Genomic DNA, 453,687 nt, shown 5'->3' on the forward strand with positions numbered 1-453,687 from the left:
CCCGAAATGCCACGGCTAGACTCTGGTCGGACTGATTCGAAAAGCGGCGGCCCACGCTGGCCCGCGCATACAATTCCAATCACTGGAGACGACATGAGACGTATCACGCTGGCAGGCGTGCGTATTGCCGCCGCCCTCGCGCTGACCTGCGCGGCCACGAGCAGCTTTGCAGCCCCCGGCTGGTGCCAGGCGGGCAAAACCGTGAAGCTCGCGCAAATCACCTGGGAAAGCGGCGCGCTGATGACCGAAATGGTGCGCACGGTGCTGGAGAAGGGTTACGGCTGCAAGACCGAAGTCGTGCCCGGCGCCACGGCCGCCACCGAAACGGCGCTCACGAAGAACGACCTGCAGGTGTGGGCCGAGCACTGGACGGGCCGCAGCCCCATCGTCGCGCGCGGCTTGAAGGACGGCAGCGTGAAGCTCGTGGGCGAACTGATTCCCGGCGGCGACAAGGAAGGCTGGTACGTCCCCGACTATGTGATCAACGGCGACGCCAGGCGCGGCATCAAGCCCATGGCGCCGCAACTGCGCTCCGTCGCGCAACTGCCGCAGTACAAATCCCTCTTCACGGACGACGAAGAACCCGGCAAGGGCCGCTTCTACAACTGCCCCGCGGGCTGGGATTGCGAGCGCTTCAACAACCGCCTGCTCACCGCCTACAAGCTCGGCGACGACTACACGAACTTCCGCCCCGGCACCGGCGGCGCGCTCGACGCGGCGATCGCGTCGGCCTACGAGCGCGGCAAACCCATTCTGTTCTACTACTGGCAGCCCGCCGGCCTGATGGCGAAGTACCACTTCGTGCAACTCGAGGGCGCGCCGTACTCCGACGCCTGCTGGGACACCATCGCCGATCCGAAGGGCGCGCCGTGCGCCTCCGCGTTCAAGGTCTCGCATCTGAAGGTCGCGGTCTCCACGCCGTTCTACGACGCCGAGCCGGACGCCGTCGCGTTCTTCGGCAAGGTGAGCCTGCCGCTCGCGCTCGACGAACAACTGGTCCAGCAGATGCACGACAAGAAGCTCGACGCCTCCACGGTCGCGCGCACGTTCTTCGAGCAGCATCCGGAAATCTGGAAGCAATGGGTCACGCCGGAAGTCGCGGCGCGCGTACAGGCCGGCCTGCGCACGTAAGCAACGACACTGGCCGCACGACGGCACGCATCACATGACACACGCAGAATGAGGCTCACCATGGGATCTCCCTTTCTTCACCTCTCGATCGCCGACTGGGTCAACGATCAGGTCGCCGCGTTCGTGCAGCGCTACGGCGACGCGTTCCACAACTTCAGCGTGCTCATGCTGCGCGACCTGCTCGTGCCGCTCGAAAGCCTGCTGCGCGCCACGCCTCCCGTCGTCGTGCTCGCCGCCGTGGGCCTGCTCGGCTGGCATGCCTCGCGGCGCGTCGGCGTGGCGCTGCTGTTCGTCGTGCTGCTCTGGCTGATCGGCTGCTTCGGGCTGTGGGACAAGCTCATGCAGACCTTCGCGCTGATGGTCGTCGCCACGCTCATTTCGGTCGTGCTCGGCGTACCGCTCGGCATCCTCGCGGCTTCGAGCAGCGGGCTGCGCCGCGTGCTGCTGCCGGTGCTCGACGTCATGCAGACGCTGCCGAGCTTCGTGTACCTGATTCCGGTGCTCATGCTGTTCGGCCTCGGCAAGGTGCCCGCGATTCTCGCCACGGTCGTCTATGCGCTGCCGCCGCTCATCCGTCTGACCGATCTCGGCATCCGCCACGTGGATGCGGAAATCGTCGAAGCCGCGCGCGCGTTCGGCACCACGCGCATGCAACTGCTGTTTGGCGTGCAGTTGCCGCTCGCGCGGCCGAGCATCATGGCCGGTATCAACCAGACCACGATGATGGCGCTTTCGATGGTCGTGATCGCCTCGATGATCGGCTCGCGCGGTCTTGGCGAAGACGTGCTCGCGGGCATCCAGACGCTCGACGTGGGCAAGGGCACGCAAGCGGGCGTCGCCATCGTGATTCTCGCGATCGTGATCGACCGCATCAGCCAGGGCTACGGCCAGGGCCGGCGCACACGCGGTCTCGCGCGCAAATCGAAGCAGCCCTCGCGCATTCCGTTTCGCCGCGTTCGCGAACAGGAAAGCACAAGCGCCGACGCGGCCAACGGCAGCGACCTGACGAGCCAGCCGGCCAAGTAACGAACGCGAAGGCAAAAGCGCCGGCACAATGGCGGAGACCCGGCCGGCGCATCCAGCATACGCAATGAGCATGCAATGAGGTAACGATCATGAGCGGCATCGAAGTCAAGAACGTCTACAAGATCTTCGGCACGCGCGAAAGCAGCCAGCGCGCGCTCGAACTGCTGCGTGGCGGCGCCGGCAAGGCCGAGGTCCTCGAGAAGACCCGCTGCAACGTAGGCCTGAACGACGTGAGCCTGTCGATCGGCTCGGGCCAGATCTTCGTGATCATGGGTCTGTCGGGCTCGGGCAAATCCACGCTGGTACGCCACTTCAACCGGCTCATCGAGCCGACCGTGGGCGAGATCCTCATCGACGGCAAGGACGTGCTCAAGCTCTCCGACAACGGGCTGCGCGATCTGCGCCGCTACGGCGTGAGCATGGTGTTCCAGAGCTTCGGACTCCTGCCTCACCAGACGGTACTCAACAATGCCGCCTATGCGCTGGCCACGCGCGGCGAAAAGAAAGCGGCGGCGCACGCGAGTGCGCGCGAATGGCTCGGCAAGGTGGGCCTCGCGGGTTATGCGGACCACTATCCCGACGAGCTTTCGGGCGGCATGCGCCAGCGCGTGGGCCTCGCTCGCGCGCTGGCCGCGAACACCGACGTGCTGCTGATGGACGAAGCGTTCTCCGCGCTCGATCCGCTCATCCGCACCGAAATGCAGGACCAGCTGCTCGAACTCCAGGCCACGCTCAAGAAGACCATCGTGTTCATCACGCACGACCTCGACGAGGCGCTGCGCATCGGCAACCAGATCGCGATTCTGCGCGACGGCCGGCTCATCCAGTGCGGCACGCCCGACGACATCCTGCACCGCCCCGCCGACGACTACGTGCGGCGCTTCGTCGAGCGCCGCGCCGGGACGACGCACTAAGCCGCCGTACATGCGGGCGCTCATCGGCCTGCTGGGCGGCTATACGATCCTCGTTTGCGGGAACAGCCTCCTCACGACGCTGATCTCGCTGCGCATGCTGCAAGGTGAGCGCACCGCACTCGACGTCGGCCTCGTGCAATCGTGCTATTACGTCGGCTTTATCGTCGGCGCGCTGGGGCTCGGCCCGATCGTCGGGCGCATCGGGCCACAGCGCGCCTTCATCGGCTTTGGCGCGCTCGCCGCGCTCGCGGCGCTCGGCTATCTCTCGTTCGATTCCCCTGACATCTGGGCCGTGCTGCGGCTCATCACCGGCTTCAGCATGGTCGGCGTGTTCACCTCGATCGAAAGCGGCGTGAACGGCGCGGTGCCGAACGAGCGGCGCGGGCGTGCGTTCGCGTTTTATCTCGTGCTCACCTATCTCGGCGTCAGCGCCGGGCAGTTCCTGCTGGGCGTGGGCGCGCCCGGCGGCATCTTCGAGCATGCGCTCGTGAACGGCTTGTTCGTGACCGCGCTCATCCCGGTGGCGTTGATCGGCGAGTGGCAATCGGCGGGAGCCGGACCGCCCGCGCCTGCGGCCACGGCGCCGCCTTCCGCGCTCGCCACGCCGAAGCGCCCCACGCTGCTGCTCGACGGCCTGCGCGAACTGCACCGCGTCGCGCCGCGTAGCGTGCCGGCCTGCATCGGCGCGGGGCTGCTTTCCAGCGCGTTCTATGCGCTCACGCCGGTGTATCTCGCGCGCATCGGTTATCCGGCCAGCGGGATTTCGCGCGCCATGGGTGTCGTGCTGATCGGCGCACTGCTTTCGCAATGGCCCGTGGGGAGGCTCTCGGACCGCCTCGGGCGGAGCGCCACGCTCGGCCTGATCTCGCTCGTCTCCGCGTGCGCGGCCGCGGCGCTCGCCATCCTGCGCGCACCGGTTCTCGTCGATACGATCCTCTTTCTCTATGTCGCGCTTACCTTCACGCTCTACGGCGTGATCGTCTCCGACGTGAACGACCGTGTCGATCAGGCGCGACGCGTGCAGACGAGCGCGACGCTGCTGCTCGTGTTCTCGCTCGGCGGCGCGGCCGGTCCCACCGTCGCTTCGCTGTTCATGCGTCTGTTGGGGGCGGGCGGGCTCTATGTGTTCGCGCTCGTCGTCACGCTCTCGCTCGCTGCGCTCTCACGTGCGCGGGGCGTCTGAATGGCGGCGCGGGCCGGTATACTGCGTCGTTTGCAGGAGGCGTCGTTTCGACATGGCGCCCGGAGCGAGGAGACGACCTTGAAGCGAAAGATGCCGGCGCTGAACGCCCTGAAGGCGTTCGAGGCGGCAGGCACGAGCGGCAGCTTCACCCGCGCCGCCGAGCAGCTGAACGTGACGCAGAGCGCGGTGAGCCGCCAGGTGCGCCAGCTCGAAGAGCAGCTTGGCGAGGCGCTGCTCGAGCGCCATCATCACCGGCTCGAACTGACCGAAGCCGGGCGTGCGCTGCTGCGCACGCTCCAGCAGTCGTTCGACCGCATCGAACTGACGGTGCGCACGATCCAGCAGAAGAGCGACCTCAACCGCCTGCGCGTGAACGCGCCGCCCACCTTCGCGAGCCGCTGGCTCGTGCCGCGCCTTACGCGTCTGCAGGCGCGCCATCCCGAACTCGAACTGAGCCTCACCACGCATCTGCAGGACAGTCTCGCCGATTCGACGGCGCTGGACTGCGCGATCCGCTTTGGCGATGGCGAATGGGAAGGCCTCGACAGCTCGCTGCTGATGCACGAATCGCACATCGCGGTGTGCGCGCCCGCGCTGCTCGCGCAAGGGCCCATCGATCTCACGCGGCACACTTTGCTGCACGTGCTCGCGGGCGACAACCAGCGCTATCTCACCTGGCGGCACTGGCTCGACGCGGCGCGCATCGAGGACGTTGACACCTCGGGCGGCTACGAATTCGACCTGCTCGACCATGCTATCCGTGCGGCCATCGAAGGGCTCGGCGTGACGATGGCCGACCGCCACATGATCGAGCACGAGCTGGCCCAGGGTCTGCTCGCGCCCGTGCGCGACATCCACGTGGACGGCCGCCAGTCATACTGGTTCGTGGTGCGGCCCGAACAGAAGGCTTCGAAGCCGCTCCGGCTTTTCCGGCAATGGCTTCAGGACGAAGTTGCGGCCATGCGCTGACGGCCCTGCTCGATGGCCTTTGCGGCGATGGCCTGATCGGCGTCTTCCAGAATCAGGTCTGCGCCCTTTTCCGCGACCATCATCGTCGGCGCGTTGGTGTTGCCCGAAGTGATATTGGGGAAGATCGACGCATCCACCACGCGCAGGCCCTCGATGCCATGCACGCGCAGGCGCGCGTCCACCACCGCCGTGCGCGGGTCCGGCCCCATCGCGCAGGTGCCGCACAGGTGATAGATCGAGCCGCTTTGCTCGCGGAAGAACTGGAGCATGCTCGCGTCGTCGGTCACTTCGCCGGCGGGCGTCACCTCGGCTTCGGTGATGCCCTGCAGTGCGCGCGCTGTCATCAGCTTGCGCACGAGGCGGCTGCCGGCAATCGCTTCGTCGCGATCCTTCTGCGTCGAGAGGTAGTTGCCGCGAATTTTCGGCGCGTCTTCCACGTTCGCCGAAGCGATCTCCACCGAGCCGCGGCTCGTGGGCCGGCAAGGATTGAAGCAGACGAGAAAGCCCGAGTACGGCTCCGGCGTGAGCTGCGCCCGATTGGATTTGGGAATCCGGTACGAAAGCGGATTGAAGTACACCTGCATGTTCGGGTGCGCCTCGTCCTGGCTCGTGCGGAAGAAGCCGCCCGACTGGTTTACGCTCATCGAGAACGGGCCCTTGCGCTGAAGCACGTATTGCAGTCCGAACTTCAGCTTGCCCACCCAGCTGCTGAATGAATCGTTGAGCGTCTTCACGCGCGAGCGATAGTAAAAGCTCACGCACAGATGGTCCTGCAGGTTCTGGCCCACCGCAGGCAGTTCATGCACCACGTCGATGCCGTGCTTCGCGAGCAATTCGCGCGGGCCCACGCCCGATAGCTGCAACAGCTTGGGCGAATCGACCGCGCCGGCCGCGACGATGACCTCGCGATTTGCACGAAACGTGCGCTTCACGCCCTGCTGCACGATCTCCACGCCGATGGCGCGTTTTTGCGCCTCGTCGAACAGCACACGCGTGGCGCGCGCATGATGCTCGATCTTCAGGTTCGAGCGCTGCCCCGCGCGATGCAGGTAGGCCACGCTGCTCGAATCACGTTTGCCGTCGCGCGTGTTCACATCGTAGATGCCCACGCCTTCGAGCCGCGCGCCGTTGAAGTCCTCGTTGCGCTCGTAGCCGAGCTGCGTGCAGCCTTCGACAAAGGTGCGGCAAACCGGATGCGCGCCCTCCTTCATCGGCGTGATGCGCACGGGGCCGTTCGCGCCGTGCCACGGCGTGTCGCCGAGCGGATGCGATTCGAGCTTGCGGAAGTACGGCAGCACTTCCTGGTACGACCAGCCCGCATTGCCCGCCGCGGCCCAGTCGTCGTAGTCGCGCGCGGCGCCGCGCACGTAGATCATGGCGTTGATCGCGCCCGAGCCGCCCTGCACCTTGCCGCGCGGCGCGTAGATCTGCCGGCCGGCAAGCTCCGGCTCCGGCTCGCTGTAATACATCCAGTTGTACTGCTTGTTGTAGTACAGCTTGGCGAACCCGATCGGGATCTTGAACCAGAACGAATCGTCGGGTCCGCCCGCTTCGAGCAGCAGCACCGAATGACGCCCGGAAGCGGAGAGCCGTTCCGCGAGAATGCAGCCCGCCGAACCGGCGCCGGCGATGATGTAGTCGTAGTTCATCTGAGTGCTCCGGCAGGTCAGCCGCGTGCGGGCGAGGTATCGCGCACGTCGGCGGGCTGGCTCGCCATCTGCAGATGCAGACGCTTGCCCGTATAAGGCGAGTGCTCGCGCACGACGTCCATGTCGAGTTCGACGCCAAGGCCCGGTGCCTTCGACGGGATGATGTAGCCGTCTTCCCACTGAATCGGCTGCTTGAGCACTCGTGCGTGGAAACCGTCCCACGTGCCGATGCTTTCCTGAATCAGGAAGTTCGGCGTGCAGGCCGCGAGCTGAATGCTTGCCGCCGCGCCAATGGGCCCGTTGTAGAGATGCGGCGCGATCTGCGCGTAGTGCACTTCGGCGAGCGTCGCGATTTTCTTTGCTTCGAGCAGGCCGCCCACGCGCGCGACGTTCAGTTGCAGGATCGACGCACCGCCCGCCTGCAGCAGCTTATGGAATTCGTATTTGGTGGTGAGGCGCTCGCCCGTGGCAATGGGAATCGACGTGTGCTTCGCGACATTGGCGATGGCCTCCTCCTGGCCCGGCGGCACCGGCTCTTCGAACCACAGCGGGTCGTATTTCTCGAGCCGCTTCGCCAGCCGGATCGCCGAGGAAGGCACCATCTGTCCATGCGTGCCGAACAGCAGATCGGCCCTGCTTCCCACCGCTTCTCGCACCTTGCGGCAGAACGATTCGCATCGGTCGAGCACGTCGAGCGAAAGCTGATGCCCCGAGTAAGCCGTGTACGGACCGGCCGGATCGAACTTCACCGCGGTGAAGCCACGCTTCACGTTCTCGGCCGCGCATTCGGCGGCGAGATCGGGATCGTCGTAGTCGTATTCGCCCTGCGCGTTCTTCGGGTACAGGTAGGTGTACGAACGAAGGCGCTCGTTCACCATGCCTCCGAGCAGTTCATACACGGGCTTGTCCGCCGCCTTCCCGATGATGTCCCAGCATGCCATTTCGAGGCCGCTCACGATGCCCATCATCGTGAGGTCCGCGCGCTGCGTGAAGCCGCTCGAATAGGTCTCGCGGAACAGGCGCTCGACGCGGTGCGGATCGTGGTCCAGCAGATAGCGTGTGAAGACGTCTTCGATCGCGCTCACCATCACGTCGGGATGGAACGTGGCCGCGTAGATTTCGCCCACGCCTTCGATGCCGCAATCGGTTTTCAGCGTAACGAAGATCCAGTACATGCCGCCGAGGTGCGGAGGAGGCACCGCGACGACGTTCGTTTCAATTGCAACGACTTTCATGGTTCAGGCTGTTTCAGGCAGGTTTGGAGTGGGTCATGCGCTTGAGCACGAGCGCGGCGATACCGCCGAGCGTGCCAATCGCGGCGACATAGGCGAAATAGATCTGGTAGCCGAGCATGCCCGCGTAGTGCTCGGTGATATAGCCGTTCACGAGCGGCAGGAAGATGTCCGACGAATAGCCGACCAGCGAAACGAGGCCGATGGCGAGGCCGGTAATGCGCATGGGGATCGCGCAGTAGTCGAGCAGCGTCCAGTAGAGGCCGCGAATCGCGTACGTCATGAGGCCGATGAACAGCACCACCGCGCCGAGCAGCGCCATGTTGCGCAGCGCGGGCAGCAGGATCAGACCGATCAGGCCCGCGACGGCCAGGAACAGCGCCCAGATCAGCACGCGCAGGTTCGAAAGACGGTCGCCGAGAAAACCGCCGCCAATGCCGCCGATGGGGCGCATCCAGAGCTTCGCGGTGGTGACCATGCCGGCCGCCACGACGGTCATATGCATCTCGCCCTGTTGGAGATACGCGGAGAAGCTGTACGTCGCCCAGAAGATCTGATAACCGCAGAACACCACAGCGGCCATGAGCCAGAGCTGCGGAATCGCGGCGAGCGTCGCGAGATCGCGCCACAGCGAGCCGTTTGCATTCACTTCGACCGACTTGGTCTCTGCCTGCGCGGGCGCGGGATCCTTGAAGAAGCTCATCAACGCGCCGAGTGCGATACACGTGAAGGAATACATATAGATCACGTGGCGCAGGCCCGCCGCTTCACCGCGTCCCGATCCGGTTGCGGCGGCGAAGAGCGCGAGCGCGGCGGTGGCGAGCAGCGCTTCGACGAGCCCGCGTCCGCCGTCGAGCAGCCCGAAGAAGCGGCCTTGTTCGTTCGCCCCCGCGATCATGCGCACGCGTTTGAGCACGGACGCCCAGAACGTGAGGCCGGTCGTGACGCCCCAAAGGCAGAAGATCACGAGCAGCGCATGGAACGAGGGTGCTGTGGAGTACCAGAGGCCCAGCGCCCCGGTGCCGATAAGCGAAAAGCAGATCAACAGGCGCGGTGCGACGCGGTCGGCGAGCCAGCCGCTCGGCAGATAAGACACGAAGAACACGATGCCGAGCACCGAGTAGAGATAGCCGAGTTGGGCGTTGTCGATATGCAGGACATCGAGCATCGTGGTCTGGTAGACCTGACGCAGATACAGCAGTGGATAGATACCGCCCGCGGCGAGCACGAGCAGCAGCAACTGCACGTAGCGCTGCATGGAGCCCGCAGCGGCGGGCGTGAGCGATGGGGTTTCGGCGCGCGGCATCGCCGGCGCATTGGGCTTTCCGATGGACTTCTGCAAGTTTGTCTCCTGTCGACCAGAGTTGGCGCTTTAGCTGTCGACCGGAGTTCGGGCTTTAGCCCTTACTCCGGTCCCATGCAAAGCACTTACTCTGGTCCCATGCAAAGCTGTCGACCAGAGTTGGTGCAAAGCACTTACTCTGGTCCCATGCAAGGCTGTCGACCGGCACGCGGGCGGTTGCCCGCGCGAGGCGTCTTTTCTTTATCTGCGACGCCCAGTTCAAGGGCGCCGTTGCTGCGATTAATCAGTATCTCGAACGGTCAGAACGGCATCACGACAAGGCGTGTCTGCGTGAATTCGAGCATGCCGTGCTTGCCGTCGTCGCCGCCGAGGCCCGAGCGCTTCCAGCCGGCGTGATAGCCCTGATACGGGTCCGCGGGCGAGCGGTTCACGTACAGCTCGCCGGCTTCGATCTCGTTCGCGACGCGCAGGGTCGAGCGGTAGCGCTCCGTAAAGAGCACCGACGAAAGGCCGAACTGGTGATCGTTGGCCATGCGCAGCGCGTCGTCGAGCGTCTCGTATGAAAGCACCGGCAGCACCGGGCCGAAGATCTCCTCCTGCACGATCTCCATGTCCTGGCGGCAATGCATGAGCAAGGTAGGCGGATAGAAGTGGCCCTTGCCTTCGGGCACGTAGCCGCCCGTTTCGAGCTTCGCGCCTGCGGCCACCGCACGTTCCACCATCGCGTGGATCGCCGTGCGTGCGCTCGCGCTCACTAGCGGACCCATGCGAGCGGCGTCTTCGGCGCGGTCGCCGAAGCGCACGGCGCCCATCTTCTCGCGCAGCAGCGCGACGAAGCGGTCATGCACCGAAGCGTGCACGTACACACGTTCGATCGCCGTGCAAAGCTGGCCGCAATGCGTGGTTTTCGAGCGCACGATGGCCGTTGCGGCCGCTTCGAGATCGGCGTCGTCTTCGATGATCGCGGGCGTCTTGCCGCCCAGTTCCAGTGACGGCTTCGCGATATTTTCCTTGCAGTAGTCGAGCACCTTGCGGCCCGCGCTCACGCTGCCCGTGAGCGTGATCATGCCGACGTCCGCATGTGTGCAGAGCACAGCGGCGGTGTCGTGGTCCATGGCCAGCACGTTGAAAATGCCCGCCGGAAGTTCGGCTTCCTGCGCGGCGCGCGCCACTTCGAACGCCGAGCACGGCGTGTTGTTGCTCGGGCGCACGACCACCGCGTTACCGGTGATGAGCGCCGGCGCGACCTTGCGCAGCAGCGTGTACACGGGGAAGTTGAACGGAATCAGGCATGCGGCCACGCCGATCGGCTCGCGCATGAGAATGAGGTTTTCGTTCGCGCTGTCGCTCGGAATCACCTCGCCTTCGATGCGGCGCGCCCACTGCGCGTGGTAGCGCAGGATTTCGGCGGCGTACTGTGCTTCGGCGGTTGCGTCCGCGACGCTCTTGCCCGACTCGGCGGCAAGCGCCGCGCCGATCTTCGGCGCGCGCGCCACGATCGCTTCTGCAAACCGGTTCAGGCTCGCGCCGCGTTCGGCGGCGGGCAACTTGCGCCAGGCGCGCTGCGCGGCCCTGGCGGCCACGACCGCGCGAACCGCGTCCGCGGCGCTCGCAGCGCTCACGTGGCCGATCGCGTCGCCGGTTGCGGGATTATGGACAGCGATCTGCGGCCCTTCGGCGCCGACGAACTGCCCATTGATGAAATTGAGGTCTGATCGCATGGATTGCTGCCGGTTTGGCGTTGCCGCCGCTTCACGAGAAAGGGCAGTATCCGTGCGGCATCGGGACGCCACAAACGATTAATTGTCGAGTGGAGCATGCGAAAAACGCATGCTCGCCGAAGCCGGCGCCGGGGCGGCAGGAGCTAAAGCGCGTGGCTATCGCACGCCTTGCTTGTTATAATTCGCTCAAGCATACGAAACAAATCTAACGTTCGCCGGAACGCAGCACAGTCCGGCGCAGCACCCACTCCATGGCCAAAACCGACCGGCTGCGCGCCCTTGCCGACGCGCTCGCAAAACACAACGTCATGCACCTGCGCGATGCAGCCAGCGTGCTTGGTGTCTCCGAGATGACCGTGCGGCGCGACATCGCCGCGAATCCCGAGCGTTTCACGTATCTGGGCGGCTATATCGTGAGCGCGCAGGACGTGCCCAATACCGCCGGCTACTCGCTCGAACACGAAAAGGACCACTTCGCGCAGGCCAAGGCGCAAGCGTCCGCGCACGCGGCACGGCTCATCGCGCAGAACGACACCGTCTTCATCGACTGCGGCACGACGCTTGCCGCACTCGCGCGCCTCATTCCTTCCCAGTTGCAGATCACGGCGGTGTGCTATTCGCTCAACGTGGCCGAGATTCTGCGGCGCATGCCCAATGTGCGCATGATCCTGCTGGGAGGCGTGTATGTGCCGTCGTCGGATTCGTTTTCCGGCGAGGAGAGCCTGGAAACGCTGCGCCGCATGGGCATCAACAAGGCGTTTATTTCAGCGGGCGGCGTGGACGCCGCGCGCGGCGTGACGTGCTGGAACTTTCACGAAGTGGCGCTCAAGCAAGCCGCCATGGCCAGCGCCGTAGAAAGCCATCTCGTTGTGGATGCCAGCAAGTATGGCATCGTGAAGGCGTGGCGCTTTTCGCAGCTGGACGACTTCAATTCCGTCATCACCGAGAAAGGCCAGACGCTGCGCGAGCACAGCGCATAAGCGCCGACCGGCCGTGCGGCGCCGGTCTCGCGCCAATAGTCTGCCGACTCAGCCGCGCCGGCGCAGCGCGAACAGCGTGCCGGCCACCAGAATGAACGCGCCGACAATCACCTTCTGCCACGTGCTCGGCACGCCCACGAGAATCAGCACGTTGTTGATGAGCGTGACGAGCGCCACACCGAGCAGCGTGCCCACGACCGTGCCACTGCCGCCGGTAATGCGCGCGCCGCCCAGAATCACGGCCGCGATCACGTCGAGTTCCGAGCCCACCAGGTCAAACGGATTGGCAAGCCGGTTGTTCGCCACGTGCAAAATGCCCGCCACGCCGGCGAGAAACCCCGTATAGCCGAACACGAACAGCCGGATCGCGCGCAGGTTGAAGCCCAGCCGCTCCGCAATCGCCGTGCTGCCGCCCATGGCGTAGACGCCGCGCCCCATCATCGTACGGTTGAGCAGCCACCACGTGAGGAGCGCGCCTGCCACGAGTGCGATCGCGGAAACCGGCAGCACCGCGTTGAGCCCATCGGCGGTCTTGTAGGCGATGAGCGGAATGCGGCCGAAGTGATCCATGCTGTGCGGGATGTTCATGAAGAACGTCGTGCCCACGAAGGTAAGCAGCAGCCCGCGATAGAGGTATTGCGTGCCGATCGTCACGATCAGCGAGGGCGCCTGCAGCCGGTGCACGAGCATGCCGTTGATGACGCCGAGCACGATACCGCCCACGGCGCCCGTGAGCAGAATGAGCGCGAACGGCGCATCGGGCCACCACGCGAATACGGCCTTCGTGATCGAGTACATCGTGAGCGCGCCGATCGCCGTGAACGAGACGTCGATGCCGCCCGACGCCAGCACGACGAGCGTGCCCAGCGCGAACAGCGACGTGATCGTCGCCGAGTGCAGCAGGTCGAACAGCGTGGCCCACTGGAAAAAGCGCGGGTTGATGGAAGCGACGATCACGCAGGTAATGACGATCAGCGTGGCCGTGAACCATTCGGGGTTGCGGGCGAGCTTCGCGCGCCAGTTGAGCGGTACGCTCTGGCGCGCGACTTCGACGGTGTTGGACGACGTGCTCATTGTCTGATTCATGCTCATGCGGTGTCCGGCAAAACGTTACGCGGAATTCAGGCTGCCTCTGCAAGCAGCGCACGGTACAGCTCGGCTTCGGTCAGACGATCGGCGTGGTGCTCTTCAGCGAGGCGGCCCTTACGCATCATCAGTACGCGGTCGCAGTTCTGCAGCAGCTCGGGCAGGTCGTCGCTCACGAGCAGAATGCCGATGCCGCGCTGCGAGAGCCGCTGCATGATGCGATAGATGATGTCCTTCGAGCCGACGTCCACGCCCACGGTCGGTCCGTGGAGAATCAGCACGTGCGGGTCGATGGCGAGCCAGCGGCCAATCAGCACGCGCTGCTGGTTGCCGCCCGAGAGAGACTGCACGGCCTTGTCCACATCGGGCGTGGCGATCTGCAGTTCCTTCACGGTGCTTTCGGCCAGCGCGCGTGCGCGCGTGCGATCGATCTGGCCGAAGCGGTCGCGCAGGCTCGCGATCATCGCCGTGATCACGTTGTCGCGAATCGGCTTGTCGAGGAAAAGGCCTTCGTTCAGACGGTCTTCCGGCACATAGCCAATGCGCGCACGCCTCGCGTCGCCGGGCGTCGAAAGCTTGATCGCGCGGCCTTCGAGCACGATCTCGCCCGCATCGGCGGGCGCGACGCCCGCAAGCGCGCGCGCGAGTTCGTTGCGGCCCGAATCGAGCAGACCCGTCACGCCGAGAATCTCGCCGCGATGCAGCGTGAACGACACGTCGCTGAAGAGGCCCGTGCGACCCAGACCGCGAACGTCGAGCAGCACGTCGGCTTCGGCCGCGACGTTGCGGTAGCGTTCGGTGGAAAGCTCGCGCCCCGTCATCAGTTCGCTCAACTGCGCCTTGGTGTAGTTCGTGATCGGGCCTTGCGTCACTTTCTGGCCATCGCGCAGCACGATCACTTCGCCCCCGATCGCATAGCACTCGTCGAGCTTGTGGCTCACGAACAGCACGGTCACGCCCTGCGCGCGCAACTGGCCGAGCACGGCAATGAGGTTGGTCACTTCCTTTTGCGTGAGCGAGGTCGTGGGCTCGTCCATGATGACGAACTTCGCCTCGCTCGCAATGGCGCGCGCAATCGCCACGAGCTGGCGCGTGGCGAGCGGCAGTTGTTCGATGAGCGTCGCCTGGAAGTCGGCGTCGCCCGGCAGGCCCACGGCCTTCAAGGCGCGCTCGGCCGTGCGCGCGAGTTCGCGGCGGTCGAACGTGCGCGCGAGGCGCCCCGCGTGCTCAGCGAGTTCGGTCGTGAGCCCGATGTTTTCCGCCACGTTCATGTTGGGCAGCAGCGAAAGATCCTGATACACAGTCTCGATGCCCGCCGCGAGCGATTCGAGCGGCGTGAGCCGCGCGTGGCGCGCGCCGTCGATCACCAGCTCGCCTTCGTCCGGCGGCTGCGCGCCGGAGATGATCTTGATGAGCGTGCTCTTGCCGCACCCGTTCTCGCCGAGCAGGTGATAGATCTGCCCGCGCTCGAACGCGAGCGTCACGCCGCGCAAGGCGTGCACGCCCGTGAAGCGCTTGTGCACGCCGAGCACCTGCAATAACGGTTCTGAAGCCATGTCGTCTCTTCGTGACGTTGCGACGAAGCGCGCGCCGGGCTGCGAGCCCGCTGCGCGCGCCACCTTCTACCGATCAGAAGTTGTATTGCTTGTAGTTCGACTTGTCGACGCTCACCCAGCCCTGGCCGCGCACGATGATGCCCTTGCCCGGACCCTTCGACACCGTGACCTTCTCGTAACCGGGCAGACCGAGGTTCGCGCCGTTCTCCACGGTCTTGCCGTCGATCAGCATCATCGCGATCTTGTTCATGGCGATGCCCGCCAGCTTCGGATCCCAGAACGCAATGCCGTTGATCGCGCCGCTTTCGAGGTACTTGCCGGCCTCGGTCGGCAAGCCGGTGCCGTATACGCAGATCTTGCCCTGCAGGCCCGCTTCCTCGACGGCGCGGCCAATGCCGATCACGTCGAGCGACGACGAGCCCTGGAAGCCCTTGATGTCCGGATGCTTGCGCAGCACTTCCTTGGCCACTTCATACGCGTGCTCGCCGTCGTTGTTGGTTTCGAGGTTGGTCTCGACGAGCTGCATCTTCGGGAACTTCTTCTTCGCGTTGTCGATGCCGCCATTGGCCCACTGCACCTGCGAGCGGCTGCCGAGCGAGCCGACCATCGTCGCCCACTTGCCATCGTCGTGCATGCACGAGGCGAGGCGGTCGTTGAGCGCGGCACCATAGGCGGAGTTGTCGAACGCCTCGACGTCGACCATCGTGTTCTTTTCGTTGTCGGCTTCGTGCGTGACGACCTTGATGCCGCGGTCCATCGCCTTCTTGAGCGCCGGTTCGAGCGTGGGCGGGTCATACGGCACGACCGCGATCGCGCTCACTTTCTTCGCGATCAGGTCGTCGATGATCTTCAGTTGCTGCGCGGCGTCCGCGCGGCCGGGCCCGGTCTGGTAGACCGAAACTTTCGGGTTGTCCTTGCCGAATTCCTTGACGCCGTCGTCCATCCGATTGAACCAGCTGATGCCGGTCACCTTCACCACCGTGACGATGGTCGGGTTCTCCGCCGCATACGCCACGGCCGCCATGCCAGCGGCAAGTGCACACGCCGTGATCGCCACACTGAGTCGCTTGATCTTCATGTTCGATGTCTCCGTTTTTTATTAGCCGATTAACCGTCGCCCCGAAAGAGATGGCGGCGGACCTCCGAGGCACGAGGCCCGCCTGCTACACAGTTCGGCTGGTCAGCCCGAAGTCCGCCCTTTACCAGCAGACGGGGAGCCGCCGAAACCGAAAATCGCGCGCACCCGCTCGCCGCCCGCGAACGCGAGCGAGAGCAACAGCAGGAAGCCCCAGGCGCAATCGCCAAAAAACTGCGAAACGCCCATCAGATTGAAGAGGCTCGAAAGGAATTGCAGCACTGTGGCGGCGAAGAACACGCAGATGATGCGTCCGTAGCCGCCCGCCGGATTCACGCCGCCCATCACCGCAATGAGAATGGCGATCAGCAGATAGGAATTGCCGTAGTCCCATTTCGCACTGAGCGTGTGCGAAACGCTCACGAGCCCGGCGAGCGAGGCGAGCACGCCGCACATCGCGTAGGTCATGATCAGCATGCGCGCGCGCGGAATGCCCGCATAGAACGCCGCGCGCTGGTTCGTGCCCATGAGGTAAAGGCGCAGCCCGAACGGCGTGCGCCTGAGCAGCCAGCCCAGCAGCACGACCACGGCCACGAATAGCAGGAACGAAATCGGTATCTGAAAGAACGTGCCGTTGCTGATATCGGCGAGCGGTTCGACATAATCCACGTGCACGGAGGCGCCGTTGCTCAGCGCCACCGCGAAGCCCGTGAAAAGCAGTTGCGTGCCGAGCGTGCAGAGAATGGGCGTGAGCCCGAGGCGCGCAATCACCACGCCGTTGAGCAGACCGCCAAGGAGCCCCATCCCAAGCACGATCACGATGAAGAGCGCCGTATAGAGCGCGGGCGAATCGTCGCCGCTCACGAAACGCGGCACCACCAGCGCGGCGATCATGCCCGAAAGATTCGCGAGCCCCACGCCGGACAGGTCGATGCCGCCGTTGCCTGACAGCATGGAGAGCATGATGCCGAGCGCGAGCAGCGCGACTTCGGGCAGTTGCGCGCCCATCGACTGCAGGTTGTCGATGCCGACGAACTGCCCGCGCGACACCCAGACCGCGACCAGCACGACCAGCAGGTTCACGGCCAGCAGGAAGTTCAACTGCCGGTCGCCGAACCATTTGGCAAAGAGTGCAGACTTCATGGACCTCATCCTTTGCGGTGTGTTTTCACCTGGCAACGTTCAATGCGCGCTGGCGCTCGCCGTGCGCGCGAGCATGGCGTCGACTTCTTCCTTGCGCGGCATGGAGGGCGCGGTGCCGGGGCGCGTAACGGAAATGCCTGCCAGCGCGCAGCCAAAGCGTGTGGCCGTGAGCGCGTCGTCGCCGCGCGCGAGCGCCGCCGCGAAGCCGCCCGTGAAGCCGTCGCCCGCACCCGCCGTTTCCACCACCGGGCCGCAGTTGAAGGCGGGAAGCAGGACCGAAGCATCGCGCGTATGGAGCAACGCGCCGGCTTCGCCCAGCGTCACGATGACCGCGCCCGCGCCCTTGGCGAGCAGCACGTCGGCGGCGCGGCGCGCGTCGTCGGCGTTGCGGATCTCGATGCCCGTGAGCGCCTGCGCCTCGGTCTCGTTGGGCGTGATGTAGTCGCACAGCGGGAAGATGTCGTCGGGCAGCGCCATGGCGGGGGCCGGATTGAACACCGTCTTCACGCCATGCCGGCGCGCGAGTTCGAGGCCGCGCCGCGCTGCCGCGAGCGGCTGTTCCAGCTGCGTGACGAATACCTGCGAGGCCGCAATATCGGCTTCGATCGCTTCGGCGTCGCCGGGCTCCATCGTGGCCGCTGCGCCCGCCGCGACGATGATCGCGTTCATGCCGGTCGTGTCGTCCACGAAGATGTGCGCCGCGCCCGTGGCCAGTCCGTCTACGGCCTGGGTGCGCGCCGTGATGCCTTCGGCGGCCCACGTCGCCCGCGCGATGTCGCCGAACGCGTCGTTGCCCACACGCGTGCAGAACACCACCTGCGCGCCCGCGCGCGCGGCGGCCACGGCCTGATTCGAGCCCTTGCCGCCCGGTCCCATCGCGAATGCCGATCCGGCGAGCGTCTCGCCGATCATCGGCATGCGGCTCGCGCGAAATGCGAGATCGGTCACATAGATGCCGAGGATGACGACGCGTCCGCTCATTGGCCCTGCTCCCTGCCGCGCGGCGCGTCGGGCGCGAGCAGCACGCCTTTGGTGAACACGAAGCAGCCGTAGCCGCGCGTTTCGCCCGTGGCGATCACGCAGTAGGCCTTGCGGGCGCGCGCATAGAACGCATGGCGCTCGATAGGCGCGAACGGCACGGCGCGGCCTTCCGCGGCGTCGACCTCGGCCTGCGCTTCGTGCTGCACGGCGGGAATCGTGTTGGGTTCGCCGACCACTTCCATGCGCATGGCCGGGGCTTCGACGAAGGTGTCGAGCGGCAGCACGGAGAGGATCGCGCGCACGGCGCGGGGCGCATCCGCGCCGTCGATGCGCAGGAGCTTCCCGAGCACCGTGGCGCGCGCAACGGAGTCGGCGGGAAAGTTGGCGTCGCAAACGACGAGTTCGTCGCCGTGACCCATCGCGCGCAGCGCTTGCAGGACATCGGCGTTCAGAAGCGGGTCGAGATTCTTCAGCATGCTTTTGTCTCCATTGATCTGGCGTTTTCTTGTTCGAAGCGCTCAGTCGCCGTACGGTATCCAGATGTTCTTCACCTGCACGGCATGGCGCAGGAACGGCAATCCTGCGCTCGTCCGGTCAAACCAGTCAACCTCGCGGCCATGATCGACGAAGGTCCGCTTCAGGTTGCCCACCGACTCGCGCTCCACGAGGGACGAATCGGCCGCCGTGCCGAAGCACCAGAGCGCGTCCACGTCGTCGTGCTTCGCGAGCGCCGGCAGCAGCGCGGCGCGCTCGCCGGTCAGGATGTTGAGCGCGCCCGCAGGCACATCCGAGGTTTCCACGACCTGATAGAAGTCCGTCGCAGCCAGCGGGCACGCCTCGCTCGCCAGCGCCACGACGCGATTGCCCATCGCGAGCGCCGGTGCGATCAGCGAAACGAAGCCGAGCAGCGGCGCTTCGTCGGGGCAGGCGATGCCGACCACGCCCAGCGCCTCGTGCATGGCGAGCGCGACACCGCGCAACGGCGGGGTATGCACCGCGCCATCGAACTTGTCGGCCCACGCTGCGTAGCTGAAGAGCCGGTCGATCGCCATCTCCACTTCACGCCCGGCCGCGCGCGCGTCGTGCCCGGCGCGGCGCGTGAGTTGCCGTGCGAATTCTTCGGCGCGCGCGCTCAGGTTTTCCGCGAGGTAGTACAGCACCTGGGCGCGAGCGTGCGTGCTCATCTGCGTCCACTTGCCCGCGCCGCGCGCGGCGGCAACGGCGTCGCGCACGTCCTTGCGGCTGCCCGCACCGACTTCGCCCACCCATTCGCCGTTTGGTGTGTAGATGGCGTGTGAATAGCCGCTATCGGGCCGTACCTGTTTGCCGCCGATAAAAAGCTTCGCAGTGCGATCGAGACCGCCGCCCGCGTGCGCAAAGTCTGGCGCCGGCGGGCGCACCTCACGTTGCGCGCGCATCGGCAGCTTGCTCCACGCGGCCGGCTTCAGATATTCGAACACGCCTTCGCGGCCGCCCTCGCGCCCGAAGCCCGATTCGCGATAGCCGCCGAAGCCCACGCTCGCGTCGAACAGGTTCGTCGCGTTGATCCACACCACACCGCACTGCAGACGCGGCGCGATGTCGAGCGCGCGCCCGATGGTCTCGCTCCACACGCTCGCGGCGAGGCCGTAGCGCGAATTGTTGGCGAGCGCCACGGCCTCTTCCGGCGTGCGAAAGCTCATGGCCGCGAGCACCGGCCCGAAGATTTCCTCCTGCGCGAGCGTCGAGGCAGGCCCGATGCCCGTCACGAGCGTCGGCGGATAGAAGCAGCCGCCCGATGGCAACTCGACTTCGCGCGGCTGCCACACGTTGCAGCCTTCGCGCCGCCCGGCTTCCACGAGCGACTCGATGCGTTCGAGCTGTACCGGATCGACGATCGCGCCAATGTCGATGCCCTTGTCGAGCGAGGGCCCGACGCGCAGCGTCGCCATACGGCGCTTGAGCTTCTCGATAAAGCGCGCCTCGACGCCCTCCTGCACCAGCAGCCGGGAACCCGCGCAGCATACCTGGCCCTGGTTGAACCAGATCGCGTCCACCACGCCTTCCACGGCGCCGTCGAGGTCGGCGTCGTCGAACACGATGAACGGCGACTTGCCGCCCAGTTCGAGCGTGAGCGACTTGCCCGTGCCGGCCGTGGCCGTGCGGATGAGGCGACCTACTTCGGTCGAGCCCGTGAACGCGATCTTGTCGACGCTGGGATGCTCGACGAGCGCCGCGCCCGTGCTGCCGTCGCCCGTCACCACGTTGAGCACGCCCTTGGGCAGGCCGGCGCGATGCGCCAGTTCGGCGAACAGCAGCGCGGTGAGCGGCGTGTATTCGGCGGGCTTGAGCACAACGCAGTTGCCGAGTGCGATGGCGGGCGCCACTTTCCACGCGAGCATCAGCAGCGGGAAATTCCACGGCACGATCTGGCCGATCACGCCGAGCGGCGACCAGCCTTCCAGCTCGCTCTCCTGAAGCTGCGCCCAACCCGCGTGATGGAGGAAATGGCGCGCCACGAGCGGCACGTCGATGTCGCGCGCCTCGCGAATCGGCTTGCCGTTGTCGAGCGCCTCGAGCACGGCGAAGAGGCGGCTGTGGCGCTGCACCATGCGCGAGAGCGCGTAGAGATGCCGCGCGCGCGCCGCGCCGCCCATGGCGTACCACTCGGGCTGTGCCGCGCGTGCTGCCGCAACGGCCGCCGCTACGTCCGCCGCACCGCCTTGCGCCACGGCGGCGAGCGCCTCGCCCGTGGCGGGCGCGCGTACTTCGAAGCGCGCGCCATCGGCACTTTCGCGCCACGCGCCGTCAATGAAATGCCCAAACGCGGCCTCGTGCTGCGCGAGCCACGCGCGCACGGGCTGATCGTCCTCGGGGGCGGGACCGTAATCCATCGTTCGGAAATACTCGGCTACGCTCATCGGTATGGTCTGCTCAGGCTACGGGGTGGCGGTGGAAGGCGGAATAGCGGCCGCTCACATGGTGTTCGAGTTGGCGCTCGATGTCGGCGAGCAGACTCGACGCGCCGAAGCGGAACAGCTCGGGCTCGAGCCAGGGCCGCCCCAGCTCTTCCTTCATGAGGATCTGGTACGCGAGCGCGGTTTTGGCATTCGAGACGCCGCCCGCAGGCTTGAAGCCCACCAGCGCGCCGGTGCGCTCGCGGTATTCCCGGATCATGCGCACCATCACGAGCGAAACGTCGAGCGTGGCGTTGACCCCTTCCTTGCCCGTGGACGTCTTGATGAAGTCCGCGCCCGCCATCATGCAGACCATCGACGCGCGGGCGATGTTCGACAGCACGCGAATGTCGCCCGTGGCGAGAATCGCCTTCAGATGCGCGTCGCCGCAGGCCGCGCGAAACTCGCGCACTTCGTCGTAGAGCGCGCGCCAGTTGCCGGTGAGCACGTGCTCGCGCGTGACGACGATGTCGATTTCCTCGGCGCCGTCCTTAACGGAGGCCTCGATTTCCTTGAGCTTGAGCGCGTGCGGGTTCAAGCCCGCCGGAAAACCGGTGGAAACTGCCGCGACGGGAATACCACTGCCCGCCAGCGCATCCACGGCTGCCGCAACGAAGCGGTGGTACACGCACACCGCGCCTGTCGTGATGGCATCGGGCGCGAAGCCGAGCGCCGCGAGCAGGTCGGCGCGCACGGGGTGGCGCGCCTTCGTGCACAGGCGTCGCACGCGGCCTTCGGTGTCGTCGCCGTTGAGCGTGGTGAGATCGATGCAGGTGATGGCCTTCAGGAGCCACGCGGCCTGCGCGTCCTTCTTGACCGCGCGGCGCGTGCCGAGCGTGGCCGTGCGCCGCTCGACGGCGGACTGGTTGACGCGCAAGGCGTCGAGCCACGCCGCGTCGAACGCCACGCCGGCGTTGCGCGCTAAATGCGCAGCATGCTGGGCGGGCGCGCCGCGCAGCACGACGAGCGAGTTCGTTGAGGCTTCTGACATAGGCTGGGTGGCGAATTTGTGCGATGCACATCAAACCGTGGTGGTTTATTCGCACCCATCCTATACCGATGAAACGATCGTGACAATACTCGTTACAATCCTATCTATCGGGCTCGGGACGTGGGAACGCTGACCCAGAGAGCGGTTTAGAACTGCAACCGATACCGTACGAAATCGTCGGCTTGCGCGAATTCGTCGTAGAGCTTGCGCGCGGGGTTGTCCTCGCGCGTATGCCAGTAAAGACGCGACCATGCGCGCGAACGCGCCAGTGCGATGAGGTCTTCGATGAGCCGCCTGCCGATGCCCTGGCCGCGGCAAGCGGGATCGACGAACAGGTCTTCGAGGTAGCAAATGGGCGCTTCGACCCACGTGCCTTCATGCAGCACACACATTCAGGAGGTTGCCGCTTCTCTCAAGCTCGCAAGCGACGCGCGCTGCTGGCCTTGCGCGTCGAAGTTCTCTTTCGAGAGCCACTTCTCGAATGCGGCTTTCGCGAGCGGCCAGTCCTGGTCGATGATCGCGAACCACGCCGTGTCGCGGTTGCGGCCCTTGTACACGATCGCCTGGCGGAAAATGCCCTCGAACTGGAAGCCCAGACGCAACGCCGTCTTGCGCGAAGGCGCGTTGAGGCTGTCGCATTTCCATTCGTAGCGCCGGTAGCCGAGATCGTCGAACACGTAGCGCATCAGCAGGTACTGCGCCTCGGTGGAAAGCGGCGTTTGCTTCAGGCGCGGCGAAAACGTCACGCTGCCCACTTCGATTACACCATGCACCGGCTCGATGCGCATGAGCGCGAACGTGCCCACGGCCTTTCCGCTCGCGCGGTCGATCACGGCGTAATGGAACGGGTCGCTCGATGCAGCCGCTTTCGCGAGATATTCGCGAAACGCGGCGAAGTCGGTGAAGGGCTCGGAGAACAGGTAGGTCCAGTCGCGCCCGTCGGCCGCCGTGCCGTAGGCTTCGAAGAGATCGGCGGCGTGGCGGTCGAGGTCGATCGGCTCGATGCGGCAGAACCGGCCCTCGATCGTCACACGCGCCGGCCGTTCGCGCGGCTGCCAGCCGCTGACAGGGTCCCCGATGGGCTGCTGGAATTCGTTCAGTCTTGCGGACATGCGTGACAAGCTCCTCTTGCGCGGGACGTAGCCAATATTCGCGTTAAGGTACCGCATGTCGTGGTTCTGTGGAAAGGTCCACGAACGGCAGGGTGCGTGGAACCACGCAGCGCACACCAATTGTTCAGTTTTCCTCTGCTTTTCGATTCCCGCCTGCGTGCGCCATTGCGGATCACCGACGCCCACCCGCAAGCCGCACCGCATCCGGATGCCGCCGCAGCCGCAGCATCGCCACACAGCCGAGCGCCGGTCCCACAGCCAGCATGCCGAAGCCGCCCCGCCATCCCAGCCACGCCACCGCGTACGGCACGAGATGAATGCTCACGAGCGTGAGTAGAAAACCCGCGCAAGTCTGCGCGGTCAGCAGCGTACCGACCGAGTCCGGGTCGGCCAGCTCGGCCACGCTCGCCGAAAACTGCGCGGAATCGGCGATCACCGAGACGCCCCACACGAGCGCGACCGCGCCCATCACGATGAGCGGCGCGTGCGCCAGCCAGCCCATCAGCGCGGCACACGCTGCGCTCGTCGCCATCGCGCCGACCGTGACGGCCGTGCGCCCCACGCGGTCCGCCAGCACGCCGCCGAGCCACGCACCCGCCGCGCCGATCGCGATCACGCTGAAGGTCATCCACTCCGCGCGCGTGCGGGCATTGGCCATGCCGCGCGCGACGAACGTCTGCTGCAGGAACAGCGCGAGCCACGCCCACATCGCGTAAAGCTCCCACATGTGGCCGAGGTAACCGAGATTGGCGAGCCGCAAGGCGGGCCGCCGCCACGCCTGCGCGACCTTCGCAACGTCGATGCGCGTGGCGCGCCGGATATTCGGCCCGATGCCCGCAAAGCCGATCAGCGCCGCGGCGCACGCCGCGCACGCCGCGGCGACGCCATAGATCGTGCGCCAGCCGAGCCCGCCCGTGGCCGCCAGCAGATGCGGGCTTGCCGAGCCGAGCGTGAGCGCGCCCACGAGCAGGCCGACGAGCAGACCGAGATCGCCTTGCGCCCAGGTGGCCGCGAGCCGCATGCCGACGGGATACACGCCCGCCATGCACATGCCCGTGATGAACCGCAGCGCAACGACCGCACCGCCGACCGGCGGCAGGAACGCGAGCGACGCCGTGGCCACGGCCGCCACGACCGCGGAACCCGCGAGCAGCCGGCGCAGATCGTAGCGGTCGGGCAGCGAAAGCAATGCGGACGTGATGGTGCCGGCCACGAATCCGCACTGCACGGCGCTCGTGAGCAAGGCTTCGTCGAAGGCGGCAATGGCGTGCGCCTGCTTGATGAGGACCACCACGGTGCTCGACGAAAACCATACGCCCATCGCCGCCACTTGCGCGAGGAGCAGCAATGCGAGCGAGGCGGCCTTGCCGCGTTGCGCCGCGCCAAGCCCCGGCGGCTCCGTTTCGTCCGACGAACGGGAACCGGCAGCGCCTTGGGAAGGCGTGCGCGTCACGCTCAGGCCGACGCCGCTGCCGCTTGCGCCTGTGCGAGCACGCGATGAAACGCGCGGCCGAACCAGATCAGCCCGTCGCGCCCGCCCACCATGCGCGCCGCCTTGATCTCACAGAAGAACACCGTGTGCGTGCCGACTTCGGTCGTGCGCGCGATGTGGCAATCGAACGAACTCACCGCGCCGCGCAGCGCGGGCGCGCCCGTTTCGAGCCGATACCACTCGGCGAGCGCGAAACGTTCGTCCATGTCGATGTCTTTCGTGGCGAAGCGCGTGGCCACCTCGCGCTGATCGGCCGCCAGCACGTTCACGCAGAGCCGCCCGTTCTCGCGCAGGATCGCGTTGTTGCGGCTCGTGCGATTGATGCAGACGAGCAGCGTGGGAGGCTCGTCCGTCACGCCACACGCAGCGGACGCCGTACAGCCCGCGCGCCCGGCGTCGCCATCGGTGGTGACGATGTTCACGGCGGCGCCAAGACCGGACATGGCGTCGCGAAAGAGGGATTTGTCTACCATATTCTCGCCCGCTTGCCGCGGTCTCCTCGTAGCGGGAATTCAGTGCCCGATTTTCATGCGTGGCTCATGCCTCGCTCATGCCTCGTTCACGCGCGCGCCGCGATACTGCGCTGCCGCGTGAGAGGCCGGCAAGCGCGCGCGGCCGGAGAGCTTTTCGCGCAGGGTGCCCTCACGATACGCGCTTTTATATACGCCACGTGCTTGCAGTTCGGGCACCAGCAGTTCGACCACGTCGTCGAAGCATTCCGGCACCACCGTGCGCGAGAGATTGAAGCCATCCACGCCGGCCGTTTCGCTCCACTCGATCAGCGTTTGCGCGATGCTCTGCGCAGAGCCGACCCACGGCGCCTGACGGCTGCCAAGCACCATCTGCTCGAGCAGCGTGCGGCGCGTCCATTGCGGCCCGGCGCTGCGCGTCATGGCCTCGACGTTCGACACGATCGCCTGGCTCTTGCCCGTCTCGATGGGCTCGTCGAGGTCGTAACGCGCGAAGTCGATGCCAAGCGACGCCGCCGCGTGCGCGAGCGCCGCTTCCGAACTCACGTAGCGCCGGTACTCGTCGAACTTCTCGCGCGCTTCGCTATCCGTGCGTCCGACGATCAGCGTCGCGCCCAGAAAGACCTTCACGTCATCGGCCGCGCGCCCGAGTTGCACCGCTTGCGCCCGAATGTCTCCGACGATCTCCTTTACGCCTTCCCTCTTCTGACCGTTGATGAACACGCATTCGGCGTGCGTCGCGGCGAAACGCCTGCCGCGCGTGGACGACCCCGCCTGGTACAGCACCGGCGTGCGCTGTGGCGACGGCGCGCACAGATGCATCGCATCCACCTTGTATTGCGGCCCGCGATGATGAATCATCCGCACGCGCGCGGGATCGGCGTAGATGCCGCCGGCGCGATCGTTGACGACAGCGTCGTCGTCCCAGCTGCCTTCCCAGAGCTTGTAGACGAGCGCCATGTATTCGTCGGCCAGATCGTAGCGGTCGTCGTGAGCGTTCTGGCCGTCCATGCCGATGGCGCGGGCCGCGCTGTCGAGGTAGCCCGTCACGATGTTCCAGCCGATGCGCCCGCCCGTGAGATGGTCGAGCGTGGACATGCGCCGCGCGAACAGAAACGGCTGTTCGTACGTGAGATTGGCCGTCACGCCAAAGCCCAGATCCTGCGTCACCGCGGCCATGGCGGGAATGACGAGCGTGGGGTCGTTCACGGGCACCTGCACCGCGCCGCGCAGCGCGGCGTCGGCATTGCCGCCGTAGACGTCGTACACGCCGACGACATCGGCGAAGAAGATGCCGTCGAAGAGGCCCCGTTCGAGCTTCTTCGCGTAGTCGGTCCAGTACTGGAGTTCCGTATAGCGGCTCGACTGGTCGCGCGGATGTGTCCACAAGCCTTGCTGAATGTGGCCCACGCAGTTCATGTCGAAAGCGTTCAGACGGATTTCACGTGGCATGCCGGCTCCTTTTGGGCGCGCTCGATGCCATCTACTATAGTAGACGAACGGATACTCGTGAAACCTGGGATTGATCCGGTGTTGGCGCAAAGTACTCGGGTGAACTTCGCCTGCCGGCTTCACTAAATGTGATGCCACCCATCACGGATTGTCATTTGTCCCGCTCGACCGGGTGGCGTATGTTTGCCGGGACGCAGCGCTGCAGTTGGCGCGTGCCGGGCTCCGATCAGCGCGGCGCGGGCAGCGTGGTCCCGTTATTTCCTGGCGATGCGATATTGGCAGATGAGCCGGCCTTCGCGTAAGCAGTGCTCGCTGACCGGGCGGCCAGTCGCCTCGGAAAAATACGCTGCGAGCGCGCGACATACGCATGGCGTTTCACGCACAGCACCCGCAACCGGGCAGCTGTAATTGCGGACCATGATTGCGTCACCATCGGGGACGGCTTCCGTGTGCGCGCCGAGCGCGTCGACGATTGCCATGGCGTCGGCGAGATTCGTCTTGAAGTCGCGTGATGCGGGCAGGCCGTTCTCGCGCGCAAGGCGGCGGCCCGTTTCCGTGAGGATTTCCTCGAGCTCACGGTCGTCGAACCGATGCTTGAGTGTGGCGAGAAGGCCGAGCAGGAACCCGGGGTACGCGCTCGACGATGCATCTTCACTGCCCGGCGCGGCCTCATAGAGGACTGCCGGTTTTCCCGGAGTCCCGGTTTGCAGCAATTTCCGCCGTTGAACGAGCCCCTCCGCTTCCAGTTGCTTCAACTGCATGTTGATCGCCGTGCGCGTCACGGCAAGCCGCTCGCAGAGTTGGACGACAGTCAACGGTTCTCGTTGCAGCGCGCGCAAGACGTCGTTCTTGGTAGTCACGGGAAAGAGGTATGGATCAGCAGGCGTAGCGGGCGATTATAGCCCCGCCCTGGACGGGACCATATTAACCATAATGACATATATAATTGTCATTATTGTCGATATCGACTAGACTTGCGCTGTCTCGTCCAGCCCTCATCCAACCGAAGAGTCCCCAAGCATGAACCGATCCGTGCCCCGTTTTTCGTTAGCGATCCTGTTAGCCCTGTCGACGGGGCAAGCCGCGACTGCCCAGACAACGGCATCCCCGCCCGCTCAAAAGTCGACCCCGGTACAACTCGTGGACGCCCTGAATGGGGTATTCGGCAAGCATCCGGACGCGCGGGCGGTGCATGCCAAAGGCATCGTGCTCGAGGGCACTTTCACGCCCAGCGCGAGCGCGCCGGCCGTGAGCAAGGCGCCGCATTTCCAGACCACTGTCCCCGTCGTCGTGCGGTTTTCGAACTTCGCCGGCATTCCCGATATTTCCGACGACCATCCCCTTGCGTCCCCTCGCGGCATGGCCATCAAGTTCAAGCTGCCGGACGGCAGCGACACCGATATCGTCGCGCACTCGTTCAACGGGTTTCCTTCCGCGACAGCCGACGATTTCCGCGATCTGCTGATTGCCCTCGGAACGAGTGGCCCGAACACACCGAAGCCGACTCCGCTGGACGTTTATCTGGGCAGCCATCCGGTGGCAAAGGCATTCCTCACCGCCCACAAGCCATACCCGCGCAGCTATGCGTCACTGCCCTACTTCGGGGTCAACACGTTCAGGTTTATTGATTCAAAGGGCATCGTGACGTACGGGCGCTATCAAATCCTGCCGGTTGGCGGCGCGCACTACCTGGCGGATGCCGACGCAGCAAAGAAGGCGCCAGACTACCTGCAGTCGGAAATCCGCCAGCGCGTATCGCATGCGCCCGTGCGGTTCCGTCTCGTTCTGCAGATCGCTCAAGCGGGCGACAAGCTCGACGATCCGTCCGTAGCGTGGTCGAGCGCGCATCGCACCGTGGAACTGGGCACGATCTCGATCACGAAAGCCGTGGCGGACAATCAGGTGGCCCAACGTAGTCTGCTGTTCCTTCCCAACGCCTTGCCGGCCGGCATTGAAGTCGAAGACCCGATGATCAATGCGCGTTCCGCTGCCTACCCGGTCTCGTTCGCACGCCGCCAGCAATAATCGCCAAACTCAAATCGTGAATCCCGGCACTCAGGTCTGACGGGCTATCGGAGTGCCACCCTCACGCTGTCCCACTCAAGGAGAAGTTCACATGCCAATGCTCAAATTCGACATCATCGAGGGCCGCACCGACGAACAGGTGCGGGCGCTTCTCGACGCCGCCCATGAGGCCATGGTTCAGGCCTTCGATGTACCCGTTACCGATCGCTACCAGAGCGTCAACCAGCATCGTCCCGGCGAACTGGTGGTGGAAGACACCGGACTCGGGTACACACGATCGAGAGACGTCATCTTGCTCACGGCGGTGAGCCGCAAGCGCACCGAGCCGCAAAAGGTCGAGTTCTATCGCCTGCTCGTCGAAAAGCTGCAAACCCAATGCGGCATTTCGCCGGACGACGTCATCGTGTCGATCGTCGAGAACGACGATGCGGACTGGTCCTTCGGCCGCGGGCGCGCGCAGTTCATCACCCGGGAACTGACATAGCGTCGCGAGGTGGGGGGCCACGGTAAAACTGCAGCAACAGTCGCGCACCGGCGAGGAGCCATTCAAAATCTCTGCGCCTGAGCGATACGCCACAAGCCGGCCCGTATAATCGACTCATGGACCGACCGCTCACCGACCCCACCTCCGCCATTTCCACGCGCGTGCGCATCGAGCGCGAATCGCGCGGCTGGTCGCTCGCGGACATGGCCGAGCGCTCGGGCGTTTCCAAGGCGATGATCAGCAAGATCGAGCGCGGCGAAGCGAGTCCTACCGCTACCGTGCTCGGCCGGCTTTCGGGTGCCTTTGGCCTGCAGCTGTCCATGCTGCTCGCGCTCGCGGAGCAAACCGGCGAGCGTTTGAGCCGCGCCGCCGACCAGCAAATCTGGCAAGACCCCGAAACCGGCTACACACGCCGGGCCGTCTCGCCGCGCAACGGCGGCATGCTCGACCTCGTGGAGATCGCGTTGCCGGGCGGGGTTCGCGTTGCGTATCCGGCGTCGGCGTTCACGTTCCAGCATCAGCAGATCTGGGTGCGCAGCGGCACGCTGGTATTCGAGGAAGGCGAGCAGGTTCACACGCTCGAAGCCGGCGACTGCCTGCAACTCGGGCCGCCTGCCGACTGCGCGTTCTTCAATCCGGGCAAGGGCCCGTGCGTGTACGTTGTTGCGCTCGTGCGTCGCTGACTGCGAGCATTTGGACAACTAACCGAGGGTGGGCGCTCATCCCTCCATCCGCGCCTTCACGATCTTCCCTCGCTGCGGCACATATTCAATCCGCTCGCCCTCACCGGCCACCATGCCGATGTCGGCGAGCGGATTACCATCGAGCACGACCATATCGGCAATCGCACCCGCCACGATCACGCCCAGTTCGCCCTTCAGTTCACTGCGTATTGTTGATGGGATCCGTCGGCGAAGCCACACCGCCCGCCCCCTTGGCGGCCGATCGCGCTTTGCGTGAGGTGCAGTTCGGCAGCCGCACGCGTGAAGCTGGCGTGACGCACGGCGGCTTCGAACGCGACGAGACAGGGCAGCGGAGGCAGTGGCGTGATGCGCATGGAATGACTCGGGCGGGTGGCAGGGAGATGTTGCCATACATCCCACGGCCGCAGCCTCGAACCAAAACTGCACGCGCACCAGGTTGCGCGTGCCTGTTGCGAAAAAAACTTACTATTGCGTTGAATCTCTGCGCAACCAAGGGGGCGAAGATGAGTTCTGCCGAGAATGCGGCAACAGGTGCGGGCGCAGTACAGTGGCACGCCATGCCCGCTGCCGAGATCGAGCGCCAGCTCAGCGTGAATCCGTCGCAAGGGCTCGATGTGGCGGACGCCGCGCAGCGCCTGGGCACCTATGGGCCAAACGTCCTGCCCCAGGGCAAGAAGAGTGGCCCCCTCGTGCGTCTGCTTGCCCAGTTCAACAACGTGCTCATCTACGTGCTGCTCGCGGCGGGCTTCATCAAGCTGATGCTGAGCCTGTGGCTCGACGCCTCGATCATCTTCGCAGTGGTCATCCTCAATTCGCTGCTGGGCTTCCTGCAGGAAGGGCGCGCCGAGAAAGCGCTCGACTCGATTCGCAACATGCTCTCCGCGGAGGCGCGCGTGCTGCGCGCCGGCGAGGTGCGCCTCGTCCCCGCCGAAGAGGTCGTGCCCGGCGACATCGTGCTGCTGGAATCGGGCGACAAGATCCCCGCGGACATCCGCCTCGTCGAGGCGCGCAACCTGCGCACGGAAGAGGCGGCGCTCACGGGCGAATCCGTGCCTGCGGAGAAGAACACCGGCGCGGTGCCGGCGCACGCCACCGTGGGCGATCGCGAGAATATGGCCTTTTCCGGCACGATGGTCCTCTCGGGCCGCGCAACCGGCATCGTCGTGGCGACGGGCAGCCAGACGGAGCTTGGCCGCATCAACGAGATGCTGGCCGAGGTCAGCGCGCTGGAAACGCCGCTGCTACGCCAGATCAAGAAGTTTGGATACGTCATTACGATCGCCATCGGCATCATCAGCGTGCTGCTCTTCGCATGGGGCCATTGGCTCGGCCACATGACCTTCATCCAGTTGTTCCAGGCGGTGGTGGGCATCGCGGTCTCGGTGATCCCGGAAGGCCTGCCGGCGCTCATCACCATCACGCTCGCCATCGGCGTGCAGCGCATGGCGAAGCGCAACGCCATCATCCGCCGCCTGCCCGCCGTCGAAACGCTGGGGTCCGTCTCGCGCATCTGCTCGGACAAGACCGGCACGCTCACCCTCATGGAGATGATGGTGACCTCGGTCGTGACGGCCGACGCGCCCTATGAAGTGACCGGCGACGGCTACGCACCCGAAGGCGAAGTCCGCGCGGGCGGGAAGGCGCTCGGCGCCGAACGGCCCGAGGTGCTCACGCTCATGGGCCGCGTATCCATGCTGTGCAACGACGCAGGACTCTTCGAAGAAGACGGCAAATGGAAAGTGGAAGGCGACCCGACCGAGGGCGCGCTCTACCCGTTCGCCGGCAAGCTCGGCATGGACCGCGGTGCCGAAGCCGCCGCCGCGCCACGCATCGACGGCATTCCGTTCGAGTCCGAACACAAGTTCATGGCCACGCTGAACCGCTCGGCGCAAGGCGAGATGCTGCTCGTGAAAGGCGCGCCGGAAGTGATCATCGAAAATTGCGACCGCCAGCAAACCGCAAGCGGCCCCGCGCCGCTCGACCGCGAGCGCTTTGCGCGCGAAGGGGAGCGGCTCGCCTCGCAGGGCGAACGCGTGCTGGCGCTCGCCTGGCTGCCCGATCCCGGCCTCGAAGTGGGCAACCTCGGCCCGCAGGATCTACCGAAGACGCTCGTGCTGCTCGGTCTCGTGGGCCTCATGGACCCGCCTCGCAAGGAGGCGATCGATGCGGTGCGCGAATGCCACGGCGGCGGCATCCGCGTGACGATGATCACGGGCGACCACAAGGTCACGGCCGCTGCGATCGCGGGCATGCTCGGCATCGGCGACGGCAAGACGGCCGTGGCGGGCACCGAGATCGAGGCGATGAACGACGCCGCGCTGCAGGAATGTGTGCGCGACGTGGATGTGTTCGCGCGCGCGAGCCCCGAGCACAAGCTGCGGCTCGTGAAGGCGATCCAGGCCAACCGGCAGGTGGTCGCCATGACGGGCGACGGCGTGAACGATGCGCCCGCGCTCAAGAAGGCCGACATCGGCGTGGCGATGGGCATCAAGGGCACGGAAGTCACGAAGGAAGCCGCGGGCATGATCCTCGCCGACGACAATTTCGCCTCGATCTCGGCGGCGGTCAAGGAGGGGCGCACGGTCTACAACAACATCGAAAAGGCCATGCTCTTCATGCTGCCCACCAATATCGCCCAGGGCGCCGTGATTGCCATCGCGATTCTGTTCGGCTTCGTGCTGCCGATCACCGCGCCGCAGGTGCTGTGGGTGAACATGGTCACGTCCGTCGCGCTTGGCCTCGTCATTTCCTTCGAGCCTCACGAGAACGACGTGATGCAGCGCCCGCCGCGCTCGATCGACCGTCCTATCGTCACACCATTCGGCGTGTGGCGCATTCTCTTTGTCGGCGCCACGCTCGTGCTCTATACGCTCGCGGCATTCTTCTGGATGAAGTCGCAGGGCGTGCCGGATTCGATGGCGCGCACGGCCGCCGTCAACGCCATTACGCTGGGACAAGTCTTCTATCTGCTCAATAGCCGCTCGCTGCTCAATTCAGCGCTGTCGGTGCGGGCGCACATGGGCAATCCGTATCTCTGGTACGGCATCGGTGCTGTCGTCGTGCTGCAGATTCTTTTCACCTATACGCTGCCCTTTCACGCGGTGTTCAATACCGAGTCCCTGCCGCTCTCGACCTGGCTCTGGCTCGTGGCGGGTGCGATCCTGTTCTTCCTCGTGGTGGAGCTGGAGAAGCTCGTCATTCGTTCGATACCGGCGCTGAAGAAGTCCGTGAGCCCGCAACCGCGCGGCGCGCCAACAAGGCAGTACCATGACGCGTAGAATCGTTTCGTCCCGTCTCGAGAGCGAGGGCCCAATGCCATGCTGCCTGGTGCGAACCTGAACCTGGTCGAGGTGACCGGACTGCTGGTGGGCGGGCTCGCCCTGTTCCTGTTCGGGCTGGATCTGATGACGGGCGCGCTCAAAACGATCGCCGGCGCGCGCCTGCAATCGCTGCTGGGTTCGCTCACCGCCAACCGCTTTCGCGGCGTGCTTGCGGGCGCCGGCATCACGGCGCTGCTGAATTCGTCGACTATCACCACGGTACTGCTGGTGGGCTTCGTTTCCGCGCGGCTCATGACGCTGATGCAGTCCATCCCGATGATCATGGGCGCCAATATCGGCTCGACGCTCACCGCGCAGATCATCGCGTTCAATATCTCCGCGCTCACGCCGTTCATGCTCGGCGGCGGCTTCCTGCTCTATGGCTTCGCGAAGCGCGAAACGCTGCGCGAACTGGGCGGCGCGCTGCTCGGCCTCGGTCTGCTGTTTCTCGGCATCGAAATGATGGGCAACGCGACCCGGCCCCTGCGCGATTACCAGCCGTTCATCGACGCGATGCAGAACATGCGCAATCCGCTCATCGGCATCGTGATCGGCGCGGTGTTCACGGCCATCGTGCAAAGCTCGGCGGCCACGCTCGCGATCGTGATCGCGCTAGGCAGCCAGGGGCTCATTCCGCTCGAATCGGGCATTGCGCTGATACTCGGCGCCAATGTGGGCACCTGTGGCACGGCGCTGCTCGCTTCAATCGGCAAGTCGGCGGAGGCGGCGCAAGTCGGTATCGTCCACCTGATCTTCAACGTGCTTGGCGTGCTGTTCTTCGCCTTCGTCATTCCGCAGTTCGCCGATTTCGTGCGCATGATCTCGCCTTCCGCGCCCGAGCTGACCGGCGCTGCGCGCCTCGCGGCGGAAACGCCGCGGCAGGCCGCCAATGCACACACGGTGTTCAGCGTGTTCAGCACCCTCGTGCTGATCTGGTTCACGGGGCCCATTGCGAAACTCGCCGAACGCCTGGCCCCGGCGCGCCGCGAAGGGTGGCAGGACCCCGGCGTGCCGCGTTACCTCGATGAAACGCTGGTCGAAATGCCGGCGCTCGCCATTGCCCGCGTGCAACTCGAACTGGCTTCGCTCGGCAAGCTCGTGCAGATTCTCGTCGAGCATAGCGCCACGCTGCTGGTCGAAAGCTCCACACAGGCGCTTTCCACGGTGTCGAACGAAGACAAGGCGGCGGACTCGCTCAGCACTGCCATACTCACCTATATCGGCAAGCTCTCGGATGCCGTGCAAAGCGACGACGAAGGCCGGCAACTAGTGGATCTCGCGCGAATTGCCACCTGCCTCGACGCCATCCGGGAAGTGGCCACCACGAGCATGCTCGCGCTGAGTCAGAGGCGCGCCGCGCAAAGCGCGGACGTGACCGTGTTGGCGAACAACCCTGAGCTGGTGCAATTCGCCCGGTCCGTCATCGAGCGTTTCACGCTTGCCGTGCAGATGATCGCGCACCCGGAGGCCGACGTCGTGACGGGCATCGTCAACGCCAAGCCGGAAATCGAAGCGCAGTCCGACTCGGCGCGCCAGCGCATCATGTCCGCACTGCAGTTGCGCAACGAGGGCGCGGCGTTCCTTTTCCGCTTCGCCAACGACGTGATCGAGCAATTGAACGAGGTGGCGCGGCTTTCCCGGGCCATCGCCAAGGCCACGCGGTGGCTGCACGACGTGAAAGTGCTGGAGCCTGAAAGCGCAGAGGCCGTGGCCGAGACCGAGGCAGAAGCTCAGGCGTGAAGACGCGGCGCGCGCATGCCGCGCGTGGCCTTCAACGCGGCGCGCCCGAGGTCAGTGCATGAGGAACGGTCGTGGGCACCGCTTCGAGAAAGCCGCGCCCCATCTCCGTCTCGAAGCGCGAAGCGCTCCCCTCCCAGACGATGCGCGCATGTTCCAGCACATAAACGCGGTCCGCGTGCGGCAGGGCGAAGCGAACGTTCTGCTCGCCCAGCAGCACCGTAATGGGCGTGGACTGCTGCAGCGCGTCCAGCGCCTTCGAAAGCTGTTCGAGGATCACGGGTGCGAGCCCGAGCGTCGGCTCGTCGAGTATCAGCAGCCTGGGCTGAGGCATGAGCGCACGCGCAATGGCCAGCATTTGCTGCTCGCCGCCCGAAAGCGTGCGCGCGGTTTGGCTCTGGCGCGACTTGAGGATCGGAAAGAGGTCGTAGAGCCAGGTGAGCTGCTTCTTGCGCACGTCGTCGGAGAGATGATAGCCGCCGAGTTCGAGATTCTCGCGCACCGTCATGTCGCCGAACAGCTCGCGCGTTTCCGGGCATTGCACGAGGCCCGCGCGCGAGACCGCCGCCCCGCTCATGCCCTTCAGATCGCGCCCGTCGAAGCGGATCGTCCCCTGGTACGGCAGCAGGCCCGAGAGCGCGTTGAAGAGCGTGGTCTTGCCCGCGCCGTTGAGGCCGACCACCGAAACGAACTCGCCCTCGCGCACGTGGAGGCTCACGCCGTCGAGCGCGCATGCCTTGCCGTACAGCACGCGCAAGTCCGAAACCTCGAGGATGGCGCGCTTCGCCTCGCCCGCGACGCTCGAGCGCTGACGCAGCTCCAGCTTGCTGCCCAGATACACGCGGCGCACCGTTTCGTTTTGCATCACCTCTTCCGCCGTGCCTTCGGCAACGTGCTCGCCGAGGTACATCGCGAGCACGCGGTCGGCGAGCGCTGAAAGGCTTTTGACGTTGTGATCGACCAGCAGCACCGCGCACCCCTCCGCGCGAAAACCGCGAATCAGCTCGGAGAATGCCTCGGATTCCGCAACCGTGAGTCCTGCGAAGGGCTCGTCGACGAGCACGACCTGCGGGTCGCGTGCAATCGCCTTCGCCATCTCCATGCGGCGCAGGTCCGCGAACGGCAGCGTGGCAGGGTGCCGGTACATGACGGCGGCCAGACCCACGCGCGCGGCGATTTCCTGCGCGCGCTGATGCACATGCGGCTCTGCCGCGAGCTTGACGAGCGAGTCGGGCAGCAGTGCGAGCTTGATGTGCTCCAGCACCGTTTGCCGATGCAGCGGGCGCGAATGCTGAAACACGATGCCAACACCGGCGCGCGCAATGCGGTGCGGCGCCCAGCCGGCCATCTCTACGCCGTTCACCTTGACCGAGCCCGCGTTGGGGCGCTCGATGCCCATGATGAGCTTCATCACCGTCGACTTACCGGACCCGTTGGGGCCGATCAGGCCCAGGATCTCGCCGGGCCGGATGTCGAAGCCGATGTCCTTCACCGCGACGAGACCGCCAAAGCGCTTGGTCAGCCCGCGTACTGAGAGCAGCGGCGTGTCGTTCATTGGCGGGCCCTCGTACGCAGCAAGTTGCCGAGCAGGCCGTCCGGAAAGAACAGCAGCGCCGCGAGCGCGACGGCCGCGACGACGAACGTGTTGAGTTGGCCAAGTGGGCGCAGGAATTCGCCGGCCACGATCAGGAAGATCGATCCGAGCACGGCGCCGAGTATCGTGCGGCGCCCGCCGAGCACCGCCGCGATGATGATCTGCACGCCGACGCTCAGGTCCACCACCGTGCTCACCGAAGCCGTGCCTTGATAGAACACGAGCATCGCGCCGGCCACGCCCGAAAACACGGCGCTGATGCAAAAGGCCACGAGCTTGTGCCGCGTGACGTTGAAGCCCAGCGCCTGCGCACCGGTCGCGTCCTGGCCGCTCGCCTGCAAGATGAGGCCGATTGCCGAGCGGGAGAGACCGAACAGCAGGATCGCGCAGACGACCAGAAACGCCAGCGCGATCCAGTAGTTGTGGTTGGCGTCGACGGACATCACGTCGGGCACCATCATGCCGATCTCGCCGCCCGTCACGCCCGCGAAAATCACGATGGCGTTCTGCAGCAGCAGCACGGCCACGAGCGTGACGAGGCCGAAGTACGGGCCGCGCAGCCGCAGCGCGGGCACCGCGAGCAGCAGGCCGCCGACCAGCGCGAAGAGGCCGCCCGCGATCACGCAAACAGGAATCGGCAGCCCCCAATGGGCGTCGATGATCGCCGCCGAATAGGCGCCGAGACCAATCAGGAACGTCGGGCCGAAATTCACCTCGCCGGCAAAACCGAACAGCAGGTCCCACGACATCGCGAACACGCCGAAGTAATACGCGACCGTGAGCACGCCGAGGATATACCCCGACATCCACCACGGCAGCGTGGCCGCCGCAACGGCGAGCAACACGGCCACCCACACCCCACGCGAACGAAGAAGACCGGACATGTCGATGTGCTCCCTTCGCTCCGTTAGCGACGACCCAGGAAGCCCTGGGGCCGCACATAGACGACGAGCACCAGCAGCAGCAGCGCAGGCAGCGGCCGCAGCGTCGGCGCAACGAGATACGCGGTGACGGTCTCCAGATAGCCGACCACATACGCGGCCATCAACGATCCGGAAACGCTGCCAAGTCCGCCCAGCACGACAATGGAGAACGCGCTCGCCGTGAGTTGCCCGGCGTTGTTCGTACTCACGCCGAGGAACGACGCCAGCAGCACGCCCGCAATGCCCGCCAGCACGCCGTAAATGGTCCACGCAAGCAGATAGATGCGCGAGAGTTCGAAACCGAGCAGCGTGAGGCCGCGCGGATTCATCGAGGCGGCGAGCAGCGCCTTGCCCGCGCGCGTACGATTCACGAAGAGCCACAGGAGGCCGATCACGGCCCAGCAGACCACGGCGATCATGATCTCGTTGAACGGCACGCGCACGCTGCCGATCATCGCCACGCCGCCGATGAGCGGGCGCATCGTCACCGGGTTGTCGGTGAAGAGCCAGGCCATGCCCTGCTGGATCATGATGCCCCACAGCAAGGTGCCGGTGAGCACGAAGATTTCCTTCTCTTCGGCCGGAATCGCAGCGGAACGCTGGATAGGCCGAACCACCATCAGGTAGGTAACATAGGCCGCGATGAGACCGGCGACCACGCCAAGCAGCGTGCCGAGATAGGTGCCGAGCCCTGCCTCCCCCGCGAGCATCCAGCCCATCAGCGCGGCGACGAGCATCACACCGCCATGCGCGAGATTCAATATGCCGGAGACGCCGAAAATCAGCGTGAAGCCGATGGCGCCCAGCGCGTAGAGCGAACTGATGGCAAAGCCGTCGATGAGGATCTGCAAGAGCAGCATGCCCGGCCTTTCAGGTGGATTGGCGTGTCGCAACATGCGCCATGCGGCCCATCGTCAGACGAAGGGCCGCACCGCGCGACGCACTACGCGAAGCTAGTTTGCGCTAGCCTGCTGGAGCTTGATGAAGGTCGGGAACTTGACCTTGCCGTTTGCAACGGACTTGGGCCAGATCGCGATCTGCTTGCCGTCCTGCCACTGCAGGTTGATGCCGGTGATGTAGCCCGGGCCGTACTTGAGCGCGTGCGTGAACGTGTCGTTCTTGCCGTAGAATTCCCAGCGCCCGATCGTGCCGACGTAATCCGTCTTCTCGAGCGCGGCGACCATCTGGTCCGGATCGGTCGAGCCCTTGTTGCGCTTGATCGCATCCGCGAGGATGTATACGAGGTCATAGGTCGAGAAGCCGCAATACGCTGGCGATACGCCGAACTTCTTCTGGTACGCATCCGCGAAGGGCACCGTCTTCGGCGTGATCGCCACACCCGGCGCCGCGGCGGAAGCCGTGATCACGCCCTCCGTCGCGCCGTTCGTGTCCTTCCAGAAGCTCGTGGTCGTGGCCTGCGAGCTCTGGCCCGACATCGGGATCGGCACCTGCTGATCGTGCCATTGCACCGTTGGCTGCACGCCCACGTGGCTGATGCCCGTGGTGATCGTATCGGGGTGTTTGGCCTCGATCTGGTTGAAAATTGGTGTGAAGTCCGAAGTATCCGGATTGAAGCGGATATGATCCAGCACCTGAAGACCGGCCTTGGGCAGGCATTCCATGAAGCGCTCGTCGAGCGGCTTGGTCCATGCCGCGTCCTCGCTCATCACGACCGTCGACTTCATCTTGAACTGGCCGACGAGAATATCGTGCGAAAAATCGCAGATCGACTGCGCGATGAATGCCGACGTCATCCAGCCGTGGAACGTGTATTTGTAGTGGTCGTAGTCGTCGTGAACGTGCTTCGAAATATCGTTGCTCGCGGCGCCCGGCGTAATAAAGGGCATTTTCAGCCGCGCCGACCAGGGTTCCATGGCGAGCGCCACTTCGCTGATATAGCTGCCGATCACGGCGACGACCTTGTCCTGGGTCGCGGCGCGCTGGAACGCGCGCACGCCGTCCGAGGCCGACGAGTGGTCGTCGTAGGCGATGATCTGGATGGGCCGGCCATCTACGCCGCCGCTCGCGTTGATCTCGTCCGCGGCGAGCTGCGCCGCCTTGCTGATCGAGGCGCCCGCCACCGCGGACTCCTCGCTGATCACGCCGATCTTGATCGGGTCGCCCGCGGCATGCGCGCCGGCCGCGAGGCCCAGCCCTGCCGCCACCATACCCGTCGCCGCTACGCGATGAAGGTTTCGCCACACGCCGTTACAGGACATCATGCATCTCCGATTCGCCTGGATCGTTGAAGAACATCTGCCCGCTTCAAAGCTGCTTTGAAGAATGTGCCCCCAACAGTAACACCCGCCTTTACACGCTCAATCGGGAAAAACGATGACAGGTAACATACGGATAACGTGCTGATTTCATGGTGCAAGGCGGCAAGAAAACGCGCTTGCCCGCGCGGCTACGAACGATGCGCGCAGCACCTCGCGCACGTTCGCGCTCGCTGAACGCATCAGGGGACGAGACGCTCACTCGCGGTCCTTGCCCCAGCGCCAGCGAGGCGGCTCACCCTTGAGCCAGCAGACCGCCGAAAGCGCGAGCGTGGCGAGTATCACGAATGCCGCGAATGCGTACGGCTGCCCGTGCGGTTCAAAAAGTACCGCGCTCAAGGCAATCGACAAGACATACGCCACGAGCACCACCCACCCCTGCCAGGTGAGCGGAAGTCCCCACCCCCAGCCATAGCGTTTGGCTCGAAACCAGTATTTGCCAGTGCCCGGCATGTCCCCATCTCCCGCGCCTCGCGTGAGGCGCAACTTCAGGCCGATGCAGTATGGCACACGGCCTCGACCCGGTTTCCGGCAGGATCGATGAGAAAGGCGGCGTAATAGTCGGCGTGATAATGCGGCCGCAAGCCTGGATCGCCATCCGAGCGGCCGCCCGCAGCGAGACCGGCTGCATGGAACGCATCGACCTGCGAGCGTGTAGCGGCCTTGAAGCACCAGTGCCGCTTGTTCGGCTCGATGGCGCTGGCGTCCAGGTAGATGGAAAGATACGACGACTGCGTTTCGGCGGCGTCGCAACGCTCGCCGTAGCCGAGCGCGTTGGGGCGGTCGTAGACCTTGAGCGCACCCAACGCATTCATGATCGCATCGTAGAAGGGACGCGCAGCGTCGAGATCGGGCACGCCGATCGAAACGTGATCGAGAAGCTGCATGGTGCTGGCACTCCGCAGTCGTGAATACACGACTATAACCGGCGGATCACACCCTGCAGCGTTTGCGTTACCCGGTGCGGCCGACGCGGAACACCGAAACCGCGGCGTTCAGCCGGTGCGCTTCGTTTTCGAGCGACGACGCGGCAGCCGTTGCCTGCTCAACGAGTGCCGCATTCTGCTGGGTCACGAGGTCCATCTGTCCCACGGCGACGTTGACCTGATCGATGCCCGTGCTCTGCTCCGCCGCCGCCGATGCGATCTCGTTCATGATCGCACTCACGCGCGCGATCGCTTCGACGATTTCGCTCATGGTCGAGCCCGAGCGCTCGACGAGGCCCGCGCCCGTTTCCACGCGCGAGGTCGACGACTCGATCAGTTCCTTGATCTCCTTGGCCGCCGCGGCGCTGCGCTGCGCGAGCGAGCGCACTTCGCTCGCCACCACCGCGAAGCCGCGCCCTTCCTCGCCCGCGCGCGCCGCTTCCACCGCCGCGTTGAGCGCGAGGATGTTGGTCTGGAACGCAATGCCCTCGATCACGCCGACGATCTCGCCCACGCGCCGCGAGTCGCCCACGATGTCCTGCATCGTGCCGACCACTTCGCGCGAGAGCGCGCCGCCTTGCGCGGCAAGACCGGAAGCGCCCTCGGCCAGCGTGCTGGCCTGGCGTGCGTTTTCGGCGGTCTGCTTGACGGTGGAGGTCAGCTCTTCGATGCTCGCCGCCGTTTCCTCGAGCGAGGCAGCCTGCTCCTCGGTGCGCTGCGAAAGGTCCGTATTGCCCGCCGCGATCTCGCTCACGCCCTTGTCGATCGACAGCGCGCCTTCACGCACGCTGCTGACCGTCTTGATGAGTGCATCCTGCATCTGCCGCAGCGCGGCCTGCAGGCGGCCCATTTCGTTGTTGCTCGTCGTCTGCACCGTGCCGCTCAGGTCGCCCGCGGCGATACGCTGGAACTGGGCGATGGCCGCGTCCACGGGATGCACGATCGCGCGCATGAGCGCGGCGCGGCCAATCCACGCGAACAGCAGCGAGAGCACCATGCCCACGCCCACCGCGACGCTCACTGCGTTGAAGCGGTCCTGCGCTTCCTGGTAGCGCTGCGCACCGAGGTCGATCTGGCGCTTCTCGAGTACGAGCATCGCCTTTTCGTAGTTGCTGTAGAGCGACGGCAGCTTGTGGCCCTGCAGTTCCTGGAATGCGGTTTTGTCCCCGGCCTTGAGCGCCGCCAGTGCCGGCTCGAGGCCATCGTGCAGGAAGCTGTTGCGCCTGGCCTGCATGTCGGCGATCAGATCCTGCGCCTCGCCTTCTCCGCTCGCAATCGACAGATAGTGGTCCAGACGCTCGTTCGAGTTCTTCAGGTACTGGTCGTAGCGCTTGAGCACCGCGTCCGCGGCATCGTGGTCGCCGAGATCGGAGAGCGATGCGTTGGTGGCGAGCGCGAGGCGCAGACGCAGCAGCTGGCCGGCGCTGCCCTCGAGGTCGGCGACGGCCGGCGTATTGACGGTGTACATGGTGCGCAGCGACTCGTTGCCCGCTCGCATCGACAGGAGTCCTGTGGCGGCGCCGACGATCAGGACGACGCCGAAGAAGGCGATCATCAGGGTCAGGCTCGCGCGTATCGACAGCTTGTGAAGCATTCCTGGTCTCTCTTCCGTGGGGCGCGCGGCTCTGGAGGCCGCGCGTGGCCCAGTCGTTTTTCATTGATTGTTCCGGTGCGCTTGTCCAGTGCAGCCCGGGCGTTCAGGCTGATTAAGCGCCCAGTACATAACAACGGCAGGAGAGCTTGCGAACTTTATGGTTTGCTGCAAAGAAGTACGACCGTTAGCAACGCTTCGCAATACAGACCAATATATGGGACGCGTACGAATCAATCCGCATCACGCGCTGGCTGGCTCCGCACCCGCCTCGCCCTCGTCCATCGGCACGAGATAGCGCAGCACGTCGCGCCAGCTCACGATGCCAACGGGACGGAATTCGGCATCCACAATGGGAATGCACGAAATCTTGTTGGACAGAAAGAGGGCCACGGCGTCGGAGAGGCTCGACTCGGGCCGCAGCGTGAGCGGCTTGCGGCTCATGATCTGGTGCACGCGCTTGTTGAGCGTGCCGAGATCGCGCGCGGATTCGACCACGCTGTCGATGAACGGGCTGATCGCGCGCAACAGGTCGCGATCGGAGACGACGCCTTGCAGCTTGCCGTCTTCGACCACGAGCAGATGATGAAAGCTCGCTTCGGCGAAAATCTCGCGCACGGTCGCGAGCGTGTCATCGAAGCCAATGGTGACGACACGGCTCGTCATGAATTTCCCTACTTGCATACCTTCCAGACCTGAATGGGTTCGACGTCCCGAGCCGGACGATGCGCGGCCGATTCCGGCTGCAGCTCGGGGCTTCAGCCCGTTATATCGACCGCAGACGCGTCAATCTTCAGTCTGGAAAGCGGCGTGAGGCGCGCGCGAACGGCACGCCCCACACGTTTCATGCCTTCGTCATGCTTCGAGCGCGAGCGTCGCGAAGGTGGCGAGCCAGTGCTCGCCCATGTAGTCCCCAGCCACGTGGTCGAGCGCGCTGGCTAGATGCAATTGCGCGGCATCGTTGAGGACGGCCACGCGTGCGTCGCCGGCCGGCAGTGCGCGTGCAAGTGAGCGCTGACACCACGCGCGGCTCAGGTTGAGGCCGTCGAGGTGGGCGATCTTGCCGTCACTGCGGTCGGTCACGGTGGCCGGCGTGAAGAGCGTGACCGGCTCTTGCACCGCGAGGCTGGGCAAGAAGCGCGTGAACCACGGCTCGAAATCCTGTGCGCGCAACACTCGGCTCATCAGCAGGGCCACGCTCAGCGCGGGCGAGAGGAATTCGTCGCCGCCCGGCTCCCATGCCTGGCAGCCCGCGTCGTTCGCGTGCCAGCGCGTGGCGGTGTCTTCGATCAGCGTCGCCAGCGCCGGACGCGCTGTGGCTTTTGCGAAGTCGTACGCGAGCGTGAGCGCGAACGCCGTATTGAAGTGAGTGCCCACTCGCAGCGGATAGGTCGCCTTCGGCAGGAATTCCTCGAAACGCTCGACGAACCAGTCGGTGAGCGGCGCGAGCGCCGCCTTCCAGCGCGCGGCCTGCGGCAGCTTCATCGATTCGACCAGCGCGTCGACTTGCGCCGCGAGCGCGAGCAGCCATGCCCAGCCATAAGGGCGCTCGAAACCGCGATTGTGCGCGAGCGTGAGGTAGGCCATCTCGCCGGCCATCTTCTCCGGCGTGAAGTGTTCGTCGACCACGGCGACGATCTGCGGCCCCTCGGGCAAGTCGGGAAAGCGCTCGAGCAGATGCAGCACGAGCCAGTAGCCGTGCACGCACGAATGCCAGTCGTAGCTGCCGTAAAAGGCCGGGTGTAGCGCGCGCGGGCTCTGCACGTCCTGTGGGCCATCGAGCGAGTGGGTCAGCTTGTTCGGGTACTCGCGCGTGAGGTGGGCAAGCGCGAGCGAGGCGAACTTCGAGGCATGGGCGGCGGTGAGGTGTGTGGTCATCGTGAGCTCATCAGAACCGGAAAACGAAGGCGTACATCCAGCGTGTTGAGAAATCTATCACGGCAATTTATCGATAAATAGTCGATAAAGTCTTTGTAAGGGAAGTCCCTGGGCGATGGGCATCGCATGAAGGCGAATCAATGCCGCCGCGCTGGGGCGCGGCGTATGGCTGGGGTTGGCGGGCTTGGCAGTTAGTTGCAATCGCCGCGACGGACTGGAATCTCTGTTCAGCAGGATTCAGAGATCGAATGCGTGTTGATCGTTCGCCGCCTTCGGCGCGTCGTGGAACGACAACTCGGCGCCAATGCGCTCGCCGCTGCGCACGCGGCTGATGGCATGCCGGAGGTTCACGCGGTAGTAAGCGCTGCTGCCTTTGAATGGCCGCTGGGCCGTGGCGATGATCGCCGCGTCGCCCAAGCCGAGCGGAACGACCGTCGGGCGCGACTGCATGCGCGGACGCTGCTCGGTCAGCACGAGTTCGCCGCCCGTGAAGTCTTTCCCCGGCGCCGAGAGCAAGGCGACCATTTGCAGCGGAAATACATGCTCCCCTTCACTGCGTTGATGCAGCGCCAGATAGTCGTCGGTGCGGAGCTGGTTCAGATGCGACTGCGCCTGCGTTTGCCCCGCTCGACGGTTGCGCTCCAGAAATGCATCCAGCGCTGCAGGGTATCGATAAGGCATGCCAAGCATCTCGTTCCATCGATTGGCGATGGGCGCCAACTGGCGATAGAGGTCCGCACGCCATTGCGCCCACGGATGCGGCAGCGCGGCGCCGAAGTACAGTAGATCGCCACGACCGAGATCGAGCGAGTCGAGCGGAACGCGGCGCAACGCGGTCAATCTGCCGGCCTCGCGCGCGAGCATGCGGGCCTCGGCCGCGCCAGCTAGCCGAGGCAGTACCGCATACCCTTCGCTGTCCAGTTGCGCGGCGATTGCGCTCCAATCGAGCTTATCGAATGTGTTGGCGGCTGAACTCATAGACAAGGACATATTCGTTTCAAAATCCCGGGAGCGTTGCCGTCTGCGGAACCTCGCGCGCGGCCGCAATCGCCTTCTCGTGTTCGAGGAGCCAGCGCTTGCGATGCAAGCCCCACGCGTAGCCCTTCAACTCGCCGTTGCTGGCAATCACGCGATGGCACGGCACGACGATAGCGATGGGATTCGCGCCGTTGGCCGCGCCGATGTCGATCGCCGCGCGCGGGTCTTCGAATCCCAGCGCTTTTGCGAGCTTGCCGTAGCTGGTGGTGGTGCCGGCCGGAATGTGACGCAACGCCGCCCAGACCTTTTCTTCCAGGTCCGAGCCCGCCATGACGACCGGGAGAGCATCGAGCGCGTTCAATTCGCCCGAGAAATAGCGCGTCATGGCGTCGGCAATCGACGCCGGCGCGGCGGCGTCGATCAATTCGGCACCCCCGTAACGATCGCGCAGACCGCGATGCAGACGAGAGCGGTGATCGGCGAATTCGAGCGCATACAGCCGATGCTGCGCGTCGCTCACCAGCATGAGATCGCCAGGCGGCGACTCGATATGGCTGAGAAACAGTTGCATGATGCGGTCCTTCGCGTTTGGCGCGCTAACGTGAATCGTGAAAAATCAGGCCGACGGTATGACGCTTGCCGCTGCGCACGACGCTCACGCCGTGCCGCATCGCGACCCTGCGCGTGCCGCCACGCCGGTTCGCAGCCGGCCGCTGGTTGACGGTGAACAGCACCGCGTCGCCCTGGTCCAGCGGAATCACTTCGGCGCATTGACCGTTCGACGCGCTCTGCGTCATCACGAATTCGCCGCCCTCGAAATCGACGCCGGGGCGTGAGAGCAGCATCGCCACCTGCAGCGGAAACACATGCTCGCCGTACAAGTCCTGGTGCAGGCAGTTATAGTCGCCCGGGCCGTATTCGAGGATGAGCGGTGTCGGGCGCGTTTGCCCCGCGCGGTGGCATTGATCGAGAAACGCGTCGAGATCGGCCGGGTACTGCGTGTCGATCCCCAGTTGCTCGTTCCAGCGGTTCGCGATCGGCGCGAGGGACGGATAGAGCGCATGCCGCAAGCGCTGAAGCAGCGACGGCAGCGGATACGCGAAGTACTTGTACTCCCCGCGCCCGAAATTGTGGCGCGCCATGACGATGCGCGAGCGAAAGCCATCGTCCCTCGCGTAGAGGGCGGCGAGCTGTGCGCATTGTTCGGGCCTGAGCACGCGGGGCAGCACTGCGTAGCCGCGCATGTCGAGCGATCGCTCGATCTCGACCCAGTCATATGTTCCGGATTCCGGCTTCCCTGCCCGCATGGCCCCGGTACTCATCGCGTGTATCCCTCCTTTCGCAAGCGGCATTTTCGCCGATCTCCCATACAGACCAACGATACACCTACGCTCCGCGCGTTCCGATCCGAATGTTGCGCTCTAATTCGGCGCGCGCCACGGCGTGAATGCCACGCGAATGTCACGGCAAGAAACGGGTATTGACGAGGTTTGCCTGTCGATATCGTTCATTTCAGGCGCAGCAATCCTGCTTCGCCATGAATCGAGATCAACAAGGAGTCGAACATGTCGATGGAAGAGGACAACAAGGCGATCGTTGGCCGCTGGTTCACGCGCTTCTGGGGCGAAACCTGCGACCTCGGCGTCGTCGACGAGCTGGCCGCGCCGGACATGCTGCTCAAGTATTCGCTGCACGAGCCGCGCCGCGGACGCGAAGACATCAAGGCGTTCATGACCGGCTTTCGCGCCGCGTTCCCCAATCTGAACTTCTGGGGCGCGGCCGACTTGATCGCCGAAGGCGAGTACGTGGTGGGCCAGTGGGAAGGCGGCGGCACGCATTCGGGCCCGGCGTTCGGGGACTTTCTCGCGGGATCGTTGCCGGCGGCGAGCGGCCGCAAGATGCATTTCACCGGCACGACGGTGTTGCGCCTGAAAGACGGCAAGATCGTCGAGGAGATCGGACTCGACGACGGCGTAACGGCGCTCACGCAGCTCGGGCTCATCAAGCGCGTCTGATAGCGCGGCGAATGGAAGGTCTCACATAGGGAGTCGAATCATGTCACAGCTTGCTCCGCTCCTCGCCCTTCACGCGCTCGCGGCTCAACGCGGCGACGGGCTGCGGCCTGAACTGCTCGCACTGTTCCTGCGCCATGCGCATTCGCATGCCGGACTCAGCGCGGGCATCGATGCCCCGAGCGTGGAAGACGGTCAGGCGCCGCCGCAATGCGCCACGACGTTGGACTGCGCATCGAGCCAGACGGGAATGGCATCGAGCTTCGCTCCCGCGCACGGGCCTTCGACGCACTGCCCGTCTTCGAAGCGAAACAATGCGCTGTGATGCGCGCACATGATCACCTGGGCGCGATACGTTGGCACATGGCCGGGCTCGTAGTCGAGCGGCACCGAGAAGTGCGGGCAGCGGTTCGCGTACGCCCATACTTCGCCGGCACGCCGCACGACGACGACCGGCCGCCCCGCGAGCGCGGCGTCGATCACGCGCGCGCCCCCGTCGGGCACCTCGTCAAGGCAACACAGGCACACGGTCTGCATGGTTCACACTCTTTGCTCAGGATTGCCAAGATTCCAGTCCCACGGACGAATCTCTACGTGCTCGAACAACCCCGCCAACGTATAGGGATCGTCGCGCACGAAGCGCATCACGTCGTCGTATCCTTCCGCCTCGATCACGAGGAGCGTGCCGTTGAGCGCGTCGCAATGCGGCGCGAGCGTCGAGCCGCCCAACCGCACGAACACCCCACGCTGCGCGGCCGAGCGCAGATAGGTGCGATGCACCGCGCGCACGCGCTCGCGGACGTCGCGCATGCCGGGCTTGTCGGTGGCGAATACGGCGTAGTAGCGCGTGTGCGGTCTCATGCGCGCTCCAGCACGAAGTCGTAGCGCGCCTCGCGAAAGCCGCCCTCGAAGCCGAACTGCTGCGCGGCCGCCTCGCCCGCCGTGTGCTCGCGATAGTCGACGAGCAGCGAGGGCTTTACGCCGAACACAGCATCCGAATCCAGATACGGGTCGTTCTGGTTGAACAGGTGCGTCACGAGCGTGCTGTGGCTCGGCGCCGTGATCATGAAGTGCAGATGGGCGGGCCGCCACGGATGCCGCCCCGTGGCGTCGAGCATGCGGCCCACCGGGCCGTCGGTCGGAATGGGATAGCACACGGGCACGATGGTGCGGATCGCATAGCGGCCTTCGGCGTCGGTGCGATAACGGCCGCGCAGGTTGCCGTGCGGTTGCTCGGTGTCCTGCCCCGAGTACATGCCGTTGTCCGCCGTCTGCCACACGTCGAGCAAGGCGTTCGCGATTGGCTTGCCGTCGGTCGTCAGCACGCGGCCATGCACGAGGGCCGGCGTACCCGGCGTGAACGCCATGTTCTCGCCATAGGCGCGTTCCGGCATGCCTTCGATATAGAACGGGCCGAACACGGTCGTATCGGTCGCGCCGGAAGCGTAGCGGTGGTTGATCGCGTCGACGAGCATCGACACGCCCAGCGTGTCGGAAAGCAGGATGAATTCCTGGCGCACGACGTCGTCGCACATCTGGCCCGTCTCAGTCAAGAAGCGGATCGCGGCGAACCACTCCGCCTCTGTCGGCTCGACTTCGCGCACGTAGGCGTGCAGGTGCCGCACGAGGCTTTGCATCAGCGTGCGCAGGCGCGCGTCGGGTGTGTTCGCGAAGCGGCCCACGACCTGTTCCGTCAAGGCGCGTTCGGCCTCGGTGTCATGCATCGACATGGTTGTCTCCTTTCCTTCGTTTTGCGCGCCACGCTCGCGGCGTGGCACGGCCCGGCTAGCGCGGCGCCAAGCCTTCCCACGCGCGTTGCAGCAATGCGCGGATCGCCGCGCGCTCCAACGGTCGCGGATTGGGATAGGCATTCGTACACGCGAGATCGGCCGCTTCGTCGAGGCCCGCTTCGGGCATACCGATCTCCGCGAGCGAAAGCGCAATGCCAAGCGACTCGTTCAACGCGTAGAGCCGTGGCCCGGCTTCGTCCGCCTGCGCGCCGCCGAGCGCACGCGCCACGCGCTCGAGCGCGTGTGGCGCGGCCGCGTGGTTGTAGTGCGCCGTATGCGGCAGCATGACCGCATGCGTTTGCGCGTGCGGCAGGTTGAACGTGCCGCCGAGCGTGTGGCAGAGCTTGTGATGCAGCGCCATGCTCACCGCGCCAAGGGAAGTGCCCGCGAGCCATGCGCCATACAGCGCGCGACTGCGCATCGCCGCGTCGTCGGGGCGACGCACGACACCGGGCAGCGCCTCGCCCAACGCGCGAATCGATTCTTCGGCCATCAGGCTGATCACCGGGTTCGCGTCCTCTGCGTAGAGCGCCTCGACCGCGTGCGCGATGGCGTTCACTCCCGACGCCGCCGAAATGCCGGCCGGCAGCGAGACCGTGAGCGACGGGTCGTAGATCACGGTACGCGGCAGCACACGCAGGTCGCGCCCGGTCTTTTTCAGACGCCCTTCGGTGAGACCGTAGATGGGCGTCATCTCCGAGCCCGCATAGGTCGTGGGCACGGCGACGATCGGCAGCGCCGATTCGAGCGCGATGGCCTTGCCAAGGCCGATGGTCGAGCCGCCGCCCACGGCCACGCAGCACTGCGCGTCCAGCGCCGCCGCTTTCTCGCGTGCTGCCCGCGCGACCTCCACGGGCACGTGCATGACCGCTTCGGCATGGATGCCCGCGGCGCGCTCGCCGAGCAGGCGCGCGACTTCTTCAGCGAGCGGCCGCTGCTCGGGCGTCGAGAGGATCAACGCGCGGCGCGCGCCCAGCCGGTCCACTTCTTCAGGCAACCGCGCGAGGTTGCCCCAGCCGAACACCACGCGCGACGGCAAGCCCTGATAAACGAAGCGATCCATACGTGCCTCAACGCTTGAAGTGGGGCGGCACCTGGGCGTCCACGTTGACCCACACCGAGCGGGCCTCCGTGTAGTCGTGCATCGCCTCGAAGCCCATTTCGCTACCGTAGCCCGATTGACCGACGCCGCCGAACGGGCTGCCCGGATTCACGCGCTTGTAGCAGTTCACCCAGCACATGCCCGCGTGAATCTTGCCCGCGATGCTGTGCGCGCGAGAGAGGTCGCGCGTCCACAGGCCGCTGCCGAGACCGTAGTCGGTGCCGTTGGCAATCGCGAGCGCTTCTTCGTCGGAATTGAAGCGCAGCACGGTCACGAACGGGCCGAACACCTCTTCCTGCGCGATACGATCGTCCGGCGTCTTCGCCTCGATCACCGTGGGGCGCACGTAGTAGCCGTTGGCGAGCGCGGGGTCCTGCGGCGCCGTGCCGCCCGTGAGGACGCGCCCGCCCTGCTCGCGCGCCACGTCCACGAAGGCCTTCACGCGCTCCAGATGCTGCAGCGAAGTGAGCGGCCCCATTTCTGTTTCGGGGTCCAAAGGATTACCGATACGAATCGAAGCGGCGAGCGCCGCAAAGCGTTCGAGAAATTCGTCGGCGATACGCTCGTGCAGCACCAGACGGGAACCCGCAATGCACGCCTGCCCCTGGTTGTGGAAGATCGCCCAGGCCGCGCCGTTGATAGCGGCGTCGAGATTGGCGTCGTCGAACACGATATTGGCGCCCTTGCCGCCCAGTTCGAGCTGCACGCGCTTCAGGTTGCCCTTCGAGGCCTCCACGATGCGCCGCCCCGTCGCCGTCGAGCCAGTGAAGGCGATCTTGCCCACGCCCTCGTGTTCCGCAAGCCGCTGGCCGGCCGTATGTCCGTAGCCCGGCACGATGTTGACGACACCCGCGGGAAAGCCCACTTCCGCCATCAGCTCGACGATGCGCAGCGTGGAAAGCGGCGTGATTTCCGAGGGCTTCAGCACCACCGTGTTGCCGGCCGCGAGCGCTGGGCCCATCTTCCAGCTCGTGAACATGAGCGGGAAATTCCACGGCACGATCTGGCCCACCACGCCAATGGGCGCGCGCTGCACGTAGTTGAGAAAGCCCGTTTCGACCGGAATGACCGAGCCTTGCAGCTTGTCGGCCATGCCGCCGAAGTAGCGGAAGCACGCCGCCGTGCGCGGCACGTCCAGCGCGCGCGAATCGCGGATCGGGTGCCCCGTGTCGAGCGATTCCAGTTGCGCGAGTTCTTCGCCGTTCGCTTCGATGGCGTCGGCCAGACGCAGCAACAGGCGGCCGCGTTCGGCGGCCGGCATCGCCGCCCACTGCGGGAAGGCGCGCGTAGCGGCGGCCACGGCCAGATCGATGTCGGCGGCGGTGGCGGCGGCGATCTTCGTGATCAGCGAGCCGTCGTGCGGATTGAGCACGTCGATGGTGCCGCCCTCGACGGCGTCGACGAAGCGGCCGGCGATGAACAATTGCGTTTGCATGAGTAAATCCTCGGTTGATGCTTAAGGCTTGCTGTGTAGCTGCGAAGCTCGTTCAAAACTCGACCGGATACGGCTTGAGTTCGCCGCTCTCGTAGCGCTTGGGCAAACCCGCGGTCGCGTTCTCCCACACGAGCAGCATCGAGCGCTTGGTCGAATAGCCCTGGTGGCGGATATCGGCGGGCATGGCGCAAATGTCGCCCGCGCGCATGGTGATGCGTGCGCGCGGCGCGCCGGTGTTCTTGTCGCCGATGTCCCAGACGATCTCGTCGGAGAGCTGCAGGAACCACTCCACGCGGTCGTTGCCGTGGAAAACCGGCAGGATGTATTCCTCCGTGGTCGGGCAGAACAGGCTCTGGCCGCACACCGAAGTGACCGAGGGGTTCCATGTCACGTCCGAGCGCGAGAGGTACTTGAAGAGGTTGAACGCGTGCAGCTCGCCTTCGAAGCCGGGCTCGGCGTGCACTTCGGGGTTGTCCTGAGGCACGTCGGCGAAGGCGCGGTTCACCGGGAGGTCGTCGCGCAGCGGCGAGTCGCCTTCGAGGCCCGGCATGCGGCGCGTGGCGATGCGCGTACGCTCGATCGCGGCGTCGTTCTCGCCATGCTTGCGGCCGAATGCGGTGCCGGTTTCCTCGGGCGCGGCGAACGGGTCGAAGCCTTCGTTGGTCCAGTCGTGCAGGATCGCCTTGAAGGTCGCCATGATGGTGGGCGTTTCGAATGTCTCGATATAGTCCACGCCGGCGTCCTTCATGATGCCGTTGAACGAGCCCGCATATACGTCCACCTTGCCGTAGTGGTTGCGCGTGCCGAACACGTGGTCGAAGTTCACCCAGCCGTAGAAGAAGCCCCAGGCCACGTCGCGCATCATGGCGCGCAGGAAGGCGTCGGCGGGGATGGCGTGCGTGCGCGTCTGCCCTTTCGCGGGCCACAGCACTTTCACGAAGTACTCGTCGCGCGTGAATTCGAACGCGCCGAGCGTGTAGCGGCGATAGCCGGTCACGGCGTCGGGCTCGCTCGCGCGCACGGTGTCGGCGGCGAAGCCTGCGGAATGGTCGAGGGTATCGAGGGTGGCCATGTCGTGTCTCCAGTAGTCGAGTGTTCGGATAGCGCGTGTTGTCAGTGCAGGCAGATATCCGCCCACTTCTGCACGGACAGTTCACCGGCCATGGTCTGCACGAGCGCCACGCCAGCCCTCTGCGCGCTGAAGCGATACGCGCAGCCGGCCGGCAGCAGCGCTTGATGGCCGCGGCGCAACACCACGTGGCCCATCTTGCGGCCCGCGGGCTGCTCGCCCGCGTCGACCGTGCCCGTTCCGCCCGTGGGCGGCGTATCGAGCTTGATGAAGTCGATGCGCACTTCGCCATCCATCAGGATCGTGAACTCATCGTGTGCGCAGGCGAACCAGCGCGATTGCCCTTCCGTGCGCAGCACCTCGATCACGTAGTCGAGGTTCTTGCCGACCACGACTTTCTCGTAGGGCGCAGAGCTTGCGGCGACTTCGAAGACATTGGAGAAAACATAGTGGCGGGCGTCGCCGTTCGTGATTTCGATCTCGCCCTTGCGATACTGCTCGAGCGAGCCGAAGGCGGTGTGGAATGACGAATCGGTCATGGCTGTCTCCTGTTTTGGAAGGTTCGTTGGAATCCACTTTAGGAGCGCTGCGCGGCGGCAACAACCGGTGGCCAGGCAACTACGGCATTCGCGTTTCGCAAATAATCGCGGCAGGCGATCATTGCAGGCGCTAGCGCACCCAGCCGCGCTCGATCAGCGGCACGTCCCAGGCGGGCTCGGGGCCCAGATACTCGGCCAGAAACTCCACCAGCGCCTTCACTTTCAGGGCCTGGCGCTGTGTGGAAGGATATACGGCGGCAAAACTCAATGCCGATAAGTGGTAGTCGGTGAGGATCGGCACGAGCGAACCGTTTAGGAGCGCCTCGCTCGCCACGAGCGTAGGCAGGCACACCACGCCGCCGCCCGTGAGCGCGTAATCGCGCAGCAAGTGCACCGAGTTCGAGCGGATCATGCCGGGCAACTCCATCTCCACGACTTCGTCGCCGCGAGTCATCGTCCAGCGGTTGCGCGAGGGATAGCCCGAATAGAGCGCCGTGGTGTGCTGCAGCAATTCGCGCGGATGCTGCGGCGCACCATGCTCCTCCAGATAAGCGGGCGTGGCGCAAAAGAGCCGCCGCACCGAAAAGAGCCGCCGCTCGATCAGCGAATCGGAAATCGGCGGGAAGATCTGGAAAGCGACGTCGAAGCCTTCTTCGATCGGATCGACCACGCGGTCGTTGACGATCACGTCGAGCTGGATGCCGGGATAGCGGCGGTTGAACTCGGCAAGCGGCGCGCCGAAATGGCCCAGCGCGAAGCCCGGCAACATCTGGATGCGCAGCCTGCCAGTGGGCGTGGCGCGCAGCTCGCGCATCTGGTCGGTCAGCTCGTTCACACGCCCCACCACCTCCGCGCACTCACGATAAAACGCCTCGCCGACTTCGGAGAGGCGCACGTGCCGCGTGCTGCGATGAAAGAGCGGGGCGTTGACGAACTTCTCCAGTTGCTGGATACGATTCGTCACGACCGAACTGGTCACGCCGAGTTGCCGGGCCGCCTCCGCGAAACTGCTCGTTTCCGCCACGCGCACAAACGCTTCGATGCTCAGGAATCGGTCCATGCTCCTCTCTTCTTCTCGGGTTCGGGCCCTTCAAGTATAGGGCCCGCCTCCGGGCGCTCGCGCCGCTCTGCACGGGCGGCGCGCACGCTACTCGGCCTGCCCCGCTGCAGGCAAGGGCGCGCCGGGGGCAACGGGGGCGGCGGCCTCGCTGCGCCGCAGCTTGGCGGGCGCGGTTTCCTTGAGGAAGAGGCTCACGAGCACCCCGAGGAAGACCGCGCCGATCGGCAGCCACAAAATGTTCTGGATACCGAAATGCGCTGCCACGAATCCGGCGAGCGCGGGCGCCACGCCGCCGCCAAAGATTTCGCCCGCGCCCACCACGAGTCCGATCGAAGTCGAGACCATGCCGGCCGGCGCGGCTTCGGTGGCAACCGGTCCCGAGAGCAGCGAAACAAGGCCGAGCGTGAAGAACGACGCCGCGAACAGCACCGCGAAGAGCGCGAACGGCTGCGCACCGAGACCGCGAAACACGATCAGCATGACAGCAGTGCCCACGAAGCCGACGACGCTCGCGAGGCGCCGGCCCAACAGATCCGAAAGCCCCGGCAAGCCGAACTGTCCGACGAAACCGCCAAAGCCAATTGCCGAGGCCACCACGCCCATGCGCTGGGTGTCGAGCGAAAGGTACTGCGTGAGATAGAGCGGCAGCATGGCGCCGAGCACGAACACGCCCGTCATGGCGCAGAAGAGCGCGACCATCGCCACGGGAATGTTGCGGCTGCGAATCACGTCACGCCAGTGGCCGCGTTCGGCCTTCGCCACGGATGCGCCCGAATCAGGCGCAGGCGCGCCTTGCGGCTCACGGATCACGCGGTACATCAGCAAGCCGAGAATGAGGCCCGGCACCGAGACGAGTGCGAACACCCAGCGCCAGCTCATCACGCCCAGCAACTGCGTCGCGATGATCGGCGAAAGCGCGAGCCCGAACAGCGCGAAGCCGCTTTGCTGGAGTCCGAGATTGAAGCCGCGGCGCTTCGGATGCGAGGCATCGGCGGTGGCGGCGAAGCTGGTCGGGCAGAAAGAACCCTCCGCCACGCCCATCAGCGCGCGCACGGCCAGCAGGCTCGCGAAGCCGCCTGCGAGGCCCGAGAAGCCCGAGAGCAGCGAGAACGCGATGATCGCCGGGATCAGCACCTTGCGCCGCCCCACCTTGTCGGACATGCCGCCCATGACCGCCGCGAACACGCCCCACGAAAGGCCCAGGATACCGATGCAATTGCCGACATCCTGCGCATTGAGGTTGAGGTCTTTCATGATGGACGGGAACAGCGGCGCGATCAGCCAGCGGTCGAGGCCCACCAGGCCGAAGCCCAGTGCCAGCAGCGTCACGGCTTTCCATTCGTAGGCCGTGTCCCATGTGTTCGGTTTCATCTCTGTCTCCTTGGGCCGGCCGGATGCCGCGCCACTCGTTCATGGTCGAAAACGGGTGTGCGACGCGACGTGCGCCACTGCGCGGGACGCTATCGACATCGACGACGCAAAGATAGTCGCAAGCGCAGCGTGATCAGTACCGGATAACGCCCGAATACGTCATTCGCGGATCGCGAACAATCGGGCGCGCAAGGCCGCCGGGCACGGCAGACGGGACGCTGCGAGCAGGGCGCGCCACGCGCTGCATCGCGGCGCGCCCACCCCAGGACAATTACGGGTAGACGCTCGCTGGCGCGCCGGGCGGTAGGCTTTCAGCGCATGAGTTGACCGGGCCCGAGCGATCTGCAGGCCGCCGCCGCGCGGATCGCGGGGAAGATCCGCGAGGAATGAGTGCGGCGCTCACGCTTTGCGCAAGTGCTCGGTATGCATGTCGCTCAGACGGCTCAGCAGGATGCCGTAGCCGGTCAAATGCCCGAGATAGACGCTCGTGAACACGCCCGTTGCGGGCAGCGCTTCGACAAGCGCATGCAGTTCACCGCGAGTCAGCGGCTCCACGAGTAGACCTGGGCGCTCCACCCGAAGGTCGGCCTGCGAAGCTAGTTGCCGGTGCACGTCCACGAGGCGCGCGAGGCCGAGCCGGTATGCCTCTTTCCATTGCGTATCGAGCGCCTCGTATTGCGCGTTGAACGTATCGAGCGTTTCAAGAAAGCCGACGATCGAATCGAACAGCTCGTGGTAGCACGCGAACAGCGGCAGGCGATCCCGATTGCGCTTCAAATGCGCCGACACCCACGACTGCTCGAGATCGGACTTGAGGAGATCGTGCGCCTGCTTCAGATTGCTGCTCGACACGCGCAGCGCAGCCGTCGCCGATTTCAGTTTCGTGCGGTCCAGCGTTTTCGTTGCAACCTCGGTGAGCAAGGCTTCGGCCTGTGCGTTGCCGTCGTTCACGAGCGTATTCGCCCAGAAGCCGTGATCGGGCGGAAAGGCAACCTGCTGGATGATGAAACCGAGCAGCATGCCGAGCACCACGCCGATCAGGCGCTGCTCCAGCAGCGGTATGTGCTCGCCCGTGTAGAGCACGAGCGTCATCGGCACGGTGATGCTCGTCATCTGGAACACCGAAGGCCGCATGCGCACGATCGTGAAGATCACGAGCGGCAGCAGGATCACGCCCAGCCACAAATGCGGCGCGGTCAGCCAGATCAGCAGCGTGCCGATCGGCATCGCGACTAGATTCGACATCACGCGCTTGTGGAAGTATCCGCGCGCCGCCGAGATGGAACTGCCGAGCGCGAGTGTGAGCATCGCCGAGCCGGAAAGCGCGACCGCCGCCTCGGGATACCCGCACGCGTACGGCACGCCGAATCCGATCCACATGCCGAGCGTGAGTTTCGTGTATTTCGCGAGTTCGGAGAGGGAAAAGCGTGCGAGCGCACGGCGAAACGGCGTGAGCGGTTTGTGGGCGTAGGAGATGGTGGCCATGGATGCCGTCGGTCGTTTCAGGCGGAGCGCCAATGTTAACGCGATTGACGCGACTGTTCCGGCACTCAGTCCACCTCAGACGATTCCGGAGCATTTTTCCACCCCGGATTTTTTTCCGATTTGTAAGACCAAACGTCGGCACTTTGTGCGGATGCCGGCCAGTGTTGGCTTTGCGGGCCGCGCTGCGCAAGGCGCATTCCTTGCGAATTATTTTCAATTTCTTTCGCGTTTTGTTCCTTTACCGTCACGTGCAACGGATGAAGTTCGCATTACGAACCCACTTTTGCGAACGTCTCCGCATCCCTCAAGCACTGGGGTCTGCCCATGACGACAACAACGAAGGTCTCCATTTGCCTGCCGACGTACAACCGGCCTGAACTGCTGGTTCGCTGCATCGAATCGTGCCTCATGCAAACGCATGCGAACATCGAGATCGTGATCGGCGACGACTCGAGCGACGATCGCACGCAGCAGCTGATCGCCTCGCGTTACGGAGACGACCCGCGCATCGCCTACCGGCGCAACGTGCCGGCGCTCGGCCAGGCGCCCAACGTGGCCAGCCTTTTCGAGCGGGCGAGCGGAGACAAGATCCTCCTGATCCACGACGACGACTATCTGCTCGTGCACTGCATCGAGAAGCTGCTTGCGCAGTGGGAGCGTTATCCGGATCTGGAAGTCGCGTTCGGCGATCAATACGAAACCGATCACGACGGGCGCATCATGCACGCGGCCAGCGAACGCATGAACATCGCGTATCACCGTACGGCCAGCGCCGCGGGACTGCAACACCCGCCGGGCCGCGTGGGCATCGTGCAGATGTTCCCCAACAACGGCTGGCTTGCCAATGCGGCGCTCGTCAAGCGCATCGGCTACGACGACCGCTACGGCACCTGCTGCGATTACGTGTTCGGCACGCGCCTGTGCCTCGCGGCAAAACGGGTGTGCTACGTGAACGAATACGTTTCGTGCTATCGCATCACAGACGTTTCGGTGTCCCAGGCGACGCGCACGAGCATCAATGCCTCGTCGATCTCGGCGTGGCGTTTTCTCAACAGCCTCACGTTGCCGCCCGAACTCGAACCGGCGCGCAAGCTCGCCATGCGCCGGCTCGTGCCGATCGTGGTCTCGCTGCTCGCGCGCAATCGCGAGGCGCGCGCCGGGTTGCAGCTCGCACTCTGCAATCTCTACGCGTACCGCTTCGGCTTCAGCCCGCGACTCTACTACCACCTGCTGATGATCTGGAAAGCCACGCGGCGGCCCGGCGCGGAGCCCGTCGCCCTGTTAGGCATGAAGGACGAGCAGGTCGTGGATACGTCCCGAACGCGCATGCCGTAGCAGACACATCACGCCGTGAACGGGGCTGCAGGTCTTGGGTGCACCTTTCGTGACGGGCTCGCAGTCGTCCGTCTCGTTGGAATACGCGCACATGGCGTTGGCGAGCGCACCTGTACATGGCGTCTCCTTGCCGGACCGGTAGTCGATTGGAATGCCTTTTAGTGTCGACAGTTGGATTCAGCATATGGCGAATTCCCGCCTTTCTCCGAGACCTTCTCGCGACCGTGTTGACATCTCCGTAACCGCCCTGCGATTTCGAGAGCGAAGCGGGCGGCGGATTTGTTACACTCCGCGGCGCTGCGCCCGGTCGCGGCGCCCCGGTGGAAAGAAAGCGCATGGATGAAGACGTCGGCGTACTGGCCGCCCTGGAAACGGGCGAGCAGTCGAGCGTCGCCGAGATCGTCTACCGAGTGGCGCGCGGCATCATCGAAGGCCGGCTCGTCCCGGCGACGACCCGAATTCGGTCGATCTCGCCAAACGCTTCGGTGTGAGCCCTACGCCCGTGTGTGAGGCGCTTTTCGCGCTCACGCGCGAAGGCCTCGTCGACCGGTCGCCGCGCCGCCGCCCGCCGCCTGCGCTGAGCAAGCGCCCTCGCTGCGCCCCTTTTTTATTAACGCGGACACCGCGGCGAACGGGGCCTGCCGCCCTCCCCGCCAGGCTTGCCGAAAGGCCGGGGATACAACATACTTGACGATTCGACCGAATTCCTTCCGTATTCTCGTTCTACCGGGTTCTTTCTCATCATGAGCACAATTCTTGAAAGCCTTCCGACCGGCCAAAAGGTCGGTATCGCCTTCTCCGGCGGCCTCGACACCAGCGCCGCGCTGCATTGGATGAAGCTCAAGGGCGCCGTGCCTTACGCCTATACGGCGAACCTGGGCCAGCCCGACGAAGACGACTACGATTCGATCCCGCGCCGCGCGACCGAATACGGCGCCGCCGGTGCACGCCTGATCGACTGCCGCGCGCAACTCGTGGCGGAAGGCATCGCCGCCCTGCAATGCGGCGCGTTCCACATCTCGACGGCCGGCGTCACGTACTTCAATACGACCCCGATCGGCCGCGCTGTGACGGGCACGATGCTCGTGGCGGCGATGAAGGAAGACGGCGTCAACATCTGGGGCGACGGTTCGACCTACAAGGGCAACGACATCGAGCGCTTCTACCGCTATGGCCTGCTCGTCAATCCGGACCTGAAGATCTACAAGCCGTGGCTCGACCAGCAGTTCATCGACGAACTGGGCGGCCGCTCCGAAATGTCGGAGTTCATGCGCCAGTCGGGCTTCGAATACAAGATGTCGGCCGAGAAGGCCTATTCGACGGACTCGAATCTGCTCGGCGCAACGCACGAAGCGAAGGACCTCGAAAGCCTGGAAAGCGGCATCAAGATCGTGAACCCGATCATGGGCGTGGCGTTCTGGCGCGACGACGTCAAGATCGACCGCGAAGAAGTGACGATCCGCTTCGAGGAAGGCCAGCCGGTCGCGCTGAACGGCCAGACTTTCCCGAACGCCGTGGAACTGCTGCTCGAGGCGAACCGCATCGGCGGCCGTCACGGTCTGGGCATGAGCGACCAGATCGAAAACCGCATCATCGAGGCGAAGAGCCGCGGCATCTACGAAGCCCCGGGTCTGGCGCTGCTTCACATCGCGTATGAGCGCCTCGTGACGGGCATCCACAACGAAGACACCATCGAGCAGTACCGCGAAAACGGCCGCCGCCTGGGCCGCCTGCTGTACCAGGGCCGCTGGTTCGACCCGCAGGCCATCATGCTGCGTGAGACGGCCCAGCACTGGGTGGCGCGCGCCATCACCGGCGAAGTGAAGATCGAACTGCGCCGCGGCAACGACTACTCGATCCTCAGCACGAAGTCGGACAACCTCACGTATCAGCCGGAGCGTCTGTCGATGGAGAAGGTCGCCTCGACGTTCTCGCCGCGCGACCGTATCGGCCAGCTGACGATGCGCAACCTCGACATCACCGACACGCGCGAGAAGCTGCGTGTGTACTCGAAGGTCGGTCTGCTCGCACCGGGTGCGGCTTATACGCTGCCGCAGCTGAACGACGAGAAGAAGTAAGGCGTCGTCGCTCAAGGAAGAAAGGGAAGGCACTGGGCCTTCCCTTTTTTTATGTCTGCGCGGATTTGCGACTGGCGTTCGAGTTACCCACAGATTTTGTTGGCAAGCTTGTGGAGAACACCTGGGACGAGTGCCCTAACTCGTTGATCGACTGGATGTTTTCCGCCACGTGAGCGCGGAAGGCAGTGACGGACTGCGAGGCCAGGCTGAAATACGCCCACCGACATATCAGCCGTCAAGCGTATTGCAGACACTCACTGCGCGGCAAGTTGCTTCATCTTCCCGTAGACGAATTGCCCGAAATACCACGACAGATCGGAATGGTTGAGGATGTTCCCGTCGGAGAGCGCCCCCGCCTCGAGCTTCAGGCGGCGCAGCATGAGCTTGCCGGCCTGCGAGGCGATGTAGAGCCGCACCAGCTCCTTGCGGGTCTTCTCGTCGGCCGATTCGAAGTGCTCGCGGCCTCGCTTGACCTCCTCGTTGCGCTGCGAGCGCGCCTCTTCGTCGCGCGCCGCGATGCTCTGCTTCACCGCCGTGGTCGCGACCGTCCTGGCGGTCTCCTGAGCCGTCGCAGCCACGGCCAGCTCGCCCTGGATCGCCACCATCTTGCGCTCGGCCTCCGAGACCTGCCAGTTGTGGCTCAACGCCTTCATCAGATAGCCCGCAGGGCTCTTGGTCACCTTGCCCTGGTTGAGCCGGAAACGCGTGTATTCGATGGCCTGCTGGATGCGCTCGTCGGTCCAGCTCATGCGATGCTCCGCGATCACGTCGAACTGCTTGTTGGAGAGGCCGAACTCCTCCTTGAGCGTGAGCAGCAGGTCGTGCGCGTCGGGCTGCCGCGAAAGCAGCGCGGCGACCGTGTCCTTGCGCTTCATCCGGAAGCGGATCTTGTTGATTTTGCGCGAGGTTTCCGAGTCGGCCCGGGTTTCGTAGCTGAGGTCGATGTCGGATAGCTCGTTGATCTGGCGCACCGCCGGATCGAGATACTTGGGCCGGAAATGCTTGAACTCCGACGCGCTCGTACCGAGTTTGCCGGGCCAGCGCCGCATGACGTCGAGCTCGATCCAGTCGGTCAAGCCGGCCGCCACGAAGGGCAACACATAGTCGTAGATCGCGCGCGCGTAGGTCTGCGAGAACGACGCCGTGATGCACAGGTTCAGCCAGTGATGCTTGTCGGGCCCGGTGATGTGGCGCAGCATGAGCGGCGGAATGCGGAACTGGATGCGCCCCTTGCCGATCTTGACGCTGCCCATCAGTTGCTCGGAAATCCACTGGTCGTCTTCGCTGGGCGCGCGGTCGGGCGGCGTGTCGGTCACCTCGATCAGCACGCGCTGCGCTTCCTTGATGACGCTCTGCAAATGGCGCACGTTGCGGCTCTCATAACGCATGAGCCACTTGAAGTAATTCAGGTCGACGTCGTAGATATCGCGCGGCGCGGGTTCCTGGGCGGCAATGAAATAGGCGGCGTCGATGAAACGGCGCGAAGAAAGCCCAAGCCCATTGATGGCGACGAACACGTTGTTGCGCTGAAAACCGATCTCCCGCGTGCTCTCATTGATCGGCTGGCCGGACATCTCCTCAAAGAGACCCAGCGACATCTGCAGTGTTGTAGTCCTTCGCCCGCTCTCCTCCGACATACGCACGCTCTCCCCGTCGACATTGGCGGGCACTCTATCACTACGCAAACACAAGTCAACACAATAAACGTTACCTCAAACAGGCACCGGATTCGGCTCGCGCACAAAAAACGTACCTGATCGCACAAATATCTCTACAGCGGCGGCACATAAAACGGCACCCGGCCGCACATAAAACGGTGCAGCGAGCACATAGAACGGTGCTTTTGAAAGGCAAGTCCTTGAAAAGCAAGAAAATGGGTGCGTACGTTAGTTGGTTGGTGGGTTTTTATCTTTAAGTAAACAAACAAACCGCTCACAAAAAAAGATGCTCAGTGCGAACTTTTTCGTGTTGTGTCTCGCGATGCAGTGAGGGAATTCAAGAGGAATAACCCTTCAAAGCCCCGCACGTAAAGGCTCTCGGTGGCGGTGCATCGGGACTGGATTTGCTTTTCGCCCGCCGAAACCCATGGAAAGGTAACGATTTCTGTGCAGTTACAGTGATCTATGGAAGTGGTTTATGTGCAGAACGTCTTTACGCGAGCCGACATCAAGTTGGATGCGGCAAAGGTGGTCGATGGGACGTTATTCAGAAGTGACTTTTCGGTGGGAGGAAGGAAGGCAACGGAATTTGTGCATGGCCGAGCGACGCCGTGATAGCAACGTTTTTTGTGCACATCCTGGAAGGCGGGCGGAAGGTAACGGTTATTGTGCGGTCGCCGTGTGATGATTCCGTCGTTTGCCGCCTGCGCGAGGTAACGAAATTTGTGCAGCGTTGGCGGTGAGATTCGTCCTGGTGGAACTGGGCTGCCTCGGGATAGCGAAATGGCAGCGGCATTGGGCGCGCAGGGGAAATCGGGTAACGGTTTTTGTGCCTTTACGGTGGTCGGCGCGCGCGCGGCAAGGCTTTCCCTGCGCGTACGGTAACGGTTTTTGTGCAATCGCGGCCGGCCAGGGTGGCTCGCAGAAATCTGGAAGCACAAAAATCGTTACCCGCCCGCCAGGTCAGGGGGCTAAGCGGATCAGCCGGTGAAACTGCACAAAAACCGTGACTGTGCGGGGCGCATGGGAGCGATGAAGCCTGCGGGGAATGATCTGAAGCTGGATTTGCACAAAAACCTCGACCGACATCGTCAACAACGAGGTGCTCTGGCCCCGGCGATTTGCACAAAAAATAGGCAGACGGCAGCGAAAGGGCCTACAACGGCCTGGGCGACGTTGCCGGTTTTGCTGCTACTTTGCCCTTGGGAATGTCCCACGAGGGCAATACGGGCCGTTTTGAAGGGTCATTTTTTTTCATATCGCCCTCAATTAGTGTGTTTTCATACGCTTTTGCTGTATTCTACGCTTTATCCAAATTCTGATAAAAAGCGTATTAATGGCGAAAACTATCGAATTGCCGTCGATCGATCGACGTGTGGATCTTTCCGCGATCACTGAATTTGCCGAAGAGGCCGGTCGTCTATCTGAAGAGCTTCGGGAGATGATGCTGGCGCCGCGGCCGCGAAAGATGGCGCCCACATTTACGTCCGCTCAGGTCGCAGAGATGTGCGGCATTGATCGCATCAAACTGAACAACCTGCTCGCCACCCGCGAGGGTCTTCCGCAAGGTGTGGCGCAAGGTTCCGGGCGCAGCCGGGTCTTCACGCTGCCGGAAGCGAGAACCTGGGTCCAGCAGGTCTCCGATATTTATCAGACACCGCTCCATACCGGGGTGCGCGACGCCGACGGCAAGGTGATTCTCGTTGCCAACTTCAAGGGCGGCTCGACGAAAACGACCACCACCATGTGTCTCGCCCAAGGCCTGACCTTGCGTGGTCGCAAGGTTCTGCTGATCGACCTGGATCCGCAGGCGTCGCTCACGGAGCTTTGCGGTCTGTATGCCGAAAAGGAAGTGACTGAGGATAGCACGGTCCTGCCGTTCATCTACGACCCGCATATGGAAGGCGGTCTGCTGAATTTTGTGCAGGAAACCTATTGGGACGGACTTGACGTCATTCCCGCGCACCCCACGCTGTTTTCCGCGGAGTTCCATATTCCCGGAACCGTGATCAAGAACCCGGGGTTCAAGTTCTGGGATCTGCTGCGTCAGGGGGTGGAGGTGCTGCGCAAGCAATACGACTACATCATTCTGGATACGGCGCCGTCGCTGTCTTATCTCACGATCAATGCGCTCATGGCCGCCGACGCGATGGTCATGCCGCTCGTGCCCGAAAGCCTGGACTTCATCAGCTCGGTCTCGTTCTGGAGCCTGTTTTCTGACCTCGCGCACACGATCATGGAACGCGGTGACGAGAAGACATACGACTTCGTTTCCGTCCTGCTTTCGAAGGTCGACTACGGCAAGACATCGTCTGCACCGGTTGTGCGCTCGTGGGTGCAGCGGACTTACAAGGACTGGGTGAACGCGCTCGAGGTGCCGGCCAGTTCCGCGATGAGTAACGGCGCACTCGCCATGGCGACTGTGTTCGACATCAGCAAGGGAGACCTCGCTGACAAGACGGTCGCGCGCGTGCGTCAGCCGCTGACTGATTACGTACAGTGGATCGACGATCTTTACGTCGAACAATGGAGGGCCGGCAAGTGAGTTCATTCCGCGACAAGATGGCGGCGAAGACCCGTGAACTCGGTTCGACGTCGGAGCGGCCAGCCGCCGAACGGCCGGCAGCCGTCGCTCCGGCCGAGCCGCCGCGCCGCAGCAGCGCGTTCAAGACCGGGCCCGGCATGCTCGGCGCGTTGGCGGTGGCGCAGCAGCGCATCCAGGAACTGGAGAACACGAGCGACAAGCTCATGCTTCCGGTGAACGCGATTCAGCCGAACCCGTGGCAGCCGCGCAAGATTTTCAGCGACGAGGGCCTTGCCTCGCTGGCCGAATCGATCCGCGAAGTCGGGCTCGTCGAGCCGATCGTCGTTCGTCGGGCGGAGAACGGCTATCAGCTGATCGCCGGTGAACGACGTCTGCGCGCGCACGCCCTGATTCAGGCACAGGATATTCGCGCCTCCGTGATCGAGTGCTCCGATCAGGACATGGCGGTGCTCGCGCTGGTGGAAAACGTCGGTCGCGAAGATCTCACTGATTATGAAATTGGACAATCGCTGCGCCGCGCCGAACGGGAGTTTCCGACGCGCAAGCGCATGGCGGAGGCGTTGGGAATGTCGCGCAAAGGCCTGTACCGGTTTTTGGCCTTTGAAAATCTGCCGGACTTCATCCGGCGCGATCTTGATTTGAATCCACGACTGCTCGGCGGCTCGGCTGCTGACGAGGTTGTTTCGGCAATCAAGAAGTACGGCTCGGCGGGTCTTTCGGCTGCGCGCGACTTGTGGCCGGCCGTGGTCGGCCGGACGCTGGACCAAGGCAAGCTGGCCGCGGCGATCGGAGCGCAAGCGAGTCGGGGGGAATCGACCGAAAGCGTATCCGAACGCAGCATCGAGAAGATCTTCTCGGGCAAGAGCCACGCCGGCAGCATTACCAAAGACACCAACAGCTTTACGGTGAAGCTCAAGACGGGTGTGCTGTCGGATGCCCAGGAAACGCAAATTCGGGAGCTGATCAGTCAGCTGTTCAATGTGAAGCCCGGCTGATTGGGCCTCGAGGCTGTTGATGTGGATGGAAGCCCGCCTCGGCGGGCTTTTTCTTTTTGCGGGTTAAGTTGTGTGTCGAGTTGACACACAGTTGTCCGGCGGGGCGAGCGTGTGTCGACTCGACACACGGGAAGGTGCGTCGTGGCCGGGACGTGTGCGGGCTGTGACGATGCCCTGTGCACGGTGCCTGGATTTCGGTTGCCGACAGCTCGTCGCGGGTTGGTTGTTGGGGGTGAGCGTTTCCAGACGTTGGGTCCATCGACTTGCTCCGTGTGTCGAGTCGACACATTGCGGGGAGAAGGTGTTCGGCTTGGCTTGCGTCGTGTCGAGCCGAGCGGGCGTCGATAATGCCTGCGTTCCCCCGGCGATCGGTCGTGTGTCGACTCGACACACGACCGATGATCGTGCCGGCCGAAAGACGCAACATATAGCCGGCTTGAGTGCGCCGCCGGCGACGCCCGCGGACTGCTGTCGGCGTGGGGCGCGCTCGAAAACTGTGAGCAGCGGTCCACGATTTTGTCCGCGAGGGATTGGACGCTGTGTCGAGTCGACACACGCGGAGCGTCGCTGCAAACCGGAGAGTCATCAGACCGCGCGACGACGGGCACGGGGATGAGATCATCTCTCAAGCACTCTCATCGTGTCGCGTCCGCGAGGACGATGCATTGCCTGTTCGCTTGCAAGCCGACTTGCTACCCAGAACGGTGTGTCGAGTCGACACACTGCCTCGACTTCCTCTCGGTCCCTGTCTGAGAGGATTGCGATCCAGGACACGCCCCATCGGTGCGAAGCGAGAACAAGGCATGAGGTCATCTCCTCGGCTGCACACATCCTGTGTAGCACGGGACCATGGTCCATCGCTCAAGTCCTGATCTGGCGGCCGAGGCTGTGTGTCGAGTCGACACCCGCGGACCGTGGCGGCAAATCGGGAGGGCCATGGAGCGCGCGACAACAAGCATGAGGATGTGACATCTCCAGCCGCCTCCATCATGTTGTGTCCGCGAAGACGATCCGTCGTCTGTTCGCTTGCTTGCTGAATTCCCACCCAGAACGGTGTGTCGAGTCGACACACGGTCGTTGCCTTCCCGCGGTAGCGGTCTCTGGCGAACGTGATCTGGGAGATGCCTCGTCGGGGGGGGGGCGCGGCTCGTGAGGAAGCGAATACCTCCAAAGTGCCTGGCGCCCGCCACGTGTGAAACCCGCAGATGCCACTGTCCCGGGCGCCGGCCGCCACAGTTGCGATTAGCGTAGCCAGCGCGTGCGTAGTATCGGGCGTGCCGGTGTGTCGACTCGACACACGGTGGACGCACTCAACGCCCTGCGGCTTCAAATGGGTCAGGCTGCTCGCCAGTGGAAAACGAGCGGCTTCAACAGTACCGGACGAGATCACGCCGCTTCGAAGATCCGCAGACGTGCCATGTCTCTCATTAACTCCTTGAGAACGACATCGCCCACATTGATTTTCCCTGACACCTTCTCGGCGACGTGCGCCCCGTACGCGTCACATTCAATTTCACGCCTTGCGTTCATGCTCAAGCAGTGTGCACGCGCTGTTCGCTCGTTTAGCCGAAGCTTTGCGCCGAGACTCCCAGCCGGTTGCCCTCGGGACCGGAGTAGCCCCGCTTAACGGTGCCCGCGTGACGCGTCTTTTCGTACGGGTAGCCTGCAGGCAAGAGGCGAACCTGTCGCGCGGTACAGCAGCGGGGTAGTACCACTCCTCAGGTTGACGTGGCACGGCGCCCGGTCTCCGCGCTCCCGCATCGAACTCGTCTGTTATTCGTTGCTCAGCCGGCCAGCGACTGTGGAGCATGACATCTCGTCACTGAATAAGCAGCGTCCCGCAGCAAGTTTAAAAATGCAACTAACTGACAAATCCGCTCCCCAAAGATGAAGCAAGCAACACAAGGCACACGCGTCCAATGCTCCCCATAACGAGAAGGCAAACTAGCGACCAGCACGCCACCCATCAAGGAAATCGAACAGAGGCGCAGAGCAGCTATGGGAAGCCAGTGGGAAATCAGCCAACCGCCCAGCGACCTAAACGACGACAACAACAGACACAGACACATCGCAGAAAGTTAAACGACGCCCGCGCCTCAGAAAACCAGCGTGAAACAATTCACTCAAAACTGAGAAATCGGCAAAACGCCCATCCCACGGGCGCTCCACGCCTGAAACCATCCAAATTCTAGTACTTGTTTCACGGCGATAACGGACGTCCGACCCCGAAACACAGTGAGAATAGCCGCGAAGTCGCTAAATCCCCGCGCGTCGGCATCAATCGTATATTTCAATACGTATTTTGTAGTTTTCGAAAATTCGAGCCGACGTGACGCGCGAGCAGCGCTTCACCCACGCCCCACCACGTTACCTGAAGCCGCCCCCATCCGCGTCGATTAAAATTGGGCCCCATTGCCGAAGGCTCAGTCAGGGTTTCGATCCGGGACCACAGCCATGTTCAAATCGCCAGCGCGCATCACGCGCCGCTCGCGCGATAAAACAGCAATCGCCCTTTCTCCATTCAGCGCTCGCAAACACCAAAGAGGACACGTCGTGAAGTTCATCCACGCGGCAGACCTACACCTCGACAGCCCGCTACATGGCCTGAGCGCCTATCCCGATGCGCCGGCCGCCCAATTGCGCAACGCCACGCGCGAAGCCTTGCGCCTGCTCGTCGATCGGGCCATCGAAGAAGAGGTCGCGTTCGTCGTCATTGCCGGCGATCTCTACGACGGCGACTGGAAGGACCACAACACCGGCATCTTCTTCGGCCAGCAGATGGGACGTCTGCGCAAGGCCGGCATTCGCGTCTTCGCGTTGTGGGGCAATCACGACGCGGAAAGCGAAATGACCAGGAAGCTCACGTTGCCGGACAACGTGGTGGTGTTCAGTCATCGCAAGTCTGAAACCCACGCGCTGCACGACATCAAGGTTGCACTGCACGGACAGAGCTTCAAGGACAAGGCCGTGATCGAAAATCTGGCGGTGGGCTACCCGTCGCCGGTTCCCGGCTACTACAACATCGGTGTGCTCCACACCGCGCTCGAAGGCTATGCCGCGCATGCGACCTACGCGCCATGCACGCGTGCCGAATTGCACGCAAAGGGTTACGACTACTGGGCGCTTGGTCACGTCCACGAATTTCAGCAGTGGGCGGAAGAGTCGACCATCGTCTTCCCCGGCAATCTGCAGGGCCGGCACATCCGCGAAACGGGGCGCCGGGGCGCCGTGCTCGTGAGCGTCGAAGACGGTCGCACGGAGGTCGAGCGTCTCTACCTCGACGTGCTGCGCTGGGAGTCGGTGCGCGTCGACGCGAGCGACTGCGAAAGCGTCGCGGATCTGGCGCGCAAGATCGGCGCTGCGCTCGAAGCGCTCCTCTCCTTCGACGCGCATGTGACCCGCGCAGTCCGCGTGACGGTGACGGGCAAGTCGCCGGCACATGGACTCTTTTTCGGGCGCGCGACGCAATTGCGCGCCGAAGTGCTCAATCAGATCGGCATCATCGGCAATGACAAGTTGTGGCTCGAAAAGGTCAAGCTCGAAACGAGCGCGGCCGATACGGCTGCCGCACAGAACGAGCAGATCGAAGCGCTCGCCGACCTCAAACTGCTACTCGAAGCCGCCACGCAAGACGCCGAATTTCTCGCGCTGCTCGAACGTGATTTACGCGCCTTTATCGGCAAGGTGCGCAGCGAAGTGAAAGAAGACGCGCCGCTGCTCGAACTCGCCCGCGACGGCAAACTCGCGTCGCTGGTGGAGCAGGTCGGCCCCGCGCTGCTTGCGCGACTTTCCACGGGAGAATGACCAGTGCGTCTCAAGCAACTCGATTTGATCAAATACGGCAAGTTCACCGACACGACCCTGCCGTTTCCGCACGCGGCGCACGATTTTCACGTCATCGTCGGGCCGAACGAAGCGGGCAAGTCCACAGTGCGGACCGCCGTGTCGGAGTTGTTGTTCGGCATGCGCCTGCAAACGCCGCTCGATTTTCTCCACAACACACCGGAATTGCGCATTGGCGGCGTGCTGGAAAACGGCGCGGTCGAGCAACGATTTCATCGCGCGCGCGGCCGCAATTCGCTGCGCACTCCGCAGGACGACAAGCTACCCGACGATTTTCTCGCGGCATTTCTCGACGGCACGAGCAAGGAGTTCTTCGAGCAGATGTTCGGCCTCGATCATGTGCGGCTCGTTGAAGGCGGGCGCAGCATTCTCGACGCATCGGACAAGCTCGGCCAGGTGTTGTTCGAATCGGCGGCGGGTGTGGGCAGCCTCGGGCCCGTGCGCGAAGAGCTCGAGAATCGCGCGGCCGAACTTTGGGCTCCGCGACGCAGCGGCAGTGCGTATGCACAGGCGGAAACGTCGTTCGCCGAGGCAACGAGCGAACTGAAGGCCGCGCAGGTGCGTACGCGCGATTGGGTCGAGAAGAAAGACGCGCTCGAAGCGGTCGAACAGGCTATCGAGCGGTTGCGCGCCGAGCAGCGCGGTCTCGAATCGCAGCGCTCGAAGCTCGAACGCGTGCGCCGCCTCGCTCCCTATATAGAAGAGCTTTCGCTCAAGCAGCGCGAGTTGGCCGCATTGGGCGAGGTCGTCGATTTACCGCCCACTGCGCATGCCGATCTGCTGAAGGCGCAAGCCGACATTGCCGCCGAGCGCAAAGTGCAGGAAGCGCGCCAGGCCGATCTCGCAGGCAAAGAAGCCTCACGCGATGCGATCGAGCCCGATCGTGCGGCACTTGCACTCGCCGCCGAAATCGATGCGCTCGATACGCTGCGCGGCGAATGTGTCAATCATCCGCGTGAATTGCTGGTGCGTGAAACCGAGATCCGCAACCATCTCGACGCCGCATTCGCCGCTGCGGCTCAGCTAGGCTGGCCGGGTGACGAAGCCGCATTGCGCGCGGCGCTGCCCGGCGCGCTCGCGTTGAAGACGGTGACGAACCTGCTGCGCGATCACGGTCTTCGCGAGCAGGCGCTCACGACCGCGCGCGAGGGACACGATGAACAAGCGCGTAAGCTCGCACAATTGCGGGAGCAGCTTGTGCGCCTGCCGGGCATCGAAGTGCCGCACGCGTTGCGCGCCGCGCTCGACGATGCACGTGAATTGCGCAACAGTGTGACGAAGGAAAGCGCGCTCGAGCGCGAACTCGCAGATGCTCAGCGCACGGTCCGAGAGAAGCGCCAGCCGCTGGGCCAATGGAACAAGCCGGTGCCAGCGCTGCGCGCGCTCGACCTGCCATCGGCTACGCGCCTGGCCGCACTGCAAAAGGAAGAAAGCGATCGCCTGAGCGCAGTGGCCGCAGCGCGAGAAGCAGTCGCAGCCGCGCAAGAAGAGATCGAGCGTTTCGAATTGCAGGAGACGCATTTCACGCAGGGCAACAAGGTTGTCACGACTGCGCAAGTGCAGGCGGCGCGCACGCGCCGCGATAGCGCGTGGAACGAAGTCAGGCAGGCGCGCGTCAGCCTCGCGGATGGCGCACCCGTCGTGGACGACGCGATGCGCCTCGCCGACGAACTCGTCGACGCGCAACTCGGCACCTCGCAGGCGGCGGCCACATTGCAGAACTTGCGTCAGCAAGTCGAAACAGCGCGCGCGAATGCGCAGCGCAAGCTTGCGGCATTGAGCGAACGCGAGCGCGAGCTCGAAGCCTTTCGCAATACCTGGACGCAAATTGCCATTGATGCGCAACTGGCTGGCATGCCGATTGCGGACATGGGCGCTTGGCTCGCGAATCGCGAAGCGGCGCTCAATGCACAGAGCGAATGCGATCGCCGCGCGAGTGAGCTTGAAGCGCGTCGAGCGGCGCGCATCGCCGCGCATGCCGAGCTTCTCGAAACGTTGCGCCCGGTGGCGCAGGCAAACGAGGGCGACGCACTGACTACGTTGATCGGCATCGCGGAAACCGTCGTGCAATCGGCTCAGAAGAGCGCCGTGCAGCGCGAAGGTCTTGAAACGCAGATTCGCGACGCCGAACGCGCGAGTGAATCCGCGCAATCCCGTTTGACCATTGAACAGGAAGCCTACGCAAAGTGGCAGACGCAATGGCGAGAGGCACTCGCGCAAGCGAATCTCGGCGCTCGTGCGGCGACGCTCGCAGCAGCGGAAGGCGCTGTCGAACTCGCCAATATCATTGCGGCCGCTTTTTCGGACGCCGAAGCACCCCGTAACCGCATTCGCGCGATCCGCACGCAACTGGCGATGCTGGAAACCGACGCGCGACGCCTCGCCGAGGCGCTCGCGCCCGAATGGCCCGCGTCGAGTGACGGCATCGACGTGGCGCGTCAGCTCGCGGCGCGGCTGGCAGCCGCGCGCGAAACGGCAAAATGCCTCGCCCAGGCCGATGCAGAAGTGCAGCTTGCCCGCACGCGCGTGGCCGATGCCGCCGCGGCGGTGGCGGGGGCACAGGCGCGCATCGAGCCCATTCTGCAGCTCGCGGGCGTGAACGGAATCGATGCGGCATTGCCGCTCGCCGAGCGTTCCGACGCGCGCCGTGCGCTGTCGAAAGCGATCTCGGCGGCGCGGGACACGCTCGTGCGCGAAGGCGATGGACTTGCGCAGGAGGCCATCGCGGCAGAGATTGCGGAGCAGCCCATTACCGAGCTGCCTGCGCTGCTGGCAACGGTGAACCAGAAACGCGAAGCCGGCGACCGTGCGTTGAGCGAGTGCCTGCAGCAGCAGGTCAGCGCGAGGCAGGCGTTCGAAGCCATCAACGGCCAGGCCAATGCCGCGCTGGCCGAAGCAAAACGCCAGGAAGCCCTGAGCGCCATGGGCGAAGCCGCCGAGCAATATCTCGAAGCCGCGACCGCGAGCCGCTTGCTCAAATGGGCAACGGATCGTTATCGCGACCAGAAGCAGGGGCCGATGCTGCGTCGCGCAGGTGAAATATTCAGCGGACTCACGCTCGGTGATTTCGCGAGGCTCGTGGTGGATAACGAACGCAATCCGCCCGCATTGCATGCACGGCGCAGTAACGGCAAAACCGTGGAAGTGAGTGGAATGAGTGAAGGCACGCGCGACCAGCTTTTTCTCGCGCTGCGTATCGCGGCTCTCGAATTGCAGCTGGTGAGCAAGGCGGCGCTGCCTTTCGTTGCCGACGATCTCTTCATCAATTTCGACGACGAGCGCGCAAAGGCCGGTTTCGCGGCATTACGGAATCTCTCCGCGAAAACCCAGGTGTTGTTTCTCACGCACCACGATCACCTTTTGCCCATGATTCGCGAGATATTCGGCGTGCAGGTCAATGTCGTCGAATTGCAGCGCGCGCCTCTCGTCGCCTAGCGGTGCGAATGTTTCTCAATGGAAATTCATGGAGACATTGTTTGCGGAACGATCAATAGTCTGATCAGGAAACATGTTTTTCACTACAAAACATTCGTTTAAATTGCCAGCATGCGTGATTTGACTTCATAATCACCTTGTCTTTCGCGACGCCCATGCCGACAAGATCGCAATTCGATCGGCCAGTGATGGTTGAAGGGTGTCCGTAAAAACCGTGAATAAGGAGGTGTGAATGGTCACCCTGGATGCAATTCAATCGAAGATCGCAAAGCTGCAAAAGCAGGCCGAATCGATCGTGGAAAAACAAACGTCGGTCGGTCTCACGAAAATTCGCGATCTGATGGCCAAACATGGCCTGAGCGTGGCCGACATCGAACGCTTCGTCGGCAAGAAGCGTGGCCGCAAACCTGGCAAAGGCGTCAAAGCCGCAGGCCCAAAGCGCACCGTTGCGGCCAAATATGCCGATCCGAAAACGGGCGCCACGTGGACCGGCCGCGGCCGTGCGCCGGCGTGGATTCGCGACGCGAAAGACCGTTCGAAATTCCAGATCGACGGCAGCGCGGCAAAGGCCGCCACCAAAGTCGCACGCAAACCGCGCGCCAGTGCGGCGGCGGTGAAAAAGACCGCGGCGAAGCGCGCCAAGGCCGCGCCCGCAAGGAAAGCCGCACCCGCAAAACGGGCGGCGCGTAAAAGCGCAGGCCGTAGAGCCGCCGCAAAGCCGGCACAAGCCGCAGCGGCTGCTTAATAAAGTCGCTGAGAAAAGCGCATAAGCGAAATTCGCTTGCGAACCGGTGGCCGCGCCGGCGTTTCGACGCCCGCGGCCACTTTCACATGAGCGGCGCGAAACGACGCGCGCCTACTGCCCTGATCGTCATCGATGTCCGGTCTTTCGTTTTCCTCGGGGCTTCTCGCGCCCCATCTGCAGTCGCTCGACGGACTTCAATTGCTCGGCATTGCGGTTGCGCTCGTGCTGGGCGGCATGGTGAAGGGCGTGACGGGCATAGGCGTGCCGCTCGTGGCCATGCCCATCGTCACGCATTTTTTGCCGGTCAAGGAAGCGGTGCTGCTGCTGTCCATGCCGATCATTCTCGGCAATATTCCGCAGGCGCTGGAGGGGGGCGAAATGCTGCCTACCGTGCGCACTATCGCGGCGCCGCTAATTGGTACCGTGATCGGCAATGTGATTGGGGTGTCGGTACTGATCGCACTTGAGCCGCATCACGCCCAGGCGGCCTCGGGCGTGGCATTGATCGTGGCGGCGTTGCTTTTGCTCGTCTCGCCGCGTTTCAAGCTCGCGCCTGCACTCGCGCGGCCGGTGGGATTCGCGCTCGGTTTCGGGGCGGCGCTCATGGAGAGCATTGCCGCCGTGCCGGGGCCGTTGCTCGCCATGTATCTGATCGCGTCGGGCGCCACGGGCCGCGCCTTCACGAAGCAGATTGCGATCATTCTCGTCGTTTCGGTCATCACGCTCATCACGACGTTCAGCCACGGCGCGCATGCCAATCTCGTCGATCTCGCGATTTCGGCGGCGGCCAGCGTGCCCGCCATCGCGGGCATGCTGCTCATCAGACCGTTGCGCGACAGAATGCATCCGCTCGCGTTTCGCGTGGTCGTGCTCGTGTGCGTGCTGGCCGCGGCCGTACAGATGATCGTCAAATCGGACGTGCTGTTTTGACGATCGCCTGATTCAATGGCTGATCGCTTCGAGCGAGAGCCCGCGCGTCACCGGCCCTAGCAGAATCATCACGATGCCCACGAGCATCGAAGCGCCGATGAACACCGCGACGCCAGGCACACCGTAATGATGGAGCAGGATGCCGATGGCGAGCCCCGCGAATGCGGCGGCGATGCGGCTCCACGAGTACACGAAGCCGACGGCGCGAGCGCGGATACGCGTGGGGTAAAGCTCGGCCTGGTAACCGTGATAGGCGTAGGACATCACGTTCGAAGCGAGCGTGAAGAGCACGCCCAGCACGATCAGGACCCACGGCTGCGTGGCTTGCGCGAATAGCGTAATCACCACCGCCATCATCAGGAGGCCGCCGACGATCTGCGTCTTGCGCTCCAGCTTGTCGGCGAACCACACGCCAATCAGCGGCCCGAACGGATTGGCGATGGCAATCACGAAGGCGTACGCAAGACTCTGCGTGATGTGGACGCCACGCGCGATGAGCAGCGTCGGCACCCATGCCGCGAAGCCGTAAAAGCCGATCACCTGCGCCATGTTGAAAATCGACAGAATCACCGTGCGCCGCAAATACGGCGCGCGCAACACTTCTCCAAGCGAGCCGCGCCCGGCCTTTTCAAGCGAGATCGCCCCGAGCGGCGGCAACGCCGTGCCCGTTTCTGCCGTGACGCGCCGCTCGATGCCGGCAACGATGCGTTCCGCTTCGTCCTCACGGCCATTGCGCGCGAGCCAGCGCGGACTTTCGGGAATACTCCGGCGCAGGAACCACACCACCACCGCGCCCACCGAACCGATCAGGATCACCACGCGCCAGTAGTCGAGGCCGATAGGATGCGTGTCCTTGAGGATATAGGCGAGAAACGCGACGACGGGCACCACGCTGAAGGTGATGAACTGGTTGACCGCATAGGCGCGGCCGCGCTCGCCGCTCGGGATCAGTTCGGAAATGTACGTGTCGATGGTCACGAGCTCGATGCCAATGCCGATGCCGGCAATGAAGCGCCAGATATTGAGCGCCTGGCCGCTCGTCTGAAACGCCATGATCGCCGTGCAGGCGATGTACCAGATCAGCGACCACGTGAAGATCATGCGCCGCCCGAACCGGTCGGCGACCTGGCCGAACGCGAGCGCGCCGACCCACAGCCCGGCGAAGGTCGAGAACACGAAGGTGCCGAAGCCGGCCACCTTGAGCGGCCCGAGCGCGGAAAAGAAGCCGAGCGATTCCGGCGTGAAAAGACCCGAATGCACCATGCCGGGCGCGACATAGCCCGTGAAGAAGAGGTCGTAAAACTCGAATACGCCGCCGAGCGACAGCAGAATCACCATCGACCAGACTGTGCGCGACGGCGGCAGCCGGTCGAAGCGGGCGGCAATTTCCGCCGATTTTTCAATGGACATCCCGATTCCTCATTACATTTTGAAAGCGTGTGGGGAACAACATGCGCCTGCATCGATGTGTCTGCATGGCTTGCGCGCGACGTATGCAAATGCTGAAACAGGCCATAGCACGCACTTTATGGGTGCCGCGACGTGGAAGCACCTGGTTGAAACCCAAATGCGTTGCGCTTATGACAATGCCGCTTATGCCAACGAGGGAGGCAATGAGTCGGCCGCGCTTTACGCGATGCTCGCGCCTGTGTGGCTCACGCGGTTGCGGCCGGCGTGTTTGGCCGCATACAAGGCGGCGTCGGCGGCTTCGATCAGCGCATTAGGGGACGACGCAACGATCGCGTCGCGCGTGGCGCAGCCCGCGCTCACCGTGACGAGGCCGCCTGCGGAGGGGGAGGGAATGCCGAGTTGCTCGACGGCGGCACGTGCGCGTTCGGCGAGCGCCGCGGCTTCATTTGCGCCGGTATCGGGCAGGACGAGCGCGAATTCTTCGCCGCCATAGCGCGCGACAAAGCCGCCGGGCGCGTGCCGCGTGCTCGCAAGCGTGGCGGCGAGCGCGCTCGCTACGGCGCCGAGACAGGCGTCGCCGTGCAGATGGCCGAAGGCGTCGTTGTAGTGCTTGAAGTGATCGACATCGAGCATCACGAGCGACAGCGGCTGGCCGCTGCGCGCGGCGCGCTCGAAGGCCTCGCGGAACTGCTCGTCGAAATAGCTGCGGTTGTAGACGCGCGTGAGCGCATCGCGTGCCGAGGCGCGGATCAGCGTGGCGTGTTCTTCGGCGAGCTGACGATAGAGCGCCGTCACTTCCCACACCAGCACGCACACGAGCACGCCTGGCGCGAACATGCTGAACACGCGCGCGACATACCAGCCCACCGTGAAGCGCTCGATGCTGAGCGTATTGAGCGCGGCGTCGACGAGCGAGGCGAGCAGCGCCACCACGATCCACAAATCGAGCACGAGGCGCAGCCGTCCCTTGAGCAGCACGAGCGCGATGGCGATCAGGTTGAGCGCGCAGATCACGAGACCCGCGAGATTGTTCGCGATGGCCGACACCGGCGAGGGAGCAGGCGCAGCGTTCGCAACGTCGTGAAACGGCGATGCGAGATCGACGTGCGTGACGAGCACGCCGAGCAGGGCGGCGAGCGCCGCCGGGCCCGCGATCAGCAGCCAGCCGCGTGCGTCGAGACGTTCGCGGGCGAACGGCGGGGCGGGCAGGCGCTTTCTCACCAGTTCGGCGACGATGACGAGCGCGGGAAAGCCTGCGTGCCAGAACACCCACATCCATGCGGCGCTATTCGGGAGCGCGCCGAGCAGCCCCGTGCGCGCGAACACGCCAGGAAACATCAACAGCTGCAGCGCAACGGCAATGGCCGTGAACGCGTAGGCGCCGCCCAGCGCCGCGAGCATGGCCACGCGCGTAGCCGCGAAACGCGCGCCCAGCAGGAACGCCGCGATGCTCGACGTGGTGAACACGGCGAGCGCGCACATCGGCATGAACGGGGCGATGCCGGGCAACGCGTCGCGTGCACGCGGCGCCGCGAGCGCGAGCGTGAGGAGGATCGCAAACGCGCATATGCTGGCGAAGAGCGCCTGCCTGCGTGTTGCCGGACCGATCAGCAAGCCGTCCATATGATGACTTTTGGGTTGATGCGCAGCTCGAGCATGTGATCGTGGCGTGACAGCGTGAGGGCCGCTCGCGTCCGGAAAGCAGACTAAATTGACTGAAGGTATTGTGCTCCGAATCGGCTAAATAGTGGGGCACGGATGCGCGAGCCCAGTTATATTGAGTTTCGGTTATGAGCGCGCTACATTGGGCGCGCGAATTTCAGCATCGCGCGATCGGTGGTCGTCACGCGCGGGCGTGGCTAATGTAATTTGCATGTAAGGATTGCTGATGATGCATCGCGTATCGCGCGACCACCGCGAAGGCTATGGTTGGCTCGGCGGTCGTGCGGGCCAGACGAGGCTTGGCTGGTCCGCGTTGGGGTTGGCTTGCGTGTTCGGCGCGCTGGCTTTCGTTTTCGCTGTGCCGTTCGATGCACGCCTATGTGCCGTGATGTCGAGCGCGTGCCTCAATCTCTTCATCGTCGCCTTCGGCACACGGCTCTCGGCGGCGCGCGCGCCAGCCGGCGAACCGGTCTCGAAGACTTCGCTGCGCCTCTTGCGCCTCGCGTTCCAGCGCAATTCGGAGGCCGCCGACATGCGCGGCCTGCTGCGGTCGCTGCCGTGGCAAGGGTGGATCGCGCCGCTCGGCGCGCTCGTTTCGCTTGCGTTCGCCATCTCTGCGTGGACGTTCCCCGCCCATGCGCCAACGGTTTCGCAACGTGAATCCGCGCCTTTTCTCGTAGCGGGAGCCGCTGCGCTCGTCATCGCTTTTGCTGCGCTCGTGGCCGAGCGTTTTCATGCGCAGCGCGCCGCGCAGTCACGCGAATCCGCCGCGCTCGCGGGGCCGTTGCGTCTGGTGCTCGTCGCTGCGTTGAGTATGGCGGCTTCAGTTGCGGCGCTGGCTTATGCGGGCGAGGCGCTTACATGGCTAGTGCGTATCGTCGCCCTGCTTTCCGGTGTGATTGCCGTCGAACTCGGCCTGCGTGCGCTGCTCGCTGCGCTGGCAAAGCCCGGCGATGACCGCTTCCTGCATAGCACTATCGCGGGCGTGCTGAGCGTGCAGGCACGTCCGGTCGCCGCACTGAATGCCCAGTTGCGTATGCGTTATGGCATCGATCTGCGGCAGAACTGGGCGCTCCAGAGTTTCGTTCGCCTCCTGCCAGGCGCGCTCGCGGCCATGGTGGTGGCGGGCTGGCTACTCGGCGGCGTGACGATCCTCGGCCCCGATCAGCGCGCTGTGTACGAGCGCTTCGGCGCACCTGTCGCCGTGTGGCAGCCGGGCCTGCATGTGGGCCTGCCCTGGCCCTTCGGCCGCGCGCGCGTGATCGACAACGGCGCGGTCCATCAACTGATCGTCTCGGGCAGCGCGAACGACAGCAGCCGCGCCGCGCCTGCCGTTTCCGCCGATGGCGACACACCCGCGCAATTGAATCGCCTGTGGGATGTGACGCATCCCTGGGAGACGACTCAGGTGATCGCGGGGACGAGCGGCGCCCAGCAGGCGTTCCAGATCGTGAGCGCGGACGTGCGGCTCGATTATCGCGTCGGGCTTACGGACGCGGCGGCGCGCGCCTCGCTGTATCGCGCTGTCGCTATGGACGACACGGTGCGCTCGATCGCGAACCGCGAGGTCGTGCGTTACCTCGCGTCGCGCACGCTGCCGTCGCTGCTCGACACGCCGCAAACGGCCATGGCCGGCGCGCTGCGCGGCGCCGTGCAGCGCGAATTGGACCGGCTCGCGAGCGGCATCGAGGTCGTGGCCGTGGTGATCGAGAGCGTGCATCCGCCTGCGGGCGCGGCCGCCGCGTATCACGGCGTGCAGGCCGCGCAAATTCGCGCGCAGGCCAGTGTGGTGCAGGCGCACGGCTTTGCGGCGACGGCACTCGGACAAGCGCAGCAGCAGGCGATCGAGACCGTCGCGCTGGGTAGCGCGAACGCCGCTGACACGCTTGCCGCCGCGCGCGCCCAGCAGATCGCCTTCGACGCCGATGTGATCGCGCAGCAGCTCGGCGGGCCGGCATTCGGCTTCGAGTATTACCTGCACAGCCTGCAAAAAGGGCTGAAAAACGCGAGCGTGACCGTGATCGACGACCGGCTCGCGAGCGGCAGCCGCGCGACGATCGATCTGCGCACGTTGAGCCCGGCCACGGCGGCTGGCATGAAGAAGGCGTGGTGACCCGTTACCCCATGGACAGAGTAAGGTGATTCGACAGTGAGCCTTTTGCATACGCACGGCGATGCGCATTCTCATCATCATCATGACCACGGCGCAGGCAGCTCGGGTGGCGCAGGCGGCCTCGCGCCCGTGAATCCCCGGCGTTTTGCGTTGCGCGTGGCGTTCGCACTGTTCTGCGTGATCGTCGCGCTCATCGTGGCGAGCGTCGTGCAGGTGCGCGAGGGCGAGGCCACCGTGGTCACGCGCTTTGGCGACCCCGTGCGCGTGCTGCTGCGGCCCGGTCTCGCGTGGCGCCTGCCTGCGCCCATCGAGGCCGCGGTGCCGGTGGACCTGCGGCTGCACACGACGTCGAGCGGTTTGCAGGACGTCGGCACGCGCGATGGCTTGCGCATCATCGTGCAGGCCTATGTGGCCTGGCGCGTGCCCGCCAATGCGAACGACATTGGCCGCTTCGTGCGTGCCGTGCGCAACGAACCCGACGAAGCCGCGCGCCAGATTCGCTCGCTCGTCGGGTCGGCCTTGCAGACGACGTCTGCCGGCTTCGATCTTGCCTCGCTCGTGAACACCGATCCGTCGCAGGTCCGCATCGGCGCATTCGAAGAGGCGCTGCGCCGCCAGGTCGATGCGCAGGTGTACGCGGCCTATGGCGTGCACGTCGTGCAGGTGGGGCTCGAGCGTCTCACGCTGCCCGCCGTGACGCTGGCGGCAACGGTCGATCGCATGCGCGCCGAACGCGAGACCGTGGCCGCGCAGCGCACCGCCGAAGGCCTGCGCGAAGCGGCGCAGATCCGCTCGGACGCCGATCGCGACGCACGCGTGCTGATCGCCGACGCCAACGTGAAAGCCGCCGATATCGAGGCGCAATCGCGCAAGGATGCGGCGGCGATCTACGGCAAGAGCTACGCCGCCGATCCGCAGCTCTATACGATGCTGCGCTCGCTCGACACGCTCGGCACGGTCGTCAACAGCAACACGAACCTGATCCTGCGCACCGATGCCGCGCCGTTCCGCGCACTAGTGCAGGGGCCGCCCGGGCTCGGAGCGGCCACGGCGCCGTCTGGGCAGGTCGTTGCGCCCGCAACCACTTCGCGCGCGCGCGGGCACACGCCATGAGCACGAGCGACAACTTCCCGGCGCTCGGGCCCGGCGCACAGGCGGTGCGTCTGTCGTTCTGGTTCGTGGCGGCGCTGGCCGTGCTGGCCGCGCTCGCGTGGGCCACGTCGAACGTGCGCCGCATTCCCGCCGACAGCAGCGCCGTCGTGATGCGCTTTGGCGCCTACGTGCGCAGCCAGGGCGCGGGACTGCTCGTCGCGTTACCGCGGCCGTTCGAAACGGTGCTGCTCGTGCCGGGCAGCGAGCGCGTGCTCGAGAAGCGCATCGTCTCGCTTACACGCGATCCGGGTGCGCCCGCGCAACTGAGCGATGCAAGCGACGCGCTCGCGGGGTCCGGCTACGTGCTCACGGGCGACAACGGCGTCGTGCAGGTGAGCGCGACGCTGTTCTACCGCGTGAGCGACCCTTACGCGTATGCGTTGCAGCTCGAGCATCTCGACGCCGCGCTCGAGCGCATCGTCTCGGCCGCGCTCGCGCAAACCGCCGCGCAACGCGACCTCGATTCGATCCTCGTCGCGCGCCCGGAGATGGTGGCCGCCGATCAGCAGATGGCCGCGCGCCGCGAGCAATTGCGCGGCGATCTCGCACGCGCGGTCCAGCGCCAGCTCGACGCGCTGACTGCCGCGCGTGCGGGGCTCGGCATCGAGGTCTCGCGCATGGATCTGCAAGCGTCGTTTCCAGCCTCGGCGGTCGATGCGTTCAATGCCGTGCTGACTTCGCTGCAAAACGCCGAGCGCGATGTCGCGCAGGCGCGCACGCTCGCGGAAAAAACGCGGCAGCACGCGCAGCAGAGCGCCGACCGCATCGTGCAAGACGCGCAAGCGAGCGCCGCGGAGCGCGTGGCGACGGCGCAGTCGGAAACCTCGACGATCGCGCAACTCGAAGCGGCGCTCGGCGCGAACCATGACCCGGGGCTGCTTGCGCGTGCGTATCGCGACCGCGTGCAGGCGGTGCTCGCGCATGCCGCGCGCGTGACGACGCTCGACCCCAACGACGCATCGAGCCTCGTGCTGCCGGGGCGCGCGCCATGACCACGCCATACGACACGCCGACGAGTCAGCGCGCACCCGGCGCCGCACAGGAAACCGGATCCGCGCACGCCCACGGCCACGCACGCGAGGGTCACGAAGCTCCCGCAGGTCCATCCGTCGCCACGCTCGTCATGTCGGACGCCGAGCGCCGCGCCATCACTCGCCACACGTCGCTCGCGCTGTTCGCGGGTGCATTGCTGCTGCTCTCGCTCGCGTGGCCGCATCTGGCGCCCGGCAGCGCCACGCTCGCGCAAGTGCTGGCGGCGGTCGCCTCGCTCGTGGTCGCGCCGCCCGTGTTCGCGGGCGCGTGGCGCAGCCTCAGGACGCCGAGTCTGCACGGCGTGACCGACCGCCTCATCGCGCTCGCCATGCTCGGCGCGTGGGCCGTGGGCGACATGACGACGGCCGCGCTTCTGCCGATCGTGATGACCTTCGGCCACGCGCTCGAAGAGCGCAGCGTGCTCGGCTCGCAGGAAGCGATCCGCGCGCTGGGCCGCCTTACTGCCGGCGACGTCCGGCGTGTGAGCGCCGCGGGCGCGATCGAGACTGTGCCCTATGACGCGCTTCGTCCCGGCGACGTCGTCGACGTGCTGCCCGGCTCGCGCGTGCCCGCGGACGGCATCGTGCGGCACGGCCGCTCGGCCATCGACAACGGGCCGATCACGGGCGAATCGTTGCCGCAGGACGCGGGCGAGGGCGCGCGCGTCTTCGGCGGCGCGATGAATCTGGACGGCCCGCTGCGCGTGGAGATCACGCACGTCGGCAAGGCCTCGACGCTGGGCAAGGTCGTCGAGTTGATGCAGCGTGCCGAAGCCGCGAAGCCGCCTATCACGCAGGCGCTCGAACGCTACATGGACGCCTACCTCGCGCTCGTGCTGCTGATCGCGGCGATAGTGTGGTTCGTGAGCGCGAATGCCTCGTCCATGCTGGCGGTGATCGTCGCCGCGTGCCCATGCGCGCTCGTGCTGGCAGCGCCTTCCACCGCGATCGCCGGCATCGCGGCGGGTGCGCGGCGCGGCATCTTGTTCAGGAATGCGGCCTTTATCGACGCGCTGGCCGAAATCGATACGCTCGTGATCGACAAGACGGGCACGCTCACGCACGGCGAATTGCGCGTGACGACGGTGATGTTGCAGCCGGGTGCGGACGAAGCCACCACACTGGCGCTGGCCGCCCAGCTCGCTCAGGTCAGCGCGCATCCGGTGTGTCGCGCGCTGTTGCGCTACGGCGCGCCGGGAACGCCGCCAACCGAGCCGCCCCCGCACGCGCGCGAGATGCGCGGACTCGGCGTGCTCGCGACGATGCCGGAAGGTGACGCGGTGCTGGGCCGCCATGATCTGCTCGAACAATACGTGAGCGCGCTGCCGCCCGCGCCCGCGCAGCTGGACGGCCCGTGCGCAGGCCTCGCGCTGAACGGCCGCCTGCTCGCATGGTTCGGTTTCGCCGACACGGTGCGCCGGGAAGCGCGCGAAGCGTTGGACGGAATGCGTGCGCTCGGCATCGAGCGTGCGACGTTGCTCACGGGCGACCGCGAGCGCGTGGCGCGCCGCGTGGCCGCCGAAGTGGGCATCGACACCGTGGTGGCGCATGCGCTGCCGCACGACAAGCTCGACTATGTGCTGGGCGAGATCGGCGCGGGGCGCCGCCCGATGGTGGTCGGCGACGGCCTGAACGACGTGCTCGCGATCAAGGCCGGCGCGACCAGCGTGGCGATGGGAGAGCGCGGCATCGATATCGCCGTGGCCGCCGCCGATATCGTGCTGCTCGCCGACGACCTGCGCCGCGTGCCGGACAGCGTGCGCCTCGGGCGGCGTTGCCGGCGCATCGCGACGGCGAATGCGGCGATCGGGCTGGCGTGGACGGTGGCCGTCATCACGCTCGCGGCGCTAGGCGTGTTGAGCGCCGTGGCGAGCGCGGTGCTGCACAACGTGGGCACGTTCGTCGTGATCGCGAACGCGGGGCGCCTCCTGCGCGACGAATGACGAACGCCGTTAGTGCGGCACCGCCGTCAACGTGCGCAACTGCTCCAGCAGCTTCACCGCCGGGCTCGGCAGAATGCCGTGGCGCCGGCGAAACGCGGTGAGCGTGCGCCGGCCCTCGACTCCCGGCATGTCGAGCGTATCGAACACACCCGCCTTGCTTTCCGTGAGGTACATCGTCGATGCCATCCAGCTCAGGAACCCCGAGCGGGCCACGAGGCTCTTGAGCGCCGTGATCGAGCGCGTCTGCACGACCACGTTCGGCAGGCCCAGCCCGTGCGCCGCGAAGACCTGCTCCATGTGCTCGAACGGCGCCGTGCCGCGCGGCGGAATCGCCCATTGCTCGTTCAGGGTGTCCGCGAGCGCGACGTCGGGTTTCGCGCGCAACGGATGATCGTGCGCCGCCACCACATAGCTGGAATCCTCCCAGCGGCAATCGCCGATCGCTGCGATTTCGTCGGTATCGGGCACGGCCATGCTGAGCGCGAGATCGATCTCGCGTTTGACGAGCGCATCGGCGAGCCGGTCCCACACGCCTTCGAGAATCTCGACGCGCAGCCCGGGCCAGCGCCGCAGCACGCCGCTCACGGCGAGCGGCAGCACGAGGCTCGCAATGCTGCCCACCGCCCCCACGCGGATCGTGCCGCGCGCGAGGCCGCGCATGGCGTCGATTTCCTCGCGCGCCTGCTCCGCTTCGCGGTGAGGTGCATGCCGCGCGAATGCCGCTCGAACAGCGGCGCGCCCACTTGCTCTTCGAGGCGGCGGATCGCGCGCGAGAGCGCGGGCTGGGTCACGTGCAGCGTTTCCGCCGCGCGCCCGAGACTGCCCGCCGAGACGATGGTCGCGAACGCCTGGAGTTGCTGGAGGTTGTAAGTCATGCCTAAAGGTAATGGCTTTTGGCGAAATCCGCAATTTCCGGTTACCCGTAGCGTCGCGATAATGATCCTCCATTGAACGACGCGCTTTTTTCGACAGGAGGCCTTGGATGACTGGCAGCGCGCCTCAGCAGAACCAGCAGAAGCGGGACACCACGGCACCCGGCGGCCCCGGCCGTGCCTATACCGTGCGCGACGCGGTCATCGACTTCGCCCGCCGCGTGGGCATGACCTCGGTCTTCGCCAACCCCGGCTCGACCGAGCTGCCCATGTTCCGCGACTTCCCCGCCGACTTCCGCTACGTGCTCGGCCTCCAGGAAGCGGTCGTGGTCGGCATGGCCGACGGCTATGCGCAGGCCACCGGCAATGCGGCGCTCGTGAACCTGCACTCGGCGGCGGGCGTGGGCAACGCCATGGGCAACCTTTTCACGGCGTTTCGCAACCGCACGCCGCTCGTCGTCACGGCGGGCCAGCAGGCGCGTTCGATCCTGCCGTTCGATCCGTTTCTCGCGGCCACCCAGGCCACCGAGCTGCCCAAGCCCTATGTGAAGTGGAGCATCGAGCCGGCGCGCGCGCAGGACGTGCCGCTCGCCATTGCACGCGCTTATGCGATCGCCATGCAGGAGCCGCGCGGCCCGGTGTTCGTGTCGATTCCCGTGGACGACTGGGACCAGCCGGCCGAACGCGTGCCCGAGCGCGCGCTCGCGCACACCACGCGCCCCGAGCCCGCGATGCTGGCGAACATCGGCGTGGCGCTAGACGCGTGTGCGCGCCCCGTCTTCGTGGTGGGCGGCGCGGTGGATCGCGCGGGCGCGGCCGACGACGTGGTCCGGCTCGCGGAGCGCCATCGTGCGCGCGTGTTCGTCGCCCCCATGACGGGCCGTTGCAGCTTTCCGGAAAAGCATCCGCTGTTCGCGGGCTTTCTGCCGGCCATGCGCGAGCGCATCGTCGAGTTGCTCGGCGGGCACGATCTCGTGTTCGCGATCGGCGCGCCGGCTTTCACCTATCACGTGGAGGGCCACGGGCCGCACGTGCCGCCGGGCGCCGCGCTGTACCAGTTGATCGACGATCCGAACACCGCCGCGTGGACGCCCGAGGGCATGGCCGCCGTGGGCAATGTGAGGCTGGGCGTGCTGGATCTGCTGGAGCGGCCCGCGCCGGCCGTCGAGCGTGCGATGCCCGCGCGGCGCGCCGTGCCGCCGCGCGCCATGCCGCCGGCTGTGCCGGGCGAGCGCATGTCGGTCGCCTACGCGCTGCAAACGCTCGCCGAAGTGCGCGACGCGGGCACGACCGTCGTCGAGGAAGCGCCCAGCTCGCGCCCGGTGATGCAGGCGTATCTGCCCTACGAGCGCCCCGGCACCTTCCTCACGATGGACAGCGGCGGCCTGGGCTACGGCATGCCCGCCGCCGTGGGCGTGGCGCTCGCGAAGCCGGGCGAACGCGTGATCGCGCTGATTGGCGACGGCTCCAGCATGTACTCGATCCAGGCGATCTGGAGCGCGGTGCAGCTCGAGCTGCCAATTACCTTCGTCATCCTGAACAACACGCGCTACGCAGCGCTACAGGACTTCGCGCCGGTGTTCGGCTTCGCGCCGACCGACCCGGTGCAGGGCACCGACCTGCCGGGGCTCGATTTCGTCACGCTGGCCGCGGGCATGGGCTGCCCCGGCGTGCGTGTGAGCGAGGCGGGGCCGTTGCGCGATACGCTTGGCCGCGCGCTGGCCGGGCAGGGCCCGAAGCTGGTCGAGCTGCTCGTCGCCTGAACGGTGCGTGCGCAACCTGTCGAATTCACGTAAAGCGAGGAAAAAGGACATGCAAACCGTAACGATGCTGATCGACGGCGAAGCGGTGCAGGCACGCAACGGGGCGACGTTCGAGCGCCGCAATCCGCTCGACGGCACGGTGGCGAGCCGCGCGCCCGCGGGCACGGTGGAAGACGCAGTCGCGGCGGTCGATGCGGCGGCGGCCGCCTTCCCGGTATGGTCGGCCATGGGCCCGAGCGAACGCCGCGTGCTGCTCACGAAGGCCGCGCACGCGCTCGAAGCCAAAGCCGAAGCGTTCGCCGCCGCGATGGCCGCGGAAACCGGTGCATCGGGTATCTGGGCGGGCTTCAATGTGCATCTCGCGGCAGCCGGCCTGATCGAGGCCGCCGCGCTCACCACGCAGATCGGCGGCGAGCTGATTCCCTCCGACGTGCCCGGCAGCCTCGCCATGGGCGTGCGCCAGCCGGCGGGCGTCGTGCTCGGCCTCGCGCCCTGGAATGCCCCCGTGATCCTCGCGGTGCGCGCTATCGCGTTGCCGCTCGCGTGCGGCAATACCGTCGTGCTCAAGGGCTCGGAGATTTGCCCGGCCACGCACGGTCTCATCATTGCGGCGATGCAGGAGGCGGGCCTGCCGCGCGGCACCGTCAACTTCGTGACGAACGCGCCCGCCGACGCGGCGCGCGTGGTCGAAGCCATGATCGCGCACCCGAAAGTGCGCCGCGTGAACTTCACGGGCTCCACGCGCGTGGGCCGCATCATCGCCGAAACCTGTGCGCGCTATCTGAAGCCTTCGGTGCTCGAGTTGGGCGGCAAGGCGCCGCTCGTCGTGCTCGACGATGCCGATATCGAAGCGGCGGCGCACGCGGCCACGTTTGGCGCGTTCGCCAATTCCGGGCAGATCTGCATGTCGACGGAGCGCATCATCGTCGATGAAAGCATTGCCGACGCTTTCGTCGCGCGTCTGGGCGAGCGCGCCCGCGCGCTGCCGCTCGGCGATCCGCGCAAGGGCCCGGTCGTGCTCGGATCGGTGGTGGACATGAGCACCGTGGAGCGCTGCAACGCGCTGATCGACGACGCGCTCGCCAAAGGCGCGACGCTCGTATGCGGCGGCAAGGCCGAAACCACGCTGATGCCCGCCACGCTGCTCGACCATGTCACGCCCGGGATGCGCGTCTATCACGACGAATCGTTCGGTCCCGTAAAAGGCATCGTGCGTGTGCGTGGCGAGGACGCCGCGATTGCCTGCGCGAACGACAACGCGTACGGGCTTTCGTCGGCGGTATTCAGCCGCGATACGGCGCGCGCGTGGGGCGTCGCGCAGCGCATCGAGTCGGGCATCTGCCACATCAACGGGCCGACCGTGCACGACGAAGCGCAGATGCCGTTCGGCGGCGTGAAGGAGAGCGGCTTTGGGCGCTTCGGCGGCAAGGCGGGCATTGCCGAATTCACCGAACTGCGCTGGATCACGATGCAGACCGCGCCGCGCCACTATCCGTTCTAAGGGCGCGCCATGCATATCGCCATACTCGGCGCGGGCGCGATGGGCTCGCTGTTCGGCGGTCTGCTCGCCGTTGCGGGCCATCGCGTCACGCTGCTCGACGTCGACGACGCTCACTTGAACGCGATCAACGAAGCCGGTCTGCGGCTCACGACCGATGCGGGCGAGCGAGTCGTCGCGAATCTCGAGGCGTTGCGCCCGGAGGCGGCGACCACGCCGGCCGATCTGTTGATCGTCTTCACCAAGACGCTGCACACGCAGGCGGCGCTCGGCGCGGCGCACGCCGTGCTCGGGCCGCAAACTGCGCTGCTGTCGCTGCAGAACGGCCTCGGCAACGCCGAGCGTCTCGCACAGTTCGCGGACCCGGCTCGCGTGATGATAGGCGTGACGACCTGGCCCGCCGACAAGAACGGCCCTGGCCGCGTGAGTTCGCACGGCCAGGGCGTGATCCGCCTGATGAGCGCGGACGGCGCGCATTCGCCGATGCTTTCCCGCACGGTCCAAGCGCTCAACGACGCCGGACTCGCCTGCAGCGCGGACGCCGATGTCTGGGCGGCGATCTGGGAGAAGGTCGCGTTCAACACGGCGCTCAACAGCCTTTGCGCGGTGACGGGCTGCACTGTCGGCGAACTCACGAACGTGCCGGACGGCGAAGCGCTCGCGCTCAAGATCGTCGCAGAAGTCGCGGCGGTGGCGCATGCGCACGGCGTGGCCGTGAACGAGGCGCATGTGGCCGACAACGTGCGGCACGCGCTCGCGCATCACCGCGCGCATCGGCCTTCGATGCTCCAGGACGTGATCGCCGGGCGCAAGACCGAGATCGAGGCCATCAACGGCGCGGTCGTCGAGGCGGCGGGCATGCGTGCGATCGCCGTGCCATATACGACAGCGCTGCTGCATCTCGTGCGCCTCGTCGATGCAAAGGATTCCGTATGAAATAGCAGTCAACGTCGCACCACCATGACAAACGAATGACTGCGCGTCCACAGCGCAGCAAAGGAGACAATTCATGACTTATGCCACGCCCGCCCCCGCCTCGGGAGCGACGCCGCGCGAGAGCGACGCCATCGCCGGCGGCACGGTCGATATCGGCCGCACGCTCGACGAAGGCGCGTATTCCACGCTGCAGAAGTTCGCCGTGGTGCTGGCGGCCTTGTCGATCGTCGTCGACGGCTTCGACAGCCAGTTGATCGGCTTCGCGATTCCGGTGCTGATCAAGGAGTGGGGCATCACGCGCAATGCGTTCGCCCCCGTGGTGGCGGCGGGGCTGATCGGCATGGGCTTCGGCAGCGCATTCGCCGGCCTGTTCGCGGATCGCTTCGGACGCCGCTGGGCCGTGGTGGGCAGCGTACTCGTGTTCGGCACGGCGACCTGCGCGATCGGCCTCGCGCCGAACGTGGCGGCCATCGCCGCGCTGCGCTTCATAGCAGGCTTTGGCATTGGCGGCGCGCTGCCGAGTTCGACGACGATGACAGCCGAATTCACGCCCGCGCGCTTTCGCACCTTCGCGGTGACGGCGACCATCGTGTGCGTGCCGCTCGGCGGCATGCTGGCGGGCATTTTCGCGGCGCAAGTGCTGCCGGTGTACGGCTGGCGCGGGCTCTTTTTCGCTGGCGGTGTGCTGCCCCTCGTGCTCGCGCTCGTGCTGCTCGTGGCGCTGCCCGAGTCTCCCCGCTTTCTCGCACGCCGGCCGAAGCGCTGGCCCGAACTCGTGCGCCTGCTCGGCCGCATGGCGCGCGAGGTTGCGCCGGACGCGGTGTTCACCGACGTGCGCGAGCAAAGCGCCGAAAAGCACGTGGGCTTCATGGCGCTCTTTCGCGACGGCCGCGCACGCGACACCGTGGCGATCTGGTGGGCGTTCTTCATGTGCCTGCTCGCCGTGTACAGCGCATTCAGCTGGCTGCCCGCCATGCTGACGAGCGAAGGTCTGAGCGTCTCGCTCGCCGGCTACGGGCTGAGCGCGTACAACCTGGGCGGCGTGATCGGCGCGTTGCTGTGCGCGCTCGCCATTGCGCGCTTCGGCTCGCGCGGGCCGCTCCTGCTGTGCTGCGCGGGCGGCGCGGCGAGCGCCTGGGTGATGCTCGGCGTGGGCGCGACCCAGCACACGGGCTTGCTCATTGCGGGTCTCGGCCTGCACGGCCTCTTCGTCAACGCGGTGCAATCGACCATGTACGCGCTGTGCGCCTACGTCTACCCAACGGGCGTGCGCGCGACGGGCACGGCCTCGGCGCTGGCATTCGGCCGCGTGGGCGCGATCCTGAGCGCGTTTGCCGGCGCGGTGGTGATTACCGCAGGCGGCGCGGCAGGCTATCTGACGATGCTCGGCGCAGCCATGGCGCTGGTGCTGATCGCGCTGGCCGTGGTGGGCCGTCATATCCCGAAGCGCGCGGGACAGCAGCGGATTTGATCCGTTCCTGAGACTGGACGATGGCGCGGGCCTGCGCCATCGCGTTCGGTCGGTCAGTGCATTCAATCAAGAGTACTAAAAAACGACGCACGACAAGGCGGCGTGGCTGTGTGTCGCCCTCTCACGCGTCGAATCGAAAACAACGTCCGGCTGGCGGCAAGTCCGCGAGACCGGAACACCAGGAGAACACGGAGATCATGAAACTTCGGATCGCAGCAGGGCTGGTCTGCGCTGGCCTCAGCGCGTCGGCGTTCGCGCAGGGCAGCGTTACGCTTTACGGCATCGTCGATACCGGCATTGAATATGTTTCACACGCGAACGCGGCGGGCGACAGCGTGGTGCGCATGCCCGGCATTACGGGCGAAATGCCCTCGCGCTGGGGCGTGCGCGGCAGCGAGGGGCTGGGCGGAGGGTGGTCCACGATTTTCGCGTTGGAGAGCGGCTTCAACATGCGCGGCGGCACGTTGAATCAGGGCGGCCGGCTGTTCGGGCGCCAGGCGTGGGTGGGCATGAGCAGCCCCTATGGCAGCCTGACGTTCGGGCGTCAGTACACCATGACGTTCTGGGCGATCGCCGACGCCGATCTGCTCGGACCGGACATCTACGGCGGCACCGCTTCGTTCGACCAGTACCTGCCGAGTTCGCGCAGCGACAACACGATCGTCTACAAGGGCAGCTACGGCGGCTTCACGCTCGGCGCGACGTGGTCATTCGGGCGCGATTCGGCCGGCACCGGCAATTCGCCGGGCCAGGGCACCTGCGCGGGGCCCGTGCCGGGCAGTTCGCAGTCTTGCCGCGAATGGTCGGCGATGCTGCGCTACGACCGCAATGGCTACGGCGTCGCCGCTGCCTATGACGAACAACGCGGCGGCCCAGGCGCGGCGGCGAACCTCTACGACGGCACGCCGACCTTCGCGCTGACGAACCCGGGCGACACCGACGTGCGCATCCAGTTCAACGGCTACGGCCATGTCGGCGCGCTGCGCATCGGCGGCGGCTGGCTGGGCAGGCGCGTCGACACGGTGTCGGCTGAAACGCCCAACGTGCATTCGGACCAGTTCTATCTCACGGCGCAGTATCCGGTGACGGCGGCCTTTATCGTCGACGGCGGCGTGTACCGCATCGTCAATAGCGACCACGACACGCGCGGCACGATTGCGGCGCTGCGCACCACGTATCAGCTGTCCAAGCGATCAGCCGTTTATCTGCAGGGCGCGTATTTGTGGAACAGCGCGAAGGCGGCCTACACGGTGAGCCAGGGTGGCGGCGGCACGACGCCCGCACCGGGAGCGGGGCAACTGGGGATCATGGCGGGTATCCGGCATAGCTTCTAGGAATGCGGCTGCCGGTGGCGGTGCAAACCCTCGCGTTGCACGCGGCCCTCACCTGAACGAGGCGAGGGCCGCGTGGGCGATCAGAGACCGCTTACCGTCTTGACCGTCACCCACTGGCCGTTCTTCACCTGATAGACCGTGGACGAACCGTTCTTGAGCGAGCCATTCGCGTTGTACGCGATATGGCCGGTAATGCCGTCGAAGGCGATGCTTTGCATCTTCGCGCGATAGTCGTCGGGCTTGGTCGAATTGGCGGCCTGCATCGCCTTGATGGCGGCCCACGCCGCGTCGTAGCCGAACGGCGCGTAAGAGAGCACGTCGACGCCATACTTCTGCTTGAAGCGATCGGCGAACTTCGCGCCGACCGGCGTGCTGTCGAGCGGTCGGCCGTACTCCCACGCCATGGCGCCTTCGGACACGTCGCCCGCGAGCTTGACGAAGTCCACATCCTTCACGCCGCCGCCGCCCACGTACTGCGCCTTGATGCCGAGCTGGGCCATCTGCTTCATGATGCCGGCCGCCTGCGGGTTGAGGGCGCCCACGAAAATCAGATCGGGGTTCTTGCTCTTGATGTTCGTGAGCTGCGTCTTGAAGTCCGTCGCCTGGTTCGTCGTGTACTCGCGGTCGACGATCTCGCCACCGTGCGCCTTGACGGCCTTCACGAATTCGTCGGCTTCGCCCTGGCCGAACGCCGTGCGGTCGTCGATGACGGCGATGCGCTTGGCCTTCGTCGTCGTGACTGCGTAGGCGCCCGCGGTGCCCGCGTTTTGCGCGTCGCTCGAGATCACCATGAAGATGTTCTTGAAGCCGCGGCCGCTGATGACCGGGTTCGTCGCGGCCGGATCGATGTCGGGCAGGCCCGCCTTTTCGTACAGCTCGGAAGCGGGAATGGTCGTGCCCGAGTTGAAGTGGCCGACGACGACCGAAACGCCTTCGTCGACGAGCTTTTGCGCGACCTGCACGCCCACGCGCGGGTCGGCCTGATCGTCTTCGGCGACGAGTTCGAACGAGACGGGCTGGCCGTTGATCTTGACGCCTTGCGCCTTGGCGTCGTCGAGGGCCATCTTGACGCCGTTTTCCAGGTCTTTGCCGTAATTCGCGTTCGGTCCGGTGAGCGGCGCGGCAAAACCGATTTTAACGACGGTATCCGCGCGCGAGGCGAGCGGTGCAACAGCGAGAAGTGCTCCAGCGGCAACTGCGATAGGGGTAAGAGTCTTCGCAAAACGCATGTTGTTTCCTTTGTCGGCAAGCATGGGTCTACTGCTGTGGCGTGCATACCGGCCAGGCCTGCCCGCTTCGCGCGGTTAGCGGCCGGCTCACGACTCTCTTGTTCGCGTCGACTGCGGGTTGGGCTCCTCCAGAATAGGCGTGGAATCGATCGAAGCGCCCCGCACGCAAGACGCCGGGGCGAGACGCTGAGAGCGACTATAGGAAGCCAATATCGCTTCGTCTTGACCGTTCACGACGGCTTCCATGCGCATTTCTGCATAGCCGGCCGAATCGGGGCAATCAGGGCAAGTACGCCCTGCCGGGGGGAAATAAGGCGTAATAGAAATGTAATCGACATCCGCGTGGGGTCCGGTAAAGTCCCGCCATCACGCGCAATGCAGCACAACAATGACATCACGCCTGTCACGACGAGAATTCATCAAACTGACGATCGCGGTCGGCACGACCGTTGCGACCATTGAAACGAGCCCCGCGGCCTTCGCGAACGCTGCGCCTTGCCGGCTCACGCCCGAGCAGGAAGTCGGCCCTTACTGGATCGACGGCGATCTCGTGCGCAGCAACGTCCGGGAGGGCAGACCGGGCGTGCCGTTGACGCTCGACATCGTGCTTACCGACGCGAGAACGTGCGCACCGCTCGTTGGCGCGGCAGTCGACATATGGCAATGCGATGCGATGGGCGTCTACTCCGGCTACACGAAGATGGAACTTCCGCCCCCGCCGGATTTCGATCCGAAGGCGCCTGGCCGCCCGCCTGCGGGTCAGCCCCCTGGTCCGCCGCCCATGACGCCGCCCACGCTGCGGCCTACCGACCACCAGACCTTCCTGCGCGGCATTCAGCACACCGATCGCGCGGGCATCGTCACGTTCGAAACCATCGTGCCGGGCAACTATCCCGGGCGCACCAACCACATTCATTTCAAGGTCCGCACGGCAAGCGCGTCGCAACCGCAGCGCACGCATGTTTCGCATGTCGGCCAGGTCTTCTTGCCGGAATCGCTGATGGTGACGCTGATGCAACTCGATCCGTATCGCGGCCACGCGATCCAGCGCACCACGCAGAGCGAAGACCCGGTATTCGTCGATCAGTCCGGCTCGACGATGGTCGCGAGCGCGAGCCCCATTGCCGTTGATGGCCGCGTCACCGGGTTGCGTGCGCGCGTGAGCGCGGTGGTCGATCCCGATGCGCAGCCGCAGCCGCTCGAACCGCTTCCGGGGCCTCCCGCACGCTGATCCCGGCCGCGCCGGGCGCGGGGCGGCAATGCTGGCCCAGGCGCGCTGACAGACTTCTTGCATGCAACATGGGAGAAGCGATCGTGGGGGCGTTCGAGCGTGTCTTGATGCGAGCGTTCGGTCGACCCGAAGGCATCCTCGGCCGGCTCGGCGGCATGCTCATGGCAAAGATGAACCAGCCGTGCGCGGCATGGGCTATCGGCCCCCTCGAGATTCGCGAACACGACCGGGTGCTTGAAATCGGGTTCGGGCCTGGCGCGGGTATTCAGCTTCTCGCCGCAGCGGCACCCTCCGGGCACATTGACGGCATCGATCCATCACAGGAAATGCTGGCGCAAGCCACAGCGCGGAATGCCGCTGCAATCGCCCGCGGCCGGGTCGGTCTGCGAATCGGCTCAGTGGAGCGGTTGCCATGCGAAGCCAGCACCTTCGCGCCCGGTTTCACTGCGTATTCGGGACAAAAGCCCGGCGGGTTGATCGGACGACTAACAGCCGCTGGCTTTGTCGAAGCGAAGCTTGTCGAAACCGAGAAGGCTTTTTGCGTGCTCGCTGTCAAACCATGAGCGAACAGGCAGGTAACGGCCATTCAGCAGGATCGCAGAACAAGCGTGTGCCTATTTCTTTCGCCTGCTCTTTTCGGGGTCCTGAAGGGTGCGAAGCGCATAGCACGACGCTCCATGCCGGCTCAGGAAGAGCCGGCATACACGCCATCGCGCGACCTCGTCAGACGAAAAAGCTTACGACCCGCCAAAGAACACCGGCTTCATCCCGGTCGGGCTGGCCGGATGGCCCATCTGCGACGAGCCGTTCATGGCAGGGCCGTAGCCGCTGCCCTGGCCGGCGGCACTAGCGTCGGCGGCCGGCATGCTGGAGGGAAAGTCGACGGTGTTCGCATTGGCCGGATTGAAGCCGGCTTGCTGAAGCTGTGCGATCTCGGCCTGTACTTGTGCGCGCGTCAGACCTCCATCCGACTGCGCCAACGAAGCAATTGGCACAGCCATGACGGCGACCGCGCAAACTGCGTGGACTAGCGTCTTCATAATGGTCCACCTCCGGGTTAGTGACACCGGCTCACACGTGCTGCAAACGGCCCGTTCATCCGAACCCTGGTTCGACCCCTTGCCAGACTTTGCAGCGCTCATACGTTATCGTTGTCCTCTGTTCCGATCGTATGCGCGGGTGATCGTTTTGGCCTCCACCATTTGATGGAGGCTCTCGAAATGGCGCGGCGGATCGTGTGGCCATGCGCGTCGAAGCAGGGATCGGCATTTAGATCCTTTCCCGAGATTGCGTAGATTGTTCGGGGGCGGATGGTCTAACGGCTGTTCCGCAAGGTCAGCTGATTCGTCACCGACCTGACTCCGCGCACCGATCTTGCCGTGTTGCCGGCGAGCGCGATCTGCCTGGGCTCAGGCACCCATCCCGTGAGCGTCACGACGCCGAGGCGCGCCCTGACGCGAATCCCTGAAGCATCCAGGTTCGGCGTCCGCCCAAGGGCGCTGCGGACGTCACGAGTCACGGCACTGTCCGGCCTGTTCTGAAGCCGCGACGTCGAGTACGCCGCCCGATGCGCTGCCGCGCCAGCACCCGTGTTCTCACCTGTCTGCGCGCCAGCGTGGATCGAGCCACAACTCATGGAGACCACAACCAGGATCGCGCAGATTTTGACGCTCACACCGCTCACTTTCATGCTCCCTTTCAGGCCAGCCCTTCGATTTCCCGCTTTCTAGCCGCTCCATCACGGTAGAACGCGTCACTGGCGTCCACCACTTGCGAGAGTCCGGGCTGTTCGAGTGGATAATGCCCGGCGCTTTCGAGCATGACAACCTTCACCGGCACCCTCTGGATCCTCTCGAGGAACGGTTCGCTCAAGTGCAAGGGCGTCCAGCGGTCTGCTGCGCGCAATGCCACGCCAGGCAAGGGGCGCAGCAAGGTAGGGCCGCATCGTTTCGCCGGCAAAGCGGGCCGCCTCGTGAAACAGTTACAAGATAAGTATTGACGCTGGTCCATCCGGCAGGGTAACGTTCGCATCGAAGTTCAAGAAGTTCGATTGCTGTTCATCAATTGCTCGCGCCCCCGCGGTATTCGTTGTCCTCTCCCTCCTTGAAGCTTCACGCGCTCTTCAATAGAGCAATTTTTCGCATTTTTTTCTCAAGGATTCTTCATGGATACCGGCACCGTTAAGTGGTTCAACGACAGCAAAGGCTTTGGCTTCATCACCCCGGACAAGGGCGGTGACGACCTGTTCGCTCACTTCTCCGAAATCAAGAGCGAAGGCTTCAAGACGCTGGCTGAGAATCAGAAGGTGAGCTTCGAAACGAAGCAAGGCCCGAAGGGTCTGCAAGCGGCTAACATCAAGCCGCTGTAAAGTTGAAGGGCCCGGCCTCCTCAGACGGACGCCGGGTTGCAGCGACACCCTCGCGGAGCTTTGCCTCCCTCTGTTGGCGCGATCACTCCTGATTGGCATCTGTTTATTCAGCAGCTTGCCGGCGCCATACGCCTCGTTGCGCCTCATTCTCCCCTCAGGCTTTAACGCCCTTTTTTCGCTTTTCGACTGCTGAAGAATTCGGCTCGAATGGCTTTGAATCGGCGCGCCCGTGCGCGATTCGCACGGCATGTGCGCGCTCAAATATCATTAAAATTAAAATGCAGAACAAGCAAATTCAACATTACAACGGCTATGCCGTCCAATCCTCGGCGCATCGCTTGCCCGATGGTAGCTTTTCATCCAACCTGTCGCTCGAACTCATCGACGGCGAGCGAGCCGAAGGCCGCTACTCGTTCTATTCGCTCGATTACTTCAAGAGTGAAGAGCAAGCGTTGCAGCACTCGACCCAGTGGGCACGCAACTGGGTCGACACGCGCGGCTAAAGACGACACCAAAGTGCGAAACACTCAACGCCCCTGAAGCGCCAGGGCGGGTGCAGCAAAGCGCGCCCAATCATCACGCGGGACCCCGAACTGCGCGTCGTCGGCATGCGGCGCTGACAACACCCATTCCTTGTGGCCCCGCCGAGAGTGGCGGGATAAATAGCGGCCTTCGGTTACAATACAGGACTAGTTCGCTTCGCACAGCACCGACAAGACGCGTGTGGGTGAGTCGCGAGTCCTCCTTTGATTGATAGTCCAGCGATAACTGTGCTCGCTGGACTATACGCCCCGACGCGTATCGGTCCGGTATTGCGAGCCGCCGCGTTTTACCCATCCCCTCGCGTATCTCAGTCGCCGCCCGGACAGAGCGGTGACCATGACTTCCGGGACGCAAGGGCAGCCCGGCAATTTCATGCTCCCCATTGCCGCGCGAGCGCTTGTCGATCAACGCTCGCGACGTCTTCGCAATGCGGCGTCCGAACCCATGTCCCGCCAAATGATCAGGAATCTTGAATGGCCAAAGAAGAACTGCTGGAACTCGACGGTATCGTTGACGAAGTGCTGCCAGACAGCCGTTACCGCGTCACGCTCGACAATGGCGTGGTTGTAGGTGCGTACGCATCCGGTCGAATTCGCAAGAATCACATTCGCATCCTTGCGGGCGACCGGGTAACGCTGGAACTCTCGGTGTACGACCTGACGAAAGGACGAATCAATTTCCGGCATAAGGATGAGCGAAGCGGCGCCGCAACGCCAAGAACCCCATTTCGCCGTCGTTGACGGAGCGCGCGACCGTCGGCTGTGACCCTTACCTGTGCCACGACGCAGCGTGCACATCCATATCACGATTCGCCATGGCTGGTGGATCTCAACCAAGGAAAATAGTGACTACCGTAATTCTGAAACCCGACGAGCCCATGGAAGTTGCGTTGCGCCGTTTCCGTCGCTCGATCGAGCGCACCGGCCTGATTCCGGAGCTTCGTGCCCGGACAGCCTATGAAAAACCTACCGCAGTACGCAAGCGCAAAAAGGCCGCTGCTGTGGCACGCCTGCGCAAGCAGATCAAACGGTCGTTGCCGCCGAAGAAGCGGTACTGACCGCACCGGCATCTACCTGTGCCGACTGCCCCGATCCCATGGTGGCACTGCGCTGACCGCATCGACGAGGAAATCGATCATGACGCGCACCCTGGCGCTCAGCTGTCGACGGCTCGGGTACATGGCGAGTATGTCGATCTCGGCCAGCCGATAATCCGGCAACACGTGAACGAGTTTACCGGCACGTAGATCGTCGCCGATCAGGAATGTTGGTTGCCAGATCACGCCTTGGCCAGCGAGCGCTGCCAAGCGTGCCGTGTCGCCGTTATTGGCATGCATGTGGCAGTCGACCCTCACAGCGTGGGTCTTGCCGGAACGGTCGATGAGTTGCCACTCATCGCCGGTGGCCGCATAGGTGTACCCGATGCAGCGGTGCTGCATCAGGTCCGCCGGCATGGCCGGTTGTCCGAAGTGGGCCAGATACGCCGGCGACGCGCACAGGATGTTTTGCGATGTCGCCAGCTTGCGGGCTGCGTGGCTAGTGGAGCCGGCGCGACGAATGCCTTCAGACCTGGTGGAGACGCTCAAAGCGATTGGCATGTATCGCATGTTCGTACCCAGGAGTCACGGCGGAATGGAACTGGATCTTCCGCAGGGGCTAAGGGTGATCGTCGAACTCGCTAGGATCGATGGGTCGTTGGGTTGGACCGCGATGATTGCCAGTGCAAGCGCGCTGATTGCCTCCCTGCTGAACATTCGGACCTATGATCAGGTGTACGAATCAGTTCCGGACGTCATACTCGCCGGGTCATCCCAGCCCGGGGGCACCGCACAGCCGGTGCCGGGTGGCTGGCGCGTGAGCGGGCGCTGGCCGTTCGCGAGCGGTTGTCAGCAGACCGAATGGATGGTGGGTTTCGGCACGATGACGAAAGACGGAAAGCCGCTTCCCGGTCACGCTGGCGAAGACGGGCCGCCGCTGGTGCGCGGCTTCATTCTCCCGGCGTCCGAATGGCAGATCGAGGATACGTGGCACGTGGCAAGGCTCAAGGGTTGCGGCAGCCATCACATCGCGATCGCCGACTGGATCGTGCCGGAAAGCAACTTCTTCGATATCGAGAGCCGCGCGGTCCGAACATCAGCAGCGTGGGCGAGTCATCTCCCTGAATGCCTCATGAAAGCCCCCGGAGCGATCTGGCCCGATTCGTGAATATCGAAATCGCAGGCACGCAATGATGCGTGGTCAGGCAAGCACAACTTCTGCAAGGAACGTTGCGAAGTAGTCGTCGTCCAGCCATCCTGAAACATGCTTTGACGCTTCGATGCGCTGGATTTCGCTCTGTCCTTTATCCGTCAGGACGGCAATCTGTAAGGTGGGGAGGTACTTCGTACTGGGGGGAGGTTTCTGGTCTACGGTCTGGATCAAACCCTGTGCGCGAAGCAACGTGAAGATTGCCGGTCGCTTGTGCCACGGTATTTGTCGATGCAAAGCAAGTCGAAGAGCTTCTAGTACAGCGCCATTATTGAATTCCATGAGGATCCTTCTGGTGTTCGACTGAAACGTCCTGCTGGCTCTGGGTACCTACAGTAGCACATGAATGGGTTCTGTACGATGACACATAAAAACGAAACCTGTCATGTTCAGCGATGATGCCGGCGCGGGGCGCGGCGCCGCTACCTTATTCAGCGGCGTTCAGCATCGATCTTCCTGACCATCGAACCTGCGCGGTAACCGCTAAAATTACAGTTTTAGCCCGGAATACGCCGATGTCTTTTGCCTCGCTTGGCCTGATCGAACCCTTGCAGCGTAATGTGCAAGACCTCAATTACCAGACGCCGACGCCGGTGCAGGCCAAGGCGATTCCTGCCGTGCTCAGCGGCAAGGACGTCATGGCTGGGGCACAGACCGGTACCGGCAAAACGGCGGGTTTTGCGCTGCCCCTGTTGCAGCGGCTGGTGCAACACGGCCCGGCGGCGTCCAGCAACCGCGCGCGCGTTCTCGTGCTGGTGCCCACGCGTGAACTGGCCGAGCAAGTGCTGCAAAGCTTTATCGCTTACGGCAAAGGCCTCGACTTGCGATTTCTGGCCGCCTATGGCGGCGTGAGTATCAACCCGCAGATGATGAAGTTGCGCAAAGGCGTGGATGTGCTCGTTGCCACGCCGGGCCGTTTGCTCGATCTCAACCGCCAGAACGCCGTGCAGTTTGATCAGGTACAAACGCTGGTGCTGGATGAAGCCGACCGCATGCTGGATCTGGGCTTTGCGCGCGAACTCAACGCCGTCTTTGCTGCCTTGCCGGCTCAGCGGCAGACCCTGCTGTTCTCCGCGACGTTTACCGACGATATCCGCGCCATGGCGGCGGGCATTCTGCGCAGCCCGGTCAATATCAGCGTGAGCCCGCCCAATGCCACGGCCAGCAAGATCAAGCAGTGGGTGGTTCCGGTGGATAAAAGGAACAAGCCTGAGCTCTTCATGCACCTCGTGGCCGAGAACAACTGGGAGCACGCGCTGGTGTTCGTCAAAACCCGCAGTGGCGTGGATTATCTGGCGGCCATGCTGGATGAAGCGGGCTATGCGGTCGACACCATCCACGGCGACAAACCGCAACCGGCGCGACTGCGTGCGCTGGAGCGCTTCAAAACGGGCGAAGTCAATATGCTGGTGGCCACCGATGTGGCTGCGCGTGGGCTGGATATCGACGATCTGCCGTTGGTGATCAACGTCGATCTGCCGATCGTGGCGCAAGACTATGTGCACCGTATTGGCCGTACCGGCCGCGCGGGCGCCAGCGGCGTGGCGGTGTCGCTCGTGTGCGCCGATGAAGCGCCGCAACTGGCCGCGATTGAAGCGCTGATCCGGCAAACGCTGCCCCGCGAAGAAGAACCGGGCTTCGAAGCCGAACACCGCGTGCCGCAAACGAGCGCGACGGGCGAACTCATCAAGAAACCCAAAAAGCCCAAGAAGCCCAAAGTGCCCCAAGCAGTGCAGGTCGCCAGCAAAAAACCGCGACCGCAAAGCGGCGAAACCAAGGGCAAGCCTGCCACGCAGCGCACTGTGGCCGCGGGTAAGGGCACAAGTTTCACGAGCGGTAGCCCATTCAGCGTGCAAAAGCCACGCAGCAAGCCTGCCAGCAAGCCAGCTGCGGATTCGCGCAAGCCGGCTGGCAAACCCGCTGGCGCCCGCGGCAAACGCCAACCCTGATCCTTGGGATGCGCAACGCCAGTCCTGGAACAGGCTGGCCACCGGCGCACTTTGGCGCAGACGCGCACACAACCGTGCTCAACGCGGCCAGTGCCTGCGAGAGACGACAGCGAAGCTTACGGCGATCGCACCCGTCGCCGCGCGAAGGCGGGCGTCGTGGGACACGTCGCCGAAGCGAGAACGGCGACTGCGCACTCTGCGCGAATCGGAGCGGCTGACCGGGGGCGTGTCGGATTCGCTGACGACCGCCGTTTTACCGATGGCGTCGGTTTCAAGGTCCGCCTGGGGGCCGTCAGCCGGCGAGGTTCGAATTGGCATTGCGGATGATTTTCGAGAGGGGCATGCACGTATTGAACTCCTCGCCCATCGATCAGTAAAATGAATGTTCTTACCGGTATGATTACTTTTCCGAATGGAACTGAAATTACTGAGGACGTTTCTGACGGTTACCGACCTGCGCCATTTCAGCCGCGCAGCGGATGCGTTGCACATGAGTCAGCCGGCACTCAGCAAGCAGATCGGCGCTTTGGAGGCGAGCCTCGGTGGCAGGCTGTTCGAACGCGGTCGGCACGGTGCGCAACTCACGCCGTTTGGCGAGACGTTCCTGTCCGATGCGCAGGCGCTCGTACGCGACGCGGATGAAATCCTGTTGCGCGCGCGAGAGGCAAGCAGCGGCCGGCACGGCCATTTGCGCCTCGGAATCTGCCTGTCCGTATTGACGATTGTGCCGAAGCTCATCGCCGATTTTCGAGAGCAGCATCCTGCCGTCTCCGTCACCCTGAGCGACCTGTCTTCCGCAGAGCAAACGCGCCGTCTGCTGGCGGGCAAGCTGGATGCCGGTTTCCTTCGCTTGCCTGCCGCGGATGGTCTGTCGTCATTCAAAGTCGTAGACGAGGGACTTGCGCTCGCATTGCCGCCACACCTTCGGTACACACGCCTCCCGGCGAATCTCGACGCGCTCAATGAAATCGGCTTCATCTCGCTGGTGCGTGCACGCGGGCCTGGGCTCGCTGCACAGATCGACCGGTGGTGCATCGCGCACCGCTTCGTGCCGAAGGTGACGCAGCAGGCCGAAGACATCCAGTCGGTCCTGACTTCGGTCGCCGCGGGAGTGGGCATTGCGTTCATTCCTTCTCGCGCACGACATCTGCTGCGGGATGCTACGGTACTGCCGCTTCATGGCAAAAACGCCAAGTGGCGCGTGGGACTCGCATGGCCTTCCATGCGGGAAAATCCGGTTACGGCGCGCTTTGTTGCATTCTTGCGCGCCGCAATGAAGAACGGTTAGTGGATGCGCGGCTGTTCCTGGAACTTGTGTACCAGGCCGACCCCTATGCCGCGCGTGTCGCTGCCGGGAGCCACCGTCAAGCCTGAGTAGGCGGTGCCGGAGAGCGTGTATTGCGCCTGATTCCGGTTCTGGAGAAAGCCGGCCGCTGTGTAGATAGAATGGTATTTTTTTACTTTCAATCGAACCGGGTAAACCAGTATCGAACCGTCGAATCGCGCACAGAAGCCGCAATTCGCCGGTCGATCTATGCGCGAAAGGATTTGCGAATGGTTGTGCGAAAAATGGCGCGCTTATCTGACCGAGGGCAGTGTCGTCGTCCGCCGCCGCACCGATCTTTTGCACGGCCTATAGTCGATTCTCAGCAACCATAGTTTCGAATTCCTCCCGATAGCGCCGCGCGAGTGCCGATGCGGTTTCATGCAGTGATTCGCGATCGGTCGCGAGAGCATTGGCAACCGCATCGGCAAGATTGCCCAGATTCACAACGCCTGCGAGACCTGCCGCTTCCCATGTCCGCACATAAGCCGCATGCTTGCTTGCGTCGAGAGAATAATCAGGATGACTGATGTTGACGCGAGGAAGCGCATAGGCCATCGCGACGATGCGACCGTGCAGGCTGCTGCCGCAATAGATGCGGCTTCCTGCGATCAGCGCACAGATGTCCCAGACGTTCAGCGAGGCAAACACGCGAACGTGAACCGCGCGCAGTCGAGCCGCGAGCCGCTCGTACACCGCGAGGTCGTCATGCCAGGGGGCGGCGCCCGCGCGAAACAGCGCAATACCCAGGCCGTGCCCCCGCGCCGCGAGTTCGAATTGGGTGGCCAGCGTATCGAGCGTTGCATCGTCGCCGAAGTCAGCGCTGAATTGCGCGGCGACATAACCGCGTGGGAACGCCTGCCGCACGCCGGGCAGCGCGGAGTTGGCGGCGTGCCGGCGTATTGCCGTGCCGAACAGGGCCGCTGTCATCGTGGCGGGGTCCGGTATCAGGCGGGCTTCGATGCCCCGTTGGGCGAGCAGCGCCTGGGTTTGGCGGTCGCGCACGCTGACCGCATCCGCGGTTTGCAGCGCGGCGAGCACGTCGGCGCCCAACAGCGCATTGCGCGCATCGAGATCGACGCCTCCTGCCGCGTTGAACGAGAGATGCTTCACGCGCACGCCCGGCAATGCGGATTTCGACAGCACATACGGCGCGAGCGACGCCACGCCAACATGCTGGTGCGCCCACGCGCGTCCGTCGCGCAGCCAGTCGTCTTCCGCTGCGATGAGCGCAGGCACGCGCTGCGGCGAGGCGAGCATGACGGCGGCCTCCCAGGCATTGCAGGTCAGCAACTCGCCGCCTGCGTGAATCACGTTCACGGGGCGGCCGCGCGCGAAAGCGGCGATGCGCGCGAGTGCGACCGTGGCAGGGCCGCCATCGCCATGCGGATCGCGCGCGGCGAGCCCGGCGAACAGCAGTTCGCGGCGTGGCAGCATGCGCGCCGCCACCTGCGCGATCAGCAGGTCGCCGAAATTGTGCCGGTCGAAGGCGCCGAAGATCACAGTGGGCGTGGAAGCCATGCGCGCCTCAGATCGTGCTTCTGTTCAATATCCGCCAGTCCCATACTCTCCCGTCCATACGGCGCCGCAGCATAAAGAAGTGGGGCCGCAAGTCGGGCCGCTTCCCATACTGACATAAGGAAACCTTAAGCATTCTCGAGGAAACTGTCGGCCTTGCCGACGTGTTTTCCCTGCGTATGAGAACGGTCTATTCCGAACTGAAGAGCGCGCGCCTGCGCCCTACATCCAGCCGCGTGGCCGTGCTGAAGGTATTTCATGAGGCGCCGCACGAGCATCTGACGGCTGACCAGGTCTTTCGCCGCATTGCAAAAGACGTGGAGCAATGCAGCCTGGCAAGCGTCTATCGCGCGCTTGCGCAACTGATGGAATCGTCGCTGCTCGACAGCACCTGGGTTGGCGAAACGCGCGTGGTGTACGAACTCGGGCGTGGTGCGCCGCACGCGCATCTCGTGTGCGAGAGCTGCAAGACCGTGGTGGACATCGACGAGCCGATGCTGCAGGAACAGCACGCCGCCATCGCTGCGGCGAAACGCTTTCGCTATACGCATTCGAGTCTCGTCGTGTTCGGGCTTTGCGCCCAGTGCGCCGCGGCTTCGTCGTGAACTCGCGCATTGCCGGCGCCAGGTTCAGAGCGTAACTATCACCTTTCCCAACTGCTCGTTCGATTCCAGATAGCGGTGCGCCTCGACGATCTGCTCGAAGGGGAACGTCCTCGCTATGACGGGCCGTAGTACCTCCGCTTCCAGGCCGTCCAGAATGAAGGCTTTGGAGCGCATCGTTTTTGCACCCGCCTGCTTCGTGTTTGCTCGCGCAAGCAGCTTGAGCGCATACTCGCCCCATACCGGCTACCATGGTATTCCGCCTGCAGTCTCGCGCTGATTCGCAACGACCTGCGCGGCGAACTAACCGGAATACAGGAGCGAAAGAAAATGCTTTTCCGCAAGACGATGTTGGCCGTAGCCGCATTCAGCGCCGTGCTGGCCAGTGCCGGCGCGAATGCCCAGATCGCGGGCGCGCAGCCCTTGAGCGTTTCGGTAGAGCAGTCGCAGGCGCTGCTCGAAGGCTGGAGCGTGAAGAAGAGCGTACTCGGCAAGTCCGTTTATAACGACGACAACGTGAAGATCGGCACCGTGCGCGACCTGATCGTAGCGCCGGACGGCTCGGTTTCCGCAGCCATCGTTTCGGCGGGCGGTTTCCTTGGCGTCGGCTCGCACGACGTGGCCGTGCCCATCGCTTCGCTCGACGTGCGCCAGGGCAATCTCTATCTGCCCGGCGCAACCAAGGAAGCGCTGAAGGCCACGCCCGCGTTCCAGTACGCGAAGGTCGAATCGCCGCCGAAGCCGAAGAAGGTCGAGAAGCAGCAGTAAGCTAGAGCCGTCGCGTTTCAGCAGCCGCACTTCCAGTCCGGCTGCTGCAACGCCATGCCGTGCAGGCCGCGATATTCGGCGACAGGCGGCGAAGACCAGCCTTCCAGCAGCGCCGGCGCCAGCCGGTAGATCTCGATGCCGAGCGGCCGGCAGACTTCCAGCGGGTCGCGTGCATCGGGTCCCCACATCGGCAATGACAGGTCGCCGCCGGGGCAGGTCGAAAGCGCGCACAACAGGTCGATCTCGGCGAAAAACTCGAGGTAGTCGCCCTTCTTCGCCGGGCAGGCCTTCATGAAGTACTTGTCCTCCAGATTCAGGCCGGTGCACTGGAACACGTTGAGCACGTCGTGCACGTCGTATTCGGTGAGCCCATACGGCGCGATGGCGCGCGTGAGATTCGAGTGGCAGTGGAAATGAAAGTCCTCGCCGGTCAGCATGCGGTTCACGTAGGGGTCGCACCGCGTGCCGAGCAGGTCGTGTACGCGTCCGCCATGTTCGTCCACGCCGTAGTCGGCGAGGCTGTCGTCGGTGATGGTGACGAGCGGGCGCAGGAAGGGCAGCGTCGACCATAGGCGGTCGAAAGTGCTCACGTGCGCCTGCTGGAGCTGGCGCGTGCGCGAAGCCCACATGCGTTCGCGCGGATCGTGCCGGTTCCACAGATTGAGGTCGGCCACCTGCGGCCCTTCGATCGTCACGATGCGGAACACGTGTCCGGCGGGCACGCTCCAGGCTTGCCCCGAGCGTATCGGCACGACGATCGATTCGATTAGCTCGCGCTGATCCTTCTCTTCGGCGATGCGGCGGTAAAAGGGCTTGTTCACGTCGAGCGCGGAGCCCTTGGTCGACTGGTAGGCGGCGGGATAATTCAGCATTGCCTCGTACTCCTGTATGAACGACCTGCGTGAACGACCTGTGCCCGCATTCGCGAATCCGATGGGGCACGGCGCAGCCTTCGCGGGATCTCTGCTGGGGAGTATAGGAATCGCGCAACGGTAAGCCAAAGATTGTTCAACGATGCAATGTTGGGGATTCGCGGACTTTTTGGCGTGATCGGGCCTGCCCGCGCTCGAGGTGGCATCGTGTACAGTTCGCTTACTCCATGACCGCGGCGCCTGCTTCCGAGGCGAGCGCAGCCCAACGACGCGACGGTACATGATCAGACTGGAAGACCTCGTTATCTTTATCAGTGCAGCGGACAACGGGAGCCTCTCGGCCGCCGCGCGCCAACTCGATCTCACGCCCGCGGTGGCGAGCGCAGGCCTCAAGCGCCTCGAAACCGAACTCGGCACGCGCCTGCTCGCACGCTCCACGCGCAGCCTGCGCCTCACGCCGGACGGCGAACGCTACCTCGAATACGCGCGCGGCGTCATGGAGCAGGTGGAGGCCGGCCAGAACGCCGTGGCGCATGGGCGCAAGATGATCGGCGGCACGGTGTCGCTGTCGATTCCCTCCGATCTCGGGCGCAACGTGCTCGTCCCCTGGCTCGACGACTTTCAGGTGCAGCATCCGGCGGTGTCGTTCCAGGTGCACATTGGCGACCACGTGACAGACATGTTCCGGTCGCCGGTTGCCGTGGCGGTTCGCTATGGCGTGCCCGAAGATTCCTCCCTCGTCGCGCTGCCCCTCGCGCCCGACAACCGGCGCGTGCTGTGCGCCGCGCCCGGCTATTTCGCGCGTCACGGCAAACCCGCGACGCCTGCCGATCTCTCGCGCCACAACTGTCTGCGCTTCGCGTTGAGCGACACGCTGCACGACCGCTGGACCTTCTACCGCGGCGACGTAGCGAGCGTCGTGAACGTGCAGGGCAACCGCAGCAGCGACGACGGCGAACTCGTGCGCCGCTGGGCAGTGGCGGGGCATGGCCTGGCGTACAAGTCGCGTCTGGACGTGCTCGCCGATATCCAGGCGGGGCGCCTCGAAACCGCGCTCGACGCGTTTCGGGGCGAAGGCGCGCCGCTGCATCTCGTCTGCGCGCACCGCACGATGCTCTCGCCGACCGTCAACGCACTGCGCGATTGGCTGCGCGATCGCATTGCCGCGTATCTCGCCTGATATTTGAATCCGCGGTCAGTCCGCTCGCTGTTCGGTACCGGGCCCGATCGCCCACTCGATCTTCAAAGCGGCGTTGAAGCTGAATTCGCCGTTTGCCCCTATGCGCGCCGGGCGCGCTGGCCGATTATTCGTACGAAGACGAACGGCACGGAGGCTCGGATGATCGTCGCGATAGGCCGCTTTTACCTGCGAGCCGACAAGATTTCGCGTTTCGAGGCGGCCTGGCTGCACGTATGCCCGCTGCTCACGAACAAGCCGGGTTATCGCGGGCACCGCCTCGGTCCGCAGTGCGAAGACGAAGGCTGCTACGTGCTGGAAGTGGAGTGGGACTCCCTCGACGCGCAGAGCGCGTTCATGATGCACGGCGATTTCCAGACCTTCCTGCACACGCTGTGGCCGTACTTCTCGGCGGACCCCGACCTCTATCACTTCGAGCCGCTCGTTCAACAAAGCCGGTTTCCCGCAATTTGACTGTCTGGAGGTATTCACGATGAAAGCGATTGGTTACTACCGAAATCTCCCCATCAGCGACGCCGATTCGCTGATCGATCTCGATCTCCCCGAGCCGCAGCCGGGTCCGCACGATCTGCTCGTCGAAGTGCACGCGGTGTCGGTGAACCCGGTCGACGTGAAGGTGCGCGCGAACAAGGCGCCCGAAAACGGCGAGCCGAAAGTGATCGGCTGGGACGCGAGCGGCATCGTGCGCGCCGTGGGCCGTGACGTGACGCTCTTCAAGCCGGGCGACCGGGTGTGGTATGCGGGCTCGCTGCTGCGCCCCGGTACCAACAGCGAATTGCACGTGGTGGACGAGCGCATCGTGGGCCGCATGCCGCAGAGCCTCAACTTCGCCGAGGCGGCCGCGTTGCCGCTCACCTCCATCACAGCGTGGGAGTTGCTGTTCGACCGCCTCAAGGTGCCCGAAGGCACGGCGCCGTCCGGCGACTCGCTGCTCGTGATCGGCGCGGCGGGCGGCGTCGGTTCGATTCTCGTGCAGTTGGCGCGCAAGCTCACGGGCCTCACGGTGATCGGCACGGCGTCGCGGCCCGAAACGTCGAAGTGGGTGAGCGAACTGGGCGCGCATCACGTCATCGATCATACGAAGCCGCTTTCGCAGGAACTCAAGCGTATTGGTATAGAAGGCGTGGACTATATCGCGAGCCTGAATCAGACCGACCATCACTTCGACGAGATCGTCGCCTCGATCAACCCGCAGGGGCATCTCGCGCTGATTGACGATCCGGAGCTGTTCGACTTCCGCAAGCTCAAGATGAAGAGCGTGGCCCTGCATTGGGAGTTCATGTTTACGCGCTCGATGTTCGGGACGAAAGACCAGATTCGCCAGCATGATCTGCTCGAGCGCATGGCTTCGCTCATCGACGAGGGCGTGTTGCGCACGACCCTCAACGAGAGCTTCGGGACCATCAATGCGGCAAACCTGCGCCGGGCGCACGAACTCGTGGAAACCAACCGCTCGCGCGGCAAGCTCGTGCTCGAAGGGTTTTAAATCGCGCTGTCCGTCACTCGACCCCGCGGTCGAACGTACAATCGGCCGTGCTCACGAGCCTGACGAAAGGGCCACTCAGGGTGCGGTTATGGTGACACGGCTCGACGGCAATCCACGCCGTCGAGCTCGAGCGCGTCAGCGCGCAGTTTCGGGGCGCTTCCAGTGCGCGTTGGCGTGCTTGTCCGTAATGCGAACCTTCGCCAGCAGCGGCCTATAGCCTCTCAGGACGATTTCGCTGATCGCGAGAAGCTCGGAGCGAAAGATGTTCTCGGCGAACTTGCTGCCGTCCGCGAACTCCAGGGCATAGCCATCGATTGGCCCCCATTGGCCTCTCGGTAACGGTTCGATATAGACGTCCATCATGTTCTCCATTGATCAACAAGCGAATAAGAAGCGTCGTTGGATTCAGTCTATCGCAGTGAAAGACGACTTCCCTGCAGCATCGGGGAACCGCAATTTCCTTGTTGTTCAATGGTTTACGTGATGTCTTTCACGATAAGAGAAGGTGTCCTTCCATGTGCAATTGCAGGCCCGCAGCCGCAAATGCGGAATTTGCACACACCGGGCGCGCATTGCACGATATGAAAGCGCGAGCGTACATTCACTCCTTGTCGCGCTGCGCCGGTTCGCCGAGATCGATCTCGTCCATGCCCTTGTTCAACTGATTCAGGAAGTGCACGAGCGAAACCTTGTCGTCGAAGCGAAAGCTCGCGAGCGCCTGGCGATAGAACTCGTAGATCTTCGGCTGCAGGCTCTCCCAGAACACCTTGCCCTGCTCTGTGAGCACGACCTTTTTCGCACGCCGGTCCACGGTGTCGGCCACGCGCAGCACGTGATCGTCGCGCTCCAGGCGCTTGAGCACGCCGTCGAGACTCTGGCGGCTCACCACGAGATAATCGGCCAGTTCGGAAAACGACATGCCCTCTGCAACCTGCGGGCGCGACAGCGCGCCGAGCACCGACCACTGCACGGTCGTGATGCCGAGCGCCTTGGTCGTCTGCCGGTCGAGCGTGTTACCCGCCTGGAAAAGCCGGAAGAACAAGCGGTTGTGAATCGACGAGACGGATTGATCGTACGAAGGGTCGTTCTGGGTCATGGGCGCCTTTCGGTCGCCGCGCGAGTGCGGCGGCAATGAGACAAATACCTGATACGAAAATAGTGAAGGGAAGTGGGCGCGCCGTCCATCTGGGCAATACCCCTCCTCGTGCCCACAATATATATCATGATGTTGACGTAATTAAGGGACTCGCCTAGAGTGTGGAAACGACGCACGAGAATATCAAGAGACATCCCCATGGCGACCTACGATCGGCTTTTGACCCCGCTTCGCGTTGGCGCGACGCTGCTGCCCAACCGCATGGTGATGGGCGCGATGCACACGCGGCTCGAAACGCTCGACCGTCCGCAAGAGCGCCTCGCCGCGTTCTATGCGGCGCGCGCGGCCGGCGAGATCGGCCTGATTCTGAGCGGCGGGTTCTCGCCGAATGCCGAAGGCGTGATGGAGGCGGGCGGCCCGCTTTTCAATCGCGCGGAGCAGGTCGACGAGCATCGCGCGGTGACGCACGCGGTTCACGAAGCGGGCGGCAAGATCGTGCTGCAGATCCTGCACGCGGGCCGCTATGCGAAAGTGCCGGAGTGCGTGGGGCCATCGGCCGCCAAGGCGCGAATCAACGCGTACGCGCCGCGCGCGCTCAGCACTCAGGAAGTGCGCGCCACCATCGATGATTTCGCCCGCACGGCGGCGCTGGCGGTTCAAGCCGGCTACGACGGCGTGGAGATCATGGGCTCGGAAGGCTATCTCATCAACGAGTTCACGGCCGCCGTCACCAACGCGCGCGCCGACGAATTCGGCGGCGACTTCGCAGGCCGCATCCGCTTCGCGCTCGACATCGTGCGCGCCGTGCGCGCAGAAATGGGCCGCGAGCCCATGCTGATCTACCGTATCTCTTCAATCGATCTCGTGGAAGGCGGCATGAGCGGCGCCGAGATCGCGGCGTTCGCGAAGGAGATCGAAGCGGCCGGCGCGGATCTCATCAACACGGGTGTGGGCTGGCACGAATCGGCGGTGCCGACCATCGCGGCGTGCGTGCCGCGCGCGGCCTGGCGCGACGCGATTCGCAACGTCAAAGAGGCGGTGTCGATTCCGGTGATGGCGTCGAACCGCATCAACATGCCCGAGGTCGCGGAGGAACTGATCGCCTCCGGTGTGGCCGATCTCGTTTCGATGGCGCGCCCGCTACTGGCCGATCCGGACTTCGCGAAGAAGACGCGGCTTGGCGTGGCCGACGAAATCAACACCTGCATCGGCTGCAATCAGGCCTGCCTCGACCGCATCTTCACGGAACGCACGGCCACTTGCCTCGTCAATCCGCGCGCCGGGCGCGAGATCGAATTCGCGGCGGGCAAGGCTTTGCAGCCCAAACGCATCGCGGTCGTGGGCGGCGGACCGGCCGGCATGGCGTTCGCGATCAACGCCGCCGAACGTGGCCATACGCTCACGCTGTTCGAAGCGCATGCGCGGCTGGGTGGGCAGCTGAATCTGGCGAAGGTCGTCCCCGGCAAAGCCGAGTTTCACGAGATGCTGCGCTATTTCGAGGTGCGGCTAAAACGGCTTGGCGTGACGTTGCGGCTTGGGGAAGCCGCTACGGCTGATGAACTCGCCAGCGAGGCGTTCGACGAGATCGTCATCGCCACCGGCGTCACGCCGCGCGTGCCCGATATTGCAGGTGTCGATCATCCGAAGGCGGTGTCGTACATCGATGTGCTCGCGGGCAAGGTCGAAGTGGGCGCGCGCGCGGCGATCATCGGCGCGGGCGGTATCGGTTTTGACGTGGCCGAGTATCTGCTGGGCGATGAGCAGGAATCGCTGGACCGCGGTGCGTTTTTCCGCGCGTGGGGCGTCGATCCTGAGAATGCGGATGCGGGCGGCTTGACGCGTAGCGACGCTCATGGCGCGCCGCGCCGTAGCGTGCACATGTTTCAGCGCAAGGAGGAACCACTCGGCAGGAGCCTCGGCAAATCGACGGGATGGATCCTGAAGGCCCGGCTGCGCAAGGCGCACGTGATGATGACGTCGGGCGTGACCTATGACGCGATCGACGACGAAGGCCTGCATTATCGCGTCGACGGCAAGCCGCATGTGCTCGCCGTCGATCATGTCGTGCTGTGCGCGGGCCAGAATTCGAATCGGACGCTCTATGACGAACTCGTCGCGCGCGCAGCGAAACCGAAGGTGATAGGCGGCGCCGATGTCGCCGCCGAACTCGATGCGTTGCGCGCTATCGATCAGGCCACGCGGCTCGCGCTAACGATATGACGTCGCTGCTGGCGCATGCGCTGGTTACGCGCTGGTCACGAATATGCTTCGTCCGTGAGCGGCGCACTCTTGCGCGCGTCGCGAATGAAAATTGCCGAGAGCGCCGCGCCAGTGAGTGCAACCGCACCGGCCAGCACGAACGCCGTGGCGAACGAGCCGCTGCGCTCCACCAGCAAGCCCGTCACTGCCGGCCCGATCACGCCCGAAAGGCTGCCCACGCAGTGCATGCAGCCGCTCACGCTGCCCACCCTCGCGGAATGCACGACGTCCTGCACGATCGCCCAGTAGAGCGCACCCGTCGCATAGAGCAGGAAGAGCGCGATGGACATCAGCGCGATGGCCGCGACAGCCGTATGGACGAGGCCGGCAACGCCCACGCACACGCCCGTCGCCGCGAGGCACGTCGACAGGACAAGCTTGCGTGAGAGCATGAGCTTGCCGGTCCAGCGGAAAATCGCATCGGAGATCGCGCCGCCCGCCGCGAGGCCAACGGTGCCCACGAGCCACGGCACGACGGTGGCGAGACTCATCTCGCGAATGTTGAGGTGATGCGCCTGCACGAGGTAGCTGGGAAACCAGCTCAGAAAGAAGAACAGCACGTAGTTGTAGGCGAAGAACGCCACGGCCGTTGCGATCACGAGCGGCTGGCGCAGCCATGCCGAAAGCGGCAAAGAAGCGGCGCTGTCGGGCACCGCGCGGCTCGTGTGCGCGACGCCCTGTCCCCGCCGCGCGGGCTCGGCTTCGTCGAGCGTGCTGACAAAGCGGCTTTCCGAGGGACGGTTGGCGGTGAGCAGCATCCACGCGACGCACCATACGAGGCCAATCGCGCAGATGATCAAGAACGCGGGGCGCCAGCCGAAGCTGATCGCGAGCAGCCCGATGACCGGGCCGGCAATTGCGCCGCCGAGCGGCGAGCCGGCGCTCAGGAGTCCCATGGAAGTCGCGGCGATGTCGCGCGGCATCCAGTTGTTGACCATCTTGTTCGCGCCTGCGCAGAGCGGCCCTTCGGCCATGCCGAAAAGCACGCGCAGCACGAGCAGGCTCGCGAAGCCCACGGCCACGGCCGTGAGCCCGCAGAAGATCGACCACAGCCCGACCGCGAGGACATACACGATCTTCGGCCCGAGCTTGTCGCTCGCGAGGCCGCCCACGAAGTTGAACAGCGCATAGCCTACGAAGAAGCTGCTGAACACGATGCCCATCTGCGCCGCATCGATGCCGAGGTCCTTTTGAACGAGCGGTGCGGTGATCGAAAGCGCCACCCGGTCGAGATAGTTGATGCCGTAGACGAGGAATAACAGGAATACGGTTATCCATCCCATCGTGCGTTGCTTCATGTTCAGTCTCCAGTCTTTATAGATATGGGCGCGCGTGCGGCATCAGGCAGGGGCGGGGCAAGCCAGCAGCGCGTTCGTGCCGTGCAGGCGCAGCGATTGCAGATGTCCGGCGAGCCGATCGGCGAACGCCTGCGGCCAGGGCGTTGCGCCAAACACGCTCGTGTGCGAGAGGGCGGCTTGCACGGTATCGAGCGCCGTGCTCGCGCCGCGCAGCTTCGCGGCAAGTGCGGGGGCGCCAGGATCACTCACCGCGAGCGACGCGCCCATGTCGCTGCGTTCGGTCGCGAGGTAGTGCAGCCAGGCGGCGAGCGCGCGTTCGAGATGGGGGCGCTCGATACCGCGCGCGAGGCTCTCGCGCAGCGCGGGTAGCCAGCGCACCGGCACTTTCTGGGTGCCGTCTGTCGCGATCTGACCGGTACGGTGCGCAAGCGTCGGGTTGGCAAAGCGCGCCAGCAGATCCTGGCAGTACGAATGAACGTCGAAGCCGGGTGGGACCGTCACGGTGGCGAGCAGGTCCTCGGTCATCAGCGCGCGCACGAAGGCGGCCATGGCAGGATCGCCCATCGCATCGGAAACGGTTTCGCGCCCGCGCAACTGGCCGACATACGCAATCGCCGAATGCGAGCCGTTCAGGAGGCGCAGTTTCATGGCCTCGTACGGGTGCACATTGCGTGTGAGCAGCGCGCCCGCGTCTTCCCACGCGGGGCGCGGGCCGCTGAAGCGGTCTTCGATGACCCACTGGGTGAACGGCTCGCATACGATCGCGGCTTCGTCGTGCAGGCCGAGTTGCGTGGCAGCCGCGTCGAGCGACGCGGGCGTGGCGGCCGGCACGATGCGATCGACCATCGTGTTGGGAAACGCGATCGTCTCGCCGATGCGGCGCGCGAGCGCCGGGTCGAACTGCTCCGCATACTGGATCAGGAGCTTGCGCAGCGTGTCGCCGTTGGCCTGCATGTTGTCGCAGCAGACCACAGTAAGCGGCGCGCTGGCCAGGCGGCTGCGGATGCCCGCGGCGAGCACGCCAAGCGTGGTGCGGGGCGCATCGGGTGTCATGAGGTCGTGGCGGATGCCGGGGTCGCCGGCGTCCAGCTCGGCGCCGGCGGGCGCGATGCTGTAGCCCTTCTCGGTCACGGTCAGGCTCACGATGGCCACGCCGGGGTCCGCAATTGCGCCGAGCACCCGGTCCATCGCCTCGGGCGCGTAAAGCGCGCCGCGCAGCGCGCCGACCACGCGGCACGCCGCCGTCTCACCGCTGCGCTCGGTCACCGAATAGAGGTAGTCCTGGGCAGCCAGCGCCTGCGGCACGCGCCGCTCGCGCAGGCTCACGCCGACGATGCCCCAGCGCGTGTCGCCGCGCTCGAGCAGCGCTTCCGTATAGAGCGCCTGGTGCGCGCGATGAAACGCACCGAGCCCGAGATGGACGATGCCGGGGCGCACGCGCTGGCGGTCGTATCCCGGCTGGCGCACGGTCGACGCGGCTTTAGTTAGTGAGCGCTCGCATAGAAGAGGTGCCGTCATTGCTTTGTACCATGGTACGAATACGAATGACTGAAGCTTAGTCCGATGCTTTATCTCGTTTTATCGGGGTTAACGCTATGCGGTGACCGTACAGCGCATTTGCTACCATGGTACAAACCGTTTCCCGTTACCGACATGAGCCAGACCGTCATCGAACCGCAAGAGGACACCGTCCTCGCCGCACTGAGCGGATTCGTCGCCAATCCCGACGCGTCTTATCGCCCGCAGGTGCACGCCTTCCTGCGCGACGCCATCGTGCGCGGCTCGCTGCCGCCGCGCGCAAGCCTTTCCGAAGCCGCGATTGCCGAAGCGCTGCAGGTCAGCCGCACGCCGGTGCGCGAAGCGCTTGCGCAGCTCGCCGACGAACATCTCGTGAACATCTACCGCAAGGTCGGCACGATCGTCGCGCCGATCTCCGTGTCGCAGCTCGAAGAGGGACGTTTCGCGCGCAGCACGCTCGAATGCGCGAACCACGTGCAGCTGGCCCAGACCATCACGCCCGAGCAGCTCTCGGAGTTCGGCCGGATCGTCGATGACCAGCGTGACGCCGTCGCGCGCGGCGACGTCGATCGCTTTTTCGATCTCGACGAGCTGATGCACCGGCGCCTGTTCGAATTCGCGGGCCGCTCGCATGTGTGGGAAATGCTGCAGCCAATGAAACGCCAGTTCGATCGCGTGCGCTGGTTGCTGCTCGACCGCGTGGCGGACCATGCGCAGCGCGCGCTGCGCGAACACGAGTTGATCCTCGCGCATATTGCCTCGCGCAACTTCGCGCAACTGGGCGCGACGGTGGCGAGCCATATCGACCGCGTGGGCTCGCATCTGCCGGAAGTGCGGGCGCGCGTGCCCGACTATTTCGTCGAATGAAACAGAGTGGAGACAGCAATTGAAGATTGAACGGTTGCAGACGATCGTCACCTGCCCCGGCCGCAATTTCGTGACCGTGAAGATCGTGACCGACGAAGGCGTGTACGGTCTCGGCGACGCGACGCTCAACGGCCGCGAACTGGCCGTGCGCTCGTACCTCGAAGATCACGTGTTTCCGTGCCTCGTGGGCCGCGACCCCCGCAATATCGAGGACATCTGGCAATACCTCTATCGCGGCGCGTACTGGCGGCGCGGCCCGGTCACGATGACCGCGATCGCCGCGATCGACATGGCGCTCTGGGATATCAAGGGGAAGCTCGCGAACATGCCCGTGTATCAGTTGCTGGGCGGCAAGAGCCGCGAAGGGCTGATGGTCTACGGCCACGCAAACGGGCGCGACCACGAAGAAGCCATCGACGCCGTGCGCCAGCATGTGGAGGAGGGCTACCAAGCGATTCGCGTGCAGTCGGGCGTGCCCGGTCTCGACAAGGTGTATGGCGTGGGCAAGGTCAAGGGCGAATACGAGCCCGCCCAAAAGGGGCTGCCGCCCGAGGAACCGTGGGACACGGCGCTCTATCTGCGCCATACGCCCGAACTCTTTCGCAAGGTGCGCGAGGCCGTGGGCTTCGGCCCGCATCTGCTGCACGACGCGCACCACCGCCTCACGCCGATCGAGGCCGCGCGCCTGGGCCGCGACCTGGAGCCGTATCGCCTCTTCTGGCTGGAGGACGCGACACCGGCCGAGAACCAGGAGAGCTTCCGCCTGATCCGCAGCCACACGAGCACGCCGCTTGCGGTGGGCGAGGTGTTCAACTCGATCTGGGACTGCAAGGACCTGATACGCGAGCAGCTCATCGACTATATCCGCGCGACCATCGTGCACGCGGGCGGCATTACGCATATGCGCCGCATTGCCGATTACGCGGCCATGTACCAGGTGCGCACGGGCTTCCATGGCGCCACCGATCTTTCGCCGGTCTGCATGGCCGCCGCCGTGAACTTCGGCCTGTGGGCGCCGAACTTCGGCATTCAGGAACTGATGCCGCACAACGCGCTCACGAATGCCGTGTTCCCGCATCAGTACCGCTTCGAGAACGGTTTCCTCGTGATGGACGAAGCGCCGGGGCTCGGCGTGGACATCGACGAGACGCTGGCCGCGAAGTATCCCTATGAACGCGCCTATCTGCCGGTCGCCCGTCTGCGCGACGGGTCGATGTGGAACTGGTAGGCAGACCTGATCAAATATTCATGGAAGCGTCCACTATGTTGAGCGTCGTAGTCGATCAACCGAACAGCCTCGCCGTGCGCGAGATGCCCACGCCCACGCCCGCAGCGGGAGAAGTGCGCGTGCGGGTGCGTTATGCGGGCATCTGCGGCTCGGACCTGCACATCTATCGCGGGCACAATCCGTTCGTGTCGTATCCGCGAATCATCGGCCATGAGTTCGTGGGCCGCATCGAGTCCGTGGGCGACGGTGTCGATGCCGCGCGCGTGGGCGAACTCGTGGCCGTCGATCCCGTCATCAGCTGCGGGCGTTGCCACGCATGCCAGATCGGGCGGCAGAACGTGTGCCGCAATCTCGTCGTGCTGGGCGTGCATCGCGACGGCGGTTTCAGCCAGTATGTGTGTGCGCCCGCGCGCAACGCGTACCGCATTCCCGAGCGCATTGCGCAATCGTGCGCGGCGATTGTCGAGCCGTTCGCCGTGGCGGCGAACGTTACAGCGCGCACCGGTGTGCTGGCCAGCGACGTTGCGTTGATCTACGGCGCGGGCACCGTCGGCCTGACGATCCTCCAGGTGCTCAAGCGCGTGTACGGCGTGCGTGCCTTCATTACGGATCAGCTCGACGAGCGGCTCGAACTCGCACGCAATTGCGGGGCGCAGGCCGACGAAACGATCAACACGCGCAACGAGCCGCTGGCCGACGCGCTGCGCACGCGCGGCGTGGAAGACGGCCCCACGCTGATCTTCGACGCGGTGGGCCATCCGACCATCCTCGAAGAAGCGGTGCGGCTCGCGGCGCCTGCGGGACGTATCGGGTTGCTCGGCTTTTCGTCGACGCCTTCGGCCATCGCGCAGCAGGAGCTGACGAAAAAGGAACTCACGTTGTGCGCCTCGCGCCTGAACTGCGCGATGTTCCCGACCGTGATCGACTGGCTCGAGCGCGGGCTCGTCACACCGGAATCGATCATCACGCACAAGGTGGATTTTCGCGAGGTGAGCAGCGCGTTCGAACTGGCAGAGCACAATCCGCGCGAAACTTGCAAGGTGTTGCTCGACTTCGGCGCGTAAAATGCGGGACCTTCGTGCAACAGAATCTCTTCGCGCATGCTCACCCGAATACTCGTTAGCGCTTGCCTGCTTGGCAATCCGGTTCGATACGACGGCTCGGCGAAAACCGTTGCGCATGCATTGATGGAGCAGTGGCAGCGCGAGGGGCGGCTCGTGCCCGTATGCCCGGAAGTTTCAGGCGGGTTCGGCGTGCCGAGGCCGCCTGCGGAGATCGCAAACGCCGCTTCGGGCGCCGCGGTGCTGGCGGGGATCGCACACGTGATCGACGTGCGCGGTGAGGACGTCTCCGCGTATTTCGTCGAAGGCGCCCGCGTCGCGCTCGAACTGGCGTTAGCCCACGACTGCCGCTACGCGTTGCTGACCGATGGCAGCCCTTCGTGCGGCAGCCGTGCCATTTACGACGGCAGCTTTGCGGGCCGCAAGCATGCGGGCGCAGGGGTGACGACTGCGTTGCTGCGCGAGCACGGCATCGAGGTCTTTGCCGAAACGGAAATCGAAGCGCTTCACGCGCGGCTCACGCAGGCGAGCGCGTAGCACCGTAACTACGGCGATTACCGCGCAATCACGCTTCCTCGCCGCTGCCGGCTTCCCTCACGATCCATTGCTTGAACGCGCGCATGGCGGGCGTCGCCGTTTTCCCCTTTTGCGACGTGAGCCAGTAGCTGCCGGCCTGCACCTCGATATCGAAGGGCCGCACGAGCCTGCCCGCCGCGAGATCGCGCTCGAACATCGAAACCGGGGCGAGCGCGATGCCCGCGCCCTGCATTGCTGCTTCCACCATGAGCCGCGACGAATCGAATACGGGCCCGCGCACCGGACGCGGGGCGAGCCCGGCGGCTTCGAACCAGAGCGTCCAGTCGTCGGCGCGATACGAGCGCAGCAGTTTTTCGTTGGCGAGATCGGCAGGGCTTTGCAGACGCTGCGCGATATCGGGCGTGCAGAGCGCGGCGAGCGGCGCGTCGAACAGCTTCGCGGCGCGCGAACCGGGCCAGGTGCCGTCGCCGAACCGGATGGCGAAGTCGAGACCTTCTCCCGCGAGATCGACGAGATTGTTGTTCGTCATGATGCGCAGCTCGACGAACGGATGCGCGTCGTGAAACGACTTCAGGCGCGGCATCAACCAGCCCACCGCGAAGGTGCCCACGGCCCCCACGGTCAGCACCTCGTGAAAGTGGCCGCCCTCGAATTGCCGCAATACGGCTTCGATCCGGTCGAACGCATCGGTGAGCACGGGGCGCAGCGCGAGACCTTCGTCGGTGATCGCAAGGCCGCGCGGCAGGCGCTTGAAGAGGGTCGCACCAAGCCGCTCCTCGAGCGTGCGGACTTGCTGGCTCACGGCCGCCTGAGTGACGTTCAGCTCGCTCGCCGCGCGTGTGAAGCTCAGGTGCCGCGCCGACGTTTCGAAGGCACGCAGGGCATTGAGGGGCAGATACGTTCGCATGATCGAGTCATAAGTTTTTCTGGGGCAACGCGCAATTTATCATCGTTTGTCACCCTGGCGAGAACGCGCGATAGTGGCGGCACTTCAGGGAGAGGCCATGATCACGCGACGTCGATTCACGATGACAGTGTTGGGCAGTGCGATAGCTGGCGTTGCATCTCACGCGTTCGGCGCCACGGCGGGACAAGCGCCGGAAGCGGGCGCGGCGCCCGCTGGCGCAGTGGAAAAGCAGCTCGCCGCCATCGAGGCGCAGGCAGGCGGGCGGCTCGGCGTGGCGATGCTCGATACGGCAAACGGGCACGTGCGCGGATGGCGCATGCACGAGCGCTTTCCGATGTGCAGCACGTTCAAGGTGTTGCTCGCATCGGCCGTGCTCACGCGCAAGGATCACGGCAAGGAAGACCTCGCGCGCAAAATCGTGTATTCGCCTGCGCAAGTCGTGTCGTATTCGCCGGTGAGCGGACCGCGCGCGGGTAGTGAGGGCATGACGGTCGCCGAACTGTGCGAAGCCGCGCTCACGCGCAGCGACAACACGGCGGCTAACCTGTTGCTGGAAAGCATTGGCGGACCGCCCGCGATCACCGCCTTCGCACGCAGCATTGGCGACCCGGTCACGCGCCTCGATCGCAACGAGACCACGCTCAACGAAGCGATCCCCGGCGACCCGCGCGATACGACCATGCCTGCCGCCATGGTCGCGAACCTGCGCGAATTGCTGCTGGGCGAGCGTCTGTCTGCGGCATCGCGCGAGCAGCTCATTGCATGGCTCGTCGCCAACAAGACCGGCGACGCGCGTTTGCGCGCAGGCTTGCCGAAAGACTGGCGCGTGGGCGACAAGACCGGCACCGGCGACCGTGGCACGGCAAACGATGTGGCAATTGTCTGGCCCACGGAACGCGCCCCTATTCTCGTCACGACCTATCTCACCGGCGCCACGCATGCGAGTTCGGCTCAGCGCGATGCGGCGATCGCGCAGGTCGGAGTATGGGCGGCGAATCTCTGATGCAATTGATACGGCATCCTGATCGTATGAAAAGAGACCGATCGTTCGCTCAACGTTCGCTTCCTTACGCGTTGTTATATTTGCAACATTGACTTAATTTTTTGACGTCGATGTCGTCAATAGGGATGACCTCTCACTACGGCGTCCCCATGTCATTCCTTACCAGAATCAAGATCGGTCCGCGTCTCGGCGCGGGCTTTGCCATTGTGTTGCTCCTGCTCGGCGCGGTGGGCGGCATCGGGCTCCTTCAGGCCTCGCGCATATTCGACGGCACGGAAGAAATCGGCACGAATTGGCTGCCTAGCGTCGAGACGCTCGGGAACATGCGCAATCAGGCGCAGGACGTGCGCCGCACGTCGCTGCGCATGCTGATCACCAACGACGCCAGCGAGAAGGCCGCACTGGACGACCAGCACGCCCAGATGATCAGCCAATTCGGCACGATGTTCGACAGCTATTCCAAGCTGGTCTCTTCGGCTGAAGAGCGCCGCGTGGCCGATTCGATCGGCACCGCATGGTCGCAATATCTGGACGACGACAAGAAGATCGAGGCCTTGATCATGTCCGCCGACGGCGGAGCGCCGGATGCCCGCGCTGCGGTCGCGTCCGCATCGGCGAAGTCGTTCACGGGCGTGATGGATCTCATCAACCAGGACGTGACCCTCAATCACAATGGCTCGACCGCCGAAGTCGCCGCGGCGAAGGCGGCGTACCGAAGCGCGGTCGCGTGGACGATCGCGCTGATCCTGATCGCCATCGGCTTTGGGGCCACGATTGCGCTCTTCATCACGCGTTCGATCACGGGCCCGATCGCTCGCGCCGTGGACGTGGCCGAAACGGTGGCGCGCGGCGATCTGACCGCACGCATCGAAGTGGTGGGCACCGACGAGGCGGCCCAGTTGCTCGGCGCGCTGCGTCACATGAACGAGCGGCTCGTCGACCTGGTGGGCCGCGTGCGCACGGGCAGCGAAGGCATTGCGACGGCTTCCGCGCAGATCGCGGCCGGCAACACCGACCTGAGCCAGCGCACCGAAGAGCAGGCCGCTTCGCTCGAAGAAACGGCGGCGAGCATGGAAGAGCTCACGGCGACCGTGAAGCAGAACGCCGATAACGCGACCCAGGGCAACACGCTGGCGGGCCAGGCTTCGCAGACGGCCACGCGCGGCGGCGAAGTGGTGGGGCGCGTGGTCGATACGATGCGCGATATCGCCAACAGCTCCGAGCAGGTCGCGCAGATCATCTCGGTGATCGAGGGTATCGCATTCCAGACCAACATCCTGGCGCTCAACGCGGCCGTGGAAGCGGCGCGTGCCGGCGAACAGGGCCGCGGGTTCGCGGTGGTGGCCGGCGAAGTGCGCACACTGGCGCAGCGCAGCGCGACGGCAGCGCGCGAAATCAAGGAACTCATCAGCGTATCGGTCGAGCGCGTGAACAACGGCACGGCGCTCGTGGACGATGCGGGCCGCACGATGGGCGAGATCGTGCAATCGGTCAAGCGCGTTGCCGACCTGATGAACGAGATTTCGGCGGCTTCGGGCGAGCAGCGCACCGGCATCGAGCAGGTCAACCAGGCCGTCACGCAGATGGACGAGGTCACGCAGCAGAACGCGGCGCTCGTCGAGGAAGCGTCGGCGGCCGCGCAGTCGATGTCCTCGCAGGCAGCGGCGTTGCGCGAACTGGTGTCCGTGTTCAACATCGGCTCGGCGGGCCGTGCGGCCACGACGAGCATCGCGCCGGCGGCGAAGGCCGTTGCGAGCGCAACGGTCAGGCGTCCCGCAGCTTCCAGGCCTGCACCCGTGCGTGCCCCCGCTGCGTCCGCTCCGAAGGCCGACCGCCGCGAACCGGCAACGGCCACGTCCGATGACGACTGGCAGACCTTCTGATGTAGCGCGCTAAAAGCGCAGTTCAAACGCCCCGGTTAGCAGCACAACCGGGGCGTTTGCATTTTTGATGCGGCTAGCAGCGCATCAAAGCACGCCGAGCGTGGACTTCGGTTCCAGAAACGCTTCGATCCCGAAGGCGCCGTACTCGCGCCCCATCCCCGATTGCTTGAAGCCGCCGAACGGCGCAGCCGGCTCGTGGGCGAGCGTATTGACGAGCACGCGGCCCGCTTCGATCTGCGCGGCCACGCGGCGCGCACGCGCGACATCGGTCGAGAGCACGTAGGCTTGCAGGCCGTAGGGCGTGTCGTTGGCGATCTCGATGGCGTGCTCCATGTCGCGATACGCGATGATCGAAAGCACCGGCCCGAAAATCTCCTCGCGCGCGATGGTCATGTCGTTCGTCACGCCGCTGAACACAGTGGGACGCACGAACCAGCCCGACTCGATACCCTCGGGCCGCCCCGCGCCGCCCGCAATCAGGCGTGCGCCTTCGTCGATGCCGATGCCGATATAGCGCTGCACGCGTTCCCATTGCTTCTGGCTCACCATCGGGCCGACGCTCGTGCGCGTGTCGCACGGATCGCCCGCTTGAATCTGCGCGACGGCTTCCACGACACGCGCTTCGAATTCGACGAGCCGCGACTGCGGCACGAGAATGCGCGTGCCCGCAATGCATGCTTGCCCGCTGTTCATGAAGCCAGCCTGCAGCGCGAGCGGCACGGCTACGTCGAAATTCGCGTCGTCGAGCACGACGACCGGCGACTTGCCGCCCAGTTCGAGCGTCACGCGCTTGAGCGTTTCCGCAGCCGTGCGCAGGATCGACTTGCCCACTGCGGTCGAACCCGTGAATGAAATCTTGGCGACGTCGGGATGCGCGGCGATGCGCGCGCCCACGGTGTCGCCGCGGCCCGTGACGATGTTGAAGAGGCCCGCAGGCAAGCCTGCCGAATGCAGCGCCTCGGTCACGATGCGCGTCTGGATCGCGCTCATCTCGCTCGGCTTGATGACGGCCGTACAGCCCGCCGCGAGCGCGGCTGCCAGCTTGCCGCAGATGAAGCCCGCGTCGCTGTTCCACGGCGTGATCAGCCCCGCTACGCCAAGCGGCTGCATGGTGACCTCAGCCGTGCCTGCGCGCCGCGTGAATGTGTAGCTTTCCAGCGTCTGCGCGGCGTCGCGCAACACGTTGGAGGCGTGCTGCGCCATCCAGCGGCCGCGCGAGACCGGTGCGCCGTACTCCTGCACGATCGCTTCGAAGAGCGCGTCCTCGCTCGCGACGACGGCCTCGTGCAGCGCCATCAGCATCTCGATGCGCTGCGCCTTCGGGGTGCACGAAAACGCCGGGAACGCGCGCTTGGCGGCGGCGATCGCCGCGTCAGCGTCCGCCGCATCGGCGAGGCGCACGCGGCCGATCACCGTCTCGGTCGCGGGGTTGAAGAGGTCGAAGTGTTCCTCGCCGTGCGGCGTGACGAACGCGCCGTCGATATAGATTTTGTCGATGATCTGCATGGCTGTTCCAGAAAACGTGAGTCGATGAACGCAAGATAGACGCCTTGCATTGCGTTGACTAGCCGTACAATGATGCATGACATGTTGAGCGATTTGGGACAATGAAAACATCGGGGCTGGTGGAACTCGAAGCCGTGCTGGCCGTGGCGCGCCATCGCAGCTTCCGCGCGGCGGCAGACGAACTGAGCGTGTCGACTTCGGCGCTCAGCCACGCGGTGGCGGCGCTCGAAGCACGCATCGGCGTGCGGCTCTTCAACCGCACGACGCGCAGCGTGGCGTTGACGGAAGCAGGCGCGCAGTTCGTGGGCAGCGTCGCGCCCGCGTTGTCCACGATCCGCGAGGCGCTCGACCAGGCCGGGAGCTTTCGCGATACGCCCTCCGGCACATTGCGCATCAACGCTTCGGTTGGCGCGGCGAAGCAGGTTATGCCCGTTTTCATCGCTTATTTGCAGCGCTATCCCGAGATGAAGCTCGATCTCGTTACGGAAGGGCGGCTCATCGACATCGTGGTCGAAGGCTACGACGCCGGCATTCGTCTCGCCGAAACGGTGCCGCAGGACATGATCGCCGTGCCATTCGGCGACCGTCAGCGTTTCGCAGTGGTTGGCAGTCCGGAGTACTTTGCGAAACACAAGCCGCCGCGTACGCCAGCCGATCTGAAGGCGCATCGCTGCATACGCAGTCGCATGCCGAGCGGGCAAATCTACCAGTGGGAGTTCGAGCGGCGCGGGCAAGCCGTGCGCGTGGACGTGGAGGGCACGTTGACGCTCGACGAGCCCGGTCTCATGCTCGCGGCCGCGCGCGATGGACTCGGCCTTGCATATTTGACCGAATGGAACGTGAATGCGGACCTGGCGGCGGGCACGCTGGTGCGCGTGCTGGAGGACTGGACGCCGCCGCTCGACGGGCTCTGCCTCTATTACACCGGGCGGCGGCACGCGCCGGCGGGGTTGCGCGCGCTGATCGAGACGATTCGCGAACACGCCGACGCCGTGCGTAAGCGTGCTGCCGCGCCCGCGAAAAAGAGCCGGCGCGGGGCTGCCACCAAGGGTTGATTGTGGCGCACGCGATCATCGCTGGTTCCGATCGCGACTATCGTGGATTCCCGTTTCCGTTGCGTACGATCCGAACGCAATACCGACCTCTCCACGATGGAGAGACGCATGGAAACGGACATCACGAATCGAACCGCGCGCACGAAGACCGCGAACGTCATCATTCAAGGTTTCTCAATGCCGACACGGAAAAGGGACACCGCGGTGGCCTCGCTTGCGGTGGCTGACGCAAGAGTAGCGTTCAGGCGAGCGATGCGAACCGCCCGGCTGCGCCGCCCCGGCGATACAGCACGAGAGTCGCGACGAGTCCGCACGCGGCGGCGAAACTGAGCCAGTATCCCGGCGCGGCCTTGTCGCCGGTAATCTCGATGAGATACGTCGATACGGCGGGCGTGAAACCTCCAAAAACCGCGGTGGCGAGACTGAACGCGAGCGAGAAACCGGCCACGCGGACCTCGGCGGGCATGACTTCAGTGAGTGCTGCAACCATCGCGCCGTTGTACATGCCGAAGAAGAACGAGAGCCACAGCAGCACGACGAGCATGCGAGCAAAGCTCGGCGCCGATGACAGCCAGGAGAGCGCCGGATACGACGTGCAGATAGCGAGCGCGGTGATGGCGATAAGAATCGGCCTGCGGCCGATGCGATCCGAGAGCGCTCCACCAACGGGCAGCCAGAAGAAGTTCGAGAGGCCCACGCAAAGCGTGACGATCAGGCTGTCTGCGGTAGTGAGCTTCAGAACGGCTTTGCCGAAGGTCGGCGTGTAGACCGTGATGAGGTAGAACGTGGTAGTCGTCATGGCGACCAGCATCATGCCCGCGAGCACCGTCCGCCAGTTTTGCAGCATCGTGGCGAACACTTCGCGTGCGCGCGGATGGTGCGTGCGCGCTTTGAACTCGTCGGTTTCCTGCAGCGTGCGTCGCAACAGAAAGATAACCGGCACGATAGCGCAACCGACGAAGAAGGGAACGCGCCATCCCCATGCGCCGATTTCACTGGCCGTCATCAGATGGTTGAGCAGATAGCCGAGAGCGGCTGCGACCACGATTGCAACCTGCTGGCTCGCGGACTGCCAACTTGTATAGAAGCCCTTGTGCCCCGGCGTCGCCATTTCCGCCAGATAGACAGAGACGCCGCCCAGCTCGGCGCCAGCGGAAAAGCCTTGCAGCAGGCGCCCGAGCAGCACGAGAGCGGGTGCCAGAAATCCGATCGTCGCATATCCGGGGACGCACGCGATCAGGATCGTTCCGCTCGCCATGATCGACAGTGTGACGATCAACCCTTTGCGGCGCCCCACTTCATCGATGTATGCGCCCAATATGATCGCGCCGAGCGGGCGCATCAGGAAGCCCGCGCCGAACACGGCGAAGGTGAGCATCAGCGAGGCGAACTCGCTCGTGGACGGAAAGAAGATGCGCGAGATGTAAGTCGCATAGAAGCCGAAAAGAAAGAAGTCGAACTGCTCCAGAAAGTTGCCGCTGGTCACGCGCAGCACTGCGCCAAACTTCGACGTTCGGCCATGCGCGCTATCCCCGGCGTTGAGCGATGAGGGATGCATGAGTTGTCTCCATGGATGTGTTATGTAAGTGCGGCCGCCCGTCGAAGGTATTGCCTCGAGGACCGCCGTTAGTCCGAGCCGGGTTGCAGGCGGCTGGCCTGTCGTTTTTCGATCGATGACTTGAGAAGCGCCGCACAGCGATAGATTCCGTGGGCGAATTTGCCGTAAGGCAGCGTGGCGAAGAGTGCCATCACGACGCCGAGGTGGAGGGCCAGGAGCCACGCCATCGCGGCGGTGTCGCGCCACGCGAGGAGCGCGAGACCCGAAACGCTGGTCAAGAGCAGCAGCGCGATGAATCCACGGTCCATCGGGCGCTGCTTCGGATCGCCCCGGCTCGGGTCGCGGCGCAGATTGAGCCAGAGCAGGCCCGCCGGCCCGACGAGCAAACCGGCACCACCCGCTGTGCCGAGCATCACGGGCAGACTCAGGACCGGGTAAGGCGCGTGCAGATTGAGCGCATAGTGATAGAAGGTGGCCACCGCCGTAGCCGCGAAGCACAGCATGAATCCATAGAAGGTCAAATGATGGAAACGCCGGCGTGCGAGCGTAAAGGCGTCATTCGACTCGTTGCAGCCGTCGCCATGGCCTCCGTCGAGATACGTCAGGGTAAGCGTGTGCTTCGCGGCCTCGGCGATGGCCGGCGCGCTGGCCGGTCCCGCAGACACGTCACGCCAGAATCTCGACACGCCGACGCCGAGCGCGAGGATCGCGAAGCCGAAGACCGAACCGAACATCGCCGCGAGCAGGTTATGCGGGAAAATCGCATAGAAATTGCCGCCCAGATTGCCTGCGAACAGCGAACCCCTGAACCCGATGCCAAGCATCAGAAAGAGGGCGAGTCCGATCGCGAGCGCAAGCGCGACGGTCAATCCGTTGCGCTTGTAGAGTGCGCCCATCGGTGCGGGCCACGCATACTCCGCATAGGTTTCGACGCGGACTTCGGCCATCGCCTTCGGCACGTTCACGGCGAACTCATGTGGCGGCGCATACTGGCATGCGTGATAGCACGCGCCGCAGTTGTGGCACAGGTTGGCGAGATAATTGACGTCCGCCTTGGCGAATTCGAGGCGCCGTGTCATCGCGGGGAAGACCGCGCAGAATCCTTCGCAGTAACGGCACGCATTGCAGATCTGCATCTGCCGTGCGACTTCCGCTTCATTTTGCGTGAGCGGGAGCACGCGGATGATCGGCGCCGCGGGCTCGCTCGTGGCCGTGTAGCCGGTGATGACGGAAGGCGAGGCGAGTTCCCGCGCCTCGCGGGCAAGCGCTTCAAGCTTTTGCACGTTGAACTCCAGTGTAATGAGCAGCAGCCATCGCAGCCTGTGTGCCGGCAATGCGTCCGAACGCGGTGCCGATCGACATGCCGACGCCCGCGGTATAACCCTTGCCGAGCACGTTGCCGGCCATCATTTCTCCTGCAACGAAAAGGTTGTCGCTGGGGCGTCCGCCGAAATGCACCTGCGCGTGGTCATTCACCTTGAGTCCCAGGTACGTGAACGTGATGCCCGGCCGCAATGCATAGCCGAAGAAGGGAGGGGTATCAATGGGCCGCGCCCAGTGGGTTTTCGCTGGCGTGAGGCCTTCGGTGCGGCAGTCATCGAGTGCCGTGTGATCGAAGGTACCGTCGCGGCACGCGGCGTTGTAGGCGCGAATCGTCTCGACGAAGGCCGCTTCGGGCAAATGCAGTTGACGCGCCAGTTCGCTCAGCGAAGCGGCTTTCGCGCCCGGGAACACCGGAGGCATGAACCGCCCGACGGCCTTCGCGTCGATGATCGAATAGCCGATCTGGCCCGGCTGCTGCGCGACGAGCCGTCCCCAGATCGCATAGCGCTTCGGCCAGAAGTCTTCGCCCTCGTCGTAAAAACGCTGCGCGTCGCGATTGACGACTACGCCGAGCGACACGCAGTCGATACGCGTGCAGATGCCGCCATCATAGAGCGGCGCGCGGGCGTCGATGGCGACGCAGTGCGACTGCGACGGATCGCCAATCGCATCCGCCCCTGCTTCGATCATGTGCTTGAGCAGCAGGCCCTGATTGAAGCGCGTGCCGCGAATGAGAAAGTTGTCGGCGGGCCATTCGCCGCGCTCGTTTTGTCCCCACGCTTCTCGCAGCCACTCGCGATTCGATTCGAATCCGCCGGCCGCGAGCACGCAGGCGCGCGCCTCGAAACGTTGCACGCCGCTGCGCGCCGCGACGAAGCGGCCTGCGTCGAGTTCGATTGCGTCGACAGGCGTGTCGTAGCGGATCTGGACCCCGATCGCTTCGGCGCTGCGGTAGTAGGCGTTCACGAGCGCTTTGCCGCCGCCCATGAAGAACGCATTGGTCCGCGCGACGTGCAGGGCACCGGAAAGCGGCGGCTGAAAGCGCACGCCGTGCTTGCGCATCCACGGACGGCATGTCGACGATGCCCGGATCACGAGCCGCGCGAGCGCCTCATTCGTGATGCCGCCGGTCACCTTGAGCAAGTCTTGCCAATATTCCTCTTCCGGATAAGCATCGACCAGCACGTCTTGCGGCGCATCGTGCATGCAGCGCAGATTGCGAGTGTGCTGGGAATTTCCGCCGCGCCATTCGCGCGGCGCCGATTCGAGAAGCAGGACGGAGGCGCCGGCTTCTCGCGCCATCAAAGCGGCACACAGCGCGGCATTGCCTCCGCCGATTACAAGAACGTCCACCATCTGGGTTGTCTCCTTTGAGACAACTATAAGAAGCTCCGTCCGGCGCGGCCATCAGGGAGACGGCAAGGGGTCTTCAGGATTCGTGAAGGGCGGGTTGGCGCAGCGTTGCGCCGGGCCAGCGGCCTGCCAGGACGGTATCGCGCGCGACATCGGCGAGTACGACGCGCGCGGCAAGCCCCGCGGGAGAAAGTTCGTCGTCCGAGACGCTCGCAATCAGGTTCGGTCTTGTCGCGTATGCCTCGACGAGCGGCACGCTCGCCAGTGAAGCGTTTTCTGCGCGTGCGAGCGCCGCTCCGGGCTGAATCGTCGCGCCGAGCCCACCGCGCACGGCGTCCATGAGCATGGCGAGGCCGTCGACTTCGGCGGCGATGCGCGGGGTGTAGCCAGCGCGCTTGAATGCGGCGTCGAGCAGTGCGCGAAGGCCGTGTGTGCCGCTCGGCAGGATCAGCGGCAGGGGGCCCAGTTTCGCGATCGACGTGCGCGATCTTGCGGGCATGCCTTGCAGCGTCGACGCGCCTATTACGAACAGCCGTTCATCGAGCAAGGGCATGACGCTCCAGCGCTGCGCGGGCTCTTCACGAAACAGAATCGCGAGATCGATTTGCCGGGCGCCGAGCATCGCGCCGAGATAACCGGAGAGGCTTTCGACCATGCGCAGCCGCACGTCGGGATACCGCTCGCGCATTGCCTGCATGAATGCGAGACCGAGCACGCCTGTCGTGCTCGGCGCGAGGCCCACGCTGACATGACCCGAGAGGCGAGCCTGGCGCGCGGCCAGAGCGGCATCGTCGACGTGGCGCAGCGCGAGTTGCGCCTGGCGCCAGAAGGCGAGTCCCGCGTCGGTGGGAACGACGCCGCTCGAAGTTCGCTGTAGCAGGCGCGTCGAGAGTTCGCCTTCCAGCCTGCTGATCTGCTGGCTGAGCGCCGAGGTGACGATGCCTAGCTCGAGCGCGGCCTTGCCCATGCTGCCGTGTTCGACGACGCTGACAAAATATCGCAACTGCCGAAGTTCCATCGAAAGTCTCAGAGTATGCGGTCCCGGAGAACCGGTTCGCGCGCATCCAGTTAGTTTCCGCTGCTCGATGCCCATAAGCGCGGCTAACGTAACAGGTTCGCCACTTGCCATTTCATCATGAATCGGGCCCGGCGTCGCGATCGAGTGGGGTTGCCGGCTGATCGAGGCAGAGATCGGGCACGCCGGGAGGAAGCCTCGTTGATGATCAGACGCGCGCTCGCTTATCGTCGGATTTCATGCAGGAATGCGAATAGAGTCGCGTGCGGAAAGCGTATTATTTCGGCTGTCTGCTCACGGTGAATCGTCTGCCATCAGATGGCGGATTACGAGCGCCGGGTCAGCAATTTCCAGAATCAGCCGGCGAAGGATGCGCCTGCGCATATGCTCTTCGTCCAGGATCCAGGGTTTCCCCTTCTCGCTCAGATAGCGCGCGAGGGCGTCGCGATGGTCCTCGCCGTCAGGCAGATTGAGCCGCACGGCGAGTAGCCCCGCCACGACATCATCGATCTCGACGTCGAGCGGTCTTGAGTCAATATGAAGTTCGAGTTTCATGGCGGTTATGGTGCAAAAAAAGCGGCACCGCTCCCGCGAAGACAGGAAGAACGATGCCGAAGAAATGCACCGGCCGGGCTTGATGACCGGTGCAGAGCGGAACCGATGCGGTCAGTACTCCAGTTCCGGCGCGCTCGCCTGCGCCGGCTTGTCGTCCTTCGGCGCTTCGGCCACCGTTGCATCCGTCGTCAGGATGAGCCCTGCAATCGATGCCGCATTCTGCAGAGCCGTGCGCGTGACTTTCGTCGGATCGACTACGCCCGCCACGACAAGATCGCCGTATTCGCCGGTGGCCGCGTCGTAGCCGAAGTTGCCCTTGCCTTCGAGCACCTTCGCGATGACCACCGAAGGCTCATCGCCCGCATTTGAGGCGATTACGCGCATGGGCGCTTCGAGTGCGCGCAGCACGATCTGGATGCCAGCGTCCTGATCACTGTTGACGCCTTTCAGGCTCGTCACGGCCGAACGCGCACGCACGAGCGCGACGCCACCACCCGGCACGATGCCTTCCTCGACCGCCGCACGCGTGGCGTGCAGCGCGTCGTCGACGCGGTCCTTCTTCTCCTTCATCTCGACTTCGGTGGCCGCGCCGACCTTGATCACGGCCACGCCGCCAGCGAGCTTCGCGACGCGCTCCTGTAGCTTTTCGCGGTCGTAATCGCTCGTCGCTTCCTCGATCTGCCTGCGGATCGAGTGCACGCGCGCCTCGATGCGCTTTTCGTCACCGGCGCCATCGATGATGATGGTGTCGTCCTTGCGGACCTCGACGCGTTTTGCTGACCCGAGATCCTCGAGCGTGGCCTTCTGCAGCTGCTTGCCGGTCTCTTCCGAGATGACGGTCGCACCCGTGAGGACGGCGATGTCCTCGAGCATCGCCTTGCGACGATCGCCGAAACCGGGCGCCTTGACGGCGGCGACCTTCAGGATGCCGCGCATCGCGTTGACCACAAGCGTGGCCAGCGCTTCACCGTCAATGTCCTCCGCGACGATCAGCAGGGGCTTGCCTGCCTTGGACGTCGCTTCGAGAACCGGGAGCAGGTCCCGGATATTCGAGATCTTCTTGTCGTGCAGCAGGATCAGCGCGTCATCGAGATATGCGGCCTGCCTGTCGGGATCGTTGATGAAGTAGGGGCTCACGTAGCCGCGGTCGAACTGCATGCCTTCGACCACGTCGAGTTCGTTCTCGAGTGACTTGCCGTCCTCGACCGTGATTACGCCTTCCTTGCCGACTCTCTCCATCGCGTCAGCAATGATTTTCCCGATTGCCTCGTCAGCGTTGGCCGAGATGGAACCGACCTGAGCGATTTCGCGGTTCGTCGAAATCGGCCTGGACAGCTTGCGCAGTTCGTCGAGCACGGCGGCGACAGCCTTGTCGATGCCGCGCTTCAGATCCATCGGGTTCATGCCCGCGGCGACGTGTTTCATACCTTCCTGCACGATCGCCTGCGCAAGCACCGTGGCTGTGGTGGTGCCGTCCCCCGCCACGTCGGCGGTTTTCGATGCAACCTGTTTCACCACCTGCGCACCCATGTTCTCGAAGCGGTCCTTCAGTTCGATTTCTTTCGCGACCGACACGCCATCCTTCGTGATGGTCGGCGCGCCGAAGCTGCGCTCGATCAGCACGTTGCGGCCTTTGGGTCCGAGCGTGACCTTCACGGCATCGGCGAGCACGTTCACGCCCTTGACGATGCGGGCGCGGGCGCTGTCATGGAATTTGACGTCTTTGGCACTCATGTTCTTGCTCCGGGTAAAGTCGTTGACTCGACACGTCGCGAACGACCGGGCGGGTGTCCGCGACCGGTCGAAAGTTCAGGCGGCCTTGCGGGCGGCGCTGCCGTCGGCCTCGAGGACACCCATGACGTCCTCCTCGCGCATGACGAGCAGTTCCTCGCCATCGACCTTGACGGTCTGGCCTGCGTACTTTCCAAAGAGAACCTGGTCACCGACCTTCAGCTGGAGCGCGCGCAGCGTTCCATCCTGCAGCAGCCGGCCGCTGCCGACGGCGACGACTTCGCCCTGTTCTGGTTTTTCTGCCGCTGAATCGGGAATCACGATGCCCGAGGCCGTCGTCCGCTGCGTTTCGATTCGCTTGACGATAACCCGGTCGTAGAGGGGACGAATCTGCATTTCCATCTCCTGAGCGATTAAAGGATCACCAATAAGGGAATCCGGCTGCGTGAACGAGGCGCGTGGGAGGCCTCCGTGCAGCCGTGCCAGTGTCTGGCGGAAAGCGAAATAGAGGCGCTGCATTCGAGGTTCAAGAGGGAGCGCGAATCGCAAATGTAACAAAATATTTCAACGCGGCAAGAGGATACGGCCGACGGTCCCAAGGCGGTAGACCGTACGTCCGAGCGCGCGCTTGTGCGCGCTGCGCGGCTGCGGGTGCACGGGGCAGGGCGGCTGACGACCGCCGTCCGCATCGAGGCTGTCGTCGGCTTCATCAAGCGCCCGCCACACGCCACTCTTCACCGGTCGGAAGAGCCAGCGCACGTAGCCGCGTCGCGCGGCCAGTCGCATCAGGCCATCGCGATCACTCGCACCGTCAATGAGTGCCCCGTCGGGCGGGATGTCGCTTCCGTAGTCGCCAAACGCCTGGCGACAGGCGAGCGCTTCGGCACCGCCGGCGCCGATCGTATTGCACCCGCGCCGCACTATGCGCTCGACCTCCCACGCACCGAACTGCCAGGCCGCGTCGAGCAGCATGGCGTCGACAGCTTCCACGCTCTGCCAGGGCGCATCAATCTGGATGGCGGTGCCGGGGACTGGCCGCGCCGGTATCTCCACACCGGGCAGCACGAGCGGCGTCGCGCGCCGGAAACCGTGCCAGTGAAGTATCGCGACGAGCGGCGTATTGACCTGCGCAGCGGCGCTGACGGTGACCGCGAAGAGCGGCAGGCGCACGCTTTCGGCCTGTTCCCGAAGTCTGTCGAAAAGGTCCATGAAGCCTCCCGTGGCTTGTTGCAAGGGCCACTTGAAATTTCCGTTCCATGGGCTATTTTATGCATCGTTCCGGCAGCCGCGCCAAGCGTTGCTGTCATGCAGCCAGACTCCCGTGCGGGATCACTGGCGCTTGCGGCTACACAGTCCGGTTGCCCTTCCAGAACATTGGGGGAGGATACGATGAGCCCTGATCCGAGAAGGTGGAATCCCTTCAAGTTCCTTCGAGCAGCTTCCCGCAAGTCCGATGCGCAAGGCCGGGAAAGCACGTCGGCGAGCGAAAACGAACGTGCCTCGATGCCCGACATCGCGCGGCTGTTTTCACGCGAACCATGGCGCGCAATGGAGGAATTTTTTCTTGACCCGTTTGCGGGCCGTGGTGCGCTCGACCGGTGGTTTGGCGACTTCAGTTCGTCGCGTTTCCAGCCGCGTATCGACGTTGTCGACGAAGGACCGGTGCTGCGTGTGACTGCCGAGCTGCCCGGAATGGAGCGCGAAGACGTGAAAGTGAGCGTCGAGGACGGCGCGATCGTGCTCCGAGGTGAGAAGAAGCAGGACGTACACAGTGAGGAGAACGGCTGCTACCGGCTGGAGCGTGCCCACGGACGCTTCGTGCGCACGATTCCGATGCCCGAATATGCCGATCCCGGCCGCGCTCTGGCGAAGTTCGACAATGGCCTTCTCACGTTGACGATTCCGAAAATGGAACCAGCGCCGTCCGCGCACCGGACGATCGATATCGGTTAGGGCAAGCACACGAAAGCGCTGTGACGGCGACGGTAGAAGTCGACCGGGTCGTTAGCTCAGCTGGTAGAGCAGCGGACTTTTAATCCGTTGGTCACTGGTTCGAATCCAGTACGGCCCACATCCAACCGGGGGTTGTGCGCCGCAGCGGCGTGCGCAAACTCGCGCCGGTCCCTGAAGCCTCTCGCTATCGTCCATGAGACTTCGCTCGTGACATGCTGCGGGGCCTCTTGAAATTTCCGTTCCATGCGCTATTTTGTTCATCGCTCAGGCAGTCGCGACAAGCGCTGCGTGTTTCGATTTGTTTGTCGGCGGGGTTTCCCACGGACAGGCGGACTGGAGCGCGTGGTTCCATTCGTCCTCCGTGTCGGCCCCGGTTTTCCAGGAGCCAGTCATGAGCGATCCCTTCTTCAGCACCGATCTGCTGGGCGAATTCGACCGCCTGCAACGGCAGATGGCCAGCCTCTTTCCAGCCTTTCCCGCAAGCCTGCGCGCCACGCGCAGCGAGACGTTTCCCCTACTCAACATCGGCAGCACCGACAACAGTGTCGAGATCGTAGCGTTTGCGCCGGGGCTCGATCCGGCGGCGATCGACGTCTCGATTGACAAAGGACTGCTGACGATCAGTGGTGAACGCAGGCAGCCCGAGCGGCAAGCGGGGGACGATACGCGCGTGTATGCCAGCGAACGCTTCATGGGCGCGTTCCGGCGCGTGATCGAGCTGCCCCGGCACGCGGATCCCGGGAACGTCAATGCGCGCTATGCAAATGGTTGCCTGACCATCAGCATCGGACGTTCCGAGGCGTCGAAGCCGCGCGCGGTCACCGTGCAGTGAGCACGGTGCGAGCCAGGAGATCACGGAGGACATCATGAACGACAGCATTGAACTGACCACCGGTGCGGCGCGCAACGACGTCGCCGACCGTGAGCGCGGCGGACCCGCGAAGCAGCCCACCCGCCTCACGCCCGCCGTCGACGTGTTGGAGGACAGCAGGGGCATCACGCTATATGCAGACCTGCCGGGGGTACCGCGCGAGAAGCTCGATGTGCGGGTACAGGACGGCAATCTGACGATCGAGGCCGAGGCGGTGATTCCGACACCATGCGGGCTGAGGCTGCAGCATGGCGAAGTTCGCCACCTGCATTTCCGCCGCGCCTTCGCGCTCAGCCCGGACTTCGACGTTTCGCGCATCGACGCGCAACTGCGCGATGGCGTGCTCATGCTGACGATTCCTCGCCGTGAGGAAGCGAAACCCCGTCGTATCGAGGTGAGCGTTGGCTAGGTACATTGCACAGGAATGTTTCCGGTCGTGCGGCGCGGGCCGCCGGGTCCGCGCCGTTTCGGCACATGCGACCTCAGACAACCATGGACGATACACGCAATCAGAACTGGAAAGGCTTCGCGATCGAAACCAGCGCTATTGCCGTGCGGCACTGCGTACTTCCGCAGGGATCAGGCAGGTACATGGCCATTGTGCGTATCCGGCGCGGCGAGCAGACGGTCGAGGACTGGCACCTGCCGTGCGTCGCACAGCGCTGGGCGAGTGCGGAAGACGCACATCGGGAGACCGTCGAGTACGCCATCCGCGCGATCGATGCGGGACGCTTCGCCGGCACGGAAAGCTTCGCAGAGACGAGGCGACCGGAATCACCCGGGTGAAGCGACGGAGGCTGAATGAGGCGTACATCGTGCTGTCTACCGGCTTGCCACGGCCTCGGGATCGCCGGGCTGCCAACCACCGCCAAGTGCCTTGAAGGCAGCGACGGCTGCGCGCGCCGATTCCGTTTGCGCCTGCACCCGCTCGTCGGATGCGCGCAGTAGATTTTCGTCGGCCTGCAGGACTTCAATCAGGCTGACGACACCTTTTTGATAGGCCGAAAACGAAGCGGCTCGTGCCCGACCAAGTGAGTTCACTCCCTGGGTGAGCACCGCGGCCTGTTCCTCCCGCTTGACGAGCGCTGAAAAGGCGTTTTCCACATCTTCCGTGGCATGCAGTGCGGCGAGCCGATACGCGGCCAACATCTCGGCGTCCTCGCCCCTGGCCTGCGCGATTTGTGCATTGATGCGGCCGAAATCGAACAGACGCCAGCGCAGACCCAACACCCCGGCCGCCTGACTGGCGCCGCCAGTGAACAGATTGCCCGCGGCCATTGACGTTGCGCTCCCGATCAGTCCACTCAGCGAGAATTTCGGGTAATACTCGGCAATGGCCACTCCGATGCGCGCGTTCGACGCAGCCAGGCGACGCTCGGCCACGATCAGGTCGGGTCGGCGCCTGAGCAACTCTCCCGGCGTTCCCGTGTGCGCGATCCGCGGGGCGGGCGGGATGTCCCCAGCATCGACCAGTTCGGCTTGATGCGTGCCGGGCTGTGAGCCCAGCATCACATCCAGTGCGTTCATGGCCGCGTCCAGTGTCGTCTCCAGGACAGGGATGGATGCCTGCACCTGGGCCAGCGCACCCTCAGCCTGGCTTACCTGAAGATCGGCCGCCAGTCCTTTTCCATACAGAAGCTTGATGGTCGAAAGCAGATCCTGTTGCGTTTGCGCCTGCCGCCGGGCCACCTTCAGACGTGCCTGCAATCCGCGAATCGTGATGTAAATATCGGCAGTCTGCGCTGCCACAGCCAGGCGCGTGGCCACCGCGCCGGCTTCCGAAGCCTGATACTCGGCGAGTGCCGCTTCCCGCCCGCGACGCAGGCCACCGAACACATCCAGTTCCCAGCTCGCGCTGAAATTGGCCTCGTAGTCGTTGCCGTAGCGGTCGAATCCGGGCGTTGAATTCAGGACGCGCCCCAAGGGCGTTTCGACAGATTGGTAGACTCGCGCCGCCTGGCCGCTGACATTGCCTGAAGGCAGCAGCGCGGCATTCGCTGCGCCGAGTCCTGCGCGCGCCTGCGAGACGCGCGCGGCGGCCTGCTCGAGGTCCAGGTTCTGTTCCAGCGCGAGCGCGACGAATCGTGTGAGTTGCGGATCGCCGAAACCCGTCCACCACGTGACGAGGTCAGAACTGGCCACCGTGTGCCGTTGATCCACTGCGTCCTGGCCCTGGAACTGCCCGGGCATGGCTACACTGGGCCGGACGTAATCAGGGCCCACGGCGCAGGCTGTCGAGAGGCCGGCAACGATGATCGCGGCGAGCATGTGATTGGGTAGCATGAGCGTCTTCGCAGGGTTACTGTGGTGACCATAATACCAAACGGTCACTGGTTGTCTATTGTTGTATGCTTATCCCCATGAAAAACGCCACCACTCCTCCCATCACGACTCGCGGCCCCGCTGACCACGAAGTACGAGATCAGATCGTTGCCGCCGCCACCGAGCACTTCAGCCGGTATGGCTACGAGAAAACGACAGTCTCCGATCTCGCCAGGGCGATCGGGTTTTCCAAGGCCTACATCTACAAGTTTTTCGAGTCCAAGCAAGCCATTGGCGAGATGATTTGTGCGAACTGCCTGCACGAGATCGAAACCGAGGTCAGGGCGGCCATCGCCCAGACCGATCTGCCGCCGGAGAAGTTGCGGCGAATGTTCAGCGTCTTCACCGAGGCGAGCCTTCGTCTGTTTTTCCAGGACCGCAAGCTCTACGAGATTGCAGCATCAGCGGCCACGGAGAACTGGCAGGCCGTGGTTTCGTATGAGGCGCGCGTCCAGAAGCTGCTTCGGGACATCCTTCAGGAGGGCCGGCAGAGCGGGGACTTCGAGCGCAAAACGCCGCTCGATGAGACCGCGATGGCGATCTATCTGGTCATGCGCCCCTACCTGAACCCGATGCTCCTGCAGTACAGCTTCGATTACACGAAGGTCGCGCCCGCGCAACTGTCCAGCCTCGTGCTCCGCAGTCTGTCGCCTTGAGGGAAATTTCGTTTGTGACCATTGACTAAATTGGTCACAAGAACCACAATGAAAGCCCCGATTCCTCCATCTATGGGACTTTCATGCTTCGGCGTCGCCTCGCTACCTCTGCAGTCGTCTATGCACTGCCACTTGCGCTAGCCGCCTGCGGCGACAAAGCGCCTTCCGATCCGCGCACCGAGACGCCCCTGGTGCGCACCGCCATCGCCGAGGCCGCGATTCCCGCGTCCCGTTCGTTTACCGGAACCGTCGCCGCACGTGTGCAAAGCGACCTGGGATTTCGCGTCTCCGGCAAGGTGCTGGAGCGGCTGGTGGATGCCGGGCAAACCGTCAAACGCGGCCAGCTGCTGATGCGCGTCGACCCCATCGACCTCAAGCTTGCCGCGCAGGCCCGGCAGGAGGCGGTCACCGCTGCACGGGCACGGGCGCAGCAGACCGCGCACGATGAGGAGCGCTATCGCGACCTGCGCGGCACGGGTGCGATCTCGGCTTCGGCCTACGACCAGGCCAAGGCGGCCGCCGATGCAGCCAGGGCGCAGCTCAGCGCGGCCGAGGCTGACGCCGACGTGGCGCGCAACGCGACGGGCTATGCCGAGCTGGTGGCGGACGGGGATGGCGTCGTGATGGAAACGCTCGCCGAGCCGGGTCAGGTCGTCAGCGCCGGACAACCCGTGGTGCGCCTGGCCCACGCCGGGCGCCGCGAGGCTGTCATCCAGCTACCGGAAACCCTGCGCCCCGCCATCGGTTCGGTCGCCCAGGCCACCCTGTTCGGCAACAGCGGCGTGAGCGTGCCAGCCACGCTGCGCCAGCTCTCGGATACGGCGGATCCGCGTACCCGCACCTTCGAAGCGCGTTATGTCCTGCAGGGTGCGCTGGCCGACGCGCCGCTGGGCGCCACCGTCACGATCGAGATACCGGACGCACGCGTGGCGCTCCAGGGCGGCTTGCAGGTGCCGATCGGCGCGCTGCTCGACGCGGGCAAAGGGCCCGGCGTATGGGTCGTCAACGGCGAGCCGGCCAGGGTTGCATGGCGGCCGGTCACGGTCCTTCACCTGGACGACGACAGCGCTCGCGTCTCCGGTACGTTGAAACAGGGCGAGCGCGTCGTCGCGCTAGGTGCCCAGTTGCTGCGCGAAGGCGAACAGGTCCGGATGTCCGGCCAGGCCGTCGTAGTGGCGAACCAGGGAGCACGTCCGTGAGCGAAGGCCGATTCAACCTGTCGGCGCTCGCCGTGCGCGAGCGCTCCATCACCCTGTTCCTGATCTGCCTGATCTCGCTGGCCGGACTCCTGTCCTTCTTCAAGCTGGGTCGCGCCGAAGACCCGGCGTTCACCATCAAGGTGATGACCATCGTCACCGCGTGGCCTGGCGCCACCGCACAGGAGATGCACGATCAGGTCGCGGAGAAAATCGAAAAGCGCATGCAGGAGCTGCGCTGGTACGACCGGACCGAGACCTACACGCGGCCCGGCCTGGCCTTCACAACGCTGACGTTGCTCGACAGCACCCCGCCGTCGGAGGTGCAGGAGGAGTTTTACCAGGCGCGGAAAAAAATCGGCGACGAAGCCGCCAACCTTCCGGCGGGCGTGATCGGGCCGATGGTCAACGACGAATACGCGGACGTCACCTTCGCACTCTTTGCGCTGAAGGCCGGGGGCGAACCGCAACGCCGGCTCGTGCGCGACGCCGAGTCGCTGCGCCAGCGGTTGCTGCACGTGCCGGGCGTGAAGAAGGTCGACATCATCGGCGAGCAGGCCGAGCGCATCTACGTCCAGTTCTCACATGATCGGCTGGCAACGCTCGGTGTCGGCCCGCAGGACGTGTTCGCCGCGCTCAATGGCCAGAACGCCCTGACGCCAGCCGGCTCCGTGGAGACCAAAGGACCGGAAGTGTTGATTCGCCTGGACGGCGCCTTTGACAAGCTGCAGAAGATCCGCGATACGCCCGTCGTCGTGCAAGGTCGCACGCTGAAGCTGTCGGACATCGCCACCGTCGAGCGCGGTTATGAAGATCCTGCGACCTTCATGATCCGCAACAACGGCGAACCGGCCTTGCTGCTCGGCATCGTCATGCGCGACGGCTGGAACGGGCTCGATCTCGGCAAGGCACTGGACAGCGAGGTCGGCGCAATCAACGCCGGGCTGCCGCTGGGAATGAGCCTGACCAAGGTCACGGATCAGGCCGTCAACATTCATTCGGCGGTCGACGAGTTCATGCTCAAGTTTTTCGCCGCTTTGCTGGTGGTCATGCTCGTGAGTTTCGTGAGCATGGGCTGGCGCGCGGGCCTGGTGGTGGCCGCCGCCGTGCCGTTGACGCTGGCCATCGTGTTCGTGGTCATGGCCGCGACAGGCAAGAACTTCGACCGCATTACCCTGGGATCGTTGATCCTGGCGCTGGGCCTGCTCGTCGACGACGCGATCATCGCCATCGAAATGATGGTGGTGAAGATGGAAGAAGGCTATAGCCGCGTGGCCGCCTCCGCCTATGCCTGGAGCCACACCGCCGCGCCGATGCTCTCGGGCACGCTGGTGACGGCGGTCGGCTTCATGCCCAACGGCTTCGCACGGTCCACCGCGGGCGAATACACGAGCAACATGTTCTGGATCGTCGGCATCGCGCTGATCGCATCCTGGGTCGTCGCTGTGGTCTTCACGCCGTACCTCGGCGTGAAGATGCTGCCCGACTTCAAACAGGTCGAAGGCGGCCACGACGCGATCTACGACACGCCCCGCTACAACCGCTTCCGTCAGCTGCTCACGCGTGTCATCGCGCACAAATGGCTGGTCGCCGGTTCGGTCGTTGGCCTCTTCGCCCTGGCCATCCTCGGTATGGGCGTTGTCAAGAAGCAGTTCTTCCCGATCTCCGACCGTCCTGAAGTGCTGGTCGAGGTGCAGATGCCCTATGGCACCTCCATTTCCCAAACCAGCGCCGCGACCGAAAAGGTGGAGGCGTGGCTGGCAAAACAGAGGGAAGCCAAAATCGTCACGGCTTATGTCGGGCAAGGTGCGCCGCGCTTTTACCTGGCCATGGGGCCGGAGCTGCCCGATCCGTCGTTCGCCAAGATCGTGGTCCGCACGGACAGCCAGGACGAGCGCGACGCGTTGAAGCAGCGACTGCGTAAGGCCATCGCCGACGGTCTCGCCCCGGAAGCGCGCGTGCGGGTCACGCAACTCGTGTTCGGGCCGTATTCGCCGTTTCCCGTCGCCTATCGCGTCACCGGTCCGGACCCGGACAAGCTGCGCGCAATCGCGGCTGAAGTTCAGCAGGTGATGCAGGCCAGTCCGATGATGCGCACGGTCAACACCGACTGGGGCACGCGCTCGCCCACGCTGCACTTCACGCTGCAGCAGGACCGTCTGCAGGCGGTGGGGCTCACCTCCAGCGCCGTCGCGCAACAACTGCAGTTCCTGCTCACCGGCGTGCCCGTCACCGCCGTGCGTGAGGATATTCGAAGCGTGCAGGTCATCGCGCGTTCGGCCGGCGATGTGCGTCTCGACCCGGCCCGGCTCGGCGACTTCACGCTGGCCGGGGCCAACGGGCAGCGCATTCCGCTGTCGCAGGTGGGCAAGGTCGACGTGCGCATGGAGGAGCCGGTCATGCGCTGGCGCGACCGCGTGCCGACGATCACGGTACGCGGCGACATTGCCGACAACCTGCAGCCACCGGACGTCTCGACGGCCATCACGCGGCAGCTTCAGCCGATCATCGCGAAGCTGCCCGGCGGCTATCGCATCGAGCAGGCGGGCTCCATCGAGGAATCGGGCAAGGCGACGACCGCCATGTTGCCGCTGTTCCCGATCATGCTGGCGATCACGCTGGTCATCATCATTTTCCAGGTTCGCTCGATTTCCGCGATGGTGATGGTGTTCATGACGAGCCCGCTCGGCCTGATCGGCGTGGTGCCGACGTTGATCCTGTTCCGGCAGCCGTTCGGCATCAACGCGCTGGTCGGCCTCATCGCGCTGTCGGGCATCCTGATGCGCAACACGCTGATCCTGATCGGGCAGATTCATCAGAACGAACATGCCGGGCTGGATCCGTTCCATGCGGTTGTCGAAGCCACCGTGCAGCGCGCCCGCCCGGTGATCCTGACGGCCATGGCGGCGATCCTCGCCTTCATCCCGCTGACCCACTCGGTGTTCTGGGGAACGCTCGCCTACACGCTGATCGGCGGTACGTTCGCCGGGACGATTCTCACGCTGGTGTTCCTGCCGGCGATGTATTCCATCTGGTTCAAGATCCGCCCCGGCACTTCCGCGGGTTCGCACAAGAGCCGGGATAACCAGTCATCGCATTCAGAACCGGTGACACAGGATGCGCTCGACGCGCGCACTTAAAACATCATCAATTTCACCTGAGGGGAGCTGTTCATGTCGAAATCCACCGTTGTCGTTGTGACCGGGGTGTCATCGGGTATCGGACGCGCCACCGCCGAGAAGTTTGCCGGCCGGGGTTGCCGCGTATTGGGTACCGTGCGCAGCATCGCAACAGCGGTGCCTATCTCCGGCGTCGAGCTCGTCGAGATGGACGTTCGCGACGATGCATCGGTCCGGGCCGCAATCCAGTCCGTCATCGAACTCGCCGGGCGAATCGATGTGCTCGTCAATAATGCGGGAATGAGCCTGATCGGTGCCGTGGAGGAAACTTCGGCTGCCGAAGCCGTGTCGCTGTTCGATACCAATGTATTCAGCATTCTACGCACGACGCAGGCGGTACTCCCTCACATGCGGGAACAGCGTGGCGGAAGGATCGTCAATGTCAGTTCGGTGCTTGGCTTCCTTCCCGCCCCCTACATGGGTCTCTATTCGGCGTCCAAGCATGCCGTCGAAGGGCTGACCGAGACCCTGGACCATGAGGTGCGCCAGTTCGGCATACGCGCAACGCTGGTCGAACCGTCCTTTACCAGGACCAACCTGGACACCAACGCCCCTCTGGCAAGCTCGAAAATCGCCGCCTATGATCGCGAGCGTAGCCTTGCATCGAGCGCAGTCGTCAAGAGTGTCAAAGGCGCCCCCGCGCCCGACGGCGTAGCGAACACGATTGTCGAAGCGGCGCTTGGGAGCTGGCGCATGCGTCGCACACCGGCGGGTGAGGCCTCTCTGTTGAGAAAATTGCGACGCTTTATGCCCGCGGGCCCCGTCGATTCAAGCTTGAGGAAAACGTTTGGACTCCTGTGAAGCCGTACCATCAGCCAGCCCGAGTTCCTGCGCTTTCCGCAATGCCGGGATGGGTGACGTTTGATTGATCGGAACGTTTGCGAACCTCGCGACGCATGTTGGACAAGCTGCCCGTTCGCCGCGACGCCCGAAGCCATGTGAGGCGCATCCTTGCGAGTCAATAGGCGCGCAATCAGTGCCATATGAACAGTGCGGCGATCGATGCGACAAGCAGCAATACGCCGAGAAGCAGCCACCTGTTGGGTGTCACGAGTGGCACCCCCGTCGTCGGTCCGGAAGTCGTGAGAGCGCCACCTTAGACGGAGGGTGGATGCAGGCGTGAGCGAAGTGCACGACTCCCGGTACGCTCGACGTGGGCCGCATGAGCGGTTTCCTTGGGTGGACACCATTCCATCGTGCCAGATATCCCAACATATGGGAATATTGTTCTGGCGTGAGAGTGCCTCTCAGGACTGGCACCTGCAGACCCAGTTTGCATCTCGTCTGGCTGACGTGACGGAGCTGTCGCTCGCATAGTCTCGCAGCGCTTGCACGACGTGACCTGGTGCTTGTGTTCCCGTTCACATGCCACCCGGTTGATCCAGGATCACGGCATGCGCGTTCGCTTTCGTTGGGGCGCCCCGCCTTCGAACTGGTGCAAACTGTGTGTCGCGATGCCGCCAAACGGGCCGGGGTGGCGCGTGCGGCGCAACCCGAGCGTCGGCCTTGATGACAGTTTTCTCTCGCCGGGTTTCCTGTGCCGCATCCTTTACGTAGCCGTGCAGCGAACTCCGTCCCGGCACGGCGATGAAATCAGGGCGCGTGGGCGGCGCGTCGACGAAATGCAACGGATCGACTTGCCGACAGCATGCAAAATGGCGAAGGTGCCATTTCGACTGTCGTCGCGAAGCGCGGCGGGCTCCGCCGCGCTTCAGGCAGTGCGGGGACGTCATTCGTGCAAAAGAGGGGACCAGCATGGCCGAATCGCACAAGCTGACCGTAGTCTGGGAGACGACAGACTGGGCGGCCCGATGGATTGACTCAACTTCCGACTATGCGATTTTTGCGCTGACGACCGACGGACGCGTTGCGAGCTGGAACCCCGGCGGCGAGTCGGTCTACGGATATGCCCCCGAGGAAATTCTGGGGCGTCCACTATCCATCTTCTATACGGACGAGGACCGTCGCGACGGTGTACCCGAGGATGTACTGCGCGAGACACGGGAAACCGGTCGCAGCGAAGCCGAAGGCTGGCGCTCGCGCAAGGACGGGAGTCTCTTCTGGGCAAGTGTGATTCTCACGGCACTGCACGATCCTGCCGGGCAACTGCTTGGTTACGGCAAGATTGTGCGCGACATGAGCGACAAGAAGCGGGCGCACGACGCGGTGGTCGAAAGCGAGCGGCGATTCCGGATGCTGGTAGACGGCGTCACGGACTATTCCATATTCATGCTGTCGCCCGATGGGCGCGTTACAAACTGGAACCAGGGTGCACGGCGAATCAAGGGCTATGCGGCACCTGAAATCATCGGCTCCCATTTTTCGCGTTTTTATACGCCCGAGGATGCCGCGGCAGGGCTGCCGCAGCGCGGGCTCGAAACGGCCGCGCGCGAGGGTCGCTTCGAATCCGAGGGCTGGCGCGTGCGCAAGGACGGCAGCCGCTTCTGGGCGCATGTGGTCATCGATGCGATTCGCGACAACGACGGTGCGCTGGCCGGTTTCGCGAAAATCACGCGGGATGTTACCGAGCAGCGCGAGACGGAACGCGCGCTCGACGAAACGCGCATGGCGCTGTACCAGTCGCAGAAAATGGAGGCGATTGGCAAGCTCACTGGCGGTGTCGCGCATGACTTCAACAACGTGCTGCAGGTCGTGCGCGGGAATCTCGAGCTGATCGAGAGCAGGCTCAGTCGCGACAGCCAGATACAGGAGCGCCTCGACAAGGCGATCGACGCCGTAGAGCGCGGGGCCAAGCTCGCTTCGCAATTGCTCGCGTTCGGGCGGCGGCAGCCGTTACAGCCGGTTGTCATCAATCTGGCAACGGCACTGCGCAACATGGACGACATGCTGCGCCGCGCGCTCGACGAAACCATCCAGGTCGAAACCGTCGTGGCCGGTGGTCTGTGGAACACCTATGCGGACGTCCATCAACTCGAAAACGTCATTCTGAATCTTGCGATCAACGCCCGCGACGCGATGCCCGACGGCGGGAGGCTGACGCTCGAACTCGGCAACACAATGCTCGATGACCGTTATGTGGCCGGACTGCAGGACGTTCCAGCGGGACAATACGTTCTGCTGGCAGTGACGGACACGGGAGTGGGAATGTCCCCCGACATACTCGCGCGGGCGATTGACCCGTTTTTCACGACAAAGCCGGAAGGCTACGGAACAGGCCTGGGTCTGAGCATGGTCTACGGCTTCGTCAAGCAGAGCGGCGGCCATTTGCGACTCTATAGCGAAGTCGGCCAAGGCACTACCGTCAAGGTGTATTTGCCGCGCTCGACGGGGAGTGCGATCGAGCGTCCGTCGCCCGTCAGCACACCGCTGCGCGGTGGCAGGGAAACCGTGCTCGTCGTGGAAGACGATGCGAAGCTGCAATCGACCGTTGTCGACATGTTGGGCGGCCTTGGCTACACGGTGCTCAAGGCTGACGACCCACAACAGGCGCTGGCCATCATCCGTAGCGGCGTGCATATCGACCTGCTTTTTACGGACGTCGTGATGCCGGGTCCGCTGAAGAGTCCGGACATGGCGCGGCAGGCTTGCGAGACGCTGCCTCAGCTAAAGGTGCTGTTCACCTCCGGGTACACACAGAACGCCATCGTGCATGGCGGGCGGCTGGACGAGGGCGTTGAACTCCTCAGCAAGCCGTACAGCCGCGACCAGCTCGCGCGGAAGATCCGCCGCCTGCTTGGCTCGCCCGGCATCGATCTCGAAGTGGTCGAGGAAGGCGAGCGCGAACAAGGGTTGGCCCCCGGCTCATTGCGCGTACTGGTGGTCGACGACGACGCGGGCTCGGCCGATGCCGTGGGCGCGCTGCTCGAAATGCTTGGACATTGCCCTCAGTTGCACAGATCGGCCGAGAGCGCCGACGAGGCACTGCGCAAGCAGGAGTTCGACGTATTGCTGACGGACATCTCGTTGCCTGGCATGTCAGGCGTGGATTTCGCCCTGAAAGCCGTGCGCGAACGGCCCCATATTCGCGTGATATTTGGATCGGGCTCGAGCGTTCCCCCAACCGGCCAGCTGCCTTTTTCATGGCGCGAACTGCGCAAGCCCTATACGGCTGACGACCTGCGCGGGGCACTTTCCTGACGTTTCACCCACTCTCGCGGCACTGCAACGTTGTCCACTAGCCGGGAATGAACATGCCCACGGCCGCAGCCGCCATGAATGCCGTTGCGATCCAGCCGCCCGCTTTCAGCAGCCCGGATATCGCGAACTTGCCCATCACGCGCCGGTTGGTACCCATCAGCATGACCACGACCATGACAGGCACGGCCGCCAGTCCGTTGACGACGGCACTCCAGTACAGCGCCTTGACCGGATCGAGGTGGCAGAACGTGATGGCGGTGCCGCCGAGGATGGCCAGGGCGATGACGGCATAGAACTCACGCGCAAGAGTGAGATGCAGAGAAAGGCTGCTGCGCCACCGGAACGCGCCAGCAGCCCCGTACGCCGCGGAGCCGGCCAGAACAGGCAGCGCGAGCAGGCCTGTGCCGACAATGCCGGCGGCAAAGATGTATGCCGCCAGATGGCCTGCAACCGGTTCGAGGGCTCTCGCTGCATCGGCAGATGTCTGGATTTTTATGTGATGCGTGTAGAGCGTCGCGGCGGCCGTCAGCATGATGAAGAATCCCACTCCGTTCGAGACGGCCATACCGATCCAGGTGTCAGCCGTGATCCGGTCAATGTGCCGGTAGGCCCGGAACGATGAGATCCATCGCAGCGGCCGCTCGCCAGGCTTCGAGCGCATTTCTTCGACTTCCTGTGACGCCTGCCAGAAGAACAGGTACGGGCTGATGGTGGTACCAAGCACGGCCACAACGGTGGTGAGATACTCGCCAGAAATATTGGCGCGCGGCCAGACCAGTGAGACGGCGACCTTTGTCCAGTCGACCGGGACGACGAACGCGACCGCCACGTAGGCGAACAACGCCAGGGTCAGCCACTTGAGTAGGCGCGCATAGCTCTCATAGGGCAGCGTAATCTGAATGATGGCAGAGAGCACGCCAATGGCAACGACATAGAGATGCTCGGGGCCAGGAACGAGAAGGTGGATCGCCGCGCCCATCGCGGCGAGATCTGCTGCGATGTTGATGGTATTGGCCACGGCCAGCAGCAGCACCAGCACGACGACGAGCCATTTCGGACCGAACGCGCGCATGTTCGAGGCGAGTCCCTTGCCCGTGACGCGGCCGATGCGCGCGCTCGTCATCTGGATGGCGACCATGAGCGGGTAGGACAGCAGAAGCGTCCATAGCAGCGTAAAGCCGAACTGCGCACCCGCTTGCGAGTACGTCCCGATGCCGCTCGGGTCGTCGTCCGCCGCGCCGGTCACCAGGCCGGGGCCGAGGCGCGACAGCCACGAGCGTTCCGTGCGATCGGTGACCGCGGCCTCGGGCTCGAGATGGTCCTGTTCCAGATCCTTTTCGTCCGGCACGGCGCAGCTCTCCTTTCGAAGCCGCAGCCTGCGGCATAGCCCCGTTCCGCAACTTCCGTGCCGAATCCCGACTGCCGCTTCGGCGCGTCTGGCACGGTCCTTGCGCGCCGGGGTTCAGGCCGCGCCAGCGGCCGTGTGCAGCCGGTGTTGCGCTGAGGGAGAAGTCGTGAAAAAAGCATCGCTAAAAGGTGTCCCGACTCCGGAGGAGCGGGCGCCCCGCCTGGCGGATCTACGCATGCGCAAGATGGCGCGATCAGCGCATGCGTATGTACGCGGCAGCGCGGACCGCTTTTATGCGTGGCTCGACAGCCAGGCATCCGGGACGTTGCCTGACGGGCCTCCCGTATGGATTTGCGGCGACTGCCACCTCGGCAATCTCGGCCCGCTGGCCGATGCCTCAGGGCGGGTGGCAGTCCAGATCCGGGACCTGGATCAAAGCGTCATCGGCAACCCGGTGCACGATCTCCTGCGCCTGGGACTGTCGTTGACCACCGCCGCCCGTAGCGCGGATCTGCCCGGCGTGATCACCAGCCGTATGGCTGAAGCGCTTATCGACGGATACGAACAGGCGTTCGACGACGCACGCACGGACGAGACGAAACGCGCGGAACGGCCGACAGTCGTCAGGGTTGCGATGAAGCAGGCGCTGCACCGCTCGTGGCGCAAGCTGGACCGGCAGACGATTGACGGCGTCGCGCCTCGCATACCACTTGGCAAACGTTTTTGGCCCCTGTCCGAAGAGGAATCGCAGGCGGTGCGCACGCTGTTCGAATCGCAGTCAGGGCTTGCGGTACGGGAAGCGCTGGGCCGCGCTGTGCGGGGCGGCGGGAAAATAGACGTCCTTGACGCTGCCTTCTGGGTAAAGGGATGCAGCTCCCTCGGGCGGCGGCGTTATGCCGTGCTGCTCGATATCGACGGCACGTGTTCTCCAGGAGGGCCGCCCTGTCTTGTCGACATCAAGCAGGCCGCCGCCGCCGCGGCGCCTCGCCACGCCGGCGCCACGATGCCGCGCGACAACGCAAAGCGGGTGGCGGAGGGTGCCAGACACGTCTCGCCGCTGCTTGGAGACCGCATGCTCGCCGCCCGTCTGGATGGCTGCGCGGTTGTGATCCGCGAGCTCATGCCACAGGATCTCAAAATCGACGCAGACCGGCTCACGGAAGCCGACGCAGTGAAAGCTGCACACTTCCTGGCGCTGGTGGTCGGGCAGGCGCACGCGGGACAGATGGATGCCCCGACCCGCCGGAACTGGCTGCATGAACTGCAGGCGAGGCGGCCCGGATCGCCGGGCGCGCCATCGTGGCTTTGGCGCAGCATGGTTGAACTGGCTGTCGCCCACGAAGCGGAGTATCTCGAGCATTGCCGGCGCTACGCGCTTCGTCGGGGCGCCGGCAAGCGGTGATGCCGCGAGACAGCTGGCCGTGCCGCCCCCGTTTGGCGTCGATTGACGAGCCGCGCAGAGAAGCGGCGAGCGCGCCGTTTCCGTCCAGAACCCCTCCCTCAGGAATGGCCGTTGCGTGAAGCGCATCACCCAAACCACGGAGGTGATCATGAGCCAGAGAAAGACGGTAGACGACCTGTTCGTCCATATGCTGTCGGACATCTACAGCGCAGAAAAGCAACTGACCCGCGCCCTCGGAAAGCTCGCGCGTACGGTCAGCGATCCTGAGCTTTCAGGCGCTTTCAAGACGCATCTGGAAGAAACGCACGGCCAGGTCGAGCGCATCGACAAGGCGGTTGAATCCACCGGATTGCGACTGAAGCGCATGAAATGCGTCGCGATGGAAGGCCTGATTGAGGAAGCCGACGAACTGATCGAGGAAATCGAAAAGGGCCCGGTCCTCGATGCGGGCCTCATCGCGGCGGCACAGAAGGTGGAGCACTATGAGATAGCGGCATACGGCAGCCTCTGTGCGCTGGGCAAGCTTCTCGGTCACGACGAGGCGGTGAAGCTGCTCAAGGAAACGCTTGAGGAAGAAAAGGCTACCGATCTGAAGCTCTCGAAGTTTGCCGAGTCGGCGGGCAACGCGAAGGCGGCGGGTAAGGGGTGAGCGACCCGGCAGCGGCGCCTGCTTCGTGCGGCAACGACTGATTAGCAATGCGTAATTTTTTCGGTCATACCGGGAGATCCTGATGTTCATGCACAACAGGAAACTGCAGTACACCGTCCGCGTCGACGTGACCAATCCTGGTCTCGCCAACCTGCTGCTCGAGCAGTTCGGCGGGCCGCAGGGGGAACTGGCCGCTGCGATGCGCTATTTCACCCAGGCGGTTGCCGAGGAAGATCCCGGCCGCAAGGACATGCTCTTCGATATTGCCACGGAGGAACTCAGCCATCTGGAAATCATCGGGTCGATCGTCGCCATGCTCAACAAGGGTGCGAAGGGCGAGCTTGCCGAAGCCGTAGATGAGCAGGCTGAGCTTTACCGCAAGCTCAACGGCGCTGGCAACGACAGCCACGTCACGCAGGTCCTGTTCGGTGGCGGGCCGCCGCTGGTCAACTCCGCAGGCGTGCCCTGGAACGCAGGTTACATCGACACCATCGGTGAACCGACGGCAGACCTGCGCTCGAATATCGCGGCGGAAGCACGGGCAAAGATCGTGTATGAACGGCTGATCAATGTCACGGACGATCCTGGTATCCGTGACGCCCTGGGCTTCCTGATGACGCGCGAGGTCTCGCACCAGAAGTCATTCGAGAAGGCCCTGTATGCGATACAGGGCAACTTCCCGCCGGGAAAGCGTCCGCCCGTCGCCGAATTCGCCAACGTCTACTACAAGATGTCGCACGGAGGCGAAACGATCGCCGCGCCATGGAACAGCGGCAACGGCCTGGAGATGCGCCAGGGTGAACCGGCGGTTGATGGCGGCGACGGCAACGCGTGGGTCAACCTGGACGAGAGCCAGCAGGCCGCGCTGAAAGCCATGCGCGAGCGACTGAGTTCGGAGACCGCCGTGGACCCGCAGACGGGAGCCGAGCTTGGCGAGGCAGCCATCCGGCCCGAGAGCCCTGTTCAGGTGCCGCCTGAGGGAGACTCAAAATGACCACAGCGCAGAAGCATATTGTCGACTGGCTGCGTGGTGCGTATGCGCCAGCCCCGTCACCCGGCATGTGCCTTGCGGATTGTGACTGCTGCCGCCGCGGACGCCGACTGCCGCGCTTTGCATGGCGCACTCGCTGGCTTTGACTCTGGCGGCGTCGATGTCGCGAGACGACCCCTTGAGTTTCGAATCGATTGGAATGGAGGCAAACATGACGACGAAGTCTAAATTGATAGCAGCGCTGGCTTGTCTTGCGCTTTCCGGTGGCGCATTCGCCGCCGGAGGCGGTGGAGGTGGGGGTAGCGGTGGCGGCAGTGGAGGTGGCAGTGGAGGCGGCACCGGAGGTGGCACCGGAGGAGGCTCTGGCGGTGGTGGCGGCACAGGCATGAGCGCGCCCAACTCCGGCGGCTCTACGGCCACGGAATCGAATGCCCAGGGTGGCAACACCATGGGCAATTCTGGCCCGTCGAGCGGGACGATGCACCACCGGAAGACGACCCATCCGAAGGCTACCTCGACGCAGTGAAGTCGTCGTGCCCGGCACGACCGAGTGGGTGCGCGCTCCGACGCTCACAGTGGCGTCGGAACCGTTCGCCCCTCATCCATCGAGTCGCGCGCCGCGTACCAGGCCCCGACTAGTGCGCCGACATTTCCCGGTGCCGGTAGCGCTTGCGAAGGAATGACATGCGTATTGCCCAGATCGCCCCGCTTTATGAATGCGTACCGCCGCAGCGTTACGGTGCCACTGAGCGGATCGTGCATTACCTGACCGAAGCCCTCGTCGAGCGCGGCCACGAGGTGACGCTGTTCGCGAGTGGCGATTCGCAGACTCACGCCACCCTCATCCCCTGCTGCGCGCGGGCCCTATGGCACGACCGGGACGTTACCGACACACTGGTTCACCATGTTGCGCAGCTGGAGCGGGTGGCCGCGCGAGCGCACGAGTTCGACGTCATGCATTTTCACACCGAACCGCTGCATCTGCCGCTGGCGTGCCGACTGAACGTCGCTTCGCTCACGACGCTGCACGGCGTAATCCGCCCGCAAGATCTGGGCGTGCTGCTGGATGTATCGCGGGACGCGGTGCTCGTCGCACTGTCGCAAGCGCAGCGCGAGGGCGCTCCGCACGCGAACTGGCTCTCGACGATCGGGCACGGCTTGCCGTTCGATCTGTTCAGGCCCAGCGCGGTTCACGACGGCTATCTGCTGTGGATGGGCCGCATGATGCCGGGCAAGGGGCCCGACGCGGCCATCGAAATCGCCCGACGATCCGGCAAGCCGTTGAAGATGGCGGCAGCAGTCCATTCGGGAGAGCGCGCCTGGTTCGAGGATCGTATGCGTCCACTGCTCAGGCGACATGCCAGTTGCGTGGAGTATCTCGGGGAAGTGGGCGGCGAGTTGCGCACGATGCTGTTGAGCCGCGCTGAAGCGTTGTTGATGCCGATCACCTGGGACGAGCCGTTTGGACTTGTCATGATCGAGGCACTCGCGAGCGGAACGCCAGTGATTGCCAACCGGCGCGGCGCTGTGCCCGAGGTCCTCCGCAATGGGGTCAGCGGGTTCATCGTCGATGGATTGGAAGCGGCCGTCGATGCGGTAGCACGCTTGCCTTCGCTTTCCCGCGACAGCTGCCGCGCCGAATTCGAGCGACGCTTTACGGCCGAACGCATGTGCGATGACTATCTCGCCGCATACGACACGCTGATCGCGCGACGCGGCGCGATGCATACGGCGCCAGCATGGGTCGGGAGCTGTCTATCGCAAGCGAGTGAGGCGAGCCGAACGAGGCTCGCGTCATAACCGCGATTGGCCGCACGCATGGGAGAGCGGCAGGTTGTCTATCCACTACGCGGGTATGCCTCGGTAGTCGTATCGGCTTCAAGGCCGCCGGTCAGTGCGGGTTGCGGGAAACGCATGCCGGAGCGCGTCAAGGAGCGTCATCCCTTCGTTGATGCGCGCCTGTTCGATCTCTATCTGCTGTTTGTCACCGACGCGCTCGGCCCATTTCTGCCGCTCTCTTGCAAAGACAATGCGTTCGTTGATCGTCCGTATGGCCGTCCAGATCGCGTTTTCTTCAGCCTTTTCATGGCCATCTTCGAGGGAGAGTGCATTGTATGCATGGCCGGTGTGGCAGCGGTAACGTAGTACCCGATCGTCAAGCACGCGCCATAGCATGCCGCCGCATTCCGGGCAGGCGAGCGGCGAGCGCTCGCCGATCCGGTCGAGGTCCTCGGGCTGCAGCACGTCAAGCTGGTCCAGACGTGCCTCAAGAGAAAGGTCGTTCGTGGACATCGGGAGCGGCTCCTTCACTGGAGCGCCGCGCACTGCGGCGACGATGCGCGCTGCCAGATGCGCCGCGTCGGCGATAGCGTCCGCGCCTGCGGCCGCAAGCGCCGAACGGGGCATCGAATGCGCCTCGCAATCGTCAGGATCCTGCACGATGCAGTAGCCGCCATGCGCCCGGACGGTGGCAAGGCCTGCCGCGCCGTCATCGAGGTCGCCGGTAAGGACGGCGGCGACCACGCGGGCTCCGTAATCCAGCGCGGCCGACCTGAATAGCGGATCCGCCGCGGGTCGCGCGAAGTTCTCGGCGGCTCCGCTATCCAGTCTGAGTCGCCCCTGCGACACCCGCATGTGCCGGTCAGGCGGCGCGATGTAAATCCTGCCATTCTCGAGCGCTTCGCCGTCGGCGGGATGGCTGGCAGGCAGGGGGCCCCAATTCGACATCAACTGAGGCAGCACGCTATCGTGCCTGCCAACGTGCAGCACGATGCAGATGGCGGCCGGGAGATCGGCGGGCAGACCGGCGGCGATCATGCGCAAAACGCCGAACGCACCGCGTGAGCCGCCAATGACGACAATGTCACGTTGTTCCATGCCTCTAGCGAGCGCATTTGGCGGTCCCGCTGTGCAGCGACCGGCAGGAACGGCACACCGCTGCATGCAGCGGCCGCGTCGCGCTCAGGCACGCCGCCCTTTTTTTACCGGCGCAGCGCTGGCAGGAGGTCGCGGAGCACCCGAACCAGTGTCTGGAAGTCGACCGGTTTGCTCACATGCGCGTCGAAGCCAGTTTCGCGTGCGGCGCGCCGGTTCGCCTCGGTGTCGTTCGCGGTCACCGCGACAGATCGAAGATTCGCAAGCCGCGGATCTGACCTCAGATGGGCGGTGATCGTGGCGGCGTCGATGCCAGAGCTGCCGATGTCACAAATCAGGACATCAACGACTTCTGCTTCCAGTGCCGCCAGGACCGTGTCTGCGCCAGCCAGCATCACGGTCGATGCGCCCTCCAGTTCGAGAAGTTTTCCCAACGAGGCTGCGGTATCCGGATCATCAAGTACGATCATGGCTCGTACACCTGAGAGCGAACCGGCCGGTAGCGCTGCAGCGCCGGACTCGCCTGCCGCTTCGACGGCCGGCAGCCACACTGTCATCGTGCATCCGAGGCCCGGACCGTCGGAATGGGCGACCGCGCGCCCGCCATGCATTTCAACCAGCTGCCTGACCAGTGCAAGCCCGATTCCGAGGCCTGTCTTTGAGCGGCCGCGGATTCCCTGGCGGTACATGTCGAAGATGTGCGGGAGTTCCTCCTGGGCGATGCCCTGGCCGCTGTCGATCACATCGATCCGCACCATCGACGCTTCAGGAGCGAGGCGCAGCTCGATCCTGCCGCCGTCACCGGTGAACTTGATCGCATTGGAAACGAGGTTCCACAGGATCTGTTCGCAGCGGGTGCGATCCGCATGGACCATAACCGGCGGTGGGGGGACGGTTACCGACAGGTCGATGCCTTTCGCCCTTGTATCCTGTGTGCAGGCGCCCGCGATGCCCTGCAGCATCGAGGCAATGTCGAGCGGCTCCAGCTCCAGCGCCAGTTTGCCGGTGCGCACCCGCGACAGGTCCTGCAGGTCGTCGATGATCTGCGCCTGGCCCCGAACCGCACGGCGAATCGCGTCGGCGGTTTCCCGCACAAACGTGATCTCGCGGGTCTCGGGCTGCCGCGTCAATATTTCTGCCTTCATGCCTATCAGATTCAACGGGTGCTTCAGCTCGTGCGAAAGGACCGCAATGAAATCGTCCTTGAGCTGGTTCGATTCGCTTTGCCTTTGCCTTGCCTCCTGTTCGTGCAGCAACGCGATCTCTTTTGCATCCTCGCGCTGCTTGCGCTGCGTGAGATCGCGCAGGATCGTGGCGAAGCCGGTGAAGGAGGCATCGGCGATCGGCGTGACGACGCCGCTGCACCATACGCGCCGCTGGTCCCGGGTGACGTGCCAGCGCTCATCGTCAGCGCGGCCCTCAATGCCGGCGGCTTCCCGTTGGCTCGCCGCAACGTGCGCATCGCGGTCGTCCGGCTCGTAGATGAGCGCGATATCCTGGCCCATGACCTCGCGTTCGGTATAGCCGAAGATCCGTTCCGCGCCCGTATTCCAGCTGACAATGCTGCCGGCGCGATCGTGAACGATGATGGCATAGTCGTTGGTTGACTGCGCCACGAGCCGCAGCCGCTGCTCGCCGATGCGTGCCTGCTCTTCTGCCTCGTGGCGCGCGGTGATATCGATAAGCGTGAGCACGGCGCCGTCGATACGGTCGTCGGCCGTTCGGTAGGGAAGCAGACGCATCAGATACCAACGCCCATCCTGGCTTTTCAGTTCGCGCTCGATCAGCTTGAGCGTCTCGAAGGCTTCCTTGACGTCCGCGGCTAGCGTGGGGTGATTCAGCGAGTGCGTGATGTCGAACAGCGAGCGTCCGATGTCGGACTCGATCAGCTTGAAGATGCGTGTGGCGCTCGGGGTGAAGCGTTTGACCTGGATCTTCCTGTCGACAAACACGGTCGCAATCTCGGTCGAGACGATGATGTTCTGCAGGTCATCGTTAGCCTTGGCGGTTTCCTCGACACGCGCGTGCAGCTCCGAGTTCAACGTGGTGAGTTCCTCGTTGACCGACTGCAGCTCTTCCTTGCTGCTTTCGAGCTCCTCCGTTGCCGAGCGGAGCTCCTCGTTGATTGCCTGGAGTTCTTCGTTCGAAGCCTTGAGTTCCTCGACGGAAGTTTCGTACTGCTCGATGGTAGTGGACAGCTGCTCGCGGCTGTGCTGCAGCTCCTGTTCGAGCTGCATGAGAACCGGGTCCTGCCCCTTTTGCTCGGCTTCGCCTTCGTCCGACATGCGTTCCTGCACCTCGTCGAAAAGCACCAGGAAGAAGTCGGCGTTCACGCCCTGATCATGGAACGGGCGAACGGTCATGTTGATCCACGACGGGCGGCCGTCGCGGACCATCTTCACGCACCTCGCCTCGACGCTCGCTCCGGTCTGCAGGGCACGGAACAATGTCGTACGCAGATCGAGACGCAGTTCCGGCACGACGACGGTCATGATATTCGTCGACGGCTCGCCCCCGGCGTGGTGCAGGAACCTGCCCGCGTTGTCGGATAGATGCACGATCGCCGAATCACGGTCCACGATGACGCTCGGCGGCGCGTATTCTTCCAGGACCCGCTGGTGCAGGGCGGAGAAGGAGAAGCTCCGGCGCTCGACCGGAGGCGGCGGGACTGCGCTTCCCGCGACCGCCTGCACCTCCTCGGGGACCCCGCTCGCCTGCGCGAGCGAGGGAAAGGCCGTAGCTTGCCTTGCCCGATTGACGATCTTGCGCGCTCGATAAACGCGATGTTTCTTGTCGACGACGGCGAAAAGATCATCGGCAGCATCGGCCGATTCTGCGGACCCAAGGAACAGATAGCCGTCGGGGCGCAGTGCAAAGTGGAACAGTTCGAGGATCTGTCTCTGTACCGAGCGCTCCAGGTAAATCAGCACGTTGCGGCACGTAATCAGGTCGAGATGGGAAAACGGCGGATCCTTGAGCAGGCTGTGCGCGGCAAAGAGAATGCGCTCACGTACCGGCTTGACAATGGCATACCGCCCCCCTTCATGCGTAAAGTAGCGTCGCAGCAGGTCGGCGGGCACGTCGACTGCAATCGACTCGGGATAGGATCCTGAACGCGCCCGCGCAATGGCCGCGTCGTCGATATCCGTCGCGAATACCTGCATCGCCGAAGCCGATCCGGCCGCCTCGCGCGCCTGCGCCATCAGCAACGCGACGGAATACGCCTCCTCGCCGGTCGAGCAGCCGGCAACCCAGGCCCGGATCTGCCCATCGCTGGCGGCAGTACGGAACAAACCGGGGATCACTGCGTGCCGCAAAACATCGAAGGCCTCCCGGTCCCGAAAGAACTGCGTCACGCCGATCAGCATATCGGCCAGCAGCGCACTGGTTTCGTCCGGCGTGCTACGCAGGAAATTGCGATAACTCTCGAGGTCTGTCAGGCCGTTCACCTGCAGTCGCCGCTCGACGCGGCGCAGCACCGTTGCGCGCTTGTAATGCCGGAAATCGTGGCCGGTACGTACTCGCAGGTGCATGAGGATATCCTGAAGCGCGCGTTCGTCACCGGTTCGCGGAATATCCGGTGCGTCCTTCCCGGGCGTCATCCCGTCCAGTTCGGGCACGTGGATCCGCTGGGCGTTGTTCCTTAATTCGCGGAGTTTGCCGGGCATTGCAGCCGCGGGCAGGATGATGTCGACATGACCGGTCGTGATGGCATGCTGAGGCATTTCCGGATATTCGGCGTCACTCGGGTCTTGAGCCATCGTCACGCCGCCGCTTTCCCTGATGCGACTGAGCCCCGCTGCGCCGTCCGAACCGGTGCCCGAGAGCACGATTCCCATGGCGCGCATGCCCTGGGCGTCGGCCAGGGTGCGGAAGAACTCGTCAATCGTGAGAATCCTGCGGTCATGTTCGTAGCGATCGGTCACCTTCAGGCAGCCGTCCGACAGGTGCAACTGCTTGCCTGGCGCGATCACGTAGACGTGATCCTTCTCCAGGCGCGTCAAGGCGGTGACCTGTTTCACGGGCATGGAGGTCGCCCGTTGAAGGATCGCGTCGGCATGACTTTCGTGCTCCGGCGAGAGGTGCAGAATGACGACGAACGCCATCTCCATTGAGGCGGGCACGTTACTGAAGAAGTCGACCAGCGCGGGGACGCCGCCGGCAGACGCCCCAATGCCGACGACCGCGAATGGCGAGCCAGTCGTCACGCGGCGCGCGCCGCTGGCATGGCTGTCTTCGCCTGGAGCACTAGTTGTCATGCTGAAGTCCTTTCGTTGTCACCGCCGGCCCGGCACGCGGGGTCCATCAGTCCGGCTTCATTGCGGGGCGTACCGACGGCGAGGGCGCCCCGTATGCGCTGACGGAATCGCACATTACTGCCGATGAGACCGACGGTCAACGGCGCTCGACACTGATCCCGCCGTGGCGCGCCGGGGAGGGCCGGTTGCATGGAACGCGGCACTTGCCCGCTCTTCGCGGCTCACCATCATTGCCCGCTTGTCTGACAAGGCGGCCACATGACAGGGATGGCGTTTTTCGGCGACCTGGCACGGTTGAACGCAGGGGATATCACCAGATAAAAGCGTTGTTTGTATGTCCGGACGGCGGGCGCGAAGCGATCCGGCTTCGGAGGAGCGGGTTCGACGACGCACGCACGGACGAGACGAAACGCGCGGAACGGCCGACAGCGGTCAGGGTTGCGATGAAGCAGGCGCTCGACGGCAGGTGTTCTCCAGGGGGGCCATCCTGTCTTGTCGACATCCAGCAGGCCGCCGCCGCGGCGCATTGCCGGCGCTACGAGTTTCACCGTTGGAGCCACTTGCCCGCTGTCGTGGCACTTAGTGCGAAGCGGTTGCTCCAGGCAACTTGTCGCTGCCCGCACTGTCGGACCCACTTCCGCGCGCACGCTTTGGTTCAATCGCGACCACGCGCACCGGTATCGATTTCGCACCGGGGACCTTGCTTTCCTTTGCGTAGTGCCACAGCGGGAGCAGGGGATTGCATTCGGGATAGTAACCTGCGGCGCATCCGCGGGGGATATCGTAGGGCTTCGCCGCAAGGCCCGCAACCTCACGCACAACGCCATCGTCCGCGATGGTGCGCAGTGTTACGCGGTCGCCCTCTTCTATGTCGCGTGCCTCCATGTCATCGCGGTTCATCAGTACAACCATGCGCGAGCCCTTCACGCCACGGAAGCGGTCATCAAGGCTATAAAGCGTCGTGTTGAACTGGCCATCCGCGCGCAGGGACATCAGCCGCAGCGCGTCGGGCTCGCGCTCATTCATGTCGGGATCTTCTGAAAGCGCTTCGGGCACCATGAATTCTGCCTTGCCGCTTTTGGTTTTCCACGTGCGTTCGCGCGCGGGCAGCGGCCGTACAACCCCGCCAGGTGTCCACATGCTCGACTCGAAGCCGGCGAACATCGCGGGCCATGTCTTGCCCATTTCCGTACGCACCCGCGCGTAGTCCGCGCACCAGTCCTCCCAGTCGACGGTCGAACGCTCGCGCAACGTGGCGCGAGCAAGCCCCGCGATGATGAAGGGTTCGGACCGTACGGTCGGCGCGGCAGGTTCGGCCACGCCCCGCGAGCCATGGAAACGCGCCGTGCTGTCCTCCATCGAGACGAATTGTTCATGTCCACCGGTTCGATCGATTTCGATACGGCTCAGGCAAGGCAACACATAGGTGGTCTTCGCGTGCACCAGATGGCTGCGGTTGAGTTTCGTCGCCACGTTCACAGCAAGTTGCAGGTTCGCCCATGCAGGTTGTGTGCGGTTCCTGTCAGGCACCGAACGCACAAGGTTGCCGCCGAAATTGACGACGGCCTTCACCGTGCCCTCCAGCATGGCCTCGAAGGCTTCGACCGTGTTGAACCCTTTATCGCGCGGCGGCTCGAAGTTGAACTGCTTCGCGAGCTCGTCCAGCGGGGCGAGTTCGGGCTTCTCCGTGATGCCGACCGTGCGTTGTCCCTGCACGTTGGAGTGTCCTCGCACTGGCGAGGGACCTGCGCCCGGCCTGCCGATGTTGCCACGCAGAAACAGGAGATTGCAGATCATGCGAACGTTCTGGACGCCCAGACGGTGCTGCGTGAGGCCCATGCCGTAATGAACGATGACCGCGTTGGCGACGCTATACTCGCGCGCGGCGGCTTCCAGCGCAACGCGCTGCAAGCCGCTTTCTCGCTCGATGGCGTCCCAGCCGGTCTCGCGGACGAAGTGCGCGAATTCGTCAAAACCCTTGGTGTGTGCTTCGATGAAGACGAGATCGAGTACCGGCGGCTGCCCCAGTGAAACTGCCTTGTCATGCGCTTCGATAACGGCCTTGCAGATTCCTGTTATCGCCGCCGTGTCGCCGCCCACACGCAACTGATGGTACTGGGTACTGATCTGCGTGTTCGCAGGCAGCAGCATGTCGTGGGGCGACTGCGGATTGGCAAAGGCGACGAGGCCCGGTTCGCGCAGCGGGTTGAAGGTGATGACCGGCACGCCGCGCCGACGCGCATCCTGCAACTGGTGGAGCATGCGGGGGCTATTCGTGCCTACGTTCTGCCCGAAGAAAAACATCAGGTCGGTCGTGTCGAAATCATCGAGGCCGATCGTTCCTACGCCCACGCCGATGGCCTCCTTCAGGCCGACACTCGTGCTTTCGTGGCACATGTTCGAACTGTCGGGCAGGTTGTTGGTCCCATACATTCGCGCGAAAAGCTGGAGCATGTACGACGCCTCGAGTGACGCGCGGCCCGAGGTGTAGAAGACAACGCCCTTCGGATCAAGCCCGCGAAGTTCGGCGCCGATCGACTCAAATGCTTCTTCCCACGAGACCGGCACCAGATGATCGGTTGCCGCGTCGTAGCGCATCGGTTCGGTCAGGCGGCCCGCCTCTTCGAGGTCATGGTCGTGCCATTGCATGAGTTCGGTCACGCTGTGTGCAGCAAAGAATTCCCGGTCGGCCCGTTTCGGCGTCGTGTCCCACGCCGTGGCTTTTGCTCCGCTTTCGCAAAACTCGAAGGCGTGTGGCCTGGCTGGTTTGGCCCACGAGCAGCTCACGCACATGAAGCCTTCCGGCTTGTTTTGAAGGGGAAGCAGACTCATGTCCTTGAGCGCAACCTTCTCCTTCACGAGGATACGGGTGACGGCCTTCAGCGATCCCCAGCCACCGGAGGCGTAGGGATACTCCGAAGTCCGGCGGCTCTCCCGCGCCTGGGGCGTTTCCTTCGATCTCTGACCTTTTGCCATGGCATGCCTCGCGCGGGACGTGAACGCGCTTCCTGTGCGCAAGCCCCATTCCACGCGCTCGGCCGTCTTGGGCGAAATTTGCAGTGCCTTGTCAGCGGCTGTTGCGTTCGTCGGCGCTGGGCTTCACGATCAGGCTGATTTCGCCATTCCTTTCCAGCAGCGCAGCCTCGACCCTATCGAGCGAGGAACCGTGAAGTCCGACGCGGACGGCTTCGAGCACATCGGCCCGCGTGATGAGCGCCGCGGACATCTGCGCATCATCGAAGGTCCCGTCGCGGTACACCGTACGGGCCTGACCGCCAATGACGCGCTCGACGAAGCGTGAGCGCACACACAGCCACCCAAGCGCCCGGTGCATCAGCACGAGCACGAGGGACGCCGCGACGGTGGGGACGGCAGGCGACGCGCCGACAATGAACCGGCTCAGGGTTGCGCCGAGCAGGATGGCAACGACATAGTCGAAGGTCGAGCGCTGCCCGAAGGACCGCCTGCCCGAAATACGGATGAGGACGAGGGTAAGCAGGAACGCTGCTGCGGCGCGGGCAGCCATCTGCCACGCGTCGAGATCCTTGCCTTCCCCGAAAACCGCGTTCAGTGTGTTCATTTTTCGCACCTCCAGTCCTTGCTTCGAGCACCGGGGGCGAGGCGACGCGAGCGCCTGGACCTCGCCGCCCCGTTCCCACGCATCAACCGTGCGTGGCGCGGGAACGATACCCGGCATGCAATGAACCAGCAGCGCGATCAGGACCGCAACAGCCAGCAAGCAGACGTCGAGGCAAAGTCATTGTGCCGTGCCTCGCACGACGTGGGCGTAAGCGGCGCGCGCAGCGATGGCGGCTCAGCCGCCGCCGATTCCTTGCATGACCTTTCCCGTGCCTCCGCAAACGGCACAGCGCTTGCCCTGCACCAGCCCGGTGCCGTGGCAGGCTCCGCACAGGTCCTCGCCTACGCCTGGCGCGCCCGGTTGGCCTTCGTCACCCGGATTCAATGGAATTTCATTCTGGCCAGATTCCGGCTTTGTACGTTGCATGGCTAGCCCCTTGAAAGTGAATGCCCGTCTGGCGTTTTCAGGCCTGACGATCAGGCAGGATTGAGCGCAGTCGCCATGCCCAGCCCGCGAAGACCCTCCCGCAGCGCCGACCGCGACGGCGTACCGGCCGAGGCCGTGGGTACGGTGAATGCGCAGAAGGCGGGCACAAACAAACAGGTTCGCCTTTCCGTTGCCCATCCGTATTGGAGTCCAGCATGCCTTCCCGCGAAATATCGGCGTCCCGTCGCAACTGGATGCAAGCCGCCTCGGCAGGTGTCCTTGCCGCAGTAGCGCCCGCCGCGATGGCGCAGGAGCCGGGTACCGCGAGTGGTCCGACGCCGCAGGAAGATCCCCGCGCCGCTTATCCGCATCCGCCATTTCCTGCCCAGCAGCAACCCTGGCCCGGACTCGCGGGACGCATGACGCCGCGGCCCGACCACGGGGAAACGAGCTATCGCGGCACCGGGCGTCTAAGCGGCCGCAAGGCGCTCGTAACGGGCGGCGACTCGGGCATTGGCCGCGCAGCCGCCATCGCGTTCGCGCGGGAGGGCGCCGATGTCGCGATCGCCTACCTGCCGCAGGAGGAGCCGGATGCCCGCGAAGTTGTCCAGTTGATTCAGTCTGCAGGCCGCAAGGCGGTTCCGCTGGCAGTCGACATCCGCAGCGAAGCGGCGTGTCAATCGCTGGTGGAGCGCGCGGTGTCAGGGCTAGGCGGCCTCGAGGTCCTCGTGAACAATGCGGGACGACAGCAAAGCCACGACTCGATCCTCGACATCAGCACCGAGCAGTTCGACTGGACCCTCAAGACCAACCTGTATGCGATGTTCTGGATCACCAGGGCGGCCATTCCGCACATGCAGGCAGGCGCCGCAATTATCAACACGACTTCCGTTAACGCCTACGACCCGTCTGCTAACTTGCTCGACTACGCCATGACCAAGGCGGCAATAGCGAACTTCACCAAGGGGCTCGCGAAGCAAATGATCAAGCGGGGAATCCGGGTCAATGGTGTGGCGCCAGGACCTTTCTGGACCGCACTGCAAGTGAGTGGCGGCCAGACCATGGAGAACGTGCAGAAGTTCGGCGAGCAGGTGCCGATGGGCCGGCCGGGTCAGCCGGCAGAGATCGCGCCGATCTATGTCGAACTCGCATCGGCGCAGGCCTCGTACATTACCGGACAGATCTATGGTGCCTCGGGTGGAGCGGGCAACCCGTGAGTATCGCGACGAATGGTCGTCGTGTTGCCACTCTCTATGCTGAGATTGACGGTTCGCTCAGTGGCAGGACGGCTGTTCGTGAACGCGGCTGGCCAACGTAGCGGGCTTGCGGATTGCTGGGACTTCGACATTGCGTGGAGGAGGGCAATGAGTATGGAAACGGGAGCAGTGCGCCGGCGCCTCGGTAACTGGATGCCAGGCGAGGAGCAAAAAAGCGCGACGTTCAGGCTGGAAATCGCGCGGCAGGCCCGAGCGCGCGCGGCGCGTGCAGCGCTGTCCAGCGTCGTGCAGGATCTCGGAAAACTCATTGACGGCGATCCGGTGCTACGGATGAACCTCACGCGAGCGATAAGCGAGGCGCTTGAGCAGGGTAAGCAGCTGGGGTATTCGGATATCCACGAGCTGCTCGCCATCATTGACTATCTGACGACATACAGCCCGCCATTCGACAGCGATGCACCGATGGCCACGCCACTCAATACCGTTCTTGAATGGCCAATGTGCATGCCGTCCGGCTATGCGGTTTTCCGGGATCCGGCGTTCAATGCGCAGTTGCGTCGCGTCCTCAATACGTGGTGCGCGTTTCTCAGCGGCCCACGGTCACGCGTATGGCTCAACGATGCGCCGAAGGGCTGGTTCAGCCCTCCCGCGTTGGAGAAGCTCGGGATGGACGACTTCGTCCATGATCGTACGCGAGCGCATTGGGGCTTCGATTCGTGGAACGGTTTCTTTACGCGCCATCTGCGTCCCGGCGCCCGGCCGGTGGCGAGCCCGGACGATCCTGCCGTGATCGTGAACGCGTGCGAAGCGTCGCCCTTCGACGTGCGCGAGGGCGTGCAGCTGATCGACCGCTTCTGGATCAAGTCGCAGCCCTATTCGCTCAAGGAGATACTGACGTCGAGCGACGAGGCGCTTGCCCGACGCTTTGTCGGTGGCACGGTGTACCAGGGCTATCTGAGCGCGTACAACTACCATCGGTGGCACGCTCCTGTCGACGGCAGGGTCCGCGAAGCCTACAACGTCGACGGCACCTACTATTCGGATGCCGAAGCGGAGGGCGAAGACCCGAGTGGACTTAACGACTCCCAGGGCTACACCACTGCCGTTGCCGCTCGCGCAGTGATCGTCATCGAAAGCGACAACCCTGTCATTGGGGAAGTTGCGTGCGTCTTCGTGGGCATGGCCGAGGTTTCGTCATGCCAGGTATGCGTACGCCCAGGCGATGAGCTTGGAAAGGGCGACGAGCTCGGGTGGTTTCAGTACGGGGGAAGCACCTACTGCCTGATTTTCCAGCCGGGCGTCGTCGAGCGCTTCGCGCCGCGACCACCGTGGCATGACGACGTGCCGCCACTCCGCGTCAATTCGGCGTTGGCTTTCGCGCGCAGCGGCGCTTGAACGGGAACACAGTGGCAACCGTTATCTACACGGGGCCACTTGCGCCGAGACCAGCCGTGGTCTGATCCGGTCGTATGCAGGCTAAGTGATTCGGGACCGCGAATTGCGCCGGTCCACGCATGAACCCGCAGATCAAGAGGCATCCAAGCGGTGCGCTCGACGACCCGCGCGCCGGTTCCCCAAACTTGCTCCAGCCTGGCCAGACCTGCGAATGCGTTCGTCATGCCGCGCGATTCCGTCTGCTGATCGACGCGGCGGACTATTTCGCGGCGCTACGTGTAGCGATAGTCCGGGCGCGCCGCAGCGTGATCATTGTCGGCTGGGACATTGACAGCCGCATGACGCTTGTGCCCGCGGGCGCGGGCGATGGATTCCCCGAGCCGCTCGGCGATTTTCTTGCCGCCGTGGTCGCCAGCCGTCCTCTGTTGCACGTTCGGATTCTGGCGTGGGATTTTGCCATGCTGTATGCGCTCGAGCGCGAATGGTTGCCCGCATACAAGCTGGGCTGGCGCAGCGGCAAGCGCATGGACGTGCGGCTGGACAGCCATCACCCACCGGGTGCCTCGCATCACCAGAAGATGGTGGTCGTGGACGACCGGCTGGCCTTCGTGGGAGGCATTGATCTTGCCCGTTCACGTTGGGATTCGTCCGCGCACGCGCCATATGAGCCGCGCCGGAGCAACGGTCCGCGCCAGTACTATGGACCAACCCATGACATACAGGCCATGTTCGACGGCGAGGCCGCCCGCACTGTAGCGGCGATAGCGAACGAGCGGTGGCATATGGCGCAGAGGGTCTCGCGGCGGGCGCCGCGCGCGCAGGAAGTGTCCCCGTGGCCTGCGACTGAGCCGGTCCGCTCGCCGGCATCCCCATCTGCAAGCGTCGATCCCTGGCCCCCGGGCTACGCGCCCGATATCGAGGACGTGAAGCTCGGGATTGCGCTTACGTGCGCTCCCCATGATCACCGCGAAGGGGTCCAGCAGATCGGCGCCCTCTATCGCGCCGCGATTGACGCTGCGCGCCGAACCCTCTACATCGAGAATCAGTACTTTACGGCGAGTGCCGTGGGCGACGCACTCGCGCAGCGGCTTTCGCAGCCCGATCCGCCCGCGGTCGCCGCCGTCATGCCGCGCGAACAGACCGGCTGGCTGCAAGCCGCGACCATGGGCACGCTGCGCGCGCGACTCTATCGTAGACTGCGTGATATGGACCGGTATGCGCGGCTACGACTGTACTCGCCTTGGAGCGGCGACTCAGGTGACATATCCATAAACGTCCACAGCAAGCTCATGATCGTCGACGATACGCTGCTGATCGTTGGGAGTGCGAACCTCAACAATCGATCGATGGTGCTCGATACAGAATGCAACGTCGTGCTGGAAGCCGCCGGCGACCAACGTGTGCGCGCCGCGATCGCGGCGATACGCAATGCGCTGCTTGCGGAGCATCTGGGCGTGGATCGCGCGCAGGTCGACGCCGCTTTCGTGCGATTCGAGGGCGACATCCACCGGGTGATCGGTGCTTTTGCAGGCGGCACGCGCGGTCTGCACGTGCTCGAGCCGAAGGTGAGTGCGATGCTCGACCAATGGGTTCCCGAAAGCGCCGTAGTCGATCCGGAGCAACCTGCCGTGCCGGACGAAGTCGTGCGCGAGTTCGTGCCCGGCCGCGGGGGACGCTCGATTACCGGACGGCTCATGCTGCTCGGCCTGGGCGCGCTCTTTGCCGTTTTGATGACGCTGGCATGGCACTACACAGGGCTCGCTCGCTATGCGAACCTCGGCAGTATCGGCAACGCGGCCCGGGCGCTCGCGGCCGCGCGCTTCGGGCCCATGCTCCTGGTGGGCGCTTATGCGCTTGCGGCAGTCGCTTCGGTGCCTGTCACGGTTCTGATCGTCTGCGCGGGGGTGTTATTCGGCGCGTTCGCGGGTAGTCTCTATGCGCTGGCTGGATCGCTGCTCGCCGCACTGATCACCTATTCGATCGGCCGATGGGCTGGCCGCGACGCGGTGCGGCGGCACGCCGGTTCGCGCCTGAACCTGCTTTCGGCGCGGCTTGGCAAACAAGGCGTGGCCGCGGTGGTCGTGCTGCGCATTCTCCCGTTGGCCCCTTTCGTGCTCGTCAATCTGGCGGCGGGCGCTTCGCACATCGGACTGCGCGACTATCTGCTGGGCACGCTCATTGGCATGGGGCCTGGCATTATCCTCGGTGCCACCTTCGCGCAACAGCTTGCCGCCGCTGTGCACCATCCGGGAGTCGGGTCGGTGGCATTGCTTGTGGCAATCGGTGCCGTGCTGGTGGCACTGTCCGCAGCGCTGCAGCGCTTTTTCGGAGCGCGTGCATCGCAAGGAAACGCTGCGGCGAAAGGCGGCCCGAAGTGACAGCCGGTCTCGTGAAGGAGGTGCAAGGCGGGCGGGGCGGCGAGCTGACGCTTGTCACCTGGAACATTCACGGCGCAGTGGGAACGGACGGCGCGCGCGCACCGGAGCGCATTGCGCGCGTGCTTATCGAAATCGATGCCGACATCGTTGCGCTGCAGGAAGTGCCACTCGGCGGCGCGGCTGCGGCGAGCGCCGATGTTTTGGCGGGACTCGCCCGCGCCACGAACCGCCGGGCCGTAGCGGGCCCGACGCTTGATACGCCTCAGCGCCGGTTTGGCAACGCGGTGCTCACACGGTGGCCTGTGACCGAGGCGCGCACGCTCGACCTCTCCTTTGGCGGGCGCGAGCCACGCGGCGCACTCGACGTCGACCTCCTGTGCAACGGCGAGGCGCTGCGTGTGGTCGCGACGCATCTCGGTTTGCGGCCGCGTGAGCGGCGCGCACAGATTGCCCAGCTGCTGACAGCATTCGACCGGCCGGGGCTTCCCGTCATACTTGCGGGCGACATCAACGAGTGGTTGCTATGGGGCCGCGCATTGCGCATGCTGGCCGGGCATTTCCGGGCAGCGCCGGCACCAGCCACATTTCCCTCGCGCTGGCCCATGCTCGCGCTCGATCGCGTGTGGATGCATCCAGCGTCGCGCCTGGCGAGCGTGCAGGCCTGGAGCCACGGCGAGGCACCGGTGGCCTCGGATCATCTGCCGGTCGTCGCACACATCTCGGCAGGGGCGCGATAGGTGAGCTATCTCAGCCAAATGCGTGGGAAAGCGACATAACAGGCGCCGAGGCATCCCTCCAAACTGGCAGATTATTTGTGTGAAGGATATCGCCACTGGCCGTATCCACGCTGCGGATGGACTCGTTCACGGAAATACGGCTTGTTCCAATGTCGGGCTCGGGACGAATTCACCCAAGGCTCAGAAATTGCTCTCTACGTCCACTCTGGGGTGTGCTGTTCAGGATTCCATCGGGAGGGCCAATGCTGAAAGTCATTGTTGACGCCGTTTTCGACGCCGCGGTTTGCGGGAAGCGCCGGGAGTCGCGCAGCGAGTCGCGATAATGGAGCAGCGCATGTCCCAGTCTCCATCCACCGACCCAGCGATGGCCTGGGAAATGGCGCTGATCGCTCGCGTCTCCGAGTACGGGATCTTCCGTCTGACGGATGCGGGAATCGTCGCCACCTGGAACCCAGGCGCGGCGCGCATCAGCGGTTACGATGCCGCGGAGATAATCGGCAAGCACTTCTCCGTTTTCCACGCCGCCGAGGACAGGCAAGCCGGCGTGCCGGAGGCGATGCTGCAGTCTGCCCGTGAGCACGGGCACTGCGAGGCCGAGGCGTGGCGCTTGCGCAAGGATGGCTCACGTTTTTGGGCGAACGTCCTGGTTATACCGCTTTCGGCACCGGACGGAAATTTGAGCGGGTTCGCAAACATCGTCCGGGATGTCACGGACAAGCGGCTTGCTCACGAAGCAGTGCTCGAAAGCGAGCGCAATTTCAGGCTGCTCGTCCAGGGTGTTACCGACTACGCGCTCTTCATGCTCTCGCCAGAGGGCATTGTCACGAACTGGAACGTCGGCGCTGCCAGAATCAAGGGCTACGAGGCGGACGAAATCGTCGGGACTCACCTGCGGTGGTTCTATACGCCCGAAGACGCTGCGAAGGGGCTACCCGAACGCGGTCTGGAGATCGCTGCGCGTGAGGGCCGCTTCGAAGCGGAAGGATGGCGCGTCAGGAAAGACGGAAGTCGTTTCTGGGCCAACGCCATCATTGATGCGATTCGGGATGAGCACGGCGAACTCGTTGGCTTCGCCAAGATCACGCGCGACGTGACCGAGCGCAAGATTGCCCAGGAACAGCTGGAGAAGGCGCGGGCCGCATTGCTCCAGTCGCAGAAAATGGAAGCCATCGGCAAGCTGACCGGCGGAGTCGCCCACGACTTCAACAACGTCCTTCAGGTGCTGCGTGGCAATCTCGAGCTGCTGGAGCGCCGCCACCGCGATTCCTGGTCCCGCGAGCGCCTCGAAAAGGCAATCGAGGCGACCGAGCAAGGCGCAACCCTCGCTTCACAACTGCTCGCCTTCGGTCGGAGGCAAGCATTGCAGCCCGCAGTGGTCAACCTTGCGGTCATGCTCAGGAATATGAACGACATGCTGCGTCGGGCGCTCGGCGAAATGATTCAGGTGGAAACGGTGGTCTCGGGTGGTCTCTGGAACACGCTCGTCGACCCCAATCACCTGGAGAATGTCGTGCTGAATCTCGCCATCAACAGCCGCGACGCGATGCCCCGGGGCGGTCGGCTGACGCTTGAGTTGTCGAACACAACGCTCGACAGCCACTATCACGCGCTTCCTGACGATGTCGCCGAGGGGCAGTATGTGCTGCTTGCGATTACGGACACAGGCACGGGCATGCCGCCGGAAGTGATGGAGCATGCGTTCGAACCGTATTTCAGCACCAAGGCCGAAGGGGAAGGGACGGGACTGGGATTGAGCATGGCCTACGGCTTCGTCAAGCAGAGTAGAGGCCACATGCGGATCTACAGCGAAGTCGAACACGGGACCACGGTCAAGATCTACCTGCTGCGATCGACGGAAGAGGTTGTCGAGCCGGAGCCTTTACCGATGCCACGAGTTCCGGGCGGCTCAGAAACCATTCTCGTGGTCGAAGACGACAAGCGTGTTCAGTCCACCGTGATCGAGATGCTCACCGAACTTGGTTACGTCGTGCTGAAGGCGGATGACGCACAAGGCGCGATGGTGATCATCCGGAGCGGCGCCAGGATTGATCTGCTGTTTTCCGACGTGGTGATGCCGGGGCCGATGCGCAGCACCGAAATGGCAAAAATGGCGGTGCGTGTCTTGCCGGGCATGAAGGTGCTCTTTACTTCGGGCTACACACAGAACGCCATCGTCCATGGAGGACGGCTTGACCCGGGGGTGCATCTGCTCAGCAAGCCGTACAGCCGTGAACAGCTGGCATGGAAAATACGGCGCATGCTGGCACATCGGCCCGGTTCGGTTCGTCCCGCTGCGCGAAGTGCACCCAACGCGGGCGCGCCGCAAGTTTCCATACTTGTAGTCGACGATGACGCTGCTTCCCGCGAAGCAGTGAGCGAACTACTGTCGCAGATGGGCTACGCAGTCCGGGAGGCCGGCAATCTGGAGTGCGCCCTGCGCGAGTTGAGTGAAAGTGTGCAGATCCTTGTCACTGATATCGCGCTGCCCGACGGGTCGGGCATCGAACTCGCCCGGATTGCACTTCAGCGGGTGCCGACACTGAAAGTCATCTTTGCTTCGGGCACCGAGGCGCCGCCCGCCCACGATGTGGGCTTTGAGTTCGCCTCCGTGCGCAAACCGTTTTCGGCAGAGCAGTTGCGCGATCTCATTGAGTCGGCCCGTACGGGAGCATGATCGGCACGCGGTCAGTGGTCGTCTGTGATGCGCTCGACATGGCAGTCGCCGATTCTGTCGATCGCGTTTAGCAGTTCATTGAGCGCCAGTGGTTTCTGGACGATCTCGTCGACCTTGCCGGTGAAAGCCGGCGCGTCCTGCGGCCACACCAGTGCGATGATAGGTGGTCTTTCGATGCAGGTATCAAAGCCCTCTATCAGCAACGTGGAGGCGCCGCGAGAAAACAGCGAGACATCGACGACGATCAGTTGCGATGGTTCGAGCCAGACTTCGTGCCAGGTATCGAAGGCACGCGCCTTCGACCGCCCGTAACCCCGCCCGTAACCCTTCACGTCGAGCAAAACGGCTAACGAATCCCGGACCCACTTGTCGTGCCCAACAATCACAATCGGTCCGGATACCGGCGCTGGTTTCGGTACGCCATGGGCGGCTGACCTGCGCAGCCGGCACTCGCTGCGCAGCCACTCCAGTCGAGACAGATAATAGCGATCCTGCGCCCTCGCAAGCCCAGCGGGGGACGTCGCTGGATCGTCCTCAAGGCGTTCCAGGTCCTGCGTCGCTCTTTTCAGCTCGGCCACCGCAGTACCGAATGCGAGCGCGTCGTCGGGCTTCAGCATGGAGATTTCACGTGAGATACATAAGGAAGGACATAGGGGCGCCACGCCTTCAGACGATCAGTCGTGAGAAATTGGCAATTATTCCGGAAGCTTTTCCGGACCTTGCGAATTCGAAGCCAAGCCTTCAGGCCCGGAGCACAAATATTAATTCTGAATTCGATGGGAAACGAATTAAAAGAAAATATGGGGCTCCGGCCACAATAGAGCATGCATCGCGATGCGAACCGTGGAGATAGTGAGGTTGGGTATGGATAACAGGATGGCTTATCGCGAATAGTCAGACCATCATTGGGAGAATGGCCGGCAGCCGCCCGGCGCTCCCGTCGCTACATCGCGTTCTCATGAAGCCGTGCAAACGCGTTCGTGGTCTCGCTGGGCGATCGCGCGCCGGGCCTCGAAGAGGCCACAGCGCGGACATTCATAGCCGTAGGGAGGCATGACTGCCACACCTCCGCCGCTGGCTCTCAGAGCAGTGGGTCCTCCGATCCACTACGCGCGACAGGCGATCCGCTCGCGCTCCAGTACGGGCGTCTGTTGTAGTAGTCATGCAATTGCGTACCCCACGAAACGTCGGCCATCGAAGGCCAGTGATCCTTGTCGAAGCCGGGGTCGTCCTTGATGCGCTGGGCCGTCTGGTCGACGCGGAAACATTTTTCGGCAGTGTCCAGCGTCAGCGCGCTCCACGGGATCGCGTGAAGGGTGGTTCCCATACCGAGAAATCCGCCTTCGGACAGCACGGCGTAAGCAACGCGGGCGCTTCGCACATCAAGCATGATGTCGGAGATCTTGCCCACGTGTTCGCCGTCGGACGAATAAACCTTGTTGCCGTCGAGCGTGGCGGCGGCCATGACTTCAGGGCCCGGCCCATCGCCGGTACCGCCTCCGGTGATCTTGGCGCCAGCGTTGGGCGAGAGGGGATCAGAGGTAGTCATTTCGTGCTCCAACGTGGTTAGAGGCGATCACTGAACAGCATCCCGCATGCCGCGCAATCCCATTTCACGCAAACACTCCGTTTGACAGCCAGTTCCTCGCAGTGCGCGCTCAGGCACAGAGGGTGCGCTCTCGTTGGCATACTTCAAGGAGCGGGCAATGCTTTACTACGCGATCGTTTTCTTCGTGATAGCCATCATCGCAGCTGTCTTCGGGTTTGGTGGGATTGCCGCAGGCGCGGCGAGTATCGCCAAAATTCTGTTCGTCATTTTCGTGATCCTCTTTCTGGCGAGCTTGCTGTTCGGACTTACCAGGCGTTAAAGAATCAGCGCCTCGAGTCATGGGTCCGCATCGCATTCTGTTCTTCCGGCACGCAGAGAAAGGTACGAAACGGGTCCGGCAAAGACGATGCCGCGGCGCTTATGGCCGATGTGCAGCTCGCCTGATCAAAAGCCCAGAATTCCGCGCGCTGCGTCGACGGACAGGGGCCTGCGCATGCGCTCGCTCATGAGCGCCATCTCGCGATCGTAGCCGCAGGCGAGTGCGGCCCGAAGGCGGTCGGACTCAGCGTAGAGGACTCCAAAGCGATCGTCCCCGGCGTGGCCGGCAATCACCAGATCGTCCCAATGTCCGGCATGCCCAAGATAGTCGACGCGCTTGTCGTAGTGCTGGGTCCAGAAGAACGGCACGCCGTCGTAGCTTGCCGTCTGGCCCAGCATGTTGAGCGCCGCGATGCGTCCTTGTTGCTGTGCAACGCGCCAATGTTCGATGCGTGTGTGCTGGGGCGTTTCCAACGCGCTGCTGAGCGTGAATCGCGCGATATCTCCCGCCGCGTAGGTTTCGCCGCAGACCCGCATCGTCGCATCCACATCGAGTCCGCCGTCTTCGCCGATCTCGGCGCCGCTGACAAAGTGCGTAGCCGGGCGCACGCCAATGCCTACGATCACGGCCTTCGCGCCCAGCGCGCTGCCGTCGTCGAGTTCGACCGCTTCGACCTCGCGCGCGCCGCTGAAGCGCAGCGCCTTCGCGCGCCGAAACACCACGCCGTGGGATTCGTGCCAGTCGCGGAACATCCCGCCGATACGCTCGCCAAGCACGCGTTGCAGCGGCACACCTGCGGGGGACACGATGGTGACTTCGACGCCGCGTCTACGCAATGCCGAGGCCGTTTCCAGGCCGATGAAGCTGTCACCCAGCACCACGGCGCGCTCGGTTGGCGCGAGCGCGTGGAGTATGGCTGTGGCGTCTGCCAGGTTGCGCAGCGTGAACAGGTTGCCAAGTTCGGCGCCCGGTATATCGGGTCGTTTTGCCACCGAGCCGCTTGCGATGAGCACGGCGTCGAAGGTATGCATGTCGCCATCGGCTAGTGTGACGTGTCTCGTCTGGACGTCGCAGTGTTTGACCGCTCTGTGCTCGACGCGCAAGCGCTTGTCGTGGGCCACGCTTTCGGGCAGGATCGGCGGGACCTCGTCGGGCGTCATCTCGCCGGCGGGCACGAATTTGCTGAGACAGGTACGGTCGTAGGGCACTTGCGGCTCGGCGGCGAATATCGTCACCTCGCCCGCGAATTCGCTTTCCAGCAGCGTGGCGACGGCCGCTGCGCCCGCCGCACCGCCGCCGATCACCGCGAAACGACGGGCGGACCTGGCGTGCGCGGAGGGCGTGCGAGGCGCGGCGGCACGCTGTGGCGTGAGTTCGACGAGGACGGCGTCCCCTTCGATACGCACGGGGTACGACGTCAGCCCCTCCAGTGCAGGCGGTTCGAGACACGCGCCGCTTTCGATCGAGAACACGCCCTTGTGCCATGGGCACACGATGCGGCCTGCGCAAAGCGCCCCCTGTTCGAGTGGCGCGCCCGCATGCGGGCAGTCCGCGCTGAATGCGCGGATGCGATCGCCCGCGTTCACGAGCAGCACGGCGATCCCTTCCAGCTCGATGCGCCGCATGGCCGTCGGCGGCACGGCTGCCACATGCATTGCCTTGATCCATCCAGCCATAGCGTGCTCCGGTCTCTTCTGTGGGACCCCAAGCGCAATCGATGTGCCGCGAGACGCGTGCGCCAATGCCGCGCCAAGGCGCGAGCGGCGCCGGCGCAACGCTGCGAAAAGGTTCGACTGAGGCATCGGCGAAGGCGTGGACGAGAACGGTACGTACGCATCGACATTGCGACCCCGGGTGTCGAAGGCCGCGCAGGCGCCGGTATAGGGGCGGTCGGCGCAGGCATCCGGCGTGCGCTGCAGGGGATGAGACTGCGCCGCTCGAGCGCGAAATGCGTGCGCATGCAGTCTGGCCTTTGCTGCGTACGCCACGATGGAACTTCGGGTGGCATGACGCAATGTCACGCCAATACCATGGAGTTCGAATGATCGGGGTCATTATTCCTGCGCACAACGAAGCGGGCCTGATCGCCGCGTGTCTTGCCTCGGTGCGGTGCGCCGCGACGCATCCTTCGCTGCGAGGCGAAGCGGTTCGGCCGCTCGTGGTGCTCGACGCCTGCACGGACGCATCGGCTGAGATCGTCTCGGACTTCGGGTTCGAGGCCCTATGCATAGAAGCGCGCAACGTTGGCGTCGCCCGCGCTGCCGGTGCTGAGGCCTTGCTCTCCTGCGGCGCGCGCTGGCTGGCCTTCACCGACGCGGACAGTCACGTGGCGCCCGACTGGCTTGCCGCGCAGCTCGCGCTTGCCGCGGACGCCGTGTGCGGGCCCGTGAGCGTGGACGACTGGAGCGCGCTGGCGCCTTGCGCCCGCGCGACCTGGGAACGGCGCTACCGCGACGCGGACGGGCATCGCCACATTCATGGCGCAAACCTGGGCGTCGCGGCGCACGCGTATTTGCGCGCTGGCGGTTTTCCGCCGCTTGCCTGCAGCGAAGACGTCGCGCTGGTCGATCTGCTGATCGCGACAGGCGCCACGCTCGCGTGGAGCGCGGCGCCGCGCGTGGTGACCAGCGGGCGGCGCGACGCGCGTACGCGCGGCGGCTTCGGCGACACGCTCGCCGCGTGGGCGGACGGCGTGGACGATAGCGAGCAGTCGGTTGCGCCTTGAGTCTCAGCGTGTCTTCACGCGCGTTCGCGGCGCGCGACACTGAGCCGATCGCGGCTCCAGACATCGAGCAGGAAATCCGTGTCTTCGATCTGAACGACCGCATGCAGCGCGGCGTTTGCCGCCGCCTGCGCGAAGATGCCGTGCACCTGGGCGCTTTGCAGCATCCACGTCTCGCCGCCGTGACGCCAGTGGCAGCATGCCAGCGTGCCATCGGCGGCGAGCGAGGAGGCGGCTAGCGTGGCGAGCGAAGTGCAGTCGCTTGCGTTCAGGTAGTACGCGAATTCGCTCATCACGATCAAGTCGAACTGTCCGGCGGGCCAATCGCGCGGCATGGCGAGCGCGTGCACGTCCACGTTCGCGAACGCGGCAACGCGCTCTTGTGCCGCGGCGACGGCGCGAGGCGAGAAGTCGGCGCAAACCAGATGCTCGCAACGCCGCGCCAGGTCGGCGGACAAGGCTCCGATTGCGCAAGCCGGCTCGAAGGCCATGCGATAACGCTCGCGCGGCAGCGACGCGAGCAGCAGCGCGCGCTTGCGCGCCTCGTACCAGCTGTCGCGGTAGTGCCATGGATCGGGGTTCGCGGCGAACTTGCTGTCGAAATAGCTGGCGAGCGATGTGGGGGGACGGTCCATCGTTATCCTTGCGATCGCGGGTTTTAGCGCTGCCGCCAGTCTTCGCCGGACTCGAGGACCGTGCCGGCGAGCGCAGCACAGCGGCGGCGCCCAGGTGTGCACGCAAACACCGTTCCGCAACCCGCGCGCCCGCGGCGGCGCGCCATGGCAACGGGCCGAGCCGGAACGCCAATTGCGCGGGAGAGGCGTTGGACAAGCCGTGTCGGCAAGGGATCCATCATGAAACAGAAGCCGGCGGAAGTACGCACGCCGCGGGTGCGAAAAGGACAGATGATGCAAGGTCTGTCGCGCGAGGCGTTTCGGGCGCGTTTTATGGCCCGCTATCACGATCCCGCGTTTCGTGCCGAAGACGCCGCGCTCGCGCGCCTCGAAACGATTGCCTGGGATGCCTATAGCGAAGGACGCAAGGCGCCGCTGACCGCGAAGGCGGGAGAGGGTTACGCCGACCCCGACTATGACCTCTCCACCGAATGGCGCCTCACGCACCAGCGTCTTGAAGCCGCGCAGCGGCGCCAGCGGGCGAGCGGCACGCGCTCCCGCGTGATCGTGGTGAATGCGTCGTCGCGCAATGACTATACGTGCCCGGGAGAGATGTCGAAGAGTTTTCGACTCGCGCAACTCTGCGAGCATGAACTGACGCAGGCCGGCATCGAAGCCGACATGCTCGACCTCTCGCGCCTCGCCGCCGAACCCGACCTCCACATTTATCCGTGCAAGGCCTGCGTTTCCACGGCAATGCCGCTATGCCACTGGCCGTGCAGCTGCTATCCGAACCATTCGCTCGGTCAGGTCAACGACTGGATGGCGGAGATTTACGAGCGCTTCGCGGCCTGCCACGGCGCGATTTTCGTGACGCCGGTGTACTGGTATCAGGTGAGTAGCCCGCTCAAGCTGATGATGGACCGGCTCGTATGCGCGGACGGCGGCAATCCCGATCCCTCCTCGACTCACGGCAAGCATCCGGACGAAGCGAAAGCGCTTGAACTGGCGGGCTGGCATTATCCCAGGCATCTTGCGGGACGAGCGTACGGCGCGATCGTGCATGGCGATGTGGCAGGCATCGAGGACACTCGCCGCGCGCTTGCCGACTGGCTCGACTGGATGGGATGGGTCGACGCGGGCGCGTCGGCGCGCATCGATCGCATGGTGGGCTACTACGAACCCTACGCGAGCTCACATGACGCACTCGACGCCGACGTGCGCTTCCAGCAGGAGGTGGCCAATGTGGCGCGCGCGGTGGGAAAAGCGGTGGTCGCGCTCCGCGCGGGCAAGCTGCATCGCGCCGACGAAGGTATCGAGCCGCCGCGTGCGAAATGAATCTGATCGGCATTGCACGGCCATATGCAGTTGTAGAAGCTACGTGCAAGCGCTGCAAGCGATACGATCCGGGGCACCACCGCGCCATATCACGTGCATGCCATTGGGCGTCTGGAGCCCAAAAGGAGAAACGATGTCGATTGCTCTGCCTCACGACATGAGCGACGGCGCGCCGCGGCTGATTGTGGTTTCGCCACATCTGGACGACGCGGTGCTCGGCTGCGCAGGTCTCATCGCAAGGTGCCCTGGTTCGATCGTTTGCACGGTGTTCGCGGGCGAACCCGCCACGCCGATGCATACGCAATGGGATGAAGCCAGCGGCTTTGCCGATGCGCACGAAGCCGTGCGCGTGCGCAAGCGGGAGGACGAGCGCGCGCTTGCGCTGTGTGGCGCGACGCCGTTGTGGCTGGATTTTCTGGATGGACAGTACGGCGCGACGCCCGACGTCGCGGACGTTGCGCACGCGTTGGCCGAGCAGTTCGCGCGTTTCGGCGCCTGGCTGCCCGTGTGCCCGTTCGGCCTGTGGCATTCCGATCATCAACTCGTGGGCGCCGCGTGCCGTTCGCTGCTGCAAACGGAGCGCATTAAACGATATATCGCCTATGAGGACGCGATTTACCGCGCAATGCCCGGTGTGCTCGATGCAGGCTTCCAGCGCCTCGAAGCAGAGCGCTTGCGGGTGAGCCCGATGCGCGCGCAGGCGTTCGGCCGGTATCCGGCTCGGCGGCTCGCGGCGATCAAGCGGCGCGCAGTGGGGGCGTATCCGAGCCAGATGCGTGCATTTGGGCCGTTTCCGGCGGATGTGGAGCGGCCCGAGCGTTACTGGCAGGTGGAGCGGCCTGCATTGCCCACGTAGGCACAGCGCCTCCACTACCAATCTGAAGCCGACGTGTCCGCGTGCTCGACGGCCCCCCGCGGCGCGCGATCGCCACGGTTTTTTTCTGCCTCCCGCACGGCCGCGCGCATGCGCAGCACGCGCGCAGCAACGGGCCGTCGGCGGCGCAGGGCCCAGCCTATGCCCCGCCAAAGCTCACGAAGATCCTCGCCTGGCCGTCCCGCACGGCACGCGCCGCCGAGTGCCCGCCACGTCGCCGTCAGCGCTTCGCCACAGGGCAGACGCAGCCACGCAACGAGCGCCGCATTGCGCGCCAGCATTCGGCGGCGCAGCGCGCTGTCACGCGCGAGCGAAGGCCGATGGTGCACGTCGAGCTCGCTCGCATAAGCAATATCGTGGCCGCCTTGCAAGACATCGAGCGAAAGCAATGCTTCCTCGCCGCCGATGAAAAGACGCGGTTCATAACCGCCCAGCGCGTTGAAGAGCGCGGTGCGGAACACGCATGCACCTGCCATGAAGCCGACCAGATTCGGCAGAGGATGAGCCGCATGCGCCAATGGGCTCGCGGCCATCAATGCGCAGGCTGGATCGAGTGTGTCTTCCTCACCCACGTGCACGGACGCCGTGAGCACGCCAATGCGCGCATGGCGGTCCAGCAATTCGACAGCGCGCGTAAGCGACCCCGGCTGCCAGTCGGTGTCGTCGTCACTGAACGCCACATAGTCCGTCGTCACGCGGGCGGCGCCCGCATTGCGCGCGGCTGCGCCGAGGTTGGCTTCGCAGCGCAGCACGCGCAAACCCGGATACGTCTGCGCGAGCAGGTTTGGCGTGCCGTCGGTCGAGCCGTTATCCACCACGATGACTTCGGGCCGCTCCGGCAGACGCAACAGCGAGGCGACCGTGCGCATGACTTCGGCGCGCCGGTTGTGCGTGAGCACGACCACGCTGATGCGCCGGTTCAGGAAGAAGAGACCTTGCATACCTGCGTCTCCACACGGTTCGTCTTCGCCGCTGCCGCGGCGGTGCTCGCGAGCAAGCCTCGTGGATCAGCGCTTGCGATCTCGCGCTGGAAATACGCGATGGTCGCGCTCAAGCCGGCATCGAACGATGTGTGCGGCGACCAGCCGAGCAGCGCGCGCGCGCGTTCGATGGAAGGGCAACGGCGGCACGGATCGTCCACGGGCAGCGGCGCAAAGGCGATCTCCGAGCTCGACTGCGCGGCGGCGATCACGCGGCGGGCCGTGTCGAGCATCGAGATTTCCTGCGGGTTGCCGATATTCACGGGGCCGTCCGGGGGCGTTGCGCGACTCATCAGCAGTACGAGGGCGTCGATCAGATCGTCCACGTAGCAGAAACAGCGCGTTTGCGATCCGTCGCCATAGACGGTCAGCGGCTCGCCGCCCAGCGCCTGCATGACGAAGTTCGAGATGACGCGGCCGTCGCGGGGATGCATGCGCGGTCCGTACGTATTGAAGATCCGCGCAATGCGAATGTCGAGGCCATGCTGGCGCATGTAGTCCATGCACAGCGTTTCGGCGCAGCGCTTGCCTTCGTCGTAGCACGAGCGCGGGCCAATGGGATTCACGTGGCCCCAGTAGTCCTCGGTTTGCGGATGGCGGCGCGCGTCGCCGTAGACTTCGCTGGTGGAGGCCTGCAGCAGTTTCGCCCGCACGCGCTTGGCGAGCCCGAGCATGTTGATCGCGCCGTGCACGCTCGTCTTGGTCGTTTGCACCGGATCGTGCTGGTAGTGCACCGGCGAGGCGGGGCAGGCGAGGTTGTAGATCTCGTCCACTTCCACGTAGAGCGGAAAGGTGACGTCGTGGCGCATCAGTTCAAAGTTGGCGTTGTCGAGCAGATGCGCCACGTTGCGCTTGGAGCCGGTATAGAAGTTATCGACGCACAGCACGTCGTGGCCCAGCGCCACTAGCCGCTCGCACAAATGCGAGCCGAGAAAGCCTGCGCCGCCGGTGACGAGAATGCGTTTGCGGATGAGTTCTTTCACGTTTGCCGTCCTTTGAAAAGCGCTGCAAGCCACGCGTTTACGCGGTCACTTCTCGCAACGCGAGATCCCAGTCGTGCGCGAAGCGATCGATGGAAAAGCGTTCGAGCGCGCCGCGCCGCGCGCCTTCGCCGAGGCGCCGTGCGAGTGCAGGATCCCGGATGAGCGTGCGCATGCAGTCGACCAGGCGATCGATGCGCGTATCGACGAAGCCGTTCTCGCCGTCGCGTATCACGCTTGCGAGTTCCGTCGTGGCGAGCCCGACAATGGGCAGTCCGACCATCATCGCCTCGACAATGGCCAGACCGAGGCTGGTCCAGCGGATCGGATTGAAGAAGAAGCGGTAGCGCGATACGAACTGCGCGAGCTCGACATTCGAAATCTCGCCGATGCCGCCGAGGCTTTGCGCCTCCATGCCCACGAGATCGAGCGGCACCTTGTGACGAACCTGCGCGAACACGTCCGCGCCGAGCCGCCGCCCCCGTTCGCGCAGATGATTGACGACGACGATGCCGCGCGGCGTCGTGCCCGTGTAGCGCGCGCCTTCAGGCACGAGCACGCCATGCTCGATCACGCGCGTGGGCGTCGCGCCGCTGTCCCACATGAGCGCGTTGAACGGCGTGACGTGCACGAGCAACGCGCCGCCGTCGTCTACCCAGTGCCGCTGCGCAAACGGCGCCTCCTGCGGCGGGTCGTGCTCGATATACACGCGCGGCAAGCGGCGCTGCGCGTCGCTCAGCAGATCGAACCGGTCATGCTCCCAATGGCTGCGCTGCTGGTACACGACTACGTCGAACTCATTCGAGGCGACGTCCTCGGCAACGACCTCATGGACGTTCGCGCCCCAGGGAAGCATACCCGCGCGGCCCGCGTAGCCCGACGGGCGCCCCGGTTTGGTCACGACATGGAAGTCGTGCGGCGCCTGCGTAAGGTAATAAAGATAGTTGCCGTGTACGTGCCAGGTGAGCACACGCAAGGGCCGCGTGTTTCGCATCAGCATGGCGGGGTCCTCCTCATCGGCATGGGGGCAACGCTTCCCCGGGCTGCGAAGCCGGGCATGCGGTGGGTATCGAGCAAGTGCGCTTGCGCAACGGCCGCGACCTGCTCCGCGCTCACGTTGAGCGCGCAAGGGTGGCCATACGGGCAGGCGTGGAACGAGCAGGGGCGGCAAGCGGGCCAGTCGGCGAGCACGCGGTGCCGGGCGCGGTCGAGCGGCGCCCAGCGCCGCGTGTCGCTGCCTGAGGCGACGACCACGCTCGGCGTGCGCATGGCGGCCGCCACATGCGAAATGCCCGTGTCGTTGCAGAGCACGAGCCGGGCCTGGCGCACGAGCGCCGCCAGCGCACCGAGCGTGGTTTCGCCCGCGAGATGATGAGCCGTCTGCGTCATGCCGCCCAGTACGCTCGCGGTCAACTCGCGTTCGCCCGCGGTGCCGGTCACGGCGATCTGCCAGCCGTCGAAGGCGAGCGCGTCGGCAACGGCGGCAAAGCGCTGGGCCGGCCAGCGCCGCGAGGGCAGCTGCGCACCCGGATGCACGAGCACGAGCCGCCCGGGGTCGAGTCCAAAGCGCTCGACGAGGTCGTCGCGCGCAGCGTAGTCCGCGTCGTAGAGCGGAAACCAGAGGGTGTCGTCGCGCAGCGCATGGCCTCGCGCGCCCAGCGCGTGCATCAGCGCGAGGTAGCGCTGCGGCTCGGGCAGCGCGTCGGGCCACGGCAGGTAACAGCCGGGCGGCGGCGCTTCGCCGGGCTGGCTAAAGCCTCCGAGCGCGCGCGCGCCGAACTCGTCGACCAGCGCGTTTGCCACACCTCCGCTGCCATGGAGCTGGATCGCGAGATCGAAGCGGCGCATGCGCATCGCGTCGAGAAACGCAGGCAGGCCGCGCTCGTCCTCGGCCTGTTCGGGAAAGCCGCGCGCGCCGGGAAAGACAATGTGCTCATCGACCAGCGTGGGGTAGCGCGCCACGAAATCGGCTGACCACGGCAGACCGACGAGGGCGATGTGCGCGCGGGGGCAGGCTGCACGCAACGCGCGCAACGCGGGCACGCTGCAGAGCATGTCGCCGAGCTGCAGCGCGCGGAAGATCACGATGCGGCGGGGGGCGAGGGCGTCGAGCAGAGTCGGCATGGGCACATCCGTTAGAGGAACCACACGCGGTAACTGGCGGCTCCCTGGAGCCGCCAGAAAATCGAAAGAAACGGAATCCACAGCGACGTCCAGATCATTTCGGCTACATGGAGCGCGTCGCGACGCGTACCGCGCAAGCGGCGTACGCAGAACGCAGCGGTGCAGGCGATCCATGCGGCGAACGCAGCCAGGGCGACCCTCGGCTGACCCCAGGCGAGAGAAGCTAGCAGCACGAGTACGCTGATCAGCACCACGTAGTAAAGGAGCGGCGGCCCCGCCCCGATGCGCTCGCGATACAGCGCCGGATGCTTGCGGAACAACAGCGCCTCGAAGCGGCTCTTGCGCTGCTGCGCGAGACTCACACCCCAGCGCGCGGGACGCACAGGGTGCACGACCACGGCATCGTCGGCGCGTACTACACTCGCGCCCGCCTGCAGCAATGCGAACTGCAGGTCCGAATCCTCGCGCCACGCCGCTGTGAAGCGCTCGTCGAAGCCGCCGATCTGCGAGAGCGTCGCGCGCTGCACGAACGCATTGGCCGTAGCGAATTCGGCGTGCGCAAGGCCGCTTGCGTCGCGCTCATAATCGCTCGGTGCCACGCCCAGCGGTACGACGATGCGGCCCGCGGCGGCTTGCGCGTGCGCGAGCGCGGCGAGCCCCGCGCGCAGCCAGCCGGGGTCGGCAATCGTGTCGTCGTCGGTGAACGCGATGAGCGGCGCGCGCGCCGCGCGCCAGCCCGCATTGCGCGCCGCGGCCGGCCCTTGGGTGGCGCGCACCGGCACGTAACGGATCGCCAGCCCGCGGGGGGCTTGCATCGCCGCCATGCGTTCCACCGTCGCGCGCGTCTCGTCGTCCGGTCCGTCGTCGCAGACGACGATTTCATAGTCGTCAGGCGAGAGATCCTGCGCGCACAGCGCGGTGAGGCACTGTCCGAGCAGCGTCGCGCGATGGTACGTCGGCACGACCACGGCAATGCGCAGGTGTTCGAGCGATGCGCCCGCATAGCCATCGAACTGGGGCTCCTCCGCGCCGATGGGCCGCGGCTCGCGCAACTCGACGTCGGCGGGTCTCATGCGCGTGCCTCGCTCTTGCGCACGAGGAAGGGGCCGATCACGAGCGCATCGAGCGGCGAGGTCCAGAACGATTCGAGCGCGTCGCGCGGCGAGTTGACCATCGGCTCGCCGCGGGTGTTGAACGACGTGTTGACGAGCACCGGCACGCCGGTGCGCCGTTCGAACGCCGCGATCAGGTCGTAGTAGAGCGGATGCTGGTCGCGGTTTACGGTCTGGATGCGCGCGGTGCCGTCCACGTGGCGCACGGCGGGAATGCGTTCGGCCTTCCCGGGCTGCACGTCGAAGATGAACAGCATGAACGGCGCGCGCCTCGCGCCCACGAACCATTGCGCGGCGCGCTCTTCCAGCACGACCGGCGCGACCGGCCGAAAGTCCTCGCGGTCCTTGATCTCGTTGAGCTTCGCCTGCATGCCGGGATCGACGGGCGAAGCGAGTATCGAACGAGCGCCGAGCGCACGCGGGCCGAACTCCGTGCGGCCCTGATACCAGCCGATCACATCGCCGTCGGCGAGCAGTTGCGCGGCTTCCTCGGCGATGTTGTCGAGCCGCCGGTAGGGCGTTTTCGACCAGCGCAGGAACTGCTCGATGGTCTCGTCGTCGAACGCCGGCCCGAGGTAGGCGTGGTCCATCTGCCAGCGGCGTTCCGCGCGTTCGCCTGCGGCTTGCGCCGCTTCGCTGCGCAAGCGGTAGTCGGTCCAGAGCGCCGCGCCGAGCGCGGTGCCTGCGTCGCCCGCGGCGGGCTGCACCCAGATGTCGTCGAACGGGCCGTTATCTCGCACATACGAGTTCATCACGCAGTTCAGCGCTACGCCGCCCGCCATGCACAGCTTCGGCAGTCCCGTGCGCGTATGGAGCCAGCGCGCCATCTCCAGCACCGTTTCTTGCAGCACGAGTTGCAGCGAGGCGGCGATATCGAAATGCCGCTGCTCAAGCGGGCCGCCTCGTTCGCGCGGCACGCCGAAGCGGTCCACGAGGTGCGGGTCGGCGACGGTGTAATGGCCATTGCCGTTGTACTGCACGATTTCGCGGAACTGATCGGCATAGGCCGGTTCGCCAAACGAGGCGAGTGCCATGACCTTGTACTCGTCGGAGGAATGCAGGAAGCCGAGCCAGCCTGTCACGGCTTCGTAGAGGAGTCCGAGCGAATGCGGCAACTCCACCTGGGTGATGCGCTTGTACTTGCCGTCGCGAAATTCGCCGAGGCTCGTGGTGACGCCTTCGCCGCGACCGTCCATGGTCAGAACGGCGCATGCGTCGAAGGGGCTTGCGAGAAACGCGCTCGCTTCGTGAGCGAGGTGGTGCTCGACGTTATGCCAGACGAAGCCGTTCTCGCGGTCGACGCCCGCAAAGCGCTTGCGCAGATGATGCGGCGCGCCGTCCAGCAATTGCGCCTTCGCGTTCACGATATAGCTGAGAAAGAGCGGGTCCCATGGCGACGCGTTGGCTTCCATGCGCGCGCGCGAGGGGTCGAGCGGCAACGCGATGGTCGCGCCGGGCCGGGTCGGCATATCCGGAAAGAGAGCCGGGTCGTAGGAGTAGGCAACGTGATCGACGTCGGCTAGCGTGATGCCGGCTTCCCTGAGGCAGGCGTCGATGGCGTCGAAGGGCAGTTGCCATGTCGAGAACGGCACGGGACGCTTGGCGTGCTTGACGTGCGTGAAGCGCTCGTCTTCGGCGGCGGCGATTACCACGCCGTCATGGACCAGCGCCGCGGCGCTGTCGTGATAAACGGCATTGATTCCGAGTGTGTACATGAACGGGCTCCCGTTGCGGGCGGTGGGTTGCAGGGGTCAGGCGGGCTGTGGCACGAGCGCGCCGGCTTCCTCGAGCAGTTCGCGCGCCGCTCGCGCGACGTCGCCCGGGGGCACGCCGCGCAGGCAGGCGTGGTGGCCTTCGGGGCACTCGCCGCGATAGCACCATCGGCACGCCACGTCGCGATAGAGCAGGCGGTGCGGCGTCATCCACGGCGAGTGCTGCGGATTCGTGAGCGCGTAGAGATCGACCACGGGTTTGCCGAGCGCGGCGGCCAGATGCGCCGGTCCGCTGTTGTTGGCGATGAGCAGTGAAGCCTGGTCGAGCAATGCGATCAATTCGGCGAGCGTGAGCGCTCCCGCGAGATCGACCAGACGCGTGCTGCCCGGAGAACGCGAGAAACGCATCACGTCGCGCGTCAACGCGCTTTCCCCGAGGCTTCCGGTGAGCAGGAACGGGCAACGCACTGTGGGCGCGAGCAGATCGAGCGCTTCGGCGAAGAGCGCCGGGGGATACCGCCGCGAAGGCGCGCTCGCGCCCGCATGCACGACGATGCAAGGCTCGGCCGGATCGACGCCATACATGCGCAGCTTCTGCGCGAGCGTGATGCGCGCGGCGGGGTCCACGCTCATGCGCAGGCGTGAATCGGCCGGGTCGGCGAGATCGGCGCCCACGCTGCGCACGAGCGCGAGCTGCCGCTCGACTTCGTGGCGCACGTCCGTCTGCGGCTCGCGCTCCGGCAGCCAGTTAGTCAGCAATGCGTAAGGATTCTCGCGGCAATGCGCGAGACGCCGCTCGATCCCCGCGAAGAAGCACAGCGTGGCGGCCGGCAGCGGATTCTGGCTGTAGACCGTGAAGATCGCCGCGGCGTCGAAGCGTCCGGCGCGCACGCGCGCGAGCACGGCGTCTTCGTTGCCCGCGCCGTCGGCGGGTCCTTTGGCTGATCCGTGAGCGCCGTTGGCCCACGGCGCGTCGTATTCGATGACGTCGTCCACGTCGGGCAGATAGGGCGCCATGGCCGCGCCTGCGGCCGAAGTCAGCAGCGTGATATGACGGCCCGGCGCGCTTTCGCGCAGCGCGTGCATTGCGGGCGTGGTCATCAGCACGTCGCCTAGTTGATCGAGGCGCACGCAGAGAATGCGCTGGACCTCGGCCCCCCAGGGCTCGCTTGCAGGCTGGCGGCGGGGCGAGCGCGCGTGCGCATCGCGCGGCGCGATCGCAAAGGCGGTTCCGTTCATCGCAGCGCCTCCTCCTGTGCACCGTGGCGCGTTGCCGCCCGCACGCGCCGCTCGTGCTCGTAACGCTCCACGATCACCTGCGCCGCCTCATGCAGATCCGCAACGATCGCGTAGGGCAGGCGCGCCGGCGCGCTTTGCCACTCGGTCTCGTTGCCGCAATCGGCGAGGATCGCGCGGCAACCTGCGCGATTGCCCGCTTCCACGTCGTCGAGGATGTCGCCGACCATCCAGCTGCGCGCGAGGTCGATGCCATGCTCGCGGCTCGCGCGCAGCAGCATGCCGGGCGCAGGCTTGCGACAGGTGCAGTTGCACGCATAGGGCGCCACATGGCCGAGCGGGTCGTGCGGGCACCAGTACGCAGCCTGCAGCGTGGCGCCGCAGCCGGCGAACATGCGGCGCAATTGCGCCTCCACGTCGCCGAGCGCCGCGTGCGCGAAGCGCCCCAGCGCAACGCCGCGCTGGTTGCTCACCACGAATAGCGGTAGTGGCGTTCGCGCGAGCAGCGTGAGCGCCTGCGCGGCGCCCGGGGCAAAACGCATACGCGAGGGCTCGACGTTGTACGGCACGTCTTCGAGCAGCGTGCCGTCCTTGTCCAGGAACACCGCTGGGCGGGTAGCGAGCAACCCGCGGGGCCCGGTGGTTCGGTTCAGCATACGGTTCGCTCCTCAACCCACGGCGCGCAGCACGCGGCCCTGGGTGCTTTCCCTCGCGTCCTCGCGCGTGTCGAGGCGCACTCCGGCAAGCTGCGCATAGACGTCTTCGAGTTCGAGACCGATCTGCCGCCACGTGAAGTACGTCTGGGCTCGCTTGCGTCCCGCTTCGCCCATCGCGCGGGCGTGCGCGGGGTCGCCATGAATGGCGAACAGGCGCTCGGCGAGCGCCTGGGGGTCGCGCGGCGGCACGAGCCAGCCCGTTTCGCCGTGACGCACCGAATGGCGAATACCACCCACATCCGCCCCGATTACGGGCGTGGCGCACGCCATTGCCTCCACGGGTGTGATGCCGAACGGCTCGTACCACGGCGTGGTCACGAAGACGTCGGCGGCGCTATAGAAGTCGCGCAACTGCGAGCGCTCGCGGCGGCCCACGAAGGTCACGCGCGGCTCGATCCCGCAGCGGTGCGCAATGCCGCGCAGGCGGGCGATCTCGGGTGTGGCGATTTCGTTGGGCGTTTGCGCGTCGCCGCCCACGACGTAGAGCCGGGCTTTCACGCCGTGGCGCGCCTCGAGCGCGGCCACACCGCGCACGACGTTGTCGATGCCCTTGCGCTCCACGAGGCGGCCGAGTTGCAGCACGCAGAATTCGCCGGCGGGCCAGCCCAGTCGGCGGCGCGCCTGCCGGCGGTCCACGGGCGAGAACTCGTCGGGATCGAAGCCGCAGGCAATGACGGCAATCCGCGCGGGGTCGGCGCGATAGTGCTCGACGAGATCGGCTTCATCGGCCGGACACTCGGCAACGATACAGTCCGCGCGTCGCACGAGCTCGTCTTCGATCGCGAAGCGCTCATCGGGAAAGCCGTCGTTCGCACCCTGGTGGAGGCGCCGCACGCGTCCGAGCGCATGGAACGTCATGACGAGCGGCACATGAAGCGCGTCCTTGACCGCGAGCGCCGCCAGGCCCGACATGAAGAAGTTGGCGTGAATGACGTCGTAGGGACGCCTTTCGGCGCGGCAAAAGTCCACGAGAAACTCGGCGAACCGGGGCATGTGGGGCAGCAGTAGTTCCTTGGGCAGCTGCATGGGCGGCCCGGCGGGGACGTGAATCACGCGTACGCCGTCCATCTCCAGAATGGGCGGCAGCAAGGCGCGGTCGCGCCGCGTGAAGACGTCGACCTGATGTCCGGCGCGCTGGAGTTGACGCGCGACATGCGCGACGTAGATGTTCTGTCCGCCGGTATCGACGCCGCCCGCCACGGCGAGCGGCGACGCGTGTTCACTGACGAGTGCGATTTTCATGACGTGTCCTCGCGAGAAGTGGATGGCGAGCTGTGTGTCGCGTTCAAAGGGGGCGCGGAAAGAACTGCTCGAATGTTGCACCCGGTGCAACGGCGTAAGCGCATTTGCTGTGCCGTTGATTGGAAGTGCACAGGGACCGGGAGCAGCGCGGTGCGCGAACCCCGCGTGTATTGCTCGAAACGGGCATCTGTGGATCTTCCGCATCGGCGCCGCTCAGCCGTGACGAATGCCGGAACGCATCTGCCAAAGAGGCGACGCGCTTTTACACCAGGCGGCAAGACGTTTCGACAACGCCCCGGGCGTTGCCGGCGGGCTGCGCGCCGCGGGAGCGTCGATTGCGCAACGATCCGCTTCAGTATCGCTTTGGGGGCAGCCACGCGATGAATGGAGCAACGCCCAGCCGGCGCGCCGTACGCTCGCGCATCCTGCGCACGCTCGGCGAAGCGCTGTGGCGGCACCGCAGCGCGAGCGCAGCGGCGGCGTCATTGATGATTCTGGCGCGCCTCGGTGCCATTTCGGTGCCGATCGCACTCAAGCATTTGATCGACGATCTCGGCCACATTCACTCGTTGACGGCGCTGCCGGCGCTGCTCGCGATCGTCTATGCCCTGCTGCGCTTCCTGTCGGACGCGCTCGGCGAGGCACGCGATGTGGCGTTCAGCATCGTCGTGCAACGCGCAGTGGCCACGCTGCGCGAACGCACGTTCGCTCAGCTGCACCGGCTGGGCGCGCGCTTTCATGCGCAGCGCGAAACGGGTGCGATCGTGCGGGACGTCCAGAAGGGCGCGGACGGTCTGGGCTTCCTGCTGGGCACCGCGCTCTTTTCAGTGCTGCCCACGATGTTCGAAATCGCCGTGGTCGTGGCGATCGTCGCGTCGCACTACGACAACGCCTTTGTGCTCGCCATCGCCGGGACCTTTGCGTGCTATGGGACATGGACCGCGATTTACACCCGCCGCCGGCTCGCTTTCCAGCGCGCGGTGAACTCGCTGGAGGCGCAGGCGGACGGCCGGCTCGTCGACAGCCTGCTCAATCACGACACGGTGAAGTACTTTTCGACGGAGCAGCACGAAGTCGCTCGGCTGCGCACCGTGCTCGACGACTGGGTCCTCGCGCGCACGGCGAATCAGCGCGCGCTGACCGTGCTGCACGTGGGCCAGAGCGGCGTGGTGGCGGCAGGTATTGCGGCGGTGATGGTGATCGCCGTGCAGAACGTGCTGACTCGCGCGATGACGGTGGGCGACCTCATCCTCATCAACGCGTACATCATTCAGGTGTGCGCACCGCTCAATACACTCGGCTTCGTGTTTCGCGAGGCCAACGATGCGTTCGTCGATGTCGAGCGGCTCTTCGCCATCCTCTGTGTGCGCGGCACGCCGGGCGAGGATGAGGACATGCCCGGAGCGCGCGCGCTGGTCGTGCGCGAAGGCGAGGTGGCATTCCGGCACGTCGATTTCGGCTACGACGCGGGGCGGCCCGTGCTGCACGATGTGGGGTTCCTGGCCGAGCCAGGGCGCACCGTTGCCGTGGTGGGCGGCAGCGGCTCAGGTAAATCCACGCTGATCCGGCTGCTGTTCCGCTTCTATCAGCCTCAGCGCGGGACCATCTCCATCGACGGCCACGATATTGCGCACGCCACGCAGTCCAGCCTGCGCGAAGCGATCGGAATCGTGCCGCAAGACACGGTGCTGTTCAACGAGACCATCGCGTACAACATCGCCTACGGCCAGCCCGACGCCACCCGGGCGGATGTCGTGCGCGCCGCGCGCGCGGCCCAGCTCGACGAGTTGATCGAGCGTCTGCCCGACCACTACGAAACGCGTGTGGGCGAGCGCGGCGTGCGCCTGTCGGGCGGAGAGCGGCAGCGCATCGCAATCGCACGCGCGATTCTCAAGAACCCGCGCATCATGGTGTTCGACGAAGCGACCTCGGCGCTCGACACGCGCTCGGAGCGAGCGATCCAGAACGAGCTGCAGCGCCTCGCCCACGGGCGCACGACGATCGTGATCGCGCATCGTCTTTCGACGATCGTCGACGCGGATCTGATCCTCGTGATGGAGCACGGCCGAATCGTCGAACAGGGGCGGCACGACGCGCTGCTCGCCCGCCAGGGCGTGTACGCGAAGATGTGGGCGATGCAATGGCAGCAGGACGATCTCGAGCACGCCGAGCGGCGGCTCGTGACGACGCCCGTTAACGTGGCGAACCTGCTTGCACGGGTGGCCGAGCGTGTTCGTGATTCGCTGGGCGAAGCGGCGGCGCGGCTCGTCACGCAACCCGACGACGGGCTCTATGCCACTGTCGCGAACGGCGACGCGTTGCTGGTGGCCCTCACGCTGCTGGTGGAGAACGAAGTGCAGAATGCGGCGTCGATCGCGGCTTCTGTTACCTCGGCAGGGGCCACGCGAGAAACGCGCGGCGTGCAACTGGCCGCGCGGCGCAGCGCCAATACGGTTTTGCTCGGCGTGGCAGGCGGCGCGCGGCCCGCACCGATCGACGACAGCGCCCTCGCGCGTATCGAAGCGCTGCTGCGCAAGGCGGGCGCGAGTCTCACGCTAGATCCCGAAGGCCGCCGCGTGCGCTACGCCGTGGCGCTGCCGCTGCATGCGCTGCTGCCCGAGCGCACCGCGGAGCGCGGCGGCGAACTCGCTGGACTGCGCATAGCCGTGCTCGACGACGAAGAGCAAACGCGCGATGCGCTGGAAGCTGCGCTCACATTGCATGGGGCGATCGTGCAGCTCGAAAGCAGCGGTGCGCGATGGCTCGCCGGGTTGCGCGAGACGCCGCGCGCCAGGTGGCCAGATGTACTGCTGTGCGACTTGCAGCTAGACGGCGAAGACGGAACGCAAATCGTCGCAGCGCTACGAGACATGGAAGCGCGCGGCGACTATGCAGGCAAAGCGCTTCCTGCCATCGCCATGACGGGCCAGGTTGCGCGCGCCGATTCCCCCGGCGAAGAACGCAGCCTGTTCGCCGCGCGGCTCACCAAGCCAGTTGCGGTGCCGGCGCTGCTCGCCGCGATCGTCGCGGCAACGCAAGGCGGTAACGAAAGCGCCGGCGCCGGCCACTGACTCCGGCCCGCCGTCTAGATGAGCGGCGTGCCGCCCGTCACCGCAACAGTGGCGCCAGAGATGTAGCTGCCCTCGTGCGACGCGAGCAGCACATACGCACCGGCTAGCTCCGCAGGTTGCCCTGGCCGCCCCATTGGCGTCGCCTTGCCGAAGTCGCGCACGTCTTCGGCCGGCATGGTCGACGGAATGAGCGGTGTCCAGATCGGCCCCGGCGCGACGCAGTTCACACGGATGCCGCGCCCGGCCACGAGTTGGGCGAGACCGCCGGTGAAGTTCTGGATCGCGCCCTTCGTGGCGGCATAGGCGAGCAGTGTGGGCTTGGGCTTGTCCGCGTTGATCGACGCGGTATTGATGATGGCAGCGCCCGGCTGCATGAGCGCGACCGCCTCGCGTGAAATGCGGAACATGGCGCCGATATTGGTATCGAAGGTGCGATCCCATTCCTCGTCGCTGATCGATTCGATCGACTCGTGCGTCATCTGGTACGCGGCGTTGTTCACGAGTATGTCGAGCTTGCCCAGCTCGCGCGCGGTCTTGCTCACGAGCTCGCGGCACCACGCACGGTCGCGGATGTCGCCGGGCAGAAGGAGCGCGCGGCGTCCGGCGTCTTCCACCCAGCGCGCCGTTTCCTTCGCATCGTCGTGCTCGTCGTAGTACGCGATGGCCACGTCGGCGCCCTCGCGCGCAAACGCGATGCATATCGCGCGGCCAATGCCGCTGTCGCCGCCCGTGACGAGGGCGACCTTGCCGGCAAGCCGTCCCGACCCGCGATAACTCTTTTCACCGTGATCGGGTTGCGGGTCCATAGGTGCGGTGCGCCCGGGCGTGCGGTCCTGCTGCTGATCGGGCATGGGCGGGGCGGGGCGATGTTCGTTCATGGTCCTTACCTCTTCGAAATGACGTTGCATGTTTTCTGCGTACCGCGCGAAGCGCAAGACATATGCCGCACGCCCCGCGAGGCTCCGGTCAGCCGGCGGGCTTGAGCACGACCTTGGTCCAGCCATCGTTGCGCGCGTCGAACTGCTGGTAAGCATCGGGCGCTTGCCCGAGCGGTAAGGTATGCGAAATGATCTGTGAGGGCCGCGCCTTGTCTGCCGCGATGAGATCGCGCAGCTTGCGGTTATACGCCTTCACGTTGGCCTGACCCGTGGCGATGTGCTGTCCCTTCATCCACAACTGGCCGAAGTCGAAAGCCAACTGCCCCTTCTTCGCCAACTCGTCCTGCGCGCCCGGATCCTTCGGCACGAATACGCCCACCACGCCGATGCCGCCCGTCGGCCGCACAGCCTTCACGAGATTGTTCATCGTCAGGTTCGGCACTTCGCGGCCGTGACAGGTGCATTGATACCCCACGCACTCGCAGCCGCGGTCGGCCCCTTCTCCGCCGGTCATTTCGACGATGCGCTGCGCGGAGTTGCCGTCGCTGTCGTCGATGGGAATCGCGCCGAGCTTTTCCGCCAGTTGCAAACGGTCCGGGTGGATATCGACGACCATGATTTTGCTTGCGCCCTGGACCTGGGCCGAGAGCGCCGCCATGAGACCGACGGGTCCCGCACCATAAATGGCGACACTGTCGCCGGGCTGCACGCCCGCGAGCACGGTCGCATGCCAGCCGGTCGGGAAGATGTCGGACAGGAGGACGTAGTCGTTCTCCTTTTCCTCGGCATCGGGCGGCAGGCGCAGGCAGTTGAAGTCGCCGAACGGCACGCGCAGCAGTTCGGCCTGACCGCCGCTGTATGGACCCATGTCGGCGAAGCCGTACGCCGCGCCCGCCATGCCCGGATTGGCCGTCAGGCAAAAGCCGGTGAGCCCGCGCTCGCAGTTCTTGCAGAACCCGCAGCCGATGTTGAATGGCATGCAGACGCGGTCGCCCACCTTCACGCGCACGACGGCGGAACCCACCTCGATCACCACGCCCAGATTTTCGTGGCCAAGGATGCGGCCGGTTTCCATGCTGGTGCGTCCCTCGTACATATGGAGGTCGGAGCCGCAGATATTGGTGCTGGTGATCTTGACGAGCACGTCGGTAGGGCGCTCTATCTTTGCGTCCGGCATAGCTTTGACGGTGACTTTACGCGGACCTTCGTAGACGACAGCTTTCACGTGACTCTCCTCGGGAAGCGCGCGCTGCGCGCAGTTGGCCTGGCGCACGCGGTGTTTCGCCTCATCGCGAATGCGTGCACCCGTTGCAGGCGCATTGACCGTTCCCATGAGCCGGCGGCCAGGGATGTCAAGCGGCAGCGGTGGGCGCGAGGGCTCCGACGCCGCCGCCGGCCCCCCCCCGGTGCGAAGCGGCCTCCAGGCACAACCGGTGCGCACACAGCCGGACCACGTCGCCACGGCGAGCCTGATCGAGAACTGGATCGACCGGACCGAAGAGCGCTCTAATTTCTGTTCGGGACGACGCGCCATACTGAAAGGAGGTCGACAATGGAAGATGAATCCGGTACGCGCCCCGCGCAATCGCCTGAACGCACGAGACAGGAGAAGCGCGACGAGAGCGAGAAGAGCAAGCACGAAACGTCTGAGAACGAGTTGCCGTCCACCCAGGAAAAGAATCCCATACCACCGGGAACGACGCAGAAGACGTCCTGAAATTGCGTGCCCCGCGCGCTGATCGCGGGCCATGGGCGTGGTCACGCAGAACGCCTTTGCAGGCGTAATCGAGGCGGCCGGGTGCGATGGTTGCGCCCTCGCGGACGTCCGCCAGTCGACGTATCCTTTTCAGGGAGAGTGAGATGGCAAAGCCGCATTCCATGCTAATCACGGCAGCGACGGTGCTTTCGATCGCGTTAGCGCCCGGCGTAGCTGCCGCGCAGACGAGCGCGCCCGACGCGTCAGCGAGCGGGAGCACATCGAAGGCGCAACGCAAGGAAGCACGCAAGCAGGCGCGAGCGCAAAGAAACGCGGAACTGAAGAAGCTCGAAGAAAACGGATATAACCCGGCTGCGGGAAACGATCCAAATTATCCGAACGATATTCAGAACGCCGAAAGAAAGGCGGCGACGCCTGGTAGCGCGAGCCAATAGATGACACTCGTGGCGTGGACGTGGTCCTGCGCCCCAGGTCACATTTCGGCGCTCACGGGGCGCGTGGTCGTTTCGCACTGCACACCGAAAGGTTCGCCAAATTCGGCGAGCAAGGCTTCGAAGTGCGCGGGTTCGAGCGGCGAGGGCGGCCCGAGCCGCGGCTTCAACTGCGCGAGTGCCCGCCCGTATCGCTCGAATGTGGCGAAATCGCGTGGGTAGCGCTCGCTATCGACGCCCGCGAAGCGCCCCTCGTGAGCGGCGTGGGCGAGCAGCGCTCGCCAGCGCGAGATCGGCGCGAGCCCGATGCTTTGCGTGCCGTGGGAGAACAGCGTCATGTCGATGTCCTCGAATGCGGGCGTGCTGTCGAGGAAGCGCTGCAGGGCGTCGGCCGAGGGCTCGACACCGAACAGCAGCCAGAACGGTATGGCGTGAATCTCGAGCGTCGTGAGGGGATCCATCAGCATGAAAGAGTCGACGAGAAGGCGGCGCGTCTCGATCACGCTTTCCTGATACCAGCGCCGATAAACAGCCGCGGTCGCGAAGCTCAGCGCTTCGGGTTCCTCAAACCGGATCTCGACGATGCGCCATTGCATTGGCCCGGCCAGCTCGGCGAGATCGTCGCGCAGAACGGCGTCGAAGCCCCACTCGGCTTCCGGGGCACGCGCGTCGGGAGCCGGGGGGTCCCACCGTGTGCGCACGCTGCCGTAGTGCGCGAGAAACGCGCGCACGCGCTCGCCGCCGTGCAGATATTCGTCTTCGCTCGCGCCGCCCGTGGCGCCGAACTGGAACACCGAACGCTTGCTCGTGCGGGTGACCGCCCAATCGCGCGTGCAGTTGACCACGTAGAGGGTCCCGCCGCGTTCCAGATTGCCGAGCAGGAACTCGCGAAACGCGAGCGGCAGGCGTCGAAACTTGAGCCGGAAATAGCGCATGCCATGCAACATCAGACGGTCCTGGTTGGGATCGTGCATATGATGAACGGCAATGCGATCGTCGGCGGCGAGCAGGGCTTCCGTGATGCGCCGGCTCGTGTCGAAGCCCCGCTGGGCATCATCGGGATCGCTGAACGGCGCGCGGACCGGGCATAGAAAGGTTTGCGGCAGCCAGGGTGCGCGCAGCGCGGCCGCGAGATGGATCATCGCACCGTTCGACGACCCGATAAACGCGCAGCGGCGGGGGACTTGCGGATAAAGGTCGGCAAGCCACTGCGCAATGCGTTCGACGTCGAGGCTCTTCGCGCGGCGAGGATCGATGCCCTCGCTCATGCCGCCGACGATATAGGCCCATTCGCGCTGGCGTTTCGGCAGCGCATTGATTGCGGGCATGAGGCGGTCGAGCAGGGGCGACTGGCTGGGGCTCGAAAAACGTCTTCCGTGCAACATGCTCGCCAGTGCCTGGGCCATGGCGGCGGCGGAATCGAAACGGGCGATGCCCGGCGGCGGCTTGTTCATTGAAGTGCTCCCTTGCTAAACGCCAACGGCACCGGCCTTGAGAAACGGTGTGATCGCAAACGCGAACGCATTGGGCGCGGCGTAATTGAGTGTGTGCGTGCCGCCTTCTATCGTCATCAGCCTGCCGTGCTGCAGTTTGCGCGCGGCCTCCGCGCCCCACCCGAGCGGCGCGACGGGGTCGCGCGTGCCCACGACGACAAGTGCGGGCGCAGCGATGCGCGGGAGCCGCTCGTCGACGGGCTCACGCACCAGCATGCGCATGGTGGCAAACGCGCGCCACAATCCCGCCTTCGCGTAGTCGATCCGGCCGGCCTTCGCCGGCGTGTGGGGACGCTCGCGCAGTCCGTTGATCCAGTCGCGCCACGCCTGGCGCGGCAGCGAGCGGGCGCGAGGGTCCGGTGTGGGTGCTTGCAGAACGAGGCGATCCACCGCCTGCGGGTAGCGCACTGCGAAATCGGCGAGGACCTGGCAGCCGAAGGAGTTGCCCACGAACATCGCTCGTTTCACGCCGCATGCGTTGAGCCACAAATGCAGCGCATCGGCGAGTTGCGCGAGGCTCAGCGCGTCGCGCCTCCGCGCGAGCGGGCTTTCGCCGAAGCCGGGCAGGTCGGGCGCGAACACGTCAAAGTCGCGCTTGAGCGCGTACGCGAGCGGTTCCATGTAACGGCTCGAGACGACGAGGCCGTGGACCAGCACCACTGGCAATCGGCGGGGCGCGTGCGCGTGGCAGCGTGCGACTCGATAGAACATGCGGTATGGCCCAGCCTGCACGAAGGCGCCTTCGATGCCGCGGCGGCGGCTGCCTCGGTCGATGGCAGCGGTTTGCTTGAGCCTGCGCCAGGCAAGCGTCATCGACACGAGGGCGACAACGCAGACGCACGACAGGCCGATGAGAAAAATGAGCACGGCAGCACGCTCCTGTGCGCTCACCGCTTGCGGGCGCCGAGCGCTATCGCAGTGACAACAGCAAACCGTGTTCCACCAGGATCAGGACCGGGAGCCCAGCACGTCGTCGAGAAAACGCAACACGTGAGCATGACCTCCGCGCTCCCATGCATTGACGTGCGAGGCGCCCGCTATGATCGCAAAGCGCCGGGGCGCCCGGACGGCCGTGAAGAGCCGTGAGAATTGCGCTGGGGGAACGACGTGGTCAGCGTCGCCGCCGTAAATGAGGATGGGGGCGCGCACGCTGCCGATCTTGGCGAGATTGTCATAGCGGTCGCGCACGAGCCACCGCATGGGAACGATGCGCGGCAGCCAGCGCATGCGCACGGCGGCGACATCGGCGACGCTGGTGAACGGGGCTTCGAGCAACAGCGCGGCGAGAGGGCGTTCGGTCGCGATCTGCACTGCCACGGCCGAGCCGAGCGAATAACCATGGAGGACGACGTCGCGCGAGTGCCGCGCGGCGAATGCGATGGCAGCGCGGCCGTCGGCGTAGAGCCCCGCTTCGCTGGGATGCCCGGGCGCGCCGCCGTAACCACGATAGCCCGCAAGCAGGACGCCGTAGCCTGCGTCGAGCAGCGCATGCGCGATGTGCGTTCGCTGGGTGAGGTCCTCTCCGTTGCCATGAAAGAGTACGACCGTGGCGCGGACGGGGTCCGCCGGTGCCGCGTGGCCGCAAACCAGTTCGTTGCCGTCGGCGGTATGCACGCGCACGTGGCGGATGCGGCCCTGCGCGTCGGGGCGTAGCGGCCCGCGCTGCAGCCGCTCCGACGGGTAGATCAGACGGCCTTGCAGCCAGTACAGCAAGGCCATGGCGCAACCGTAGATCAGTAAGGCGGCGGCAACAGCGAGGGCGATGTATAGCGGTGCGGTCATGGTCTCGTTCAGCGCGCACCGAACATTCCCGCGGCTTCGCCACGATGTCCGGAAAGAACGGATTTCGTACAAAAAGCTAATTCAGGGTTCGACCTATAATTCACTGCTCCAGAAACCGAAGTCAGACTTCTGCAAACGTCCTTTCGATAAATGCGCATAGGTGTGAGCAATGGCTTATTCACTGATCTATCGCGGATTCACAATCGACTTTGCGCCATTTTCGGTTGACGGTCATACATTCGGTGCGCAGTGGACGCTAACGCCCAGCGATCCGCATAGGCCTCTCGGCATTCCCATCTCAAGTGGTGATCTGCAGATGCGGGGTGCTCCGGGCGAAATGGCGGCGCTTGCAAGGCTGCAAGCGATTGACTGGATTGACCGCAACCATCGGGGTGGTCCTTGCCGCTAAGGCGCTACCAGAAAGACATTCGCGCCCGCCTGGGACGGTTGCCCTTAAGGATGGATTTACGGACACGCGTCCATTCTGTACTTGCGAGCCACCGCTGGAATATGCTCATACAAGCCACATACGAGCGTTTCGCCGCCAGGACGAGTGACACCATGAGTACTGAAATGGTTGTGCAAAGGCTCACAATTCGGGCTGCCCCGGGCAAGCTCAGAATCATCCCGGTGTGGCGATGCCTGGCACAGAGCGGTGCCAGGGTCGTTCGCTGGAATGTCCATGCCGATCGCAATGACGGCATGGATTTCATGACAGTCGACATTATCGAAGCCGATCCGTCGCGTACGGAAGACATCGCGATTGCGCTCGGAAAAGTACCTCTCGAAATGACAGTCACTGCGCTCAATTTGACAGTGCTGTCCACTCCCGAATCAGCCCATGACCGTGGGCCGCGGAAAGATTAATCGCACGCGACGCGCAGAGCCGGATAGGCATCGAAGTGACGAATACGACGGATTCACGCTCGATGTGGCAGTCGATGCCGACGTTGTCAGGGGCGTCTCACAGACACTCGCAGGTTCTCGCGCCGCTCAGCCGCGCAGGGCGGGAATCGATACTTACCGATGATGCAGATCTGGGCGCCGGGTCGGGCTGCACGCCATTCAGCCGGAGAAAATATTCTTCGCGGCGTTCCTTCATTAAAACCAGGTCGGTTCGCAAGGCGGTTCGAATCTCGGTCGACCACGCTGCCGCGTGGTGGTCCGTGCCGCGTTCGACCTCGGAAAGGCGCTCCATGCACGCCTTGATCTCCGCATCGATATTCAGCAGGGCTACCAGCAGGTCGTCGGTCGTGCAAACCATCTTTTGTCCCCCTCATCATGGTCAACTCGATGATGCATTGCATCAATGTTAAATCGAGGAGATAGAAATGATGCCTGGGGAATACACCAAATCTCGCGCCGCTGTAGCCGCCCGGAGCGCGAGTCTCGCTCGCAATATTTACTAAAATTACGGTAGCCACTCACGAAGAAATGGGTCGCGGGAGATGACATGGCAAGTTCCCAGCCTGAAGGCGGCTCGCTCGAGAGAGAATATGACCTTGCCCTGGAAATCCTCGACGCGAGGTCTGCTGCACTCGAGCGCGCCATACGCCGCCATTCGGTCGATTCGGCTCAGGCCCACGAAGCGCGCAAAGCCTACGATCTCGCCAGGGTAATTTTGCTCTCGTGCGAACTTCGGCTACGAAGCCGGGGGATAGTCCGGCAAACGACGCGTCGTCGTCCGATCACCGTCATCGTTTTCAGCGAGTCGGAACTGCTCAGGAAATCGTTGACGGTATTGCTTCGCGCGGAGGGCTACCACGCGATTTCAGCGACCACGCTCCTCGAGCTGCGAAGCGTGATGGCGGCGCAGGAAGCCGGCGCGATTGTCATTTACCGGGAGCGCGGGGCGTCGCACGCCCCACTCACTATCGACGGCATGGCCAGTGCCGCGCCGTGGGTGCCGACCTTCATGCTGCAGTGCGGCAAGCGGATGTCGACTGCGGAGACATCCGCCGACGCCCGTATCCGTGAAGTTGGCTCGATCCACGAACTGGTCTCCGGGCTGGACGCAACCCTTGTGAGCGGCGGCGGCACTGAGAAGCTCCTGCGGTAGGGAATCGTCGAGATGCGGCGCGTCGTAGTGCTCGCGCTCGTACCCGAACGATCCCGCGTGACGCATGACTTCGGACAGCGTCGCGTCCCGGCTGTGCCGCACTGACGTGCCAGACACAGTGACAGGTCCCCATGAAATATCTCCCCCGAATTGCCGCACTCGCCGGCCTCGCCATCGCAGTCTGGCTTGTCTGGCACGCCGATGCGCGAGCGGTGCTCAGTTTGATGCGCGCAGCCGGCGGCGGGCTCGCGCTTGCAGGGATCGCTCATGTTCTGCCGATGCTCGCCAATGCAAGGAACTGGCAAATGTTGATGCGCGGTGCGAGACGTCCAACGCTGTCGGGCGTCCTGCGCCTCGTCTGGATTCGGGAGTCGGTGAACGGTACGTTGCCCGTTGCGCGTGTCGGCGGTGAAGTCGTGACGCTCCGCATGATGTGCAAATGGGGCATGCAGCCGGCCCCGGCGATGGCGAGCCTCGTCGTCGATCTTCAGCTAACGCTGATCAGCGAGATGCTCTTTGCTATTGCAGCCATCGGCTATCTGATCGCACATGCGGGTGCCGGGGCGTTGCACCTCGCTGCGCGACTCGGAGGAGGTATCGCCATACTGGCCGTCCTGCTCCTCGCGTTTTTGTTCGTGCAGCGCATGAGTCCGTTCGCTCGCCTGACGAAACTGTTCAATCGCATCACGAGCGGCAAGTTCCGTTCGCTCGTCGGCGAGTCGGTGCGCATCGATCAGTCGATCAGCGATCTCTGGCGTCAGCGCGGCATGATCATTCGTTATCTGCTCATCTGGCAGTCACTTCAATGCATCGCAACCGCGCTGGAACTCTGGCTCGCGCTCTATTTTCTCGGGGCGAAAGGAAGCTTTCTGCAAGCGATCGCACTCCAGTCGCTCATCCAGGCGCTCAGTAGTGTCGCGTTCTTTGTGCCTGGCGGACTCGGTGTTCAGGAGGGGGGATTCTTGCTGATCGGGACGGTACTCGGCTTCAATCCGCAGACTTGCCTCGCACTTGCGGGTGCGCGAAGGCTTCGTGACATCATCGTCTTTGTGCCCGGGCTCGTCGCATGGCAAGTCGCGGAATGGCGCGACAAGCGACGCGCGCCGGCCAGTTCCGCAACAGGCGGAGAGACAGCGAACTCCGGCCAAAGCGCTTCCGGTCGTAAGGCGCAGTAGAAGGACCGAAGCGCGCGCCACTTCCAGATTGCTTCACGACGCCCGGGGCGCAATCGCGGCCTGCGATCTTCTCAGGTCTCGTATTTGAAGGACACGGAGACTCGGGTCCGATATTCAACGACCTTGCCGTCTTCGATCTTGATGTCGAGTTTGCAGACTTCGGCGATTCGCAGGTCACGCAACGACGCGGCTGCGGTTTCCACTGCATTTTTTGCGGCTTCCTCCCAGGAAGTTGTGCTCGTGCCGATGATTTCCGTCACCTTATAGACGCTGGAATCCGTGCTTTTGCTCATGGTCTTTCTCCGTGTTGAGAGGGGCGATGGACTTGCCACGCGCATTCCGCGTGCCTCGCGGATATGCTGGCAGACACGTTCCATGGCCGCTGCACGGCAAGCTGGCGCTCGCTTCGAGATATCCTTCGGCAGCTTCCAGGGGGCGGCGGAAGAAGGGCGGGCATGCGTTTTGCGCACGTAGCGCGCCGCAGTCAGTGCATGGAGACGGATACAGTGAGCAGACCGCCCGCGATCCGGGAATATCGCGTCAAAGACCGAGCAGTCAGGAGCGCCTGATGGACGATGAGACCAAAATTATGCCGATCGTGCGTACTGGCGTTCCCGGCCTGGACGATGTTCTGGCGGGAGGGCTGACTCAGGGAAACCTTTTCCTTCTCGAAGGCAGCCCCGGCACGGGGAAGACGACCATCGCCCTGCGGTTTCTGCTTGAAGGTGCCGAGGCGGGCGATCAGGGCCTTTACATCACACTGTCCGAAACGGAGCGGGAATTGCGCGACGGCGCCGCGTCCCACGGTTGGCAACTGGGCGATCGCGTCGCCGTGTTCGAAGTGGTGCCCCCGGAGAGCCTGCTCGATGCGGATCAGCAGCAGAGTCTGCTGTACTCGTCCGATCTCGAGCTCGGCGAGACGACTCGCCTGATCTTTGACGCTTTCGAGCGAGTACGGCCCAGGCGGGTCGTCCTGGACAGCCTCTCGGAAATCCGTCTGCTCGCGCAGAGCTCGCTGCGTTACCGCCGCCAGGTGCTCGCCATCAAGCATTACTTCTCACGACAAGGAGCGACCGTCCTGCTGCTCGACGACCTGACTGCAGATGCCGCAGACAAAACCGTACATAGCGTCGCCCACGGCGTCATCAAGCTCGAAGAACTTGCCCCCGACTATGGAGCCGAGCGGCGCAGGTTGAGGATTTCGAAGTACCGGGGGCAGGCGTTCCGTGGTGGGTATCACGACTTCACCATCAAACGCGGAGGTGTTTCCGTGTTTCCCCGGCTCGTTGCTGCGGAACATCGCACCAGGTTTGCGCGCGAGCAAATGACGAGCGGCGTGGCGGAACTCGATGCGCTTCTCGGCGGCGGCATCGAACAGGGCTCGAGCACCCTGGTGTTAGGACCGGCCGGCACCGGCAAAAGCATTTTTGTGCTTCAGTTCATTTCGGCTGCGGTCGCTCGAGGCGAAAAGGCGGCACTGTTCGCCTTCGACGAAGAACTTGGACTGTTCTTTGACCGGACCCGCGCGTTGGGTTTCGACCTTGAAGCGATGTGCGAAACCGGCCGGTTGCATGTCGAACAGGTCGATGCCGCGGAACTCTCGCCTGGCGAGTTTGCCCAGCGCGTCCGCGATTGCGTTGACCACGCCGAGGCCAAAACGGTGGCCATCGACAGTCTCAACGGTTACCAGGCCGCCATGCCGCAGGAGAACGCGCTCGTCCTTCATATCCACGAATTGCTGCAATACCTCAACAGGCAAGGCGCGACGACTTTCCTGACGGTAGCGCAGCATGGGCTCGTTGGCGACATGAAAGCGCCCGTCGACGTCACGTACCTTGCCGACACGGTCATCCTGCTGCGGTACTTCGAGGCGCTGGGAAGCGTGCGGCGGGCGGTGTCGATCATCAAGAAACGCACCGGCCGTCACGAAGAGACGATCCGGGAATTTCGCATTGGGCGATTCGGTCTGAACGTCGGGGCACCGCTCGACAGTTTCCAGGGCATCCTGCGCGGTGTACCCACGTTTGTGGGTAACTCAGGGCCGCTTATGCCGACGGGCGCCGCTGGTAATGAAAGCACCTGATTTCAATCGCTGTCCCGCACTGGTTTTTACACCTATTGGGCGAGACGCTGTGGTTGCCACGGCTCTCCTGAAAGAGGCAGGCGCTCTTGCGCTCGTATGTCGCGATTTCGAGCATTTCGTCGCCATGCTGGACGAGGGAATCTGTTGCGCGATCGTGACCGACGAGGGCCTGCGAGACGCCGACCTCAAGCCACTCGGAAACTGGGTGTCAGCGCAGCCCACATGGTCCGACTTTCCGTTCATCATCCTTACGCAGCGCCGAGGCGCGCCCGATCAGGACCCCGAACTGAGCCGACTCGCGGCGACGCTGGGAAACGCGACATTCATCGAGCGCCCGTTTCATCCGCGGACGTTCGTCAGCGCGGTTGGCACAGCACTGCGCGGCCGGGCGCGGCAATTCGAAGCGCGCCTGCGTATCGATGAACTGCGCGAAAGCGAAGCGCGCCTGCACACCGCCCTGACAGCAGGGAAACTGGGCTCATGGGAACTGGACCTGTCGACATTTGCACTGGTGGTTTCGCCTGCGTGTCGCGCGATTTTCGGGCATGCGTCAGGCGCGCCTTTCACGTACTCCGATCTCCTTGCCGGCATCAGGCGAGACGACAGGCCCCGGATGACCGACGCAATCGACTGCAGCCTGGCAACCGGCTGCGATTTCGCACTCGAGCTCTGTACGCTCTGGCCGGACGGGACGGTTCATTGGGCGGACATGCGCGCGCGGCTGGTTCGAGATGGCACTCGAAAGACCGCACGGCTCGTCGGGGTGATATCCGATATCACCATGCGCAAGGCAGCGGAAGACAGCCTGCAACAGGCCAACGACATGCTCGAGGCGAGGGTTGCCCAGCGCACTGCGGAGCTCGAGCGCAGCCACCGACTCGTGCTGGACGAGATGCGGCAGCGCGAGCGCGCAGAGGAGCTGTTGCGCCAGGTGCAGAAGATGGAAATGATCGGGCAGTTGACGGGCGGAGTTGCCCACGATTTCAACAATCTGCTGATGGCCATCATGGCCAATCTCGAACTGCTGCGCAAGCAGCCGCAGGACGCCATTCGAGCAACGCGACTGATCGACGGCGCGCTTAGGGGAGCCCAGCGTGGCGCCGCTCTTACGCAGCGCCTTCTGGCCTTCGCGCGGCAGCAGGATCTCAAGGTCGAGCCGACCCACCTCCCGACCGTGGTTCGGGGGATGACCGATCTTCTGGAGCGGTCGATAGGGCCGCGAGTGGCGCTCGAGCTGAAATTGCCGGAGGGGATTCCGCTTACCCTTGCCGATGGGAATCAGGTCGAACTCGCGATCCTGAATCTGGTCGTCAACGCCCGCGACGCGATGCCTGAGGGAGGGACGTTGTCAATAGCGGTCGATGACGTGCAAACGTGGGGCGACAACGGACTGCCCGCGGGCGAATATGTCCGAATCATCGTCGCTGATACCGGGAAAGGCATGGATGCGGACACCCTTGCGAAAGCAACCGAGCCGTTCTTTACAACGAAGGAACTCGGCAAGGGAACAGGGTTGGGTCTTTCCATGATTCACGGACTCGCGCTGCAGCTAAACGGTGCCCTGCGCCTCGAGAGCGAAGCAGGACGAGGCACGCGGGTAGAGTTATGGCTGCCCGTTACCTCGCAACGTGTCACGACGTCTGATCTGCAGCACGATGCGCAGCCCGAGGGCAGCGTAATCGATCCGATCCAGGCGAGCATTCTTCTCGTCGATGACGATGCCCTGATCGCAACGAGCACCGCGTACCTCCTTCAGGATATGGGACATGAGGTGATCGAAGCCGACTCGGGCGCCGCCGCACTCGAGATCCTGAAGGCGGGACGCAGGATCGATCTCCTGCTCACCGACTATTCGATGCCACGGATGACGGGCCTGGAGCTGGCGCTGGCCGCACGCGAGTTGCGCCCGACACTCCCTGTGATCCTGGCTACCGGCTACGCAGAGCTTCCACAGGGAGCCGACGTCGGAATTCAGAGGCTTCGTAAGCCGTATCAGCAACATCAGCTCGTCGCGGAGATAGCGAAGGCCCTCACCAAGGCCAGGGCCTTCGGGTAGGGGTCCGACGGCAGTCTCCAGGCAGTATTGATTGACTGCCGCTACCGACGCCGTATTGCTGGACGAGCAGGCGGCAACCTGCTTGACGCTACGTAGGTCCTCCGCGTCAGCGACTACATCGAACTGCACCCTCGTTGAGCGAATCTCGCCTTCATTGACGATCGATGCTACGCCTGCCCATTCGGTTCGATTGTCCCGCGCGTCCCCGCGATGCCGGTGGTCAACGCATGGTGTTCACTTCTCGCACGCAACCGCGGCGTGCACGTAGCGGAACCTCGAAGCCTATTGCACGAGGAATCGAAGCGCTTCGGCGTGGAGCTCCGGGGTCGCCGCTGCGATGACCGTGCCATCGAAACGTCTATCGACTGGACGACCTGACCATGTCGTCACGACGCCGCCCGCGCCCTGGACGACAGGTATCAGCGCCATGACGTCAAACATTTCCAGTTCAGCTTCCACAACAAGGTCAACGTGTCCGGAGGCTAGCAACGCGTAGCCGTAACAGTCGGTGCCGAACCGCGTGACTGAAACAGCGCGCGACAGGGTTGAAAAGGCCGTTGACGCCTTGCCCGCGAACGTTTGGGGGTCGGTTGCGCAGAGCCGCGCATCTCGCAGTTGCCTACACGCACTGACCTCGCACGGTACCCCATTGAGAACGGTGCGATTGCCGTTGCCGATCCAGCGCTCGCAGAGTACGGGGACTTCAATCATGCCGTAACGGGGACGTCGCCCTTCAAGCACTGCTACGAGTGTGCCGAACAGCGGCAGACCTGCCACGAAGCTTTTCGTCCCGTCGATGGGGTCGATCACCCAGGTTATGCCATCCCCAACGTCTCCGCCTTCCTCCTCCCCCACAATATTGTGCGAAGGATACCGAGACAGGATGCGTTCCCGAAGCTGTCGCTCAATCTCGCGGTCCGCCACCGTGACGGGCGTATCGTCGGACTTTGCGGTAACGTCGAGCTGTGTCCTGAAATACTTCAGGGAAACGGCTCGCGCCTCATCTCCGAGCAGTTCGAGAAGCGCGCAGGCGTCCGTCGGCAACATGTTCGATTCCTTTACAGCCCAGCAACGCCTGGACGCTGTCCGCCGTGCATGCCTGGCACGCGAGGACGGTGCATTGCGAAGCTCCCTGCCGGCTTGAACGCGCCTCGGGACGTCGCGCAGGAAGGTGATTCGTACGCTACTCATGTTGACGCAAGCCCGCATACTGAATGCCAGCCGTTCGTACAGTTCGCTTTCTAGCTTCGTAGTGAGACCACGGCCGCGAAGGCTGTCCGATCTTTTTCTTGAGCCGGAGATCGCGAACTAATGAACGGCATCGATAGGTGAAGTATGTGAGTCATACCGTTCACCCTAACCTCGGTGAACGTCTGCGCATATTCTGTTCCTGCCGCCGTTCATTCGGGCACCCGTGTCACAGGCGGAGACGAATATCCACGGACAGCCCGCCCCCTTACGTTTCGTATTGCTGACTATTCTGACCGGGGGGATGCCTGGTAAACCAGGTATGCCGGATGAGACGGCGGTGTCCGATTTCTACCCTGAGACCGTCGTACAAGGCGGCCAGCAATACGGCGCCGACTTTCCGTTGTTCGTCGCTGTGGATGATCGTCAGTAAGGCACGCTGCTTACGTATACGCCAGACCGCCTCGTGGATATGGCGGTCCGCAAGTATCAGGGCTTGTAGCTCAGTCTCGTCGTCCATCGCAGCTTACCCGTTGCCCCCCGTAACCGGCTGGAAGATTTTTGTTTCCCATGCCCCTCTCGTCTGGTCACGCGTGAGCGGTCATGTCGTCCCAGGTGACGCTGGAGTCCGGGCTATCTCCGCCTTGTCGACGCAGGACATTCGTCAGATCCCTGCGACGGCAGGCGCGGCTCGCGTTTTCACGCTCATCCCGATTTGAGATCCGTGGTACTTGTCTTGTCGATACATCGTTCATTCAACAAGTCGGCATCCGGTCACGTTGCCCTCGCGCCGGCGACACTCGTCATTCCCTGGCCGTTTGTTCTCGTTGCGGGTTCACGCGCCTCGCGCTTTTCGACGCTGCGTCGGCGATCACATCGACTTTGCCCTGTGCAACCTCGATCGCGGACTGCCCGGTGGTCCCGAGTGCCCCATAGAGCGCATTGGCCACGGTGATCGCCGAGCTGAGTGCTGCCACTGCTGCCTCGGAACCGGCTGGCGCATTTCGGGTGGCTTCTTCGAAGAGCGTGCCGCGCGCCGGTCACCGTTTTCGCATGATCGTTTCGAGCAGGAATTCGCCTTCATCCGTTATACGCGGACGCGGCATACCGGTGGCGAGGCTCTCGAGTGCTACGAGCTGTTGCTCGAGCAGTGTGTCGAGTTCCTCGCGGCCCATGTCGATCTGGTCCGGCGATGACTTGACCAGCATGAGCGTCGCAAATTCGTGAGGGCTCAGCACTTACGTCTCCTGGATTCTCGAACGAGCGGTCTTGCCGCCCTGATAGTTGTCCGCCGAAACGACATCTGACCGCGCACACCTCCTCGTGTGGCGTGTGATCGACCTCCGCGTGACATGCGCGAGGCGAGCTGGTAGTGCGCCAGTCGGATCGCTCTTTTTGGCCGGAAGTAGCTTGCTGGTGGCTCATAGGAGCATATGCCAGCCGACACCTGTCGAGTATCAGGGAGGCGTGTCCGTAAATGCATCCTTATGGACAACGTTTCCCTCACGGGCTGAGCGCGCGGAGCGCTCGCCCACACGACACATTTGTAAGGTCAGGTGCGCGAAATGCTGGGACACTCAGCGCATCAAGCGGGATTGTTATGACGGTATTTGGGGGAGAAAAACCATGGGTAAGCCCGATCGCGCCGAAGACGCACTTCAAATTGTGGGCTACGAGGTGGTTTGCCGACAGAGGATCAATGCGATGGGCCAATATGTCGGAGACCTAAGGATAAGGCGAAAGGCTGATGGGAAGTTGATCTACCCGTTCGACGGCTGTCTCGTTCCTGGGCCATTCGCAACTGCCGACGAAGCCCGACTCGCCGTGCGCGAACTCGCCAAAGAGTTTGTGCGGCTTGATGTCGAGCGTCCCGAGGATTGATGACGCATCGCTGGAGTGGTCGACATCCAGAGATTGTTCGGTCTCGGTCTCCCCGAGGCTCATGCAGCGAGCTTGGCCGACGGAAGCCATGAAAAAGCGGTTTCGACCAACACCGGAGCCAGCGGCTGTTCCGGGCATGAGCGATGCGGAATCGGGCCTGGGCGCGATGCCGCGTCCCCGAGCGGAAGAGAGCCCCGATGAGCACTCAGACCTCATGGAAAACACGACGCTGGGCGCTGCTGCGCTGAACGCGCGGCTAGACCTCGCGGCGCGACAACGCGAGTGCGTAATACTAGGCCCGGGAGGAAATGCGCGATGAAGGAATCGCCCGTAGTGGTCACTGTGCGACGGGAGGATCCCGCTACGCGCGACGCAGGCTTACTGCTCGACGAACTGAGCGCCATGGTCGCGCTGTACTGCGGTGATGGCGCCCAATCCCGATTCAACGAGCAGGATGCGATGACGCCGCGCGGCGCCTTTGTCATTGCCCGTACCACCGACGGCCAGGCGATAGGCTGTGGGGCCCTGCGCCGTTTCTCGTTTGAAGTGGCGGAGTTCAAGCGGATATACCGGCGCGCCGAATTCCATGGAGCCGGCGCTGCGATTCTGCGATATCTCGAAGAACTCGCCGCCGCAATGGACTTTCGCCGGGTCATCTTGCAGACACGTGAGGCGAACCGGCGCGCAATCGCCTTTTATCGGCGCCACGGTTACCAACGCATCGACCCGTACGGCGAATACACGACCATGAGCGACGCTCGATGCTTCGGCAAAGCGCTTCCAGTCAAACCGCAGCCTTGAGCGGCATCGCTTCTTCGCGGTGATCCCTCGCATTTGCGCCGTGTTTGAAGCATCGTCACCGGGCGGCATCTCAAAGCGGCATATCGAGGTGCGAGAGCATCAGTGTCTTGTCGCCGGTGCTCTTCACCCCGGCGGCCTCGAGCTTTGCATCGAGCTCGGCCTTGCGCGACGCGATACGCCGGCCCAGCGCTTCGAGGTCCAGATTACTGCGGCGCAAGAGCGGGAATAGCTCTTTCTCCTCTTCTTCGACATGGTGGCGAACCAGGTCGGCCAGCACACGGAACGTCGCGTCGAAACCAGCATGCGCGGGTGTCAGCGTGGTGAAGCGCTGGATGAGCGTTTTCACGAGGTAGTGCTCGACTCGAGCCTCGTCCACATCAAGCGCCTCTGTGGGTAGTGCTTCGCTCGCTGCGGGGTAGAGCAACTCTTCCTCAAGCATCGTATGCACGGCGAGTTGCTCGCACGCTCGCTTGGCGATCGTGAAGCGCGCATCTTCGGTGGCCTCGCCGGCACCCCGGTAGGCATCGAAAAGTTTATCGACGGCGCGGTGGTCGGCGATCAGCAGCGCGAGCGCGTCGTTGGTCTGTTTCGGTTCGTTCATGACAGGTCTCCACGGGACATGCCCGTGTTGCGCACCGCGCGTACCCAGCTCCCGGTCTCTCGATGAAGGCAGGCCGCACGCGCCGCGGCACGCACCGTGCGCGACGGCCCATGCGCGGTCCATATGGGCCCCGCGACCGTTCAACGACCCAAGGATGTCAACCATGAAACTCCTTTTCGCTATTCTCGGTTTGGCCATGGCATGCAGTCTTCCGCTCGCGGCCACAGCACAAGAATCCCAAGCGGCTTCCGCCACCGCGGCAAATCCGCTGCCGGATGTGGATCGCGATTTCGTTCAGGCGGCATCGATGTCTGGATCGACGGAAATCGACGCCGCGAAGCTCGCCATGCATAACACGAAGAACAAGGACGTGCACAAATTTGCAGAGCACATGATCGCCGATCATATGAAGCTTGCAGCGCAATTAAAGCTCGCGGCGCCGCACGGTGTCACGGTGCCGAAGGACAATTCCGATACGTCGATTCTCGATTCGTTACGGCCGCTCAAGGATGCGCAATTTGACAGTGCATACGCGCAGAAGGTGGGGGTAGAAGGCCACAAGGAAGCGGTGGCCGCGTTCCAGAAGGAAATCAGCGACGGCAAGAACGACAGCCTGAAGGCGGCGGCGCGCAAGGCGTTGCCAACCATCGAAGAACATTACCGGATGGCCCAGGCGCTGGCCCAGAAAGTCGGTACGCATTCCTGAGTGAACGGCTTTGTCCAGGGGGCAGCCGTTGCAGCAGGAAACATTGCGCCGGTGCGCGCGAGGCCTTCTGTTGACCCCGCGCAGCACCGGTTGGGAGCGGGGCGTGTGTCCCTCGCACGGGCCCCCGCCGCATGCCCTTACGAGGTGGTGCCCTCGAACGCGTTACTCCAGGCCATTAAGTCCCGGTTCAGGCGGCTTTCGATACCGCTAACGCAATCGACGATCGCGCCAAGCATGATCTCGTTGATGTGCCGCCAGTAGGCTGCAGTCTTTACTGTGCCCGCTAAAGCATAGCCTGCGTTCAAGCGCCATGCGTCAAATGGCGAACGTTCGCTAGCCGATTCGATTGCGATTGCGCGCTGCTCATCCAGGGTTGTACTGAACGCATGGCTATTCAGTTCTGCGATGCGGCCAGCGGTCTCAACACACAGGCGTGCCAGCTCGTTCATTTCCGTGCCCAGGGACGTAACTCGTTCAGGCGCGTTGCCTGGGCCTGCGTCGGGTAGTGCGATCGGTGGTTCAATCATCATCGGCTCCGATTTGAGGTTTGACCGGGCAGATAGGGTTCCGCGGTCTTGCTGCATCGCCGCATTGCTTGTTCCCGATTCGGCCGGTGGTTCGCACCGAAGGGCGGCACGCACGGCTGCGCGCTGCCTCGGCGCAGAATTACGCTCCGGCGTTGGCGGCACGGCTATTGCTCCTCGTGCCCAAACAAGGCAATCCGACCGAGGCAAGCCGTGGCAAAGAATCACGCAAATTCAGGAAAGCCGGGCCGCAAAAGTACTGCGCGCGCGAGCGGCATATCGCCGACTGACCTCGGGCCTTGCGGCCTGCGCTATGTCGATGACTCGCATCGCGGGTACACGCGCGAGCGGATCGACGGAGCGTTCGTCTACTTCGATACGCGAGGCAAGCGCATCAAGGACGCTGCCGAGATTCGCCGTATCAACGCATTGGCGGTTCCGCCTGCCTATACCGATGTGTGGATCTGCCCGGATGGGCGTGGCCACTTGCAGGCGACGGGCCGTGACGCGCGGGGTCGCAAGCAGTACCGCTATCACCCGCATTGGCGTGAAACACGGGACGCGACCAAGTACGAGCGCTTGCTGGGGTTCGGCACCGCGCTGCCGAAACTGCGCGCCCGGCTGGCGCGCGATCTCGCGCTCGACGGCATGCCGCGAAACAAAGTGCTGGCGACCGTCGTGCGCCTGCTCGATAGCACACTGATTCGCGTGGGCAGCGAGGAGTACGCGCGGGAGAACCGCTCGTACGGCCTGACCACGATGCGCAAGCGGCATCTGGAAGTGTCGTCTGACCGGCTGCGCTTCCGGTTTCGCGGCAAGAGCGGCATCGAGCACGACGTCGCGGTCAGCGACGCACGGGTTGCGCGCATCGTCAGGCGCTGTATGGAACTGCCGGGCCAGGACCTCTTTCAGTATCTCGATGCCGATGGCGCGCGGTATTCTGTCACCTCCTCGGACATCAACGACTATTTGCATGAGGTCACCGGCGCCGATTTCACCGCAAAAGACTACCGCACGTGGGCGGGCAGCGTGTTTGCGCTTGCGGCGCTGCGCAAGCTGGAGTGGCAAACGGCGACGCAGGCGCGCAAGCACGTCGCCGACACCGTCAAGCAGATCTCCCAGGTGCTGCGCAATACGCCGGCGGTTTGCCGCAAGTGCTATATCCATCCGGCCGTGATCGAAGCATTCGAGGCGGGCGCCCTCGCGCAGGCGCTACCCGCAGTGCGCCTGCGCGGACTGAAGGCAGACGAGGCGGCGCTCATCGTCTTTCTGAAGCGCGACGCGAAGCGGCGGACGCGTGAGATGTCGCGCCGCGATCGCGCTGGCGAGTCAAGCGACGCGAGCCTCGTCCGCCTGCTCGCGCAAACGAGCCGTAAAGTACGCGCGAAGGGGGCGAAGGACCGCGCTAATGGCGGCGCGACAAAGACACAGAAACCGGAAACGAGCAAGACAGCGTCGCGGCACGTGCGCTCTGCCGCCTCGACTCGATTCGCGCGTGCCGACACCGTTGCATGACGCGGCTCGTCAACGTTTGCCAGCAAGCGCGTGTGCGAGACGCAGTGCCTCGACGATCTGCGCGCGCGCTTTGTCGCGCGCCTCGACGTTCGGCGCCCGTAGCGCGTACGAAGGGTGCCAGGTTGCCACGATGACGAGATCGCCGATGCGACCCGCGTGTTCCATGTAGGCCTTCAGCCGCGCGTTCGGGTCGCGCAAAATCGCGCGCAAGGCGGTTGCGCCGAGCGCGACCACGACCTTCGGCCTGATTTGCGCAAGTTCCCGTTCGAGCCAGTATGCGCAGGCTTCCACCTCGCGCTGGGCAGGCGTCTTGTGCAGGCGGCGCTTGCCGCGCAGTTCCCATTTGAAGTGCTTAACCGCATTGGTCACATAGACGGCCTTCCGTTCGATGCCCGCCTCTGCGAGCGCGGTGTCGAGCAGCGCGCCTGCCGGGCCGACGAACGGCAGACCCGCGCGGTCCTCGCTGTCGCCGGGTTGCTCGCCGACGAGCATCAGCGTGGCGCGGGCGTTGCCCGCGCCCGGCACCCCGTGGGTGGCGTCTTTCCACAACGTGCAGCGCCGGCATGCTTCCAGCGAATCGGGTTCCTGATGAGGATCGGCCTGCGGGGTAACGGTGCGGCGCGCGGGGTGCGATTCGTCGCGATCCCGATGGCCGTGCGGTGTGCGCGATGTCACTGCGTTGCCTCGCGCACGGCGAGAGCGCTGACTGGAACGAAACGCGGACTGGCCAGTTTCATCGTTGCTCCCCAAACGGTGGGCGACGCGCGCGACAACGCGAATCGCTATTGCGGTCCAGGAGGATGCGCAACTGGCGTACCGCGCGGGCGGCAGCCAGGGCACGCTCCTTGCGCCCACAGGACAGCACCCGAGCGAACGAAGGCGAGGGAGCAAAAAGCGCGGCTCAAAAATCCGAAGGGAGTTTGATGATCCGGCGATTCCATACAGCGACGCGCCATAAGCGGACGTTGCCCGTGAGCGCCGTCGTTCCGGAATGAGCGATGTGCAGGAAAACGTGGAGACATGCGATGGGTATCGAACAGCACGTCGTCTCATTTCTGACCTCCGTGGGGCGCAAACTCGCCACCGCGGAGTCATGCACGGGCGGACTGATGGCCGCCACGCTGGCTGCCGTGCCGGGAAGCGGTGGGTGCCTGGACGTCGGGTTCGTCGCGTATTCGCCCACGGGAAAGGCCGGTTTCCTCGGCGTGCGCGAAGAGACGATGGAGCGTTACGGGCTCACGAGCGAAGAGGTCGCGCGCGAAATGGCCGAAGGAGCGCTGGCGGCGGATGGGTGCAGCGCGGATGTAGCCGTCTCCAATACCGGGGTTGCCGACGCGGTCTGCGACGGCAATGGGCCGCCGGCCGGCACCCAGTGCTTCGGCTGGTCCTGGCGTCTTGAAGATGGGCGATGCGTGACCTTCACCGAAACCGAGCGCTTTGTGGGATCGCGCAACGAGATTCGCGCCGCGGCCGCTCAATACGCGTTCTCGCGTATTGAGCATTACTTCAACCAGCTTCCTCAGCAATCCGTATAGTCGCGACGTGGCGGCGTTTCTTGCGCGCAACCAAACCGGGTCATCAGCCGGCGAGCGTCGAAAGGGGCTTCGGTCTTCTGATCGTTGTCGAAATAGCAGTACACGTCGCGCGGCTTGCGCTCAGATGCACCGAGTTCCGGAGCGATGAGTCGCGCGTGCGCGGCGGATTTCCCCTCGCTCCATGCTCTGAAGCGGGCTTCCCATTTGTCCAGCGACGCGTCGCTGTAGGCGCCCGCATATCTTCCGGTCGAGCCATGCAGCCGCGCGTAGGTGAAGTCGGCCGTGGCGTCCTCGGCATACGGCCACGGCTCGGTGGAGTCGGACACCACGAGCGCGACCCGATAGCGTCGTAGCAGATCCACGAACGCAGGGACAACGAAACTCGCATGACGGATTTCGATGGCGTGGCGCATGGTCCGGTTCTGGTCGATGGTGAGCCACGGAGCCTTCACCCGCGCGTCGTGGCGCCTCGCCAGACGCAGTGCGGCTTCCGTGTCGGGCGGCAGCAGTGCGAGGAAGCGTTCGAGGCGCTCGACATGGAAGGTGTAATTTGGCGGGAACTGCCAGAGTAAAGGCCCCAACTTGTCGTTCAGTGCGAGCAACCCTTGCGCAAAGAAGTTCGCGCAGGCAACGGTTGCTGTTTCGTCGCGGAAGCGCAGCATGTGTGTGAGGTAGCGCGCGCCCTTGATGCTGAAGACGAAACCTTCCGGCGTTTCGTCGCGCCAGTGCTCGAACGATGCCGGCGATTGCAGACTGTAGTGCGTGCCGTTAATTTCGATGGTCTGCACGGCGCGCGACGCGAAGTCGAGCTCGCGCTTTTGCGGCCAGCCGGGCGGATAGAACGTGCCGCGCCAACCATCATAGCGCCAGCCGGAAATGCCGATCCGCACTTTGCCCATGATGGTTTCCTCTTCGATCTTGCGAACGGGAGCGCTGCCGCGGTTCATTCCAGTCGGGTGTTTGCTGACACTCAGCACAGCCTGTTCCCGCGCACCCCACGAAGACCTGACAGGTACGAGTCATGCGTAATGGCGGCCGCGGCGTCGTCACAACGAAAGCGGCTCGCTCTCTCGCAACACTCAGGCGCCAGGTGCGAACGCGCTCATGTCTGTGCCTCGCTCAAGAAGCCCTTGAGCATGCCGAGCGTATCCGCGTCCTCGACTGACTTGTCGGTGCGCCAACGCAGCATCCGGGGAAAGCGCACTGCGATGCCCGACTTATGCCGCGAGCTTGCCTGAATTCCTTCGAAGCCGATCTCGAACACCAGGGTTGGTGTGACGCCGTGCACCGGTCCGAACTTCTCAATTGTCGTCTTGCGCACGATTGCATCGACTTTGCGGATTTCTTCGTCGGTGAGTCCTGAGTACGCCTTGGCGAACGGCACCAGCGTGCGCACGCCGTCTGCTTCGTCCCAGACCGCAAACGTGTAGTCCGTGAAGAGGCTCGCCCGCCGGCCGTGACCACGTTGGGCGTACAGCAGCACGGCGTCGATCGAAAACGGCTCGATCTTCCATTTCCACCACGTACCCGATGCCTTGGTACGTCCGACGCCGTACATCGATGTCCGCTGTTTCAGCATCAACCCTTCGACGCTGCGCGCGCGGCTCTCCTCGCGCAATTGCCGGATCGCGTTCCAGTCTTCGGCGGCCACGACCGGCGATACGCGCAGCAATTCGGTCGCGGGCGATTGCGACAACGACTGGACAAGCGCGTCGAGTCGCGCGCGTCGTATTTCGAGCGGTTGCGTGCGCAGATCGCGACCCTCGGCTTCGAGCAGGTCGTATGCGACCATCGCGGCGGGCGACTCGCTGAGCACCTTTCTGGTCAGCGACTTGCGCGTGATACGCGGCTGCAGACGCGCGAATGGCAATGGTGCACTCGCCCCCGGTTCCCACGCGAGAATTTCCCCGTCTATGACCGAGCCGTTCGGCAACGCAGCAGCCATCGCCTCCAGCTCCGGAAAACGTTCGGTTACGAGGTCTTCGCCCCGCGACCAGATCCAGACGCGTCCTGCGCGTTTGACGAGTTGTGCGCGAATGCCGTCCCATTTCCATTCGAAGATCCAGTCCGCGGTCGGGCCGAGCGTTGTGGGGTCGGCCTGCAACGGATGCGCGAGAAAGAACGGATAGGGCAAGCCGATGTCGGTGGCTTGCGGCGTGTCGGTGTCGTCGCCATCGGCCGAAGCGGTGATTAGCCGGAGATACCCGGCGGCTGTCGGTGTCTTGTGCGAATGCGTCCAACCGACGAAGCGCTGCGCGATGCGTTTGTGGTCGACGCCCGCGACCTGCGCGAGCGCGCGCACGACGAGCTGCCGTGAGACGCCGACGCGAAAACCGCCGCCGATGAGCTTGGTGAGCAAAAACCGCTCGCTCCAGTTCAGTTCGTCCCAGTAGGCGGTCAAACGCTCGCGTACGGCGTCCGGCTCGCTGCCTCGCAACGTCAGCAGGCGCTGCCCGACCCATTGCGCCAGACCCAGTTCCGATTCACGCGACGCTGGCGGCAGCACGTGCGCGATCGTCTCTGCGAGGTCGCCGACTGCCTGATATGACTCGTCGAACAGCCATTGCGGCAGGCCGGCGCAATCGCGTGCGCATTCGATCAGCATTCGCGTAGGCACCGACTGGCGAGGCTTGCCCCCTGCGAGGAAATACGCCGCCCACGCCGCGTCTTCAGGTTCGGCGCCGGAAAAATAGGCAACCAATGCTTCGAGCTTGTCGTTGGTGGACGTCGTCGCGTCGAGCGCTGCGTAGAGTGCCGCAAACCGTTTCATTTCGGCGCGTCCTCCGTCGTGGCGGCATCGGCGTCTGCCTCGATCGCGTCGCCGCCATATTCGGTTGCGAAGGTGCCGGCATCGAATCCATGTTCGAGAAGCCATCGCACCATCGGCTCGATGTAACCGTGCGTGACGATCACGCGCTCAGCGCCAGTTGCTTTGATGGCATCGTTGAGACCGGGCCAGTCCGCATGATCCGACAAGACGAATCCCCGGTCGACTCCGCGCCTGCGTCTCGCACCGCGCAAACGCATCCAGCCAGATGCCAATGCGTCGCGATGCTCGCCGAAACGCCGTGTCCACGCGCTGCCTTTCGCGGAGGGCGGCGCAATGATCAGCGCGTTTCTGAATGCGGCCTTGTCGTGCATCGGGATTTCGCCGACGCGTCGCGTCGCGGGCAAGTCGACTGCCGCATCACGATAGATTCGATTCAACGTTTCGACGGCGCCGTGGCAGAAGATCGGGCCGATGCCAGGGTCCACGCCGGCGAGCACACGCTGCCCTTTGCCGAAGGAATAGCAAAACAGCACTGACGCCAGCCCTTGGGCCGCGTTATGCCGCCACCAGGCGTTGATGCCGTCGAATACGGCATGCGACGGTTCCCACCGGTAGACAGGCAAGCCGAAAGTCGATTCCGTGATGAACGTGTCGCACCGGACCGGTTCGAACGGCGTGCATGTCGGGTCCGGTTCGATCTTGTAGTCGCCCGATGCGACCCATACACGCCCGGCATGCTCGAGCCGCACCTGGGCCGAGCCGAGCACGTGTCCTGCCGGATGCAGTGACACGCGCACGCCATTGACTTCGATCTGTTCGCCGTACGGCAAACCCTGCACTGCGATACCTGGCAATCGGGTCTGCAGTACGCCGAGTCCCGCTTGTGCCGTCAGGTAGTGGCGATGACCAACGCGTCCATGGTCAGCGTGCGCATGAGTAATGATCGCCCGTTCGACCGGCTGCCATGGATCGATGTAAAACGCCCCCGGCGGGCAGTACAGTCCCTCAGGAAGGGCAATGATCAAATCGGAGGAGGTATTCATGTCGTTGGGCTCGTCGCTCGCGACGATCGTGGAGCCTATGAGTGGGTTCACAAAGCTGGAGCCAGACATGTTCCCGGATCACTGCAGAATGCCGGCGCGGGCGCCACGCAGGGCGAACTGTTGCCGGCACGCGCGATGCGCTCAAGGCGATATTAACTGCGGAGATAGTCATGAGCGAGCAAAGAAACGCTGGAGAATGCGGCCAACCGGCGCTGCTGGAGTGCGGCGGGGTCGAATCACCGGGCGTGGGACTCGACGCACGCCTGAATTGACTTCAACGCCGGAGTTTTAAGCGTTGGCGCGGGGCTTCAAAAAATCTTCGCGCGGGGCCTTCAAAAATGCGCGGCGAGTCGATACAATGGCGACCCTTCGAGCCCACGAGGCGAGAAGAGACGGGATCTTTACGCGTCCCGAGTTGTATTGGATTGCCGACGTGGTGAAATTGGTAGACACGCTATCTTGAGGGGGTAGTGGCGAAAGCTGTGCGAGTTCGAGTCTCGCCGTCGGCACCAAAACTGAATCGAGTATCGTGCGCGGGACCTGCGTGGTGATACTGGAACGAATTGCATTCGCGCGCTTCTGCTGCGAATGGCCCAAGAGAGCCGGCTGATAAGCCGGCTTTTTATTTTGCGGGCAATCATAAGGACTCCAGCATAGTTCCAGGCGAGCGCGCGGGAGTGCTTGCGAGGATGCGTGCGCCGCGTATATAATCGCCGCTCTTCGAGCAGGTCCGCAAGCTGACCTGTTCGATTCTGCGTCATCCCACTGGCGCAGAAGCCGTTCTGCATGGGGGTATAGCTCAGCTGGGAGAGCGCTTGCATGGCATGCAAGAGGTCAGCGGTTCGATCCCGCTTACCTCCACCAACAGAACGCGTGGCCTTCGAGCACGTTGCTTCATCATCCTGATTCACTTCCCCGCATCGCATCGAAATTCGCGCAGCCATTTTCAATGGATTGCATTCGCGCGCACTGTCACAGCGGTAACGCATGCGTCGACAGAATCTCCTTGAGCACCATGAAGCTGCGAACCTGCCGCACGCCCGGCAAGTACAACAACTGCTCCGCATGCAGCTGGTTGAAGCTTTCGTTGTCGCGCGTGCGCACCAGCATGAAGTAATCGAACTCGCCGGTCACGACGTGGCATTCCACACAGCCTGAAACCTTCTGGGCCGCTTTCTCGAATGCGGCGAACGCCTCGGGCGTCGAGCGGTCGAGCACGAAGCCGATCACGACCAGCATGCCTGCGCCGAGCGCCTTCGGATCGAGCAGCGCGACGATTCCGCGTATCAGCCCTAACTCCTTGAGCCGTTCCACACGCCGCAGGCACGCGGGCGCACTGAGCTTCACCCTGGCCGCGAGGCTGACATTGGAAATCGATGCGTCCTGCTGCAAATGCCTGAGGATCGCGCGATCGATGCGATCCAATGCAGGCGGCTCATTCGGCGTAGCGGGAGAGTGTCTGGTTAATTTCATTGCGTCGTTTAACCGTTTTGCACATTAAAAGTTTTTCGAAGTCAAAACGAATGCTTTAAACGTAGGCCGTCGATATTTTTTTAGCAAGCTCATTTCGCGGCATCGCGCCTAACATTTCTCCATCGGATTGCGCGTTCCAGGCGCGTACCGACCGTTGACCACGCCCCGCATGAGCCGACCTCCCGGAGATATTCGATGAACCTCCAGCGTTTTCCCCGTTATCCACTCACTTTCGGACCCACGCCCATCCAGCCGCTCAAGCGCCTGAGCCAGCACCTCGGCGGCAAGGTCGAGCTCTACGCGAAGCGCGAGGACTGCAACAGCGGACTCGCGTTCGGCGGCAACAAGACGCGCAAGCTCGAGTACCTGATTCCCGACGCGCTCGCTCAAGGTTGCGACACGCTAGTCTCGATCGGCGGCATCCAGTCGAACCAGACGCGTCAGGTTGCAGCCGTCGCTGCGCATCTCGGCATGAAGTGCGTGCTGGTCCAGGAGAACTGGGTCAACTATTCCGATGCCGTCTACGACCGCGTAGGCAACATCCAGATGTCACGCATGATGGGCGCGGACGTGCGGCTCGTGCCAGACGGTTTCGACATCGGCATTCGACCGAGTTGGGAGGAGGCGCTAGAGAGCGTGCGCGCGGCGGGTGGCAAACCGTATGCGATACCGGCGGGCTGCTCGGAGCATCCGCTCGGCGGCCTCGGTTTCGTGGGCTTTGCCGAGGAGGTGCGGGCGCAGGAGGCGCAATTGGGCTTCAAGTTCGACTACATCGTCGTGTGCTCGGTGACGGGCAGCACGCAGGCGGGCATGGTGGTCGGCTTCGCGGCGGACGGCCGGGCGGACCGCGTGATCGGCATCGACGCTTCGGCTACGCCGGAGAAGACCCACGCGCAAATCACGCGCATCGCACGTCATACCGCCGGGCTCGTCGATCTCAACCGCGATATCAGCGACAAGGACGTGATTCTCGACACACGTTACGGCGGCCCTGAGTACGGGCTGCCGAACGAAGGCACGCTGGAGGCGATTCGTTTGTGCGCGCGGTTGGAGGGCGTGCTGACCGACCCCGTGTACGAGGGCAAGTCGATGCACGGCATGATCGACAAAGTGCGCCGTGGCGAATTCGAGCCGGGGTCGAAGGTGCTGTACGCGCATCTGGGCGGCGTGCCGGCTTTGAGCGCTTACAGCTTTATTTTCCGCGACGGCTGAGTTCAAACGCGGTTCGCTGGCGCGCGAGGCGGACGCCACGGTCTTTGACTTTGATCACGGTGTGCATCCGACCAGCACCAACGAGCGAAGAACCTGACGTTGTTGAAAGGCGTTACGACATGAGGCCGTAAACGGTTCGATGTTTGCGGCGTTGGCGACCGTCAGCGAAATGACGCCGTAACGTGAAGCGCTTCACGCATAAGGCGTGCTGTGTAGTGTTTGATTAACGCGGTGGGTGCCACCACAATCATAAAGTCAGGTCGGGAACAAGCGCCGAGTGACTCACGGACTGACGGGCGGCTCCCTCCGCGTTTGCCCCCGGGGGGCACGTAGCGTATCCGCACTCCGGCTTCCGGATTGGAAGCGAAAATGGCTACCGTTCGGGACACTTCCAGATTCAGCCTTTTCCTGCACACCGGAATGGTCGCCCTGGCGTATTTCGCCGGTGCAAAGCTAGGCCTTTCCTATGCGGTAGTGGGCGGCGCAATCTCACTCGTATGGCCTTCCAGCGGCATCGCACTCGTTGCGCTGCTCGCACTCGGCATCGAAGTCGCCCCGGGTATTGCCGTCGGGTCCTTCCTCGCCAACGTGTCGAGCGGCGTGCCTGCTGCCGTGGCCGCGGCGATAAGCATCGGCTCCATGGCTGGACCGTTGACGGCAGCGCTATTGCTCAACCGCGCGACACGATTCCGGATCACCCTTGCGCGCATCAACGATGTATTGGCCTTCATCGCCCTCGCTGCGGTGGCGAGTACGGGGGTCAGTGCGCTGATCGGCACGACCGCCCTGCTGGGAGGGGGACTCGTGCCTGCCGCCCGGTACGCCGCAGCCTTTCTGAAATGGTGGCTCGGCGACATGATGGGGGTTCTCGTCGTGGCGCCGGCCCTGTTCAGCCTCCTCACGTATTCAAACCCTGTGCGATCCGCACAGCGGATCATGGAAGCGTGCGGACTGATTGCTGCGACCTTTTGGGTGAGCTACCTCATCTTCGGTGCCCCGCAACTTGCCGGACACGGCTACTACCCGGCAGCGCTCGCGATCTTTCCATTCATTATCTGGGCGGCGCTGCGCTTCGATCGCGTTGGCGCGAGCATCGTCACGCTAGTGGTCTCGGTCGTGGCTATCTGGGGCACTACCCACGGTACGGGGCCCTTTGCCGCCGAATCTCCTGTGGACAGCCTGGTGAGGTGGTGCGCCTTCGCGAACGTCGTGGCGGTGACGGGACTGTTGCTGGCGGCGGCACGCGCTCAGGAACAGGGCGCCCATGATCTGCTGCAGGCGGCCCACATCGAACTCGAGCGACGCGTGGTGGAGCGCACCGAAGACCTCGCGAAGGCGAACAACGAGCTAAAAGATGAGATGCAGCGACGCCGTTTGCTGGAGGGCGAGCTGATCCGGATCGGCGATCAGCAGCAGAGACTCATCGGCCAGGAACTGCACGACGGACTTGGGCAACACCTGACCAGCCTGGGACTGTACTGCGCGGCGTTGAATCAGAAACTGCAGACCCAGGGCCACCCGGCCGCCGCTGACGCCGCTACCGTCGTCGGCCTCGTGAAGCAGGCGTCCCTGATGACCCGCAGGATCGCCCACGGCCTCGATCCGGTCGCGATGGAATACGGCGGACTTGCGGACGCACTGCAAGCGCTGGCGGAGACGGCTGGCGCGCTCGATGGCGTAGATTGCAAGCTGCGGATCGCGCCGGATGTGGACTTGCTGGACCCGCTGCTGCAGATCAACCTGTACCGAGCCGCACAGGAAGCCGTCAACAACGCGCTGAAATATTGTCGTGGCCACCGCATCTGGATCGACCTCGAGCGGGCGGGCGGTCTGCAGACGCTCTCGATCAGCGACGATGGGGTAGGCATCGGCCCTGAGGAAATGGAGCGTGCCGCGGGTCTTGGACTGCACAACCTGCGCCACCGGGCGAGCCTTCTGGGCGGCTCCTGCACCGTGACCCGCAACGGCTTGGGCGGCACCACCGTCGCCATTAGCTATCCGCTACCGGAGGGTACTGGCCGTGCAGAGGAAATGCGCTAGCCCAGGCCGTGCGACTCAAATCCTGATCGTGGATGACCACCCCATCATCCGGGACGGGATGACGCTCTTGCTCAATCTGCAGGAGGATCTGCACGTCTGCGGTGCAGCGGGCAGCGCAGACGAAGCGCTCGCGGCGATGAAGTGTCTGCCCGACATGGCCATTGTGGACATCAGCCTGCAGACGGACTCCGGCCTCGAGCTGGTCAAGACGCTGCGGCACCGTTATCCGGATCTGGCAATCCTTGTCCTTAGCATGCACGACGAAAGCCTGTTTGCCGAACGCGCACTGCGGTCCGGGGCAAACGGGTATCTCATGAAACTCGAGGCCACGGAGCATGTCGTGAGCGCTATCCGCGAAGTGCTGGCGGGCAATATCTACATGAGCGCCGCCATGCACGAGAAGCTGGCGCGGGCGCTTGCCGTCCCACACAAAAAGGCCGAGAGCCAAATTGCGAACCTTTCGGAACGGGAATTCGAAGTTCTGCACCTGATCGGACTCGGCTTCAGCACCCGCGATATCGCAGAGAAGCTGAACCGGAGCGTGAAGACCATCGAAGCGCACCAGGCCAATATCAAGGAAAAGCTGAACATCCGTAGCGGCAAGGAGCTGACGCGCTTCGCCATTCAGTGGATCGAGAGCCAATAGGGCTGAGCCAGCCCGCCGAATAAGGCAATCCCCTAGCCTCTTTTAGGACAGGTGCCTGGTCCATGCACATGGAGTCGGCGCATACAGTCTTATCTACCCAACGCCGACGCTCTGTCGCCGGGCGTTTGCCGAAGCCGTGCAGCAGCAAGCGCATGGCGATGCGAGCCTGCGCGACGCTCGCTGTCGCAGCGCTCGAGCGCCGATAGTTTGCATATGTTCAACCCAGTCGTGCTCAAGGCAAGGAGGTTCGCCTTGAGCAAGATCTCGTTCGTTGCAGGAGGAATCATGAAATACCTTGCTCAAACTGTCGTTATCCTTACTATCGCGGCTGCTCCGGTGCTCTCGCTCGCACAGTCGAACGGCCCCGTGACAACTGAACAAGTTCGCGCCGAACTCGTCCAGCTCGAACAGGCTGGCTATCACGTCGGTGACGGCGACAATGCAAGCTATCCAGCCGATATCCAGGCTGCCGAAGCGCGCGTGGCTGCGCAGAACGGCGGGAGCAGTTACGGCGGGATGGTCAGCGGATCGTCAGCGTCTGGCGCGCCCGCGGCGGCCATTCCCGGTTTGAAGCCGGTTTACTTCGGTCAGTAAGACAGTGCGTCGACGCACTGTCCTGAGTGGTCTCACAGCACGTCGCACCAATGCATCACACGTTACGCGAAAGCCCCTCTTCCGAATCGAGAGGGGCTTTTTGATTGCTTCGCGTGGTTTGGGGGAGAGAAGGCGAGGATCATCTAGGCGAGCAGCAGCAAGGCATCCGCGAGCGAGAGTACCGTGGTGCGCGAATCGAATGCGGTGGAGAACAGGTGTTCATGTACCACCGGATCTGGGTCATAGCAGCAATCCTTGACCGTATACAGGCGGTAGTCCGCGTCGCTCGCATACGCGACCGACGACAGCACAACACCGGTCGATGCGATGCCGACCATAATCAGCGAATCGACACCTTGTGCGAGAAGTCGTGCCTGCAAGTCGGTGCCGAAGAACACGCTGGCCCGGTGTGCAACGATGACGGGTTCGCAAGCCTGCCGCCCTAACTCCGGCGGGATATGGTCGTCGACAAAGAGACCGAGTTGCTTGATTCCCTGCCCATTCTTGTTCAATGGGCTGACTTCCGGATAGCCCGGGCTGAAGCGGAGGTTGGCGAAATAAACGCTGACGCCTTTGGTTCGCGCCGCGTCGCAGAGCTTGCGCGTATTGGCAAGCAAGGCCGGCGCGACCGATGGGAAGAGCCCGAGAATGTCGGTCTGATAGTGCATGACGAGAAGCGCGGTTTGGGCCGGCGCGATTGGCGGAATCGACTCCATTCACAGTTCTCCTGTCTTTCGACACGCGGTTCATATTCACAACGCGAGAACGTCGAACGCGGAGAAGCGTGTGTTGCGAACGCGACGTTCCACTGCCGTGCAAATAGTACTTTATGTTGTCGCGCATGGTTAGCCATGCAGACGAAGTATCGTCTGCATGTCGGTTTGAGTCGGTCCGCATTTTCGCCCGCAACAATTGCCGCCCCTGTCTGAGGGGACCGCCTTCCTGCCTTCTGAGCGATTCGGGCGCGCCAAGGTTGCTCAATGGCTCAGCTTCGAGCAGTACTACATCGAACCGGTCATCGGCTCCTTGCGTTTCTGGACATTGACGGGGCGGTTAAAGCGTAATGCTGCGATGGTCCCAGACAAACAGGAGACCGCCACGAAGGCGCTGCGAGCCCTCGATCGGTCCCTGACGGATGCGACCTTCCTGGTCGGTGACGGCCTGTCCATTGCCGACATATCGATCTACGCATATACCCACCTGGCAGGCGATATCGGTATCGACCTGCCAGCCTACCGTGCACTCGCTGCCTGGCTGTCGCGCGTCGCTGCCGAGATTGGTCCCAACACTCCCGTGCATCCTTACACCATCGATCCGCACGCCATCGTGCGTGACTAGAGGGCGCGCGAAGTTGCGAGCTGACGAATCGCGCGTCCAGCGATTGAGCGTTTGGTCTGCTTGGGAAATCGGACACCTGAGCGACCGCATCATCCGAAATCCCGCCGTTGGCGCACGGGGATAAAATCAGGATCCGACCGAATTCGACCTTCGAGCCGTTTCGCAGTGATACCGCCGATCAGGATATTGGAAGCAGACAACTCGCCTCGCAAACCCACATGAAAACGTCCATATTGGCCGTTCTGTTGTGCCTGTCTACGGCAATTGCACACGCCGCGGGAATAAAGTTCGCGCAGATTCCGGCTGATGCCGCCGGTCCGGCGTTAAAAGCGATCGTGTGGACACCGTGTGCTGAGCCTGCCCAGGAGGTGCCGATCGGTCCATATGTCCTGAAGGGGCGGCGCGACTGTCCGACCGTTGGCGAAAAGCTTCCCCTCGTGGTCATTTCGCACGGCTATGGCGGATCGTACCTTGGCCACAGAGACCTTGCCGAGACGCTGGCCGAGGCGGGCTTTGTCGTGGCGGCAATCAATCATCCAGGCGATACATTCTCTGACATGACCCGGGCCGACGATATGTCTGTGTTCGTCGAGCGACCGACCGACATCAAGCGTCTTATCGATTACATGTTGAGCACCGCCCCCGACGCAGCCAGAATCGACCCGCAACGGATAGGCTTTTTTGGCTTTTCGCGCGGCGGCTACACGGGCCTGGTGTTGGCCGGCGGCAACCCGGATTTCCCGCACGCCGATATTACGTGCCCGGACCCGGGCGCCCCGATTTGCAAACAGGTTCGAAGTGGAGTGGTGTCCACCGAACACCTGACGCATGACGCACGGATCAAAGCCTTTGTGCTGGCGGACCCGTTCAATGCATTCCCAACCGCGGCGAGCCTGAAGAATGTGCAAGCGCCCATTCAGCTTTGGGCTTCCCAGTTCGGTGGCGCCGGCGTGCTGCCGCGCAACGCCGACGCACTCGCCAGGACCCTTCCTCACAGGCCTGAATATCACATTGTTTCCAGCGCGGCGCATTTTGCTTTTCTTGCTCCGTGTCCTGCGGCAATGAAGAACAATGAGCCGGACCTCTGCGCCGATGCGAACGGCTTCAACCGGATAGTCTTTCACAAGCAGTTTGACGAAATGGTGCTCACGTTTTTTCAAGCGAATCTTCGGTAGATCCCAGCATGGTCCGGCGGACCGCACGTACCGGATGAGGCCGGCAGCGAGCGTCCATTGCACCTTGATAGTTGCCGTTCGCGCGTGCTGGCAACCAGAACGCGCCGGCCGCATACAAACTCGCAACGCGCCGCGATATACGTTGCGATGCCGTTCGAGCTGGCGCAGCCTTAAATGCAACTGTTCGGCCATTGCCACCTGCCTGTCCGTTCAAGTCGCGGTCGGCCACTTTCGCCATTTCGACGCAGGCCATATGCGACGATGCCAATACTCACCACATCTGCGCCTCGCCATGCCATCATCCAGCGCCACACGAACGACATCGCTTGCGCTGAACAGCGTGGCCACCATACTGGCTTCGATGTTTTGCTTCGCTGTAGTGGATGCACTGGCGAAGACAGTCGCGCTGCAATATCCAGCAAATGAAGTCACCTTCTTCCGGATGCTCTTCGGTCTGGTGCCGGCAGTCGCGATGTGCTGCCGTGGGCGTCTTTCGATAACTGAGCGCCTGGCCAACATCGACATCAAAGGGCAGACTGCACGTGCGCTGACGCTCCTCGGCGCCTCAGGACTTTTCTTTGCCGGCTTGCCTTACGTCCCATTGGGAGAAGCGGTTGCACTCGCGTATTCGGAAACGCTAATCGTCATCCTGCTCGCGCCTTTGGTTTTGCGAGAGCGATTGACGGGAAGTGGAGTCGCCGCGGCGCTCGTCGGATTCTGCGGTGTGCTGCTCGTGGTGCGCCCGGGTGGCGGTCAGTCGAGCTGGCTCGGTCCAGTGTTCCTTCTCCTCAGTGCTTTCTTCGGCGCGCTGTCCATCGTCCAGATCAAACGCATACGATCTACCGACGACTCGGTGACGACGGTTCTGTTTTTCACCCTCGTAGGGACGGTCGTTACCGGTCTTACTGTCGTGTTCAACTGGCGCACCCCATCTGTGAAGGCGCTCTTGATCATGGCACTTCTTGGCGCGTTCGCGACCGCAGGTCAGATCTTGATGACGGTCGCTTTTCGCCAGGCGGACGTCGGGAAGCTCGCACCGTATAACTACACGAGCATCGTCTGGGCGGCGCTATTCGGTTACGTCATCTGGGGCGAGATGCTTCAGCCGCTGTCACTGGTGGGAATTGCACTCATCGTCGGCAGCGCCATTTCGGTCTCGGTCAGCCGGAAAGACAAGGAAGGACCGCTCGCCTGACGTGTCATCCGCCGGCGTTCGGCCGGGAGGTATGACGTAGGGTAGACACTCAACGCTGCCGATGGAGACTTTCGTTGACCGCATGCGAGCCATCGGCAAAGCCACCATCCTCGGACACCTCACCGGTATCGACGGTCTCCGGTGCCGCGCCCGTTTCTGCAGGCGGCAGCGGTCCGGCCGCGTCGTCGCCGAGCAAGGGGCGCTCGGGGTGCACGAACAGCCATAGCAGCGCACCGCAGGCGGCCGCCGCGCCGATCACGATCATGCCGCTTGCCCAGCTGTGCGTCACCTTGACGATCAACGCCAGCGTCATGGGGCCCGCGACGTTCGAGAGGGCGCCCCACACGTTCGTCCAGCCCGACATGACACCGGCGAACGCGCGCCCGAGATCCTGCGTGGCCGACCACACGACCACCTGCACGAATCCCACCGCGGCAAAAGAGAGGCACAGCAAGCCGATGACCATCGCCATCGATTCCGCGCGCGAGGCCGCCGTCAATGCGAGCGCGCTCACGACGAATCCGGTCATTGCAACGGGCGTGCGCGCCCGATAGATCGAGCCGGTTTTTCGAAGCAGCCAGTCGCTGAATGCCCCCGCGACGAATACCGCCACGAACACGGCAACCCAGGGCAACGACGCGTACAGACCCATCGCCTTGAGCGATAGCCCGCGCGCACGCATGAGATAGGTCGGCAGCCACGTCGTGTAGAAGCTCTGGATCAGCACCAGCAGGAAGTACTGGACACCGAAGATCCAGAAGCGCGGCTGCTTCAGGCAGCGCCTGAGCGCACCCCTGGCTGCCACGCGCTCGGGTGGCTGGCCGGCGGCGATGTACTCGACTTCCGCCTTTGTGATGAGTGGGTGCGCCGCCGGCGTGTCGCGGTAGCCGAACCACCAGATCGCGCCGAGCAGCAGGCCCAGCGCGCCGAATCCGAAGAAAACGGCGTGCCAGCCGAACCGGGCGATGGTCCACGCCGTGAGCGGCGCCGAAACGATCGGGCCAAGATAGAGCCCGGCGAGCAGCAGGGCATTGCCTTTCGCACGCTCGCTGGCCGGAACCCAGCGCTTGAGCGCGACGACACTGCTCGACCAGTCCGCAGACTGCGCCCCGCCCAGCACGAGGCGGCATCCGAAGAGCCAGGCGAACGAGGTGCCCAGCGGCGTGGCGAGCATCATGAGCGACCAGAGCGTGCTCGTGCCGAACAGCACCTTGCGCGACCCGAAGCGCTCGGCAGCACGGCCGGCCGGTATCTGCCCGATTGCATACGCCCAGAAGTAGATCGTGAGAATCATCGACATCTCGACGATCGACAGGCCCAGTTCATTCTGGATCGTCGGGGCCGCGACAGCCATGGCCGTGCGGTCGAGCGTCATCACGAACGTCAGTGGCGCAACGAGCATTGCCACGATCTTCCAGCGGAGATGGTTCACGGTGTGCAACATCCCTTGTATGAAAAACCGCGAATTACGCCTCGCGGTCGGCGTGATCGGGATCGGCGGCGTCGAACCCTTGCGGATCGCGCTCGGCCCACTGATGCGCCCAGGCCAGCAGCGGCTGCAATGCGGCCAGGAGCTTCCTGCCTTCGGCTGTCATGCGGTAACCGCCATCGCCATGCGCGACGAGACCGGACGCCCGCAATTCCGCGAGCCGCGTATTGAGCAGGCGGGCATTGGTGTCGCACGCTTCCTGGAGTGCGCGAAACGTCAGCGCCTCGCCGCGAAGTTCCCACAGTATCCGCAGTGCGGTACGCCGCCCGAGCAGGTCCAGCACGACCATGATTGGCCGTCCGGTGGTCGAGCCGCGTACAGGTTGTCCTGGCCGTGGAATTTTCATGCTTTACTTTTTAAAGCATCGAGTCCGCACTGTCAACCGGCGACCGCGGAGCAGGCGCTGCGCCAATCCGGCGCTACGCGCGATGTGAAAAGCGCTGGCCGAGTTCGCGCAACCAGGCCAGAAAGGTGTTGATCGCAGGATCGTCGAGGCGTGCTTCGCGGACATAGCTGCAATAGCGCCATGCCGGCAGGGCGGGGCCGTCGAACGGGAAGACGAGACGGCCCTCTTTGACGTCGAGCGCGACGAGCGCGGTAGGTCCCATTGCGATCCCCAGGCCGTCGATGGCGGCTTGCAGGGTCAAATAAAAGTGATCGAGTTGCTGGGAATGGCGCGTGGCAAGCCCGGGGTGGCCGCTCGCGGCAAGCCATTCCGCCCAAAGGCCGGGATAGGTCGCCGTGTGAAGCAGGGTGTGGTGCGCGAGGTCCGAAACACGGCGTATCGGATGAGACTCCAGTACCTTGGGCGAGCACACCGGGAGCCGGACTTCCGATAAAAACTCCTTGACCGCATAGCCCGCCGATTTTTGCTCGCTGCCGCGAATCGCCACGTCGCATTCGTCGCCGAGCTTTTCGATTGGCTCGTCCGAAGTCGTCAGCCGGACCTCCACTGCCGGATGGGTCAGCTGGAAGCTGGAAAGTTGCGGCAATAGCCAGCGCAACGCGAACGTCGTCGGCGCGTTAACCCTCACGATCTGCGCGCGCGTGGCCCGAAGCTGCTCACTGGTGGCCAGCGCGATGCGATCCAGCGCCGCCGATACCTCGGCCAGGTACGCGCGCCCCGATGCAGTCAAGACGACCCTGCGGCCGCGACGCTCGAACAGGTCGAGCCCAAGCCAGTCCTCCAGTTGCCGAACCTGTCGACTAACGGCCCCGTGTGTGACGCAAAGCTCCTCGGCCGCCACGGAAAAACTCTCCGCGCGGGCGGCGGCTTCGAATACGCGCAGGGCGTTCAACGGCGGCAGACGACGCGACATCGACCGGGTTCCTATGTGACTTTTTCTGACAAGTCCCGTGAGTTTACATCGCTTTTCGTGGCACCAGTGTCGCCTTATATTGAGCCTCCTTTGCAGCAGCTCCGGTTCTGGATCTGTTCGATTAACTCACCAGGGAGAATCTCGCATGTCGAATGTCGTCGTGGTCGGCGCGCAGTGGGGCGATGAGGGAAAGGGCCGGATCGTCGACTGGCTCGCGGAGAAGGCGGATATCGTCGTCCGTTACAACGGTGGCCACAACGCCGGTCACACGCTCGTGGTGGACGGCCGGACCTACAAGCTGGCGCTGCTGCCCAGCGGCGTCGTGCGGGGGAAGCTAGGCCTGATCGGCAATGGCGTCGCGCTCGATCCCGAGGCGCTGCTCGCGGAGATCGACCGCATGGCGGCGCTGGGTATCCGCGTCACGCCGGAGGTGTTGCAGATCGCCGAGACGGCCGCGCTGGTGCTGCCGGTGCATCGCGCGCTCGACGCTGCCCAGGAACGGATGCGTGCGAAGCCGCTCGGCACCACCTTGCGCGGCATTGGGCCGGCGTACGAGGATAAGGTTGGGCGCCGCGGCCTGCGCGTGTGCGACCTGGCCGAACCGGACCTGCTGGCCGAGAAGCTCGACGTTCTGCTCGAGCACCACAACGCCTGGCTTCGCGGCTCGGGCCAGGCGCCATTCCCGCGCGAGCCGATGCTGAGCGGCCTGCTTGCCATGGCGCCGCGCATCCTGCCGTTCGTGGGCCGCGTCTGGGAACAGCTCGACCACGCCCATTCGTCGGGCAAGCGCGTCGTGTTCGAAGGCTCGCAGGCGATCATGCTCGACGTGGATTGGGGCAGCTACCCCTATGTGACGTCGTCGAGCACCATCGCCGCGGGCGCGGCCAGCGGGACCGGCATCGCGCCTTCGCAACTGGGGCGGGTGCTTGGCGTCAGCAAGGTCTATGCGACGCGCGTCGGCGAAGGCCCGTTCACGTCGGAACTGGACGGCGCGCTCGGCGACGTGCTCCGGCAGCGCGGCGGCGAGTACGGGGTCAACACCGGCCGCCCGCGACGCTGCGGCTGGCTGGACACCGTGCAGCTGCGTCAAAGCTGCAAGGTCGCAGGCATCAACCAGCTCGCGCTGACCAAGCTCGATGTGCTCGATGGCTTCGAGTCGGTGCAGCTCTGTGTGGGCTACATGCTCGATGGGGCGCGCATCGACTACATGCCATCCACGAACGCCGAGCAGCAGCGTCTGCAGCCGGTTCTCAGGCGCTTCGACGGCTGGGCCGGTTCGACCCGGGGCGTGCGCTCCTATGGCGACCTGCCGCCACAGGCAGCGGCGCTGATCGAAGCGATCCAGAACGAAGTCGGCGTGCCCGCGGCGATGGTCACCACCGGCCCTGAACGCGACGATGCGATTGTCCTGCAATCCCCATTCGCGTAATGCCCGAATATCGGCCTAACCTTCGCTGTCCATCCTTGAACGGACCTCGGCGGCGGAAAGGTCGCGCTGATGGGTGGCAATCTGCCAGGTGTTTCCCCACGGATCTCTGACCATCGCGCGCCTGTCGCCATATGGCAGATCGGCAGGAATCTCGAGCGAGACCGCATTCGCCGCGATCGCTCGCTGGTAGGTCGAATCGGTGTCCTGAACGTAGACGTACAGAAATGCCGGCATCGGCTCGCGAAGACCGTCTGCGCCGCTAACCATCACGACGGAATCGCCGATCCTGATCTCGGCAGGCAACCCATGGCGAAATGCGCCTTGTGCCTGAAACACCGTCTTGATGAAGGCGACCAGGTTCTCCGCATCGCGTACGACAATTCGGGGCGTAACGGTGTGCCATCCATCGGGCTGAAAATTGGCCATGTCGGGCAGCCTCGCAAGAGATTCGCCCGGGCATTCTGCGCCGGGTGCCCGATTGGCGCTAGCCGCGTTTGCGCAGCGGCTCGAGCAAGCCCTTCAGGCCGTTATGGTCCAGTTCCTGCATCAGCGCGAGCAGCCGGCCGATCTCGCCCGGCGGGAACCCTTCGCGGGCGAACCAGTTGAGGTAATGCCCCGGCAGGTCGGCGATGAGCCGGCCCTTGTATTTGCCGAAGGGCATGGCGAAGGTGACGAGGCGTTCGAGGTCTTGGGCTTGCATGACGGTATTGTGCACGGCCTGGCGTTCGCGCGCGAATGCTACGAATGCAAACGTGGCAGGCGCTGTCGGCATCGACTGACTTCGCTGCCTGAATTTCCTGGCAATTTGACCCGCGGCCCGCGCCGTTCCTCACGGCGTCCCGTTCGCGCAATGCACTGCAAACCCGAGCCGTTCGGCAAGCCGTTCGAAATATGCAGCAACAGCCGGCAAATGCGGATGCTCGAACGGCGTGCCGAACCAGCGGTTCACCGACAATCCAATGGGAATATCGGCAAGCGAGAATTGCGCGCCGGCGACGAACGCGCCGGTCGCCTGCAGCCGCGCGTCGAGAACGCGCATATGCCGGGTCCAGCTCTCGATGGAAAGGGCAATTTCGCCGGCCGCCTGGTGAGCCGGCGACGCTCTGACCAAGGCGAGAAATGCATAGCTCCACGAACGGTTCAGGTCGGTCGCCTGCCAGTCCATCCATTGATCGACGCGAGCCCGCTCGCACGCATCGGCAGGATAGAGATGCGCGCCGCCATAGCGGGACGCCAGATAGCGGATGATGGTGTTCGACTCCCACAGCACGAAATCGCCGTCCCTGATGACCGGCACGAGCGCGTTGGGATTCAATGCGAGGAACTCCGGCGTATGCGTCGAGCGAAAGCCCGAGCCCCAATCCTCGCGCTCGAAGGGCAGGTTTAATTCGACACAGGTCCAGAGCACCTTGCGAACGTTGATGGACGATGCCTTGCCGAGGATGTTGAGCATATCGAAAGGAAAGAAGAGGGAGCCGCGCCCGTGCACGATACGTCATGCATGTGGCCGCGGCCATGTACAGTTCCCCGAACATGCGCCGCTGCAGTTCCCGGCAACGCTTGCAATCCGCACGCAACCGGTGCATGGTTCAACGACTTTCCCCGGCTCGAACCAGGAGACTCGACGATGCCGCTCGCGCTATATGGTCATCCGTTTTCCTCGTACACGCAGAAAGTGCTCATCGCGCTGTATGAGAACGACACACCTTTCGAGTTCCGCGGCGTCGGTCCGGATTCCCCCGAGCATACGGCGCAGTGGCTGCGACGCTGGCCGCTGCGCAAGTTTCCGGTGCTCGTGGACGGCGAGCGCAACGTTGCGGAAACCAGCATCATCATCGAATACCTGCAGCTCGCGCATCCCGGGCCGGTGCGCCTGCTGCCTGCCGATCCCGTGTCCGCGCTCGACGTGCGCTTTCTGGACCGCTTCTTCGACCTGCATGTCATGACGCCCGTGCAGCGCGCCGTGGATGGCGCGTTGACCGGCGATCCGGCGCGGCGCGACGAAGGGCGCGCCTTTGCCGAGGAAAAACTCGAGCTCGCTTATGCATGGCTCGAAGGCCACCTCGCGGGCAAGACGTGGGCAGCGGGCGAGGACTATACGATGGCGGACTGCGCCGGGTCTTCATCGCTTTTCTATGCTGACTGGACGCATCGCGTCGCCCCGACCTATCCCGTCCTGCGCGCCTATCGCGAGCGCCTGCTCGCGCGGCCTTCGTTCGCGCGGGCCGTGAACGAGGCGCGGCCATATCGTCCGCTCTTTCCGCTCGGCGCACCGGATCGCGATTGAAGCGATTCGTTCAGGGATGCGAAGTAAGCGCGGCACCATTGTGAAAGAGGCTTGCACGATGCCATGCAAGCCTCTTTCGTGTTACAGACACTAGATCAACCCACCGAAGGCTCACCTTCGCCGGACTGCTTGCCCGGGCGGTCGGCTGGCGACTGCTTGCGCGACTTGTCATCGCGCTCGGGCATGGCGCTGCGCTGGTCGTCGCTGTGCTCGGTGTGTTTCTGCTGGTTTTCGTTCGCTTTGCTGGCGCCCTGTTCATGGCGCTTCGGGTTGCTGGCGGTCATCGTTCCTCTCCCATTCCGGTAGGTCCGCCAGATCCCGCAAGGCTCGCGCCCGGCGCGCGAATACGTTCTACGCGCTTTCACGCTCCTTGAGCCGTTTGCGGTGCGCGGCCACTTTGGCGCGATTCCCGCAGATCGCCATGCTGCACCAGCGGCGCGCGTGCCCGCGCGTGTGGTCGGCGAACAGGAGGGTGCATTTCGGGCCTTCGCAGGCTTTCACGTGCGTGAAGTCCTGCTCGCCGACGAGTTTCGCCAGCGCCTCGGCAATGGGCATCAAGAGCGATTCCGGCGTTTTCCAGCGGCGACTCACGCGGTATTCGAACGTCGCCGCGCCGTCACTGCCGACCGCAACGACTTCGCCATAGCGGTCGTCACGCGCGAGCAGATCGTTGAGCGGCGCGAGTTCGCCCAGATCGGCGGCGGCGAGCGGCCGGCCTTTTCTGTCTCGCACGAAGGACCTGAACCATTCACGTAGCGCGCGCGCCTCGCCCGCGACGGTGTCGAACCCGGCCGCGGTGAACTGCGCGCGCAGCGCAGCAAGCGCCGGCGCGGGGACCATGCCCGCCTGTGCGAGCCAGGACAGCAAACCTTCGCCGTCGGCGATCCAGTCGATGGGAACGTCCACCGGTGTGGCAACCGAGTTCAGGAAGTCGAGCCCAGGCGCGTCGGCCACGAATATCGCCGGTATGGGGCGGTAGTCCATTTTCTTGCTGCAAAAGGGTAATCAGGGTGCATTCAGTGTAACCGTCAAAATCGTTCTTGACAAGTTACATCACGGATTAGTAACCTCTAAAACACGACCAACACGGTTACATAAGGAGCGAAGCATGTCTCACGGTAAAGCGAGCTTTTCCGTTCATCTCTGGAGGAACCCATGACTGCCATTGCCTACCGCCGCGCCGATGTCGACGGCTACAACGTGTTCTACCGGGAAGCCGGGCGCGTCGGCGCGCCGAAGCTCCTGCTGTTGCACGGCTTTCCGAGCGCCGGCCACATGTTCCGCGACCTCATTCCGAAGCTGGCCGGCCGCTTTCATATCGTCGCGCCGGATCTGCCGGGCTTCGGTCAATCGGACTTGCCGGACCGAGAGGAATTCGCATACACGTTCGAGAATATTGCGAAGGTGATGGCGCGCTTCACCGAGCGCATCGGCTTCGACCGGTTCGCGGTGTACGTATTCGACTACGGCGCGCCCACGGGCTTTCGCCTCGCGCTTGCGCATCCCGAGCGCATCACGGCGATCATTTCGCAAAACGGCAACGCCTACGAGGAAGGCCTGAGTGACGGCTGGAATCCGATTCGCGCTTACTGGCAGGACGCGTCGCCGGCCAACCGAGAGGCACTGCGTGCGCTGCTCTCGCGCGAAGCGACGATCTGGCAATACACGCACGGCGTGCCCGATGCGTCGGCGGTGTCGCCGGACGGCTATTCGCTCGATGACTACTATATGAACCGCCCCGGCGCGCACGAGATCCAGCTCGACTTGTTCCGCGACTACCGGAACAACGTTGCGCTCTACCCTGAATTTCAGGCGTATTTCCGCACGCATCGGCCGCCGTTTCTCGCCGTGTGGGGTAAGAACGATCCGTTCTTCCTGCCGCCCGGCGCGCAGGCGTACAAGCGCGACTTGCCGCTAGCCGTGGTGCGCTTTTTCGACACCGGCCACTTCGCGCTGGAAACGCACGCCGACGAGATTGCCACCGCGATCAGGGAATTTCTCGAATGATGGGGACTCCTGATTGTTTGTGCGAAACGAACATCGGCCCGATGAGCGAAGGGCTTCGGGGCATTTGCAAACATGGCGGTTTTAATGCTTTAGTTAAGCTGCGGTTACACAGCCATGGCCTTCATTCATGTTGCATTGGATGTCTTGTGCCGACAACGGCACCAATTTCACGCTGAGGTCGTTCCGGAGCAAGCGACTAATATAGGAATACCGATTACCCGGTGCGTGAAGGAGTTGCAAACATGAAAAAGCTTGCGCTTATGTTGCTTCCTGTTCCGCTCACCATGTTGGCTCCGGTCGCTCACGCGCAAAGCAGCGTTACCCTGTACGGCGTGATCGACGAAGCCTTTCAGTTCGTCCACAACGCCGACGCTCAGGGCAACAATCTGTATCGGATGCAAGGTGGCAATCTGCAAGGGTCCCGCTGGGGCTTGAAGGGAACGGAAGATCTGGGCGGCGGCCTGAAAGCGATCTTCCAACTGGAAAGCGGATTCGACATCAATAGCGGCAAGATGGGCAACTACAACGGCAATACCTTGCTATTTGGCCGTCAAGCCTTCGTAGGATTGACGCACCAGCAGTATGGAACGCTGACACTGGGTCGCCAGTACGACCCGGTCGTCGACATGGTCCAGCCGCTTACCGCAGACAATTACTGGGGCAGCACCTTCACCACGCCGGGCGACGTGGACAACAACGACAACAGCTCTCGTACGAACAATGCGATCAAGTATCTCTCGCCGCAATTCGCGGGCTTCCAGATCGAAGGCATGTATGCGTTCGGCGGCGTCGCGGGCGCGACAGGTTCGCAGCAGACCTGGTCGGCCGCGGCGAGCTATGTGACTGGCTCATTCAGCATCGCGGCGGGCTACGTCCGCATGACTAACGCCAACTCCACGATTCCTCGCACCGGTTGGACCAGCACCTCGGACGGCACCTTCGACGGCGGTTTTCAGAACCTCGCCTATGAAACCGCCAAGTGGGTCGGCATTGGTTCCGTTGCCCTGCAATACGTGGCCGGACCGTTTACGTTCGGCGGCCGGTATAGCAACGCGCAGTACAAGGCGGACTCGCAATCGCTTTTCCCATCCAACCAGCGCTACAACGTCGCTGCCGGTTTCGTGAACTACGCGGTTACGCCTGCGTCGCTCATCGGTATTGGCTATACGTGGACGCACAGCGCGGGCGACACCTCGGCGACCTATAACCAGGTCTCGCTGGGCGGCGACTACAACCTCTCCAAGCGTACCGACGTGTACCTCGTCGGCGCGTGGCAGCACGCCAACGGCACGCAGCGCGTACCGACCGCAACGGGTTCCATCCTGACCACCGCGGTCGCTTCCGTGGCGGACTATGGGCTGAACGGCAACTCGAGTTCGCAAATCATGGTGAGCCTCGGCATCCGCCACAAGTTCTGAGTCACTGCAGCCATTCTTCTACGCCCGCCGCACCGCATGGCCGTTCCGGCCGTGCGCCGGCGGGCGCTTCATGGCGCCTGCCTGTCCCTATGGGGGACGGTAGGACCATGGTCTGATTGTCTTCGCCGTGCCGCTCCCACATCATTGAACAGACCACTGCGCCGGTTGCACGGCGCGGTGTTCGTCCCGCATTCGGGCGTCGTGCCGAAGGCACGACTGTCATTGTCCAATCTCCCGCCGATAGCAGCAGGCGTAATCGGCGCGATCTCGCACGCGCTCAAGGAGTTGATATGGATACCTATATAAATTGTCGGACCGGCGCCCTGTGCGCCGCCGTGCTGCTTTTGATGAGTGCCGCGCAGGCAACGCCTATTGCGTATCCCGCGAAGGGGCAGAGCGCGCAGCAACAGCACTCGGACGAATCGGCATGCTACTCGTGGGCCAGGAGCAACACGGGCATTGACCCGAAACAGGTCGCGTCGACGCCACCGCCGCCTTCGGGGCCGGCTGTGGGCGGCGGCCAGCGTGTCCAGGGCGCGGCGCGCGGCGCGGCGGGCGGCGCGGTGATCGGCGCGATCACCGGCGATGCGGGCAGGGGCGCGGCAGTGGGCGCGGCGGCCGGCACGATGGTGGGCGGCTCACGCGCGCGGCAGGAACGGCGTGCCCAGCAGGCCAATGCGCAGCAACAGCAGCAGGGCGCGATCGACACGTTCAACCGCGCGTTTGCCGCGTGCATGCAAGGGCGCGGCTACACGGTGCAGTAGCGCCTGCGAAGCGCGTTGTGGTTTCGGGCGGCGTAAGACCAAGGTCCGATTTGTCCTGTGCGCGGCCTCTGAGACTATGTAACTGAACGATGACCAACGATGTGCGAGCAACGTCTCATTCTCGCGTGAGCTTTGATCCGCATGCGTGAGTGCCGTGTCCGGGCTGTAAAAACTGAATGGAGGACAACAATGAAGCGACGGATTTTTGTGCTTACGGCGGCGACCGCGGCTGGGCTCGCTGTTGCGGGTTGCAGCACGACCACGAGCAGTGGGACGAGCGGCGCGACCGACGCGGCAAAACGCCAGGAGATCGATGCGGCCGTGGACGGCACGATGTCCCGGCTGTTCTCGACCGTCCCGGGTTCGCAGGAACTCGTTTCCAAGTCGCAAGGTGTGCTGGTCTTTCCTTCGGTCGGCAAGGCAGCGTTCATTATTGGCGGCTCATACGGCCAGGGTGCGTTGCGCGTAGGTGGATCGACAGTCGGGTACTACAGCACGGCGGCCGCTTCGTTCGGTTTGCAGGCAGGGGTTCAGTCCACAGCCGTGATCTTTCTCTTCATGACGCAGGACTCGCTCGACAAGTTCCGCAACTCGAAGGGCTGGTCAGTTGGCGGCGATGTTGCCGTAGCGCTCGTCAAGGTCGGTGCGAATGGACAGATCGACACGCGAACCGCAACGGCGCCGGTGCAGGCGATCGTGATGACCAATACGGGCATCATGGCCGATGCGTCGGTCGCTGGCACGAAGGTGACGAAGCTCGATCTGTAACAGGAGGTCGCGATGTCGTACCTCAAATGGGTTGTTTCAGCCGTCATCGTTGCCGCGGCGCAGCTTGCCGCGGCTCAGGGCCAAACGACGGCCAACGTGACGCACGAGCCGGGCAAGGCAACCGTCACCGGCATGCACAAGGTGACGGCGACCATCACGAAGATCGACGCCGATACCCGCACCGTCACGCTCAAGCGTCACGACGGCAAGCTGGTCGAAGCCGAACTGGGACCGGAAGTCAGAAACTTCGATCAACTAAAGGTCGGCGATGTCGTGACGATGACCTATAAGGAATCACTCACGCTGAGCCTGAAGAAGGGAGGCGACGGCGAGACCTCGGTGCAGGAAACGCCGCAGGTCGAGCGTGCGGCTGCCGGCGAGAAGCCCGGCGGCATGGTGGGCCGTGAGGTGAAAGTCACGGCGAATGTCGTAGCGGTCGACACCAAGACGAAAACGGTCACCCTGATGGGCCCCGAAGGGGGAACGATGGATCTGCGGGTCGAGGATCCCCAGCAGCTTGCAAACGTGCAGGTCGGCGATCAGGTCGAGGCAGTGTATACGGAAGCGTTCGCCGTATCCGTCAAGCCTGCACCACACAAGTAAGTCGCGCATGGAGAAGCCGCTTGCGCTCAGGATGCCGGTCGGCGCGCACGGCGGCGCCGCTCTGGCTGTCCTCACCGGTAACCGAACGCTAAGTCAAATGAACACCGTGACACGATCCGTGGCCGTCGTCGACGACGAGGAGTCGGTCGGGCGAGCGATCCAGCGCCTGTTGAAGTCGGTCGGCATCGACTCCGACGTGTACACGAGCGGCGAGGCATTTCTCGACGCCCTGGCGGCCGCGGCGCCTCACGCGCCCGTGTGCGTGGTCCTCGATATCCAGATGCCCGGCATCAACGGTATCGAGGTACAGCGTCGGCTGGGTGGCACCGGCATCCAGTGCATCGTGATTACGGCGCACGACGATGCGCGCGTGCGCGAGCAGGCACAGGCAGCCGGCGCGGTTGCGTACCTGCGCAAGCCGTTCGACGACTCCGCGCTCATCGGCGCGGTCCATGCGGTGCTAGGCGTGCCGCCGCCGGGCTGACGCCCCGCATGCCGAATCGGTACAGCGACGATGAATCGACCACGCCACGACCGGATTCAGGGAGGCCCCGCAATGAAGCGCGCTGAGCTTCTCGTTTGCCACGACTGCGATCTCATGCAGCGCGGCGCGCCTTGCCCGCCGGGGGGCACCCTGCGCTGCCTGCGCTGCAACGCCGAACTGGAAAGGAATCTGCCGGAAAGCCTCGGCCGTGCGCTCGCGTTCGCGTTGGGCGCACTCGTGCTGTTCGTCATTTCCAACCTGTATCCGATCGTCGGACTCTCGGTGAACGGCAATCTCGTACGCACGACGCTGTGGCATTCGGTCGAGATTCTCTATCTCGACGGCATGTGGCCCATCGCGGCGCTGGTGTTCGCCACGACGATCCTCATGCCTGGCCTGCAGGTCGTGTGTCTGCTCGCCCTCCTCGTGCCGCTCGCGATCGACCGCGCGCCGTGGCAGGCGCCGCTCCTGTTCCGCGCAATGTACATCGCACGGCCGTGGGGCATGACCGAGGTGCTGATACTCGGCCTGCTGGTCGCGCTCGTGAAGCTGTCCCATATCGCAACGGTCGTGACGGGTGTCGCGTTGTGGTCGTTCGGCGCGTTGATGCTGGTGCTCGCGGGCGCGAGCGCGGCGTTCGACGCGCGCCAGTTCTGGTCGCGCGTGGCGCGGGCAACGCAACCGGCCAACGCGGTCAGGGTGCTCGACACGCCCAGCGTGACGACGCACTACGCGTCGGGCGAGGCGGCCAGAGCGCGAGGCGAGCGCGCCGCAGGCCCGCTCACGGGCGCCGCGTGCGGCATCGCGCGCTGCCATGCGTGCGGAATGCTCGCGCGCATGCCGGCGGCCGCGCATGCGGCGACGTGCCCGCGCTGCGGCAGCGCGCTGCACATGCGCAAGGTCGCGAGCCTGTCGCGCACGTGGGCGCTGCTGGTTGCGGCGATGGTGCTGTACGTACCGGCGAATGTGCTGCCCGTCATGGACACGAGTTCGCTGTTCGGCTCGCAGAAGGACACGATCATGAGCGGTGTGGTGTATCTGTGGGTGTCGGGTTCGTGGCCGCTCGCGCTGCTCGTGTTCATTGCCAGCATCGCCGTGCCCATGCTGAAGATCCTGGGGCTTTCGTATCTGACGTGGACCACGCAGCGCCGCTGGACATGGCTGCCCGAGCAACGCACGCGCATCTACCGGCTGATCGAGCTGGTCGGCCGCTGGTCGATGCTCGACATCTACGTGATCACGATGCTCGTCGCGCTGGTGCAGTTCAACGCGCTCGCCACGATCAAGGCGGGGCCCGCCGCGATCGCTTTCGGTGCCGTCGTGATCCTCACCATGTTCGCCGCGAACATGTTCGACCCGCGTCTCATCTGGGACGCGATGGAGCACGAAAATGGCAGCACCCGGTAACGACGATTCCTTGCCGGACCTGCCCGAGGCGAAGCCGGCGCGCGGCTCGCGCTGGCGCATGCAGATTGTCTGGCTCGTGCCGATCGTCGCGGTGCTCATTGGCGGCTGGCTCGCTGCCAAGGCGATCATCGAGGAAGGGCCGACGATCACGATCAGCTTCAAGACCGGCGACGGCCTCGAGGCCGGCAAGACGAAGATCAAGTACAAGGACGTCGATATCGGCGTGGTGAAGGCGGTCACGCTCTCGCCCGATCACAAGCGTGTGATCGCGACTGGCGAACTCGTGAAGGACGCGGCGAGCATGCTCGTCGACAACACGCGCTTCTGGGTCGTGCGCCCGCGCATTTCCGGCGGTACGGTTTCGGGCCTGAGCACGCTGCTCTCGGGCTCTTTTGTCGGCATGGACGAAGGCAACTCCAGCAAAGCGCGCCACGACTTCGTGGGACTCGAAGTCCCGCCTGCGATCCCGAGCGACATCCCGGGGCGCGAATTCGTGCTGCACAGCGTGAACATGGGCTCGCTCGATGTCGGCTCGCCGGTGTTCTTCCGCCGTCTTCAGGTCGGACAGATTGCTTCCTATGAAATGGACCCGAACGGCAAGGGCGTGACGCTGCGCGTGTTCGTGAACGCGCCCTACGACAGGTTCGTGCGCAGCGACACGCGCTTCTGGCATGCGAGTGGACTCGACGTCTCGCTCAGCCCGGACGGCGTGCAGATCAACACGCAGTCGGTGGTGTCGCTGCTCATCGGCGGCGTGGCGTTCGAAACGCCCGACGCCGACGCCGGCGGTGAACCGCCCGAGGCCGACGCAGACTCGAAGTTCGAGCTTTACGCCACGCACGCCGACTCGATGAAGGAGCATGACCGCATTGTCGACACCTACGTCGTGACCTTCTACGACTCCGTGCGCGGGCTCACAGTGGGCGCGCCGGTCGATTTCCGCGGCGTCGTGATTGGCGAGGTCACACGTATCTACACGCGCTTCGACCCGGTGAAGAAACAGTTCAGCATTCCTGTTGAAATCAATCTGTATCCGGAGCGCTTTACGTCGCGCTTCGAGAAAGGCCAGCCGGCCGGACGCCTCACTTCGCAACCGCGCCAGCTTGCCGAGTTCCTGGTTGCCAGCGGCTTCCGGTTCCAGCTGCGCTCGGGTAATCCTCTCACAGGACAGCTCTACGTCGCCTTCGACGTCTTCCCGGACGCTGCGAAGGCTAAGATCGACTGGTCGAGAACGCCGCCCGAGATGCCGACGGTGCCGCGCACGTTGCAGTCGCTGCAGGATTCGCTCACGCGACTGCTCGCGAAGCTCAACGGTATTCCGTTCGAGGCCATCGGCGCGAGTGCGCAGCGCACGCTGCAAAGTGCGAACGACGTGGTGGCGAAGCTCGGCACCGAAGTCGTGCCGCAGGCGCACGACACGCTTTCGGCGGCAAGATCCACGCTCAACTCGGCCACCGATGCCTTGCAGCCCGACTCGCAGCTCCAGCAGAACACGAGCGACGCCATGCGTGAACTGGCCCGCACCGCCGCGTCCGTGCGCATGCTTACGGATTATCTCGAGCGCCATCCCGAGGCCGTGGTGCAGGGCAAACCTGGAGGCAAGCAGTGAACCGCCGCAACCTGACTCTGCCTGCCGTTCTCGCCGTTGCGATGGCGTGTCTCGCCGGGTGCTCCTCGCCGTCGCCTACGTTCTATGCGTTGCGCGCCGATGATGCGAGCGCCGCGACGGCCAGCACATCGCCCGCCGTGCCGACAAGCGCCGCTGCACTCGATGTCGTCGTCGGTCCCGTGACTGTGCCCGACATGGTGGACCGGCCGCAAATCGTCACGCGCAATCCGGACAACACGATCCAGATGAACGAGTTCGCGCGCTGGGCCACGCCGCTCAAACTGGACGTTGGGCGCGTCGTTGCCGCGGACCTTGCACAGCGGCTCGGGACGGCGCACGTCTCGACGTTCGATGGCGCGGCCACCCCGCCGGTCTGGCGCGTTCGCGTCGATATCACGCGCATCGACAGCGTACTGGGAGACTCGGTGACGATCGACGCGCAATGGGTCGTGCGGCCGCCGGGTCACCAGGCGCTGACGCTCGGGCACACCGTAGCGCACGAGCAGGTGACGAGCCAGGACTACGGCGCGCTCGTCGACGCGCACGATCGCGCACTCGCCACCATCAGCGCCGACATTGCCGCCGCGATTCGCGCGGAGCATGCAACAGTTGGCAGTGCGACGGAGTGAGCACGCCACGCGGGATCTCATGAAGACGTTGCGTTGTGCGTGGCTCGCACTGAGCGCGGCGCTGGCGCTGGCGGGCCACGATGCGTCGGGCAGCGTGCCGCGCAACGAGGACACACCGGCGGGACTTTTCGCAGTGCTCGATTACGTTGTCGCGCCCCCCGAGCCGAGGTCCGCGCAGAGCGCGGTGGCATTGCGCGAGGCCGGCGTCGAGCAGGAGACGATCAAGGCGCGCATCGTCGAAGCCTGGTTCTACCGGCTGCGTGCGGACCCGGCCGTGGCGGTCGCCGTGCCCGGCGGCATGGCGGGCCTCGAAGCCCGGCTGCGCGACGACGCGGCGCGCGAGCGCCTGATCCGCGGCGGCATCGCGCGCCTGACGCCACAAGACCGCCTGGCGTACCTCACGCTGCTCGCGAAATACATGGGACGCGCGGCGCGCGGCAATTGCCAGGGCATGGCGAGCGTGCAGGACCTTGCTCAGGGCATTTCGATCGGCAGCATGAGCGATGCCGACACGGCCGAATACTTCTCGTTGCTTTATCGCGTGGTGATCCGATCCCTGCTCGCCGCGCCAGTCAGGCTGCCCACGCCCGTGGCATACGAGCGGGCGTTGCGGCATCTCGACGATGCGGTCAACGCGGCCCTCGCTGGCGATCCGCAGTCCGTGGCGCGGCTCGAGCGCGTCACGAATGGCGGCCCTGGCGCCACGATGGCCGACGTCTGCTGGGCGAGCGCGGTGCTCATGCGCTCGACGGCGGCGATGAGCGCACCCGATCGCGACGCGCTGCTGCTCTACATGCTCGGTGAAGACGCGCCGGCGCGAGCGTCGGCCCCCGAGCCCGCGCGCGCACCGTGAAACGCAGTGGCGCAGCGCCAGTGCCGAGTGTCACGGCGCAGCCTTCGACCAGCCCGGGCCCGGATCGAAGGATGTCATCGCTTCGGCTTTTGCCGCGCCATCCGGGCCGAGATCGCGCTCGTAGACCTGGCCGTCGTGGCTGACCATGAAGGTCTTGATACCCGTGTCGCCGTACCGCACCGGCCACGCAACGACGCCAAAGCCGCCGAACAGCTTGTTGTCGACCATGTAGTTATATGCGCCGCCGGGCGCGTGCGGACCCTGCGAGGTCAGCAGCTTGTAGTGGTAGCCGTAGTAACCGGCGTTTTCGGCGTTGCGCGCGCCGGCCTTGAGGAATGCGACGCCTAGCGGGCTCGGCGCGGCGTCGGGATCGGTCGGCCAGTACAGGCCGTCATGCTTGCCCGGCGAACTCGCGAGCTTGCTGGCGTAGACCAGCATGTCGCTGCCGTCGTGATAGGTCTGCGCATATTCGCGTTGCGCGTCGTAGACCGCGAGCATCGTCTGCATCACGGCAAGCTCGTTGCGGCCAATGCGGCGCACGCGCATTTCCTCGACACCGGCGTGCGTGTCGAAGTGCCAGCCCTGGGCGGTCTTGACGAGCGGGACCGGAAAGGTCCAGCCGTCGTCGCCAACGGCGATCATCGCGTGATTTGCATCGGTATCCTGAATGGTGTGCGAAGTCTGCCATTCACTCAGGAACTTGTCGCGGATCTGAGCGCCGACCGGCGGGATGAGCTGGCGGAAATCTGCGCCGAAGAGCGTGCGCAGTTCCGCCTCGTCGTTGCCGGCCACGGCGTCGCCGAACGCGGCCATCGCCGCGTCGGGCGTAGCGAAGGTGTTTTGCCCGGCGGCCGCGCAAGGCCGCGGCGCGAATACCAGCAGTGCGATGGCGATCGCCGCCGCGAGTACTGCCGATGCAGCCGGACGGAGAAACTCATGTCTGTTCATGGCCGTTCTCCCTAGCGTCTGCCGCCGCCACGACCGCCGCCACCGCCGCGCATACCGCCGCCGCCGCTCGGACGATTGAACCCTGAAGACTGCATGCTGGAGCGGCCGCGACTCGCGTCGCGCTGGGTGGCGCCGCCGCCGCCCACACCCTGGAAGGCGCCATCGCGGCCGCCGCCGCCGTAGCTCCCTCCACCGCCGCCGCCAAACCCGCCGCCTGCCCCGGTGCTCACGCGATTGCTCCCGCCGGCATTGTTAGCCATGCCGCCGCGATTGCCGCCGGCACCGTTATTGCCAAGGTCTCCGCGATTGCCACCCGCTCCGTTGTCGGCGAGGTTCGCGCGATTGCCGACGCTCGCGTTGTTGCCCGCGCCGCCGCGATTGCCGGGATTGCCCTGATTCCCGCGGTTGCCATTGCCCAGGCCCTGGCCGCCTGCACCGCCGCCCGTGCGGTTGCCGGCGCGGTCCGCCACGCTGGCGCCGTTCTGGCCATTCTGGCCATTGCGGCCGCGATAGTCGCGGCGGCCGTCGGCGCCTGCCACGTTGTTGCCGAATTTCTCGCGCGTGGCGTTGTCACGGTATGCGACGCCCTGGCGGTGGCTGGCATCGTGCTGCCACTTGCCTCCCTGGACCTTGGTGCTGTCGAAGTTGCGATTGACGTTGCGCGCCTTGTCCACGTTGATGTTGACGTCGCCGCCGCCCCAGTTGCAGTTGCCGAAGATCGCGCCCGCGGCGGCGAGCCCGACGCCCCACGCGAAGCCGGTCATCAGTGCGCCGCCGGGATAGTAAGCAGGATAGGGTGGCCAGGCGTACGGCGGGTAAGCCGGGTAGCTCCACGCGCCGTACACGACCGTGGGGTTGTACGCGGGTACATAGATCACCTCGGGCTTGGCAGGCTCGATCTTCACGATGGTCTGGCCGCCTTGCGCGGGCGGCTGCTCGACCACGACCTTTTGCTGCTCGTTGCTCTTGAGGTTGCCCGAGTCCTGTGCGCGTGCACGCAGGCGCTGCACGGCGGCGAGCACATCCTTTTCCTGGGCGAGGAACGCGTCACCGAGTTTCTGGGTCCAGTCGAGCTTGTCGTTCATCGGCTCGAGCGCCTGCGGGAACGCGACGAGCGACTTCACGCTCGTGTCCCATGGCTGGTCCTGCACGGCCTTCACGGCTTCGTCGCCCTTCAGCTTCGGGTGCTCCTTGACCCAGCGGGCCGCGTGCACGATTTCGAGCGGGTAAGTCGATGCCATCAGGACTTGCGCCAGCACCGAATCGGGATAGAGCGCAATGGGCGCGACCAGCGCCTCCAGCTCCTCGGGTTTGTAGGGGGCGGGCTGCGGCGCGTCTTGCGCGCGCACCGCCTGAGCGCCTGCCAGGAGCAACGCGAGCACGAGCAGGCAGAGGGTGTACGTGCGTTGTTTGATCCATGAGGTCATGGCCGATCCTTCCAATTGTTTGCTCAACCGGAGTGCGGGACGGATAGCGACAACGTGAAGGGGCGAGCGCGTGCGCGCATTCTAGTTCGAGTGTGGCGAGGCGGAGAGCCCCACGGTTATAGTCCGGCAAGCCACGCTGTGCTGGCAATCGGACCAGAGTCCTATTGACACCGCAATGGCGGCGCAATGATGCTATTCACTCGTCGAGGCTGGCAGCGCCGACACCTGGAGATCCCAAATGAAAATGCGTCTTGCTGTGCCGTGTGCGACGGTGCTCCTGCTTTGTGCGCCCGCCTTCATGTCTGAAGTATTTGCGCAAGCGGGAACGATGGGTACCAGGCAGATGCGGGACGTGCAGCGCAAAGCGGAGCACAAGGCCCGCTCGAACCAGTCCCGGCAACATGGTCAGCAAAATACGACGCAACATCATGCGGCGAGTGCAGCCGCGCCAGCTTCGGCGCCTTGATCGACAACGGCGTTTACCGAGCTGTCACGCGCCGGACGTGTGAGGGATTCTGCAGGCCATTTCGCGCGTTTCCAGATCGAAATAATGGTGGCGACTATTTCATAAAAAACAGAATAGATAATGCCACGCGACAAACTGCACGATCGCCATTCGTATTGAATAGAGATGATTTCGCGAGCCAATTACAAATTAAAGAAAACGTTCGCAAATATTCCCGGTAAATAGTCAGTGTATATAGTCCGGTGCAAGCGCATTCAAGGCCTTAGCGCCTGATTAGCGTTATATGCGGAAAAAGTTATCGAAAACAATTGCGCGCGGAACGAATCATCGGCAATTTCTTTCATATAATTAACGCGCGGTGAAAGCGTACAGCGAAGCGGTTCCGCAATCATGATCCCATCCGTTCTTTTCTTCAATGACTGACTCATTCTCCGCCCATGCCGGAGCGTTCTTCGATAATCAAAAGTAAGCTGCAGTCATCATTGGGGCGCAGTTTGCACCGCAAAACGGCCGGAATGCCGGTGCTCGTCAAATCCGCCCCGCCTGGGCGCTGAAGCGTTTGAAACGATTCGCAGGCTGCCGGAGCAGGGCAGCGTAGCCGGAGGACACCGTGATCAGGGCAGACATGGGGAACGAAAAACTAAAACTGAACAGACCGAGAGCCGAACACGCAGCGGCCGGCCTGCTGGCGTGGCTCGACAGAATCAAGCCGCGCACTCTGCCGAACGGCAACGCACTGGCCGCGCGCAACACCGGCCACGCGTCGGCGCAGGCCACACAGGCCATTGCGCAAAGTCTGCACAGCGTTCTCGAAGTCGTGCCCGCGGCGGCGCTCTTGATCGACGAAGCGGGCAGCGTCGCATGGGCCAATGGCATGGCCACCCACGTGCTCGGCTATGCCCTGGGCGAATTGATCGGCATGCGCATCGAAAACGTGCTCGTCGCCTGGCGAAGAGACGCACGCCCCGTATCGTTCGGCGCACTGAAGTCCGCGCAAGGGTTGCCGCATAGCGTGACGCGCGTGGCCATCGCGCGCGCGAAGAACGGCGCCGATATCGACGTGCATGTGAGCGCTTCGGCATCGCTCGCCGCCGGACCTGCGGCGCGCATGGTGGTCGTCATCGAACCGGAAAGGCGCGACACGACGCTCGCGGAGTCCGGCAGCGAACCGCGCCGGTTGCGTCGGGAACGGGCGTCCGAAGTGGGCGACATGGCCGCCGCGCTCGCGCACGAAGTCGATCAGCCGCTCACGGCCATTCTCAGCAACGCACAGGCCGCGCAACGGTTTCTCGCCCAGAGCCCGCCGGCCATGAGCGACTTGCGGGAGCTGCTTGGCGAGGTCGTGTCCGACAGCACGCGTGCGCACGCGATCATCCGCAAGATGCGCCAGTCCGCGCGCTGCGAGCCGCCCGAGCTGTGCCCCGTCGATGTCGGCAGCCTCGTGCGCGACGTGGTGCGCCTGCTGCGCCGCGAGACGGAAACCTGTGGCGCGGCAGTGGGCGCGCGCATCGAAGACGGGCTGCCGCAAGTGCACGGCGATGCGGTTCAACTGCAGCAGGTGCTCGTCAATTTGCTCCTGAATGCGCTCGATGCGGTGCACGACTGCCACGCGGAAGATCGCAGGGTGTGCATCTTCGTGACGGCAAGCGAGGATCGCGGCAAGGTGCGCCTCGCGATCCGCGATCATGGGCCGGGTGTCGATGCCGATCGGCTCGTCACGCTGTTCAAGCCGTTCATGACGTCCAAGCCCCACGGGCTGGGCCTTGGCCTCTCCATCAGCCGCACCATCGTCATGGCGCACGGCGGCCAGCTATGGGCCGAGCGCAACGCCGATCGCGGCCTGACGTTCCATATCGAACTTCCCGCGGAGGGCGCGTGCGTGCAGACGACCACGCGTTTTTCACCATGAACTCGCCAGTTTCCATCGTGTTCGTTGTGGACGACGACGAGCACGTTCGCAACGCACTATGCCGCTTGTTGCGATCCGGCGGCTACACGGCACAGGCATACGGCAGCGCCAGCGCCTTCCTCGACGGCGCGGACCTGACGAGCGCGCCTGCCTGCCTTCTGCTCGATCTCCAGTTGCCCGACCTGAGCGGCATTGAATTGCAGCAGCGGCTCGAGGGCAGGGTGCCGATCGTCTTCGTTTCGGGCCATGGCGACATGGATACGGCGGTGCGCGCGATGAAGGCGGGCGCATCGGATTTCCTGACGAAGCCGATCGACGCGCAGGTGCTATTCGAAGCCACGTCGCGCGCGCTCGAACGCGCAGGCCAGCTATACGAACAACGTGAGCAGCGCGCGGAGATCCAGCGCCGGGTGGAAAAACTCACGCCGCGCGAGCGCGAGGTCATGGCGCTCGTGGTGACGGGCCGGCCGAACAAGCTCGTGGCCGACGAACTGGGCGCGGCGGAGAAAACGATCAAGATTCACCGGGCGCGCGTCATGGAGAAGATGAAGGCGAACTCGCTTGCCGATCTGGTGCGCCTCATGACCACGTTCGATGCCGACGCGCCTGACTTGCACCCGCTTCCGCATACGGGCTGAGGGACCAGGGGATTAAGGGACTAAAGGACTAAAGGACCACACGGCAGGGCACGCGCGCCGTCGTCCCGTCACTTCAGATCAAATGGCTATTGCGCCAGTCGCGCGGCGTCATGCCGAAGCGCGCGCTGAACCAGTTCGTGAACGAGCCCTGCTGGGCGTAGCCGAGCAGGGCGGACACACGTCCGATGGGATAGCGCGGGTTGCTCATGTAGCGCACGGCAAGTTCGCCCCGCACTTCCTCCACGAGCCGCGTGAAGCTCGTATTGGCGACGCCGAGCTGACGTTGCATCGTGCGCACGCTCAGCCGCAGATGCGCGGCCACCCCTTCGACGCTGGCCTGCTCGAGCGGCAGCAGCAGGTAGATCGCCTTGCGCACCTCGAGTGCCGTGGAATCGACGCCCGTTGCGTTGAGCGATTCGGCGAGGCTTTCCGCGTAGCGCACCAGTTCCGGGTCGGCGGCGGGGTTCGGGTAGTCGAGGTCGGCGGCCGCGCATACGATGCCGTTGAAGTCGCTGCCGAATTCCAGCGGGCAGCCGAAAAAACGCCGATGAAACGTGAGGCTGGGCGGCGCCTGGTGAACGAAGTGCACCGCGCGCGGTTTCCAGTGCTCGCCCAGCAGCGCGCTGGAGTGACGCGCGAGCACGCCCACTGCGAGTTCGATGGCCTGGTATGTGGGGGTGCCCGGATCGACGACCAGTTCCTCGCGGATCGTGACGGTTGCGCCCGTGTCTTCGACAAAGATCGCGAGCGCTTCGTTGAGCAGATGCCGGTATTCGGCGGTGGCGAGCAGCACCTCGCGCAGCGTGCGCTTGTGCGCGAGCAGAATGTTGACCACGCCAGTGCCGAACTTGTGGCGCGTCTCGGCCATTTGCAGCGCGAACGTCGGGCACGCGGCCTTTTCCGCCGAACGCTCCAGCAACCGGCACGCAGCGGCGGCGGGGACGCGTTGGTCGGGAGTTGCGAGCGCCGCGGCGTCCACGCCCGCGTCGTGGGCAAGCTCGACCGGGTTCAATCCCACGCGCTTTGCCACGTCGAAATAACCGCTCAGCGAGACCGAGCTCAGCGTGGTTTCCATTGTCGTGTCTCCTCTTTGTTGCGGCCTCGCCGCGCCTTTTCAGCCCGTCAAACATGGGCTTGCGCTTATCTCGGTGTTAACGCCTGGTGGCGCGAAAAGCTAAAACGATGGCGCGCAATCAGAAAAGTGTAGCGCAGGATTGCCGTATCGTGCATCTCAACGGATCAGCCAGGTTCCGAGCGTTATTTCAGGCTTCCGGCCACGTTGCCAAACGTTGAAATACCGTCCCCATATTGGAGAACACGATGCAATTCCTCGACGATTCGCTGCACCCCGAGAACCAGGACAAGGTTGTCATCACCACCGCGCCGTATGGTCCGGAATGGATGCCCGAAGACTTCCCGGAAGACATTCCGGTGACGATGGAAGAACAGATCCAGAAGGCCGTGGATTGCTACAACGCGGGCGCAACGGTGCTGCACCTGCATGTGCGCGAACTCGACGGCAAGGGCTCCAAACGCCTCTCGAAGTTCAACGAGCTGATCGCAGGCGTGCGCGCCGCGGTGCCGGACATGATCATCCAGGTGGGCGGCTCGATCTCGTTCGCGCCGGAAGACGAGGGCGAAGCGGCGAAGTGGCTCTCGGACGACACGCGTCACATGCTGGCCGACCTCGAGCCGAAGCCGGACCAGGTGACCGTGGCGATCAACACCACGCAGATGAACATCATGGAGCTGCTCTACCCGGAATACCTGGCGGGCACCTCGCTCTCCAACCCGGCGTTCATGGCCGCGTATAGCGAAATGACGGTGCCGGCCGGCCCGGCATGGGTGGAGGAGCATCTGCGCCGTCTGCAGGCTTCGGGCATTCAGCCGCACTTCCAGCTCACGGGCATCCACGCGCTCGAAACGCTCGATCGCCTCGTGCGCAAGGGCGCGTACAAGGGGCCGCTGAATCTCACGTGGATCGGCATCGGCGGCGGCTTCGACGGCCCGAACCCGTTCAACTTCTTCAACTTCGTGCACCGTGCGCCCGATGGCTGCACCGTCACCGCCGAGTCGCTGCTCAAGAACGTGCTGCCGTTCAACATGATGGCGATGTCCATGGGCCTGCACCCGCGTTGCGGCATTGAAGATACGATCATCGACCAGCACGGCAAGCGCTTCACGTCCGTGCAGCAGATCGAGCAATGCGTGCGCGTGGCGCGCGAACTGGGCCGTGAGATTGCCACGGGCAAGGAAGCGCGTGATATCTATCGCATCGGCGTGCACTACGAGACGGTCGACGAAGCGCTCGCGGCCAACGGCATGGCGCCGAACCGCGTGGCCGGCGTGAAGAACCTGCCGCTGCGCGCGGCGTAATGGCAGTGGGGCCCGGCGCGGGCATAGGCTTGTGCCGGGCCTCGAAGCGGGGGTTTGGCGCTTGCGTCGTACCTGCTGAAACTGAGAGAACAACGGAACCCGACGAAGAGCGGGCTACCACGGAGACAACCCATGCTCACGCATGCCGAGCCCACCGCGGGCGAATTGACGAAGACCGGGACGAACGTACGCGCATATGCGTGGGTGGTGTTCGCCTTGACGGTCGGGCTGCTGCTTTCCGACTACATGTCGCGGCAGGTCCTGAATGCGGTTTTTCCGCTGCTCAAGACCGCATGGAGTCTTTCGGACACGCAGCTCGGCTCGCTGAGCAGCGTGGTGGCACTGATGGTGGGCGTGCTCACGTTTCCGCTGTCGGTGCTCGCCGACCGCTGGGGCCGCGTGAAGAGCATCGTCCTGATGGCGGCGTTGTGGAGTATCGCGACGCTTGGTTGCGCGCTCTCGACGAACTACGGCGAAATGCTGCTAGCACGCGCCTTCGTCGGCATCGGCGAAGCGGCTTATGGCAGCGTGGGGATTGCCGTTGTCCTCAGTATTTTTCCGGTGCGCCTGCGTTCCACGATTACGGGCGCATTCATGGCGGGTGGCGCCTTCGGCTCGGTGCTGGGCATGGCGCTGGGCGGTGCGGTGGCTGCGCAGCATGGCTGGCGCGCGGCGTTTGGCGCGATGGCAGCCATGGGGATCGTGCTGGTCGTGATCTATCGCATCGTCGTCACGGAGAAGCGCATTGCCTCGCTGCAGCCGGCGAGCGTGAGCCGCGAGGCGAATGGCCTCGGGATGCGCATGAGCCTGCGCGCGCTGCTCAAGGGCCTGTTTTCCACGCGCTCCGTGGTGTGCGCGTATGTGGGCAGCGGCGTGCATCTGCTCGTGCCGGCGGCCGTGTGGAGCTGGCTGCCGAGCTTCCTGAACCGCTACTACGGCATGGCCACCGGCAAAGCGGCCGGGACCGCCGCAGTGTTCGTGCTCGTGACGGGCGTTGGCATGGTGGTGTGCGGCAATCTCGCGGACCGCTTCAGCAAGGATAACGGCGCGCGCAAATGGAGCATCGCGATAGCGTACTGCCTGATCTGTTTCACGCTGCTCGCGGTCGGCTTGCGCATGCCGGCCGGCCCGGCGCAACTGGTTCTGATCGGCGCGGCCATGTTCTTCTGTGCAGGCGCAGCTGGCCCCTCGGGCGCGATGGTGGCGAACCTCACGCCGCCCTCGATCCATGCCTCGGCGTTCGCCACGCTTACGCTGGCGAACAACCTGCTCGGCCTCGCGCCCGCCGCGGTGCTCACGGGCATTGCCGCCGACCATATCGGCCTGCTTGGCGCGCTGCAACTCGTACCGTTTGCGCCGCTCGTGGCGGCAGTGGTTTTCCTGATCGGCAAGCGCAACTACACCGTCGATCTGGATCGTGTGAATGCCCTGCGCGAAGAAGCCGGTGGTCACACACAACGATGAAATTGAACAGGCAGTTCGAGTCGGCTTGACTGAGTTCGAGTCGACGCGTTTGAGTAAAGGATAGGAGATTGAACATGGCGAAAGCAGTGCGCTTCCACGAAACCGGCGGTCCCGAAGTCTTGCGCTACGAGAGCGTCGAAGTGGGCGATCCCGGCCCCGGACAGGTCCGCCTGCGCCATGAGGCAGTCGGCCTGAATTTCGCGGATACCTACTTCCGCTCCGGCCTGTACCCCGTTCCGCTACCCGCCGGCATGGGCGTGGAAGCCGCGGGCGTGGTCGAGGCCGTGGGCCCCGAAGTGAGCAACGTGGCGGTGGGCGAGCGCGTGACCTACACCGGCTTCATCAACACGCTCGGCGCGTACAGCACCGAACGCCTGATTCCGGCGGCCCCGCTCATCAAGCTGCCCGACGCGATCGCATGCGAAACGGCGGCCGGCATGACCATGCGAGGCCTCACCTCGTCGTACCTGATGCGCCGCATTCACGACTTCAAGGCCGGCGACACGATCCTGCTGCATGCCGCGGCGGGCGGTGTCGGTCTGATCGTCTCGCAGTGGGCGAAGCTGCTGGGCCTCACGGTGATCGGCACGGTGTCGAACGAGGCGAAGGGCGAAGTGGCGCGCGCGCATGGCTGCGACCACATCGTGTACTACGGCCGCGAAGATGTCGCGAAGCGCGTGCGCGAACTGACGAACGGCGCGGGCGTGAACGTGGTGTTCGACAGCGTGGGCAAGGATACCTTCGAGGCGTCGCTCGACTCGCTCAAGCGCCGCGGCCTGATGGTTTGCGTCGGCACGGCTTCCGGTCCGATTCCGCCGTTCAATCCGCAGATCCTCGCGATGAAGGGCTCGCTCTATCTCACGCGCCCGGCGTTGGCGGACTATATTGCGGACCCCGCGGAGAAGAACGAGCTGGCCGGCGAGCTGTTCGGGCACGTCGCTGCGGGCCGCATCAAGATCGAACTGAACCAGCGTTACGCGCTGGAAGACGCGGTGCAGGCGCATCGCGACCTCGAAGCACGCAAGACGACGGGGTCGTCGGTCTTCGTCATCTGAGGAGCGCAGCATGCAAGTCGAACAATTGACCTATGCCATCGGCGCGGAACTGACCGGCGTGAATCTCGCCGATGCCGTTCACGACGACGCGCTCTTCGCCGAGATTCGCGCGGCGCTGCTCAAGCACCGCGTGCTGTTCCTGCGCGACCAGAACATCACGCGCACCGAACACGTGGCGTTTGCGCGCCGCTTCGGCGAGCTGGAGGATCATCCGGTGGCGGGCAGCGACCCTGAGCATCCCGGCCTCGTGCGCATCTACAAGAATCCGGAGCAGCCGAACGATCGCTACGAAAACGCGTGGCACGCGGACGCCACGTGGCGCGAGGCGCCGCAGTTCGGCGCGGTGCTGCGCTGCGTGGAGTGCCCGCCCCTGGGCGGCGACACGATGTGGGCGAACATGGCGCTCGCCTACGATAAGCTGCCGGAACACGTGAAGGCGCAGATCGCCGGGCTGTATGCCCGCCATAGTATCGAGGCGAGCTTCGGCGCGGCCATGCCGATCGAGAAGCGCCACGCCTTGAAGGCGCAGTTTCCCGATGCGGAGCACCCGGTGGTGCGCACGCATCCGGAGACCGGTGAGAAAGTGCTGTTCGTGAGCGCATTCACGACGCACTTCACGAACTATCACACGCCTGAGCGCGTGCGCTTCGGGCAGGACGCCAATCCGGGCGCGGGCGACCTGCTGCGCTATCTCGTGAGCCAGGCCTATATTCCGGAGTACCAAGTACGCTGGCGCTGGAAGCCGAACAGCATCGCGATCTGGGACAACCGCAGCACCCAGCACTATGCGGTGATGGACTACCCGCCGTGCCACCGCAAGATGGAACGCGCCGGCATTATTGGCGATAAGCCGTACTGAAGCGCGCAGGAGACCTTGACGAATGACGCTGAAGACCACACCGACCATGCTGATGGTCCCGGGGTTGCGCGACCACGTGGCGGAGCACTGGCAAACGCTGCTGCAGCACAAGCTGCGCAACGCGGTCTCGGTGCCGCCGCTCGAGCACGACAAGCTCAGTTGCGCGGCGCGCGTAGCGGCGCTCGACGCGGCGCTCGCGAAGATCGACGGTCCCGTCATTCTCGTGGCACACAGTGCGGGCGTGATGATCACGGTGCATTGGGCGCAGCAGCACAGCCGCAAGATTCACGGCGCGCTGCTGGCCGCGCCGGCCGACCTCGAAACGCCGCTGCCGCCGGGTTACCCGCCATTCGAAGCACTGGCCGAGCACGGCTGGAACCCGATTCCGCGCAAGCCGCTGCCGTTTCCGAGCATCGTGGGCGCGAGCCGCAACGATCCGCTCGCGCGCTTCGAGCGCGTGGAGGCCATGGCGAAGGACTGGGGCAGCAGCCTTGTCGACCTGGGCGAAGTCGGTCATCTGAATCCCGCAGCGGGTTTCGGCGAATGGCCCATGGCGGAGATGTTGATTCATGAACTTGTCTGATCAAAAGTGGGCGGCGCAGGCGAGTCGCGACGCGGGCGAGCCACCCGTGCTGACGATCGAAGCCTTCTTCGACTTCATCTGCCCGTGGTGCCTGATCGGCAAGCGCAATCTGGACGAAGCGCTCGCGCGTTTCGCAAATTCGCGGCCCGACGTGCGTGTGCGTGTGCAGTGGCGCTCACACCAATTGCTGCCGTGGACGCCGCTCGAAGGCATGCCGTATCAGATGTTCTATCGCGACCGCCTGGGCAGCGACGAAGCGGTGGCCGCGAGGCGCGCGCAGGTGCAGCGCGCGGGGCGCGGCGCGGGTGTCGAGTTCGCATTCGATCGCATCGAAGTGCTGCCGAACACCGCGGCCGCGCACGACCTCGTCACGTTTGCCGCGAGCCGCGGCACGCGCGAACAGAGCGCGGTGCTGATCGACCGCGTGCTCGAGGCGTACTTCATGGAAGGCCAGAACATCGGCGATTACGCGGTGCTCGAGCGTCTGGGGCTCGAATGCGGCCTCGAGCGTGAGCGCCTGGCGGCTCACATTGCCGCATCGAAGCGCCTCGCGGACCCGACCGGTCAGCGCGCGCCGTACGCCGATCCACAGGTGAACGGCGTGCCGTATTTCGTGTTCAACAAGGGGTATTCGCTCTCGGGCGTGTACTCGCCGGTCGCGATGGCCGGCACGATGGCGCTGGCGGTCGCGCACTGAGGCGAGTTGAAGAAAGTCGAGGGGAACGGGGATGACACGTGAAGTACCGGTCGGCACGGCCGACGAACTTGCGCCGGGCGAGCGCAAGCTGGTTTTCGTCGACGGCCGCAGCATCGTTTTGTTCAATATCGAAGGACAGCTGCACGCGATCGACAATTCGTGCCCCCACAACGGCGCTTCGCTCGCGAGTGGCCCGCTCGAAGGATGCATGGTGCGCTGCCCGGCGCATGGACTGCGCTTCGACGTGCGCAGCGGCTGTATGCCGGGCGCGGGCGGGCTGAAGGTCACGACATTTCCTGTGCGGACTGCGCAAGGAAAGCTGCTGGTGAGTGTCATGGAAACGCCGGCTCCGAGCCAGGCATAGCCACGGCATCGCACTCAAGAACCGCATACGTACCGAAGTCACTTAGGATAGCAAACCATGCAAGGTCTGATGATGGAGCAGCCGCCTCATGCAGATCGTGGATCGCCGCAAGGACGTCATGTAATCCCCACCAGGCAACAACAAAAGGCGCCGGGACCACCCGGCAGCCACACACACGGAGAGAGGCAATGAAATTGAAGTTCGGCAGCGTGGCAGCGCTGGTCCTGTTCGCCAGCGCGGCGCATGCGCAATCGTCGGTCACGCTTTATGGCGTGGTCGACACCGGTGTGCTGTACCAGAGCACTTCGGCCGCAAACTTTTCGGGGACTGCGAAGAATCTGGGGAGCGTCTGGCAACTCAAGGACGGCGGCATCTTTTCGAGTATCTGGGGTTTGAAGGGGACCGAGGACATCGGCGGCGGCTACAAGATCAACTTCAAGCTGCAAGGGTCGTTCACGTCGAACAACGGCAAGCCGGGCCTGTCCGACACGCCGGGTGTAACGGCGCTCTTCAACCAGATCACGACCATCGGCGGATCGGGTTGGTTCGGTTCGATCGACGCAGGCCGGCAGATCATCCCGATGATCTACGCGATGGCGGACACGGACGTACGCGGCGCGCAGTACTTCGGCAGTATTCTCACCGCGTGGCTGGGCCTCAATCAGGCCGCCGGCTGGCCGGGCACAAGCACGAATGCGCCGATCGGCGCGCTCTATGACAGCAACGCGATCGTCTATAACTCGCCAAAGTTCTATGGCGCATCGCTCGCACTGGAATACGCGCCGGGTGGTGTGCCGGGGCAGTTCCAGGGCGGCACGCGCGAGTCGGCCGTGCTCAAGTACTCGAACTACGGCCTGAACCTGGCTGGCGTTTACTACAGCGGGCACGACACCAACCCGTACGCGGGCACCTATCCGACGACGCCGGCCGCGCCGGCAACGGGCCGCAACAACAACAACTTCTATTACGTCGGCGCGATGTACACGATCAGCGGATTCTCGATATCCGGCTCGTTCAGTTCGTCCAATTCGTCCAGCCTGTTCACCAAAGCCACCTATAACTTCGAAATGATCTCGGCCGGCCTGGGTTACCAGTTCAGCCCGGTCTTCAAAGTCACTTCGGGCTACTACTATTTGAAGGACCGCAACAACTCGGCGAATCATTCGAGCGAAGTCGCCGTGGGCGCCGAATACAACCTCTCGAAGGCGACCAGGGCCTACGCCCAGGTCGGCTACGTCAGCAACAAGGGGACCATGAACCAGACGATCATCTACGGAGCGCCGGTCGCGCCGGGCCAGTCGACGACGGCGGCGATGGTGGGTATTCGTCACGCGTTCTGATCCTCATAAACTCAAGAAAGAACGGAGCAATTCATGAAGAGAACTACGGTAGCCGGATTGGCGATCGCGACGCTCGTCGCGGCGGCTTCCATGAGTGCGTGGGCGCAGGGTGACGCGAGCGCGGCTGCGGGGGCGCAGGCGGCGTCGACAACGGCTGCTCCTGGCGCGGCAGTTCCCACGGACAGGCAGGCGAATCGTGCCATGCGCCGCAAGGTGTATGCGGCCATCGGGAAGGACAAGTCGATCAACGCGGGCAACATCAGCGTCGGGGCCAGGGGTGGCGCGATTACGCTGAACGGGACCGTTTCGGACACCGCGCAGATCGCCAGGGTCGAGGAGATCGCGAAGGGCGTTCCCGGCGTGGCGTCGGTGACCAACAAGCTGACGGTCAAGAAGTCTTTCGGCGGCATGTAAGCCGCCACAAGAGGCGCGGAGTGCGGCGAGGCCGGGAGTCCCCCTGGTCGCGCCGCGCTTCGCCCAGCAGCACAGAGGTGGAATTCAGCCGGCCTCTTTCTGCTACTCCGGACTGCCAACAACAATCCGGAGCGTCGATCAGACTCGTGTGCAGGCGCGAGTCTGGAGGCGTGAGTTCGACGTTAGAGTCGGAGCGTTTTATCGCCGTTTCGCGGATGCGGAACGGCGATTTTTTTATCCGGCCACCGCCCGCACCACCATCACGACGCCCGCCGCGATCGCAGCCGCGCCAATCCCGCGCGCGACTCTTGTGCCGCCCGGGATCCACCGCTCCGCTGCGATCGCCGCCGCGACCAGCGCCATCGCAGGCCGATCCATCACGCCTGCCGCAAGCAGCGCCGCCATCAAATTTCCGCAGCAGCACAGGCAATGCCGGCCGAGCCTCAAACCGTGCCGCAGCGCGGCCTGCACGTCGAGCCGCGCATGCCCGCACGACGGCAAGTTCCCGCAGCACGCAAGCCAACGCGCTTTCCACGCAGAGAACTGCAACACGCCCGCCATCACGACGACGACACCGGCCACGGCTGGCGCGGTGTGCGCCAATGCAGGCGCTTCGACGGCTAGCGCGGTGAGTTGCGCCCCCGCCGCGAACACGAGCACTCCAACCACGAGCCACACAAAGAAGTAACCCACCCCAGCCATCACCGTCATCCCACCCGCACGCGCCGCGCGTGCGTCGCCCAGCGCCTCGAAATATCGCCACAAAGCGGGCGTGACCGCAGGCAACATCATCGCGACCATCATCACATTCCACATGCCGGCAAACGATACGGCGGCGTCGAACCAGGTGCGTCCGCACATGGGCGTCCAGAGCGTGGACATCGTCCAGCCGCCGGGCATCGGCGTGCCGCCCATCGCCTGCATCGAAGCGCACCAGACGAACGTTGCCGCCGCGCTCGCCGCGAAGACCAGCGACGCAACGCCGAAGAAAATCGCGCGCGGTATACCGCCGCAGGGCCGTACCGTCATGCCGACGTTATCCATGATGCGCCTCAGCTCTGTGCGTACTCGTCATGCCGGTGCCACCAGATGCCGGCCTCGTTACGTCCCTTCGGCGCGCGGTCGAGCCACTGGTACATGCCCCACACGCCATCGAGACCGCGCGCATAGGTCGAGTACGTGTGATAGACCACGCCGTCCTCGAGCACGAATGCGCTCAGGCCAGGACGGTCGCGCGTATAGGTCGCCGCGTCGGTGCCGCAACTCGCCGCGAACTCGGCGACGGGCGCGGGCGGCGGATTCATGTCCATGGCGTGGCCGCTGCGCGCATAGTTGTATTCGATGTCGCCCGCGCGCTGCTGCGCCGTGGTGAACGCCACGTTGAAATCGAAGTTGAAGTCGTTGCCGCTCGACGAGGCCCACGGAAAATGCCATCCCATGCGCTTGCGGTAGGCGAGCAGCTTCGCGAGCGGCGCGCGCGACACCGCCATGAGCCGCACGTCGTGATTCGCGAGATGTACCGCGATGCCGTCGAAACCATCCGCAATCGAGGAACACGACGGACAGCCCGCCGCATAGTCCGGCCCGAACATGAAGTGATAAACGAGCAGTTGCGAGCGCCCCTTGAAGAGATCGGCGAGCGTGGCAACGAGCAGTTGCGAGCGCCCCTTGAAGAGATCGGCGAGCGTGGCACCGCCCTCTTCGGTTTCGAAGCGATACATCTTGTCGACGCGCACCCAGGGCAGCGCCTGGCGTTGCTGCGCCAATGCGTCGCCGCGGCGCGTATGTTCTTTCTCGGCGGCGAGCAGTGCGATGCGCGCCGCAAGCCAGTCTTCGCGCGTTCCTGTGGTATGGGTTGCCATTGCCTGGTCCTCCTATGGATTCACTATGGTGGCGGCGCGCTGTACGCATCGCCATGCCGTTCGATCGATGATTCATTTGATCGCCGTGTTAGATTAGGTCCGGACCGAGAAGGAGGGGGAGTGACAAGTGTGGCGGGATTCCCATGACCATGGATTCGCTGATCACGGCTGCCGCGCGCGCGCTCGCGGCCGGTGATCCGCTCGGCGCGCTGAACCGGGTCGCGTTGCGCGACGACGCCCCCGCGCTCGCGCTGCGCGGCATCGCCATGGCGCAGCTCGGCGACTTCGCGCGCGCCAAAGCGCTGCTGCGCAGCGCGGCGCGCGGCTTCGGCGCGCGCGAGGCCGTCGCTCGCGCGCGCTGCGTCGTCGCCGAGGCCGAAATCGCGCTCGCTTCGCGCGAGCTCGGCTGGCCGACCGATACGCTCGCTGCGGCGCGGCAAACGCTCGAAGCCCATGGCGACCGCCTCAATGCCGCGCACGCGCGCTACCTGGAAATTCGCCGTTTGCTGCTGATCGGCCGGCTCGACGAGGCTGGGGGCATGCTTTCCGAAGTCGATCCCGCGCCGTTGCCGCCCGCTTTGCGCGCGGCGCATGAGCTGATCGCCGCCGGCATTGCCATGCGGCGCATTCAAACGCAAGCGGCGCGGCAAGCGCTCCGCGCGGCCGCGCGCGCCGCGCGTGAGGCGGGCATCGCGGCGCTGAGCGCCGAGATCGAGAGCGCAGCGCTGCTGTTGACTTCACCGGCGGCGCGCCTCATCGCGCGCGGTGAAGAGCGGGTGTTGCTGCTGGAAGACGTCGAGGCGCTGCTCGCCTCGAAGGCCCTCGTCGTGGACGCGTGCCGCTACGTCGCGCGCGAGGGTCCAACCGTCATCGAACTCGCAAGACGGCCAGTGCTGTTCGTGCTCGCCCGCGCGCTTGCGCAGGCGTGGCCCGCCGACGTGCCGCGCGATGCGCTCATCGCCCGCGCCTTTCGCACGAAGCACGCCGACGAAACGCACCGTGCCCGCCTGCGCGTGGAAATCGGCCGCTTGCGCACGCTGATGCGCGACGTGGCCGAGATCGGCGCGACCCAGCAGGGCTTCGCGCTGGCGCCGCGCCACGCGAGCGAAGTGGTGGTACTGGCGCGGCCCGTGGAAGAAAAGCACGCCGCCGTGCTGGCTTTTCTCGCCGATGGGCAATCGTGGTCGAGTTCGGCGCTGGCGCTCGCGCTCGGCGCGAGCCAGCGCACGGTGCAGCGCGCGCTCGATTCGCTCGCGGCGGCGGACAAGGTGCAGTCGTTCGGCTACGGCCGCGCGCGCCGCTGGACCACGCCGCCCGTCCCCGGATTCGCGACGACCTTGTTACTCCCCGCCCCGCTGCCAGGCGATTAGGATGAACGCCTGTCCCTTCATTCAACGAGGAAACCATGAAACGAACGACTGCCGAAATCGTCCGCGAGTACGGCCCTTTCCCCGGCATCGAGAAGGTGGGCGGGGTCACGTACGACGGCAAACAGGTGTGGTTCGCCGTCGGCGAGCGCATCGCGTCGCTCGATCCGCAGAGCGGCCAGACGCAGCGCTCGATCGACATCGCGGCGCACGCGGGCACGGCTTTCGACGGCCGGCATCTGTTTCAGATCGCCGAGGATCGCATCCACAAGATCGACCCCGAAACGGGCCGCGTGCTCGCGACGATTCCCGCGCCCGGAGGCGGCGGCGACTCGGGGCTCGCGTGGGCGGACGGGACGCTCTGGGTCGGGGTGTATCGCGAGCGCAAGATCCATCAGGTCGATCCGCAGACGGGCGCGATCCTGCGCACGCTCGAATCGAGCCGCTTCGTCACGGGCGTGACGTGGGTGGACGGTGAACTGTGGCACGGCACCTGGGAAGGCGACGAGAGCGATTTGCGGCGTATCGATCCGGGCACGGGCGAACTGCTGGAACAGCTCGACATGCCGCCCGGCACCGCCGTTTCGGGGCTGGAGTCCGATGGCGGCGAGCAGTTTTTCTGCGGCGGCGGGAATAGTGGGAAGATTCGCGCGGTGCGGCGTCCGAAGCGCGAGGGCTAGGCGAGCGGGCGCGCGAAACGCTTGAACGCACCCGCTCGCACGCAACGCTCAGAACGTATAGGTCACCTTGCCAAACGCCGTGCGCCCCAGCGTGTTGTACCCGTATGCGGTCACGTACTGCCGGTTGAACACGTTCGCCAGCGTGGCCGATAGCGCGAGATGCGCATTGACCTTGTACGTCGCGCGCAGGCTCACCGTCGTCCATGAAGGCAGGTAGATCGTGTTGAGCTGGTCGTCGAACGTCGAGCCGTTATACAGCAGCGAAACGCCGGTGCTGAGCGCGTGGAGCTGGAACTCGTCCCACGTGTGATCCACGCTCAGGCTCACCGTCTGGCGCGGGCGGCGATTGAGCCAGGTCTGGTCGGTCACGTCCTGCGGATTCAGAATCCCCACCGTGAGGCTCACCGGCGTGTACTGGCCGAGCGTGCCCTTGTACGAGAGGTCGAGACCTTGAATGTGCGCGCGGCCCACGTTCACGGGCAGGAAGGTCTGCGAGTTGTACGTGATGAGATCGTGCACGCGCGTGTCGTACACGGCCGCCGTGAACGTGCCGATGGACGTGGTGGCATCGAGCGCGGCTTCGACCGAGTCGCTGCGCTCGGGCAGCAGGTTGGGATTCGAGTAGCCCGGATAGTAGAGGTCGTTGAACGTCGGCAGGCGGAACGCATTGCCGTACGAAACGCGCGCCGTGTAGACCGGCGTGATGGCCCACGAGAGCGCGACATTGCCCGTATTCACCGATTGCCCCTGCACGATTTCGTGCCGCCCCGCCAGAAACAGCGTGACGGGTCCGAGCGTGGTCGACTGATGCATCGACACGGCCGAATCGTTGCGCGCGGGCAGCCCGCCCGGCACGTCCACGGGCAGGAACGCCAGCTCGCGGGTGTAGTCGTAGGCGAGCTTGGTCTCGCCGTCGAGCGGCATGCCGAAGAGCGTGTGGCCCCTTTCCTGATGCGTGATCGAGGTGGAGGTGGAAAAGCGCGTCGAGTCGATTTCGTCGGTCGGGATCGTCGGGTCGTTCGAATAGAGGAACTGACGGTCCGTCGCGTAGCCCACCGACTGGTCGAGCTGCGTGGTCGGCGTGATGTCGAGGTGGAACGCGAGACCGGTCGTGAGCTGCGTGTCGCGCTGCCGGTCGTTGCCTCCCGCGTTGTCGTAGGAGAGATCGGAGCGGTGGTAGAGCGCGAAGGTCGAGATCGACCAGTTGTCGTGCGCGTAGCCAAGGCGCGCGTCGAGGTTCTGCGCGTGGTATGGATTGCGGCCGTCTTCGTGGCCGTAGGCCCCGGTCTGCGTCGCGTCGATGCCCGCCGTGTTGTAGTCGTGCAGGCCCAACGAGTAGGTGAGGCCGCTCAGTGCGGAAAGCGGCCCTGTCGAGCCGATCGAGCCCGAGGTGCGCACCTGCGAGTCGAAGGTCTTGTTCGAGCCGCCGCCGAACGAGACGGTGGTCTGGTTCGGCTGGTTCGACGCATGGCGCGTGAAGAGCTGCACGACGCCGCCCATGGCGTCCGCGCCGAACGAGGCGGCCGCGGGGCCCGAGATCACCTCGACGCGGTCGAACGAGGCAGTCGCAAGATCGGCCCATTCTGCCGTGCCCGTGGTGACGGAGCCTATGCGTATGCCGTCGATGAACACGGCCACCTGGTCGGCCGACGAGCCGCGAATGCTGACCCCCGTGTACGACCCCGGGCCGCCGGTCTGCGAGACGGTGACACCCGGCAGCGTGGCGAGCGCCTGCGCGATGCTGGGGTCGACGGGGGACACGCGCTCGAGGTCCTGGCGCGTAAGCACCTGGGTGGTTGCATAGCGCTGATCGAACGATTGTGGCAGATGCTGCGCGTCGCCCACGACGAGGATATTGGGCAGCGTGGTGTCGCCGCCGGCTTGCTGCGGCGCCTGGGCGGACGATGCATTGGCGGCGTCGGCGGCATGCGCGGTTTGCCACGCCCAGGCGAGCGCGGCGGAAGTCAATACGAATTGGCGAAACTTCATGATGCGGTGGCTGGAAACAGCTCCTGAAATACGGGCTGTCCGTGCAACGGGCGATCGCCACGCGGGCGGTGCTTGCGCATTGGGGATCCCCGCCCGCTGCGGCTGCTGGACTCGGTTGATGGCAGGTCTCCTGGCTCGCGGGTCGACATCCGCAGCCGGCCTTCCCGGTTTCCCAGTGGCCTTCTCTGGCATGGACTCGCCGCTTACAGTTGCGGGGGCAGCCGCAGTCTTGCACTGCGTTCCCTTTTGATCCCGTCGCCGGGAACCATCAGGGCGCAAGGGTAAGGGCCGCGCAATCGGTGCGTCAACCTTTGACGAGCGTCGTGTGGCAAAAACACCCGGTTTGGCTGCTCCCGCAACTTACGCTATCCTTGCGGCTGTTTTTCGCGCGTAGGCGCTGCACAAGCGAAACGCAGCAGGGAAGCCGGTGAGAATCCGGCGCGGTCGCGCCACTGTGACCGGCGGTCAATCGAGCCAGAAGTCAGACCTCGCTACGTCCTCGCCGCATCGAGCGGGGGCGGACGGCGCTCGTCCACGCAATCCCACCTACACAAACAAGACGACTCATGAACAAGAACATTCTCGCCGTCCTGGGTGGGACGGCATTGGCATTCACCGGCGCTGGCGCCTCGGCGCAGCAGGTCACGTTGTACGGTGAGATGGACGCGAGCGTCGACTATGTCAGCGACGTTGGCGGCCGCACCCAATATCGTGCAGGCTCGGGTCTTGTCGACGGCAGCTTCTGGGGCCTGCAGGGCACTGAGGACCTCGGCGGCGGCAACGCCGCGATCTTTCGCCTCGAGCGCGGCTTCTCGGCCACCTCTGGCGAAGCCTTCAACGACCATCCGTTCTACGTTGGTCTGCAATCCGAACGACTCGGCACGATCACGCTAGGCCGCCAGTACGACACGATGCACGACTACTTCGCCCCGTTCACGCTAACGGGCGGCGCGGGCGGCACGGCATTCGCGCATCCGTTCGACAACGACAACGCCAACAATTCGTGGCTCGCCTCGAACGCCGTGAAGTACGCGAGCGCAACGTACGGTGGTTTCAGCGCCGGCGCGATGTACGCGTTTTCGAACGAGGCGGGGCGCTTCGCGCAAAATCGCGCTTACGGCTTCGGCGTCCATTACGAAGGCGGCCCGTTCAGCGCAGGCGTGGCGTGGATGCACATCAACGGACGCGGCGCCTCTTCGGTGGGTGCGTACGATACATCGGTGCTGCCGGGTGCGGGCCTCGTGCCGACCGAGGTCGCGGTGCAGCGCGAAGACACCATCGGCGCGGGCATGAGCTACGCGCTGGGAGACGTCACGCTTGGCGCGGCCTGGTCGCGTTCCATTCATACCGGTGTCAGCGAGGCCGACGGCGGCGCGCCCTTGCCTTCGATCGCATTCAGCAATTACGAAGTGAATGCGCTATGGCAGGTGACGCCAGCGTTCTCGCTCGCGGGCATGTATGCCTATACGGGCGCGACCTCCGCGCATTGGCATCAAGGCGCGCTGCAGGCCGGCTATCAACTGTCCAAACGCACGGACGTTTATACCGAGGCGATCTATCAGCGCGCGTCGTCCGGTGCGCTTGCGATGATCAACACCTGCGACCCGTCGGGCGGCCGCAACCAGGTGCTCGTGGCCGCGGGCATCCGGCATCGCTTCTGATGCGTAAAAAAGGCCCCGAACCGTTGCGATTCGGGGCCTTTATACTGCGTGGCTACATCACGAAGCCGAGAGCTTCACCGAAACGCCGGTCGAAGAATAAACGGGCGTGGCCTTGAAGCCATCGACCGTGACGGTCGCGAATTTCACCGATGCGCCGCTGCCGTCGATCACGTCGATCGTGTCGCCCGCTTTCGGCGTATAGCCGTTCACGAACTTCACATGCAGCGTGCCGCCCGCCACCGTGAGCTGGCCGCCCACACGCAGGCGTCCGCCGCCGTTGCCGTCGATATCGAGTTCGAGCGTCGTGCCGTCGAGCTGCGTGTACTTGCCCGCCACCGTCAACGGTGCGCTCGTCGCCACGGTCACGCCGCCGCCGGACCCGACGTACACGTCGCCGTTGCCGAAGGCCGTGGTCGACGCTGCAGCGAGCATGCCGCCGCTCACCTGTGAGCCGCCCGTGTAGCTGTTATTGCCCGCAAGCGTGAGCGTGCCGCTGCCCTGCAGCGTGAGCTTGCCCGAGCCGGCGATGTCGTTGCGCCAGGTGTCGGCGGCGTTGAAGCCGCCCTGGGTCGCGTCCATCGCCACGATCACATTGCCGTTGAACGCACCATAACCATCTGCAGCACTAAACATGTTCAGACGGCCCCAGCCCTCGGCGTCGTCCATGACCGGATAGCCCGAGACGACTTCGGTCGTCTTCAGCACGATGCGGCGCTGGTCGGCGCTCAGGTACGGGAAGCGCGTTTCGAGCAGTACCTCGGCGCCCTTGGGCACGACGGGCGGCGCTTCGGTGGATTCGATCTGGCTGAAACCGAACGTCATGCGGCGCGCGAACTCCGACTTGTTGGTCGCATAGTCGGCAAAGCGGTCGGTCGCGGTCGTGGACGAATGCGCGAAGGCGGGGAAGGTCGTGGCGCTCGTGCCGGTGGCCTGTTCGAGCGCGCTGTGCGCCTGCGTATAGGCCGCGCTCTTGAGCGTGGCGTTCGCGGGATCGTAGAGATTCGCGGCAGTGGCGGCCAGCGCGAACATGCGGCCGCCGATCACGTCGAGCGGCGAATGCATGCCCGCGAGAATGCGGTTTTCGCCGAGCTCGAGGCCGCGGCTCGCCATTTCCTGGTAACGCTCGGGCACGAGGTACGCCATGGTCATCGCGTCGCGCATGGCTTCGGCTTCGTGGCCGCTGATGAAGCCGCCGTCTGTGGACGGCGTCGTGCTGATGGCCGGCACGAGCGTGGGGTCGACCACGACGCTCGTGCTCCAGCGGAACGGCCGCGCGTATTTGTAGAAGCGCTTGGCGGGCTCGGTGGAAGCATTGTTGCCCATCGTGTTGAGCAGGTCGACCACCTTGCCGAAGGTTGCGTTGCTCGTGCTGCCCACGCCCGTGTTGTTGCCCGAGTCGCTGTAGAGCGTCGTGGTCGCGTCCGCGGGAATCGACGTGATGCTCGTCGTCTGCTGCGCAGCCGAGCGCCAGGCGGCGGTGAGCGGCCCCATGCCGTCGGTCACGCTGTAGCCCTTGCCGCGGCGATCGTCGTAGTAGGCCGCGTCGGCCTGCGCCTGGCTGCGCTGGGTCGTCGCGGTCACGACATACTGGATGTTCGCGCTCAGCACGGTGCTGTTGAGGATCGTGCCGTTGGGCGTGCCGTCGGTGGGGACGCCCGTCCACGTCGACTGCACGACCGCGGGGAATGTGCCGTTGGCGGGCGCGGAGACGCCCGCGTCCACCAGCTGCGTGAGCGGCTGCCAGAGATCGAGAAAGCGCGCCACCACGCGCACGCCCGCATTCGTCGCGAGCGTGGCGTAACGCGCGTCGCCGCGCTGGTTGGTCGCGATGTTGTCGACAAAAGCCGGTACGTCGGGAATCGGTGCGTTGTCCACGAAGCCGGGGTCGGCTGGCGGCGCGGGAATCGCGGCGGTGGTGGCGGGATCGCTATTGCCGCCTCCACAGGCGGTCAGCGCGGCAACGCTGGTAAGCACTGCCAGGTAGACCGGCAGTGCAATTCGGTGGCGTGATGCGGGCATGCTGAGGGCTCCGTCGTCGTGATTGATGCTGTGTGGTTATTTCTACTGACGGCGGCGAATTATGCTTACCCTCGATTACTCCCTAATTACCAATTTATTACGCAGATGTTAAACGGGAATGGAAATGAAGTGCGTAGAAGTATTTCGCGGCGTCCATTTACGGCTGCGCCTCGAGATAACCGACCCGCACGGGCGGCACGAACCACGCAAGACACAGGCCGGCCAGCGCGGCCACGGCAGCGACGATCAGGCCCATGTGGATCGAATCCACGAGCGCGCTGCGCGCCGAGTTCATCATCGCGTCGCCGGCATGCCCGGAGCTCACGAGGCGGCTGATCAGCGCGGCCTGGTCGGCGCGGTCGACGAGCAATTCGGGACTCGCAAACGACCTGAACCATTGCGTCGCCTGATACGAGTCGAGTGAGCGATTCACGCCCATGGTGTAGACGTGGCCGAGCAACGCGCCCGTCATCGCCGTGCCCAGCATGCCGCCGAATGTGCGCAGCGATTGCAGCATCGCCGTGGCGGCGCCGAGATGGTCGCGCGAGACGATCTGCTGCGAGCAGACCGTGAGGCTCGTGCCCACGAGGCCCAGCCCCAGGCCGCTCGCGCCCATGCACGCCATCCACACGAGATGCGGCTCGTTGCCTCGCAGCACCACCACCGCGAGGCTCGCGAATGCCGCCAACGCGAAGCCGACGTAAAGGATCGCATTGGCGCGCCGGATGCGCGTGACCACGCGATTGTTCACGAAACTGCCGACAGTTGTGCCGAGCAGCAGCGGCGTGATCAGCATGCCCGAAGCGCGCGGCGACATCGCATAGCCGCCCTGGAACAGCAGCGGCACGTAGAAAACGAGCGAGAACAATGCAAATCCGCCGAGCACCGACATTGCAAAGAGCGGGCCGAGTTTGCGGTCGAGCAGCATGTCAACGGGGATGATCGGATAGCCCATGCGCTTTTCCCAGAAGAAAAGCGTCAGCGAACAGACCACCACGATCGCGGCCAGCACGATCGTCGAAGTCGTCCAGCCTTGCCTCGGCAGAAGCTCGATGCCGAGCTGCAGCGCGCCGAACGTGACGGCGACGACGCAAGCGCCGAGCCAGTCGAGACGCAGCCGCGCGCCTTCGCGGGCATGGTGCAGATGCGGCAGGAAAGCATTCACGAAGAAGAGCGCCGCCACGCCCACCGGCACGTTGACGAAGAACACGAGGCGCCAGCTGCCGTGCTGGGTCAGCATGCCCCCGAGCGTGGGTCCCACCACGTTCGCCAGGCCAAACGCCGAGGAGACAAATACCAGCCAGCGCAGGCGTAGCCGCGGATCGGGGAATAGGTCGGCGACGGTCGCGAATACCGTCCCCATCATGATGCCGCCGCCGATGCCCTGCAGGCCGCGCGCGAGTACGAGAAACAGCATGTTGGTCGCGATCCCGCAGAGCACCGAGGCGAGGGTAAAGAGAAGGATTGCTGCCAGCATGAAGGGCTTGCGGCCGAACAGATCGCCCAGACGCCCGAAGATCGGAATCGTGATGACCGACGCCAGCATGTAGGCCGTCGCGACCCATGCATAGAGTTCGAAGCCCTTGAGCTCCGCGACGATGCGCGGCAATGCGGTGCCGACGATGGTTTGGTCGAGCGCGATCAGCATCGAAACCGAAGCGACGCCGAGCATCGCCAATACCGACTCGCGAAACGGCAACAGTTGCCGTCCTTGATCGTGAAGCCCAATGCTCGTGGCCATGTAACGCTCCTTACTGCTGCGACGCGGCTAATCTGCTATGCGGCGCCCGGCAAAAAATGAATGGGTCGGGCCCGCGCGTGCGACCTTCGTGCGTTGTGCAATGATGGTACGCCCGCATACGCGAATGTCACGGGACGAACACGTCATCGACGAAGTTATTCCACACGACCCGCGCGAGACAGGGGAGATGCGAAGCGTTTGCCAACGTTTCGCGGCTCGTCGCTCTGCAAATCGATTTCGCCCGGCATGGAGTAAATCGGCGAGTCCGTTGTTTGCCTTCATGTCGAATGAGATTCGACCAAAACGGAGGGGACGTCATGAACGCTGCAATTCGACTCGTTTTGCGGGCAGCGGCAAGCGTTGCGGCCACGCTTTCCCTGGCCGCTCTATGCGCCGCGTCGGCGAGTGACGCGGGATCGTTTCGCAGCGATGACGAAGCCTCGTTTCTCTCAGAGAACGATGCGGCCATGACGAAGATGATGGCCGGGATGGCGGCCAGGCCGACAGGCGATACCGATCGAGATTTCGTCGCAACAATGATTCCCCATCACCAGGGTGCCATCGACATGGCCATGGCGGAATTGCGGCACGGACACAACGAACAGCTACGCAGGATCGCCCAGGAGATCGTGGTCGAGCAACAGCAGGAGATCGTTGCCATGCGTCTCGCGGTGCATGACCCGAACACGCCGCCGGCGCCGATGTCCCACTGACCCGCTCGCATCAAGACGCAGGAGACAATGTCATGAAATACAACGCCATGCTTGGTGCGGCCCTGACTGCCGCTGCGCTCGCCGCCACGACACTCGCCGAGGCGGGGCAGGTCCCCGGCTCGCTAGCGGCGGCCGATATTGCGGTGAGCCATCGGGACCGGGTTTATTCGTCTGATCAGTTTTCGAATACCGTGTCGATCATCGATCCGGCGGCCAATCGTCTGGTCGGTGTCATCCGCCTCGGGGAGCCGACCCCGGCCAATTTCAGCCCGCTCTATCACGGTCAGTTGCTCGTGCATGGGATGGGCTTTTCGCCCGATCATCGCACATTGGCCATCGTCTCCATCGGCTCGAACTCGGTATCCTTCATCGATACGCAAACCAATGCGGTCAAGCACGTGACCTATGTGGGCCGCTCCCCGCACGAGGCATTTTTCACGCCCGACGGCAACGAGGTGTGGGTGACCGTGCGCGGCGAGAACTATGTCGATGTGCTCGACGCCAAGACCTTCGAAGAGAAGACGCGCATTGTCGTGCCGGCCGGGCCGGGCATGCAGATCTTCTCGCCCGATGGAAAGTACGGGTATATCTGTTCGTCCTTCAACCCGGAAACCGACGTCGTTTCGGTCGCCGATCACAAGATCGTGGCCCGCGTCACGCAGGCGAGCCCGTTCTGCCCGAACATCGCGGCGACGCCGGATGGCCGGCAGGTCTGGTTCACGTTGAAGGATGTGGGCAAGACGCAGGTATTCGACGCCCGGCCGCCGTTTGCGCTGCTGAAAACGCTCGACACGGGGCCGATCACCAATCACGTGAACATCGTGCAGAACGCCCACGGGATGTTTGCGTACGTGACGGTGGGCGGCCTGAACCAGATCAAGGTGTTCCGCACCGACGACTTTTCGCAGGTAGCGACGATTGCGGTCGGCAGCCTGCCGCACGGCATCTGGCCGTCCGGCGACGGCACGCGTGTCTACGTGGGCCTCGAAAACGGCGATGCGATGACGGCAATCGACACGCTGACCAACACGGTCATCGCTACGGTTGCGGTCGGCCAGGCGCCGCAAGCCGTGGCGTATGTACCCGACGCCGTGCCGGATGGCGACGGCACGGCCAACACGCAGCCGCTCGGCGCGGCGGGGGAGGCCACGCATGTCATGCTGATCCCGGTGGGTGGCGCCGCAGCCGACCATGGCGCTGCGCCGACTTCGGTAGCGTTGTTCGACCAGGGAGTGCTGCAGGTGCTGCAGGCGGCGGTGACGGGATTGCAGGCGGGCCAGCCGTATTTCCTCGGACTTTCGGACCACGCCGACGGCAGTGGCAAAATCGACGTCCTCGCAAGCTTCAAGGCCAACCCGGCCGGCTCCGCAATCGTCAACACGCTGGGCCAGATTCGACAAGTCGTCGCGCCTGGCACGCCCGGCGTGTCCGACCGCCGACGATATCTCGTGATCGCGCCGAGCGTGGGCGGTGCGCCCGGACCCGTAGTGCAGGTGCAAGCCTTGTGAGGATCCCGGGCATCGTCCCGGTCATTTCGAATTCCTTAGTAAAAACTTGCGGCTCGTGGGCGACACTGTTTGTTTGCCCACGTACGCAGGCGCCTGACGCTTGACGCCTGCCTCTGCGGGAAGCTAACTGACGGTGATCGGCACCCGAAAGCGAGGTGAAGAAGTGAGCGCTTCCCGCAATCTGGCTAACAGCCAGCTTACCGTCCTGTTCCTGATCCTTCTGGTGCATGGCACGGCCCACGCCGCCGACGATCGTGCGGTGTCGGCCGCCTCACCCGGCTTCGAGCCGAGCGAGCTTTCGACAGACTGCATCGACCGGGAATATCGCGGGAAAAATGCCAAACTGGGTCTCGACTACACCGACCTGATCAACAACTGCGGTGCATCGGTCATCATCACGTGGCAGTCGTTCAACAACGGCGCGCCGCAAACGGAAGGCGGCGGGGGAATGGGGCAATCGGCATGCATACCGCCGGGCGGTACCATCACCACCGCATCGCGCGAGCGGCTCGGCACGGCGAGTGAGAACCTGCCGGTTAGCGTCGTGACCTGCCAGTGACGGCGGCGCAGCCGGTTCAGCCGGAAATGGCTCTCACCCTCCGCGAGGCAACATCTATTCGCTGGCACTTCTTTTCTTCCAGCCACTGCAACGACTTCTCGACGACGTCGGCAGGCACCTCGTCGAATGTGGTGTTGCGGATCAAGGTTTCGCTCGCGGCAATGTCGTTGAATTCCCCCAGCGTCTTTTGCACGGAGGTCAGTTCCTTGATGGTGCGATCGTGGTCGCCTTTGATGACGGGTTGAAAAAACTCGAGCAGATAGCGCAGCTTTTTGCCGGCCTTGCGCACGTCATGCAGACTTTCCTCGTGGCCAGCCTCGCTTCGCGCGGCGCGTCTGCTGCGTTTTCGAAGCGTGCGCTGCGCCATACGGACCCGTTGCCTGGCAAACGCGCGGATTGGAAGATCACTGCAACGCGACTGCAGCGTGGTTTGCGCGCGAAGCACCGCGTCGTTCAGAAATGCTTCGACGGCTTCGCTCTTGATCATGGCCTGGCTATGCGCCACCGCTTGCGCGCGTTTCTCGCGCGCGGCGGTCACCAGCAGTTCGATGGATGCGTCTGACTTCTGCGCGGTTTCGAGGAGGTCGCCGGCGATGTCCCAGTCGCGCGTTCCGCCCGCTACGGCGGCCAGACGCTTGAATTCTTCGCTGGCTTGCGCGGTGGCTTCCTCACCGAGCCAGGGCGAGTACGCCCAATACAATGCGCGAAGCTTTCTGAAGGCCACCCGAAGCTGATGAAATGCTTCGGGGTCGACGCCTGTCGACAGGGCTTTCGTCCTTTGCACCGCTTCGGTGACCACTGGCATGGCCAATGATGAGAAGGTGCTGGCGATGGAGGTCTTGCTGGTGAGTGACGCATCGGAGCGTCGCCGATCGATTCTGAAGCGAGTGCGCGGCCGTGGTAAAGGCCAGTCACCGTCCATATCCATTCGAGCCTCGAGTCTGACGAAAACAGGTTGCCCCAAACCATACCATACGGCCGGTTGGCAACCTGATCTTCGTGACGATTTGATGAAGTGTGCAAATTCTGACAAGTTGACAGCCTTTGCGTCGCCAGCAGGTTGACCTTCTGATTTTCTGTATTACGATGCTTACCTACGTCAGGCGTTGCCGTGCGGATGCATCGAGAAGCGCCTCCCGGGAACGAAGTGGGAGTTCGAGTTGAAGAAACGGGCCACCGTGATCTGCCGTAGAGGTAAGCGAATTCTCCTGGTAGCACGCAGTCAGTCGAAGTGGGCACTACCGGGTGGCATGTTGAAGCGCGGTGAGCATCTTACGCAGGCCGCGCTTCGAGAACTCAAGGAGGAGACGCGGCTCCTGGGCAAGTCGGCCAGGTACCTGTTCGACATTCGCGGCAAGCAGAAACACCATCACGTGTTCTCCTGTGAAATACCCAGGCAGGCCAAGGCACGGCCGAGCAGCGAGATAGCCAGGTGTCGATGGGTCCACCTCGACGACATCCCGCGCCTGCTCACCAGCGGCCCGACGAACGATATCGTGCGGCTGATCAACCAGCGGCGCAGGAAGTAACACCACGGCCCTCGTGGTGACGGATTGAACGCCCACGGCGTTCAATCCCGATGCATCTGCCTTCCTCAGGCAGCTATCCCAAGCCCAACATCTTCAACGCTTCGCGCCCATCACGCGTTTTCGTCGCCTTTGGCCGGACGCCCCGTCTTGACGGTTTCAAGTGCTTCGATCGCAGCCAGCAGTCGCTTCTGCGGCGCCGCTTCGAGCAATTGAAGGCCGGCGCGCAATAGTTCGCTCTTTCTCACCGCAACGCCGGCCTCCAGGCACTTGCGTTTGAGGAGCGCGATGCGCTGGTAGTCCGTCTTGGGCATCGTGAAGCTGTCGCGCACGACCTTATCTTTCTTCACGCGCTTGGCCTTGACCTTTTCCGCGGGTGCGGCTGCAGGTGCAGGCGCCGGTGCGGCGCCGTTAGCGGGCTTCGCAGGCGCTTTGGGCACGGCCTTCCTGCGCCTGGACTTAACCGCCGTTTCCGCTGGCGCTGCCGCAGCGGGCTTTGCCGTTTCGCTTTGCGCATCCGCGGCTGCCTCGGTTGCCGCGGACTTCGGGAAGTGGAACGCCTTCCTGGTGGGTTTGCGTGTGGTCGCTACAGTCATGTCGATCTCCGGTCTGAAAACGGTATAAACAGTATATCCGGTTTATTGCGACATTCCACTCTGTCGCGAGCCACCTTCGAACCTGCTCAGTGAGTCCTTGCTAACACGTCTTCTGAATGGTGACGCCGGCATCCATAAGCTCTCTTTTGCGATCGATTCCAGTGTCACCCAATCGTCACATTGCGAACGTAACGTCCAGCGCATCAAGAACGATTTGAAGGAGTACGGGATGAGAGTCAGTCTCTTTGCGATTGTCATTCTCGCGCTGGGCTCGGGCATCGCCCAGGCTGCGGATATCACGGGCGCCGGCAGCACCTTCGCTGCGCCGATCTACACGAAATGGGCGGACGCGTATCAGAAGTCGGGCGGCGGCAAGGTGAATTACCAGGGCATTGGCTCGTCGGGCGGCATCAAGCAGATTCAGGCCAAGACCGTCGATTTCGCGGGCTCGGACGCTCCGCTGAAGGATGACCAGTTGGCGAAGGACGGCCTGTTCCAGTTCCCGACGGTGGTCGGGGGCGTCGTGCCGGCGATCAATGTGCCGGGCGTAAAGCCGGGCGAGATCACCCTGTCGGGCCCGGTACTCGGCGACATCTACCTCGGCAAGATCAAGAAGTGGAACGACCCGGCCATCGTCGCCCTGAACCCGAAGGTCAAGCTGCCTGATCTCGACATCGCCGTGGTGCGCCGCGCCGACGGCTCGGGCACCAGCTTCATCTGGACGAACTACCTCTCGAAGGTCAGCCCCGAGTGGAAGAGCAAGGTCGGCGAAGGCACGACCGTGAACTGGCCGACGGGTACGGGCGGCAAGGGCAACGACGGGGTGGCCGCTTTCGTGCAGCGTCTGCCGGGCGCGATCGGCTACGTCGAATGGGCGTACGCCAAGCAGAACCACATGGTCTACGCCGCGATGAAGAACGAAGCGGGCACGGTCGTTCAGCCGAGTACCGAAACGTTCAAGGCAGCGGCCGCTGGCGCGGACTGGAAGAAGTCGTTCTACCAGATCCTCACGAACGAGCCGGGCAAGGACGCGTGGCCGGTGGTCGGCGCGACCTTCGTGCTGCTGCATACGGCACAGGACAAGCCTGAGCAGGGCAAGGAAACGCTCAAGTTCTTCGACTGGGCTTTCAAGAACGGCTCGTCCGCCGCCGATAGCCTCGACTACATCTCGCTGCCCGAGTCGGTCGTCAGCGAGATCAAGTCGCAGTGGAAGGAGAAGGTCAAGGACGCGAGCGGCAAGCCGATCGTACCTTGATCGGAAACGCAATCCAGGTGCGCGCATGCATTGCGCGCGCTTGCCTCTCCTGCCACTCAGAGCGTTCGAGGCTTCACGAGCCTAGTGTGCGTCGCTGCGCGAACCCCGAAGATTTTCGCGCACGCGCCGCGCGACCAGCACGCTCAGGTAATTCATGATGCGCGCGCCGTCGCTGAATGCCGCCCAGGTTTCGGGTACAGGCTGTCGAATTCATTCGCCGGCAGGCGCGATCTCCAGGCGATAACCCACACCGTAAATCGAGCGGATCATGTCCTGCTCGGGCCGGATCGACTGGATTTTGCGCCGCAGGTTCTTGACGTGCGAGTCGATCGTGCGGTCGGCCACGACGCGGTGATCGTCGTATAGCGCACGCAGAAGAAAGTCGCGCGCGTAAATGCGGCCCGGGCCCGAATGCAGCAACGCGAGCAAACGAAATTCGATGGGTGTGAGGTGCAGATCCCGACCATCCAGGCGCGCGGCGTGTTGCGCGACATCGATCGAAAACGGCGAGGCCACGGTGCCTTCCGCTTCCTGGTGCGCCCGCGCAAGCAGTTCGGCCCGGCGCAGGATCGCCTTGACGCGCGCGACGACTTCACGCGGACTGAACGGCTTGCACACGTAGTCGTCGGCACCCAGTTCGAGCCCGAGCAAACGGTCGATTTCGTCCACGCGCGCCGTGATGATCATCACGGGAATGGCGGAGAACGTGCGCAGTTCGCGGCACACGTCGAGACCGCTGCGCCCGGGCAGCATCAGGTCGAGCAGCACCATCGACGGTTGGTGTTCGCGCACGTACGGCACGACCTCGCGGCCGTCCGCCAGGATCGTCGTGGCGAAATCCTCTTTCGCGAGATAGTCGGCGAGCAGGGCCGCGAGCTTCGGCTCGTCTTCGACGACGAGGATGGACGGCCGCATGGTCGGATCAATCATGATGCGTGTGCAGGCGAGGAAGTTGGACCAGGATCCGCAGCCCGCCGAGCGGCGAGCGCGATGCCTCGATCGTGCCGCCGTGTTGCTCCACGATGCGCTTGCACAATGCGAGCCCGAGACCCGCGCCGCCGCTTTGACGGCTGCGCGATGGATCGACGCGGAAAAACCGGTCGAACAGATGCGGCAGTAGCGGCGCAGGAACCGGCGGAAACGAATCTTGAACGTCGACATGGATGTCGTTGTCGTTCGACGTGACCGAGAGCCTCACGCGGCCGCCGGCGTTGGTGTAGCGCAGGGCATTTTCCAGCAGGTTTTTCCACAGCTGCGTGAGGCGATAAGGATCGCCCGAGAGCGTGGCGTGAGCGGCGTCGGGATCGAAATCCAGCGTGATGTCCTTGGCGGCGAGGCGCTCGCGAAATACGTCGCATGCGGCCTCCACGATGGGTACGAGGTCGAGCGGCACTTTTTCGAACGAAAGCTGGCCGATGTCAGCCAGCGAAAGTTCATAGAGATCGTCGATCAACTGGCTGAGCATCGCTACTTCGGACTGCAGAGAAGTGATGGTCGCCGCGTCGGGCCGGCGCACGCCGTCCTCGATCGCCTCGAGTTCGCCGCGCAGCACCGAGAGGGGCGTACGCAACTCATGCGAAATGTCGGCGATAAAGTCGCGCCGGTCGCTTTCGGCTTTTTCGAGCGACGCCGCAAGCCGGTTGAAATCGCTCGCGAGCATCTGCAATTCGTCGCTGCCTTTGGCCGGCACGCGTGTGGCATAGTCGCCGCCCGCGAGGCGATGCGTGGCCGTGACGATCCGCTTGATCGGTGTGAGCAGCGTGCGCGCGAGGATGATCGACATGGCGGCGGAGAGCAACGCCGTAAAGCCCACGATGATCCACGTCACCTGCAGCTGGCGGTCCTTGAAGCGCTGCTCCGCCTGATTGATGAGCGAGGTGGGTCCCCCCAACGCGATCCAGCCGACCGTTTGACCCTTGACGCGCAGCGGATGGCGCACGGCGTCGGGCGGCGGGGGCGGGCCCGCGCTCGTGACGAGTTTCATGTTCGCGTCGTAAAGCGTGTAGGGCGGGCGAAACGGCCGCGAGTGCCCGGCAAGGCCGGGGCCGAAGGGGCCACCGTTGCCGTCGCTGCCGTGGAAGCCGCCCGGCGCATCGGGCGGGCGGCCGTCTTCCGGCGGCGCGCCTGGCGGCGGCCCGCCGTCGAATGGAGGCCGGTCTGGCGCGGTCTCGCGAGCGAAATCCCAATTGCCATGCTGGGCGTACGAGGCTTCGAGTTCCTGCTGGAGCGCCGCCAGTTCGCTTGCACTTTGCTCCTGCAGAAAATCCACGAAGCCGAATTCGAAACTCGTCCGGATCGCGACGCCCATGGCCACGGCGGCGAGCACGCAGGCCGAAAGAATCGCGAGGAAGAGCTTGGAGGTGACGCTGACTTTCATGACGGGTTCAGCAGGGAGCAATAAAGGCGAGTGCGAATTTATTCGGCACTATTTTCGCCCGAAGCGTACCGTAAGGTGTACGTGGCCCGTCCGAATCCACACTTTCTCCAGATTTCCCTTCTTTTTCCTGCACCGTTGTTCCGTATGATCCGCTGCAGATCGAAGCGCATCCCTGCGTTCGTGCGCGGGATCGGAATGGAAGACGCGCATCTCAGAGGAAGGGACAGGTCGATGGACATTCACGTGCTGCTTGTCGAGCCCGATCAGGCGTATCGGGACGACCTGCGTACTTATTTGCAGCGGCAGCAGATCGCGGTGTCGGTGCTGTATGGTGTCGAGCGGCTGGAGCAGCGTCTCGCGCGAGAAACGCCCTCGCTCATCATTCTGCGGCACGATGCGCTCAAGATCGACGGCATTGCAGCGCTGCGCACGCTGCGTGAACGCGGATGGCTGACGCCCGCCATCATCGTGAGCCAGTCCGCCGACGTGGCCGACAAGGTGCTCGCCTTCGAATTCGGCGCCCACGACTACATGGTCGATCCGTTCGACCCGCGCGAACTGCTCGCACGTCTGCACCATGCATTGCGTTGCAAGATCGATTACCCCGCGTCGCCGCGCAGGGAGACGAAGTACGTCTTCGACGGATTCGAACTCGACGCCATCGATAATCAACTGTTCAGGGACGGCCTCAAGATTCCTGCCCCGCCGCTGGTGCTCGCCGTGCTCGCGGTGTTCGCTGCGAACCGCCTGCGGCCGCTTTCGCGCGAGCGCATCGTGAGCATGATCGATCGCAATTCGTCGCTTCACGCGCGCAGCGTCGACGTTGTCGTCTTCCGTCTGCGCAAGCTGCTTGGCCTGTCGCCTTGCGGCCGCCAATATATTCAAACGCGTTACAGGGATGGTTATGTTTTTTGCCCTGACGACGCGCTTGCCGATCTGGACCTCGCTGCCAGCGTAAGCGCGGCAGTCAATCCGCGCTGACATTGACCGCGACATCGACCCGATGCGCGCCCCCGCCGAGGATGACGCCGCGCAGGAGCGACACGTCGGTGTAATCGCGGCCGATGGCGAGCGTGACGTGGCCCTGGTCGGCGAGCACGTCATTGGTCGGATCGAGGTCGATCCAGCCGGCAGAGGGCGCAGACGGCACCGAAGGCACGTAGAGCGACACCCACGCATGCGAGGCGTCCGCGCCGATCATCGGTTGGGCGCCTTCAGGCGGGTCATTGCGCAGATAGCCGCTCACGTAGCGCACGGCTAGCCCGATCGAGCGCAAGCAGCCGATCATTACCTGGGCGAAATCCTGACACACGCCATGGCGCAGTTCGAAGGCGCGCGCGGCGGGCGTGTCGAACGACGTTGCCGAGGGGCGGTACGCGAAATCGGCGTGGATGCGATGCATCAGGTCGATCGCGCCGGCCAGAACCGGGGCGTCGGGCCCAAAACTCTCCAGCGCGTAGGCGCGCAATTCCGGCAGCAACGCGATATTCGGCGAGGCGAAACAAAATTCGGACTCCGCATGGAAGGCGTCCCCCGCCGTGTAATGCAGCATGTGCGCGACGTCTTCCCAGGCCGGCGTGCCGTCTGCGTCGAGCGTCGCGTAGCGCGGCGAGAGCAGCACGCTCGTTTCGCTCGTCATCTGCAGATAGTCGTGCGGCGCGTCGAACGAGAAGTAGAGCACCTCGTTGCCGAAGGCGTCGCGGCGGCTCGTCTGATACGACGGTGCGGGTTCGATACGCTCGCGGTGCGCGAGCACGCGCTGCCAGGGAAGGTCGAGCGGGCGGATGGTCGCGAGATGCTGGGCGGTCTCGACGAGCGTCGAATAGCGGTAGGTCGTGCGGTGCGTGACCGCGAGGCGGGTGCCGTTCATGACCAGACCTGCGCGGCGAGCGGCACGGCGTGGCTGAACCAGCGCGCGCTGATCTCGTTCGACATCGCGGCCATACGCTCGGCGAGACTGTCGCACAGTGCGGTGAGCGCGGGGTATCGGCCGTCCTCGCCGGGCTCGCAGAGCGCCTCCAGCGTCGGCAGTGCCTCGATGGGCGCGAGCTGCGAGGCGAATGGCTCGCGCTTCGGGCCGCGCGCCGCCTGGGCGATTTCGTCGAGTCGCGCGCGCAGCCGCGCGTAGACGCCGTAGAGGCCGCGCGGATTGGTCGGGTCGGTCACGATCACGTCGAGCAGGGCCGGCACTTCGAGTCGCCCCGGATACAGCGAGCGATACGTGAGCGTGCTGTCGAACAGTTGCAGCAGCACGTCGAAGCCCGCGGGCGTGGCGAGCGTGCGTTCGTGCGCGGCGATGCGAAGCATGGTGGCCAACGCGGCCACGCGCTCGATATGGCGCCCCGCGAACAGCAGGCGCCAGGCTTCGTCGCGGGTCATGCGGTCGCCCTGGCAGCCGCTGATGGCGCTCAACTGTGTTGCGAGTGCATCGAGCGCGCCCATCAGCGCCATGCGGTCGTACGGCGTGGGACGTCGGAATTCGATCGCCGCACCCTGACGCGCGGCCGCAGGCACGAGTGAAAGCGCCTGAAGCGCATCGCGGAAGTCGTTGCGCGAGGCAAGCACGGTACGCCAGTGATCGTTCGACAGCCGGCCGCGAATCTCACCGCACGCATACGCCTGGCTCGCGAGCGTGCGGCCGATGCCCGTTGCGCCGGCATTTTCATGCAGATTGGCCACGAGTGAGCGCTCGAAGTCGTCGAGGCTGCGCCGGGCTTCGCTGACTGTGGCGGGCACGAGTCCGTTGGCGGCGGCCAGTTCGACGAAGGTGCCGAACAACTCTTCGGCGTCGCTGCCTTCGAGCGAGCCGAGAATCAGCCGGCACAGGCGCACGCCGTTTTCGGCGCGCTCGCCGTAACGCCCCGCCCAGAACAGGTTCTCCGCCGAGCGGCTCGGCACGCGGCGGCGCTCGCGGCGCAACTCGCCGGGCTTGATGGGGCTCGGCAGGAGCGTGAAGGTCGAACCGGGCTGGCTCGACAGCACCCAGGTATCCACGCTGCTGCCGCCCATCTGCATCGATACGGATTCCTGATGTTCGGCCGCGAGGCGCGTGAAGCCGCCAGGCAGCACGCGCCAGCCGCATTCCTGATCGGCAATCGCGTAGACGCGCAGCCCGGCGGGCCGCGCGCCGAGCATGCCCGCGCCGGTCTCGTAGCGCGGCGTATAGCTGTAGCGCAGCGGCTGCTGGACCGTGAAGGCGTCGGGCAACTGCTCGATGCGCTCGCGCCAGTCGGCGAGCGTTTGCACGCTGGCGGCCAGTCCGGGCGGCGCGGACGACCCGTTCGCCGCGCCGGGCCACGTCGGCACGAGCAGCGCCTCGGGCACCTGCGCGAGCGCGTCGCGCCAGGCCGCGTCTTCGCCGCACCACCAGGTCGCGATGCCGGGCAGCGCAAGCTCCTCGCCGAGCAGCGCCCGGGCGATGCCGGGCATGAAGCCGTGCAGCGCGGGCGATTCGACGAAGCCCGCGCCGGGCACGTTCGAGACCATCACGTTGCCCGCGCGCATGACCTGTAGCAGTCCCGGTACGCCAATGGTCGAGTCGGCGCGAAGCTCGACCGGGTCGCAAAACGTATCGTCGAGGCGGCGCAGCACGGCGTGCACGCGCTCCAGCCCGTCCAGCGTCTTCAGGTACAGCATGTCGTCGCGCACCGTGAGGTCCTTGCCCTCGACGAGCGTGAGGCCGAGGTAGCGCGCGAGGAACACGTGCTCGAAGTAAGTCTCGCTGAACGGCCCCGGCGTGAGCAGCACGATATGCGCGGACGTGCCGCTCACGCTGCGCTCGTCGGCGCTCATGATCGCGCGTGCGGCCGCCGCGAGCGTGGCGATGAGCTGCGAATAGGACGGTGCGAGACGATGCACCCGCATGGTGCGAAACGGCTCGGCGAAGAGGCTCGAGACGATGAGCCGGTTTTCCAGCAGATAGCCGAGCCCCGAGGGCGCTTCCGTGCGGTGCGAGACGACGGTCCACTGACCTTCGGGCGAGCGCGCGAGGTCGAGCGCGACGATCTGCAAGTACTGGCGGTCGGCCGGCACGAAGCCTTTCACCGCACGCAGATAGCCCGGGTGGCCGAACACCAGCGCGGGCGGCAGCAGGCCGCGCGCGAGCAGCGTTTGCGGCCCGTAGATATCGGCGACGATCTCGTTGAGCAGGCGCGCGCGCTGCGCGGCGCCGCGCTCGATCTGCGCCCATTCGGCTTCGTCGATGATGAACGGCAGCACGTCGAGCGCCCACGGGCGCGGGCCGCCCGCGTCCGCATAGACGTTATAGGTGATGTCGTTCTCTCGCACCTGGCGCGCGACCGACGCCGCGGCGCCGTCGAAACCCGCCACGCCCGGCTTGCCGAGCTGCCCGAAGAACTGCCGCCACGGCTCGCGCAGCTCGCCTTGCGCCGTCTGCAGCTCGTCCCAGTGACCGGCGCGCACCGGCAGCGTGCGCAGCGGCGCGCCCGCCGGGTCGTCGCTGGCGGAGGAATCGAACGGCAGGGTGGATTGGGTCGGCAAGATCGTGGGTCGGGGCAGCGCGCCTCGCTCGCGAGGCACGCCTTCGGTTAGGGCGCTTGACGGGTTATCGGCCGCAATCAGCCGCAGCGTAGATCCAGTGTGAACGGAAACTCGAGGCTGCGCTCGGGGGGCGCCACTTCCACGGGCCCCGGCGTGTGGCCGGTCGTGAAGAAGCGCGCGCGCCGCCGGCTCTCGGCCTCGTAGGCGTTGACCGGAAACGTCTGATAACTGCGGCCGCCCGGATGCGCAACATGATACTGGCATCCGCCGATCGCGCGCGCACTCCAGGTGTCGACGATATCGATCGTGAGCGGCGCGTGCACGCCGATGGTCGGATGCAGCGACGCCGCCTGTTGCCACGCGCGAAACCGCACGCCCGCCACGCTCTCGCTTACGCGTCCGGTCGGCTGAAGCGGCAGCGCGCGGCCGTTCACGCTCACGACGTGGCGGTTTTCGTTGATGCCGAGCACCCGCACTTCGAGCCGCTCGACCGACGAATCGACATAGCGCACCGTCGTGCCGGCTCCGCCTTCTTCGCCCATCACGTGCCACGGTTCGAGCGCATGGCGCACCGAGAGCGCAATGCCGCTCGTCTGCAGCTCGCCGACCAGCGGGAAGCGGAATTCGAAGTGCGGCGCGAACCAGGCGGGATCGAGCGCGAATCCCGCTGCGGACGTTTCGGCGAGCACGTCGTCGAAATCCATCTGCACGAAGGTCGAGAGCATGAAGCGGTCGTGCAGCCCGGTGCCCCAGCGCGTGAGGCGCTGCGTGTACGGCGTCTTCCAGAAGCGCGCGACGAGCGCACGCAGCAGCAGTTGCTGTGCGAGGCTCATGCGCGCGTGCGGCGGCATTTCGAAGCCGCGCAGCTCGAGCAGGCCGAGGCGGCCGGTCGGGCCGTCGGGCGAGTAGAGCTTGTCGATGCAGAACTCGGCGCGATGCGTGTTGCCGGTCACGTCGATGAGGATGTTGCGCAGCGTGCGGTCGATGAGCCAGGGCGGCACGCGCGGGCCATCGTCGAAGGGGCTTCCGAAGCCGCGCAGCAGATCGACCTGGCGCTGGATCTCGGCGAACGCGACTTCCAGTTCGTAGACCTGATCGTTGCGCGCTTCGTCCACGCGCGGCGCCTGGCTCGTCGGACCGATGAAGAGGCCCGAAAACAGGTACGACAGCGAGGGATGGTTGTGCCAGTAGGCCACGAGGCTCGCAAGCAGGTCGGGGCGGCGCAGGAACGGGCTGTCGGCGGGCGTGGCGCCGCCGAGCACGAGGTGATTGCCCCCGCCGGTGCCGGTGTGCCGGCCGTCGAGCATGAACTTCTCGGTGGAAAGCAGCGTTTCGTGCGCGGCCTGATAAAGGAATTCGGTGCGCTCGACCAGTTCGTCCCAGTTCGACGACGGGTGGATGTTCACCTCGATCACGCCGGGGTCGGGCGTGACCTGGAGCATCTTCAGGCGCGCGTCGCGCGGCGGCGGATAGCCTTCGATCACGACGGGCAGCGCCAGCTCGGCGGCGGTGGTTTCGACGGCGGCCAGCAGATCGAGGTAATCGTCGAGTTCGGCGAGCGGCGGCATGAACACGTGAAGCTGGCCTTGCGCGCGGCCAAAGGAGGCGGCTTCGGCTTTTGGCCCGGCGGCGCGCGCGGGGTCGCGTGCTTCGACGCACAGCGCGGTGCGGTGGATCCAGGCGGCGGATTCGCCGCGCTCGGGGTAGCGGTTTGTTTCGGGTCCGTTCGCGCTTCCCGTGCCCCCCACCTGACGCGATCGCGCGCTGGCATCGAAGCCTGTCTCGTACTGCATGCGAAGCTCGGCGGCACTGCGCAGCGGCGCCGGGGCGGCGAACGGATCGCGGGAATGCTGCCACGGGTAGTCGCCCTCTGCGACCCACGGCAGCGAATCGAGCGGCAGACGGTAGCCCATCGGCGAGTCGCCGGGGAGGAGGTACATCCGCGCGTCGCGGAAGAACCACGGGCCGCTCACCCAGCGCGGGCCCTGCAGGGCGGGTTGGGCCGCAGGCAGCTCGCCGCGCTCGCACGCGAGCGGCAGCACGTAGCCGGTGACGGTATCGAGGCCCGCGTCGAACACGCGGCGCAGCCGCATGCGTTCCAGCTCGTCGTCGAGGCGCGAGTCGAACGGATCGACGTTCACGGGCAGCCGGCGCTCGCGCCACAGGTAATACCAGGTGTCCTCGTAGCCGGGCTGCACGTGTTGTGGATCGACCGCGAGCTTCGCCGCGAGGTGTTCGATGAAGCGCTGCGCGTCCTGGGCCGTGTGGTGGGTCGGCGAGCGCTCGTCGGCGAAGAGCGCGGGATCGCGCCAGCACGGTTCGCCGTCCGCGCGCCAGAAGAGCGAAAGCGCCCAGCGCGGCAACTGCTCGCCCGGATACCACTTGCCCTGGCCGATATGCAGAAAGCCCAGCGCGCCATAGTGCGCGCGCAGCTTGTCCATCAGCGCGATGGCGTAGCGGCGCTTGGTCGGGCCGAGCGCATCGGTGTTCCATTCGGGCGCGTCGCGGTCGCCCGTCGCCACGAAGGTCGGCTCGCCGCCCATCGTGAGGCGCACGTCCTGGTTGGCGAGCGCGGCGTCCACCTGGACACCCATGGCGTGCATGTCGGCCCATTGCGCTTCGGTGTAGGGCTTCGTCACACGCGGCGTTTCGAGCACGCGCGAGATCGACATCGAATGCGAAAACTCGACTTCGCATTCGTCGAGCGCGCCGGAGATCGGCGCCGCGCTGCCGGGCTCCGGCGTGCACGCCACCGGAATATGGCCTTCGCCCGCGAGCAGGCCCGAGGTCGGATCGAGCCCTATCCAGCCCGCGCCCGGCAGATAGACTTCGCACCAGGCGTGCAGATCGGTGAAGTCGGCCTCGGCGCCGCGCGGGCCGTCGATCGCCTTGACGTCGGGCGTGAGTTGCAGCAGATAGCCCGACACGAAGCGCGCCGCGAGCCCGAGCTGACGCAGCGTCTGCACGAGCAGCCAGCCCGTGTCGCGGCACGAGCCGGAGCCTTTCTCCAGCGTTTCCTCGGGCGTCTGCACACCCGGCTCCATGCGGATCAGATAGCCGATCTCGCGTTGCAGGCGCTGGTTCAGATCGACGAGGAAGTCGATGGTCACGCGCGGCGTGCGATCGATCGTCTCGACGAACGCGGCGAAGCGCGGTGTCGGCTCGCTGTGCGCGAGATACGGCGCCAGCTCCGCGGCCAGCTCGGGCGCGTACGTGAACGGGAAGCGCTCGGCGCTCGGTTCGAGAAAGAAGTCGAACGGGTTGTAGACCGCCATTTCCGCAACCAGATCGATCGTGACGCGGAATTCGCGCGTCGGCTCGGGAAACGCGAGCCGCGCCTGATAGTTGGCGAACGGGTCCTGCTGCCAGTTGACGAAATGACCGGCGGGTTCCACGCGCATCGAGTACGAAAGGATAGGCGTGCGGCAGTGCGGCGCGGGGCGCAGGCGCACCACGTGTGGCGCGAGACGCACGAGCCGGTCATAGCGATACTGCGTGACATGGTTTAACGCGACACGGATGGACACACCCGACTCCTCGATCGACGTGGATGGAACGGCTGAAAAGGCGCACGGCGCAGCGCGCCTATGATGCGCATGGCGCGAGTGCAGGATGTGACAGCGGCGGCCACGCGAGTGCGAGGCACGCGGCGTGCTGCGCGAGGCACAGCGGAACGCGCGGACATCACGGGAATGCGGCAATGAAGACCTTTCACTGCGATCACTGCAATCAGCTGGTGTTTTTCGAAAACGAGCGCTGCGAGCGATGCGAGGCGCGCCTCGGCTATGTGCCGCAGACGGGGGAGATGCACGCGTTCGAGGATGCGGGCGAAGGCCGCTGGCGCAGCCTGAATGCGCAGGCCCACGGCGCGCGCTTTCGCCAGTGCCACAACTACGCAGTCGAAAAGGTCTGCAACGGCATGATTCCGGCCGATTGCGACGACACGCTTTGCCGCGCCTGCCAGTTCACGCGCACGATTCCCGACCTCTCGCGGCCCGAGAACCGCCTTTACTGGTATCGCCTCGAGACGGCCAAGCGGCGCCTGCTCTACACGCTGGGGGCGCTCGGCCTGCCGCTCGTCACGCGCGCCGAAGACCCGGAACACGGCCTGCAATTCGAGTTTCTCGAAGAGACGGGCGACGGCCAGCGCATCATGACGGGCCACGATCACGGGCTCATCACGATGAACATCGCCGAGGCCGACGACGCGCATCGCGAGCGCACGCGCATTTCGCTGCACGAGCCGTATCGCACCTTGCTGGGGCATTTTCGCCACGAGGTCGGCCACTACTATTTCGATCGTCTCATCGCGCAGGAGTCGACGGGGCGTTGGCTCGAACCGTTTCGCCGCCGCTTCGGCGACGAGCGCGCCGACTATGCCGCCGCGCTCGCCGCGCACTACGCCGACGGCCCCGCGTCCGACTGGGCCGAGCGCCACGTGAGCGCCTATGCGTCGGTGCATCCGTGGGAGGACTGGGCCGAGACGTGGGCGCATTACCTGCATATCGTCGATACGCTCGATACGGCCACGGCCTGCGGCCTCGCGCTGCTGCCCGAAAGCCCCGACGAGCCCACGCTGGTCGACCAGACGCCGGTGGACGAGGCGAGCTTCGACAGCCTGCTGGCGCGCTGGTTTCCGCTCACCTACGCGCTCAACAGCCTGAACCGCAGCCTCGGCATGCCCGACGGCTACCCGTTCGCGCTGGCTTCGCCCGTCATCGACAAATTGCGCTTCGTTCATCGCGTGATCTCGGCTTCGTCTTCGCGGTCGTGAGCGTCCACGCGCCGCGCGAGTTCGTTGAGGCGCCGGCTCAGCGCTCCAGCACCCAGGTGTCCTTCGTGCCGCCGCCCTGCGAGGAATTGACCACGAGCGAGCCCTCGCGCAGCGCGACCCGCGTGAGCCCGCCCGGCACCATGCGCACTTCCTTGCCCGAGAGCACGAACGGACGCAGGTCGATGTGGCGCGGCGCGACGCCCGTTTCGACCCACGTCGGGCAGGTGGAAAGCGAGAGCGTGGGCTGCGCGATGTACTTGTCCGGGTTCGCGACCAGCGCCGCGCGAAACGCCTCGATCTCGGCGCGCGTGGCAGCGGGACCGATCAGCATGCCGTAGCCGCCCGCGCCGTGCGTTTCCTTCACGACCAGCTCCGGCAGATGGTCGAGCACGTAGCGCAGGTCGTCGGCCTTGCGGCACATCCACGTGGGCACGTTCTTGAGCAGCGGCTCCTCGCCCAGATAGAAGCGCACCATGTCCGGCACGTAGGGGTAGATCGACTTGTCGTCGGCGACGCCCGTGCCCACCGCGTTGCACAGCGTCACGTTGCCCTTGCGGTAGACGTTCATGAGGCCCGCCGCGCCGAGCGCCGAATCGGACCGGAAAACGTGCGGATCGAGAAAGTCGTCGTCCACGCGCCGGTAGATCACGTCCACGCGCTGCGGGCCCTTCGTGGTGCGCATATAGAGGTGATCGTTCTCGACGAACAGGTCCTGGCCTTCCACGAGCTCGATGCCCATTTGCTGCGCGAGGAACGCGTGCTCGAAGTAGGCCGAGTTGTACATGCCGGGCGTGAGCAGCACGACCGTCGGATTGTCGGTGCCGGACGGCGCGGCGGCGCGCAGCGTGTCGAGCAGCAGGTCGGGGTAGTGCGCAACGGGCGCCACGCGATTGCGCACGAACAGATCGGGAAAGAGCCGCATCATCATCTTGCGGTTTTCCAGCATGTACGAGACGCCGGAGGGCACGCGCAGGTTGTCCTCGAGCACGTAGAACTCGCCCTCGCCGGCGCGCACGATGTCGATGCCCGCGATATGCGCATAGATGTCGTGCGCGACGTGCACGCCCTGCATCTCGGGGCGGTATTGCGCGTTGCGCAGGATCTGGTCGGCTGGCACGATGCCGCGCTTGACGATCTCCTGCTCGTGATAGATGTCGTGGATGAAGCGGTTGAGTGCGTTCACGCGCTGGCGCAGGCCGCGCTCGAGCGTGTTCCACTCCTGGCGCTGGAAGATGCGCGGGATCACGTCGAACGGAATCGTGCGCTCGGTGCCCGCACCCGTTATGTCCTTTTCGCCATAAACGGCGAAGGTGATGCCCACACGCCGGAAGATGGCATCGGCTTCGGCGCGCTTCTTGAGCATCTGCTGCTCGCTCTGCCTGCGCATCCAGGCGAAGAATTCGCGGTAGTGGGCGCGCGGCTCGCCGACCTGCGCAAACGCCGTGGCGGCAAGTCCGCGAACGTCGAAATCCCCGTACTCGAACATCTCGTTGAAGGCTGTTGGCTTCATGTGCGTTTTTTCCGTTCGCTGCCTTTTTGCGCGCGATTGTTCGTGTTTATTCGTGCCGGGCTGGGTAGGGGCAATGCAACTTCCATGCCGAATGCCGCGGCACGACATGCTCGATGTTGGTGCGCGGCGACGCTCAGAACTCCATATCGAGTTCGTCGATGTCCTCCGTTTCCGACTGGGCCGCCGCGATCCATTCGGCGACGTACGGCTGCTTGAGCACGCGCATGCAGTAGTCGCCGATGTCGGGGTCGATCGGCACGTCATAGGTGAGCAGGCGCGTGACGACAGGCGCATACATCGCATCCGCCGCGCCGATCTCGCCGAAGAGCCAGGGGCCGCCGTACTTCTGCAGGCATTCGCGCCAGATAGTCACGATGCGCGCGATGTCGTCCTGCGCGCGCGACCAGACGCGAAAGTTCGGAAAGTGGCCGCGCAGGTTCATCGGCAGGGCGGAGCGCAAGGCGCTGAAGCCCGAATGCATTTCCCCGCACACCGAGCGGCAGTGCGCGCGCGCCGTGCGGTCCGCGGGCAGCAGCTGCGCCTGCGGCTGGATCTCGTTGAGGTATTCGCAGATGGCGAGCGTATCCCAGACCGTGATGCCGTCGTGGCGCAGGCAAGGGACGAGGATCGAAGGCGAGAGCAGCAGCAGTTCGGCGCGCGTGGCCGCGTCGTCGAGCGGCACCGTCACCGTGTCGAATTCGAGTCCGGCGAGTCTGGCAAGCAGCCAGCCGCGCATGGACCACGACGAATAGTTCCGGCTGCTGATCGTCAGGGTCGTATTCGTCTGACTCATCGAGTGCTCCTGAACGGTGAGGACATGGCGGCCAACAGTGCGACGCGCAGGAACCCGCATGCACCGAATGCGCGCATCGCACCTGCATGCACCGCTCGCGCCGATTCGACGCACTACATTGCAGCATGCAGGAAGGCGCAACCGCCGCTTTGGGCGAAGCGCCCGCGCGCCTGGCCGTGCAGGTGCAAGCACTGTGCCAATGAACGCTTCTGGCATACGTATTGCCTGCTTCGCTTCGCGTTCAAAACAATCGAGAGCTGCGCCCATGAACCTGCTCGCCTATCTTGCCTACCAGACGATCGCGGACTTGACGAGGTTCGGGCGCGCCGGCGCGTCGTTTTCGCGCGCGGCGCTCGCGGCGTGGCCTGCGCTCGCGTGCGGATTCGACGCGCGCTATCTCGACGCCTGGTGGGAGCAGATCGAGCTTGCCGGGCTCTCGCACGCACGGCCGCCGTTCGAAATCGATGGGGTGGAGGTGGATGGCGTGCGCACGCCGGTGACGGAAGCCGTCGTCAAGCGCACGCCGTTCGCCTCGCTGCTGCACTTTCGCAAGGACGTCGCCACGCCACAGCCGCGCGTGCTGCTCGTCGCGCCGATGTCGGGGCACTTCGCGACGCTGCTGCGCGGGACCGTGCGCACCATGCTCGCCGACCACGACGTCTATATCACCGACTGGCACAACCCGCGCGACGTGCCCTTGTCGGCGGGGCGTTTCGGTTTTGACGAATACGTCGAGCACGTCATGTCCTTCATTCGGAGAGTCGGCCCCGATGCGCATCTGGTGGCGATCTGCCAGCCGACGGTCGCGGCGCTCGCGGCAGTATCGCTGATGGCCGCCGACAACGATCCCGCGCAGCCCGCGAGCATGACGCTGATGGCGGGACCGATCGATTGCCGCGTGAATCCCACCAAGGTCAACGAACTCGCCAACAGCAAGCCGATCAAGTGGTTCGAGCGCAATCTCATCAGCGCGGTGCCAGGCGGTTTTCCGGGCGCGCAGCGGCGTGTATATCCGGGCTTCGTGCAGCTCAGCGCGTTCATGTCGATGAACCTCCAGCGCCATCTCGCTTCGTTCGAGGAGATGCGCCACGAGCGGGCGAAGGGCGACCCCACGAGAGCGGATGCGCTCAACGTGTTCTATCGCGAGTATTTCGCCACGTCCGATCTCACGGCCGAGTTCTACCTGGAAACGGTCAGCTCGGTGTTTCAGGAATACGCCCTGCCGTTAGGCAAGCTCAAGGTGGGCGAGCGTCTCGTGGAACCGCACGCGATCCGCCGCACCGCGCTGCTCACGATCGAAGGCGAGAAGGACGATATCTGCGCGGTTGGCCAGACTGTGGCCGCCCATGACCTGTGCCGGGGGCTGCGCCCCTATATGAAGACGCATCATGTGCAGACGGGCGTGGGTCATTACGGCGTATTCAACGGCCGTCGCTGGGACACGCAGATCTATCCGCTGGTGCGTTCGACCATTCACGACCACGAGCCGCGCGCGCGGCGCGTCGCGGCGCCGGAGGCGATGAGCGACGATCGGGTGACCCTGCGCGCGCTGCTCGATGCCGACGCGCATGCGGCAACGGCAATCAGCCGCGCCGCCGCAACGTAGCCCGACCAGGTCGAGCGCCCTAGATTGCGGGGCTCGCCTGCCAGGGTGTCGGCGCGGGCACGGCGCAGGGCGCTTCCACATCGATCGACTTGAAGTCGGCGGGGCTCACGATTTCGAGGTACTCCATGTCGGGCGAGTAGTCGAAGAGGTAGTGGGCGATGCCCGGCGCCTGATGCACGCAGTCGCCCGCTTCGACGAGCGTTTCCTTGTCGCCGTACATGAAGCGCGCCCAGCCCTTGAGCATGATGACGATATGAAACTCTGCCTCATGCCGGTGCCAGCCCGTGCCCTGTTCCGGCGCAAGATTTGCTCGGACGAGTTGCGCAACCACCTTGCCATGCGTGGCCCTGGCGATGCCCAGGTCGCGATAGACAAAGAAGTCGCGCAGCCCGCCGCCCGTGAATGAAGTGTCCTGCGGCTTGACGTGCGAAAAGTCAGTAGCGAGTGCGGTTTGCATGGCAGGTCTCCGGAGCGCAGCGGTTGAAGGGGCAACGGGTTCGGCAAGCACGACGCGTTCCATCGTGAAGCCATTGGCGATAGCGTGCGCCAACGGCACGTGGAGCGTTATATCGATTCCGTTATCCATCACATAATGAATCGACATTTCGGCCTCGATTTTGACTGACCACTATTTGACCTTTCCATTCCCTGTTCCGGAGACCACATGGCAACAAGATTCGCTCGCACGTCAGTGCGCTCACTGCGTCTCGTGGCTACGCTGTTCGCCACGCTCGGCGCCTGGGTCGCGTTCGGCCCCACTGCCGCCGCAGCGGCCCCGATGGGCGTCGCGTTCGTCTACCTCGGCAACCCCGGCGACGCAGGCTGGACCTACGCGCATGAGCAGGGCGTGAAGGCGATCGAAGCGAAGTTCGGCGACAAGATCAAGGTCACGCGTGTGGAGAACGTGCCCGAATCGGCCGACTCGGAGCGCGTGTTTCGCGATCTCGCGAACAAGGGCAACAAGATTATCGTAGGCTCGAGTTTTGGCTTTCAGGACTTCGAACTTAAGACCGCAAAGGATTATCCCGACGTCGTCTTCGAGCATGCGACGGGGTACAAGAAGGCCGCGAACTTCGCGACCTATGACGTGCGCACGTACCAGAGCGCATATCTGGCCGGCCTCGTTGGCGGCTATACGACGAAGACGAATACGCTCGGCTTCGTCGCCTCGGTGCCGGTGCCCGAAGTAGTGCGCAACATCAACGCCTTCACGATGGGCGCGCGTTCGGTCAATCCGAATGCGAAGGTCAAGGTCATCTGGATCAATAGCTGGTTCGATCCGGGTAAGGAGAAACAGGCCGCCGAAACGTTGATCGGCCAGGGCGCGGACGTGCTGATCCAGAACACCGATTCGACGGCGACGATGCAGACGGCAGAGCAGAAGAAAGTGCACGCGTTCGGATGGGACTCCGACATGAAGAAGTTCGGGCCGAATGCCCAGTTGGGGGCTTGCGTGAGTTACTGGGGCGTCTATTACTCTCACCTGATCGACCAGGTGCAAGCCGGCACGTGGAGCAACACGCCGACGTGGTGGGGCCTCAAGGAAAAAGCCATCGACCTCGCCGACATCAACACCGCAACCGTCTCGCCTGCCGCGCAAAAGGCGCTTGCGCAAAAGCGCGACGACATCATCGCCGGCAAATTCGATCCGTTCGCCGGCCCGATCAAGGATCAGAGCGGTGCGATCAAGGTGGCGGCGGGCACGTCGCTGCCCGACGCCGAGTTGCTGCGGCTGAACTGGTTCGTGCAGGGCGTGGACGGCGCGTTGCCGAAATGAAATTGCCCGCAAGGAGGAGACAAGCTTTGAGCTTGACCATTTCCCCACAACAGAACGCTTCTGAATTCCCCGAGCAAGGGCTCGCGCCGACGCGCGAACAGATCGTCCGCCATTTGCGGCACGCAAGCGTAGTCGCGGAACGCGCGACGCAGTTGGGCCATCACCCGTTTGGCGCCATTCTCGTCGGACCCGATCAGGAATCGGTTCTCATCGAACAGGGCAATGTCGATACCGTCAATCATGCGGAAGCCGTGCTCGCGCGCGTCGCCGCGCTCAACTTCACGCCGCAGTACTTGTGGAGTTGCACGCTCTATACGACGGTCGAGCCGTGCTGCATGTGCGCGGGCACGGCCTATTGGGCGAACATCGGGCGCGTGGTGTTCGGCATGACGGAAAAGCGGTTGCTGCAGGCCACGGGCGACCACGCGGAGAATCCGACGATGAGCGTGTCGTCGCGCTATGTTTTCGATCATTGCCAGAAGCGCGTTGACCTGATCGGGCCCGTTGCCGAGGTCGAGGAAGAAGTGATGCAGGTGCAGCGCAGGTTTTGGGAACACGCTTGAGCCAGAATTTCTGGTCGTAATCATGCGAAATTGCTCTTTAAGTCACCTGACCTATCCTTAACCTACCGGCGTCCATTTGAACAGGAGAAACGCAAATGAAAGCTCGGCGCATCTTTGCAGCCCTGTTGGCTCTATCGCTAGTGCTGGCGCTGCCAGCCACCGCAAGTTACGCATGCGACGGTACGGGTTATAACCAGCCAGGCTCTGGAAAATGAAGCGGTTATGTAATTAGCCGCGTGACTGCGCTTGCCTGGAAAACCGCCACCAAAAATCTTTTTTGCACCGCCGCATCGGGTATGCTCATCCCATCCATCTCATTGAATGAGAGAGAAAGAGGGGAGCGAAGACATGCGGCGCGTGGTGTTCAACCAGAAGGGTGGCGTAGGCAAGTCAACAATCGTTTGTAATCTCGCTGCGATCAGCGCGATTGAGGGTCGGCGTACGCTTGTCATCGACCTCGACGCGCAGTCAAATTCGAGCCAGTACCTGCTCGGCGCGGCTTGCGCCGACGCGAAGCCCAACGTCGCCGACTTCTTCGAAACCGCGCTGACCTTCAGCTTCCGGCCGGTCGAGGTCACGTCGTTCATTCATTCGTCACCCTTCGAGAATCTCGACGTGATGCCCGCGCATCCCGATCTCGACACGCTGCATGGGAAGCTCGAGTCGCGCTACAAGATCTACAAGCTGCGCGACGCGCTCAAAGAACTCGACATGTACGATGCGATCTACATCGACACGCCGCCTGCGCTGAACTTCTACACGCGCTCCGCGCTGATCGCGGTCGAGCGCTGCCTCATTCCATTCGACTGCGACGACTTCTCGCGCCGCGCACTCTATACGCTGCTCGAGAACGTGAAAGAAATTCAGCAGGACCACAATGCGGCGCTCACGGTCGAAGGCATCGTCATCAACCAGTTCCAGCCGCGCGCGAGCCTGCCGCAGAAACTCGTGGACGAACTCGTCGATGAAGGGCTGCCGGTGCTGTCGTCGCGGCTGTCTTCTTCGGTGAAGATTCGCGAATCGCATCAGCAGGCCAAGCCCGTCGTCCACCTCGATCCGGCGCACAAACTCACGCGCGAATTCGTCGCGCTCCATCAGGAATTGAGCGGGGCTTGAAAGGCAAGCGCGGACATCACCGGTTTACGCCCTCGGCGGAGTGTGCAAGTATCCCTCGCAGCGAGTCGCACCGAGACTCTTGCTCTCTTGCGAGGTTCAGAATGGACTGGAGGTTCTGGAAGGCAGAGAAGCGCCAGGAAGAGGCGCGCAACTGGCCCACCAATACGCATGAATCGATACGCCAACTCCTGAGCATGTACCAGGGCGTCGGCGCGCCGCCGTTTGCGAACTGGGCCGCGCCCGGCATCGCATTCGCACCCGAAGTCGAAGCGATCGCCCAAAATGGGGTCAAGGGCTATCAGCTCGCTCTCTGGTTCTGGCTCTTTGCCGAGAAGCACGGCACCATCGCGGCGAGAATGGCGCGCGAAACGTTCTGCCTGCTCGCCGACGCGGCGCAGCCGTCGTCGGGAGACGCGATCGATGCGCTCCTCGATCAGGAAAACCGCCTCGCGCATGCCGTCGAGACGGTTTCCGCCGAGCAGCGCGCGTTCAGGCTCGAAGGCCTGAGCGTCGAATTGCCGATGGAATTCTTTCTGGCCACCGGCACGTTGAGGCTCAGGCCCGACTCGCCTTATGCCGGGGATGAGTCCGCCTCCCTGCAAGGCAACGACTACAAGCTGGCGGACTGCTTTCGCCACGCGACCGCTGAAGCGCTGTCCGTTTTCCGCCCGATGATCCAGGCGGTCGAATTCGACGCGAAAACGCTGCCCAACTGGAAATGGAGCGCCCGGCCGGGTGCGGCCGAGCGGCATCTGCAGCGGCGCTACAGCAATCCGCTCTTTCCGCTGCACCGGCAGATGGTGACGGCCCACGACGTGCACGAGGCGCGTCTCGCCGACAACCTGGCGCTGCAGGATATTCGCAACGAACTCAATGACGTGCGCCGCGCATTCTTCGAAAAGCCGGAACTGCCGTTGAACTGGCTCGCGTACCTCGAAAGCTACCGGGACGAGGTGGACAGGCTCGATGAGCGCCGCCTCGTCGCGGGTGGGCAGAACGCGGCGCTCGGCGAAGCGATCGCGGCGCTGCGTGCCGACGTTCTGGCGCCGTGGCGCGCCGAGATTCAGAAGAATCGGCACAGCCTCGCCACGCTCGAGCAGGAGGAAGCGCGCAGGGCCGAACGGCGCTCACTGCTGTACGGCTGCGACTGGACCGCGCAATTGCTCAGTCACGGCTCGCTAATCCCGCCGGACGAAGTCGTTCCCGCTTTGCTGAGCGAATCTCCCGCGGAGTTGGAGAAGGCGGTGACCGGCCTGCAGTCGGATCCACGTCTGCACGAAACGTTGGCCCACTGCCGGGCCGTTGCGCATCGGCTCGTGAACGAGCTGCGCGCGGCAGGTCACAACTTTCCCGATATGACCGACAAGCTGCGCATTCTGGACGGCACGTTCGACGCTCCGCTGAACGGCCAGCACGAACGGCCGCTCGACGGCGCGCCGGGAGAGGTGACGGCCTGAGGCTAGAGGCGGGCACCCGGTCGATTCGCTAACGTCAGGTTTTCAGCCGGTAGCCCGTCTTGAAGATCCACGCGGTGATCGCGAGGAACAGCGCGAGAAAGGCGGCTGTCATGCCGAGACTCACGCCGACGTCGACGTCCGCGAGCCCGTAGAAGCTCCAGCGGAAACCGCTGATGAGATAGACGATCGGGTTGAAGAGCGTGATCACCTTCCACGCCGTCGGCAGCATGTCGACCGAGTAGAAGGCGCCGCCGAGGAACGTGAGCGGCGTGATGACCAGGAGCGGCACGATCTGCAGTTTCTCGAAGTTGTCCGCCCAGATGCCGATGATGAAACCGAGCAGGCTGAACGTGACCGCGGTGAGCAGCAGGAACAGCGCCATCCACACGGGATGCTGGATCTGGATCGGCACGAAGAGCGCCGCGGTCGCGAGGATGATGAGCCCGAGCACGACCGACTTCGTCGCCGCCGCGCCGACATAGCTGACCACGATTTCGAGGTAGGACACGGGCGCCGAGAGCAGCTCGTAGATCGTACCCGTGAAGCGCGGGAAGTAGATGCCGAACGACGCGTTCGAGATGCTCTGCGAGAGCAGCGACAGCATGATCAGGCCCGGCACGATGAACGCGCCGTAGCTGACACCGTTCACTTCCTTGATGCGCGAACCGATTGCAGAGCCGAATACGATGAAGTAGAGCGAAGTCGAAATGACCGGCGCGACAATGCTCTGCATCAGCGTGCGCCGCGTGCGCGCCATTTCGAACCGGTAAATGGCGCGAATTGCGTAATGGTTCATCGGGAAGTTACCTGTCCTTTGCCGTCTTCTGCGACCGAATCTGGCGTGGGCCGTGAAACGGCCGCCGGGTCTTTATGGACGAGACTCACGAAGATGTCCTCCAGTGAACTCTGGCTCGTTTTCAGGTCCGTGAATCCGATGCCGGCCTCGTTCAGATTCTTGAGCAGCGTTGTGATGATGTCGTTGCGTTCGTTTTCGCTGTCGTAGGTGTAGGTGAGTTCGGCGCCGCCGTCGGCCAGCTCCAGTCCCCACGCGGCGAGGCCGTCCGGAATCGCGCTCAGCGGGGCGTCGAGCTGCAGCGTCAGCTGTTTGCGACCGAGCTTGCGCATGAGCACGTCCTTGCGCTCGACGAGCATGATCTTCCCAGCGTTGATCACGCCGATGCGGTCGGCCATCTCCTCCGCCTCGTCGATGTAGTGCGTCGTCAGGATGATCGTTACGCCATTCGCCTTGAGCCCGCGCACGAGTTCCCACATGTCGCGGCGCAGCTCGACGTCCACACCCGCCGTCGGCTCGTCCAGAAACAGCACTTGCGGCTCGTGCGCGAGCGCCTTCGCGATCAGCACGCGCCGCTTCATGCCGCCCGAGAGCGTCATGATCTTGTTGTTCCGCTTCTCCCACAGCGAGAGGTCGCGCAGCACGCGCTCGACATACGCGGGATTGGGCGGCTTGCCGAACAGGCCGCGGCTGAACGATACGGTGGCCCAGACCGTTTCGAACGCGTCGGTCGTCAGCTCCTGAGGCACGAGGCCGATCAGCGAGCGCGCGGCACGGTAGTCGGTGAGGATATCGTGACCGGCCACGCGCACACTGCCTTCGCTCGCATTGACGATGCCGCAGACGATGCTGATCAGCGTCGTCTTGCCGGCGCCATTCGGCCCCAGCAGCGCGAAGATTTCGCCCCGTGCAATGTCGAGATTGATGTTCGTGAGCGCCCGGAGTCCCGATGCATAGACTTTCGAGAGATTCTCGATGGAGAGGATCGTTTGCATGTGCGTGACATTACCAGAAGCCGGTAAAAGACACCGCGCGGACCCACGCGGGACATCGGACATCGCCAGGGAAAACCCTCGCATGTCATTCCCATTCGTTGGGAATCGTATTTTTGATTTCCGGGAGTGACGTGGCATGCTGAGTGCATCAATTCAGCCTTCGTCATTCAGGTGAAACAGGAACCCGGTGTTACCGGCGCAGAGCGCCTGCTACTGGTGCTTTCGGCACTCGCGAGCCGCGGCAAGGCGATGTCCGCGAAGGACATGCTCGCGGCCACGGGGCTCGCGCAAAGCACACTCTACCGTCAGGTCGCGGTGCTCAAGCGCTGGGGCTTCGTGACCGAAGACGCCGGCTACTACGCGCCGGGCCCCATCAGTCTGCAGCTTGCGCTCGGCTTCGACGTCAATTCCCTGCTCGTCGAATCGAGCCGCGAAGGCATGCTGCAACTCGCACGGACCTCGCAGGAGAGTGTCGGCCTCGTCGTCGCCGTGAACGACCAGGTGGTCTGCCTCGAAATGGTCGAAAGCACGCATTCGCTGCGCTGCTCGTTCGAGAAGGGACGCGCAGTGCCGCTCAAGGCCGGGGCGTCGGCGAGGTCATTGCTCGCGTTCATGCACGAAAAGGCGCGCGGCGAGACGCTCGACCGTCTCTTCGCCGGCGACGCGCCGGGCCGCGCCGCCATGGAAGCGGAACTGGAGCAGATTCGCGCGCGCGGCTACGCGGTGAGCGAAAGCGAAGTCGACCCTGGCGTATGGGGCGTGAGTGCGCCTGTGTTCCGGCGCGTTGCACGGGGCGCGGGCGCCAACGCGTCGATCACCTTGATGGCGCCGTCGTCGCGCGTGGCGGGCCGCGAGCTGCAGCTCGCCGACTGGACCTTGCGCACCGCGCACACCATTTCCGCCCGTCTGCAAACCGATTGACCGCAACGAACGAAGCCAAAGAACGAAGCCCAAAACCGCAGCGTCCCGAGAAACCACACAGGAGTCCAACATGAAACTGCATAAACTGCTGTCCGCCACGTGCGTCGCCCTCGCCATGTTCGCGGCCGCCGCTCCCGGCACCGCGAGCGCGCAAGCGCAGAACGTCCTCCAGGTCGCGACCGATGCGACGTTCCCGCCGATGGAGTTCACGGAAAACGGTCAGCGCACCGGGTTCGACGTCGACCTGATGAACGCGCTCGCCAAGGCAATGGGCAAGCAGGTCCAGTGGACCGACATCGACTTCAAGGGGCTGATTCCGGGTCTGATCGCGCACCGCTTCGACGCCGCGATTTCCGGTATCTACATCACGCCTGAACGCAGCCAGGTGGTGGACTTCACGCAGCCGTATTTCGCGGGCGGCCTCGTCGCGCTCGTGAAGGCGGACTCGCCCATCAAGACGCTCGCCGATCTCGAGGGCAAGAAGGTCTCGGTTCAGGTCGGCACGAAGTCGGTGAACTTCTTGCGCGACAACTACCCGAAGGTCACACGCGTCGAGGTCGAGAAGAACCAGGAAATGTTCGATCTGGTCGGCATTGGCCGCGCGGATGCCGCCGTGACGGGCAAGCCCGCCGCGTATCAGTTCGCCCGCACGCGCGCAGGATTTCGCGTGCTCGACACCGAGCTGACGAAGGAAGCCTATGGCATTGCCGTGCGCAAGGACGAACCGCAGCTGCGCGATGCGCTGAACGCTGCGCTGGCGAAGATCAAGGCGGACGGCACCTACGCCCAGATCGTGAACAAGTGGTTCGGCACGGGTTCGAAGTGAACCGGCGGATCTGATCCATGCAACTCGACTTCTCTCCGGCTATCGCCGGTTGGGCCGACATCGCACACGGCGCGCTGGTCACGGTGGAAGTGACCGCCGCGGCGCTCGTGCTCAGCTGCATGCTCGGCCTCCTGATCGGCATCGGCCGGCTCGCGCCGCAACGGCGGCTCGTGTACGGCTTCTGCACGGGCTACCTCGTGTTCTTTCGCGGTACGCCGCTGCTCGTGCAGCTGTTCCTGCTGTTCTTCGGACTGCCGCAATTCAATATCCTGCTGCCGGCGTTCGTCTGCGGCATGCTCGGGCTCGGGCTCTATTCGGCCGCGTATGTCTCGGAGATCGTGCGCGGCGCGATCCAGTCCGTCGATCGCGGGCAGATGGAAGCCGCACGGTCGATCGGCATGTCGTCGGCGCAGGCCATGCGCGCGATCATCCTGCCGCAGGCCGTGGTGCGCATGATTCCGCCGCTCGGCAACGAATTCATCGCGCTCATCAAGAATTCCGCGCTGGTCTCGCTGCTGACGATCGACGACCTGATGCATGAAGGCCAGAAGATCATCAGCGTTTCGTATCGCTCGCTGGAGGTGTATCTCGTGATCGCGCTCGTTTATCTCGTGCTGACACAGACGACCAACTATGCGCTGCATCGCGTCGAGCGCCGCCTGCGCGCGGGAGGGATGGTGCAATGAGCGCGCAACTGAATCCGATCGTCAGCATTCGCGGACTCAAGAAGTCGTTTGGTTCGCACCTCGTGCTCAACGGCATCGACTTCGATATTCAGCCGCAACAAGTCGTCGTGGTGATCGGCCCGAGCGGTTCGGGCAAGAGCACGTTTCTGCGCTGCTGCAATGGCCTCGAGCAGCCCGAGGGCGGCACCGTCGATATCTGCGGTCATCGACTCGTGGAAAACGGCGCGATGCTCAAGGACCGCGCGCTCAATGCGCTGCGTACCGAAGTCGGCATGGTGTTCCAGTCGTTCAACCTGTTTCCGCACCTCTCGGTGCTGCACAACATCACGGTTGGGCCGCGCATGTTGCGCGGGGCATCGAAGGCGCAGGCCGAATCCGCCGCGCTTGCGCTGCTCGAGAAAGTCGGGCTCGCGCATAAGGCGCATGTGATGCCGGCGAGCCTTTCCGGTGGCCAGAAGCAGCGTGTCGCCATTGCGCGGGCGCTCGCCATGCAGCCCCGCGTGATGTTGTTCGACGAGCCGACTTCCGCGCTCGACCCTGAGCTGGTTGGCGAGGTGCTGCAGGTCATGAAGCTGCTGGCTTCCGAGGGCATGACGATGGTGGTCGTCACGCACGAAATGGGCTTCGCGAAGGAAGTGGCCGACGTCGTGGTGGTGATGGACGGCGGCGAGATCGTCGAGGCGGGGCCGCCTTCGACGATCTTCACCGCGCCGGCACAGCCGCGCACGCGCAGTTTTCTGCAAGCGGTGTTGTCGCGCACATGAACCGGTCGTCCGCACCCGAAGGCTGCGCAGGTGCAAAGGTGACGCTGCTGCGCGGCGTCGAACTTGTGCCCGCGCCCTGGAAAAACGGCGGCGGCGTGACGCGCGAAATCGCGACGGGTTGCGCAACGGGCGCGCTGCCCGATGGGTTCGCTTGGCGCGCGAGTCTCGCGGATATCGCGCAAGCCGGGCCGTTTTCGTGCTTCGAGGGCATAGACCGCACGCTCGTGTTGATCGACGGTGCCGCCTTGCAGTTGAACGAGGCGCGCGCAGGAGAACAAGAGCCTCATGCCACGCATACGCTGGAACGCGCGCTGGACATCGCCCGCTTTGCCGGTGAAGCCGCAATCGATGCACGGATCGCCGCTGGCCCCGTGCGCGTGTTCAACCTGATGGTGCGCCGCGAGGCCGCGCGCGGCGCGCTCGAAGTGTGGCGCGAGGCAACGCGGCGCAGCGTGCATGCGCAGACCGTGTTGCTGCATGCCGTGCAACGTCAGGCCGAGGTGAGCGTGGCGGGCGAGGGCTTCATCGCGCTCGCGCCCGGCGACACGTTGCGCGTGGACGCGGAGCAAACCGTGGAGCTCGAAACGTGCGGCGAAGGCGCGCTGCTGGTTGTCATACTCGATATCGCGCAAGCCTGATTTCATGAGCACCCTGAACCCTCCGCTTTCCATGACTAACGCGCTTTTCGCGGAACATGCGTATTTGCCCGGCGGTTGGCACCGCAATGTGCTGCTCGAATGGGACGCCACGGGCACGCTGCGCGGCGTGACGCCCGACCACGCGCAAGCGCCTCGAGGCGTCGCGCGTGCGCCGGGCCCGATCATACCTGGCATGCCTAATCTTCATTCGCATGCGTTCCAGCGCGCGATGGCCGGCCTCACCGAATATCGCGCGAATCCCACCGACAGCTTCTGGAGCTGGCGCGACCTGATGTACCGCTTTGCGGCGCGCATCATGCCCGACGATCTTGCCGCGGTCGCGAGCTGGCTCTACGTGGAAATGCTCAAGGCGGGCTACACGTCCGTCTGCGAGTTTCACTATGTGCATCACGCGCAGGACGGCCAGCATTATGCGAGCCCCGCCGAACTGGCGCAGCGTGTGGTGGACGCAGCGAGCGTGACCGGCATCGGCATGACCATGCTGCCCGTGCTCTATCAGTACAGCGGCTTCGGCGCGCAAGCGCCGCACGACGATCAGCGGCGCTTCATCAACACGCCCGACCAGTTGCTCGGCATCGTCGAGGCGCTGCGTGCGTGGCGCCCGGAGCACGGCGCGTTGCGCTATGGCGTTGCGCCGCATTCGCTGCGCGCGGTTTCGCCGGACTCGTTGCGTGCGCTGCTGGAAGGCCTGGACCACGCGCTTCCTCACGCGCCCGTGCATATTCACATCGCCGAGCAGAAGGCGGAAGTCGAGGCTTGCCTTGCAACCGAGGGCACGCGGCCCGTGCAATGGCTGCTCGATCGCTTCGATGTGAACGCGCGCTGGTGCCTTGTCCATGCGACGCATATCGATGCGCGGGAGACCGCCGCGCTCGCACAAAGCGGCGCGATTGCGGGCCTGTGCCTCACGACCGAAGCGAATCTCGGCGATGGTATTTTCCCTGCGCGCGAGTATCTCGATGCGGGCGGCGCGTTCGGCATCGGCTCGGACAGCCATATCGGCGTGGACTGGCGCGCCGAATTGCGCTTGCTCGAATACGGTCAGCGGCTCACGCGGCGCGAACGCAACGTGCTCGCGTCGCCAGAGACCGCGCAGGTGGCCGACCGTCTTGTCGACGCGGCGCTCGCGGGCGGCGCGCGCGCGACGGGGCGCGCGGTGGGCGCGCTGCAGGAGGGCGCCCGCGCGGACTGGCTCGTGCTCGACGCGCAGCATCCGAACCTCGCGCAGCAGACGTCGCAAAGCTGGCTATCGTCAGTGGTGTTCTGCGAGCACGGCGAGACGCCGGTGCGCGACGTCTATGTGGGCGGCGAGCAGGTCGTCGCCCAGCGCCGCCACCGAGACGAAACGCGCCTGTACGCCGATTATCGTAGGGCGTTGAACCATCTCCTTGCCGGCGCGTAAGTGCGCGGCCAACCGAACGGAGCTCCCATGACCGACCTCTTTACGCTCGAACGCGGCACGGCGCCGCTGCTGATCTCGATTCCCCACCTCGGCACCCAGGTTCCCGAGACGCTGCGCGACGCGTATACGGACATCGCGCTCACGGTCGCCGATACCGACTGGCATCTCGACCGGCTCTATGCGTTTGCGAAGTCGCTGGGCGCGACGATACTCGGTGCGCGGGTGTCGCGCTATGTGATCGACCTGAACCGGCCGCCCAACGACGAAAGCCTGTATCCAGGGCAGACGACGACTTCGCTGTGCCCGACCGAAACGTTCCGCGGCGAGGCGCTCTATCGCGAGGGCCGCGCGCCTGATGCGCACGAGCGGCAACGCCGCGTCGGCACCTACTGGCAGCCGTATCACGACGCGCTGCGCGCCGAGCTGCAGCGCCTGCGCGCGCAGCACGCCAACGTGCTGCTGTGGGAGGCGCACTCGATTGCGAGCGTGCTGCCGCGGCTATTCGACGGCAAGCTGCCCGATCTGAACATCGGCACGCAGGACGGGCGCACGGCGGCAGCGCCGGTGCAGGCGGCGGTCGAGCGCGCGGCGGCCGCGAGCGACTTCACGTGGATCGCGAATGGCCGCTTCAAGGGCGGCTACAACACGCGTCACTACGGCGCGCCGCAGGACGGCGTGCATGCGGTGCAACTCGAAATGTGCCAGTCGACGTACATGAGCGAGGCTGCGCCGTTCGACTACGTGCCGTCGCTAGCGCAGAAGGTCGAGCCGGTGGTGAGCGCGATGGTGAGCGGCGCGTTCGAGGCCGTGAAGGCGATGAACGCTGCTGCAGGCTGATTGCGCCGCGCGTGAGCGCGCTATTAAGCGAATCCCTACATTTCAGAAAGCCGCGGATCTCAAAGGCGATGTGCCCCGTTCCGCACCCCGCCCAGCGCGGGAAAGTACTCAGTTGCGCGGGCTACGAACGCGCTGCCGATCGTAGTATTCTCTAGCGACGCGGCCTCGGGGGGCGCTGATGTGCCATCGCGAAGCAGTCCAGACATCCACATAAAGAGGAGAGGTTGAATGAAGTTGAAGAAGCTCCTGTTCACAAGCGCGCTAGCCGTATCGGCACTCGGATTTACCGCCGTTTCCGCCCATGCGGAAGATCTGCTGGATTCGGTCAAACAGGCCGGGGTGCTCAAGATCGGTCTGGAAGGCACCTATCCCCCGTTCGATTCCCGTGACAGCAAGGGCGACCTCGTCGGCTTCGACGTGGACGTCGCGAAGGCCGTGGCGGCCAAGCTCGGGGTCAAGCCCGAGTTCATTCCCACCGAGTGGAGCGGCATTATCGCCGCGCTGCAGGCCGGCAAGTTCGACGTGATCGTCAATCAGGTGACCATTACGCCGCAACGTCAGCAGGCGCTCGACTTCAGCCAGCCCTACACGTACTCGGCCGCGCAGCTGATCCAGCGCTCCGACGACAAACGCGAATTCAAGACGCTCGACGAATTCAAGGGCGACAAGAAGCTCGGCGTGACGCTCGGCACCAACTATGACCAGATGGCGCGCGCCGTGCAGGGCATCAACGTGCAGACGTATCCCGGCGCGCCCGAGAAGCTGCGCGACCTGGCCGCGAAGCGCATCGACGCGACGATGGACGATCGCCTGATGCTGCCGTACATCATCAAGACGTCGAATCTGCCGCTGCGTCCGGGCGCCGTGTTGCCGGGCGCCGATCAGCAAATGGCCATTCCGTTCCGCAAGGGCAATCCGAAGTTCGAGAAGGCGATCAACGACGCGCTCACCTCGCTCAAGCAGGACGGCACGCTCAAGAAGATCTCCATGCAGTGGTTCGGTCAGGACGTGACGCAACCGCTCGCTCACTAACGCTACAGTCGTTTCACGACAATCGCGCCGGCCGCAATCATGGCCGGCGCGATCGCTTCAACACTCCCTCCTACCGCGCCGCCTGCGTCCTCGTGCGCATCTTCGCGACCTCTGCCGCGCCCACCGCGCCTGCCTTGTTGTTCCAGCCCGCACGAACGAACGTGAGCACATCGGCGATCTGCTTGTCGCTTAGGACATCTGCATAAGCGGGCATGGGGTACGGCGCGGGCATGCCCTGGATCACGAGATCCCCGGTGCCGTTGAGCGTGACGTTGATGAGCGACGACGCGTCCTTCTCCAGCACGTTCGGATTGCCCGCGAGCGGCGCGAACATCGGCGCGAAGCCGCGCCCGTCGGCGCCGTGGCAATGCATGCAATACGCCGTATAGACGCGCGCGCCCGCATCGTTCGCCGGACGCGAGAGCGACACTTTCGTCGCCTGCGCGTCATAGGCGTAGGCCTCTCCGCCGTCGTCGCCCTTCGCCGGCAGCGACTTCAGGTAGACGGCGATCGCGTTGACGTCCGCGTCGTTCATGCTCTGGGTGCTCTTGTTGATCACGTCGGTCATCGAGCCGAACGCCGAGGCGTGCTGGTTCGCGCCCGTCTTCAGGAACTGCGCGAGGTCCGCTACGCTCCAGCGCCCGAGGCCCGTGTTGTGCGCGCCGGTCAGGTTCGAGGCGAACCAGCCGTCGAGCAGGGCGCCCGTGAGCCAGGCGTCGCCGCTTTCGTCGAGCGCTTTCTCGTTGAAGCCGATGCCGCGCGGCGTGTGGCACGAGCCGCAATGGCCGAGACCCTGCACGAGGTACGCGCCGCGGTTCCATGCCACGTCCTTGCCCGCTTTGTCCTGGTACGCGCCCTTCTCGAGGAAGACGGCGTTCCAGATCTTGAGCGGCCAGCGCATGTTCATCGGCCACTTGATGTCGGCGTCGCGGTTGCTCTGCTTGACCGGTTGCACGCCATGCATGAAGTATGCGTAGAGCGCGGCGACGTCCTCGTCGCGCACCTTCGCATACGAGGGATAAGGCATCGCCGGATAGAGGTTGTGGCCGTCCTTGGCGACGCCCTCGCGCATGGCGCGCGCGAAGTCCGCTTGCGTGTAGCCGCCGATTCCGGTGTCCGGGTCGGGCGTGATGTTGGTCGAGTAGATGCGCCCGAGCGGCGTGTTCATCGGCAGGCCGCCTGCAAACGGCTTGCCGTGCGGCGCCGTGTGGCACGCTGCGCAGTCGCCCACGGCGGCGAGGTAGGCGCCGCGCTGGATCGTGGCGGCGTCCGCAGCGCCCGCCGCGAGGGCGGGGCGCGCAGTCACGCACGCGAATGCTGCTAGCGCGAGCGTGGCACCGGCAATGCGGCGCAAGCCGCGGGCTCGTTGGGATGCGTCAATCGTTTTCGTCATGGTTCGCTCCCTCAAGCCGAGTGCGCGGACGCGCCCGCGTTCACGAGCTGGCGGCCCACTGGCAAGTGGCGCAGACGCTTTCCGGTCGCCGCGTAGATCGCATTCGCCACGGCCGGTATGACTGCCGAGGTCCCGGGTTCGCCGATCCCGCCGGGCGCTTCGGCGCTCTTCACGAGATGCACTTCGATCACCGGTGTCTGGTCGATGCGCATGATCCGGTAGTCGGTGAAATTGGTTTGCGTGACGCGTCCGCGCTCGATCGTGATCTCGCCCCACAGCGCCGCCGTGATACCGAACACGATGCCGCCCTGGATCTGCGCCTCGATGGTCTCGGGATTCACGGCCATGCCGCAATCCACGGCGCAGACCACGCGGTTTACACGCACCTCACCGTCGTCCACCGTGACGTCCGCCACCATGCTGAGGAAACTGCCGAACGCGTGCATCACCGAAACGCCGCGTCCCTGGCCCTTCGGCATGGGTGGTCCCCAGTTCGCGGCGCGCGTGGCCACGTCGAGCACGTTGAGCGCGCGCGGCGACTTGCCGAGCAGGTTGCGGCGGTAGGTGACCGGATCGGTTTTCGCGGCCACGGCCAGTTCGTCGACGAAGCTCTCCACCACGAACGTGCCACGCGTGGGCCCCACGCCGCGCCAGAACGCAGTGGGCACCGCGTGCGGTTCCTGGCGCACGTATTCGATCAGCTGATTCGGCAGGTCGTAGGGCAGGTCGGCGGCGACTTCGACGGCGTCGGGGTCGACGCCGTGCTGGAACGCGGGGGGCGCAAAGCGCGCCATGATCGAGGAGCCCGCGATGCGATGCTGCCAGGCCACGGGCTTGCCGTTCGCGTCGAGTCCGGCCGAGAGACGGTCGTAGTAATACGGCCGGTACATGTCGTGCTGGATATCTTCTTCGCGCGTATAGAAGACCTTGACCGGCACACCGACCTGTTTGGCGATCTTGACGGCCTGGGTAATGAAATCGGTTTCGAGTCGCCGCCCGAAGCCGCCGCCAAGCAGGTGATTGTGCAGCGTGACCTGCTCGGGCTTCAGACCCGTGACGGCCACGGCCGCATCCACGGCGCGCGTGGGCACCTGGCTGCCCACCCAGATTTCGCAGCTATCGGGTTGTACGTGGACCGTGCAGTTGACCGGCTCCATCGTTGCGTGTGCAAGGAAGGGCTGCTGATAGACGGCGTCGATGCGCGTTTTTGCGGTGCCGAACCCCTGCTGCACGTCGCCGTCCTTGCGCGCGACGGCGCCTTCGCGTTGCGAGGCGCTCGCGAGATCGGCGACGATCTGCTGCATCGAAACGGTCGCGCCCGCGCCTTCGTTCCACTCGACGACGAGCGCCGCAGCGCCTCGTTTCGCGGCCCAGGTGTGCGCGCCGATCACGGCCACGGCGTTGTCGATCTTCACGACCTGCTTGACGCCGGGAACCTGCTTCGCGTGCGTGTCGTCGACCTTCGCGAGCGTGCCGCCGAACACAGGACAGTTCACGATGGCCGCGTAGACCATGTCGGGCAGGCGCACGTCGAGGCCGAAAAGCGCCGAGCCGTCCACCTTCTCCGGCGAGTCGAGGCGCTTTGTGGGCTTGCCGACCAGCGTGAAGTCTTTCGGCTCCTTGAGCGCGACCTTCTGCGGTACGGGCAGATGAGCGGCCGCATCGACGAGCTGGCCATAGGCGATGCGCCGCCCGCTCGCGTCGTGCAGCACCTCGCCCGCTTTGGCGTGGCAGGCGGCCGGATCGACTTGCCACTGCTGCGCCGCCGCCTGGATCAGAACGGTGCGCGCGGCGGCGCCCGCTTCGCGCATGGGCTGCCAGGCAAAGCGAATCGACGTCGAGCCGCCCGTGAGCTGGCCGCCCAGCAGCGGATCGGTGAAGAGCTTCGCGTTGGGCGGCGCGTGATCGATCGTGACGCTATCGAGCGGCACTTCGAGTTCTTCCGCGATCAGCATCGGAATCGAGGTGTACACGCCTTGCCCCATCTCCACCTTCGGGACGATGAGCGTGACCTTGCCCGAGCGGTCGATCTGCACGAAGGCGTTCGGCTCGAACACGCCGTCTTGCGGGGCTTCGTTGCCGTCGCCGCCTACGACCGATCGACGCGTCTGGCTGTCGCCCTGCGCGCCGGCAGAAAAGCTGATGCCGAGCAGCAGGCCGCCGCCCGCCGCCGCGCCTAGCTTGAGAAACGTGCGTCGCGAGAGTGGGCCGCTTGCGGTGACATGAAGCTTGCGTTCCGGCGCGCCGTTTTGCGCATCGAGGAGACCTTGTGACATCTCAGGCCTCCTTCGCGGCTTGCTTGATGGCCGCGCGAATGCGCGCATAGGTGCCACAGCGGCAGATGTTGCCCGCCATGGCGGCGTCGATATCCGCGTCGCTCGGGTTCGGATTCGCGGCGATGAGCGCTGTCGCCGACATCACCTGCCCCGATTGACAGTAGCCGCACTGCACGACGTCGATCTCGCGCCAGGCCTTCTGCACCTTCTGTCCGGCGGGGGTGGCGCCGATCGCCTCGATGGTGGTGATCTTGCGGCCCGCAACGGCCGCGACGGGCAGCACGCACGAGCGCGCGGCCTCACCGTCGAGATGCACCGTGCATGCGCCGCACTGCGCAATACCGCAGCCGAACTTCGTGCCGGTGAGGCCGACGATGTCGCGCAGGACCCAGAGCAGCGGCATGTCGGGCGGCGCGTCGACCGTATGAGTTTCTCCGTTGATTGTCAACGTCGTCATGGAGGGGGCTCTCCGAGAGTGGGGATTTGTCGTTCTTGATCGTGCAATCGAAGCGTCCGCGCGCTGGCTGTTTCGCCTCTGCTGCCTAATGAGCCAGCCAAAGCGATGGCCAGTGGGCGCGGCCTTTCGACAACCGCACGAGTGTAGCGCCGCCGTTAAATACGTGCAGAAATCGGTCCGTGTGGCTGCCCTGCGATGTTCGCGTCGCCAAAACGCGCCTTGACTTCCATTTAGATGATGACTACCATCTAAACAACATCGAAGCACGGAGCGCGGGTCATCATGAGGAAGTCGAAGGTAGAAACGGCGCAGACGCGGGAGCGCATCGTGGAAGTCGCCGCTGGGGCATTCAGGGCGAATGGCATCCATGCAACGGGACTCGCCGACGTAATGGCCGCCGCCGGACTTTCGCATGGCGGCTTTTACCGCCATTTCGAGTCGAAGGACCAACTGGTTGCCGAGGCGTGCGAAGTGGGGCTGGCCGGCATCGTCGAGAACCTCGTCGCCGCTGCGGATGGGGCCACGGGCGAGGACGCGTTCCGCGCTGTCGTGGACGCGTACATGTCCACCGGTCATCGCGACGCGCGAGCGAACGGTTGCCCGCTTGCCGGCATGGGCAGCGAGCTGGCGCGCGCGGACGACGCGACGCGCGCGGCGGCGTCGCGCGGGTTCGACGCGCTGGTGGACATGCTGGCGGCGCGCATGGCGACACCGGAGGAAGAGGCAGACCGCTCGCAGGCCGTTTTCGCACTCGCGGCCATGATCGGCGCGCTGACCATGGCGCGCATCATCCCCGATCCGGACGCTTCTGCGTCGCTGCTGGAAGACGTCAGGCAACACATCGAATCGATCTGAACGAAAGCTGTCGCCAGAGACTGGCGATTTTATTTGCTTACCTATGTGCATATGCACTTTCGGCGGAGAACTCATCATGCAACAGCGTAAATTTCTGATTACCGGCGCCACGGGCAAAACCGGCGTGCACGTGGTCAATAACCTGCTCGAAGCCGGACACGCGGTTCGCGCAATGGTCCGTGCGGAAGACGCGCGCAGTGCCTCGCTGCGCGCCGCCGGCGCCGAAGTCGTGGTGGGCGATCTGCTCGATCACGACGACCTGATTCGCGCCACCTCGGGCGTGACGGGCGCTTACCTGTGCTATCCCGTCAGTCCCGGGTTCATTCAGGGCACCGCGTATTTCGCGGACGCCGCGCGCCGCGCCGGTCTCGAAGTCGTCGTGGAAATGTCGCAGATCTCCGCCCGCGAGAACGCGAAGAGCCACGCCGCGCGCGATCACTGGATCGCCGAGCGCGTGCTCGACTGGTCAGGGGTGCCGACCATTCATGTTCGCCCGACCTTCTTTTCCGAATGGCTGATTTTCCCGTGGGTGCGCGACACCATCGTCAACGAAGGACTGATCACGCTGCCTTACGGAGCGGGACGCCACGCGCCGATCGCCGCCGTTGATCAGGCGCGCTTCATCGCCACGGTGCTCGCGCAGCCGTCGGGCCATATTGGCAAGCGCTACGAGCTTTGCGGGCCGGTCGAACTCGACCACCATGGCATTGCCGACGAGATCGGCAAGGTCATCGACCGGAAGATCGTTTATCGCCCGGGCACGCTCGACGAATATCGCGCACATTTGCAGAAGTACGACCTTCCCGAGTTTGCGATCCAGCATTTCATCGAAGTCGCCGTCGATTACCAGAACGGCGTGTTCAAGGGTACCGACAGCATCATCGAGCAAGTGACCGGAAAAGCGCCGCAGACGGTCGAGACGTTCATTCGCGCCCACCGCGAGCGCTTCCCGGCCTGATTTCAAACTATCACTGTCCATGACTCATTCTTTTGGAGATTCGAAATGAAGATCAGGAATTCCGTTGTGTTTGTAACCGGCGCAAGCCGTGGCCTCGGTCTGGCTTTTGCACGCGAGGCGTTGGCCCGCGGTGCCGCGAAAGTCTACGCCGGGGTGCGCAATCCGGAAGGCTTTAGCGAACCCGGCATCATTCCGGTCAAGATCGACGTGACGGATCCGGACTCCGTTACGGCGGCCGCCAAGATCGCCTCGGACGTGACGCTGCTCGTCAACAATGCAGGGATTGCGGAAATTCTCGCGTCCCCGCTTGCGGCGGAGGCGGAAGACCAGGCGCGGCGCATCTTCGAAACGAACTTTTATGGCGTCATTCGCACGACGCGCGCGTTCGAAGCCGTGCTGCCCAGCGATGGCAACGGTGGCGTAATTAACGTGCTCTCCGATGTTTCGTGGCGAGCCGTGCCGTTCCTCGCGCCGTATTCCGCTTCGAAGGCGGCGGCCTGGAGCTATACCAACAACATCCGTCTGCACTTCAGGGAACGCAAGATCGGCGTGGTCGGCGTGCATGTCGGCTTCGTGGATACCGATCTCACGAAGGATTTCGACGTGCCGAAAGCGAGTCCCGTCGATGTCGTTCGCCAGGCCTACGATGCGCTCGAAACAGGAGAGAGCGAAGTGCTCGCGGATGCGGGCAGCCGTGAACTGAAGCAATCGCTTTCGGCTGCGGTGCCGGGATATATCGACCCCGCGGTGCTGCAGGCATAGCGTGCCGTAGCAGGCCGCAAAGTGCCGGTGCTGCCGCACGCGCATGAAGACCGCGCGGCTCCGGCCCTCTATGTCGGCTGGACGTGGAGCGAAGTGCCGAGTGCGACAGGTTTCGAATCATCGTTTCGATCCACGGATGATTCGAACTGCGAAGGTTTGAATTCTTGTATCGGCAGTTAAGGCGAGCAGTTCCTCCGTTGCTTTCTCTGTGTGAGATTGCCCACACAACCCGCATTTACGGTCTTGAGCGTCGTGCCAAAACAGCTGATTGTTGAAGAGAGGGCTCCCGCCACGCGAATGTCACGAACAGGCTTTGAAGAGCAGCCGGCTGCGCAGTCTCTCATCTCTTTGAAGCGCAAGCACGCGGAGCCGCACATGTTCAACAGCACCGTACTCGAAGTCGGCATTGGTTTAGTGTTCTGCTATTTCGCGGTGAGCCTTGCCGTCAGCACCGTGACCGAGCTTTTTGCGTCGCTCTTGCAGTTGCGCGCGAAATGTCTGCTATCTGGCATCAAGCAGATCCTGAACGACCCGCAGTTCAACGGCATGGCGCGCGACCTCTACAACCACGCGCTCGTGAGCCCGCGCGACTCTGGGGACGCGACGAATGCGAGCGACCTGAAGTACAAGCCCTCTTATATTCCGTCGAAGGACTTTGCCCTCGCGATGATCGATATCCTTCGGCGCGCGCCCGGCGCGGACCAGGACATCGGTCAGTCGATTGCCACCATACAGAACCAGCAGTTAAGGGAGGTATTGCAGGCGATGTACCGCCACGCCAACCAGGATGTCGGCCAGTTTTCGGACGCGCTCGGCAAGTGGTTCGACAACGGCATGGACAGGCTCTCCGGCACCTACAAGCGCTGGTCGCAGTTCATTTCATTTGCCGTGGCGCTCGTCATCGTGATCGCACTGAACATCGATACGGTGTTTCTGTTCAGGATTCTATGGTTGCATCCCTCGCTCGCGGGTGCGTTGCACGCAAACGCGTCTTCCGGCGCGGTTTCCCTGATGAACCAGTTGCCGATCGGCTGGCAAAGGGATGGTGCCTATGCAGACGGCGTGGCCTGGATGATCGTCGGCTGGCTGCTCACGGCGAGTGCAACGTTGTTCGGCGCGCCGTTCTGGTTCGACCTGCTGCAAAACGTGACGAACCTGCGCGGAACCGGACCGTCCATCGACGCCGCCGCACGCAAAACCGCTTCGAACTGAGGGACAGCCGGCTCAATCGCCCCTCGGCAAAGTCAGTTCCGCATCGCCTAAAACAGGCTGACTACGCTGACGATGCTGCTCACGCCGGTGTCAGTGACAACACCGGCGCTGACACCAACGCCAACACTGGCGCCGGCGAGCATCGTCCCGCGGCACACCGGCGCACCGCAGCGGCAGGTGTATTCGCGCACGTTGTCTTCGCAGGCGTCGTCGGGCAATCCGAGCGCGTAGTCGATGAACAGCTCTTCGCCTGGCAGGATGTCGCGGCACGCGTCGATGAACACGTGGCCGTTGATTTCGATGGTTTCGCAGTTCGCCTGGCACGCGTGATTGAGCCAGCGCGCCCAGTTGCCGCCCTGGCCGCCGTCGATTACGCGGCCATCGGAAAGGCCGAAGAGAAACGTATGCGCGCCGTCTTCACGCAGACGATAACGCCGGGCCGCGCTACGCCAGCTCATGATCTTGCCTTTGTATTCGAAGATGCGCTCGCCGGCCCGCAGGGGACGCAACGCATAGACGCCTTTTCCATGCACCGGCGACTGCCGGACAGTCATTCGTTTGCTCATGGCCATCTTCGCGCGTTGAACGCGTGCAGTATAAGCGGCTACGATGAATGCGAGTGATGAAAATGGATATGGCCATCGACGCTGCGTATTGCGTCTTCGCACACTGCATGCACCGTATTGAAGCGGACGGCGCCCACTCTTCGCTCCTGACAAGTGTGCGCCCCACAGTTGACCTCGCGGGCAGGATCAGGGCAACATACCCGGGTTTCTTTCGCGGGTTTGCGGATCCAATTCTCGAGTGGGCATATGGCAAGCACGAATGAGCCAGGCGCAGACGCCTCGCTGACCTATCGGCTGAAGGCATTGACCAAGATCGCCGACCGCATGAGCAGTGAGATGTCGCGCGACAAGCTGGGTGTGCCGTATCCGGAGGCAAGCATCATCGCCGCGATCGGCACGTTCGGTCCGCAAACCGTGATGGATATATCGCGGCGCGCCAACCTCGACAAGAGTCAGGCGAGCCGCACGGTGGAGGCCATGCTCTCGAAGGAGATCCTCGCGCGCACGGGCAACGACAAGGATGGGCGCAGCGTCATCATTTCGCTCACCGCCGAAGGCCGCAAGATCTTCAAGAAGATCGGCCCGACCCTGGACAAGCGCGACAGCGACCTTTACCACGGGCTGAACGAGGCCGAGCGCGTTGCGTTGCGCTTCCTGCTCGACAAGATCCTCGCGTCACACGGCTGGGACGCCACGCCCTGACCGCCTCCTGATCCGTGCATGATTTTCCGGTACGCGATCAGTCATTGAATTGTCATCAAATTGCCACCACGAAGTGCAGTGCCGCCTGGTGGTGCGCCAGGCGTTAACGCTCAGTGGCACCCAAGCATAAAAGTATGGCAATGAATCGAAAAGCGCTTCAATGGATTCATGAGCATTGGCGAAACGTATCTGGACCGGGCGGGCGATCGCGCGCGCGTGCGAGTCATCGCCTTCGAAGCCGCGCATGCCTGGCCGCTATGACTGCTTCGGCGCCTGGATCATCTTCCAGCCGTTGCCGGCGGGATCGCGGAAACCCGCGTCGACGCTGCCGTAGCGGTCGACCGGCTCCTGGGTGAATTCCACGCCCAGGCCCTTCAGGCGCTCGTAACTCGCGCGGCAGTCGGCCACAGCGAGTACGAGGGGCGGCATGGTGCCCTTGGCGACCATGGCGCGCAGCGTTTGCGCGGTGGCCTCGTCGTGAACGGGCGGCCCGGGCAGGAAAAGCCCGAGCTGGAAGGACGACTGCTCCGGGTGCTGGACCGTGAGCCAGCGGTACGCGCCATTGCGCACGTCGGTATGCACACGGAATCCGAGTTTGTCGACGTAGAACTTGAGTGCCGCGTCCTGGTCGTCGACGTATAGGCCCACCACATTGATACCCTGATTCATAACACCTCCCTGGTTAGTGACCGCACTTCAGGGCCGCACTTTAGCGTTGCCCGCACGCCGCCGCTTCTCCAAAACTGCTGTCGTGAGGTCGGGGCGCTGTGCGGCTTTCAGCACACAGGCGGGCACGCGGTCGATCCCGGGCAGGCTGGCCCGCGCCTGAACGCGCACGGCGCTGGGGCTCGAGCCGGTCACGTCGCGGAACGTGCGGCCAAAGGTGCCCAAACTCTCCCAGCCGGTGGCGAAGGCGATATCCGTGATGTCGAGATCGGTGTCGCGCAGCAGGGTGGTGGCCTGCTCGATGCGCCGCGTGAGCAGGTAGCGATGCGGCGGGAGGCCGAAGGCGCGCTTGAAGGAACGCGCGAAATGCGCTTCGGATACGCCGCTGACCTCGGCCAGGCGCTTGACGGGCCAGGCCTCGTGAGAGGCGGCGTCCATGCGGTCCTTCGCGCGCAATAGACGGCGCAGCAGTGCCGGGTCGAGCAGGGGCTCGGCGTCGGGCGGTTCAGGATGCGCATGGGTGAGCGTGGGCGCATCGGCGTGCAGAGCTGCGCTAGCTGGCATGCATTCGTCTGGAGTGGGCGGCATGCCGGTAGTTTAGGCCCAACGGCGATCGATGGCCGACGATTGGCTTTCGATTGGTTGGGCCTGCCAGGCGTCGCTCACTGCGAGTCGACGAACTGGATGATCTCGCCGTTGTCGCGCTTGAGATACAGGTCGGCGCCTTTCATGCGCACTTCGTTGCACGAATACGGCATCTTGCTGCCTTTGCTGCAGATCTTGCCGTCCTCGGCTTTCCAGTCGCCGTGATCGGCAAAGCCCTTGCTCGACTTGAAGTCGTAGTCGCCGTTGTTGCCGTACTGCACATGCCACGTGCTCCCGTCGGCAATCTTGATGTCGAACGCCTTGCCCGAGAGGCGTTGCTGGATGTCGGCCGCGCGGGGGCTCGCGGAACCGTCCGGGAATGCCGCCGAGTCCGCAAAAGCCGCAGCGGGAACGATGAGCAGGAGGGCAAGCAGCTTCTTCATGGGAGGTCTCCTGAAAAGCCGGATTACTGCCTTGCTTCGAGACGTTGGAGCGGCGCGCTCGCCCGGAGGATAGCCCGATGCCAGGCGCGGAGACGGGCGTTGTGCGTCGTTCGCGTGTACGTTTTCACTATAGCGCCGGGCGCTTGCGCCAATGTGGCCTGGCGCACACAAGGCGTGTAACCGGGGCTGCACGTCGATGCCCGCGCATCGTTGCGCATGCCCCCGAGGTGCGTTGGCGGGCCGTGAAACGACTGCCCGCCACGACCTTACTTCAACCGTCCCGCGAGGAACTGCTGGAGCCGCTCGCTGCGCGGCGCATTGAGCACTTCCTTGGGGTCGCCTTGCTCTTCGATCTTACCCTTGTGCAGAAACACGACGTGATTCGACACGTTGCGCGCGAAGCCCATTTCGTGCGTGACGACGATCATGGTGCGGCCTTCCTCCGCGAGCTTCTGCATGACCTTGAGCACTTCGCCCACGAGTTCGGGGTCGAGCGCGGAGGTGGGCTCGTCGAACAGCATCACTTCGGGCTCTATCGCCAGCGCGCGGGCGATCGCCACGCGTTGCTGCTGGCCGCCGGAAAGGTGCGAGGGGTACTTGTGCTCGACACCCGCGGCCAGCCCCACCTTGTCGAGGTACTTGCGCGCGCGGGCCTCGGCATCGCTGCGGGAGAGGCCAAGCACGCTGACCGGCGCCTCGATGATGTTCTCGAGCACAGTCATGTGCGCCCAGAGATTGAAGTGCTGAAAGACCATCGAAAGGCGCGTACGCATTTTTTGAAGCTGCTTCGGATCGCTCACGCGCAGCGCGCCGCCTCGGTCGGCGCTCGTGCGGATCTCCTCGCCGTTGAGCGTGATGCGTCCCGAGCAGGGCGATTCGAGAAAGTTAATGCAACGCAGGAACGTACTCTTTCCCGAACCGCTCGATCCGATCAGGCTGATCACGTCGCCAGCCTTTGCCTTGAGCGATACGCCCTTCAAAACCTCGTTCTCGCCGAACTTCTTGTGCAGGTCGTCGACTATCAGCTTGTACATACTCGGTTCACTCCATCGGGACTGAAATTCTTAATGGCCTTGCGGCTTCAAATAGGCCAGCACACGTGTTTCGAGGCGGCGGAAACCCCAGATCAGGGCGAAGACGATGGACGCATAGAGCGCCGCCGCGATGCCGTACGCCTGGAACGTCATATAGGTGGCGGAATTCGCATCGCGCGCCACTTTCAGGATGTCGGGCACGGTCGCGGTGAACGCCAGCGTCGTCGCGTGCAGCATGAGGATCACCTCGTTGCTGTACGAAGGCAGCGCGCGTCGAAATGCCGAAGGCAGGATGATGCGCGTGTAGATTTTGGTCTTCGACATGCCGTACGCCTGGGCCGCTTCGATCTCGCCATACGCGGTCTCGCGAATCGCGCCCGCGAAAATCTCGGTGGCGTAAGCGCACTCGTTCAAGGCAAACGCCAGCAGCGTGCAATTCATGGCACTGCGAAAGAAGTCGCCAAGTACCGGATTCGCCTGCACGAAGTGCAGGCTGTAGAGACCGGTGTAGAAGAGCAGCAACTGCACATAGAGCGGCGTGCCGCGGAACACGTACGTGTAGACCCAGACCGGCCGCGAAAGCCACGGGTTGCGCGACGCGCGCGCAATGGCGAGCGGCACGGCAAGCAGGAAGCCGGCCACGATCGAGACGACCAGCAGCCAGAGCGTGATGGCGAGGCCGCTCGTGTTGAAGCCGTCGCTGTACAGATAGTTGGGCCAGTATTGACGAAGCAGTTCGATCACAGCGCTGCCCTCCGCACACCGGTCGAATAGCGCTTTTCGAGGCGGTGCAATGCCAGGTTGGAAACCGTCGTGATGGCGAGATAAATCGCGCCGGTCACGAGCGTGAAGAAGAAGAACGCCTGGGTGGCCTTGCCCGCGTCCTGAGCGGCCTTCACCACATCGGCGAGACCGATGATCGACACGAGCGCCGTGGCCTTCACGAGCACCTGCCAGTTGTTGCCGATGCCCGGCAGCGCAAAACGCATCATCTGCGGGAACAGGATGCGCGTGAACACGCGTGTGGAACTCATGCCGTAGGCGAAACCGGCTTCGATCTGCCCGCGCGGCACGGCGAGAAACGCGCCGCGGAAGGTCTCCGTGAAATACGCGCCGTAAATGAAGCCGAGCGTGATGACGCCGGCCACGAACGGGTCGATGTCGATCTGGTCCATGCCCATCATGTCGGTTACGTCGTTGAGCCAGATCTGGATGCTGTAGAACAGCAGCAGCATGAGCACGAGATCGGGCACCGCGCGAATGAGCGTGGTGTACGCCGTGCCGATGCGCGAGAGCATGCGGTTGGGCGAGAGCTTCGCGGCAGCGCCCGCAAGCCCGAGCAGAAACGCGGCGCCGAGCGAGAGCACCGCGAGCTTGATGGTTTCCCACGTGCCCGCAAGGAGCAGCGGGCCGAAGCCTTGAAAGACCATGGAAGGATGTCCTTGTTCAGGGGAGCAGCGCTCCCCCTGGTTGTTGCAGATGAAGACGGCGGCGCTTAACCGCCGTACACGTCGAAGTCGAAATACTTCGACTCGATCTTCTTGTACGTGCCGTCCTTGATCATGTCGGCGATCGTCTTGTCGATCTTCGCCTTGAGGTCGGCATCTTCCTTGCGCAGGCCGATCGCGGCGGCGCCCGTGGGGATTTCCGCGCCCGCGAATCCAAAGCCCGCGCCGCGCGGCGTCTTCAGGAAGCCGAGGTTGGCCTGCACTTCGTCTTGCAGCGCGGCGTCGAGGCGCCCCGACTGCAGATCCAGATAGACCTGGTCCTGGTTCTGGTAGGGAATCACGTTGACGCCCTTGGGCGCCCAGTTTTGCTTCGCGTAGGTCTCCTGAATCGAGCCCTGCTCGACGCCCACCGTCTTGCCTTGCAGCGAAGCGATGGTCGGCTGCAGCGGCGAGCCCTGCTTCGCGACGAGGCGCGTCGGCGTGTTGAAGAGCTTGGCCGAGAAGGCGATCTGCTGCTCGCGCTGGGGGGTGATCGTGAGCGCGGAGAGCGCGCCGTCGAACTTCCTGGCCTTGAGGCCTGGGATCATGCCGTCGAAATCCTCCTCGACCCACACGCACCTGGCGTTCAGGCGCCGGCAGATTTCGTTGCCGAGGTCGATGTCGAAACCGACCAGCTTGCCATCGGTCGCCTTCGACTCGAACGGCGCGTAGCTCGCGTCGGTGCCGAAGCGGATCGTGGACCAGTCTTTCGCATACGCGCCACCGGCGGCAAGGGCGAGGGCGACACAGAAGGCAAGTTTCTTCATGAAGTCTCCGATAGGAATGGTTGGCGTGTGCCCGGTCATGGACTGGAGGTCCGGCCCGGCAAGTTGTCTATACAATTATCGATGTGGCGAAGAGACCGGCAATCGGTGTTATCACCTGGGGATTTCACTGTGCTGCAATCGAAAGACGGCGTAATTCAGGCGTCAGAAAGCCGGAATTCGGGTATACGTGGAGCGGATTGAACTTGTATAGACAAGCTCGTTTCGGTAATCTGATTCCACCTTGTCCAGACAACTTTGACACCGCAATGAACCTCAAACTCACTCCCGGCAATCTGACCCTGTCCCAACTGCGCCAGATCGCGCGTGCCGATGAAAACGGCGGCGTGAAGCTCGAACTCGATCCGGCCAGCTTCGCGGCCATCGACGCAGGCGCGCGTGCCGTTGCCGAGATCACGGCGAAGGGCGAGCCCGCCTACGGCATCAATACGGGCTTCGGGCGTCTGGCGAGTACGCACATTCCGCGTGAGCAGCTCGAACTCCTGCAGCGCAACCTGGTGCTCTCGCACGCCGTGGGCGTGGGCGAGCCGATGTCGCGTCCGGTCGTGCGCCTCTTGATGGCGCTGAAGCTGTCGAGCCTGGGCCGCGGCCATTCGGGCATTCGCCGCGAAGTGATGGACACGCTCATCACGCTGTTCAATGCCGACGTGCTGCCCGTGATTCCGGTGAAGGGTTCCGTGGGCGCCTCCGGCGACCTCGCGCCGCTCGCGCATATGTCCTGCGTGCTGCTGGGTGTCGGCGACGTGTTCGCGAAGGGCGAGCGCATGAGCGCGGTCGAGGGCCTGCGTCTCGTCGGCCTCAAGCCGCTCGCGCTGCAGGCCAAGGAAGGTCTCGCGCTGCTCAACGGCACGCAGGCTTCGGCCGCGCTTGCGATCTACAACATGTTCGCGATCGAGGACCTGTACCGCACGGCGCTCGTCTCGGGCGCGCTCTGCGTGGACGCGGCGGCAGGTTCGGTGAAGCCGTTCGACGCGCGCATTCACGAACTGCGCGGCCATCGCGGCCAGATCGAGGCGGCCGCGGCCTATCGCACGCTGCTCGAAGGCTCGGCGATCAACCTCTCGCACCGCGACTGCGGCAAGGTCCAGGACCCGTACTCGCTGCGCTGCCAGCCGCAGGTGATGGGCGCGTGTCTCGACCAGATGCGCCACGCGGCGCAGGTGTTGCTCATCGAAGCGAACGCGGTGTCGGACAATCCGCTGATCTTCCCGGAAACGAACGAAGTGCTTTCGGGCGGCAACTTCCACGCGGAACCGGTGGCCTTCGCCGCCGACAATCTCGCGCTGGCCGCAGCCGAAATCGGCGCGCTGGCCGAGCGCCGCATCGCGCTGCTCATCGACGCCACGCTCTCGGGCCTGCCGCCTTTCCTCGTGAAGGACGGCGGGGTGAATTCGGGCTTCATGATCGCGCACGTCACGGCGGCTGCACTGGCGTCGGAAAACAAGACGCTCGCGCATCCGGCTTCGGTCGATTCGCTGCCGACCTCGGCAAACCAGGAAGACCACGTGTCGATGGCGACGTTCGCCGCGCGCAAGCTCGCCGACATCGCCGACAACACGGCCAACATCCTCGCGATCGAACTGCTCGCCGCCGCCCAGGGCGTGGACCTGCGCGCGCCGCACCACACGAGCCCGGCGCTTGCGCATGTGATGCAGTCGGTGCGTGCCGAGGTGCCGCACTACGACCTCGACCGCTACTTCGCGCCGGACATCGCCGCGATGACGAAGCTCGTGCAGAACGGTGCGATCGCCAGGCACAGCCCGCTGGCATTCGAGTCCGAGCAACAAGCGCTAGAAGCCAAATAAAAACAGTCATCCTGAATAACATCCGAGACGAAGACGTTATGAACCAACCGAACTTCACCGACCCGCGCCTCGACCCGACCCGCACGATCCGCGCGCCGCGCGGCAGCGAGAAGGTCTGCAAGACCTGGCTGGCGGAAGCCGCCTACCGGATGCTCCAGAATAATCTGGACCCCGAAGTCGCCGAGCATCCGCATGCGCTCGTGGTGTACGGCGGTATCGGCCGCGCGGCGCGCAACTGGGAGTGCTTCGACCAGATCCTCGCGTCGCTCAAGGACCTGAACGAGGACGAGACGCTGCTGATCCAGTCAGGCAAGCCCGTGGGCGTGTTCCGCACCCATGCCGACGCCCCGCGCGTGCTGCTCGCGAACTCGAACCTCGTGCCGCACTGGGCCACGTGGGAGCATTTCCATGAACTGGACCGCAAGGGCCTGATGATGTACGGCCAGATGACCGCGGGCAGCTGGATCTATATCGGCTCGCAGGGCATCGTGCAGGGCACCTACGAAACGTTCTATTCGGTCGCGAACCAGCACTTCAACGGCGACCCGAAGGGCCGGTGGATCCTCACGGGCGGCCTCGGCGGCATGGGCGGCGCACAGCCGCTCGCGGCGACGATGGCGGGCTTCTCGATGATCGCGGTGGAATGCGACGAGACCCGCATCGACTTCCGCCTGAAGACGCGCTACGTGGACCGCAAGGCCAAGACCATCGACGAGGCGCTGGCCATCGTCGAGGAAGCGAAGCAGACGGGCAAGCCGGTTTCGGTGGGCCTGCTCGGCAACGCCGCCGATGTCTTCGCCGAGTTCGTGAAGCGCGGCATCACGCCCGACTGCGTGACCGACCAGACGAGCGCGCACGACCCGATCAACGGTTACCTGCCGCAGGGCTGGACCGTGGAGCAGTGGCGTGAAGCGCAGAAGGTCGCGCCGGAAAGCATCGTGAAGGTCGCGAAGGAATCGATGGCCCACCAGGTGCGCGCGATGCTTACGCTGCAGGAGCGCGGCGCGGCCACGCTCGACTACGGCAACAACATCCGCCAGATGGCGCTCGAAATGGGCGTGGACAACGCGTTCGATTTCCCGGGCTTCGTGCCGGCATATATCCGTCCGCTGTTCTGCGAGGGCAAGGGCCCGTTCCGCTGGGTGGCGCTTTCGGGCGATCCTGAGGACATCTACAAGACGGACGCCAAGGTCAAGGAGCTGATCCCCGACGATCCGCACCTGCACAACTGGCTCGACATGGCGCGCGAGCGCATCGCGTTCCAGGGCCTGCCCGCGCGTATCTGCTGGGTGGGCGTGAAGGATCGCTACCGTCTCGGCCAGGCGTTCAACGAGATGGTCAAGAACGGCGAGCTGAAGGCGCCGGTCGTGATCGGCCGCGACCACCTCGACACCGGCTCGGTGGCGAGCCCGAACCGCGAAACGGAATCGATGAAGGACGGCTCGGACGCGGTGAGCGACTGGCCGCTGCTCAATGCGCTGCTGAACACGGCGGGCGGTGCGTCGTGGGTCTCGCTGCACCACGGCGGCGGCGTCGGCATGGGCTTTTCGCAGCACTCGGGGGTGGTGATCGTGGCGGACGGTACGCAGGCGGCGCACGAGCGTCTGGGCCGCGTGCTGCTCAACGATCCGGCCACGGGCGTGATGCGCCACGCGGATGCCGGCTACGAACTCGCGCAGCAGACCGCGCGCGAGGCAGGCCTCAAGCTGCCGATGCTCGGCCGATGAGCAATGTGACGCCGCCGTTCAAGCGCGGCGGCGTCACGCTTGCGAGTGCTCGCTCAGAGCGTTTCGGGCAGCCGGTGTGAGTCGTTGTCGACGCAACAGACTAGCACTTCGGCATCCCCGGCACCCGTGCTGAGATACACGTGCCCCACGGCGCTGTCGAAGTAGAGGCTGTCGCCGGGCGACAGCCTGAAGACGGTGCCGTTTTCAAAATGCAGTTCCAGCTCACCGCGCAGCAGGAACAGAAACTCCTCGCCGCTGTGACGGATGTAATCGGGAAACGCGTCCATCGTGCGGGCATGGATGCGTCCGCGCATCGGCACCATGCGCTTGCCGGTGAGGTCGTTGGCGATCATGCCGTACTCGTAGTTCGGGGTGTCGTAGGTCATCTGCTTGCCCGCGCGCGTGAGCGACGGCTTCATCGGGCCGGCCGCCTTGCGCTTCCTGCGCCCGAAAATCGTGTCGAAGTCCACGTTCAGCGCGTGCGCGAGCGCCGCGAACTTGTCATAGGTGAGCGCAATGTCGCCGCGCTCGGCCTTCGAAATCGTCGAGACGGCGATACCCGACAACTCCGATAGCTGCATCAACGTCAAGTCGCGCGCCTTGCGCGCCTCGCGCAGGCGCGTGCCGACGGCCGCGTGGTCGATTTCTGTTGCCGCCTGTCCGGTTGCTTTCCCGGTTGCGTGCTCAGTTGCGTGATTTCGTGCTGCGCTCTTTGCCATGGAAGGGACGGTTCCCGGTTACGGGTTTTGTCGTATACGAGAAATAATTTTTTCTCGTATATGATAACTCGCATCTCGACTCCCCTTTGAAGGAGCAGCGTCGTGGCCTCAATCGCACTGGGAAAAACGGGTCTTTCGAAGGGCCAGGTCATTGCCGCGACGACGCTGGGCACGGCGCTCGAGTACTACGACTTCGCGGTCTACAACTTTTTCGCGATCCTGCCGTGCGGCGTCGATCATGCGGGCATGCCGTTCGGACTCCAGATCGTGGGCCCGTTCCGCGGCGACATGAAGACGCTCGCGGTCTCGCAGGCGCTGGAGACGGCGTTTTCAGCGTATCCTCATCTGCGTCGCCCGCGTCCCGATCTCGCGCGCCTGACGCGAGCCAATCCGGCACTGACGTCCATTGTCACGGCGCCTCCCGTTTACAACCCGGCCGGTAGCGACGCTGCCGGTCTTTCGGCGGTATGAACATGAGCAACGATATCCAAAGACTGCAAACCAACGCACGCATGAGCCAGGTGGTGATCGCCAATGGCGTGGTGTATCTCTCGGGCCAGGTGCCCGATACCGCAGGCGCGCCGATCGACGTTCAGGCAACCGAAATCCTCACGCGTATCGACAAGCTGCTCGCATCGGCGGGCGTGGACAAAACGCGCGTGCTGACCGCGAACGTGTGGCTGAGCGACCCGAAGCATTTCGACGCGTTCAATGCCGTATGGGACGCCTGGGTTGCGCAAGGGCACGCGCCCACGCGCGCCTGCGTGCAGGCCTTGCTGATGCGACCGGGCCTCGATGTCGAAGTGGCCCTCACCGCACTCGCCTGAGTGCCTTCGAGCCAGGAACTTTACGTGATGAATTTCGATTCGGTCGTGCTTGGCGGCGGTATCGTCGGCGTCTCGGTGGCATTGCAATTGCAGCGGCGCGGCCTCTCGGTCGCGCTCGTGGACCGCAGGGCGCCAGGCAATGAAACATCGCACGGCAACGCGGGATTGATCCAGCGCGAGGGCGTCTACCCCTACGCGTTTCCGCGCGAGCTTTCCACGCTGCTGCGCTACGCGCGCAACCGCTCGACGGACGTGCGCTATCACCCGGGGGCGATGCCGAAGCTGCTGCCGTTTCTCTATCGCTACTGGCATCATTCGCGCGCCGACCGGCACGCCGAGATCGCGCGCGCCTATGCCACGCTCATCGAGCATTGCGTGATCGAGCATCGCGCGCTGATCGAGGAGGCGGGCGCACAGGCGCTGTTACGCACCAACGGCTGGATGAAGGTGTTTCGCAGCGCGGCGGCCATGGACGCCACGGTGGCCGAAGCACAGCGCTGGCAGCGCGAGTACGGCGTGGGCCACGAGGCGCTGGATAACGCTGCGCTGCGCGCCGCCGAGCCTGCGCTCAGTCACACGCTGGTGGGCGGCGTGCGCTACACCGATTCCGATTCGGTTAGCGATCCGAATGGAGTGGTGACGGCCTACGCAAAGCTATTCGAACAGCTAGGCGGCCGCGTGATGATTGGCGACGCCGCGACGCTCGAACCGTCGTGGCGTGTGATGACACAGGATGGCCCCGTGCTGGCGAAGTCGGCGGTCATCGCCATGGGGCCGTGGTCGGGCGATCTCACGGCGCGGCTGGGCTACGCGTTGCCGCTCGCCGTGAAACGCGGCTATCACATGCATTACGCGCTCACGAACGGAGCGAAGCTGAACCAGCCGGTGCTCGACGCCGAAGCGGGTTTCCTGATCACGCCCATGGTGCGCGGCACGCGCCTCACGACCGGCGTCGAACTCGGCTTTCGCGATTCGCCCAGGACGCCGGTTCAACTCGAAGCCGTGGAGCCGCTCGCGCGCGATATCTTCCCGCTCGGCGCGCGGCTCGATGCCGAGCCGTGGCTGGGCCGCCGCCCCTGCACGCCCGACATGATGCCGATCATCGGGCCCGCGCCGAAGCACGACGACCTCTGGTTCGCTTTCGGCCATGCGCACCACGGTCTGACGCTCGGCCCGGTCACGGGGCGCCTGATCGCGGAAATGATGACGGGCGCGCCGACGGTGGTGGACCCACGGCCCTTCCGCGCCGAGCGGTTCTGACGCGGCGCGCACCGGCGCACGTGTTTAGAACCGGTAGTTGAGCCCCGCGAACGCCGTGATCTCGCGGCGGCTCTCGGTGATCGGGCTGTCGGCGGCATAATGCTGAAGGCGTCCGAACGTCGCGTTCACCGAACCGACCCAGTGCTTCGAGAAGTCGTGCGTCATGTAGAACGTCATGTGCAGATCGCGAATGCCCGCGCCCGGCGAATAGGCCGGCAAGCCGGATGCCGCACTCTCATCCGGCGTCACACCGAACAGCGTGCGCGTGTAGACGCCGTTGGCCCACGTGAGCCCCGGTCCCACCGAGAACAGCCAACCCGTTAGCGGCAGCGACACATAGAGGTCCGCCGTTGCCGTCGTACCTTGCCCGTGGCCGCTGATGTCCTGATACATGGCAACTGCGCCCGTGAACGCCCACACCGTGTAGTCGGCGAAGAGGCGCAGCTTGGGGCCGTCATCGACATTGCTCAAGCCGTGCAGATGCGGGTCGTCCGACACGGTGCGCGACTGGAAGTCGAAGCTCAGCGAAGCGCCTACGTGGTAGTTTTCCGCCGAAATCACGTTCACGCCCAACACGTCCGGCCCTTGCGAGAAGAAGCGGTCGCGGTACGAGATATCGAGCGACGGGAACGGATAGAACTTCATGTGGCGCGCGCCCGGATACTCGGGCGCGAAATAGGCGCCCGGACCGATCGAGATTTTCCACGGCGAGTCGGTTGTTGCGGTACTGGACGTATCGGTATCGGCCCACGCGTGCGAGGCCAGGGTCAGCGCGGCGACGCACGCCAGCCCTTTCGTTGCTACGGATTGCTTCACGTGTTTTTCCTTCCCACTGCCGCCAGTTGGCGCAGACGCCGGGCGAGCGCCTTGGAGACGACCGGCGCGTCTTTCGCGCCGCGCGCGACTTCGCTCTCGCGCAGGAACAGGGCCGTTTCGCGCGCAACGATCTCGCGTTCGTTGTCCGAGGTGATCATGTGATACGAATCGTCGAGCCACAGCGTGCGCAGGAAGTTCGAGCCGATGCGATCGATCACGTGGCGCGGATTGCGCGGGCTCGACGTTTCGTCGTCGATCGCGTGGATCACGAGCGTGTCGTTCTCGATCGCGGGGACATCCTTGCGCGCGGCGCGCGCGAGGCGCAGCGCCTGATGCAGCGCGGGCAACGCGATCGTCGAGGGGCCGACCTCGCTGAAGTCGCTGCGCTGCATGGCGCGCGCGATCTTCTTGCGCAGCGCTTCGTTACGCACGCCGAACGGTTCGGCCTCGCGATAGCGGTAGCGGTGGCGCAGCGGCGTGAAGTATGCCCAGTCGAGCAGGAAGCGATACCACGGGATTGCCCAGCCGTCGTACGCGAGCGTGAGCGAGAGCAGGACCAGCGACTGGGCTGCGGGGCGCTTGCGAATCAGACGCAGCGCAAGCGCGCCGCCGATCGACAGCCCGCAGATCGAGACGCGCTCGTAGCGCGCCGCCAGGGCGTCGAACTCGCGCGCGGCGTTTTCGACCCATTGTTCCATCGGCAGCTGGTCGGTGCCGGCGCTATAACCGTCGATGACGGGGGCGCATACCGTGAACCCTTCGCCCTGCAGATAGCGCGCAAGGTAGCGCAGCTCGATCGGCGAGCTGGAGAGTCCATGAAGCATGAGCACGGCGTGGCCGTCGCCTTCGCAGAAAAAGCGCGTGGATTGCACGGCTGGCGCTTCGGCAGCGGCCAGCTCTATGTCGAGCGTCGCCATGTCAGCTCTCCGTGCGCAGCACGAGAAAATCGCCTGCGTGAGTGGTGAAGCGTTCGCAGTTGCAATTGACGTGCCGGTACTCGCGCCTGGGCTGCTCGTTGCGCAGACGCACGCGATGATGGCCCGGCGACAGTGCGTGCGTGAGGCGCTGCACGTCGTCGGGATGCAGCGCGTCGAAGAGCGGACCGGGCGCGACTTCGGCGGCGGCCGGCAGCGCTTGCGACATGCTCTGTCCCACGCTCGCGCGCTGGGCGGCATTGCGCTCGAGCCCCTTGATGAGGATGAAGCCTTCATGATGCTGCGCGAGATGCCGCAGCAGGCGATGCGTTTCGTCGACGGCGCGGCGCGCCAGCGCGCGCTCGTTGTCGTGGCGCAGCAGCATTTCGTAGCGGGACTGCGCGACGGAGGTGATCAACTGCGCGCGAAACTGCTCGCGCCGCAGACGCTCGATCAGCGTAATCACGATGATCGTGACGAGCGGATAGGACACCATCAGGATCACATCGCGGGTGTCGAGAAATGTAATGTAATTGTAGGGAGGCACGAACATATAGTCCGCAATGGCGAGACCCAGCACCATCACGGTCAGCGCCGGCGCGAGGCCGAGGAAGTATTCGACCAGCGAAGCGGCAATACAGAACGTCGTGCCCGGCATCATCGGGCCGAGCAGGGGATGGAGTGCGAAGCGGATGGCGCTCGCGAGCACGAGCGCGCCAGCGGCAATGCACCACCGGCGCGGGCCTCTTGGCGCCCAGAGGCGGGCGTTACGGACTTTCATGGTTTCCCGGGTCGCCCGCCGCGTGACGGGCCGTCGCGCGCGTATTGCGCATGGGCAATCGCTGACGCCTTAGTTGTGAGCAGTGCAAGGAATTCGACAGGAACGGCAAAACGGAGCAGCGGTGACCGGCCTGTCACCGTCAGCCCTCTGACGATTTTTGCGTGTCCCGGATATTACCACTGTTTACAATCATCGGATCAGTCGTGCGAGGCCGCCGGGAAACCGTGGGAGCTTTAGAAGTCAGGCTTCCACGTCGGCCAGGCTGAAGATTCCGGTCTTGTCGTTATACGAAAAGATTTCGGCGTAGCGGCCCCAGGCAATCACGGTGTCGAGCGTTTCCTCTGCGGCGTCGTCGGCAAGCAGATCCTCCAGTTCCTGCTCGAAGCGCACGCGCGGGGCGCGATGTCCAGGGCGCTCGTTGAGCACCGTGTTGATCCGCGCGGCCAGCGGCACGTTGCGCAGCAAATGTTCGGCGAACATCAGCTTGCGCTCCTGCGTACTGAATTCGTTGAAGGTCTTGCCCGCGTGCGTGAGCACCACGTCGCCTTCGCTGACCTCCGCAAAGCCGAGATACTGCAGCATTTCCGCGACCGGGAAGAGCTCGTCGACCTCCAGTTGCAGCGCTCGCGCGATTTCCGGCATGTCTGCGCGGCCGTTGTAAGGCGCGGCGGCCAATGTTTCGATCAGGCCCGCCATCAGGTTCACCGACATGCCCGGCAGCCAGCTGCCCGGTTCGAGTTCGGGTTTCGCCGGGCCGCCCGGCTGGCGCGCGGTCATTTTCGCGTAGATCTCGTCGACGAGCGCGCGGAACGCCGGGTCGAGGCGATTGCGCGGGTGCTTGAACGCCACCGGAATTTCGGCCACCACGCGGCCGGGGTTCGACGACAACACGAGAATGCGGTCGCACATGAATACCGCTTCCTCGATGTTGTGTGTGACGATCAGCACCGACTTGATCGGCAGGCGGCCTTGCGTCCACAGGTCGAGCAGGTCGGTGCGCAGCGTTTCGGCAGTGAGCACGTCGAGCGCGGAGAAGGGCTCGTCCATCAGCATCAGCGTGGGATCGACCACGAGCGCGCGTGCAAAGCCCACACGCTGGCGCATGCCGCCCGACAGCTCGCGCGGATAAGCGTTTTCGAAGCCGTCCAGACCGATCAGGTCGATCGCCGCGAGCGCGCGCTTGCGCCGCTCGTGCGGGCCGACGCCGATCGCCTCCAGTCCGGCCTCGACGTTTTCCAGCACCGTGAGCCACGGGAACAGCGCGAAGGTCTGGAACACCATCGCGACGCCTTCGGCCGGACCGCGCAGCGGTTTGCCGAGGTAGTTCACGTCGCCGCTGGTAGGCGGAATCAGGCCCGCGATGATGCGCAGCAGCGTGGACTTGCCGGAGCCCGAGCGGCCCAGCAAGCCGACGATCTCGCCTTCACGCAGCGTGACGTTCACGTCGTCGAGCACCAATTGCTCGCTCGGGTTCTTGCCGAAGCCGCGGCACACGTGCTGGACGCACATCACGTCCTGGCCGATGCGGGGCCGCGTCTGCGCCATGTCGGGAGCGATCGTTTTGAGGTTTTGCATGAGATTGATACTCAATCAAGGCGAAGACAGGACTCGGCATACGCGTACAACAGCCGATTCATGGCGAAACGAAAAGCGCGCGAAAGGGAATATTCAACTCGCGGCCACGATCAGGGAGCGCTTCGCTTTTTCAACGATGGCGAAACTTCGTGACCGGAGTTTGGCAGAACTTAGGAAAGCCGGGACTTGATGCGGCGCCACAGATTCTTCCAGGGGTGACGGCGGACAGGTTCGAGCGACAGCAGCGCTTCGTAGTGCGCGCGCGCCTCGTTGACGTGAGGCAGATGCGACAAAAGCAGACCAAAAAATCATGATGTTTCTCCGGACGTCTGGCGTGTATGGGCGAGTGCGAAGCCCGCAGACGCGGGCGCTAGCGCTCGCGAGGTTGCGCCAATGCCAAGCAGAGCAGAGATTCGATTCTGAAGGTTGAAACAACGCGATTGAAAGAAATGGGAGTCTGCGGGGCTGTTGCTGCCCGGCCTCGTGTTTATGCTTTTTTTACTTGCTTTTTGGCCTGCGTGCCCAATACAATCCGCCCCGTCATAGCAAAGGAGTCCTCCGTGGACGCATGTTCTAGTAGTGGAAGTCCGATGCCGGCCAGCGCCGGCAGCACCACCGCGAGATAGTCGCCGCAGGTTCACTCCTTCGCCGCTAACTCGCTTACGCCGGGTTAGCGCGCTTCGTTACTGACTGGTCTCAGTCGCCTTCGCGACCAGTCTGCCAGCAGCACGCTCCCTCTTGTCGATTGCCATTTGCAAGCTTGCTTGCAGGAATGGCTGCGCTTTCGCATTTCGTCCGCTTTTGAAGCGGTCAACGCGGGGGGATGATGTTCGTCTTTCTCTTTCCTGTTTTTCAGCTGCGCGCGTTGCGGGCTGTCTGCCGTCGCGCACGGGCTCTGATGGCCGCAGCGGCGCTCGCCTGCCTGCACGGCTTCGCTTTCGCGGCTGCGGTTCGCGCCACGCCCGCCGGCGCGCGCCGCCGTTCGTTGCACCTCGCACGCCGCGTCGCGCATGTGGCGGCGCGCGGCGCGCTGCGCACCGTTCACGCGGGGCATCCGCTCACGCCCACGGGTTACGTGCTTCTCGGCGCGACCGTAGCCGCAGCCGCACTGGTTTCGCTGCTGTGCGCGTCCGCTTGCGCCTGCACCTCCGAGCCGGAGCGTCCTTTATGGCGGCATTCGGGCTTCGCGTAGAAAACCTGCGCGCCGGACACAGTTTCATCAAGCTTCGCAGGCACGCTCTGCGTTGAATAGCGGCCTCGTCCGCAACTTACTACAGCCCCACAAATACTATGAAAAACATCCTCAAGAGCAGGCTGCTCGGTTCTGGCGCACCTATTACACTGAGCGCGGTTCTCTCGCTGGGCGTCGTGCCCGCCGCCTTTGCGCAGACCAGCAGCGATAATGCGTCCGCCCAACCGGCTCCGCCTGCAGCTGCTTCGTCATCGGGTGCAGCGGATCAGCAACAAGCGCCCGCTGCCGATCAGAACGCTGCCGCGCCCACGGGCCTTTGGGAACGCTCGAATCTCTTCGGCGACATGGGCGGCTTGCGGCCCTGGCTCGCCCAGTACGGCTTGTCGTTCGGCCTGCAGGAAACCAGCGAGTACATGGGCAACGTGAGCGGCGGAACGAGTCGCGGCGGCGCCTATCAAGGTGTCACTGAGTTCAGCCTCGGCATGGACACGCAAAAAGCGTTCGGCTTGCCTGGCGGCATCTTCAATGTGTCCGGCTTCCAGATTCACGGCACGAGCCTGACTTCGCGCAATCTGCAAACGCTGCAGAACGCGAGCGGCATCGAGGCCGATGCCTCGACCCGCCTGTGGGAATTGTGGTACCAGCAGACGTTGCCCGGCGGCAAGGTCGACGTGAAGGTCGGTCAGCAAAGCCTCGACCAGGAGTTCATGGTCAGCCAGTATGCAAATACGTTCATGAACGCGACGTTCGGCTGGTCGGTGGTGCCGTCCGTCGATCTGCCAGCGGGCGGCCCTGCGTATCCGCTTTCGTCGCTCGGCGTGCGCGTGCGTGCTACGCCTACGGACGCGATCACCGTGCTCGGCGGCGTATTCGACGGCAACCCGGCGCCGGGCGATGGCGACCCGCAAAAGCTCAACGCGAGCGGCACGAATTTCAACCTGGGCAATGGCGCGCTGGTGATCGGCGAAATTCAATACGCAATCAATCAGCCGCCCGCCAATAATTCGGATCCCAAACCAGGTGGCATGCCCGGTACCTACAAGCTTGGCTTCTGGTACAACAGCAACCGCTTCGCCGATCCGGCAACGGGCGTGACGGGCGTGGGCGGCCCGGTCAGCCATCGTGGCAACTACAGCATTTATGCCGTGGCGGACCAGATGGTGTGGCGTCCGAGCGCCGATAGTCCGCAGTCGGTGGGCGTGTTCGCGCGCGTGATGGGCGCGCCCGGCGACCGCAACCTGGTGGACCTCGGGATCAACGCGGGCGTGACGCTCAAGGCGCCGTTCAAGGGACGCGACAACGACGTGGCCGGCCTGGCCGTTGGCTACGCGCACATCGGCTCGCATGCGCAGGACTACGCGAGCGCCCAGGCGGTCTCGACGCCCGGCTACCCGTCGCGCGGCGCGGAGACAGTTCTGGAAGCGACTTACCAGTATCAGATCGCGCCATGGTGGCAATTGCAGGCGGATTTTCAGTACTTCTTCCGCCCGGCCGGCGGTATTCCGGACCCGCAGAACGCGTCGCGGCGTATTGGCGACGAGGCGGTGTTCGGCGTGCGTACGACAGTCGCGTTCTGATTGGAAGACGCCGCTCCTGCCGCTGGCTTGGCGGCGGCAGGAGCATGCAGGACGACGAGGCGTTGCGTGGTCTGCCCGAAAATCTGAGCGAAAGACGAGGGAAGACCCCGATTGGTCGTACTTGCGATTGAACTAGACTCCAGGGGCAAGTGCTGCGCAGCTATTCGATGCGGCACCAGTTTCCAGACGCAGATTTCGTTCCATGAAGCATCCGATCCAGGGATGGCTTTTGGGTGTCTCTCTGCTGGCGCTTGCCAGCGTCTCGGCGGCCGAACCCGCCAAGTCGGCGCACACCCAGAAGCCTGTCCAGAAGCACGTCCAAAAGCACGTCCAGAAGGACGCGAGCGGCCACGCCCCGAAACACGCCGTTGCGGCCGCACCGGCGCCGGCGGCGCCATCCGTCTCTTTGCCCGCCATTGCGAAGCGCTTCGAGTACCAGTCGCCGTTTGAACGGCAGTACGACGCGCATCTGGCGAAGACCACCGCTGCAACGCCTGGCACTCCGGATGAGACCGGCGGCGCGGTCGATGCGGCAGGCAACGGGGCGCGCACGCCCGGAGCCCAGGTTGACGGCAACGGGATCCCCAACCAGGCGCTCCATCCGCAAACGCCGCCGCTCGTCACGGTCGGCGACTGGGATCTCTCCGCCGATGCGCATCTTCCGCTGTCGCGCTCGCATGACACCGGGGCGGCGATCAGCGCCCGGCATGGGTTCTAACGCGCGAGCCGAAAATCCCCCGCCACCCGCTTCCTTACCGCCGCGAGGTAATTGGTAAGGCATAGCCGTTGTGACACGTTGCTCCCGGGAATGCGAATGAGGCGAGTCAGTAAGCTGACAACCTCAACTTCCGCAAAAAAAATCCTCCCGGACCCACGCCCCATGTCACAACGACGCCCAACCTGTTCGCGCATTCTGGGTCAGTTCCTGCTCCCCGTGCTGCTCAGCTCGACGCTGATGCTGCAGGGCTGCGCGACCACCGCGGAAAATATTGCCCTGGGTTTTGGTCTCGGCTCGGTCGGTACGATCTCCGCCCTGGGTTGCCTGCTCGCCTGCCAGATGAACGACGCGCGCTGGTAGCCGGCGCTCAGTAATACATCCAGCGCCCATACTGCGGCGACCAGTACACCCAGCGTGCCGGCGGTTGCTGGTACTGCGCGCCCCACGGTGCGGGTGGCGGGTAATAAGCGGGCCGGGGTTGAGCGTACACGGGCTGCTGCTGCGGGTATTGCTGCTGGGCGTATTGCTGCGCATATACCGGTTGCTGCTGCGCGTAGGCGGGCGGCTGCGCGTAGGCCGGCCGCTGCTGCGCATACGCCGGCTGCTGGGCATAGCCATACGGCTGGGGCGGCGGCGCGTATTGCTGGGCCTGCGGCGGGACTTGCTGCTGGACCCGTGGCTGCGCCGGTTGGTAGTAGGGCTGGGCGTAACCCTGGCCTTGCGTCGAGTAGATTTGCGCGGAGCGCGGCCGCTCCGGTTCGTCGACGGTTTCGTCGCTCGCCAGCGACTCCGGCGGCGCGACGTCGTTCTGCGCGGGCGGCGCGGCCGCAACGGGGCGATGGTTCGCACTCGCCTGCGCGTAGGCGTGCGGCTGCGGCTGCGGTTGCCGGGCGGCCGCAGCCGGCGCTGCGTTGGCTGCGTGCGCGACGGTGGCGCGCGCGTTCGTCTGCTCGGGCGCCGCCGCTGCGGCCGGAGCCGCGGCGGTGGAGTCCTGGACGTCTTGCGCCTCTTGACTCTCTCCCGCGCTGTGTTCGCTTTGCGCGCCTTGCCCATCCGCGAGCGGCTTGACCACGACCGGTACGGTCATGACCGTCGAGACCTCGCCCGCGTCGCTATACGTATGCTTGATGTCGAGGATAGGTTTCTGCGCCGCCGCGCCGGCGGCCTTCTTCGCGGGCGCTGCAGCAGGCGCCGCAGCGGGAGCCGCCGCCTGCGCCATCTCCTCCCTGGCTGCCTTGTAACCCCGGTCATAGGCTGCCTGGACTTCGCGGTCCTGCGCCGTGGCGTCTTCCTCCTTGCTATAGGCGTGAGACGCTGCCGATATTGCGCAGCCCGTTGCAAGCAATGCAATGGCCGTCGCGTGCCGTGCGGTCGTGTCCATGGAGGGACCTCTAATTCTGTTCTTTGATGATCTCATCGTACTACGCGGCTGATGACATTCAAGCGGCGGAAAACCCCCTGGGTATGCAGACGAACGCAAGCGCTTACCCCGCCGACGCTTGCGCCAGCAATCACTGCCGGAATGCGGCCACGCGGCTCTGCTTGACGTCGGTCGTGCGGCACGAAAGGAAATGCGTTTCGCGTAAAACGCGCGTGAAGCGGTCGGCGCCGACCTCCACCAGATCGCCGCGCGCAAGCTCGCGCTCGGCGAGGCGCGTGCTTTCGAGCACGATGCCCATGCCGTCGGCCGCCGCCGAAATCGCCAGCGCCGCGCGATCGAACAACGGGCGCGGCCGGTCGGTCAACGGCAGACCGTTCGCGGCGAACCGGTCGCGCCAGGTCACGCGGCTCGATGGGCTGTCGATCAGCGTGGCCTCCTGCATCAACGCTTCCACCGAGCTTGCGCTCGTAAGCAACGCGGGCGAGCACATCGGCACGCGGCTCTGGCTGTCGAGGAGGCGCAGCGCCTCCGGGGTCGGATCGATGCGGCGATTGCGCCGGATGAAGAGCGGCCGCCCGAAATACGCCTCGAGCTCCTTGACCTGATGGCTGATTGCCGACGGCGTGAGATGGAGTTCGCGTGCCGCGAGCGCGAAGCTCTGGAGCCGTGCCGCGGCTTCAAAGGCGCGCGGCAGCACGAAATACGGAACTTTGCGCATGGGGCCCGGACTCTTCTGAACGGTGGGCTTGGGAAATCGCTTCCAGGCCTGCCATCACGAATCGCGCGTAGTCCAAAACAATTGCGTCACGTTTGGTGCAAGCGGCGGCCAGAACCGCCGCTTGCACTCGCCTCGGGATGCCAGGCGAAACCGCGCATGCCAGGCGCTGCTTGCGCGCAAGTTATCGGGATTCCGAAAGAGTTGCCGATGCGCAATAGCCGAGCTGCGTCGCCGCCTTTTCGGCGAGTGCGAGGAGCGCGTTGTCCGTCGTTGGCGTGGGCGGCACGACGTAGAGATCGGCGATATCGGTCACCGGATCGCTGAACGGCGTTGGGGCGCTGCGCTGGGCGTGCAGAAAATCGCGTATTGGCGCAGGGTCCGCGAGGCCCAGAAAACGGCTGATGCTCGCGATCGTCGTATCCGCATCCTCGATGAGATTGCGATAGCCGATCGTCAGCGTCTGCTCCTTCGGGATTTCGGCGAAAAAGTCGATGATCTCGCTCACGTACTGGCCCCAGACGCGCACGCCGTCGTTGACGGACCCGATCCAGTGCTTGCGCACCAGAGAATTGGCAACCCAGCCAGGATCGCGATGAAGATGGATGAAGCGCGCGTTGGGCAGCAACTCGTGGATGAGCCTCAGGCACGATCCGGAGCGCGGCAAGCGCTCGATTGCGCCGGTGCGCCCGGAAAGAATCGTCGGATCGGCGTAAGGGGGATGCTTGTCGCCCCAGATCGGTGCCGACATGTCGAGGTCTTCACGATAGAAGCGCTCGACCCAGGCGCCGAGCGTGCGCCGGCTATAAGCGTTGAAGCGGTCGCGGCAGGCCGCGCCAAGAAGATCGGGGCGCTGGCTGTCCACATCCAGCATTTCCTTGACCAGCGCGAAAATACGGCATTCGTTGGTGAGCTGGATGTGCGGGTGCGCATTGAGAACCGAGCAGAGGAACGTCGTTCCCGAGCGGGGTGCGCCGACAATGAATAGCGGAAAAGAATGCATTCTGCCTCACCTCTGTTGCGTCCTGCGCCATGGCTTCGTTTGCATCGATCTTACCTGCCGACGCTGGCGCGAAACTGACGCCGCGATGGCCAGGGTGACAAAGCGGTTATGCCAGCCGGGCTACCGGGCAGCGTGAGAGCTAGCGCCGGGAAGGTTGATTGCGTCCACAACGAAGCCCGCATCGGCGAGCACTTCGCCAAGGTCATGGGGAAGAAAGAACTGCGGATACGAGGAGTCCGAATGCGCAGCACTTTCCGCACTGCAAGGTGAGTCATCCTGATTTCCTGCCGCGTGCGCGGCTGCGCAACTGGTCACGCTGCCCGAAAACCACGGCAATCGTCACTGCAAGCCGGTTTCTCATGACAGTTGCGCCTCGATTGCAGACTTGTCGATGACCGACCAGACCTGTGCGATTTTCCCGTCGCGCCAGGCGTAGAAGACATTTTCCGAAAACACGATGCGCCGCCCGTCGACAGGCAAGCCCAGAAAGACTTGTCGAGGCGTGCAATCAAAACGTAATCGGGTGGCAACGAGCGGCGGCTCGACGGCAAGCAGTTCGATTTCGAAGCGCAAATCGGGAATGTCGTGAACGTCCCGTTCCAGCATGGCGCGATATCCCGCGAGGCCAAGCGGGCGTTCGTTGTGAATCGCGTCCTGAGCGACGAATTCCCCGAGAGAAGCCCAATCGCGCCGGTTCAGGCAGTCGATGTAGCGCCGGTAAAGGGTGCTCAGTTGCTGTGCGTCCAATACGGTCTCCTGATCGGATGACGAAGCATACGCGATGGTAGACGAAAGCGGCATGAGGGGCCTCGAACGCGCCGTATGGGCATGCGAACCGTGCGCGCCCGGTCTCCCGCGCCCTGGCACCCTCCTTGCGCATCCTGGATGCGACGAGATCGGGAGGGCATGAGCAATGAAAGACATATCGGCACTCGCAGTGGTGCGAAGAGAGAACGCGTGCACGCTCGATGCACGCATTCTGCTCGACGAGATGAGCGCCATGCTGGCGCTCTACCGGGGGGACAGCGTGCAGTCGCAGTTCTACCTGGGCGACCTGGGTTCGGCGCGCAGCGCCTTTGTCATGGCGCGCACCATGGATGGCCTCGCGATCGGCTGCGGCGCGCTGTGCCGCTTCTCGTTCGAGGTGGCCGAATTCCAGTGCCTCTACCGTCGGCCCGAATGGCCTGGAACCGGCACGGCGATTCTTCGTTTTCTCGAGACGGTGGCGGCCGGGGCGGGCTATCGGCGCGTCATTCTTCAGGCGCGCGAAGCCAACCGGCGCGCGATCGCGTTTTATCAACGGCACGGTTACGAGCGGGCTGAGCCGTTCGCGGATTGTGCCGGTTCGAGCGACGTGCGGTGCTTCGCGAAGGCGCTCCCGCTCCGCGCGGACGAATGACGCTGCCCCTCCGCCCGCGCGACGGGAGGCACAGAGATTGCGGGAACGAGGGGTTGGGGCGCGGGCTGCGGCCCGCGCACCGCCGCAACTATCGACGAGGAGGGACGTCTTTCGATGCCGGAGGAAGCACTGTGGTTTTTGCTGATCGGCGTGCTGCTGATGTTCGTGGCGCTCGCGCGCGGCCCGATCGCGCGTCTACCGCTCACGGGCGCGATGATCTATCTGGCCGTGGGCGTGGTCGTCGGACCCGGTGTGCTCGGGCTCGTGCATGCCGACCTTGCGCAGAACGTGCGCACGCTCACCGTCGTGGCAGAAGCCGGGCTCGTGATTTCGCTGTTTTCGGTCGGCATGCACCTGCGCGTGCGGCTACGCGACCGCCTCTGGCATTTGCCGCTGCGCCTGGGCGTGCTGGCCATGGCGCTCAGTGTCGCGCTGATGTACGCGTTCGGCGTGGCGTTGGGTGCGGCCACCGGCGTGGCCCTGTTTCTTGCCGCGGCGCTCGCGCCGACCGACCCGGTGCTCGCCAACGAGCTGCGCGTTCATGAGGCCGGCGACGCCGAGCCCGTGCGATTCGCGCTCTCGGGCGAGGGCGGCCTCAACGACGGCGCGGCGATGCCGTTTGCGCTGCTCGGCCTCGCGTTGTGCGGCGTGCATGGTGTCGGCACGCAGAACGCGGCGGCATTCGCCGGGTGGGTGGCGTGGGGCATCGCGGGTGCGCTCCTCGTGGGTGCCGTGCTGGCTACGCTGTGCGTGCGCATCGTGTTCCATCTGCGTACTCGATATGGCGAAGCGGTGGGCCTCGACGGCTTCATCGCGATCGGGTTGATGTCAGTGACCTACGGCGTGGCGCTGCTGCTGCATGCGTACGCGTTCGTGGCCGTATTCGCGGCGGGCGTGGCGCTGCGCCACGAGGAACTGCGCGCAACGGGCGAGCGCCGCCCGGCAGAAGCGCTCGAAAGCGTGCAACTCGGCGAGCGCACCGAGGTCGCGAAAGACCCGCAGCGCGCGCATGCCTGGCTCGCCGAAGGCATGACGGGGTTCACACTGGAAATCGAGCGGCTGGCCGAGTTCTCGGTACTGCTGATCATTGGTTGTGTGATTTCGGCGCATTGGCGCGAGATGCTCGATCTGCGCCCCGTGCTGTGCGCACTCGTGCTGGTATTCGTTGCGCGGCCCCTGGCCGTGTTCGCGGCAATGGCGGGTTCGCACGCGGACGCGCCGCAGCGCGTGCTGATGGCGTGGATGGGCATACGCGGCGTGGGTGCGTTCTACTACGCGGTGTGGGGTATCGACGAGGCCGGCGACGTGTTGCGGCCCGTGCTGCCCGCGGCACTCGACGCGATCGTGCTGTCCGTTGTGCTGCACGGCGCGACGGCGGGCTACGTGCTCGAACGCTATTACCGGCGCCAGGAAGCGCTCGCAGCAGCGGAGCGCGGCGTGCGCGCGAGGCAAGCGTACGACTAGCCGGCGGCTGGAGCGGCACGCATCGATGTAGACCCGGGTCGTGCCGCATCCAGCCCGATGGTTACGGCACGCGCCGCTGAGAAATGTCTTCGAGCGTATTGGCGATGCGCTCGCGCTGCGCGCCGTCGCAGCGCGTGGCGATGTCGCCGAGTGAGAGCGTGCCGACCAGCTCGCGTTCGTGGTTCACCACCGGCAGCCTGCGCACCTGCGCCTCCGCCATGCGGCGCTGAACGACGTTCACGTCTTCGTCCTCGTAGCACCACTGGACGCTCGAGGTGGCCACGTGCGAGACCGTTTCCTCGCCCGTGCAACCTTGGGCAAGCCCGCGCATGGCGAGGTCGCGGTCGGTCACCATGCCGACGATCTGCTCGCCGTCGCATACCGGCAGCGCGCCGATGTCATGGTCGCGCATGAGCTCTGCGGCGTGCCGGATTGTCGTATCTGGCGCGATATGGACGACCTCGCGTGACATCACTTCGCGAACCTGGGTCATTGTCTTCTCCTTTCGTGGTTGCCGTGTCTTTTCTCATGCAAATTGCGCCGCGCGCTCGAACCGCTCGGGCGGCACGTGCGGCGGCGGATCGCCTTCGGGCAGCGTGGGCGGCGGGCGGTCGTCCGGTTGCGGCGGCAGCGGCGGGCGTTGCGGGTCGTCCAGCGGATCGGGCGGCGGCAAATGAAACGACGTCATGCAGGCGTACGGCATCGGCATGAATAACTCCTGTGGAGAGGCCATGGCGGTTGGAGGTGAGACACTTGCGCGCTACTGCGGTTTGGACACTTTCAGCTCGTTCGTTACGTAGACCACGCCGTCGAGGCCGTGGACCACGCTTTCGGCCTTGTCGCGCTGCGCCTCGTCGGGGACGGTGCCCGTGAGCGTGACGGCGCCGCGCTGGGTGGTGACGTGCACGTCGCTGGAGTTCACGCCGTCTGCGGCCATCAGCGCGGCCTTTGCGTGGGCGGTGATGAACGTATCGCTTGCCTCGCCGCCGTAACCCGGATTGCCCCCCGCGAGATTGTGCGGCGGCAACTGATTGGGCCGCGCGGCGTGCTGAGACTCGCCGCTGCCCGCCTGTGGGCTACTCTGGGAAAGCGCTAACTGCGTGCCGAGCACGGCACAGAGGCCGACGAGGCCCGCGCGCAAGGCGCATTGCAACGGGTACATGGCAGCCTCCTTCACTTTGAGAGCTACAACTTGCCTGCCGCAACAGGCGTGCCGCAGCACTCAGCGCGTCCCGAGACACGCATCGCTCTCGCAAAAGCCGGTTCGGGCACAGCCGGTGCGCATAGGCGGGGAGACCTTTTCAAAGGAGCCGGCAATGCTTTACTACGCGATCGTTTTCTTCGTGATAGCCATCATCGCGGCTGTGTTCGGGTTTGGCGGGATTGCGGCGGGCGCCGCGAGCATCGCCAAGATTCTGTTCGTCATCTTCGTGATTCTCTTTCTGGCGAGCTTGCTATTTGGCATCACGAGGCGATAAACATTCCCCGGCGGCGGTCAAGGCGCCACTTCGCCTGGGCATGCATGATGCGCGCGCCGGGGAGAAAGCGGCATGGAACCGTTGAAAATCGTGGTCATAGCCGCTTCGCGCGACGGTTTTTCTGCGCTGCGTACGCTTGCGGCCGGGCTCCCTGGCGACTTGCCGGCCGCCGTGTGCGTGGTTTTGCATATTGGCCGCCACAAAAGTACGCTGCCCGAACTGATGTCGCGCAGCGGTCCGCTGCCAGCCGCCCACGCCGCCGATGGCGAAGTGATGCAGGCGGGCCGGATTTACGTGGCGCCGCCCGACCGGCATCTGATCGTCGAGAAAGGGCGCCTTCGGCTCTCCGATGGCGCAGCCGAGAACTTCTCGCGGCCCGCCGCCGATCCCTTGTTTCGCAGCGCCGCCATGGCGTACGGCAGCAAGGTGGTCGGCGTCGTGCTGAGCGGCGATCTCGACGATGGCTCAGCGGGCCTCGCAGCGATTCGCGCGTGTGGCGGCGCGTGTCTCGTGCAGGATCCGCAGGAATGCGAAGCGTCGTCCATGCCTGCAGCGGCCCTGCGCGCGGTAGACGGCGCGGCGACGGTGGCCGGCATTCAGGACATGGCTGCCGCGATCGGCGACGCCGTGCGTGCGGCGCCATTGGCTACCCTGGCTAAGGAGCGTGCCATGAAAGCGGGCTCGCAAACTGAAGAAGAGGCGCGTGTGGCCGCGCGCGGGTTCGTTTCGCCCGAAGAACTCGACAACGTCGGCGAGCGCACGGCCCTCACATGCCCCGCGTGCGGCGGTACGCTCTGGCAGATAAAGAACGCGCGTCCACACCGTTACCGTTGTCATACGGGTCACGCGTTTTCGGAGATGTCGCTGGAGGAGGGCATCGTCAGTCACGTGGAGCGCGCACTGTGGACCGCGGCGCGCTCCGTCAGGGAGCACCTGGTGTACGCCCGCGCACGCAAGGACTGGGCTCAGCGTTCCGGCGACAGCGACTTCCTCGTAGTCGAAAGCGCGCGCGTGGCGAGGGCGCAGGAACTCGAAGCCATCATGCTTGAAGCGCTACGCGCGGTGGCGCGTACATCCGGCGTGAGCGGCTAGGACGCGTCGAGCAGATTGGTCGGCAAGCAATTCAGGAGTCCATCGATCATGAACATCACCTTTCCCGAAGGACCGGTCGAGTACGACACGGAGGAGCTTGCGCTAACCTTTGTTGCCGTGGCGGATTCCGTCCCTGTGGACTGTGCCATTACGGCCGAAGCGCTGGAAGACCGCTTCGGCGCGAGATCGCTGCGCGAGCCCGATCTGCGCCAGGCATTTCACCGCAACCGCGACGCAATCGAAGCGGCGGCCGCCCGCCTCATCGAAGAGACGGACGGCAAGCCCGTGATGCTGCACAGCGGCTATTTGCGCATGTACGGCACCGGCAGGCACTGACTACTCGTACTACTCGCTCGCGCCAGCCTTGCAGCGCGCAATCTGCTTCTTCGCCTCTTCGACCACGCGCTCCGGCGTGAAGCCGAATTTGGTCTTCAGCGCCTTGAGCGGCGCGGAGGCGCCGAACGTGTGCATCACGATCTGCGAGCCGAAGCGGCCGACGTAGCGGTCCCAGCCGAGCGTCGCCGCCTGCTCCACGGCCACGCGTGCATGGATGTGCGCAGGCAGCACCGACTCGCGGTACGCCTCGTCCTCCAGTTCGAACACGTCCCATGACGGCATTGAGACCACGCGCGCTGCGATGCCCTCCTGGTTCAGCGTCTCATAGGCGGCAATGCAAAGCGAAACTTCGCTGCCCGTGGCGAGCAGCAGGACTTCGGGCTGCTTGCCGTCGGGTGCGTCGGCTAGCACGTATGCGCCGCGCCGCACGCCTTCCGCGCTCGCATATTTTTTGCGGTCGACGGTGGGCAGCGGCTGGCGCGACAAGACCAGGCAGGCCGGTTCGCGCGAACGTGCGAGCGCTACGCGCCAGGACTCGGCGACTTCGTTGGCGTCGGCGGGGCGCAGCGTGAGCAGGCCCGGCACAGCGCGCAGCGAGGCGAGCTGTTCGATCGGCTGGTGCGTGGGCCCGTCTTCGCCGAGGCCGATCGAATCGTGCGTGAACACGAAAACGACGGGCAGCTCCATGATTGCGGCGAGCCGGATCGGCGGCTTCATGTAGTCGCTGAAAATCAGGAACGTCGACGCGAAAGGCCGTAAGCCCGAAAGCGCGAGGCCATTGGAGACCGCGCCCATGCCATGTTCGCGAATGCCGAAGTGCAGGTTGCGGCCGTCGTAGTGATCGCGCTCGAAGCTGCCCGCGCCTTCGAACTTGAGATTGGTTTTGGTCGAGGGCGCGAGGTCGGCGGCGCCGCCGATCATCCACGGCACGCGTTGCGCAATGGCGTTGAGCACCTTGCCCGACGACTCGCGCGTGGCCATGCCCTTTTCGTCGGCCTCGAAGGTGGGAATATCGGCGTCCCAGCCGTCGGGCAGCTTGCCATCGAGCATCAAGCTCAGTTCCTTCGCTAGCTCGGGGTAGCGCTTCGCGTAGTCGTCGTAGCGTTGCTTCCATGCTTCGTGCTCTGCCTTGCCACGCGCGCCCATGCCTTGCGCGAAACGTTCGTACACGCCATCGGGTACGAGGAAATGCGCGTCCTCGGGCCAGCCGTACGCGCGCTTGGCGAGGCGCACCTCGTCCTCGCCCAGCGCCTCGCCGTGCGCCGCCGCCGTGTCCTGCCGGTTCGGCGCGCCCCAGCCGATGATGCTCTTCACCACGATGAGCGTCGGCTTGCCGGTCACGGCCTGCGCTTTTTCGATGGCGGCTTCGATGGCATTCGTGTCGTTCGCGTCGTCCACGTGCAGCGTGTTCCAGTGGTAGCCGCGAAAGCGCGCTTCGACATCGTCGCTATAGGCGAGGTCGGTATGGCCCTCGATCGTGATGCGGTTGCTATCGTAGAACCAGATCAAATTCGACAGACCCAGATGGCCCGCGAGCGAAGCCGCTTCATGCGAGACGCCTTCCATCATGTCGCCGTCGCCGCACACCGTGTAGACGCGGTAGTCGAAGATCCTGGCGTCCGGGCGATTGAAGTGCTGCTCGAGCCAGCGCCCGGCCATGGCCATGCCCACGCTGTTGCCGAGCCCCTGGCCGAGCGGCCCGGTGGTCGTCTCGATACCTGTCGTCATGCGATATTCCGGGTGCCCCGGCGTCACGCTGTCGATCTGGCGGAAGTGTTTGATATCGTCGAGCGAGACCGCGGGCTTGCCCGTGAGCTTGCCATTCTCATCGAGGGCCTGCACGCCCGCGAGGTGCAGCAGCGAGTACAGCAGCATTGAAGCGTGGCCGTTCGAGAGCACGAAGCGGTCGCGATTGGGCCATAGCGGCGCGGCAGGGTCGTAACGCAGATGATGCTGCCAGATCTGGTACGCAAGCGGCGCGAGCGCCATGGGCGTGCCGGGGTGGCCGGAATTGGCCTTTTGCACGGCGTCCATCGACAGGGTTCGGATCGTGTCGATGACGAGGCGGTCGAGATCGGATGGGTCGGCTTTCGTGGGCCTGGCATTCGACGATGAGTTCGATGACATGAGCGGGGACTCCTCGGCAGGGGCGCACTGCAACCGGGCGACAGCGCGCGAAGGGATGGACGCGCAAACGCGGTGCCAGCCAACGCATGGCGGTTTGCACCGTACTCTGGATCGCGTCTGGAACCGATGGGCATAGCCTTTGCGGATTGAGACTACTCCTCTTTCCGATTACCGGCCCCGATGCGCACCACATCACAACGCAAAATTGCTCTCATCACCGGTGCGGGCGCGGGCGTGGGCCGCGCCGCTGCGCAAGCGTTCGCGCGAGCGGGCTACGACGTCGCGCTGCTGTCGCGCGAACCCGAACGGCTCGCGCGGGCCGCTGCGCAATTACAGGCAGCCTACAGTGTGCGCGCGCTCGCGGTGCCCACCGACGTCGCCGACGCACAAGCCGTCGAAGCAGCCGCGGCGCGGGTCGAGCGCGAACTGGGCGACATCGACGTCTGGGTGAACGTCGCCATGGCGACCGTTTTTGCGCCGCTCTCGTCGATCTCGCCGCACGACTTCGAGCGTGCGACCCAGGTGACGTATCTCGGCCAGGTGTACGGCACGATGGCGGCGCTCGCGCGCATGCGCACGCGCAATCGCGGCGCGATAGTCAACGTGGGGTCGGCGCTCGCCTCGCGCGCAATCCCGCTGCAATCTGCGTATTGCGGCGCGAAGTTCGCGGTGCGCGGCTTTACCGACGCCGTGCGATCGGAGCTGATTCACGATGGCCTCGACGTGCACATCTCGCTGGTCGATCTGCCCGCCATCAACACCCCGCAGTTCGACTGGGCAGCCAACCGTACCGGGCAGGAGGCGCGGCCCGTTGCGCCCGTGTATGAGCCCGAAGTCGCCGCGCGCGCCATTCTGTTTGCTGCGCAACATCGGCGGCGCACGCTCTGGCTGGGCTGGTCCACGGTGCGCGCGATCATCGCCGACCTGATCGCGCCGGGACTGCTCGACCGCTATCTCGCGCATGCAGGGTATCGCGGACAATTGACGGGCCACCCGCGCGCGCCCGACGTGCCCGACAACCTGCATGCACCCGTGCCGGGCGAGATCGGCGCGCACGGCCGCTTCGACCGTGAAGCGCGCAATGGCGGCGCGCCGCTCTTCACCGAACGCCATGTGCATGCGTTGATGGGCGGTGTGGCGATGGGTGTCTTTGGCGTGGCGATGGCATTCGCACGTTTGCGCAGGCAGGCGCGCTCACGCAGGTAATCGTTTCGCTGGCGCACGCTTGCCGCTCACGTTCGGCACGCAGGATGCGCATGCGCGCTGGTGCACCTCACCGACGTACGCGACGGCGCATCGGTGCAAGTGCTCATCGACGCTACGGTCGCGCGTTTCGGGCGCTTCGACGTGCTATATCGCGGGCGTAATCGTGTTTCTCGCGAGCGAAGACGCGCGCTTCATCACCGGTGCGAATATTCCCGTGGATGGCGGGTCGAGCGCTTCGAACGGGCAGCCGCGGCAGGCGCGAGGGCGCGCTTTGCAAGGCACGCGTTCTGCGCGCGTCGTAGTCGCATCGACAATACAAGGAGCCTGCCATGAACAGCACGCTGGACCCCGACAACGATCTTCCCGACTCCATGCCGCCGGGGCACGACACGGGCTCGCTGGGCCCGGGCGATATCCGATTCCGGCAGCGACACCCAGGGCGCGAAGCGCCACGAATTCGACCGCGACACGGAACTCGACAATCATGCGCTCGAAGCGGGCGAAGACGAAGCGCAGAGCGACACCGATAGGGCGGGCACGGGCGAACGCGCCGCGGCAGACGGCGACGAATCGCTGGAACCCGACGGCGACGTGCATCCGGATCGCATCGACGATCTGGGCGATGTTTAAACAGGTGGGCGCCCGCGATATTGCTGTCGTGCCAGGCGCCCGCATTTCTACCACATGTGTCGCCGCAGCACGGCCACTGTTACCGATGCGCCGTGTCCTTTCCGCCAGATCGGCGGCATAAATTTCCGCACTTTCACTCACTATCACGCCGCAGTTGATTCGGTGTGCGAAGTCATGCGATGCTCTCGTTGCCCGGGACCCGGCGATGCCATTGCGCATCCAGCCGGACCCGCACGCCGCAAACAAACGGCGTGAACGGGCCGGTGCGAGGAGACCAGCGAAGTGCCCCAACACCAAGGAGGCAACATGAGCACGCAGCTGCAGTCTCGCATCCACGCCGCATCGCCAAACGATGCGCATCGCATTCAAGCCAGCTTACAGTCACTCCCGCCCCGAAAGTCGCCGCAGCGTTCCCGCACTGCGATCAGCGCGGCCAGTATCGCGACGCTTTTGCTCGCCTGTGCAAACTGTTTTGCCGACACCCAGGTAGGCGCGCCGCTGCCGCCTGCGCCCGATATTCTGTACGGCGATCTGTTCGTGGCGGTGCAGACCGCTCAGATCTTCTCCGACCAGAAGACCTTCGTCGATTCGACGCCGAACACGGACCCCGCAACCATCGTTCAGCTCTACGAAACGCAGAAGAACCAACCCGGCTTCTCGTTGCAGAATTTCGTAAATCAATACTTCACGCCGCCGCCGGACCAGAGCATCACGCCGCCTGCGGGGCAGACCCTGCGCCAGCATATCGACTGGCTCTGGACCGGGCTCACGCGCACGACCACGTCGGCGCCCGACAACAGCTCGCTCGTGCCGCTGCCGAAGCCCTATGTCGTGCCGGGCGGGCGCTTCCGGGAGGGCTATTATTGGGACACGTACTTCACGATGCTCGGACTTCAGGAGTCGGGCCATGAAGATCTCGTCGACGACATGCTCGACAACTTCGCGTACATGATCAACACCTTCGGCCATATCCCGAACGGCAATCGCACCTATTATCTGAGCCGCTCGCAACCGCCGTTCTATTCGTACATGGTGGAACTCGCCGCGCAAAAGGAAGGCAACAGCGTGTACCAGAAGTACCTGCCCGCGCTGCGTAAGGAGTACGCGTACTGGATGCAGGGTGCGAGCAGCACGCCGCGTGGGCAAGCCACGCGCAATGTGGTCGTGCTGCGCGACGGCACGGTGCTCAACCGTTACTGGGACGAACTCGACACGCCGCGCGACGAGTCGTATATCGAAGACGTCCAGACCGCGCAGCAGGCCACGGGCCGCCCCGCCAACGCGGTCTACCGCGACCTGCGCGCCACCGCCGAAAGCGGCTGGGACTTCAGCTCTCGCTGGTTCGGCGACAACCAGAACCTCTGGACGGTGCGCACCACGTCGATCATTCCGGTCGACCTGAACAGCCTCCTGTTCCATCTGGAAACGACGATCGTGCGCGCCTGCACAGTCGCGCGCGATTTCGGCTGTGTGGGGCAGTTCGCCGGCTACGCCGCGCGCCGCGCCGAGGGCATCAACCGTTACCTCTGGAACAACAAGGGCTACTACGGCGACTACGACTGGCAACTCGGCAAATCGCGCGACAACCAGACACCGGCGATGATGTATCCGCTGATGGCGGGCGTGGCGTGGCCCGAGCGCGCGAAGAAGACGGCGCAGACGATGCAGAACGTGCTGCTCCAGCAGGGCGGCCTCGCCACGTCGACCTACAACACCGGCCAGCAATGGGATGCGCCGAACGGCTGGGCGCCGCTGCACTGGATCGCCATCCAGGGCCTCAAGCAATACGGGCGCAGCGATCTCGCGCAGCCAGTCGGTACGCGTTTTCTTGCCGACGTCGAGAACGTCTATAACACGCAGCAAAAGCTCGTCGAGAAATATATCGTCGAGGGCGCAGGTGAAGGCGGCGGCGGGGGCGGCGAATACCCGTTGCAGGACGGCTTTGGCTGGACCAACGGCGTGACGCTGATGCTGCTCGATATGTACGGGGGCGGTCAGTAAGTGTGAGAGCGGACCGCTTCCGGCGAGGCTACGTAGCGGTCCGTTTTAGTTTCGTTCCAGGCAATGTGATCGGAAGTCCGAAGTCCTGTCTTTCGCCGGCAGAGAACTGCGTGATTTGCCGCTGTGCGCAAAGTGCGAGCGGCGGCGCTCCGGTTCCAATGCGCGTGAGCGACATCTGCGGGAGGTACTTTTTGCCCACGAAGAAGAGACCGGTCAGGGGGTCGTCTTCTTGCGGATCGATCCGATCGGGGCGCGAGTCCAGATCGAACAGTCGCCTGACGCACGGCAGAAGCTGCCCCACGACCGGCATCAGCGACATCGGCAAGGTGACTTCGAGCGCGTAGCGGATTCTGGCCAGATTTGGACATAAGTATTCGGGCCCTGAGCGCCGGTCTGCGACTTGTGCAGCCGTATGTCTTAACAGCGCCTTTATGACTCGAACGGATTAACGTATCGGATTTGCTTCGTTGTCAGCCGGTGGCCGGATCACGTAGATTGAAGCTGTTGCTTACCTGAAAGGCATGCTGCGTGACTACCACCGCGACATTTACCGCCTCTGCGGCGTCGAACGCGTCCCACCGCTTCGACATTCTTCCCTTGAGTGCACCGCTCGGCGCGGAAGTGGTCGGCCTCGATCTCGCAGAGCCGCTGTCGCGCGAAGATTTCGCGCGCATTCATCGCGCGCACCTCGATCACCATGTGTTGGTGTTTCGCGACCAACGCATCACGCCGGAGCAGCAGGTCGAATTCAGCCGCCGCTTCGGGCCGTTGCAGATCCACGTGCTGCATCAGTTCGCGCTGGCGGGCCACCCGGAGGTGCTGATCGTCTCGAACATCGTGGAGAACGGCAAGCCCATCGGCCTTGGCGACGCGGGACACTTCTGGCATTCCGATCTTTCGTACAAGGAGAAGCCGAGCCTCGGCTCGCTGCTGCATGCACAGGAGCTGCCAACAGAGGGCGGCGACACGCTGTTCGCCAACATGCATCTCGCATGGGACACGCTGCCTGCGCATTTGCGCAGCGCCGTCGAGGGGCGACGCGCCGAGCATACCTATCTCGCGCGCTATGCGGAACTCCAGGCGCGCAGCCCGTGGCGGCCGAACCTGACAGCGGAACAGATCGCGCAGGTCAAGCCCGTTGTCCATCCCGTCGTGCGTACGCACCCGGAAACGGGCCGCAAGGCGCTGTTCGTGAGCGAGCACTTCACGACGCGCATCGTCGATCTACCGGAAGACGAAAGCCGCGCGCTACTCGACGCGCTGTTCGCACACAGCGTGCGCGCGGAGCATTGCTACCGGCACGAATGGCGCGAGCACGATCTCGTGTTCTGGGACAACCGCTCGCTCATGCACCTCGCGGCGGGCACGCCCGATCATCTGCGCCGTAAGCTCTATCGCACCACTATCGAAGGCGACACGCCGTTTTGACGCGCCAGGTACAGCACAGAAGAATAGCGAATCCATCGTATGTCGTGGGTGCCGGGCTCGCTCGAACGGCCGCGCTATGCGCAGCGGCCCGCCTCTGCACGAACCACGCGGCACATTTAGCTCCCCATTGCGGGATCGCTGACACTGTCCGCCCCCGTTTCGACCCGCCCTGCAAATCGGCGGGTTACGCCGTTCTCGGCGGCGAGCGTAAAGTCATACCAGCCATTCGATGACGTCACCGACCAGTACGGCTCGACCTGCATGCCTGGCGGAACCGCGTAGGTCCACGGACCATCGCTCCGGTAAGCGTTCGATGTGACAGTCGTATTGGTGGCGACGCTGCCTGTGTTCATGATGGTCAGATAAACGGCGTTGTTGCCCGTGTCATAGCATACGCGAACCTCAGGATTGGGCCCGCTTTTCGCTTTGGTAACGTTGCCGGTGAACTGGCGGTGCAGGCCGTTCGGGCCGAGCACCCAAAGATCATAGGCGCCCGCATCCGCAGCGGCTGGCGTCCAGATATCCGAAAGCTCCTTGCCGGCTTCCACCGTGTAGCGGTGAGGTGGTTTGTCGAGATGCAGCTTGTCGTAGACGTGAAAGACAGCGCCCGCGCTGCCAGTGTTGCTGAAGATGAGCCACACGTTGCCGTTCTTCGTGTCGACATTGGCGCTGGTGTGCAGCTGGTACGGCAGGGCACGCGACGGACGCGCCATTAGCGACTGCTTTGGCATCGTCTGGCTCGCGACCGAAGGCACCGGCACCGCGCCGAGCGCGCTTTGCTGCGCACTCTGGGCATCGGCGGCGGATTTGGTCGGTGCGGGGAGCGGCGCGACGGCCGTATCGTTTGGATTACTGAAGTTGAAGCAGGAGGTCAGGTCGCCGAATACTGTGCGACGCCACGGGCTGATGTTCGTTTCGCGCACGCCGAATCGCTGTTCGAGGAAGCGCAGCACCGAGGTATGGTCGAAGACCTGAGAGTTGACGAAGCCGCCCGTGCTCCACGGCGACACGACGAACATCGGCACCCGCGGGCCGGGTCCGTATGGCTGGCCGTCCGGTGCGAGCGGTGAAGAGTCGCCCGGCGGATTGGGAAGGGTGAAATATTCGTATTGCGTCGTGACCGTCGACTTGCCGGCATAAGTGCCGTTGCCATTCGGGGAAGGCGGGTTGGGCGCAGGCATATGGTCGAAGAAGCAGTCGTTCTCGTCGTAGTTCACGAAGAGCACGGTCTTGCTCCAGACATCGGGATTTGCCGTGAGCGTGTCGAGCAGTAACTGGAGGTAGTAAGCGCCCTGGCCTGGGGTTGACGATCCAGGGTGCTCGCTATACGCCCCCGGCGAAACGATCCAACTCACCTGCGGCATTTGTCCCGCAGCGATGTCGTTGGCGAGGGCCTGCAGGAATCCGCCATCGGGCATCGTGTTGCCGATGCCCTTATAGAGCGGCGAAAGCGCCTCCATTGCCGGTGTATAGGGTGCGTTCGGCGAACCGGAAATGGTTTCGTTGACCTTGCGAAACGCTGCGAAGCCAGCGAGCGGGTTGTCACCATAGTTATCGGGCTGGTTCTCGTAGACCTTCCAGCTCACCCCCGCGGCTTGCAGACGCTCAGCGTAGGTGGTCCAGGTCAGGCCCGTCGCCGACGGGCCGAGGCCGTCCCATCCATTGTTGTTGACGACCGCATAGTTAGAGCCGGTGGGACCGTTCGTGCCGGTCCACATGAAGATGCGGTTCGAGTTGGTGCCGCCGTGCAGCGAGCAGTGGTACGCGTCGCAGATCGTGAAGGCGTTCGCGAGGGCGAAGTGAAAGGGGAGGTCGGCGGACTGCAGATAGCCCATCGATACGTCGCCCTTCGATTTCGGCCATTGCGTCATGCGGCCGTTATCCCAGGCGCTGTGCGTGTCGGTCCACGAATGCGCGCCACCCGCAAGCAGCGCATTGCCTTTGGTGCTGTCCAGATAGAACGGTAGCACGGTGCGGCTGCCGTCGTTCTGCTGCCAGACAGTAGAGCCGCCCGGCTGTGGGATCGTGAAGCGGTCGGCGAAGCCGCGCACGCCAGGTAGCGTGCCGAAATAATGATCGAAAGAGCGGTTCTCCTGCATGAAGATCACGACGTGCTGCACGTCGTTGATCGTGCCGGTCGTGTTATTCGCGGGAATGGCGAGCGCGCGCCGGATGGCGGGCGGGAACACGCTGAACGTCGCGCCGGCCGCCGCGGCGCGCAGGAATTGACGGCGATCCAATGAAGTCATGATGTGGTGGGTTTTCTTCTACGTTGTCTTCGCGCGTAGCCGCGCGATACGAGGGCCGAACCGGGGGGCACGAACAGGCGCTTTGCGTGCAGCGCGAACCGTGCGTCGGGCCTGCGCTGGGCACGCCTTGCGCGCGGTTCGCGTGACGTTCATGGCGCGCAGTTCAACTGCGTGTTGAGCAGCGGCTGCGAGGCGGCCACGCCAAGGGCCGCGTAGCTGCCCGAGGCGGGCGCCGCCACGATCGCGACCGGCGCGCTTGCGCCACCCGCACCCGCAGCCGCAGCCGCTCGCGCGGAAGACCCGCCGTTCGAACCGGGGCCGCAGGCCGCGAGCAGCGTGCACAGCATTCCGGTGAGCAGCGCACCTGCGCTGCGGTGCAGGTGCTGTACGCCGTGCATTGCGGGAAAGCTATTCGCATTCATCGAGGAGTCTCTTACGGGAGAAGGGTGGAGAGCGGCTTGCCCGAAGCGAAGACCGTCTTTAGTTCAGCCTCAGTGACGGTGCGGTTCCAGAGCGCGAGGTCGCTGAACGACTGCACATCCGGGGGCGTAGCCGCGCACTTGCCAGGCGTGTAGGGCGGGGTGTCCTTGCACGCGTTCATGTAGTACTGGCCTGTGCCGTCCTCGTTGAGGCCGAAAGCGCCGAGGCCCGGCAGCTTCGACGCGGTCACCGTGACCGAGGCCGTGTACTTCTCTTCGCCGAGCACGGGATCAAACACGTAGCCCGTCATGGTCTTGCCGACCGTGTCGATTGCGAATGCTACGTAGGCCCACTTGTTCGCGGTGATGGTCGCAGCGTTCATGTCGTTGCGCGTTGTCCCGTCGCCGATATTGAAGCGCACGTTACAACTCGTGCCCGAACCCGGGAACAGCGCGATCGTGATACCGGGGTTGCCCCCCGAGTAGTAGTTTTTGTTCGAGAAGATTGGCGTGCCGTTGCCCGTGAGATTCTGGCAAGACGTCATGACCCAGAAGCCCATTGTGAACTGCGGCTGTTTCGTCACGTCGTTGTTCTGCACGAGCTTGTAGCCGTCGTACCCATTCGTGTCGACAACGTTCGTATCCACCTTGAGACCCTGGCCGCCAAACGGATCTGGCGTAAGCGAGCCGCCGTTCGCATCCGCCGCCCAGGGGCCGAGCGTGCTGGCCGCCATCTTGTCGGCGGCTGGCAGCGCGCCGAATGCATAGTATGTCGAGAGGCCGTTGGTCAGCGTCGTCGCGAGAGCGGGCGGCGGGGGCGGGGGCGGAGGGGGTGCCACATACTCGATCTGGATCAGCGACGCGAGCGGCGCATTGCCCGCGGCCACCACGTAGTTGAACGTATAGGCGCCGGTCGTGCTGACGCCGAGCTGGCTGTCTGTGTACGTCGTCGTGCCTGCAGGGAGCGTGGCGATCTGCTGGCCGTTGCGTAGCACCGAGATCGCGCCGCTCGAAGGCGGGGTCCAACTGAGCACCGTACTCGCATTGTCGCTGCCGGTGACACCGATGAGCTGCGACACCGGCTGCTGGCCGACCAGTTCGCCGCCATCGAGTGCATACGTCACCGCGCTCGGCAGCGCACCCCAATAGGCGAGCAGCGTGGGCGTGATGTCTGCAATGCTGGCGCGGGTATATAGGTCCGCGAGCGAGGTGGGGGCGGCCGGATTGGTGAGGCGCCCGTTGGGTTGCTGGTTGATGCCGATGAAGCTCGTCGACTCCGGCGCGAGGGGGAGGGCGTCGGTGCCACCCGCGGCATTGAGGCCGTGGCTGGTTGTCACGAGCACGAGCCAATTCTCCCCGCTGCGTTGCGACACGTCGCCGACGAGCGTGCCGACGGCACTGTCGAGTTGCGCGAGCGTGGCTGAATAATTCGACGAGTTGAGGCCCCAGTTGAGAGCGGCGTCTTCGGCGGAGTGATACTGGGCGACGACGAGCGAGTAGCCGTTGTCGATCATGCTCTTGCCTTGAGTCGTCACGCAGCTGTCGACTGAGGCGCAGTTGACCACGGTGTCGATGTAGCCGGCGTTCTGGTCGGGCGTCAGGATCGAGGCGAAACCAGGCGAATCGACGGCTGCACCCAACTTGCCCGCACCCGCGGACTTCAATATTGAGAATACGGTGGGCGCGTGCAGCGCCTGTTTTGGCGCGTCGGATTCGATCTGATGGCGGTCGGCCCAGGAGCCGGTCACGATCGTGGCCCAGCCGGGCATATCGAGATTCGGTTGCTGGCTGAGCGTGCTGTTCACGCCGCCACTATAGGCAGGCGCAATGCTCAGCTTCGCGAGGTTCGGCAGAGTGCCGCCCGCGATGCCTGCAGTGAGGGCGCTATAGGTTACGCCATCGAGCTCGATCACGAGCATCTTGTTGAGAGTGCTGCTGGCTGTGCCCGATGATCCGACCGCCGCGTCGCCTGAGAAGGTCCGGTTTGCCGCCGATTGCGTGCCCCCACCGCAACCGCCGAGCGCGGTGACGAGTGCGAGACCACATGCGGCGTATACGAATGCCTGTCTTGTCATGGTTATCCCCCTGCAAAGATTCGCCGGTGTATCCAGCGATTGAGGGCGATATTAGGCAGCAGGCAAGACGCCTATATTGCGTTCTGCGAAAGATCCCCGATTCACGTATCGGTTTTTTTTATGGGGAGGCCGATCGTCTCGGCCAACGTCGCCATGAATGTGGTGATGAGACGCGCGCCCGAACGGCTGCGCAGGTGGTAAAGATATTCGTATACGGCAGGGCATTCCGGCTCGATGGACACGGAAACGAGCGCTGAGCTGAGGGGCACCTCGCCCGCGGGCATCAGGGCGCAGCCGAGGCCGAGGCGGATCGCTTCACAGATCGCTTCGCGGCTGCCGATCTCGATGAGCGCGCGAGGCTCCACGCGGCGCTGCCCAAGCGCGGCCTCCGTTGCGGCGCGCGTGCACGAGCCCTGTTCGCGCAGCAGCAGCGTTTCGGTCGCGAGCACGTTCAAGTCGACGTTGCGCTGCCCCGCAAGCGGATGGCGAGGTTCGACCACGAGTACGAGCCGATCACTCGCGATGCGATGCAACTCGAGGCTCGCGTCGTCCACGTAATGGGATGAGACCGCGATATCGACGCGATGCTCCGCGAGCGCGTCGAGCACGGCTTGCGAATTGCCGATCTCGATGCCGATCTGGACGTGAGGATAGCGGCGACGAAATGCGGCGATGGTCGGCAGGACGTAGTAGGGGCCGGTGGTCCCGAGCCGGAAGCTGCCCGCGAACAACTCGCACTCGTTGCGCAGTACGAAGTCGATGTCGCTCTCCGCCTGCGTCATCCGGTCAATGAACGGCATGAGCGCCGCGCCGGTCTTCGTCACGTCAAGGCGGCTGCCGCGTCGATGAAAGAGTTGCACGCTGTACCGTTGCTCGAGCTGCTGGATGCGCGCTGTGACGGTAGGCTGACTTATCCCCAACCGTCGCGCGGCAGCCGTGACGCTGCCCTGTCGAACCGTTTCGTAGAATGCAGCAAGCAAAGGAGCGAGCATTTTCTGTTTTCCCAGACATTATCCGGCGGAGGGGATGCGGCATGTGGGGCGACCGTACACCACCGGTGCAGTCCCACGTTCGTGAGATACGTAAGGACTGGAAGCTTTATCCGGGGCACGCGCTACCGAGTTATGAAGTCATTTCCTTGCGGTAGCGATTTGCCGTTCGAGATACGGGGCGGGCAGCACCGGCGAACGCCAGTACGTCGTCCAAACCCATGAAATTGTCCGGCAGTTCTTCGATTTGCTCGATCGGTGGGCTATATTGCGACCATGCGTTCGCTTAATCTCTCGGCAAATGCCGGCGGGGTGTATTCCGAGCGGTCCACGTAGATGTAATCTCTCATTCGGTCGTCGACATTCTGAACGATTTCCATGGCGTCGCCAAGGCAGCTATCGAGCGGCTCCGCGTTTCTCGCTTTGAGCAAAGCTGTTGCCTTTCAGCAAAAGCCGTTAAATAAGGCCACTCAGCAACCGCTTAGTTCTATGCGTCGAAGCAGTCTTTAAAATCCATATGCGATCAAGGTCGCCGGATGTATAGCGCCGCGACGCAGCACAACCTATCCTCAACCAATCTCAACCACAACCTTGCTAGCCGCACTCCCGTCGGCGACAGCCTCATAAGCCCGCTCGGTGTCGTTCAGCGAGAAGCGCCGCGAATCCATCCGCGGCTTAAGCTGCCCCGCCTCGACAAGCCGCGTAGCCTCACCAAGCATCTCACCGTGATGCCCACGGTTCTTCCCACTCAAAAGGGGATAAAGCGTAAACACCCCCGAATAAGTCGCCTCACGAAACGACAGCGGCGCGAGCGCATGCGTGCCCCACCCAAGCGCGCTCACCACGTGCCCAAAATGCTTGACCGCGGCAAACGAAGCATCGAGCGTCTTGCCACCCACCGTGTCCACGACGAGATCAAACCCGGCACCTGCCGTATGAGCTTGAACGTACTGCTCGACGCTCAGCGCGCCGTAATCGATAGGCGTCGCACCCAGTTGCGAAATCACATCGGCATTGCGCGTGCTCCCCGTCGCGAAGACAGTCGCATCAAGCGCGCGCGCAATCTGCACGGCCACGTGGCCGACGCCACCCGCGCCGCCCTGAACCAGCACGCTCTGACCCGCCGCCAGGTGAGCGCGATCGACGATGCCCGACCACGCCGTGATGAACGCAAGCGGCAACGCGGCGGCTTCGCGCATCGAAAGATTCGCGGGCTTGCGCGCGAGGAGGTCCGCGTCGACGGCAGCGTACTCGGCCAGCGAACCTTGGATGCCGCCCACGCCGCCCGTCATGCCGTACACCTCGTCGCCGGGCGCGAAACGCGTGACGCCCGCGCCGACCGCTTCCACCACGCCTGCCATGTCGATGCCGGGCACGAGCGGCAGCGGATGCTTCGCATGATCGGCCTTCCCCGCACGAATCTTGACGTCGAGCGGATTGAGGCCCGCAGCATGAACGCGCACGAGCACCTGGCCCGTTTGCGGTTCCGGGCGATCGAGCGTGGTCAGTTCGAGCGGACTATCGTATTGGCTGAGGACGAGTGCTTTCATTGTTAGTGTGTGTGCCGTTGCGAATTGAAATGGTTAGCCACGCGAGATTCACTCAGCCCTTGTGATTCAGCTGTGAGGCAGCGTCTCGCAAAGCCGTGCGCAAGCCTTCTTCGACCACTGGGTGATAGAACGGCATCGCCAGCATGTCGTCCACGCTCAATCCCAGCTGCACGCTCCACGCGAGCAGGTGCCCGATATGTTCCGCCGCTGGCCCGAGCCATTCCGCACCCACGAAGCGCCGCGTCGCACGGTCCACGTACACGTGGCCCAAGCCGTGGTTCTTGAGCATCACGCGGCTGCGCCCCTGATCTTCGAAGCTCACGGCGCCCGTCACGAAGCGGCCTTCCACCAGTTCCCGATGTGACTTGCCAACCATGGCGATCTGCGGATCGGAAAACACGACTGCTAGCGGTGCGCGGCGCGCAACGGGTTCGACTTCGGGAAAGCGAGCCGCATTGCGGCCCGCGGCGCGGCCCTCGTCGGCGGCTTCGTGCAGCAGCGGCAGCACGTCGTTCGCGTCGCCAGCCAAAAACACCGGCGCGGTGCCGACTTGCAGCGTAGCCGCGTCGAAACGCGGCACGCCGTGCGCGTCGAGTTCGAGCGAGGTGTTTGCGAGGCCCAGCTTCGCCACGTTGGGGTTCCGGCCCGTTGCTGCCAGGACGTAATCAAACGTTGCTTCGGACTGCGTGCCATCCGCACGGGCATAGCGCAGCGTCACGCCCGCGTCGCTGCGCGTAGCCGATACCACACGCCCCTGCGTCTCGAACTGCATTTCTGCGCCGAACACGCGGTGTGCTTCGCTGATCAGACGCGGGTCCGTGAGCGGTCCCACGCTGCCGTGCGAGCCGCCGTACAACGTCACCCGCACGCCGAGCCGCGCAAGCGCCTGGCCGAGTTCCAGACCGATTACGCCCGCACCGACCACCGCCACACTGCGCGGCAAGTCCTCCCACGCGAACACGTCGTCGTTGACGATCAGCCGCTCGCCTAGTCCGGCGAGCGACTCGGGTACCGTGGGCGTCGAGCCCGTGGCGATCACGACGCTCTTTGCGCGCACCTGTATATGCTCGCCAACCTGGAGGAGCCCGTCGTCGATGAAGCGGGCGTGCCCGACCAGGCGGTCCGCTTCGGGCAGGGCGAGCGTGCTGTCAACGACGAACCCAACGAACCGGTCCCGCTCGCTGCGCACGCGCTCCATCACAGCCCGGCCGTCGATCTCCATACCGAGCGGATTCACGCCGAAACGCGGCGCCATCGTTACCGCGTGCGCCGCCTCGGCCGCCGCAATCAGCAGCTTCGAGGGCATACAGCCCACGCGCGCGCACGTCGTGCCGTAAGCGCCGCCTTCAATGATGATCGCGCTTGCACCTTCCGCCTTCGCGGCGCGGTAAGCGGAGAGTCCGGCCGTGCCGGCGCCGATGATGGCGACATCCGTTCGCAATGTTTGCATCGTGTTTCCTCGAGGGGTTCATGCATTCGTTTCCATGACCCAGTCTAGGAGGTCCACACGCGCGGGTGAATGTCGGCGCTGCTCAAGTTCATGCCCGATCGTCTCACGGGCGGCCGGGCGCGGGGCGCCGGTCAACCGGGCATGTGCTGCGCGAGCCAGTCGATCAACACGCGCACCTTCGGCGGTAAAAACCGGTTGGGCGGATAGAGCATCCACACCGGGCCGCTGTAAGCGCGCGGCTCCAGCGACCACTCAGGTAGCACACGAACGAGCAGACCGTCGCGCAGAGCATCCGCCGCGGCGAATTCGGGCAGGCTCGCAATGCCCCAGTCCGCGAGCGCCGCATCGCGCCGCGCGCCCACGTCGTTGGCGATATAGCGGCCCTTCACCTCGACGGTATTCGTCTGTGTGCCGCGCCGGAAGGTCCAGCGGTTGTCGTCGGGCGTTTCGCCGAGATAGAGGCAGTCGTGGCGGGCGAGGTCCTTTGGGTGCTTCGGCGTGCCGTGCGCGCGCAGATAGCCGGTGGACGCGCACGGCATCCACTGCAGCGTGCCGAGCCCGCGCGCCGCGAGCCCCGGCGGCGGCGTGGGCGTCGGGCGAATCACGATGTCGACGCTGTCTCGTACCGGATCGACGTCGCGGTCGGTAAAGATGAGCTGCACCGCGACCTCCTCATACGCGCGCAGGAAGCCGGAAATCAGCGGATGAATGACGCTTTGCGCAAACGAAATCGGCGCGCTGATGCTGACGCGGCCATGCGGGCGGTCGGTGAGGCGGCTGGCGGCTTGCGCCGCGCTGGCGGCGGCTTCGACCATGTCCGTACAGTGACGGTAGACTTCGGCGCCGGATTCCGTGAGCCGCAGGCTGCGCGTGGAGCGCTCCAGCAGGCGCGTGCCGAGCGCGCGTTCGAGCCGCTGCATCTGGCGGCTCACCGTGGAAGGGGTGCTGCCGAGCTGGCGGGCCGCGACCGAGAAATTACCGGCGTCGACCACACGGGCGAAGGCGGCCAGATCGGGGAGCAGGGGCAGGAGGTCAGCGGGATTCATGGCAGTCAGGGTTAAGTCATCATCTGTGCATCCAGAGCATAAATGATGTTCCGTCGAAGTGGATTATCGCCGGGGAGTCATTGCCGGACAATGTGCCCGTTCCCGGCCAATCTGCACGCTCGTTCCCCATGAATGCCCTGACCCGTTCGTCCCGCACCGTCGATCTATTGCTTGTTGCTGTCGCGCTTATCTGGGGCACGAGCTATGGCGTGGTGAAGGGTGCGCTGCTTGTCTATCCGGTGCTGGGTCTGCTCGCGCTGCGCTTTGGCACCACCTTCGTGCTGCTGTCGCCCGCGTTACACGGTCTGCGTCATGTGACGTGGCGCGAGCAGATCGGCGTGATCGGCGCAGGACTCCTGCTGCTCGGCATCTTTCTGGCCGAGACGTTTGGCGTGTCGCTCACGAACGCCTCGAACGCCGCGTTTCTCATCAGCCTGTGCGTAGTCCTCACGCCGCTCGTGGAGTGGGCGTGGCTCAAGCGCGCGCCGCGGCCGGTGGAATGGGCGGCGGCTGGCGTGTCGCTGTTTGGCGCGCTGCTCCTGACGGGCGGCCATGTGGCGGCGAGCCCCGGCGATCTGCTGGTCGTGCTGGCCGCGCTGCTGCGCGCATTGACGACCTGCGCGGTCAAGCGCGTGATGAAGTCGGGTGCCGTGCCGCCGCTCACGGTGACGGCGGTCCAGTCCGCCGTCGTTTCGATCGGCTGCGCCGCGCTCGCGTTGACTGTTGCGCCCGAACAGTGGCGGCCGTTGCCGCCCTGGCAGGGGCACGGCGTATTCTGGGGCAGCGTGATCTATCTCGTGGCGGGCTGCACGCTGTTCGCCTTCTTCGTGCAGAACTACGCCGTGAGCCGCAGCAGCCCCACGCGCGTGGCGTTGCTCATGGGCAGCGAGCCGGTGTTCGGCGCGCTCTTTGCATGCGTGTGGCTTGGTGAGCGGCTTACTTTGGCCGCGTGGATCGGCGGCATGCTGATCGTTGCCGCTTCGCTTTTCGCGCTCAAGCGGGAACCGCAGGCCGAAGCGCAGATAGAAGCGCAGGACGCCGTGAAAGCGTAGGCCGCGCCCACATCCGCAAAGCTGATATGCAATTGCGAATTAACTGGTAGGGGATCGGGACGCAGGCTGTTCCAATGGGCGTTTGGACCTTCGATGCCGCAGGAGCGAGCCTTACGATGGCGAAAACGAACAAACCCATTTTGCTCAACGCGTTCAACATGAATTGCGTGGGACACATCAATCACGGGCTGTGGACGCACCCGCGCGACCGCTCGACCGACTACCGCACGCTCGCGTACTGGACGAATCTCGCGCGTACGCTGGAGCGCGGGCTCTTCGACGGGCTTTTTCTCGCCGATATCGTGGGCGTCTACGATGTCTATCAGCGCAACGTGGACGTGACGCTGCGCGAGTCGATCCAGTTGCCGGTGAACGACCCCACGCTCGTCGTGCCGGCCATGACCGCTGTGACCGAGCATCTCGGCTTTGGCGTGACGGTGAACCTCACATACGAGCAGCCTTATTTGCTGGCGCGGCGCTTTTCGACGCTCGATCACCTCACGCAGGGCCGCATCGGCTGGAACATCGTGACGGGCTATCTGGACAGCGCGGCGCGCGCCATGGGACTCGAGCAGCAACTGCCGCACGACGAGCGCTACGACCGGGCGGACGAATACCTGGAAGTCCTCTACAAACTCTGGGAGGGCAGCTGGGAAGCGGACGCCGTGCGGCGCGACAAGGCCGCGCGTGTTTTCGCCGATCCCGCGAAGCTGCATCGCGTGGAGCATGCGGGACGTTACTACCGCGTGGACGGTTATCACCTGGCGGAACCTTCGCCGCAGCGCACGCCGGTGCTGTTCCAGGCGGGCAGTTCGGGGCGCGGGCAGCGCTTTGCGGCGCGTCACGCGGAATGCGTGTTCATTTCGCCGCCAAGCCGCGCCGCCGCGCGTGAGACAGTGCGCGCGTTGCGCGAACAATTGGTGCAAGCGGGGCGCCGGCCCGACGATGTGAAGGTCTTCGTCGGCGTGGCGGTGGTGCCGGGCTCCACTGAGCGCGAAGCGCGCGAGAAGTATGCCGACTACCGGCAATATGCGAGCCGTGAAGCGGGGTTGGCGCATTTCGCGTCGAGCACGGGTGTCGATTATTCGCAATACGATCTGGACGCGCCCGTGGATTATGCGCCGGGCAATGCGATCGAATCCGCCACGCGGACGGCGAAGCAACACGGCTGGACGCGGCGCAAGCTGCTGGAGATGTTCGAGCTGGGTGGGCGCTATCCGGCGATTGTCGGCAGCGCTTCGCAGGTGGCGGATGAACTGCAGGCGTGGATTGACGAGGCGGATGTGGATGGGTTCAACCTGAGCCGCACGGTCGTGCCCGAGAGCTACGAGGATTTCGTGGATCTCGTCGTGCCGGAGTTGCAGGCGCGTGGGCGGTATAAGACGGCGTATGCGCCGGGGACGTTGCGGGAGAAGTTGTTTGGGGGGGAGGCTACCTTGCCGCAGCGGCATGCTGGGGCGGGGTATCGGTGGGCGGGGGAAGTGGCTTGAATGGGATTTAATGGGAGAGGCCAAAGCGCCGGGGAGCCGCGAACAAAAAGCATCACGGCGCCCCGCGGCAAACCCCACCCACTCCCTTACTGCTGCGGCGCCCCCTGCCAGGCAGGCAACGTAGCCCCGTGATACACAGCAATAATCTCCGACGCCACATTAGGCTGCTGATAGCTCTCCACAAGCGCACGCACCCAACCCGCGTTAGCGTCCTTCTCATTCACGGCAATGAAGTTGCGATAAGGATTGCCAGTCACCTTCTCCTGAGCAATCCGCTCCTGCGGAATCTCGATGCCGGATTTGACGGCCCAGTCCGTATTGACAACGGCCGCATCCAGATCGCCAATCGCGCGCCCGACGATACCCGAATCAAGTTCCTTGATATGGATATTCTTCGGGTTCTTCGCGATGTCGCGTGCGGTCGGCAGCAGGCCGACGTCCTCGCGCAACGTAATGAGTCCCTGTGCCTGGAGCAGCAGCAGCGAGCGGCCTTCGTTGCTCGGATCGTTCGGCACGCCAATGGTCGCGCCCTGCGGCAGGTCTGCCACTGACTTCACCTTGCGCGAATACAGCCCGATAGGCTGCACGTAGGTAAAGCCGACCGGCACGATCTTGTAGCCGCGCGCCTTGATCTGCGCGTCCAGATACGGCTTGTGCTGGAACGAATTGGCGTCGAGGTCGTGGCTGGAAAGCGCTTCGTTGGGCTGCGTGTATTCGGAGAACGTGGTCACCTTGATCGTGAGGCCGCGCTTCGCGGCGTTGGCGGCCACCACGCGCCACACGTCCTCGTCTTCACCCGACATGATGCCAACGCGCAACGTCTGGTCTGCCGCGTGCGCGAGCGTCGCGCCCCCAATACTTACGCCCAGCGCGAGCGAAGCCAGCATCGCGCCCAGCAAGGTTCTTTTCTTCATAGAATCCATTATTCGAAGAGTTGTGGATAGGGCGATGCTAGAGAGCGCGCGGCAAGCGGACAACCAATTTTGGGAGGATTGCTTAGCTATATTCGTCGTTTTGCGGCACGCAGCGACGTGGCTAGGATGCAGCGATTCCATTCCTCACGCGAGTCTCGTTCCATGTCCACTCTCGCCGTTCCCGCTTCGGAACTCGTCGAAGCCGCCGGGCAAGCGCAAGCCCCGCAACATGCCGTGATCCGCTCCGCTCAGGACGTCTCCCGTATCGTCAACGCCGGCGCAGCGCAGGGCAGCAACGCGCGTATCGTGATCGCGATCGCACTGGGCGGTGTGTTTCTCGATGCCTACGATCTCACCTCGCTCGCCTATGGCATCAAGGATATCGCACGCGAATTCTCGCTATCGCCAGTGCAAGTCGGCTTCGTTTCGGCGGCCATTACGTTCGGCGCGATTCTCGGCGCCCTGTTCGGCGGCTATCTCACGGACCGCATCGGGCGCTACCGCGTATTCATGGCCGACATGCTGTTCTTCGTGGTGGCCGCAATCGCGGCCGGGCTCGCGCCCAACGCCTGGGTGCTGGGCGGCGCACGCTTTCTCATGGGCTTCGGGGTGGGGCTCGATCTGCCGGTCGCCATGGCGTTTCTCGCCGAGTTCTCGCGCGTGGCGGGCAAGGGCAACAAGGCGGCCAGCGTGGCGGCGTGGTGCCCCGCGTGGTACGCGGCCACGAGCACCTGCTATCTGCTCATTCTCGGCCTCTATGCGATCCTGCCCGAGCATCAGCTCGGCTGGCTCTGGCGTATCACGCTCGCGTTCGGCGCGGTGCCGGCGCTCGTCATCATTGCCGTGCGTAGCCGCTATATCAGCGAGTCGCCCGTGTGGGCCGCGAATCAGGGCGATCTGGAAGGCGCGGCGCGCATTCTCAAGCGCTCGTATGGCGTCGATGCCGTGGTCGAGCGCGGCGAAGCGCCCACGCGAGCGCCGCGTGCCGCTTCATGGCGCAACTACGGCGTGCTTTTCAACGCCACGTATCGTCGCCGCACGATTCTTGCCGCAACGATCGGCGCGGCGTCTTCTTTCGGTTACAACGCGATCATTTTCGGCCTGCCCGTGATTATCGCGAGCTTTTTCCAGCAGGGTCCGCTCACGACCATCGTTGCTTCGCTCACGCTGAACCTGTTGTTCGCTTTCGTTGGCGGGTTGATCGGCGTGCGTACCGCGCCCACCGTCGGCGCGTGGAAAATGACCGTTCTCGGTCACACGCTGCAGTTCGTCTCGCTCATCGGTCTTGCGCTGATCGGCCATCCGGGGAGCGCCTTTTTCGTTGTGGTCGCCATTCTGCTGCTGGGCGGCTATCTGTTCGGGCAGGGCTTCGGCCCCGGCTCGCATTGCATGACCTATGCTTCGCTCAGTTATCCGACCTCGCTGCGCGGCATTGGCGTGGGTTTCAATCAGACGCTCGTCCGCTCCGCTTCCACGGTGTCGCTATTCCTGTTTCCCGTGCTCGCCGCGGCGCTCGGCACGAAGGTCTTCTGGGTGATCGCCATCGCGCCGCTCGCTTCGCTGCTTGTGCTGCTCGCGATCCGGTGGGAGCCCTCGGGCTACGACATCGATAGCGAGGATTATGCGGATGAACGCGAAGAAGCTGCAATTGCAGCATAAGCAAAGAGGAATAAGTCATTTTCGTTTCGAACATGCGCATTCCATACTGAGTGCGAGGCGCGTGCTTCGGGATGTGTAGCGCCTGTTTAACGGCGACATGGCGATTGCCGCAATCGAGGTTTGAACAGGGGAAAACTAACTATGAGCCATACGACTCTTGCGGATGAGAGTGGCAAGCGCGCGGGTGAGACCGTCACCGCGCAACGCAGGCCGTTCGGGACGGAAGACTGGTGGGCGGTTGCAATCGGGCTGTTCGTGATTGCGATCGCGTATGGGCTGTTTGCTTCGGGCGGCAGTATCAAGAGCCTTGCCGTGGCGCCCGGGCGCTGGAACGACTTCGACGAGCTCGCTCGCAACCTCGCCGCGCATGCGGGAGCCTATGTCGCGCTTTTCGTGGGGTTTGCGGCCGTGTTCTCGGTGGCCATTGCGGCGCTCGGCTTGCCGGTCGCGCAATTCATTCGGGGATTCTTCGTCCTCTTCGTGGTGTCGGCGGCCATCTTCATCGTCGGCGCCTGGGCGCAGGCCGCGCGCTACAACCTTGAGCCGCCGCTCATCGCACTGGCGCTCGGGCTCATCGTGTCGAATATTTTCACTGTGCCCGCCTGGCTTGCGCCGGCGCTGCGCGTGGAGTTCTACATCAAGGTCGGGATCGTGCTGCTCGGCGCGACGCTGCCGCTCACGTTGATTGTGTGGGCGGGGCCGGTTGCCGTGGGGCAGGCTACCATCGTTTCGCTCGTCACGTTTTTCGTGATCTATGGCACGGCGCGGGCGCTGAAGATCGACCAACGCTTCGCCGCAGTGCTCGGCGTGGGCGGTGCGGTGTGCGGCGTTTCGGCCGCGATCGCGATTGCGGGCGCGGTGCGCGCGCGGCGCGAGCAGGCTTCGGTTGCGATCACGCTGGTCGTGGTGTGGGCGATCGTGATGGTGTTCGCGCTGCCGGCGCTTTCGCGTGCGTTCGGCCTGCCGACCGGTGTGGCTGGGGCGTGGATCGGCACTTCGGAGTTCGCGGACGCGGCGGGCATTGCTGCCGCCCAGGCCTACGGCGACTTTGCGCGACACGCGAGCGGCGCAGTGGCGGGTGCGCCCGATGCATCGCTGCAAGCATTCGTGTTGATGAAGGTGGTGGGCCGCGACATCTGGATCGGCATCTGGGCCTTCGTGCTGGCGATCGTGGCGACCACGCGCTGGGACCGCGAGGCCGGTGACGAAGTGCAGACCACGACGCGCGCCCGCGAAATCTGGACGCGGTTTCCCAAGTTCGTGGTCGGGTTCGTGATTGCTTCGGCGTTTGTCACGTGGGTCGCTTCGCACTACACGCTGGCCGAATACCGCAGCGCCGTAACGCCAGGCTTCGTCGCGCCGATCGTCGCGTTGCGCACGTGGGCGTTCACGTTCTGCTTTCTCAGCATCGGCCTCACGACACGCTTCGCCGCGCTTTCGTCAACGGGCGTCAGGCCGCTCGCCGCGTTCACGGTCGGTGTGGCCGTGAATGTGGTGCTCGGGTATCTGCTTTCGGTGCACCTGTTCGCGCCGTACTGGCTTGCGCTCGGAAAATGAACTTGAATGGCGCGGCGCAATCCGGGAAGCGCCCACTGTGCGGGCAGTGTGCGCACTGGGCCGAAGACCGCGCGTTGCTGGAGGCACGCATCCCCGGGTTGGCTTCGTTCGGCTCGGCTTATGGGGCGAGTGTCGGGGAGAGCCGGTTATGTCTGCGGCACGACCGTTTGACTCAACCGGAGGACCGCTGCGCGGCATTTGTTGCGCGCATCGCGTGAGGCCATTCAACGAAGCTCGGGATAGCCTTGCTGCGCGGCGGCATTCGCGATTGCTTCGATCTCGGCGTACGTCTCTCCCCTGAGTCGCGCGAATCCGCGCAGGCGCAACGTGCGTGCGCGCTCGGCGTCGGCTGCATGAGCGGCATCTAGCGCATCTCGCAGCGCCTGCGTCTGATCCTCGCCGAGCGCACGTGAGGCGATCAGCGGAAGGCCTGGGGCTGAGGCTGTCATGCCGATGGTTTGCACGCCGTCGAACCGTTCGGGGTGCGAATCGTGCAGCAATGCGAACGTGACGCAGTCGATCGCGCCCACGTCGGCCGCGCCGCTCGCCAGCGCGCGTAACGTGGCCGCGTGCGAGCCTGTCCAGAGCACCGAGGCAAAGAAGCGGCCCTCGCGGGCGAGCGGCGCGACCGCGTGGCGCAACGCGTTCATGCCGCTATGCGAATCCGCGCTGTTGCATGCGGCGCACAAGCCGCGGCACGCTTCGAGCGTTTTCGCGCCGCGTTCCCACGCCTGGGATGAAACGGCAAGCACGCTTCGATAGCGCGGGCCTTCGCAACCGGGTGCGTCGAATATCGGGGTCGCGATCAGGCGGACTTCGTTGGCGAGTCCGAGCACGCGGTACGGAAACCCGCAGGTCTGCGAGAGCAGCAAGTCCTCGCGGCGCCAGTGCGGCATGAGTTCGCCCTCCGGCGCGTTCTCGATCGTGACGTCGCCTATGTCGAACGAGCGCGCCACGATGCCCAGACTGTCGCTCAACAGCGAGCGCCACGCCGCCGCATGTTGCGGCGTCACGTTGTACATCGGCAGGCAGGCGATCCAGCGGGTCATGGGCGCATTCTACGCCGCACGCAGCTGGCGCGTCGCGCAGCGCGGTGAGATAAGCAAATGGCAATTCGTTGGTTGGTGAGGCGCCGCGCGTTCGGTATGGTGAGGACCTGCGTTGCTTTGCTCTCCGTATGGAGTGGCACCATCCTTCATCGCGGGAACTGGCGAACATGGCCGAATATTTCGACGCAGACCACGCGCGGGAAGTCGCCGCGCTCGCCACCGGGTTCACCGCACGCACGGAATGGCCCACCTGGCTGCTCATCGCCGTGATCTACGGCGGCTGGTTTGCGGTGCTCGCGTTCGTGCGCTCAGGTCTGCTCACGCTCGTGGCCGCCACGCCGTGCCTCATCGTGCTGTGCGCATGGCACATGTCGCTCCAGCACGAACTGCTGCACGGTCATCCCACCCGGTTCGCATGGCTGAACATGGCGCTGGGCTGGCCGCCGCTCGCCGTCTGGTTTCCCTATGCGGTCTACCGCGAGAGCCATATGGCGCATCATCGCGACGAAGCGTTGACCGTGCCCGGCATCGACCCCGAAACGAACTACGTGCAGCACGAGCAATGGGTCCGGCTGCCGCGCTGGCATCGCGTGCTGTGGCACGCACGCAAGAGTTTCGTGGGCCGGGTGGTGATCGGGCCGCCCATGAGCGTGGCCGCCATGCTCGCCGGCGCGGCGAAAGCGCTGCGAAGCGGTGACTGGCGAGACGTGCCGATGTGGCTCGCGCACTGCGCGGCCGTCGTGGTGCTGCTCGCGTGGGTGCAGCGTTACGCGGGCGTGCCGTGGTGGTGGTATCTCGCCGCCGTCACCTGGCCCGCGCTCGGGCTCGCGATGGTCCGCTCGCTGTACGAGCATCGCGCGGTGTCGCATCCGAAGGCGCGCATCGCCATCAACGAGGCCGGGCTCGTCATGCGCTTTCTGTATCTGAACAACAACTACCATCTCGTGCACCACGATCTGCCGCGCTTGCCGTGGTTTCAACTGGCGCGCGCCTATCGCATGCGGCGCGACGACTATCGGCACAAATGCGGCGGATTCGTGATCGAAGGTTATGCCGCGCTGCTCAGGCGTTACGCGTGGCGCGCGACGGATGCCCCCGCGCATCCGTTCGGCGACAACGCCGCGCAGTGACCTTCATTCCCGAAACCGTTTAAAGAAGCGGCGAATGTCGGCCGCGAGAAGATCGGGCTCTTCCATGGCGGCGAAATGGCCGCCGCGCGGCATGTCGGTCCATTGCGCGACATCGAACACACGCTCGAGCCACGACGGCGGCGGATGATTGATCTCCTTGGGAAAGCGCGCGAAGGCGACGGGCGGCGCCACGCGTTGCCCGGCCGCGAAGCGAAACGGCTGAAGACGGTTCTCCCAGTACATCTGCATGGATGTGCCGATGCTGCCGGTGAACCAGTACAGTGAAAGATCCGTGAGCAAGGTGTCCTTCGAGAACCGGCGCTCGATGTCACCGTCGCAGTCGCTCCATGCGCGAAACTTCTCGCCGATCCACGCGGCCAGTCCCGCGGGAGAGTCGTTGAGCGCCGCTGCCGCCGTCTGCGGCTTCGTGCTGTGCATATGCGCGTAGCCGCCCTCCAGCGCCGCCCAGTCGGTCTTCTCACGCAGATAGGCCTGTTCCGCCTCAGTGAGTGGGGCTTGCGCAGCGTCGATTACCGGTTCGTAGGAGCTGGGCAGGAAGTTCAGATGGATGCCCTCGACGGCTGGGCTGTGCCGCGCGGCGAGCGCAATGGACACGCCCGCGCCGAGGTCGCCGCCCTGCGCACCGAAACGCTCGTAGCCGAGACCGCCCATCAGCGCGGCCCACAGGTCTGCGATCTGGAGCGCGGAGGTGCCGGGCGCTCCCGGCGCGGGTGAAAAGGCAAAGCCCGGCAGCGACGGGACGACGACGTCGAACGCTTCGGCCGGGTCCGCGCCGAATGCGGCGGGGTCGCAGAGCCGGTCGAGCAGCGCATGGAATTCGACGAACGACCCCGGCCAGCCGTGCGTGATGACGAGCGGGTAGGGCTTCGGGCCCGCGCCGCGCCGATGCACGAAGTGCACGCGCTGGGCACCTGCGCCACCCGCACCCCCCACTTCAGCCATAAATTGCGGCAGCCGGTTCAGCGCGCGTTCGGCGGCGCGCCAGTCGTATTCGTCTGCCCAATACGCGACGAGCTCGCGCAGCCACGCAGTGTCGGCCCCTTGTTGCCACGCCGGCGAGGGCGTGGCGTTGGCCCAGCGCGTGGCGCGCAAACGCCGGCGCAGGTCGTCGAGTGCCTCTTCGGGAACGCGAATTTCGAATCGGTCGATATGCATGGTGGTTCATCCGTACGCTGGCAGGCCGAGGAACTGACGATTATGAGCGAATTCGCCGCAGCGCACCGGCCGCCCCCAGGGACCCTTCGAATTCCATCGATCGCTTACCAGATGTTTATCGAGCCATCAATTTAATTTATCGGCATTTGGCCGGCGCGGCAGGGCGGTGCGCCGCCTCATCCGGGCGAGGCGGCGCGGCGCAAACCCCACGGCGTCCATGGTTGCCGGTATTTTCCGCCGTCGGCTCCCGCACTCGCTTATTGGCGCCAGCGGTATTATTTGCGCAGTCCAGGTAATAGCCCTGGCTACTAGCGCGGTGGGGCCAATTCGTACCGTAGCGCCACGCTTCGAATCAGCAGCAGAGGTCCCAATGATCATCGACATTCACGGCCACTACACTACGGCGCCCGCAGCGCTGGAGGCGTGGCGCAAACGCCAGATAGCGGGCATCGCCCATCCGTCCGGGATGCCGAAGGTATCGGAGCTGAAGATCAGCGACGACGAATTGCGCGAATCGATCGAACTCAATCAGCTCAAGCTGATGCGCGAGCGCGGTCTCGATCTGACGATTTTCAGCCCGCGCGCGAGTTTCATGGCCCATCACATTGGCGACTTCGAGGTGTCGAGCACCTGGGCCGCGATCTGCAATGAGCTGTGCCACCGCGTGAGCGAGCTTTTTCCGGAGCATTTCGTGCCGGCCGCGATGCTGCCGCAAAGCCCGGGTGTCGATCCCGCCACGTGCGTGCCGGAACTCGTCAAGTGCGTGGAGCAGTACGGCAATGTAGCGGTCAACCTGAACCCCGATCCCTCGGGCGGCCACTGGACGAGCCCGCCGCTTTCCGATCGCCACTGGTACCCGATCTACGAGAAGCTCGTCGAATACGACATTCCCGCGATGATCCACGTAAGCACGAGCTGCAACGCGTGCTTCCACACCACGGGCGCGCACTACCTGAACGCGGACACGACTGCGTTCATGCAGTGCCTGACGTCGGACCTGTTCCGCGATTTCCCCACGCTGCGTTTCGTGATTCCGCACGGCGGCGGCGCGGTGCCCTATCACTGGGGACGCTTCCGCGGTCTCGCGCAGGAGCTGAAGAAACCGCCGCTCAGCGAGCATCTGCTGAATAACGTGTTCTTCGACACCTGCGTCTATCACCAGCCCGGCATCGACTTGCTCACACGCGTGATTCCCGTGGACAACATTCTGTTCGCGAGCGAAATGATCGGTGCGGTGCGCGGCATCGACCCGGAAACGGGCCACAACTACGACGACACGAAGCGCTATATCGAAGCCGCGCATGTCGATGCCGCGGATCGCTACAAGATTTACGAAGGCAACGCGCGCCGCGTGTATCCGCGCCTCGACGCGCGGCTCAAGGCAAAGGGGTTGTGAGCGCGCGCGTAGCGGCTCGCAGTCCATGCGACACCAGCGAAGCGCAAGACAAGGCGGCCTCGCTCACTCTGGACTGAAACGGAAGTCAATGACAAAGGACGATGTGAAAAGCAACGCCGCACTGGCGGGGGTCGGGTCGATGGCGACGCGTCTCCTGCTCGCGGGCCTCGCCGAGCAGTACGAGCGTGAAACGGGGCAGCGGCTGACCGTTGCGGCGATAGGCGGCGTGGAAGCCGCGCGCCGCGTGCAGGCCGGCGCGGCATTCGATTTCGCCGTGCTGGCCTCGGCGGCGATCGACCGCCTGGCGGCGGGCGGGCACCTCGTCGGTGCGCGCACGGACGTCGTGCACTCCGGCATGGCGGCGGCCGTCGCCGCCGGCGCGGCGCACCCGGATATCGACACCGAGGACGCACTGCGCGAGACGATGCTGCGCGCGGCGCGCATCGGCTATTCGACGGGGCCTAGCGGCGACCATCTGTTGCGGCTGATCGAGCGCTGGGGTGTGGCCGAAACGCTCAGGCCGCGCCTCGTGATGGCGCAGCCGGGCGTGCCGGTGGCGAGCCTGATCGCGGCCGGTGAGGTCGAGATCGGCTTTCAGCAATTGAGCGAGCTAAAGGATGTGCCGGGCGTGGAAGTGATCGGGCCGCTCCCGGCCGGGGCGCAACTCGTCACGGTCTTTTCCGCGGCGATCTGTGCGGTGTCGCAGCAGCGGCAGGCGGCAGCGGATTTCCTCGCGTTCCTCGGTTCGGCGCGCGCCGAGGCGACCAAGCGGGCGTTCGGCATGGAGCCGGCCGGCAACGCGGCGTACGGGCCGTAGCAGGGCACGAGCAAGACGGCAATAAGGGAAATAGAAGGGGCAATATAGAAGGGGCAACAAGGCGATTGGCTTGGACATTTCATGTCGCATGGTCTACGTATCCAAAGTAATTAGGCTTACTAATCAGAAAAAACAGAATCGGAGGCGTGAAAGTGAATCAGAAAAAAACCAGGACGTACGACACCAGGAGGCAAGCATGAGAAACCTGCAAACCCGACGGCTTTTCACGAGCGTGCGCGCTCGTGCCGCCTCGCTGCTCTCGCTGTTCGCGCTCTTCGCGGCGGCCACGCTCGTGGCCGCGTGCGGCAGTGGCGGTAGTGGCAGCAGTAGCGCCGATGCATCGAAAGCGCCGCTTGCAGTCGTGGCGCCCGTGGTGGATTGCTCGAAGCTTGCGTCGGTCGATATCACCGATATTGGCGGCGCGGGCAGCGCGATTACTTCGGCTAGCGTGACCACGGCGACCATCAACGGTGCTTCTGTCAACTTCTGTACCGTAAAGGGCACGCTCGCGCCTTCGAATACGTTCGAAGTGGCACTGCCGGTGAGCACGTGGACGCAGCGCTTTGCGGCGCTGGGCTGTGGAGGCCTGTGCGGCAACCTGAGCGACCCGACCCAGCAGTCGTCGTTCAGCTTCAGCTACACGTGCCCGCTCGTGCAGGAAGGCGGCTTCGTGACGGCGGCGACCGACATGGGCCACTCGGGCAACGACACGACGTGGACTACGGACCCGCAAAAACAGGCCGATTTCGCCTATCGCGGGCAGCACATCACGACGCTCACGGCGGAGAAGCTCATCAAGGCGTACTACGGCCAGACGCAGAAGTACGCGTACTTCATCGGCTGCTCGGACGGCGGCCGCGAAGCGCTGATGGCCGCCCAACGCTATCCGAACGACTATAACGGCATCATTGCGGGCGCGCCGGCTGCGCACTTCCAGATCCAGAACTCGCTGTATCACGGCTGGAGCGTGGAGTCGCAAAGCACGACCGGCGACAGCACCGGCAACGCCGTTCTGTACGCCGACAAGGCGCTCGTGCTGCACAAGGCAGTCATCGCGGCATGCGGCGGCCAGGCGGGTGTGCCCGATGGTCTGATCGCCGATCCACGCACCTGCAATTTCGATCCCGCATCGATCCAGTGTGCGCAGGGCGCGACGAACACGAGCAACTGTCTGACCGCAGCCGAAGTCGCCACCGCGAGCAAGATCTATGGCGGACCGGTCGACGCGACAACGGGTGAGCGCATGCTGGCCGGCTCCCCGCAGATGGGCTCGGAGGAGAACTGGGTCGGCGTGGAAGTGCCCACGACGAATTCGACGGCCACGCCGGTATCGGTGAAGAGCCTGTTCAGCTACATGATCGTGACGGGTGCTTATAACCTGATCTTCACGGGCTCGCCCACCATGCCGACCATCGACACCTTCGGCTACACGGATGCGAGCTTCTACCCGACCTACCTGCAGGCCAACCATCCGCTGATGGACGCGACGAACCCCGATCTATCGGCGTTCAAGAAGGCGGGCGGCAAGCTGATCCTGTGGCACGGCTGGGCGGATCAACACATTTCGCCGCTCTTCACGATCCAGTACTACGAAGCGATGCAGAACACGATGGGCGCTTCGAACGTGAGCGATTTCGCGCGCCTGTACCTCGTGCCCGGCGTGGCCCACTGCGGCGGCGGCGAAGGCTTCCCGAACATCGACCTCGTCTCGCAGATCACGGCGTGGGCCGAGCAGGGCACGGCGCCGAATGCGGTCATGACGTACCAGACCGATTCGTCGAACAACGTGACGGCCAGCCGCCCGGTTTATCCGTACCCGGCCGTCGCGCAGTTCACGGGCACCGGCGACTGGCACCTCGGTGCGAACTGGACGCAGGGCGCACCGCTGTACAACCAGCCGACGCATACCTGGACAGGCTCGAGCTTCTATGCGACGTACACGCCGACTACGCAGGGTGTTGCCGCGCCTTAACGGGTGAATTTCGGGCACACTCGTTTGATTCGACGTGGAACCGGCCAGCCCTTCGGGGCTGGTTTCGTTTTGGAAGCGATAAGTGAATCGCATGGCACATGCGGGGCAAGAGCAGCGGCTCGAACGGCGCCGCCGCCTCGAAAAGCAGCGCGTATGGAAGCGGCCCCCGGCGATGGAGCGGCAACTGAATTCCGCACGATCGTCCAGCGCGTTTGCGAATCCTTTCGGAGAACATCGATTTTGTTTATCACGCTGGATTCGATTCCAGCCCCGGCCCGCGTCGGGCAAAGCGCGGGCCGAATGCGCACGGCCTTTACGCGGCGCGGCTTCCCGGGCGGTATCGCGGTGCGAGCGTGCGGGAATCGCCCATGCGGACGGGCAAGGACGTATCCAATATGTGGTTAACCCGCACTTTCAGACGCGGGTGGGGCCATCTATCGTGCCCCCGACGGATAGCAGTTCGATGATATTCGACTCGGGCACGAGCGAGCGGCAGACCACAGAACGGACAGGAGACGACAGATGTCTGGCAGCAAAACAATCGATATCAAGGCGTTCATCGACGAACGCCACATTTCGGCCTATCAGTGGCTACTGGTGGCGCTGTGCTTCCTCGCGGTGACAGCCGATGGCATGGACGTGGCCATCATGGGCTTCGTCGCGCCCTCCATCATTCACGAGTGGGGCATTTCGCGTCCCGAGTTCGGTCTCGTCATGAGCGCGGCGCCCATCGGCCTCGTGATCGGCGCGCTGGCCGCCGGCCCGGCTTCTGACCGCGTTGGCCGCAAGTGGGTGCTGATCACCTCTGTGTTCCTCTTCGGCGTGTTCACGATCCTCACGGCGTTCACGCAGTCGCCGGTTTCGATGGCGGCGCTGCGCGTGCTGACCGGCATCGGTCTTGGCGCGGCCATGCCGAACTCCACGACGCTGCTCTCGGAGTACTCGCCGCAACGCCGCCGCGCGCTGCTCATCACGATCATGTTCACGGGCTTCAACCTCGGCTCGGCGTTGATCGGCTTCGCGGCTGGCTGGCTCGTGCCGAACCATGGCTGGCGCGCGGTGCTGATTTTCGGCGGCGCCATTCCGCTCGCACTCGTGCCGCTGCAGGCCTGGCTGCTGCCGGAATCGGCGCGTCTGCTCGCCGTGCGGGGCGCCACGAGCAAGCGCATTGCCGCGACGCTGAACCGCGTGACCGGCGCGAACTTCGCGGGCGACGAGAACTTCGTTTCGACGGAGCCGCCGCTGCCCACGCGCAAGCCGATCGGCGTGCTGTTCTCGGAAGGCTATGGCGTGATGACCATCGCGCTGTGGGTCACGTATTTCATGGGTCTGCTCGTCATCTATCTGCTGACCGGCTGGCTGCCCACGCTGATCAAGGACGCGGGCCTCTCCATCACGGTGGCGGCGAACGTCACGGCCATGTTCCAGATCGGCGGCACGATCGGCGCCGTGCTGGTGGGCTGGATCATGGACAAGGTGCGCCCGGCGCGCGTGATCAGCGCGGCGTATGTCGGCGGCGGCATCTGCGTGCTGGCGCTGGCCGGTGTGGGGGCGCTTTCCTCGTCGCTCGCGCTGCTGGTGTTTGCCGCGGGCTTCTGCATGAGCGGTGCGCAAACGGGCCTGAACGCCTACGCACCGGGCCGTTATCCGACGGTTGCGCGTGCAACGGGTGTGAGCTGGATGTTGGGCATGGGCCGCTTTGGCAGCATCTTCGGCTCGGCCATCGGCGGTGCGCTGCTGGGTCTCGGCTGGGAATTCGCTGCGATTCTCGCCATGCTCGCCGTACCGGCGGTGCTCGCGGCGCTTGCGATCCTGGTTTCGCAGCGTGCGCGTCATTCGGAACCGGCTACGCAGGTGAGCGCGGCTCACTGAGCTGGATTTAACAACAGCGCTGGACTGATCGGCGCGGCGGTGCGAATTGCACTGCCGCGCCGTTTTTTTATTTGGTGTGAGAGCGGAGGCAGCGCCTCCGCTTTAGTGCCGTTCGGCTAGTCAAATTCTGAAAGCACCCACCGTTTCGATCACGGTCTGCGCATTCCTGCCCGGCGTATGGGCCGAAATCGAAAAGTGATTCACGAGTGCGCTGTCTTGCTGCGTGAGCGCTTCGATAGGATCGAGAGCCTGCTTGATCTCGGCGATGCCGGCGCTTTGTTCGCAGAGTGGACGCCGTCTGGTCCTGGTCATTGTCTGTGTCGCCGACTCATCCGTTACTTCGTCAGGCGAACCACATACAGCCCCGTCCGGTTCGGAATGCCGGCGACGCTGTAATTCGGGCTGACGGTGAACAGCGCTCCCGGAATTGTTGGAGAATAGGTCACGCCCGCAGCCGTAACGGTCGCCAGCTCGAGTGCAGGAGTGCCCGTCACAGGCTGCGTTGTCGAGAAATTGAACGTCAGCATCCGGTTGTCAAACTGCGTGATATCGCCAGCGCCACCTTCCGTGATTTCGTAGGCGAAGGGCGTCGTGATGCCAGCGGGCACCGGGTCAGGTTTGCCGAGGCAGAGCGTCAAGGCGCGCGTAACGCCACCTGTGGGGGCCTTGAATGTCAGCGTTGCGATATTGTCATTGGAGACCATCGTCATCGCCGTGCCCGCAGCGGTACTCGGCGGGATATCGAGGCGACTGTAGCTGGCCGGACAGTTGAACGTGGTCGATTGCGGCGATGAGGCCGCGTCAGGCGCAGAGGCCGCACCTGGCGAGGATACTCCCGCGGAAGCCGACGAATCCGCCCCTGATGCTCCGCCACCGCCGCCGCTGCCTCCACCACACGCGGCCAGCAGCACGGCGGCGCTAATCAGACCCATCGAAAATTTTCGGCTCATCAACATTGTTAGCTCCTTATCGTCAGTGAATCGCACATCAGAATTGTCCCGTCACCTGAAACCCCAGCGTCACGCTCGGCGCGGGGAAGCCGCGCGGCGCGTAGACCGGCGTGCCGGCGAACACGTCATAGGTGAACGCGCCCAGGCGCGAGGGTACGGAACCCTTGAAGCCGAGGACCGCGCCCGCGAGTTGCGTCCCGGCAAGAAACGCCGTAGATGGTCCCCAAAGGCGGCCGTAGTCGAGGCCCGCATAAAGCATCTGGCCTGTTGCCCCAAGCGGATACTGGAGTTCGTTGCGCCAGTAGAAGCCCTTCTCCGCGGCCAGCATCGTTTCACCGCTGAAGCCGCGAACCGTGTAGCGGCTGCCGATGGTCAAGTCATCGATATAGTTCAGTTCGTCGTTGGTGAACTGCCCGTGCAGCGTGCCGACATAACGCAGCGTCTTACCGGCCACCGCGAACGGCACCGAGAGATTGGCGTCGAGTGTCGCCATGTGGAAATAGTACGTAGGCCCACTCGCTGTATCCGGCATCGCCCCGAGCCAGCCGATACCCTGGCGATATGCGAGCGTGCCGTCGAACTGCGCCGCGCCGAAGTAATGGCGATTGGTCAGCCCCGCCTCGATGAACGTGTTGTCGCGCTTCTGCTGTGGGATTTCGACGTCATCGATGAAGCTCGCGCCAAAGCGCTTGACTAGCTGAAACTCGACGCCCGAAACATCGTTCTGGCTACGACGAATGACGCGCTCCAGCTTCAGACCCGCTGTCTGCGCGTTTCCGCTCGAAACGAACGTCTGGTTGACCCCGGCAATTTGCTGGTAATACGTGTTCGTGTAGCCGAACAGCGTGCCAGTCCAGTAGCCCCACGGCACCGCATACGAGGCATTCCAGCCGTGTGTACCGAGGTCATGGTTGCCGAACTGCAAATCCTGGTTGTAGCCACCTGAAAGCACGTCGTTGATGCCCAGGAGGTTATAGAGCGCGAGCGACACGTTGCCGATGTAACGGCCCGTCGCTTCGCTGCCCGAGTTATCCGCCGAGACGACGAGCGACCATGGCTTCGTGCGCTTGACCGTAACCACGACATCACTCTGGCCGGGTTCGGTACCGGGCACTATCTCCATGGAGGCGTCCTGGTTCGGGACGCGCTTCATCTGCTCCAGTCCCTGTTCAAGGTCGCGCAACTGGAGGATGTCGCCGTCGCGAGCCGGAAAGGCGGTTTTCAGCGTGCCCCGTGTACTGGCGTCGGCAAACTTCAGGTTGCGGATCACGCCCGGTATGAGCGTGAATTTCATCGTCCCTTTCGAGAGGTCCTGGGTCGGCACGAGTACGCGTGTCGTGATGTAACCGTGGCTCAGGATGACGCCTTGCAGGCCCTTCGCCAGCTTATCAACGCCCTGTTTGCCGACGCATTGCCCCTCGTAGTGCCGCAGCCAGTCATGCAGGAATGCGAATGGATCGAGCGGCAACGCCGATGCACCCTTTACACGAACCACTTCAGGGAGCGTATCGGGAACCTCGAGCGTGAACGAATCGATACGAAAGCACGGCGTCTCGACGGGCAGCACGGGGTACTCCCCGACGACAGGAGCAGTCGAGCGTACAACGGGCGCGGCGACGGTCGCAGCGCGCTGCTGCGCGTCGCGCCGCTGCTCGACCTGCTGTTGCTGCGCCGCATTCGTGCGGGCTGCTACGTCGGGCGCAGTCTGCGCATAAACGGCAAGCGGTACGAGTACCGCGAGCGGCAGCACCGCAAGATTCTTCTTACTTTTCATCGTTATTCGCTGCTTTCGTTATGGTTCTTTTCGTAGCGCTTGCGGAGTTTCTCGTAACGGTTTTCGAATGGATTTGATGCGCGACATATATGCGTGACTCGACTGCGGCCACAAAACACTACTGAGCATTGGTCGAAACCGATGGAGCCTCTGCCACGCATTTCAAGGCGCGCGTCACGGGAACCGGTTCGTCCATACCGTGGTCGTCAATATGCCGAACCGCAGTCCAGCATGCGCCCCGTCCGGTATCGAGAAAGACGTCGTAGTCCTGCCCGGCTACGGGTTTGAACATTACCGCCGGCGCTGCACAGCCGCTCGTCCCACCGTAGCTGCCATAGTAGGTACTCGTTGCGAGTGCCACCGTTACCGGTTTTCCCGCGGGGACGACATACTCTCTGATCATATCCTTGGAAAACAATCCATCGACCTGCATCGATTTTCGTGGACTTGGAGGCATCCCGATCACAATGCTCCGTGATGAATATTTCCAAGAGGCAAGAAAGCCGTCACTTACCCTAACGGCCGTCGCGTCGGTTCCCGACTTGTAGCAGTCTCCCTCCCAGAATGTTGCACTTCGGTCCGGGCCATTAGAAGACAGGACTCTCATGCGTGCGGACACGGCCGGGTCATAGACCGGCGTAGCCGTATCAACGTAATGGGGAGGGGGAATAACGTAAGCGCAAGCACTTAGGCATGCTGATAGTCCAGCCAAAATGAGATGACGTTTCGTATTCGATTCAGTCATAAGAGAGATCAAGCTCAATCTACCATCTAAAATGATGGGGCCGTACTGATAGCCCCTGTTGAATATTTGCTTTAAGTTTTTCAACCAACCCTGACGAGCCAACCCGCTAGTAAGCCAGCACACACGCCGCCAATCCAGAAAATTGCGAAACAGCGAAGTGATTTAAGTAGACGTGATCGAGCTAGTTTTCCTTCTTCACTTAGGTAGAGATCAGAAAACAACGATTTTCCTTTCAGCATTCTGGCATCGAAAACTGTCTGACCAGACTGAGGGCTATTCACCATTCGAAGGAAGAAGTAGCCCGACGCAAAAAACGATACGGCAGTCAAGACCAGCAGTACGATAAAGACTGCTGCGATGACACTTGCGCAAATCTTGATAGGCAACGAGCGTATTGTGTTGAAGGTCTCGCCAAACAGCAGCGCCGCAATGACCATTACGATCAAAGCCGCGCTCGCCGCAAGAGTCCTTGTATGTACTCTCATCTTCGGTAACGTCCTCACTTGCAAATAGATTGAGTCAAACCGCTCGTGATGTTACTAATCCCCAGCGTACACGTGGTCATATTGGTAACGGACGCGGTTCCCCCTGCGACGGACGGTACGCCTTTGATCGCCACTCCGTAGGACGCGCCGGTCGCTTGACCGTTACTGTAAGTCACCGAGCCACCTACGCCAACGTCAGCAAGGGATACCGCAGTGTTCACGTTAGAGGCTACACCGCGCAAATCGGCCGCGCTCCCTTTATTGAAGCCGACAGAGCCACCAGCAGACGGGTCAAACTCATACCCCGCAGCTTGCTGAAGACAAGCCGATAACAACGGTCATTCATTTTTATTAACCCTTGAGGCCAGATGATGTCCGGCATCGCTACCAAAGGCGCGCGCGAAAGACAAAATCATCGTCTGGGCGGCAGAAAAAATCCGTCAACAATCGTTAAGCGAAATGACGATCGACAAGAATTCGGGCTAAACAAATTTCGAGTTACCTGATTCGCATTACTTACGCTTCGCTAGCGACGTGCATGTCCCGTTCTATCAGTTGTGCTGACAAGATTTTTGGACTGCGGCTCAGCATGCGGATAACGGCTTCCATGCAAACGGCTGGATATCAACGCGCGGTAGGTGTCGATTACGGCGCTCAGTTCGCCGGCCATTGGCGGGTGTGCACTCGTGGTCTCCGACGTTTTTCGATTGGGTTGGCCCGCTGACCGCTGCTTATCGGCCAGTGTTTTCGATCATGAATGGGGCGGTTCGGGGGCAAAATTCGTCGCCGCGGCGAAGGAGGGCGATAAATGGAGCGGGGTGCCGGGGAGCCACGGCTGAAACCGCACGGCATAAGGCTTGCAGCCAGGAAGGCAAAGGGTTCGAGGCATTTGAGCGGGCGTTTGCATGCACGATACCCGATGACTTCTTCGCAAGTCCCTCAAAGCAGATTCGATACGACCGTTCGAAATGCATCCCGCAGGACCTGGGCGGCTACGCCAGGCGCGCCGCCCGGAAGCGCAGCAAGCGACATAACGCATACAATTGAGCCGGACACACTCAAAATTGAACGGCGATGCGCATTCTCGTGATCGAAGACGAGCCGAAGACCGGCGCGTATCTGAAGAAGGGCTTCGAGGAATCCGGCTATGCCGTGGATGTCGCGGCGGACGGCGCGGAAGGCCTGATTCTCGCGAAAGAGGCGGCGTACGACGTGATCGTGCTCGACGTCATGCTGCCCGCGATGGACGGCTGGACGGTGCTCAAGACGCTGCGCGCCACGCACACCACGCCGGTGCTGTTCCTCACCGCGCGCGACGACATCAGCGACCGCGTGAAGGGCCTCGAGCTGGGCGCGGACGACTACCTCGTCAAGCCGTTCGCCTTCGTCGAACTGCTCGCGCGCGTGCGCACGCTGGCCCGCCGCGGCCCCCCGCGCGAGAGCGACGTGCTGCTGCTCGGCGACCTCGAAGTGGACGTCACGCGCCGGCGCGTGAAACGCGGGGCCACGCGCATCGACCTCACGCCGAAGGAGTTCTCGCTGCTGCAGCTGCTCGTGCGCCGCCAGGGCGAAGTGCTCACACGCACGCAGATCGCCTCATACGTGTGGGACATGAACTTCGACAGCGACACGAACGTCGTGGAAGTCGCCATCCGCCGCCTGCGCGCGAAGGTGGACGACGCGTTCGACGTCAAGCTGATCCACACGGTGCGCGGCGTGGGCTACGTCGCCGAAATCAAAGGGAACGCCTGATGCCGCGCATGGCTGTGCGCTCGCTCGCCACAGGCCTCGCGCTGAGTTTCGCGGGTACCACGCTCGCGGTATTCGCGCTTGTGGGCAGCACGCTTTATTTCACGCTGGACCGCGAGGTGAAGCAGCAGGACGACCTCGATATTGTGCTGATTTCGCGCCACACGCGCCGCCTCGCGCAGGAACTGCACAACGAGCACGACGTGCGCGAACATGCGGAGCGGCTCACGAGCCAGGTGCTCGGCAATCCCGCGCTTTCCATGGAAATACTCGGTACCGGCGGCGCGCAACTCGTCGAGCACAACACGGCGGGCATTGCGGACGCGGCGTTTCCAGAAGCGGCGCTCGCGCGGCGTCTCCCGCCGACGCAACGCATTACCGAAGGCGACGTGGTGGCATGGCGCAACGCGCGCGGCGTACCCGTGCGCGGACTCGCTACCGACGCCGCGCTGGCGGACGGCACGCCCGTCACCATCGTCATCGCACGCGACATGACCGATCGCTGGCAGCTGCTCGATCACTATCGCGAGCGGCTCTACGGTTTCGGCCTGGCGGGCATGCTGCTCGCGTTCCTCATGAGCTGGCTGCTTGTGCGCGAGTCGCTGCGTCCGCTGCGCGAGATGGCGGCGCGTGCGGCCACGGTCACGGTGGACCGGCTCGATACGCCCATCGAAGTCGAACGCGCGCCGAGCGAGCTCCAAGCGCTCACGAAATCGCTCAACGCCATGCTCGACCGTTTGCATGGCGGCTTCGAGCGGATGTCGCAATACACGGCGGATCTCGCGCATGACATGCGTACGCCGCTCGGCAACCTGCGCGGCGCGAACGAAGTGGCGCTCGCACGCGAGCGCACCACGGCCGAATACGAGGCGTTGCTCGAATCGAATCTGGAGGAATGCGAACGGCTTTCGCGCATGATCGAAAGCGTGATCTTTCTCGCGCGTGCGGAGCACCCGCAGTTCATGACGACACTCGCGGAGTTCGACGTGCACGATGCGCTCACGCAGATTGCCGACTACTTCGAAGGTCTCGCCGACGAAGCGGGCGTGCAAATCCGCGTGGAGGGCGAGGGCCGCCTGCGCGCGGACAAGGAGCTGTTCCGGCGCGCCGTGGGCAACCTGCTCGCCAATGCGCTGCGCTATACGCCGCGCGGTGCGGCGATCACGCTGAGCGTCGAGCAGACGCCACGGGCCGTCGAGGTCACGGTGGCCAATCCGGGCACGCCGATCGAAGCCGCGCTGATGGAACGCATTTTCGACCGCTTCTATCGCGCGGATGCGTCGCGCCATCGCGAGGCGCGTGCGGGTGCTTCGGCGGGTCTGGGGCTCGCGATCGTGCGCACGATCATGGCGCTGCACGGCGGCTCGGCGCGCGCCGAAAGCGACGCGGCAAGCACGCGGTTCATCCTGACGTTCGCCCGTTCCTAGCGCTCAGGTCGCTCAGCGCCGCGCGGTCCCAGCCGCCGCCGAGCGCCTCCAGCAGATGCACGCTCGCATCGAGCCTTCTTCCTGCGATCTGCTCCTCGTCGCGTTCGTTCGAGAGCGCGATGGTCTGCGCCGTCACGACATCGAGATAGTTCACCGCGCCCGCCTGGTAGCGGTTGGTGGTGAGCCTGAGCGAGAGTTGTGCGGCGGCGGTGGCGCGCTGCTGGCTTTGCGCTTCGCTCGCCAGCGTGTCGAGCGCGCTCAGGTTGTCTTCGACTTGCTGGAACGCCGTCAGCACGGTTTGCCGGTAGCCGGCTACTGCCGCATCGTATTGTGCGTTCGCGCCTTTGAGCGTGGCGTCGCGCCGGCCACCGTCGAAGAGTGTGCCCGCCAGTTGCGAGCCGAGCGACCAGAAGAGGCTGGGCGCGCTCAGCCACGGCGCGAAGAACGTGCTTTCGAGGCCCGCCGTCGCGGAGAGCGTGAGATCGGGATAAAAGGCCGCGCGCGCTGCGCCGATTCCTGCATTGGCCGCCGCCACACGCCGCTCGGCCGCCGCGATGTCGGGACGCCGTTCGAGCAGCGCGGAGGGCACCCCTGCGGGAATCGACGGCACGGCGGCGGGATCGACACGCGGCGGCAGACTGAACGTCGAAGCGGGCACGCCGATCAGCGTGGCGATGGCGTGCTGAAGCTGCGCGCGCTGCACGTCGATGTCGCTATCCGCCGTGCGCGCGCTCTCGAGCTGGGTTTGTGCCTGGGCGACGGCGGAGGCGTCGATCGCGCCGTCGGCGAGCTGCTGCTGCACGATGCGCAGCGCCGCCGTGTAGGCGCTCACGGTGTCGTCGAGCAGCTTCTTCTGGCGATCGAGCGAACGCAAATCGAAGTAATCCGTCGCCAGCTGGCTCGCAACCGAAAGGCGCACCGATTCGAGGTCGGCTTGCGTGGCCTGGGCGTTGGCGTGGGCCTGGGTGGTCGCGTCCTTCACGCGCCCGAACAGGTCGGGTTCCCAGCTTGCCGTGAGGCCCGTCGAGTAATCGGGAATCGTCTTGCCCGCAAGCGAATGGTCCACGAGATTCTGCGAGGTCCGGTAACGCTGCGCCGCCACACCCGCCGTGACGGTCGGCGCATAGCCCGCGCGCTGATAGTCGATCATCGCGCGCGCGGCTTCGAGATTGGCGACGGCCTGGCGCACGGTCTGGTTCGACACGTCCACGCGGGCTTCGAGCTGGTCGAGGTCGTTGTCGCCGAAGAGCGTCCACCATGGGCCGCGCGTTTGGGCGTCGGCGGGCGCGGCGACGGTCCAGCCGGGTGCCGCCGCCGGTGGCGTTGTTTGTGTCGCGAAGTGCGCAGGCACGTCCGTCGAGGGTACGCTGTAATGGGGCAACGTGGTGCACGCCGCGAGCGATGCTGCGGTGAAGGCGACGACGATCCGGCGCAGTGCAGTGAGAGGGCGTTCGAACATGATGAGCCTCGCTTACGCTTTCGCTTGCGCAGCCGTCGAGGCTGCCGCCACGCGCACGCTCTGGCCGCTCGCAATGGCGTCGCCGGGATTGTTGATGACGCGATCGGTCGGCGCGAGTCCGGTGGCGATCTCCACATGGGTGCCGAAGTCGCGGCCGATGGTCACCTTGCGCAATTGCACCATGCTCTTTGCATCCACCACCGCGACGGTCACGCCGTCCGGGCGGAACAGCAGCGCACTCACGGGCAGTTCGAGCGCCGGCGCGGCCGCCGTGAGCGCGAGGTGCACCTGCGCGTAGGCGCCGGGCATCAGCGCGCCGTCGTGATTGTCCGCATCGACTTCCACATGCAACGTGCGGCTCACGGGATCGATCACGTGCGAACTGCGCGCCACGCTGGCTTCGAAACGGCGGCCCGGATATTGCTGCGTCGTCAGCCAGACTGCCGTGCCTGGCGTGACGAGGCTCGCGTCGTCCTGAGGCACGTCCACGTACACGCGCAGCCGGTCGGTCTGCGAGAGATGGAACAGCTCGCCTGGCATCGTGGCGAGGCCGGGCGTGCCGCCCGCGGTGACGAGCGCGCCCACTTGCACGTTGCGCGCCGTAATGACGCCATCGAAAGGCGCCGTCACCTTCTGGTAGGAAACCAGCTCCTGCAGCCGCGCCACGTTGGCCTGCGCCGCCTGGAGCGTGGCCAGTTTCGCGGCGGCGTCGCTCGTTTTCGCCTGGGCGTCCTGCTCGGAGACCGATTGCGTCTGCAGCATCGTTTGCCAGCGCTGCGCCGTGCTGTTGGCGAAGCGATAGTTGGCCTGTGCGGTGGCTTCGTCGGCGCGCGCCTGCTGGAGTTGCGCATCGAGTTCGGGCGTGTCGATCTGCGCGAGCGTCTGGCCCGCCTTCACGTGCGCGCCGATATCCGTGTACCAGTGCTGCACGTACCCGCTCGTGCGCGCGTAGATCGAGGCGTCGGCCCAGGACATCACCGAGCCGGGCAGCAACAGGTCCTGCGTGGCGGGTGCGCGCGTGGGCGTGAGGGTGGAGACGATCAGCTCGCGCTGCGCCGCGACCTGCTGCGCTTGCGCCGTGCGCGCCTGGAGGCGCGGGCCGATGCCCGCCGTGAGGAGCGCCGCGGCGATGGCGAGGCAGGTCAGGCCGACGACGACAGCCGAGCGACCTCGCGTTGCGGTTCGCGCCGCGGCATCGCGTTCTTCGTGCGGTGTCTGCGATTTCATTCTGGAATCCTTATTCGACGTGAGTGGTTGTATCGGCTTGCGCATCGTTGCTGGCATCGCGCGCGGCGCGGCGTTGCGCGAGCAAGCCATGCACCATGCCGAACACGACCGGCACGAACACGAGCGTGGAAAGCGTGCCGATCGCGAGGCCGCCGATCACGGCGCGCCCGAGCGGCGCGTTCTGTTCGCCGCCATCACCGAGACCCAGCGCCATCGGCAACATGCCGATCAGCATCGCGAGCGCCGTCATGAGCACTGGGCGAAAGCGGTTGAAACCCGCATCGAGCGCGACGGCGAGCGGCTCCATGCCCGCGGCGAGCGACTCGCGCGCCGTGTTGATGACGAGAATGCTGTTGGCCGTGGCGATGCCCATGCAGAGAATCGTGCCCGTGAGCGCCGGCACGCTCAACGTGGTCTGCGTGACGAACAGCATCCACGCGATCCCGGCGAGTGACGCCGGCAGGCCGCTCACGATGATGAGCGGATCGAGCCACGACTGGAAATTCACGACCATCAGCAGGTAGACGAGCGCGACGGCGAACACGAGGCCCGCTGCGAGGCCGCTGAACGACGCGTTCATCGACTGCACCTGGCCGCGCATCACGATCGACGAGCCAGGCGGCAGTTGCGCGCGCGCGGCGTTCACGAGGCGGTTCACGTCGGAGGCGACGCCGCCCAGGTCGCGTCCCTGTGTCGACGCGAAGATGTCGAGCACGGGCTGCACGTTGTAGTGCGAGACCACGGCTTCCTGCGTGCTGCGCGAGACCGTGCCGAGCGTGCCGAGCTGGTTCTGCGGCGTGAACGTGACCGATTGCGACGTCGTCAGCGGAATATTGGCGAGTGTTTGCAGCGAATGGATATCGTATTGCGGCACCTCGGTCACGAGCGGGTAGCTCACGCCGTTCTTCGGATCGAGCCAGAAGTTGGGCGTGGTTTGCGAGCTGCCCGAGAGCGCGATGAGCAGGTTCTGCGCCACGTCGTGCTGCGTGAGGCCCGCTTGCAGGGCCTTCGTGCGATCTACGTCGACGTTGATGGTGGGCTCGTCCCCGGGCTGCTGGATGCGGGCGTCGACGAGGCCGCGCACGCCACGCATCTGGTCGAGCAGATGATTCGCCACGACGCGGTTTTGCGCGAGCTTGTTGCCGACGATCTGCACGTCGATGGGCGCAGGCAGGCCGAAGTTCAGGATCTGGCTCACGATGTCGGCGGGCAGGAACGCGAAGGTCACGCCCGGAAACGAGGCGTTGAGCACGTTGCGCAGCTTCGCGACATATTGCGCGGTGGGTTGGTGCTTCGGCGTGAGCGTGATGAGGACGTCTGCGTCTTCGGGGCCGATGGGGTCCGACGAGTCATACGTGAGGTTAATGCCGCTCACCGGCACGCCGATGTTGTCGAGCACCGCGGCCTGTTCGGCGGGCGGAATCACGCTGCGGATTTTCGCTTCGACTTCGTCGGTAATGCGGGCCGTTTCCTCGATGCGCGTGCCGGTAGGCGCGCGCAGGTGCAGGCGGATTTCGCCGGTATCGACAGCGGGGAAGAAGTCGCGGCCGGTGAACGGCACGAGCACGAGCGAGCCGAGGCACAGCGCGAGCCACAGCACCACGAATCGGCGGCGCCGCGCAATCGCCGCCTGAAGCAGCGCGCGATAGCGGTTGCGCACCGCTTCGAAGCGTCGTTCGAAGGCCGCCTGAAAGCGCGTCAACGCACCGGCGATGCCGCGCCTGGGCGCAGCGTCAGGCTTACGCGCGCGCAGCAGATACATGGCGAGCGTGGGAATCAGCGTGCGCGAGAAGAAGTACGACGCGCACATCGCGAACACCACAGCCTCGGCGAGCGGCACGAACAGATACCGCGCCACGCCCGAAAGCAGGAACATCGGCACGAACACGATGCAGATGGAGAGCGTCGAGACGAACGTCGGCACGGCGATCTCGCCGGAGCCGTTGAGAATGGCGTCGTGCAGCGGCGCGCCGCGCTCAAGATGATGCGTGATGTTTTCGATAGCGACGGTGGCGTCGTCAACGAGGATGCCGACCGCAAGCGCGAGGCCGCCGAGGGTCATGATGTTGATGGTCTCGCCGAGCGCCGCGAGCGCGATGAGCGACGTGAGCACGGCGAGCGGAATCGTCACGGCGATGATGAGCGTGGCGCGCCAGCTGCCGAGAAAGAGCAGGATCATCGCGGCGGTGAGGCAAGCCGCAATGAGCGCCTCGCGCACCACGCCCGAGATCGCCGACTTCACGAACACGGACTGATCGGAGAGCGGCGTGATCTTGAGCGCGCTCGGCAGGCCCGCGGCGATCGTCGGCAGCATGGCCTTCACCTGCTGGATGATCGTGAGCGTCGAGGCGCTGCCGGTCTTTTCGACCGTAAGGAGTGCAGCGCGTTTGCCGTCCGCGCGCACGATGTTCGTTTGCGGCGCGTAGCCGTCGATCACGTGCGCGACGTCGCGCACATACACCACGCTGCCGTTCACGGTCTTGATGGGCAGGTCGTTGAGCGCCGCGACGGTTTGCGTGCTGCCGTTCATCTCCACGTTGTATTCGCGCGAGCCGATCTTCGCCGTGCCGCCGGGCAGGATGAGGTTCTGCGCGTTCACGGCGTTGACGACGTCCGCGGGTGCAAGACCTTTGGCCTGCAACGCTTTCGGATCGAGCTGCACCATGATCTGGCGGATCTTGCCGCCATAGGGCAGCGGCACGGCCGCGCCCTGGACGGTCGCGAGCTGCGTGCGGATGAAGCTGTTGCCGAGGTCGTAAAGCGACTGCTCGGGCAAGGTCGCGCTAGAGAGGCCCAGTTGCAGAACAGGCACGGTGGAGGCGTTGTACGTGATGATGTTCGGCGGCAGCGTGCCGGGCGGCAGCACGCGCAGGATCGAAGCAGAGTTCGACGCCGCCTCGGCAATCGCGCGGTTGATGTCGGCGCCCGGGTGGAAGAACACCTTCACGACCGACACGCCGTTGAGCGACTGGGATTCGATGTGCTCGATGTCGTCCACGTCCGAAGTCAGCGCGCGCTCGTAGTTCGAGGTGATGCGGTGCGCCATGTCCTCGGCGGAGAAGCCGTTGTAGGTCCAGACGATGCTGACCACCGGGATATTGATGTTCGGAAAAATGTCCGTGGGCGTGCGCATGATGGCGAGCGGCCCGAGGATAAAGAGCAGTACGGCCAGCACGATGAACGTGTAAGGCCGTCTGAGAGCCAGTTTGACGATCCACATGACGGGGTCCGGGTTGAGGCGGGAGTGGCGAAAGTATCGGGAGGGCGCGCTTACCCGGTCCTGACCTCGACATTACGGATTTGTCATCTTTGCCGCGCAAGGACGCTAGCCGCCGGGGGCGCGCTGCGCCCAGATAACGAACTCGTAATCAGCAGGTCAGCTTTGGGTCAGCGCCGCGCGACCAGAATGCGTTCAACCTTCGCGACATTGCCGAGGGTGGCTGAGGCGGCATCCCTTCCCGATGCAGCGGCCATTCATTGAGAGGTGAACACCATGAAAGCACTCGTTTCCACATTGCTCGTTGCCTGCGCCCTGGCCGCTCCCGCTGCCGCTTTCGCACAGACCGCCACCCCCGCCGACCCGGCCAACGCGCCGGTCACGCGCGCCCAGGTGATCGACGATCTCGTGCGGTTGGAGCAGGCGGGGTATCGTCCTGTGGCCAAGGACGTCAACTACCCGGATGACATCCAGCACGCGGAGGCGATCGTGGCCCAGGAGCAGGCGCAAAAGAACCAGCAGGCCGCGCCGGGCAGCACGGCGGTCGGCGGCGTGGCGATGACGGGCAGCTCGGACGCGGGTGCGCCGGTCGTGGCCAGCGTCGGCGAGCGGTCGATTTATGCGGGCCACTGAGCGAGCCACTGGATGCTCGAACGCGGCGCAGCAGCCCCGGCGATAACGCCGGGCGCTCCCGCGCATTTCGATTCGCTTGAACAAACGTTTGCGCGAACATAATTCGCCCCATTCGCGCGCAAGAAATCGCTATTCATTTTTATTGAAGCCCCGAACCTACCCTACTAATTACGGCGGCGTTAAATCAGCCGCATCGGCAAATTCGCCACGATACCGCGCGTTTTCACGGCGCTATCTTTCCGGATCACGCAAATTCATAATGCGCTGGTAAGATACGCGCGAATTGGGATGGCCGTTCTCCATTCCGGGCTATTGGCGCGAATCTAGACCACTCGCGCTGCCGGATCAGGAGTTTGCGCCGTCAGGCCGACGGGGAGCGGCCGTCTTGCACTGCGAATAGCGCTCCATGTTTAAAAAAGCGCGTACGTTCGGTTCGTGTGTTTAATCGCAAGCGTTTGAGACTCGGGTTTCGCCTTTTGGGCGAATCGTCTGCCGCCGCTTGCTGCTGTTGCGCCTTGCGCAGACGGTCATTCCCCTCGCGGTCTAATCCCGCCGTCATGCCAATCAGGCGTATAAAACAGTCGCACATACTGGCCGAACCCGTCATGTCCACCCAGTCGACCCACCATCACCGCCTCTTTATGGCGCTGGTCGGTGTCATCAGCGCGGCGCTCAATACGGGCGCGCTCGTGGCGCTGTTGTTGCTGCGCGGACAGACCGGCGATACGCCGTACACGCGGGCGTTGACCGGGGCGTTCGCCGTGGCCGCGTTCGTCGTGTTTGCGCGCTTTCACCTGGTAGCCAGCGCGCGTCATCTCTGGTGGATGCTGGGCCGCGGCGCATGGCGCTGGTGCCGGCTGCCGGTCGCGCTCATGGTGCTGCTGTTCGCGACGCATGGCGATAGCGGCACGACGGCCCTGCGTACGCTGGTCGTCCAGTGGGCCGCCATTGCGCTGCCGCTGCAACTCGTCGGCCTGGCTGTATTGCGCGGCGTGGCCCACAGCGTCAACAACGCGCCCGGCAACCTGCGCCGCGCGGTGTTCTTCGGGATGGGCCGCGAGGCGCGCAAGCTGAACCTGCGCCTGCAGCGTTCGCCGATTCTCGGTATTCACGTGATGGGCTATTACAACGATGCGCCTGCCACGCCGCGTGACGGGGAAACGCTGCCGCCGTATCTCGGCCGCTATGAAGACGCCGCCACGCGCATCCACGCGAACGACTATGAGATCGTGTTCCTCGCGATGGGGCAGGCCGCGATGGCGCGAGCCGACGCAACGCAAGTGAAGGACATCACGGCCGACATCGTGACGCGCCTCTACGATTCGACGGCTGCGATCTATCTCGTGCCCGAGCTGCATTACCTGGAGGACGTCGCGACGACCGGAGCGGACCTGGCCGGCGTGCCGCTGCTGGCACTGCACGACGTGCCGATTCTGGGGCTCTCGCGCATGCTCAAGCGCGCGGTCGACATTGCCGGCGCGGCGTTGCTGCTCGCGCTGCTGTGGCCCGTCATGCTCGCGATCGCGCTGGTGATCCGGCTCGATTCGCCGGGCCCGGTGATGTTCAGGCAGCGCCGCAATGGCGAGCACGGCCGGGCGATCGTCGTGCACAAATTCCGCTCGATGCGCGTCGCGGCGGAGAACGAGGGCGATGCACAAGAGCAGGGCGTGCGCCAGGCCCGCAGCGGCGACGACCGGATCACGGCCGTGGGGCGCTATCTGCGCCGGACTTCGCTCGACGAGTTGCCGCAGCTCTTCAACGTGCTGGGCGGTTCGATGAGTCTCGTGGGTCCGCGTCCGCACGCGGCCGAGCACAACGAAGAGTACCGGCAGCTGATTCCCGGCTACATGCTGCGCCATAGCGTGAAGCCGGGCATTACCGGCTGGGCGCAGATCAACGGGTTGCGCGGCTTGACCGATACGCCCGACAAGATGCAGCGCCGCGTGGAGTACGACCGTTACTACATCACGCACTGGTCGCTGTGGCTCGACCTGCAGATCCTGCTGAAGACGATCCCGTCGATCGTCTCGGGCCGCAATGCGGTTTGAAGCCTGCGCCGCGCGAGACGTGGCCGAACATGAGCCGGCCGCGTCCGCATCGGCGGCCTTACGCCGCGCGCTGCTGCGTGCGCGCCATGCGCCAGTGACGCCACAGGATGGCGAAGAAGCGGCGGTCGTCCACGAGGTACCGGCGCCACAGGCGCGCGGGGTCCTGTTTGATGCGCCAGCACCATTCGAGTCCACAGCGCTGCATCCACACGGGGGCGCGTTGCTGCAGGCCGACGGCAAACTCGACGGCCGCCCCGGCGCACAGCATGAGGCCGCCCGGCAGCTTGCTCGCGTGATGCAGGGCCCAGCGTTCCTGCTTGGGCATGCCGAGGCACACGAACACGATATCGGGCGCGGCCGCGCGCACGCGCCCGGCCACCGCATCACCCTCGGGGCCGGTCGGATCGAACGTCATGGAAGGTGCGATCACCTCGACGTCGAGGCCCGGATAGTGCTGCGCGAAGCCATTCAGGAGCGTGGCTTCGTGACCCGGGCGGCCGCCGACCACCACCACTTTCCAGCCGGCTGCGTGGGCGCGCTCGCACAGGGCGGGCAACAGGTCCGCGCCGGTCACGCGTTCCGGCAGCGGCGCGCCGAACAGGCGGCTCGCCCAGACAACGGGCATGCCGTCCGCGAACAGGAAGTCGGCGGTGCGGTAGAGACGATGAAGATCGGGCTGCGTGTCGAGACGCACCACGTGGTCGACGTTCGGCGTGACCGCGACACGCGCCCGGCCGTCGCGCTGCAAGGCGGCGGTGCAAAGCACGTCGAGCGCGGTGTCGAACGACACGGCGGCGATGTTGAGACCGAACAAGGGAATGCTCGGCTTGAAGACACCCCGTGCGGCCGCCTGGGGCGCCGCTGTTATGTAAGGCGTACTCATGTTGTTTTTGTGACCCCGACGTGCGTACACGACGTGAGCCACGCACGGCGCCCGTTGAACCGGCGTCGTGCCACCCCGTCATGCGACGTACGTTATGTTTTTTTCTGGTCTCCTGGCTTTTGCCAAGGCGTTTTGGACTTCAGACGGAATCTTACTGCTGTGTCGGTGCTGCGGGTAATACAACAGTGTTTTTTTAGAGACAAAAAACGGGATGCGTCTGAAATTTCTCGGCTGGCGCCGTTGGTTGCACGCGAGCGATCGGCTACGATCGCCGCGGCCCGTCTTCCCTTTCCCATACGTAACAGACGATGATCACCGACGCCCGTGAGATTCCCGCCGGCACGACGCTGCACGCGGACCTGTGCATCGTGGGCGCCGGCGCCGCCGGCATTGCGCTCGCGCTCGCGCTGGAGAGGAGCGGGCTCGACGTAATCGTGCTGGAAAGCGGCGGCGAGGCGCCCGAGCCCGCCACCCAGCAGCTGTACGCGGGCACGGTGGCGAATGCGGCGCTTCATCCGCCGCCGGACAACTACCGCGTGCGGCGCTTCGGCGGCTCGACCACGCTGTGGGGCGGCCGCTGCATGCCGCTCGACGCGCACGACTTCGAGGCGCGCGATTACGTCGCGCACAGCGGCTGGCCGATCGCGTTCGCCGATGTGCTGCGCCACTACCCGCAAGCCAACGCACTGTGCGAAGCGGGCGAATTCGCCTATACGGCCGAAGGCGCGTTCGCGGCGCCGCCGCGCCCGATGATCGGCGGCTTTGCCAGCGACGTGTTTTCGACGCACACGCTCGAGCGCTTCAGCTGCCCGACCGATTTCGGTCAGCGTTACCGGGCGCGCCTGGCGAAAGGCGGCGTGCGTGTGCTCCAGCATGCGAACCTGTGCCGCCTGCCGATGCTGGCGGGTTCGACGCGGCGTGTCGGCGCAGCTCAGGTACGCGTGCTCAATACGAAAGACGCGACGGGCGGCGCGACGTTCGAGGTGGCCGCACGCGCCTACGTGCTCGCGGCCGGCGGTCTCGAAGTGCCGCGCCTGTTGCTCAACAGCCCCGGGCCGAGCGGCGGGGGGCTCGGCAACGCCCACGACGCGGTGGGCCGCTATTACATGAGCCATCTCGCGGGCACGATCGGCACGCTCGATCTCGCGGCGGCGCAGTCCGTGTGGCACGGCTACGAGGTGACGGAAGAGGGCATCTATTGCCGCCGCCGCCTCGCGCTGCGCCCGGAACAGCAAGACGCGCTGCGCGCGGGCAACTTCATTGCGCGCCTGCATCATCCGCGCATTCCGGACGCCGGGCACGGCAATGGCATCCTCTCCGCGCTGTATCTCGCGCGCGGCATCGTGCCCTACGAATACGCGAAGCGCCTCTACGACGGCACACCCGAAGGCTATGCGGGCTCCACGCTCGCGCACGCGAAAAACGTCGTTGCGGACGCGCCGAACACGGCGCGTTTCCTGTGGCACTGGCTGCGGCGGCGCACGCTGGCCGCGCGCAAGTTCCCCTCGGTGATCGTGCGGCCTGCGAATCTGCGTTTCTCGCTCGACTTCCATGCGGAGCAGGAGCCCAATCCGGCGAGCCGCGTCACGCTCGGCGATGAAACCGATGCACTCGGCTTGCGCCGCATCCATGTGGACTGGCGCTACACGCAGCAGGACGTCGCGACCGTGAGCCGCGCGCTCGCCGCGCTCGCGCACGAGGTCGAGCGCGCAGGCGTGGGCCGTTTCACCTACGACCCCGCGCAGGTCGAGGCCGAAATGACGCGCTACGGAGCCTATGGCGGCCATCACATCGGCACGGCGCGCATGGGGCGCGATGCGCGCACGAGCGTGGTCGATGCCGACTGCCGGCTGCACGAAGCGGACAACGTCTATGTGACGGGCGCCGCGGTGTTCCCGACTTCGGGCCAGGCGAATCCGACCTTGACCATCGTCGCGCTCGCACTGCGGCTCGCCGAACACCTCAAGGGCGCCGCCGATCTTGCCGCGCTGCCCGTTCCAATCGCAAACCCTTCCGAACCCGCGTAATGAAAGCCCGTATTCTCGTTCTTGGCGCGACCGGCTTCGTCGGCCGCCATCTGGTGAAAGCGTTGAGCCGTACCGAATGGGCCGAGCCGGTGGCCGCCTCGCGCAGGGAAGGAAGCGGCTTGCGCCGTGTCGATGCCGCGGACCCCGCGTCGCTCGCCGCCGCGCTGGCCGACGTGCACGGCGTGGTCAACTGCGTGGCGGGTGCGCCGGCGACGATCGTCGCGAATGCGCGCGCGCTGGCGGCCGCGCTGGCGGCACGCGGTGCGCCGCTGCCCGTGGTCCACTTCAGTTCGATGGCGGTGTACGGCGCCGCCGAAGGCCGTATCGACGAAGCGGCGGCGCTCGACGCCGTGAGCCCCTATGGCCATGCGAAGGTCGAGTCGGAACGACTGCTCGCTGCGCTGCCCGCGCTCACGATACTGCGCCCGGGTTGCATCTACGGAGGCGGCAGTCCGCAGTGGTCGGCGCGCATTGCACAGCTGCTGTGCGCGCGGCGCCTGGGTGACCTCGGCGCCGCCGGCGACGGTTGCAGTAATCTCGTCCACATCGACGACGTCGTGCAGGCGGCGCTGGCTGCGCTGCGCACGCCGGCTTCGGGCGCTCAGGCCTACAACCTGGCGATGGCCGAGGCGCCGCGCTGGAATGAATACTTCGTCGCCTACGCGCGAATTTTGGGGGCGACGCCCGTGGAGCGGATCGGTGCGCGGCGTCTTGCACTCGAAACGAAGCTGTGGGCGCCTGCGCTGAAGATCGCCGGGATCGCGGGGCGCAAACTGGGTGGCGTGAAGGTGCCGCCGCCGCTGCCGCCTTCGCTCGCGCGGCTGTGGCAACAGGACATCCGGCTCGACTCGCGCCGCGCGGAACAGGCATTTGGGATGACGTGGACGCCGTGGCGCGTCGCGCTGCAGGCCGAAGCGTTCATGGCGGCGTCGTCGCGCGCCGACTGAACCGGTCGGGTTAGGCGGGGTTTCGGCGCGTCGAAGGCTTCGGCTTCGACCCATCACTATAATTCGGAGTCCTGCGGATAAATTTTGGGACTTCAGTCGCTTCGACCATCGTACCCTCATCGCTACGCTTTAGTGGTGCCGGATCGCGCTTCGACGGCTATTCAGCGGCGGCGTAAAAATGCGCGCGTTGCGCTCGTCAAATCAGCGAATTGAGGCCATAAAAAAGGCCTGTTCGCGACGCAGACGTGCGCGCACGGCCCATAGAATTTGATCGTAGATCCACTCACGCAGCGTCAGGCGATCGATACCTGTCGGATCGCTCCCCCACATCGGATTTCCGGTTAATTCAGCATGACACGGCTTGCACGGCACTACGTCCCAGAACAACCGCAGCACGTTATCTTGCAGGGGCTCAAAGGGCCCGCATTCCTCGACGAAGGAGACTACCTTTACTTCCTCGCCTGCCTCGCGGACGCCGCGCGCGTCGCCGATCTGGCAGTCCACGCGTGGGTGCTGATGCCCGACGCGGTGCAGTTCCTCGTCACGCCTTCATACGAGTCGAGCGTAGCCATGGCGATGCAGGCGGTTTGCCGCCGCTATGTCGAGACATTCAACCGCCGCCATGGACGCCGCGGTGCGATGTGGCGTGGCGAGTACCGGGCAACCGTGATCGAACCCGACCGCTATTTCCTGCTCGCGAGCCAGGTCATCGATCATGCGCCGGTGCGCAACCGCCTCGTGGCCGAGCCGGGCAACTATCCGTGGTCGAGCTACACGCACCACGTCGGGCTGCGTGTCGACAGGTTCGTCAAGGATCATCCGCTCTATCGCGCGCTCGGCGATACGCCGTTCGAACGGCACGAGTCTTACCGCGACCTGGGCGCACAGCCTCTCGACGAAGCCGAGGTCAATAGCCTGATGCGGGCGACGCTCGAGGGCTGGGTGCTCGGCAGCGCTGCATACTGCGAGTGGGCGGCGCAGACAGCCAACCGGCGCTTGATGCCATTGCTGCTGCGCGACCGGCCTGCCAAGGTTCGCAGGGCCAGCGCCCACGCATGACGAGGGACGGTGGGCTAGCCGCACAGCGGGGGTGGTCGTTCGTCCTGATGGGTCGATCGTCTACGAGATCCATCCGGACGGGGATCGTTCGCCGGCCATCCGCGCACGGCGTACCTGGGTCCTGGCTACGAATACTGGCACAACATGTATGGCACGCCGGCTTCCGAACAACCGGGCACGACGCAGACATCCGTGCCGATGTTCGTGGCCGAAATCCACTTCCAGGCAGGGGTGACGGTGATCGCCAGCCGCAGTGCGGGCTGCCGATGACCGCGGATAACGAAGCCGTGTCGCCTGACGGCTAGCCGCCGAGCGCAATGATCGCCATCGTCAGCACGATCCCAAGCAGCATCATCGCGAAGCCCGCTTTCATCGCGCCCGCGCCGGTGTAGCGTCCGAGCGCGAAACCGGCGGCGAAGAGCATCGCGAGCGTGAGTATGCGTGAGATGACGAGCGCCGCTATGTGATCCCTCACGAGGATAAAGGGCAGGGCAACCGGGAACGTCGATACGACCACGAGCAGAAAAACGCTCACTGCCCCAAGAAAGTCATCGCGCTTGAATTGCGCGCGTGGTGGCAGCGTAGGCGCCGCGGCGAGGCGCGCGCGAATCAGCTCGAGTTCTTCGTCGTCGACGAGCGGTTCCAGCGCCGTCGGCAATGCGTCGCGCAACGCCCGCACGGCCGCGGCGCGGTCTGGTTCGCGTTTCACGGTCAGGGCGAGTGTCAGGCGCTGTCCGCGATCCGCGAGCGTGCGGACGAGATACATCACGGCGTCTGCGAGGCCCCAGGCGAGATTGCATCCGAGGGCGGCCAGGAACAGTTTGCGGCCGGCGTCCTCGCCCGCTGTGACCGCCTTGACGGCGCCGACGAAAGTCAACGCCATGAACAGGCCAAAGCACAGTTCGGTCACGCGCTCGACGGTGTTGAGTACGGGCTCGCGCTTTTCGGCCGCGGTTTGCTGTGTCGGGGTAGTGGTATTCATATGGCCTCTTGCAAAAAGTAGATAAGCGCTCAAGGCGTTCTCTGTCCAGGGTGCCTACTGGCAGACGATACGTCATCGCGCGCAATGGCATGCTGCGCCTCCCACCACGCGGCTAGCGCCTGTTCGAGATTGAGAAACATGCGCTCGTGTCCAAGCACGCTGCCGAGCGGCGCCTTCTCGAGCACGGCAAAGACATCGGGATTGAGGCCCACGACCCAGACTTCGATTCCGCTCTCGCGACACTTCTTCTCGGCCTCGGTCAGCATCTTCAATGCTGTGTACTCCACATCGAATACGGCCCGCATATCGAGCGCCATGACCCTGGGGCGCGTCTGGGCGAGGAGCGGCATGATCTTGTGCACGATGTTGGAGGCGTTGAGAAAGAAAATTCGTCCCTCGGGCCGCAGGAGCAGCAGTCCGGGAAAGTCCTCGTCGTCCGGGTGCTCGTCCGATACTGGACGGAATACGTTCGTGCCGCGTTTGCGCCGCAGCACGTACACAGGGGGATCGGACACCTGATGGGCGAGTGCCACCAGCGATACGACGATGGCGATCAGGATGCCTTGCAGCGTGCCGAGCAGCACGACGCCCACCAGCGCCACGACCGCCCAGACAAACTCGGTGCGCCGGATGGCGAGGATCGCGCGGAAGTCCTCCGGATTGAGCAGGCCGATCGAATAGACGATCACCACGGCAGCGAGCGTGGCATGCGGCATGAGTCCGATGACGGGCGCGAGCAGCACCATGGTGCCGAGCGTCACGGCCGCGGTGGCGAGTTCGGCCAGTTGCGAGTGCGCACCGGCCAGCCGGTTGACGGCCGTCTGGGTCGTCCCGCCGCCCGCGGGCATCGAGCCGAACAGCGCGCCCAACGCATTGCCCAGGCCCGTCGCCAGCAGTTCGCGGTTCGGCAGCGGAACGGGTTCCCCGCTGAGCGCGAATGCGCGCCCTGAAGCAATCGTTTCGGTAAAACTCATCAGGGCAATGCCCACCGCCGCCGGCCAGAGCGCGTCGATCAGGGAAAGATCGGGCATCACGAACGAAGGCAATCCGGTCGGGATCTCGCCGACGATCTCCACGCCGTACCGCTGCACGCCGGCGAAAGCGACACACGCTATGCCGAGCGCCACGGCAATGAGCGGGGCGGGGGACTTCGGATACCAGTGTTCGAGCGCGACCAGCACGGCGATCGTCAGTGCGCCCATGGCAACCGTCGCCATCGACGCATGGGGAAGCCCGGCAGCGAGCGCATATACGTTATGAAAGAACGATCCTTTCACGACGTGAATGCCAATCAGTTTCGGCAGTTGATCGAGCACGATGACGATGGCGATGCCGGCCTTGAAGCCCGTCAACACGGGCTCGGAAATGAAGTTCGCGACAAACCCCAGCCTGAGCAAGGCCGCGAGAACGAGGAAGAGGCCGACGAGCAGCGTGAGTGTGGCGGTCGCGATGACCAGTTGGGCGGTGTTGCCATCGGGCGCAACCTGACCGAGCGCGGCCGCGCTAAGAATGGCCAGCGTCGCGCTGGTGCTGACGCTCAGTGGCCTTGACGTACCGAAGAGCGCGTAGATCACCATCGGCACGAACGCCGTGTAGAGCCCGGTCTCGACGGGCAGTCCGGCAACGCTCGCGTAAGCCATCGCTTTCGGCAACACGACAGCCGCCGCCGTGACGCCCGCAACGATGTCGGGTTTGATCCACGATGTCCGGTAGTCGCGTACCCATTCGAGAACGGGAAGACGAAAGCCGGATTTGCGGTGCGACGCGGGCTGATCGCGCATGATGCTGTGGCCTCCAGGGGCAGAAACACGACCGACGCACATCTACGTCGAATGTCTCACCGATACTTCCCCGTGGGCTACTGCATTCAACATGCTGAAGCGGAAATTTGACGAATCCCATGTTGTTGATCAAGCGTCAATCGGACTTTGGTCCTACTGCTGCAAGGGCAATCGTTACGGCGGGGTATGGGCCGATGGTCCTATAGAGAAAGCACGCGAGCGGCTGCACGATTCAGTTCGTGCAGACGGAATCGTCGCCGGCCCGGCGCGGCGCCGTAACGAACCTGTCACGTGCGTCTGCCAGTGTCTGGAGAGATAGCAGCCATGCCGGCCTTTACGGCTACGCGCGCGACTGCCCAGCATATTCGTAAGCATTCCTTTCATTCAATCGAGGCGGCGGAGGTGGCTTTTGCCACCCCTTCGCGGACCAGAAGGTGATGCCATGACCGACCTAGCCAATCAATATGCGCGTTGCCAGGAGATCGGCGGCAAAGTTGCCCGGCTCCTCGCCAGGCGATCGGAACTAGCGCAAACCCAATTCAGTCAGCGTTTAGCGGATGCGACTGGGCGGCTGGTCGAAAGCGATAAACCCGCTTCGGCGAGCCCAGCATGGGCAACCGCGCTGGACCCCTGGGCCGGCTACCGCTACGCGGTGGATGTCGCCGAGCGGTCCGTGCTCTTCTGGGACACCCTGCGCCAGCGCGGCAATGGCTTCGTCGAGCAGGCCCGCAACGGTCTTCGGCCGGTCCTCCATTTCGGCCACGAACTCGTGATCGACGGCCGGAAGCTGGCGCGGCCGGTCAACTACGCGCTGGTGCGCCTGCTGCCGCCCGACGGTGTGGTCATCGACGTTAGCAAGCGTCCTTATGTGATCATCGACCCGCGTGCGGGCCACGGTCCGGGCATCGGCGGCTTCAAGGACGATTCACAGGCCGGTGTTGCGCTCAAGGCGGGCCACTCCGTGTATTTCGTCATCTTCTTTCGCGATCCGGAGCCTGGCCAGACCCTGCTCGATGTCTGTGCGGCGGAAGCGCAATTCGTCAAGAAGGTGTGCGAACTGCACCCGGACAGCCCGAAGCCGGCGATCGTCGGCAACTGCCAGGGCGGCTGGGCCGCCATGATGCTCGCGAGTTCCGACCCGGACCATACGGGGCCGCTCGTCATCAACGGCGCGCCGATGTCCTACTGGAGCGGCGCGTGGAGCGAAGGCGAGGGCGACAACCCCATGCGCTATTCCGGCGGCATGCTGGGCGGTACCTGGCTCGCGTCGCTGACGGCCGATCTCGGCAACGGCAAGTTCGACGGCGCCCATCTCGTGCAGAACTTCGAGAATCTCAATCCCGCCAACAGCCTATGGGACAAGTACTACCACCTGTTCGACAACGCCGATATCGAGCCGCCGCGCTTCCTCGACTTCGAGCGCTGGTGGGGCGGCTATTACCTGATGAACCGCGAGGAGATCGAGTGGATCACGCGCAACCTGTTCGTCGGTAACACGCTCTGGTCGGGCGAAGTTCGAGGTCTCAACGGGACGGCATTCGATCTGCGGGAAATCAAGTCGCCGATCATTCTGTTCGCTTCGCTGGGCGACAACATCACGCCGCCTCAACAGGCATTCAACTGGGTCGCCGACATTTACGGCAGCACGGAAGAAATCAAGGCGCGCGGTCAGGTGATCGTAGGACTCGTGCACCAGAGCATCGGCCACCTCGGCATTTTCGTTTCGGGCAAGGTCGCGAAGAAGGAGCATCAGCAGATCGCCTCCGTGCTCGAAGCGATCGAAGCGTTCCCGCCTGGTCTTTACGGCATGGAGATTGCCGAGCGTCGGGGCGAAGACGGAGAAACGGCATACGACGTGTCATTCCGCGAGTATCGGCTCGAAGAGATTGCCGCGCGCCTGAACCGCTTCGAGCGTAGCGACGAACAGCCGTTCGAGGCCGTCAAGCGCGTATCGGAGTTGAACCAGCGTGCGTACGAGCTGTTCCTGCAACCGTGGGTACGGATGTGGTCGAACGAAACGACAGCGAATCTGCAGCGGCAGTTTCATCCGCTTCGCGCGCAGCGCTGGGCGCTTTCGGATCTGAATCCGTGGCTCGCCTGGCTTGGGCCTGCTGCCGAGGCAGTCAGGGCAAAGCGGCATGCCGAAGTCCACGAAGAGACGCCGTTGAGGGAGTTCGAGCACTACGGTTCGGAGATGTTCAGTGCATCGCTCGACTTCTATCGCGCGATGCGCGACGCCATGACGGAGAGCGCGTTCTTTTCCTTCTACGGGAACCTGTACACCGTCGAACGCGGTGAAGAGGCGCAAGCCAGGCCCGCCGCGGCTGCCGGAGACCCCCGCGATCTGCCCTACGTGAGGGATGCGTTGGCGTCGATGACCGAAGGCGGCTACACGGAGGCGCTGGCTCGCGCCGCCTGCCTGCTCGCGCGCCGGGGCGAGCCGCTCCCGCTCGCGCGGCTCGCGCTGCGCCACGAACTCGCGAAGGATTACGCCGCTTATTTGCCTCAGCTGCCGGGCGACCAATGGCGGCGCGTGCGCGGCGAGCAGGAAATCATCGTGCGTTACGAGCCGGAACAGGCGCTCGCCACGCTGCCGCATCTGCTGGCCGACCCGCAAGACCGGGAGAAACTGCTTGAACTGGCCGAAAAGCTGCTGGACGACAAGCGCGTGCAGGAAGCCGGGCCGACCGCTGCCCAGCTCAGCATGCTCGACAAGATCCGTTCGTCGCTGCCGCTGGAACGCACACCGGCGGTACGCACAGTCGGAGCCATGCATGAGGTTCCCGAGGCGCCGGCCGCTCGCGTGGCGCCCGATCTCAAGGAGGCGTCGTGAATCGCGAATACGAAGAGTATGAGCGGCTTGTCCGCGGTCCGTCGTTGCTCGCCGGCGCGCGGGCGATAGGGTAGAACGATGGCCGACGTCATCCTCGTTCTCAATGCCGGTTCGTCGAGCATCAAGTTCAGCGCGTTCAATGCGCAGCCGGACGATCTGCCGCTTGTCATGCACGGCCAGATCGAAGGCCTGCTGTCGGCGCCGCGTTTCGTCGCGTTCGATGGGAAAAGCGTGCTGACCGGGAGTCACGATTGGGGCAATCAACCCCTCGGGCATGATGAGGCCGTTGCTCACATCGCCCAGTTCCTGCGCAGCCATCGCGACGGCAACCGCGTAGTCGCCGTCGGGCATCGCGTGGTGCATGGCGGCCGCGAGTTCTCGAAGCCCGTGGCCGTCACACCCGCTGTGCTGGACGCACTCGACAAGCTCGCGCCCCTCGCGCCGCTCCATCAGCCACATAACCTGAAGCCGATTCGTGTCATCGCCGGACGCAATCCGGAGCTGCCGCAAGTCGCCTGTTTCGACACGGCGTTTCATGCGACACAGCCTGCGCTTGCCTCGACGTTTGCGCTGCCGGCAGCGTTGACGGAGCAAGGCGTGCGGCGCTACGGCTTCCACGGGCTGTCCTATGAGTACATCGCCAGCACGCTGCCCCATGTCGCTCCTGACGCAGCGAAAGGCCGCACCGTCGTCGCGCATCTCGGCAATGGCGCGAGCATGTGTGCGATGGACGCGGGCAGGAGTGTGGCGAGCACGATGGGCTTCACCGCGCTCGATGGGCTGCCCATGGGCACGCGCAGCGGCAATCTCGATCCCGGCGCGATTCTTTACCTGCTAGACGAACTGAAAATGGATACGCGCGGCGTCGAGGACCTGCTGTACCGCCGTTCGGGTCTGCTTGGGGTATCGGGTATTTCGGGCGACATGCGTACGCTGCTGGCGAGCCACGACGCGCGCGCCGCCTTCGCCGTCGAGTTGTACGCGTATCGCATCGGACGCGAACTGGGATCGCTCGCCGCCGCGCTGCAGGGGCTCGACGCGCTGGTCTTCACCGCGGGCATCGGCGAGCACTCGCCGGAGATCCGGCGGCGGGCCTGCGAACAGGCTCGCTGGTGCGGAGTGGAAATCGACAGCAGGGCGAACGAAGCGGGCGGCCCCTGTATCAGCACGGCGTCGAGCAAGGTCTCGGTCTGGGTGATACCGACCAACGAAGAACTCATGATTGCGCGTCACACGCGTGAAGTAACGGGCGTTGCGTGACACTGCCCGGTTGCGAGGGAGAAGACGGATGAGCCAGAGCGTTCAACATCCGGGTTTTGCAGCGGCCATGGACATTTCATGCCGCGTTGAGTGAATTTTTTGTGACGCGGCTTTCGTCGCGCCGCCCGAGCGCGCCGTAGCACGGTTCACACGGGCAGCGGCGCCGGACGTGCCGCCGCATTCGCCGCGATGTCGGCGATCGCGCCGGCGCTCACGGCGTGGCTGTACAGGAAACCCTGGGCATGTGTGCAGCCGTTTTGCAGCAGGAAATCGCGATGTCCGCTGGTTTCGACGCCTTCCGCGATCAGTTCGAAATTGAGCGCCTTCGCCACGGCGATGACGGCGAGCGTGATCGCTTCCGTTTCCGTGTCCTGGCCAATCTCGCGCACGAATTCGCGGTCGATCTTGAGGCGATCGACGCGAAAGCGCTTGAGATACCCGAGGCTCGAATAACCCGTGCCGAAATCGTCGATAGCGACGCGAACGCCCATCTCCCGCAGACCGGCCAGCGTGCGCGCGGCGAGATCGGGCGTGCGCATGAGCGCGCCCTCGGTCACCTCGAGTTCCAGCAGCGCCGGCGGCAGACCCGAATCGCGCAGTGCCTCCCGCACCTGGCCCATCAGGTCGCCATGCTCGAACTGCAAGGGCGAGACGTTGACGGAGACGCGTATGGGCCGCGCCGGGTCCCGATTCCAGCGCGCTGCTTCCCGGCATGCCTCGCGCAGCACCCATTCGCCTATGCCGCGAATCAGGCCGGTTTCCTCGGCGACCGGGATGAATACGGCCGGAGACACGCTGCCGAGTTCCGCGTCGGTCCATCGCAGCAGCGCCTCGGCGCCGATCATCGTGCCCGTTGCCATATCGAATTGCGGCTGATACAGCACGGTCAATGCGCCGTTGCGGAACGCCTGGCGCAGGCGCGTCGAAATGCGCAAGCGCGAGGTCGCGGCTTCGCTCAATTCCGGGCGATAGAACTGGTACTGATTGCGGCCGTTCTGCTTGGCCAGATACATCGCGGCGTCGGCATTGCGCACCAGCGCGTCGGCATCGTCGCCGTCGGCGGGGTAGAGGCTGATGCCGATGCTGGCCTCGATGAAGAGTTCGTGGCCCGCTACCTGTATCGGTTCCGTCATCGCGGCGAGCAGTGAGTCGAGCAGCGGTTCGAGCAACGGAGCGGCGCCGTCGGCGATGACCATGAATTCGTCGCCGCCATAGCGCGCCACCGTGCCACGCTCGCCGACGACGCGCTCGATGCGCCGCGCGATCTGGGCGAGCAGCGCGTCGCCGATGCGGTGGCCGAGCGAGTCGTTGACCTCCTTGAAATTGTCGAGATCGAGGAAGATCATCGCGAGCGTCTTGCCCGCACGGCTAGCCTGCTGCAGTTCCCGGTTCACGCGCTCGTCGAAATACTTGCGGTTCGTGAGGCCGGTGAGCGCGTCGTATTCGGCCCGATGTCTCAGTTCAGCCTGTGCTGCGAGCTGCGTCGTGACGTCTTCCATCACGCAAAGGGTCGCGCTTCGGCCGTCGAAATCCGTTTGCAGCTGGAATACGTTCATCGAGCGCAACTCGCCGCTCTTCGTTCGGTGTTCCCAGATGGCTGTGCCGTCGTCGTGCCCGCGCGCGTGCGCGAACGGGGCCCCATGCAGCGCGGTCTTGTTCATGCGCAGATCGCCAAGCCTCAGCTCGAGCATCTCGCTCGCGCGGTAGCCCAGGGCTTTCGCCGCCATGTCGTTGACGGCGACGAGCCGCATGGACGCGTCGTCGACGATCCAGATCGGCAGCGGATTGAGCTGAAAGAGGCGCTTGTACTTCTTGCGGTTGACGTCCGCCGCCTGGAGCGCCTTGCGCAACGATTTCGTGATGCGCGCGTTGCGGCGAAGGAATGCCAGCAGCAGGCACGCCGCGGCCAGTCCCGACCCGAGCAGGAGCGCCGAAGCCATTTGCGAATCTCGCGACGCCCTCGTGACCGACTGGTCGAGATGCGCGTCTTCGTCCATGCGGATCTCGCCGATCTTTTGCATCGTCTGGAAAAAGCGCGCGTCGAGTTCGCCTAGCGACGGCGTATCCATCGTCACGCTGCCCGGCTTGAGCATGGAAAGCATCGCGAGCCGGTTGCTCAGGGCGCCCAGATGGCGAATCATGTCCTTCAACTCGTCGAGCAGGGCGATGCAGCGCTCGCGGCCTTCGCAGGTCCGCTGCGCCGCGTTGGCGTTGTCGATCAGTGCCGGAAGCGGATAGATGTAGGCGGCGCGCCGATAGAACGGCCGCGTGCCGATTACCGTGTAGAGCTGCTCATGCTCGTCGAGAAGTGCATTCTGCAGTTCGTCGAGATCCCGCTTGGCCGATTCGACCGCACGCTGCTGCGAAAGCGCATAGCGCTGCTCATGAGACTGCCGCAGGGCAATGGCGGTATTGAGCGCGATGGCCGACAGGATCGCAATGAGGGCCAGCGGCGCGACCAGCCGGGTTTTTTGTGCGCTCCATACGTGCAACACACGCCATAGGCCGATGAGCGCCGGCTTTGCGGCCGGATTTCCTGCGCTATCTCCCATCTTGCTGTCCTCACGCTGCATGCTCGTCACCCTGCGCCCACAATCTCTGCAATTGACATATCGACAAAGATCCGGGCAACTTGAGGGCGGCCAATCGCTATTTCGCCAGGGCCGATTTGGGGCGGATTTTGGGTCGGAAGGAGGGGGATCACGCCCAGACGCTAAAGTTTGTGTGCCGGCCGCCGAAAATCCCAGCATGGCGCACGAACAACCCAAACCACCTCAAGAGGATCCGATCCGGGCAGAAGCACGGGCGCTGGAAGGCAGCATCCGCGCGATCAGACGGGCACAGGGAAAGCGCAATCCTGAAGACTGTGTGCCGGGCAGCCCGGAATCTTTCGCGGTCATGGAAGCGTTCGTGCGTGATGTCGGACGTGTGCTTGCGCTCGATATGCTCGAACATGAAAAGAACAATGACAGCGATGTGAACGGAGCGGATTCGACTGGTTAGACAATTAGCCGTATCAAATGATAAACGTTATCAGGATTCCAGATTTACACCGGAAATAGAGGAATCGACCGGCAGGATCGGTGCATTCACAACGTCGTGGAATCGCCGCACCGTCCTGATACAACCTGTTACATTGAATCAAACGCACGCCCATCAAGCCTCCCGCGCTCCAGTGGAAGACATCCGAAAGTATTCTTTCACGGCATTTACTCATTCCGCGACTTATCTCCTCTAGGGCGCATTCGCGCCCAATTCATAATTCATATCAAGAGGTGAAGAATGAACGAGATCGGAAAGCGGTTCGGAGTCAGGGCAGTCTTCACTGCGAGCGTGCTGGCATTTGCGAGCATGGCCGCGGCAGCGCAGGATCAGGATGGCGATCACAACCAGCAATACACGCACGTTTTGCTGATCAGTGTGGACGGGATGCACGAGGCCGACCTGGAAAACTACATCAAGACGCACCCGCAATCCACCTTCGCGAAGCTCGTCAAACACGGTGTCGAGTACACCCACGCTTCGACATCCCGGCCTTCCGACTCGTATCCCGGCCTCCTCGCATTCGCAACCGGCGGCAGCCCGCTGAGCCATGGTGTCTTCTATGACGACACCTACGATGCGACGCTGTATCCGCCGGGCAGCAATTGCACGGGCACGCCTGGCACGGAGGTCACCAATTTCGAAGCGCTCGACTGGGATCTCACCCAGCTCGACGGCGGTTCGCCGCCTGCGGGGGCCACGTACGACAAGCGCAATCCGCACATCAATCCCGCAAAACTTCCACTGCGCAAGACGGCCGGCGGCGCCTGCGTGCAGGTCTGGCCGCATCTGTACATGAAGAACGGGACGAACACGATCTTCGAGGTCATTCATCAGGCCGGCATGCGCACCGCGTGGTCGGACAAGCACCCGGCCTACGAGATCGTGAATGGGCCTTCGGGGCTGGGCCTCGACGAACTCTACGCGCCCGAGATCAACTCGACCTCGCTGCAAGCCAATGGCTTCCCGAGCGCGCCCGCGACCGTCGACTGGACCGCCGACCCGATATATACCCGGGCTTATGACGGCTTCAAGGTCAAGGTCGTCTTGAACTGGATTCATGGGCTCGATCAGACCGGGACGAAGCAGGTGGGCGTACCCGCGATCTTCGGCATGAACTTTCAGGCGGTGAGCGTCGGGCAGAAGGTCACGTCCGCGATGGAAGGCACGACCACGACGCGTGGCGGCTATCTCGACGCAGCCGGCACGCCGACCGTGCCGCTCGAACAGTCGCTCGACTTCGTCGATGCCTCGCTGGGCCAGATGTACGATGCGCTCAAAGCGGGCCATCTTCTGCATTCGACGCTGTTCATCGTCGGCGGCAAACACGGCCAGTCGCCGATCGACCTCAAGAAGCTTCACATGCTGAACGGTTCGAAGAACGCCTATGCCACCGCCGACGTGAGCGATGTCGCCACCGTGCTCGGCAATGGCGGCGTGCCGGTCGCCCAGGAAACGGCCGACGACGTGTCGCTCATCTGGCTCAAGAACCACGGCGATACCGCAAAGGCGGTATCACTCCTCGACGCTGACGAGGCGAGCGGCAATTCCACTCGCATCCAGACGCTCTACCACGACACAGCGCTGAAGGCGATCTGGGGCGACCCTGCCCAGGGCCGTGTGCCTGACCTCATCATTCAGCCGATACCTGGGACGATCTACAGCAAGAGCGCGGCGAAGCTGGCAGAGCACGGCGGAATGTATACGGACGATACGAACACGCTGCTGGTGGTTTCCAATCCGAAGTTGCAGAAGAACGTCGTCGATTCGCCGGTGACCAACATGCAGGTGGCGCCGACCATCCTGAAGGCGCTCGGTCTCGACCCGCACAAGCTCGTAGCCGTTCAGCGTGAAGGCACCCATGTCCTTCCGGGCCTCCAGACCACGGGAGACGACGACTCGGGCGATCAATCGGAGCAGTAGGAGCAAGCGCGCCGACGGTCCCTTTGGGGTTGGGACCTTCGGCGTCTTCAGTGCGCTGCTGGACTGCGATCAGAACGGGAACATGCCAGCCGCGCCCTCGTTGCCATTGCCCGCTGCCGCCTGCCTGGCGGGCTGGAACTGGAAGGCACCGAACAGGTCGCCGATTGCCGGCGCGTTCGTCGGCACGTACGGGCTCGCGGGCAGCTGGACCGGGTTGGGGAGATTGTCGCGACTGCGCGCCGTGATCGGTCCCAGCGACCAGTTGCGTTCGATGAATTTCACGAGCGACACGTGATCCGAATAGTCGTGAACGACACGGCCGCCGCGCGAGTACGGTGAAACGACGATGAGAGGAATGCGCGGGCCGTCCCCGAAGAAGTCCACGGGTTGAATGTACCCTGAGTCGTAATAGCCGCCACCTTCGTCCGTCGTGATGAAGATCGCAGTGGAGGCCCACAGCGCGGGGTTCGCCTGAACGGAATCGATGATCTTGTGCACGAACCCTTCGTAAAGACCGAACTTCGAAGAGGACGGATGCCCATCGAGCAGTCCGCCGGGTTTCACGAACGACACCGCGGGTAGCGTGCCGTTTGCGATGTCGGCATACAGGTTCGGCGTGTCCTGAAGATGCGCGGCCACCAGCGACGGATTGGTCATGATCGCCGTTTCATAGAGAAACGGATTGCAGATATTGCAGTAGACACTCGTTGACGGACGGGTGATGAACGTCTTCCAGCCTTCGCCGTAGTATTTCCACGAAATATTGTTCTCGAGGAGCGTATCGGCGATCGTGCGCACCGGCGAAGGTGGAATGGTGAACGTACTCGTGTTGACGGTGCCGTCACCGTTGTAGCCAGGGTTGTAGTTGTTCAGCAGATAGTACGTGCTGGGCGCGCAGTTGGCATTGGGGTGATACGGCAAGCTGTCGAGATATTTTCGTATCGCGCCGACGCCAGGCTGCTTCGCATCTGAGCAATTGCTATAGGTCCCGCCAGAGTAGCCGTCCTGCGCGTACCAGTTGTTGGTGCCTGGCTGCGGCCGCGGGTTTTCGATCTCGTTCTGGGGCGGCGTCGCAGGATTGCCTTTGCCGTCCGTGTAATAGAGCGCGTCGGCCGTTCCGATCATGATGCTGTTCGCGCCCGTGCCGCCCATCACCGGCTGGTGATAGTTGTCGCTGATCGTGTAATGACGCGCGAGGTCCGTGAAATAGGGCATATCGCCGGTATTCACGTTATAGAACCCGAGCGCGGTCGCGCCTTCGTGGGTCGACTGATCGGTGAAGTGGGCCGCTTGCGCATTGCCATTCGATCCGGCGCCGACCGACACTTCGACCCACGCAAACAGATCCATCTTGCAGCCGCTCGGATTATCGAGGGTCGCGTTCGCGATATTGCAATCGGACTGCTGCCAGTTCTGGTAGAACCGATGCACCGGACTGTTCATGTACTGGTCGTAGTTCGGACCCACCCGCGAAATCTGATAGGGGCCGCTCTGCAGGTTGTACAGGTTCGATCCAAAGCGCGCGTCAGGCTCGTCGTTGGGGAGGCCCGTTGCGCCCGTCGTCAAATGAACGACATCGTTCGACTCAAGGGCATAGCCTTCGGCTGCCTGCGCAGCCGCCAGTGTCGCGAATGGCGGAGGATTCGCGTCGCTCGCGGCGGTCGGTGCCGAGCCGGTATTTGGCGCCGGCAGCGTCGCGTAAGGCTGTTTCGACGTCGGGCTGGCGTCGAACTGCGAGGGATTCGTGGCCTTGGCCATGTATTGCTCGGCGACCTTGTAGTTGGGTCCGGGTCCCCCGTCAGCCCGGATGATGCCTCTCGACAGAAGATTCCATATGGTTTGGCCCGAGCGCGGCTGATAAGCGCCAAACACGTGATCGAACGTTCGGTTTTCGCCCACGATGATGATGACATGCTTGATCGGCGTTGCCGTGATCGAAGATGTATTCGCGGTGGACTGGCTATCGGCAGCAGAACAATAGAGTGCCGTCGCCGCTAGCGAAACTGCCGCAAGCAAGGCAGGAACGGCAGGCCGTTGGTGTCTGGATCTCGATGTCTGGCGCATGTGTCTCTCCATTGAAGCGTTGCACTTCTTTGCATGACGGTGGGGCGGCGATTGCGTCACTTCAAATCATTACGGCGTGTTACAGGCTGGAAAGCTAGACCTTCCACATGACGTTCCGAGGGCGGCAGTAAGTCGGTTCTGTGCAGGTCACGTGACCGTGCCTACGATTTACCTTCGCGGATCTTTCGATTGATGCAGGACCCGGGCTGCGCAAGATGACAGGAGTCCTGATGAGGTGGGTGATGATGTGGGAGATGCGGGGAAGTAAGGGACCCTCCCCATCTGCACGATGAGTCGCAAGGATGCGAGTTCTTAGTGAGTCAAGCCAGGCAAGAAATGCGCGCCCATCACCGAAACGTTCACGACTGCACGGGCGTAAAGCCGTCGGGACTCCAGTCCTCGCTGCCCACGCCGTGATGGACGTAGAAGAAGCCTTCCGGATCGTAGCGATTCTTGATCGCTTTCAGCCGCGCGTAGTTGACGCCCCAAAACGCTTCACGCCAATCGCTGCGAAAAAAATCGGTCTCCGAAATATAGGAGCCGCTTTCTGGCGATAGCGCCTTGAGAATGGCCGCGGCCTTGGCTATGTTCGCGGCGTTGCGATGTGCCTGCGCCATGTCAGGCGCGGGGATGGGCAGGCCCGGAAAGGGTGGCGGGCCGCCTGTGGCGACGATCATCAGGCCGAAGGCGTCGGCGACTTTTGGGTTGGTCGCACACTGGCGCGCCTGCTCGTTCACCTCCGGCGGCGTGCCCGCGAGTCCCTTGTTGAAATGCAACTCGACGGCCTGAAACTGGGCCGCCGCCACGAAGGCGTCGACCAGCCGGCCGCGTTGCGCCGGTTCGAGAAGGGCCGCGGGCAGCCATTGCGACTCGTAGCCGTGCAGGAAGGCGGAAGCCTGCTCGCCATCGCCTTGCCACCAGCCATGGTTGTGCGCAGCGCCCGCGCGTGGGTCGGGCACGAGTCCCGGGTTGGCTTCGACGTCCCACCAGCGGCGCGATGGACCGGCGCCGACGCGAGGTCCCTGGTTGAAGGTGAAATCTGCCGGCGAGGCGCGCACCCAATCGATGACAGGCGCCCAGGCTGACTTGACCTGATGGTCGTCGAGACCCTGGCACACCATCGCCACTTCGATCTCGTCGCTGTGAAAGACGAACCGCTCGCCCCATGCAGGGTTGAACAGATGCTCCGCATAGTGATCGACCAGTCGCGCAGCGAGCCGCCGGTAAGCCTCAGGCGATGAAGTCTTGACCTTGAACCTGGCCCAGCCGAAGTTCTCGGGCAACTCATGAGTCTGCAGCGTGAGCTTCGTCACCACACCGAAACTGCCGCCGCCGCCCCCTTTGAGCGCCCAGAAAAGATCGGGCTGCTGGCATGCGTTGACCGTGCGGACAGCGCCGTCGGCGGTGACGATCTCCGCCTGGAGCAGACTCGCGGCCGCGAGTCCGTAGCGCTTCGAGTGGGACCCGAAACCGCCGCCGAGAACGAGTCCGGCAACGCCCACGGTCGTGCATCCGCCGCCCTGAACGTAGCGTCCCGCCTGCGTCGTGACGGCGGTGTAGACGTCGATCCACATGCAGCCAGCCTCTACCGTCACGGCCTGCTGTGGCGGTGACTGGCAGCCGGCCGGCACGAACGCGTCATGGAGTGCGATGCGGTTCATCCCGCGCGTCCAGACCAACAGGGAATCGGGCGCGTTCGAGCCGCCAAGGTAGCTGTGACCGCCGCCTTTCACCACCAGGCGCAAGTTGTGTCGGCGCGCGAAATCGACGCCCGCGACGACGTCCGCGGTCGAGCGGGCTGCCACCGCGTAGGCGCTTGCGTGCGCCGTCCATGCATCGAGCCAGCCGGAGACCTGGGTGGCGCCGGGATCGTCGCCGAGCGCGAACGGATTGCGCGCTTCCTCGATTCTTGCCAGACATGCTGGTGCGTGGGGCGCTTGCGCGCAGGTCTGCCAGATCGTGGTGGGTTGCAGCAAATTTCCGCCGACTGCCTGGCTCAACGCCTCCCATTCCGGCGCTTTCGGCCACGCGGGGTCGCTGGGCCGGATGCGGCCCGCACGGGCCGCAGCGGGCTGCACGCCGGCGAAACTCGAGGTAGCGCTAAGGCACGGCAAAGCGACAACCCCCTTTAGCAGGCAGCGTCGTTTCATGACGTTTCTTCTCCTCGCGACGGGTGAAACGCTTAGTTTTCCAAATTATGACGCAGCGCTGCCACAACTCGCTGAAGCGAGCGGCCGGCTTCGACGATCGCCTCGTCAATCCCGTCGAGAGCAAGCGCACTCGCGGATCGCACGGTCAGGATGGGTGTACTTCACGGTATTGCCGAGCAACGTGGCGCACGGTGCGCGCCGTCCCGCCATCGGCGTAAAGCGGTTTATTTCGCACCGGGGTGCGAGTTTTTTTCATGATATCAGCAAAGCTGCGCGCCTCATGGGCGCGCAGCATATCGCGGGCCGCGGCGCTTTTTTGCGACCGACTGTCGCCCTGGTGTGCCGTTACTGCTGGTCGGTCGGGGAAATCACACTCGGGGTCGCGAGCGAATTGTCGTTGAAAGCGCAAGCAGTTGAGGCCGGCACTGGCACTGCCCCACGATCTAGGCGTCCTGGTTTGGGTCTTTCGCCGCGCTGCGTCCCGGCACGCGCCCGAGCACCCATTGCCCGAGCAACGCAAGTGGCAACACGCCCAGCAGCCGGTGCGCCGCCCACGCTGCGAGCGCGCCGTTCACGGCGATGGCCAGTGATGCCGCCGCCGCGGCCCCCACGCTGCCGCCAAGCGGCGCGAATGCGGCGAGGCCCACGAGCAGCACGGCGACCGAGTAGAGGTTGATTCGGTACAGGACAGAAGTGTGGGCGGTCATGCCCAGCAGTTCGGGCATGGCGGTAAAGCAGGCCGCGGCGATCTGGCCGAGCGCGAGCACGCGCAGCGCCGCCGCGCCGCCGCCGAAGCCAGGCCCGAACAGGCGCAGCAAGTGTTCGGGAAAGAGCAGCATGCACAGCGCGGCGGGCAACGCGAGGCACAGCACGAGGCCAGCCGCCTGGGCCGCGCTTTTGTCGAGCCCATGCCGGTCGTTGCGCGCGAAAAGGCTCGCGAACTTCGGCGCGGCCATGCCGGTCACGCCGCTGATCAGCAGGTTGATGACGAGCGCGAGACGCCACGCCAGCGCGAAGAGCCCGGTCTCGCGCGACGAGGCGACGATGCCGAGCACGACGGCAGGCGCCGAGGTGATCAGGAGCTTCGTGAATTCCAGCGTGAAAAGCGGCAAACCCGCCTTGAGCAAGCACGGCGGTTCGGCTGGCGCTTGCGCGCCGCCGGGCACGCCGGCAAGAAAACGCCTGAGCAGAAACGCGCCGGTCAGCGCGGTGAGCGTGAAGCTGGCGGCGATCAGCATGAGCGTGCTCGCGACGCTCATGCCGTGCGTCAGTCCAAGCGGGATGGCGACGGCGCAGAAGATCGCCGGCCAGAGCCAGGAATAGATCATCTGGCTGCAGCCCACGCGTTGGAGTCCCGCAAGCGCCCCCGCCATGGCCGCGCCGAGATTTTGCGGGATGAAGGAGAGCGCGCCGAGCGCGAGCGGCCAGGCAAGCTCGGGCTTCTTCAGCACGTCGTACGCGAAGGCGAATGCGCCCGCGCCAAGCGCGATCGACATGGCCGTGGAGGCGAGCAGCACCAGCCACAGCGCGCGACGGATGGCCGGCCGCACGGCGCGCGCCTCGCCCGCCGCGAGGTCCATCGCGATCTGCCGCGTGAGCGCCTGATCGATGCCGAGGCGCCCGAACCCCGCGAGCGCCACCATCGTGCTGAACACGATATAGAAGTCGCCTGTCTGCACCACGCCCAGCATGGCGGCGATCAGCAGATGGAAACCGTAGCGGCTCGGCAGGTCGAGCAGACGCACGCCGAGGCTCACGAGCGAGCCCCGGATCATCGAGCCGCCGGTTTGGCTCGCGGGCATCTGCGCTTCGCCGGCTTCACTCATGCTGCGCCTGTGCGCCGCGCAGTATGAACAGCGTCACGCTCTGCGCGGGCAGGCTCGCGCGCAGCGTGCTGTCCTGGTAGTGCGCGTCGGGCATGCGGAACAGCTGGTTGTTTGCGAGCCGCCAGGTTTCGGCCACGCCGCTCGCCGCAAAATGATCGAGCGTGACGGCGGCATCGGCGGGGCGGTCCAGTTGCTTGTTGATGACCACGAGCGTCAACGCGTGGTCGCGCTCGCGCAAGGCGGCAAACGCGGAAACGGAGTCCGGATCGGGCGCGTTCGCGGCAATGCTGGTTGCGCCGAATGCCGCGCCGTTGCCGTCGTAGTTGCGGTAGAGCTTGAATGCCTTGTACACCGGCATCGAAGGATCGAGCGTGCCCCAGTGCGTTGCCATATCCAGCCCCTCGCGGCCGAAAATGCCGAGCACGTCGGCCTGGGCTGTCGCGCCGTTCATCAGCGTGTCGCCGCCCCAGTTGTATTCCGTAATACCGATGGGCGTGCCCGGGTAGTAGTACGTATCGACCCAATGGCGCATCAGCGGGATCAGCGCGACGACGCTGTTGATCCACGTGGGGTCCTTGTAGTTCGGGTCCCACAGGTCGCGCGTGGAGCGGTTGCGCATGAGCGCGACGGCCTGCGAGCTCGTCACGCCCGTCTCGGCGTATTCGCCGCCCTGCGGGTAGAAGTGCAGGCTGAACACGTCGACCGGATGGCCCGCCGCTTTCCATTGCGCGAGCAGCCAGGGCACGTACGGCATGCCCTGGGTTTCGCCTGTGCGGTCGGGCGTGTGATCGAGGCCGTGGTCCGCGGCGTACTGCTGGTCGAAGCCGCTGTAGAAATAGCCCTGCCAGCCCCATTCTTCCGGCGCGACGATCTGCGCGTGCGGGTCCGCCGCCTTCACGGCGCGCGAATAGACGATCGCCTTGCTGGCGATTTCGCTCGCATGGGCGCCCGTGGGGTGCACATCGCGGTGAATGAGCTGCCAGAGGCTCGGCTCGTTGTCGAGCGCGTAGTAGCGCACGCCGCCGCCGCTCGCGCCGCCGAATTGCTTGACCAGATCCGCGACGCGCGCCTGTTCGTTTTGCGGGTCGTCGGGTATCGAGGCGTCGTTCGCGTCGTTGCCGGCAATCGGCTTGCCGCCGGCCGCCACGCCGTTGCCGGCGTCGGCGTGGCCGTTCACGTCGTGATTCGGCTGCGGGCCGTATTTGGCGATCGAGAAGCTCGCGAGCGTCTCGCGCGCGGGCCCGAGTTTCGCCACGCGGCCGAGCATCGGAATGGTCACGATGGGCGTGGCGCCCGCCGCCTGGGAGAGTGCGACGAAGCGCTCGCCGAACTGATCGTTGATATCGGCGGGATTGACGGCGAGGCTCTCGAAATACCAGTCCTTGCCCGCGTTGCGTGCGTCGAGGCGCCAGTTATAGGCCGAGGCGCTGTTGCCGCCCGAGCGGTTGATGGGCGCGCGCAGGTCCTGCAAAACCGCCGTCGTGCCGAAGTTGATGCCGTAAATCAGCGGGCTGATGGGGTGCCGGCCGGCGGCGGCATCCACCGAGATGGCCACCGGCAAGGGCGTGCCCGAAGTCGCGTCGGTGCAGGCCGCCGCGCCCGTCATGAGCAGCGTGCCGACCAGCAGCGCGTGCAGGTTGGGGCGCTTGATACGCTTGTTGCGCTTAAAGCGTGGCATGGTGAACCTGCAGATCGGCATGGTCGTCGTGATCGCCGTCCAGTTCGCCCACGCGCCAGACGTACGCGAAGATCGCGAGAATGACCGCGGTCTCGCCCGGAGTGAGGGTAGGCGGATAAAAGAATGAAATGAGCAGGACGTAGACGAGATAGTCGAACAGCGCGCCGAGAAAATCGTCGTCGACCTTCTTGCGCAAGCGCCGGTAGAACACGATGCCGCGCAGCTGGAAGAACAGGATGATGAGCGCGCCGATCAGGCCGTACTCGAACACGATGCCGAGCCACGTGATGTCGGCGAGGAAGAAGAAGTGGTGAAAGTAGTCGATCAGGTTGTCCTTGCTGGTCGAACTGATCGTGCCCACACCGAAGAGCCAGCGCATCGGCTCGCTGCCGAGGAACTTCGTGGCGAGCATGATGGTGATGCGGCGCGTGTCGAAGCCCGTGCTCGCGTCGGTGCTGAAGGTCGTGGCGAGATAGCCCGCCGAGAACAGGGTGGCGAGTGCGACGGGCGCGGCGAGCAGCAGCAGAACGCGCGTGCGCATGCGCGACCAGGCGAAGGTGTTGATGACGAGCACGCCCATGATGCCGATGACCATGGCGCGCGTCTTGACGATCAGCAGCGTGACCGCGAACGCGACGACCACGCCCAGCAGATAGCCCGCATGCTTTTCGAAGAAGGCGCGCCGGTAGCAGAAGAACAGCAGGATGAGCGGGAAATACATCGACATGCGGATGCGATGGCCGCGGTTGTCGCTGCTGAAAAAGGGCGACTGGCCGATCACATACGACTCCTGGTACCAGTCCGAGGGCACCACGGCCCAGAGCACGATCAGCACGGCGAGAATGACGACGCCGAGCACGAGGAAGCCGCGCTCCAGCTCGCCGAGCGTGGGCTTGAGCGTGAGGAGCAGCGCGAGAAACGAGAAGAAGTACAGCACGGGCAGCAGTTTCACCTGCGCCGTGATGCTCGTGAAAAAACCTTCGTGGAAATAGAACATGGCGGCGAAGCTCGGCACCAGCAACAGCCACGCGAAGCTGATGAGGATTTGCCGCGTCATGGGAAAACGCGGTTCGCCGCCCAGACGCAGCACGGCGGGCAGCGAAATGACCGGCAGCGCTTTCGAGAGCGCCCAGAGCGGCACGAGCGTGCTCAGGTAATGGAAGGTCTGGCCAAAGAGCGGCAGGAGCGCGAGCAGCCACCACGTGACCCGCCACCTGGCGGGCTCGCTCGAAAAGACGGGGGCAAGCCCGGTGGTCGTGGTGGCGGTTTCCATCGCGTGTGATTCGTTTGCGCGGCCGTGGAGAGCCGTCGGGCGGTCGAGGCTCGCAGAGCAGGCTTAGTACGTCGTGGGATTGTTCGAGATCGTGTAGTCGAAGCCCCGCTGGAACGGAATGACCTTGTCGATGTACTGATCGACCCACTGGTCGACTTCGGCGATCGAGGACTTCGGCACGAAGATCGTGTCGGTGGCCTGCAGGATGACGTCCTGCGCCGGGTCGCCGCGATGCGTGAGCGCGTCGAGGTCGATCGTGCGCAGCATCGGGCGGCCATCGGGGCTGCGGCGAATCAGCACGACTTCGTTGGTGCGCGCCGTGTCGAGCAAGCCCTGCGCGGCGGCGATGGCCTGCAGCACGCTCATGCCCGTGTGCAGCGCGATTTCGCCGGGGCGCGCGACCTGGCCGGCCACATAGATTTTAGCGGCCGACTGCACGATGGCAACCGAAGCGTGCGCGTTCTTCGCCATGCCGTTGGCAGCAAGCGCCTTGTCGATGGCGTCGCCGAGCTGGGCGACCGTGAGCCCTGCCGCCGGGATCGTGCCCGCGAACGGCATGGTCAGGCCGCCGTCCGGCGCGACCGAACCGCGGAAGTTCAGCTCGGCATTGAAAGGCATGACGACCGAGAGGTCGTCGCCGGGTTCGATGCGATAGACGCCCGGCGAGGCTTGCGACCACGCGGCGAATTGCGCCCGCTGCTGGAATTGCGGCTCCACCCAGGTCTGGGTGCAGGCGGTAAGCGTTATCAGCCCGAGGACGCAGGCTGGTCGGAGTATGTTCATCGGGCGCGTGGGTGAAGCGGTGGCTTGCGGTTCCTGATCTCTTGTCAAGTAACGGCAGGAATTGCCGTTAATGAAGGGTGGAACTCGCACGATTTTTTCGCGGATGTCAGTTTAACGCGACATCCTGGATGTTTTCTTACGTATTATATGCGCCGTCGAATCTTTACTGCTGGCCTGGAACCGCACCTGTATGGTTATTACTACTAGAACAAGGCCTGAAAGGAAGGCGGCTGTTGTCGAACTGACGGTCCGGGACTATCTCAACACCTTTTTTTATTATCGCAAGGTTGCCACAGCGGTATTTCTTTCCGTTGTGGCGATCGGCGTGGCGGTTGCGCTTCTGGTGCCCATGCCTTACCGGGCGCAGTCGACTTTGCTCGTACTTCTTGCAGGATATTACGACCAGTCGAACAACCCGAATGGCGGCGCCGCGGTGCAGCCCGCCATTGGCCAGCTCGACGGCGTCGAAGCGCAGATCCTCAGCAGCCCGGAACTGCATCGCGACGTGGTGATCGCGAAACTGGGGCCGAACGCAAGCGAACAAGAAATCGACAGCCATTTGCAGGAATTCGAGCATCGGCTGCATATCGAGCAAAACGATCTCGCGAGCACCATCAACCTCACGTATTACGACGCCGATCCCAAGGAAGCAGCCGATGCGCTTTCGCGTCTGCTCGACACGTACTTCCGCCGGCGCGCGACGATTTTCACGTCCGGCCGCGTCGATTTCCTGACTGGTCAGCGCGACGAAGTCGCAAGGCAACTGAAAAAAGCCGATGCCGACCTGCTCGCGTTCCAGAAAACGCACGGCATCGTCAATATCGACGACCAGACCTCGCGCGCCGTGCTGCTCGAAAGCCAACTGGTTCAGCAAAAGCTCGAGAACGACACGTCGCTCGCGCAGCATCGCGGCGAACTGAAGTCGGAGCAGGCGTCCTCGAAGGGGGTCAAGGCCACGATCCCGATCTTCACCGACGACTCCGAGGCCGCCCATGCGCTCGACACGATGCAGCTTTCGCTGATGCAGCTCGAAGCGCGCCGCGCCGATTTCGCCTCGCGCTACATGGACAGCTCGCCGTTCGTGCAGCAGCTCGATCAGCAGATCGCCGACATGCACGCGAGCATCGCGCGACGCAAGGCGCAAATGGCCACGGCCACGCGCTACGGCCACAACGATTACTACGACGTGGTGCAAGGGCGGCTGGCCGCACTGAACGCGAGCATCGCGGGCGAAACCGCGCGCCAGCAGGCGCTCGAAGAGCAGATCAAGGACACGCGCGCGAAGCTGCGCAGCCTGAGCGACATCTCCAGCCAGATGCGCCAGCTGCAGGCAACGCGCGACATTCTGGCCGACAGCTTCAAGGACCGTTCGCGCCAGGTCGAGCTGGCGAAGATCCAGCAGGGACAGGTGAGCCAGGTGAACAGCACGAACGTGCGCGTGATCCAGGCGCCGTTCCCGCCTTCGCAGCGCAGCGTGTCGGCCAGCCTCATCATTGCGGCGAGCGTGGCGGCGGGTCTGCTGATTTCGGCGCTCGTCGTGCTCGTCATGGCGAGCCTGCGCGAGACCTTCCTGAGTCCGGAGCAGGCCGAGCGCTCTCTGCTGCTGCCGGTGCTGAACGCGCCGGTGATGCTCGGCGGCGGCGCACGCCGGCCCGGCGCCGCGGGGGCGTCGGCCGACGCGGCCAAAGCGGCCAGCCGGCCCACGCACATGGCGTATGGCCGCATGATCGCGGCCATCAACGCGAGCACGGACTCGCCCGCCAAGGTGGTCATGGCGCTCTCGTTCGGCAAGAACGATGGGCTGCTTTCGGTGATTCGCGGCCTCGCCGTCGAACTCGAGCATCGCACGACCAAGCCGGTCCTCATTCTCGACATGGCTTCCGGCGCCGACTCGCCGCTCTATGGCCCGCCGAACGCGCAGGGCCTGCTGACGTGGTCGGGACACGGCGGGCAAAGCCGTGCGGCGAGCGCGGCGCCCACGGAGATTGCGGCTTCGAGCGGCCTCGTGTTCGAAAGCGTCGAGCGGCACAACATCGTCGTCGCGCGGCCGGAGAGCGGCACGTTCCCGAGTTCGTGGCAGCAGACCACGACCCTGTTCAATACGCTGCGCGAGGCGCACGACTACATCGTCGTGCATGCGCCGCCCGCGAGCCAGTCGTTCGCCGGCATCGAAAACGCGGCGCTGGCGGACGCCACGGTCATGGCGGTGCGCGCAGAGGTGTCGCGCAAGCCCGTGGTCCTCGGCCTGAAAACGCAGCTGCTCGACGCGGGCGGCAGGCTGATCGGCATTGCGCTGACGCATCGGCGCGGCTATATCCCGAACTTCATTTACCGATTCTTCTAACATTCGGGACCTGACTGCCATGCACCAGATCAGCGCGATCCTGCCGGTGAAGACGCGGGGACGGCATTACGCCGACAATATCGGCCGTTGCGACATCCTCTTCTCGTCGCTGCGTCACTTCACGACGCCCAGGACGTTTCACCGTTTCGTCATCGTCGTGCCGCACGACGAACTCGAAGAGGTCAAGGGCTACGCGAAAGCGTGGTCCGATTTCCCCATCGAAGTGGTCGACGAATCGCTGTACATGGGCATTTTTGCGGAGTTCTCGCAGCGTCATCAGATCCGCAACTGGCACCGGCAGCAGATCATCAAGCTGAATGCACCCGAATGGATCGAGACCGAGTATTCCCTCGTGCTCGACCCCGACTGCTTCGCCACGCATCGCTTCAGCGCGGATACGCTGATTCTCGACGGTCGGGCGCTCACGCATGTTCAGCCGCGCACGGTCGAGCCGTATTACTGGGAGGCTTCGGCGAAGCTGTTGAATCTCGATCCGCAACTCGCGCGCGACGGCATCTGGTGGACGCCGGCCATCCTGTCGCGCACGTTGTGTCTGAGCCTGCAACAGCGCCTGGCGGCTTTGCACGGCACCGACTGGCGGCGCGTGCTGCTCGCCAATTACGCGCTCGACTGGACCGAATACACGCTTTACTGGCTCAACGCGGAACACGAAGGGCTGCTGGAGCAGTACCACACGGGCCCGAAACCGGGCCAGCGCGCGCTGCACGCCGACGAAAGCGTCTGGTTTGCCGACAAGATGGAAGGCTGGAGCGAGGCCCGCCACCTTGCGCCGGAAAGCGACGGCATGTTCGCCGTGGTCCAGAGCAACACGCACATCTCGCCACAGCGCGTGGTGGAGAAGCTTGCGCCGTATTTCCCGATCACGCTGCAGCCTTACGAGCGCCATGTCGACCCTGCGCTCAAGGGCGCCGAGCTTTATTCGGCCATGGCGCGCCGCGGGCTCAAGCTGTTGAACAAGCTGCGCGGCTAAGCGATCGTTGCGCCTGCAACGAATAGGAAGCGACGCCGGGCGCTTCGTTCATCGCCCCGGCTGCAGGTGGCCCCAGCTCACGAGAATGGCCTGAATGCTGCGCGCGTAGGCATCGCGCTCGTGCGGCGACTCCGAGTGGTATGCGCCAATCGCGCGCCATGTGTTGCCGTATCGCACCATCTTTTGCTTGAGCAGCCAGGCGGCCACGAAAATATTCACGCACGGGTCCGTGAGGGCGCCGTGCGGAATGCCCTCGCGCGAAAGCTCCGAAAAGTGGATCGAGTTGATCTGCGCTTGGCCGACGTCGATCGAGCCGTTCGCATTGTGATTGATGGCCGCCGCGTCGCCTTTCGATTCACGCCACGCTACGGCGCGCAGCACGAGCGGATTCACGCCCTGGTAGGCGCCGGCCTTTTCGAAGCATTCGTCGGCAGGCGGCGCGGCATGCGCGAGCGTCGCGCCGAGCGCCGCGAGGCTCATGATCGCGACCCACGCGCGCATGACTCGCGATCGTAGCTGGCGCAGGGCGTTGGTCTTCTGCTGCATGGGTCGAAGCTCCGGGTTGGGCGTCAATGCGCGACGTCACTGCGCGAGAGCGGAATCGAGTTTCTGCTCGATGTCCTTGAGATAGGCGCGCGAGGTGTCGGAGACAACGAGACGCGGCGTGGGCATGGCGCAGTGGCAATCGCGCTGACGCGTCTTCTTCTTGTTGTGCGACGACGAATGCGGCGCGGGAGCCTCGTCGTCGTCGCCGGTTGCGGGCGGCAGCATGGCGAGCGAGGGCAGCGGCGGATAGACCTTGTCGGCGGCAGGCATGGCGGCAGCGGCAACGACGGTGGCGGCGGGCGCGCTGGCGGCGGGTTGGCCCGCCCAGGCCGCGCTACCAAGGCCGAGTGCAGCGGCGAGAACGATCGGACGCATCGTGTCAGCTCCCAGCATGCATCGGTTCGATCGAGACGCTGTACGTCTGGTTCGCGCCAGCCGTCAGGTTTTCGAGCGTGGGTTTGGGCCCTCGTGCGGGCACGCCCCGCCAGATGGCCTGATTGATGTACTTGAAGTCCTCGCCCAGCGCCGTCACGCGGATCACGGTGGGCTGCTTTTGCGCGGCGGCGAGCGCGCCGGCCTTGGCGAGCACGGCGCTCAGTTGCGGGTCGTGCGCGCCGAGTGCATCGGCGGGAATGTCGAACTTCATGATGACGTTCGACTCGGCGGGTTTCCCGGTTTGCGCCGTAGTGGGCGGCTGCAGTTGCGCGCAGCCTGTCACAACCATTACGGTAAGTAAAAGCAAAACGCGCGTCACGTCCGGGTCTCCAAAAATTCGTGGCGATGTACGCGTTGTCGGCCTCGCGCGCGCGGACTTGATACCCGAGCGGCAAACGTTTGCCAAAAAGAAAGACTTCGCTCGCGCAATGCGGCTTCCCGGAAGGTTGCTCGCGCGCCATGGTGTGTTCGGGCAGGGAACTGCCTCCCCATCTGGCGGGAGGAATGCGCCGCGCGTGCGGCGAATAGGTATGAAGAATGATGAATGGCGGCGCGGCACCGGCCCGGGTGCCGCGCGCCGGCGCTCATTAATTGAGCTTGCCGAGAACCGCCGTGAACTCATCCTTGCTCAAGGCGCGCAGCGTTTGCGTGCGGATATTGCCGAGCGACCCGAGTGCGAGGCCGAACGCCATGAAGCTTTCCTCGTCGGGCGCTTCGATGACCGTGACGATGTCGTACTTCCCGAGCGTCCAGTAGATCTGCTTCATTTCACAGCCGAAAGTTTTGGCGAGTTCCGCTGCCTGACCGGCCCGTTGCGCGCTGTTCTTGACGGCGCGGATACCCTGGTCGGTGAACTGCGCAAGCACCACATAAGTCGACATGACGATTCCCCTTCGATGACATCGAAACGCGGATTACTGGCTTCCCTCGGCCGACCCTTCGGGCCGGATGTTCTGGTTATGGCGGAAAAGATTGTGCGGGTCGTATTTCGTCTTGACGGCGACGAGACGGCTCATGTTCGGACCATAGGCCGCCTCGACGCGCGAGCGTTCGTCGTCGGTGAGGAAGTTCACGTAGACGCTGCCGAGCGCATAAGGCGCGGAAGCTTCGAAGAAGCCGCGCGCCCAGGCGACGCAGCGGGCGTCGTCGGCGGGATCGCTCCAGCGGCCGTGCACGTTCATGACGTAGAGCGCGTCGCGATTCGGGTAGGCCATCGCATCGGGCGCGACGCGCAGGGTCGCGCCGCCAATTTGCCCGAAGAATATTTCGCACTCCGGCGAGGGCAGCGCGGCGATGGCGTCGATCAGCGTGTCGATGAGGCCGTCGGGCAGCGCGTCGAGATTGTGCGATTTCCAGTAGTTGCGGGCGCCCGGCGTGAGCAGCGGATCGAACGCCTGCTGCCACGCGGCATAGGGCATCGGCCCGAGATGTTCGCCACACGGTGGTCCGAAGCGCCGCACGGCCTCCACCGCGTTCGGCCCGTTTTCCGGCGGCCCCGAATAGCAGATCGCGAACACGATGACGGGCTTGCCGTGCACCTCGGGCGGCAGGAACGGCAGCGGCGGCGCGAGACGCGACACGCTCCACACGGTCAGGTCTTCGGGCATCGCTTCGGCCGCTTCGCGGTAGTGTGTCAGCGCTTCTTTCGCGGCGTCGAACGGCAGCACGACCAGTCCGCCGTAGATCTCGGGACCGACGGGGTGTAGCGCGAACTCGAACATCGTCACCACGCCGAAGTTGCCGCCGCCGCCGCGCAGCGCCCAGAAGAGGTCGGCGTTATCTTCGGCGCTCGCGCGCAGCAGGTTGCCGTCGGCGGTCACGACGTCGGCGGCGACGAGGTTGTCGACCGACATGCCGAAGCGCCGGCTTAGCCAGCCGAAGCCGCCGCCCAGCGTGAGACCCGCGACGCCCGTCGTCGAATTGATGCCGAGCGGCGTAGCGAGGCCGAATGCCTGCGCTTCGTGGTCGAAATCGTGCAGCGTGGCGCCGGGCTCCACATACGCGCGGCGTGTGGCGGGCTCGACTCTGACCGACTTCATCAGCGAGAGATCGATCACGATGCCGCCGTCGCATAGCGCACTGCCTGCGATATTGTGGCCGCCGCCGCGCACGGCGAGCGGTAGGCCGCTTTCACGCGCGAGCGCCACGGTCTGGCGCACGTCGGCGCAACCCCGGCAGCGCACGATGAGCGCGGGGCGGCGCTCGATCATCGCGTTCCAGATTTGCCGGGCTTCTTCATAGGCCGCGTCGCCGGGTTGCAGGGCTTCGCCGCGCAGCGCGCTTTTCAATGTGGCGATGGATTCGCTCGACAGGCTCGACATGGCACACCTCTCAATTCAACGGATCGGACAAACGCGCGCCAATAGCCGGACGTGCGTTTTCATGGACTGAACGGAACTGCAGGCGACCGCTTCAATTGTCGAATCAATGCGGCTGACGCACGCGCGTGACGCGGCGTGCGTCCGGTCGGGAAAGCGGGAAGGATGGGCTTTCGCAAAGGGCGGCGGGGGCCGCCTCTGGCCGGACCGCGAGGGGCCGGGCGGCGAGCGCTTTGTGACAATCTGGATTGCACCCAGGCAGCCACCGAGCCTCGTCGATTCATTAGATAACCTAAATTATGCAGCTTGATAAAAAACGTGCAATTAATTCAGATTATTGTCGCGTCTGGATTCGCTTTAATAGTTTAGCAAGCGCAATGCATGGATTCTATAATTTTCACGCGCGCGGCCTGCATGCGTGCCTGTTTTTTACCCGCCCAGCGAGAGGTTCCACCATGACGCGAAAGTACATTGACTGCAGGGAGTTTCCCAGTGAGATGAACTGCACGGTTGCTATCTCGGCGGATTCGGATTCGGAGCTTCTGGAAGCTGCCGTGCAACACGCGGTGAGCGTGCATCGTCACGCCGATTCGCCCGAACTGCGCGCGCAACTCAGCCAGCTCTTTCATGAGGGCTCGCCGCCCGAAATATCGCCACGTTCATGACGAGAAACCGGCCCGGCATGCAATGTGCCGGCCGGTGCGCCTGCCCCGCGAGGCGCACGAGAAAACGCAGCGCCGCAACGTGGCGCTCGAACAGCGCACCGCCGCGCTGCTCACGGCGCAGGCGCGCGCCGCAAGACGGGGCAAAAGGCGTGAACGCCCTCGCTACGCAGTGATTCCTTCGACATCCTGAACCGCAGCATTGCACCGCGCGTCACTCGTCGCGCACGCGCACCGGCAGCTCGGTTTTGTACTCCACGCGGCGCAGCGCCACGGAAGTGTGAATGTCACGCACGCCCTCGATCTTGGTGAGGCGCGTCATGACGAAACGCTCGATGCCCGCAATATCGCTCGCCACCACGCGCAGCATGTAGTCGAACGCGCCCGTCATCAAATAACACTCCATCACCTCGTCGTAGTTCGAGATCGCGCGCTCGAACGCGGCTAGCCGTGTCTCGTTCTTCTTCTCGATTGCCACCGACACATAGGCGTTGACGGGAAAGCCCGCTTTCTCCTGATCGAGCAGCGTGACGTACTGCGTGATGACGCCGCGCTCTTCGAGCATACGGATGCGCCGGTAGAACGGTGAAAGCGAAAGCCCGAGCGATTCCGCGAGGTCGGCGGACTTCACGTGCGCGTCGCGCTGCAGGGCGTGCAGGATGGCCACATCCACGCGGTCGAATTTCATTGGCCAGCTTTCCCTGAAAAAGTTGAATTTGCGGCGAGTGTTGCTAATTGATGAACAAAATGTGGCTCAGTTTGGCACGAATCGCCGCTATTGGCTACCTAGAATCCGCTAATACCCACAAGTCGAACAGCGGAGACACCATGAACATGCGAGCCGTCGAAACCGATCGCCAGATCGATACGGACTATCGACTCGAAGACCGCTACCTGCGCGAGGACGGCGCGGTCTTTCTCACCGGCACCCAGGCGCTCGTGCGCATCCTGATCGAACAGGCGCGCGCGGACCGCCTTGCCGGGCTGAAAACCGCGGGTCTCGTCTCCGGCTATCGCGGCTCGCCGCTCGGCGGATTCGATCAGGAACTGTGGCGCCAGAAGGCACTGCTCGCGGACTTCGACGTGCGCTTCGAGCCGGCCCTGAACGAAGACCTCGGCGCGACCATGCTGTGGGGCGCGCAGCAACTCGACGCGTTTCCCGGCAAACGCGTGGAAGGCGTGTACTCGATGTGGTACGGCAAGGGGCCGGGCGTGGACCGCACCGGCGACGTGTTCCGCAACGCCAACATGCTCGGCACCGCGCGGCACGGCGGCGTGCTGGCGGTGGCCGGCGACGACCACGCGGCGCAGTCGTCGATGTTTCCGCACCAGACGGACCACGTCTTCGAAGGCGCGATGATGCCGATTCTCTTTCCGGCGTCGGTAGAGGAATACATCGAGTACGGGCTCACCGGCTATGCGCTGTCGCGTTTCAGCGGACTGTGGGTCGGTTTCAAGGCGATTACGGAGACGGTGGAAAGCGGCCGCTCGATGCGCGTGGGCCGCGGCGTGCCGTTGCGCTTGCCCGCGGACATCGCCGTGCCGCCGCAGCGCGGCTTCAACTACGACCCGCAATTGCGCTGGCCCGCGGAGCGCGCCGAACTGGAGCGCCGCGTGCTCGAAGAGCGCCTGCCCGCCGCGCTCGCCTTCATGCGGGCGAATCCGCTCGACCGCGCGTTGCTGCGCCCCGCGCAGGCGCGCGTGGGCATCGTGACGGTGGGCAAGGCGCATGCGGACGTGCTGGCCGCGTTCGAGGCGCTGGGGCTCACGGCCGAGCGCCTCGAACAACTCGGTATCGGGCTTTATAAGGTCGGCATGATCTGGCCGCTCGAAACGGAAGGGCTCAAGGCATTTGCGCGCGGCATGCAGGCGCTTTTCGTCGTAGAGGAAAAGCGCTCGTTCGTGGAGCGGCAGATCAAGGAAGCACTCTTTAACGTGCGGGCCGACGAGCGGCCGTCCGTGCACGGCAAGACGCTCGGCGAGCGCGAGCCGCTGCTGCCCGCCGCGATGGAGTTCGCACCCGAGCAGCTCGCGCACGCACTGCAGCGGTTTTTCCGGCACGTCGAGATCGATCTGCCGTTGGTCGCTACCGGCGCGACCCATGCGCGTTCGGGTGCGCAGCGCGTGATCGCGCTCGCGCAAGCGCCGCAAGGCGAACCGCTCACCCGCAAGCCGTTCTTCTGCGCGGGCTGCCCGCACAATACGTCGACGCGTCTGCCCGACGGCTCGCATGCCGCGGCCGGTATCGGCTGCCACATCATGGCGCTCGGCGAGGCGGGCAACACGGCGACGTTTTGCCAGATGGGCGGCGAAGGCGTGCAGTGGGTCGGGATGTCGACCTTCACGGACATGCCGCATCTGTTCGTGAATCTCGGCGACGGCACCTATCAGCACTCGGGCAGCCTGGCGATCCGCCAGGCCGTGGCGGCGCGCGCGAACGTCACTTACAAGATCCTCTTCAACGATGCGGTGGCGATGACCGGCGGCCAGCCCGCCGAGGGCGGCCTCACCGTGCATCGCGTGGTGGCGCAGGTCCGGGCCGAAGGCGTGAACGAAGTCGTCGTGGTGACCGACCGGCCCGAGCAGTACGCGGGCTCGCAGGCGTTGCCTGCGGGCGTGACGCTCCTGCACCGCGACGCGCTCGATACGCTGCAACGCCGCCTGCGCGAGCAGAAGGGCGTTTCGGTGATCGTCTACGACCAGACCTGCGCCGCCGAAAAGCGCCGCCGCCGCAAGCGCGGCAAGCTGATCGATCCGCCCACGCGTGTGGTGATCAATCCGGCCGTCTGCGAAGGCTGCGGCGACTGTTCCGTGCAGTCGAACTGCATCGCGATCGAGCCGCTCGAAACGGAGCTGGGCCGCAAGCGGGCCATCAATCAATCGAGTTGCAACAAGGACACCTCGTGCGTGAAGGGCTTTTGCCCGAGCTTCGTGACGGTGGAGGGCATGGAGCCGAAGCGCCCGGACGCCGCGCGCATTCAGCGCATCGAAGCGGAACTGCGCGCCACGCTCGCACCGCCCGCGCACGTGCCGCAGGCGCTGGAGCAACACCTGCGCATGGTTGTGACGGGTGTGGGCGGCACGGGCGTCGTGACGATCGGTGCGATCCTCGCCATGGCCGCGCACCTCGAAGGGCGCGGCGCCTCGACGCTCGACTTCACGGGCCTCGCGCAAAAGAACGGCGCGGTGTTGAGCCACGTGCAGATCGCGCAGAGCCGCGGGCTCATCACCACCTCGCGTATCGGCGCGCATGCGGCCAACGTGCTGCTGGGCTGCGACGCCGTGGTGGCGGCATCGTCGGGCGCGCTCTCGCGCCTGCCGGGCAGCGGCGCGCGCGCGATCGTGAACGAGCGCATCAACGCGACCGCCGACTTCGTGCGCGACGGCGATCTGCCCGTGAGCAAAGCCGTGCATCAGGCGGCGATCGAGAGCGCGATGGGCGCGGACGGCACGGTGTTCTGGGACTGCACGGCGGCGGCAGAAGCGATTTTCGGCGACGCCATCGCTTCGAACATGATGATGGTGGGCTACGCGTACCAGTCGGGGCTCGTGCCGCTGAGCGAAGCATCGATCCTGGAGGCAATCGGGCTCAATGGCGCGGCCGTGAAGATGAATGAACGCGCGTTCCTTTGGGGTCGTTTGATCGCACAGGACGCTCGCGCGCTCGAACGCGTGACGGGAGCGGACATAGCGGTCGCTGACACGCCGTTCGATCTCGCTCGCTTCGTGGCCGAGCGCGAGCACGATCTCACGCTGTACCAGAACGGCGCCTATGCGAAGCGCTATCGCGCGCTGGTCGATGCCGTCGCGCAGGCAGAGCGCGCGATCGAAGGGGCGAGCGGTGCGCTTGCGCAAGCGGCGGCACGCCAATACTTCAAGGTGCTCGCCTACAAGGACGAGTACGAGGTTGCGCGCCTGCACACCGATGGCGGCTTCGGCGCGTACCTGTCCGCGTTGTTCGATGGCACGGCGGCCAGGAAGACGTTCCACATGGCGCCGCCGCTCCTCACGCGCCGCGATGCGCAAACCGGGCGCCGCAACAAGATCGCGCTGCGCGGCGTGTGGGCCGAGCCGCTGCTGCGCGTACTCAAGCACGGCAAGGCGCTGCGCGGCACGGCGCTCGATCCGTTTGCACGGCAGCGCGACCGCGTGATCGAGCGCGCGATGATCGGCGAATTCGAGGAAGACGTGCGCCTCGTGCTCGGCAAACTGACGCAGCAGACGCTGGCGGCAGCCGTCGGCCTGCTTGGCGTGCCGGGTGCGGTGCGAGGCTTCGGTATCGTCAAGGAGCGCAATTACGAGCGTTCGCGCGGCGTGCGCGAAAAGTATCGCGCGGAACTGGCTGGCGAGACGGTTTGAAAGATCGGATAACGAATCGATAACCAACGGAGAAGACTCAAATGGTTGTGCAGGACAAGACGTTTTTCATCACGGGCGGCGGTTCTGGACTCGGCGCGGCGGTGGGCCGACACCTGCTCGAACGCGGCGCGAATGTTGTGTTCGGCGATATCGACGTAACCCGTGCGCGTGACGCGGCGGCGCTCGGCGGCGAGCATGCACTGGCCGTCGAGGTGGATGTGACGCTGGCGGCAAGCGTCGAGGCGGCGATCGCGCTTGCCATCCAGCGCTTCGGTGCGCTGCATGGCGTGGTCAACTGCGCGGGGATCGCGCCGGCGCAGCGCATCGTCGGAAAAGACGGCGCGCATTCGCTCGATCTGTTCGCGAAGGTCGTGAGCGTCAACCTCATCGGCACCTTCAACGTGATGCGCCTCGCCGCCGTGGCGATGGCGAACAATACGCCGGATGCCGGCGGCGAGCGCGGCGTGATCGTCAATACGGCTTCGGTAGCCGCGTACGATGGCCAGATCGGGCAGTCGGCCTATGCGGCTTCGAAGGGTGGTGTCGTTTCACTTACGTTGCCGGCGGCGCGCGAACTGGCGCGCAACGGTATTCGCGTGGTGACCGTCGCCCCCGGCATCTTCGAAACGCCGATGCTGCTCGCCATGCCCGCCGAAGTGCAGCAGGCGCTGGGCGCGGGCGTGCCGTTTCCGCAGCGTCTTGGCCAGCCCGCGGAGTTCGCGGCGCTCGTCGAGCATATCGTCGGCAACCGCTATCTGAACGGCGAGGTGATCCGGCTCGATGGCGCGTTGCGGATGGCGCCGCGCTGATACCCGTTTTGTGTGGGGCCGGCCGCTGCGGGCACGTTTAAGACCACGTATCGTAGAATCGGAACCATCGACTCACGATATTCGAAAAGCACATGGCCAAGGACGTGACCTTGCGGCAGTTCCGCTACTTCGTGGCGGCGGCGCAGAACGGGCAGTTTTCGATGGCGGCGGCGTCCGAGCATGTCTCGCAGTCGGCGATCACCAATGCGGTGCTCGCGCTCGAGGAGGCGCTCGGCACGCGGCTCTTCGTGCGCTTGCCCCAGGGCGTGGAACTGACGCCAGACGGGCAGGACTTCCTCAATCACGCGCGCCACGTGCTGGAGTCGGTGCGCGACGCACTGCACAAGGCGCCGTTTCGCGCGCACAGCTTGCGCGGCACGGTGCGCATGGCCGCCTCCTATACGCTGCTCGGCTACTTCCTGCCAGAACTGCTCGCGCGGTTTCGGGCGACCTATCCCGAGATCGAGATCGATCTGCACGATCTGGACCGGCCGGCCATCGAGGAGGCGGTGCTCGCGGGCAAAGTCGACCTTGGCGTGGCGTTGCTTTCCAATGTGGAGCGGCGCGCGCGCTTCGGTCACCACTTGCTGATGCGTTCGCGCCGCCAGTTGTGGGCCGCGCCGACGCATCCGCTCGCGCAGATGGGCACCGTCACGCTGCGCGACATCGCGCGTTACCCCTATATCCAGCTCACGGTGGACGAGGGCGAGGCCTCGACGCTGCGCTACTGGAAAAAGCGCCGCGTTGCGCCGAATATCGCGTTTCGCACGAGTTCGATGGAGGCGCTGCGCGGGCTCGTGGCGCATGGCTTCGGCGTGACGATACTCTCGGACATGGTGTTCAGGCCGTGGTCGCTGGAGGGCAAGCGCATCGACGCTTGCGCCATCGAGGATGCCATTCCGCAGATGGAAGCGGGCATGTTGTGGCATCCTGGTGCCGTGCTCAGCGATCCGGCGCGAGCGATGCAGCAGTTTTTGATTCACGCTTGCGGGAATTGAAGGGGGCGGCCGCGCTCCTCCACTCACCGTACCTGGGTAAAAACAAGGAAGCGTCATGTCGGCTGTGTCGGCGTTCAAGCTCGTGCTCCTTTCGCTCATCGCCATCATCGCGCTCGAGTTGCTCGCCAAACGCCTGCGCCTGCCGCCCGCTGCCGCGCTGCTGGTCGGCGGCGCCGCCATGGCCTTCGCGCCCGGCCTGCCGCCGGTCGTGATAGACCCGGACCTCGTCCTCATCGTGTTTCTGCCGCCCTTGCTCATGGACGGCGCCTACTTCTTCGTCTGGTCCGACTTCAAGCGTCACCTCGCGCCCATCCTGCTCTTCGCCATCGGCGCGGTGGCATTCACGACGTGGGCCGTTGGCGTGGTCGCGCATTGGGCCGTTCCGTCACTGCCTTGGGCCGCATGTTTCGCACTGGGCGCGGTGGTCTCGCCGCCCGATGCGGTCGCCGCGAAAGCCGTGCTCGAGCGGCTCGCGCTGCCGCGCCGGCTGATGGTGCTGCTCGAAGGCGAGAGCCTGCTCAACGACGCCGCCGGTCTCGTGCTGTTTCGCTTCGCCGTCGCGGCGGCATTGACGGGCGTATTCAGCGAGCCGAATGCGGCGCTCAGTTTCGTCGGGCTCGCGCTGGGCGGCATTGTGGTCGGCGCTGTCGTGGGCTATGTCGTCGTGTGCCTGCTGCGTCAGCTCCAGGACGAGTATCTGATCATCACCGCCTCCGTGCTGGCAGGCTGGATCGCCTATATCGCGGGGGACATGCTGGGCGTTTCGAGTGTGATCGCCACGGTCACGTGCGGCATGCAGCTAGGCTGGCATCAGCACGAAATCTTTTCGGCCACGGTGCGCAGCCGCGGCACGGCGTTCTGGCAGGTCATGGTCTTCGTGCTCGAGGCGCTGGTTTTCGTGCTGATCGGCCTCTCGCTGCGTGGGGTCATGCTGCGCCTCGGCGGGACGGGCAATGCTGTCGCGCTGCTCGGTCCCGCTGCAATGGCCGTTGTGATCGCCGTTGTCGTCTCGCGCTGCGTGTGGACGTATGGCATCGAGATCGTCAGGACCGCGCTGCACCGGATGTTACCGACCCGCGTAAAAGCGGCGGACTTTCGAGGCGCAACGGTGGTGAGCTGGGCCGGTATGCGCGGTGTGGTCACGCTGGCCATTGCGCTTGCGCTGCCGGAAGCGATGCCGGGCCGCGATCTCATTCTCTTCGCCGCATTTGCCGTCATTCTGTTCACGGTGCTGCTGCAAGGCACGACCATCGGGCCGCTCATCAAGCTGATCAGGCCTGCGAACGATACGGAAGGGGAGGAACCCTACCTCAACGAGCCGCAGGCATGGGCGCGCCTCGAAGCCGCCCAGCTAGCGGCAATCACGCCGCTCGTCCATGGGCCGGACGGCAGCGTGATCCACCCGCGGCTGCTGGAGCAGTACACGTATCGTGCGAACCTGACGCGCAATTTTGCAAACGCCGAGAGCTATCCGCAGGAGATGCGTGCCTCGCACTACGATGTCGTGCTGGCCGCCGTGGAGGCCGGACGCGCGGAGCTGTTGAAGCTGCACCGTGCCGGCCTGATCCACGACGAACTACTGCGCGTGCTCGAACGCGATCTCGATCTGGAGGAGCTTTCGGCGCGTCACGGGAGGGGGTGATGCTTCCCCTCGCGTTCTTCAGGCGTGCACGACGAGTGGCGCAAACAGGTGCGAGAGGTCGCGCTGCTGGTCGAGACTCCAGAGAAAACCTAGCGCATCGTCGGCGCGCGCCTTGCCGATCACTGGCACCGCGTTCTTGCGGAACTTCGCCTCGAAGTCGCCGCGCTGCATCGGCCGCGTGGCGAAGCCCGGAATGTCGTCCGCGCGCTTCGACACGGTTTGTCCGTCCGTGAGCGTGGCGCTTACGATGGTCGCGTAATATTTCGGATAGAGCCGGGTCAGTTCGGGATCCTCTACAACCTTGATCCTTTGCATGAACGCGCGGATCTTCGGGTCATGGAGCGCTTCGGTGCGATAGCTCGCCAGGCTGATATCGCCGTCGAACATGGCGCGCGCGGTCACGTAGGGCAGGCTGTGATCGGCAGTCTCGCTCGTTTCGGGGGCCCATTTCTGCGGGTCCATGCCTGCCGAGAAGTAGCCTTCGTGCGAGGTGCGAATCTCCATGCTGACGATACGATCGAGGTCGCCCACTTGTTTCGCCACGTCGATGCCGGCAGCAATCGCCGTTTGCGTGAGCGCCTGCGCAGGGTAGAACTTCACGGCACAGTCGTTGATGCGAAACGGCCGGCCTTTGCCGCCGAAGCTCGCCGTGTCGATGCTGAATGGGCCGGATACCTGCTTGAACAGCCCTGCGTTTCCCTCGAAGATCGGCGCGGGGCCCGTGAGTCCGTCGCGCGCGAGGGCGGCCGAGAACACCGCGTTGCGTGCGGCGTCGGCATCGGCGAGACCCTTCCAGTTCGACATGGTCTGCACACGCGTCTGGTTCAGCGCGAGGTGGCCGTTGAGCGCGAGGTTGACCGCTTCGGCCAGTTGCCGCTCGTCGAGCTTCATGAGCTTGCCCGCCGCGAGCGCGGCCGCTGGCAGGCTGAAGACGGGGTGATCCCAGCCGCGCGAACTGATCGAAGCGGCGTCCATGAGGCGGCAATCGATCTCGTAGGCGAGGGCGATGGCGACGATCAGATCGCGGCCATTCGCACCTTCGGCCTCGGCCTGGGCGAGACATGCGGCGATGTTGTCGCTCGGGTGGCCGATTTCCTTGCCCGCATAGACGTCGTTGAGGTCGTAATAGCGGATGGCCGCACCGTTCGCGAAGGTCGCGAGGTCGGGCGACGTGCGCCGCTGCGTGCCGAGCACGGTTGCGCCCCGGCCGTCGCCGCTCGCGTAGTTGAGCGCAACCTGGCGCGCGATGCCCACGGGTTTCTCGCCGAGCGCGGCGATGCCGCAGCCCAGCGCGTCGGCGGAGTGGGTCTTGACCGCCTCGATCGTACCGGCATCGAGATCGTCGTAGTCAAGCGCGGCGGCGTAAGCCGCAAGCCGCTGCGCGATCGTGGCCGAAGCCGATGCGGAAGCGACCTTCTGAGCGCGCGCCGCGCCGATGCCGCCGAATGTGCCCGCGCCCGCGGCGAGCGCCGTGAGCGACGCCATGAATGCACGCCGTTGCATGCGGTGTCTCCTTGTTCTTTGTTCGTTTCAGGGAAGAATGCGCATCAAACGAGCAGCAGCAGCGCCGCGCCGAACACCACGGTGCCGAGCAGGAACGTCATGACCGTGAAGCCCAGCACGCGCTGCACGCCGATGCCCGCCATCGCGACCACGGGCGCGGCCCAGAAGGGCTGCATCATGTTCGAGACCTGCTCGCCCATGGCGACGGCCATGGTGGTTGCGGGCATCGAAGCATGCAGCGCGATCGCCGCGGGCACGACGAACGGGCCCTGCACGGCCCAGTGGCCGCCGCCGCTCGGAATGAAGAACGTGACGATGAGCGAGCACACATAGCTCCAGAACGGCAGCGTGTGCGTGTTCGAGATCGCGATGAAGAAGTGCGAGATCACGTTGGGCAGGCCCGTGGCGTCCATCATGCCCATCACGCCGCCGTAGAGCGGGTATTGCAGCATCATCGAGCCGGTTTGTTTGGCGGCGTTCTTGACCGCATCCGCGTAAGCGAGTGGATAGCCATGCAGGATCACGCCCGCGATGAACATCACGAAGATCACGGCGTTCACGCCGGAGAACGCTTCGATGTGCTCGATGTGCGCGAGCACGAGGAACGTCACGCCCACGAGGCCGATGAATGCGCTGCCGATCCACGAGTATTCGAGCCACTTCGCGAAGCTCAGCTTGCCTTCGGGACGCTTGCGCGGTTCCGGGTCGGGGTTCTTCTCGATGTCGAGCACGACGGCGTCTTCATCGCGCGGCTTGAGCAGTGCGAGCACGATGGGCGTGGCGACCAGCATCACGACCACGGGTACGAGGTTGAACGCCGTGAACACGGTGTCGTTGAACGGCAGCACTTCGCCCGTGAGCTTTTGCACGACGTTCATCGCGCTGCCCGGCGTGGACTGCGCGAGTGCGATGGAGCTGGAAATGCCGCTCGCCCACACCACCCAGCCCGAAAAGCCCGCGGCGACGATCCACGCGAAGTCCACGTGCATACGCTTGGCCACTTCGCGCGCGAGCAGCGCGCTCACCACGAGACCGAGGCCCCAGTTGAAGAACGAGGCCACGGCTACTAGCAGGAAGGTGAGCGCCGCTGCCTGCACCGGCGTGCGGGCGATGCCCACGAGCGCCTTGAACACGCGCTGCACGGGCGCGGCGTGAGCGAAGGCGTGGCCGGTGACGAGGACGAGCGTGATCTGGAAGGCGAACGTGAGGATATTGAAGAAGCCCTTGTACCACCCGACCACGAGCGTGTTGAGCGTCGCATGCGGGGCGAACATCGCCGAGAGCGCGGCCACGACCGCGGTGATGAGAATCGCGAGCACGAACGGGTCGGGAATGGTGCGCTCGAACAGGCTGATCGTCGCGTCGGTAAAGCGTGTCTTGCGTACGGGTGCGGCGGTAGCGGTGGACTTCACGTTTCGTCTCCTGGTGCTGAAAGTGGCCGCACGTACCTGGCGCGCGGCTGTTTGTATCGGGGGGCGCAGTGGCGCTAGTTCATCGGGCGAAGCCGTAGAGTTCGGCGGGGTTGTCGACGAGAATCCGCTTGCGCGCCGCTTCGTCGTCGACCCACGCGCCGAGCAGATCGAAGATCGCGGCGGTGTCGGGCTTGTGCGCCTCCGTCACGTGCGGCCAGTCGCTGCCCCACACGGTGCGCTCCGGCAGCAGCGCGGACCATGCGCGTGCTGTGTCGGCGAGGTCGGCGTAGCCGCCTGCGAGGCCCACTTGCGAATCGAGGTAGGCGCCCGAGAGCTTGACCCATACGCGCCCCGAAGCGGCCAGACGGCGCACCACACCATACGCGCGGTGCGCGGTGCCCGCGGGCAGGGGCAGGCGCGCGAGGTGGTCGAACACCATCTTGCAGGGCAGGCGAGTGAGCAAGGCTTCGTGCTCGACAATCTGGTCGGCGGTCCAGTGCAACTGCACATGCCAGCCGAGTTCGGCAATGCGCTGCGCAAGCGGCTCGACCATGTCGAAGGTCACGACCGCCTGATGCGGCGTGTACAACGTGAAGCGGATGCCGCGTATGCCGCCGCGGTCGAGCATGTCGAGTTCGGCGTCGCTCACTTCGGGGCGCAGGACGGCTACGCCGCGGGCATTGTCGATGCCCAACTGGCGGATCGCGTCGAGCGTCACGCAGTTATCGGTGCCGTAGGGCCGCGGCGTGACGATTACGGTACGTTGCGTGCCGGTGCGTTCCTGTACGCGTCGATAGTCCTCGACCGTCGCGCGATCGACGATATGCGCGCCGTTGCCGGGCGAGGCCGCAAAGCGGCGATCGTAGATGTGGATGTGCGAATCGCACGCGAAGGCGGGCGCCGCTATGCGCGCCCTGGGGGCGTCGATGGTATGGACATGCTGCTCACGCTCCATCGCGTTGTCTCCTTGTTTGCCGCGCGCACCCAAAGGCATGGATGCGCGCGGATGCGGCTTTGTGTATTCAGAGCACGGCGTGCTCGTTTCTCAATCGTTCGATATCGGCATCGCTCCAGCCGGCCTCGCGCAGCACCACATCGGAGTGCTCGCCGAAGGCGGGCGCGGCGATCGGGTCCGGCGCAGGCGTCGCGCCGAAGCGAATCGGCTCGCGAAAGCCGCGATACGCGCCCACGCCGGGATAGTCGTAGCGCGTGACCATCTCCTCTGCGAGCACCTGGGGATCGTCGAACATGTCTTCGACGGTGCGCGCCGCCGCGCAGGGCACCGCCTCGCCAAAATGCGCTTCCCATTCGAGCGCGCTGCGCGCCTGCAACGCGGCGTGCAGTTGCGGCACGATCTCGTCGCGATGCTCGGCACGTTTGCGCACCGAATCGTAACGCTCGTTCTGCGCGAGTGCAGCGAGCCCGGTTTTTTCGCAGAGCGCCTGCCAGAAATGCGGCGTGTTCGCGGAGATGTAGAGCCAGCCTTCGCGCGTGGGATGAATACCGGTGATGCCGCCCGAACGCATGTCGCGGCCAACGTCCTTCGGCTCGTCGTCGGCCCAGATCATGCGCGCGGACTGCATGGTGAGCGCGCTGCGCAGCAGCGAAACGCCCACGTACTGGCCCGCGCCGCTGCGCTCGCGCTCGAACAGCGCGGAGGATACGCCCGCTGCGACGAGCGCGGCGGCGTAGTAGTCGACCACCGAGCCGTAAAGAATCTCGGGCGGGCCATCGCTCTTGCCCTGCAGCGCGCACATGCCCGTCATGGTTTGCAGCACCTGGTCGTAGCCGGCCTTGTCCTTGTTCGGGCCCTGGTCGCCGTAGCCGGTGACTGCGCAGTAGATGAGCCGCGGGTTCACTTCGCGCAGTTGTTCCCAGGCAATGCCGAGCCGTGCCGGCACGCCGGGGCGAAAGTTGTGCACGAGCACGTCGGCCTGTTCGACGAGGCGTAACAGCACCTCCTGCGCGCGGGATTGTTTCAGGTCGAGCACGAGCCCGCGTTTGCCGCGATTGACGCCGAGAAAGGCGCGGCTCTCGGCCTGGAGCGTGGACGGATACTTGCGCAGATTGTCGCCCGTGGGCGGCTCGATCTTGATGACGTCCGCGCCCTGGTCGGCGAGCAGGGTGCAGCCATACGGGCCCGCGATATAGGCGCTCAGGTCGAGCACGCGCACGCCCGCGAGCGGGCCGCGCGGCGCTGCATTCGATGCGGCAGGCTGGCTCATTGGCGCACCCCGCTCGACGTTGCGGATGCAATGAGTCCAAGCCGTTCGGCGCTCTGCACGAGGGCACGGGCGCGCTCGACGAAAGGCGCGTCGATCATCTTGCCGTCCACGACATAAGCGCCCACGCCGTCGCGTTCGGCGTTGCGCGCCGCTTCCACCACGCGCAGCGCGTGGGCGATTTCCTCTTCGGAAGGGCGGAACACGTCGTTGGCGAGCGCGATCTGGCTCGGGTGGATGCAGCTCTTGCCGAGAAAGCCTAGCGAGCGGGCCAGTTCGGCTTCGGCGCGAAACCCTTCGGCATCCTTGATATTCGCGAAAGCCGAGTCGTAGGCGAATACGCCTGCTTCGCCCGCGGCTAGCCGCAGACTGAACATGGCTTGCTGAATGGCCGCCGGGTCGCGCCGCGCGATGCCGAGCGGCTCGAACAGGTCGCCAAGACCCAGTTGAAGGCCCGCCACGCGTGCATGCGCGGAGGCGAGCGTCGCCGCTTCACGCAGCGCGCGCGGCGATTCGACGTTGAGCAACAGCTTCACGGGGCGGCTCACGCCATTGGCGCGCTCCGCGCGCTCGATCGCGGCAGCGGCGGCGCACACGTCGTCGGCGGATTCGGGTTTCGGCAGATTCACGTAATCGAGGCCCGGTTGAACCACGGCGACGATATCGTCGGCGAACCACGGCGTGTCGAGCGCGTTCACGCGCACGATCAGCACCTTGCCGCGCTCGCGTACGGCGGGCGACACGAGTAGCGTGCGCAGCGCCTCACGCGCTTCGGGTTTACGCGCAGGGGCAACCGAGTCTTCCAGGTCGAACGACAACGCGTCCGCGGCGCTGCCGAGCGCCTTTTCGAACAGCTCCGGGCGCGATGCCGGCACGAACAACTTGCTTCTCATCTCCATGCGTTCCGTATAGATCACCACTGAAGGGCAGTCTACGATCGGCAACGATTTAGATAAACTATGCGAATCTATCTTTAAACCATAGAGAAGCTACGTTTATGGACACCGGTTTCCTGAGTAACCTGCTGCTGGTGGTGGAGAGCGGGTCGATGGCGGAGGCCGCGCGGCGCGTGGGCGTGACGCCCGCCGCGATCGCGCAGCAAATCCAGGCGCTGGAGCGCGAACTGGGCGTGGCGCTCGTCATGCGCGCGGGCCGCACGGTCATTCCCACGGAGGCGGGCCAGCGCGTGGTGGAACGCGCCCGCTCGCTCGTGCGGGGTTTCGACGAGTTGAAAGCGCTGGCGCAGGAGCAGGAAATGGGCGGCGAGCTGCGCGTGGGGACCATCACGTCGGCGCTGCTGAGCGTGCTGCCCGACGTGCTGGCGCGCTTCGCCGCGGCTTTCCCGCAGGTCAAGCTGCTGATACGCGCGGGCACCTCGATGGAACTCTTCGAGGCCTTGCAGCGCGGCGAGGTGGACGTGGCGATTTGCCTGCATCCCGCCTTCGCGCTGCCGAAGACGTACGACTGGCATCTGCTGCGCGAGGAGCCCATCGTCGTGCTCGCGCCGGCGAAGTTCGCGCGCGCCGATCCGCACGACCTGCTGCGCCGCGAGCCGTTCATTCGCTACGATCGCGCGCTGGGCGGCGGCAAGCAGGCCGACCAATATTTGCGCCGTGCGAAGATCGCGCCGCGTGAACTGTTCGAACTGAACTCGCTGATGGCGATAGCGCTGATGGTGGATCGCGGTCTTGGCGTCTCGCTTGTGCCCGATATCGGCACGCCGCTTACGAAGGGCTTGCGGCTCGCGCGTCTGCCGTTGGCCGAGGCAACCGAGCCGCGACGCTTCGGCATTCTGTGGTCGCGCGCTTCCGCACGCAGCCGCTTGATTCGCGGGATGATCGAATGTTCCGGCGAGGCGCTGCGCAGGTGAGGGCGCGCGGGCTCTATACGATAAGGATGGCGAAGCGTTGGCCATTCCATCGGCGAATCTTCGTAGTGAATCCGGGCTTCGTGAACGCCGAGATTCTTGAGCGCATCGTGCTGCATGCGCATGAAGGGAATGGGGCCGCAAATGTAGTAGTCGGCGTCGGGTTGCAGGATCGCCTGCTTGATCTGCTTGATGGCTTCCTCCTCCCTGGCGTCCGCTGCGATCAGCGCGCGCGAAGTGATCGAATGCGGGCGCGTCGTTGACAGATCCTGTTTGCGGCAAGCTCGAATTCAACGAGGTGCGGCGGCCGATTTATCCGTTGGATGCAATTTGACCGCCGCAATACGAATACTCAGTAGTCCCTGTTAAATCTCCTTGTTAGTAGCCCTGCACCCAATGCCCCGGAATCCACACCCACTGATTGCCTTCCCAGCGGTAGTGTCCCTTGGACCAGGCATAGCCCTCGGCGGGTGCGGGTGGCGGCGTCTCGACGCGCGGCACCGGCTCCGGTGGGTGGGCCGGCTCCACGATACATGCGCAAAGCAGGGCGGCGCAGGCGACCAGGGTCACGGGGTGCAGTAGTCTTATCTTCATGGCGGGAGTCCTCCACTGACTGAAATTGGTTGGTTATCCGAACGGCTGGCCAGGCTCGCCGCGTAGCGGCATCCGGGTCCACGTAAAGCGGTGCGCCGTCGTGTTTCGCTGTTCCAACCGTTCATGCCCTTATCAAACCCGTAGTCGCATTTTTTGTGCCCGAATCTCCGAATAACGTCGACGCCGTGCGCTGTGGATCGAGCCCGAGGCTCTCCGCGGCCGCGCCCGCGATCAATGCATCGAGTGAGGCGGTGGGCTTGAGGTCGCGCGCCTCGTAGAGATCCGCGCTGCGCAGCCCCGGCCAGTCGGCCTGTACGCGTCCGCCCGCCACGGCGCCGCCCACCAGCATCGCCGCCGAAGCCTGACCGTGGTCGGTGCCGCCCGTGCCGTTCGCCGCGGCCGTGCGGCCGAACTCGGTCGCGACGAGCACCGTGGTCTTGTCCCACGCGGGGCCGAGTCCGTCGCGCAGCGAGGCGAGCATCGTGTCGAGCGCTTTTAGCTGATTCGCGAGCCGCGCGTTCTGTGCGCTGTGCGTGTCCCATCCGCCGGTTTCGATCATGGCGATGCGCGGGCCATCGGGGCGCGCGAGGAAGCTCGCCGCAAGCTTGCCGACGCTCGCGGGGTCCTGGCGGGCGCTTACGTCGCCCGCGAGTCCGCGTGCGTTCATCGCCGAAGTCCAGAGCGCGCGCAACTGCGGATCGCCGTCGTAAAGCGCGGAAACGCGCGTGAGCAGATCGTCGGATGCGCTGGGCAGCGCCGAGGGCGCGTACGAACTCACCTGCACCGTGCCGCGCAGCGCGAGCGGCACGGTAGGCGCGAACGCAATGGCATTTTCGCGCGAGGCAGGCAGCATGGCGGCGAGCCGGTTGAGCCAGCCGTCCTTGACCTGGTAGGGCGCGCGGCCGCCGGTTTCCAGCACGTTCTGTCCGTCGAAGTGGGAGCGGTCGCGATACGGCGAAGCGATCGCATGCACGAAGAGCGCCTGCTTCTCGCCATACATCTGCGCCATCTGCACGAGCGACGGATGCAGCGCGAACGTGCCGTCGAGTTTCGCGGCCTTGTCGATGTCGATGGCGAGCGGGCCGCGCAGCGTGGCGTAGGCCGGCTCCGCGTAGGGCACGACGATGTTCAGCCCATCGGCCGCGCCGCGCTGGATCACGAACACGAAGCGGCGCTCGGTCTCGACGCTGGCGAACACGATCTGCGGCGCGACGAGCATCGCGCCCGCGCCGGCGGCGGCGATGCGCAGGAAATGGCGGCGGGAAACCATGGCGGTTATCTCCTCAGGAAATCGGGCGAGACGAGCAGCAAGGCGATCGCAGTCGACGCGCTTTCGGCATGCGCGACCGCGGTGGCGGTGGGCGCGCTGAGCGTGGCGCCCATGAGCGTGTTGCCGAGCGTGCGCGGGTCGAGCCGGTCGCCCACGCGCGCCGAGAAGCGCTGCGCGACTTCCACGCGGCGCACGAGCGCATCGGGCGCGGCCCAGCTTGCCGCGATGTCGTCGTAGCCGGCGGGCGAGCCTGGCCGCCACACCGGCTGGCCGAGTTGCGTGAGCAGCGGCGCGGCGTTGATCTCGCCGGCGTCGCCGGGTTCGCGCCAGCCGAGACCGCGCATCGACGAAACGGTCCACTCCCACGGTGTCTTGAACTTCGCGTCGACGGGTGCCCACGCCTGCGGCGCTTCAACGAGCGCGCGATACACGGTGGGCAGATCGCCGCCGCTTTGCTCGAAGGCGAGTGCGAGACGCTCGGTAAGTGCGGGCGGCGGATTGTCGGCGACGAAGTGGCGGGCGAGCTGGAACGCAATATGGCGGCTCGTGGCGCTCGCGTGCGCGAGGTCGTTGAGGATGGCAAGCGCCTGCTGCTCGCCCAGTTGATCGTAGCGCTTGCCCATCACGGTGCGCGTGCCCGGCTCGTGCAGCGCGGGGCGAAACACGAAGCTGCCGGGCGCGGCATTGCCGGGCTGCGGCCCGCGTAAACCCGCCACGCTCCGGCCCGTCAGCGCACGTGCGAATTCGGTCACGTCGTCCTGCGTGTAGCCGGTGCGCACGCCGAGCGTGTGCAGCTCCATGATCTCGCGTGCGAGGTTCTCGTTGAGGCCGCGCTTGTGCGCGGGGTCGCGTTGATCGGCGCGCAGCGCGGCGCGGCTGTCGGGCCCAACGGAGCGCGTCTGATCGAGAAAGAGCTGCATGGCAGGGTGCTGCTCGACGGCGACCAGCATGTCCGCGAAATTACCGAGCACGTGCGGCCGGATCGCTTCCATTTCGAATGCGCCCGCAATGCCTGCAATCAATGCCTTGTCCACCGATACGGCGAAGTGGTTCGACCAGAAGTGCACGAGCCGTTCGACGAACGGCGTGTCGCTCTGCAAGGCGCTCGTGAGGCGCGCGTTGACCGCGCTGCGGTAGATGCCCACGCTCTCGCGGCGGATCGCCTGATTGACTGCGCGGCGTGCGGCTTGTTGCGCGTTCCCTTGTGCGTTCGTCTCCGAAGCCGCGCTTGCTGCCGCATTGCCCGCCATACCTTGCTGGCGTTCTTCCCCGAAGCGCGCAGCGAGCGCCAGCGCGCCGGGCTCGTTGCGCCATGCCGCGGGCAGCGGTTCGTATGCCTGGAACTGGCCGAGCAGCCAGCCTCGAGGGTTGGCGGGCGGCGTCTCGTCGGCGCGCGCGCCGAGGCCGAAGCGGTTCATGGCGATCGCGCCGGCGCGGGCATTCGAAAGGCTTTCCATGCGCGGTCCTTGTGCTCGATGGAGCGTTGCGTATTCCCGTTAAACGCTCATCGCACGCGGTATCCGTCGCTGGTCCGCCAAATACTTTACTGGGCGCCGCTCGCCTCGCTTACCGCCTTCTGCGGCTGCTTTTGCTGCTGCGCCGGTAGCCGCCACTGGCCGCGCTTTTCGAGCCCTTCGACGAACTTCACGCGTTCTTCGGGCGTGAGCGTCGCCGCGAAATCGACCACGCCGCGTTCGATTTGCGCGCGCAACGCGCTGTCGGCGGTGCGCGTGCGCGTGAGCGCGGCGTCGATGGCGTTGCGGTCGAGTTGCGGCGCGGCGAGCAGGTCGAGCACCTCGCGCCGACCGTCGCGTCCGTCGCGCGCGTACTGGCTGCCTTCGCGGCGCGAGGACTTGAGCGCCTGGGCGAACTGCTGCTGGCGTTCCGGCGAAAGCGCTTCGGCGGCGAAGCGCAACGCCACGCGCTGCGTCGCCTGCGCCTGCGGCTCACTGCGTACGGCGAACCAGCGCCACGCACCGCCCGCAATTGCGCCGAGCAGAAAAACGTTCAGGACGACCGAGCCGACGAGCAGCGTTTTCCATGAGCAGCCGTTCATTCGTCACTCCCTTCGGCGCCAGGGTTGAGGTTCGATTCGCTCCAGTCCGAACTGGTCCCCCCGAAGCTCGTGCTGAGATACGTCTCGTGGGGGGCGGCGGGCGCCGTGCCGCCGAGCACGACGAACGATATCGTCAGCGCGCCTGCAAGCGCGCCCGCGAGGCCCACGCCCGCGAACGCCGCGCCGGACCACCAGAAGCTGCGGCGCTTCGCGGCGGCAACGGGCTTCACCGGTGCGCCCGCAACGATCTGCTCGAAGAGCGCGCGCCCCGGCGGCGCCACCATGTCGCGGGAGAGCCAGCTGTCGAGCGCCATGGCTTCGTCGAGCGCCGCGTTGGCTTCGGTGCGATGCGCGCGGGCCCATTCGAGCGCGTCTTCGCGCTCGTGCTGCGGCCAGCGTTGCGGGTCGGCGCCATAAGCCGCGACGAGCATGTGGAATCGTTCGGGTGTCATACGGAGTCCTTACCGGCGGCTTCGCCGGCCAGTTGTGCGCGCAGGGTGCGCCGGGCGCGCGCCAGCAGGCTTTCGAGCGCGTCCACCGAAATCTCCATCAGGCTGGCTGCTTCGAGGTTCGAAAGCTCCTGATAGTAAGTGAGTACGAGCGCTTCGCGCTGGCGCACGGGCAACGCCGCGAGTGCGGTGCGCACGCGCTCGTCGCGCGTGCGCGCTTCGATCTGCTGGTCGGGCGAGCCCGCGGGATCGGGTGCCGGCTCGCTCACGGCGTGCACGTCTTCTACGGTCTCTTCGCGCCGTCCGCGCAAGCGGTCGTAGCAGAGGTTGAGCGCCACGCGATGCAGCCATGTATCGAATTTCGCTTCGCCCGTGCGCCAGGTGGGCGCCTGCTTCCAGATCCGCACGAACGCTTCCTGAGCGACGTCTTCGGCTTCGCTGTGGTCGCCGAGCATGCGTGTGGCGAGTGCGATGAGGCGCGGCAGCTTGCTCGCGACGAGCGCGCGCACGGCAAGCGGATCACGCGCGCCGACACGCGCGACGAGTTCCGCGTCCGGATCGCGTTCGTTCAAGGCCTTCCCGGCCTTGTCGGTCTGCAACGATGGAACCGCAGGCGAACCCGCTGCCGCGCCGTCATAGTCGTTTCCCAGTTTGAAGTCGGGCACTCAGGCCTGATGCCGCTCGAGCGGCACTATGCCCAGTGGCCCGGAATCCATCGCCAGTTCGGGCCGTCCTCGACCCAGTGCCCCGGCACCCAGTTGTACCCCGAGCGGGCTTCTTCCCAGTGGCCCGGTTCCCAGACGTACACGCCCCGGTCCCAGCGCCAGTGGCCGGACTGCCACACGTAACCCTGGCGCGCCGGGAGAGCCGCTTCTTCCCGCGGCGGAGGCGGCGGCGACGTCGGCGCGACCATCACGGGCTGCTGCGGCGGCTCATTGGGCTCGACGACCATGGGCTGCCGTGGCGCCTCATTCGGCTCGACGACCACGGGCTGTGCGAGCGCGGCCGTTGCGGTGGAGGCGAGCAGAGCGGCGGCAAGTGACGAACGCAGTGGTTTGCGGGTCATGATTTCTCTCCCTTGATGCAGAGGGGCCAACAGCCCCTATAAGGACTTAAACGGCGCCGCGGGGAAAATCCGTCGCGGACCATTTATTCACCATGCAATTTCCGCGCTCAGCGGCGAATTTACCGGTCTCGAGAGGGGTTGCTTGACAACTGCAATTTCCGAACCCGAAAGACTTACATTAAGGGTTTCTACCTAATATGAATCGCCACAAAATTGTTAAATTTCTGTCTTAGAATGGACACTCGAGATCGACTGCGGCGATGCAACATTAGTTTTCAAACCATAGGAATACAGCCGCAAGTCAGGCCATCGGGGGTTGGCGCTTTAATTAGTAAGACTAACCAAGGAGTATGAGCTGATGTCCGTTTCCGCACCCGAACAATTCCGCGCGAACTACCAGGCTGGCGTCGCAGCGTTCTTTGCGCTCACGAAGCCCGTTGTCGAGGGCGTGCAGGCCGTGATCGACCTCAACGTCCAGGCCAGCAAGGCTGCCATCGCAGAAAGCGAAGCGACGCTCAAGGGCGCCCTCGAAAGCGGCAATCCCGCCGAGTTCCTGACGCAGCAAATTGGTGCGTCGCAGCAAGCCGCCGCCAAGGCCCTGTCGTACGGCCGCCATCTCGTCGACATCGCGACGACGACCCAAAACGAGTTGATTCAAGCCGCCCAGGCGCAATCGGGCGAAAACGAGCAGCGTTTCAAGGACTTCTCCGAAGGCCTGACGCAAAACGCGCCCGTGGGCGTGGAGCCGTTCGTCGCGGCCATGAACTCGACCTTCGCCGCCGTCAACAACGCCGCCGAAACGCTGCGCGGCGTGACCCGCCAGGCCATCGAAACGGCCCAGAGCGGTTTCCAGAACGTCGTGGCTTCCGCCCAGGAAGTCGCGCCGGTCGCGGTCCAGCCGGTTGCCGCCAAGGCCAGCCCGGCCAAGGCCTGATTCGCGTTCCTGCCCGCCGGCAATACGCCACTGCGCGTCGAACACGCGTCTTCGTCGTGAATGAACGACGAAGGCGCGGCGTTTGCCGGCTCAGCTTTCCAGACATCGATTTTTCAGCGCATTTGCAGAGCAGGAGCTCAACATGACTGACATTGTGATCGTTTCGGCCGCACGTACGGCAGTAGGCAAATTCGGCGGTTCGCTCGCGAAGGTGGCGGCGCCCGACCTGGGCGCGATCGTCATCAAGGCCGCGCTCGAGCGCGCGGGTGTGAAGCCCGAGCAGGTGAGCGACGTGATCATGGGTCAGGTGCTGACGGCCGGTTCGGGCCAGAACGTGGCGCGCCAGGCATCGATCAAGGCGGGCCTGCCCGCGGCCGTTCCCGCCATGACGATCAACAAGGTGTGCGGCTCGGGCCTGAAGGCGGTGATGCTCGCGGCCAACGCGATCATCGCGGGCGATTCGGACATCGTCGTGGCCGGCGGCCAGGAGAACATGAGCGCCGCGCCGCACGTGCTGCCGGGCTCGCGCGACGGCTTCCGCATGGGCGACGCGAAGCTCATCGACAGCATGATCGTCGACGGCCTGTGGGACGTGTACAACCAGTACCACATGGGCGTGACGGCGGAAAACGTCGCGAAGGAATACGGCATCACGCGCGAAGAACAGGACGCGTTTGCGGCGCTCTCGCAGAACAAGGCGGAAGCCGCGCAGAAGGCGGGCCGTTTCGACGAAGAGATCGTCTCGGTGGAAATTCCGCAGCGCAAGGGTGAGCCGCTGCAGTTCAGGACCGACGAATTCGTGCGCCACGGCGTGACGGCCGAATCGCTCGCGGGCCTGAAGCCGGCGTTCAACAAGGAAGGCACGGTGACGGCGGCGAACGCGTCGGGCATCAACGACGGCGCAGCCGCGGTCGTGGTGATGTCGGCGAAGAAGGCCGAGGCGCTGGGCCTCACGCCGCTCGCGCGCATCAAGGCGTACGCCAGCGGCGGCGTCGATCCGAAGGTGATGGGCATGGGCCCGGTGCCGGCGTCGAAGCGGGCGCTGGAGCGCGCGGGCTGGTCGGTGAACGACCTCGATCTCATGGAGATCAACGAGGCGTTCGCGGCGCAGGCGCTGGCCGTGAACAAGCAGATGGGCTGGGACACGTCGAAGATCAACGTGAACGGCGGGGCGATTGCAATCGGTCACCCGATCGGCGCGTCGGGCTGCCGGATTCTCGTGACGCTGCTGCATGAAATGCAGCGCCGCGACGCGAAGCGCGGCCTGGCCTCGCTGTGCATCGGCGGCGGCATGGGCGTGGCGCTCGCGCTCGAGCGCGCTTGATTCCAGCTTGATCCCGCTTTCAAGGCGGGAAGCCGGGTAGCAACCAGGCAGCAAGCGGCTCGTCGCGCGAGAAGCAGCGGCGAGCCGCCAGTAGCAGCAACCACGCGCAATACTAGAAATTGATCAGAAGCCGCGCGGCATTCGCCTGTCTTTTTCCTGGGTGGAAGGATGAAGCCGGGCAACGGTGTATGTGGCGCCTGCACGCGTAGCGCGTAACGCCACGGTTTTAATGACGCTCAACTCTCGCGGATATATAGGATGACTAATCGTATTGCATTGGTGACAGGTGGCATGGGCGGCCTTGGCGAGGCCATCAGCGTGAAACTGCACGACGCGGGTTATCGCGTCGTGGTGACGCACTCGCCCGATAACGCAGGCGCGAAGGACTGGCTGGCGCGCATGAAGGAGACCGACCGCGAATTTCACGCCTACGGCATGGACGTCGCGGACTATGATTCGTGCCAGCGCGGCGCGAAGAAGATCCAGAGCGAGATCGGCCCTGTCGATATTCTCGTGAACAACGCGGGCATCACGCGCGACATGACCTTCCGCAAGCTCGACAAGGTCAATTGGGACGCCGTGCTGCGCACGAATCTCGACTCGATCTTCAATATTTCGAAGCCGCTGTGCGACAGCATGGTCGAGCGCGCCTGGGGCCGCATCATCAACATTTCGTCGGTGAACGGTTCGAAGGGTTCGGTCGGCCAGACCAACTACGCCGCGGCGAAGGCCGGCATGCACGGCTTCACGAAGTCGCTCGCGCTGGAAGTGGCCCGCAAGGGCGTGACCGTGAACACCATTTCGCCGGGCTACCTCGCCACGAAGATGGTGACCGCCATTCCTCAGGACATTCTCGACTCGAAGATTCTGCCGCAGATCCCGATGGGCCGCCTCGGCAACCCGGGTGAAGTCGCGGCGCTCGTGCTGTTCCTGTGTTCGGACGAAGCGGGCTTCGTGACGGGCGCAAATATTCCTATCAACGGCGGACAGCATATGCAATAAAGCTATGCTAAACATGTATCTCGCATGAATGATGTCAGGCGACTTTCGCCTGGGCGATGCGCGATGCATGCGGCAGCGGTAATCCATACCGACCGCCGCATTGCAAGGCACGTGTAAAGCGTGCCCTGCAATGCGGCGGTTTTGCATGGTGCCGCCGGGTTTGCGGGGCACGAACGCAGTAAAGCGTGCCGCTATAATTGGCCACCCCACGCGTGACCGGAGACCGGCCTTTGTCGAGCATTGCGAAACTGCTGTCCATCCTCGAACTCTTTTCCGAGGCGCGGCCTTTTCTTTCCGCCGAACAGGTGGCGGCCGAACTGCAATGCTCGGTGCCGACCGCTTACCGCTATCTGCGCGAACTCGTCGATACGGGCATGCTGCTGCGCTTCGTGGGCGGCGAATACGGCCTCGGCCCGCGCATCATCACGCTCGACTACCATTTGCGCATTTCCGATCCGCTGTTGAAAGCGGGGCAGCCGGTCATGCGCGAGCTGGCGGAGCAATCGGGCTTCGACGCCGTCATGTCGCGCTGGTACGGCAACGAGCTCGTCGATACGCACCGCGAATCGCACGACGCCGCATTCGACCTGCGCTATGGACGTGGCCGTCCGCGTCCGCTCTTTCTTGGCGCCGCGCCCAAGGCGATCCTTTCGACCTTTCCCAAGGCGAAACTCGCCGCGTTGTTCGAGCAGTACCCCGAAGACATCGCGGCCAGCGGACTCGGCGGCTCGCTCGAAGAATTCCGCGCGAGCCTGCTCAAGATCCGCCGCGCGGGCTTCTATCTCTCGAAGGGCGAACTCGAAGCGGGCATGTCCGCCGTCGCTTCGCCGCTGTTCACCGACGCATCGGGCGAAGCCGTGGCCGCGCTCGCGCTCGTCGTGCCCGAGCAGCGCCTCGCGTTCTTCAACCTCGAGCGCGTGGTCGAGGCCGTGAAGGAAGCCGCCGCACGCATTTCCACGCGCGTGCGTGCATTGATCGAGGCATAAGACGGCGCGGCGTCACGCTACGCCCATACGCGCCGCCATCTCCCGCTCCCACACCGCGCGCGGCCGGAAGCCCGGCAACGTGCTCGCATGGCGCTCGACCTCGGCGAGCAACGCGTCGTCGGGCAGCGTAAAGTCCACGGCGACACGCATGGGCTGATCCACGTACCACGGCGTGTCGATGAAGATCTCCAGCCGGTTGCCCTCCGGGTCGCGCGCGTAGAACGAGATCGCATTGCCGTGCGTGACCGGAACGATCTCCTCCATCCCTTCCTCCACGAAGCGCCGGTGAAAGTGCTTGAGCGTGGCGAGGCTGTCCGCCTCCAGTGAAATCTGGTTGATCGGATTGAACGCCAACCGCTCGGGCCTGCCGCTCGCCAGCACGATCTGGTGATGCACACGGGGATCGCGGCTGAGAAAGACGAGGCTGACCGTGCCGCGCGGCGAGGGCAGCGTGCCGCGGTCCGTGACCGTGAATTCGAGCACCCGCGTATAGAAGTCTTCGACCTTCGCCATGTCGCTCACGTAAAAACCCATGTGGCTGAGCGTGAGGCCGGTTCGTCTGGTGGTTGGTTCGGTGTTCGGCAGAGTCATGCTGTCTCCAGTGATAGTGATAAACCCTGATACAAATCACGTTGTACTGTGCGTTTTACGTAGTGTATTCTCAAAATACGATAAAAGCACAAGAAATACGCGCCCCCATTTTTCACCGAATACCCTCTTTCTCATTGGAGCATCATGAAACTCGCCAGCTTTTCCACCCATGAAGGTTCGTCGTTCGGCGTCGTGCGCGACGGCGCGGTGTACGACCTCAAGAAGCGCCTGGGCGGCCGCTATGCCGACCTCAAGTCGTTGATCGCCGCCGGTGCATTCGCCGAAGCGGAACGGGCCGCGAACGAAGGCCAGGGCGACTATCCGCTCGCCGAAGTCACGCTCGAGCCCGTCATTGCGAATCCGCAGCAGATCTTCTGTGTGGGCCTGAACTACGCGGAGCACGTGAAGGAGACCAACCGCGAGACCACCGAGCAGCCCGTGATCTTCATGCGGCTGCCGGCTTCGCAGGTGGGCGCCGGCGAGCCCATGCTGCGTCCGCGCGAGTCCACGCAGTTCGACTATGAAGGCGAAATCGCCGTGATCATCGGCGAGGGCGGGCGGCGCATCGCCGAGGCCGACGCATGGCGTCATATCGCGGGCTACAGCTGCTACAACGACGGCTCGGTGCGCGACTGGCAACGCCACACGGGCCAGTGGGGACCGGGCAAGAACTTCTACCGCACGGGTGCGTTCGGCCCGTGGATGGTCACGAGCGACGAGATCGAGCCGAACGCGCTGATGACGCTCGTCACGCGTCTGAACGGCCAGGAAGTGCAGCGCGCGACCACGCAGATGCTGATTCACGGCATTGCGAAGCAGATCGCGTATCTCTCCACCTTCACGCCGCTGTTCCCCGGCGATGTGATCGTGACCGGCACGCCCGGCGGCGTGGGCGCGAAGCGCAATCCGCCGCTTTTCATGAAGCATGGCGACGTGGTGGAAGTCGAGGTGGATCGCATCGGCACACTCAGGAACCCCGTCGCGGACGAAGCGTAAGCAGCAGGACGCCGCCCGCGCGATGCGGGCGGCGCAGTCATCCACGTAGTTTTCACTCAGTTAGCCACGGATCAGGTGAATGGGATGAAGGATGTCGTAGACAATTCGGTATGCAAATCAAATTCGGAGCCAGACTATGACGTCGCGATTATCGGCTTCGGGCCGACCGGCGCGACGCTCGCCAATCTGCTCACGCTGCGCGGCCTGAAAGTCGTGGTGTTCGAGCGCGACAAGGACGTGTTCCAGCTGCCGCGCGCCGTGCACTTCGACGGCGAATGCATGCGCGTGTTTCAGACGGCGGGAATCGCGCAGACACTGCTGCCCAATTTGTTCGTCGGCCCCGGCATGAAGTTCCTGAATGCGCGCGGCGAGCTGATGATCGACTGGACACGGCCGGGCGGCATCGGCCCGCAAGGCTGGTGCGCAAGCTACAAATTCCATCAGCCGGATCTCGAACGGGCGTTGCGTGCGCAACTATCCGCGCGCGGCGGCGCCGACGTGCACCTGCGTCACGAAGTGTTCGCGCTCGACGAATGCGACGACCACGTGCGCATCCGTTTCGAAGATACGGCGCAAGGGCGCCTTGCGCACGCCACGGCGCGCTACGTGGTCGGTTGCGACGGAGCGCGCTCGACCGTGCGCCGCTTCATCGGCACCGAGCTGGCCGACCTGAAATCACATGAGCGCTGGGTCGTGGTGGACGTGCTGCTGGAGGGCGAGCGCGCCGATCTCGGCGACTACTCGATCCAGTACTGCGACCCCGCGCGGCCGACCACATACACGCGTGGGCCGCACAACCGCCGCCGCTGGGAAATCATGGTGATGCCGGGCGACGACGAGCGCCGCATCGGCACGCCGGAATGGATCTGGGAGCGGCTCGCGCGTTGGATCACGCCGGCGCACGCGCAACTCGAACGCTCGGCGATCTACACGTTCCATTCGGTGATCGCGCAGGGCTGGCGGCGCGGCAGGCTGCTGATCGCGGGCGACGCCGCGCATCAGACGCCGCCGTTCATGGGGCAGGGCATGGCCGCGGGCATACGCGACGCCTCGAACCTCGCATGGAAGCTCGCCGACGTGATCGACGGCGCGCTGCCCGACGCGCTGCTCGACACCTACGAGAGCGAGCGCGAGCCGCACGCGCGCACGTTCATCGAAACGGCGGTGCAGCTAGGCGGCGTGATCCAGGCCACCGACAGCGACGCCGTTGCCGCGCGCGACCGCGAGGTGACGGCGGCGATTCGCGAATTTCGCACGCCCCAGCCGCGTCTGGGTCCGGGCTGGCACGCCGGTGCGGCGGGCGGCGATATCGGGCCGCAACCCGTGTTCGAAGACGGCTCGCGCCTCGACGACGCCGTCGGTTATCGCTTCGCGCTGATCGTCGACGAAGCGCTTGTGCAACACGCGCAGAACGCGCTGACGAACGCAGCCCAACGTGAGCGCGTGGCGATCGTGCCGGCCAAGCGGGAGCCGCTGCGCGCCTGGCTTGCGGACGCCGGCGCGCGCGCCGTGCTGCTGCGGCCAGACCGCTACGTCTGCGGCGTCGCGCACGACGCGAGCGACGTGGAAGCGCTGCTCGCACGTGCAGGCGTTGCGTGCGCGCTGCAGCGACGCGAGGCCGCTTGACCCAAGGCCCGGGCAGTCCGCAATGCAACGCGGCTGCCCGGGCCGATGATTTTGAAGAAGTGGCGCAGGACGAAGATCCGCTAGCAGAAACACAAGCGCCGCCAGGTCCATCAACAAGGAGAGCATATGGAGACGACACCCTCCCTGCCAGCGTCGCACGCCGCGCCGCCTGGCCTGACCCGCGCCCAATGGAAGATGATCCTCATTGCGAGTCTGGGCGGCTCGCTGGAGTTCTATGATTTCGTGATTTACGGCTTTTTCGCGCATTCGATCGCCGCGCAATTCTTCCCGGCGAGCGACCCGCTCGTGAGCATGCTGCTCACGTTTTCGGTGCTCGCGATCGGCTATATCATCCGGCCGCTCGGCGGCATCGTGCTCAGCAGCCTGGGCGACCGCATCGGGCGGCGGCCCGTGTTCGTGGGCTCGATCGTCGTCGTGACGCTCGCGACGATCTGCATCGGCCTCTTGCCCAATTACGCGCACTGGGGCGTTGCCGCGCCCGTTGCGCTGATCGGCCTGCGCGTGCTGCAAGGC

General features: G+C 64.6%; 401 protein-coding genes, 3 tRNA genes, 11 pseudogenes and 2 riboswitches (1 of these 417 running past the window's edge). Of the genes and pseudogenes, 206 read left to right on the forward strand and 209 right to left on the reverse strand.

Annotated features, from left to right (window positions below):
- The first annotated feature begins 93 nt into the window (after positions 1-93).
- From AB3X98_RS02810 to AB3X98_RS02830, 5 genes are all read left to right on the forward strand, one after another.
- The gene (locus AB3X98_RS02810) at positions 94-1,131 is read left to right on the forward strand and encodes an ABC transporter substrate-binding protein (protein WP_368605134.1); all 1,038 of its coding nucleotides are present in this window, start codon (positions 94-96) and stop codon (positions 1,129-1,131) included.
- 60 nt (positions 1,132-1,191) lie between these two features.
- The gene (locus tag AB3X98_RS02815) at positions 1,192-2,157 is read left to right on the forward strand and encodes an ABC transporter permease (protein ID WP_368605135.1); all 966 of its coding nucleotides are present in this window, start codon (positions 1,192-1,194) and stop codon (positions 2,155-2,157) included.
- 89 nt (positions 2,158-2,246) lie between these two features.
- Entirely contained in the window at positions 2,247-3,071 is an 825-nt protein-coding gene (locus AB3X98_RS02820; protein WP_051481489.1) for a glycine betaine/L-proline ABC transporter ATP-binding protein, read from the forward strand.
- Between the two features lie 10 nt (positions 3,072-3,081).
- A complete protein-coding gene (locus AB3X98_RS02825) occupies positions 3,082-4,254 on the forward strand; it encodes an MFS transporter (protein WP_069267007.1) in 1,173 nt (390 codons plus the stop codon).
- Positions 4,255-4,344: 90 nt separating this feature from the next.
- Complete coding sequence (locus AB3X98_RS02830; RefSeq protein WP_069267008.1) at positions 4,345-5,223, forward strand: LysR substrate-binding domain-containing protein; 879 nt, start codon at positions 4,345-4,347, stop codon at positions 5,221-5,223.
- Here the strand turns inward: AB3X98_RS02830 and AB3X98_RS02835 are convergent.
- The 4 genes from AB3X98_RS02835 to aldA all read right to left on the reverse strand — a co-directional run bounded on the left by AB3X98_RS02835 (position 5,196) and on the right by aldA (position 11,128).
- Complete coding sequence (locus tag AB3X98_RS02835; RefSeq protein ID WP_368605136.1) at positions 5,196-6,872, reverse strand: GMC family oxidoreductase; 1,677 nt, start codon at positions 6,870-6,872, stop codon at positions 5,196-5,198. The genes AB3X98_RS02830 and AB3X98_RS02835 overlap by 28 nt on opposite strands.
- A 17-nt stretch (positions 6,873-6,889) precedes the next feature.
- Positions 6,890-8,107, reverse strand: coding sequence for a mandelate racemase/muconate lactonizing enzyme family protein (locus AB3X98_RS02840; protein WP_368605137.1), 1,218 nt, complete (start codon positions 8,105-8,107; stop codon positions 6,890-6,892).
- Positions 8,108-8,120: 13 nt separating this feature from the next.
- Entirely contained in the window at positions 8,121-9,410 is a 1,290-nt protein-coding gene (locus AB3X98_RS02845; RefSeq protein WP_368605153.1) for a nitrate/nitrite transporter, read from the reverse strand.
- Positions 9,411-9,706: 296 nt separating this feature from the next.
- Positions 9,707-11,128 (reverse strand): aldehyde dehydrogenase, encoded by a 1,422-nt coding sequence (gene aldA / locus AB3X98_RS02850; protein ID WP_368605138.1) that lies wholly within the window; start codon positions 11,126-11,128, stop codon positions 9,707-9,709.
- A 251-nt stretch (positions 11,129-11,379) separates the two neighbouring features.
- Between aldA and AB3X98_RS02855 the strand changes: the two genes are divergently transcribed.
- Positions 11,380-12,108, forward strand: coding sequence for a DeoR/GlpR family DNA-binding transcription regulator (locus AB3X98_RS02855; protein ID WP_254314873.1), 729 nt, complete (start codon positions 11,380-11,382; stop codon positions 12,106-12,108).
- Between the two features lie 48 nt (positions 12,109-12,156).
- Here the strand turns inward: AB3X98_RS02855 and AB3X98_RS02860 are convergent, their stop codons facing one another.
- The 13 genes and pseudogenes from AB3X98_RS02860 to AB3X98_RS02920 all read right to left on the reverse strand — a co-directional run bounded on the left by AB3X98_RS02860 (position 12,157) and on the right by AB3X98_RS02920 (position 27,262).
- A complete protein-coding gene (locus AB3X98_RS02860; protein WP_368605139.1) occupies positions 12,157-13,200 on the reverse strand; it encodes an ABC transporter permease in 1,044 nt (347 codons plus the stop codon).
- A gap of 29 nt (positions 13,201-13,229) precedes the next feature.
- Positions 13,230-14,750, reverse strand: coding sequence for a sugar ABC transporter ATP-binding protein (locus AB3X98_RS02865; RefSeq protein ID WP_368605140.1), 1,521 nt, complete (start codon positions 14,748-14,750; stop codon positions 13,230-13,232).
- Between the two features lie 73 nt (positions 14,751-14,823).
- Positions 14,824-15,828 carry an autoinducer 2 ABC transporter substrate-binding protein gene (locus AB3X98_RS02870; RefSeq protein WP_069267015.1) on the reverse strand — a complete coding sequence of 335 codons (1,005 nt, stop codon included), beginning with the start codon at positions 15,826-15,828 and terminating at the stop codon, positions 14,824-14,826.
- 102 nt (positions 15,829-15,930) lie between these two features.
- Positions 15,931-16,968, reverse strand: coding sequence for an ABC transporter permease (locus tag AB3X98_RS02875; RefSeq protein ID WP_368605141.1), 1,038 nt, complete (start codon positions 16,966-16,968; stop codon positions 15,931-15,933).
- A gap of 39 nt (positions 16,969-17,007) precedes the next feature.
- On the reverse strand, positions 17,008-17,949 hold the full coding sequence (gene rbsK / locus AB3X98_RS02880; RefSeq protein ID WP_254314878.1) for a ribokinase: 942 nt from the start codon (positions 17,947-17,949) through the stop codon (positions 17,008-17,010).
- Positions 17,946-18,425 (reverse strand): RbsD/FucU family protein, encoded by a 480-nt coding sequence (locus tag AB3X98_RS02885; RefSeq protein WP_069267018.1) that lies wholly within the window; start codon positions 18,423-18,425, stop codon positions 17,946-17,948. The genes rbsK and AB3X98_RS02885 overlap by 4 nt, the downstream gene beginning before the upstream one ends.
- Positions 18,426-18,467: 42 nt before the next feature.
- The gene (locus AB3X98_RS02890) at positions 18,468-20,849 is read right to left on the reverse strand and encodes an aldehyde dehydrogenase family protein (protein ID WP_368605142.1); all 2,382 of its coding nucleotides are present in this window, start codon (positions 20,847-20,849) and stop codon (positions 18,468-18,470) included.
- Between the two features lie 13 nt (positions 20,850-20,862).
- A complete protein-coding gene (deoC, locus tag AB3X98_RS02895; RefSeq protein WP_069267020.1) occupies positions 20,863-21,876 on the reverse strand; it encodes a deoxyribose-phosphate aldolase in 1,014 nt (337 codons plus the stop codon).
- Positions 21,877-22,022: 146 nt separating this feature from the next.
- Positions 22,023-22,988 (reverse strand): annotated as a pseudogene (locus AB3X98_RS02900) (GNAT family N-acetyltransferase).
- Between the two features lie 172 nt (positions 22,989-23,160).
- Positions 23,161-24,441, reverse strand: coding sequence for an MFS transporter (locus AB3X98_RS02905; protein ID WP_368610208.1), 1,281 nt, complete (start codon positions 24,439-24,441; stop codon positions 23,161-23,163).
- 2 nt (positions 24,442-24,443) lie between these two features.
- Positions 24,444-24,953: a flavin reductase gene (locus AB3X98_RS02910; protein WP_368605144.1), complete on the reverse strand. Its 510-nt coding sequence runs from the start codon at positions 24,951-24,953 to the stop codon at positions 24,444-24,446.
- 75 nt (positions 24,954-25,028) lie between these two features.
- Positions 25,029-26,402, reverse strand: coding sequence for an LLM class flavin-dependent oxidoreductase (locus AB3X98_RS02915; RefSeq protein ID WP_368605145.1), 1,374 nt, complete (start codon positions 26,400-26,402; stop codon positions 25,029-25,031).
- A gap of 254 nt (positions 26,403-26,656) precedes the next feature.
- Positions 26,657-27,262 (reverse strand): metalloregulator ArsR/SmtB family transcription factor, encoded by a 606-nt coding sequence (locus AB3X98_RS02920; RefSeq protein ID WP_069267024.1) that lies wholly within the window; start codon positions 27,260-27,262, stop codon positions 26,657-26,659.
- 280 nt (positions 27,263-27,542) lie between these two features.
- On the opposite strand from AB3X98_RS02920, the gene AB3X98_RS02925 reads away from it, so the two are divergent.
- From AB3X98_RS02925 to AB3X98_RS02935, 3 genes are all read left to right on the forward strand, one after another.
- Positions 27,543-28,427 carry a catalase family peroxidase gene (locus tag AB3X98_RS02925; protein WP_368605146.1) on the forward strand — a complete coding sequence of 295 codons (885 nt, stop codon included), beginning with the start codon at positions 27,543-27,545 and terminating at the stop codon, positions 28,425-28,427.
- 91 nt (positions 28,428-28,518) lie between these two features.
- A complete protein-coding gene (locus AB3X98_RS02930) occupies positions 28,519-28,911 on the forward strand; it encodes a tautomerase family protein (RefSeq protein WP_069267026.1) in 393 nt (130 codons plus the stop codon).
- A gap of 116 nt (positions 28,912-29,027) precedes the next feature.
- On the forward strand, positions 29,028-29,594 hold the full coding sequence (locus tag AB3X98_RS02935) for an XRE family transcriptional regulator (protein ID WP_069267027.1): 567 nt from the start codon (positions 29,028-29,030) through the stop codon (positions 29,592-29,594).
- A 36-nt stretch (positions 29,595-29,630) separates the two neighbouring features.
- Here AB3X98_RS02935 and AB3X98_RS02940 read toward each other — a convergent pair.
- Positions 29,631-29,810 (reverse strand): annotated as a pseudogene (locus AB3X98_RS02940) (amidohydrolase family protein); the annotation flags it as partial.
- Between the two features lie 35 nt (positions 29,811-29,845).
- A pseudogene (locus tag AB3X98_RS02945) lies at positions 29,846-29,968 on the reverse strand (LysR family transcriptional regulator); the annotation flags it as partial.
- 150 nt (positions 29,969-30,118) lie between these two features.
- On the opposite strand from AB3X98_RS02945, the gene AB3X98_RS02950 reads away from it, so the two are divergent.
- Positions 30,119-32,893 carry an HAD-IC family P-type ATPase gene (locus AB3X98_RS02950; protein WP_368610209.1) on the forward strand — a complete coding sequence of 925 codons (2,775 nt, stop codon included), beginning with the start codon at positions 30,119-30,121 and terminating at the stop codon, positions 32,891-32,893.
- 39 nt (positions 32,894-32,932) lie between these two features.
- Positions 32,933-34,675 carry a Na/Pi cotransporter family protein gene (locus AB3X98_RS02955; protein WP_069267030.1) on the forward strand — a complete coding sequence of 581 codons (1,743 nt, stop codon included), beginning with the start codon at positions 32,933-32,935 and terminating at the stop codon, positions 34,673-34,675.
- A 31-nt stretch (positions 34,676-34,706) separates the two neighbouring features.
- Here the strand turns inward: AB3X98_RS02955 and AB3X98_RS02960 are convergent, their stop codons facing one another.
- The 12 genes from AB3X98_RS02960 to AB3X98_RS03015 form a co-directional block, all read right to left on the reverse strand.
- A complete protein-coding gene (locus AB3X98_RS02960; protein ID WP_368606568.1) occupies positions 34,707-36,227 on the reverse strand; it encodes an ATP-binding cassette domain-containing protein in 1,521 nt (506 codons plus the stop codon).
- Positions 36,224-37,150, reverse strand: coding sequence for a branched-chain amino acid ABC transporter permease (locus AB3X98_RS02965; protein WP_069267032.1), 927 nt, complete (start codon positions 37,148-37,150; stop codon positions 36,224-36,226). The genes AB3X98_RS02960 and AB3X98_RS02965 overlap by 4 nt, the downstream gene beginning before the upstream one ends.
- 23 nt (positions 37,151-37,173) lie before the next feature.
- Positions 37,174-38,049 carry a branched-chain amino acid ABC transporter permease gene (locus AB3X98_RS02970; protein WP_069267033.1) on the reverse strand — a complete coding sequence of 292 codons (876 nt, stop codon included), beginning with the start codon at positions 38,047-38,049 and terminating at the stop codon, positions 37,174-37,176.
- 93 nt (positions 38,050-38,142) lie between these two features.
- The gene (locus AB3X98_RS02975; protein WP_069267058.1) at positions 38,143-39,408 is read right to left on the reverse strand and encodes an ABC transporter substrate-binding protein; all 1,266 of its coding nucleotides are present in this window, start codon (positions 39,406-39,408) and stop codon (positions 38,143-38,145) included.
- A 255-nt stretch (positions 39,409-39,663) separates the two neighbouring features.
- A complete protein-coding gene (locus AB3X98_RS02980; protein ID WP_342949383.1) occupies positions 39,664-39,918 on the reverse strand; it encodes a hypothetical protein in 255 nt (84 codons plus the stop codon).
- Between the two features lie 35 nt (positions 39,919-39,953).
- The gene (locus AB3X98_RS02985) at positions 39,954-40,352 is read right to left on the reverse strand and encodes a VOC family protein (RefSeq protein ID WP_069267035.1); all 399 of its coding nucleotides are present in this window, start codon (positions 40,350-40,352) and stop codon (positions 39,954-39,956) included.
- 67 nt (positions 40,353-40,419) lie between these two features.
- On the reverse strand, positions 40,420-41,985 hold the full coding sequence (locus AB3X98_RS02990) for a methyl-accepting chemotaxis protein (RefSeq protein WP_368606567.1): 1,566 nt from the start codon (positions 41,983-41,985) through the stop codon (positions 40,420-40,422).
- 240 nt (positions 41,986-42,225) lie between these two features.
- Positions 42,226-42,666, reverse strand: coding sequence for a CBS domain-containing protein (locus AB3X98_RS02995; protein ID WP_368606566.1), 441 nt, complete (start codon positions 42,664-42,666; stop codon positions 42,226-42,228).
- A 171-nt stretch (positions 42,667-42,837) separates the two neighbouring features.
- Positions 42,838-43,860: a DUF2891 domain-containing protein gene (locus AB3X98_RS03000; RefSeq protein WP_368606565.1), complete on the reverse strand. Its 1,023-nt coding sequence runs from the start codon at positions 43,858-43,860 to the stop codon at positions 42,838-42,840.
- A gap of 237 nt (positions 43,861-44,097) precedes the next feature.
- Positions 44,098-44,838 carry a 2OG-Fe(II) oxygenase gene (locus tag AB3X98_RS03005; RefSeq protein ID WP_368606570.1) on the reverse strand — a complete coding sequence of 247 codons (741 nt, stop codon included), beginning with the start codon at positions 44,836-44,838 and terminating at the stop codon, positions 44,098-44,100.
- Positions 44,839-44,857: 19 nt separating this feature from the next.
- Complete coding sequence (locus tag AB3X98_RS03010; protein WP_368606564.1) at positions 44,858-45,409, reverse strand: methylated-DNA--[protein]-cysteine S-methyltransferase; 552 nt, start codon at positions 45,407-45,409, stop codon at positions 44,858-44,860.
- A gap of 25 nt (positions 45,410-45,434) precedes the next feature.
- Positions 45,435-46,160, reverse strand: a complete 726-nt coding sequence (locus tag AB3X98_RS03015) for a 2OG-Fe(II) oxygenase (RefSeq protein WP_368606563.1) — start codon at positions 46,158-46,160, stop codon at positions 45,435-45,437.
- 243 nt (positions 46,161-46,403) lie between these two features.
- On the opposite strand from AB3X98_RS03015, the gene AB3X98_RS03020 reads away from it, so the two are divergent.
- Positions 46,404-46,853, forward strand: coding sequence for an ester cyclase (locus AB3X98_RS03020; RefSeq protein ID WP_368606562.1), 450 nt, complete (start codon positions 46,404-46,406; stop codon positions 46,851-46,853).
- 192 nt (positions 46,854-47,045) lie between these two features.
- Here AB3X98_RS03020 and AB3X98_RS03025 read toward each other — a convergent pair whose 3' ends face one another.
- The 10 genes from AB3X98_RS03025 to AB3X98_RS03070 all read right to left on the reverse strand — a co-directional run bounded on the left by AB3X98_RS03025 (position 47,046) and on the right by AB3X98_RS03070 (position 56,701).
- Positions 47,046-47,387 carry a Rieske 2Fe-2S domain-containing protein gene (locus tag AB3X98_RS03025; RefSeq protein WP_069262974.1) on the reverse strand — a complete coding sequence of 114 codons (342 nt, stop codon included), beginning with the start codon at positions 47,385-47,387 and terminating at the stop codon, positions 47,046-47,048.
- A 3-nt stretch (positions 47,388-47,390) separates the two neighbouring features.
- Positions 47,391-47,711, reverse strand: coding sequence for a YciI family protein (locus tag AB3X98_RS03030; protein ID WP_069262975.1), 321 nt, complete (start codon positions 47,709-47,711; stop codon positions 47,391-47,393).
- Positions 47,708-48,580 carry an intradiol ring-cleavage dioxygenase gene (locus AB3X98_RS03035; RefSeq protein ID WP_368606561.1) on the reverse strand — a complete coding sequence of 291 codons (873 nt, stop codon included), beginning with the start codon at positions 48,578-48,580 and terminating at the stop codon, positions 47,708-47,710. Before AB3X98_RS03035 ends, AB3X98_RS03030 begins: the two co-directional genes overlap by 4 nt.
- A 55-nt stretch (positions 48,581-48,635) precedes the next feature.
- Entirely contained in the window at positions 48,636-49,703 is a 1,068-nt protein-coding gene (locus AB3X98_RS03040) for a maleylacetate reductase (protein WP_368610210.1), read from the reverse strand.
- A gap of 7 nt (positions 49,704-49,710) precedes the next feature.
- Positions 49,711-51,177 carry an aldehyde dehydrogenase family protein gene (locus AB3X98_RS03045; RefSeq protein ID WP_368606559.1) on the reverse strand — a complete coding sequence of 489 codons (1,467 nt, stop codon included), beginning with the start codon at positions 51,175-51,177 and terminating at the stop codon, positions 49,711-49,713.
- A gap of 52 nt (positions 51,178-51,229) precedes the next feature.
- Positions 51,230-52,249, reverse strand: coding sequence for a hydroxyquinol 1,2-dioxygenase (locus AB3X98_RS03050; protein ID WP_069262979.1), 1,020 nt, complete (start codon positions 52,247-52,249; stop codon positions 51,230-51,232).
- A gap of 41 nt (positions 52,250-52,290) precedes the next feature.
- Positions 52,291-52,785, reverse strand: coding sequence for a hydroxyquinol 1,2-dioxygenase (locus tag AB3X98_RS03055; RefSeq protein ID WP_368606558.1), 495 nt, complete (start codon positions 52,783-52,785; stop codon positions 52,291-52,293).
- Positions 52,786-52,915: 130 nt separating this feature from the next.
- Positions 52,916-53,845 carry a LysR family transcriptional regulator gene (locus AB3X98_RS03060; RefSeq protein WP_069262981.1) on the reverse strand — a complete coding sequence of 310 codons (930 nt, stop codon included), beginning with the start codon at positions 53,843-53,845 and terminating at the stop codon, positions 52,916-52,918.
- A gap of 87 nt (positions 53,846-53,932) precedes the next feature.
- A complete protein-coding gene (locus AB3X98_RS03065) occupies positions 53,933-55,216 on the reverse strand; it encodes an MFS transporter (RefSeq protein ID WP_368606557.1) in 1,284 nt (427 codons plus the stop codon).
- 399 nt (positions 55,217-55,615) lie between these two features.
- Positions 55,616-56,701 (reverse strand): FUSC family protein, encoded by a 1,086-nt coding sequence (locus AB3X98_RS03070; RefSeq protein WP_368606556.1) that lies wholly within the window; start codon positions 56,699-56,701, stop codon positions 55,616-55,618.
- Here AB3X98_RS03070 and AB3X98_RS03075 point away from each other — a divergent pair.
- From AB3X98_RS03075 to argG, 5 genes are all read left to right on the forward strand, one after another.
- Positions 56,700-57,029 carry a hypothetical protein gene (locus AB3X98_RS03075; protein ID WP_368606555.1) on the forward strand — a complete coding sequence of 110 codons (330 nt, stop codon included), beginning with the start codon at positions 56,700-56,702 and terminating at the stop codon, positions 57,027-57,029. The two genes, AB3X98_RS03070 and AB3X98_RS03075, sit on opposite strands and share 2 nt — an antisense overlap.
- Positions 57,026-58,036 (forward strand): glycosyltransferase family 2 protein, encoded by a 1,011-nt coding sequence (locus tag AB3X98_RS03080; RefSeq protein ID WP_342949367.1) that lies wholly within the window; start codon positions 57,026-57,028, stop codon positions 58,034-58,036. The genes AB3X98_RS03075 and AB3X98_RS03080 overlap by 4 nt, the downstream gene beginning before the upstream one ends.
- 335 nt (positions 58,037-58,371) lie before the next feature.
- Positions 58,372-58,527: a hypothetical protein gene (locus AB3X98_RS03085; protein WP_368606554.1), complete on the forward strand. Its 156-nt coding sequence runs from the start codon at positions 58,372-58,374 to the stop codon at positions 58,525-58,527.
- A gap of 11 nt (positions 58,528-58,538) precedes the next feature.
- Positions 58,539-58,727, forward strand: a complete 189-nt coding sequence (locus AB3X98_RS03090) for a hypothetical protein (RefSeq protein ID WP_368610221.1) — start codon at positions 58,539-58,541, stop codon at positions 58,725-58,727.
- Positions 58,728-58,779: 52 nt separating this feature from the next.
- Positions 58,780-60,114 carry an argininosuccinate synthase gene (gene argG / locus AB3X98_RS03095; protein WP_069263475.1) on the forward strand — a complete coding sequence of 445 codons (1,335 nt, stop codon included), beginning with the start codon at positions 58,780-58,782 and terminating at the stop codon, positions 60,112-60,114.
- A gap of 254 nt (positions 60,115-60,368) precedes the next feature.
- On the opposite strand, the gene AB3X98_RS03100 is transcribed toward argG, so the two are convergent.
- Positions 60,369-61,751 carry a replication initiation protein gene (locus AB3X98_RS03100; RefSeq protein WP_368610211.1) on the reverse strand — a complete coding sequence of 461 codons (1,383 nt, stop codon included), beginning with the start codon at positions 61,749-61,751 and terminating at the stop codon, positions 60,369-60,371.
- Between the two features lie 1,357 nt (positions 61,752-63,108).
- On the opposite strand from AB3X98_RS03100, the gene AB3X98_RS03105 reads away from it, so the two are divergent.
- The 6 genes from AB3X98_RS03105 (at position 63,109) to AB3X98_RS03130 (ending at position 74,265) form a co-directional block, all read left to right on the forward strand.
- Positions 63,109-64,317: an AAA family ATPase gene (locus tag AB3X98_RS03105; protein ID WP_028208684.1), complete on the forward strand. Its 1,209-nt coding sequence runs from the start codon at positions 63,109-63,111 to the stop codon at positions 64,315-64,317.
- Positions 64,314-65,312, forward strand: coding sequence for a ParB/RepB/Spo0J family partition protein (locus tag AB3X98_RS03110; RefSeq protein WP_069262986.1), 999 nt, complete (start codon positions 64,314-64,316; stop codon positions 65,310-65,312). The genes AB3X98_RS03105 and AB3X98_RS03110 overlap by 4 nt, the downstream gene beginning before the upstream one ends.
- 2,553 nt (positions 65,313-67,865) lie before the next feature.
- Positions 67,866-69,116, forward strand: coding sequence for an exonuclease SbcCD subunit D (locus tag AB3X98_RS03115; protein WP_368606551.1), 1,251 nt, complete (start codon positions 67,866-67,868; stop codon positions 69,114-69,116).
- Positions 69,117-69,119: 3 nt separating this feature from the next.
- Positions 69,120-72,590 (forward strand): AAA family ATPase, encoded by a 3,471-nt coding sequence (locus AB3X98_RS03120; RefSeq protein WP_368606550.1) that lies wholly within the window; start codon positions 69,120-69,122, stop codon positions 72,588-72,590.
- A 232-nt stretch (positions 72,591-72,822) separates the two neighbouring features.
- Positions 72,823-73,335, forward strand: a complete 513-nt coding sequence (locus AB3X98_RS03125) for an H-NS histone family protein (protein WP_368606549.1) — start codon at positions 72,823-72,825, stop codon at positions 73,333-73,335.
- Between the two features lie 132 nt (positions 73,336-73,467).
- Positions 73,468-74,265 (forward strand): sulfite exporter TauE/SafE family protein, encoded by a 798-nt coding sequence (locus AB3X98_RS03130; protein ID WP_368606548.1) that lies wholly within the window; start codon positions 73,468-73,470, stop codon positions 74,263-74,265.
- 12 nt (positions 74,266-74,277) lie between these two features.
- On the opposite strand, the gene AB3X98_RS03135 is transcribed toward AB3X98_RS03130, so the two are convergent.
- A complete protein-coding gene (locus AB3X98_RS03135) occupies positions 74,278-75,675 on the reverse strand; it encodes an MFS transporter (protein WP_368606547.1) in 1,398 nt (465 codons plus the stop codon).
- Positions 75,676-75,894: 219 nt separating this feature from the next.
- Positions 75,895-77,298, reverse strand: coding sequence for a diguanylate cyclase (locus tag AB3X98_RS03140; protein WP_342949362.1), 1,404 nt, complete (start codon positions 77,296-77,298; stop codon positions 75,895-75,897).
- A 265-nt stretch (positions 77,299-77,563) separates the two neighbouring features.
- Here AB3X98_RS03140 and AB3X98_RS03145 point away from each other — a divergent pair, with 265 nt between their 5' ends.
- From AB3X98_RS03145 to AB3X98_RS03160, 4 genes are read left to right on the forward strand one after another with little or no spacing between them, the layout of a single operon-like run.
- On the forward strand, positions 77,564-79,450 hold the full coding sequence (locus AB3X98_RS03145) for an SPFH domain-containing protein (RefSeq protein WP_368606546.1): 1,887 nt from the start codon (positions 77,564-77,566) through the stop codon (positions 79,448-79,450).
- 36 nt (positions 79,451-79,486) lie between these two features.
- Positions 79,487-80,563, forward strand: coding sequence for a protease modulator HflC (gene hflC, locus AB3X98_RS03150; protein WP_368606545.1), 1,077 nt, complete (start codon positions 79,487-79,489; stop codon positions 80,561-80,563).
- On the forward strand, positions 80,560-81,594 hold the full coding sequence (gene hflK, locus AB3X98_RS03155; protein ID WP_069262995.1) for a protease modulator HflK: 1,035 nt from the start codon (positions 80,560-80,562) through the stop codon (positions 81,592-81,594). The genes hflC and hflK overlap by 4 nt, the downstream gene beginning before the upstream one ends.
- Entirely contained in the window at positions 81,591-83,576 is a 1,986-nt protein-coding gene (locus AB3X98_RS03160) for a heavy metal translocating P-type ATPase (protein WP_368610212.1), read from the forward strand. The genes hflK and AB3X98_RS03160 overlap by 4 nt, the downstream gene beginning before the upstream one ends.
- Before the next feature lie 9 nt (positions 83,577-83,585).
- Here the strand turns inward: AB3X98_RS03160 and AB3X98_RS03165 are convergent.
- A pseudogene (locus tag AB3X98_RS03165) lies at positions 83,586-84,451 on the reverse strand (LysR family transcriptional regulator).
- A gap of 107 nt (positions 84,452-84,558) precedes the next feature.
- Between AB3X98_RS03165 and mdlC the strand changes: the two are divergent.
- The 5 genes from mdlC to AB3X98_RS03190 all read left to right on the forward strand — a co-directional run bounded on the left by mdlC (position 84,559) and on the right by AB3X98_RS03190 (position 91,450).
- Complete coding sequence (gene mdlC, locus AB3X98_RS03170) at positions 84,559-86,211, forward strand: benzoylformate decarboxylase (protein WP_368602821.1); 1,653 nt, start codon at positions 84,559-84,561, stop codon at positions 86,209-86,211.
- 49 nt (positions 86,212-86,260) lie between these two features.
- The gene (locus AB3X98_RS03175) at positions 86,261-87,712 is read left to right on the forward strand and encodes an aldehyde dehydrogenase (protein WP_368602820.1); all 1,452 of its coding nucleotides are present in this window, start codon (positions 86,261-86,263) and stop codon (positions 87,710-87,712) included.
- A 9-nt stretch (positions 87,713-87,721) separates the two neighbouring features.
- Positions 87,722-88,645, forward strand: coding sequence for a ketopantoate reductase family protein (locus AB3X98_RS03180; RefSeq protein WP_368602819.1), 924 nt, complete (start codon positions 87,722-87,724; stop codon positions 88,643-88,645).
- Between the two features lie 73 nt (positions 88,646-88,718).
- A complete protein-coding gene (locus AB3X98_RS03185; RefSeq protein ID WP_368602818.1) occupies positions 88,719-90,116 on the forward strand; it encodes an MFS transporter in 1,398 nt (465 codons plus the stop codon).
- Positions 90,117-90,313: 197 nt separating this feature from the next.
- The gene (locus AB3X98_RS03190; RefSeq protein ID WP_368602817.1) at positions 90,314-91,450 is read left to right on the forward strand and encodes a porin; all 1,137 of its coding nucleotides are present in this window, start codon (positions 90,314-90,316) and stop codon (positions 91,448-91,450) included.
- 80 nt (positions 91,451-91,530) lie between these two features.
- Here the strand turns inward: AB3X98_RS03190 and AB3X98_RS03195 are convergent, their stop codons facing one another.
- Positions 91,531-92,679, reverse strand: coding sequence for a branched-chain amino acid ABC transporter substrate-binding protein (locus AB3X98_RS03195; RefSeq protein ID WP_069263002.1), 1,149 nt, complete (start codon positions 92,677-92,679; stop codon positions 91,531-91,533).
- 388 nt (positions 92,680-93,067) lie between these two features.
- On the opposite strand from AB3X98_RS03195, the gene AB3X98_RS03200 reads away from it, so the two are divergent.
- Together AB3X98_RS03200 and AB3X98_RS03205 are read left to right on the forward strand one after the other, a co-directional pair.
- Positions 93,068-93,910, forward strand: coding sequence for an intradiol ring-cleavage dioxygenase (locus AB3X98_RS03200; protein WP_368602816.1), 843 nt, complete (start codon positions 93,068-93,070; stop codon positions 93,908-93,910).
- A 68-nt stretch (positions 93,911-93,978) separates the two neighbouring features.
- Positions 93,979-94,473 (forward strand): class I SAM-dependent methyltransferase, encoded by a 495-nt coding sequence (locus tag AB3X98_RS03205; protein ID WP_368602815.1) that lies wholly within the window; start codon positions 93,979-93,981, stop codon positions 94,471-94,473.
- Positions 94,474-94,647: 174 nt separating this feature from the next.
- Here AB3X98_RS03205 and AB3X98_RS03210 read toward each other — a convergent pair whose 3' ends face one another.
- Both AB3X98_RS03210 and AB3X98_RS03215 read right to left on the reverse strand, forming a co-directional pair.
- Positions 94,648-94,950 (reverse strand): DUF4148 domain-containing protein, encoded by a 303-nt coding sequence (locus AB3X98_RS03210; RefSeq protein ID WP_342949351.1) that lies wholly within the window; start codon positions 94,948-94,950, stop codon positions 94,648-94,650.
- 275 nt (positions 94,951-95,225) lie between these two features.
- Positions 95,226-95,600, reverse strand: a complete 375-nt coding sequence (locus tag AB3X98_RS03215) for a BON domain-containing protein (RefSeq protein ID WP_368602814.1) — start codon at positions 95,598-95,600, stop codon at positions 95,226-95,228.
- Positions 95,601-95,729: 129 nt separating this feature from the next.
- Here AB3X98_RS03215 and AB3X98_RS03220 point away from each other — a divergent pair, with 129 nt between their 5' ends.
- The 5 genes from AB3X98_RS03220 (at position 95,730) to rpsU (ending at position 97,878) form a co-directional block, all read left to right on the forward strand.
- Entirely contained in the window at positions 95,730-95,909 is a 180-nt protein-coding gene (locus AB3X98_RS03220; RefSeq protein WP_368602813.1) for a hypothetical protein, read from the forward strand.
- Positions 95,910-96,074: 165 nt separating this feature from the next.
- Positions 96,075-96,278 (forward strand): cold-shock protein, encoded by a 204-nt coding sequence (locus tag AB3X98_RS03225; protein WP_069263007.1) that lies wholly within the window; start codon positions 96,075-96,077, stop codon positions 96,276-96,278.
- A 278-nt stretch (positions 96,279-96,556) separates the two neighbouring features.
- Entirely contained in the window at positions 96,557-96,781 is a 225-nt protein-coding gene (locus AB3X98_RS03230) for a hypothetical protein (protein ID WP_368602836.1), read from the forward strand.
- A gap of 513 nt (positions 96,782-97,294) precedes the next feature.
- Positions 97,295-97,561 (forward strand): translation initiation factor IF-1, encoded by a 267-nt coding sequence (gene infA, locus AB3X98_RS03235; RefSeq protein WP_083245150.1) that lies wholly within the window; start codon positions 97,295-97,297, stop codon positions 97,559-97,561.
- Between the two features lie 104 nt (positions 97,562-97,665).
- Positions 97,666-97,878 carry a 30S ribosomal protein S21 gene (rpsU, locus tag AB3X98_RS03240; RefSeq protein ID WP_069263010.1) on the forward strand — a complete coding sequence of 71 codons (213 nt, stop codon included), beginning with the start codon at positions 97,666-97,668 and terminating at the stop codon, positions 97,876-97,878.
- Positions 97,879-97,890: 12 nt separating this feature from the next.
- Here the strand turns inward: rpsU and AB3X98_RS03245 are convergent.
- A pseudogene (locus tag AB3X98_RS03245) lies at positions 97,891-98,373 on the reverse strand (substrate binding domain-containing protein); the annotation flags it as partial.
- A 43-nt stretch (positions 98,374-98,416) separates the two neighbouring features.
- Here AB3X98_RS03245 and AB3X98_RS03250 point away from each other — a divergent pair.
- A complete protein-coding gene (locus AB3X98_RS03250; protein WP_368610213.1) occupies positions 98,417-99,025 on the forward strand; it encodes a hypothetical protein in 609 nt (202 codons plus the stop codon).
- Positions 99,026-99,058: 33 nt separating this feature from the next.
- Here AB3X98_RS03250 and AB3X98_RS03255 read toward each other — a convergent pair whose 3' ends face one another.
- Positions 99,059-99,349 carry a hypothetical protein gene (locus tag AB3X98_RS03255; protein ID WP_069263012.1) on the reverse strand — a complete coding sequence of 97 codons (291 nt, stop codon included), beginning with the start codon at positions 99,347-99,349 and terminating at the stop codon, positions 99,059-99,061.
- A 233-nt stretch (positions 99,350-99,582) separates the two neighbouring features.
- Here AB3X98_RS03255 and AB3X98_RS03260 point away from each other — a divergent pair, with 233 nt between their 5' ends.
- Both AB3X98_RS03260 and AB3X98_RS03265 read left to right on the forward strand, forming a co-directional pair.
- The gene (locus AB3X98_RS03260; RefSeq protein ID WP_368602811.1) at positions 99,583-101,016 is read left to right on the forward strand and encodes a DEAD/DEAH box helicase; all 1,434 of its coding nucleotides are present in this window, start codon (positions 99,583-99,585) and stop codon (positions 101,014-101,016) included.
- Positions 101,017-101,428: 412 nt separating this feature from the next.
- A complete protein-coding gene (locus AB3X98_RS03265) occupies positions 101,429-102,304 on the forward strand; it encodes a LysR family transcriptional regulator (protein ID WP_368602810.1) in 876 nt (291 codons plus the stop codon).
- Between the two features lie 345 nt (positions 102,305-102,649).
- Here AB3X98_RS03265 and AB3X98_RS03270 read toward each other — a convergent pair whose 3' ends face one another.
- Positions 102,650-103,861 (reverse strand): polysaccharide pyruvyl transferase family protein, encoded by a 1,212-nt coding sequence (locus tag AB3X98_RS03270; RefSeq protein ID WP_368602809.1) that lies wholly within the window; start codon positions 103,859-103,861, stop codon positions 102,650-102,652.
- Between the two features lie 176 nt (positions 103,862-104,037).
- Here AB3X98_RS03270 and AB3X98_RS03275 point away from each other — a divergent pair, with 176 nt between their 5' ends.
- A complete protein-coding gene (locus AB3X98_RS03275; RefSeq protein WP_069263017.1) occupies positions 104,038-104,463 on the forward strand; it encodes a Fur family transcriptional regulator in 426 nt (141 codons plus the stop codon).
- Between the two features lie 24 nt (positions 104,464-104,487).
- Here the strand turns inward: AB3X98_RS03275 and AB3X98_RS03280 are convergent.
- Positions 104,488-104,634: pseudogene (locus AB3X98_RS03280) on the reverse strand (zinc-binding dehydrogenase); the annotation flags it as partial.
- A 156-nt stretch (positions 104,635-104,790) separates the two neighbouring features.
- Here AB3X98_RS03280 and AB3X98_RS03285 point away from each other — a divergent pair.
- Positions 104,791-105,228, forward strand: a complete 438-nt coding sequence (locus AB3X98_RS03285; protein ID WP_069263018.1) for a PRC-barrel domain-containing protein — start codon at positions 104,791-104,793, stop codon at positions 105,226-105,228.
- Positions 105,229-105,245: 17 nt separating this feature from the next.
- Here the strand turns inward: AB3X98_RS03285 and AB3X98_RS03290 are convergent, their stop codons facing one another.
- A complete protein-coding gene (locus AB3X98_RS03290; RefSeq protein ID WP_133180720.1) occupies positions 105,246-106,100 on the reverse strand; it encodes a DUF1989 domain-containing protein in 855 nt (284 codons plus the stop codon).
- A 280-nt stretch (positions 106,101-106,380) separates the two neighbouring features.
- On the opposite strand from AB3X98_RS03290, the gene AB3X98_RS03295 reads away from it, so the two are divergent.
- From AB3X98_RS03295 to AB3X98_RS03305, 3 genes are all read left to right on the forward strand, one after another.
- Positions 106,381-107,280, forward strand: coding sequence for a LysR family transcriptional regulator (locus tag AB3X98_RS03295; RefSeq protein WP_069263020.1), 900 nt, complete (start codon positions 106,381-106,383; stop codon positions 107,278-107,280).
- 159 nt (positions 107,281-107,439) lie between these two features.
- Positions 107,440-107,751 (forward strand): antibiotic biosynthesis monooxygenase, encoded by a 312-nt coding sequence (locus tag AB3X98_RS03300; protein ID WP_368602808.1) that lies wholly within the window; start codon positions 107,440-107,442, stop codon positions 107,749-107,751.
- A gap of 19 nt (positions 107,752-107,770) precedes the next feature.
- On the forward strand, positions 107,771-108,784 hold the full coding sequence (locus AB3X98_RS03305; RefSeq protein ID WP_368602807.1) for a zinc-binding alcohol dehydrogenase family protein: 1,014 nt from the start codon (positions 107,771-107,773) through the stop codon (positions 108,782-108,784).
- 135 nt (positions 108,785-108,919) lie between these two features.
- On the opposite strand, the gene AB3X98_RS03310 is transcribed toward AB3X98_RS03305, so the two are convergent.
- Both AB3X98_RS03310 and AB3X98_RS03315 read right to left on the reverse strand, forming a co-directional pair.
- The gene (locus AB3X98_RS03310; protein ID WP_069263486.1) at positions 108,920-109,147 is read right to left on the reverse strand and encodes a hypothetical protein; all 228 of its coding nucleotides are present in this window, start codon (positions 109,145-109,147) and stop codon (positions 108,920-108,922) included.
- 238 nt (positions 109,148-109,385) lie between these two features.
- A complete protein-coding gene (locus AB3X98_RS03315; RefSeq protein ID WP_368602806.1) occupies positions 109,386-109,880 on the reverse strand; it encodes a MarR family winged helix-turn-helix transcriptional regulator in 495 nt (164 codons plus the stop codon).
- A gap of 198 nt (positions 109,881-110,078) precedes the next feature.
- Between AB3X98_RS03315 and AB3X98_RS03320 the strand changes: the two genes are divergently transcribed.
- Positions 110,079-112,100 carry an FAD-dependent oxidoreductase gene (locus AB3X98_RS03320; protein ID WP_368602805.1) on the forward strand — a complete coding sequence of 674 codons (2,022 nt, stop codon included), beginning with the start codon at positions 110,079-110,081 and terminating at the stop codon, positions 112,098-112,100.
- A 35-nt stretch (positions 112,101-112,135) separates the two neighbouring features.
- Here AB3X98_RS03320 and AB3X98_RS03325 read toward each other — a convergent pair whose 3' ends face one another.
- Together AB3X98_RS03325 and AB3X98_RS03330 are read right to left on the reverse strand one after the other, a co-directional pair.
- A complete protein-coding gene (locus AB3X98_RS03325) occupies positions 112,136-113,437 on the reverse strand; it encodes an MFS transporter (protein WP_368602804.1) in 1,302 nt (433 codons plus the stop codon).
- Positions 113,438-113,479: 42 nt separating this feature from the next.
- Positions 113,480-114,955: a mannitol dehydrogenase family protein gene (locus AB3X98_RS03330; protein ID WP_368602803.1), complete on the reverse strand. Its 1,476-nt coding sequence runs from the start codon at positions 114,953-114,955 to the stop codon at positions 113,480-113,482.
- Between the two features lie 135 nt (positions 114,956-115,090).
- On the opposite strand from AB3X98_RS03330, the gene AB3X98_RS03335 reads away from it, so the two are divergent.
- From AB3X98_RS03335 to AB3X98_RS03350, 4 genes are read left to right on the forward strand one after another with little or no spacing between them, the layout of a single operon-like run.
- On the forward strand, positions 115,091-115,822 hold the full coding sequence (locus tag AB3X98_RS03335; RefSeq protein WP_368602802.1) for a GntR family transcriptional regulator: 732 nt from the start codon (positions 115,091-115,093) through the stop codon (positions 115,820-115,822).
- Between the two features lie 19 nt (positions 115,823-115,841).
- Entirely contained in the window at positions 115,842-117,050 is a 1,209-nt protein-coding gene (manD, locus tag AB3X98_RS03340; RefSeq protein WP_069263028.1) for a D-mannonate dehydratase ManD, read from the forward strand.
- A gap of 35 nt (positions 117,051-117,085) precedes the next feature.
- Entirely contained in the window at positions 117,086-118,114 is a 1,029-nt protein-coding gene (locus AB3X98_RS03345) for a Zn-dependent oxidoreductase (protein WP_368602801.1), read from the forward strand.
- Between the two features lie 36 nt (positions 118,115-118,150).
- A complete protein-coding gene (locus AB3X98_RS03350; protein ID WP_368602800.1) occupies positions 118,151-118,648 on the forward strand; it encodes a DUF523 domain-containing protein in 498 nt (165 codons plus the stop codon).
- A gap of 28 nt (positions 118,649-118,676) precedes the next feature.
- On the opposite strand, the gene AB3X98_RS03355 is transcribed toward AB3X98_RS03350, so the two are convergent.
- Complete coding sequence (locus AB3X98_RS03355; protein WP_069263031.1) at positions 118,677-119,555, reverse strand: LysR family transcriptional regulator; 879 nt, start codon at positions 119,553-119,555, stop codon at positions 118,677-118,679.
- Positions 119,556-119,652: 97 nt separating this feature from the next.
- Between AB3X98_RS03355 and bla the strand changes: the two genes are divergently transcribed.
- Together bla and AB3X98_RS03365 are read left to right on the forward strand one after the other, a co-directional pair.
- Positions 119,653-120,558, forward strand: coding sequence for a class A beta-lactamase (bla, locus tag AB3X98_RS03360; RefSeq protein ID WP_368602799.1), 906 nt, complete (start codon positions 119,653-119,655; stop codon positions 120,556-120,558).
- Positions 120,559-120,707: 149 nt separating this feature from the next.
- On the forward strand, positions 120,708-122,441 hold the full coding sequence (locus AB3X98_RS03365; protein ID WP_368602798.1) for a methyl-accepting chemotaxis protein: 1,734 nt from the start codon (positions 120,708-120,710) through the stop codon (positions 122,439-122,441).
- An 84-nt stretch (positions 122,442-122,525) separates the two neighbouring features.
- Here the strand turns inward: AB3X98_RS03365 and AB3X98_RS03370 are convergent, their stop codons facing one another.
- The gene (locus AB3X98_RS03370; RefSeq protein WP_368602797.1) at positions 122,526-123,947 is read right to left on the reverse strand and encodes an aldehyde dehydrogenase family protein; all 1,422 of its coding nucleotides are present in this window, start codon (positions 123,945-123,947) and stop codon (positions 122,526-122,528) included.
- Positions 123,948-124,048: 101 nt separating this feature from the next.
- On the opposite strand from AB3X98_RS03370, the gene AB3X98_RS03375 reads away from it, so the two are divergent.
- On the forward strand, positions 124,049-125,002 hold the full coding sequence (locus AB3X98_RS03375) for a LysR family transcriptional regulator (RefSeq protein WP_368602796.1): 954 nt from the start codon (positions 124,049-124,051) through the stop codon (positions 125,000-125,002).
- A 241-nt stretch (positions 125,003-125,243) separates the two neighbouring features.
- On the opposite strand, the gene AB3X98_RS03380 is transcribed toward AB3X98_RS03375, so the two are convergent.
- The 8 genes from AB3X98_RS03380 to AB3X98_RS03415 all read right to left on the reverse strand — a co-directional run bounded on the left by AB3X98_RS03380 (position 125,244) and on the right by AB3X98_RS03415 (position 133,746).
- The gene (locus AB3X98_RS03380) at positions 125,244-126,560 is read right to left on the reverse strand and encodes an MFS transporter (RefSeq protein WP_368602795.1); all 1,317 of its coding nucleotides are present in this window, start codon (positions 126,558-126,560) and stop codon (positions 125,244-125,246) included.
- Between the two features lie 68 nt (positions 126,561-126,628).
- Entirely contained in the window at positions 126,629-127,843 is a 1,215-nt protein-coding gene (gene tcuB, locus AB3X98_RS03385) for a tricarballylate utilization 4Fe-4S protein TcuB (protein ID WP_368602794.1), read from the reverse strand.
- Positions 127,830-129,239 (reverse strand): FAD-dependent tricarballylate dehydrogenase TcuA, encoded by a 1,410-nt coding sequence (tcuA, locus tag AB3X98_RS03390; protein ID WP_368602793.1) that lies wholly within the window; start codon positions 129,237-129,239, stop codon positions 127,830-127,832. The genes tcuB and tcuA overlap by 14 nt, the downstream gene beginning before the upstream one ends.
- Before the next feature lie 73 nt (positions 129,240-129,312).
- Positions 129,313-130,254: a LysR family transcriptional regulator gene (locus AB3X98_RS03395; RefSeq protein WP_368602792.1), complete on the reverse strand. Its 942-nt coding sequence runs from the start codon at positions 130,252-130,254 to the stop codon at positions 129,313-129,315.
- A gap of 291 nt (positions 130,255-130,545) precedes the next feature.
- Positions 130,546-130,806, reverse strand: coding sequence for a hypothetical protein (locus AB3X98_RS03400; protein WP_069263040.1), 261 nt, complete (start codon positions 130,804-130,806; stop codon positions 130,546-130,548).
- 111 nt (positions 130,807-130,917) lie between these two features.
- Entirely contained in the window at positions 130,918-132,540 is a 1,623-nt protein-coding gene (gene groL / locus AB3X98_RS03405) for a chaperonin GroEL (protein WP_368602791.1), read from the reverse strand.
- A 75-nt stretch (positions 132,541-132,615) separates the two neighbouring features.
- Positions 132,616-132,933: a co-chaperone GroES gene (groES, locus tag AB3X98_RS03410; RefSeq protein WP_069263488.1), complete on the reverse strand. Its 318-nt coding sequence runs from the start codon at positions 132,931-132,933 to the stop codon at positions 132,616-132,618.
- Positions 132,934-133,101: 168 nt separating this feature from the next.
- On the reverse strand, positions 133,102-133,746 hold the full coding sequence (locus AB3X98_RS03415) for a diguanylate cyclase (protein WP_368602790.1): 645 nt from the start codon (positions 133,744-133,746) through the stop codon (positions 133,102-133,104).
- A gap of 180 nt (positions 133,747-133,926) precedes the next feature.
- Here AB3X98_RS03415 and AB3X98_RS03420 point away from each other — a divergent pair, with 180 nt between their 5' ends.
- The 5 genes from AB3X98_RS03420 (at position 133,927) to AB3X98_RS03440 (ending at position 136,147) form a co-directional block, all read left to right on the forward strand.
- Complete coding sequence (locus tag AB3X98_RS03420) at positions 133,927-134,490, forward strand: Hsp20/alpha crystallin family protein (RefSeq protein ID WP_069263043.1); 564 nt, start codon at positions 133,927-133,929, stop codon at positions 134,488-134,490.
- Positions 134,491-134,535: 45 nt separating this feature from the next.
- Positions 134,536-134,608, forward strand: a tRNA-Lys gene (locus AB3X98_RS03425).
- A gap of 273 nt (positions 134,609-134,881) precedes the next feature.
- Positions 134,882-135,322: an Hsp20/alpha crystallin family protein gene (locus AB3X98_RS03430; RefSeq protein ID WP_368602789.1), complete on the forward strand. Its 441-nt coding sequence runs from the start codon at positions 134,882-134,884 to the stop codon at positions 135,320-135,322.
- 34 nt (positions 135,323-135,356) lie between these two features.
- Complete coding sequence (locus AB3X98_RS03435) at positions 135,357-135,770, forward strand: Hsp20/alpha crystallin family protein (RefSeq protein WP_368602788.1); 414 nt, start codon at positions 135,357-135,359, stop codon at positions 135,768-135,770.
- Between the two features lie 83 nt (positions 135,771-135,853).
- Entirely contained in the window at positions 135,854-136,147 is a 294-nt protein-coding gene (locus tag AB3X98_RS03440; protein WP_342949726.1) for a DUF6566 family protein, read from the forward strand.
- 36 nt (positions 136,148-136,183) lie between these two features.
- Here AB3X98_RS03440 and AB3X98_RS03445 read toward each other — a convergent pair whose 3' ends face one another.
- On the reverse strand, positions 136,184-137,644 hold the full coding sequence (locus tag AB3X98_RS03445; protein ID WP_368602787.1) for an efflux transporter outer membrane subunit: 1,461 nt from the start codon (positions 137,642-137,644) through the stop codon (positions 136,184-136,186).
- A gap of 77 nt (positions 137,645-137,721) precedes the next feature.
- On the opposite strand from AB3X98_RS03445, the gene AB3X98_RS03450 reads away from it, so the two are divergent.
- The 5 genes from AB3X98_RS03450 (at position 137,722) to AB3X98_RS03470 (ending at position 146,812) form a co-directional block, all read left to right on the forward strand.
- Positions 137,722-138,339, forward strand: coding sequence for a TetR/AcrR family transcriptional regulator (locus AB3X98_RS03450; RefSeq protein WP_368602786.1), 618 nt, complete (start codon positions 137,722-137,724; stop codon positions 138,337-138,339).
- Between the two features lie 83 nt (positions 138,340-138,422).
- Positions 138,423-139,538 carry an efflux RND transporter periplasmic adaptor subunit gene (locus tag AB3X98_RS03455; protein ID WP_368602785.1) on the forward strand — a complete coding sequence of 372 codons (1,116 nt, stop codon included), beginning with the start codon at positions 138,423-138,425 and terminating at the stop codon, positions 139,536-139,538.
- The gene (locus AB3X98_RS03460) at positions 139,535-142,675 is read left to right on the forward strand and encodes an efflux RND transporter permease subunit (RefSeq protein WP_368602784.1); all 3,141 of its coding nucleotides are present in this window, start codon (positions 139,535-139,537) and stop codon (positions 142,673-142,675) included. The genes AB3X98_RS03455 and AB3X98_RS03460 overlap by 4 nt, the downstream gene beginning before the upstream one ends.
- A gap of 33 nt (positions 142,676-142,708) precedes the next feature.
- Positions 142,709-143,515 carry an oxidoreductase gene (locus AB3X98_RS03465; protein WP_069263051.1) on the forward strand — a complete coding sequence of 269 codons (807 nt, stop codon included), beginning with the start codon at positions 142,709-142,711 and terminating at the stop codon, positions 143,513-143,515.
- Positions 143,516-144,469: 954 nt separating this feature from the next.
- Complete coding sequence (locus AB3X98_RS03470; RefSeq protein ID WP_368602783.1) at positions 144,470-146,812, forward strand: PAS domain S-box protein; 2,343 nt, start codon at positions 144,470-144,472, stop codon at positions 146,810-146,812.
- 37 nt (positions 146,813-146,849) lie between these two features.
- Here AB3X98_RS03470 and AB3X98_RS03475 read toward each other — a convergent pair whose 3' ends face one another.
- Positions 146,850-148,142, reverse strand: a complete 1,293-nt coding sequence (locus tag AB3X98_RS03475; protein WP_342949799.1) for an Nramp family divalent metal transporter — start codon at positions 148,140-148,142, stop codon at positions 146,850-146,852.
- A gap of 184 nt (positions 148,143-148,326) precedes the next feature.
- On the opposite strand from AB3X98_RS03475, the gene AB3X98_RS03480 reads away from it, so the two are divergent.
- The 4 genes from AB3X98_RS03480 to AB3X98_RS03495 all read left to right on the forward strand — a co-directional run bounded on the left by AB3X98_RS03480 (position 148,327) and on the right by AB3X98_RS03495 (position 153,002).
- Positions 148,327-149,562, forward strand: coding sequence for a DUF2252 family protein (locus AB3X98_RS03480; RefSeq protein ID WP_368602782.1), 1,236 nt, complete (start codon positions 148,327-148,329; stop codon positions 149,560-149,562).
- Positions 149,563-149,710: 148 nt separating this feature from the next.
- Entirely contained in the window at positions 149,711-150,211 is a 501-nt protein-coding gene (locus AB3X98_RS03485; RefSeq protein WP_069263495.1) for a ferritin-like domain-containing protein, read from the forward strand.
- 82 nt (positions 150,212-150,293) lie between these two features.
- Positions 150,294-151,205, forward strand: a complete 912-nt coding sequence (locus AB3X98_RS03490) for a manganese catalase family protein (RefSeq protein ID WP_069263054.1) — start codon at positions 150,294-150,296, stop codon at positions 151,203-151,205.
- 681 nt (positions 151,206-151,886) lie between these two features.
- A complete protein-coding gene (locus tag AB3X98_RS03495) occupies positions 151,887-153,002 on the forward strand; it encodes a glycosyltransferase family 4 protein (protein ID WP_368602781.1) in 1,116 nt (371 codons plus the stop codon).
- A 78-nt stretch (positions 153,003-153,080) separates the two neighbouring features.
- Here AB3X98_RS03495 and AB3X98_RS03500 read toward each other — a convergent pair whose 3' ends face one another.
- The 5 genes from AB3X98_RS03500 to AB3X98_RS03520 form a co-directional block, all read right to left on the reverse strand.
- Positions 153,081-154,079 carry a chemotaxis protein CheB gene (locus AB3X98_RS03500; RefSeq protein WP_368602780.1) on the reverse strand — a complete coding sequence of 333 codons (999 nt, stop codon included), beginning with the start codon at positions 154,077-154,079 and terminating at the stop codon, positions 153,081-153,083.
- A gap of 104 nt (positions 154,080-154,183) precedes the next feature.
- The gene (locus AB3X98_RS03505; RefSeq protein ID WP_368602779.1) at positions 154,184-158,335 is read right to left on the reverse strand and encodes a CheR family methyltransferase; all 4,152 of its coding nucleotides are present in this window, start codon (positions 158,333-158,335) and stop codon (positions 154,184-154,186) included.
- A gap of 579 nt (positions 158,336-158,914) precedes the next feature.
- Positions 158,915-161,311: an FdhF/YdeP family oxidoreductase gene (locus tag AB3X98_RS03510; protein ID WP_368602778.1), complete on the reverse strand. Its 2,397-nt coding sequence runs from the start codon at positions 161,309-161,311 to the stop codon at positions 158,915-158,917.
- Positions 161,312-161,402: 91 nt separating this feature from the next.
- Positions 161,403-161,915, reverse strand: a complete 513-nt coding sequence (locus AB3X98_RS03515) for a DUF421 domain-containing protein (protein ID WP_069263057.1) — start codon at positions 161,913-161,915, stop codon at positions 161,403-161,405.
- Between the two features lie 234 nt (positions 161,916-162,149).
- Positions 162,150-162,341, reverse strand: a complete 192-nt coding sequence (locus tag AB3X98_RS03520; protein ID WP_083245188.1) for a hypothetical protein — start codon at positions 162,339-162,341, stop codon at positions 162,150-162,152.
- Between the two features lie 215 nt (positions 162,342-162,556).
- On the opposite strand from AB3X98_RS03520, the gene AB3X98_RS03525 reads away from it, so the two are divergent.
- From AB3X98_RS03525 to AB3X98_RS03545, 5 genes are all read left to right on the forward strand, one after another.
- The gene (locus AB3X98_RS03525; RefSeq protein ID WP_368602777.1) at positions 162,557-163,558 is read left to right on the forward strand and encodes an SDR family oxidoreductase; all 1,002 of its coding nucleotides are present in this window, start codon (positions 162,557-162,559) and stop codon (positions 163,556-163,558) included.
- 147 nt (positions 163,559-163,705) lie between these two features.
- A complete protein-coding gene (locus tag AB3X98_RS03530; RefSeq protein ID WP_368602776.1) occupies positions 163,706-164,953 on the forward strand; it encodes a phosphatidylserine decarboxylase family protein in 1,248 nt (415 codons plus the stop codon).
- 119 nt (positions 164,954-165,072) lie between these two features.
- The gene (locus AB3X98_RS03535) at positions 165,073-167,331 is read left to right on the forward strand and encodes a VTT domain-containing protein (RefSeq protein ID WP_368602775.1); all 2,259 of its coding nucleotides are present in this window, start codon (positions 165,073-165,075) and stop codon (positions 167,329-167,331) included.
- The gene (locus AB3X98_RS03540) at positions 167,328-168,068 is read left to right on the forward strand and encodes an endonuclease/exonuclease/phosphatase family protein (RefSeq protein WP_069263062.1); all 741 of its coding nucleotides are present in this window, start codon (positions 167,328-167,330) and stop codon (positions 168,066-168,068) included. Before AB3X98_RS03535 ends, AB3X98_RS03540 begins: the two co-directional genes overlap by 4 nt.
- Before the next feature lie 334 nt (positions 168,069-168,402).
- Positions 168,403-170,742, forward strand: a complete 2,340-nt coding sequence (locus AB3X98_RS03545; RefSeq protein WP_368602774.1) for a PAS domain S-box protein — start codon at positions 168,403-168,405, stop codon at positions 170,740-170,742.
- An 11-nt stretch (positions 170,743-170,753) separates the two neighbouring features.
- Here the strand turns inward: AB3X98_RS03545 and AB3X98_RS03550 are convergent, their stop codons facing one another.
- Positions 170,754-171,359 carry a response regulator receiver protein gene (locus AB3X98_RS03550; protein WP_368602773.1) on the reverse strand — a complete coding sequence of 202 codons (606 nt, stop codon included), beginning with the start codon at positions 171,357-171,359 and terminating at the stop codon, positions 170,754-170,756.
- A gap of 464 nt (positions 171,360-171,823) precedes the next feature.
- Positions 171,824-172,291, reverse strand: coding sequence for a PRC-barrel domain-containing protein (locus AB3X98_RS03555; RefSeq protein WP_368602772.1), 468 nt, complete (start codon positions 172,289-172,291; stop codon positions 171,824-171,826).
- Between the two features lie 157 nt (positions 172,292-172,448).
- On the opposite strand from AB3X98_RS03555, the gene AB3X98_RS03560 reads away from it, so the two are divergent.
- Positions 172,449-172,610 (forward strand): DUF1328 domain-containing protein, encoded by a 162-nt coding sequence (locus tag AB3X98_RS03560; RefSeq protein WP_069263066.1) that lies wholly within the window; start codon positions 172,449-172,451, stop codon positions 172,608-172,610.
- Between the two features lie 125 nt (positions 172,611-172,735).
- On the opposite strand, the gene AB3X98_RS03565 is transcribed toward AB3X98_RS03560, so the two are convergent.
- Complete coding sequence (locus AB3X98_RS03565; RefSeq protein ID WP_368602771.1) at positions 172,736-174,286, reverse strand: FAD-dependent oxidoreductase; 1,551 nt, start codon at positions 174,284-174,286, stop codon at positions 172,736-172,738.
- A gap of 365 nt (positions 174,287-174,651) precedes the next feature.
- Here AB3X98_RS03565 and AB3X98_RS03570 point away from each other — a divergent pair, with 365 nt between their 5' ends.
- A complete protein-coding gene (locus AB3X98_RS03570; RefSeq protein WP_368602770.1) occupies positions 174,652-175,335 on the forward strand; it encodes a glycosyltransferase family 2 protein in 684 nt (227 codons plus the stop codon).
- A gap of 14 nt (positions 175,336-175,349) precedes the next feature.
- Here the strand turns inward: AB3X98_RS03570 and AB3X98_RS03575 are convergent, their stop codons facing one another.
- Positions 175,350-175,967, reverse strand: coding sequence for an SAM-dependent methyltransferase (locus AB3X98_RS03575; RefSeq protein WP_368602769.1), 618 nt, complete (start codon positions 175,965-175,967; stop codon positions 175,350-175,352).
- A 282-nt stretch (positions 175,968-176,249) separates the two neighbouring features.
- Between AB3X98_RS03575 and AB3X98_RS03580 the strand changes: the two genes are divergently transcribed.
- Together AB3X98_RS03580 and AB3X98_RS03585 are read left to right on the forward strand one after the other, a co-directional pair.
- The gene (locus AB3X98_RS03580) at positions 176,250-177,284 is read left to right on the forward strand and encodes a flavodoxin family protein (protein WP_368602835.1); all 1,035 of its coding nucleotides are present in this window, start codon (positions 176,250-176,252) and stop codon (positions 177,282-177,284) included.
- 133 nt (positions 177,285-177,417) lie between these two features.
- Entirely contained in the window at positions 177,418-178,140 is a 723-nt protein-coding gene (locus AB3X98_RS03585) for a PIG-L deacetylase family protein (protein ID WP_368602768.1), read from the forward strand.
- A 14-nt stretch (positions 178,141-178,154) separates the two neighbouring features.
- On the opposite strand, the gene AB3X98_RS03590 is transcribed toward AB3X98_RS03585, so the two are convergent.
- From AB3X98_RS03590 to AB3X98_RS03630, 9 genes are read right to left on the reverse strand one after another with little or no spacing between them, the layout of a single operon-like run.
- Positions 178,155-179,099: a glycosyltransferase family 2 protein gene (locus AB3X98_RS03590; RefSeq protein WP_368602767.1), complete on the reverse strand. Its 945-nt coding sequence runs from the start codon at positions 179,097-179,099 to the stop codon at positions 178,155-178,157.
- The gene (locus AB3X98_RS03595; protein ID WP_368602766.1) at positions 179,078-180,121 is read right to left on the reverse strand and encodes a UDP-glucuronic acid decarboxylase family protein; all 1,044 of its coding nucleotides are present in this window, start codon (positions 180,119-180,121) and stop codon (positions 179,078-179,080) included. The genes AB3X98_RS03590 and AB3X98_RS03595 overlap by 22 nt, the downstream gene beginning before the upstream one ends.
- A gap of 37 nt (positions 180,122-180,158) precedes the next feature.
- Entirely contained in the window at positions 180,159-181,115 is a 957-nt protein-coding gene (locus AB3X98_RS03600) for a glycosyltransferase family 4 protein (RefSeq protein WP_368602834.1), read from the reverse strand.
- On the reverse strand, positions 181,112-182,248 hold the full coding sequence (locus AB3X98_RS03605) for a glycosyltransferase family 9 protein (protein ID WP_368602765.1): 1,137 nt from the start codon (positions 182,246-182,248) through the stop codon (positions 181,112-181,114). Before AB3X98_RS03605 ends, AB3X98_RS03600 begins: the two co-directional genes overlap by 4 nt.
- 5 nt (positions 182,249-182,253) lie before the next feature.
- A complete protein-coding gene (locus tag AB3X98_RS03610; RefSeq protein ID WP_368602764.1) occupies positions 182,254-183,315 on the reverse strand; it encodes a glycosyltransferase family 2 protein in 1,062 nt (353 codons plus the stop codon).
- A complete protein-coding gene (locus AB3X98_RS03615; protein WP_368602763.1) occupies positions 183,312-185,069 on the reverse strand; it encodes a carbamoyltransferase in 1,758 nt (585 codons plus the stop codon). The genes AB3X98_RS03610 and AB3X98_RS03615 overlap by 4 nt, the downstream gene beginning before the upstream one ends.
- 36 nt (positions 185,070-185,105) lie before the next feature.
- Positions 185,106-186,305, reverse strand: coding sequence for a glycosyltransferase family 9 protein (locus AB3X98_RS03620; RefSeq protein WP_368602762.1), 1,200 nt, complete (start codon positions 186,303-186,305; stop codon positions 185,106-185,108).
- The gene (locus AB3X98_RS03625; RefSeq protein ID WP_342949750.1) at positions 186,302-186,958 is read right to left on the reverse strand and encodes an HAD-IIIA family hydrolase; all 657 of its coding nucleotides are present in this window, start codon (positions 186,956-186,958) and stop codon (positions 186,302-186,304) included. The genes AB3X98_RS03620 and AB3X98_RS03625 overlap by 4 nt, the downstream gene beginning before the upstream one ends.
- A gap of 12 nt (positions 186,959-186,970) precedes the next feature.
- The gene (locus AB3X98_RS03630; protein ID WP_342949751.1) at positions 186,971-188,260 is read right to left on the reverse strand and encodes a glycosyltransferase family 1 protein; all 1,290 of its coding nucleotides are present in this window, start codon (positions 188,258-188,260) and stop codon (positions 186,971-186,973) included.
- Positions 188,261-188,640: 380 nt separating this feature from the next.
- On the opposite strand from AB3X98_RS03630, the gene AB3X98_RS03635 reads away from it, so the two are divergent.
- Complete coding sequence (locus AB3X98_RS03635; RefSeq protein ID WP_368610214.1) at positions 188,641-191,331, forward strand: ATP-binding cassette domain-containing protein; 2,691 nt, start codon at positions 188,641-188,643, stop codon at positions 191,329-191,331.
- Positions 191,332-191,345: 14 nt separating this feature from the next.
- Here the strand turns inward: AB3X98_RS03635 and AB3X98_RS03640 are convergent, their stop codons facing one another.
- Both AB3X98_RS03640 and AB3X98_RS03645 read right to left on the reverse strand, forming a co-directional pair.
- Entirely contained in the window at positions 191,346-192,209 is an 864-nt protein-coding gene (locus AB3X98_RS03640; protein WP_368602760.1) for an SDR family oxidoreductase, read from the reverse strand.
- Positions 192,210-192,297: 88 nt separating this feature from the next.
- Positions 192,298-193,434 (reverse strand): glutathione-independent formaldehyde dehydrogenase, encoded by a 1,137-nt coding sequence (locus AB3X98_RS03645; RefSeq protein ID WP_368602833.1) that lies wholly within the window; start codon positions 193,432-193,434, stop codon positions 192,298-192,300.
- A 327-nt stretch (positions 193,435-193,761) separates the two neighbouring features.
- Between AB3X98_RS03645 and AB3X98_RS03650 the strand changes: the two genes are divergently transcribed.
- Both AB3X98_RS03650 and AB3X98_RS03655 read left to right on the forward strand, forming a co-directional pair.
- Positions 193,762-193,926 carry a hypothetical protein gene (locus AB3X98_RS03650; protein ID WP_368602759.1) on the forward strand — a complete coding sequence of 55 codons (165 nt, stop codon included), beginning with the start codon at positions 193,762-193,764 and terminating at the stop codon, positions 193,924-193,926.
- Positions 193,927-194,087: 161 nt separating this feature from the next.
- A complete protein-coding gene (locus tag AB3X98_RS03655; protein WP_368602832.1) occupies positions 194,088-194,360 on the forward strand; it encodes a DUF4148 domain-containing protein in 273 nt (90 codons plus the stop codon).
- A 38-nt stretch (positions 194,361-194,398) separates the two neighbouring features.
- Here the strand turns inward: AB3X98_RS03655 and AB3X98_RS03660 are convergent, their stop codons facing one another.
- From AB3X98_RS03660 to AB3X98_RS03670, 3 genes are all read right to left on the reverse strand, one after another.
- Complete coding sequence (locus tag AB3X98_RS03660) at positions 194,399-195,811, reverse strand: hypothetical protein (protein WP_368602758.1); 1,413 nt, start codon at positions 195,809-195,811, stop codon at positions 194,399-194,401.
- Positions 195,812-195,826: 15 nt separating this feature from the next.
- Positions 195,827-196,717 (reverse strand): alpha/beta fold hydrolase, encoded by an 891-nt coding sequence (locus AB3X98_RS03665; RefSeq protein ID WP_256094586.1) that lies wholly within the window; start codon positions 196,715-196,717, stop codon positions 195,827-195,829.
- 81 nt (positions 196,718-196,798) lie between these two features.
- On the reverse strand, positions 196,799-197,632 hold the full coding sequence (locus AB3X98_RS03670; RefSeq protein ID WP_368602757.1) for an alpha/beta hydrolase: 834 nt from the start codon (positions 197,630-197,632) through the stop codon (positions 196,799-196,801).
- Between the two features lie 169 nt (positions 197,633-197,801).
- On the opposite strand from AB3X98_RS03670, the gene AB3X98_RS03675 reads away from it, so the two are divergent.
- Both AB3X98_RS03675 and AB3X98_RS03680 read left to right on the forward strand, forming a co-directional pair.
- Positions 197,802-198,041 carry a hypothetical protein gene (locus tag AB3X98_RS03675; RefSeq protein WP_368610215.1) on the forward strand — a complete coding sequence of 80 codons (240 nt, stop codon included), beginning with the start codon at positions 197,802-197,804 and terminating at the stop codon, positions 198,039-198,041.
- A 152-nt stretch (positions 198,042-198,193) separates the two neighbouring features.
- Positions 198,194-198,499, forward strand: coding sequence for a hypothetical protein (locus AB3X98_RS03680; RefSeq protein ID WP_368602756.1), 306 nt, complete (start codon positions 198,194-198,196; stop codon positions 198,497-198,499).
- Between the two features lie 97 nt (positions 198,500-198,596).
- Here AB3X98_RS03680 and AB3X98_RS03685 read toward each other — a convergent pair whose 3' ends face one another.
- Positions 198,597-198,896, reverse strand: a complete 300-nt coding sequence (locus tag AB3X98_RS03685; RefSeq protein ID WP_368602755.1) for a hypothetical protein — start codon at positions 198,894-198,896, stop codon at positions 198,597-198,599.
- 189 nt (positions 198,897-199,085) lie between these two features.
- Here AB3X98_RS03685 and AB3X98_RS03690 point away from each other — a divergent pair, with 189 nt between their 5' ends.
- On the forward strand, positions 199,086-199,691 hold the full coding sequence (locus AB3X98_RS03690; RefSeq protein ID WP_368602754.1) for a hypothetical protein: 606 nt from the start codon (positions 199,086-199,088) through the stop codon (positions 199,689-199,691).
- Positions 199,692-199,822: 131 nt separating this feature from the next.
- Positions 199,823-200,866 (forward strand): lysylphosphatidylglycerol synthase domain-containing protein, encoded by a 1,044-nt coding sequence (locus tag AB3X98_RS03695; protein WP_368602753.1) that lies wholly within the window; start codon positions 199,823-199,825, stop codon positions 200,864-200,866.
- A 71-nt stretch (positions 200,867-200,937) separates the two neighbouring features.
- Here AB3X98_RS03695 and AB3X98_RS03700 read toward each other — a convergent pair whose 3' ends face one another.
- A complete protein-coding gene (locus AB3X98_RS03700) occupies positions 200,938-201,159 on the reverse strand; it encodes a dodecin family protein (protein WP_069263088.1) in 222 nt (73 codons plus the stop codon).
- A gap of 275 nt (positions 201,160-201,434) precedes the next feature.
- Between AB3X98_RS03700 and AB3X98_RS03705 the strand changes: the two genes are divergently transcribed.
- Together AB3X98_RS03705 and AB3X98_RS03710 are read left to right on the forward strand one after the other, a co-directional pair.
- Complete coding sequence (locus AB3X98_RS03705; protein ID WP_368602752.1) at positions 201,435-202,949, forward strand: ATPase domain-containing protein; 1,515 nt, start codon at positions 201,435-201,437, stop codon at positions 202,947-202,949.
- Complete coding sequence (locus AB3X98_RS03710; RefSeq protein WP_368602751.1) at positions 202,936-205,005, forward strand: ATP-binding protein; 2,070 nt, start codon at positions 202,936-202,938, stop codon at positions 205,003-205,005. The genes AB3X98_RS03705 and AB3X98_RS03710 overlap by 14 nt, the downstream gene beginning before the upstream one ends.
- A gap of 282 nt (positions 205,006-205,287) precedes the next feature.
- Here the strand turns inward: AB3X98_RS03710 and AB3X98_RS03715 are convergent, their stop codons facing one another.
- From AB3X98_RS03715 to AB3X98_RS03730, 4 genes are all read right to left on the reverse strand, one after another.
- The gene (locus AB3X98_RS03715; protein WP_342949766.1) at positions 205,288-206,052 is read right to left on the reverse strand and encodes an inositol monophosphatase family protein; all 765 of its coding nucleotides are present in this window, start codon (positions 206,050-206,052) and stop codon (positions 205,288-205,290) included.
- A 409-nt stretch (positions 206,053-206,461) separates the two neighbouring features.
- Positions 206,462-206,713, reverse strand: a complete 252-nt coding sequence (locus tag AB3X98_RS03720; RefSeq protein WP_069263092.1) for a hypothetical protein — start codon at positions 206,711-206,713, stop codon at positions 206,462-206,464.
- A gap of 283 nt (positions 206,714-206,996) precedes the next feature.
- On the reverse strand, positions 206,997-207,170 hold the full coding sequence (locus AB3X98_RS03725) for a hypothetical protein (protein WP_368602750.1): 174 nt from the start codon (positions 207,168-207,170) through the stop codon (positions 206,997-206,999).
- A gap of 63 nt (positions 207,171-207,233) precedes the next feature.
- Positions 207,234-207,431, reverse strand: a complete 198-nt coding sequence (locus tag AB3X98_RS03730) for a hypothetical protein (protein WP_069263094.1) — start codon at positions 207,429-207,431, stop codon at positions 207,234-207,236.
- A 388-nt stretch (positions 207,432-207,819) separates the two neighbouring features.
- Between AB3X98_RS03730 and AB3X98_RS03735 the strand changes: the two genes are divergently transcribed.
- Both AB3X98_RS03735 and AB3X98_RS03740 read left to right on the forward strand, forming a co-directional pair.
- Positions 207,820-208,074, forward strand: coding sequence for a DUF6723 family protein (locus tag AB3X98_RS03735; protein WP_368602749.1), 255 nt, complete (start codon positions 207,820-207,822; stop codon positions 208,072-208,074).
- A gap of 315 nt (positions 208,075-208,389) precedes the next feature.
- On the forward strand, positions 208,390-208,875 hold the full coding sequence (locus AB3X98_RS03740) for a GNAT family N-acetyltransferase (RefSeq protein ID WP_368602748.1): 486 nt from the start codon (positions 208,390-208,392) through the stop codon (positions 208,873-208,875).
- Between the two features lie 70 nt (positions 208,876-208,945).
- Here the strand turns inward: AB3X98_RS03740 and AB3X98_RS03745 are convergent, their stop codons facing one another.
- Positions 208,946-209,476, reverse strand: coding sequence for a hemerythrin domain-containing protein (locus tag AB3X98_RS03745; protein ID WP_368602747.1), 531 nt, complete (start codon positions 209,474-209,476; stop codon positions 208,946-208,948).
- A gap of 163 nt (positions 209,477-209,639) precedes the next feature.
- Here AB3X98_RS03745 and AB3X98_RS03750 point away from each other — a divergent pair, with 163 nt between their 5' ends.
- Positions 209,640-210,182, forward strand: coding sequence for a DUF4142 domain-containing protein (locus AB3X98_RS03750; protein WP_368602746.1), 543 nt, complete (start codon positions 209,640-209,642; stop codon positions 210,180-210,182).
- A 137-nt stretch (positions 210,183-210,319) separates the two neighbouring features.
- Here AB3X98_RS03750 and AB3X98_RS03755 read toward each other — a convergent pair whose 3' ends face one another.
- Positions 210,320-210,631: a phasin family protein gene (locus tag AB3X98_RS03755; RefSeq protein ID WP_069263099.1), complete on the reverse strand. Its 312-nt coding sequence runs from the start codon at positions 210,629-210,631 to the stop codon at positions 210,320-210,322.
- A 351-nt stretch (positions 210,632-210,982) separates the two neighbouring features.
- Between AB3X98_RS03755 and AB3X98_RS03760 the strand changes: the two genes are divergently transcribed.
- Complete coding sequence (locus tag AB3X98_RS03760) at positions 210,983-212,221, forward strand: DNA topoisomerase IB (protein WP_368602831.1); 1,239 nt, start codon at positions 210,983-210,985, stop codon at positions 212,219-212,221.
- 9 nt (positions 212,222-212,230) lie between these two features.
- On the opposite strand, the gene AB3X98_RS03765 is transcribed toward AB3X98_RS03760, so the two are convergent.
- On the reverse strand, positions 212,231-212,896 hold the full coding sequence (locus AB3X98_RS03765; RefSeq protein WP_368602744.1) for a UdgX family uracil-DNA binding protein: 666 nt from the start codon (positions 212,894-212,896) through the stop codon (positions 212,231-212,233).
- A 350-nt stretch (positions 212,897-213,246) separates the two neighbouring features.
- On the opposite strand from AB3X98_RS03765, the gene AB3X98_RS03770 reads away from it, so the two are divergent.
- Positions 213,247-213,756, forward strand: a complete 510-nt coding sequence (locus AB3X98_RS03770; RefSeq protein ID WP_368602743.1) for a CinA family protein — start codon at positions 213,247-213,249, stop codon at positions 213,754-213,756.
- Here AB3X98_RS03770 and AB3X98_RS03775 read toward each other — a convergent pair.
- From AB3X98_RS03775 to AB3X98_RS03785, 3 genes are all read right to left on the reverse strand, one after another.
- A complete protein-coding gene (locus tag AB3X98_RS03775) occupies positions 213,741-214,655 on the reverse strand; it encodes a DUF72 domain-containing protein (protein ID WP_368602742.1) in 915 nt (304 codons plus the stop codon). The genes AB3X98_RS03770 and AB3X98_RS03775 overlap by 16 nt on opposite strands.
- Before the next feature lie 203 nt (positions 214,656-214,858).
- Positions 214,859-216,526, reverse strand: coding sequence for an ATP-dependent DNA ligase (locus AB3X98_RS03780; RefSeq protein WP_368602741.1), 1,668 nt, complete (start codon positions 216,524-216,526; stop codon positions 214,859-214,861).
- On the reverse strand, positions 216,523-217,569 hold the full coding sequence (locus AB3X98_RS03785; protein ID WP_368602740.1) for a ligase-associated DNA damage response exonuclease: 1,047 nt from the start codon (positions 217,567-217,569) through the stop codon (positions 216,523-216,525). The genes AB3X98_RS03780 and AB3X98_RS03785 overlap by 4 nt, the downstream gene beginning before the upstream one ends.
- Before the next feature lie 427 nt (positions 217,570-217,996).
- Here AB3X98_RS03785 and AB3X98_RS03790 point away from each other — a divergent pair.
- A tRNA-Leu gene (locus AB3X98_RS03790) sits at positions 217,997-218,081 on the forward strand.
- Positions 218,082-218,357: 276 nt separating this feature from the next.
- Positions 218,358-218,433 (forward strand) — tRNA-Ala (locus AB3X98_RS03795).
- Positions 218,434-218,541: 108 nt separating this feature from the next.
- On the opposite strand, the gene AB3X98_RS03800 is transcribed toward AB3X98_RS03795, so the two are convergent.
- A complete protein-coding gene (locus AB3X98_RS03800; RefSeq protein WP_342949775.1) occupies positions 218,542-219,042 on the reverse strand; it encodes an Lrp/AsnC family transcriptional regulator in 501 nt (166 codons plus the stop codon).
- Positions 219,043-219,237: 195 nt separating this feature from the next.
- Here AB3X98_RS03800 and AB3X98_RS03805 point away from each other — a divergent pair, with 195 nt between their 5' ends.
- The 4 genes from AB3X98_RS03805 to AB3X98_RS03820 all read left to right on the forward strand — a co-directional run bounded on the left by AB3X98_RS03805 (position 219,238) and on the right by AB3X98_RS03820 (position 223,534).
- Positions 219,238-220,254, forward strand: coding sequence for a 1-aminocyclopropane-1-carboxylate deaminase (locus tag AB3X98_RS03805; RefSeq protein WP_368602739.1), 1,017 nt, complete (start codon positions 219,238-219,240; stop codon positions 220,252-220,254).
- A gap of 369 nt (positions 220,255-220,623) precedes the next feature.
- Positions 220,624-222,294 carry an MASE1 domain-containing protein gene (locus AB3X98_RS03810; RefSeq protein ID WP_368602738.1) on the forward strand — a complete coding sequence of 557 codons (1,671 nt, stop codon included), beginning with the start codon at positions 220,624-220,626 and terminating at the stop codon, positions 222,292-222,294.
- Between the two features lie 28 nt (positions 222,295-222,322).
- Positions 222,323-222,940 (forward strand): response regulator transcription factor, encoded by a 618-nt coding sequence (locus AB3X98_RS03815; protein WP_342949778.1) that lies wholly within the window; start codon positions 222,323-222,325, stop codon positions 222,938-222,940.
- Positions 222,941-223,225: 285 nt separating this feature from the next.
- On the forward strand, positions 223,226-223,534 hold the full coding sequence (locus AB3X98_RS03820) for a DUF4148 domain-containing protein (RefSeq protein ID WP_069263525.1): 309 nt from the start codon (positions 223,226-223,228) through the stop codon (positions 223,532-223,534).
- 143 nt (positions 223,535-223,677) lie between these two features.
- Here AB3X98_RS03820 and AB3X98_RS03825 read toward each other — a convergent pair whose 3' ends face one another.
- On the reverse strand, positions 223,678-224,250 hold the full coding sequence (locus tag AB3X98_RS03825) for an isochorismatase family cysteine hydrolase (RefSeq protein WP_368602737.1): 573 nt from the start codon (positions 224,248-224,250) through the stop codon (positions 223,678-223,680).
- A 196-nt stretch (positions 224,251-224,446) separates the two neighbouring features.
- On the opposite strand from AB3X98_RS03825, the gene AB3X98_RS03830 reads away from it, so the two are divergent.
- The 3 genes from AB3X98_RS03830 (at position 224,447) to AB3X98_RS03840 (ending at position 227,242) form a co-directional block, all read left to right on the forward strand.
- Positions 224,447-224,872 carry a glutathione S-transferase family protein gene (locus tag AB3X98_RS03830; RefSeq protein ID WP_368602736.1) on the forward strand — a complete coding sequence of 142 codons (426 nt, stop codon included), beginning with the start codon at positions 224,447-224,449 and terminating at the stop codon, positions 224,870-224,872.
- Positions 224,873-225,090: 218 nt separating this feature from the next.
- Positions 225,091-226,047, forward strand: a complete 957-nt coding sequence (locus tag AB3X98_RS03835) for an alpha/beta hydrolase family protein (protein WP_368602735.1) — start codon at positions 225,091-225,093, stop codon at positions 226,045-226,047.
- A 292-nt stretch (positions 226,048-226,339) separates the two neighbouring features.
- Entirely contained in the window at positions 226,340-227,242 is a 903-nt protein-coding gene (locus tag AB3X98_RS03840; RefSeq protein WP_342949782.1) for a DMT family transporter, read from the forward strand.
- Between the two features lie 49 nt (positions 227,243-227,291).
- Here AB3X98_RS03840 and AB3X98_RS03845 read toward each other — a convergent pair whose 3' ends face one another.
- From AB3X98_RS03845 to gcvA, 3 genes are all read right to left on the reverse strand, one after another.
- Entirely contained in the window at positions 227,292-228,674 is a 1,383-nt protein-coding gene (locus AB3X98_RS03845; protein ID WP_368602734.1) for an MFS transporter, read from the reverse strand.
- A 34-nt stretch (positions 228,675-228,708) separates the two neighbouring features.
- Entirely contained in the window at positions 228,709-229,020 is a 312-nt protein-coding gene (locus tag AB3X98_RS03850; protein WP_256094589.1) for a winged helix-turn-helix transcriptional regulator, read from the reverse strand.
- A 130-nt stretch (positions 229,021-229,150) separates the two neighbouring features.
- A complete protein-coding gene (gene gcvA / locus AB3X98_RS03855) occupies positions 229,151-230,050 on the reverse strand; it encodes a transcriptional regulator GcvA (RefSeq protein WP_368602733.1) in 900 nt (299 codons plus the stop codon).
- Between the two features lie 145 nt (positions 230,051-230,195).
- Between gcvA and AB3X98_RS03860 the strand changes: the two genes are divergently transcribed.
- Complete coding sequence (locus AB3X98_RS03860; protein WP_368602732.1) at positions 230,196-231,479, forward strand: adenylosuccinate synthase; 1,284 nt, start codon at positions 230,196-230,198, stop codon at positions 231,477-231,479.
- A gap of 15 nt (positions 231,480-231,494) precedes the next feature.
- On the opposite strand, the gene AB3X98_RS03865 is transcribed toward AB3X98_RS03860, so the two are convergent.
- The 3 genes from AB3X98_RS03865 to AB3X98_RS03875 all read right to left on the reverse strand — a co-directional run bounded on the left by AB3X98_RS03865 (position 231,495) and on the right by AB3X98_RS03875 (position 232,932).
- Positions 231,495-231,905, reverse strand: a complete 411-nt coding sequence (locus AB3X98_RS03865; RefSeq protein WP_368602731.1) for a VOC family protein — start codon at positions 231,903-231,905, stop codon at positions 231,495-231,497.
- Positions 231,906-231,963: 58 nt separating this feature from the next.
- Positions 231,964-232,179 (reverse strand): DUF3820 family protein, encoded by a 216-nt coding sequence (locus AB3X98_RS03870; RefSeq protein ID WP_069263529.1) that lies wholly within the window; start codon positions 232,177-232,179, stop codon positions 231,964-231,966.
- A gap of 129 nt (positions 232,180-232,308) precedes the next feature.
- Positions 232,309-232,932, reverse strand: coding sequence for a glutathione S-transferase family protein (locus AB3X98_RS03875; protein ID WP_368602730.1), 624 nt, complete (start codon positions 232,930-232,932; stop codon positions 232,309-232,311).
- Between the two features lie 174 nt (positions 232,933-233,106).
- On the opposite strand from AB3X98_RS03875, the gene AB3X98_RS03880 reads away from it, so the two are divergent.
- Complete coding sequence (locus tag AB3X98_RS03880) at positions 233,107-233,766, forward strand: glutathione S-transferase family protein (RefSeq protein WP_368602729.1); 660 nt, start codon at positions 233,107-233,109, stop codon at positions 233,764-233,766.
- Between the two features lie 95 nt (positions 233,767-233,861).
- Here the strand turns inward: AB3X98_RS03880 and AB3X98_RS03885 are convergent, their stop codons facing one another.
- Both AB3X98_RS03885 and AB3X98_RS03890 read right to left on the reverse strand, forming a co-directional pair.
- On the reverse strand, positions 233,862-234,050 hold the full coding sequence (locus tag AB3X98_RS03885) for a hypothetical protein (RefSeq protein ID WP_368602728.1): 189 nt from the start codon (positions 234,048-234,050) through the stop codon (positions 233,862-233,864).
- Between the two features lie 67 nt (positions 234,051-234,117).
- A complete protein-coding gene (locus AB3X98_RS03890; protein ID WP_342948600.1) occupies positions 234,118-234,750 on the reverse strand; it encodes an ABATE domain-containing protein in 633 nt (210 codons plus the stop codon).
- A gap of 171 nt (positions 234,751-234,921) precedes the next feature.
- Here AB3X98_RS03890 and AB3X98_RS03895 point away from each other — a divergent pair, with 171 nt between their 5' ends.
- From AB3X98_RS03895 to AB3X98_RS03940, 10 genes are all read left to right on the forward strand, one after another.
- Positions 234,922-235,773: an alpha/beta fold hydrolase gene (locus AB3X98_RS03895; RefSeq protein WP_368602727.1), complete on the forward strand. Its 852-nt coding sequence runs from the start codon at positions 234,922-234,924 to the stop codon at positions 235,771-235,773.
- A 242-nt stretch (positions 235,774-236,015) separates the two neighbouring features.
- Positions 236,016-237,191 carry a porin gene (locus tag AB3X98_RS03900; protein WP_342948602.1) on the forward strand — a complete coding sequence of 392 codons (1,176 nt, stop codon included), beginning with the start codon at positions 236,016-236,018 and terminating at the stop codon, positions 237,189-237,191.
- A gap of 290 nt (positions 237,192-237,481) precedes the next feature.
- Positions 237,482-237,955 (forward strand): glycine zipper family protein, encoded by a 474-nt coding sequence (locus AB3X98_RS03905; protein WP_342948603.1) that lies wholly within the window; start codon positions 237,482-237,484, stop codon positions 237,953-237,955.
- 189 nt (positions 237,956-238,144) lie between these two features.
- Positions 238,145-238,723, forward strand: a complete 579-nt coding sequence (locus AB3X98_RS03910) for a YSC84-related protein (protein ID WP_368602726.1) — start codon at positions 238,145-238,147, stop codon at positions 238,721-238,723.
- 12 nt (positions 238,724-238,735) lie between these two features.
- A complete protein-coding gene (locus AB3X98_RS03915) occupies positions 238,736-239,326 on the forward strand; it encodes a hypothetical protein (RefSeq protein ID WP_342948604.1) in 591 nt (196 codons plus the stop codon).
- 97 nt (positions 239,327-239,423) lie between these two features.
- Positions 239,424-239,810 carry a response regulator gene (locus AB3X98_RS03920; protein ID WP_342948605.1) on the forward strand — a complete coding sequence of 129 codons (387 nt, stop codon included), beginning with the start codon at positions 239,424-239,426 and terminating at the stop codon, positions 239,808-239,810.
- Positions 239,811-239,882: 72 nt separating this feature from the next.
- Positions 239,883-241,217, forward strand: a complete 1,335-nt coding sequence (locus AB3X98_RS03925) for a paraquat-inducible protein A (RefSeq protein WP_368602725.1) — start codon at positions 239,883-239,885, stop codon at positions 241,215-241,217.
- On the forward strand, positions 241,201-242,826 hold the full coding sequence (locus tag AB3X98_RS03930; RefSeq protein WP_368602724.1) for an intermembrane transport protein PqiB: 1,626 nt from the start codon (positions 241,201-241,203) through the stop codon (positions 242,824-242,826). The genes AB3X98_RS03925 and AB3X98_RS03930 overlap by 17 nt, the downstream gene beginning before the upstream one ends.
- A complete protein-coding gene (locus AB3X98_RS03935) occupies positions 242,823-243,455 on the forward strand; it encodes a membrane integrity-associated transporter subunit PqiC (protein ID WP_368602723.1) in 633 nt (210 codons plus the stop codon). The genes AB3X98_RS03930 and AB3X98_RS03935 overlap by 4 nt, the downstream gene beginning before the upstream one ends.
- A gap of 19 nt (positions 243,456-243,474) precedes the next feature.
- Complete coding sequence (locus tag AB3X98_RS03940) at positions 243,475-244,308, forward strand: hypothetical protein (RefSeq protein ID WP_368602722.1); 834 nt, start codon at positions 243,475-243,477, stop codon at positions 244,306-244,308.
- Positions 244,309-244,338: 30 nt separating this feature from the next.
- On the opposite strand, the gene AB3X98_RS03945 is transcribed toward AB3X98_RS03940, so the two are convergent.
- Positions 244,339-245,256, reverse strand: a complete 918-nt coding sequence (locus tag AB3X98_RS03945; RefSeq protein ID WP_083245164.1) for a DUF2950 domain-containing protein — start codon at positions 245,254-245,256, stop codon at positions 244,339-244,341.
- A gap of 11 nt (positions 245,257-245,267) precedes the next feature.
- Complete coding sequence (locus tag AB3X98_RS03950) at positions 245,268-246,683, reverse strand: DUF3300 domain-containing protein (RefSeq protein ID WP_368602721.1); 1,416 nt, start codon at positions 246,681-246,683, stop codon at positions 245,268-245,270.
- A gap of 1,091 nt (positions 246,684-247,774) precedes the next feature.
- Between AB3X98_RS03950 and AB3X98_RS03955 the strand changes: the two genes are divergently transcribed.
- On the forward strand, positions 247,775-249,058 hold the full coding sequence (locus AB3X98_RS03955; RefSeq protein WP_368602720.1) for a PAS domain-containing sensor histidine kinase: 1,284 nt from the start codon (positions 247,775-247,777) through the stop codon (positions 249,056-249,058).
- Complete coding sequence (locus AB3X98_RS03960; RefSeq protein WP_368602719.1) at positions 249,055-249,696, forward strand: response regulator transcription factor; 642 nt, start codon at positions 249,055-249,057, stop codon at positions 249,694-249,696. Before AB3X98_RS03955 ends, AB3X98_RS03960 begins: the two co-directional genes overlap by 4 nt.
- Before the next feature lie 73 nt (positions 249,697-249,769).
- On the opposite strand, the gene AB3X98_RS03965 is transcribed toward AB3X98_RS03960, so the two are convergent.
- On the reverse strand, positions 249,770-250,771 hold the full coding sequence (locus AB3X98_RS03965; RefSeq protein WP_368602718.1) for an AraC family transcriptional regulator: 1,002 nt from the start codon (positions 250,769-250,771) through the stop codon (positions 249,770-249,772).
- A gap of 245 nt (positions 250,772-251,016) precedes the next feature.
- Between AB3X98_RS03965 and AB3X98_RS03970 the strand changes: the two genes are divergently transcribed.
- The 9 genes from AB3X98_RS03970 (at position 251,017) to AB3X98_RS04010 (ending at position 258,848) form a co-directional block, all read left to right on the forward strand.
- The gene (locus tag AB3X98_RS03970) at positions 251,017-252,072 is read left to right on the forward strand and encodes a 3-keto-5-aminohexanoate cleavage protein (RefSeq protein ID WP_368602717.1); all 1,056 of its coding nucleotides are present in this window, start codon (positions 251,017-251,019) and stop codon (positions 252,070-252,072) included.
- Between the two features lie 132 nt (positions 252,073-252,204).
- Positions 252,205-253,536 carry an MFS transporter gene (locus AB3X98_RS03975; protein ID WP_368602716.1) on the forward strand — a complete coding sequence of 444 codons (1,332 nt, stop codon included), beginning with the start codon at positions 252,205-252,207 and terminating at the stop codon, positions 253,534-253,536.
- Between the two features lie 74 nt (positions 253,537-253,610).
- Positions 253,611-254,591 carry a quinone oxidoreductase gene (locus AB3X98_RS03980; RefSeq protein ID WP_069263134.1) on the forward strand — a complete coding sequence of 327 codons (981 nt, stop codon included), beginning with the start codon at positions 253,611-253,613 and terminating at the stop codon, positions 254,589-254,591.
- A 10-nt stretch (positions 254,592-254,601) separates the two neighbouring features.
- Positions 254,602-255,450, forward strand: coding sequence for a TauD/TfdA dioxygenase family protein (locus AB3X98_RS03985; RefSeq protein WP_368602715.1), 849 nt, complete (start codon positions 254,602-254,604; stop codon positions 255,448-255,450).
- 22 nt (positions 255,451-255,472) lie between these two features.
- On the forward strand, positions 255,473-256,033 hold the full coding sequence (locus tag AB3X98_RS03990) for an RBBP9/YdeN family alpha/beta hydrolase (protein ID WP_368602714.1): 561 nt from the start codon (positions 255,473-255,475) through the stop codon (positions 256,031-256,033).
- Positions 256,020-256,730, forward strand: coding sequence for a DsbA family oxidoreductase (locus AB3X98_RS03995; RefSeq protein WP_368602713.1), 711 nt, complete (start codon positions 256,020-256,022; stop codon positions 256,728-256,730). Before AB3X98_RS03990 ends, AB3X98_RS03995 begins: the two co-directional genes overlap by 14 nt.
- Before the next feature lie 31 nt (positions 256,731-256,761).
- The gene (locus AB3X98_RS04000; protein WP_069263137.1) at positions 256,762-257,094 is read left to right on the forward strand and encodes a Rieske 2Fe-2S domain-containing protein; all 333 of its coding nucleotides are present in this window, start codon (positions 256,762-256,764) and stop codon (positions 257,092-257,094) included.
- A gap of 188 nt (positions 257,095-257,282) precedes the next feature.
- On the forward strand, positions 257,283-258,434 hold the full coding sequence (locus AB3X98_RS04005; protein WP_368602712.1) for a porin: 1,152 nt from the start codon (positions 257,283-257,285) through the stop codon (positions 258,432-258,434).
- Positions 258,435-258,467: 33 nt separating this feature from the next.
- Positions 258,468-258,848: a BON domain-containing protein gene (locus tag AB3X98_RS04010; RefSeq protein ID WP_069263139.1), complete on the forward strand. Its 381-nt coding sequence runs from the start codon at positions 258,468-258,470 to the stop codon at positions 258,846-258,848.
- Between the two features lie 234 nt (positions 258,849-259,082).
- Here the strand turns inward: AB3X98_RS04010 and AB3X98_RS04015 are convergent, their stop codons facing one another.
- Both AB3X98_RS04015 and AB3X98_RS04020 read right to left on the reverse strand, forming a co-directional pair.
- A complete protein-coding gene (locus tag AB3X98_RS04015) occupies positions 259,083-259,892 on the reverse strand; it encodes a DUF2182 domain-containing protein (RefSeq protein ID WP_368602711.1) in 810 nt (269 codons plus the stop codon).
- An 8-nt stretch (positions 259,893-259,900) separates the two neighbouring features.
- On the reverse strand, positions 259,901-260,710 hold the full coding sequence (locus tag AB3X98_RS04020; protein ID WP_368602710.1) for a DUF899 domain-containing protein: 810 nt from the start codon (positions 260,708-260,710) through the stop codon (positions 259,901-259,903).
- 149 nt (positions 260,711-260,859) lie between these two features.
- On the opposite strand from AB3X98_RS04020, the gene AB3X98_RS04025 reads away from it, so the two are divergent.
- A complete protein-coding gene (locus AB3X98_RS04025; protein ID WP_368602709.1) occupies positions 260,860-262,080 on the forward strand; it encodes a helix-turn-helix domain-containing protein in 1,221 nt (406 codons plus the stop codon).
- 35 nt (positions 262,081-262,115) lie between these two features.
- Positions 262,116-262,757, forward strand: coding sequence for a glutamine cyclotransferase (locus tag AB3X98_RS04030; protein WP_368602708.1), 642 nt, complete (start codon positions 262,116-262,118; stop codon positions 262,755-262,757).
- A gap of 48 nt (positions 262,758-262,805) precedes the next feature.
- Here the strand turns inward: AB3X98_RS04030 and AB3X98_RS04035 are convergent, their stop codons facing one another.
- Positions 262,806-264,746, reverse strand: coding sequence for a TonB-dependent receptor (locus AB3X98_RS04035; RefSeq protein WP_368602707.1), 1,941 nt, complete (start codon positions 264,744-264,746; stop codon positions 262,806-262,808).
- A gap of 102 nt (positions 264,747-264,848) precedes the next feature.
- Positions 264,849-265,031, reverse strand: a riboswitch (cobalamin riboswitch).
- A gap of 90 nt (positions 265,032-265,121) precedes the next feature.
- Positions 265,122-265,256: riboswitch (cobalamin riboswitch) on the forward strand.
- A gap of 56 nt (positions 265,257-265,312) precedes the next feature.
- Here AB3X98_RS04035 and AB3X98_RS04040 point away from each other — a divergent pair.
- On the forward strand, positions 265,313-266,407 hold the full coding sequence (locus AB3X98_RS04040) for a porin (protein ID WP_368602706.1): 1,095 nt from the start codon (positions 265,313-265,315) through the stop codon (positions 266,405-266,407).
- Positions 266,408-266,464: 57 nt separating this feature from the next.
- Here the strand turns inward: AB3X98_RS04040 and AB3X98_RS04045 are convergent, their stop codons facing one another.
- Entirely contained in the window at positions 266,465-268,426 is a 1,962-nt protein-coding gene (locus AB3X98_RS04045) for a phosphatase PAP2 family protein (RefSeq protein ID WP_368602705.1), read from the reverse strand.
- Positions 268,427-268,583: 157 nt separating this feature from the next.
- Entirely contained in the window at positions 268,584-270,167 is a 1,584-nt protein-coding gene (locus AB3X98_RS04050) for an MFS transporter (protein ID WP_368602704.1), read from the reverse strand.
- 317 nt (positions 270,168-270,484) lie between these two features.
- Between AB3X98_RS04050 and AB3X98_RS04055 the strand changes: the two are divergent.
- The 3 genes and pseudogenes from AB3X98_RS04055 to AB3X98_RS04065 form a co-directional block, all read left to right on the forward strand.
- Positions 270,485-270,841, forward strand: a pseudogene (locus AB3X98_RS04055) (DUF305 domain-containing protein); the annotation flags it as partial.
- Positions 270,842-270,912: 71 nt separating this feature from the next.
- Positions 270,913-272,388, forward strand: coding sequence for a YncE family protein (locus tag AB3X98_RS04060; RefSeq protein WP_368602703.1), 1,476 nt, complete (start codon positions 270,913-270,915; stop codon positions 272,386-272,388).
- 163 nt (positions 272,389-272,551) lie between these two features.
- Positions 272,552-272,947, forward strand: a complete 396-nt coding sequence (locus AB3X98_RS04065; protein ID WP_368602702.1) for a hypothetical protein — start codon at positions 272,552-272,554, stop codon at positions 272,945-272,947.
- A gap of 16 nt (positions 272,948-272,963) precedes the next feature.
- Here the strand turns inward: AB3X98_RS04065 and AB3X98_RS04070 are convergent, their stop codons facing one another.
- The gene (locus AB3X98_RS04070; protein ID WP_368602701.1) at positions 272,964-273,875 is read right to left on the reverse strand and encodes a CHAD domain-containing protein; all 912 of its coding nucleotides are present in this window, start codon (positions 273,873-273,875) and stop codon (positions 272,964-272,966) included.
- A 232-nt stretch (positions 273,876-274,107) separates the two neighbouring features.
- On the opposite strand from AB3X98_RS04070, the gene AB3X98_RS04075 reads away from it, so the two are divergent.
- A complete protein-coding gene (locus AB3X98_RS04075; protein WP_069263547.1) occupies positions 274,108-274,476 on the forward strand; it encodes an NUDIX hydrolase in 369 nt (122 codons plus the stop codon).
- Positions 274,477-274,586: 110 nt separating this feature from the next.
- Here the strand turns inward: AB3X98_RS04075 and AB3X98_RS04080 are convergent, their stop codons facing one another.
- Positions 274,587-275,069: a hypothetical protein gene (locus tag AB3X98_RS04080; protein ID WP_368602700.1), complete on the reverse strand. Its 483-nt coding sequence runs from the start codon at positions 275,067-275,069 to the stop codon at positions 274,587-274,589.
- A 229-nt stretch (positions 275,070-275,298) separates the two neighbouring features.
- On the opposite strand from AB3X98_RS04080, the gene pstS reads away from it, so the two are divergent.
- The gene (pstS, locus tag AB3X98_RS04085; protein ID WP_368602699.1) at positions 275,299-276,324 is read left to right on the forward strand and encodes a phosphate ABC transporter substrate-binding protein PstS; all 1,026 of its coding nucleotides are present in this window, start codon (positions 275,299-275,301) and stop codon (positions 276,322-276,324) included.
- An 81-nt stretch (positions 276,325-276,405) separates the two neighbouring features.
- Here pstS and AB3X98_RS04090 read toward each other — a convergent pair whose 3' ends face one another.
- From AB3X98_RS04090 to AB3X98_RS04100, 3 genes are read right to left on the reverse strand one after another with little or no spacing between them, the layout of a single operon-like run.
- Positions 276,406-276,534: a DUF3562 domain-containing protein gene (locus tag AB3X98_RS04090; RefSeq protein WP_368602830.1), complete on the reverse strand. Its 129-nt coding sequence runs from the start codon at positions 276,532-276,534 to the stop codon at positions 276,406-276,408.
- Positions 276,535-277,254 (reverse strand): response regulator, encoded by a 720-nt coding sequence (locus tag AB3X98_RS04095; protein ID WP_069263153.1) that lies wholly within the window; start codon positions 277,252-277,254, stop codon positions 276,535-276,537. It lies immediately after the preceding gene.
- The gene (locus AB3X98_RS04100; RefSeq protein WP_368602698.1) at positions 277,247-278,701 is read right to left on the reverse strand and encodes an ATP-binding protein; all 1,455 of its coding nucleotides are present in this window, start codon (positions 278,699-278,701) and stop codon (positions 277,247-277,249) included. Before AB3X98_RS04100 ends, AB3X98_RS04095 begins: the two co-directional genes overlap by 8 nt.
- Positions 278,702-278,932: 231 nt before the next feature.
- On the opposite strand from AB3X98_RS04100, the gene AB3X98_RS04105 reads away from it, so the two are divergent.
- Positions 278,933-279,682 (forward strand): response regulator, encoded by a 750-nt coding sequence (locus AB3X98_RS04105; protein WP_069263155.1) that lies wholly within the window; start codon positions 278,933-278,935, stop codon positions 279,680-279,682.
- Here the strand turns inward: AB3X98_RS04105 and AB3X98_RS04110 are convergent.
- From AB3X98_RS04110 to AB3X98_RS04120, 3 genes are all read right to left on the reverse strand, one after another.
- Entirely contained in the window at positions 279,669-280,571 is a 903-nt protein-coding gene (locus tag AB3X98_RS04110) for a transglutaminase N-terminal domain-containing protein (protein ID WP_368602697.1), read from the reverse strand. The two genes, AB3X98_RS04105 and AB3X98_RS04110, sit on opposite strands and share 14 nt — an antisense overlap.
- Entirely contained in the window at positions 280,568-283,201 is a 2,634-nt protein-coding gene (locus AB3X98_RS04115) for a circularly permuted type 2 ATP-grasp protein (RefSeq protein WP_368602696.1), read from the reverse strand. Before AB3X98_RS04115 ends, AB3X98_RS04110 begins: the two co-directional genes overlap by 4 nt.
- Positions 283,202-283,278: 77 nt before the next feature.
- The gene (locus AB3X98_RS04120; protein ID WP_368602695.1) at positions 283,279-286,728 is read right to left on the reverse strand and encodes a DUF2126 domain-containing protein; all 3,450 of its coding nucleotides are present in this window, start codon (positions 286,726-286,728) and stop codon (positions 283,279-283,281) included.
- Between the two features lie 173 nt (positions 286,729-286,901).
- Here AB3X98_RS04120 and AB3X98_RS04125 point away from each other — a divergent pair, with 173 nt between their 5' ends.
- Positions 286,902-287,975 carry a putative zinc-binding metallopeptidase gene (locus AB3X98_RS04125; RefSeq protein ID WP_368602694.1) on the forward strand — a complete coding sequence of 358 codons (1,074 nt, stop codon included), beginning with the start codon at positions 286,902-286,904 and terminating at the stop codon, positions 287,973-287,975.
- A 37-nt stretch (positions 287,976-288,012) separates the two neighbouring features.
- Here AB3X98_RS04125 and AB3X98_RS04130 read toward each other — a convergent pair whose 3' ends face one another.
- On the reverse strand, positions 288,013-289,485 hold the full coding sequence (locus AB3X98_RS04130) for a circularly permuted type 2 ATP-grasp protein (protein WP_368602693.1): 1,473 nt from the start codon (positions 289,483-289,485) through the stop codon (positions 288,013-288,015).
- Positions 289,486-289,618: 133 nt separating this feature from the next.
- Positions 289,619-290,278, reverse strand: a complete 660-nt coding sequence (locus tag AB3X98_RS04135; RefSeq protein WP_069263162.1) for a glutathione S-transferase family protein — start codon at positions 290,276-290,278, stop codon at positions 289,619-289,621.
- A 265-nt stretch (positions 290,279-290,543) separates the two neighbouring features.
- Between AB3X98_RS04135 and AB3X98_RS04140 the strand changes: the two genes are divergently transcribed.
- Positions 290,544-291,884, forward strand: coding sequence for a polyhydroxyalkanoate depolymerase (locus AB3X98_RS04140; RefSeq protein WP_069263163.1), 1,341 nt, complete (start codon positions 290,544-290,546; stop codon positions 291,882-291,884).
- A gap of 19 nt (positions 291,885-291,903) precedes the next feature.
- On the opposite strand, the gene AB3X98_RS04145 is transcribed toward AB3X98_RS04140, so the two are convergent.
- Positions 291,904-292,341 carry a cupin domain-containing protein gene (locus AB3X98_RS04145; protein WP_368602692.1) on the reverse strand — a complete coding sequence of 146 codons (438 nt, stop codon included), beginning with the start codon at positions 292,339-292,341 and terminating at the stop codon, positions 291,904-291,906.
- Between the two features lie 207 nt (positions 292,342-292,548).
- Between AB3X98_RS04145 and AB3X98_RS04150 the strand changes: the two genes are divergently transcribed.
- The 4 genes from AB3X98_RS04150 (at position 292,549) to AB3X98_RS04165 (ending at position 296,797) form a co-directional block, all read left to right on the forward strand.
- Entirely contained in the window at positions 292,549-293,661 is a 1,113-nt protein-coding gene (locus tag AB3X98_RS04150; protein WP_069263165.1) for a BMP family ABC transporter substrate-binding protein, read from the forward strand.
- A gap of 26 nt (positions 293,662-293,687) precedes the next feature.
- Positions 293,688-294,224 (forward strand): nucleoside deaminase, encoded by a 537-nt coding sequence (locus AB3X98_RS04155; RefSeq protein ID WP_368602691.1) that lies wholly within the window; start codon positions 293,688-293,690, stop codon positions 294,222-294,224.
- Between the two features lie 348 nt (positions 294,225-294,572).
- Complete coding sequence (locus AB3X98_RS04160; protein WP_069263168.1) at positions 294,573-295,340, forward strand: ParA family protein; 768 nt, start codon at positions 294,573-294,575, stop codon at positions 295,338-295,340.
- A 101-nt stretch (positions 295,341-295,441) separates the two neighbouring features.
- Positions 295,442-296,797, forward strand: a complete 1,356-nt coding sequence (locus AB3X98_RS04165; protein ID WP_368602690.1) for a tryptophan leader peptide — start codon at positions 295,442-295,444, stop codon at positions 296,795-296,797.
- Between the two features lie 34 nt (positions 296,798-296,831).
- On the opposite strand, the gene AB3X98_RS04170 is transcribed toward AB3X98_RS04165, so the two are convergent.
- A complete protein-coding gene (locus AB3X98_RS04170; RefSeq protein WP_042270119.1) occupies positions 296,832-297,593 on the reverse strand; it encodes an ABC transporter permease in 762 nt (253 codons plus the stop codon).
- A complete protein-coding gene (locus AB3X98_RS04175; protein WP_368602689.1) occupies positions 297,590-298,585 on the reverse strand; it encodes an ABC transporter ATP-binding protein in 996 nt (331 codons plus the stop codon). Before AB3X98_RS04175 ends, AB3X98_RS04170 begins: the two co-directional genes overlap by 4 nt.
- A gap of 171 nt (positions 298,586-298,756) precedes the next feature.
- On the opposite strand from AB3X98_RS04175, the gene AB3X98_RS04180 reads away from it, so the two are divergent.
- The 8 genes from AB3X98_RS04180 to AB3X98_RS04215 all read left to right on the forward strand — a co-directional run bounded on the left by AB3X98_RS04180 (position 298,757) and on the right by AB3X98_RS04215 (position 305,712).
- Positions 298,757-299,506: an IclR family transcriptional regulator gene (locus tag AB3X98_RS04180; RefSeq protein ID WP_368602688.1), complete on the forward strand. Its 750-nt coding sequence runs from the start codon at positions 298,757-298,759 to the stop codon at positions 299,504-299,506.
- A 70-nt stretch (positions 299,507-299,576) separates the two neighbouring features.
- Positions 299,577-300,332 carry a transporter substrate-binding domain-containing protein gene (locus tag AB3X98_RS04185; protein WP_069263170.1) on the forward strand — a complete coding sequence of 252 codons (756 nt, stop codon included), beginning with the start codon at positions 299,577-299,579 and terminating at the stop codon, positions 300,330-300,332.
- 17 nt (positions 300,333-300,349) lie between these two features.
- Complete coding sequence (locus tag AB3X98_RS04190; protein WP_069263172.1) at positions 300,350-301,018, forward strand: amino acid ABC transporter permease; 669 nt, start codon at positions 300,350-300,352, stop codon at positions 301,016-301,018.
- Positions 301,015-301,782: an amino acid ABC transporter ATP-binding protein gene (locus AB3X98_RS04195; RefSeq protein WP_069263174.1), complete on the forward strand. Its 768-nt coding sequence runs from the start codon at positions 301,015-301,017 to the stop codon at positions 301,780-301,782. Before AB3X98_RS04190 ends, AB3X98_RS04195 begins: the two co-directional genes overlap by 4 nt.
- Positions 301,779-302,420, forward strand: a complete 642-nt coding sequence (locus tag AB3X98_RS04200) for a HutD family protein (RefSeq protein WP_368602687.1) — start codon at positions 301,779-301,781, stop codon at positions 302,418-302,420. Before AB3X98_RS04195 ends, AB3X98_RS04200 begins: the two co-directional genes overlap by 4 nt.
- Positions 302,421-302,451: 31 nt before the next feature.
- Positions 302,452-303,843, forward strand: coding sequence for a formimidoylglutamate deiminase (locus tag AB3X98_RS04205; protein WP_368602829.1), 1,392 nt, complete (start codon positions 302,452-302,454; stop codon positions 303,841-303,843).
- A gap of 27 nt (positions 303,844-303,870) precedes the next feature.
- On the forward strand, positions 303,871-304,680 hold the full coding sequence (gene hutG, locus AB3X98_RS04210; protein WP_368602686.1) for an N-formylglutamate deformylase: 810 nt from the start codon (positions 303,871-303,873) through the stop codon (positions 304,678-304,680).
- A gap of 228 nt (positions 304,681-304,908) precedes the next feature.
- Complete coding sequence (locus AB3X98_RS04215; protein WP_069263183.1) at positions 304,909-305,712, forward strand: transporter substrate-binding domain-containing protein; 804 nt, start codon at positions 304,909-304,911, stop codon at positions 305,710-305,712.
- A gap of 70 nt (positions 305,713-305,782) precedes the next feature.
- On the opposite strand, the gene AB3X98_RS04220 is transcribed toward AB3X98_RS04215, so the two are convergent.
- Genes AB3X98_RS04220 through AB3X98_RS04230 form a run of 3 tightly spaced genes read right to left on the reverse strand, consistent with a single transcriptional unit; the run spans position 305,783 to position 309,838 of the window.
- Positions 305,783-307,105: a cytochrome c gene (locus AB3X98_RS04220; protein ID WP_368602685.1), complete on the reverse strand. Its 1,323-nt coding sequence runs from the start codon at positions 307,103-307,105 to the stop codon at positions 305,783-305,785.
- An 11-nt stretch (positions 307,106-307,116) separates the two neighbouring features.
- Complete coding sequence (locus tag AB3X98_RS04225; RefSeq protein WP_368602684.1) at positions 307,117-309,381, reverse strand: molybdopterin cofactor-binding domain-containing protein; 2,265 nt, start codon at positions 309,379-309,381, stop codon at positions 307,117-307,119.
- A 1-nt stretch (position 309,382) separates the two neighbouring features.
- Positions 309,383-309,838: a (2Fe-2S)-binding protein gene (locus AB3X98_RS04230; protein WP_133792122.1), complete on the reverse strand. Its 456-nt coding sequence runs from the start codon at positions 309,836-309,838 to the stop codon at positions 309,383-309,385.
- 282 nt (positions 309,839-310,120) lie between these two features.
- Between AB3X98_RS04230 and AB3X98_RS04235 the strand changes: the two genes are divergently transcribed.
- The 4 genes from AB3X98_RS04235 to AB3X98_RS04250 all read left to right on the forward strand — a co-directional run bounded on the left by AB3X98_RS04235 (position 310,121) and on the right by AB3X98_RS04250 (position 313,625).
- A complete protein-coding gene (locus tag AB3X98_RS04235; RefSeq protein WP_069263191.1) occupies positions 310,121-310,693 on the forward strand; it encodes a TetR/AcrR family transcriptional regulator in 573 nt (190 codons plus the stop codon).
- A gap of 76 nt (positions 310,694-310,769) precedes the next feature.
- A complete protein-coding gene (locus AB3X98_RS04240) occupies positions 310,770-311,651 on the forward strand; it encodes an NAD(P)H-binding protein (RefSeq protein ID WP_368602683.1) in 882 nt (293 codons plus the stop codon).
- A gap of 45 nt (positions 311,652-311,696) precedes the next feature.
- Complete coding sequence (locus AB3X98_RS04245) at positions 311,697-312,413, forward strand: SDR family oxidoreductase (protein ID WP_368602682.1); 717 nt, start codon at positions 311,697-311,699, stop codon at positions 312,411-312,413.
- Between the two features lie 375 nt (positions 312,414-312,788).
- Positions 312,789-313,625, forward strand: a complete 837-nt coding sequence (locus tag AB3X98_RS04250) for a hypothetical protein (RefSeq protein WP_368602681.1) — start codon at positions 312,789-312,791, stop codon at positions 313,623-313,625.
- Between the two features lie 47 nt (positions 313,626-313,672).
- Here AB3X98_RS04250 and AB3X98_RS04255 read toward each other — a convergent pair whose 3' ends face one another.
- Positions 313,673-314,191, reverse strand: coding sequence for an SET domain-containing protein (locus AB3X98_RS04255; RefSeq protein ID WP_368602680.1), 519 nt, complete (start codon positions 314,189-314,191; stop codon positions 313,673-313,675).
- A 246-nt stretch (positions 314,192-314,437) separates the two neighbouring features.
- Here AB3X98_RS04255 and AB3X98_RS04260 point away from each other — a divergent pair, with 246 nt between their 5' ends.
- Positions 314,438-314,893: a MarR family winged helix-turn-helix transcriptional regulator gene (locus AB3X98_RS04260; RefSeq protein ID WP_069263201.1), complete on the forward strand. Its 456-nt coding sequence runs from the start codon at positions 314,438-314,440 to the stop codon at positions 314,891-314,893.
- 255 nt (positions 314,894-315,148) lie between these two features.
- On the opposite strand, the gene AB3X98_RS04265 is transcribed toward AB3X98_RS04260, so the two are convergent.
- From AB3X98_RS04265 to AB3X98_RS04295, 7 genes are all read right to left on the reverse strand, one after another.
- Positions 315,149-315,562 carry a VOC family protein gene (locus tag AB3X98_RS04265; RefSeq protein WP_368602679.1) on the reverse strand — a complete coding sequence of 138 codons (414 nt, stop codon included), beginning with the start codon at positions 315,560-315,562 and terminating at the stop codon, positions 315,149-315,151.
- A gap of 27 nt (positions 315,563-315,589) precedes the next feature.
- Positions 315,590-316,123, reverse strand: coding sequence for a helix-turn-helix transcriptional regulator (locus AB3X98_RS04270; RefSeq protein WP_368602678.1), 534 nt, complete (start codon positions 316,121-316,123; stop codon positions 315,590-315,592).
- A 98-nt stretch (positions 316,124-316,221) separates the two neighbouring features.
- On the reverse strand, positions 316,222-316,587 hold the full coding sequence (locus tag AB3X98_RS04275) for a hypothetical protein (protein WP_368602677.1): 366 nt from the start codon (positions 316,585-316,587) through the stop codon (positions 316,222-316,224).
- Positions 316,588-316,853: 266 nt separating this feature from the next.
- Positions 316,854-317,621, reverse strand: a complete 768-nt coding sequence (locus tag AB3X98_RS04280; protein WP_368602676.1) for an ABC transporter ATP-binding protein — start codon at positions 317,619-317,621, stop codon at positions 316,854-316,856.
- 30 nt (positions 317,622-317,651) lie between these two features.
- A complete protein-coding gene (locus tag AB3X98_RS04285) occupies positions 317,652-318,365 on the reverse strand; it encodes an ABC transporter permease (RefSeq protein WP_133183127.1) in 714 nt (237 codons plus the stop codon).
- Positions 318,362-319,051, reverse strand: coding sequence for an ABC transporter permease (locus tag AB3X98_RS04290; RefSeq protein WP_254315089.1), 690 nt, complete (start codon positions 319,049-319,051; stop codon positions 318,362-318,364). The genes AB3X98_RS04285 and AB3X98_RS04290 overlap by 4 nt, the downstream gene beginning before the upstream one ends.
- A gap of 65 nt (positions 319,052-319,116) precedes the next feature.
- Positions 319,117-319,875, reverse strand: coding sequence for an ABC transporter substrate-binding protein (locus AB3X98_RS04295; protein ID WP_342948657.1), 759 nt, complete (start codon positions 319,873-319,875; stop codon positions 319,117-319,119).
- A 266-nt stretch (positions 319,876-320,141) separates the two neighbouring features.
- On the opposite strand from AB3X98_RS04295, the gene hutH reads away from it, so the two are divergent.
- Together hutH and hutU are read left to right on the forward strand one after the other, a co-directional pair.
- Positions 320,142-321,698, forward strand: a complete 1,557-nt coding sequence (gene hutH / locus AB3X98_RS04300; protein WP_368602675.1) for a histidine ammonia-lyase — start codon at positions 320,142-320,144, stop codon at positions 321,696-321,698.
- Between the two features lie 38 nt (positions 321,699-321,736).
- Positions 321,737-323,425 (forward strand): urocanate hydratase, encoded by a 1,689-nt coding sequence (gene hutU, locus AB3X98_RS04305; RefSeq protein ID WP_368602674.1) that lies wholly within the window; start codon positions 321,737-321,739, stop codon positions 323,423-323,425.
- Positions 323,426-323,478: 53 nt separating this feature from the next.
- On the opposite strand, the gene AB3X98_RS04310 is transcribed toward hutU, so the two are convergent.
- Positions 323,479-324,144 carry a helix-turn-helix domain-containing protein gene (locus AB3X98_RS04310; RefSeq protein WP_368602673.1) on the reverse strand — a complete coding sequence of 222 codons (666 nt, stop codon included), beginning with the start codon at positions 324,142-324,144 and terminating at the stop codon, positions 323,479-323,481.
- Positions 324,145-324,363: 219 nt separating this feature from the next.
- Between AB3X98_RS04310 and AB3X98_RS04315 the strand changes: the two are divergent.
- The 3 genes and pseudogenes from AB3X98_RS04315 to AB3X98_RS04325 all read left to right on the forward strand — a co-directional run.
- A pseudogene (locus AB3X98_RS04315) lies at positions 324,364-324,615 on the forward strand (amidase); the annotation flags it as partial.
- A 2-nt stretch (positions 324,616-324,617) separates the two neighbouring features.
- The gene (locus tag AB3X98_RS04320) at positions 324,618-324,971 is read left to right on the forward strand and encodes a RidA family protein (RefSeq protein ID WP_368602672.1); all 354 of its coding nucleotides are present in this window, start codon (positions 324,618-324,620) and stop codon (positions 324,969-324,971) included.
- 27 nt (positions 324,972-324,998) lie between these two features.
- Entirely contained in the window at positions 324,999-326,231 is a 1,233-nt protein-coding gene (locus AB3X98_RS04325; protein WP_368602671.1) for an NAD(P)/FAD-dependent oxidoreductase, read from the forward strand.
- Positions 326,232-326,255: 24 nt separating this feature from the next.
- Here the strand turns inward: AB3X98_RS04325 and AB3X98_RS04330 are convergent, their stop codons facing one another.
- From AB3X98_RS04330 to AB3X98_RS04345, 4 genes are all read right to left on the reverse strand, one after another.
- Complete coding sequence (locus AB3X98_RS04330; RefSeq protein WP_368602670.1) at positions 326,256-327,047, reverse strand: MipA/OmpV family protein; 792 nt, start codon at positions 327,045-327,047, stop codon at positions 326,256-326,258.
- Positions 327,044-327,871 (reverse strand): carboxylesterase, encoded by an 828-nt coding sequence (locus AB3X98_RS04335; RefSeq protein WP_256094613.1) that lies wholly within the window; start codon positions 327,869-327,871, stop codon positions 327,044-327,046. Before AB3X98_RS04335 ends, AB3X98_RS04330 begins: the two co-directional genes overlap by 4 nt.
- A 94-nt stretch (positions 327,872-327,965) precedes the next feature.
- Entirely contained in the window at positions 327,966-328,742 is a 777-nt protein-coding gene (locus tag AB3X98_RS04340; RefSeq protein WP_069263232.1) for a DUF4118 domain-containing protein, read from the reverse strand.
- A 240-nt stretch (positions 328,743-328,982) separates the two neighbouring features.
- A complete protein-coding gene (locus tag AB3X98_RS04345) occupies positions 328,983-330,317 on the reverse strand; it encodes an AAA-associated domain-containing protein (protein WP_368602669.1) in 1,335 nt (444 codons plus the stop codon).
- A gap of 898 nt (positions 330,318-331,215) precedes the next feature.
- Here AB3X98_RS04345 and AB3X98_RS04350 point away from each other — a divergent pair.
- The 4 genes from AB3X98_RS04350 (at position 331,216) to AB3X98_RS04365 (ending at position 334,164) form a co-directional block, all read left to right on the forward strand.
- A complete protein-coding gene (locus AB3X98_RS04350) occupies positions 331,216-331,509 on the forward strand; it encodes a hypothetical protein (protein ID WP_368610216.1) in 294 nt (97 codons plus the stop codon).
- Positions 331,510-331,607: 98 nt separating this feature from the next.
- On the forward strand, positions 331,608-333,086 hold the full coding sequence (locus AB3X98_RS04355; RefSeq protein WP_368602667.1) for a carbohydrate porin: 1,479 nt from the start codon (positions 331,608-331,610) through the stop codon (positions 333,084-333,086).
- A gap of 202 nt (positions 333,087-333,288) precedes the next feature.
- Entirely contained in the window at positions 333,289-333,804 is a 516-nt protein-coding gene (locus AB3X98_RS04360; protein ID WP_069263240.1) for a hypothetical protein, read from the forward strand.
- 162 nt (positions 333,805-333,966) lie between these two features.
- Positions 333,967-334,164 (forward strand): hypothetical protein, encoded by a 198-nt coding sequence (locus tag AB3X98_RS04365; RefSeq protein WP_141710627.1) that lies wholly within the window; start codon positions 333,967-333,969, stop codon positions 334,162-334,164.
- A gap of 7 nt (positions 334,165-334,171) precedes the next feature.
- Here AB3X98_RS04365 and AB3X98_RS04370 read toward each other — a convergent pair whose 3' ends face one another.
- The 4 genes from AB3X98_RS04370 to AB3X98_RS04385 form a co-directional block, all read right to left on the reverse strand.
- Positions 334,172-335,185, reverse strand: a complete 1,014-nt coding sequence (locus AB3X98_RS04370; protein WP_368602666.1) for a hypothetical protein — start codon at positions 335,183-335,185, stop codon at positions 334,172-334,174.
- 130 nt (positions 335,186-335,315) lie between these two features.
- Positions 335,316-335,903 (reverse strand): LysR family transcriptional regulator, encoded by a 588-nt coding sequence (locus tag AB3X98_RS04375; protein ID WP_368602665.1) that lies wholly within the window; start codon positions 335,901-335,903, stop codon positions 335,316-335,318.
- Positions 335,904-336,084: 181 nt separating this feature from the next.
- Complete coding sequence (locus AB3X98_RS04380) at positions 336,085-336,903, reverse strand: sulfotransferase (RefSeq protein WP_368602664.1); 819 nt, start codon at positions 336,901-336,903, stop codon at positions 336,085-336,087.
- A 357-nt stretch (positions 336,904-337,260) separates the two neighbouring features.
- Positions 337,261-337,650, reverse strand: coding sequence for an ester cyclase (locus AB3X98_RS04385; protein ID WP_368602663.1), 390 nt, complete (start codon positions 337,648-337,650; stop codon positions 337,261-337,263).
- Positions 337,651-337,903: 253 nt separating this feature from the next.
- Between AB3X98_RS04385 and AB3X98_RS04390 the strand changes: the two genes are divergently transcribed.
- Both AB3X98_RS04390 and AB3X98_RS04395 read left to right on the forward strand, forming a co-directional pair.
- Positions 337,904-338,302, forward strand: coding sequence for a GNAT family N-acetyltransferase (locus AB3X98_RS04390; protein ID WP_368610217.1), 399 nt, complete (start codon positions 337,904-337,906; stop codon positions 338,300-338,302).
- Positions 338,303-338,416: 114 nt separating this feature from the next.
- Positions 338,417-339,766 (forward strand): cation:proton antiporter, encoded by a 1,350-nt coding sequence (locus AB3X98_RS04395; RefSeq protein ID WP_368602661.1) that lies wholly within the window; start codon positions 338,417-338,419, stop codon positions 339,764-339,766.
- A gap of 61 nt (positions 339,767-339,827) precedes the next feature.
- Here AB3X98_RS04395 and AB3X98_RS04400 read toward each other — a convergent pair whose 3' ends face one another.
- From AB3X98_RS04400 to AB3X98_RS04410, 3 genes are read right to left on the reverse strand one after another with little or no spacing between them, the layout of a single operon-like run.
- The gene (locus AB3X98_RS04400) at positions 339,828-340,259 is read right to left on the reverse strand and encodes a CBS domain-containing protein (RefSeq protein ID WP_368602660.1); all 432 of its coding nucleotides are present in this window, start codon (positions 340,257-340,259) and stop codon (positions 339,828-339,830) included.
- Between the two features lie 33 nt (positions 340,260-340,292).
- Positions 340,293-340,475 (reverse strand): hypothetical protein, encoded by a 183-nt coding sequence (locus AB3X98_RS04405; RefSeq protein WP_069263253.1) that lies wholly within the window; start codon positions 340,473-340,475, stop codon positions 340,293-340,295.
- A 51-nt stretch (positions 340,476-340,526) separates the two neighbouring features.
- Positions 340,527-340,928 (reverse strand): BON domain-containing protein, encoded by a 402-nt coding sequence (locus AB3X98_RS04410; RefSeq protein ID WP_342948671.1) that lies wholly within the window; start codon positions 340,926-340,928, stop codon positions 340,527-340,529.
- Between the two features lie 154 nt (positions 340,929-341,082).
- Between AB3X98_RS04410 and AB3X98_RS04415 the strand changes: the two genes are divergently transcribed.
- The 3 genes from AB3X98_RS04415 to AB3X98_RS04425 all read left to right on the forward strand — a co-directional run bounded on the left by AB3X98_RS04415 (position 341,083) and on the right by AB3X98_RS04425 (position 342,672).
- The gene (locus AB3X98_RS04415; RefSeq protein ID WP_042267338.1) at positions 341,083-341,244 is read left to right on the forward strand and encodes a DUF1328 domain-containing protein; all 162 of its coding nucleotides are present in this window, start codon (positions 341,083-341,085) and stop codon (positions 341,242-341,244) included.
- A 72-nt stretch (positions 341,245-341,316) separates the two neighbouring features.
- The gene (locus AB3X98_RS04420) at positions 341,317-342,336 is read left to right on the forward strand and encodes a chemotaxis protein CheB (RefSeq protein WP_342948672.1); all 1,020 of its coding nucleotides are present in this window, start codon (positions 341,317-341,319) and stop codon (positions 342,334-342,336) included.
- Between the two features lie 48 nt (positions 342,337-342,384).
- A complete protein-coding gene (locus tag AB3X98_RS04425) occupies positions 342,385-342,672 on the forward strand; it encodes a DUF1488 domain-containing protein (RefSeq protein ID WP_324157344.1) in 288 nt (95 codons plus the stop codon).
- Between the two features lie 9 nt (positions 342,673-342,681).
- Here the strand turns inward: AB3X98_RS04425 and tkt are convergent, their stop codons facing one another.
- On the reverse strand, positions 342,682-344,799 hold the full coding sequence (gene tkt, locus AB3X98_RS04430) for a transketolase (RefSeq protein WP_368602659.1): 2,118 nt from the start codon (positions 344,797-344,799) through the stop codon (positions 342,682-342,684).
- A 180-nt stretch (positions 344,800-344,979) separates the two neighbouring features.
- Here tkt and AB3X98_RS04435 point away from each other — a divergent pair, with 180 nt between their 5' ends.
- The 4 genes and pseudogenes from AB3X98_RS04435 to treA all read left to right on the forward strand — a co-directional run bounded on the left by AB3X98_RS04435 (position 344,980) and on the right by treA (position 348,636).
- On the forward strand, positions 344,980-346,005 hold the full coding sequence (locus tag AB3X98_RS04435; protein WP_368602658.1) for an SDR family oxidoreductase: 1,026 nt from the start codon (positions 344,980-344,982) through the stop codon (positions 346,003-346,005).
- Positions 346,006-346,153: 148 nt separating this feature from the next.
- A pseudogene (locus AB3X98_RS04440) lies at positions 346,154-346,261 on the forward strand (SDR family oxidoreductase); the annotation flags it as partial.
- 73 nt (positions 346,262-346,334) lie between these two features.
- Positions 346,335-346,635, forward strand: a pseudogene (locus AB3X98_RS04445) (chemotaxis protein).
- Positions 346,636-346,941: 306 nt separating this feature from the next.
- Complete coding sequence (treA, locus tag AB3X98_RS04450; protein WP_368602657.1) at positions 346,942-348,636, forward strand: alpha,alpha-trehalase TreA; 1,695 nt, start codon at positions 346,942-346,944, stop codon at positions 348,634-348,636.
- A gap of 28 nt (positions 348,637-348,664) precedes the next feature.
- Here the strand turns inward: treA and AB3X98_RS04455 are convergent, their stop codons facing one another.
- Positions 348,665-348,961, reverse strand: coding sequence for a hypothetical protein (locus AB3X98_RS04455; protein WP_368602656.1), 297 nt, complete (start codon positions 348,959-348,961; stop codon positions 348,665-348,667).
- A gap of 203 nt (positions 348,962-349,164) precedes the next feature.
- Here AB3X98_RS04455 and AB3X98_RS04460 point away from each other — a divergent pair, with 203 nt between their 5' ends.
- Complete coding sequence (locus tag AB3X98_RS04460; protein WP_368602655.1) at positions 349,165-350,064, forward strand: TauD/TfdA dioxygenase family protein; 900 nt, start codon at positions 349,165-349,167, stop codon at positions 350,062-350,064.
- A 116-nt stretch (positions 350,065-350,180) separates the two neighbouring features.
- Here AB3X98_RS04460 and AB3X98_RS04465 read toward each other — a convergent pair whose 3' ends face one another.
- The 7 genes from AB3X98_RS04465 to AB3X98_RS04495 all read right to left on the reverse strand — a co-directional run bounded on the left by AB3X98_RS04465 (position 350,181) and on the right by AB3X98_RS04495 (position 359,842).
- Positions 350,181-352,313: a phosphocholine-specific phospholipase C gene (locus AB3X98_RS04465; RefSeq protein ID WP_368602654.1), complete on the reverse strand. Its 2,133-nt coding sequence runs from the start codon at positions 352,311-352,313 to the stop codon at positions 350,181-350,183.
- 149 nt (positions 352,314-352,462) lie between these two features.
- Positions 352,463-352,735, reverse strand: coding sequence for a hypothetical protein (locus tag AB3X98_RS04470; RefSeq protein WP_368602653.1), 273 nt, complete (start codon positions 352,733-352,735; stop codon positions 352,463-352,465).
- Between the two features lie 11 nt (positions 352,736-352,746).
- Entirely contained in the window at positions 352,747-354,807 is a 2,061-nt protein-coding gene (locus tag AB3X98_RS04475) for a LamG-like jellyroll fold domain-containing protein (protein ID WP_368602652.1), read from the reverse strand.
- 101 nt (positions 354,808-354,908) lie between these two features.
- The gene (locus tag AB3X98_RS04480) at positions 354,909-355,799 is read right to left on the reverse strand and encodes a LysR substrate-binding domain-containing protein (RefSeq protein ID WP_368602651.1); all 891 of its coding nucleotides are present in this window, start codon (positions 355,797-355,799) and stop codon (positions 354,909-354,911) included.
- A 566-nt stretch (positions 355,800-356,365) separates the two neighbouring features.
- Positions 356,366-357,346, reverse strand: coding sequence for a zinc-dependent alcohol dehydrogenase family protein (locus tag AB3X98_RS04485; protein ID WP_368602650.1), 981 nt, complete (start codon positions 357,344-357,346; stop codon positions 356,366-356,368).
- Positions 357,347-357,398: 52 nt separating this feature from the next.
- Complete coding sequence (locus AB3X98_RS04490; RefSeq protein ID WP_368602649.1) at positions 357,399-358,796, reverse strand: dihydrolipoyl dehydrogenase; 1,398 nt, start codon at positions 358,794-358,796, stop codon at positions 357,399-357,401.
- Between the two features lie 131 nt (positions 358,797-358,927).
- Positions 358,928-359,842 carry a LysR family transcriptional regulator gene (locus AB3X98_RS04495; protein WP_368602648.1) on the reverse strand — a complete coding sequence of 305 codons (915 nt, stop codon included), beginning with the start codon at positions 359,840-359,842 and terminating at the stop codon, positions 358,928-358,930.
- A gap of 128 nt (positions 359,843-359,970) precedes the next feature.
- On the opposite strand from AB3X98_RS04495, the gene AB3X98_RS04500 reads away from it, so the two are divergent.
- On the forward strand, positions 359,971-360,894 hold the full coding sequence (locus AB3X98_RS04500) for a DMT family transporter (protein WP_368602647.1): 924 nt from the start codon (positions 359,971-359,973) through the stop codon (positions 360,892-360,894).
- 116 nt (positions 360,895-361,010) lie between these two features.
- The gene (locus tag AB3X98_RS04505; RefSeq protein ID WP_368602646.1) at positions 361,011-362,384 is read left to right on the forward strand and encodes an LLM class flavin-dependent oxidoreductase; all 1,374 of its coding nucleotides are present in this window, start codon (positions 361,011-361,013) and stop codon (positions 362,382-362,384) included.
- A gap of 86 nt (positions 362,385-362,470) precedes the next feature.
- Here the strand turns inward: AB3X98_RS04505 and AB3X98_RS04510 are convergent, their stop codons facing one another.
- A complete protein-coding gene (locus AB3X98_RS04510) occupies positions 362,471-363,271 on the reverse strand; it encodes a MetQ/NlpA family lipoprotein (RefSeq protein WP_368602828.1) in 801 nt (266 codons plus the stop codon).
- Positions 363,272-363,460: 189 nt separating this feature from the next.
- Here AB3X98_RS04510 and AB3X98_RS04515 point away from each other — a divergent pair, with 189 nt between their 5' ends.
- Both AB3X98_RS04515 and AB3X98_RS04520 read left to right on the forward strand, forming a co-directional pair.
- On the forward strand, positions 363,461-364,957 hold the full coding sequence (locus AB3X98_RS04515) for an MFS transporter (protein WP_368602645.1): 1,497 nt from the start codon (positions 363,461-363,463) through the stop codon (positions 364,955-364,957).
- Positions 364,958-365,098: 141 nt separating this feature from the next.
- Entirely contained in the window at positions 365,099-366,514 is a 1,416-nt protein-coding gene (locus AB3X98_RS04520) for a YeiH family protein (protein ID WP_368602644.1), read from the forward strand.
- A gap of 224 nt (positions 366,515-366,738) precedes the next feature.
- On the opposite strand, the gene AB3X98_RS04525 is transcribed toward AB3X98_RS04520, so the two are convergent.
- Positions 366,739-367,563: a phosphate/phosphite/phosphonate ABC transporter substrate-binding protein gene (locus tag AB3X98_RS04525; RefSeq protein ID WP_368602643.1), complete on the reverse strand. Its 825-nt coding sequence runs from the start codon at positions 367,561-367,563 to the stop codon at positions 366,739-366,741.
- A gap of 167 nt (positions 367,564-367,730) precedes the next feature.
- Between AB3X98_RS04525 and AB3X98_RS04530 the strand changes: the two genes are divergently transcribed.
- Positions 367,731-368,693, forward strand: coding sequence for a fatty acid desaturase (locus AB3X98_RS04530; protein ID WP_342948686.1), 963 nt, complete (start codon positions 367,731-367,733; stop codon positions 368,691-368,693).
- Positions 368,694-368,696: 3 nt separating this feature from the next.
- Here AB3X98_RS04530 and AB3X98_RS04535 read toward each other — a convergent pair whose 3' ends face one another.
- The gene (locus tag AB3X98_RS04535; RefSeq protein ID WP_368602642.1) at positions 368,697-369,869 is read right to left on the reverse strand and encodes an epoxide hydrolase family protein; all 1,173 of its coding nucleotides are present in this window, start codon (positions 369,867-369,869) and stop codon (positions 368,697-368,699) included.
- A gap of 370 nt (positions 369,870-370,239) precedes the next feature.
- On the opposite strand from AB3X98_RS04535, the gene AB3X98_RS04540 reads away from it, so the two are divergent.
- From AB3X98_RS04540 to AB3X98_RS04555, 4 genes are all read left to right on the forward strand, one after another.
- Entirely contained in the window at positions 370,240-371,265 is a 1,026-nt protein-coding gene (locus tag AB3X98_RS04540; RefSeq protein WP_342948688.1) for an amidohydrolase family protein, read from the forward strand.
- A gap of 88 nt (positions 371,266-371,353) precedes the next feature.
- A complete protein-coding gene (locus AB3X98_RS04545) occupies positions 371,354-372,082 on the forward strand; it encodes a substrate-binding domain-containing protein (RefSeq protein ID WP_368602641.1) in 729 nt (242 codons plus the stop codon).
- 196 nt (positions 372,083-372,278) lie between these two features.
- Complete coding sequence (locus AB3X98_RS04550) at positions 372,279-374,054, forward strand: tannase/feruloyl esterase family alpha/beta hydrolase (RefSeq protein WP_368602640.1); 1,776 nt, start codon at positions 372,279-372,281, stop codon at positions 374,052-374,054.
- Between the two features lie 522 nt (positions 374,055-374,576).
- On the forward strand, positions 374,577-375,926 hold the full coding sequence (locus AB3X98_RS04555; protein WP_368602639.1) for an MFS transporter: 1,350 nt from the start codon (positions 374,577-374,579) through the stop codon (positions 375,924-375,926).
- A 120-nt stretch (positions 375,927-376,046) separates the two neighbouring features.
- On the opposite strand, the gene AB3X98_RS04560 is transcribed toward AB3X98_RS04555, so the two are convergent.
- The 5 genes from AB3X98_RS04560 to AB3X98_RS04580 form a co-directional block, all read right to left on the reverse strand.
- Positions 376,047-376,238 carry a hypothetical protein gene (locus AB3X98_RS04560; RefSeq protein ID WP_368602638.1) on the reverse strand — a complete coding sequence of 64 codons (192 nt, stop codon included), beginning with the start codon at positions 376,236-376,238 and terminating at the stop codon, positions 376,047-376,049.
- A gap of 23 nt (positions 376,239-376,261) precedes the next feature.
- Positions 376,262-376,882 carry a hypothetical protein gene (locus AB3X98_RS04565; protein ID WP_368602637.1) on the reverse strand — a complete coding sequence of 207 codons (621 nt, stop codon included), beginning with the start codon at positions 376,880-376,882 and terminating at the stop codon, positions 376,262-376,264.
- 31 nt (positions 376,883-376,913) lie between these two features.
- Positions 376,914-378,650 (reverse strand): ShlB/FhaC/HecB family hemolysin secretion/activation protein, encoded by a 1,737-nt coding sequence (locus tag AB3X98_RS04570; RefSeq protein WP_368602636.1) that lies wholly within the window; start codon positions 378,648-378,650, stop codon positions 376,914-376,916.
- 118 nt (positions 378,651-378,768) lie between these two features.
- The gene (locus tag AB3X98_RS04575) at positions 378,769-379,083 is read right to left on the reverse strand and encodes a hypothetical protein (protein WP_368602635.1); all 315 of its coding nucleotides are present in this window, start codon (positions 379,081-379,083) and stop codon (positions 378,769-378,771) included.
- A 392-nt stretch (positions 379,084-379,475) separates the two neighbouring features.
- Positions 379,476-379,880 (reverse strand): hypothetical protein, encoded by a 405-nt coding sequence (locus tag AB3X98_RS04580; protein ID WP_368602634.1) that lies wholly within the window; start codon positions 379,878-379,880, stop codon positions 379,476-379,478.
- 1,074 nt (positions 379,881-380,954) lie between these two features.
- Between AB3X98_RS04580 and AB3X98_RS04585 the strand changes: the two genes are divergently transcribed.
- Both AB3X98_RS04585 and AB3X98_RS04590 read left to right on the forward strand, forming a co-directional pair.
- Entirely contained in the window at positions 380,955-381,632 is a 678-nt protein-coding gene (locus AB3X98_RS04585; RefSeq protein ID WP_069263361.1) for a heavy metal response regulator transcription factor, read from the forward strand.
- Between the two features lie 8 nt (positions 381,633-381,640).
- On the forward strand, positions 381,641-383,056 hold the full coding sequence (locus AB3X98_RS04590) for a heavy metal sensor histidine kinase (RefSeq protein ID WP_368602827.1): 1,416 nt from the start codon (positions 381,641-381,643) through the stop codon (positions 383,054-383,056).
- Here the strand turns inward: AB3X98_RS04590 and AB3X98_RS04595 are convergent.
- From AB3X98_RS04595 to AB3X98_RS04605, 3 genes are read right to left on the reverse strand one after another with little or no spacing between them, the layout of a single operon-like run.
- Complete coding sequence (locus AB3X98_RS04595; RefSeq protein WP_368602633.1) at positions 383,031-384,515, reverse strand: efflux transporter outer membrane subunit; 1,485 nt, start codon at positions 384,513-384,515, stop codon at positions 383,031-383,033. The genes AB3X98_RS04590 and AB3X98_RS04595 overlap by 26 nt on opposite strands.
- A gap of 12 nt (positions 384,516-384,527) precedes the next feature.
- Positions 384,528-385,742, reverse strand: coding sequence for an efflux RND transporter periplasmic adaptor subunit (locus AB3X98_RS04600; protein WP_368602632.1), 1,215 nt, complete (start codon positions 385,740-385,742; stop codon positions 384,528-384,530).
- A 10-nt stretch (positions 385,743-385,752) separates the two neighbouring features.
- On the reverse strand, positions 385,753-388,962 hold the full coding sequence (locus tag AB3X98_RS04605; protein WP_368602631.1) for an efflux RND transporter permease subunit: 3,210 nt from the start codon (positions 388,960-388,962) through the stop codon (positions 385,753-385,755).
- Positions 388,963-389,235: 273 nt separating this feature from the next.
- On the opposite strand from AB3X98_RS04605, the gene AB3X98_RS04610 reads away from it, so the two are divergent.
- On the forward strand, positions 389,236-389,592 hold the full coding sequence (locus tag AB3X98_RS04610) for a DUF4148 domain-containing protein (RefSeq protein WP_368602630.1): 357 nt from the start codon (positions 389,236-389,238) through the stop codon (positions 389,590-389,592).
- 605 nt (positions 389,593-390,197) lie between these two features.
- On the forward strand, positions 390,198-391,640 hold the full coding sequence (locus AB3X98_RS04615) for an undecaprenyl-phosphate glucose phosphotransferase (protein WP_342948702.1): 1,443 nt from the start codon (positions 390,198-390,200) through the stop codon (positions 391,638-391,640).
- A gap of 58 nt (positions 391,641-391,698) precedes the next feature.
- Here the strand turns inward: AB3X98_RS04615 and AB3X98_RS04620 are convergent, their stop codons facing one another.
- Positions 391,699-392,523, reverse strand: coding sequence for a WecB/TagA/CpsF family glycosyltransferase (locus AB3X98_RS04620; protein ID WP_069263374.1), 825 nt, complete (start codon positions 392,521-392,523; stop codon positions 391,699-391,701).
- Between the two features lie 308 nt (positions 392,524-392,831).
- Here AB3X98_RS04620 and AB3X98_RS04625 point away from each other — a divergent pair, with 308 nt between their 5' ends.
- Together AB3X98_RS04625 and AB3X98_RS04630 are read left to right on the forward strand one after the other, a co-directional pair.
- Positions 392,832-394,550, forward strand: coding sequence for an FAD-dependent oxidoreductase (locus tag AB3X98_RS04625; protein ID WP_368602629.1), 1,719 nt, complete (start codon positions 392,832-392,834; stop codon positions 394,548-394,550).
- Positions 394,550-395,497 carry an NAD-dependent epimerase/dehydratase family protein gene (locus AB3X98_RS04630; RefSeq protein ID WP_368602628.1) on the forward strand — a complete coding sequence of 316 codons (948 nt, stop codon included), beginning with the start codon at positions 394,550-394,552 and terminating at the stop codon, positions 395,495-395,497. The genes AB3X98_RS04625 and AB3X98_RS04630 overlap by 1 nt, the downstream gene beginning before the upstream one ends.
- 201 nt (positions 395,498-395,698) lie before the next feature.
- On the opposite strand, the gene AB3X98_RS04635 is transcribed toward AB3X98_RS04630, so the two are convergent.
- Positions 395,699-395,827 carry a hypothetical protein gene (locus tag AB3X98_RS04635; RefSeq protein ID WP_342948706.1) on the reverse strand — a complete coding sequence of 43 codons (129 nt, stop codon included), beginning with the start codon at positions 395,825-395,827 and terminating at the stop codon, positions 395,699-395,701.
- Positions 395,828-395,848: 21 nt separating this feature from the next.
- Between AB3X98_RS04635 and AB3X98_RS04640 the strand changes: the two genes are divergently transcribed.
- On the forward strand, positions 395,849-396,556 hold the full coding sequence (locus AB3X98_RS04640) for a transposase (RefSeq protein ID WP_368602627.1): 708 nt from the start codon (positions 395,849-395,851) through the stop codon (positions 396,554-396,556).
- A gap of 301 nt (positions 396,557-396,857) precedes the next feature.
- Here the strand turns inward: AB3X98_RS04640 and AB3X98_RS04645 are convergent, their stop codons facing one another.
- Positions 396,858-397,538, reverse strand: a complete 681-nt coding sequence (locus AB3X98_RS04645; protein WP_368602626.1) for a VIT1/CCC1 transporter family protein — start codon at positions 397,536-397,538, stop codon at positions 396,858-396,860.
- A gap of 29 nt (positions 397,539-397,567) precedes the next feature.
- Positions 397,568-399,319 carry a SulP family inorganic anion transporter gene (locus AB3X98_RS04650; protein ID WP_069263393.1) on the reverse strand — a complete coding sequence of 584 codons (1,752 nt, stop codon included), beginning with the start codon at positions 399,317-399,319 and terminating at the stop codon, positions 397,568-397,570.
- A 442-nt stretch (positions 399,320-399,761) separates the two neighbouring features.
- Here AB3X98_RS04650 and AB3X98_RS04655 point away from each other — a divergent pair, with 442 nt between their 5' ends.
- Positions 399,762-402,152 (forward strand): DUF3141 domain-containing protein, encoded by a 2,391-nt coding sequence (locus tag AB3X98_RS04655; protein ID WP_368602625.1) that lies wholly within the window; start codon positions 399,762-399,764, stop codon positions 402,150-402,152.
- Positions 402,153-402,230: 78 nt separating this feature from the next.
- On the forward strand, positions 402,231-403,412 hold the full coding sequence (locus AB3X98_RS04660) for an acetate/propionate family kinase (protein WP_368602624.1): 1,182 nt from the start codon (positions 402,231-402,233) through the stop codon (positions 403,410-403,412).
- A gap of 146 nt (positions 403,413-403,558) precedes the next feature.
- Here the strand turns inward: AB3X98_RS04660 and AB3X98_RS04665 are convergent, their stop codons facing one another.
- Positions 403,559-405,964, reverse strand: a complete 2,406-nt coding sequence (locus AB3X98_RS04665) for a putative bifunctional diguanylate cyclase/phosphodiesterase (RefSeq protein WP_368610218.1) — start codon at positions 405,962-405,964, stop codon at positions 403,559-403,561.
- 196 nt (positions 405,965-406,160) lie between these two features.
- On the opposite strand from AB3X98_RS04665, the gene AB3X98_RS04670 reads away from it, so the two are divergent.
- Together AB3X98_RS04670 and AB3X98_RS04675 are read left to right on the forward strand one after the other, a co-directional pair.
- Entirely contained in the window at positions 406,161-406,415 is a 255-nt protein-coding gene (locus AB3X98_RS04670) for a hypothetical protein (protein WP_176732859.1), read from the forward strand.
- A 279-nt stretch (positions 406,416-406,694) separates the two neighbouring features.
- Positions 406,695-408,377, forward strand: coding sequence for an alkaline phosphatase family protein (locus AB3X98_RS04675; RefSeq protein ID WP_368602622.1), 1,683 nt, complete (start codon positions 406,695-406,697; stop codon positions 408,375-408,377).
- A 69-nt stretch (positions 408,378-408,446) separates the two neighbouring features.
- Here AB3X98_RS04675 and AB3X98_RS04680 read toward each other — a convergent pair whose 3' ends face one another.
- The 6 genes from AB3X98_RS04680 to AB3X98_RS04705 form a co-directional block, all read right to left on the reverse strand.
- Complete coding sequence (locus AB3X98_RS04680) at positions 408,447-410,441, reverse strand: alkaline phosphatase family protein (RefSeq protein WP_368602621.1); 1,995 nt, start codon at positions 410,439-410,441, stop codon at positions 408,447-408,449.
- 359 nt (positions 410,442-410,800) lie between these two features.
- A complete protein-coding gene (locus tag AB3X98_RS04685) occupies positions 410,801-412,591 on the reverse strand; it encodes an FAD-dependent oxidoreductase (protein WP_368602620.1) in 1,791 nt (596 codons plus the stop codon).
- Positions 412,592-413,034: 443 nt separating this feature from the next.
- The gene (locus AB3X98_RS04690; protein ID WP_368602619.1) at positions 413,035-414,417 is read right to left on the reverse strand and encodes a lipopolysaccharide biosynthesis protein; all 1,383 of its coding nucleotides are present in this window, start codon (positions 414,415-414,417) and stop codon (positions 413,035-413,037) included.
- Positions 414,410-416,095 carry a glycoside hydrolase family 44 protein gene (locus tag AB3X98_RS04695; protein WP_368602618.1) on the reverse strand — a complete coding sequence of 562 codons (1,686 nt, stop codon included), beginning with the start codon at positions 416,093-416,095 and terminating at the stop codon, positions 414,410-414,412. The genes AB3X98_RS04690 and AB3X98_RS04695 overlap by 8 nt, the downstream gene beginning before the upstream one ends.
- Positions 416,082-417,368, reverse strand: coding sequence for a hypothetical protein (locus tag AB3X98_RS04700; RefSeq protein WP_069263416.1), 1,287 nt, complete (start codon positions 417,366-417,368; stop codon positions 416,082-416,084). The genes AB3X98_RS04695 and AB3X98_RS04700 overlap by 14 nt, the downstream gene beginning before the upstream one ends.
- A 63-nt stretch (positions 417,369-417,431) precedes the next feature.
- Complete coding sequence (locus AB3X98_RS04705) at positions 417,432-418,151, reverse strand: polysaccharide biosynthesis/export family protein (RefSeq protein WP_069263417.1); 720 nt, start codon at positions 418,149-418,151, stop codon at positions 417,432-417,434.
- Between the two features lie 325 nt (positions 418,152-418,476).
- On the opposite strand from AB3X98_RS04705, the gene AB3X98_RS04710 reads away from it, so the two are divergent.
- On the forward strand, positions 418,477-420,495 hold the full coding sequence (locus AB3X98_RS04710; protein WP_368602617.1) for a GumC family protein: 2,019 nt from the start codon (positions 418,477-418,479) through the stop codon (positions 420,493-420,495).
- A 19-nt stretch (positions 420,496-420,514) separates the two neighbouring features.
- Positions 420,515-421,486, forward strand: a complete 972-nt coding sequence (locus tag AB3X98_RS04715; protein ID WP_368602616.1) for a DUF6492 family protein — start codon at positions 420,515-420,517, stop codon at positions 421,484-421,486.
- A 48-nt stretch (positions 421,487-421,534) separates the two neighbouring features.
- On the opposite strand, the gene AB3X98_RS04720 is transcribed toward AB3X98_RS04715, so the two are convergent.
- The 5 genes from AB3X98_RS04720 to AB3X98_RS04740 form a co-directional block, all read right to left on the reverse strand.
- Positions 421,535-421,987: a lytic transglycosylase domain-containing protein gene (locus tag AB3X98_RS04720; RefSeq protein ID WP_069263579.1), complete on the reverse strand. Its 453-nt coding sequence runs from the start codon at positions 421,985-421,987 to the stop codon at positions 421,535-421,537.
- Positions 421,988-422,068: 81 nt separating this feature from the next.
- Positions 422,069-422,407 (reverse strand): hypothetical protein, encoded by a 339-nt coding sequence (locus AB3X98_RS04725; RefSeq protein WP_069263581.1) that lies wholly within the window; start codon positions 422,405-422,407, stop codon positions 422,069-422,071.
- A gap of 4 nt (positions 422,408-422,411) precedes the next feature.
- Positions 422,412-422,786 (reverse strand): hypothetical protein, encoded by a 375-nt coding sequence (locus AB3X98_RS04730; RefSeq protein WP_368602615.1) that lies wholly within the window; start codon positions 422,784-422,786, stop codon positions 422,412-422,414.
- Between the two features lie 268 nt (positions 422,787-423,054).
- Positions 423,055-423,348 carry a GYD domain-containing protein gene (locus AB3X98_RS04735; protein WP_069263426.1) on the reverse strand — a complete coding sequence of 98 codons (294 nt, stop codon included), beginning with the start codon at positions 423,346-423,348 and terminating at the stop codon, positions 423,055-423,057.
- A gap of 33 nt (positions 423,349-423,381) precedes the next feature.
- Complete coding sequence (locus AB3X98_RS04740; protein ID WP_368602614.1) at positions 423,382-424,788, reverse strand: FAD-binding oxidoreductase; 1,407 nt, start codon at positions 424,786-424,788, stop codon at positions 423,382-423,384.
- A 452-nt stretch (positions 424,789-425,240) separates the two neighbouring features.
- Here AB3X98_RS04740 and AB3X98_RS04745 point away from each other — a divergent pair, with 452 nt between their 5' ends.
- On the forward strand, positions 425,241-425,450 hold the full coding sequence (locus AB3X98_RS04745; RefSeq protein ID WP_069263432.1) for a DUF1059 domain-containing protein: 210 nt from the start codon (positions 425,241-425,243) through the stop codon (positions 425,448-425,450).
- A gap of 211 nt (positions 425,451-425,661) precedes the next feature.
- Here the strand turns inward: AB3X98_RS04745 and AB3X98_RS04750 are convergent, their stop codons facing one another.
- Positions 425,662-426,135, reverse strand: a complete 474-nt coding sequence (locus tag AB3X98_RS04750; RefSeq protein ID WP_069263434.1) for an Lrp/AsnC family transcriptional regulator — start codon at positions 426,133-426,135, stop codon at positions 425,662-425,664.
- Positions 426,136-426,275: 140 nt separating this feature from the next.
- On the opposite strand from AB3X98_RS04750, the gene AB3X98_RS04755 reads away from it, so the two are divergent.
- The 4 genes from AB3X98_RS04755 to AB3X98_RS04770 all read left to right on the forward strand — a co-directional run bounded on the left by AB3X98_RS04755 (position 426,276) and on the right by AB3X98_RS04770 (position 433,255).
- The gene (locus AB3X98_RS04755) at positions 426,276-429,806 is read left to right on the forward strand and encodes an indolepyruvate ferredoxin oxidoreductase family protein (protein ID WP_368610219.1); all 3,531 of its coding nucleotides are present in this window, start codon (positions 426,276-426,278) and stop codon (positions 429,804-429,806) included.
- A 41-nt stretch (positions 429,807-429,847) separates the two neighbouring features.
- Complete coding sequence (locus AB3X98_RS04760; RefSeq protein ID WP_368602612.1) at positions 429,848-430,615, forward strand: SDR family NAD(P)-dependent oxidoreductase; 768 nt, start codon at positions 429,848-429,850, stop codon at positions 430,613-430,615.
- 92 nt (positions 430,616-430,707) lie between these two features.
- The gene (locus tag AB3X98_RS04765; RefSeq protein ID WP_069263440.1) at positions 430,708-431,613 is read left to right on the forward strand and encodes a LysR family transcriptional regulator; all 906 of its coding nucleotides are present in this window, start codon (positions 430,708-430,710) and stop codon (positions 431,611-431,613) included.
- A 55-nt stretch (positions 431,614-431,668) separates the two neighbouring features.
- The gene (locus tag AB3X98_RS04770) at positions 431,669-433,255 is read left to right on the forward strand and encodes a Na+/H+ antiporter (RefSeq protein WP_368602611.1); all 1,587 of its coding nucleotides are present in this window, start codon (positions 431,669-431,671) and stop codon (positions 433,253-433,255) included.
- Between the two features lie 18 nt (positions 433,256-433,273).
- Here the strand turns inward: AB3X98_RS04770 and AB3X98_RS04775 are convergent, their stop codons facing one another.
- The 5 genes from AB3X98_RS04775 to AB3X98_RS04795 form a co-directional block, all read right to left on the reverse strand.
- Positions 433,274-434,758 (reverse strand): MmgE/PrpD family protein, encoded by a 1,485-nt coding sequence (locus AB3X98_RS04775; protein ID WP_368602610.1) that lies wholly within the window; start codon positions 434,756-434,758, stop codon positions 433,274-433,276.
- Positions 434,759-434,802: 44 nt separating this feature from the next.
- Positions 434,803-436,170 (reverse strand): short-chain fatty acid transporter, encoded by a 1,368-nt coding sequence (locus AB3X98_RS04780; RefSeq protein WP_368602609.1) that lies wholly within the window; start codon positions 436,168-436,170, stop codon positions 434,803-434,805.
- Between the two features lie 79 nt (positions 436,171-436,249).
- Positions 436,250-437,125 carry an amidohydrolase gene (locus AB3X98_RS04785; protein WP_368602608.1) on the reverse strand — a complete coding sequence of 292 codons (876 nt, stop codon included), beginning with the start codon at positions 437,123-437,125 and terminating at the stop codon, positions 436,250-436,252.
- A 67-nt stretch (positions 437,126-437,192) separates the two neighbouring features.
- The gene (locus AB3X98_RS04790; RefSeq protein ID WP_368602607.1) at positions 437,193-438,395 is read right to left on the reverse strand and encodes a CaiB/BaiF CoA transferase family protein; all 1,203 of its coding nucleotides are present in this window, start codon (positions 438,393-438,395) and stop codon (positions 437,193-437,195) included.
- Positions 438,392-439,285 (reverse strand): CoA ester lyase, encoded by an 894-nt coding sequence (locus AB3X98_RS04795; RefSeq protein WP_368602606.1) that lies wholly within the window; start codon positions 439,283-439,285, stop codon positions 438,392-438,394. Before AB3X98_RS04795 ends, AB3X98_RS04790 begins: the two co-directional genes overlap by 4 nt.
- 104 nt (positions 439,286-439,389) lie before the next feature.
- On the opposite strand from AB3X98_RS04795, the gene AB3X98_RS04800 reads away from it, so the two are divergent.
- Entirely contained in the window at positions 439,390-440,262 is an 873-nt protein-coding gene (locus AB3X98_RS04800) for a LysR family transcriptional regulator (RefSeq protein ID WP_069263452.1), read from the forward strand.
- Between the two features lie 59 nt (positions 440,263-440,321).
- Here AB3X98_RS04800 and AB3X98_RS04805 read toward each other — a convergent pair.
- The 8 genes and pseudogenes from AB3X98_RS04805 to AB3X98_RS04840 form a co-directional block, all read right to left on the reverse strand.
- Positions 440,322-440,444: pseudogene (locus tag AB3X98_RS04805) on the reverse strand (nitric oxide dioxygenase); the annotation flags it as partial.
- Between the two features lie 193 nt (positions 440,445-440,637).
- A complete protein-coding gene (locus AB3X98_RS04810; protein WP_083245185.1) occupies positions 440,638-440,853 on the reverse strand; it encodes a YXWGXW repeat-containing protein in 216 nt (71 codons plus the stop codon).
- A gap of 121 nt (positions 440,854-440,974) precedes the next feature.
- Positions 440,975-442,132, reverse strand: coding sequence for a DUF1501 domain-containing protein (locus AB3X98_RS04815; protein WP_368602826.1), 1,158 nt, complete (start codon positions 442,130-442,132; stop codon positions 440,975-440,977).
- Positions 442,129-443,580: a DUF1800 family protein gene (locus AB3X98_RS04820; protein ID WP_368602605.1), complete on the reverse strand. Its 1,452-nt coding sequence runs from the start codon at positions 443,578-443,580 to the stop codon at positions 442,129-442,131. The genes AB3X98_RS04815 and AB3X98_RS04820 overlap by 4 nt, the downstream gene beginning before the upstream one ends.
- A gap of 86 nt (positions 443,581-443,666) precedes the next feature.
- Positions 443,667-444,179, reverse strand: a complete 513-nt coding sequence (locus AB3X98_RS04825; RefSeq protein ID WP_069263466.1) for a periplasmic heavy metal sensor — start codon at positions 444,177-444,179, stop codon at positions 443,667-443,669.
- A complete protein-coding gene (locus tag AB3X98_RS04830; RefSeq protein WP_368602604.1) occupies positions 444,176-444,631 on the reverse strand; it encodes a hypothetical protein in 456 nt (151 codons plus the stop codon). The genes AB3X98_RS04825 and AB3X98_RS04830 overlap by 4 nt, the downstream gene beginning before the upstream one ends.
- The gene (locus AB3X98_RS04835) at positions 444,628-445,227 is read right to left on the reverse strand and encodes an RNA polymerase sigma factor (RefSeq protein WP_368602825.1); all 600 of its coding nucleotides are present in this window, start codon (positions 445,225-445,227) and stop codon (positions 444,628-444,630) included. The genes AB3X98_RS04830 and AB3X98_RS04835 overlap by 4 nt, the downstream gene beginning before the upstream one ends.
- 92 nt (positions 445,228-445,319) lie before the next feature.
- Positions 445,320-445,580: a hypothetical protein gene (locus tag AB3X98_RS04840; RefSeq protein ID WP_368602824.1), complete on the reverse strand. Its 261-nt coding sequence runs from the start codon at positions 445,578-445,580 to the stop codon at positions 445,320-445,322.
- Between the two features lie 472 nt (positions 445,581-446,052).
- On the opposite strand from AB3X98_RS04840, the gene phaP reads away from it, so the two are divergent.
- From phaP to AB3X98_RS04860, 4 genes are all read left to right on the forward strand, one after another.
- Positions 446,053-446,628 (forward strand): TIGR01841 family phasin, encoded by a 576-nt coding sequence (gene phaP, locus AB3X98_RS04845; protein WP_342948735.1) that lies wholly within the window; start codon positions 446,053-446,055, stop codon positions 446,626-446,628.
- Positions 446,629-446,770: 142 nt separating this feature from the next.
- Positions 446,771-447,952: an acetyl-CoA C-acetyltransferase gene (locus tag AB3X98_RS04850; protein WP_342945703.1), complete on the forward strand. Its 1,182-nt coding sequence runs from the start codon at positions 446,771-446,773 to the stop codon at positions 447,950-447,952.
- A gap of 258 nt (positions 447,953-448,210) precedes the next feature.
- Positions 448,211-448,954: an acetoacetyl-CoA reductase gene (phbB, locus tag AB3X98_RS04855; protein ID WP_069266706.1), complete on the forward strand. Its 744-nt coding sequence runs from the start codon at positions 448,211-448,213 to the stop codon at positions 448,952-448,954.
- Between the two features lie 230 nt (positions 448,955-449,184).
- The gene (locus AB3X98_RS04860; RefSeq protein ID WP_368604475.1) at positions 449,185-449,940 is read left to right on the forward strand and encodes an IclR family transcriptional regulator; all 756 of its coding nucleotides are present in this window, start codon (positions 449,185-449,187) and stop codon (positions 449,938-449,940) included.
- A 12-nt stretch (positions 449,941-449,952) separates the two neighbouring features.
- On the opposite strand, the gene AB3X98_RS04865 is transcribed toward AB3X98_RS04860, so the two are convergent.
- Positions 449,953-450,531: a VOC family protein gene (locus AB3X98_RS04865; RefSeq protein ID WP_069266704.1), complete on the reverse strand. Its 579-nt coding sequence runs from the start codon at positions 450,529-450,531 to the stop codon at positions 449,953-449,955.
- Between the two features lie 144 nt (positions 450,532-450,675).
- Between AB3X98_RS04865 and AB3X98_RS04870 the strand changes: the two genes are divergently transcribed.
- The 3 genes from AB3X98_RS04870 to AB3X98_RS04880 all read left to right on the forward strand — a co-directional run.
- Positions 450,676-451,527, forward strand: coding sequence for a fumarylacetoacetate hydrolase family protein (locus AB3X98_RS04870; protein WP_069266703.1), 852 nt, complete (start codon positions 450,676-450,678; stop codon positions 451,525-451,527).
- A gap of 84 nt (positions 451,528-451,611) precedes the next feature.
- Positions 451,612-453,153, forward strand: coding sequence for a bifunctional 3-(3-hydroxy-phenyl)propionate/3-hydroxycinnamic acid hydroxylase (locus tag AB3X98_RS04875; RefSeq protein ID WP_368604474.1), 1,542 nt, complete (start codon positions 451,612-451,614; stop codon positions 453,151-453,153).
- Positions 453,154-453,279: 126 nt separating this feature from the next.
- Positions 453,280-453,687: the 5' end (the start) of an MFS transporter gene (locus AB3X98_RS04880; protein WP_368604473.1), read on the forward strand. 915 nt of this gene lie beyond the right edge of the window; only the first 408 of its 1,323 coding nucleotides appear in the window; it begins with the start codon at positions 453,280-453,282; its stop codon lies beyond the right edge, outside the window.

The sequence above is a fragment of the Paraburkholderia sp. BR14312 genome, assembly GCF_040948675.1.
Taxonomy (GTDB): domain Bacteria; phylum Pseudomonadota; class Gammaproteobacteria; order Burkholderiales; family Burkholderiaceae; genus Paraburkholderia; species Paraburkholderia nodosa_A.

Excerpts from the sequence above, each read along its gene's own strand:
- AB3X98_RS02810 (WP_368605134.1), top strand. The coding sequence starts at position 94 with ATGAGACGTATCACGCTGGCAGGCGTGCGTATTGCCGCCGCCCTCGCG.
- AB3X98_RS02815 (WP_368605135.1), top strand. The coding sequence starts at position 1,192 with ATGGGATCTCCCTTTCTTCACCTCTCGATCGCCGACTGGGTCAACGAT.
- AB3X98_RS02820 (WP_051481489.1), top strand. The coding sequence starts at position 2,247 with ATGAGCGGCATCGAAGTCAAGAACGTCTACAAGATCTTCGGCACGCGC.
- AB3X98_RS02825 (WP_069267007.1), top strand. The coding sequence starts at position 3,082 with ATGCGGGCGCTCATCGGCCTGCTGGGCGGCTATACGATCCTCGTTTGC.
- AB3X98_RS02830 (WP_069267008.1), top strand. The coding sequence starts at position 4,345 with ATGCCGGCGCTGAACGCCCTGAAGGCGTTCGAGGCGGCAGGCACGAGC.
- AB3X98_RS02835 (WP_368605136.1), bottom strand. The coding sequence starts at position 6,872 with ATGAACTACGACTACATCATCGCCGGCGCCGGTTCGGCGGGCTGCATT.
- AB3X98_RS02840 (WP_368605137.1), bottom strand. The coding sequence starts at position 8,107 with ATGAAAGTCGTTGCAATTGAAACGAACGTCGTCGCGGTGCCTCCTCCG.
- AB3X98_RS02845 (WP_368605153.1), bottom strand. The coding sequence starts at position 9,410 with ATGCCGCGCGCCGAAACCCCATCGCTCACGCCCGCCGCTGCGGGCTCC.
- aldA (WP_368605138.1), bottom strand. The coding sequence starts at position 11,128 with ATGCGATCAGACCTCAATTTCATCAATGGGCAGTTCGTCGGCGCCGAA.
- AB3X98_RS02855 (WP_254314873.1), top strand. The coding sequence starts at position 11,380 with ATGGCCAAAACCGACCGGCTGCGCGCCCTTGCCGACGCGCTCGCAAAA.
- AB3X98_RS02860 (WP_368605139.1), bottom strand. The coding sequence starts at position 13,200 with ATGAGCATGAATCAGACAATGAGCACGTCGTCCAACACCGTCGAAGTC.
- AB3X98_RS02865 (WP_368605140.1), bottom strand. The coding sequence starts at position 14,750 with ATGGCTTCAGAACCGTTATTGCAGGTGCTCGGCGTGCACAAGCGCTTC.
- AB3X98_RS02870 (WP_069267015.1), bottom strand. The coding sequence starts at position 15,828 with ATGAAGATCAAGCGACTCAGTGTGGCGATCACGGCGTGTGCACTTGCC.
- AB3X98_RS02875 (WP_368605141.1), bottom strand. The coding sequence starts at position 16,968 with ATGAAGTCTGCACTCTTTGCCAAATGGTTCGGCGACCGGCAGTTGAAC.
- rbsK (WP_254314878.1), bottom strand. The coding sequence starts at position 17,949 with ATGAGCGGACGCGTCGTCATCCTCGGCATCTATGTGACCGATCTCGCA.
- AB3X98_RS02885 (WP_069267018.1), bottom strand. The coding sequence starts at position 18,425 with ATGCTGAAGAATCTCGACCCGCTTCTGAACGCCGATGTCCTGCAAGCG.
- AB3X98_RS02890 (WP_368605142.1), bottom strand. The coding sequence starts at position 20,849 with ATGAGCGTAGCCGAGTATTTCCGAACGATGGATTACGGTCCCGCCCCC.
- deoC (WP_069267020.1), bottom strand. The coding sequence starts at position 21,876 with ATGTCAGAAGCCTCAACGAACTCGCTCGTCGTGCTGCGCGGCGCGCCC.
- AB3X98_RS02910 (WP_368605144.1), bottom strand. The coding sequence starts at position 24,953 with ATGGTAGACAAATCCCTCTTTCGCGACGCCATGTCCGGTCTTGGCGCC.
- AB3X98_RS02915 (WP_368605145.1), bottom strand. The coding sequence starts at position 26,402 with ATGCCACGTGAAATCCGTCTGAACGCTTTCGACATGAACTGCGTGGGC.
- AB3X98_RS02930 (WP_069267026.1), top strand. The coding sequence starts at position 28,519 with ATGCCAATGCTCAAATTCGACATCATCGAGGGCCGCACCGACGAACAG.
- AB3X98_RS02935 (WP_069267027.1), top strand. The coding sequence starts at position 29,028 with ATGGACCGACCGCTCACCGACCCCACCTCCGCCATTTCCACGCGCGTG.
- AB3X98_RS02950 (WP_368610209.1), top strand. The coding sequence starts at position 30,119 with ATGAGTTCTGCCGAGAATGCGGCAACAGGTGCGGGCGCAGTACAGTGG.
- AB3X98_RS02955 (WP_069267030.1), top strand. The coding sequence starts at position 32,933 with ATGCTGCCTGGTGCGAACCTGAACCTGGTCGAGGTGACCGGACTGCTG.
- AB3X98_RS02960 (WP_368606568.1), bottom strand. The coding sequence starts at position 36,227 with ATGAACGACACGCCGCTGCTCTCAGTACGCGGGCTGACCAAGCGCTTT.
- AB3X98_RS02965 (WP_069267032.1), bottom strand. The coding sequence starts at position 37,150 with ATGTCCGGTCTTCTTCGTTCGCGTGGGGTGTGGGTGGCCGTGTTGCTC.
- AB3X98_RS02970 (WP_069267033.1), bottom strand. The coding sequence starts at position 38,049 with ATGCTGCTCTTGCAGATCCTCATCGACGGCTTTGCCATCAGTTCGCTC.
- AB3X98_RS02975 (WP_069267058.1), bottom strand. The coding sequence starts at position 39,408 with ATGTCCTGTAACGGCGTGTGGCGAAACCTTCATCGCGTAGCGGCGACG.
- AB3X98_RS02980 (WP_342949383.1), bottom strand. The coding sequence starts at position 39,918 with ATGCCGGGCACTGGCAAATACTGGTTTCGAGCCAAACGCTATGGCTGG.
- AB3X98_RS02985 (WP_069267035.1), bottom strand. The coding sequence starts at position 40,352 with ATGCAGCTTCTCGATCACGTTTCGATCGGCGTGCCCGATCTCGACGCT.
- AB3X98_RS02990 (WP_368606567.1), bottom strand. The coding sequence starts at position 41,985 with ATGCTTCACAAGCTGTCGATACGCGCGAGCCTGACCCTGATGATCGCC.
- AB3X98_RS02995 (WP_368606566.1), bottom strand. The coding sequence starts at position 42,666 with ATGCAAGTAGGGAAATTCATGACGAGCCGTGTCGTCACCATTGGCTTC.
- AB3X98_RS03000 (WP_368606565.1), bottom strand. The coding sequence starts at position 43,860 with ATGACCACACACCTCACCGCCGCCCATGCCTCGAAGTTCGCCTCGCTC.
- AB3X98_RS03005 (WP_368606570.1), bottom strand. The coding sequence starts at position 44,838 with ATGAGTTCAGCCGCCAACACATTCGATAAGCTCGATTGGAGCGCAATC.
- AB3X98_RS03010 (WP_368606564.1), bottom strand. The coding sequence starts at position 45,409 with ATGCAACTGTTTCTCAGCCATATCGAGTCGCCGCCTGGCGATCTCATG.
- AB3X98_RS03015 (WP_368606563.1), bottom strand. The coding sequence starts at position 46,160 with ATGAGTACCGGGGCCATGCGGGCAGGGAAGCCGGAATCCGGAACATAT.
- AB3X98_RS03020 (WP_368606562.1), top strand. The coding sequence starts at position 46,404 with ATGTCGATGGAAGAGGACAACAAGGCGATCGTTGGCCGCTGGTTCACG.
- AB3X98_RS03025 (WP_069262974.1), bottom strand. The coding sequence starts at position 47,387 with ATGCAGACCGTGTGCCTGTGTTGCCTTGACGAGGTGCCCGACGGGGGC.
- AB3X98_RS03030 (WP_069262975.1), bottom strand. The coding sequence starts at position 47,711 with ATGAGACCGCACACGCGCTACTACGCCGTATTCGCCACCGACAAGCCC.
- AB3X98_RS03035 (WP_368606561.1), bottom strand. The coding sequence starts at position 48,580 with ATGTCGATGCATGACACCGAGGCCGAACGCGCCTTGACGGAACAGGTC.
- AB3X98_RS03040 (WP_368610210.1), bottom strand. The coding sequence starts at position 49,703 with ATGGATCGCTTCGTTTATCAGGGCTTGCCGTCGCGCGTGGTGTTCGGC.
- AB3X98_RS03045 (WP_368606559.1), bottom strand. The coding sequence starts at position 51,177 with ATGCAAACGCAATTGTTCATCGCCGGCCGCTTCGTCGACGCCGTCGAG.
- AB3X98_RS03050 (WP_069262979.1), bottom strand. The coding sequence starts at position 52,249 with ATGGCCACCCTCGATACCCTCGACCATTCCGCAGGCTTCGCCGCCGAC.
- AB3X98_RS03055 (WP_368606558.1), bottom strand. The coding sequence starts at position 52,785 with ATGACCGATTCGTCATTCCACACCGCCTTCGGCTCGCTCGAGCAGTAT.
- AB3X98_RS03060 (WP_069262981.1), bottom strand. The coding sequence starts at position 53,845 with ATGGACCGATTCCTGAGCATCGAAGCGTTTGTGCGCGTGGCGGAAACG.
- AB3X98_RS03065 (WP_368606557.1), bottom strand. The coding sequence starts at position 55,216 with ATGAAACCGAACACATGGGACACGGCCTACGAATGGAAAGCCGTGACG.
- AB3X98_RS03075 (WP_368606555.1), top strand. The coding sequence starts at position 56,700 with ATGGATGCCGTCGGTCGTTTCAGGCGGAGCGCCAATGTTAACGCGATT.
- AB3X98_RS03070 (WP_368606556.1), bottom strand. The coding sequence starts at position 56,701 with ATGGCCACCATCTCCTACGCCCACAAACCGCTCACGCCGTTTCGCCGT.
- AB3X98_RS03080 (WP_342949367.1), top strand. The coding sequence starts at position 57,026 with ATGACGACAACAACGAAGGTCTCCATTTGCCTGCCGACGTACAACCGG.
- AB3X98_RS03085 (WP_368606554.1), top strand. The coding sequence starts at position 58,372 with ATGGATGAAGACGTCGGCGTACTGGCCGCCCTGGAAACGGGCGAGCAG.
- argG (WP_069263475.1), top strand. The coding sequence starts at position 58,780 with ATGAGCACAATTCTTGAAAGCCTTCCGACCGGCCAAAAGGTCGGTATC.
- AB3X98_RS03100 (WP_368610211.1), bottom strand. The coding sequence starts at position 61,751 with ATGTCGGAGGAGAGCGGGCGAAGGACTACAACACTGCAGATGTCGCTG.
- AB3X98_RS03105 (WP_028208684.1), top strand. The coding sequence starts at position 63,109 with ATGGCGAAAACTATCGAATTGCCGTCGATCGATCGACGTGTGGATCTT.
- AB3X98_RS03125 (WP_368606549.1), top strand. The coding sequence starts at position 72,823 with ATGGTCACCCTGGATGCAATTCAATCGAAGATCGCAAAGCTGCAAAAG.
- AB3X98_RS03130 (WP_368606548.1), top strand. The coding sequence starts at position 73,468 with ATGTCCGGTCTTTCGTTTTCCTCGGGGCTTCTCGCGCCCCATCTGCAG.
- AB3X98_RS03135 (WP_368606547.1), bottom strand. The coding sequence starts at position 75,675 with ATGTCCATTGAAAAATCGGCGGAAATTGCCGCCCGCTTCGACCGGCTG.
- AB3X98_RS03140 (WP_342949362.1), bottom strand. The coding sequence starts at position 77,298 with ATGGACGGCTTGCTGATCGGTCCGGCAACACGCAGGCAGGCGCTCTTC.
- AB3X98_RS03145 (WP_368606546.1), top strand. The coding sequence starts at position 77,564 with ATGATGCATCGCGTATCGCGCGACCACCGCGAAGGCTATGGTTGGCTC.
- hflK (WP_069262995.1), top strand. The coding sequence starts at position 80,560 with ATGAGCACGAGCGACAACTTCCCGGCGCTCGGGCCCGGCGCACAGGCG.
- AB3X98_RS03160 (WP_368610212.1), top strand. The coding sequence starts at position 81,591 with ATGACCACGCCATACGACACGCCGACGAGTCAGCGCGCACCCGGCGCC.
- mdlC (WP_368602821.1), top strand. The coding sequence starts at position 84,559 with ATGACTGGCAGCGCGCCTCAGCAGAACCAGCAGAAGCGGGACACCACG.
- AB3X98_RS03175 (WP_368602820.1), top strand. The coding sequence starts at position 86,261 with ATGCAAACCGTAACGATGCTGATCGACGGCGAAGCGGTGCAGGCACGC.
- AB3X98_RS03180 (WP_368602819.1), top strand. The coding sequence starts at position 87,722 with ATGCATATCGCCATACTCGGCGCGGGCGCGATGGGCTCGCTGTTCGGC.
- AB3X98_RS03185 (WP_368602818.1), top strand. The coding sequence starts at position 88,719 with ATGACTTATGCCACGCCCGCCCCCGCCTCGGGAGCGACGCCGCGCGAG.
- AB3X98_RS03190 (WP_368602817.1), top strand. The coding sequence starts at position 90,314 with ATGAAACTTCGGATCGCAGCAGGGCTGGTCTGCGCTGGCCTCAGCGCG.
- AB3X98_RS03195 (WP_069263002.1), bottom strand. The coding sequence starts at position 92,679 with ATGCGTTTTGCGAAGACTCTTACCCCTATCGCAGTTGCCGCTGGAGCA.
- AB3X98_RS03200 (WP_368602816.1), top strand. The coding sequence starts at position 93,068 with ATGACATCACGCCTGTCACGACGAGAATTCATCAAACTGACGATCGCG.
- AB3X98_RS03205 (WP_368602815.1), top strand. The coding sequence starts at position 93,979 with ATGGGAGAAGCGATCGTGGGGGCGTTCGAGCGTGTCTTGATGCGAGCG.
- AB3X98_RS03210 (WP_342949351.1), bottom strand. The coding sequence starts at position 94,950 with ATGAAGACGCTAGTCCACGCAGTTTGCGCGGTCGCCGTCATGGCTGTG.
- AB3X98_RS03215 (WP_368602814.1), bottom strand. The coding sequence starts at position 95,600 with ATGAAAGTGAGCGGTGTGAGCGTCAAAATCTGCGCGATCCTGGTTGTG.
- AB3X98_RS03220 (WP_368602813.1), top strand. The coding sequence starts at position 95,730 with ATGACAACCTTCACCGGCACCCTCTGGATCCTCTCGAGGAACGGTTCG.
- AB3X98_RS03225 (WP_069263007.1), top strand. The coding sequence starts at position 96,075 with ATGGATACCGGCACCGTTAAGTGGTTCAACGACAGCAAAGGCTTTGGC.
- AB3X98_RS03230 (WP_368602836.1), top strand. The coding sequence starts at position 96,557 with ATGCAGAACAAGCAAATTCAACATTACAACGGCTATGCCGTCCAATCC.
- infA (WP_083245150.1), top strand. The coding sequence starts at position 97,295 with ATGGCCAAAGAAGAACTGCTGGAACTCGACGGTATCGTTGACGAAGTG.
- AB3X98_RS03250 (WP_368610213.1), top strand. The coding sequence starts at position 98,417 with ATGTATCGCATGTTCGTACCCAGGAGTCACGGCGGAATGGAACTGGAT.
- AB3X98_RS03255 (WP_069263012.1), bottom strand. The coding sequence starts at position 99,349 with ATGGAATTCAATAATGGCGCTGTACTAGAAGCTCTTCGACTTGCTTTG.
- AB3X98_RS03260 (WP_368602811.1), top strand. The coding sequence starts at position 99,583 with ATGTCTTTTGCCTCGCTTGGCCTGATCGAACCCTTGCAGCGTAATGTG.
- AB3X98_RS03265 (WP_368602810.1), top strand. The coding sequence starts at position 101,429 with ATGGAACTGAAATTACTGAGGACGTTTCTGACGGTTACCGACCTGCGC.
- AB3X98_RS03270 (WP_368602809.1), bottom strand. The coding sequence starts at position 103,861 with ATGGCTTCCACGCCCACTGTGATCTTCGGCGCCTTCGACCGGCACAAT.
- AB3X98_RS03275 (WP_069263017.1), top strand. The coding sequence starts at position 104,038 with ATGAGAACGGTCTATTCCGAACTGAAGAGCGCGCGCCTGCGCCCTACA.
- AB3X98_RS03285 (WP_069263018.1), top strand. The coding sequence starts at position 104,791 with ATGCTTTTCCGCAAGACGATGTTGGCCGTAGCCGCATTCAGCGCCGTG.
- AB3X98_RS03290 (WP_133180720.1), bottom strand. The coding sequence starts at position 106,100 with ATGCTGAATTATCCCGCCGCCTACCAGTCGACCAAGGGCTCCGCGCTC.
- AB3X98_RS03295 (WP_069263020.1), top strand. The coding sequence starts at position 106,381 with ATGATCAGACTGGAAGACCTCGTTATCTTTATCAGTGCAGCGGACAAC.
- AB3X98_RS03300 (WP_368602808.1), top strand. The coding sequence starts at position 107,440 with ATGATCGTCGCGATAGGCCGCTTTTACCTGCGAGCCGACAAGATTTCG.
- AB3X98_RS03305 (WP_368602807.1), top strand. The coding sequence starts at position 107,771 with ATGAAAGCGATTGGTTACTACCGAAATCTCCCCATCAGCGACGCCGAT.
- AB3X98_RS03310 (WP_069263486.1), bottom strand. The coding sequence starts at position 109,147 with ATGATGGACGTCTATATCGAACCGTTACCGAGAGGCCAATGGGGGCCA.
- AB3X98_RS03315 (WP_368602806.1), bottom strand. The coding sequence starts at position 109,880 with ATGACCCAGAACGACCCTTCGTACGATCAATCCGTCTCGTCGATTCAC.
- AB3X98_RS03320 (WP_368602805.1), top strand. The coding sequence starts at position 110,079 with ATGGCGACCTACGATCGGCTTTTGACCCCGCTTCGCGTTGGCGCGACG.
- AB3X98_RS03325 (WP_368602804.1), bottom strand. The coding sequence starts at position 113,437 with ATGAAGCAACGCACGATGGGATGGATAACCGTATTCCTGTTATTCCTC.
- AB3X98_RS03330 (WP_368602803.1), bottom strand. The coding sequence starts at position 114,955 with ATGACGGCACCTCTTCTATGCGAGCGCTCACTAACTAAAGCCGCGTCG.
- AB3X98_RS03335 (WP_368602802.1), top strand. The coding sequence starts at position 115,091 with ATGAGCCAGACCGTCATCGAACCGCAAGAGGACACCGTCCTCGCCGCA.
- AB3X98_RS03345 (WP_368602801.1), top strand. The coding sequence starts at position 117,086 with ATGTTGAGCGTCGTAGTCGATCAACCGAACAGCCTCGCCGTGCGCGAG.
- AB3X98_RS03350 (WP_368602800.1), top strand. The coding sequence starts at position 118,151 with ATGCTCACCCGAATACTCGTTAGCGCTTGCCTGCTTGGCAATCCGGTT.
- AB3X98_RS03355 (WP_069263031.1), bottom strand. The coding sequence starts at position 119,555 with ATGCGAACGTATCTGCCCCTCAATGCCCTGCGTGCCTTCGAAACGTCG.
- bla (WP_368602799.1), top strand. The coding sequence starts at position 119,653 with ATGATCACGCGACGTCGATTCACGATGACAGTGTTGGGCAGTGCGATA.
- AB3X98_RS03365 (WP_368602798.1), top strand. The coding sequence starts at position 120,708 with ATGTCATTCCTTACCAGAATCAAGATCGGTCCGCGTCTCGGCGCGGGC.
- AB3X98_RS03370 (WP_368602797.1), bottom strand. The coding sequence starts at position 123,947 with ATGCAGATCATCGACAAAATCTATATCGACGGCGCGTTCGTCACGCCG.
- AB3X98_RS03375 (WP_368602796.1), top strand. The coding sequence starts at position 124,049 with ATGAAAACATCGGGGCTGGTGGAACTCGAAGCCGTGCTGGCCGTGGCG.
- AB3X98_RS03380 (WP_368602795.1), bottom strand. The coding sequence starts at position 126,560 with ATGCATCCCTCATCGCTCAACGCCGGGGATAGCGCGCATGGCCGAACG.
- tcuA (WP_368602793.1), bottom strand. The coding sequence starts at position 129,239 with ATGGTGGACGTTCTTGTAATCGGCGGAGGCAATGCCGCGCTGTGTGCC.
- AB3X98_RS03395 (WP_368602792.1), bottom strand. The coding sequence starts at position 130,254 with ATGGAACTTCGGCAGTTGCGATATTTTGTCAGCGTCGTCGAACACGGC.
- AB3X98_RS03400 (WP_069263040.1), bottom strand. The coding sequence starts at position 130,806 with ATGAAACTCGAACTTCATATTGACTCAAGACCGCTCGACGTCGAGATC.
- groL (WP_368602791.1), bottom strand. The coding sequence starts at position 132,540 with ATGAGTGCCAAAGACGTCAAATTCCATGACAGCGCCCGCGCCCGCATC.
- groES (WP_069263488.1), bottom strand. The coding sequence starts at position 132,933 with ATGCAGATTCGTCCCCTCTACGACCGGGTTATCGTCAAGCGAATCGAA.
- AB3X98_RS03415 (WP_368602790.1), bottom strand. The coding sequence starts at position 133,746 with ATGGACCTTTTCGACAGACTTCGGGAACAGGCCGAAAGCGTGCGCCTG.
- AB3X98_RS03420 (WP_069263043.1), top strand. The coding sequence starts at position 133,927 with ATGAGCCCTGATCCGAGAAGGTGGAATCCCTTCAAGTTCCTTCGAGCA.
- AB3X98_RS03430 (WP_368602789.1), top strand. The coding sequence starts at position 134,882 with ATGAGCGATCCCTTCTTCAGCACCGATCTGCTGGGCGAATTCGACCGC.
- AB3X98_RS03435 (WP_368602788.1), top strand. The coding sequence starts at position 135,357 with ATGAACGACAGCATTGAACTGACCACCGGTGCGGCGCGCAACGACGTC.
- AB3X98_RS03440 (WP_342949726.1), top strand. The coding sequence starts at position 135,854 with ATGGACGATACACGCAATCAGAACTGGAAAGGCTTCGCGATCGAAACC.
- AB3X98_RS03445 (WP_368602787.1), bottom strand. The coding sequence starts at position 137,644 with ATGCTACCCAATCACATGCTCGCCGCGATCATCGTTGCCGGCCTCTCG.
- AB3X98_RS03450 (WP_368602786.1), top strand. The coding sequence starts at position 137,722 with ATGAAAAACGCCACCACTCCTCCCATCACGACTCGCGGCCCCGCTGAC.
- AB3X98_RS03455 (WP_368602785.1), top strand. The coding sequence starts at position 138,423 with ATGCTTCGGCGTCGCCTCGCTACCTCTGCAGTCGTCTATGCACTGCCA.
- AB3X98_RS03465 (WP_069263051.1), top strand. The coding sequence starts at position 142,709 with ATGTCGAAATCCACCGTTGTCGTTGTGACCGGGGTGTCATCGGGTATC.
- AB3X98_RS03470 (WP_368602783.1), top strand. The coding sequence starts at position 144,470 with ATGGCCGAATCGCACAAGCTGACCGTAGTCTGGGAGACGACAGACTGG.
- AB3X98_RS03485 (WP_069263495.1), top strand. The coding sequence starts at position 149,711 with ATGAGCCAGAGAAAGACGGTAGACGACCTGTTCGTCCATATGCTGTCG.
- AB3X98_RS03490 (WP_069263054.1), top strand. The coding sequence starts at position 150,294 with ATGTTCATGCACAACAGGAAACTGCAGTACACCGTCCGCGTCGACGTG.
- AB3X98_RS03495 (WP_368602781.1), top strand. The coding sequence starts at position 151,887 with ATGCGTATTGCCCAGATCGCCCCGCTTTATGAATGCGTACCGCCGCAG.
- AB3X98_RS03500 (WP_368602780.1), bottom strand. The coding sequence starts at position 154,079 with ATGGAACAACGTGACATTGTCGTCATTGGCGGCTCACGCGGTGCGTTC.
- AB3X98_RS03505 (WP_368602779.1), bottom strand. The coding sequence starts at position 158,335 with ATGACAACTAGTGCTCCAGGCGAAGACAGCCATGCCAGCGGCGCGCGC.
- AB3X98_RS03510 (WP_368602778.1), bottom strand. The coding sequence starts at position 161,311 with ATGGCAAAAGGTCAGAGATCGAAGGAAACGCCCCAGGCGCGGGAGAGC.
- AB3X98_RS03515 (WP_069263057.1), bottom strand. The coding sequence starts at position 161,915 with ATGAACACACTGAACGCGGTTTTCGGGGAAGGCAAGGATCTCGACGCG.
- AB3X98_RS03520 (WP_083245188.1), bottom strand. The coding sequence starts at position 162,341 with ATGCAACGTACAAAGCCGGAATCTGGCCAGAATGAAATTCCATTGAAT.
- AB3X98_RS03525 (WP_368602777.1), top strand. The coding sequence starts at position 162,557 with ATGCCTTCCCGCGAAATATCGGCGTCCCGTCGCAACTGGATGCAAGCC.
- AB3X98_RS03530 (WP_368602776.1), top strand. The coding sequence starts at position 163,706 with ATGAGTATGGAAACGGGAGCAGTGCGCCGGCGCCTCGGTAACTGGATG.
- AB3X98_RS03535 (WP_368602775.1), top strand. The coding sequence starts at position 165,073 with ATGAACCCGCAGATCAAGAGGCATCCAAGCGGTGCGCTCGACGACCCG.
- AB3X98_RS03545 (WP_368602774.1), top strand. The coding sequence starts at position 168,403 with ATGTCCCAGTCTCCATCCACCGACCCAGCGATGGCCTGGGAAATGGCG.
- AB3X98_RS03550 (WP_368602773.1), bottom strand. The coding sequence starts at position 171,359 with ATGCTGAAGCCCGACGACGCGCTCGCATTCGGTACTGCGGTGGCCGAG.
- AB3X98_RS03555 (WP_368602772.1), bottom strand. The coding sequence starts at position 172,291 with ATGACTACCTCTGATCCCCTCTCGCCCAACGCTGGCGCCAAGATCACC.
- AB3X98_RS03560 (WP_069263066.1), top strand. The coding sequence starts at position 172,449 with ATGCTTTACTACGCGATCGTTTTCTTCGTGATAGCCATCATCGCAGCT.
- AB3X98_RS03565 (WP_368602771.1), bottom strand. The coding sequence starts at position 174,286 with ATGGCTGGATGGATCAAGGCAATGCATGTGGCAGCCGTGCCGCCGACG.
- AB3X98_RS03570 (WP_368602770.1), top strand. The coding sequence starts at position 174,652 with ATGATCGGGGTCATTATTCCTGCGCACAACGAAGCGGGCCTGATCGCC.
- AB3X98_RS03575 (WP_368602769.1), bottom strand. The coding sequence starts at position 175,967 with ATGGACCGTCCCCCCACATCGCTCGCCAGCTATTTCGACAGCAAGTTC.
- AB3X98_RS03585 (WP_368602768.1), top strand. The coding sequence starts at position 177,418 with ATGTCGATTGCTCTGCCTCACGACATGAGCGACGGCGCGCCGCGGCTG.
- AB3X98_RS03590 (WP_368602767.1), bottom strand. The coding sequence starts at position 179,099 with ATGCAAGGTCTCTTCTTCCTGAACCGGCGCATCAGCGTGGTCGTGCTC.
- AB3X98_RS03610 (WP_368602764.1), bottom strand. The coding sequence starts at position 183,315 with ATGAGACCCGCCGACGTCGAGTTGCGCGAGCCGCGGCCCATCGGCGCG.
- AB3X98_RS03615 (WP_368602763.1), bottom strand. The coding sequence starts at position 185,069 with ATGTACACACTCGGAATCAATGCCGTTTATCACGACAGCGCCGCGGCG.
- AB3X98_RS03620 (WP_368602762.1), bottom strand. The coding sequence starts at position 186,305 with ATGAACGGAACCGCCTTTGCGATCGCGCCGCGCGATGCGCACGCGCGC.
- AB3X98_RS03625 (WP_342949750.1), bottom strand. The coding sequence starts at position 186,958 with ATGCTGAACCGAACCACCGGGCCCCGCGGGTTGCTCGCTACCCGCCCA.
- AB3X98_RS03630 (WP_342949751.1), bottom strand. The coding sequence starts at position 188,260 with ATGAAAATCGCACTCGTCAGTGAACACGCGTCGCCGCTCGCCGTGGCG.
- AB3X98_RS03635 (WP_368610214.1), top strand. The coding sequence starts at position 188,641 with ATGAATGGAGCAACGCCCAGCCGGCGCGCCGTACGCTCGCGCATCCTG.
- AB3X98_RS03640 (WP_368602760.1), bottom strand. The coding sequence starts at position 192,209 with ATGAACGAACATCGCCCCGCCCCGCCCATGCCCGATCAGCAGCAGGAC.
- AB3X98_RS03650 (WP_368602759.1), top strand. The coding sequence starts at position 193,762 with ATGGAAGATGAATCCGGTACGCGCCCCGCGCAATCGCCTGAACGCACG.
- AB3X98_RS03655 (WP_368602832.1), top strand. The coding sequence starts at position 194,088 with ATGCTAATCACGGCAGCGACGGTGCTTTCGATCGCGTTAGCGCCCGGC.
- AB3X98_RS03660 (WP_368602758.1), bottom strand. The coding sequence starts at position 195,811 with ATGAACAAGCCGCCGCCGGGCATCGCCCGTTTCGATTCCGCCGCCGCC.
- AB3X98_RS03670 (WP_368602757.1), bottom strand. The coding sequence starts at position 197,632 with ATGACCGCACCGCTATACATCGCCCTCGCTGTTGCCGCCGCCTTACTG.
- AB3X98_RS03675 (WP_368610215.1), top strand. The coding sequence starts at position 197,802 with ATGGCTTATTCACTGATCTATCGCGGATTCACAATCGACTTTGCGCCA.
- AB3X98_RS03680 (WP_368602756.1), top strand. The coding sequence starts at position 198,194 with ATGAGTACTGAAATGGTTGTGCAAAGGCTCACAATTCGGGCTGCCCCG.
- AB3X98_RS03685 (WP_368602755.1), bottom strand. The coding sequence starts at position 198,896 with ATGGTTTGCACGACCGACGACCTGCTGGTAGCCCTGCTGAATATCGAT.
- AB3X98_RS03690 (WP_368602754.1), top strand. The coding sequence starts at position 199,086 with ATGGCAAGTTCCCAGCCTGAAGGCGGCTCGCTCGAGAGAGAATATGAC.
- AB3X98_RS03695 (WP_368602753.1), top strand. The coding sequence starts at position 199,823 with ATGAAATATCTCCCCCGAATTGCCGCACTCGCCGGCCTCGCCATCGCA.
- AB3X98_RS03700 (WP_069263088.1), bottom strand. The coding sequence starts at position 201,159 with ATGAGCAAAAGCACGGATTCCAGCGTCTATAAGGTGACGGAAATCATC.
- AB3X98_RS03705 (WP_368602752.1), top strand. The coding sequence starts at position 201,435 with ATGGACGATGAGACCAAAATTATGCCGATCGTGCGTACTGGCGTTCCC.
- AB3X98_RS03710 (WP_368602751.1), top strand. The coding sequence starts at position 202,936 with ATGAAAGCACCTGATTTCAATCGCTGTCCCGCACTGGTTTTTACACCT.
- AB3X98_RS03715 (WP_342949766.1), bottom strand. The coding sequence starts at position 206,052 with ATGTTGCCGACGGACGCCTGCGCGCTTCTCGAACTGCTCGGAGATGAG.
- AB3X98_RS03720 (WP_069263092.1), bottom strand. The coding sequence starts at position 206,713 with ATGGACGACGAGACTGAGCTACAAGCCCTGATACTTGCGGACCGCCAT.
- AB3X98_RS03735 (WP_368602749.1), top strand. The coding sequence starts at position 207,820 with ATGGGTAAGCCCGATCGCGCCGAAGACGCACTTCAAATTGTGGGCTAC.
- AB3X98_RS03740 (WP_368602748.1), top strand. The coding sequence starts at position 208,390 with ATGAAGGAATCGCCCGTAGTGGTCACTGTGCGACGGGAGGATCCCGCT.
- AB3X98_RS03745 (WP_368602747.1), bottom strand. The coding sequence starts at position 209,476 with ATGAACGAACCGAAACAGACCAACGACGCGCTCGCGCTGCTGATCGCC.
- AB3X98_RS03750 (WP_368602746.1), top strand. The coding sequence starts at position 209,640 with ATGAAACTCCTTTTCGCTATTCTCGGTTTGGCCATGGCATGCAGTCTT.
- AB3X98_RS03755 (WP_069263099.1), bottom strand. The coding sequence starts at position 210,631 with ATGAACGAGCTGGCACGCCTGTGTGTTGAGACCGCTGGCCGCATCGCA.
- AB3X98_RS03770 (WP_368602743.1), top strand. The coding sequence starts at position 213,247 with ATGGGTATCGAACAGCACGTCGTCTCATTTCTGACCTCCGTGGGGCGC.
- AB3X98_RS03775 (WP_368602742.1), bottom strand. The coding sequence starts at position 214,655 with ATGGGCAAAGTGCGGATCGGCATTTCCGGCTGGCGCTATGATGGTTGG.
- AB3X98_RS03780 (WP_368602741.1), bottom strand. The coding sequence starts at position 216,526 with ATGAAACGGTTTGCGGCACTCTACGCAGCGCTCGACGCGACGACGTCC.
- AB3X98_RS03785 (WP_368602740.1), bottom strand. The coding sequence starts at position 217,569 with ATGAATACCTCCTCCGATTTGATCATTGCCCTTCCTGAGGGACTGTAC.
- AB3X98_RS03800 (WP_342949775.1), bottom strand. The coding sequence starts at position 219,042 with ATGAAATTAACCAGACACTCTCCCGCTACGCCGAATGAGCCGCCTGCA.
- AB3X98_RS03805 (WP_368602739.1), top strand. The coding sequence starts at position 219,238 with ATGAACCTCCAGCGTTTTCCCCGTTATCCACTCACTTTCGGACCCACG.
- AB3X98_RS03810 (WP_368602738.1), top strand. The coding sequence starts at position 220,624 with ATGGCTACCGTTCGGGACACTTCCAGATTCAGCCTTTTCCTGCACACC.
- AB3X98_RS03820 (WP_069263525.1), top strand. The coding sequence starts at position 223,226 with ATGAAATACCTTGCTCAAACTGTCGTTATCCTTACTATCGCGGCTGCT.
- AB3X98_RS03825 (WP_368602737.1), bottom strand. The coding sequence starts at position 224,250 with ATGGAGTCGATTCCGCCAATCGCGCCGGCCCAAACCGCGCTTCTCGTC.
- AB3X98_RS03835 (WP_368602735.1), top strand. The coding sequence starts at position 225,091 with ATGAAAACGTCCATATTGGCCGTTCTGTTGTGCCTGTCTACGGCAATT.
- AB3X98_RS03840 (WP_342949782.1), top strand. The coding sequence starts at position 226,340 with ATGCCATCATCCAGCGCCACACGAACGACATCGCTTGCGCTGAACAGC.
- AB3X98_RS03850 (WP_256094589.1), bottom strand. The coding sequence starts at position 229,020 with ATGGTCGTGCTGGACCTGCTCGGGCGGCGTACCGCACTGCGGATACTG.
- gcvA (WP_368602733.1), bottom strand. The coding sequence starts at position 230,050 with ATGTCGCGTCGTCTGCCGCCGTTGAACGCCCTGCGCGTATTCGAAGCC.
- AB3X98_RS03860 (WP_368602732.1), top strand. The coding sequence starts at position 230,196 with ATGTCGAATGTCGTCGTGGTCGGCGCGCAGTGGGGCGATGAGGGAAAG.
- AB3X98_RS03865 (WP_368602731.1), bottom strand. The coding sequence starts at position 231,905 with ATGGCCAATTTTCAGCCCGATGGATGGCACACCGTTACGCCCCGAATT.
- AB3X98_RS03870 (WP_069263529.1), bottom strand. The coding sequence starts at position 232,179 with ATGCAAGCCCAAGACCTCGAACGCCTCGTCACCTTCGCCATGCCCTTC.
- AB3X98_RS03875 (WP_368602730.1), bottom strand. The coding sequence starts at position 232,932 with ATGCTCAACATCCTCGGCAAGGCATCGTCCATCAACGTTCGCAAGGTG.
- AB3X98_RS03880 (WP_368602729.1), top strand. The coding sequence starts at position 233,107 with ATGCCGCTCGCGCTATATGGTCATCCGTTTTCCTCGTACACGCAGAAA.
- AB3X98_RS03885 (WP_368602728.1), bottom strand. The coding sequence starts at position 234,050 with ATGACCGCCAGCAACCCGAAGCGCCATGAACAGGGCGCCAGCAAAGCG.
- AB3X98_RS03890 (WP_342948600.1), bottom strand. The coding sequence starts at position 234,750 with ATGGACTACCGCCCCATACCGGCGATATTCGTGGCCGACGCGCCTGGG.
- AB3X98_RS03895 (WP_368602727.1), top strand. The coding sequence starts at position 234,922 with ATGACTGCCATTGCCTACCGCCGCGCCGATGTCGACGGCTACAACGTG.
- AB3X98_RS03900 (WP_342948602.1), top strand. The coding sequence starts at position 236,016 with ATGAAAAAGCTTGCGCTTATGTTGCTTCCTGTTCCGCTCACCATGTTG.
- AB3X98_RS03905 (WP_342948603.1), top strand. The coding sequence starts at position 237,482 with ATGGATACCTATATAAATTGTCGGACCGGCGCCCTGTGCGCCGCCGTG.
- AB3X98_RS03910 (WP_368602726.1), top strand. The coding sequence starts at position 238,145 with ATGAAGCGACGGATTTTTGTGCTTACGGCGGCGACCGCGGCTGGGCTC.
- AB3X98_RS03915 (WP_342948604.1), top strand. The coding sequence starts at position 238,736 with ATGTCGTACCTCAAATGGGTTGTTTCAGCCGTCATCGTTGCCGCGGCG.
- AB3X98_RS03920 (WP_342948605.1), top strand. The coding sequence starts at position 239,424 with ATGAACACCGTGACACGATCCGTGGCCGTCGTCGACGACGAGGAGTCG.
- AB3X98_RS03925 (WP_368602725.1), top strand. The coding sequence starts at position 239,883 with ATGAAGCGCGCTGAGCTTCTCGTTTGCCACGACTGCGATCTCATGCAG.
- AB3X98_RS03930 (WP_368602724.1), top strand. The coding sequence starts at position 241,201 with ATGGCAGCACCCGGTAACGACGATTCCTTGCCGGACCTGCCCGAGGCG.
- AB3X98_RS03940 (WP_368602722.1), top strand. The coding sequence starts at position 243,475 with ATGAAGACGTTGCGTTGTGCGTGGCTCGCACTGAGCGCGGCGCTGGCG.
- AB3X98_RS03945 (WP_083245164.1), bottom strand. The coding sequence starts at position 245,256 with ATGAACAGACATGAGTTTCTCCGTCCGGCTGCATCGGCAGTACTCGCG.
- AB3X98_RS03950 (WP_368602721.1), bottom strand. The coding sequence starts at position 246,683 with ATGACCTCATGGATCAAACAACGCACGTACACCCTCTGCCTGCTCGTG.
- AB3X98_RS03955 (WP_368602720.1), top strand. The coding sequence starts at position 247,775 with ATGGGGAACGAAAAACTAAAACTGAACAGACCGAGAGCCGAACACGCA.
- AB3X98_RS03960 (WP_368602719.1), top strand. The coding sequence starts at position 249,055 with ATGAACTCGCCAGTTTCCATCGTGTTCGTTGTGGACGACGACGAGCAC.
- AB3X98_RS03965 (WP_368602718.1), bottom strand. The coding sequence starts at position 250,771 with ATGGAAACCACGCTGAGCTCGGTCTCGCTGAGCGGTTATTTCGACGTG.
- AB3X98_RS03970 (WP_368602717.1), top strand. The coding sequence starts at position 251,017 with ATGCAATTCCTCGACGATTCGCTGCACCCCGAGAACCAGGACAAGGTT.
- AB3X98_RS03975 (WP_368602716.1), top strand. The coding sequence starts at position 252,205 with ATGCTCACGCATGCCGAGCCCACCGCGGGCGAATTGACGAAGACCGGG.
- AB3X98_RS03980 (WP_069263134.1), top strand. The coding sequence starts at position 253,611 with ATGGCGAAAGCAGTGCGCTTCCACGAAACCGGCGGTCCCGAAGTCTTG.
- AB3X98_RS03985 (WP_368602715.1), top strand. The coding sequence starts at position 254,602 with ATGCAAGTCGAACAATTGACCTATGCCATCGGCGCGGAACTGACCGGC.
- AB3X98_RS03990 (WP_368602714.1), top strand. The coding sequence starts at position 255,473 with ATGACGCTGAAGACCACACCGACCATGCTGATGGTCCCGGGGTTGCGC.
- AB3X98_RS03995 (WP_368602713.1), top strand. The coding sequence starts at position 256,020 with ATGAACTTGTCTGATCAAAAGTGGGCGGCGCAGGCGAGTCGCGACGCG.
- AB3X98_RS04000 (WP_069263137.1), top strand. The coding sequence starts at position 256,762 with ATGACACGTGAAGTACCGGTCGGCACGGCCGACGAACTTGCGCCGGGC.
- AB3X98_RS04005 (WP_368602712.1), top strand. The coding sequence starts at position 257,283 with ATGAAATTGAAGTTCGGCAGCGTGGCAGCGCTGGTCCTGTTCGCCAGC.
- AB3X98_RS04010 (WP_069263139.1), top strand. The coding sequence starts at position 258,468 with ATGAAGAGAACTACGGTAGCCGGATTGGCGATCGCGACGCTCGTCGCG.
- AB3X98_RS04015 (WP_368602711.1), bottom strand. The coding sequence starts at position 259,892 with ATGGATAACGTCGGCATGACGGTACGGCCCTGCGGCGGTATACCGCGC.
- AB3X98_RS04020 (WP_368602710.1), bottom strand. The coding sequence starts at position 260,710 with ATGGCAACCCATACCACAGGAACGCGCGAAGACTGGCTTGCGGCGCGC.
- AB3X98_RS04025 (WP_368602709.1), top strand. The coding sequence starts at position 260,860 with ATGGATTCGCTGATCACGGCTGCCGCGCGCGCGCTCGCGGCCGGTGAT.
- AB3X98_RS04030 (WP_368602708.1), top strand. The coding sequence starts at position 262,116 with ATGAAACGAACGACTGCCGAAATCGTCCGCGAGTACGGCCCTTTCCCC.
- AB3X98_RS04035 (WP_368602707.1), bottom strand. The coding sequence starts at position 264,746 with ATGAAGTTTCGCCAATTCGTATTGACTTCCGCCGCGCTCGCCTGGGCG.
- AB3X98_RS04040 (WP_368602706.1), top strand. The coding sequence starts at position 265,313 with ATGAACAAGAACATTCTCGCCGTCCTGGGTGGGACGGCATTGGCATTC.
- AB3X98_RS04045 (WP_368602705.1), bottom strand. The coding sequence starts at position 268,426 with ATGCCCGCATCACGCCACCGAATTGCACTGCCGGTCTACCTGGCAGTG.
- AB3X98_RS04050 (WP_368602704.1), bottom strand. The coding sequence starts at position 270,167 with ATGGCCACGAGCATTGGGCTTCACGATCAAGGACGGCAACTGTTGCCG.
- AB3X98_RS04060 (WP_368602703.1), top strand. The coding sequence starts at position 270,913 with ATGAAATACAACGCCATGCTTGGTGCGGCCCTGACTGCCGCTGCGCTC.
- AB3X98_RS04070 (WP_368602701.1), bottom strand. The coding sequence starts at position 273,875 with ATGGATATGGACGGTGACTGGCCTTTACCACGGCCGCGCACTCGCTTC.
- AB3X98_RS04080 (WP_368602700.1), bottom strand. The coding sequence starts at position 275,069 with ATGACTGTAGCGACCACACGCAAACCCACCAGGAAGGCGTTCCACTTC.
- pstS (WP_368602699.1), top strand. The coding sequence starts at position 275,299 with ATGAGAGTCAGTCTCTTTGCGATTGTCATTCTCGCGCTGGGCTCGGGC.
- AB3X98_RS04095 (WP_069263153.1), bottom strand. The coding sequence starts at position 277,254 with ATGATTGATCCGACCATGCGGCCGTCCATCCTCGTCGTCGAAGACGAG.
- AB3X98_RS04100 (WP_368602698.1), bottom strand. The coding sequence starts at position 278,701 with ATGAAAGTCAGCGTCACCTCCAAGCTCTTCCTCGCGATTCTTTCGGCC.
- AB3X98_RS04105 (WP_069263155.1), top strand. The coding sequence starts at position 278,933 with ATGGACATTCACGTGCTGCTTGTCGAGCCCGATCAGGCGTATCGGGAC.
- AB3X98_RS04110 (WP_368602697.1), bottom strand. The coding sequence starts at position 280,571 with ATGAACGGCACCCGCCTCGCGGTCACGCACCGCACGACCTACCGCTAT.
- AB3X98_RS04125 (WP_368602694.1), top strand. The coding sequence starts at position 286,902 with ATGAAGACCTTTCACTGCGATCACTGCAATCAGCTGGTGTTTTTCGAA.
- AB3X98_RS04130 (WP_368602693.1), bottom strand. The coding sequence starts at position 289,485 with ATGAAGCCAACAGCCTTCAACGAGATGTTCGAGTACGGGGATTTCGAC.
- AB3X98_RS04135 (WP_069263162.1), bottom strand. The coding sequence starts at position 290,278 with ATGAGTCAGACGAATACGACCCTGACGATCAGCAGCCGGAACTATTCG.
- AB3X98_RS04140 (WP_069263163.1), top strand. The coding sequence starts at position 290,544 with ATGAACCTGCTCGCCTATCTTGCCTACCAGACGATCGCGGACTTGACG.
- AB3X98_RS04145 (WP_368602692.1), bottom strand. The coding sequence starts at position 292,341 with ATGCAAACCGCACTCGCTACTGACTTTTCGCACGTCAAGCCGCAGGAC.
- AB3X98_RS04150 (WP_069263165.1), top strand. The coding sequence starts at position 292,549 with ATGGCAACAAGATTCGCTCGCACGTCAGTGCGCTCACTGCGTCTCGTG.
- AB3X98_RS04160 (WP_069263168.1), top strand. The coding sequence starts at position 294,573 with ATGCGGCGCGTGGTGTTCAACCAGAAGGGTGGCGTAGGCAAGTCAACA.
- AB3X98_RS04165 (WP_368602690.1), top strand. The coding sequence starts at position 295,442 with ATGGACTGGAGGTTCTGGAAGGCAGAGAAGCGCCAGGAAGAGGCGCGC.
- AB3X98_RS04170 (WP_042270119.1), bottom strand. The coding sequence starts at position 297,593 with ATGAACCATTACGCAATTCGCGCCATTTACCGGTTCGAAATGGCGCGC.
- AB3X98_RS04175 (WP_368602689.1), bottom strand. The coding sequence starts at position 298,585 with ATGCAAACGATCCTCTCCATCGAGAATCTCTCGAAAGTCTATGCATCG.
- AB3X98_RS04185 (WP_069263170.1), top strand. The coding sequence starts at position 299,577 with ATGAAACTGCATAAACTGCTGTCCGCCACGTGCGTCGCCCTCGCCATG.
- AB3X98_RS04190 (WP_069263172.1), top strand. The coding sequence starts at position 300,350 with ATGCAACTCGACTTCTCTCCGGCTATCGCCGGTTGGGCCGACATCGCA.
- AB3X98_RS04195 (WP_069263174.1), top strand. The coding sequence starts at position 301,015 with ATGAGCGCGCAACTGAATCCGATCGTCAGCATTCGCGGACTCAAGAAG.
- AB3X98_RS04200 (WP_368602687.1), top strand. The coding sequence starts at position 301,779 with ATGAACCGGTCGTCCGCACCCGAAGGCTGCGCAGGTGCAAAGGTGACG.
- AB3X98_RS04205 (WP_368602829.1), top strand. The coding sequence starts at position 302,452 with ATGACTAACGCGCTTTTCGCGGAACATGCGTATTTGCCCGGCGGTTGG.
- hutG (WP_368602686.1), top strand. The coding sequence starts at position 303,871 with ATGACCGACCTCTTTACGCTCGAACGCGGCACGGCGCCGCTGCTGATC.
- AB3X98_RS04215 (WP_069263183.1), top strand. The coding sequence starts at position 304,909 with ATGAAGTTGAAGAAGCTCCTGTTCACAAGCGCGCTAGCCGTATCGGCA.
- AB3X98_RS04220 (WP_368602685.1), bottom strand. The coding sequence starts at position 307,105 with ATGACGAAAACGATTGACGCATCCCAACGAGCCCGCGGCTTGCGCCGC.
- AB3X98_RS04225 (WP_368602684.1), bottom strand. The coding sequence starts at position 309,381 with ATGTCACAAGGTCTCCTCGATGCGCAAAACGGCGCGCCGGAACGCAAG.
- AB3X98_RS04230 (WP_133792122.1), bottom strand. The coding sequence starts at position 309,838 with ATGACGACGTTGACAATCAACGGAGAAACTCATACGGTCGACGCGCCG.
- AB3X98_RS04235 (WP_069263191.1), top strand. The coding sequence starts at position 310,121 with ATGAGGAAGTCGAAGGTAGAAACGGCGCAGACGCGGGAGCGCATCGTG.
- AB3X98_RS04240 (WP_368602683.1), top strand. The coding sequence starts at position 310,770 with ATGCAACAGCGTAAATTTCTGATTACCGGCGCCACGGGCAAAACCGGC.
- AB3X98_RS04245 (WP_368602682.1), top strand. The coding sequence starts at position 311,697 with ATGAAGATCAGGAATTCCGTTGTGTTTGTAACCGGCGCAAGCCGTGGC.
- AB3X98_RS04250 (WP_368602681.1), top strand. The coding sequence starts at position 312,789 with ATGTTCAACAGCACCGTACTCGAAGTCGGCATTGGTTTAGTGTTCTGC.
- AB3X98_RS04255 (WP_368602680.1), bottom strand. The coding sequence starts at position 314,191 with ATGAGCAAACGAATGACTGTCCGGCAGTCGCCGGTGCATGGAAAAGGC.
- AB3X98_RS04260 (WP_069263201.1), top strand. The coding sequence starts at position 314,438 with ATGGCAAGCACGAATGAGCCAGGCGCAGACGCCTCGCTGACCTATCGG.
- AB3X98_RS04265 (WP_368602679.1), bottom strand. The coding sequence starts at position 315,562 with ATGAATCAGGGTATCAATGTGGTGGGCCTATACGTCGACGACCAGGAC.
- AB3X98_RS04270 (WP_368602678.1), bottom strand. The coding sequence starts at position 316,123 with ATGCCAGCTAGCGCAGCTCTGCACGCCGATGCGCCCACGCTCACCCAT.
- AB3X98_RS04275 (WP_368602677.1), bottom strand. The coding sequence starts at position 316,587 with ATGAAGAAGCTGCTTGCCCTCCTGCTCATCGTTCCCGCTGCGGCTTTT.
- AB3X98_RS04280 (WP_368602676.1), bottom strand. The coding sequence starts at position 317,621 with ATGTACAAGCTGATAGTCGACGACCTGCACAAGAAGTTCGGCGAGAAC.
- AB3X98_RS04290 (WP_254315089.1), bottom strand. The coding sequence starts at position 319,051 with ATGGTCTTTCAAGGCTTCGGCCCGCTGCTCCTTGCGGGCACGTGGGAA.
- AB3X98_RS04295 (WP_342948657.1), bottom strand. The coding sequence starts at position 319,875 with ATGAAGAAACTTGCCTTCTGTGTCGCCCTCGCCCTTGCCGCCGGTGGC.
- hutH (WP_368602675.1), top strand. The coding sequence starts at position 320,142 with ATGAACCTCAAACTCACTCCCGGCAATCTGACCCTGTCCCAACTGCGC.
- hutU (WP_368602674.1), top strand. The coding sequence starts at position 321,737 with ATGAACCAACCGAACTTCACCGACCCGCGCCTCGACCCGACCCGCACG.
- AB3X98_RS04310 (WP_368602673.1), bottom strand. The coding sequence starts at position 324,144 with ATGGCAAAGAGCGCAGCACGAAATCACGCAACTGAGCACGCAACCGGG.
- AB3X98_RS04320 (WP_368602672.1), top strand. The coding sequence starts at position 324,618 with ATGAGCAACGATATCCAAAGACTGCAAACCAACGCACGCATGAGCCAG.
- AB3X98_RS04325 (WP_368602671.1), top strand. The coding sequence starts at position 324,999 with ATGAATTTCGATTCGGTCGTGCTTGGCGGCGGTATCGTCGGCGTCTCG.
- AB3X98_RS04335 (WP_256094613.1), bottom strand. The coding sequence starts at position 327,871 with ATGCTTCATGGACTCTCCAGCTCGCCGATCGAGCTGCGCTACCTTGCG.
- AB3X98_RS04340 (WP_069263232.1), bottom strand. The coding sequence starts at position 328,742 with ATGAAAGTCCGTAACGCCCGCCTCTGGGCGCCAAGAGGCCCGCGCCGG.
- AB3X98_RS04345 (WP_368602669.1), bottom strand. The coding sequence starts at position 330,317 with ATGCAAAACCTCAAAACGATCGCTCCCGACATGGCGCAGACGCGGCCC.
- AB3X98_RS04350 (WP_368610216.1), top strand. The coding sequence starts at position 331,216 with ATGGCCGCAGCGGCGCTCGCCTGCCTGCACGGCTTCGCTTTCGCGGCT.
- AB3X98_RS04355 (WP_368602667.1), top strand. The coding sequence starts at position 331,608 with ATGAAAAACATCCTCAAGAGCAGGCTGCTCGGTTCTGGCGCACCTATT.
- AB3X98_RS04360 (WP_069263240.1), top strand. The coding sequence starts at position 333,289 with ATGAAGCATCCGATCCAGGGATGGCTTTTGGGTGTCTCTCTGCTGGCG.
- AB3X98_RS04365 (WP_141710627.1), top strand. The coding sequence starts at position 333,967 with ATGTCACAACGACGCCCAACCTGTTCGCGCATTCTGGGTCAGTTCCTG.
- AB3X98_RS04370 (WP_368602666.1), bottom strand. The coding sequence starts at position 335,185 with ATGGACACGACCGCACGGCACGCGACGGCCATTGCATTGCTTGCAACG.
- AB3X98_RS04375 (WP_368602665.1), bottom strand. The coding sequence starts at position 335,903 with ATGCGCAAAGTTCCGTATTTCGTGCTGCCGCGCGCCTTTGAAGCCGCG.
- AB3X98_RS04380 (WP_368602664.1), bottom strand. The coding sequence starts at position 336,903 with ATGCATTCTTTTCCGCTATTCATTGTCGGCGCACCCCGCTCGGGAACG.
- AB3X98_RS04390 (WP_368610217.1), top strand. The coding sequence starts at position 337,904 with ATGCTGGCGCTCTACCGGGGGGACAGCGTGCAGTCGCAGTTCTACCTG.
- AB3X98_RS04395 (WP_368602661.1), top strand. The coding sequence starts at position 338,417 with ATGCCGGAGGAAGCACTGTGGTTTTTGCTGATCGGCGTGCTGCTGATG.
- AB3X98_RS04400 (WP_368602660.1), bottom strand. The coding sequence starts at position 340,259 with ATGACCCAGGTTCGCGAAGTGATGTCACGCGAGGTCGTCCATATCGCG.
- AB3X98_RS04405 (WP_069263253.1), bottom strand. The coding sequence starts at position 340,475 with ATGCCGATGCCGTACGCCTGCATGACGTCGTTTCATTTGCCGCCGCCC.
- AB3X98_RS04410 (WP_342948671.1), bottom strand. The coding sequence starts at position 340,928 with ATGTACCCGTTGCAATGCGCCTTGCGCGCGGGCCTCGTCGGCCTCTGT.
- AB3X98_RS04415 (WP_042267338.1), top strand. The coding sequence starts at position 341,083 with ATGCTTTACTACGCGATCGTTTTCTTCGTGATAGCCATCATCGCGGCT.
- AB3X98_RS04420 (WP_342948672.1), top strand. The coding sequence starts at position 341,317 with ATGGAACCGTTGAAAATCGTGGTCATAGCCGCTTCGCGCGACGGTTTT.
- AB3X98_RS04425 (WP_324157344.1), top strand. The coding sequence starts at position 342,385 with ATGAACATCACCTTTCCCGAAGGACCGGTCGAGTACGACACGGAGGAG.
- tkt (WP_368602659.1), bottom strand. The coding sequence starts at position 344,799 with ATGTCATCGAACTCATCGTCGAATGCCAGGCCCACGAAAGCCGACCCA.
- AB3X98_RS04435 (WP_368602658.1), top strand. The coding sequence starts at position 344,980 with ATGCGCACCACATCACAACGCAAAATTGCTCTCATCACCGGTGCGGGC.
- treA (WP_368602657.1), top strand. The coding sequence starts at position 346,942 with ATGAGCACGCAGCTGCAGTCTCGCATCCACGCCGCATCGCCAAACGAT.
- AB3X98_RS04465 (WP_368602654.1), bottom strand. The coding sequence starts at position 352,313 with ATGACTTCATTGGATCGCCGTCAATTCCTGCGCGCCGCGGCGGCCGGC.
- AB3X98_RS04470 (WP_368602653.1), bottom strand. The coding sequence starts at position 352,735 with ATGAATGCGAATAGCTTTCCCGCAATGCACGGCGTACAGCACCTGCAC.
- AB3X98_RS04475 (WP_368602652.1), bottom strand. The coding sequence starts at position 354,807 with ATGACAAGACAGGCATTCGTATACGCCGCATGTGGTCTCGCACTCGTC.
- AB3X98_RS04480 (WP_368602651.1), bottom strand. The coding sequence starts at position 355,799 with ATGCTCGCTCCTTTGCTTGCTGCATTCTACGAAACGGTTCGACAGGGC.
- AB3X98_RS04485 (WP_368602650.1), bottom strand. The coding sequence starts at position 357,346 with ATGAAAGCACTCGTCCTCAGCCAATACGATAGTCCGCTCGAACTGACC.
- AB3X98_RS04490 (WP_368602649.1), bottom strand. The coding sequence starts at position 358,796 with ATGCAAACATTGCGAACGGATGTCGCCATCATCGGCGCCGGCACGGCC.
- AB3X98_RS04495 (WP_368602648.1), bottom strand. The coding sequence starts at position 359,842 with ATGAATCCCGCTGACCTCCTGCCCCTGCTCCCCGATCTGGCCGCCTTC.
- AB3X98_RS04500 (WP_368602647.1), top strand. The coding sequence starts at position 359,971 with ATGAATGCCCTGACCCGTTCGTCCCGCACCGTCGATCTATTGCTTGTT.
- AB3X98_RS04505 (WP_368602646.1), top strand. The coding sequence starts at position 361,011 with ATGGCGAAAACGAACAAACCCATTTTGCTCAACGCGTTCAACATGAAT.
- AB3X98_RS04510 (WP_368602828.1), bottom strand. The coding sequence starts at position 363,271 with ATGCTGGCTTCGCTCGCGCTGGGCGTAAGTATTGGGGGCGCGACGCTC.
- AB3X98_RS04515 (WP_368602645.1), top strand. The coding sequence starts at position 363,461 with ATGTCCACTCTCGCCGTTCCCGCTTCGGAACTCGTCGAAGCCGCCGGG.
- AB3X98_RS04520 (WP_368602644.1), top strand. The coding sequence starts at position 365,099 with ATGAGCCATACGACTCTTGCGGATGAGAGTGGCAAGCGCGCGGGTGAG.
- AB3X98_RS04525 (WP_368602643.1), bottom strand. The coding sequence starts at position 367,563 with ATGACCCGCTGGATCGCCTGCCTGCCGATGTACAACGTGACGCCGCAA.
- AB3X98_RS04530 (WP_342948686.1), top strand. The coding sequence starts at position 367,731 with ATGGCCGAATATTTCGACGCAGACCACGCGCGGGAAGTCGCCGCGCTC.
- AB3X98_RS04535 (WP_368602642.1), bottom strand. The coding sequence starts at position 369,869 with ATGCATATCGACCGATTCGAAATTCGCGTTCCCGAAGAGGCACTCGAC.
- AB3X98_RS04540 (WP_342948688.1), top strand. The coding sequence starts at position 370,240 with ATGATCATCGACATTCACGGCCACTACACTACGGCGCCCGCAGCGCTG.
- AB3X98_RS04545 (WP_368602641.1), top strand. The coding sequence starts at position 371,354 with ATGACAAAGGACGATGTGAAAAGCAACGCCGCACTGGCGGGGGTCGGG.
- AB3X98_RS04550 (WP_368602640.1), top strand. The coding sequence starts at position 372,279 with ATGAGAAACCTGCAAACCCGACGGCTTTTCACGAGCGTGCGCGCTCGT.
- AB3X98_RS04555 (WP_368602639.1), top strand. The coding sequence starts at position 374,577 with ATGTCTGGCAGCAAAACAATCGATATCAAGGCGTTCATCGACGAACGC.
- AB3X98_RS04560 (WP_368602638.1), bottom strand. The coding sequence starts at position 376,238 with ATGACCAGGACCAGACGGCGTCCACTCTGCGAACAAAGCGCCGGCATC.
- AB3X98_RS04565 (WP_368602637.1), bottom strand. The coding sequence starts at position 376,882 with ATGTTGATGAGCCGAAAATTTTCGATGGGTCTGATTAGCGCCGCCGTG.
- AB3X98_RS04570 (WP_368602636.1), bottom strand. The coding sequence starts at position 378,650 with ATGAAAAGTAAGAAGAATCTTGCGGTGCTGCCGCTCGCGGTACTCGTA.
- AB3X98_RS04575 (WP_368602635.1), bottom strand. The coding sequence starts at position 379,083 with ATGCAGGTCGATGGATTGTTTTCCAAGGATATGATCAGAGAGTATGTC.
- AB3X98_RS04580 (WP_368602634.1), bottom strand. The coding sequence starts at position 379,880 with ATGAGAGTACATACAAGGACTCTTGCGGCGAGCGCGGCTTTGATCGTA.
- AB3X98_RS04585 (WP_069263361.1), top strand. The coding sequence starts at position 380,955 with ATGCGCATTCTCGTGATCGAAGACGAGCCGAAGACCGGCGCGTATCTG.
- AB3X98_RS04590 (WP_368602827.1), top strand. The coding sequence starts at position 381,641 with ATGGCTGTGCGCTCGCTCGCCACAGGCCTCGCGCTGAGTTTCGCGGGT.
- AB3X98_RS04595 (WP_368602633.1), bottom strand. The coding sequence starts at position 384,515 with ATGTTCGAACGCCCTCTCACTGCACTGCGCCGGATCGTCGTCGCCTTC.
- AB3X98_RS04600 (WP_368602632.1), bottom strand. The coding sequence starts at position 385,742 with ATGAAATCGCAGACACCGCACGAAGAACGCGATGCCGCGGCGCGAACC.
- AB3X98_RS04605 (WP_368602631.1), bottom strand. The coding sequence starts at position 388,962 with ATGTGGATCGTCAAACTGGCTCTCAGACGGCCTTACACGTTCATCGTG.
- AB3X98_RS04610 (WP_368602630.1), top strand. The coding sequence starts at position 389,236 with ATGAAAGCACTCGTTTCCACATTGCTCGTTGCCTGCGCCCTGGCCGCT.
- AB3X98_RS04615 (WP_342948702.1), top strand. The coding sequence starts at position 390,198 with ATGTCCACCCAGTCGACCCACCATCACCGCCTCTTTATGGCGCTGGTC.
- AB3X98_RS04620 (WP_069263374.1), bottom strand. The coding sequence starts at position 392,523 with ATGAGTACGCCTTACATAACAGCGGCGCCCCAGGCGGCCGCACGGGGT.
- AB3X98_RS04625 (WP_368602629.1), top strand. The coding sequence starts at position 392,832 with ATGATCACCGACGCCCGTGAGATTCCCGCCGGCACGACGCTGCACGCG.
- AB3X98_RS04630 (WP_368602628.1), top strand. The coding sequence starts at position 394,550 with ATGAAAGCCCGTATTCTCGTTCTTGGCGCGACCGGCTTCGTCGGCCGC.
- AB3X98_RS04635 (WP_342948706.1), bottom strand. The coding sequence starts at position 395,827 with ATGTGGGGGAGCGATCCGACAGGTATCGATCGCCTGACGCTGCGTGAG.
- AB3X98_RS04640 (WP_368602627.1), top strand. The coding sequence starts at position 395,849 with ATGACACGGCTTGCACGGCACTACGTCCCAGAACAACCGCAGCACGTT.
- AB3X98_RS04645 (WP_368602626.1), bottom strand. The coding sequence starts at position 397,538 with ATGAATACCACTACCCCGACACAGCAAACCGCGGCCGAAAAGCGCGAG.
- AB3X98_RS04650 (WP_069263393.1), bottom strand. The coding sequence starts at position 399,319 with ATGCGCGATCAGCCCGCGTCGCACCGCAAATCCGGCTTTCGTCTTCCC.
- AB3X98_RS04655 (WP_368602625.1), top strand. The coding sequence starts at position 399,762 with ATGACCGACCTAGCCAATCAATATGCGCGTTGCCAGGAGATCGGCGGC.
- AB3X98_RS04660 (WP_368602624.1), top strand. The coding sequence starts at position 402,231 with ATGGCCGACGTCATCCTCGTTCTCAATGCCGGTTCGTCGAGCATCAAG.
- AB3X98_RS04665 (WP_368610218.1), bottom strand. The coding sequence starts at position 405,964 with ATGGGAGATAGCGCAGGAAATCCGGCCGCAAAGCCGGCGCTCATCGGC.
- AB3X98_RS04670 (WP_176732859.1), top strand. The coding sequence starts at position 406,161 with ATGGCGCACGAACAACCCAAACCACCTCAAGAGGATCCGATCCGGGCA.
- AB3X98_RS04675 (WP_368602622.1), top strand. The coding sequence starts at position 406,695 with ATGAACGAGATCGGAAAGCGGTTCGGAGTCAGGGCAGTCTTCACTGCG.
- AB3X98_RS04680 (WP_368602621.1), bottom strand. The coding sequence starts at position 410,441 with ATGCGCCAGACATCGAGATCCAGACACCAACGGCCTGCCGTTCCTGCC.
- AB3X98_RS04685 (WP_368602620.1), bottom strand. The coding sequence starts at position 412,591 with ATGAAACGACGCTGCCTGCTAAAGGGGGTTGTCGCTTTGCCGTGCCTT.
- AB3X98_RS04690 (WP_368602619.1), bottom strand. The coding sequence starts at position 414,417 with ATGAGTGAAGCCGGCGAAGCGCAGATGCCCGCGAGCCAAACCGGCGGC.
- AB3X98_RS04695 (WP_368602618.1), bottom strand. The coding sequence starts at position 416,095 with ATGCCACGCTTTAAGCGCAACAAGCGTATCAAGCGCCCCAACCTGCAC.
- AB3X98_RS04700 (WP_069263416.1), bottom strand. The coding sequence starts at position 417,368 with ATGGAAACCGCCACCACGACCACCGGGCTTGCCCCCGTCTTTTCGAGC.
- AB3X98_RS04705 (WP_069263417.1), bottom strand. The coding sequence starts at position 418,151 with ATGAACATACTCCGACCAGCCTGCGTCCTCGGGCTGATAACGCTTACC.
- AB3X98_RS04715 (WP_368602616.1), top strand. The coding sequence starts at position 420,515 with ATGCACCAGATCAGCGCGATCCTGCCGGTGAAGACGCGGGGACGGCAT.
- AB3X98_RS04720 (WP_069263579.1), bottom strand. The coding sequence starts at position 421,987 with ATGCGCGCGTGGGTCGCGATCATGAGCCTCGCGGCGCTCGGCGCGACG.
- AB3X98_RS04725 (WP_069263581.1), bottom strand. The coding sequence starts at position 422,407 with ATGCGTCCGATCGTTCTCGCCGCTGCACTCGGCCTTGGTAGCGCGGCC.
- AB3X98_RS04735 (WP_069263426.1), bottom strand. The coding sequence starts at position 423,348 with ATGTCGACTTATGTGGTGCTTGCGCAGTTCACCGACCAGGGTATCCGC.
- AB3X98_RS04740 (WP_368602614.1), bottom strand. The coding sequence starts at position 424,788 with ATGTCGAGCCTGTCGAGCGAATCCATCGCCACATTGAAAAGCGCGCTG.
- AB3X98_RS04745 (WP_069263432.1), top strand. The coding sequence starts at position 425,241 with ATGACGCGAAAGTACATTGACTGCAGGGAGTTTCCCAGTGAGATGAAC.
- AB3X98_RS04750 (WP_069263434.1), bottom strand. The coding sequence starts at position 426,135 with ATGAAATTCGACCGCGTGGATGTGGCCATCCTGCACGCCCTGCAGCGC.
- AB3X98_RS04755 (WP_368610219.1), top strand. The coding sequence starts at position 426,276 with ATGAACATGCGAGCCGTCGAAACCGATCGCCAGATCGATACGGACTAT.
- AB3X98_RS04760 (WP_368602612.1), top strand. The coding sequence starts at position 429,848 with ATGGTTGTGCAGGACAAGACGTTTTTCATCACGGGCGGCGGTTCTGGA.
- AB3X98_RS04765 (WP_069263440.1), top strand. The coding sequence starts at position 430,708 with ATGGCCAAGGACGTGACCTTGCGGCAGTTCCGCTACTTCGTGGCGGCG.
- AB3X98_RS04770 (WP_368602611.1), top strand. The coding sequence starts at position 431,669 with ATGTCGGCTGTGTCGGCGTTCAAGCTCGTGCTCCTTTCGCTCATCGCC.
- AB3X98_RS04775 (WP_368602610.1), bottom strand. The coding sequence starts at position 434,758 with ATGCAACGGCGTGCATTCATGGCGTCGCTCACGGCGCTCGCCGCGGGC.
- AB3X98_RS04785 (WP_368602608.1), bottom strand. The coding sequence starts at position 437,125 with ATGGAGCGTGAGCAGCATGTCCATACCATCGACGCCCCCAGGGCGCGC.
- AB3X98_RS04790 (WP_368602607.1), bottom strand. The coding sequence starts at position 438,395 with ATGAGCCAGCCTGCCGCATCGAATGCAGCGCCGCGCGGCCCGCTCGCG.
- AB3X98_RS04795 (WP_368602606.1), bottom strand. The coding sequence starts at position 439,285 with ATGAGAAGCAAGTTGTTCGTGCCGGCATCGCGCCCGGAGCTGTTCGAA.
- AB3X98_RS04800 (WP_069263452.1), top strand. The coding sequence starts at position 439,390 with ATGGACACCGGTTTCCTGAGTAACCTGCTGCTGGTGGTGGAGAGCGGG.
- AB3X98_RS04810 (WP_083245185.1), bottom strand. The coding sequence starts at position 440,853 with ATGAAGATAAGACTACTGCACCCCGTGACCCTGGTCGCCTGCGCCGCC.
- AB3X98_RS04820 (WP_368602605.1), bottom strand. The coding sequence starts at position 443,580 with ATGGAAAGCCTTTCGAATGCCCGCGCCGGCGCGATCGCCATGAACCGC.
- AB3X98_RS04825 (WP_069263466.1), bottom strand. The coding sequence starts at position 444,179 with ATGAACGGCTGCTCATGGAAAACGCTGCTCGTCGGCTCGGTCGTCCTG.
- AB3X98_RS04830 (WP_368602604.1), bottom strand. The coding sequence starts at position 444,631 with ATGACACCCGAACGATTCCACATGCTCGTCGCGGCTTATGGCGCCGAC.
- AB3X98_RS04840 (WP_368602824.1), bottom strand. The coding sequence starts at position 445,580 with ATGGTCGTCGAGCCCAATGAGCCGCCGCAGCAGCCCGTGATGGTCGCG.
- phaP (WP_342948735.1), top strand. The coding sequence starts at position 446,053 with ATGTCCGTTTCCGCACCCGAACAATTCCGCGCGAACTACCAGGCTGGC.
- AB3X98_RS04850 (WP_342945703.1), top strand. The coding sequence starts at position 446,771 with ATGACTGACATTGTGATCGTTTCGGCCGCACGTACGGCAGTAGGCAAA.
- phbB (WP_069266706.1), top strand. The coding sequence starts at position 448,211 with ATGACTAATCGTATTGCATTGGTGACAGGTGGCATGGGCGGCCTTGGC.
- AB3X98_RS04865 (WP_069266704.1), bottom strand. The coding sequence starts at position 450,531 with ATGACTCTGCCGAACACCGAACCAACCACCAGACGAACCGGCCTCACG.
- AB3X98_RS04870 (WP_069266703.1), top strand. The coding sequence starts at position 450,676 with ATGAAACTCGCCAGCTTTTCCACCCATGAAGGTTCGTCGTTCGGCGTC.
- AB3X98_RS04875 (WP_368604474.1), top strand. The coding sequence starts at position 451,612 with ATGAAGGATGTCGTAGACAATTCGGTATGCAAATCAAATTCGGAGCCA.